Annotated in this window: 423 protein-coding genes, 12 tRNA genes, 3 rRNA genes, 3 pseudogenes and 2 riboswitches (2 of these 443 running past the window's edge); of the genes and pseudogenes, 259 read left to right on the top strand and 182 right to left on the bottom strand. The window is 39.5% G+C overall.

Translation table 11 applies throughout. The features are described 5' to 3' along the window. Together I8T81_RS17025 and hisIE are read right to left on the bottom strand one after the other, a co-directional pair. On the bottom strand, window positions 1-1,021 hold the 5' portion of the coding sequence (locus tag I8T81_RS17025) for a UvrD-helicase domain-containing protein (RefSeq protein WP_016803971.1). It extends 482 nt beyond the left edge of the window; only the first 1,021 of its 1,503 coding nucleotides appear in the window; the start codon lies at window positions 1,019-1,021; its stop codon lies off the left edge, out of view. A 9-nt stretch (window positions 1,022-1,030) separates the two neighbouring features. Beyond that, entirely contained in the window at window positions 1,031-1,798 is a 768-nt protein-coding gene (gene hisIE / locus I8T81_RS17020) for a bifunctional phosphoribosyl-AMP cyclohydrolase/phosphoribosyl-ATP diphosphatase HisIE (protein ID WP_198071708.1), read from the bottom strand. 212 nt (window positions 1,799-2,010) lie between these two features. Here hisIE and I8T81_RS17015 point away from each other — a divergent pair, with 212 nt between their 5' ends. Further along, window positions 2,011-2,277, top strand: coding sequence for a hypothetical protein (locus tag I8T81_RS17015; RefSeq protein ID WP_198071707.1), 267 nt, complete (start codon window positions 2,011-2,013; stop codon window positions 2,275-2,277). 1 nt (window position 2,278) lies between these two features. On the opposite strand, the gene I8T81_RS17010 is transcribed toward I8T81_RS17015, so the two are convergent. From I8T81_RS17010 to I8T81_RS16985, 6 genes are all read right to left on the bottom strand, one after another. Further along, a complete protein-coding gene (locus tag I8T81_RS17010; protein ID WP_198071706.1) occupies window positions 2,279-2,665 on the bottom strand; it encodes a VOC family protein in 387 nt (128 codons plus the stop codon). A 26-nt stretch (window positions 2,666-2,691) separates the two neighbouring features. Next, window positions 2,692-4,005: an FAD-dependent oxidoreductase gene (locus I8T81_RS17005; RefSeq protein ID WP_198071705.1), complete on the bottom strand. Its 1,314-nt coding sequence runs from the start codon at window positions 4,003-4,005 to the stop codon at window positions 2,692-2,694. A gap of 120 nt (window positions 4,006-4,125) precedes the next feature. Continuing rightward, window positions 4,126-5,745 (bottom strand): ABC1 kinase family protein, encoded by a 1,620-nt coding sequence (locus I8T81_RS17000; protein ID WP_004699046.1) that lies wholly within the window; start codon window positions 5,743-5,745, stop codon window positions 4,126-4,128. 12 nt (window positions 5,746-5,757) lie between these two features. Beyond that, on the bottom strand, window positions 5,758-6,426 hold the full coding sequence (locus tag I8T81_RS16995) for a ubiquinone biosynthesis accessory factor UbiJ (protein ID WP_191012511.1): 669 nt from the start codon (window positions 6,424-6,426) through the stop codon (window positions 5,758-5,760). Window positions 6,427-6,437: 11 nt separating this feature from the next. Continuing rightward, window positions 6,438-7,385: a bifunctional demethylmenaquinone methyltransferase/2-methoxy-6-polyprenyl-1,4-benzoquinol methylase UbiE gene (ubiE, locus tag I8T81_RS16990; protein WP_004699042.1), complete on the bottom strand. Its 948-nt coding sequence runs from the start codon at window positions 7,383-7,385 to the stop codon at window positions 6,438-6,440. A 147-nt stretch (window positions 7,386-7,532) separates the two neighbouring features. Continuing rightward, window positions 7,533-8,240, bottom strand: a complete 708-nt coding sequence (locus tag I8T81_RS16985) for an FFLEELY motif protein (protein WP_019456887.1) — start codon at window positions 8,238-8,240, stop codon at window positions 7,533-7,535. Window positions 8,241-8,449: 209 nt separating this feature from the next. On the opposite strand from I8T81_RS16985, the gene pap reads away from it, so the two are divergent. Beyond that, entirely contained in the window at window positions 8,450-9,868 is a 1,419-nt protein-coding gene (gene pap / locus I8T81_RS16980) for a polyphosphate:AMP phosphotransferase (protein WP_198071704.1), read from the top strand. Window positions 9,869-9,907: 39 nt separating this feature from the next. Here pap and tcuC (I8T81_RS16975) read toward each other — a convergent pair whose 3' ends face one another. Both tcuC (I8T81_RS16975) and I8T81_RS16970 read right to left on the bottom strand, forming a co-directional pair. Then, window positions 9,908-11,212, bottom strand: coding sequence for an MFS transporter (gene tcuC / locus I8T81_RS16975; protein WP_019456889.1), 1,305 nt, complete (start codon window positions 11,210-11,212; stop codon window positions 9,908-9,910). A 181-nt stretch (window positions 11,213-11,393) separates the two neighbouring features. Then, entirely contained in the window at window positions 11,394-11,906 is a 513-nt protein-coding gene (locus tag I8T81_RS16970) for a hypothetical protein (RefSeq protein ID WP_198071703.1), read from the bottom strand. A gap of 170 nt (window positions 11,907-12,076) precedes the next feature. Here I8T81_RS16970 and I8T81_RS16965 point away from each other — a divergent pair, with 170 nt between their 5' ends. From I8T81_RS16965 to recD, 3 genes are all read left to right on the top strand, one after another. Continuing rightward, window positions 12,077-15,712 (top strand): exodeoxyribonuclease V subunit gamma, encoded by a 3,636-nt coding sequence (locus tag I8T81_RS16965; RefSeq protein WP_198071702.1) that lies wholly within the window; start codon window positions 12,077-12,079, stop codon window positions 15,710-15,712. Between the two features lie 3 nt (window positions 15,713-15,715). Beyond that, complete coding sequence (locus tag I8T81_RS16960; RefSeq protein ID WP_198071701.1) at window positions 15,716-19,414, top strand: UvrD-helicase domain-containing protein; 3,699 nt, start codon at window positions 15,716-15,718, stop codon at window positions 19,412-19,414. A 108-nt stretch (window positions 19,415-19,522) separates the two neighbouring features. Further along, window positions 19,523-21,274, top strand: a complete 1,752-nt coding sequence (gene recD, locus I8T81_RS16955) for an exodeoxyribonuclease V subunit alpha (protein ID WP_198071700.1) — start codon at window positions 19,523-19,525, stop codon at window positions 21,272-21,274. Window positions 21,275-21,991: 717 nt separating this feature from the next. Here recD and I8T81_RS16950 read toward each other — a convergent pair. Then, the gene (locus I8T81_RS16950; protein WP_198071699.1) at window positions 21,992-23,290 is read right to left on the bottom strand and encodes a serine hydrolase domain-containing protein; all 1,299 of its coding nucleotides are present in this window, start codon (window positions 23,288-23,290) and stop codon (window positions 21,992-21,994) included. Between the two features lie 212 nt (window positions 23,291-23,502). Here I8T81_RS16950 and rpsO point away from each other — a divergent pair, with 212 nt between their 5' ends. From rpsO to I8T81_RS16935, 3 genes are all read left to right on the top strand, one after another. Further along, window positions 23,503-23,772 carry a 30S ribosomal protein S15 gene (gene rpsO, locus I8T81_RS16945; protein ID WP_001229357.1) on the top strand — a complete coding sequence of 90 codons (270 nt, stop codon included), beginning with the start codon at window positions 23,503-23,505 and terminating at the stop codon, window positions 23,770-23,772. Between the two features lie 257 nt (window positions 23,773-24,029). Next, entirely contained in the window at window positions 24,030-26,117 is a 2,088-nt protein-coding gene (gene pnp / locus I8T81_RS16940) for a polyribonucleotide nucleotidyltransferase (RefSeq protein WP_170318156.1), read from the top strand. Between the two features lie 87 nt (window positions 26,118-26,204). Beyond that, entirely contained in the window at window positions 26,205-27,416 is a 1,212-nt protein-coding gene (locus I8T81_RS16935) for a magnesium transporter CorA family protein (RefSeq protein WP_019456895.1), read from the top strand. A 229-nt stretch (window positions 27,417-27,645) separates the two neighbouring features. On the opposite strand, the gene I8T81_RS16930 is transcribed toward I8T81_RS16935, so the two are convergent. From I8T81_RS16930 to I8T81_RS16905, 6 genes are all read right to left on the bottom strand, one after another. Then, on the bottom strand, window positions 27,646-27,975 hold the full coding sequence (locus tag I8T81_RS16930) for a chaperone modulator CbpM (RefSeq protein WP_019456897.1): 330 nt from the start codon (window positions 27,973-27,975) through the stop codon (window positions 27,646-27,648). 11 nt (window positions 27,976-27,986) lie between these two features. Further along, window positions 27,987-28,949, bottom strand: coding sequence for a DnaJ C-terminal domain-containing protein (locus I8T81_RS16925; RefSeq protein WP_019456898.1), 963 nt, complete (start codon window positions 28,947-28,949; stop codon window positions 27,987-27,989). A 150-nt stretch (window positions 28,950-29,099) separates the two neighbouring features. Beyond that, window positions 29,100-29,711: a LysE family translocator gene (locus tag I8T81_RS16920; RefSeq protein ID WP_198071698.1), complete on the bottom strand. Its 612-nt coding sequence runs from the start codon at window positions 29,709-29,711 to the stop codon at window positions 29,100-29,102. Window positions 29,712-29,848: 137 nt separating this feature from the next. Continuing rightward, window positions 29,849-30,724 carry an Hsp33 family molecular chaperone HslO gene (hslO, locus tag I8T81_RS16915; RefSeq protein ID WP_004710781.1) on the bottom strand — a complete coding sequence of 292 codons (876 nt, stop codon included), beginning with the start codon at window positions 30,722-30,724 and terminating at the stop codon, window positions 29,849-29,851. A gap of 165 nt (window positions 30,725-30,889) precedes the next feature. Then, window positions 30,890-32,731 carry a monovalent cation:proton antiporter-2 (CPA2) family protein gene (locus I8T81_RS16910; protein ID WP_198071697.1) on the bottom strand — a complete coding sequence of 614 codons (1,842 nt, stop codon included), beginning with the start codon at window positions 32,729-32,731 and terminating at the stop codon, window positions 30,890-30,892. A gap of 75 nt (window positions 32,732-32,806) precedes the next feature. Next, window positions 32,807-35,035, bottom strand: coding sequence for a primosomal protein N' (locus I8T81_RS16905; RefSeq protein ID WP_198071696.1), 2,229 nt, complete (start codon window positions 35,033-35,035; stop codon window positions 32,807-32,809). A 148-nt stretch (window positions 35,036-35,183) separates the two neighbouring features. On the opposite strand from I8T81_RS16905, the gene gspF reads away from it, so the two are divergent. From gspF to I8T81_RS16890, 3 genes are all read left to right on the top strand, one after another. Further along, entirely contained in the window at window positions 35,184-36,389 is a 1,206-nt protein-coding gene (gene gspF / locus I8T81_RS16900; RefSeq protein WP_004699003.1) for a type II secretion system inner membrane protein GspF, read from the top strand. A 23-nt stretch (window positions 36,390-36,412) separates the two neighbouring features. Further along, a complete protein-coding gene (gspG, locus tag I8T81_RS16895) occupies window positions 36,413-36,928 on the top strand; it encodes a type II secretion system major pseudopilin GspG (RefSeq protein WP_017393987.1) in 516 nt (171 codons plus the stop codon). Between the two features lie 265 nt (window positions 36,929-37,193). Further along, entirely contained in the window at window positions 37,194-37,538 is a 345-nt protein-coding gene (locus I8T81_RS16890) for a hypothetical protein (RefSeq protein ID WP_019456903.1), read from the top strand. 59 nt (window positions 37,539-37,597) lie between these two features. On the opposite strand, the gene I8T81_RS16885 is transcribed toward I8T81_RS16890, so the two are convergent. Further along, complete coding sequence (locus tag I8T81_RS16885) at window positions 37,598-37,858, bottom strand: DUF2798 domain-containing protein (RefSeq protein ID WP_019456904.1); 261 nt, start codon at window positions 37,856-37,858, stop codon at window positions 37,598-37,600. Window positions 37,859-38,090: 232 nt separating this feature from the next. Here I8T81_RS16885 and I8T81_RS16880 point away from each other — a divergent pair, with 232 nt between their 5' ends. Then, a complete protein-coding gene (locus I8T81_RS16880; RefSeq protein WP_019456905.1) occupies window positions 38,091-38,429 on the top strand; it encodes a tRNA-binding protein in 339 nt (112 codons plus the stop codon). A gap of 1 nt (window position 38,430) precedes the next feature. Here I8T81_RS16880 and lnt read toward each other — a convergent pair whose 3' ends face one another. Both lnt and I8T81_RS16870 read right to left on the bottom strand, forming a co-directional pair. Then, window positions 38,431-39,990, bottom strand: a complete 1,560-nt coding sequence (gene lnt / locus I8T81_RS16875; protein WP_198071695.1) for an apolipoprotein N-acyltransferase — start codon at window positions 39,988-39,990, stop codon at window positions 38,431-38,433. Beyond that, window positions 39,987-40,826: an HlyC/CorC family transporter gene (locus tag I8T81_RS16870; protein WP_198071694.1), complete on the bottom strand. Its 840-nt coding sequence runs from the start codon at window positions 40,824-40,826 to the stop codon at window positions 39,987-39,989. Before I8T81_RS16870 ends, lnt begins: the two co-directional genes overlap by 4 nt. Before the next feature lie 184 nt (window positions 40,827-41,010). Here I8T81_RS16870 and tusA point away from each other — a divergent pair, with 184 nt between their 5' ends. Then, on the top strand, window positions 41,011-41,268 hold the full coding sequence (tusA, locus tag I8T81_RS16865) for a sulfurtransferase TusA (protein ID WP_002053527.1): 258 nt from the start codon (window positions 41,011-41,013) through the stop codon (window positions 41,266-41,268). Window positions 41,269-41,400: 132 nt separating this feature from the next. Next, a complete protein-coding gene (locus I8T81_RS16860) occupies window positions 41,401-41,781 on the top strand; it encodes a hypothetical protein (RefSeq protein WP_198071693.1) in 381 nt (126 codons plus the stop codon). Between the two features lie 43 nt (window positions 41,782-41,824). Here the strand turns inward: I8T81_RS16860 and I8T81_RS16855 are convergent, their stop codons facing one another. Next, on the bottom strand, window positions 41,825-43,537 hold the full coding sequence (locus I8T81_RS16855; protein WP_198071692.1) for an electron transfer flavoprotein-ubiquinone oxidoreductase: 1,713 nt from the start codon (window positions 43,535-43,537) through the stop codon (window positions 41,825-41,827). A 184-nt stretch (window positions 43,538-43,721) separates the two neighbouring features. Between I8T81_RS16855 and I8T81_RS16850 the strand changes: the two genes are divergently transcribed. The 5 genes from I8T81_RS16850 to I8T81_RS16830 all read left to right on the top strand — a co-directional run bounded on the left by I8T81_RS16850 (window position 43,722) and on the right by I8T81_RS16830 (window position 48,131). Then, complete coding sequence (locus I8T81_RS16850; protein WP_004883477.1) at window positions 43,722-44,333, top strand: DUF1285 domain-containing protein; 612 nt, start codon at window positions 43,722-43,724, stop codon at window positions 44,331-44,333. Window positions 44,334-44,381: 48 nt separating this feature from the next. Then, window positions 44,382-45,248 carry a glutamate racemase gene (murI, locus tag I8T81_RS16845; protein ID WP_198071691.1) on the top strand — a complete coding sequence of 289 codons (867 nt, stop codon included), beginning with the start codon at window positions 44,382-44,384 and terminating at the stop codon, window positions 45,246-45,248. A 120-nt stretch (window positions 45,249-45,368) separates the two neighbouring features. After that, window positions 45,369-46,373, top strand: coding sequence for a DUF4062 domain-containing protein (locus I8T81_RS16840; protein ID WP_019456909.1), 1,005 nt, complete (start codon window positions 45,369-45,371; stop codon window positions 46,371-46,373). A 73-nt stretch (window positions 46,374-46,446) separates the two neighbouring features. Beyond that, the gene (gene hemH, locus I8T81_RS16835) at window positions 46,447-47,463 is read left to right on the top strand and encodes a ferrochelatase (RefSeq protein ID WP_198071690.1); all 1,017 of its coding nucleotides are present in this window, start codon (window positions 46,447-46,449) and stop codon (window positions 47,461-47,463) included. 23 nt (window positions 47,464-47,486) lie between these two features. Then, the gene (locus I8T81_RS16830; RefSeq protein ID WP_198071689.1) at window positions 47,487-48,131 is read left to right on the top strand and encodes an MBL fold metallo-hydrolase; all 645 of its coding nucleotides are present in this window, start codon (window positions 47,487-47,489) and stop codon (window positions 48,129-48,131) included. Here I8T81_RS16830 and I8T81_RS16825 read toward each other — a convergent pair. Beyond that, window positions 48,128-48,322, bottom strand: coding sequence for a DNA gyrase inhibitor YacG (locus I8T81_RS16825; RefSeq protein ID WP_004698974.1), 195 nt, complete (start codon window positions 48,320-48,322; stop codon window positions 48,128-48,130). The genes I8T81_RS16830 and I8T81_RS16825 overlap by 4 nt on opposite strands. 87 nt (window positions 48,323-48,409) lie before the next feature. On the opposite strand from I8T81_RS16825, the gene I8T81_RS16820 reads away from it, so the two are divergent. The 5 genes from I8T81_RS16820 (at window position 48,410) to I8T81_RS16800 (ending at window position 51,642) form a co-directional block, all read left to right on the top strand. Continuing rightward, window positions 48,410-49,048 carry a class I SAM-dependent methyltransferase gene (locus I8T81_RS16820; protein ID WP_198071688.1) on the top strand — a complete coding sequence of 213 codons (639 nt, stop codon included), beginning with the start codon at window positions 48,410-48,412 and terminating at the stop codon, window positions 49,046-49,048. After that, window positions 49,038-50,243, top strand: coding sequence for a TIGR03862 family flavoprotein (locus I8T81_RS16815; protein ID WP_198071687.1), 1,206 nt, complete (start codon window positions 49,038-49,040; stop codon window positions 50,241-50,243). Before I8T81_RS16820 ends, I8T81_RS16815 begins: the two co-directional genes overlap by 11 nt. Window positions 50,244-50,320: 77 nt before the next feature. Beyond that, entirely contained in the window at window positions 50,321-50,731 is a 411-nt protein-coding gene (locus I8T81_RS16810) for a GFA family protein (protein ID WP_000075988.1), read from the top strand. A gap of 44 nt (window positions 50,732-50,775) precedes the next feature. Further along, a riboswitch (Fluoride riboswitch) is annotated at window positions 50,776-50,842 on the top strand. A 124-nt stretch (window positions 50,843-50,966) separates the two neighbouring features. Next, complete coding sequence (gene crcB / locus I8T81_RS16805) at window positions 50,967-51,347, top strand: fluoride efflux transporter CrcB (RefSeq protein ID WP_039251795.1); 381 nt, start codon at window positions 50,967-50,969, stop codon at window positions 51,345-51,347. 166 nt (window positions 51,348-51,513) lie between these two features. Then, a complete protein-coding gene (locus tag I8T81_RS16800; RefSeq protein ID WP_002053279.1) occupies window positions 51,514-51,642 on the top strand; it encodes a hypothetical protein in 129 nt (42 codons plus the stop codon). Window positions 51,643-51,774: 132 nt separating this feature from the next. Here I8T81_RS16800 and I8T81_RS16795 read toward each other — a convergent pair whose 3' ends face one another. The 3 genes from I8T81_RS16795 to I8T81_RS16785 all read right to left on the bottom strand — a co-directional run bounded on the left by I8T81_RS16795 (window position 51,775) and on the right by I8T81_RS16785 (window position 54,013). Then, the gene (locus tag I8T81_RS16795) at window positions 51,775-52,107 is read right to left on the bottom strand and encodes a HopJ type III effector protein (protein ID WP_198071686.1); all 333 of its coding nucleotides are present in this window, start codon (window positions 52,105-52,107) and stop codon (window positions 51,775-51,777) included. A 250-nt stretch (window positions 52,108-52,357) separates the two neighbouring features. Then, window positions 52,358-52,612 (bottom strand): type B 50S ribosomal protein L31, encoded by a 255-nt coding sequence (locus I8T81_RS16790; RefSeq protein WP_019456916.1) that lies wholly within the window; start codon window positions 52,610-52,612, stop codon window positions 52,358-52,360. 102 nt (window positions 52,613-52,714) lie between these two features. Next, the gene (locus I8T81_RS16785) at window positions 52,715-54,013 is read right to left on the bottom strand and encodes an ABC1 kinase family protein (protein WP_039251798.1); all 1,299 of its coding nucleotides are present in this window, start codon (window positions 54,011-54,013) and stop codon (window positions 52,715-52,717) included. Between the two features lie 257 nt (window positions 54,014-54,270). Here I8T81_RS16785 and I8T81_RS16780 point away from each other — a divergent pair, with 257 nt between their 5' ends. Together I8T81_RS16780 and I8T81_RS16775 are read left to right on the top strand one after the other, a co-directional pair. Beyond that, the gene (locus tag I8T81_RS16780) at window positions 54,271-55,518 is read left to right on the top strand and encodes an SfnB family sulfur acquisition oxidoreductase (protein WP_198071685.1); all 1,248 of its coding nucleotides are present in this window, start codon (window positions 54,271-54,273) and stop codon (window positions 55,516-55,518) included. A 32-nt stretch (window positions 55,519-55,550) separates the two neighbouring features. After that, window positions 55,551-56,801, top strand: coding sequence for an acyl-CoA dehydrogenase family protein (locus I8T81_RS16775; protein ID WP_198071684.1), 1,251 nt, complete (start codon window positions 55,551-55,553; stop codon window positions 56,799-56,801). Window positions 56,802-56,835: 34 nt separating this feature from the next. Here I8T81_RS16775 and abeM read toward each other — a convergent pair whose 3' ends face one another. Further along, a complete protein-coding gene (abeM, locus tag I8T81_RS16770; RefSeq protein WP_198071683.1) occupies window positions 56,836-58,182 on the bottom strand; it encodes a multidrug efflux MATE transporter AbeM in 1,347 nt (448 codons plus the stop codon). Window positions 58,183-58,214: 32 nt separating this feature from the next. Next, entirely contained in the window at window positions 58,215-58,676 is a 462-nt protein-coding gene (locus tag I8T81_RS16765; protein WP_004698953.1) for a DMT family transporter, read from the bottom strand. Between the two features lie 117 nt (window positions 58,677-58,793). On the opposite strand from I8T81_RS16765, the gene hemW reads away from it, so the two are divergent. Next, on the top strand, window positions 58,794-59,948 hold the full coding sequence (hemW, locus tag I8T81_RS16760; RefSeq protein WP_198071682.1) for a radical SAM family heme chaperone HemW: 1,155 nt from the start codon (window positions 58,794-58,796) through the stop codon (window positions 59,946-59,948). 51 nt (window positions 59,949-59,999) lie between these two features. Here the strand turns inward: hemW and I8T81_RS16755 are convergent, their stop codons facing one another. Continuing rightward, window positions 60,000-60,755, bottom strand: coding sequence for an SDR family oxidoreductase (locus tag I8T81_RS16755; RefSeq protein ID WP_198071681.1), 756 nt, complete (start codon window positions 60,753-60,755; stop codon window positions 60,000-60,002). Window positions 60,756-60,868: 113 nt separating this feature from the next. Here I8T81_RS16755 and I8T81_RS16750 point away from each other — a divergent pair, with 113 nt between their 5' ends. Continuing rightward, window positions 60,869-61,765 (top strand): LysR family transcriptional regulator, encoded by an 897-nt coding sequence (locus I8T81_RS16750; RefSeq protein WP_198071680.1) that lies wholly within the window; start codon window positions 60,869-60,871, stop codon window positions 61,763-61,765. A 65-nt stretch (window positions 61,766-61,830) separates the two neighbouring features. Here I8T81_RS16750 and I8T81_RS16745 read toward each other — a convergent pair. The 4 genes from I8T81_RS16745 to I8T81_RS16730 form a co-directional block, all read right to left on the bottom strand. Next, a tRNA-Lys gene (locus tag I8T81_RS16745) sits at window positions 61,831-61,906 on the bottom strand. Between the two features lie 22 nt (window positions 61,907-61,928). After that, window positions 61,929-62,004, bottom strand: a tRNA-Lys gene (locus I8T81_RS16740). A gap of 120 nt (window positions 62,005-62,124) precedes the next feature. Continuing rightward, window positions 62,125-63,966, bottom strand: coding sequence for a long-chain-acyl-CoA synthetase (locus I8T81_RS16735; protein ID WP_019458010.1), 1,842 nt, complete (start codon window positions 63,964-63,966; stop codon window positions 62,125-62,127). Between the two features lie 192 nt (window positions 63,967-64,158). Beyond that, on the bottom strand, window positions 64,159-67,476 hold the full coding sequence (locus tag I8T81_RS16730; RefSeq protein ID WP_191012532.1) for an Rne/Rng family ribonuclease: 3,318 nt from the start codon (window positions 67,474-67,476) through the stop codon (window positions 64,159-64,161). 722 nt (window positions 67,477-68,198) lie between these two features. Between I8T81_RS16730 and I8T81_RS16725 the strand changes: the two genes are divergently transcribed. The 4 genes from I8T81_RS16725 (at window position 68,199) to I8T81_RS16710 (ending at window position 71,223) form a co-directional block, all read left to right on the top strand. Then, complete coding sequence (locus tag I8T81_RS16725) at window positions 68,199-69,131, top strand: RluA family pseudouridine synthase (RefSeq protein WP_004698941.1); 933 nt, start codon at window positions 68,199-68,201, stop codon at window positions 69,129-69,131. Beyond that, complete coding sequence (locus tag I8T81_RS16720; RefSeq protein WP_191012533.1) at window positions 69,128-69,802, top strand: HAD-IA family hydrolase; 675 nt, start codon at window positions 69,128-69,130, stop codon at window positions 69,800-69,802. Before I8T81_RS16725 ends, I8T81_RS16720 begins: the two co-directional genes overlap by 4 nt. Window positions 69,803-69,872: 70 nt before the next feature. Next, window positions 69,873-70,568, top strand: coding sequence for a helix-turn-helix transcriptional regulator (locus I8T81_RS16715; RefSeq protein WP_039251827.1), 696 nt, complete (start codon window positions 69,873-69,875; stop codon window positions 70,566-70,568). A gap of 49 nt (window positions 70,569-70,617) precedes the next feature. Continuing rightward, the gene (locus tag I8T81_RS16710; RefSeq protein ID WP_039251829.1) at window positions 70,618-71,223 is read left to right on the top strand and encodes a glutathione S-transferase family protein; all 606 of its coding nucleotides are present in this window, start codon (window positions 70,618-70,620) and stop codon (window positions 71,221-71,223) included. 58 nt (window positions 71,224-71,281) lie between these two features. Here I8T81_RS16710 and I8T81_RS16705 read toward each other — a convergent pair whose 3' ends face one another. Continuing rightward, on the bottom strand, window positions 71,282-71,959 hold the full coding sequence (locus I8T81_RS16705) for a DUF1345 domain-containing protein (RefSeq protein WP_004698937.1): 678 nt from the start codon (window positions 71,957-71,959) through the stop codon (window positions 71,282-71,284). 242 nt (window positions 71,960-72,201) lie between these two features. After that, complete coding sequence (gene hcaR, locus I8T81_RS16700; protein WP_019458017.1) at window positions 72,202-73,101, bottom strand: DNA-binding transcriptional regulator HcaR; 900 nt, start codon at window positions 73,099-73,101, stop codon at window positions 72,202-72,204. Between the two features lie 692 nt (window positions 73,102-73,793). Between hcaR and I8T81_RS16695 the strand changes: the two genes are divergently transcribed. Continuing rightward, window positions 73,794-74,846 carry an MBL fold metallo-hydrolase gene (locus I8T81_RS16695; RefSeq protein ID WP_004698935.1) on the top strand — a complete coding sequence of 351 codons (1,053 nt, stop codon included), beginning with the start codon at window positions 73,794-73,796 and terminating at the stop codon, window positions 74,844-74,846. A gap of 65 nt (window positions 74,847-74,911) precedes the next feature. Here I8T81_RS16695 and katG read toward each other — a convergent pair whose 3' ends face one another. From katG to I8T81_RS16680, 3 genes are all read right to left on the bottom strand, one after another. Beyond that, window positions 74,912-77,068, bottom strand: coding sequence for a catalase/peroxidase HPI (katG, locus tag I8T81_RS16690; protein WP_198071679.1), 2,157 nt, complete (start codon window positions 77,066-77,068; stop codon window positions 74,912-74,914). Between the two features lie 512 nt (window positions 77,069-77,580). Continuing rightward, complete coding sequence (gene ptsP / locus I8T81_RS16685) at window positions 77,581-79,875, bottom strand: phosphoenolpyruvate--protein phosphotransferase (RefSeq protein ID WP_004698933.1); 2,295 nt, start codon at window positions 79,873-79,875, stop codon at window positions 77,581-77,583. A gap of 84 nt (window positions 79,876-79,959) precedes the next feature. Beyond that, window positions 79,960-80,445 (bottom strand): RNA pyrophosphohydrolase, encoded by a 486-nt coding sequence (locus tag I8T81_RS16680; RefSeq protein WP_019458019.1) that lies wholly within the window; start codon window positions 80,443-80,445, stop codon window positions 79,960-79,962. A gap of 183 nt (window positions 80,446-80,628) precedes the next feature. Here I8T81_RS16680 and I8T81_RS16675 point away from each other — a divergent pair, with 183 nt between their 5' ends. Further along, window positions 80,629-81,279, top strand: coding sequence for an HAD family hydrolase (locus tag I8T81_RS16675; protein WP_019458020.1), 651 nt, complete (start codon window positions 80,629-80,631; stop codon window positions 81,277-81,279). 152 nt (window positions 81,280-81,431) lie between these two features. Beyond that, a complete protein-coding gene (locus I8T81_RS16670) occupies window positions 81,432-82,871 on the top strand; it encodes a DUF2252 domain-containing protein (protein ID WP_198071678.1) in 1,440 nt (479 codons plus the stop codon). 4 nt (window positions 82,872-82,875) lie between these two features. Here the strand turns inward: I8T81_RS16670 and I8T81_RS16665 are convergent, their stop codons facing one another. Beyond that, window positions 82,876-83,472 (bottom strand): hypothetical protein, encoded by a 597-nt coding sequence (locus I8T81_RS16665; RefSeq protein WP_039250301.1) that lies wholly within the window; start codon window positions 83,470-83,472, stop codon window positions 82,876-82,878. A 95-nt stretch (window positions 83,473-83,567) separates the two neighbouring features. Between I8T81_RS16665 and I8T81_RS16660 the strand changes: the two genes are divergently transcribed. Beyond that, window positions 83,568-83,804 carry a hypothetical protein gene (locus tag I8T81_RS16660; RefSeq protein ID WP_039250304.1) on the top strand — a complete coding sequence of 79 codons (237 nt, stop codon included), beginning with the start codon at window positions 83,568-83,570 and terminating at the stop codon, window positions 83,802-83,804. 5 nt (window positions 83,805-83,809) lie between these two features. Here the strand turns inward: I8T81_RS16660 and I8T81_RS16655 are convergent, their stop codons facing one another. Together I8T81_RS16655 and I8T81_RS16650 are read right to left on the bottom strand one after the other, a co-directional pair. Continuing rightward, window positions 83,810-84,670 carry a LysR family transcriptional regulator gene (locus I8T81_RS16655; RefSeq protein WP_039250306.1) on the bottom strand — a complete coding sequence of 287 codons (861 nt, stop codon included), beginning with the start codon at window positions 84,668-84,670 and terminating at the stop codon, window positions 83,810-83,812. Between the two features lie 117 nt (window positions 84,671-84,787). Then, a complete protein-coding gene (locus I8T81_RS16650) occupies window positions 84,788-85,042 on the bottom strand; it encodes a DUF2061 domain-containing protein (protein WP_171220341.1) in 255 nt (84 codons plus the stop codon). Window positions 85,043-85,280: 238 nt separating this feature from the next. Here I8T81_RS16650 and leuC point away from each other — a divergent pair, with 238 nt between their 5' ends. The 4 genes from leuC to leuB all read left to right on the top strand — a co-directional run bounded on the left by leuC (window position 85,281) and on the right by leuB (window position 89,179). Next, window positions 85,281-86,699 (top strand): 3-isopropylmalate dehydratase large subunit, encoded by a 1,419-nt coding sequence (gene leuC, locus I8T81_RS16645; protein WP_039250490.1) that lies wholly within the window; start codon window positions 85,281-85,283, stop codon window positions 86,697-86,699. Between the two features lie 18 nt (window positions 86,700-86,717). After that, window positions 86,718-87,365 (top strand): 3-isopropylmalate dehydratase small subunit, encoded by a 648-nt coding sequence (leuD, locus tag I8T81_RS16640; RefSeq protein WP_004698920.1) that lies wholly within the window; start codon window positions 86,718-86,720, stop codon window positions 87,363-87,365. 112 nt (window positions 87,366-87,477) lie between these two features. Beyond that, window positions 87,478-88,068 carry a hypothetical protein gene (locus I8T81_RS16635; RefSeq protein WP_004698919.1) on the top strand — a complete coding sequence of 197 codons (591 nt, stop codon included), beginning with the start codon at window positions 87,478-87,480 and terminating at the stop codon, window positions 88,066-88,068. A gap of 31 nt (window positions 88,069-88,099) precedes the next feature. Further along, window positions 88,100-89,179: a 3-isopropylmalate dehydrogenase gene (gene leuB / locus I8T81_RS16630; protein ID WP_198071677.1), complete on the top strand. Its 1,080-nt coding sequence runs from the start codon at window positions 88,100-88,102 to the stop codon at window positions 89,177-89,179. Window positions 89,180-89,238: 59 nt separating this feature from the next. Here the strand turns inward: leuB and I8T81_RS16625 are convergent, their stop codons facing one another. Further along, window positions 89,239-89,646, bottom strand: a complete 408-nt coding sequence (locus tag I8T81_RS16625; RefSeq protein ID WP_077164955.1) for a hypothetical protein — start codon at window positions 89,644-89,646, stop codon at window positions 89,239-89,241. Between the two features lie 165 nt (window positions 89,647-89,811). Between I8T81_RS16625 and I8T81_RS16620 the strand changes: the two genes are divergently transcribed. Then, complete coding sequence (locus tag I8T81_RS16620) at window positions 89,812-90,186, top strand: lysozyme inhibitor LprI family protein (protein WP_077169087.1); 375 nt, start codon at window positions 89,812-89,814, stop codon at window positions 90,184-90,186. A 51-nt stretch (window positions 90,187-90,237) separates the two neighbouring features. Here the strand turns inward: I8T81_RS16620 and infA are convergent, their stop codons facing one another. Then, complete coding sequence (gene infA / locus I8T81_RS16615) at window positions 90,238-90,459, bottom strand: translation initiation factor IF-1 (protein ID WP_001284370.1); 222 nt, start codon at window positions 90,457-90,459, stop codon at window positions 90,238-90,240. A 264-nt stretch (window positions 90,460-90,723) separates the two neighbouring features. On the opposite strand from infA, the gene I8T81_RS16610 reads away from it, so the two are divergent. Beyond that, window positions 90,724-91,734, top strand: coding sequence for an AraC family transcriptional regulator (locus I8T81_RS16610; RefSeq protein ID WP_004883404.1), 1,011 nt, complete (start codon window positions 90,724-90,726; stop codon window positions 91,732-91,734). A gap of 19 nt (window positions 91,735-91,753) precedes the next feature. Here the strand turns inward: I8T81_RS16610 and truA are convergent, their stop codons facing one another. The 5 genes from truA to asd all read right to left on the bottom strand — a co-directional run bounded on the left by truA (window position 91,754) and on the right by asd (window position 97,576). Beyond that, complete coding sequence (truA, locus tag I8T81_RS16605) at window positions 91,754-92,551, bottom strand: tRNA pseudouridine(38-40) synthase TruA (RefSeq protein ID WP_198071676.1); 798 nt, start codon at window positions 92,549-92,551, stop codon at window positions 91,754-91,756. 14 nt (window positions 92,552-92,565) lie between these two features. After that, window positions 92,566-93,537: an asparaginase gene (locus I8T81_RS16600; RefSeq protein ID WP_198071675.1), complete on the bottom strand. Its 972-nt coding sequence runs from the start codon at window positions 93,535-93,537 to the stop codon at window positions 92,566-92,568. Window positions 93,538-93,595: 58 nt separating this feature from the next. Beyond that, the gene (locus tag I8T81_RS16595) at window positions 93,596-94,888 is read right to left on the bottom strand and encodes a hypothetical protein (protein ID WP_198071674.1); all 1,293 of its coding nucleotides are present in this window, start codon (window positions 94,886-94,888) and stop codon (window positions 93,596-93,598) included. A gap of 59 nt (window positions 94,889-94,947) precedes the next feature. After that, complete coding sequence (locus I8T81_RS16590; RefSeq protein WP_198071673.1) at window positions 94,948-96,309, bottom strand: type IV pilus assembly protein FimV; 1,362 nt, start codon at window positions 96,307-96,309, stop codon at window positions 94,948-94,950. 148 nt (window positions 96,310-96,457) lie between these two features. Then, entirely contained in the window at window positions 96,458-97,576 is a 1,119-nt protein-coding gene (gene asd / locus I8T81_RS16585; RefSeq protein ID WP_002053322.1) for an aspartate-semialdehyde dehydrogenase, read from the bottom strand. A 187-nt stretch (window positions 97,577-97,763) separates the two neighbouring features. On the opposite strand from asd, the gene I8T81_RS16580 reads away from it, so the two are divergent. Both I8T81_RS16580 and gltP read left to right on the top strand, forming a co-directional pair. Beyond that, window positions 97,764-98,885 (top strand): endonuclease/exonuclease/phosphatase family protein, encoded by a 1,122-nt coding sequence (locus I8T81_RS16580; protein ID WP_198071672.1) that lies wholly within the window; start codon window positions 97,764-97,766, stop codon window positions 98,883-98,885. A 691-nt stretch (window positions 98,886-99,576) separates the two neighbouring features. Then, complete coding sequence (gene gltP, locus I8T81_RS16575) at window positions 99,577-100,863, top strand: glutamate/aspartate:proton symporter GltP (RefSeq protein ID WP_004698899.1); 1,287 nt, start codon at window positions 99,577-99,579, stop codon at window positions 100,861-100,863. A 55-nt stretch (window positions 100,864-100,918) separates the two neighbouring features. On the opposite strand, the gene I8T81_RS16570 is transcribed toward gltP, so the two are convergent. The 3 genes from I8T81_RS16570 to I8T81_RS16560 all read right to left on the bottom strand — a co-directional run bounded on the left by I8T81_RS16570 (window position 100,919) and on the right by I8T81_RS16560 (window position 103,971). After that, window positions 100,919-102,019, bottom strand: coding sequence for a glycosyltransferase family 4 protein (locus I8T81_RS16570; protein ID WP_198071671.1), 1,101 nt, complete (start codon window positions 102,017-102,019; stop codon window positions 100,919-100,921). A gap of 265 nt (window positions 102,020-102,284) precedes the next feature. After that, window positions 102,285-103,220, bottom strand: coding sequence for an LpxL/LpxP family Kdo(2)-lipid IV(A) lauroyl/palmitoleoyl acyltransferase (lpxL, locus tag I8T81_RS16565; protein ID WP_100290831.1), 936 nt, complete (start codon window positions 103,218-103,220; stop codon window positions 102,285-102,287). 118 nt (window positions 103,221-103,338) lie between these two features. Next, window positions 103,339-103,971: a LysE family translocator gene (locus I8T81_RS16560; protein ID WP_077164947.1), complete on the bottom strand. Its 633-nt coding sequence runs from the start codon at window positions 103,969-103,971 to the stop codon at window positions 103,339-103,341. A gap of 140 nt (window positions 103,972-104,111) precedes the next feature. Here I8T81_RS16560 and I8T81_RS16555 point away from each other — a divergent pair, with 140 nt between their 5' ends. Continuing rightward, the gene (locus tag I8T81_RS16555; protein WP_198071670.1) at window positions 104,112-105,122 is read left to right on the top strand and encodes an acyltransferase family protein; all 1,011 of its coding nucleotides are present in this window, start codon (window positions 104,112-104,114) and stop codon (window positions 105,120-105,122) included. A 16-nt stretch (window positions 105,123-105,138) separates the two neighbouring features. Here I8T81_RS16555 and I8T81_RS16550 read toward each other — a convergent pair whose 3' ends face one another. Beyond that, window positions 105,139-107,049: an ATP-binding cassette domain-containing protein gene (locus tag I8T81_RS16550; protein ID WP_198071669.1), complete on the bottom strand. Its 1,911-nt coding sequence runs from the start codon at window positions 107,047-107,049 to the stop codon at window positions 105,139-105,141. 32 nt (window positions 107,050-107,081) lie between these two features. On the opposite strand from I8T81_RS16550, the gene I8T81_RS16545 reads away from it, so the two are divergent. Continuing rightward, window positions 107,082-107,327, top strand: coding sequence for a SlyX family protein (locus tag I8T81_RS16545; protein WP_004698888.1), 246 nt, complete (start codon window positions 107,082-107,084; stop codon window positions 107,325-107,327). Window positions 107,328-107,381: 54 nt separating this feature from the next. On the opposite strand, the gene I8T81_RS16540 is transcribed toward I8T81_RS16545, so the two are convergent. Beyond that, window positions 107,382-108,389, bottom strand: coding sequence for a zinc-binding alcohol dehydrogenase family protein (locus I8T81_RS16540; protein WP_198071668.1), 1,008 nt, complete (start codon window positions 108,387-108,389; stop codon window positions 107,382-107,384). Window positions 108,390-108,488: 99 nt separating this feature from the next. Here I8T81_RS16540 and I8T81_RS16535 point away from each other — a divergent pair, with 99 nt between their 5' ends. The 10 genes and pseudogenes from I8T81_RS16535 (at window position 108,489) to I8T81_RS16490 (ending at window position 117,286) form a co-directional block, all read left to right on the top strand. Beyond that, window positions 108,489-108,866: a winged helix-turn-helix transcriptional regulator gene (locus tag I8T81_RS16535; RefSeq protein WP_004698884.1), complete on the top strand. Its 378-nt coding sequence runs from the start codon at window positions 108,489-108,491 to the stop codon at window positions 108,864-108,866. A gap of 147 nt (window positions 108,867-109,013) precedes the next feature. After that, window positions 109,014-109,463 (top strand): hypothetical protein, encoded by a 450-nt coding sequence (locus tag I8T81_RS16530; protein WP_004698883.1) that lies wholly within the window; start codon window positions 109,014-109,016, stop codon window positions 109,461-109,463. A gap of 35 nt (window positions 109,464-109,498) precedes the next feature. Then, a complete protein-coding gene (topA, locus tag I8T81_RS16525) occupies window positions 109,499-112,135 on the top strand; it encodes a type I DNA topoisomerase (RefSeq protein WP_019458040.1) in 2,637 nt (878 codons plus the stop codon). Window positions 112,136-112,221: 86 nt separating this feature from the next. Further along, window positions 112,222-112,980: a hypothetical protein gene (locus I8T81_RS16520; protein WP_174735252.1), complete on the top strand. Its 759-nt coding sequence runs from the start codon at window positions 112,222-112,224 to the stop codon at window positions 112,978-112,980. Window positions 112,981-113,117: 137 nt separating this feature from the next. Then, window positions 113,118-113,690 carry an HdeD family acid-resistance protein gene (locus I8T81_RS16515; protein ID WP_191001735.1) on the top strand — a complete coding sequence of 191 codons (573 nt, stop codon included), beginning with the start codon at window positions 113,118-113,120 and terminating at the stop codon, window positions 113,688-113,690. 116 nt (window positions 113,691-113,806) lie between these two features. Then, a complete protein-coding gene (locus tag I8T81_RS16510) occupies window positions 113,807-115,786 on the top strand; it encodes an ATP-dependent helicase (RefSeq protein WP_198071667.1) in 1,980 nt (659 codons plus the stop codon). Between the two features lie 73 nt (window positions 115,787-115,859). Next, window positions 115,860-116,099, top strand: a complete 240-nt coding sequence (locus I8T81_RS16505; protein WP_019458044.1) for an RNA recognition motif domain-containing protein — start codon at window positions 115,860-115,862, stop codon at window positions 116,097-116,099. 7 nt (window positions 116,100-116,106) lie between these two features. Then, a pseudogene (locus I8T81_RS16500) lies at window positions 116,107-116,268 on the top strand (ASCH domain-containing protein); the annotation flags it as partial. A gap of 123 nt (window positions 116,269-116,391) precedes the next feature. Beyond that, entirely contained in the window at window positions 116,392-116,895 is a 504-nt protein-coding gene (locus I8T81_RS16495) for a DUF6586 family protein (protein WP_004698871.1), read from the top strand. 112 nt (window positions 116,896-117,007) lie between these two features. Further along, window positions 117,008-117,286, top strand: a complete 279-nt coding sequence (locus I8T81_RS16490; RefSeq protein ID WP_004698869.1) for a hypothetical protein — start codon at window positions 117,008-117,010, stop codon at window positions 117,284-117,286. Window positions 117,287-117,322: 36 nt separating this feature from the next. On the opposite strand, the gene I8T81_RS16485 is transcribed toward I8T81_RS16490, so the two are convergent. From I8T81_RS16485 to I8T81_RS16470, 4 genes are all read right to left on the bottom strand, one after another. Next, on the bottom strand, window positions 117,323-119,032 hold the full coding sequence (locus I8T81_RS16485) for a cation:proton antiporter (protein WP_004698868.1): 1,710 nt from the start codon (window positions 119,030-119,032) through the stop codon (window positions 117,323-117,325). A gap of 147 nt (window positions 119,033-119,179) precedes the next feature. Beyond that, window positions 119,180-119,335, bottom strand: coding sequence for a 50S ribosomal protein L33 (rpmG, locus tag I8T81_RS16480; protein WP_001205031.1), 156 nt, complete (start codon window positions 119,333-119,335; stop codon window positions 119,180-119,182). A 12-nt stretch (window positions 119,336-119,347) separates the two neighbouring features. Beyond that, window positions 119,348-119,584 (bottom strand): 50S ribosomal protein L28, encoded by a 237-nt coding sequence (gene rpmB, locus I8T81_RS16475; protein ID WP_000048256.1) that lies wholly within the window; start codon window positions 119,582-119,584, stop codon window positions 119,348-119,350. Between the two features lie 167 nt (window positions 119,585-119,751). Further along, window positions 119,752-121,200, bottom strand: a complete 1,449-nt coding sequence (locus tag I8T81_RS16470) for a coniferyl aldehyde dehydrogenase (protein WP_198071666.1) — start codon at window positions 121,198-121,200, stop codon at window positions 119,752-119,754. Between the two features lie 112 nt (window positions 121,201-121,312). Here I8T81_RS16470 and I8T81_RS16465 point away from each other — a divergent pair, with 112 nt between their 5' ends. From I8T81_RS16465 to I8T81_RS16445, 5 genes are all read left to right on the top strand, one after another. Continuing rightward, window positions 121,313-122,005: a TetR/AcrR family transcriptional regulator gene (locus tag I8T81_RS16465; RefSeq protein WP_019458048.1), complete on the top strand. Its 693-nt coding sequence runs from the start codon at window positions 121,313-121,315 to the stop codon at window positions 122,003-122,005. Between the two features lie 74 nt (window positions 122,006-122,079). After that, entirely contained in the window at window positions 122,080-122,943 is an 864-nt protein-coding gene (gene purU, locus I8T81_RS16460) for a formyltetrahydrofolate deformylase (protein WP_004698860.1), read from the top strand. Between the two features lie 391 nt (window positions 122,944-123,334). Continuing rightward, window positions 123,335-124,090 (top strand): energy transducer TonB, encoded by a 756-nt coding sequence (locus I8T81_RS16455; protein WP_039250355.1) that lies wholly within the window; start codon window positions 123,335-123,337, stop codon window positions 124,088-124,090. 44 nt (window positions 124,091-124,134) lie between these two features. Continuing rightward, the gene (locus tag I8T81_RS16450) at window positions 124,135-124,755 is read left to right on the top strand and encodes a MotA/TolQ/ExbB proton channel family protein (RefSeq protein ID WP_019458050.1); all 621 of its coding nucleotides are present in this window, start codon (window positions 124,135-124,137) and stop codon (window positions 124,753-124,755) included. Beyond that, the gene (locus I8T81_RS16445) at window positions 124,755-125,159 is read left to right on the top strand and encodes an ExbD/TolR family protein (protein WP_004698850.1); all 405 of its coding nucleotides are present in this window, start codon (window positions 124,755-124,757) and stop codon (window positions 125,157-125,159) included. Before I8T81_RS16450 ends, I8T81_RS16445 begins: the two co-directional genes overlap by 1 nt. Window positions 125,160-125,216: 57 nt before the next feature. Here I8T81_RS16445 and msrA read toward each other — a convergent pair whose 3' ends face one another. The 7 genes from msrA to lgt all read right to left on the bottom strand — a co-directional run bounded on the left by msrA (window position 125,217) and on the right by lgt (window position 130,102). Then, the gene (gene msrA, locus I8T81_RS16440; protein WP_198071665.1) at window positions 125,217-125,741 is read right to left on the bottom strand and encodes a peptide-methionine (S)-S-oxide reductase MsrA; all 525 of its coding nucleotides are present in this window, start codon (window positions 125,739-125,741) and stop codon (window positions 125,217-125,219) included. A 100-nt stretch (window positions 125,742-125,841) separates the two neighbouring features. Further along, entirely contained in the window at window positions 125,842-126,897 is a 1,056-nt protein-coding gene (locus tag I8T81_RS16435) for a DUF4105 domain-containing protein (protein WP_198071664.1), read from the bottom strand. A gap of 14 nt (window positions 126,898-126,911) precedes the next feature. Then, window positions 126,912-127,421 carry a dihydrofolate reductase gene (locus I8T81_RS16430; RefSeq protein ID WP_019458053.1) on the bottom strand — a complete coding sequence of 170 codons (510 nt, stop codon included), beginning with the start codon at window positions 127,419-127,421 and terminating at the stop codon, window positions 126,912-126,914. A gap of 44 nt (window positions 127,422-127,465) precedes the next feature. Further along, a complete protein-coding gene (thyA, locus tag I8T81_RS16425; RefSeq protein WP_002115009.1) occupies window positions 127,466-128,308 on the bottom strand; it encodes a thymidylate synthase in 843 nt (280 codons plus the stop codon). Between the two features lie 165 nt (window positions 128,309-128,473). Further along, window positions 128,474-128,839 (bottom strand): hypothetical protein, encoded by a 366-nt coding sequence (locus I8T81_RS16420; RefSeq protein ID WP_198071663.1) that lies wholly within the window; start codon window positions 128,837-128,839, stop codon window positions 128,474-128,476. 11 nt (window positions 128,840-128,850) lie between these two features. Further along, window positions 128,851-129,210 (bottom strand): hypothetical protein, encoded by a 360-nt coding sequence (locus I8T81_RS16415; protein WP_198071662.1) that lies wholly within the window; start codon window positions 129,208-129,210, stop codon window positions 128,851-128,853. 73 nt (window positions 129,211-129,283) lie between these two features. Continuing rightward, a complete protein-coding gene (gene lgt / locus I8T81_RS16410) occupies window positions 129,284-130,102 on the bottom strand; it encodes a prolipoprotein diacylglyceryl transferase (RefSeq protein WP_004698831.1) in 819 nt (272 codons plus the stop codon). Between the two features lie 93 nt (window positions 130,103-130,195). Between lgt and I8T81_RS16405 the strand changes: the two genes are divergently transcribed. Continuing rightward, window positions 130,196-130,981, top strand: coding sequence for an NRDE family protein (locus I8T81_RS16405; RefSeq protein ID WP_198072786.1), 786 nt, complete (start codon window positions 130,196-130,198; stop codon window positions 130,979-130,981). 60 nt (window positions 130,982-131,041) lie between these two features. Here the strand turns inward: I8T81_RS16405 and I8T81_RS16400 are convergent, their stop codons facing one another. The 4 genes from I8T81_RS16400 to I8T81_RS16385 all read right to left on the bottom strand — a co-directional run bounded on the left by I8T81_RS16400 (window position 131,042) and on the right by I8T81_RS16385 (window position 134,640). Continuing rightward, window positions 131,042-133,027, bottom strand: coding sequence for a PhoX family protein (locus tag I8T81_RS16400; protein WP_086495943.1), 1,986 nt, complete (start codon window positions 133,025-133,027; stop codon window positions 131,042-131,044). A gap of 178 nt (window positions 133,028-133,205) precedes the next feature. Then, window positions 133,206-133,976 (bottom strand): twin-arginine translocase subunit TatC, encoded by a 771-nt coding sequence (gene tatC / locus I8T81_RS16395; protein ID WP_198071661.1) that lies wholly within the window; start codon window positions 133,974-133,976, stop codon window positions 133,206-133,208. Then, window positions 133,973-134,410 carry a Sec-independent protein translocase protein TatB gene (gene tatB / locus I8T81_RS16390; protein ID WP_049066767.1) on the bottom strand — a complete coding sequence of 146 codons (438 nt, stop codon included), beginning with the start codon at window positions 134,408-134,410 and terminating at the stop codon, window positions 133,973-133,975. The genes tatC and tatB overlap by 4 nt, the downstream gene beginning before the upstream one ends. Window positions 134,411-134,421: 11 nt before the next feature. Next, complete coding sequence (locus tag I8T81_RS16385) at window positions 134,422-134,640, bottom strand: Sec-independent protein translocase subunit TatA (protein ID WP_004698818.1); 219 nt, start codon at window positions 134,638-134,640, stop codon at window positions 134,422-134,424. A gap of 253 nt (window positions 134,641-134,893) precedes the next feature. Between I8T81_RS16385 and I8T81_RS16380 the strand changes: the two genes are divergently transcribed. Continuing rightward, the gene (locus I8T81_RS16380; RefSeq protein WP_198071660.1) at window positions 134,894-135,769 is read left to right on the top strand and encodes an AEC family transporter; all 876 of its coding nucleotides are present in this window, start codon (window positions 134,894-134,896) and stop codon (window positions 135,767-135,769) included. A 196-nt stretch (window positions 135,770-135,965) separates the two neighbouring features. Here the strand turns inward: I8T81_RS16380 and rdgB are convergent, their stop codons facing one another. The 7 genes from rdgB to I8T81_RS16345 form a co-directional block, all read right to left on the bottom strand. Next, window positions 135,966-136,589 (bottom strand): RdgB/HAM1 family non-canonical purine NTP pyrophosphatase, encoded by a 624-nt coding sequence (gene rdgB / locus I8T81_RS16375; RefSeq protein ID WP_000106720.1) that lies wholly within the window; start codon window positions 136,587-136,589, stop codon window positions 135,966-135,968. A gap of 174 nt (window positions 136,590-136,763) precedes the next feature. Beyond that, window positions 136,764-137,351 carry a tetratricopeptide repeat protein gene (locus I8T81_RS16370; RefSeq protein WP_019458061.1) on the bottom strand — a complete coding sequence of 196 codons (588 nt, stop codon included), beginning with the start codon at window positions 137,349-137,351 and terminating at the stop codon, window positions 136,764-136,766. Then, window positions 137,348-137,941, bottom strand: coding sequence for a methionine biosynthesis protein MetW (gene metW, locus I8T81_RS16365; RefSeq protein WP_031947306.1), 594 nt, complete (start codon window positions 137,939-137,941; stop codon window positions 137,348-137,350). Before metW ends, I8T81_RS16370 begins: the two co-directional genes overlap by 4 nt. Then, window positions 137,941-139,101 carry a homoserine O-succinyltransferase MetX gene (gene metX / locus I8T81_RS16360; RefSeq protein ID WP_039250371.1) on the bottom strand — a complete coding sequence of 387 codons (1,161 nt, stop codon included), beginning with the start codon at window positions 139,099-139,101 and terminating at the stop codon, window positions 137,941-137,943. The genes metW and metX overlap by 1 nt, the downstream gene beginning before the upstream one ends. Before the next feature lie 83 nt (window positions 139,102-139,184). Next, a complete protein-coding gene (gene leuA / locus I8T81_RS16355) occupies window positions 139,185-140,882 on the bottom strand; it encodes a 2-isopropylmalate synthase (RefSeq protein ID WP_039250377.1) in 1,698 nt (565 codons plus the stop codon). 459 nt (window positions 140,883-141,341) lie between these two features. After that, window positions 141,342-142,025, bottom strand: a complete 684-nt coding sequence (locus tag I8T81_RS16350) for a Fe2+-dependent dioxygenase (RefSeq protein ID WP_198071659.1) — start codon at window positions 142,023-142,025, stop codon at window positions 141,342-141,344. 107 nt (window positions 142,026-142,132) lie between these two features. After that, window positions 142,133-144,406: a TonB-dependent receptor gene (locus I8T81_RS16345; RefSeq protein ID WP_198071658.1), complete on the bottom strand. Its 2,274-nt coding sequence runs from the start codon at window positions 144,404-144,406 to the stop codon at window positions 142,133-142,135. 415 nt (window positions 144,407-144,821) lie between these two features. On the opposite strand from I8T81_RS16345, the gene tig reads away from it, so the two are divergent. From tig to I8T81_RS16325, 4 genes are all read left to right on the top strand, one after another. Next, on the top strand, window positions 144,822-146,156 hold the full coding sequence (tig, locus tag I8T81_RS16340) for a trigger factor (RefSeq protein ID WP_004698800.1): 1,335 nt from the start codon (window positions 144,822-144,824) through the stop codon (window positions 146,154-146,156). 193 nt (window positions 146,157-146,349) lie between these two features. Beyond that, complete coding sequence (clpP, locus tag I8T81_RS16335) at window positions 146,350-146,955, top strand: ATP-dependent Clp endopeptidase proteolytic subunit ClpP (protein WP_000289452.1); 606 nt, start codon at window positions 146,350-146,352, stop codon at window positions 146,953-146,955. 101 nt (window positions 146,956-147,056) lie between these two features. After that, window positions 147,057-148,370: an ATP-dependent Clp protease ATP-binding subunit ClpX gene (gene clpX / locus I8T81_RS16330; RefSeq protein WP_002053318.1), complete on the top strand. Its 1,314-nt coding sequence runs from the start codon at window positions 147,057-147,059 to the stop codon at window positions 148,368-148,370. Window positions 148,371-148,517: 147 nt separating this feature from the next. Beyond that, window positions 148,518-149,234, top strand: a complete 717-nt coding sequence (locus I8T81_RS16325) for a DUF2846 domain-containing protein (protein ID WP_004698797.1) — start codon at window positions 148,518-148,520, stop codon at window positions 149,232-149,234. Window positions 149,235-149,258: 24 nt separating this feature from the next. Here the strand turns inward: I8T81_RS16325 and I8T81_RS16320 are convergent, their stop codons facing one another. The 4 genes from I8T81_RS16320 to I8T81_RS16305 all read right to left on the bottom strand — a co-directional run bounded on the left by I8T81_RS16320 (window position 149,259) and on the right by I8T81_RS16305 (window position 155,090). Continuing rightward, on the bottom strand, window positions 149,259-149,813 hold the full coding sequence (locus tag I8T81_RS16320) for a DUF2059 domain-containing protein (RefSeq protein WP_004710671.1): 555 nt from the start codon (window positions 149,811-149,813) through the stop codon (window positions 149,259-149,261). A gap of 141 nt (window positions 149,814-149,954) precedes the next feature. After that, the gene (locus tag I8T81_RS16315) at window positions 149,955-151,481 is read right to left on the bottom strand and encodes a fumarate hydratase (protein WP_004883333.1); all 1,527 of its coding nucleotides are present in this window, start codon (window positions 151,479-151,481) and stop codon (window positions 149,955-149,957) included. A gap of 226 nt (window positions 151,482-151,707) precedes the next feature. Further along, window positions 151,708-153,852: a phosphate acetyltransferase gene (gene pta, locus I8T81_RS16310; protein WP_134262238.1), complete on the bottom strand. Its 2,145-nt coding sequence runs from the start codon at window positions 153,850-153,852 to the stop codon at window positions 151,708-151,710. Window positions 153,853-153,887: 35 nt separating this feature from the next. Further along, window positions 153,888-155,090, bottom strand: a complete 1,203-nt coding sequence (locus I8T81_RS16305) for an acetate/propionate family kinase (RefSeq protein ID WP_198071657.1) — start codon at window positions 155,088-155,090, stop codon at window positions 153,888-153,890. Window positions 155,091-155,850: 760 nt separating this feature from the next. Here I8T81_RS16305 and edd point away from each other — a divergent pair. The 5 genes from edd to I8T81_RS16280 all read left to right on the top strand — a co-directional run bounded on the left by edd (window position 155,851) and on the right by I8T81_RS16280 (window position 162,202). Next, the gene (gene edd, locus I8T81_RS16300; RefSeq protein WP_198071656.1) at window positions 155,851-157,704 is read left to right on the top strand and encodes a phosphogluconate dehydratase; all 1,854 of its coding nucleotides are present in this window, start codon (window positions 155,851-155,853) and stop codon (window positions 157,702-157,704) included. A gap of 20 nt (window positions 157,705-157,724) precedes the next feature. Then, on the top strand, window positions 157,725-158,354 hold the full coding sequence (gene eda / locus I8T81_RS16295; protein WP_004698780.1) for a bifunctional 4-hydroxy-2-oxoglutarate aldolase/2-dehydro-3-deoxy-phosphogluconate aldolase: 630 nt from the start codon (window positions 157,725-157,727) through the stop codon (window positions 158,352-158,354). A 185-nt stretch (window positions 158,355-158,539) separates the two neighbouring features. Then, a complete protein-coding gene (locus I8T81_RS16290) occupies window positions 158,540-159,898 on the top strand; it encodes a GntT/GntP/DsdX family permease (protein WP_151749505.1) in 1,359 nt (452 codons plus the stop codon). Window positions 159,899-159,915: 17 nt separating this feature from the next. Then, window positions 159,916-160,428: a gluconokinase gene (locus tag I8T81_RS16285; protein WP_198071655.1), complete on the top strand. Its 513-nt coding sequence runs from the start codon at window positions 159,916-159,918 to the stop codon at window positions 160,426-160,428. A gap of 145 nt (window positions 160,429-160,573) precedes the next feature. After that, a complete protein-coding gene (locus tag I8T81_RS16280; RefSeq protein ID WP_100192012.1) occupies window positions 160,574-162,202 on the top strand; it encodes an NADP-dependent glyceraldehyde-3-phosphate dehydrogenase in 1,629 nt (542 codons plus the stop codon). Window positions 162,203-162,307: 105 nt separating this feature from the next. Here the strand turns inward: I8T81_RS16280 and I8T81_RS16275 are convergent, their stop codons facing one another. Then, window positions 162,308-163,573, bottom strand: coding sequence for a glutamate-5-semialdehyde dehydrogenase (locus I8T81_RS16275; RefSeq protein WP_039250396.1), 1,266 nt, complete (start codon window positions 163,571-163,573; stop codon window positions 162,308-162,310). A gap of 299 nt (window positions 163,574-163,872) precedes the next feature. Between I8T81_RS16275 and I8T81_RS16270 the strand changes: the two genes are divergently transcribed. Beyond that, window positions 163,873-165,186 (top strand): alpha/beta fold hydrolase, encoded by a 1,314-nt coding sequence (locus I8T81_RS16270; protein WP_198071654.1) that lies wholly within the window; start codon window positions 163,873-163,875, stop codon window positions 165,184-165,186. Between the two features lie 54 nt (window positions 165,187-165,240). On the opposite strand, the gene I8T81_RS16265 is transcribed toward I8T81_RS16270, so the two are convergent. Next, window positions 165,241-166,083, bottom strand: coding sequence for a class I SAM-dependent methyltransferase (locus I8T81_RS16265; protein ID WP_198071653.1), 843 nt, complete (start codon window positions 166,081-166,083; stop codon window positions 165,241-165,243). 367 nt (window positions 166,084-166,450) lie between these two features. Beyond that, window positions 166,451-167,470 carry a beta-N-acetylhexosaminidase gene (gene nagZ / locus I8T81_RS16260; protein WP_198071652.1) on the bottom strand — a complete coding sequence of 340 codons (1,020 nt, stop codon included), beginning with the start codon at window positions 167,468-167,470 and terminating at the stop codon, window positions 166,451-166,453. A 192-nt stretch (window positions 167,471-167,662) separates the two neighbouring features. Here nagZ and I8T81_RS16255 point away from each other — a divergent pair, with 192 nt between their 5' ends. From I8T81_RS16255 to I8T81_RS16190, 14 genes are all read left to right on the top strand, one after another. Beyond that, on the top strand, window positions 167,663-169,846 hold the full coding sequence (locus I8T81_RS16255) for a carboxy terminal-processing peptidase (protein WP_100290121.1): 2,184 nt from the start codon (window positions 167,663-167,665) through the stop codon (window positions 169,844-169,846). Between the two features lie 139 nt (window positions 169,847-169,985). Further along, window positions 169,986-171,284 (top strand): glycosyltransferase family 4 protein, encoded by a 1,299-nt coding sequence (locus I8T81_RS16250; protein ID WP_198072785.1) that lies wholly within the window; start codon window positions 169,986-169,988, stop codon window positions 171,282-171,284. Window positions 171,285-171,308: 24 nt separating this feature from the next. Further along, window positions 171,309-171,860: a phosphatase PAP2 family protein gene (locus I8T81_RS16245; RefSeq protein ID WP_019458079.1), complete on the top strand. Its 552-nt coding sequence runs from the start codon at window positions 171,309-171,311 to the stop codon at window positions 171,858-171,860. Between the two features lie 99 nt (window positions 171,861-171,959). Continuing rightward, on the top strand, window positions 171,960-172,160 hold the full coding sequence (gene iscX / locus I8T81_RS16240) for a Fe-S cluster assembly protein IscX (protein WP_004698764.1): 201 nt from the start codon (window positions 171,960-171,962) through the stop codon (window positions 172,158-172,160). Window positions 172,161-172,273: 113 nt separating this feature from the next. Further along, entirely contained in the window at window positions 172,274-172,705 is a 432-nt protein-coding gene (ndk, locus tag I8T81_RS16235; protein ID WP_000963851.1) for a nucleoside-diphosphate kinase, read from the top strand. A gap of 122 nt (window positions 172,706-172,827) precedes the next feature. Next, complete coding sequence (gene rlmN / locus I8T81_RS16230) at window positions 172,828-174,060, top strand: 23S rRNA (adenine(2503)-C(2))-methyltransferase RlmN (RefSeq protein WP_004698763.1); 1,233 nt, start codon at window positions 172,828-172,830, stop codon at window positions 174,058-174,060. A 15-nt stretch (window positions 174,061-174,075) separates the two neighbouring features. Next, entirely contained in the window at window positions 174,076-174,876 is an 801-nt protein-coding gene (pilW, locus tag I8T81_RS16225) for a type IV pilus biogenesis/stability protein PilW (protein ID WP_004698762.1), read from the top strand. Then, window positions 174,867-175,658 carry a helix-turn-helix domain-containing protein gene (locus I8T81_RS16220; RefSeq protein WP_198071651.1) on the top strand — a complete coding sequence of 264 codons (792 nt, stop codon included), beginning with the start codon at window positions 174,867-174,869 and terminating at the stop codon, window positions 175,656-175,658. Before pilW ends, I8T81_RS16220 begins: the two co-directional genes overlap by 10 nt. A 21-nt stretch (window positions 175,659-175,679) precedes the next feature. Next, on the top strand, window positions 175,680-176,795 hold the full coding sequence (ispG, locus tag I8T81_RS16215; RefSeq protein ID WP_004698760.1) for a flavodoxin-dependent (E)-4-hydroxy-3-methylbut-2-enyl-diphosphate synthase: 1,116 nt from the start codon (window positions 175,680-175,682) through the stop codon (window positions 176,793-176,795). After that, the gene (gene hisS, locus I8T81_RS16210) at window positions 176,792-178,084 is read left to right on the top strand and encodes a histidine--tRNA ligase (RefSeq protein WP_198071650.1); all 1,293 of its coding nucleotides are present in this window, start codon (window positions 176,792-176,794) and stop codon (window positions 178,082-178,084) included. Before ispG ends, hisS begins: the two co-directional genes overlap by 4 nt. Before the next feature lie 28 nt (window positions 178,085-178,112). After that, window positions 178,113-178,811, top strand: a complete 699-nt coding sequence (locus I8T81_RS16205; RefSeq protein ID WP_002053293.1) for a YfgM family protein — start codon at window positions 178,113-178,115, stop codon at window positions 178,809-178,811. Further along, complete coding sequence (gene bamB / locus I8T81_RS16200) at window positions 178,811-179,956, top strand: outer membrane protein assembly factor BamB (protein ID WP_019458082.1); 1,146 nt, start codon at window positions 178,811-178,813, stop codon at window positions 179,954-179,956. Before I8T81_RS16205 ends, bamB begins: the two co-directional genes overlap by 1 nt. Window positions 179,957-180,142: 186 nt before the next feature. Beyond that, complete coding sequence (gene der / locus I8T81_RS16195; protein ID WP_019458083.1) at window positions 180,143-181,552, top strand: ribosome biogenesis GTPase Der; 1,410 nt, start codon at window positions 180,143-180,145, stop codon at window positions 181,550-181,552. Between the two features lie 112 nt (window positions 181,553-181,664). Continuing rightward, the gene (locus I8T81_RS16190; RefSeq protein ID WP_198071649.1) at window positions 181,665-182,321 is read left to right on the top strand and encodes a 4'-phosphopantetheinyl transferase family protein; all 657 of its coding nucleotides are present in this window, start codon (window positions 181,665-181,667) and stop codon (window positions 182,319-182,321) included. Window positions 182,322-182,388: 67 nt separating this feature from the next. On the opposite strand, the gene secB is transcribed toward I8T81_RS16190, so the two are convergent. The 4 genes from secB to rsgA all read right to left on the bottom strand — a co-directional run bounded on the left by secB (window position 182,389) and on the right by rsgA (window position 184,716). Next, window positions 182,389-182,847, bottom strand: coding sequence for a protein-export chaperone SecB (gene secB / locus I8T81_RS16185; RefSeq protein WP_004698753.1), 459 nt, complete (start codon window positions 182,845-182,847; stop codon window positions 182,389-182,391). Between the two features lie 27 nt (window positions 182,848-182,874). Next, window positions 182,875-183,132 carry a glutaredoxin 3 gene (grxC, locus tag I8T81_RS16180; RefSeq protein WP_009390671.1) on the bottom strand — a complete coding sequence of 86 codons (258 nt, stop codon included), beginning with the start codon at window positions 183,130-183,132 and terminating at the stop codon, window positions 182,875-182,877. A gap of 11 nt (window positions 183,133-183,143) precedes the next feature. Further along, window positions 183,144-183,560, bottom strand: coding sequence for a rhodanese-like domain-containing protein (locus tag I8T81_RS16175; RefSeq protein WP_004698745.1), 417 nt, complete (start codon window positions 183,558-183,560; stop codon window positions 183,144-183,146). A 97-nt stretch (window positions 183,561-183,657) separates the two neighbouring features. Continuing rightward, window positions 183,658-184,716, bottom strand: a complete 1,059-nt coding sequence (rsgA, locus tag I8T81_RS16170) for a ribosome small subunit-dependent GTPase A (protein WP_198071648.1) — start codon at window positions 184,714-184,716, stop codon at window positions 183,658-183,660. Between the two features lie 124 nt (window positions 184,717-184,840). On the opposite strand from rsgA, the gene orn reads away from it, so the two are divergent. From orn to I8T81_RS16155, 3 genes are all read left to right on the top strand, one after another. Further along, the gene (gene orn, locus I8T81_RS16165) at window positions 184,841-185,407 is read left to right on the top strand and encodes an oligoribonuclease (protein WP_000099436.1); all 567 of its coding nucleotides are present in this window, start codon (window positions 184,841-184,843) and stop codon (window positions 185,405-185,407) included. Window positions 185,408-185,562: 155 nt separating this feature from the next. Continuing rightward, window positions 185,563-186,294 carry a Bax inhibitor-1/YccA family protein gene (locus I8T81_RS16160; RefSeq protein WP_002053496.1) on the top strand — a complete coding sequence of 244 codons (732 nt, stop codon included), beginning with the start codon at window positions 185,563-185,565 and terminating at the stop codon, window positions 186,292-186,294. 136 nt (window positions 186,295-186,430) lie between these two features. Further along, window positions 186,431-187,234 carry an enoyl-ACP reductase FabI gene (locus I8T81_RS16155; RefSeq protein WP_002027450.1) on the top strand — a complete coding sequence of 268 codons (804 nt, stop codon included), beginning with the start codon at window positions 186,431-186,433 and terminating at the stop codon, window positions 187,232-187,234. Window positions 187,235-187,303: 69 nt separating this feature from the next. On the opposite strand, the gene I8T81_RS16150 is transcribed toward I8T81_RS16155, so the two are convergent. The 7 genes from I8T81_RS16150 to I8T81_RS16120 all read right to left on the bottom strand — a co-directional run bounded on the left by I8T81_RS16150 (window position 187,304) and on the right by I8T81_RS16120 (window position 196,870). Then, window positions 187,304-188,701 (bottom strand): efflux transporter outer membrane subunit, encoded by a 1,398-nt coding sequence (locus I8T81_RS16150; RefSeq protein ID WP_198072784.1) that lies wholly within the window; start codon window positions 188,699-188,701, stop codon window positions 187,304-187,306. Window positions 188,702-188,723: 22 nt separating this feature from the next. Then, on the bottom strand, window positions 188,724-190,718 hold the full coding sequence (locus I8T81_RS16145) for a MacB family efflux pump subunit (protein WP_198071647.1): 1,995 nt from the start codon (window positions 190,716-190,718) through the stop codon (window positions 188,724-188,726). 2 nt (window positions 190,719-190,720) lie between these two features. Continuing rightward, window positions 190,721-192,058 (bottom strand): MacA family efflux pump subunit, encoded by a 1,338-nt coding sequence (locus I8T81_RS16140; protein WP_004698731.1) that lies wholly within the window; start codon window positions 192,056-192,058, stop codon window positions 190,721-190,723. A gap of 108 nt (window positions 192,059-192,166) precedes the next feature. Further along, the gene (holA, locus tag I8T81_RS16135; protein ID WP_004698728.1) at window positions 192,167-193,156 is read right to left on the bottom strand and encodes a DNA polymerase III subunit delta; all 990 of its coding nucleotides are present in this window, start codon (window positions 193,154-193,156) and stop codon (window positions 192,167-192,169) included. A gap of 20 nt (window positions 193,157-193,176) precedes the next feature. Then, entirely contained in the window at window positions 193,177-193,686 is a 510-nt protein-coding gene (locus tag I8T81_RS16130; protein ID WP_004698727.1) for an LPS-assembly lipoprotein LptE, read from the bottom strand. A 27-nt stretch (window positions 193,687-193,713) separates the two neighbouring features. Then, window positions 193,714-196,338 carry a leucine--tRNA ligase gene (leuS, locus tag I8T81_RS16125; RefSeq protein ID WP_198071646.1) on the bottom strand — a complete coding sequence of 875 codons (2,625 nt, stop codon included), beginning with the start codon at window positions 196,336-196,338 and terminating at the stop codon, window positions 193,714-193,716. Window positions 196,339-196,525: 187 nt separating this feature from the next. Further along, on the bottom strand, window positions 196,526-196,870 hold the full coding sequence (locus I8T81_RS16120; protein WP_198071645.1) for a DUF4124 domain-containing protein: 345 nt from the start codon (window positions 196,868-196,870) through the stop codon (window positions 196,526-196,528). A gap of 504 nt (window positions 196,871-197,374) precedes the next feature. On the opposite strand from I8T81_RS16120, the gene I8T81_RS16115 reads away from it, so the two are divergent. The 5 genes from I8T81_RS16115 (at window position 197,375) to I8T81_RS16095 (ending at window position 204,195) form a co-directional block, all read left to right on the top strand. Further along, complete coding sequence (locus I8T81_RS16115; RefSeq protein WP_004698721.1) at window positions 197,375-199,099, top strand: acetolactate synthase 3 large subunit; 1,725 nt, start codon at window positions 197,375-197,377, stop codon at window positions 199,097-199,099. Beyond that, entirely contained in the window at window positions 199,099-199,590 is a 492-nt protein-coding gene (gene ilvN / locus I8T81_RS16110) for an acetolactate synthase small subunit (RefSeq protein ID WP_004698718.1), read from the top strand. The genes I8T81_RS16115 and ilvN overlap by 1 nt, the downstream gene beginning before the upstream one ends. 32 nt (window positions 199,591-199,622) lie before the next feature. Then, window positions 199,623-200,639 (top strand): ketol-acid reductoisomerase, encoded by a 1,017-nt coding sequence (ilvC, locus tag I8T81_RS16105; RefSeq protein WP_004698717.1) that lies wholly within the window; start codon window positions 199,623-199,625, stop codon window positions 200,637-200,639. Window positions 200,640-200,969: 330 nt separating this feature from the next. Next, window positions 200,970-203,024 carry a bifunctional diguanylate cyclase/phosphodiesterase gene (locus I8T81_RS16100; protein ID WP_068932569.1) on the top strand — a complete coding sequence of 685 codons (2,055 nt, stop codon included), beginning with the start codon at window positions 200,970-200,972 and terminating at the stop codon, window positions 203,022-203,024. A 607-nt stretch (window positions 203,025-203,631) separates the two neighbouring features. Further along, window positions 203,632-204,195 (top strand): TetR/AcrR family transcriptional regulator, encoded by a 564-nt coding sequence (locus tag I8T81_RS16095; protein ID WP_198071644.1) that lies wholly within the window; start codon window positions 203,632-203,634, stop codon window positions 204,193-204,195. Window positions 204,196-204,369: 174 nt separating this feature from the next. On the opposite strand, the gene I8T81_RS16090 is transcribed toward I8T81_RS16095, so the two are convergent. Then, window positions 204,370-204,942: a TetR/AcrR family transcriptional regulator gene (locus I8T81_RS16090; RefSeq protein ID WP_025469055.1), complete on the bottom strand. Its 573-nt coding sequence runs from the start codon at window positions 204,940-204,942 to the stop codon at window positions 204,370-204,372. A gap of 330 nt (window positions 204,943-205,272) precedes the next feature. Between I8T81_RS16090 and I8T81_RS16085 the strand changes: the two genes are divergently transcribed. From I8T81_RS16085 to I8T81_RS16055, 7 genes are all read left to right on the top strand, one after another. Continuing rightward, window positions 205,273-206,136: a heme oxygenase-like domain-containing protein gene (locus I8T81_RS16085; RefSeq protein WP_004698707.1), complete on the top strand. Its 864-nt coding sequence runs from the start codon at window positions 205,273-205,275 to the stop codon at window positions 206,134-206,136. A 227-nt stretch (window positions 206,137-206,363) separates the two neighbouring features. Next, complete coding sequence (locus tag I8T81_RS16080) at window positions 206,364-207,956, top strand: peptide chain release factor 3 (protein ID WP_004698705.1); 1,593 nt, start codon at window positions 206,364-206,366, stop codon at window positions 207,954-207,956. Between the two features lie 69 nt (window positions 207,957-208,025). Continuing rightward, on the top strand, window positions 208,026-208,868 hold the full coding sequence (locus I8T81_RS16075; protein ID WP_191012583.1) for a hypothetical protein: 843 nt from the start codon (window positions 208,026-208,028) through the stop codon (window positions 208,866-208,868). Between the two features lie 87 nt (window positions 208,869-208,955). After that, window positions 208,956-209,897 carry an RsiV family protein gene (locus I8T81_RS16070; RefSeq protein WP_039254885.1) on the top strand — a complete coding sequence of 314 codons (942 nt, stop codon included), beginning with the start codon at window positions 208,956-208,958 and terminating at the stop codon, window positions 209,895-209,897. Then, window positions 209,897-210,709 carry a TatD family hydrolase gene (locus I8T81_RS16065; protein WP_198071643.1) on the top strand — a complete coding sequence of 271 codons (813 nt, stop codon included), beginning with the start codon at window positions 209,897-209,899 and terminating at the stop codon, window positions 210,707-210,709. The genes I8T81_RS16070 and I8T81_RS16065 overlap by 1 nt, the downstream gene beginning before the upstream one ends. A gap of 124 nt (window positions 210,710-210,833) precedes the next feature. Beyond that, on the top strand, window positions 210,834-213,590 hold the full coding sequence (gene acnA / locus I8T81_RS16060; protein ID WP_198071642.1) for an aconitate hydratase AcnA: 2,757 nt from the start codon (window positions 210,834-210,836) through the stop codon (window positions 213,588-213,590). Between the two features lie 328 nt (window positions 213,591-213,918). After that, window positions 213,919-214,680, top strand: a complete 762-nt coding sequence (locus I8T81_RS16055; RefSeq protein ID WP_198071641.1) for a tRNA threonylcarbamoyladenosine dehydratase — start codon at window positions 213,919-213,921, stop codon at window positions 214,678-214,680. A gap of 77 nt (window positions 214,681-214,757) precedes the next feature. On the opposite strand, the gene I8T81_RS19080 is transcribed toward I8T81_RS16055, so the two are convergent. Continuing rightward, window positions 214,758-214,829, bottom strand: coding sequence for a hypothetical protein (locus I8T81_RS19080; RefSeq protein ID WP_223848716.1), 72 nt, complete (start codon window positions 214,827-214,829; stop codon window positions 214,758-214,760). Window positions 214,830-214,962: 133 nt separating this feature from the next. Between I8T81_RS19080 and I8T81_RS16045 the strand changes: the two genes are divergently transcribed. Beyond that, on the top strand, window positions 214,963-215,877 hold the full coding sequence (locus I8T81_RS16045; protein WP_198071640.1) for a LysR family transcriptional regulator: 915 nt from the start codon (window positions 214,963-214,965) through the stop codon (window positions 215,875-215,877). On the opposite strand, the gene I8T81_RS16040 is transcribed toward I8T81_RS16045, so the two are convergent. The 5 genes from I8T81_RS16040 to I8T81_RS16020 form a co-directional block, all read right to left on the bottom strand. Then, on the bottom strand, window positions 215,869-216,378 hold the full coding sequence (locus I8T81_RS16040) for a hypothetical protein (RefSeq protein ID WP_004698691.1): 510 nt from the start codon (window positions 216,376-216,378) through the stop codon (window positions 215,869-215,871). The genes I8T81_RS16045 and I8T81_RS16040 overlap by 9 nt on opposite strands. 335 nt (window positions 216,379-216,713) lie before the next feature. Further along, window positions 216,714-217,718: a tRNA dihydrouridine(20/20a) synthase DusA gene (gene dusA / locus I8T81_RS16035; protein ID WP_134262262.1), complete on the bottom strand. Its 1,005-nt coding sequence runs from the start codon at window positions 217,716-217,718 to the stop codon at window positions 216,714-216,716. A 142-nt stretch (window positions 217,719-217,860) separates the two neighbouring features. Further along, window positions 217,861-219,051, bottom strand: coding sequence for an MFS transporter (locus I8T81_RS16030; protein ID WP_100191988.1), 1,191 nt, complete (start codon window positions 219,049-219,051; stop codon window positions 217,861-217,863). Window positions 219,052-219,069: 18 nt separating this feature from the next. Further along, on the bottom strand, window positions 219,070-219,477 hold the full coding sequence (locus I8T81_RS16025) for a RidA family protein (protein ID WP_107973555.1): 408 nt from the start codon (window positions 219,475-219,477) through the stop codon (window positions 219,070-219,072). Window positions 219,478-219,545: 68 nt separating this feature from the next. After that, window positions 219,546-220,472: a DMT family transporter gene (locus I8T81_RS16020; RefSeq protein ID WP_198071639.1), complete on the bottom strand. Its 927-nt coding sequence runs from the start codon at window positions 220,470-220,472 to the stop codon at window positions 219,546-219,548. Window positions 220,473-220,710: 238 nt separating this feature from the next. Here I8T81_RS16020 and I8T81_RS16015 point away from each other — a divergent pair, with 238 nt between their 5' ends. The 4 genes from I8T81_RS16015 to I8T81_RS16000 all read left to right on the top strand — a co-directional run bounded on the left by I8T81_RS16015 (window position 220,711) and on the right by I8T81_RS16000 (window position 225,313). Continuing rightward, window positions 220,711-221,838: a Re/Si-specific NAD(P)(+) transhydrogenase subunit alpha gene (locus tag I8T81_RS16015; protein ID WP_004698636.1), complete on the top strand. Its 1,128-nt coding sequence runs from the start codon at window positions 220,711-220,713 to the stop codon at window positions 221,836-221,838. Window positions 221,839-221,849: 11 nt separating this feature from the next. Then, the gene (locus I8T81_RS16010) at window positions 221,850-222,164 is read left to right on the top strand and encodes a proton-translocating transhydrogenase family protein (protein WP_000230434.1); all 315 of its coding nucleotides are present in this window, start codon (window positions 221,850-221,852) and stop codon (window positions 222,162-222,164) included. Between the two features lie 12 nt (window positions 222,165-222,176). Then, a complete protein-coding gene (locus I8T81_RS16005) occupies window positions 222,177-223,631 on the top strand; it encodes an NAD(P)(+) transhydrogenase (Re/Si-specific) subunit beta (protein ID WP_039254926.1) in 1,455 nt (484 codons plus the stop codon). A 143-nt stretch (window positions 223,632-223,774) separates the two neighbouring features. Next, the gene (locus I8T81_RS16000) at window positions 223,775-225,313 is read left to right on the top strand and encodes a PT dipeptide repeat lipoprotein (protein ID WP_198071638.1); all 1,539 of its coding nucleotides are present in this window, start codon (window positions 223,775-223,777) and stop codon (window positions 225,311-225,313) included. Between the two features lie 68 nt (window positions 225,314-225,381). On the opposite strand, the gene I8T81_RS15995 is transcribed toward I8T81_RS16000, so the two are convergent. Next, window positions 225,382-226,203 (bottom strand): SDR family NAD(P)-dependent oxidoreductase, encoded by an 822-nt coding sequence (locus I8T81_RS15995; protein ID WP_198071637.1) that lies wholly within the window; start codon window positions 226,201-226,203, stop codon window positions 225,382-225,384. Between the two features lie 265 nt (window positions 226,204-226,468). Between I8T81_RS15995 and I8T81_RS15990 the strand changes: the two genes are divergently transcribed. Next, window positions 226,469-226,849 carry a hypothetical protein gene (locus tag I8T81_RS15990; protein ID WP_198071636.1) on the top strand — a complete coding sequence of 127 codons (381 nt, stop codon included), beginning with the start codon at window positions 226,469-226,471 and terminating at the stop codon, window positions 226,847-226,849. Between the two features lie 82 nt (window positions 226,850-226,931). Here the strand turns inward: I8T81_RS15990 and rsfS are convergent, their stop codons facing one another. The 5 genes from rsfS to I8T81_RS15965 form a co-directional block, all read right to left on the bottom strand. Then, on the bottom strand, window positions 226,932-227,333 hold the full coding sequence (gene rsfS, locus I8T81_RS15985) for a ribosome silencing factor (RefSeq protein WP_001047580.1): 402 nt from the start codon (window positions 227,331-227,333) through the stop codon (window positions 226,932-226,934). 81 nt (window positions 227,334-227,414) lie between these two features. Next, the gene (locus I8T81_RS15980) at window positions 227,415-228,209 is read right to left on the bottom strand and encodes a hydroxypyruvate isomerase family protein (protein ID WP_198071635.1); all 795 of its coding nucleotides are present in this window, start codon (window positions 228,207-228,209) and stop codon (window positions 227,415-227,417) included. Window positions 228,210-228,225: 16 nt separating this feature from the next. Next, the gene (locus tag I8T81_RS15975) at window positions 228,226-229,092 is read right to left on the bottom strand and encodes an NAD(P)-dependent oxidoreductase (RefSeq protein WP_198071634.1); all 867 of its coding nucleotides are present in this window, start codon (window positions 229,090-229,092) and stop codon (window positions 228,226-228,228) included. Window positions 229,093-229,103: 11 nt separating this feature from the next. Next, complete coding sequence (locus tag I8T81_RS15970) at window positions 229,104-229,892, bottom strand: crotonase/enoyl-CoA hydratase family protein (protein WP_004698630.1); 789 nt, start codon at window positions 229,890-229,892, stop codon at window positions 229,104-229,106. A 96-nt stretch (window positions 229,893-229,988) separates the two neighbouring features. Beyond that, window positions 229,989-232,796 carry a GacS-like sensor histidine kinase gene (locus I8T81_RS15965; RefSeq protein WP_198071633.1) on the bottom strand — a complete coding sequence of 936 codons (2,808 nt, stop codon included), beginning with the start codon at window positions 232,794-232,796 and terminating at the stop codon, window positions 229,989-229,991. A gap of 172 nt (window positions 232,797-232,968) precedes the next feature. Between I8T81_RS15965 and cysM the strand changes: the two genes are divergently transcribed. From cysM to I8T81_RS15945, 4 genes are read left to right on the top strand one after another with little or no spacing between them, the layout of a single operon-like run. Next, on the top strand, window positions 232,969-233,901 hold the full coding sequence (cysM, locus tag I8T81_RS15960) for a cysteine synthase CysM (RefSeq protein WP_068932614.1): 933 nt from the start codon (window positions 232,969-232,971) through the stop codon (window positions 233,899-233,901). A gap of 12 nt (window positions 233,902-233,913) precedes the next feature. Beyond that, window positions 233,914-234,732: a 3'-5' exonuclease gene (locus I8T81_RS15955; protein WP_039251128.1), complete on the top strand. Its 819-nt coding sequence runs from the start codon at window positions 233,914-233,916 to the stop codon at window positions 234,730-234,732. Window positions 234,733-234,741: 9 nt separating this feature from the next. Further along, window positions 234,742-236,133, top strand: coding sequence for a 23S rRNA (uracil(1939)-C(5))-methyltransferase RlmD (gene rlmD, locus I8T81_RS15950; protein WP_198071632.1), 1,392 nt, complete (start codon window positions 234,742-234,744; stop codon window positions 236,131-236,133). A 30-nt stretch (window positions 236,134-236,163) separates the two neighbouring features. Beyond that, on the top strand, window positions 236,164-238,470 hold the full coding sequence (locus I8T81_RS15945) for a RelA/SpoT family protein (RefSeq protein ID WP_004698623.1): 2,307 nt from the start codon (window positions 236,164-236,166) through the stop codon (window positions 238,468-238,470). Window positions 238,471-238,515: 45 nt separating this feature from the next. On the opposite strand, the gene I8T81_RS15940 is transcribed toward I8T81_RS15945, so the two are convergent. Further along, window positions 238,516-239,289 (bottom strand): SDR family oxidoreductase, encoded by a 774-nt coding sequence (locus tag I8T81_RS15940; RefSeq protein ID WP_198071631.1) that lies wholly within the window; start codon window positions 239,287-239,289, stop codon window positions 238,516-238,518. Window positions 239,290-239,401: 112 nt separating this feature from the next. Here I8T81_RS15940 and mazG point away from each other — a divergent pair, with 112 nt between their 5' ends. The 9 genes and pseudogenes from mazG to yjgA all read left to right on the top strand — a co-directional run bounded on the left by mazG (window position 239,402) and on the right by yjgA (window position 246,039). After that, window positions 239,402-240,208: a nucleoside triphosphate pyrophosphohydrolase gene (gene mazG, locus I8T81_RS15935; RefSeq protein ID WP_198071630.1), complete on the top strand. Its 807-nt coding sequence runs from the start codon at window positions 239,402-239,404 to the stop codon at window positions 240,206-240,208. After that, a pseudogene (locus tag I8T81_RS15930) lies at window positions 240,177-240,587 on the top strand (ComEA family DNA-binding protein). The gene mazG and the pseudogene I8T81_RS15930 overlap by 32 nt, the downstream one beginning before the upstream one ends. A gap of 125 nt (window positions 240,588-240,712) precedes the next feature. Next, entirely contained in the window at window positions 240,713-242,176 is a 1,464-nt protein-coding gene (gene pcnB / locus I8T81_RS15925) for a polynucleotide adenylyltransferase PcnB (RefSeq protein ID WP_068934874.1), read from the top strand. Continuing rightward, a complete protein-coding gene (folK, locus tag I8T81_RS15920; protein ID WP_198071629.1) occupies window positions 242,173-242,655 on the top strand; it encodes a 2-amino-4-hydroxy-6-hydroxymethyldihydropteridine diphosphokinase in 483 nt (160 codons plus the stop codon). Before pcnB ends, folK begins: the two co-directional genes overlap by 4 nt. 43 nt (window positions 242,656-242,698) lie before the next feature. After that, window positions 242,699-243,508: a 3-methyl-2-oxobutanoate hydroxymethyltransferase gene (panB, locus tag I8T81_RS15915; RefSeq protein ID WP_004698602.1), complete on the top strand. Its 810-nt coding sequence runs from the start codon at window positions 242,699-242,701 to the stop codon at window positions 243,506-243,508. 3 nt (window positions 243,509-243,511) lie between these two features. Then, entirely contained in the window at window positions 243,512-244,360 is an 849-nt protein-coding gene (gene panC / locus I8T81_RS15910) for a pantoate--beta-alanine ligase (RefSeq protein WP_004698600.1), read from the top strand. 22 nt (window positions 244,361-244,382) lie between these two features. Next, window positions 244,383-245,234, top strand: coding sequence for an RNase adapter RapZ (gene rapZ, locus I8T81_RS15905; protein WP_019458134.1), 852 nt, complete (start codon window positions 244,383-244,385; stop codon window positions 245,232-245,234). Beyond that, a complete protein-coding gene (locus tag I8T81_RS15900; protein ID WP_019458135.1) occupies window positions 245,231-245,500 on the top strand; it encodes an HPr family phosphocarrier protein in 270 nt (89 codons plus the stop codon). Before rapZ ends, I8T81_RS15900 begins: the two co-directional genes overlap by 4 nt. 2 nt (window positions 245,501-245,502) lie before the next feature. Next, the gene (gene yjgA, locus I8T81_RS15895) at window positions 245,503-246,039 is read left to right on the top strand and encodes a ribosome biogenesis factor YjgA (RefSeq protein ID WP_004698595.1); all 537 of its coding nucleotides are present in this window, start codon (window positions 245,503-245,505) and stop codon (window positions 246,037-246,039) included. 55 nt (window positions 246,040-246,094) lie between these two features. Here the strand turns inward: yjgA and I8T81_RS15890 are convergent, their stop codons facing one another. After that, window positions 246,095-247,723 (bottom strand): acyl-CoA synthetase, encoded by a 1,629-nt coding sequence (locus tag I8T81_RS15890; protein ID WP_198071628.1) that lies wholly within the window; start codon window positions 247,721-247,723, stop codon window positions 246,095-246,097. A gap of 411 nt (window positions 247,724-248,134) precedes the next feature. Between I8T81_RS15890 and thrS the strand changes: the two genes are divergently transcribed. From thrS to I8T81_RS15870, 4 genes are all read left to right on the top strand, one after another. Continuing rightward, window positions 248,135-250,057 carry a threonine--tRNA ligase gene (gene thrS, locus I8T81_RS15885; RefSeq protein ID WP_198071627.1) on the top strand — a complete coding sequence of 641 codons (1,923 nt, stop codon included), beginning with the start codon at window positions 248,135-248,137 and terminating at the stop codon, window positions 250,055-250,057. A 5-nt stretch (window positions 250,058-250,062) separates the two neighbouring features. Continuing rightward, on the top strand, window positions 250,063-250,614 hold the full coding sequence (gene infC / locus I8T81_RS15880; RefSeq protein ID WP_077162708.1) for a translation initiation factor IF-3: 552 nt from the start codon (window positions 250,063-250,065) through the stop codon (window positions 250,612-250,614). A 205-nt stretch (window positions 250,615-250,819) separates the two neighbouring features. After that, window positions 250,820-251,440, top strand: a complete 621-nt coding sequence (locus tag I8T81_RS15875) for a glutathione S-transferase N-terminal domain-containing protein (protein ID WP_004698586.1) — start codon at window positions 250,820-250,822, stop codon at window positions 251,438-251,440. A gap of 51 nt (window positions 251,441-251,491) precedes the next feature. Further along, on the top strand, window positions 251,492-251,920 hold the full coding sequence (locus I8T81_RS15870; RefSeq protein WP_033846493.1) for a YqaA family protein: 429 nt from the start codon (window positions 251,492-251,494) through the stop codon (window positions 251,918-251,920). 40 nt (window positions 251,921-251,960) lie between these two features. On the opposite strand, the gene nreB is transcribed toward I8T81_RS15870, so the two are convergent. Next, a complete protein-coding gene (gene nreB, locus I8T81_RS15865; RefSeq protein ID WP_198071626.1) occupies window positions 251,961-253,211 on the bottom strand; it encodes a nickel resistance MFS transporter NreB in 1,251 nt (416 codons plus the stop codon). A gap of 138 nt (window positions 253,212-253,349) precedes the next feature. Between nreB and I8T81_RS18970 the strand changes: the two are divergent. The 5 genes and pseudogenes from I8T81_RS18970 to I8T81_RS15845 form a co-directional block, all read left to right on the top strand. Continuing rightward, window positions 253,350-253,448, top strand: a pseudogene (locus I8T81_RS18970) (hypothetical protein); the annotation flags it as partial. Between the two features lie 11 nt (window positions 253,449-253,459). Next, window positions 253,460-253,654 carry a 50S ribosomal protein L35 gene (gene rpmI / locus I8T81_RS15860; protein WP_002054552.1) on the top strand — a complete coding sequence of 65 codons (195 nt, stop codon included), beginning with the start codon at window positions 253,460-253,462 and terminating at the stop codon, window positions 253,652-253,654. Between the two features lie 11 nt (window positions 253,655-253,665). Beyond that, a complete protein-coding gene (rplT, locus tag I8T81_RS15855) occupies window positions 253,666-254,025 on the top strand; it encodes a 50S ribosomal protein L20 (RefSeq protein WP_000124858.1) in 360 nt (119 codons plus the stop codon). Between the two features lie 91 nt (window positions 254,026-254,116). Then, window positions 254,117-254,674 carry an NADAR family protein gene (locus tag I8T81_RS15850; RefSeq protein ID WP_198072783.1) on the top strand — a complete coding sequence of 186 codons (558 nt, stop codon included), beginning with the start codon at window positions 254,117-254,119 and terminating at the stop codon, window positions 254,672-254,674. 58 nt (window positions 254,675-254,732) lie between these two features. Next, window positions 254,733-255,236 (top strand): GNAT family N-acetyltransferase, encoded by a 504-nt coding sequence (locus tag I8T81_RS15845; RefSeq protein WP_198071625.1) that lies wholly within the window; start codon window positions 254,733-254,735, stop codon window positions 255,234-255,236. 6 nt (window positions 255,237-255,242) lie between these two features. Here the strand turns inward: I8T81_RS15845 and I8T81_RS15840 are convergent, their stop codons facing one another. Next, window positions 255,243-256,244, bottom strand: a complete 1,002-nt coding sequence (locus I8T81_RS15840; RefSeq protein WP_198071624.1) for a hypothetical protein — start codon at window positions 256,242-256,244, stop codon at window positions 255,243-255,245. 157 nt (window positions 256,245-256,401) lie between these two features. On the opposite strand from I8T81_RS15840, the gene pheS reads away from it, so the two are divergent. The 3 genes from pheS to I8T81_RS15825 are packed head-to-tail and all read left to right on the top strand — an operon-like array spanning window position 256,402 to window position 260,089. Next, complete coding sequence (gene pheS, locus I8T81_RS15835) at window positions 256,402-257,382, top strand: phenylalanine--tRNA ligase subunit alpha (RefSeq protein WP_002054514.1); 981 nt, start codon at window positions 256,402-256,404, stop codon at window positions 257,380-257,382. 32 nt (window positions 257,383-257,414) lie between these two features. Continuing rightward, on the top strand, window positions 257,415-259,796 hold the full coding sequence (pheT, locus tag I8T81_RS15830) for a phenylalanine--tRNA ligase subunit beta (RefSeq protein WP_198071623.1): 2,382 nt from the start codon (window positions 257,415-257,417) through the stop codon (window positions 259,794-259,796). Next, window positions 259,793-260,089 (top strand): integration host factor subunit alpha, encoded by a 297-nt coding sequence (locus I8T81_RS15825; RefSeq protein ID WP_000126166.1) that lies wholly within the window; start codon window positions 259,793-259,795, stop codon window positions 260,087-260,089. The genes pheT and I8T81_RS15825 overlap by 4 nt, the downstream gene beginning before the upstream one ends. A gap of 166 nt (window positions 260,090-260,255) precedes the next feature. On the opposite strand, the gene I8T81_RS15820 is transcribed toward I8T81_RS15825, so the two are convergent. Continuing rightward, a complete protein-coding gene (locus tag I8T81_RS15820) occupies window positions 260,256-260,519 on the bottom strand; it encodes a hypothetical protein (protein WP_004698569.1) in 264 nt (87 codons plus the stop codon). Between the two features lie 93 nt (window positions 260,520-260,612). Between I8T81_RS15820 and I8T81_RS15815 the strand changes: the two genes are divergently transcribed. After that, complete coding sequence (locus I8T81_RS15815; RefSeq protein WP_077162702.1) at window positions 260,613-260,747, top strand: hypothetical protein; 135 nt, start codon at window positions 260,613-260,615, stop codon at window positions 260,745-260,747. Window positions 260,748-260,933: 186 nt separating this feature from the next. On the opposite strand, the gene rho is transcribed toward I8T81_RS15815, so the two are convergent. Together rho and trxA are read right to left on the bottom strand one after the other, a co-directional pair. Beyond that, window positions 260,934-262,202, bottom strand: coding sequence for a transcription termination factor Rho (gene rho, locus I8T81_RS15810; protein WP_001054522.1), 1,269 nt, complete (start codon window positions 262,200-262,202; stop codon window positions 260,934-260,936). 320 nt (window positions 262,203-262,522) lie between these two features. Beyond that, window positions 262,523-262,849, bottom strand: a complete 327-nt coding sequence (trxA, locus tag I8T81_RS15805) for a thioredoxin (protein ID WP_002054512.1) — start codon at window positions 262,847-262,849, stop codon at window positions 262,523-262,525. Window positions 262,850-263,128: 279 nt separating this feature from the next. Here trxA and ppx point away from each other — a divergent pair, with 279 nt between their 5' ends. The 5 genes from ppx to I8T81_RS15780 are packed head-to-tail and all read left to right on the top strand — an operon-like array spanning window position 263,129 to window position 268,228. Next, window positions 263,129-264,649, top strand: a complete 1,521-nt coding sequence (gene ppx, locus I8T81_RS15800) for an exopolyphosphatase (RefSeq protein ID WP_004698565.1) — start codon at window positions 263,129-263,131, stop codon at window positions 264,647-264,649. An 18-nt stretch (window positions 264,650-264,667) separates the two neighbouring features. Further along, window positions 264,668-265,489: an acetyl-CoA carboxylase carboxyltransferase subunit alpha gene (locus I8T81_RS15795; RefSeq protein ID WP_004698563.1), complete on the top strand. Its 822-nt coding sequence runs from the start codon at window positions 264,668-264,670 to the stop codon at window positions 265,487-265,489. Window positions 265,490-265,545: 56 nt separating this feature from the next. Beyond that, on the top strand, window positions 265,546-266,826 hold the full coding sequence (gene tilS, locus I8T81_RS15790; protein WP_244937309.1) for a tRNA lysidine(34) synthetase TilS: 1,281 nt from the start codon (window positions 265,546-265,548) through the stop codon (window positions 266,824-266,826). After that, on the top strand, window positions 266,801-267,637 hold the full coding sequence (proC, locus tag I8T81_RS15785; RefSeq protein ID WP_077169012.1) for a pyrroline-5-carboxylate reductase: 837 nt from the start codon (window positions 266,801-266,803) through the stop codon (window positions 267,635-267,637). The genes tilS and proC overlap by 26 nt, the downstream gene beginning before the upstream one ends. A gap of 21 nt (window positions 267,638-267,658) precedes the next feature. Beyond that, window positions 267,659-268,228, top strand: a complete 570-nt coding sequence (locus tag I8T81_RS15780; protein WP_002054582.1) for a YggT family protein — start codon at window positions 267,659-267,661, stop codon at window positions 268,226-268,228. A 60-nt stretch (window positions 268,229-268,288) separates the two neighbouring features. Here I8T81_RS15780 and polA read toward each other — a convergent pair whose 3' ends face one another. Beyond that, the gene (gene polA / locus I8T81_RS15775) at window positions 268,289-271,060 is read right to left on the bottom strand and encodes a DNA polymerase I (RefSeq protein WP_198071621.1); all 2,772 of its coding nucleotides are present in this window, start codon (window positions 271,058-271,060) and stop codon (window positions 268,289-268,291) included. 154 nt (window positions 271,061-271,214) lie between these two features. Between polA and I8T81_RS15770 the strand changes: the two genes are divergently transcribed. Further along, window positions 271,215-274,028, top strand: a complete 2,814-nt coding sequence (locus tag I8T81_RS15770) for a DUF2339 domain-containing protein (RefSeq protein WP_198071620.1) — start codon at window positions 271,215-271,217, stop codon at window positions 274,026-274,028. Here the strand turns inward: I8T81_RS15770 and I8T81_RS15765 are convergent. Continuing rightward, the gene (locus I8T81_RS15765; protein WP_039251156.1) at window positions 274,018-274,935 is read right to left on the bottom strand and encodes a mechanosensitive ion channel family protein; all 918 of its coding nucleotides are present in this window, start codon (window positions 274,933-274,935) and stop codon (window positions 274,018-274,020) included. The two genes, I8T81_RS15770 and I8T81_RS15765, sit on opposite strands and share 11 nt — an antisense overlap. A 9-nt stretch (window positions 274,936-274,944) precedes the next feature. Next, on the bottom strand, window positions 274,945-275,766 hold the full coding sequence (locus I8T81_RS15760) for a hypothetical protein (protein WP_004698550.1): 822 nt from the start codon (window positions 275,764-275,766) through the stop codon (window positions 274,945-274,947). A 96-nt stretch (window positions 275,767-275,862) separates the two neighbouring features. Here I8T81_RS15760 and gspE point away from each other — a divergent pair, with 96 nt between their 5' ends. Continuing rightward, the gene (gspE, locus tag I8T81_RS15755; protein ID WP_198071619.1) at window positions 275,863-277,353 is read left to right on the top strand and encodes a type II secretion system ATPase GspE; all 1,491 of its coding nucleotides are present in this window, start codon (window positions 275,863-275,865) and stop codon (window positions 277,351-277,353) included. Between the two features lie 57 nt (window positions 277,354-277,410). On the opposite strand, the gene I8T81_RS15750 is transcribed toward gspE, so the two are convergent. The 7 genes from I8T81_RS15750 to I8T81_RS15720 form a co-directional block, all read right to left on the bottom strand. Continuing rightward, window positions 277,411-277,842 (bottom strand): organic hydroperoxide resistance protein, encoded by a 432-nt coding sequence (locus tag I8T81_RS15750; RefSeq protein ID WP_000051124.1) that lies wholly within the window; start codon window positions 277,840-277,842, stop codon window positions 277,411-277,413. 87 nt (window positions 277,843-277,929) lie between these two features. Beyond that, complete coding sequence (locus I8T81_RS15745) at window positions 277,930-278,367, bottom strand: MarR family winged helix-turn-helix transcriptional regulator (RefSeq protein WP_049065085.1); 438 nt, start codon at window positions 278,365-278,367, stop codon at window positions 277,930-277,932. A 158-nt stretch (window positions 278,368-278,525) separates the two neighbouring features. Next, window positions 278,526-278,903 carry a DUF4951 domain-containing protein gene (locus I8T81_RS15740; RefSeq protein ID WP_004698537.1) on the bottom strand — a complete coding sequence of 126 codons (378 nt, stop codon included), beginning with the start codon at window positions 278,901-278,903 and terminating at the stop codon, window positions 278,526-278,528. A gap of 14 nt (window positions 278,904-278,917) precedes the next feature. Continuing rightward, window positions 278,918-279,742: a carbon-nitrogen hydrolase family protein gene (locus I8T81_RS15735; protein ID WP_198071618.1), complete on the bottom strand. Its 825-nt coding sequence runs from the start codon at window positions 279,740-279,742 to the stop codon at window positions 278,918-278,920. Window positions 279,743-279,768: 26 nt separating this feature from the next. Beyond that, window positions 279,769-280,290, bottom strand: coding sequence for an anti-anti-sigma factor GigB (gene gigB, locus I8T81_RS15730; RefSeq protein WP_198071617.1), 522 nt, complete (start codon window positions 280,288-280,290; stop codon window positions 279,769-279,771). A gap of 102 nt (window positions 280,291-280,392) precedes the next feature. Beyond that, on the bottom strand, window positions 280,393-281,361 hold the full coding sequence (gene gigA / locus I8T81_RS15725; protein WP_086496180.1) for an RsbU family protein phosphatase GigA: 969 nt from the start codon (window positions 281,359-281,361) through the stop codon (window positions 280,393-280,395). A gap of 115 nt (window positions 281,362-281,476) precedes the next feature. Further along, window positions 281,477-282,376, bottom strand: coding sequence for an MlaA family lipoprotein (locus I8T81_RS15720; protein ID WP_217486314.1), 900 nt, complete (start codon window positions 282,374-282,376; stop codon window positions 281,477-281,479). A 572-nt stretch (window positions 282,377-282,948) separates the two neighbouring features. On the opposite strand from I8T81_RS15720, the gene I8T81_RS15715 reads away from it, so the two are divergent. From I8T81_RS15715 to hisC, 12 genes are all read left to right on the top strand, one after another. After that, a 16S ribosomal RNA gene (locus tag I8T81_RS15715) occupies window positions 282,949-284,486 on the top strand. Between the two features lie 59 nt (window positions 284,487-284,545). After that, window positions 284,546-284,622: transfer RNA gene (locus tag I8T81_RS15710), tRNA-Ile, on the top strand. A gap of 55 nt (window positions 284,623-284,677) precedes the next feature. After that, window positions 284,678-284,753 (top strand) — tRNA-Ala (locus I8T81_RS15705). A gap of 340 nt (window positions 284,754-285,093) precedes the next feature. After that, window positions 285,094-287,984, top strand: a 23S ribosomal RNA gene (locus I8T81_RS15700). A gap of 183 nt (window positions 287,985-288,167) precedes the next feature. Next, a 5S ribosomal RNA gene (gene rrf / locus I8T81_RS15695) occupies window positions 288,168-288,282 on the top strand. Together the 16S, 23S and 5S rRNA genes with 2 tRNA genes alongside form the textbook arrangement of a ribosomal RNA operon. Before the next feature lie 311 nt (window positions 288,283-288,593). Beyond that, entirely contained in the window at window positions 288,594-290,042 is a 1,449-nt protein-coding gene (locus I8T81_RS15690) for an RNA polymerase factor sigma-54 (RefSeq protein WP_151750084.1), read from the top strand. A gap of 168 nt (window positions 290,043-290,210) precedes the next feature. After that, window positions 290,211-290,549, top strand: coding sequence for a ribosome hibernation-promoting factor, HPF/YfiA family (gene hpf, locus I8T81_RS15685; RefSeq protein WP_019456521.1), 339 nt, complete (start codon window positions 290,211-290,213; stop codon window positions 290,547-290,549). Between the two features lie 138 nt (window positions 290,550-290,687). Further along, the gene (ibaG, locus tag I8T81_RS15680; protein WP_004703799.1) at window positions 290,688-290,939 is read left to right on the top strand and encodes a BolA family iron metabolism protein IbaG; all 252 of its coding nucleotides are present in this window, start codon (window positions 290,688-290,690) and stop codon (window positions 290,937-290,939) included. Between the two features lie 6 nt (window positions 290,940-290,945). Continuing rightward, a complete protein-coding gene (gene murA, locus I8T81_RS15675; protein ID WP_049064588.1) occupies window positions 290,946-292,202 on the top strand; it encodes a UDP-N-acetylglucosamine 1-carboxyvinyltransferase in 1,257 nt (418 codons plus the stop codon). Next, a complete protein-coding gene (gene hisG / locus I8T81_RS15670; RefSeq protein WP_004703796.1) occupies window positions 292,202-292,885 on the top strand; it encodes an ATP phosphoribosyltransferase in 684 nt (227 codons plus the stop codon). Before murA ends, hisG begins: the two co-directional genes overlap by 1 nt. Before the next feature lie 105 nt (window positions 292,886-292,990). Next, on the top strand, window positions 292,991-294,280 hold the full coding sequence (hisD, locus tag I8T81_RS15665) for a histidinol dehydrogenase (protein WP_077166090.1): 1,290 nt from the start codon (window positions 292,991-292,993) through the stop codon (window positions 294,278-294,280). A 69-nt stretch (window positions 294,281-294,349) separates the two neighbouring features. Continuing rightward, window positions 294,350-295,435 carry a histidinol-phosphate transaminase gene (gene hisC / locus I8T81_RS15660; RefSeq protein WP_198071616.1) on the top strand — a complete coding sequence of 362 codons (1,086 nt, stop codon included), beginning with the start codon at window positions 294,350-294,352 and terminating at the stop codon, window positions 295,433-295,435. A gap of 3 nt (window positions 295,436-295,438) precedes the next feature. Here the strand turns inward: hisC and I8T81_RS15655 are convergent, their stop codons facing one another. Beyond that, a complete protein-coding gene (locus I8T81_RS15655) occupies window positions 295,439-296,785 on the bottom strand; it encodes an anthranilate synthase component I family protein (RefSeq protein ID WP_198071615.1) in 1,347 nt (448 codons plus the stop codon). Between the two features lie 352 nt (window positions 296,786-297,137). Between I8T81_RS15655 and filA the strand changes: the two genes are divergently transcribed. The 6 genes from filA to filF all read left to right on the top strand — a co-directional run bounded on the left by filA (window position 297,138) and on the right by filF (window position 305,203). Next, the gene (gene filA / locus I8T81_RS15650; RefSeq protein WP_049064591.1) at window positions 297,138-297,986 is read left to right on the top strand and encodes a putative pilus system protein FilA; all 849 of its coding nucleotides are present in this window, start codon (window positions 297,138-297,140) and stop codon (window positions 297,984-297,986) included. Window positions 297,987-298,282: 296 nt separating this feature from the next. Beyond that, window positions 298,283-299,116 (top strand): putative pilus system C39 family peptidase FilB, encoded by an 834-nt coding sequence (gene filB / locus I8T81_RS15645; protein ID WP_191012644.1) that lies wholly within the window; start codon window positions 298,283-298,285, stop codon window positions 299,114-299,116. A gap of 44 nt (window positions 299,117-299,160) precedes the next feature. Further along, complete coding sequence (gene filC / locus I8T81_RS15640; protein WP_198071614.1) at window positions 299,161-300,321, top strand: putative pilus system protein FilC; 1,161 nt, start codon at window positions 299,161-299,163, stop codon at window positions 300,319-300,321. Between the two features lie 12 nt (window positions 300,322-300,333). Further along, window positions 300,334-301,998 carry a putative pilus system OmpP1/FadL family transporter FilD gene (filD, locus tag I8T81_RS15635; protein ID WP_077163889.1) on the top strand — a complete coding sequence of 555 codons (1,665 nt, stop codon included), beginning with the start codon at window positions 300,334-300,336 and terminating at the stop codon, window positions 301,996-301,998. After that, window positions 301,992-303,248 (top strand): putative pilus assembly protein FilE, encoded by a 1,257-nt coding sequence (filE, locus tag I8T81_RS15630; protein WP_198071613.1) that lies wholly within the window; start codon window positions 301,992-301,994, stop codon window positions 303,246-303,248. The genes filD and filE overlap by 7 nt, the downstream gene beginning before the upstream one ends. 29 nt (window positions 303,249-303,277) lie before the next feature. After that, a complete protein-coding gene (gene filF / locus I8T81_RS15625) occupies window positions 303,278-305,203 on the top strand; it encodes a putative pilus system protein FilF (RefSeq protein ID WP_198071612.1) in 1,926 nt (641 codons plus the stop codon). A 50-nt stretch (window positions 305,204-305,253) separates the two neighbouring features. Here the strand turns inward: filF and I8T81_RS15620 are convergent, their stop codons facing one another. Next, complete coding sequence (locus I8T81_RS15620; RefSeq protein WP_044102885.1) at window positions 305,254-305,802, bottom strand: NUDIX hydrolase; 549 nt, start codon at window positions 305,800-305,802, stop codon at window positions 305,254-305,256. Between the two features lie 114 nt (window positions 305,803-305,916). On the opposite strand from I8T81_RS15620, the gene I8T81_RS15615 reads away from it, so the two are divergent. The 6 genes from I8T81_RS15615 (at window position 305,917) to fghA (ending at window position 311,096) form a co-directional block, all read left to right on the top strand. Next, a complete protein-coding gene (locus tag I8T81_RS15615; protein ID WP_171297276.1) occupies window positions 305,917-306,543 on the top strand; it encodes a CoA pyrophosphatase in 627 nt (208 codons plus the stop codon). Window positions 306,544-306,565: 22 nt separating this feature from the next. Beyond that, on the top strand, window positions 306,566-307,093 hold the full coding sequence (locus I8T81_RS15610) for a gamma carbonic anhydrase family protein (RefSeq protein WP_086249623.1): 528 nt from the start codon (window positions 306,566-306,568) through the stop codon (window positions 307,091-307,093). Between the two features lie 132 nt (window positions 307,094-307,225). After that, window positions 307,226-307,891 carry a tRNA (adenosine(37)-N6)-threonylcarbamoyltransferase complex dimerization subunit type 1 TsaB gene (gene tsaB / locus I8T81_RS15605; protein WP_198071611.1) on the top strand — a complete coding sequence of 222 codons (666 nt, stop codon included), beginning with the start codon at window positions 307,226-307,228 and terminating at the stop codon, window positions 307,889-307,891. Window positions 307,892-307,902: 11 nt separating this feature from the next. Next, window positions 307,903-308,694, top strand: coding sequence for a class I SAM-dependent methyltransferase (locus I8T81_RS15600; RefSeq protein WP_198071610.1), 792 nt, complete (start codon window positions 307,903-307,905; stop codon window positions 308,692-308,694). A gap of 136 nt (window positions 308,695-308,830) precedes the next feature. Further along, the gene (locus I8T81_RS15595) at window positions 308,831-310,282 is read left to right on the top strand and encodes a C13 family peptidase (protein WP_004703777.1); all 1,452 of its coding nucleotides are present in this window, start codon (window positions 308,831-308,833) and stop codon (window positions 310,280-310,282) included. Then, window positions 310,251-311,096, top strand: a complete 846-nt coding sequence (gene fghA, locus I8T81_RS15590; RefSeq protein ID WP_198071609.1) for an S-formylglutathione hydrolase — start codon at window positions 310,251-310,253, stop codon at window positions 311,094-311,096. Before I8T81_RS15595 ends, fghA begins: the two co-directional genes overlap by 32 nt. Here fghA and I8T81_RS15585 read toward each other — a convergent pair whose 3' ends face one another. Further along, window positions 311,097-311,369, bottom strand: coding sequence for a DUF2218 domain-containing protein (locus I8T81_RS15585; protein WP_019456696.1), 273 nt, complete (start codon window positions 311,367-311,369; stop codon window positions 311,097-311,099). Between the two features lie 184 nt (window positions 311,370-311,553). Between I8T81_RS15585 and rpe the strand changes: the two genes are divergently transcribed. The 14 genes from rpe (at window position 311,554) to I8T81_RS15515 (ending at window position 321,856) form a co-directional block, all read left to right on the top strand. Continuing rightward, complete coding sequence (gene rpe / locus I8T81_RS15580; RefSeq protein ID WP_049066847.1) at window positions 311,554-312,240, top strand: ribulose-phosphate 3-epimerase; 687 nt, start codon at window positions 311,554-311,556, stop codon at window positions 312,238-312,240. 356 nt (window positions 312,241-312,596) lie between these two features. Beyond that, window positions 312,597-313,418 carry a Cof-type HAD-IIB family hydrolase gene (locus I8T81_RS15575; protein ID WP_198071608.1) on the top strand — a complete coding sequence of 274 codons (822 nt, stop codon included), beginning with the start codon at window positions 312,597-312,599 and terminating at the stop codon, window positions 313,416-313,418. Between the two features lie 101 nt (window positions 313,419-313,519). Continuing rightward, a complete protein-coding gene (locus I8T81_RS15570; RefSeq protein ID WP_025469204.1) occupies window positions 313,520-313,915 on the top strand; it encodes a hypothetical protein in 396 nt (131 codons plus the stop codon). Window positions 313,916-313,954: 39 nt separating this feature from the next. Further along, window positions 313,955-316,021, top strand: coding sequence for a multicopper oxidase domain-containing protein (locus tag I8T81_RS15565; RefSeq protein WP_198071607.1), 2,067 nt, complete (start codon window positions 313,955-313,957; stop codon window positions 316,019-316,021). After that, window positions 316,008-316,763 (top strand): copper resistance protein B, encoded by a 756-nt coding sequence (locus I8T81_RS15560; RefSeq protein WP_198071606.1) that lies wholly within the window; start codon window positions 316,008-316,010, stop codon window positions 316,761-316,763. Before I8T81_RS15565 ends, I8T81_RS15560 begins: the two co-directional genes overlap by 14 nt. A gap of 28 nt (window positions 316,764-316,791) precedes the next feature. Further along, window positions 316,792-317,787: a cation transporter gene (locus I8T81_RS15555; protein WP_191012649.1), complete on the top strand. Its 996-nt coding sequence runs from the start codon at window positions 316,792-316,794 to the stop codon at window positions 317,785-317,787. Between the two features lie 148 nt (window positions 317,788-317,935). Then, complete coding sequence (locus I8T81_RS15550) at window positions 317,936-318,256, top strand: DMT family transporter (RefSeq protein ID WP_002050323.1); 321 nt, start codon at window positions 317,936-317,938, stop codon at window positions 318,254-318,256. An 11-nt stretch (window positions 318,257-318,267) separates the two neighbouring features. Further along, window positions 318,268-318,747 carry a methylated-DNA--[protein]-cysteine S-methyltransferase gene (locus I8T81_RS15545; RefSeq protein ID WP_002050401.1) on the top strand — a complete coding sequence of 160 codons (480 nt, stop codon included), beginning with the start codon at window positions 318,268-318,270 and terminating at the stop codon, window positions 318,745-318,747. A gap of 136 nt (window positions 318,748-318,883) precedes the next feature. Next, window positions 318,884-320,104 (top strand): bifunctional glutamate N-acetyltransferase/amino-acid acetyltransferase ArgJ, encoded by a 1,221-nt coding sequence (gene argJ, locus I8T81_RS15540; RefSeq protein ID WP_006581506.1) that lies wholly within the window; start codon window positions 318,884-318,886, stop codon window positions 320,102-320,104. A 146-nt stretch (window positions 320,105-320,250) separates the two neighbouring features. Beyond that, on the top strand, window positions 320,251-321,315 hold the full coding sequence (gene nadA / locus I8T81_RS15535; RefSeq protein WP_004703754.1) for a quinolinate synthase NadA: 1,065 nt from the start codon (window positions 320,251-320,253) through the stop codon (window positions 321,313-321,315). A gap of 142 nt (window positions 321,316-321,457) precedes the next feature. Continuing rightward, window positions 321,458-321,534 (top strand) — tRNA-Pro (locus tag I8T81_RS15530). 56 nt (window positions 321,535-321,590) lie between these two features. Then, window positions 321,591-321,667, top strand: a tRNA-Arg gene (locus tag I8T81_RS15525). A 32-nt stretch (window positions 321,668-321,699) separates the two neighbouring features. Beyond that, window positions 321,700-321,775 (top strand) — tRNA-His (locus I8T81_RS15520). 4 nt (window positions 321,776-321,779) lie between these two features. Next, window positions 321,780-321,856, top strand: a tRNA-Pro gene (locus tag I8T81_RS15515). A 312-nt stretch (window positions 321,857-322,168) separates the two neighbouring features. On the opposite strand, the gene add is transcribed toward I8T81_RS15515, so the two are convergent. Beyond that, entirely contained in the window at window positions 322,169-323,164 is a 996-nt protein-coding gene (gene add / locus I8T81_RS15510) for an adenosine deaminase (RefSeq protein WP_198071605.1), read from the bottom strand. A 400-nt stretch (window positions 323,165-323,564) separates the two neighbouring features. On the opposite strand from add, the gene I8T81_RS15505 reads away from it, so the two are divergent. Further along, a complete protein-coding gene (locus I8T81_RS15505) occupies window positions 323,565-324,740 on the top strand; it encodes a zinc-binding dehydrogenase (protein WP_198071604.1) in 1,176 nt (391 codons plus the stop codon). An 87-nt stretch (window positions 324,741-324,827) separates the two neighbouring features. On the opposite strand, the gene I8T81_RS15500 is transcribed toward I8T81_RS15505, so the two are convergent. Next, window positions 324,828-325,775, bottom strand: a complete 948-nt coding sequence (locus tag I8T81_RS15500; RefSeq protein ID WP_198071603.1) for a LysR substrate-binding domain-containing protein — start codon at window positions 325,773-325,775, stop codon at window positions 324,828-324,830. Between the two features lie 246 nt (window positions 325,776-326,021). On the opposite strand from I8T81_RS15500, the gene I8T81_RS15495 reads away from it, so the two are divergent. From I8T81_RS15495 to I8T81_RS15485, 3 genes are all read left to right on the top strand, one after another. Beyond that, a complete protein-coding gene (locus I8T81_RS15495; RefSeq protein WP_198071602.1) occupies window positions 326,022-327,242 on the top strand; it encodes an acyl-CoA dehydrogenase in 1,221 nt (406 codons plus the stop codon). Window positions 327,243-327,465: 223 nt separating this feature from the next. After that, window positions 327,466-328,788, top strand: a complete 1,323-nt coding sequence (locus tag I8T81_RS15490) for an MFS transporter (protein ID WP_198071601.1) — start codon at window positions 327,466-327,468, stop codon at window positions 328,786-328,788. A gap of 51 nt (window positions 328,789-328,839) precedes the next feature. Beyond that, entirely contained in the window at window positions 328,840-330,069 is a 1,230-nt protein-coding gene (locus I8T81_RS15485) for a CaiB/BaiF CoA transferase family protein (protein WP_198071600.1), read from the top strand. Between the two features lie 86 nt (window positions 330,070-330,155). Here the strand turns inward: I8T81_RS15485 and I8T81_RS15480 are convergent, their stop codons facing one another. Together I8T81_RS15480 and I8T81_RS15475 are read right to left on the bottom strand one after the other, a co-directional pair. After that, complete coding sequence (locus I8T81_RS15480) at window positions 330,156-330,815, bottom strand: VOC family protein (RefSeq protein WP_198071599.1); 660 nt, start codon at window positions 330,813-330,815, stop codon at window positions 330,156-330,158. A gap of 14 nt (window positions 330,816-330,829) precedes the next feature. Further along, complete coding sequence (locus I8T81_RS15475; protein ID WP_004703632.1) at window positions 330,830-331,378, bottom strand: TetR/AcrR family transcriptional regulator; 549 nt, start codon at window positions 331,376-331,378, stop codon at window positions 330,830-330,832. A gap of 97 nt (window positions 331,379-331,475) precedes the next feature. Here I8T81_RS15475 and I8T81_RS15470 point away from each other — a divergent pair, with 97 nt between their 5' ends. Further along, a complete protein-coding gene (locus tag I8T81_RS15470; protein WP_198071598.1) occupies window positions 331,476-332,009 on the top strand; it encodes an HPP family protein in 534 nt (177 codons plus the stop codon). A gap of 76 nt (window positions 332,010-332,085) precedes the next feature. Here I8T81_RS15470 and tcuB read toward each other — a convergent pair whose 3' ends face one another. The 7 genes from tcuB to I8T81_RS15435 all read right to left on the bottom strand — a co-directional run bounded on the left by tcuB (window position 332,086) and on the right by I8T81_RS15435 (window position 339,910). Further along, window positions 332,086-333,219: a tricarballylate utilization 4Fe-4S protein TcuB gene (gene tcuB / locus I8T81_RS15465; RefSeq protein ID WP_198071597.1), complete on the bottom strand. Its 1,134-nt coding sequence runs from the start codon at window positions 333,217-333,219 to the stop codon at window positions 332,086-332,088. After that, window positions 333,209-334,615: an FAD-dependent tricarballylate dehydrogenase TcuA gene (gene tcuA / locus I8T81_RS15460; protein WP_198071596.1), complete on the bottom strand. Its 1,407-nt coding sequence runs from the start codon at window positions 334,613-334,615 to the stop codon at window positions 333,209-333,211. Before tcuA ends, tcuB begins: the two co-directional genes overlap by 11 nt. A gap of 103 nt (window positions 334,616-334,718) precedes the next feature. Further along, on the bottom strand, window positions 334,719-335,648 hold the full coding sequence (locus I8T81_RS15455; RefSeq protein ID WP_064191086.1) for a LysR family transcriptional regulator: 930 nt from the start codon (window positions 335,646-335,648) through the stop codon (window positions 334,719-334,721). Window positions 335,649-335,779: 131 nt separating this feature from the next. Beyond that, window positions 335,780-336,574: a substrate-binding domain-containing protein gene (locus tag I8T81_RS15450; RefSeq protein WP_019456717.1), complete on the bottom strand. Its 795-nt coding sequence runs from the start codon at window positions 336,572-336,574 to the stop codon at window positions 335,780-335,782. A gap of 92 nt (window positions 336,575-336,666) precedes the next feature. Further along, on the bottom strand, window positions 336,667-337,977 hold the full coding sequence (tcuC, locus tag I8T81_RS15445) for an MFS transporter (protein WP_004703623.1): 1,311 nt from the start codon (window positions 337,975-337,977) through the stop codon (window positions 336,667-336,669). Window positions 337,978-338,255: 278 nt separating this feature from the next. Further along, entirely contained in the window at window positions 338,256-339,185 is a 930-nt protein-coding gene (locus I8T81_RS15440) for a LysR family transcriptional regulator (RefSeq protein WP_191028634.1), read from the bottom strand. 116 nt (window positions 339,186-339,301) lie between these two features. Next, a complete protein-coding gene (locus I8T81_RS15435) occupies window positions 339,302-339,910 on the bottom strand; it encodes a LysE family translocator (protein ID WP_198071595.1) in 609 nt (202 codons plus the stop codon). Between the two features lie 249 nt (window positions 339,911-340,159). On the opposite strand from I8T81_RS15435, the gene I8T81_RS15430 reads away from it, so the two are divergent. The 9 genes from I8T81_RS15430 (at window position 340,160) to I8T81_RS15390 (ending at window position 347,832) form a co-directional block, all read left to right on the top strand. Then, window positions 340,160-341,032, top strand: a complete 873-nt coding sequence (locus I8T81_RS15430; RefSeq protein WP_198071594.1) for a LysR family transcriptional regulator — start codon at window positions 340,160-340,162, stop codon at window positions 341,030-341,032. Between the two features lie 370 nt (window positions 341,033-341,402). Then, the gene (locus I8T81_RS15425) at window positions 341,403-342,389 is read left to right on the top strand and encodes a DUF1852 domain-containing protein (RefSeq protein WP_000031350.1); all 987 of its coding nucleotides are present in this window, start codon (window positions 341,403-341,405) and stop codon (window positions 342,387-342,389) included. A 21-nt stretch (window positions 342,390-342,410) separates the two neighbouring features. Continuing rightward, complete coding sequence (locus I8T81_RS15420) at window positions 342,411-343,454, top strand: methionine synthase (RefSeq protein WP_004703605.1); 1,044 nt, start codon at window positions 342,411-342,413, stop codon at window positions 343,452-343,454. Between the two features lie 188 nt (window positions 343,455-343,642). After that, window positions 343,643-344,134 carry a flavin reductase gene (locus tag I8T81_RS15415; protein ID WP_000249487.1) on the top strand — a complete coding sequence of 164 codons (492 nt, stop codon included), beginning with the start codon at window positions 343,643-343,645 and terminating at the stop codon, window positions 344,132-344,134. A 677-nt stretch (window positions 344,135-344,811) separates the two neighbouring features. After that, complete coding sequence (locus I8T81_RS15410) at window positions 344,812-345,414, top strand: TetR/AcrR family transcriptional regulator (RefSeq protein WP_198071593.1); 603 nt, start codon at window positions 344,812-344,814, stop codon at window positions 345,412-345,414. A gap of 113 nt (window positions 345,415-345,527) precedes the next feature. After that, window positions 345,528-346,034 (top strand): hypothetical protein, encoded by a 507-nt coding sequence (locus tag I8T81_RS15405; protein ID WP_191106973.1) that lies wholly within the window; start codon window positions 345,528-345,530, stop codon window positions 346,032-346,034. A gap of 79 nt (window positions 346,035-346,113) precedes the next feature. Next, on the top strand, window positions 346,114-346,422 hold the full coding sequence (locus I8T81_RS15400; protein WP_198071592.1) for a hypothetical protein: 309 nt from the start codon (window positions 346,114-346,116) through the stop codon (window positions 346,420-346,422). A gap of 198 nt (window positions 346,423-346,620) precedes the next feature. Further along, a complete protein-coding gene (locus I8T81_RS15395; protein WP_198071591.1) occupies window positions 346,621-346,971 on the top strand; it encodes a hypothetical protein in 351 nt (116 codons plus the stop codon). A gap of 36 nt (window positions 346,972-347,007) precedes the next feature. Next, window positions 347,008-347,832 carry a hypothetical protein gene (locus tag I8T81_RS15390; protein ID WP_198071590.1) on the top strand — a complete coding sequence of 275 codons (825 nt, stop codon included), beginning with the start codon at window positions 347,008-347,010 and terminating at the stop codon, window positions 347,830-347,832. Between the two features lie 136 nt (window positions 347,833-347,968). Here the strand turns inward: I8T81_RS15390 and I8T81_RS15385 are convergent, their stop codons facing one another. Further along, window positions 347,969-348,298, bottom strand: a complete 330-nt coding sequence (locus I8T81_RS15385) for a darcynin family protein (protein ID WP_191106970.1) — start codon at window positions 348,296-348,298, stop codon at window positions 347,969-347,971. Window positions 348,299-348,419: 121 nt separating this feature from the next. On the opposite strand from I8T81_RS15385, the gene I8T81_RS15380 reads away from it, so the two are divergent. Continuing rightward, entirely contained in the window at window positions 348,420-349,019 is a 600-nt protein-coding gene (locus I8T81_RS15380) for a TetR/AcrR family transcriptional regulator (protein ID WP_198071589.1), read from the top strand. Between the two features lie 493 nt (window positions 349,020-349,512). Here the strand turns inward: I8T81_RS15380 and I8T81_RS15375 are convergent, their stop codons facing one another. After that, window positions 349,513-350,211 (bottom strand): hypothetical protein, encoded by a 699-nt coding sequence (locus I8T81_RS15375; RefSeq protein WP_227602141.1) that lies wholly within the window; start codon window positions 350,209-350,211, stop codon window positions 349,513-349,515. A gap of 570 nt (window positions 350,212-350,781) precedes the next feature. Here I8T81_RS15375 and I8T81_RS15370 point away from each other — a divergent pair. Next, window positions 350,782-351,357, top strand: a complete 576-nt coding sequence (locus tag I8T81_RS15370; protein ID WP_198071587.1) for a hypothetical protein — start codon at window positions 350,782-350,784, stop codon at window positions 351,355-351,357. A 183-nt stretch (window positions 351,358-351,540) separates the two neighbouring features. On the opposite strand, the gene dddY is transcribed toward I8T81_RS15370, so the two are convergent. Further along, window positions 351,541-352,749 carry a dimethylsulfonioproprionate lyase DddY gene (gene dddY, locus I8T81_RS15365; RefSeq protein WP_198071586.1) on the bottom strand — a complete coding sequence of 403 codons (1,209 nt, stop codon included), beginning with the start codon at window positions 352,747-352,749 and terminating at the stop codon, window positions 351,541-351,543. Window positions 352,750-353,177: 428 nt separating this feature from the next. On the opposite strand from dddY, the gene I8T81_RS15360 reads away from it, so the two are divergent. The 4 genes from I8T81_RS15360 to zapE all read left to right on the top strand — a co-directional run bounded on the left by I8T81_RS15360 (window position 353,178) and on the right by zapE (window position 357,228). After that, window positions 353,178-353,822, top strand: a complete 645-nt coding sequence (locus I8T81_RS15360) for a TetR/AcrR family transcriptional regulator (RefSeq protein WP_198071585.1) — start codon at window positions 353,178-353,180, stop codon at window positions 353,820-353,822. Window positions 353,823-353,903: 81 nt separating this feature from the next. Continuing rightward, window positions 353,904-354,881: an acrylyl-CoA reductase (NADPH) gene (acuI, locus tag I8T81_RS15355; protein ID WP_198071584.1), complete on the top strand. Its 978-nt coding sequence runs from the start codon at window positions 353,904-353,906 to the stop codon at window positions 354,879-354,881. A 369-nt stretch (window positions 354,882-355,250) separates the two neighbouring features. Further along, entirely contained in the window at window positions 355,251-356,153 is a 903-nt protein-coding gene (locus I8T81_RS15350) for an ArgP/LysG family DNA-binding transcriptional regulator (protein WP_019457091.1), read from the top strand. Further along, window positions 356,146-357,228 (top strand): cell division protein ZapE, encoded by a 1,083-nt coding sequence (gene zapE, locus I8T81_RS15345; protein WP_151683637.1) that lies wholly within the window; start codon window positions 356,146-356,148, stop codon window positions 357,226-357,228. Before I8T81_RS15350 ends, zapE begins: the two co-directional genes overlap by 8 nt. A gap of 39 nt (window positions 357,229-357,267) precedes the next feature. Here the strand turns inward: zapE and I8T81_RS15340 are convergent, their stop codons facing one another. Genes I8T81_RS15340 through I8T81_RS15325 form a run of 4 tightly spaced genes read right to left on the bottom strand, consistent with a single transcriptional unit; the run spans window position 357,268 to window position 361,666 of the window. Next, window positions 357,268-357,795, bottom strand: coding sequence for a cupin domain-containing protein (locus tag I8T81_RS15340; protein ID WP_198071583.1), 528 nt, complete (start codon window positions 357,793-357,795; stop codon window positions 357,268-357,270). Window positions 357,796-357,815: 20 nt separating this feature from the next. Beyond that, complete coding sequence (locus I8T81_RS15335) at window positions 357,816-359,528, bottom strand: FAD/NAD(P)-binding protein (protein WP_198071582.1); 1,713 nt, start codon at window positions 359,526-359,528, stop codon at window positions 357,816-357,818. Window positions 359,529-359,577: 49 nt separating this feature from the next. Continuing rightward, window positions 359,578-360,858 (bottom strand): pyridoxal phosphate-dependent aminotransferase, encoded by a 1,281-nt coding sequence (locus I8T81_RS15330; protein WP_198071581.1) that lies wholly within the window; start codon window positions 360,856-360,858, stop codon window positions 359,578-359,580. Window positions 360,859-360,883: 25 nt separating this feature from the next. Beyond that, the gene (locus I8T81_RS15325; RefSeq protein WP_068936170.1) at window positions 360,884-361,666 is read right to left on the bottom strand and encodes an iron-containing redox enzyme family protein; all 783 of its coding nucleotides are present in this window, start codon (window positions 361,664-361,666) and stop codon (window positions 360,884-360,886) included. Between the two features lie 179 nt (window positions 361,667-361,845). Between I8T81_RS15325 and I8T81_RS15320 the strand changes: the two genes are divergently transcribed. Continuing rightward, complete coding sequence (locus I8T81_RS15320; protein WP_004703552.1) at window positions 361,846-362,604, top strand: sulfite exporter TauE/SafE family protein; 759 nt, start codon at window positions 361,846-361,848, stop codon at window positions 362,602-362,604. 429 nt (window positions 362,605-363,033) lie between these two features. Here I8T81_RS15320 and I8T81_RS15315 read toward each other — a convergent pair whose 3' ends face one another. The 3 genes from I8T81_RS15315 to I8T81_RS15305 all read right to left on the bottom strand — a co-directional run bounded on the left by I8T81_RS15315 (window position 363,034) and on the right by I8T81_RS15305 (window position 367,481). After that, on the bottom strand, window positions 363,034-364,317 hold the full coding sequence (locus I8T81_RS15315; RefSeq protein ID WP_004703550.1) for a ribonucleotide-diphosphate reductase subunit beta: 1,284 nt from the start codon (window positions 364,315-364,317) through the stop codon (window positions 363,034-363,036). A gap of 138 nt (window positions 364,318-364,455) precedes the next feature. Next, a complete protein-coding gene (locus tag I8T81_RS15310; protein ID WP_002120013.1) occupies window positions 364,456-364,590 on the bottom strand; it encodes a hypothetical protein in 135 nt (44 codons plus the stop codon). A gap of 56 nt (window positions 364,591-364,646) precedes the next feature. Continuing rightward, window positions 364,647-367,481 carry a ribonucleoside-diphosphate reductase subunit alpha gene (locus I8T81_RS15305; RefSeq protein ID WP_019457086.1) on the bottom strand — a complete coding sequence of 945 codons (2,835 nt, stop codon included), beginning with the start codon at window positions 367,479-367,481 and terminating at the stop codon, window positions 364,647-364,649. Between the two features lie 329 nt (window positions 367,482-367,810). On the opposite strand from I8T81_RS15305, the gene I8T81_RS15300 reads away from it, so the two are divergent. Genes I8T81_RS15300 through bfmS form a run of 3 tightly spaced genes read left to right on the top strand, consistent with a single transcriptional unit; the run spans window position 367,811 to window position 370,412 of the window. Next, window positions 367,811-368,017 carry a hypothetical protein gene (locus I8T81_RS15300; protein WP_019457085.1) on the top strand — a complete coding sequence of 69 codons (207 nt, stop codon included), beginning with the start codon at window positions 367,811-367,813 and terminating at the stop codon, window positions 368,015-368,017. After that, window positions 368,014-368,730, top strand: a complete 717-nt coding sequence (gene bfmR, locus I8T81_RS15295) for a response regulator transcription factor BfmR (protein WP_000076440.1) — start codon at window positions 368,014-368,016, stop codon at window positions 368,728-368,730. The genes I8T81_RS15300 and bfmR overlap by 4 nt, the downstream gene beginning before the upstream one ends. A 32-nt stretch (window positions 368,731-368,762) precedes the next feature. Continuing rightward, window positions 368,763-370,412, top strand: coding sequence for a sensor histidine kinase BfmS (gene bfmS / locus I8T81_RS15290; protein ID WP_019457084.1), 1,650 nt, complete (start codon window positions 368,763-368,765; stop codon window positions 370,410-370,412). Between the two features lie 22 nt (window positions 370,413-370,434). On the opposite strand, the gene I8T81_RS15285 is transcribed toward bfmS, so the two are convergent. Next, window positions 370,435-370,788, bottom strand: a complete 354-nt coding sequence (locus I8T81_RS15285; RefSeq protein WP_004703515.1) for a hypothetical protein — start codon at window positions 370,786-370,788, stop codon at window positions 370,435-370,437. A gap of 93 nt (window positions 370,789-370,881) precedes the next feature. Continuing rightward, window positions 370,882-372,303 carry a GGDEF domain-containing protein gene (locus I8T81_RS15280; protein WP_198071580.1) on the bottom strand — a complete coding sequence of 474 codons (1,422 nt, stop codon included), beginning with the start codon at window positions 372,301-372,303 and terminating at the stop codon, window positions 370,882-370,884. Between the two features lie 425 nt (window positions 372,304-372,728). Between I8T81_RS15280 and ndhC the strand changes: the two genes are divergently transcribed. From ndhC to I8T81_RS15200, 16 genes are all read left to right on the top strand, one after another. Next, window positions 372,729-373,280, top strand: a complete 552-nt coding sequence (gene ndhC / locus I8T81_RS15275) for an NADH-quinone oxidoreductase subunit A (protein ID WP_004703510.1) — start codon at window positions 372,729-372,731, stop codon at window positions 373,278-373,280. Window positions 373,281-373,286: 6 nt separating this feature from the next. Continuing rightward, on the top strand, window positions 373,287-373,964 hold the full coding sequence (locus I8T81_RS15270) for a NuoB/complex I 20 kDa subunit family protein (protein ID WP_002050353.1): 678 nt from the start codon (window positions 373,287-373,289) through the stop codon (window positions 373,962-373,964). Between the two features lie 83 nt (window positions 373,965-374,047). Continuing rightward, window positions 374,048-375,835: an NADH-quinone oxidoreductase subunit C/D gene (nuoC, locus tag I8T81_RS15265; RefSeq protein ID WP_004703507.1), complete on the top strand. Its 1,788-nt coding sequence runs from the start codon at window positions 374,048-374,050 to the stop codon at window positions 375,833-375,835. 13 nt (window positions 375,836-375,848) lie between these two features. Next, window positions 375,849-376,358 carry an NADH-quinone oxidoreductase subunit NuoE gene (gene nuoE / locus I8T81_RS15260; protein WP_003653477.1) on the top strand — a complete coding sequence of 170 codons (510 nt, stop codon included), beginning with the start codon at window positions 375,849-375,851 and terminating at the stop codon, window positions 376,356-376,358. Further along, the gene (gene nuoF / locus I8T81_RS15255) at window positions 376,355-377,686 is read left to right on the top strand and encodes an NADH-quinone oxidoreductase subunit NuoF (RefSeq protein WP_004703505.1); all 1,332 of its coding nucleotides are present in this window, start codon (window positions 376,355-376,357) and stop codon (window positions 377,684-377,686) included. The genes nuoE and nuoF overlap by 4 nt, the downstream gene beginning before the upstream one ends. A gap of 11 nt (window positions 377,687-377,697) precedes the next feature. Continuing rightward, window positions 377,698-380,382, top strand: a complete 2,685-nt coding sequence (gene nuoG / locus I8T81_RS15250) for an NADH-quinone oxidoreductase subunit NuoG (protein WP_198071579.1) — start codon at window positions 377,698-377,700, stop codon at window positions 380,380-380,382. 3 nt (window positions 380,383-380,385) lie between these two features. Continuing rightward, window positions 380,386-381,402 (top strand): NADH-quinone oxidoreductase subunit NuoH, encoded by a 1,017-nt coding sequence (gene nuoH / locus I8T81_RS15245; protein WP_004703499.1) that lies wholly within the window; start codon window positions 380,386-380,388, stop codon window positions 381,400-381,402. Between the two features lie 18 nt (window positions 381,403-381,420). Then, window positions 381,421-381,963, top strand: coding sequence for an NADH-quinone oxidoreductase subunit NuoI (gene nuoI, locus I8T81_RS15240; protein WP_004703498.1), 543 nt, complete (start codon window positions 381,421-381,423; stop codon window positions 381,961-381,963). Beyond that, complete coding sequence (gene nuoJ, locus I8T81_RS15235) at window positions 381,963-382,481, top strand: NADH-quinone oxidoreductase subunit J (protein WP_014205902.1); 519 nt, start codon at window positions 381,963-381,965, stop codon at window positions 382,479-382,481. Before nuoI ends, nuoJ begins: the two co-directional genes overlap by 1 nt. Further along, window positions 382,481-382,789 (top strand): NADH-quinone oxidoreductase subunit NuoK, encoded by a 309-nt coding sequence (gene nuoK, locus I8T81_RS15230; RefSeq protein ID WP_000529822.1) that lies wholly within the window; start codon window positions 382,481-382,483, stop codon window positions 382,787-382,789. The genes nuoJ and nuoK overlap by 1 nt, the downstream gene beginning before the upstream one ends. Beyond that, window positions 382,786-384,675 carry an NADH-quinone oxidoreductase subunit L gene (nuoL, locus tag I8T81_RS15225; RefSeq protein ID WP_039251652.1) on the top strand — a complete coding sequence of 630 codons (1,890 nt, stop codon included), beginning with the start codon at window positions 382,786-382,788 and terminating at the stop codon, window positions 384,673-384,675. Before nuoK ends, nuoL begins: the two co-directional genes overlap by 4 nt. A 1-nt stretch (window position 384,676) precedes the next feature. Continuing rightward, window positions 384,677-386,275: an NADH-quinone oxidoreductase subunit M gene (gene nuoM, locus I8T81_RS15220; protein ID WP_039251650.1), complete on the top strand. Its 1,599-nt coding sequence runs from the start codon at window positions 384,677-384,679 to the stop codon at window positions 386,273-386,275. Window positions 386,276-386,277: 2 nt separating this feature from the next. Continuing rightward, window positions 386,278-387,774 (top strand): NADH-quinone oxidoreductase subunit NuoN, encoded by a 1,497-nt coding sequence (gene nuoN / locus I8T81_RS15215; RefSeq protein ID WP_004703492.1) that lies wholly within the window; start codon window positions 386,278-386,280, stop codon window positions 387,772-387,774. A gap of 100 nt (window positions 387,775-387,874) precedes the next feature. Further along, window positions 387,875-388,510 carry a uracil phosphoribosyltransferase gene (upp, locus tag I8T81_RS15210; RefSeq protein WP_198071578.1) on the top strand — a complete coding sequence of 212 codons (636 nt, stop codon included), beginning with the start codon at window positions 387,875-387,877 and terminating at the stop codon, window positions 388,508-388,510. Between the two features lie 115 nt (window positions 388,511-388,625). Continuing rightward, the gene (locus I8T81_RS15205) at window positions 388,626-388,919 is read left to right on the top strand and encodes a cold shock domain-containing protein (RefSeq protein ID WP_004703483.1); all 294 of its coding nucleotides are present in this window, start codon (window positions 388,626-388,628) and stop codon (window positions 388,917-388,919) included. Window positions 388,920-389,078: 159 nt separating this feature from the next. Beyond that, window positions 389,079-389,555: an excalibur calcium-binding domain-containing protein gene (locus I8T81_RS15200; protein ID WP_227602140.1), complete on the top strand. Its 477-nt coding sequence runs from the start codon at window positions 389,079-389,081 to the stop codon at window positions 389,553-389,555. Between the two features lie 11 nt (window positions 389,556-389,566). On the opposite strand, the gene gigC is transcribed toward I8T81_RS15200, so the two are convergent. Continuing rightward, entirely contained in the window at window positions 389,567-390,454 is an 888-nt protein-coding gene (gene gigC, locus I8T81_RS15195; RefSeq protein ID WP_004703480.1) for a LysR family transcriptional regulator GigC, read from the bottom strand. Window positions 390,455-390,540: 86 nt separating this feature from the next. Between gigC and I8T81_RS15190 the strand changes: the two genes are divergently transcribed. Then, a complete protein-coding gene (locus I8T81_RS15190) occupies window positions 390,541-391,302 on the top strand; it encodes a ferredoxin--NADP reductase (protein ID WP_198071577.1) in 762 nt (253 codons plus the stop codon). Window positions 391,303-391,348: 46 nt separating this feature from the next. Here the strand turns inward: I8T81_RS15190 and I8T81_RS15185 are convergent, their stop codons facing one another. Beyond that, on the bottom strand, window positions 391,349-391,768 hold the full coding sequence (locus tag I8T81_RS15185) for a hypothetical protein (protein ID WP_198072781.1): 420 nt from the start codon (window positions 391,766-391,768) through the stop codon (window positions 391,349-391,351). 292 nt (window positions 391,769-392,060) lie between these two features. Here I8T81_RS15185 and I8T81_RS15180 point away from each other — a divergent pair, with 292 nt between their 5' ends. The 3 genes from I8T81_RS15180 (at window position 392,061) to I8T81_RS15170 (ending at window position 394,480) form a co-directional block, all read left to right on the top strand. After that, window positions 392,061-392,288: a hypothetical protein gene (locus I8T81_RS15180; protein WP_191106946.1), complete on the top strand. Its 228-nt coding sequence runs from the start codon at window positions 392,061-392,063 to the stop codon at window positions 392,286-392,288. 227 nt (window positions 392,289-392,515) lie between these two features. Beyond that, entirely contained in the window at window positions 392,516-394,183 is a 1,668-nt protein-coding gene (locus tag I8T81_RS15175) for a mechanosensitive ion channel (protein ID WP_191028622.1), read from the top strand. A 126-nt stretch (window positions 394,184-394,309) separates the two neighbouring features. After that, window positions 394,310-394,480 (top strand): hypothetical protein, encoded by a 171-nt coding sequence (locus tag I8T81_RS15170; protein WP_019457074.1) that lies wholly within the window; start codon window positions 394,310-394,312, stop codon window positions 394,478-394,480. Window positions 394,481-394,492: 12 nt separating this feature from the next. Here the strand turns inward: I8T81_RS15170 and I8T81_RS15165 are convergent, their stop codons facing one another. From I8T81_RS15165 to I8T81_RS15145, 5 genes are all read right to left on the bottom strand, one after another. Continuing rightward, entirely contained in the window at window positions 394,493-395,692 is a 1,200-nt protein-coding gene (locus I8T81_RS15165; RefSeq protein WP_191028621.1) for a BaiN/RdsA family NAD(P)/FAD-dependent oxidoreductase, read from the bottom strand. A 115-nt stretch (window positions 395,693-395,807) separates the two neighbouring features. Continuing rightward, window positions 395,808-396,689 (bottom strand): 1-aminocyclopropane-1-carboxylate deaminase/D-cysteine desulfhydrase, encoded by an 882-nt coding sequence (locus I8T81_RS15160; RefSeq protein ID WP_198071576.1) that lies wholly within the window; start codon window positions 396,687-396,689, stop codon window positions 395,808-395,810. A 65-nt stretch (window positions 396,690-396,754) separates the two neighbouring features. Further along, a complete protein-coding gene (locus I8T81_RS15155; RefSeq protein WP_198071575.1) occupies window positions 396,755-397,870 on the bottom strand; it encodes an HlyD family secretion protein in 1,116 nt (371 codons plus the stop codon). A 40-nt stretch (window positions 397,871-397,910) separates the two neighbouring features. Beyond that, a complete protein-coding gene (locus I8T81_RS15150) occupies window positions 397,911-399,554 on the bottom strand; it encodes an MFS transporter (protein WP_004703464.1) in 1,644 nt (547 codons plus the stop codon). A gap of 1 nt (window position 399,555) precedes the next feature. Then, window positions 399,556-400,119: a TetR/AcrR family transcriptional regulator gene (locus I8T81_RS15145; RefSeq protein WP_077163852.1), complete on the bottom strand. Its 564-nt coding sequence runs from the start codon at window positions 400,117-400,119 to the stop codon at window positions 399,556-399,558. Between the two features lie 179 nt (window positions 400,120-400,298). Between I8T81_RS15145 and I8T81_RS15140 the strand changes: the two genes are divergently transcribed. The 3 genes from I8T81_RS15140 to I8T81_RS15130 all read left to right on the top strand — a co-directional run bounded on the left by I8T81_RS15140 (window position 400,299) and on the right by I8T81_RS15130 (window position 401,589). After that, window positions 400,299-400,922: a LysE family translocator gene (locus I8T81_RS15140; RefSeq protein ID WP_049066979.1), complete on the top strand. Its 624-nt coding sequence runs from the start codon at window positions 400,299-400,301 to the stop codon at window positions 400,920-400,922. Between the two features lie 162 nt (window positions 400,923-401,084). Continuing rightward, window positions 401,085-401,273: an NF038215 family lipoprotein gene (locus I8T81_RS15135; RefSeq protein WP_019457069.1), complete on the top strand. Its 189-nt coding sequence runs from the start codon at window positions 401,085-401,087 to the stop codon at window positions 401,271-401,273. Beyond that, the gene (locus tag I8T81_RS15130) at window positions 401,254-401,589 is read left to right on the top strand and encodes an EF-hand domain-containing protein (protein ID WP_191012680.1); all 336 of its coding nucleotides are present in this window, start codon (window positions 401,254-401,256) and stop codon (window positions 401,587-401,589) included. Before I8T81_RS15135 ends, I8T81_RS15130 begins: the two co-directional genes overlap by 20 nt. 81 nt (window positions 401,590-401,670) lie before the next feature. Here the strand turns inward: I8T81_RS15130 and metG are convergent, their stop codons facing one another. Further along, window positions 401,671-403,737, bottom strand: coding sequence for a methionine--tRNA ligase (metG, locus tag I8T81_RS15125; protein WP_191012681.1), 2,067 nt, complete (start codon window positions 403,735-403,737; stop codon window positions 401,671-401,673). A 356-nt stretch (window positions 403,738-404,093) separates the two neighbouring features. Here metG and I8T81_RS15120 point away from each other — a divergent pair, with 356 nt between their 5' ends. From I8T81_RS15120 to I8T81_RS15110, 3 genes are all read left to right on the top strand, one after another. Continuing rightward, complete coding sequence (locus I8T81_RS15120; RefSeq protein WP_191012682.1) at window positions 404,094-404,594, top strand: hypothetical protein; 501 nt, start codon at window positions 404,094-404,096, stop codon at window positions 404,592-404,594. Window positions 404,595-404,740: 146 nt separating this feature from the next. Beyond that, window positions 404,741-405,970, top strand: a complete 1,230-nt coding sequence (gene apbC, locus I8T81_RS15115; RefSeq protein ID WP_191012683.1) for an iron-sulfur cluster carrier protein ApbC — start codon at window positions 404,741-404,743, stop codon at window positions 405,968-405,970. Window positions 405,971-406,112: 142 nt separating this feature from the next. Next, complete coding sequence (locus I8T81_RS15110) at window positions 406,113-406,985, top strand: 5'-methylthioadenosine/S-adenosylhomocysteine nucleosidase (protein WP_198071574.1); 873 nt, start codon at window positions 406,113-406,115, stop codon at window positions 406,983-406,985. A 30-nt stretch (window positions 406,986-407,015) separates the two neighbouring features. Here the strand turns inward: I8T81_RS15110 and I8T81_RS15105 are convergent, their stop codons facing one another. Further along, window positions 407,016-407,582 (bottom strand): DUF2062 domain-containing protein, encoded by a 567-nt coding sequence (locus I8T81_RS15105; protein ID WP_004703446.1) that lies wholly within the window; start codon window positions 407,580-407,582, stop codon window positions 407,016-407,018. A 355-nt stretch (window positions 407,583-407,937) separates the two neighbouring features. Here I8T81_RS15105 and I8T81_RS15100 point away from each other — a divergent pair, with 355 nt between their 5' ends. The 7 genes from I8T81_RS15100 (at window position 407,938) to I8T81_RS15070 (ending at window position 417,475) form a co-directional block, all read left to right on the top strand. Beyond that, window positions 407,938-408,531 carry a LysE family translocator gene (locus I8T81_RS15100; RefSeq protein WP_191012685.1) on the top strand — a complete coding sequence of 198 codons (594 nt, stop codon included), beginning with the start codon at window positions 407,938-407,940 and terminating at the stop codon, window positions 408,529-408,531. A gap of 115 nt (window positions 408,532-408,646) precedes the next feature. Further along, complete coding sequence (gene dcd, locus I8T81_RS15095) at window positions 408,647-409,216, top strand: dCTP deaminase (protein WP_002120290.1); 570 nt, start codon at window positions 408,647-408,649, stop codon at window positions 409,214-409,216. A 301-nt stretch (window positions 409,217-409,517) separates the two neighbouring features. Further along, window positions 409,518-410,816: a type 2 periplasmic-binding domain-containing protein gene (locus tag I8T81_RS15090; protein WP_086496336.1), complete on the top strand. Its 1,299-nt coding sequence runs from the start codon at window positions 409,518-409,520 to the stop codon at window positions 410,814-410,816. Between the two features lie 228 nt (window positions 410,817-411,044). After that, window positions 411,045-413,177: a hypothetical protein gene (locus tag I8T81_RS15085; RefSeq protein ID WP_198071573.1), complete on the top strand. Its 2,133-nt coding sequence runs from the start codon at window positions 411,045-411,047 to the stop codon at window positions 413,175-413,177. Between the two features lie 15 nt (window positions 413,178-413,192). Beyond that, window positions 413,193-413,918, top strand: a complete 726-nt coding sequence (locus tag I8T81_RS15080) for a DUF6160 family protein (protein ID WP_198071572.1) — start codon at window positions 413,193-413,195, stop codon at window positions 413,916-413,918. A gap of 32 nt (window positions 413,919-413,950) precedes the next feature. Further along, window positions 413,951-416,362 carry a DUF6160 family protein gene (locus tag I8T81_RS15075; RefSeq protein ID WP_191012687.1) on the top strand — a complete coding sequence of 804 codons (2,412 nt, stop codon included), beginning with the start codon at window positions 413,951-413,953 and terminating at the stop codon, window positions 416,360-416,362. A gap of 159 nt (window positions 416,363-416,521) precedes the next feature. Then, entirely contained in the window at window positions 416,522-417,475 is a 954-nt protein-coding gene (locus I8T81_RS15070; protein WP_191012688.1) for a DUF6160 family protein, read from the top strand. Window positions 417,476-417,552: 77 nt separating this feature from the next. On the opposite strand, the gene I8T81_RS15065 is transcribed toward I8T81_RS15070, so the two are convergent. Further along, window positions 417,553-418,497: a tRNA-dihydrouridine synthase gene (locus I8T81_RS15065; protein WP_198071571.1), complete on the bottom strand. Its 945-nt coding sequence runs from the start codon at window positions 418,495-418,497 to the stop codon at window positions 417,553-417,555. An 84-nt stretch (window positions 418,498-418,581) separates the two neighbouring features. After that, window positions 418,582-419,391 (bottom strand): cytochrome C assembly family protein, encoded by an 810-nt coding sequence (locus I8T81_RS15060; RefSeq protein ID WP_004703432.1) that lies wholly within the window; start codon window positions 419,389-419,391, stop codon window positions 418,582-418,584. 141 nt (window positions 419,392-419,532) lie between these two features. Between I8T81_RS15060 and ffh the strand changes: the two genes are divergently transcribed. Then, window positions 419,533-420,945: a signal recognition particle protein gene (ffh, locus tag I8T81_RS15055; RefSeq protein WP_004703430.1), complete on the top strand. Its 1,413-nt coding sequence runs from the start codon at window positions 419,533-419,535 to the stop codon at window positions 420,943-420,945. Between the two features lie 49 nt (window positions 420,946-420,994). On the opposite strand, the gene I8T81_RS15050 is transcribed toward ffh, so the two are convergent. Together I8T81_RS15050 and I8T81_RS15045 are read right to left on the bottom strand one after the other, a co-directional pair. Continuing rightward, on the bottom strand, window positions 420,995-421,729 hold the full coding sequence (locus tag I8T81_RS15050) for a pantothenate kinase (protein ID WP_198071570.1): 735 nt from the start codon (window positions 421,727-421,729) through the stop codon (window positions 420,995-420,997). 15 nt (window positions 421,730-421,744) lie between these two features. Further along, on the bottom strand, window positions 421,745-422,497 hold the full coding sequence (locus I8T81_RS15045) for a biotin--[acetyl-CoA-carboxylase] ligase (protein WP_134262117.1): 753 nt from the start codon (window positions 422,495-422,497) through the stop codon (window positions 421,745-421,747). Between the two features lie 30 nt (window positions 422,498-422,527). Here I8T81_RS15045 and I8T81_RS15040 point away from each other — a divergent pair, with 30 nt between their 5' ends. The 7 genes from I8T81_RS15040 to I8T81_RS15010 all read left to right on the top strand — a co-directional run bounded on the left by I8T81_RS15040 (window position 422,528) and on the right by I8T81_RS15010 (window position 433,098). Continuing rightward, window positions 422,528-423,331, top strand: a complete 804-nt coding sequence (locus I8T81_RS15040) for a sulfite exporter TauE/SafE family protein (RefSeq protein WP_068936127.1) — start codon at window positions 422,528-422,530, stop codon at window positions 423,329-423,331. 251 nt (window positions 423,332-423,582) lie between these two features. Beyond that, the gene (locus I8T81_RS15035) at window positions 423,583-424,278 is read left to right on the top strand and encodes a GntR family transcriptional regulator (RefSeq protein ID WP_049066133.1); all 696 of its coding nucleotides are present in this window, start codon (window positions 423,583-423,585) and stop codon (window positions 424,276-424,278) included. Between the two features lie 10 nt (window positions 424,279-424,288). Beyond that, window positions 424,289-427,738 carry a chromosome segregation protein SMC gene (smc, locus tag I8T81_RS15030; RefSeq protein ID WP_198071569.1) on the top strand — a complete coding sequence of 1,150 codons (3,450 nt, stop codon included), beginning with the start codon at window positions 424,289-424,291 and terminating at the stop codon, window positions 427,736-427,738. Between the two features lies 1 nt (window position 427,739). Beyond that, complete coding sequence (locus I8T81_RS15025) at window positions 427,740-428,762, top strand: cell division protein ZipA C-terminal FtsZ-binding domain-containing protein (RefSeq protein WP_198071568.1); 1,023 nt, start codon at window positions 427,740-427,742, stop codon at window positions 428,760-428,762. 94 nt (window positions 428,763-428,856) lie between these two features. Next, entirely contained in the window at window positions 428,857-430,893 is a 2,037-nt protein-coding gene (gene ligA / locus I8T81_RS15020; RefSeq protein WP_198071567.1) for an NAD-dependent DNA ligase LigA, read from the top strand. A gap of 254 nt (window positions 430,894-431,147) precedes the next feature. Beyond that, the gene (gene ftn / locus I8T81_RS15015; RefSeq protein ID WP_001214863.1) at window positions 431,148-431,612 is read left to right on the top strand and encodes a heteropolymeric bacterioferritin subunit Ftn; all 465 of its coding nucleotides are present in this window, start codon (window positions 431,148-431,150) and stop codon (window positions 431,610-431,612) included. Window positions 431,613-431,904: 292 nt separating this feature from the next. Beyond that, complete coding sequence (locus tag I8T81_RS15010; protein ID WP_191001725.1) at window positions 431,905-433,098, top strand: MFS transporter; 1,194 nt, start codon at window positions 431,905-431,907, stop codon at window positions 433,096-433,098. A gap of 68 nt (window positions 433,099-433,166) precedes the next feature. Here the strand turns inward: I8T81_RS15010 and I8T81_RS15005 are convergent, their stop codons facing one another. Together I8T81_RS15005 and otsB are read right to left on the bottom strand one after the other, a co-directional pair. Next, window positions 433,167-434,597 (bottom strand): alpha,alpha-trehalose-phosphate synthase (UDP-forming), encoded by a 1,431-nt coding sequence (locus I8T81_RS15005; RefSeq protein WP_049066129.1) that lies wholly within the window; start codon window positions 434,595-434,597, stop codon window positions 433,167-433,169. Next, window positions 434,585-435,436: a trehalose-phosphatase gene (otsB, locus tag I8T81_RS15000; RefSeq protein WP_100192098.1), complete on the bottom strand. Its 852-nt coding sequence runs from the start codon at window positions 435,434-435,436 to the stop codon at window positions 434,585-434,587. The genes I8T81_RS15005 and otsB overlap by 13 nt, the downstream gene beginning before the upstream one ends. A gap of 354 nt (window positions 435,437-435,790) precedes the next feature. On the opposite strand from otsB, the gene I8T81_RS14995 reads away from it, so the two are divergent. The 5 genes from I8T81_RS14995 (at window position 435,791) to bioD (ending at window position 440,446) form a co-directional block, all read left to right on the top strand. Beyond that, window positions 435,791-436,522: an alpha/beta hydrolase family protein gene (locus I8T81_RS14995; RefSeq protein WP_077164603.1), complete on the top strand. Its 732-nt coding sequence runs from the start codon at window positions 435,791-435,793 to the stop codon at window positions 436,520-436,522. Between the two features lie 93 nt (window positions 436,523-436,615). Then, window positions 436,616-437,896: an adenosylmethionine--8-amino-7-oxononanoate transaminase gene (gene bioA, locus I8T81_RS14990; protein ID WP_198071566.1), complete on the top strand. Its 1,281-nt coding sequence runs from the start codon at window positions 436,616-436,618 to the stop codon at window positions 437,894-437,896. Window position 437,897: 1 nt separating this feature from the next. After that, window positions 437,898-439,055: an 8-amino-7-oxononanoate synthase gene (locus tag I8T81_RS14985; RefSeq protein ID WP_198071565.1), complete on the top strand. Its 1,158-nt coding sequence runs from the start codon at window positions 437,898-437,900 to the stop codon at window positions 439,053-439,055. Beyond that, window positions 439,052-439,801: a malonyl-ACP O-methyltransferase BioC gene (bioC, locus tag I8T81_RS14980; RefSeq protein ID WP_198071564.1), complete on the top strand. Its 750-nt coding sequence runs from the start codon at window positions 439,052-439,054 to the stop codon at window positions 439,799-439,801. The genes I8T81_RS14985 and bioC overlap by 4 nt, the downstream gene beginning before the upstream one ends. Next, window positions 439,802-440,446, top strand: coding sequence for a dethiobiotin synthase (bioD, locus tag I8T81_RS14975; protein WP_198071563.1), 645 nt, complete (start codon window positions 439,802-439,804; stop codon window positions 440,444-440,446). A gap of 63 nt (window positions 440,447-440,509) precedes the next feature. Here bioD and rluB read toward each other — a convergent pair whose 3' ends face one another. The 5 genes from rluB to I8T81_RS14950 form a co-directional block, all read right to left on the bottom strand. Then, window positions 440,510-441,433: a 23S rRNA pseudouridine(2605) synthase RluB gene (rluB, locus tag I8T81_RS14970; RefSeq protein WP_049066123.1), complete on the bottom strand. Its 924-nt coding sequence runs from the start codon at window positions 441,431-441,433 to the stop codon at window positions 440,510-440,512. Window positions 441,434-441,474: 41 nt separating this feature from the next. After that, window positions 441,475-442,068, bottom strand: a complete 594-nt coding sequence (scpB, locus tag I8T81_RS14965) for an SMC-Scp complex subunit ScpB (protein WP_004703403.1) — start codon at window positions 442,066-442,068, stop codon at window positions 441,475-441,477. Next, on the bottom strand, window positions 442,065-442,856 hold the full coding sequence (locus I8T81_RS14960) for a segregation and condensation protein A (protein WP_031944538.1): 792 nt from the start codon (window positions 442,854-442,856) through the stop codon (window positions 442,065-442,067). The genes scpB and I8T81_RS14960 overlap by 4 nt, the downstream gene beginning before the upstream one ends. 224 nt (window positions 442,857-443,080) lie before the next feature. Continuing rightward, a complete protein-coding gene (locus tag I8T81_RS14955; RefSeq protein WP_004703401.1) occupies window positions 443,081-443,698 on the bottom strand; it encodes an L-threonylcarbamoyladenylate synthase in 618 nt (205 codons plus the stop codon). A gap of 89 nt (window positions 443,699-443,787) precedes the next feature. After that, a complete protein-coding gene (locus I8T81_RS14950) occupies window positions 443,788-444,450 on the bottom strand; it encodes an elongation factor P hydroxylase (RefSeq protein WP_198071562.1) in 663 nt (220 codons plus the stop codon). Window positions 444,451-444,546: 96 nt separating this feature from the next. On the opposite strand from I8T81_RS14950, the gene I8T81_RS14945 reads away from it, so the two are divergent. The 6 genes from I8T81_RS14945 (at window position 444,547) to lysM (ending at window position 448,221) form a co-directional block, all read left to right on the top strand. Then, the gene (locus tag I8T81_RS14945; RefSeq protein ID WP_004703397.1) at window positions 444,547-445,107 is read left to right on the top strand and encodes a YceD family protein; all 561 of its coding nucleotides are present in this window, start codon (window positions 444,547-444,549) and stop codon (window positions 445,105-445,107) included. Between the two features lie 74 nt (window positions 445,108-445,181). Continuing rightward, entirely contained in the window at window positions 445,182-445,367 is a 186-nt protein-coding gene (gene rpmF / locus I8T81_RS14940; protein WP_000290730.1) for a 50S ribosomal protein L32, read from the top strand. Between the two features lie 152 nt (window positions 445,368-445,519). Further along, window positions 445,520-446,506, top strand: coding sequence for an ACP S-malonyltransferase (gene fabD, locus I8T81_RS14935; protein ID WP_004703394.1), 987 nt, complete (start codon window positions 445,520-445,522; stop codon window positions 446,504-446,506). Beyond that, on the top strand, window positions 446,503-447,237 hold the full coding sequence (gene fabG / locus I8T81_RS14930) for a 3-oxoacyl-ACP reductase FabG (RefSeq protein ID WP_000191300.1): 735 nt from the start codon (window positions 446,503-446,505) through the stop codon (window positions 447,235-447,237). Before fabD ends, fabG begins: the two co-directional genes overlap by 4 nt. Before the next feature lie 84 nt (window positions 447,238-447,321). Continuing rightward, window positions 447,322-447,558 (top strand): acyl carrier protein, encoded by a 237-nt coding sequence (gene acpP / locus I8T81_RS14925; RefSeq protein WP_001279871.1) that lies wholly within the window; start codon window positions 447,322-447,324, stop codon window positions 447,556-447,558. 189 nt (window positions 447,559-447,747) lie between these two features. Then, complete coding sequence (lysM, locus tag I8T81_RS14920) at window positions 447,748-448,221, top strand: peptidoglycan-binding protein LysM (protein WP_198071561.1); 474 nt, start codon at window positions 447,748-447,750, stop codon at window positions 448,219-448,221. Between the two features lie 45 nt (window positions 448,222-448,266). On the opposite strand, the gene I8T81_RS14915 is transcribed toward lysM, so the two are convergent. Further along, window positions 448,267-449,034: a hydroxymethylpyrimidine/phosphomethylpyrimidine kinase gene (locus I8T81_RS14915; RefSeq protein ID WP_019457035.1), complete on the bottom strand. Its 768-nt coding sequence runs from the start codon at window positions 449,032-449,034 to the stop codon at window positions 448,267-448,269. Between the two features lie 97 nt (window positions 449,035-449,131). Between I8T81_RS14915 and I8T81_RS14910 the strand changes: the two genes are divergently transcribed. Next, window positions 449,132-449,806 carry an HAD-IA family hydrolase gene (locus I8T81_RS14910; RefSeq protein WP_198071560.1) on the top strand — a complete coding sequence of 225 codons (675 nt, stop codon included), beginning with the start codon at window positions 449,132-449,134 and terminating at the stop codon, window positions 449,804-449,806. A gap of 58 nt (window positions 449,807-449,864) precedes the next feature. Here the strand turns inward: I8T81_RS14910 and ribB are convergent, their stop codons facing one another. After that, window positions 449,865-450,524 carry a 3,4-dihydroxy-2-butanone-4-phosphate synthase gene (gene ribB / locus I8T81_RS14905; RefSeq protein WP_004710300.1) on the bottom strand — a complete coding sequence of 220 codons (660 nt, stop codon included), beginning with the start codon at window positions 450,522-450,524 and terminating at the stop codon, window positions 449,865-449,867. 90 nt (window positions 450,525-450,614) lie between these two features. After that, window positions 450,615-450,765, bottom strand: a riboswitch (FMN riboswitch). A 176-nt stretch (window positions 450,766-450,941) separates the two neighbouring features. Between ribB and I8T81_RS14900 the strand changes: the two genes are divergently transcribed. Together I8T81_RS14900 and I8T81_RS14895 are read left to right on the top strand one after the other, a co-directional pair. Further along, window positions 450,942-452,723, top strand: coding sequence for a DUF2157 domain-containing protein (locus tag I8T81_RS14900; RefSeq protein ID WP_198071559.1), 1,782 nt, complete (start codon window positions 450,942-450,944; stop codon window positions 452,721-452,723). Then, the gene (locus I8T81_RS14895) at window positions 452,723-453,283 is read left to right on the top strand and encodes a GDYXXLXY domain-containing protein (protein ID WP_198071558.1); all 561 of its coding nucleotides are present in this window, start codon (window positions 452,723-452,725) and stop codon (window positions 453,281-453,283) included. The genes I8T81_RS14900 and I8T81_RS14895 overlap by 1 nt, the downstream gene beginning before the upstream one ends. 52 nt (window positions 453,284-453,335) lie before the next feature. Here the strand turns inward: I8T81_RS14895 and panD are convergent, their stop codons facing one another. From panD to I8T81_RS14840, 11 genes are all read right to left on the bottom strand, one after another. Continuing rightward, complete coding sequence (gene panD / locus I8T81_RS14890; RefSeq protein WP_004703382.1) at window positions 453,336-453,716, bottom strand: aspartate 1-decarboxylase; 381 nt, start codon at window positions 453,714-453,716, stop codon at window positions 453,336-453,338. Between the two features lie 130 nt (window positions 453,717-453,846). Beyond that, window positions 453,847-454,428: an aminoacyl-tRNA hydrolase gene (gene pth / locus I8T81_RS14885; RefSeq protein ID WP_002050315.1), complete on the bottom strand. Its 582-nt coding sequence runs from the start codon at window positions 454,426-454,428 to the stop codon at window positions 453,847-453,849. 20 nt (window positions 454,429-454,448) lie between these two features. Then, complete coding sequence (gene rplY / locus I8T81_RS14880) at window positions 454,449-454,745, bottom strand: 50S ribosomal protein L25 (protein ID WP_002050375.1); 297 nt, start codon at window positions 454,743-454,745, stop codon at window positions 454,449-454,451. Window positions 454,746-454,842: 97 nt separating this feature from the next. Continuing rightward, window positions 454,843-455,793: a ribose-phosphate pyrophosphokinase gene (locus I8T81_RS14875; RefSeq protein ID WP_004703381.1), complete on the bottom strand. Its 951-nt coding sequence runs from the start codon at window positions 455,791-455,793 to the stop codon at window positions 454,843-454,845. Window positions 455,794-455,829: 36 nt separating this feature from the next. Further along, a tRNA-Gln gene (locus I8T81_RS14870) sits at window positions 455,830-455,904 on the bottom strand. A gap of 92 nt (window positions 455,905-455,996) precedes the next feature. Then, window positions 455,997-456,071 (bottom strand) — tRNA-Gln (locus tag I8T81_RS14865). 18 nt (window positions 456,072-456,089) lie between these two features. Further along, window positions 456,090-456,164: transfer RNA gene (locus I8T81_RS14860), tRNA-Gln, on the bottom strand. A gap of 26 nt (window positions 456,165-456,190) precedes the next feature. Beyond that, window positions 456,191-456,265, bottom strand: a tRNA-Gln gene (locus tag I8T81_RS14855). Next, on the bottom strand, window positions 456,264-457,097 hold the full coding sequence (ispE, locus tag I8T81_RS14850) for a 4-(cytidine 5'-diphospho)-2-C-methyl-D-erythritol kinase (protein WP_086496499.1): 834 nt from the start codon (window positions 457,095-457,097) through the stop codon (window positions 456,264-456,266). Before ispE ends, I8T81_RS14855 begins: the two co-directional genes overlap by 2 nt. An 18-nt stretch (window positions 457,098-457,115) precedes the next feature. Then, complete coding sequence (gene lolB / locus I8T81_RS14845; protein ID WP_086496498.1) at window positions 457,116-457,694, bottom strand: lipoprotein insertase outer membrane protein LolB; 579 nt, start codon at window positions 457,692-457,694, stop codon at window positions 457,116-457,118. Between the two features lie 4 nt (window positions 457,695-457,698). Continuing rightward, window positions 457,699-459,408, bottom strand: a complete 1,710-nt coding sequence (locus I8T81_RS14840; protein ID WP_174744443.1) for a tetratricopeptide repeat protein — start codon at window positions 459,406-459,408, stop codon at window positions 457,699-457,701. Between the two features lie 88 nt (window positions 459,409-459,496). On the opposite strand from I8T81_RS14840, the gene hemA reads away from it, so the two are divergent. Then, window positions 459,497-460,780 (top strand): glutamyl-tRNA reductase, encoded by a 1,284-nt coding sequence (gene hemA, locus I8T81_RS14835; protein WP_019456638.1) that lies wholly within the window; start codon window positions 459,497-459,499, stop codon window positions 460,778-460,780. Here hemA and I8T81_RS14830 read toward each other — a convergent pair. Further along, window positions 460,777-461,373 carry the final stretch of a DNA primase gene (locus tag I8T81_RS14830; protein WP_198071557.1) on the bottom strand. The gene runs 1,269 nt beyond the window's last position, so only the last 597 of its 1,866 coding nucleotides appear in the window; the start codon falls outside the window, past its right edge; the stop codon is at window positions 460,777-460,779. The genes hemA and I8T81_RS14830 overlap by 4 nt on opposite strands.

Raw genomic sequence — 461,373 nt, 5'->3', positions numbered from 1 at the left:
CTTTATCACCGTGAACTAAACCAGCTAATAAAAGCTCCATTGCCCGAGCATTGGTACGACACAAAATCGCATCACGCATTTTGGTATGAGGCTTATTGACGACACTTGATTTTTGGTTCGGATTGCCAAGCAGAGGAACTGTTTCATTTAACCCCCCTAGCAAAGCGTTGGCGACATCGGCAATTGCCTCTCCAAAACGGAAAGAAGTGGTGAGACGAGACTCTGGCAAAGGTAGTTGTTGCATGGCATTTACTGCACCGCGCCACGCGTAGATTTGCTGATGTGCATCGCCTACATAAATAACTTGCGTACTTTTTTGACGAAGTAAAATCCCCAGCATTAAAGGATCGGCATCTTGGGCTTCATCAAATAAGACATAATCGGCTGGAATGTTAGGTTCAGACAAGGCCCAAAGCTTGAGATAAATATCGTGACCAATTCCGGCCTGATGGTTCGGGTCGATAGACTCTAACCAGCGCCGTTCAACAGCAGGGTAAAGGTGGGTTTGTAGCTCGGTAATGTCGTCTGGATGTAACCAGTTGGGTGCCTGAATATGTCGAGGAGCGGGGTATTGTGAGCTAGTCGAACAGAAATAACTCACCGCATTGGCGACAAGACTTGCGAGGCGACTTGGCATTAAGACGTATTTTTCATAACGCCCACCCATCATGCGTCGTAAGGTAATCGGTTCTAGTCGATATTCTTTTGCAATGAAGCTTGGACTTAAGCGCGGCAAGCGTAATTTATCAGTTACGCCGCGTGGCACACTGCGAAAAGCGAGTGAGTGAAAAGTACGGCAGTCTACATTGCGATGAAATTTGTTCTGAGCTTCGCCTGCAATGGCCTTGTTGAATGCTAGGTACATACCACGCCGTTCAGGCATGGCATCGCTAATCATTTGTAATGTGGTGGTTTTACCTGTACCCGCATAGGCAATCACTTTAAATGATTGCCCAAGACGTCCGTTATCTATGGCAATTGCTTGCTCATAGGTGGCTTTAGGTTTTTCGATATTCGACACTGAGTGATTTTAAACCTTGTTGCGGTTAGCTTTTTCAACTAAACCAGATAAACCCTGACGACGAGCTAATTCGTCAATAATAAGTTGTGGATTAAGATCGAAATAACCCAACATGACAATGCTATGGAACCACAAATCGGCAGTTTCATAAATCAAGTCATTTAAATTGCTTTCTGTATTTTGAGCAGCGTAGTCTTTTGCAGCAATAATAGTTTCTACGCTTTCTTCGCCAACTTTTTCTAAGATTTTATTAATGCCTTTTTTGTAGAGGCTTGCAACATATGAAGTGTCTGCTTCTGCTTGCTTACGCTCTTGCATCAATTGCCCTAAGTGAGCAAGCACATCAACTTGTTCAGTGGTGTGAGCGTGATCGTGGTTTTCAGTTTTAGCTTTGTCACCATAAATTGCAGTAGGGTCTTTTAATTGTGCATCGACAATTTCCCAACCCTGTGGGGTAAGTTTACGGTAGAAACAAGACTCACGACCCGTATGGCATGCAATACCACCGTGTTGTTCAATTTGTAGAATAATTACGTCGCCGTCACAGTCCAGACGAATTTCATAAACTGTTTGAAAATGGCCTGATTCTTCCCCCTTGTGCCAGAGTTTTTGGCGAGAGCGAGAGAAGTATACAGCCTGATTTTTTTCTGCTGTGAGCGCAAGTGATTCACGGTTCATCCACGCTACCATCAAAATACGTCCGGTTTGATGATGTTGAGCAATGGCAGGGATAAGACCATTGGAATCAAATTTAACTTCATCTAACCAGTTTGACATGAGCGGAAATCCATTGAGTGGAAATGAGCTAGTGTAGCGCTTGTGCTTGGGGTTGGCTATGCTTGTTGTATAAAAAATCGGTTATATGATTTATATGTAAGATAGATATGAGTAACTTATAACTTGTGAGTTGTTTAAATTAATTTTAATTTATGAAGTCATCGCTATTATAAAATTATCTCAGCATATTATATAACTTAGGAAAATAAATTTTGGAAAAAATAGAAAATTTTGCTTGTCGAGTATGTGGGCTGATACAAGATGAAGAGCCGTGGGGTGAAAATGGGGAAAATCCAAACTTTGCTATTTGTGGTTGTTGTGGCACTGAGTTTGGATATGAAGATTGTACTAAAGAATCTGTAAAAGCAAACCGCAAGAGATGGTTGGAGGCAGGTGCTAATTGGTGGGTATTAAAAGAGAAACCTAAAGATTGGGATATTGAAAAACAATTACAAAATATCCCTGCAAACTATAAATGACTTATAACTTTATGTTGTTTGAAATCTCAATCAAATTTTGATCTGGGTCGCGAATATAAACTGAAAGAATAGAGTGCATTGCACCAGTACGTTCAACAGGACCTTCTTCAATTTGAATATTTAACTGATTAAGGTGTGCAACCACTTCTGAAATAGGGGTATCTGAAATAAAACACAGGTCGGCAGATCCGGGAGTTGGCTGTAATGCCTTAGGTTCAAATTCTTTGCCCTGCTGGTGTAAATTTATTTTTTGATTTCCAAACTGTAGAGCCTTTCTATCACCTTTAAAAGTGATGACCTCAAACCCTAATACGGTTTGATAGAAATTACATGTATTCTCAATACTGGCAACTGTTAAAACAAGATGATCAAGATGGCTGATTTTCATATGCTACTCACTATCATTTGGATGGGTTAATAGTCAGACAGAGATTCATTTTTTAAATGAAACGCACTGCTTTCTTTAGGCAATTGAGCGACTCGATCATAATCAATTTGTTGAAACGGACTAGTCTTTAAACCTGAAATTGTGATGGCCATTTCCTTTCGAAAATAGGGAATTTGATACATCCACGGAAAAACAAGGTCTCTTAAACCTCCAGTCCACCAATGATCAGATTGATAAAGTGGTGTTAATAAGCGACTAAGAAATTGATAAAACTGGGTTGATGAGTGGCGAAGCTGGTGATAGTGCTGCCAGAGTAGGGACCAATCAATATTCTGGTTCTTCTTGGCATGTTGTAATGATTGAGAAAAAGCCCAAGCATCTAATAACGCCATATTTGCACCTTGCCCTAACTGTGGACTCATTGCATGAGCTGCATCTCCAATTACCCCGATTCTTCCTTGACCAAATTGAGTCATGACGACATCGCGATAGTTTGCAGATAACCATTTAGACTCAGTTTGACTATTATACAAAATTTCTTTTAGCCATTCTGCCACTTTGGGCCATCGTTCTGAGACTTGCTTTAACCAAGTTTGTTTAGCTTGTTCATCTTGTAAAAAGCTTTGTAATTGCGGGGTAGGTAAGCTCCAAAATATACTCGAAAGGCGCTGTTGAGGTTCTGTTGGAATGGCTCCTGTAGGAAGAATTCCCATCATAATTTTCGAGCGATCATAAAATTGATGCAGAATCTCAGAGTCGAGGACTTGGCACTCAGGCACGATATTCCACGCCGCTCCCCATGGATAAGCTTTGTCAACCTTTACCCATGCTTTGGGGCGTAACTGGCTACGAGCACCATTGGCTATGAGTAGGCCATCAAAGCAAGCATCAAACTTTTGGTTTTGATGAGTTCCGAATAGTCGAACTTCATCGTTACGTTCTTCAAAACTTTCAATAGAATGGTTCATACACCAAGTAATCTGGCTTGAATACTCGCTAAGCTTTTGAGTGAGCACATGACATAAAGTGGCACGGTGTATGCCTAAACCATAAAGATTTGCTGATGCTTCGTGATAATGACTGTTAACTAAAAGGCGCTTATCCGGAAGTTGTCCTTCTAGGCCCGTGACTCTCGCACCTAAGGTTAAGGCTTTGTCGAGTACACCTAAATGTTCAAATACAGCTAAGCCCGCGGGTTGTAGTAATAATCCAGCACCTACCGGAGATAACTCATCAACTTGTTCAAAAATAGTAACGTTATTGCCTTCTCGGGCAAGTAAAATGGCAGTGGCTAAACCTGCTGTACCTGCCCCGATAATAGCAAAATGAGGTGTTTTCATTGTTTGTTCTTTTCAAGCATTTATGAATGCTAATTTAGCAATGAACGAATAAGCGATCTATATTTTTTAAAAATTAAAGTTGGCCATAAAAAACCCTTGCACTTGCAAGGGTTTTAGAACTTATTTCAATATACGCCAAAGCGCTAATAAACTGCTTAGCACAATTAAAATAATAGAAACAAACCAAGGGCTAATAATCGCGATGGTGAGCAAAATCAGCATGGTACTGCCAAATATCCAACTGCGGCGTTGTTGATGTTCCATTTGCAAACGAAGTTGCTGCATTTCGCGTAACTGACGGTCTTGCCAAGCAGACTGATTTTTTAAACCATTTAAACTGTCAACAATTAAGCTTGGGAAATCTTGGGCACCTAAAAGCAGGTCAGGTAGTTGCTGTCCTAACTCTTTTATATTTTTGACTGGGTTCATGTTGGCTTTGACCCATTCAGTCAAAATAGGTTTTGCCAATTTCCAGATATCGAGCTGCGGGTAAAGATCGGTGCCTAGACCTTCGACATGCACTAAAGTCTTGAGCAACAACATGAGTTGAGGTGGAATCTCTAAATGGAAGCGACGGGCAATATCCATTACTTGAATCAAGATGCCCGCAAAATCAAGTTGATCCATTGGTTTAGATACCATTGGACCAACTGTGCGACGCATTTCACGCGATAGCGCATCTTGATCAGTTCCCGGTGGAATCCAGCCAGCTTGATGCACAATTTGAATGAGCTGCATAAAGTTGCTATTCATGACAGCAAGCAACATGCGGGCAATGGTCATTTGGTCATGCTTAGATAACTCACCCATAATTGCACAGTCGAGTGCAATAAAGCGTGGATTGCTTGGGTTAATTGTTTCTACAAAGACATTGCCGGGATGCATGTCAGCATGGAAAAAGTTATCGCGGAATACTTGCGTAAAGAAAATTGTTAATCCTTTCTCTGCAAGTTGTGCGCGATCCATGCCTAGACGGTCAAAGGTTGCCGTATCTGAAATAGGCACACCAGTAATACGTTCAGCCACCATGACATCTTTGGTATCCATGTAGACTTCAGGCACGTACATCATGGTTGAGCCAGTAAAGTAATGGCGCATACGACGAGTGTTGTCTGCTTCGATACTCAAGTCCAGCTCATTTAAAATAATCTGGCGGTAGTCTTGAATAATTTCAGATAGATGTAAGGCACGAGCAGCTTCAAGGCGACTTTCTAGTGTGTTGCCTAACCATGCCAAAATCTCAAAGTCTTGCAAAATTTGATTACGAATGTCGGGGCGAGTCACTTTAACAACGACTTCTCGACCATCGTGCAAAGCAGCAGTATGAACTTGTGCAATTGAAGCAGCCGCTAATGGCTGGTCATCAAATCGTGCAAACAAGGTATTTACGTCAGCTTTTAATGACTCTTGAATACGTTGTTTGGCAACATTGCTATCAAAAGGTTTGACTTGATCTTGTAGTAAGACCAATTGAGCGAGTATTTCAGGTGGAATTAAATCACGTCGAGTCGACAGTAATTGTCCAAGTTTGATTGCAAGTGGACCCATCTCTTCTAAAGCTTCTTTAAGCTTTAAAGGATTTTTACGTTCGCGACTCGACCATGCAGCAGGATGCATTTTAATAACACTTAATGCACGCTGAGCTTTAACAGGTAATTCATCCGCAGGGAATAACGTATCGAGTCTATAGTGCGCTGCAATACGCCAAAGTTCGAGTAAACGTGAAACGTGCGGAATCATATACAGTCTTACCTAGTCTTGAGTGGGTTGTAGTTGTGCATTGAGCTGCTGCAATTTAGCTTCTAGACGGTCAATATCTTGATTAAGCTTACGTGTAGCTTGATTTAAATTGTCCATTTCCCAACGTGGGGCAAATAAACCACTGTCTTCTTTTAAAGCATCTTCAGCAAAAAATAGATGGCTTTGAAGAGAACGTTTTAAATGCTTTGGTGCAAGTTGAATCTTGCCAATTTCATGAGCGAGTTGCGGACCAATCCATTTTGATAAATGCGCAGCTAAATCAGGTTCAGCTTGCTGCATAATTTTTTGAATATCTTGTAATAGGTGATAGTCACCTTCTAGTGGGATATTACCAATCTGGTCTGCATCACTCACCAATAGTTTGATGAGTTCAACCACATCTTTAACGTGCAAAGTTGCTGTTGCTTCAGAAATTTTGAATTGCGGATCAAAAGGGCGTTGTTCAAAAATAGAAGGTTTTTCGCTATGCCCAGTTGCAGTAGGTTCAAGACGTACTTTTTCTTGGTCAAAGAATACATCGACAGAAAGTTGCGGGCTATCGATCACAACACGCAACATTTTGCCCTGTAACTGATTGAGCTGAATGCGGGTTAATGCATCCAGATCGATCAGATGATGAATGATACGTTCGACTGCACCGAGTGCCAGAATCGACCACATATCGCTATACCTTACAGTTTGAAACCACGGTGAACGGCAACGATACCAGCAGTTAAGTTGTGATAGTCACAGTTCTGGAAACCAGCATTTTCCATCATACCTTTTAAAGTACGTTGGTCTGGATGCATACGAATTGATTCAGCTAAGTACTTATAGCTTTCTGAGTCATTGGCAACCAATTTACCCATAATCGGTAAAGCAGTGAATGAATAAAGATCATAAAGTTTTGAGAATGGCTCAAATACAGGTTTAGAGAATTCAAGAATCAGTAAACGGCCACCTGGTTTCAATACACGGAACATAGAGGCAAGTGCTGCATCTTTATCAGTTACGTTACGTAAACCAAAGCTAATAGTTACAAGGTCAAAGCTGTTGTCTGCAAATGGCTCTAATGTTTCTGCATTGGCAAGAACGAAATCGACATTGGTACAGCCTGCATCAATTAGACGGTCACGACCAACATTCAGCATAGACTCGTTAATGTCTGAAAGTACCACATGACCTTGCGGACCTACTTCACGACTAAATACTTTTGCTAAGTCACCTGTACCGCCAGCAATGTCTAATACGTGTTGACCACGGCGAACACCAGACATATTAATTGCAAAGCGCTTCCATAGACGGTGAATACCAAATGACATCAAGTCATTCATCAAGTCATATTTGCTTGCAACCGAGTGAAAAACTTCAGCAACTTTTTGAGCTTTATCTTCAGTTCTAACTGTTGAGTAACCAAAGTGTGTTGTTTCACCAACGTTGCCAGTGTTACCTGCGCCACGTGGTAAATTATATTTAGGTACAGAACCACTAACAGGTGTATCTGTTAGCGTTTGCTGTAAAGATTGTTGTTGCCCTTGAGGTGTACCTTGCGGTAAAGGTGAGCTTAGGAATGGGCTAACTTTGTCTGAACTTTGTGCCTGCTCAGTTGGAGATGTTGGCTTTTGGTTTTCGTTAGACATATTGTCTCTCCTAGACTCAAACTCAAGTGAAACGGAATAAGTTCTGCATGATGACAGATTTTGTCTATTTTTACAGGCATCATCATGCAAATATAATGAATAAAATCTCAACTTCGTGAGGTTGAGTTTTTCTATGTGCCGACCTTATCACACTCTAAACGGATTCGGATGCCCTGAATGTACATTTTCAACAATTTGGCGTTCTTTTTCCGTAAAAGTCTTGATAAAGCTCTCGGCAGATTTTAACGGTTTCATCGCACTAAAACCATCTTGAATAAAATCATACATCAATTCGAAATGATATTTTTGAGCAATTCCTTTACACATTTTAAATGCAGTGAACATCATAAATGAACGCATGTATTTATCTAAAGCGATCCCTAGATCGTCAAGAAGAGCAAGCTGTTGATAACGGGCTTCTGCTTGATCAAGCTTGATTAAGGTTAAGCGCATGATCTCGTCGGTGAGTACGGTATCTGCTGGGTAGTCTGCGAGAAGTTGCATGGCCACTTGCTCATCAAGTTGAGTCGCAAGCACAGCCAAACTTACCGATTTAGTTCCGGTTTTAATCGCATTTTCAGGCAATACTTTTTCGGCTTTATGGGCATATTTCAATAGACGTTCAATTTGTGCAGCAAGCGCATCGAACTCTGGGCCACCATATAAACGGTTTAAAAAATACTCTGACATGAGCTTATGCTCTGGCAAATTAAAAAAGTCATGATGGGTATCTTTCATCCGCTCTTTTAGCCATGTTTGTACATCTTGCAAACGTTGGGCAAGCACAGGATTATCATGATAATTAAATGTTTTATATTGTTGTAAAAGATCATCAAAAGCAGCGAGTTTAGACATGTAAGGCTCTAATATTGGGCTATTTACAAAAAATCATAAGAGGCATTGTAACCTTCTACTATGGCGAGTAGATGTAAAAAAAATGATTTATGCGTCAATTTTTAAGTAAAATCTTGCCGCAATGACATAATTTGTATAGCAATTCATCATTTAAGCGCATAAGTTAAAGATCATCGAAATTAAACAATAAAAGATTAGAGCTCCAGAGTATGAGTAAACAACAACCGAAATTCGAAATTCGAGATAAAGAACAGCTTTCAGTCGATTTGATTGAAGCACAATATGCTTTAAAAGATAGTCGAGGTAAGCCTAATGCTAAAAGTACATTGATATTAATGAGTGGTATTGAGCTTGCTGGAAAGGGGGAGGCAGTTAAGCAGCTTCGCGAATGGTTAGACCCGAGATATTTGCGGGTAAAAGCAGATGCGCCACGTATGCTTACCGATACAGAAGCATTTTGGCAGTTTTATTCAGAATTTATTCCAACTGAAGGCCAAATTGTGGTGATGTTTGGCAATTGGTATAGCGACTTGCTTGTCACGGCAACTCATGTTGCAGAGCCTTTGGATGAGGCACGTTTTGATGCGTATGCTGAAAATATGCGTTCATTTGAGCAAGACTTAAAAAATAATTATGTCGATGTTATTAAAGTCTGGTTTGATCTTTCTTGGAAATCATTGCAAAAACGGTTAGATAAAATAGACCCTTCTGAACAGCACTGGCATAAACTCCACGGCTTAGACTGGCGTAATAAAAAACAATATGACACTTTGCAAAATTTACGCCGCCGTTTTACCGATGATTGGTACATTATTGATGGGGAAGATGAAACACAGCGTGATCAGTTTTTTGCCCAATATCTTTTGCAAAATATGCGTGATTTACCTGAGCATGAAAGTGAAGTCAAAGGAAAATGGCAGCAAGCAAAGATTCCTGAAAGTTTGTTAAAACCTGCTCAGGAACAGCTCGATAAAGCCGAATATAAAAAAGAGCTCGATAAGCTGAGCAAAAGAATTGCAGATAGCATGCGCTTTGATAAACGAAATGTGGTGATTGCGTTTGAAGGAATGGATGCCGCAGGTAAAGGTGGTGCCATTAAACGAATTGTTAAAAATTTAGATCCGCGTGAATATGAAATTCACTGTATTGGAGCCCCTGAACGTTTTGAAGCGAGACATCCTTATTTATGGCGTTTCTGGAACCGTATTAATGAAGCTGAAAAAATTACGATTTTTGACCGGACATGGTATGGTCGCGTACTCGTTGAGCGAGTTGAAGAGTTTGCGTCACCTTTAGAGTGGCAAAGAGCATATGATGAGATTAACCGCTTTGAAAAAGATTTGTTTGATAGTCAAACCATTGTAGTGAAAATTTGGCTAGCGATTAGTAAAGATGAGCAAGAGCAGCGTTTTAAAGCCAGAGAAGAGACACCGCATAAACGCTTTAAAATTACCGCAGAAGACTGGCGTAATCGTGATAAATGGGATGATTATTTAAAAGCGGCGGCAGATATGTTTGAACGGACGAGCACTGAGTATGCGCCTTGGCATATTGTTGCGACTGATGACAAATATACAGCTCGGTTAGAGGTGTTAAGAGCGATTTTAAAACAGTTAAAGGCAGACTAAGGTCTGCCTTTAACTGTTTAAATATTACTGCTTATTTGATTATGCAAGTTGATCATTCATTGATGGAGATTCTATAGCAAGAGTTTTCCGATTGCGAAATACAATAAGCGTTGCAATTAAACTAATGATTGCGGCAAACATTAACCAGAAAGCAGGCATACTTTTGCTGCCAGATTCTTGTACAAGATATGTGGCAATCATAGGCGTTAACCCACCAAATATAGATGTGGCAAGACTATACGCTACAGAGAACCCAGCAATTCTTACAGAGCTTGGCATCATTTCAGTGAGGGAAACGACCAATGCGCCGTTATAGAAACTATAGAGCAGAGATAGCCAAAGTAGTGAAACTAACATGTGTGCCAAACTAATGTTTTGAGTCAGCCAGCTTAATAGTGGATAAGCACTTACAAAAATTAAAACTGTTGTGGTGATCAATAATGGTTTTCGACCAATTTTATCTGATAAATAACCACCTATAGGTAATAGAATAAAGTTACTTGCCCCGACCATTACCGTTGCAAATAAGCTTTCTGCAGTTGTTAAATGTAGAACTTCTTTTCCATAAGTTGGGGTGTAAACTGTAATGAAATAGAACATGGTTGTAGTTGTTGCAACCATACACATCCCAACGACTACAATTTTCCAATTCGCTGCAAGCGTTGACATAATTTGTTTAGTAGTTGGATGCTCTTTTCGAGAGGCAAAAGCTTCGGTTTCGGCTAAAGATTTACGTAACCAGAATATAAACGGAATAATTGCACAACCGACAAAAAATGGAATACGCCAAGCCCAGGCATCAACTTGTGCTTTTGTAAACGCTAAGCTGACTAAATAGCCTAATGTGGCAGCAAAAATTACAGCAACTTGTTGGCTAGCAGATTGCCAACTGGTAATAAACCCACGGTTATGTGGTTCAGCAATTTCAGATAAATAAACGGAGACACCACCTAATTCAACCCCAGCTGAGAAACCTTGGGCTAGACGACCAACAAATATTAAGACAGTGGCTGCAAAGCCGATGGTGGCATATCCGGGTGTTAATGCAATTAACAAGGAACCAAGTGCCATAATACTTAAGGTGACCATTAATCCTTTTCGGCGGCCAATTCGATCGACATATGGGCCTAAGACGAGTGCGCCAATTGGTCGCATCAAAAAGCTAACGGCAAATACCAAAAAAGTTTTCATTAGTGCGGCATAGCTGCTATCAGAATGAAAAAAAGTTTCACCTATCGCTTTTGCATATAGACCGAAGAGGAAAAAGTCATATTGTTCTAGGAAGTTGCCACTGGTTACATTAAAAATGGCACGTAAACGGGATGTTGATTGTCCATATTCCACAATGACTCTCCGTATTTCATTTGGCATTGTAGACTGAATAATAGACTTTTAAACTTTAGTAAAACTTAAAAAAATAAGTGAAGATTACAGTTTTTAACATATCTTTTGTTTTATTGTGTAAATTTTAAAAGCAAAAAATAAGGCACAGTCACGTGCCTTAAAAAATTACGATAGGATTGTATTAACTCTCAAGTACTGTTGAGTTGATTCCCTTTTGTTGAATGCGTTTAGCAAGGTTGTAGCTATCATTTAGATGAGTTTGGGCTATTTTTTTCATCATAAAATAACCTAAACTTGCTGCAACAATTTGTCCGCCTAATGGTATAAATTTTGTCACTTGTTTGGTTACGATTTTGCCAAAGAAACCATTAAAGGTTTTTTTAACGGTTGTACGCGCGACCATAAAACCTGAAAATTGAAAGCCACGTTTACGCAATTCATCCCAATGAATGGTTTTTGTTTTTGGATCATAGACGCTGACATGTTCAGGTGCTAAGCCAAAGCGAGCATTAATATCGGGAATAAGCTGTGTCAAAATTCCCAAATCTACGACCACGTCAAAAAAAGGAATCGGTACAATTGCTGCGCCAGCAGAGACGTAAGCTCTTTTCTGAATGAGATCGTTGCACTCATCGCGAATTTGTTCCAGATTTAGGCTAGGATCAATATAGTCAGGAATGTTATCAATTTTCATAATGTTTACCTGTAATGGGTTCCTTAATGGTGCCTTCCAAACACAAGGCAAGTGACACCTAAAGTTAGATTATGCTGTGTTTAAACCAACGTGACATAGTCAGATTCAGTTGTATAGTAATGAATGTTTATGATTTTGTGCATAAATTATGCGAGTAGGGTATGAAATAAATGGGCATCCATGTTATTCAAAGTCAACGTATTGATGTGTTGTTGCAGGGCGTACTGGCATCTACGTCCCAACCTTCTACGCATCCTTTACAGGTTTTGAAAGCCCAGCATTTTATTGTACCTAGCCCTGCAGTTGAGCAGTGGCTGATACAAAAACTTGCAGAACAACAAGGAATGACGGCCAATTACCAGTTCCATCAACGAGTTCGCGGTTTTCAGTGGTATGCCTATCAACAGGTTCTTACTGCGCATAAAGAACAGGTTCGTAAAGCGAATATTCCACGCCTGATTTTTAAATGGCGTGTACATCAGGCATTACAAGAATTTATTCAGCCTGATGAAATGAGTATAGATGACTCTCATCCATTACATTCTATTGTTCAGCGTATTTACGACAGCGCAGATCGACTTGAACAAGGGATTGAGAAACAGCTAAAAAAACAAAAAATGTTGTATTGGGTGGCTGAACAAGTTGCCGATTTATTTAGTAACTATATGGTCTATCGGGGACAGTGCCAACGTGGTTGTGAAAACACCTGTATTTGTCCAAATAACTGGTTAGCAGCGTGGGGACAAGGCCGAACGCTGGATATCGAAAAGTATATTGTGCAGAAAGATAAAGAAATTTCTGCATTTACTTTGCAGCAAACACAAGAGCTAGAGCGTTGGCAGCGCTGGTTATGGCAGCAGCATTTTCATGATGATTTTATGCAAATGCAGCAAATTGACGAGCTGTTTTGGCAGGAATTAGGCCATCCTGAGCGCCAGAAGAAAGCACTGTCTCGTTTACCAGACCAAATAGTCACTTTTACTTTGCTAGATTTACCACCCAGCCAGCTTCAGTTTTTGCGCCGTTTAGGGCAATACATTGATGTTTTGATTTTGCACTATAACCCTTCACAAGAATATTGGGCCGATAGTGTCGATCCGCTGTGGAAACAGCGTTATGACTTAGGTGTGAAAGAGCGTTTTATTGCGAAAAATCCTCAAGCGACCGATGCTGAAATTGCCGATTTCTTTGATAAATTTACGCTTAACTTTAATGCTGAGGCGCGTGAGTCGAGGCATCCACTTTTAACAAGACTGGGCAAACAAGCCCGCGATCACTTCTCATTACTTTCGAACCTGTCTACTGGTGAGGAAGGTAAATGGGTCGACGCCTTTGTAGATGATTTTCCTGAAAGTTTACTTGGTAAAGTTCAGTCAGATATTTTGCATTTGGTGGAACCACAGCCTAAGCAATATGAACTCGCATCGAATGATGACTCTATCCAGATTCATGTTTGCCACTCAACATTGCGACAACTTGAAGTCTTGAAAGAGCAGTTGATTGGCTGGTTGGCTAAACCGCATGAACAGCCGCGTCGTCCAAATGATATTCTGGTTTTAGTGCCTAATTTGGCAGAAGTTGAGCCTTTAATACGAAGTGTTTTTCCTGCTACTGCAACCGAGCAAGGCGTGCATTTGCCTGTCAAAATAGCAGGTATTGCCTCACTTGATGCACTCAATGCATGGCGTGCCGTGATTGGGCGTATTCACCTTATGCAAGGACGATTTAGCTTTGATGATTTCGCTGACTGGCTTGGTTTACATGCGACGCAGCAGCGCTATGCTCTTGAATATCCTCAAGTAGAGCGAGTTTTGGCATTACTGGCCGATGCAGGGTTTAAACGTGGTCTTGATGCAGAGCATCTGAAACGTAGCTTATGTGACGGCGATGATGATTATCGCTATAGTTTTAAATTTGCTTTAGAGCGGTTAGCACTCGGCATTGCAATTCCTGAACATGCTACGTTTAATCAGGTACTTAGTTACGCCAAGGTTCAACCAGGCGATTTTGAGCTGATTGGTACGCTCATTCAGATTTATCAAGATTTAAATGAGCGCCGTGACTGGCTCATTATGCATGAGCAAAGAAAAGTACATACAGTAGAATACTGGCTGCAAGTGTTGTCGCAAGATATAGTCGAGTTTGAACAAGCTGGTGTGGCTGCTTTAAAAGCTGCTCGGGAAATTCTAAAAAAACAAGAGCGTATGTTAACGCTTGCAAGTTACTATGCCGAGGCAGAAACAGGCACCTTACGTAAAATTACCTTGCCTTTGCCTTATATCCTCGATGAGATTCAGCGAACTTTAGAAAACCAGACGGCACAAGCTGAACCGACTGGGCAGATTACCTTTGCCCAGATTGGACAAATTCGTCCCTTACCTTATCGCTTAATTGTGATGTTGAACCTTGATGCAGGGCAGTTCCCAAACCGTGATACCCACGTGCCATTTGATTTGATGGATGCTTTACGTCAACAACTAGGTGACCGTTCCCGCCTTGAGGATGACCAAGGCGCTTTCTTGGATGCCTTACTTTTAGCTCAAGAAAATCTATGGCTGTTTTATAACGGATTTGACGTCAATGACGGTGAAGTGAGAGATCCTTCAAGTATTCTTCAAGAGTTCCGTGAACATCTTGCGCTTATTGTAAAACCGGAGCCAAATACACCTGAACGTGAAGTGATTGAAGGCATTGAAATTCCATCTCAATTAAAACAACTCTACCATTTACATTATTTACAGCCGTTTGACCCGAAGGGTTTTGTGGCCGAGAACAACTATATTCGCTACCAAGATCACTGGTTTAATGTAGCTATGCAAATTCAGCAAGCATCTGGTGTTCTTAAGCCTTGGGCGAATACATCTTATCCTTTAGAAATACCTGACATGCTGGTTTTAGATAGCCATCAGTGGATACAGGATGTGACTTTCCCTGCACGCCTTTATTTAAAAACTTTAGGTGTCGAAAATTTGGGAAGTGTGGGGGAGCTAGATCAGAACGAACCTTTGCTTTTAGATGGTTTAGGCCGTTATACCATTCGACATTTTTTACAGCAAAATGAACAACAGGCGCAGCCTGAGGCTCTACTTGATCAATTACCTGTAGGCAAAGTTCAATACAGCGCATGGCAACAGGGTATTTTTGAACAGGAATGTCTGCTTGAGCGTCTTCACCACTATACGCCAGCCGTGACACAAACCACGCAGCGAGTCTGGCGAATTGCCAAACAGCTTCATATGAATATTACGGTGCCAAAATCTGAAACTCAGGATTGGGTCAGCATGGAAGCATCGAGTGCTCGGGCCAAAAGACGTGCAAAAGTCTGGCTAGAGTATCTGCTTTGGTTGGCCTATTTAAATGAGGAAAGTGCAGGAGCTGAAAGACGCCGTATAGTGGTTTTTAGTGATCAAACCGTAATCTGTAAAGGTATTAGTTCGGAGCAAGCTCGGCACTATTTACAACCGTGGTTTAAGATCTGGCGTTATGCTCAACAGCAACCACTGGTGCTACCAGCAGCTTTAATGCTAAAGCCTCTGGAAAAAGCCAAGGCATATCAGTGGGAAACAACAAATCCGACAGAAAAAATAAAACTGGATGAGAAGAGCTATACCGAGCTGTTAAAATACTGGAATGAAACTGGGTCATTTACCGCTATTGATATGACTCAAAATGAAGCGTGTAAGTTGCATAAGGACTGGCGTTTTATTTTGCAAGAACAAGATGCACAAGCTTTGCTTCAACATGCTTGTGATGAGTTTGCCTATGACCTGTATCATCCAGTTTTTCAATTTCAATATTCGGAGTAAGGCATGAACTCAAGAGTACAGGTGTCTTATCAACCTATTACTGATATTGAATTTAGCGGATTGCATTTAATTGAAGCTTCGGCGGGCACAGGAAAAACCTACACACTGTCGAGTTTGATGGTACGTATTTTTCTTGAGAAATATTTGCCTAGACAAGTCATTGCAACCACATTTACCCGTGCTGCTGCGGCCGAGTTGAAAAGCCGAATTCGTGCGCGTTTAGTCGAAACCTACCGTTATTTAGATGCTAAGCGGAGCTTGACTGAGAAAGAGGTTCTTTTACAGGCCGAGCAAGAATCTGACTTATTACTCCAACATGTTCTCAAGCATTTTGCGACACGTATTGCCTATGCCTGTGAGCGTTTAAAGCTTGTCATCGATCAGCTAGATGAGTTGTTTGTCGGAACACTCGATAGCTTTAGCCAAAAGCTATTACGTGAGTTTGCTTTTGAGAGCGGCAAAATTGAACATGCTCAAATTACCGATGATGCTAAAACCTATAGCCGCCAACTGATTCATGATGTACTACGTGAATGGATACAGTCTCAGCCTCAAACTGTGATTGATGCGTTGTATCTGGCAGGTGAGTTAAAAAGTGTCGACAGTTTTGTCAAACTGGTCGAAGACTCACTGAACTTTAGTTCGGCTCACTTTAAACTTCCTGAAAAACCTACCATTGAATTTGAACAGCTTGCTCAGCTCAAACAGTTGGCAACAGAAATTGATATCAGCCTTTTAGAACCGTATTACTCGCTTGATGGCGAACACTATAAACATGTAAGCGGCACAATATTTCGTAATGGGGCGTTTAACAAATTATTTAGCGAGTGTTTACCGCAGCTTTTGCAAGTTCTCACCCAAAGCGACAGTATTTTAGTTTTTGATGGATCTTTAGCAGCACAACGGGAACTCGTTTTTAAGTTTTTAGGCCAACTTACCGATCAGAAAGTTTTTAAAAAATGTCCTGCCGAAATTTCAGATGGATTCTATCAACATCCTTGTATTCAGCAGATTCAGCAGTTATTTGGTGTGCTGAAAGACTACGCTGAACAGTTCGATCAGCTTCATATTTATTTAAAAGCCTATTTGTGTGTAGAGGTTAAAAAACGTTTACCACAAGTTTTACAAAACAAGGGCGAGACGACTTTTTCTCAGCAAATTCGCACTTTGTCAGAAGCTTTAAAGGGCGAGCAGGGGCAACGTTTCGCCGTATTTGTGCAGGCTCGATATCCCTTAATTTTAGTCGATGAATTTCAAGACACTAACCAAGACCAAGACGATATGCTCGCCAGCGTTTGGCGTCATCCAGAGCGTTACCAAAAAGGTTGCATGATTATGGTGGGTGACCGTAAGCAGGCAATTTACGGTTTCCGTGGTGGGGACATGCTTACCTTTTTAAATGCTTATAAAGATATTCAGGCAAAGCATGGTCGAGAATATAAATTAATTCATAACCATCGTTCAGTCGCTAACTTGGTTGAAGTGGTTGATGCCTTGTTTCAAAGGCAAATCGACTTCGGTGAGCAAGTTCAATATGACCCGATTCGGGCAGGGACTCGACCTCACCCAGCTTTAGTCGATCAAAATCAGCCTAACCCGCACCCTTTACGTTGGCTTCTGCTAAAAGACAAGGAAACGGAAGCACAGCAAGTAGCATGGAAGATTCGGGATTTACTTAACCAGTCACATACTGGGCAGTTATATCTTCAAAAAGATACTCAGACCCAAGCTTTAAATGAAGATGATATTGCGGTCTTGTCACGCAATCATGATGGCCTTGATAAAGTTCAGTTTGAATTAGAACGTTTAGGAATACGCGTTAACCGGCCGTCAAAACGAAGTGTTTTTGATTGCACAATTGCTCAAGATGTTGGGGCCTTACTCACCGCGATTCTTCATCCTTACGATGAGGCAAAAGTGAAACGAGCTTTGATTAGCCGATTGTTTGCTATGGATCTAAAACAACTGTTGCAACTTGAGCAAACAGCTGAAGGTTTAAGCCAGTTTATGACAGGCTTTGATGCTATTCGGGAATTGTGGTCGGCTCAGGGCTTTTTAGTAGCATGGCAGCAATGTTTAAACCAATTTTGCATTTGGAAAAATCTGGTTGCTGCTCAGAGTAAAGATAATGAGCGGGTCGTGGTGAACTTGCGTCATTTGACCGAAATTTTAAGTCAACATAGCGAGAAATATCAGGGTGCGCAAAATCTCTATCATTGGTATCTCAAGCAATTACAATCGCCGCTTGACCGAGAGTGGGAGCTAGAGCGTAGATTGTCGAGTGAAGCTGGCGTACAGCTCATGACTATTCACCAGTCGAAAGGCCTTGAGTTTAAAATTGTCTTTTTGCTTGGGGCTGATAAGCCATTTCGGGAAAATAACAAAACACTCAATTTCTCAACTCAAGATGTCACTACGCCTGAATCTGCTCAAACCGTAACACAACGAGTTGTTGCGATTGCCGATAAAACGTATTTAAACGAAACCGAACTGAAGCAGCATGAAGAACGGGCTTTGGCGGAACAAAACCGCCTTTGGTATGTGGCTTTAACCCGTGCTAGTCATCGTGTTTATGCGCTCATGCAAGATACAGATGGTAAGTCTGTTTCAGGTTTAGCTTTTTGGAAAAATAGAGCTGAACCTTTCCAGCACCGTTGTTGTTGCGATGAAATGATTTTGGAGCAGCCACCTGCTGCCATGCATTTAAATCAACACATTAATATTATTGATATACAGGCACAACACTTTCCTGACCAGCGCTTTTATTCGAGAGGCAAAACCAGTTTTAGTTATCTGGCACAGCATTTAAGACATAAAGTAGGTACAGATTTACTCGCGAGTCAAAATCATGAAGCTGTTTTAGCCGAAGATGAACTCGATCAAGTTATTTCTGTTGAAGTGACCGCAGCACAGCCAATTAGCTGGATTAAAAGCAACTTTCCTAGAGGAACACTTGCAGGTAATTTCTTACATGAAATTTTTGAGCATATTGATTTTCAATGTGCAGATGAGTGGGTAAGTGAAATACGTCGTCGTTTTAAAAATGACTATAGTAGTTTGTGGCAAGATTTATTAATCAAATACCAAGAAAGCTTTCCCGAAGAACAAGAAGCAGAATATTCGCTTTATCACGCTGTGGCTACATGGCTGCAAGAGATTCTAAACACGTCGTTATATCAAGGTTTTCGCCTAAATCAGTTACAACCAGAGCACTATTTATCAGAGTGTCCTTTTTATTTGGCGCTCTCAGATCGTGTGTTAGCCATGAAACGTATTCAGCAGCTGTTTGCTGAATATGGAATGGAAATGCCTGAGTTATTAGAGGCTCGTTCTGCACGTTATTTAAATGGTTCGATAGACTTGGTTTATTTTGATGGGCAGCGTTATCACATTGCTGACTATAAGAGTAACTACTTGGGTGAAAACCTTGCCGATTACAGTGTAGAAAGTATTGCTCAAAGTATGTCTTTAGCCAGTTATTGGTTGCAAGCGGGCTTGTATTTGGTTGCGCTACATCGTTATTTAAAAGTCAAAATGCAAAATTATGATATTGAGCAACACCTAGGTGGGGCGACTTATCTTTACTTGCGTGGTATGAATGGCGAAGCTGAGCAGGGTTATTATTATTGGCAGCCAAGTACAGAATTTATTCTACGACTTGATGCTATTTTAGGTTACTTTGCTGAGGATAAAATTGCATAAAAAATGCTGATAAATGATCTAATTTTAGAATTAACAAATACTTGGGGTGTGGATAATCCTGTCTATAACCATGTGGACAAGCGTGTGGAAAACTAGGTGGATAAGTGTGTGGACAATCTAAATAGCCCTGAACAAAGCGATTTAAGCTGGTTGACGACTTGGAGTACCTTTCTAAATCAAGCTCCGTTTACTGCACAGACAAAAGCTCCAGAGGCAGCTTGTTTTTTGCAGCAGCTTATTGAAGCGAGCTTGCAAGGTGACAGTTGTATTGCGATTAGCCCAGAAGAAACAGAAACACTTGGTCAACTGGCGATATCCGCAGAACAAGCGATGTCTCAAGTTGCCCCTTGTGTCCACGACGGGCAGGGGTTGGCATTATACCGATATTGGAACCTAGAGCAACGTCTAGCTGAGCAAATTCGTCGATTAAAGCAACAACCAATTCAACCAGTTTCGTGTGAAGAGCATTTAAACTTACTCACTGACCCACATCAGCAAGCTGCTTTGCAAATGGTGACTCAGCAGAGCTTAAGTATCATTACAGGTGGGCCGGGTACAGGTAAGACCTATACGCTCGCTCGTATTATTGCTGTGCTGAGTCAAGCAATTCCTCATATTCGTGTAGCAATGGCAGCTCCGACGGGTAAAGCTGCACAGCGTATGCAAGAAGCCTTACAAAACTCGTTTAATGACCCAAAACTGCTTGAGTCGGGGTTGGTTAGTGATGAGCTAAGAAACCAAAGTACCCAAACTATTCATCGCTTATTGGGTATGGGGCATAGTCAAACTCCACGTTTTAATCAAAAGCAGACTTTGCCTTATGACGTTATTGTGGTGGATGAGGCCTCTATGCTGGATTTAAATCTGGCAACTTTATTATTTGAAGCGGTGCCTGAGTCTTGTCGAATTATTTTGCTAGGCGATGCCAACCAGCTTGCTTCAGTAGATGTTGGAGCGGTACTTGCAGATTTACAGCAAATCGACGCTTTGTCTGAAAACCGTGTTCACCTTCAAACCAGTCGTCGTTTTGCAGAAGATGCTTTAATTGGTCAGGTGGCACGATTTATTCAAATGCAAACCAGTCAGATCAATCATGAGCAGGTTCTACAGCAATTTGAAATTGATATTGTTCAGGTTTCAGAGCTACGTTCAATTCCTTTAGAAGCTAATATGCCCGATGTGGTTCAGCTTGAATACTTACCTGAGGGGGCATCTATAGAGCTAGAAGCTTACTATCAAAAATTGATGGTGGGTTTTCAAGGCTATGTGCAAAGCCTAAAAGCTTATTTACAAGATGATCGCTCAATTGAGCATATTGAAAATATCGTTAAGTCATTCGATGACTACCGTATTTTAACTGCTGTACGTCATGGACCATTTGGCTTGCAGCAACTTAATCAATATGCTGAACGTTGGTTACAACAACAGCTAGGTATCGTGACCTTAGGAGGGTGGTATGTTGGCCGTCCAGTTATGATGACTTATAACGATTACCAACTTGGCATTTCAAATGGTGACATTGGTTTATGTTTTGAACACCGTACTCAGCCTCAACAGTTTGAAGTGTATTTTCCTAGTTTAAATAAATGGGTTGCTGCAAACAGACTACCTAAAAGTATTCAAAGTGCATTTGCCTTAACCATTCACAAATCGCAAGGCTCTGAATTTACACATACTGCTGTAGTTCTCGATCAGGCTGCCAAGAATTTGCTAAGCCAAGAACTTATTTACACTGCGATTACACGAGCGAAAAAGGTAGTGAGTCTTTTGGTTCACCCTGAGGCTTTATTACAATCTTTTACAGTTCGTACGACAAGAAGAAGCGGTTTAGTTGAAAAGGTTAATCGGGTAGTTCGTTAAGTCAAACTTAATATTTTGACCTTTGTAAGAAAAAGCTTACATAGATTCGAGATATTTGCTGCTAGAGAACACCCCCTGTTTTTGAGATTATAAACGCACAACGAGCTTGGCAAGGAATGTCGGGCAAAATCGCACAATAATAATAACTTAAGTCGAGAGACTGCGAACTTACAATGAAGTAGGTGAATAAAGAGGAAACTTACAGCCGCTAAGCCTTGTAGTTTTGGGAGAGACTACAGGGCTTTTTTATATTTTGAGTTTTTATCATGTCAAATAAATTAAATAAATCTTTATGTATTTCACACGATTTCTTGTCCTTATTATCAACAATTTAAACCAATCGTATTAATATATTTATTTGTAATATGATTCTTAAATAGTCATTTTTCCCGTGAATTGTTAAGTTAAATGTTATACAGAACCGTACGTTATTTAGCTGTTACAGACAAACGCTAAATATTAGACAGACCTGTACGTTTTTGCTTACATGATGATAAGAAAAATACTACTTTTCTTCATAATTGGATATGAGAGAATACATCCCATAAGGAAATAGAAATAAAAACAACGGAAGTGAGTAAAACTAGAAGAAGGATGTATAAAGCATCTCACATATAACAATAAGAACAGCGATAAACACGATAAATAAGAACTACAGCGCCAAAAACCCAAGCAGAAATGCTTGGGTTTTTTATTTTATAGCTAGATTATTGCTATTTAAACTAGATCTGTTTCATGTGAGTCACTACCGAACAATGAACGACGTTGATCTCTAGGAATTCGAGGACATTGGCTAGAAATTTGATAGAGCAGATTTGTCAAAGCAGGCAGATGAGTACCTACTACGGATTTTCCAGTAGTCAACAGAGAAACGCTAATATCACGCTCTGGATCGGCCCAACATAAAATATTGGAAAAACCAAGATGACCAAAAGCTTGACCAGTCATTGGACCAAATAAACCTACCGGATTGCTACCGAGCATTGGACCTAATGCATAACGCATCGGGATTAATAAGGTTCGGTCAATATTAACTCCTGTGGTCGGTAGAGTTGCTCTAAAAATTGTTTTCTCACTTAAAACTTGTTTGCCTTGATAACTTCCACCACTCAAGAGCATTTCGAAAAAACGTCCAGCCTGTTCGGCACTCGTATAAATGTTACCGGCAGGACAAATCGTATCCATAAAGCGGCTGTCATTAGTGACATCTACAGCGAGTTGTAAACCGCCGCCTAATACATGATTGAGATAATGGTCTGTCCCTAAGCGAGGATGTAAGCCTGTTGCACAATTGAGTGCGACTTTTGTACGATATTCTGGCTTCAAACCATAGTTAAAATAGGGCATACCCATTGGTTTTTCGATGGTCTCATGTACAAACTGACGAAGATCTTGTCCTGTGACCCGTTCAATAATTTCTCCCAAAATATAACCTGCAGTTACAGCATGATAGGCGAGGTGATTACCTGCAGGAGAAACGGGTCTTGCTGCATATAGCCGCTTTAAAATTTCATCTTTATCAAAAAGCAATTCAGGAGTGACTTCGCCGTCTATATAAGGGATGCCGCCACGATGTGCTAATAAATGAAAGATCGTCGCACGGCGCTTCCCATTTACACCATATTCTGGAATGTAATAACTGACAGGATCGAGTAAGTTGATTTCACCTTTTTCATCTAAAAGATGAATCAACATAGCAGTAATCATTTTGGATGCTGAAAATAAACAAACAGGAGTGTCAGGCGTTGCAATGAGAGCATTATTTTGCAGACCTGCTGGAGAGTTCCCCTGAGCATAGCCGATGCTTCGATTTAATAAAATTTTCCCCTGCCTGCGTAAACAAAAAGTAATGAGCGGATAGTTCCCAGTTTTATAGAGTGACTCAATACTTTTCCAGATCTTTTGAACCTGTCGTTCATTCATTCCACCTTGTTCAGCAGGTACTTCATCTTTGTGATGAATGACCGATCCAATATCGTCTGGTACTGGACAGGTGTTGGTCGAAAATATTTTCACACGTCCCTCGCGTTTCTTTCTTTTTATTGACGGTCAAGTGTGCAGGGTTCGGATGCGTATGTCAGTGTCTAAAATGACAGGTAACTGAAAACAATTTTGCAATCCATATATAGATACCTTAAAATAGGCAACTTGCTGTAGTGATGCACGGCAGTCAGTTGCGCTCAACTGATTCATATCATTTTATTTTTTAAGCATCTCGGAGAAATCGAATGGCTTTAACTAATGCAGACCGCGCAGAGATCATTGCTAAATTTGCTCGCGCTGAAAACGACACTGGTTCACCAGAAGTACAAGTAGCTTTATTGACTGCTCAAATCAATGATTTACAAGGTCACTTTAAAGCTCACAAACACGACCACCATAGCCGTCGCGGTTTGATCCGTATGGTTAACCAACGTCGTAAATTACTTGACTACTTAAATGGTAAAGACCACGAGCGTTACACTGCTTTGATCGGTGCTTTAGGTCTACGTCGTTAATTCGATTTTGCTTTGTTTTCGGTTTATCGCATGTTGCTATGCTTTGTTTCTGGAAAGAAAGTTTCGCCTAATCAATCGTTAGGCGATTTATAGAAGGGGCGCTTGTGCGCTCCTTCTTTGCGTTTAATATTATTTAAAATTTTTGGTCTAGTGTGATGGCTTCTAAGCTTTGTCATTTATCTACCAATAGTTGTAGTCTGAATGCCAAACCTTAGGGGTCTCACTAGAATAAAATTAGGAAAATACAATACATGTCAATGTTTAACATCGTTCGTAAAGAATTCCAGTTCGGTCAACATCAAGTCGTTTTAGAAACGGGTCGCGTTGCACGTCAAGCAAATACAGTTTTAATTACAATGGGCGGCGTAACTGTTTTAGTTGCGGTTGTTGCTCAATCTAAAGCAAAAGCGGGTCAAGACTTTTTCCCGTTAACAGTTAACTATCAAGAAAAACAATATGCAGCTGGTCGTATCCCTGGTGGTTACGGTAAGCGTGAAGGTCGTGCTTCTGAAGCTGAAACTTTAATTTCACGTCTTATTGACCGCCCAATTCGTCCATTGTTCCCAGAAGGTTACTTCAACGAAATTCAAGTAACAGCAACAGTTGTTTCTTCTGACAAAACTATGGAAGCTGATATTGCTGCAATGTTAGGTACTTCTGCTGCATTAGCAATTGCAGGTACACCATTCCGTGGCCCAATCGGTGCAGCTCGTGTTGGTTTAATTAACGGCGAATATGTTTTAAACCCGAATTTTGAACAAATGGCTCAGTCTGACCTTGACCTTGTGGTTGCTGGTACAGAAGCGGCTGTATTAATGGTTGAATCTGAAGCAAAAGAACTTTCAGAAGACCAAATGCTTGGTGCAGTGCTTTTCGGTCATGACGAAATGCAAATCGCGATTCAAGCAATTAAAGAATTTGCTGCTGCTGCCGGTGCAGTGGAATCAACTTGGGTTGCTCCAGCTAAAAATGAAACACTTCGTGAGCAATTAAAAGCAGCTTTCGAAGCTAAAATTTCTGAAGCGTATACGATTGCGGTTAAACAAGATCGTTATGCAGCATTAGATGCACTTTATGCAGAAGCTGTAGCTCAGTTCGTTCCTGAAAATGACGAAACAGGTCTTGCTGACGAAGTAAACGAATTATTTGAAGACCTTAAATACCGTACAGTACGTGACAACATCTTGTCTGGTAAGCCACGTATTGATGGTCGTGATACTAAAACTGTTCGTGCGATCGACGTTCAAGTTGGCGTATTAGACCGTGCACACGGTTCTGCATTATTTACACGTGGTGAAACTCAGGCGTTAGTAACAACAACATTGGGTAATACTCGTGATGCGTTAATGGTTGATACGCTTTCTGGCACTAAAACTGACAACTTCATGTTGCACTACAACTTCCCTGCATACTCTGTAGGTGAAACAGGTCGTGAGTCTGGTCCTAAACGTCGTGAAATTGGTCATGGTCGTTTAGCACGTCGTGGTGTTCAAGCTGTTCTTCCTGCTGCTGACCGCTTCCCATACGTTATTCGTATTGTATCTGACATTACTGAATCTAACGGTTCATCTTCAATGGCTTCTGTATGTGGTGCGTCATTATCTCTTATGGATGCAGGTGTTCCACTTAAAGCGCCAGTTGCGGGTATCGCAATGGGCTTAGTGAAAGAAGGCGATCGTTTTGCGGTACTTTCAGACATCTTAGGTGACGAAGACCACCTTGGTGACATGGACTTTAAAGTAGCAGGTTCTGCAAACGGTATTACTGCACTTCAAATGGACATCAAGATCGAAGGTATTACTGAAGAAATTATGGAGGTTGCGTTAAACCAAGCATTTGCTGGTCGTATGCACATCCTTAATGAAATGAACAAAGTAATTTCACGCGCTCGTCCTGAAATTTCAATGCATGCTCCAACATTTGAAGTAATTACTATTAATCCGGACAAAATCCGTGACGTAATTGGTAAAGGTGGTGCAACTATCCGTCAAATTACTGAAGAAACTAAAGCTGCTATTGATATTGAAGATAACGGTACAGTTCGCGTATTTGGTGAAACTAAAGCTGCTGCTAAAGCTGCAATTGCAAAAATCCAAGCGATTACTGCTGAAGTTGAGCCAGGTAAAATCTATGACGGTAAAGTTATCCGTATCGTAGAATTTGGTGCGTTCGTAAACATTATGCCTGGTACTGATGGTCTTCTTCACATTTCGCAAATCTCGAATGAGCGTATTGCGAACGTAACTGACGTTCTTAAAGAAGGTCAGGAAGTTAAAGTACAAGTTGCTGATGTTGACAACCGTGGTCGTATCAAATTGACTATGAAAGATATTGAGCAAGCATAATTGCTTAACTCACTAATAAAAAAGTCCGCTTGATGCGGGCTTTTTTTATGGCATGATGCAAGTAACACACAAATAGATCGACGTGGTATGCAGATTTATTATTTTTATCGTCATCAAAAGGATGGCTATGTTTTTTTGAGCCGAGAAAAGCACACTGAACATGTTCTAGAGTTTTTCTGGATTGATAGTGTGAGATCTGATGTTGTTAACCATAATGAAGAATGGCAACAAAAAATTCAGCAGCTTTCAGATGTCGCAATTAATGAATTTCATATGCGAGATATTGCCAATATTGAGCATCCTTGTGCCTTTGATACGCTTGAAGAATATGATCTGCTCATTTTCAAAAAGCTTGTGACACCTGATGATGAAATTAAAAATGGGGAAACTCACGAGAGTGTATTTGGCTTAGCTACCACGCCAATTAGTTTTATTTTTACGCCTAAAGTTCTGATTAGCGTACGTGAGCAGGGCAACAAGTCGATTGAAAATTATATTCAGCGTCTTGAAAATATTTTATGTAAAACCTTAGAAGAGCAAAACAAAACCCGTAAGTTGCCTAATTCACCTGTAGATTTGTGTTTACGTCTGCTCAATAGCATGGTGGATGGTTATCTTGATATTCGTTCACCTTTAACTAGAAGGGTCGAGCATTGGCAACAACAGCTATTACAGGGCAATCGCCGTTTTAAACAATGGCATCAACTGTTTCATGAAAACATGGCCTTTCAACAGGTCGAAAATTTATGCGAAGAGCAAATCGAAACCTTACAAGAGTTTCGAGATGAAATTGTAGAAAATTATCATCATGTGATTGGTGAGCGGACACATAGTTCTCAAGATCTTCTGTTAGTTCGTTTGAATGATTTAATGAGTCATGTCGAACGTATTCAAAAGCATACTTTACGTTTACGTAGCGCTATTCAGTCGGCAATTGATTTGCATTTCTCAGCGATTGCAAACCAGACCAATGAAAATATGCGTATTCTTGCCATTATTACGGCCGTATTTGCACCGCTTACACTCTTAACAGGTATTTATGGAATGAACTTTGAGTTTATTCCAGGGCTTAAGTCGCCAGTGGGGTTCTGGATTATGCTTGGTGTCATGTTGCTCAGTACGGTTTTCTTGCTTTACTACTTCTATCGACAGCATTTGGTAGGGCGTGGCGAGAAAAGTGTTATTGATTTATTGGCTCAGCAGCACCGCCAAGAGCGTATGAATTTGTTCTGGTTTTTGGAATATGAACCGATTAAGCAGACTTTGAAGGAAGTGGAGAAGATTACTCGGTTGAAGTAATAGGAATTTTCAAAATCAGTAAAGTTGATTTGTTAGTACTGCCTCAAATTTAGGGATTAATTTGATACTTATTGCATAGGCATATCCTTACTTTTGACTGGGCAAAAGTAACAAAACCCCTTTCTTGGACTGACGGTACATCCATGTTACCGCAGCCCAAAAGGCGGCATCCATGCCGCCCATCACGTTAGCTCATACCTGTGTGAAAGATTATTTAGAAGAAAAAATCTTAATGAAAATGCTTCAACTGTTTTCTAAGTTGTTGCACTTCATCAATCAAATCTAACATCACCGCAACTGCTGCCAAACTTGCGTCAAAGTCACGTTGTAAACGATACGCTTTACGAGCACGAACGACATCTTCACCCATGAACTGATGTTTCTCAGGGGTACTTTCAATCACTAAAATGTCGTACTCAATAAGCTCTAAAATCCAGTCTGGGCTTTGACCACAGGCTTGAGCAAATTGTTGTAAGTCAAATGTAGATTGTTCATCAACGACTTCAGCACTAAAGGTGTGGCCGTCACATACAATTTCTCGATAATGGATGGTTGTCATGATCTTGCTCCCTAATGAGATGAACGAGGTTCGAATGAAGCAAAGGCTTCTGCCAATTGCTGATACGCTTCTTTTTCTTTTTCAGAATGTGCAGGCGGGAATACAATATTTAAAATTAAATAAAGATGGCCTGGCGTTTTATTTGGTATCCCTTTGTCTTTTAAACGTAGCTGTTGTCCTTGTTTTGCATTTTTAGGTAAATTGACATGTAATGACCCAGCAGGTGTTTTTACTTCAATACCTTGACCTAATGCAGCTTCCCAAGGTGCTACATCTACAGTTAAATATACATCACTGCCTTCGACATGAACACGATCTGTGTCTTTATATTGAATCTCGATATAAAGATCGCCGTTGGCACCACCATTGATACCACTTTGTCCTTGTCCGCTTAGGCGAATTTGTTGGCCTTCCTTCATGCCTTTCGGTATTTTCACCTGTAGGGTTTTACGTTGTACCTCAGGCTCACCATAGACATTCACAGTCGGAATTTGTAAGGTAATCTGTTGTGTTGATCCATGGTAGGCAATATCAAGATCAACCTCTATGCTGGCATGCTGATCTTCACCTCGGTAACTGCGTTGTTGTCTTTGGTATTGTTGTTGCCCACCACCAAAACCAGCACCAAAACGGCCGAACAAATCCTCGAAACCGCTAAAATCAGCTTGTTCACCACCGCCGCCCGTAAAGCCCTGACGATAAAAACGCGCGCCATCAAATCCACCTTGAGCTGCACCTTGACCAAAGTCATTAAAGCCCTGTGGGTGATCTAACATTTGGTCATATTCAGCTTTTTTTTCTGCATTGCTTAACGTGTCATAGGCAACGTTAATCGCCTGCATTTTTTCTTCTGCATCTTTTTCTTTGCTGATATCGGGGTGATATTTACGAGCTAATTTCCGATATGCTTTTTTAATTTCATCAGCAGAGGCTTCTCGTGTAACCCCTAATTCTTCATAATAATTTTTGGCCATAATGTTTTATCACGATGGTGTTGTTTATTTCATTATGAAACAATTTTTAAGGCTTTCAATGAGCTAGATTGTATAAGAGTTGTTCTCTTACAGAAATGGAGAGGCAAGGTGGAAGAGACATAAGTCGATTAGGGTTATGCCTCTGATTGCTTAAATGAACGTCTGATATAAACCGTATAGGGCAATTAGTAAAAGCAATAGGCCGCATAAGCCAAGTATTTTAGGGTATAAGTGGCTGTTAGAAAGGCGACGGAAAAACACATACACTAAAGACAGGGTTAAAAAATCTAAAACAATCCATGTCAGGGTAAGAACAGTTAGACTGAAATTTAAGTTAGGTGAAATAGAGACAAATTGAGGAAAGAAAGCTGAAAAGAAAATAATATCTTTAGGATTTGAAATACCGACCAAAAAGCCTTTTTTAAAACCACCATTTTGGGCAGAAACGGTTTGTATTGCTTCTGGATGTGGAGCTTGAATCACTTCTTTAAGAATACTAAATCCTAAATAGCCAATATAGAGACAGCCTAAAAAACGAATAATATTTAAATAGCTTTCATTAATACCGAGTACTCCTTTGAGTACGAGTACTGAAATAAAAATTAAAACCAGTGATGCGAGATTTGTACCAAAAATGGTTTCCAGTGCTTTTTTATAGCCACCTTTAAGCCCAGCGCTTGCCACTAAAATCATGACTGGGCCAGGTGTAGCAATCATAATAATGACACTAAAAATAAAGAGAAAATAATCAAAATAATTCATGAAATATAAGCATCTTGTTTATTAGGCTATAAAGTAAGCTCATATTAACTGATTTAAAATAAGATGCTGAAAATTATCATCAAAAAACTATAGATAAATAAAAAGGCGGTTTGACCGCCTTTTTATAAAGTAAGGGATTAACTCAAATGTTCACCAAACAGACCTAATGCTTCTTCGGCAGTGAATTCATAACGAGTATTACAGAACTGGCAATCCATTTGAATTGGGTTCTGAGCTTCCAGTGTTTCATGAACAGCATCAACACCAATTTGAATGAGTGCTTTAGCACAGCGCTCTTTAGAGCAAGTACAGCCAAATTTTAAGTGTTCAACTTCTGGCAAGCGTACTTCTTCTTCATTATAGAGACGATACAAAATTTCATTCGCTGAAAGCTCAGTCAGTTCTTCAGGCTTGAGCGTTTCAGTCAGCATGGTTAAACGTGGCCATAAATCTTCATCAACCAGTTTTTGCTCTTCTTCATCATGACGAGGTAATAACTGAATGAGTAAACCACCAGAGCGTTTAGCTGTACTTGCCAACACAATACGAGTTGGAATTTGAGCAGATAAATCATAATACTGCATCAAACAGCCCGCTAAGTTTGTTTGGTCAAGAGGTACGATCCCTTGATAACGCTCACCATGCTCAGGCTCGATGTTAATAAATAAAATTGGATTAACTAAAGCGCCAAGGACTGTACTGCTGTCAGTTGCTTCAACAAAACGAGGATCTGTTTCGTAGTCTGCTAAAGCACGAACTTCACCTAAGTGATTACATTCAGCCATGGCCCATTTGAAAGAGCCGCTAGCCTGGATTTGCAAGCTGATACGGCCTTTGATTTTTAAAGTACTTGCAAGTAATGCAGTCGCGCTCAACATCTCGCCTAATAGAATCTTAACCGCAGGCATGTAGTCGCGTTGAGCTAAAATAGTTTGTAATGCTTCTTCCAGATGAACTACTTCACCGCGAACAGGAAAGTCCTCTATATAAAAGCGTTGGCGTAAATCAGACATAATATTCTCCAGGGCCCTAAGCAGATTATAACAACTTCGGTTTAATCAAGCTTAGGGAATGCAGCGTGGCTGCAAGCAGGACATCGGTAACTCTTGTACCGATTGTCGCAATCATTTAGGCAATGTGAATAAGTCCTTAATATAGCCATTTTACGAAATCTCAAGTTATTCTTCGTGATCTCGTGTAATGTCGATACGATTTGGTTGTAAATGACGCTTTAAATTCACGTCATGTCTTGATGTGGCTTGCTGTGCATCGCTTTCAAAGAGATGTTCAAGTTCAGCCAGCGCATTACGATGAGTTTCAAAAACCTTTTGTTCATCGGTATAAATGCTTTGCTGCTGAATGAGTAATTTCTCATCATAATCTCGAAAGATTTCGATATTGTTATAGGCTTGTTCATCGGAAATACCAAGTTCGCGTAAAGCGCGATAAGCCATACCTAATGATGATAAATAGGTTTCACGCCAAATATGTTCAACACCTAAGTCTCTTAATAGATGTACATGATGTCGGTCACGTGCACGTGCTAGTAACTTTATGTGGGGATAGTTCAATCTTAAATGCCGTGCAACGTTCATAGAGTCTTCGACATCGTCTATTGCGAGAATAAATACTTGGGCTTTTTCAATGCCTGCCGAGCGAAGTAAGTCAGGTTGGGTGACATCTCCATAGTAGAGTTTACCGCCATATCGACGCACAAAGTCCACTTGATGAAGGTTGTTGTCGATGGCAGTAAAGCCTAAGTGCTGCAAACGGGCAATACGCGCAATAATTTGTCCAAAGCGACCAAACCCAGCAATGATAATTGGATTATCTTGTTGCGGAATTTCATCATATTCAGGTGGGCGTTCTTTATTAAACAAAGGAATGATTTTAGTTGCCATAATCCAGTAAATGACTGGGGTAAGGACCATCGACAACGTCACAATCAGGGTAACAGGTTCTAATAAAGCATCAGTCAAAACTTTTTCACTTTTGGCAAGGCTTAAAATGACAAATGCAAATTCACCACCTTGCGCTAAACATGTTCCAAGCAGCAGGCTATTGTTCCAACTATATTTTTTATAGCGGGCAATAGCGGTCAACACGAGGGTTTTTATAACGAGTAAGCCAATCGCTCCGCCAATAATGAGCCAAGGCATTTCAATAAATAAAGACAGTTGTGTGGTCATGCCCACAGTCATAAAGAACAAACCAAGTAATAGTCCTTTAAACGGAGCAATACTTGCTTCAAGTTCATGACGGAATTCTGAGTCGGCTAAAAGTACCCCAGTGAGGAAAGCGCCTAGAGTTGTGCTAATCCCTAAAGTATCCATGAGTAGCACAACAGCAAGGATAATAAATAACCCCACCGCGGTAATCAGTTCAGTTGCACCACTTTTTGCAACGAAACGGAAAAATGGACGCATCACATAACGACTAAATAGGAACAGACCACTGAATGTTGCAATGATGGCCGCAAAATAAGCAATACCATGATGGGTAGATTCAGTTCCTGCCAACAGTGGAATCACTGCCAGTAAAGGAATCGCTGCAATATCTTGGAAAAGCAAAATTGAAAATGATTGCTGACCATAGGTGGTGTTGAGCTGTTGTTTTTCAGTCAGTAACTGTAATACAAAGGCTGTAGAAGACAGCGCAAGCGCAAAACCAATGACAAAGCTGGCAGCAAGTTGTTGCTGAAATAGTAGCAATACGGTGAGCATGAGAATTACGCCCGTAATCACCACTTGCAAACTTCCCATCACGAAAATGGAGTCACGCATTTCCCATAAACGTTGAGGACGTAACTCTAAGCCAATGAGGAACATAAGTAAGATGACCCCAAACTCAGCCAGTTCCATAATGGCTTCAGGGTCATGAGCAATATTTAAAACACTTGGGCCAAGAAGGATGCCCGTAAATAAATAACCTAAAACTGTTGCAATCCCTAAGCGTTTACCCAAAGGGACTAAAATCAGAGAAGCTCCAAGAAAAATTGTTGCTTGCAGTAGGAATGACATTCATTACCCCGAATGTATTGATCTTTTTAAGTGTAAAGCCAAAAGGGCTTCTTCACACCATGATATTCAAATCATCTAACTAAATTCTTGCGGGTCAACATCAATAGAGAGTCTAAGTTGATGCTGTCTTGGTGCATGAACCAACTGAGCCCACCATTGTCTTAAGTAAAAATGCAGACGAGCACGGTCGGCAGACAAAATCACCATATGGGCGCGGTAACGTCCCGCTTTACGTTCCATTGGTGCTGGAATCGGCCCCCAAATATCAACAATATCACCTGCAATTTGGCGAAGCTGTTCGGCAGCTTCATTTAAAAAATGTAAGGTATAGTCACGATCTTTCGACTCAGCACGAATTAAGATTGCATAACGATAAGGCGGCAGTAATGCAACTTTTCGTTCAGCTAATGTTTGTTTCGCGACCGCCCGATAATCTTTTTCGATGAGTGTGGTGAGTAAAGGATGATCTGGCCTTAAAGTCTGTAAATAAACATGACCTTTGTGTTCTCCACGACCTGCACGACCAGCCACTTGTACAATCAACTGTGCAGTACGTTCTGGCGCACGAATATCGACACTCAGTAAACCCGCATCAATATCTAAAATAGCAACCAAGGTCACATGTGGAAAATGGTGACCCTTTGCCAACATTTGAGTACCAAGCAAAATTGTTGGTTTGTTTTGATGAATACGATCATAGATTTTTTGCCAACTACCGACACGACTGGTGCTGTCACGATCGACCCGAATCACATCATAGTCTGGAAATAATTCTTGTAAGTGCTCTTCAACTTTGGCTGTTCCTGCACCTAACGTTTTTAAACTCTTCTGCTGACACTCAGGGCAGTGGTCTGGCAAGCGATGAACTGTGCCACAGTGGTGACAATGCAAATAAGAATAAGGCTGAGTGTGCAACGTAAAATGTGCATCGCAATGTGGACAATTTGCTTGCCATCCACAGCTTTCACAAACCAATACAGGCGCATAGCCACGACGATTTAAAAAAATTAAAACCTGTTCTTTTCTTGCTAGGGTATTTTTAATCTGCTCGATTAAAGGCTGACTAATACCATGCTGCTTTTTGACAATTTTAAGGTCAATCAAATGCATTTTAGGTAAAAGCGCGTGGCCTGCACGTTGGTTAAGTTGCAGTGAAGTTAACTTACCAGTTTCTACCAAGTGATAACTGTCGATGCTTGGAGTCGCCGAACCTAAAATAACAGGGCAGTTTTGTAAGTGGCCTCGGTACAGTGCGACATCACGCGCATGATAACGGAAGCCTTCTTGCTGCTTATAAGACAGGTCGTGTTCTTCATCTAAAATGATGAGGCCCAGACGTGGCAGCGGCGTATAAATGGCGGAACGAGTCCCTAAAATAATAGATGCTTTACCAGTTTGTGCCTGTTGCCATGCTTGTAAGCGTTTAGAGTCATTTAAGCCTGAATGCAATAAAGCAATATCGCAGTTAAAACGAGACTTAAAGCGCGAAATAGTTTGAGGGGTTAAGCCAATTTCAGGAACCAATACTAGGACTTGCTTACCTTGTTTTAACACCTCATGCATGATGTGCAAATAAACTTCAGTTTTACCACTTCCAGTTAAGCCATCTAGTAAAAATGCTTGGTATTGATGCTGTGCATTAATGACGTGCTGAGTTGCTTTCTTTTGGTCATCATTTAGCGTGAGTGGCATTTGAGCCAATTGTATGGGTGTTGGGCTAAAGTCATGCGGCTCAAGCGTACAATCTACCAGTCCTTTCTTTTGAAGTGCTTTAAGTGTCGCAGTTTCTACACCACTCAAATTAAGAATATTTTCTGTAGTTCCGGCAGGGTGTAATTTTAAAATTTGATAAGCGTCTTGTTGTTTGATTGAGCGTTTTAGCAGAGCTTCAACATTGTCACATGGAATGATTTTCCATAAATGAAATAACACATCCATGGGTTTACCCTGACGTAATAACGCAGGTAAAGCAGTCTGCATCACCTCACCAATCGGAAATTGGTAATATTGTGCTGACCATGTCAATAAATTTAAAACTTGTTCATCTAAAATAGGCTCATCATCTAAAAGTTCAGAAATGGCTTTAAGCTGAAAGTTACCTGTAAATGATTCTTGTGGGTCAACTTTTTCAGTAATGATACCAATCAGGTTTTGCCGTCCAAATGAAATTGCGACGCGTGAACCTACTTGAGCCCGTTCATATTGTGCTTTGGTGAGTGTATAGTCAAAAGTGTCGTACAGATGCACAGGTACGGCAACACGCACACGATAAACAACTGAATCAGGCTTTGGCGTTATGGTCATAGAGGCTCATTTCGTCAATTTTAAAAAACGGCATAGCGTCGTGAAGAGGACTTGGGTATTCTACACAGGCTATAGAATGAATATGAATGATTGCGTAGCATAGATGCAACAGCAGCGACTATTATTTTTGGAAAATTAGAACATTACCATGCCTGCATATCAATTTACTGCTATTGATGCTTCAGGGAAGCAGCAAAAGGGGGTGCTTGAAGGAGACTCAGCACGTCAGATTCGCCAACAATTACGCGATAAAGCATGGACTCCGATTAGCGTTGACCCTGTTGAACAAAAAGATAAGCATCAAAGCCACGGGTTATTCCAGAAAAAGTTTAGTGCTTATGATTTAGCACTGATGACCAGACAACTCTCCGTTTTGGTCGCTGCTGCAATTCCTCTAGAAGAAGCTTTACGCGCCGTGAGCAGACAAAGTGAAAAAGCACATGTGCAAAATCTTTTACTCTCGGTTCGTTCAAGAGTATTAGAAGGGCACTCACTTGCGCAAGGCATGCAACAGTCAGGTCGTTTTCCTGACCTTTATATTGCAACGGTTGCAGCAGGTGAGCGTTCAGGTCATTTAGATCTCATTTTAGATCAGTTGTCTGACTACACCGAAAACCGTTTTGCCATGCAAAAGAAAGTTCAAGGTGCCATGATTTACCCGATCATTTTAATGCTGATGTCTTTTGGTATTGTGATGGGATTAATGACCTATGTGGTTCCAGAGATTGTAAAAACCTTCGATCAAAGCAAAGATGCCTTACCATGGATTACAGTCGCTTTAATGAAAGCGAGTGATTTTATTCGCCATGCGTGGGTCTTTATCATCCTTTTTGCTGTGATAGGCGTTGTTGCCTTTGTGCGGTTTTTAAAAACAACGGCTGGTCATTATGCTTTTGATCGCTTAACACTCAAATTGCCATTATTCGGTAAACTGTCTCGTGGTATTAATGCTGCACGCTTTGCCAGTACTTTATCTATTTTGACTCGTTCGGGTGTGCCGTTGGTGGATGCTCTAAAAATTGGTGCTGCTGTGACCAATAACTGGGTCATCCGTGACTCTATTGCCCATGCTGCTGAGCGTGTTACCGAAGGTGGTAACTTGGGTACGCAATTGGAGCGCAGTGGTTATTTCCCACCAATGATGGTACAAATGATTCGAAGTGGTGAGGCATCAGGTGAGCTTGACCGTATGCTGGAACGTGCATCAACTATGCAAGACCGTGAGGTGACGACATTTATTTCAACCTTATTGGCATTACTTGAACCGCTTATGCTGGTATTAATGGCAAGCATTGTGTTGGTTATTGTAATTGCGGTTATGCTGCCAATCGTAAATATGAACAATATGATTTAATAACTTTGATATTAGAGATAATGATGAAGATGGTCATGAAACAAAAAGAGCACGTTAAGGATGCTCAAAAAACCTCAAGCGTAGCTTTCAGACTTTCGGCACGTTCGAGCGGTGCTCGAATGAAACGTGCCTCAGGCTTTACCCTTATTGAAGTCATGGTCGTGATTGTTATTTTAGGTGTGTTGGCGGCTTTAATTGTGCCGAACGTCATGGGTCGTAGTGAAAAAGCTAAAATCGATACCACTCAAATTACCTTGAAGGGGGTAGCGGGTGCTTTAGATCAGTACAAGCTCGATAACGGACATTTTCCAACTATGCAAGAAGGTGGACTAGATGCACTTATTAATCAACCTGCTACAGCAAAAAACTGGATGCCAGGTGGTTATGTGAAAGGTGGTTATCCTAAAGACAGTTGGAAAAATGATATTCAATACGTCATTCCTGGAAAAGACGGCCATCCTTTTGACCTATATTCATTTGGTGCAGATGGTAAAGAAGGTGGTGAAGGTAACGATGCAGATATTTATTACCAGCCTTAATTAAAATATAAGAGAGATTATCGATTCGGAGAGTAAGAGAAATTGATAATTCGAATTGATAATCTTTCTTAATCACAAAAATATAATAAGCTGTTGAAAATAAAATAATAAAGTTAATAATTAGATTTGAGATTTAAAATAAGAATTATTCCCATATTTAATAGTTACAAGAAAGTTAAAATATGAGAGGAAATAAGCTATATATTTAAATAAAAGCTTTGCATAATAAATAAAAATCACTTTATAAAACTATGGGAGAGATTAAATGAAAGCATTTCTCGTACTTGATGAACTAAATCAGTTTCATTGGGCGATGCTTAAGTCTGTCCTATTGATTTTAGCATTATTACCCATTGCTGAAGTTTCATTAAAACTATGGCTAAGTACAGAAGGTAGCAGTCAAATCATGATTGGCTTCTTTGCATTAAGTATTGTCAGTGCATGGTTAATGGTGAGTTTTTTCACTGCATTAAAAGCGAGTGTATGGCAAGCTAAACAAATATCTTCTAAATATGAACAATTACTTTTTAAAGCTTATCGCTATGTACCCATGGTTTTTTTATCAAGTTTAGTTGCTTATTTATCTTTGCAATTATCAATCGCTTTTTAATGATATTTAAAACCAAATTTTTAGATAAAACGTAGACTCAATATCTACGTTTTCATTTTTTAAACAGGTTCTACTAATAGTGCCGTGATTTTACGAACGACAGGTAATACCAAAAGTAGTGTTGGAAAAGCAATTAACCAAGAAATGATCCATGCTGACATCCAGACATTTATAGAAAACTCTTCTAATCCTAAACTTCGTAAAGTACTGACCATAGACACTACAAAAGTCATAATGATGGATAGAAAAAAAGGTAAAACAATAGCAGTATAGCGACTTGGAAGTTTCTTAAAACTATAGAAAGTTTTTTGGTTTTCCATTTTGACTCCGTAAACCAACAAACGCCCGTGCCATTCAAAATATAAAAATATTTTGAACAAATAGCTCCAAGCCTTGTTGGAGGTATGTTGGAACGTTGATTGACGTAAACGTTTACGGCTTTTGAATCAGCGGCCTTAATTTAACATGGAATTTTCAAATTAAACATAAATAATTTATTTTTTTATATTGTGTATTTTTGATTTGAAGATTTAAGAATATGAGAAATATAAAGTGGAACAGATCGAGTGGAATGATTTTTTAAAAGTAGAGCTTCGTGTGGGTAAAATTATTCAAGCTGAGGTTTTTGAAAAAGCGCGTAAACCTGCTTATATTTTGCATGTAGATTTTGGTGAAGAATTGGGTGTACGTAAATCGAGTGCTCAGATTACTAAACTTTATCAACCTCATGACTTGATTGGTAAATTAGTAGTTGCTGTCGTAAATTTCCCTAAAAAACAAATCGGGCCTATTCAATCAGAATGCTTGGTGACAGGGTTTCATAACGCAGATGGGGATGTAGCACTTTGTATCCCAGAGTTTGAAGTTCCTCTGGGTACAAAGCTATTATAATTTAGCGACGTGATTTATAAGACACATCAACTTGACGTGGACGATAGATCCAACCTAAAACCAACAGTAATACTGTAAATCCTAAAATTGGGTAATCACCTAGACGGTTATAGAGAGTTTGGCCTTGCATAGCTGGTAAATCACCTCTCAAGACAAACTCTTTATCAATCGGTGCTTGTTCAGTGATATGACCATTTTGATCAATAAATGCTGTTACACCTGTGTTGGTTGCACGAATAAACCAGCGACCATTTTCTTTCGCGCGCATTTGTACCATTTGTAAATGTTGCCATGGGCCAGCAGTACCCGTAAACCAAGCATCATTAGATACAGTCACCAAGAAGTCGCTATCTTCTGCATTACGTCGTGTCAGGTTCGGATATGCCACTTCATAACAAATTGCAGCAGCAAGCGCATGCCCTTTAATTAAGAGTGGTTTCTGGTTGCTCTCACCACGTGTAAAACCGCTCATGCTAATATCATTTTGCATGGCTGGTAACACCCAAGAGAGTAAACCTGAAAGCGGAATATATTCACCAAACGGCACAAGACGCTGCTTTTTATAAAGGCCGCTTGAATCGCTGCCAGACGCCATAATACTGTTGTAATACAGAGGACTGCCGACTTGATGTGATTTTGCAACATCCCAATAAGGAATACCGGTTACCCAAGCGGTATGGTTCTTTTTCGCTTGTGCATCCATGGCATCCAAAAACGGTTCAATGTCGGTTTGGAAGAGCGGAATTGAAGACTCAGGCCATACAATCAGGTCACGGCCCCATTCAGACTGAGTCAAACCAGCATAAATTTCTAATGTTCTAACTTGGTATTCGGTTAGCCATTTTAAATCTTGTGGAATGTTACCTTGAATAAGCGAAACGCTCAGTGGTTTAGTTGCTTTAGGTTGTACAAACTGAATATATGATGCTCCCCATGCGGCCAAAACCAATAGGGCAGCAGGGATAACCCAGAAAATACGCTTACGTAGAACTTCGACTAAAGCACACGCTAGAACAATTGCCACGAAGGAAATTGCATAAATACCAAATAGCGGTGCATAACCATCGAGTAGGCGTTCAGTAAAAGCGTAACCTACAAATAGCCACGGGAAACCCGTAAATACCCAAGTTTTAGCCCACTCAAAAATAATCCAGAGAGGTGCGAAAGTCAGCGGTGTTTCAGGGAAGAAGCGTCGATAAACCCAAGTTTGAAATGCTGTAAATAAGCCCATCACAAGAGCCATAACAGCAATCATACATACGCTTAAAAAGGCATTGGTATCGCCATATACATGGATAGATGTATAGAGCCAGAAAGCCCCTACAAACCATAAACCAAAACCATAACTCCAGCCAATCGCAAATGCTTGTTTGGCTGAGCGTTTATGCAATGTCGCATAGAGTAGGGCAGGAGACAAAATTGCCAGCCACCACCAATAATAAGGTGCCAGTGCAAAGCTGAACACGGCACCTGAAAATAAAGCAATGAGCAATGGAAAAATTAAAGGAAGCTGTTTTTGTTGTTGCGAAGAATCTAACAGCTTTTCAAAGTATGCTCTCATTGACGTACAGCTCGAATCAGATGAATAGTGCGGGCATCTGCTTCAACAATCGTAAATAACCATTTTCCAAGTTCAACTGTCTGACCTTGTAAATCACTGACTAGACCAATTTCTTGAAGCAATAAACCGCCGACAGTTTCTACTTCATCGTCAGAAAAATCAGCATCTAAAACAGTGTTGAAGTGTTCAATTGGTGTAAGTGCCTGCACCATCCATGCATTCGCTACAGTATGGTCGTTATCTGGAACAATGTACTGTGCATCTTCATCAGCAGTATCATGTTCGTCTTCAATTTCACCCACGATCTCTTCAAGAATATCTTCAAGCGTAACAAGCCCAGCCGTTGAACCATATTCATCAATGACAATCGCGATATGGGTTTGGGTATGTTTGAGCATACGAAGAACTTGATCTGAACGTGCGCTTTCAGGCACAAATAATGGCTGGCGCATAAGCGAGCTAATATCTAATTTGGTATTTGGTTCAGTCAAAAATGGCAATAAATCTTTTGCCAATAAAATACCGACAACATTATCGGGTTGGTCAGCTGAGAAAACTGGAAAACGTGAGTGAGCAGACTCAACCAATACGTGAAGAATATCAAGTAACTGATCATCTTCTTGCATACTGATCATTGCTGTTCGTGGCGTCATGACTTCACGAATTTTTGTAGCAGGAAGGTCAAGAACACCTTCAAGCATGGCAACAGTATCAGGTTCTAAAAAACGACGTGAATTTTGGACTAGTTTTAATAATTCATCTCGGGTTTCGGGCGCTGTACCTAACCACTTTCGTAAGCCTCGCATTCCCCACGACGGACTCGGTTCCTCTTGCATGATCTTTCCTAAAGACTCAATGTATCAAATGAATACAATGATCATACCGAAGAAAAGGCCCTTATGCATCTATAAAACAAAGTAAAAGACAAAACACATATTGTTATGTAAACACCAGTTACAGTTCATAAGTCCGTGATGGGTTTATGCTAAAATGTGAAAATTCTATTTGTTCGAGTTAGTTATGTCAGAACAACCTATTTCACCTACTGTACAACTCAATACACGTGGCTTACGTTGTCCAGAACCTGTCATGATGTTGCATCAAGCCATTCGTAAATCTAAGTCTGGAGATGTGGTTGAGGTCTTTGCAACAGACAATTCGACATCGTGGGATATTCCTAAATTTTGTATGCATTTAGGTCATGAGTTGCTTTTGCAAGAAGAACGCTTAGATGAAAATGGTCATAAAGAATTTCATTACTTGGTGAAAAAGGGCTAATAGAATAAATAAGGCTTCTGATGAATCGTGTTGGGAGCCATTAAATATTTAATTTATTTTAAAATGATAATTTTTTACAAATAAGAATCATTATATAATCTATAAAATTAAGTATATAAATGACATATAAAAATGAAAGATTATTTTCTAAAACGAAGCTTATTTATTTTCCTTTGGTTCGCATGTCTTGCTGGTTTGTTACGTATAGAAGTTTCTTGGTTAACTGAGACTATGGCTACCATAATTCTATTCACTTTTATAATTCTCGGTTCAATTATATTAGGTTATAGAAATACATCTTTTGCTCCAGAATCAAAAATTAGCAATAGCCTCATCTTACATACAGGATTCATGGGATTTATGCTAATGATTGATTTATTATTTGGAAAATCAGCTTGGTATATTGATGTAGCGCGGAATTTTAGTTTTCTTAGCTTATTTTTATTAGGCACATTTATTTTCTATAAAAAGAATTTTAATCTAAAAGTATCAAAAATACCGCCTTTTCAATAAGTGGATACTAATAAAAAAGCCCCGATTATTCGGGGCTTTTTTATTACATATTAGGGTAATTCGGACCACCGCCGCCTTCAGGCGTTACCCATGTAATGTTTTGAGATGGGTCTTTAATATCACAAGTCTTACAGTGAACACAGTTTGCTGCGTTAATCTGGAAGCGTTTAGAACCATCATCATTTTCCATGATTTCATAAACACCAGCAGGGCAGTAGCGCTGAGCAGGCTCATCCCATTTTGGTAAGTTCACATTCACTGGAATTGAAGGATCAGTAAGCTTCAAGTGAGCTGGCTGATTTTCTTCATGTACAGTGTTTGAGATAAACACCGAAGACAAACGATCAAATGTAAGCTTGCCATCTGGTTTTGGATAGTTTGGCTTAAAGCTCGTTGCATCAACAGTTTTCAATGCAGCGAAGTCTTGTTTCAAATCATGCAAAGTGAATGGAACTTTAAAGACGTTCTGGTCGATAAAGTTAAATGCACCACCAATCCATTGACCAAATTTATGCATTGCTGGGCCAAAGTTACGAGAGTTATAAAGCTCTTCTTTTAACCAGCTGTTGTTAAATTTGTCAGTGTATGAAGTTAATTCTTTAACGAATAAATCTTCACCTTCAGTAACACGAGCAATCGCAAGGTCACCGCCTTTTTCTACACCAGCAGCAATCGCTTCAAATACAGCTTCACCACATAACATGCCTGATTTCATGGCAGTGTGTGAGCCTTTGATTTTTGCAAAGTTTAAGAAGCCTGCATCATCACCAATTAAGCAACCACCTGGGAAAGTCAATTTAGGCAATGAGTTGAAACCGCCTTTCACTACAGCACGTGCGCCGTAAGAAATACGCTTACCACCTTCTAAATACTGTTTAATAAGTGGGTGAGTTTTCCAGCGCTGCATTTCCATAAATGGATACATGTGTGGATTTTCATAAGACAAGTCCACAATCATACCCAAAGTCACTTGGTTGTTTTCAGCATGATATAACCACCAACCACCAGACGAACCAGTTTCAGATAATGGCCAACCTGCACCGTGCATCACTAAGCCCGGCTTATGTTTTGCTGGGTCAATTTCCCAAAGTTCTTTAATCCCGATACCGTAGTGCTGAGGGTCAGCATCTTTATCAAGATTATATTTTGCAATTAGGCGTTTACCTAAGTGACCACGGCAACCTTCAGCAAAGAGGGTGTATTTAGCGTGAAGCTCATAACCCGGAGTAAAGTTATGCGTTGGTTCGCCATCTTTACCAATACCCATGTCGCCAGTTTGAATACCTTTTACTGTACCGTCTTCATGGTAAAGCACTTCAGATGCAGCAAAACCAGGGAAGATAGAAACTTCTAATTCTTCAGCTTTTTGACCTAACCAGCGAACAACGTTACCTAGCGAGATAACATAGTTACCGTCATTGTGCATGGTTTTAGGAACCATCCAGTGAGGTGCTTCTTTAGACGTAGTTTCTGAAAGCAAGAAGAATGTTTTGTCTTCAGTTACAGGTACGTTAAGAGGCGCGCCTTCTTCTTTACAGTTCGGGAAAAGTTCATTAATAGCACGTGGTTCAAGTACAGCACCAGATAAGATATGCGCACCTACTTCAGAGCCTTTTTCAACTACACAAACTGAAAGATCGGGTAAGTTATTCTCAATCGCTAATTGACGGATCTTAATCGCAGCAGATAGACCTGCAGGTCCTGCACCTACGATGACAACGTCAAACTCCATCGATTCGCGTTCGATGTGTTCCATGTAGGACTCCTCAATACTTAAAGGTGGCAACCGTAATGTCAGATCATCCGGTGCTGCCGTGAGTTTTAATCCATAGGCGCAAATATGCTATTGTGCCTTTTATCGTTTTGGCTAGTATAGTTTTAAACCATGATCTAGCCAATTGGCTGAGTCGTCATATTTTCTCGTCAGCAAGGCATAAACTATGGTAAATCAAAATAATTCCCCATCGGATATGGGAAAAATACCGTTATCTGATGATAAAAACTTAATGAACATTGCACAATACTTAAAAGATGTACAGCAAAGTCACAAAAGGTCAATCCCACCTTTAGAGCAATGGCATCCAAAGCATTGCGGTAAAATGGATTTAACGGTTAAAGCCAATGGAGAATGGTGGCACGAAGGTCAATTAATCAAGCGCCAAGCCCTATTGGATTTGTTTACCAAAGTCCTATGGAAAGAAGAGGGTAAATTCTACCTGAAAACCCCTGTAGAACAAATTGAAATCGAAGTTGAAGATGAACCTTTATTGGTCAATCAGGTCGATCAGGTCGAAATTTCAGGTGATCAGTTTTTACAACTGACGACGACCAATCAAGATGTGATTTTGGTTGATGCAGAACACCCGATTTTTATGCGGGAATATGCAGGCGAATTACGCCCTTATGTGCATGTCCGATTTGGTATTAATGCGCTTATTCAACGCCAAGCTTTCTATCACCTCGTGAACTACGGAACACTGGTCGAAAATGATAAAGGTGAAACCATTTTGCAGTTAAAAAGTGGTAATTTGCACTTGCAATTAGGCACTTGAGGTTTAAGCTTTATAGAGTGAAATTTTCCGACACTCTCTAGTACTGCCATGACAGCCATACAGCCTTTATTTACTGAATTAGAATCTATGCCTAAAGCATCAGCAGATGCCCCAATTGGTATTTTTGATTCGGGAATTGGGGGAATGTCGGTTGCAGCGGAAATTGCCAGATATTTGCCAAACGAACGTATTGTCTATTATGCCGATACAGCCTATGTTCCTTATGGCCCGCGTTCTGATGAAGAAATTAGAGAGCTTACCGCTCGCGCGGTCGATTGGTTATACCGCCAAGGCTGTAAAATTGCAGTCGTAGCATGCAATACTGCCTCTGCATTTAGTCTTGACCATTTACGTGAACATTATGGCGAGCACTTCCCAATTGTTGGTTTAGTACCGGCATTAAAACCTGCCGTATTACAAACCCGTTCTAAGGTAGTTGCAGTATTGGCAACGCCTGCTACTTTTCGTGGGCAACTTATTAAAGATGTTGTTGAAAAGTTTGCTGTTCCAGCGGGTGTTAAAGTCATGACTTTAACCAATCTGGAACTTGTTCCTTGTGTCGAAGCAGGCCAGCAAATGAGCCCTGTATGTTTGAATGCATTAAAAGAGGTTTTACAGCCTGCCGCTGAGCAAGGGGCTGACTATTTAGTGCTCGGTTGTACGCATTATCCGTTCTTAAATGAAGCAATTCAGCATCTTTTTGATAACCAATTCACACTGGTTGATTCGGGATTAGCAGTTGCCCGACAAACAGCCCGTATTTTAATAAAAAATGAGTTATTATGTGACCAAATACGTCAGAATGTTGCACGTATTGAATGTTATGTAAGTGGTAATAATGCCGATGCATTGCAACCTGTTTTACAGAATATGATTCCACAAGAATTGTCATGGACGCTGCACAATCTGAGTTGAGCTCTGTTGTAGGCATTCAGAAGAAAGCGTTTTTTATATTTATTTTTTCTTATTTGGGGCGGTTCATAGTCTTGGCTTATTTAGGCCATATTAAGATTATGGGGCGATAAGGGTATTGTTATGCTCGATACACGCTATCAGATTTTTATTTCAACGTCAGGTCGCGAGATGCAACCTGAACGTGTAGTTCTCTCTCAAACTTTAGTCAGTATGGGTTTCTTTGCTTGGGGTTTGGAGTATAGAAGTCCTTTAACTACAACACTTTCCCGTCGACAAATTGATGAATCGGATTACGTTGTCTTACTATTAGGCAGCCAGTACGGTGAACAATCTATTTCTGGCGCTAGCTATTTTGCCCAAGAGTATGAATATGCTTTAAGCCGAGCTAAACCTATTGTGGTATTCATGCATGAGCAACCTGAAAGCCGCGATATGCATTTGCAAGAGACTCATCCACAGCTTAAAGAAAAATTTCTAGCATTTAGAAAGAAACTATTACACGAAGCTCACCACGTATTTTACTTTAAAAGCCCGCGTGATTTAGAGCTAGCTGTCCGTTTAAATATACCTTTAATGGTTGAACAACATGTGGGGCAGGGCTGGGTTCCTGCACACCAAGCACATCAGTTGGAAGATGAGGTTAATCGATTAAAAAGTAAAATTTTACAATTAGAGAAACAATTAGCAGATGTACCTACACAACTTAATGAGGTAGCACCACAAGACATTTTTGCGTTTGAGTATCAGATTCAAGCGTTTCAAGATGGTAACTTTAAAGAGCTGAAACGCCAGAGGCAAATGACGTGGTCTGAGCTATTAAGTATTTTGGCTAAACACTTTGAGACAGCTATGCCAGAAGAAAACTTCGGCACTTGCCTTAATGAATATCTTAATCAAGCAGGGCTAGAAGATGCCCGCGAGGTGTTACCTCGTGCCCATGCAGTAGCTTGTGCACAAATCAATCATAAAGCGCTATTTCGAATTAAAAGGCAAATGCAGTCACAAGGTTGGATTATTCCAACAAAATCTGAGCAGTACCCAAGTTTGTGGAAATTGACTACAAAAGCGCAAAAGCTTTTACTGAGTTATAAATGGAATCATCGAGGTGCTCGATTAAAAGCTTAGAGCGATTCAATTTATATATAACAATGAAAACTGTTACATTAGTGTCATAAGTTGAACTGAAAGGCATTTGCGCATGTCGTTTGAACAAAAACCGAAAGTTACTGTCATTTTAGCGAATTTAGGTACACCGGATGAGGCAACTGTCCCAGCGGTGCGCCGTTTTTTAAAGCAGTTTTTATCTGATTCACGTGTGATTGAAATACCGAAATTGATCTGGTGGATTATTTTAAATTTGTTCGTTTTACCTTTTCGTCCAAAAAGAGTAGCGCATGCCTATGCTTCGGTATGGTCTACCGATTCACCAATGCGTGAAATTGTGTTTGGACAAACTCAACGTGTGCAGGCTTATTTAGAGCGTGAAAATAAACAGTTTGATTTAACTGTATTGCCAGCTATGACTTATGGTAATCCGGGTATTGATGCAGTTTTAGAAAAACTGGCGGCTCATCCACAAGAGCATGTCATTTTATTGCCTTTATTTCCTCAGTATTCTGCGACATCTACAGCGCCTCTATACGATGCATTTGCCAAATGGATTCCTAGTCAGCGCAATTTGCCGGGTCTGACCATTATTAAAGACTACTTCCAGCACCCAATGTTTATTCAGGCACTGGCAGAAAGTGTTTTAGCCTACCAAGAGCAGCATGGTAAGCCTGAAAAACTATTGATGTCATTTCATGGTATTCCACAGCCTTATGCAGACAAAGGCGACCCTTATGCAGACCGTTGTCGCATTACCGCAAAGTTAGTCGCTGAAGCTTTACATTTAAACGATGATGAATGGGCAATTAGTTTCCAGTCCCGTTTTGGAAAACAAGAATGGGTGAAACCTTATACTGACCAGCTTTTACAAGATTGGGCGAAGAAGGGTGTTAAGTCAGTTCAGGTTTTAAGTCCCGCTTTTTCTGCCGATTGTTTAGAAACGCTTGAAGAGTTAGCCATCCAAAACGCTGAGTTGTTTCAAGAGGCGGGTGGCGGAAGCTATGCTTACATTCCTGCTTTAAATAGTGATCAGGCTCATATTGATTTGCTTGCAGGTTTAGTTCAGGCTAATCTTGATGCCCTTACCCATACCTTAGCCCACCGTTAATTGCGTTTTAGCCAGAGGTTCTTATGCTGCAAGTCAAAATTGTTCCAGTTACTACTTTTGCTCAAAATTGTTCTTTAGTTTGGGACAGTGAAACAAAAGAAGCAGTTTTGATTGATGCTGGCGGTGATGCTGCTGTTTTGAAGAAAGAAGTAGAAGCCTTAGGTTTAAAAGTAAAGGCACTATGGCTCACTCATGGGCATTTAGATCACGCAGGGGCAGTGGGTGAACTCGCACAAGAATGGAGTGTTCCTGTTGTTGGTCCGCATAAAGAAGATCAGTTCTGGTTAGATATGATTCAGGAAGTTTCAGCACGTTATGGCTTTCCAATTCCACAGCCAGTAAAAGTTGATCAATGGCTTGAAGGCGGCGAAGTGCTAAAACTAGGTGAAGATGAGTTTGAGGTGCGTTTTGCACCAGGACATACACCAGGGCATGTCATGTTCTATAACAAGAATCATGGCTTACTCTGGACTGGCGATGTCCTGTTTAAAGGCTCAATAGGAAGAACAGACTTTCCACGTGGTAACCATGAGCAACTCATTGAATCGATTCAACGTGAATGCTTTAGCTTGCCAGATCAAACCCAATTTATTTCAGGTCATGGTCCAATGAGTACCATTGGCTATGAAAAAAAATTTAACCCATTTGTCGCAGGTAAAGCGGGTTAATCCTCATAATCATCTTCATGCTGACTACCCTTGTTTTGCTGAGGAGCATCTTGGGTAGGTAGTCTATATTCATCGTTTGCCCAAGCGCCTAAATCAATGAGTTTACAACGTTCAGAACAAAACGGACGAAATTCATTGCCTTCCCAAACACTTGGTTCACCACAACGTGGGCAGGGGAATGTACGTGGCATAAAGCGATATCCTCAAAGTGAAGAGAAATAGATTAGGCAAAAGTCAGGTGACTTGTTAGACTTGTGCCGATTTTTATTTAGTTTGATGTGATTATGCAGATTCGTCAATTTCAAGCACAACGTATGCAAGCGCCTCGCGATTTTACCCCAATTGAAAATACTCCAATTTGTGTAGAAATTGGGGCGGGCAAAGGTAAACATGCTTTGCTATTTAGTGGGCAAAATCCACAGCACACGTTATATGCGATTGAACGAACCCGAGAAAAATTCTTGGCAATGCAAAAGCAGCATGGTTTAGAACCACGAGAAAATCTGGTACCTGTACATGCGGATGCTTTGCCGTGGGTGGTACATGCTTTACACCCTGCACAAGTTGAACATTTTTTTATTCTCTATCCGAACCCTGAACCTCATAATCCGGCACAGCGCTGGTTAAACATGCCATTTTTTGAGTTTTTGTTATCACGTCTGAAAACAGGCGGAACCATTACTTTGGCAAGTAATATTCCTGAATATATTGAAGAAGCTGAACAACAGTTATTAAATGTGTGGAAGCTGCCTTACCAAAAAGAAAAAATTGAACAAACTTCTGCACGTACTCATTTTGAAATTAAATATTTAGAGCGTGGTGAGCTTTGCCAACAGCTCATAATCAGCAAGCCTGAAGGTTATCAAACTCGATTTGATGAATTTACGCCACTGCAAGGGCAAACACATGGCGAGTAAGCGCATTGCCATTATCGGTGCTGGTCCGGCTGGTTTAATGGCAGCTGAGGTACTGAGCCAGTATGATTATGAAATTGATGTGTTTGAGCAAAAACCTTCGGCTGCGCGTAAGTTTTTGATGGCTGGTAAAACAGGTTTGAATATCTCGCATGCTGAACCATTAGCCCAGTTCATTGAACGTTATGACCATGCAGAATGGCTTAAACCGTGGGTTGAGAAATGGGATGCAGTCTGGATTCAGAACTGGATGAAGAGTCTGGGAATTGAATCTTATGTGGGCACTTCAGGTCGCATTTTTCCTGTTGAAATGAAAGCTGCGCCTTTATTGCGTGCTTGGCTAAAACGCTTGGCAGAGCAACAAGTTAAATTCTTTTATCGACATCGTTGTATTAATTTGCAAGGTACAACAGTGACTTTAGAAAACCAAAATAATCAAAGCAGCAAGACTTTTACCCAACAATACGATGCAGTCGTATTGGCTTGTGGGGCTGTATCTTGGTCTCAATTGGGTAGTGATGGTGCATGGCAGCAATGGATGGATCAATCCAGTATTGAACCTTTTCAAGCGAGTAATGCAGGGGTATTGCACACTTGGTCAGCTTTTATGGAAAGCTGTTTTGGGGAACCTTTAAAGCGTATCAATGCGTGGGTTGAGCCTAGCCAAGTTACTCATGGCGATATTGTGATTACTCACTATGGTTTAGAAAGTGGTGTCATTTATAAACTTGGACGAGCTTTACGAGAACAACAAAAACAAGCGAAAAGCTTAAATCTATTTTTAGATTTATTGCCTGATGTAGAGCTTACACAGTTAGTTAAAAAATTACAGGTTAGTAAAAAACAATCGCTCACTAATATTTGGCGTAAAGCAGGCTTAGACACGGCCAAAATTAACTTAATCAGAGAAGTGGTTGATAAAGCGCTATGGAGCCAACCAGAGGCTATAGCACAGCAAATTAAAGCACTTCAAATTATGCTAGATGGCTTTAGATCTATTGAGGAAGCAATTAGCTGTGCTGGTGGTGTTAAGCAGAATGCATTAACTGAAAGCTTAGAGCTTAGACACACCTCAGGTGTTTTTTGCTGTGGTGAAATGCTGGACTGGGATGCTCCTACAGGCGGCTATTTGCTTACAGCATGTTTTGCTACAGGACGAGCGGCTGGTGATGGTGTGCATTCATTCTTAGAGAAATAACGGCAAATTCGGTACTATGTTTGATATGTGAAAAGTGTTATTTTTGAGCAATCAATAATAATAGGATTTACGAGAACATGTCTCAAGCATCACCAGTTTATCAAGGAAGTTGTTTATGTCAGGGTATTCGCTATGAAATTAAGGGTGATATCGGAGATATTATTCAGTGTCACTGCCAACGATGCCGAAAATCCAATGGAACAGCATTTGCCACCAATGCTCCTGTTAAAAGTACAGATTTTAAAATTACTCAAGGTGAAGATCTCGTCAAAAAATTTGCTGTGAATGGTGTGTATCGCTGGTTTTGTAGCGAATGTGGTTCACCGCTTATTAGCTCGCGTGATGCCCAGCCTGAACTATATCGTGTAAGAATTGGGTCACTCGATACACCATTAGACCAAAAGCCGACAATGCATATTTTTGCTGCTTCAAAAGCAGAGTGGGAAAGCATTTGTGACGATTTACCACAATACGATGAACGTCCATGATTTAAAAAGTATGTTTTAATCAACTTTTAGATGATTTAATATACTTAAAACGGGGAGATGGCATTCCTCCCTTGAAAAACCGCCGTATTGGCTAATGATGCCTACGTTACCCTCATATATTTATATCGCTGGGTACGTAGCTTATTGCGTACTCTGCTTATTTTTGGAGTACGCCATGTCATATTTTCCTTCATTATTTTTTGCTCTTTTAGCATCTCACTAAAGGGGTGGTTCTATGTATTATCCTTTACTTTCAATTGCTTTAGGCTCAGTTCTAGGGGCGTGGTTGCGTTGGTTTTTAGGTTTAAAACTCAACCCAATTTATCCGCAAATTCCATTGGGTACTGTCACTGTTAATTTAGTCGGTGGTTTTATTATTGGTTTTGCGATGGCTTATTTTGCTCATAGTGATTTAAGTCCGAATTATAAGCTTTTCGTAATCACAGGCTTTTGTGGTGCTTTAACTACATTTTCAACGTTCTCGATTGAGATTGTGACTTTATTGCAAAGTGGTAAGTTGGGAATGGCGATGTTGGCAATTTCTATTCATTTAATTGGGTCGTTAATTTTTACGTGTTTGGGTTTGGCGACTTATTATTGGATAGCAGGCAACTGATTATTCAAATGTTTAAGGAGCGATACATACTGCACTGCCTCCGTTTTAAGATATTCTCCAAGACCATTTGTATAGGCATACCTTACTTTTGAGAGATCAAAAGTAAGCAAAAATCTTTTGTTTCGCTGATGCTACATCCATGTAGCACAGCAAAACAGCGGCATCCATGCCGCTTGTCACGATAGTAAATGACGAATTAAAAACATCTGATTTATTTTGGGATTTGATACGCGTTAAAGTCATCAACAGTCTGACTGAAATCAGCTATATATTGTTTTTGCAAAATATTGGATAAGTGCAAACGGGAAACAGGTTCTGTTGATGACAAATGCCTTTGGTTACTTTGGGCAAAACCAAAGTAACAGAATTAGCTACTTTCATTTGAGAATAAACGGTAAGACTCCGTCGTGTATTCACAAATACTTAATTACTTTTCAGTTAAAGCCTGACCTTCAAACTTCACACCATTCCAACCATTTTGCATAAACTGACGAATATTTTGGTGATCAGTTCCCTCTGGGGTAGCCAATACAGATGCATAGTGCTCTGCAAATAAACTTAAAGTTTGTGCTTGGTCTAAACCTTGTAACTTGGCAAAAGAGAAAACTTTCGCACTGCCTTGATTTTCAGTCGCATCGTTATGCTGTGCACCATTTTGAAAAGCTGTTGGAGTATGTTGGTAACGTGCTTCAATATGAGCTAAAACGTCTGAAAATTTTGCTGTGCCTGCTTGTAATTGGGCAAGTAACTCTTGTGCCATAATCTTAAACTTCCTATCAAATGGGGCTTAAGCATAGCATCGAATACACGCTTTGAAAGCTTGGGAGCTATAAAAATGATGGGTTGTTGAAAATAATCAGAAGCGTTTTTAGACAAATTGTGGATAAGTTTTAGTTTATACACAACTGAAAGAAGTTTGAAAAAATGCACATAAAAAAAGAAGCCTAAGTGGAGGAGATAGTCTTAGGCTTCCAATGATTTTAGTGTATTGGTCAAATCTTAACGCAAGATTAACTCTTACGACTGAAGCGACCGAAGCGTTTGTTAAAGCTTGCAACGCGCCCTTCATTACTTGCTTGACGTACTTCACCTGTATAGAAAGGATGCGAAGCACTTGAAATATCAAGGGTCACATAAGGATAGACTTGTCCTTGATATTCCTTGGTTTGTTTAGACTGAAGAGTACTACCGATTAAGAAGTAGACGTCTGCATTGGTGTCATGAAATAAGACTTGTTGATAAGCAGGATGAATATCTTTACGCATGAGAGATTGTCCTAAATTATTTTTGATTAAAGAAATGTTATAACATAACAATTGAAAAGTCAATGTAACCCCGAAAAGGTTACATTAGATCAGTTCATTGAATTAGTTAGACGGCGGAACAAGTTCTTCAAATAAATCATTCAGGTTGTCATGTACTTTTAAATGAATGAGGTTCCAGTAGTGTCCTGAAATGGTTCTATTGACCATTAAGGTATCTGGTGATGGCTTAAACACATCCCAATATTTTAAAGACTTCTTCACAAGTAACATGCCATCATGATGTGATGAGTTCTCTGCAAAGTCATAGCTTGTAGTAAGTGGACGCAATAACACTTCAATCCAGAGTTTATAAAGATCGCTCGGGAATTTACCTTTCTCGGTCAAAGAGTGCAGGGCAAGTAACTCAGTTTCAATAAGATCAATATCTTCATGACGAGCTGCATTCACCAATCGTTTGAAACTATAGACAATTTCATTGGAAAGCGTTTTAACACTGCCATAGTCATAAATAATGACACTGCCATCTTGGCGGAAGGCAAAGTTACCTGGGTGAGGGTCACAGTGAAAACGTTTTAAAAAGAACATTTCCTGACCCAAAGCACGGATTAAACGACGGCCAATTGTATTGCGAATTTCGATAGGCCAAGAACTCGCAGTTTCAATACTGTCACCTTGTTCAAGACTTAAAGTCAAAATTCGTCTTGAAGAGTAATCTTTATAAACAGTCGGGATAATAATTTTATCATCTAACTTGCTATGAAAAGTTTTAAAGACCTCAAGATTTTGAGCCTCAATTTCATAGTTAAGCTCTGCTGACAGACTATCTTGAATCTCTGCAAAAAGTTGATCTTGCAGTTTTTTATCAATTTTAAGTACACCCATTAAACGAAGGGCTAAACGCACTTGTTTTAAGTCACTTTCACAGGCTTCATCAACACCGGGATATTGAACCTTAACCACAACTTGTTGGCCATTTGGCAAAACTGCTTTGTGGACTTGTCCAATTGATGCAGCCGCAAAAGGCTGTTCATCAAAAGATTTAAAGGCGGCATTGAGTGGCTTCCCAAGCTCACGTTCAACTTGTTGCTGAATCGCTGCAAAAGGCATGGCTGGAGCTTGGCGTTGTAGTTTTGATATCGCTTTAGCAACTTCTGGCGGGAAGATATCTTTATATTGCGATGCAATTTGCCCAACTTTCATGACAGCACCTTTCATTTCGCCTAAGGTGTCTGCAATCTGTAGACCGATATCTTGAAACAATTTAGTTTTTGCAGCTAGTTTCTGTTCTTCATCCGCAGTCAGGTTTCGAATCGAATTAGAAACGGTTTTTGTTGCAATGCTCGCGGTCATTCCTGCAAGTTTCATAAATCGTTTGCCAGGTGAACTTGCACTCTTTGCCATATCTTCGATACCTCGTTGACTACAACATAATATTGTCTAGTTTTGATCATAGGTGACAAAACTTAAAAAGCCTATATGAAATTGTTTAGCGCGTGTAAGAATATTTTCGAAAAACAATATGTTATTTTTAAAGTAAAAAATGTGAAAAGCTTTTTAAAATTCATTTCATAAACAAAGCTTTAATATCTATAAAGTCGCTGTTTTTTTAGTGCTAAGGTGAATGGCATGTTAAATAAGAAATAGAGACAATAAAAGTTATGACCAGTCTAAATTCGTCCTATGGGCGCTCTCAAGCGGTTCCTTTATCTGTGTTTGAGCAGCCAAAAGATGCACATATTATTCGTTCTGATGAAGAAGCAATTGAGGTTGCCAAGCAACTTGCTCAAGAGTTTGCACAAGAGGCATCCGAGCGAGACAGAGAACGCCGTCTACCCTTAAATGAAATTCAACAGTTCTCACAAAGTGGCCTGTGGGCCATTACTGTGCCGAAGCAGTTTGGTGGTGCGCAAGTCAAATATCGAACTTTAGCGGAAGTGATCAAAACAATTGCGAGTGTTGATCCATCTCTTGCTCAGTTGCCACAAAACCATTTGGCTTTTATTGAGCATTTAAGACTAGATGCGAAACCTGAACAGCAACAATTCTTTTTTAACTTGGTGTTAAGAGGAATTCGTTTTGGCAACGCATTTTCCGAAAAACATAGTAAGACAGTCGCGGAGCTCACAACTAAACTTGAAAAGACCGAACAGGGTTATGAAATTAACGGCAAAAAATTCTTTGCAACGGGTGCTTTGTTCGCACATTGGATTCCAATTGTTGCTGTAAATGAACAGGGGCAACCTTATGCCGCGCTTGTTCCACGGGAAACATCTGGGGTCAATATTATTAATGACTGGTCTGGTTTTGGACAACGTACTACGGCTAGTGGCACGGTAGAATTAAATCAGGTTCCAGTACGTGAAGAATATCTTGTTCCGATTTACCAAGCATTTGAACGTCCAACACCAGCAGGCGCTATTTCTCAGTTTATTCAGGCTGCGGTTGATGCTGGTATTGCGCGTGGTGCAATTGAAGAAACGATTCAATACGTCAAAAATCACAGCCGTGCATGGGTTGATTCAGGTCTGGAAAAAGCCAGTGATGATCCTTACACGATTGCAAACATTGGTGATTTAAAAATTAAATTGCGTGCAGCAGAAGCGGTACTGGACTTGGCTGGAGATGCAATTGATCAGGCCATTGCTGACACCACCGAAGAGCATGTAAACCAAGCCACACTATTGGTTGCCGAGGCAAAAGTACTCACTACAGAAATTGCTATTTTGGCAGCCAATAAACTTTTTGAGTTGTCGGGTACGCGTTCTACTTTATCTGAACTCAACCTTGACCGACACTGGCGCAATGCCCGTACCCATACCTTACATGACCCTGTGCGTTGGAAATATCACATTGTCGGTAATTATTACCTCAATGGCATCCATCCACCGCGTCATGCATGGAGCTAAAGTGAAGAAAAAATAAGATTAGGAGAATAACGATGACAACAGCTCAAATTGAATTAGAAGAACTGTCTGTAGGCGCCGATTATGAGAAGGTAGCAAATAGGTTTCGTCCGGTTTTTGAGAAAATTGCCCAAGGGGCAATTCAACGGGAAAAAGAACGAATCTTACCTTTTGAACCGATTCAGTGGCTAAAAGAAGCTAAGTTGGGTGCTGTACGAGTACCCCGTAAATATGGTGGGGATGGGGTTTCATTACCTCAACTTTTCCAGCTTTTAGCAGAGCTAGCAGAAGCTGACTCCAATATTGTGCAAGCTTTACGTGGTCATTTTGCATTTGTTGAAGACCGTTTGGTTGCTCATAAAGAGCATTCACAGGAGGTTTGGTTTCAGCGCTTTGTACAAGGCGATTTAGTCGGAAATGCATGGACAGAAGTTGGAAATGTACAGATTGGTGATGTCGTTACACGAGTCACTAAAGACGCTTCGGGTAACTTGGTGGTAAATGGTGAAAAGTACTATTCAACTGGCAGTATTTTTGCAGACTGGATTGATTTATTTGCCTACGATGAAGTGAACGACCGTCATGTGATTGCTGCTATTTACCGTCATGAAACAGGTGTAAGCGTGCTGGATGATTGGGATGGTTTTGGTCAAAAGACAACAGGCAGTGGTACTTTAAAAGTACATCAGGTCCATTTGCCAGCTTCAAACCTCATTCCATTTGATCAACGTTTTAAGTATCAAACCGCTTTTTATCAGGTGGTGCATCTTGCAACATTAACAGGTATTGCGCGTGCCGCAGTCGAGACGTTTAGTCAGGAAATTCGTGAACGTAAACGTATTTTTAGTCATGGAAATGGTGACTTGGTTCGTCACGACCCACAAGTTTTACAAGTAGTGGGTAAGGCATCGGCTCAAGCTTATGCAAGTGAAGCAATCACCTTGAAAACGGCCGAAGCATTACAAAAGGCTTATGAAAGTCATTTTGCCGAGTCTGAAGTGAAAGAGCATCAGTTTAATGTAGATACCGAGCTTGAGTCGGCACAAGGGCAGGTGGTAATTTCCAACCTAGTGCTCGATCTAACAAGTCAGTTATTTAATGCTTTAGGGGCATCGGCAAGTAGCCAAGCGAAACAACTTGACCGTTTCTGGCGTAATGCGCGGACTGTATCTTCACATAATCCGCTTATTTATAAAGAAAAAGTGATTGGAGATTGGGAAGTAAACCGTACGGATTTACCATTTGTTTGGCAAATTGGAGCAAGCCCGCGGGCAAAGTCTGCATAAAATAAGAAAAGCCGATGTTTCATCGGCTTTTTTATTAGGTTTGACTTAATCGTTTGGTGTTTAAATAAAGCCGCGAGAGCAGTAAAACACAGGCAATGCTTAATCCAATAATTAAACCTAGCCATACGCCAGCTACGCCCCAATGGGTATAACGTGCCAAGTAAAGTCCGATTGGAAAAGCAATTACCCAATACGCCATAAGCGTAATCCACATCGGTGCTTGAGTGTCTTGCATACCTCTTAAACAGCCAGCAGCACTGACCTGTAGAGCATCCATTAACTGATAACCCATTGCAAACCAGAGTAAATACATCGCAACAGGCACAACATTTATATCTTGAGTATAAACCGAGACAATTTGTTCACGGCCTAGAGCAATAAATGACATGGTCAATAGAGCAAAAAATACTGCTGTGCTCAAACCAATTTTTTGCACTTGGTACATGGAAGCCCAGTTCTTTTCGCCATAATACGTTCCCACGCGAATGGTTAAGGCAATCGCAAGTGAAAGCGGAATCATAAACAGCACAGAAGTAACAGAAATTGCCACTTGATGCGCGGCAATAAATACTTCACCTAGTGGACTAAGGACCAATGCGCCTGTACTAAAAATACTCACTTCAAAAAATACAGCTAAACCAATTGGCAGACCAAGCTGTAAGATTCTTTTAACCCAAGTCAGGCTAATTTTATCGAATCTGCTAAAAATAGACGTGTTTCGATAAGCCGAAGCTTTATAAATATAGCCTGCTAATGTAATCAGCATGAGCCATTGTAAAATGGATGTTGCAAAGCCACAGCCTGCGCTACCTAAAGCAGGTATTGGTCCTAAGCCATGCATGAAAATCATGTTTAGAGGGATTAAAACCACTAAGGCCAATAAGCTAATCGCGGTTACAGGGCGAGGGTGACCTAAAGCCTCTGAATAGCCTCGTAGCGCTGCGTACATGGTTACGGCTGGCATACCTAACCCAATGGCATGTAAGAATAAGCTTGCTTTAGGTCGTAAGCTTTCTGGGACACCAAACACGTGTAAGAAAAAAGGCATAAGCTGCAAAATGAGCATAGCCATTACACCTAAAATAATGGCAACCCATAATGACTGACGGACAATGACAGGAATTTGTTCTGTATTTCTAGCGCCTTTTGCCTCTGCAACTAGCGGTGTAGTGGCAATCATGATCCCGCTAAAAAGGAGCATAACAGGAATCCATAGACCTACACCTACTGCAATAGCAGCTAAGTCTGCTGCAGATAAATGCCCTGCCATAATGGTGTCAATTAATCCGAACCCTGCTTGAGCAAACTGCGTAATTAAAATAGGTAGCATTAAATGGAAGAGTTGTTTTAATTCAGTCCGAAACGACGTGACATTCGACACAAAAGATACTCTTTATAAATATAAAAATGAAACTAGCGCTGTAGGGTGAGTAACACACCAACAAAGATCACCACTCCACCTAGGAACCGTTGCCATGTAACAGGAGTTTTGTCTGTACCTAACCATCCAAAATGGTCAAGCAACATAGAAATAACCAATTGCCCAAAAACGACTAGCCCTGTAAAGGTTAAAAAACCAAGCTTAGGTGCAGTATAAATGCTCATGCTAATTGCATAAACCCCAAGGAATCCTCCTGTCCAAAGAAGCCACGGAATATTAGATATTTCACTTAAAGTGGGTTTCTCTGCACTTTGAAAGAACACCATAATGGCTAGAACAATAGTACCTATGAAAAATGATAATAATGCTGCTTGCAAAGGTGAGTGTAATTGCTCACGAAGCTGAGCATTAATTGCGGTTTGAAAAGCCATGGCAACACCGATTCCCATAGCTAAGGGTAAGATCAGGAAAAGTTGACTAGAGAATTTCATCATTTTTATCAATATTTAAGTATGTTTAAAAATAGTCTAAAGCAATTAAGGTATGTTTTCATAAGCCCATTGATGCAGTCATGTTAAAATAGAAATATTGTGTAAATTGGACCTTGTTCCTTGGCTGTATTAAATCCTGCTTCTGTTCCGTTATCTTTATATATCCACATGCCTTGGTGCGTGCGTAAATGTCCTTATTGCGACTTTAACTCGCATGCCGTGCCTGATGGTGCGCTTTCGGCAGAACTCGAGCAAACCTATTTAAAAGCCTTAGTGGCCGACTTTGAAACTCAAGTCGAGATGGCACAGGGACGTTCAATTCACAGTGTATTTATTGGGGGTGGAACGCCTTCACTCATTTCTGCCAAAGGCTATGCATGGCTATTTGAACAGCTTAAATCGCTGATTAACTTTGAAGATGACTGTGAAATTACCTTAGAGGCAAATCCGGGAACATTAGAACATGACCCGTTTGCAGGCTATTTAGAGGCGGGTATTAATCGGTTGTCGATTGGTGTACAGACTTTTAATACCGATCACTTGCAAAAGCTTGGACGTATTCATTCAGCAAACAATGCTATGGATGCAATTGAGCAGGCACGACAAGCAGGCTTTAAGCGAGTTAATGTCGATTTGATGCATGGTCTGCCTGAGCAAACATTAGAGCAAGCACTTTATGATTTAAAGATGGCTGTAGAGCATGGCGCGACACATATCAGTTGGTATCAACTTACCATTGAGCCAAATACCGTATTTTTCCGAACTCAACCTGTTTTACCTCAAGATGAGGTATTAGAAGATATTCAAGAGCAAGGTGAGGCCTATTTAAAAGCAAATGGCTTTGTAAACTATGAAGTGTCGGCTTGGCGTAAAGAACAACCTTCAGCCCATAATTTAAATTACTGGGAGTTTGGTGATTATCTTGCGATTGGTGCAGGTGCGCATGGCAAAGTAACACAGCCAGATGGCGTGTACCGTTTCCAAAAGACCCGTTTACCGAAAGATTACTTAGCTAAGGTTCCAGCTGAACATTTGCAAATGAAAAAGATTGAGGCAGATGAGCTACCTTTTGAGTTTATGATGAATGCCTTACGCTTAAATGATGGGGTAAACGCTGACTTATACGAGCAGCGTACAGGTTTCAGTTTAGATGATTTAAATGATGTGCTTACTTCATTACGGGGAAGGAAACTTCTGGTTGTGGATAGTGCTCGTTTGGCTTGTACAGAGCAGGGACATATTTTCTTAAATTCGGTATTAGAAGAGTTTTTATAATCCAATAGTCTTAAAGAAAAAGCCGCATGATGAGATGCGGCTTTTTTAATTTTAGCGGGTAGTATAACCGCCATTTGCGAAAATCGTTTGGCCTGTAATCCACCAGCCGTCGGTGACTAAGAAGCGAACTAGAGGTTCGATATCTTCAATTTTAGTAAGTCCACCTAGAGCTGATGCTGATTTATGGTAAGCCACTGCTTCGGCAGACTCCTGCCCATAGAAAAACGGTGTATCCATAGGGCCAGGGGCAACAGCAGTCACAGAAATTTGGCGTTCACCAAACTCTTTGGATGCAGCACGGGTGTAATGCTCAACAGGCGCCTTTAAACCTTCATAGGTTGAATAGAGCCCAGTGTAAGCTGCAAGAAGAGAAGTCACGATTGAACAGATTTTTCCGCCGTCATTTAAATGACGACCTGCCGATTGAATAAAGAAATAGGCAATTTTTGAGTTGATATCGCTCATGCTATCAAACTCTTGTTCTGTGGTATCTAAAAACGATTTCTTTAAAACTTTTCCAACCGTATTAATGGCGATATCAATTCCACCAAAATGCTGTTTGGTATCTACAAAAAGTTTTTCGATGTTATCGATATGAGTTAGGTCTGCCTGAATTAAAACGGCATCTACACCGAATGCTCTTACATCTGCGAGCGTCTGTTCAGCATCTGCTTGAGTTTCAGCGCTATTGTAGTGAATTGCGATTTTTGCGCCTTGTTCTGCAAATTTACGGCTAATGAGTCCACCTAAGTTTTTTGCGCCGCCAGTAATCAGTACAACTTTATCTTTAAGCATATGAGTTGCCATGATGGTTATTCCTATGATGACTTGTTTTAATGTGTTTTTAGTCTAGATTGGCGATAATTTTTGATCAATTATGCTAGTTTGGTTTAACTATTCAGAAAATACGAACAATTAAAGTGGATCGGTTGCAGCAATTTTTTATTTTTACAGAAGTCGCTAAACGGCAAAGCTTTAGTGAGGTTGCGCATCGACTCGATCTACCTCGCTCAACGGTAACCAGCGCCATTCAACAACTTGGAACTCACTATGGCGTACGCTTATTTCACCGCACCACCCGTAAAGTAAGCTTGACGCAAGATGGACAGCGAATATTGCCAGAGTGTCAAAACTTGTTGTTTGACTATGAACAATTAGAACAACTCATTCAGACGCAAAAACAGCATTATCGCGGCACATTAAAAATTTCAATGCCCAGTCGTATCGTGCATCAAGTGATTATTCCTGAGTTGTCAGATTTTTATCATCGTTATCCAGATATTCATTTGCAGCTCAATAGTTCTGATGACATGACCGACTTAATTGAAAAGGGGATTGACTGTGTTGTTCGGGTAGGTGAGTTAGATAGCAGCAGTTTAATTGCAAGATTGATTGGTCATTTGGTCATGGTGAACTGTGCAAGCCCCCATTACTTAGAAAAGCACGGTACGCCTGAACAATTAGAAGATCTATCACAGCACAAACTGATTAACTACGCGGGAGCTGTAGGCGAAAAGCAGGGCGTATTTGTATATTCGGGTGGAACCGTCATGATGGATAGTGCTTTAAGTGTAAATAATACCGAAGCTTATAGTGCTGCGGCTTGTGCAGGTTTGGGGATTATTCAACTTCCATACTATGATGTTCAAGATAAGATTGAGCAGGGAATGTTGGTTGAGGTGCTTAGTGCTTATAGTGCACCATCACTTCCACTCAATATTTTATATCCGAACCGAAGTTATATTCCAAAGCGATTAGAAGTCTTTATGAGTTGGGTTGGAGAGGTTTTAAATCGCAAATGCATCGTCATCTTTTAGTCATAAAAAGAAAATAAGATAACAATAAAAAAAGCCTCTCAAATTGTGAGAGGCTTTTTAGAATTTGGTGGGTCGTCCGCGACTCGAACGCGGGACCAACGGATTAAAAGTCCGCTGCTCTACCAACTGAGCTAACGACCCAAATAGGTTCAAAACAGATAAGTGGTGGGTCGTCCGCGACTCGAACGCGGGACCAACGGATTAAAAGTCCGCTGCTCTACCAACTGAGCTAACGACCCGTATCGTTTTGATGTCGCGTATTTTAGCAAGTTATTCAACTAACACAAGAGGAAATTTAAAAACATTTGCATGATTGCCTATAAAAAGCACGATTTCCTCTTGTTTAGCTAAAAAATGAACTAAAAACGGTATTTATATGCCTGAATGTTGTCAAAAATTTCAGTTGTGATGTCACAATAACTGTTTGCACCAGGCAATAAAGCGAGTAAACGTTCAGAAGTTTTGCTCGGATTAAACGCATCTTCTTTCAGTTTATTCTTCTGATATTTAAAAGTACCTGTTGTTTCGACCTTTTTTTGTACACGTAAAAACACCGGTACGGCATAAGCAGGCAAACACTTCTTAAAGACAGACACCATTTCGGTTAAATCTGCGTCATTTAACTCTTCACCATCTGCCAGCGTGATGGCTGCCATACCAGCACGACCATTGGTATTTGGAATTTCTACACCATAAACGACAGCTTCAGCAATTTTTTCGTATTCGCATACCATGTTTTCCACTTCAGTGGTGGATACGTTTTCACCTTTCCAGCGGAAAGTGTCGCCTAGACGGTCCACAAACTGAGCATGACGGAAACCAATATCTCGAACTAAATCACCTGTGTTGAAATAAGAGTCGCCTTTTTTGAAAACATCTTTCCAAATTACAGATTTGTTCTTTTCAGGGTCTGTATAACCGTCAAATGGAGAGCGGCTAGTAATTTTTCCAACTAGCAGGCCAACCTCACCTGCTTTAACTTTTTGACACCAGCCGTTTTTGTCGCGGATAGGCTCATTTTTCTCTTTATCGAACTGAACAATGGCATATGGTGTAGGAGAGAAGCCAACTGTGTTGTCGAAGTTGAAAATATTGCTAAATCCAACGTTACCTTCGCTCGATGCATAAAGTTCAAGAACTTCTTTAACGCCGAAACGTTGTTTGAACTTGTCCCATATGTTTGGACGCATGCCGTTACCGATCATTTTGGTGACGCGGTGGTTACGGTCAAGTTCGGTAACTGGAGCATCCATTAGGTAACGGCAAAGTTCGCCAACATAACCAATTGCAGACGCATTAAATTTTTGAACGTCTTTCCAGAATGCGCTAGTCGAATATTTACGTCGAATAGCAAGAGTAGAGCTGCCTGCGATTACACCACACCAGCAAACCACAACACCTGTTGCATGATAAAGCGGTAAGGTAACGTACATAACGTCATCTGGGCCTAAGTTTAAGATATGGCCATAAGTGCCATACGCTAATGTCCAGCGACTATGCTTGAAAATAACTGCCTTTGGTAAACCTGTTGTACCAGAGGTGTAGATATAGAATAGGCCATCATTACCCGTCACAGAACGAGTAGTCGATGGGTTAAATTTTGGAAATTGATCAATTTGTTCAGCTAGATTCGCATAACCTTGAGGTGCTTTACCTGCATTTTGACGTGTTGCCTGATCTGCAAACCAATGAAAACGGTCTTTAGGAACATTTAAATCTTGGCGAATTTCATCAATAGCTGCTCGAACTTCTTCACCCGCAATAACAGCAATTGGCTTTACGAGATTGATGCTATGAGCGAGAACTTTACCGACTTGAGAGGTATTCACAAGTGCAATGGTCACCCCAATTTTAGCCAAACCAACAATTGTTGCGATTAGCTCGGAGCGGTTTTCAATCATTACAGCAATGACGTCCCCTTTACGCGCTCCAATAGAAAGATAGTAATGAGAAATCTGATTTGCCCATTCATTTAAAGCTTCATAAGAATAACTTTGATCTTCAAATAATAATGCCGTGCCTTTCGGATTCCGTTTAACAGCTTTTTCAAAAGCAATACCCAAACCTGTTGGAGTATGTGATGTTCTTAAATAAGCCTGTTTAAGACCATTTAGGATATGGGGTACTTTGGGAATGAAGCTAGGAAGTCTTGTGGCAACATCACCAAGAGTAATGATATCGGTCTGTGTTGTCTGGCTCATATCAATCCTATTTATTTTTCGATCAATCCAAAAAAGGTTGTGTGGGCAAAAAGTCCAATAGTTTTCATGGTTCACCATGCTTTTAAAACTTTTCTTCTAGTGCAATCAACCTAATTGGTTAAAAATAACAAAAAAAACCTAGTCATCGAAATGACTAGGTTTGTTTAAATTAGCTGCAATTGAGCAAATGGCTTACTCAGCTACAGGATTAGCTTTTTTGGGTGGACGGCCACGAGGGCGACGAGGACGACTTGGTTTGTCCTTATCAGCTTTAGAATCTTCTGATTCACTCTCTGTCGGAGCTTCAGTTGACTCAGCAGCTTGTTCTTGAGCTGCTTTAGCTTTTGCCGCTGCTTTTGGCTGTTTCGCGATTGGAGCTTCTACTACAGCTTCAACTGGCGCTTCTTCTACGCTAGTTGCCACCTCAGTTACCTGATCAAGCTCAAGCGGTTGTTGCTTTGATTCAACAGGCGCTTGTGTTTCAGCAACAGGAGCAACAACAGTTTCTACTACTACAGGAGCAGGGGTAGCTACTTCCTCTTGAGTAGAGTGTTGTTGTTTCACTTGCTCAAATGCTTGCTCAGCAGCCAATTTTGCTAAACGGCGACGTTCACGTGGATCATTTGCAACACGTGGAGTCGGCGCTTGCGATGGAGTAAGCGGAAGCACTGGTGCTGGTTCTGCTTCTTCAGCTGGTTTATGGCTTGGAAGTTCTGCATCACGAGTTACCGGTTTTTTCTCTTCTGTTTCTGAAGTTACTTCAACCACCAAAGTACTTGCGTACTGTTCCGTAAACTTCTGCAAAGCACGATTAAACGTTGGTACTAAACCAAATTGTTCAATTAACACAGTGCAGTCTTCGCCATATACGTGACGAATTAAGCTACCAATTGTGTATTGTGCCAAAGTTGGAATTTGCGATGGCGTAACAGTTGGAGTAGCTGCTTTAGCTTGTTTAGCTTCACGTTGCTGACGACGACGCATACGAGGATCGTTGCTAGCACGTTGGATTTGAGGCTGAGTAGCTTCTTTAGTTGGTTGTGCTTCTTTTGTTTCTGCAACAACAGCTTTCTCTTCTACAACTGGTGCAGGAGTTGGCTCTTGAGCAACTTCAACAGGAGCCGCTTCAACATGTTCAACCTTTTGTTCAGGCGTTAGCGCAACAATTTCGCTTTGACCTTGGTCAACGTTGATGATTAAAGCTGTGTTCATGACATCATGTTTAGGTGCGTCAATTACATCCACTTTAACTTGTTTTTCATCAACAACTACTGGTGCCGCTGGCGTATTTTGATTTTCATTTAATACGCTTGGATCGCGATGGCGATTTGGACGGTTTGGACGTTGTTGATTATTACGATCACGGCGTGGAACAACATTCTCAGTTTGTTGTTGTACATCATTATTTTGATGTTGCTGATCTTGGTGTTGTTGACGCTTTTGCTGACGTTTTAATTCACGTTGCTCTTGGCGTGACAACTGAACCACTTCTTCATGAACTTGATGTTGTTGTTCATGAGCTTGGTGATGCTGTTCACGTTGCTCTTTATGTTTGCGCTTTTTGTTGTTCTGACGTTGTTGTTGAGATCTATCATCTTTTTCAACATGTTCACGAACTTCTTGTTTCACAGGTGACTGTGAAATATAAGCATTATTTGACTGAACTGGCGCAACTTCGGCAACAGGAGGTATAGCCACTTGACCAAACTGACCACGGCTAACAGCACCAGTATTTACCATTTGCTCAATCGCAGCTGCGGCATTCTGTGCTGAACGAGATTGATCAACAGTTTGCGCTTGTTTTTGAACAAATAAGTTTTCTAACCATGCACAAGGACTTGCCGCTTTTTGAGCTACAGCTTGCTGTGCTACAGGTTGACTTGCTTGGTTTGCTTTTTTCTGAGCTGGAGCATTATTTGAAGTTTGAGCTGTTGCATGTGCATGCCCGTGATCTGCTTCTTCTAAATGCCATTCAGAAGACTCATAACCCAGCTCTTTCTCGCTTGAGCGAGTTGCTTCAGTACGTTCATAACTAGATGGAGCAAAACCGTCTGGGTTATAAGCAATTTCGTAATGCGGAGTTTCTAAGTGCGGGTGAGGTAATACAGTCACACGTACACCAGAAGTTTGCTCTAAATACACCAGACTATGGCGTTTTTCGTTAAGCAAGAAGGCTGCAATTTCAACTGGAACTTCAACCTGAACTTCACCATGACGTTCACGAAGAGCAATCTCTTCAACTTTACGCATGATTGAAAGAGAAAGCGAACGTAGGTCACGAACCATGCCTGTACCATGACAGCGAGGACATACATAACCTGTTGCTTCTTCAAGCGATGGACGTAAGCGTTGACGGCTCATTTCCATTAAGCCAAAACGAGACAACTGACCGAACTGGATACGGGCACGATCGCTTTGGGTTGCTTCACGAAGTTTTGCTTCAACCATACGTTGGTTGCGCTCTTTAGTCATATCGATGAAGTCGATGACAACTAAACCGCCAATGTCACGAAGACGAAGTTGACGAGCAATTTCTTCTGCTGCTTCAAGGTTGGTATTAAGCGCAGTTTCTTCAACATCATGCCCGCGAGTTGATTTCGCAGAGTTAATATCGATTGAAACTAAAGCTTCAGTCTGGTCAATCACGATTGAACCGCCAGATGGAAGTTTTACTTCACGCTCGTAAGCAGTTTGAATTTGGCTTTCAATACCAAAATGAGCAAACAATGGCTCATTTAAAGTATAAGTTTTTAATTTGTCTAATTGACGAGGCATGACTGCTTTAACAAAGTTATAAGCTTCGTTATAAGCTTGTTCGCTATCAATTAAGATTTCAGCAACGTCATCACGTAAGTAATCACGAATTGCGCGTGTTACAACACCAGCTTCTTGGTGAACAAGCATTGGAGAAGGGCCAGAACTTGCTGTACTTTGAATTTGTGCCCAAAGGTCAAGTAAGTGCTGTAAATCAAGCTGTAATTCTTCTTGAGTACGGCCAATACCAGCAGTACGTACAATCACGCTCATGCCGCGAGGTACATTTAAAGAGGCTAAAATTTCTTTTAACTCTTCGCGTACTGAACCCGAAATTTGACGGCTGATACCGCCACCTTTAGGGTTATTTGGCATAAGAACTAAATAGCGACCTGCTAGAGAAATAAAAGTAGAAAGCGCTGCACCTTTATTGCCACGTTCTTCTTTTTCAACCTGAACTAAAAGCTCTGTGCCTTCAGTAATAAGTTCACGAATGTTTGAAGTCTGACGAGGATCTGCCTGGAAATAGCTATTCGCAATTTCACGCATAGACAAGAAGCCTTGACGGCCTGCGCCGTATTCAACAAAAACAGCTTCTAAAGAAGGTTCTACGCGGGTGACATGGCCTTTATAGATATTGGATTTTTTCTGTTCTCGGGTACGATTCTCTAAATCAAAATCGTAAAGACGATTACCAGTGATAAGTGCAACGCGAACTTCTTCGGCGTGAGTTGCATTAATCAACATACGTTTCATGGGTGTGACACCTAATAGTGACTCACACAAACAAACCAAACAAACTTAAAGGTTCTGAACGAACATCGAACATGACGGATCATTTCCCAGATCTCAAAATACTTGTGGTCTGAGTCATCTGTTACCGACTACATTTAGCCTTAGCTTCGATTCTCGTCTGTGATGTAGGCAATACTGCTTCAACCTTTAAATCGGAATTCCTTTTTGCTTCACTGGCGGGTGAGCGGTGCATTGGTTAATGACTTTCACTGTCATTGGCCGCGAAGTGACTTCTTTATTGGAAGTTTGATACGGAATGCTCATCGTATCGGTGCTTTCGGCAGTTCCAATGCATCAACGCTTTAGCCTGAAGGCAACATTAAGGATCGATTTGTCTGATGTGTATCAGTTTACGTTCCATAACCAACTAGAGTTGGTAACATATTTTTTTGAACAAACTGAATTAAACGCAACAGTTTGTCATTTTGCCGATATAATAAGCCTTCGGCGTCGGCATAATTCTTTAGGACCAATCCGAGCTGGTGATGAAAGCATCATTTTGATTGAGGTTTCAATCAGGGAAAATTCCCATTAGATGTTCACTTACGGTGGTATCCGTGCGCTGACTATATCAAACCTTGCAGCATCTGCCTATGGGCTAAGCTTAGATTTCTTGTGAAAAAACTAAGCTAATCGGTCATTTATTAATCAAATTTCGTAAAATTTCAGGTTTAAATATTAGTATGAATTCTACACAGCAATGGCAAAGTGTCACTTGGTTTGAGGTGGATGAGCATCAAGCAGGACAACGAATCGATAATTTCCTGTTTTCACGTTTAAAGGGTGTACCAAAGAGTCGAATTTATCGTTTGATTCGTGAAGGTCAGGTTCGCGTGAATAAAAAACGTATTAAAGCCGAGACCAAACTCGCAATTGGAGATCAAATTCGTGTTGCGCCTATTCGCTATGAACAAAAAGATGAAACAGCTGTTCCTGTAAGTGATGGTGTGGCACAAAGTTTGTTAAGCCGTGTGGTTTACGAAGATGAAGGTCTATTAGTTGTAAATAAACCATCTGGTATTGCTGTACATGGCGGTAGTGGTGTGGCTTATGGTTTGATTGAGGCACTACGTGCGGCGACAGGCAAAAAATATTTAGAACTTATTCACCGTATTGACCGTGATACTTCTGGTCTAGTCATGATCAGTAAAAAACGTAGCACTTTAAAGTTGCTACAAGATATGTTACGTGAACACAAAATTCGTAAGACCTATGCAGCTATTGTAAAAGGTCAGGTAAGTCTTGATAAGCAACTCATTGATGCTCCTTTATTCCGCTATGAGTTAGCCAATGGCGAGCGTCGTGTACGTGTATCTAAAGAAGGTAAACCAAGTAAAACTGAATGGGTGGTTGCAGAGCGCTTTAAAAATGCCACGTTGGTTCATGCTTCACCTTTATCAGGTCGCACACATCAAATTCGTGTACATGGTTTAAGTATTGGTCATCCTTTGATTGGTGATGATAAATACGGGCATAACACAGCTTATGCAGGCCCTGAAGCACGCCGTTTGTGTTTACATGCCATGCGTTTAGATATTCCGGGTTATCCGACTATCGAAGCGCCTTTACCAGAAGACATGACCCAGTTATTAGATGCTTTGAGAGTAGCAAAATGAGTCTGAAAACCGAATTAGTGATTTTTGACTGGGATGGTACTTTATATAATTCTGTTGGTCAGATTGTTGCAAGTTTACAGCATGCGGCAGAGCAGCATGAGTTAACTCTGACTGATGAAGCTGCAAAAAGTATTATCGGTTTAGGTTTACCGGAAGTGATGCAAACTTTGTTTCCGGAAGCGCCCGAGCTACATGAATCGATTTTAAAAGCATATGGCGATCACTATATTGCAAACTCGACAAGTGATGCATGGTTTGATGGTATTTCTGAGCTACTCCATGATTTAAAAGCCCAAGGTTTAAAACTTGCTGTAGCAACAGGTAAAAACCGCCGTGGCTTAGACCGTGTGATTGCAAAAACACAGAGTACTCATCTGTTTGATGTGACTCGCGCAGCCAATGAAACTCGATCAAAACCAGATCCACTCATGTTGCAAGAAATCTTAACAGTCACTGGAGTGAGTGTTGAGCGTGCAGTAATGATCGGTGATAGTAGCTACGACCTTGAGATGGCTCAGCGGTTAAACATGCCACGAATTGGTGTGGGCTATGGTGTGCATTCGATCGAAGTTCTACAACAGTTCCAGCCTTTAACGATTGCTAAAGATGTACCTGAGCTACATAACTTTTTAAGAGAGTACGCAAAGTTATCTAATGCAGATGTAGCGTAATTTAGAATGATATAAGAAGGGGGAATTTATTCCCTCTTATTGTATGTCCAATAACAATAAGACGAGAAAAATGAGCCGTTCTATTCGTTTGTTAAATCTTTTACAACAACTTCGTGAATTCCGTTATCCAGTTACTGCCCAAGTCTTGGCTGAACGTATGGGAATTAGTGTTCGTAGTATTTACCGTGATATTGATAGTCTACGTGCACAAGGTGTGAGAATCGATGCATCGGCAGGTTTGGGGTTTCAGCTTAAAGAAGACATTGTATTACCACCAATGACACTCAATGAAGATGAAGTTGAAGCTATTTTTTTGGCACTGTATTGGTTAAAGAGTGTGCCTGACCAGTCTTTACAATCATCATCTACATCCATCTTAGCTAAATTAAATTCTGTTTTGCCTGAGCATCGCCAATATTTATTACAACAAACGACCCTAAGAGCGTTTAACACATGGCTGCCTGTAGATGAAAATCGAGTCGAACAAGTGCGGTTAGCTATTCGGCAGCAAGTCAAAATTTCGATGCATTATCATGATGAACAACAGCGAAGTAGTGTTCGAACGTTGTGGCCTTTTGCTTTGGGATATTTTAATGACAAAATTGTGTTGGCCGCATGGTGTGAACTACGACAGGACTTTCGACATTTTAGAATGGATCGTATTCAACACTTAAGTTTAACCCAAGAATTATATCCATCATTTAAACAACAACTGTTCCAGCAATGGTGGGCGCAAGAATCGCAAAAGACTACTGACAAAAACTGACAAAAGACACTTGTAGACTAGCATCACGATAAACAAGGAGCCATAAAAAATGAGCCTTAAACTTTATACTAACAAAGAATCGCGTGGTGTGGTTGTCGACTGGCTTTTAGTCGAGCTTGGTGTTGAATGTGAGCGTATTGAAGTCGAATACAAGACTGAGATGAAATCACCAGAATATTTAAAACTTAATCCTTTTGGAAAAGTACCTGTATTGGTAGATGGCGATGTGGTTATTTATGAGTTGGGGGCAATTTGTGCATATCTAGCCGACAAGTTTAGTGACAAAGGTTTAGCACCAGCCTTGAATGATCCAAAGCGTGGTTTGTACTACCGTTGGTTGTTTATGATGGCAGGTCCTTGGGAAGCTGCTGGCGTTGATAAAGCTCTAGGAATAGAAGTAACACCTGAGCAAAAAATGTTTGTTGGTTATGGTGATTACAACGATGCCTACCAAGCTTTAGTTGAAGGATTAAATGAAGCCAATCCATATTTATGTGGTGAACAATTTACCGCAGCAGATGTAAGTGTGGGCGCGATGCTGTTATGGCAATTGAAAATGAACGCGATTGAATCACACCCTACCATTACACGTTATGTTGAAACGATTAAGCAACGTGAAGGCTTAAAACGAAGCAGCATGGGCGAGTTACTGTAAATTTATACTACTTCGAGCCACCCTAAAGGGTGGCTTTCTTTTTTTTAAACCAAGCGTTTTAGTTACTGATAAAACCAGCAGCTACGTTAATACAAATTGCTAAAATTGTTGTGTTAAAGCCAAATGCCAATACGAAATGAAATAAGTTGAGCAAACGCATATGCCTAGTCGTGACCGATACATCTGCTGTTTGTGCTGAAGTGCCAATAATATAACTAAAATATAAGAAGTCGGGATAGGTTGGATTTTTGGTGCCTGGGAACTCTAATCCGCCACTTTCTTCATTTCTCGATAAAGCCATATAAAAGTCATGTGCATAATGCAAGGCGAAAACAGTGTGCATAAAAAGCCATGCTGAAACAATGGTAAGTAAAGCTAAAGCAACGTGTCCTAATTTTGCATAATGGTCAGAAGGAAGCTGGGACAACTGTACTAAAATAGCAACTAAACACATAGAAATTGCCAGTAAAACAATCAGCATAATCACCCATTTGCTTTCATCTTGTTTTTTAGCTTGTTGCTGCATTTGAGAGTGATCTGCATTTTTCATTAGTTTGAAAACATGCAATAAATATAAGCCAATCGAACCATTCCAGCTGACTAATAAAATAGTGGACCATTTCCATGAGGTGAACCAAGTCAATAGAGTTCCGGCAATAACCCCCACAAATAAAGCAATAAAGAAGTGAGGTCGATTTCGCACGCTACGACCCAAATGCTTTAATAGTGCTACCATTTACTCGACACTCCATATGCTCTAGTAAATATTTTTTACTGTTTGGTTAATTTAACATTAAGTTTTATATATGCTTTATGCTTATTAATAATATTTTATAAATTAAAGATAATATATTTATCGAAAATTAAATTACTTCATTAAAGTATAAAATAAATATTAAATGCATTTATTTTATACTTTAATTTAGATTTTCTAACTAATTTATTATTTAAGAGTAAAAGTAGATTTAACTTTGGTGTTTAATCTTGATTCTTATCAAGATGAAATACTTTATTGAGCTGATCAATAAATCTTTTAACACCAACAGATTGTGTATTTTTACGATAACTCACAAATAAATCTAAAGAAGGTAATTCAACATCGAGAGGACGAACCACCGTGTTAGCAACGCCTAGCGGAGCAATATAGGCTGGTAAAATCGTGCATCCTAGTCCTGAGCCAGCAGAATTAATGTTAAGTAAAATACTATCTGCCTTTTGTACAATATTGAGGTCAATATTATAAGTTTTAGTAAACTCTAAAATAGTATTGTGCAGGGTGCTAGATTGTTCAGCAGCAGGAATAATGAAATCAATACCATTTAAAGCTTTTACGGGGATACGTTCGTATTTGGCGAGGGGATGATTTCTTGGTAATAGAAAAATTAGAGGTTCTGTTAAAACAAATTGGCTTTGAATTTCATCAGTTTCAGTATTGTCACGAGTAAAGGTGATATCGAGTTCACCTCTTTTTAAGGCTTTGAGTTGCTCCGTATTGTTTAAGCTTGATAGTTCAATCGTAAGGTCTGGGTGTTGTAAGCGTAGATTTGGCAGTACATAGGGGAAAATTTTCATTTCTGCAATGGGGACGAAACCAATGCGTAATAGCTGTTGTTTAGCCTTCGAGACTTGGCGTGCCAAAGCGACTGCCTTATCAGCTTGGGCCAGTGTTAAACGAGCATGTTCTAAAAATACTTCACCTTCTTCTGTTAATTCGACTTTACGTTTTGTGCGATTTAAAAGTCGTACTCCGACATCTTCTTCTAAATCTTTAATTTGTTGGCTAAGGGAGGGTTGTGCGGTGTAGAGTTTGAGAGCGGCCTTACTAAAATTTAATTCTTCAGCAACAGTGATGAAATATCGAAGATGGCGTAATTCCATAAGACTAATCCAAAAAATGTCTTACTATGATTTAAGTAAAGTATAAAGCATAAAAGTATATAGCGTGAAGATGCTTTAGATATTTATAAAATAAATGAAAATTTATAAATCATTATTAATTTAATATGAAAAATTTTTTAATTATTAATTTATAAAATATATTAATCCAGCTTCACAATCAAATTTATTTTAAATTCTAGTCATAAATTTTAATTACTCTTGAAAAATAATATGTAATTTTCTCATATTATGAAAAAGACTATTATTTGTAGAAGCTTTGATAGAAGGAAATCTTTGTATAGTTGTGTATCAATAGTATTTTGTTAATAAATGTATCGCTTGTATGTTGCTGTATTTTCCGATTTTATGCATATCAAAAAAGTCAGCAATTTTATAAAAATTGATTAACTGAGATAAAAACAATTCCTCCTTTCGTTATAGGCGGCTTATTATATAGGATTGTTATGTTATACAGTAGCTTTTAATAAGCACTATAATTAATGAATCACAAAATCAACATATCTAGACATTCTTTTGTGGCAGTTTAGATTGATGTGTGTGTGTGGCGATGAAAATAAAAGGGATATTTATATGATAAATAAATGTAAGTTTCATAGCTTAATTTATTTAAATCGCTAAGATAGAAGACAGTATGATCCATCCTCTCGATGCTACAACCATAGAATAAGCCCATGAAAGACAAGCCGACATTAACGTATCAATTGCCGACTCAGTCCTGTTGGACGCATACTTGGATAAAGCCGCCTTTTTGCCATCCTGAATTGGGCCACGAAAAAGATACTCGTTTTTATAATCAGCAGCCTAGGTCACCAGCACGGGGATCGAAAGAGCTATTACGCTGGTTAGTTACCCGTGAATCTTATACATGGAATGTAGATATTCAACACGAATACGAAGCGCGTATTAATACACCAATTGCGTTGCCACAAAATCGCCCTCATGCGGACTTAGATGATTGGCAAGTTTGGTTTGTCGGTCACGCGACTGTACTTATTCAAATTGGACCATATAACTTTATTACTGACCCAGTATGGTGTGATTATGCGAGTCCACTGCATGGTCGTGGTCCACGCCGTGTATGTCCAGCAGGTTTTGCCTTGGAACAGTTGCCAACTATTCATGGAGTTTTACTGAGCCATAATCATTATGATCATATGGACTTGGCAACGCTTGAATGGCTACATAAAAAATTCGCAATGCCGATTTATACAGGGCTAGGTAACGGGTTTTACTTGCCTAAAGAGTTCCATGTCATTGAAATGGACTGGTGGCAGGAAATTCCTTATCACGAGTTAAGAATTGTTTATACACCTGCTCAGCATGGTTCGGGGCGTGGTTTACGTGACCAAAATAAAGCACTTTGGGGCGGGTTTTCGGTTTTAGCAAAAACAGGACATTGTTTTTTTGCTGGTGACACTGGCTATGCAGGGCACTTCAAACAGATACATGCACGTTATGGGGCACCGCGTGTTGCTTTACTTCCAATTGGAGCTTATGAACCTCGTAAACTAATGAGCTATGTTCATATGAATCCTCAAGACGCAGTCCATGCACATTTAGATTTACAAGCCCATCGTTCCGTTGCGATTCACTATCGAACCTTTCAGTTAACAGATGAAAATCGTGAAGATCCAGAGCATGCTTTAGCTCACGCTATTAAAGCTTCCTCAAAACTTGCTAATCCTTTTTATTGTATTCGAGAAGGGCATAAATTGACTGTCTAAAACATTAATGTTGTATATAAAAAAGCCAGTTCAATGTGAACTGGCTTTTTTGATTTTGACTTAAATTAAGCTAAGTCAAAACGGTCAAGATTCATGACTTTTGTCCATGCTGCAACAAAGTCTTGAACAAATTTTTCTTTACCATCAGCTTGAGCATAAACTTCTGACAAGGCACGTAAAATTGAGTTTGAACCAAAAACTAAGTCATTACGTGTCGCAGTAAATTTGACTGTACCTGTCTTACGGTCTTTGCCTTCAAATACTTCACTTGTTGAATCAACAGGTGCCCATACATTCGACATGTCGAGTAAGTTTGTAAAGAAATCTGTGCTGAGTACACCCACTTGCTGAGTGAATACACCATGTTGTGAACCATCCCAATTGGTGCCCAGTACACGTAAACCACCAATTAATGCAGTTAACTCTGGTGCAGTCAAAGTCAGTTGCTGAGCTTTATCAATCAATAAGATTTCAGCTGGTGTGTTGATACCTTCTTTCTTCCAGTTTCTAAAGCCATCAGCAGCGCCGAGTAGCAATTGGAAAGTTTCGATATCAGTTTGACTTTGTAATGCATCAACACGTCCAGGAGCAAATGGAACGCTAATGTTAAAGCCTGCCGCTTGAGCAGCTTGCTCTACACCCACGTTACCTGCAAGCACAATTAAGTCAGCCAATGACAATTGGGTCGATGCTTTGAGCTCTTCAATTTTAGTTAAAGTCTCAACAGCTTTTTTATTGACTTCCCAACCACGTTGAGGCGCTAAAGCAATGCGTGCACCGTTTGCACCACCGCGTTTGTCTCCACCACGGAATGTTGATGCTGATGCCCAACCAAGAGAAACTAACTCACCAGCAGATAATCCTAACGCAGCAATTTTTGCTTTTGCATCAGCAATGCTTGCAGCAGATGGTATAGCGCTAGCAGCAGGTAATGGGTCTTGCCAAATTAAATCTTCAGCAGGTACTTCAGGGCCTAAATAACGTGCTTTTGGCCCCATATCACGGTGAGTTAACTTGAACCATGCACGAGCAAATGCATTTGCGAATGCTTGAGGGTCGTCATGGAAGCGACGAGAGATCTTTTCAAACTCAGGGTCAAAACGTAAAGTCAAATCTGTAGTTAGCATAGTTGGCTTACGTTTAACTGACGGATCGAATGGATCAGGAATAATCGCTTCAGCATCTGCTGCTACCCATTGAATTGCACCAGCAGGTGAGCGTTCTTGTACCCATTCATATTTGAATAGGTTTTCAAAGAAGTAATTGCTCCATTGTGTTGGAGTCTGTGACCAAATCACTTCTAAACCTGAAGTGATCGCATCTTTACCAACACCTGTACCAAAGCTATTTGACCAGCCAAAGCCCATTTGTTCAATTGGAGCACCTTCAGGATCAGCCTGAACATGGTCAGCAGGGGCTGCACCATGCGTTTTACCTAAGGTGTGCCCGCCTGCAATCAAAGCAACAATTTCTTCATCATCCATTGCCATGTTGCCGAAAGTCGCACGAATAAATGGAGCAGCCGACCTTGGGTCACCACTAGCTTCTGGACCTTCAGGGTTCACATAAATTAGACCCATTTCGGTTGCAGCAAGATTACTACCTGCCAAAGCTTCAGAGTTACGGTGAGCTAACCATTCTTTTTCATCGCCCCAGTTTACATCGTTATCTGGTTCCCAAACATCTTCACGACCTGCACCAAAACCAAAGGTGCGGAAGCCAGAAGATTCAAGTGCAATGTTCCCGGCAAGAATAAATAAATCTGCCCAAGATATTTTTTGACCATATTTCTGTTTAACTGGCCATAATAAACGACGTGCTTTATCTAAGCTCGCATTGTCAGGCCAACTATTTAATGGTGCAAAACGTTGTTGACCACGACCTGCACCACCACGGCCATCACCCATGCGATAGGTACCCGCAGCATGCCATGCTAAACGAATAAATAAGCCTGTGTAATTTCCCCAATCGGCTGGCCACCAGTCTTGGGAGTCGGTTAATACATTTTTGATATCAGCTTTAAGGGCGTAGTATTCAATTTTTTTAAATTCTTCGCGGTAATTAAAATCTTTACCAAGTGGATTAGAGCGTTCTGAATGTTGGTTAAGCAAGTCAACACGTAACTGATTTGGCCACCAGTGTAAATTAGTCGTGCCACCACCGAGGGTTACTTGTGGTTTTGAGTTATGACCTGAAAAGGGACATTTTGATTCGTTTGACATGATTATATTCTCTCTGGGTAATATTTATTTGAGCTTTAAATGGAACCGAATGCTCATTTTCCTGGACTTCTGGGTTAAAAAACGATGTGTATCAAATAAAGAAATGAGAGAACAAGTGGTGAAGTAAACCGTTTAAATTTTTTCACTGTTATGTCAGCTCATCATTTTTATTCAATACTACATAAGTTTCCTTTGTTTATTATTCCTTCAATTTACTGCATGAAGACTAAAAAACAAGAGGGAAAATGGTTCGACTTTTGCAAATAATGATGCATAGCATGAGCTCCTTAATCATTGAAACATCGCAATATCTGTAAACTTCGTTCTTTAAATATACTAAAATTTGAATATTTATTTTTCAAATGGATTAAATTATCTATATTGATAGGTAAAACCGATTTTAAGAGTTAAGCAAAATTGTTGAGTACGGTAAATGAGAATTTGAAATAACGAGAAAATCTAAAAAATAGTTCAATTAAAAAGGAGAGTTAAAACTCTCCTTTTTTCAGTATTTATACAGTGACAAGACGGTTAGATTTAACCATATCGGCTAAACCATGCGTTTTAAAGTAGTACTCAAGCCAGCTTTTTACAATAAGTGGGTTATTCATTTTCATCACATCATCAAGTAACTTTTGGGCATCTGTCATGGGTACATGACAAATTGCTTTACGGACACGCAAGATGTTACTTGAACTCATAGAAAGGGTATTAAAGCCCATTGCCATCAGTAAGATTGCTGATAAAGGATCACCCGCCATCTCACCGCAAATACTTACCGGTTTTTGGTATTTGTGACATTCCTTCACTAGTCGGGTCAAGGCACGCAAAATGGATGGATGGAAGTGTGAATATACGCTGGCCACATGCGGGTTATTACGGTCTACCGCAAGTAAGTATTGAGTTAAATCATTTGAACCAACCGAGAAGAAATCAACAAGCTCTGCAAACTCATCAATTTGTAGCAGTACGCTTGGTACCTCTACCATAATCCCGATTTTTGGTTTAGTAATTTTAACTTGCTCTTCTTCTTGCACAGCGATCCAATCACGTTCAAGTAAATAAAGCACTTCTTCGACTTCACTTACTGTGGTCACCATTGGCAATAGAATATGCAAGTTATTTAAACCAATACTGGCTTTGAGCATTGCACGAATTTGCGCCGAGAAAATCTCTGGATGATCGAGCGTAAAACGAATACCACGCCATCCTAACGCCGAGTTTTCTTCTTCAATACTGAAGTATGGCAAGTCTTTATCGGCACCAATATCGAGAGTTCGCATGACCACTGGTTTATTGGCAAAGTGGCTCAACTGTTGACGATAGATAGCACGCTGTTCTTCTTCACCAGGGAAACGTTCTCGTAACATGAATGGAATTTCACTTCGGTATAGACCTACACCTTGCGCGCCACGTTGTACGCCGCGAACGACATCAATCATGAGACCTGTATTTACATAAAGTTGAACAGATACACCATCTGGAGTAATCGCTTCTTTGGTCTCGTATTGCTTGAGATCTTTTGCGATTTGCTCATCTTCTTTTTGAATTTCTTTATAACGTTGACGCAAACGACGTGGCGGGTTTACAAAAACTCGGCCCTGATAAGCATCCACAATCATTTCTGCATCATCAAGCGTGTTAACAGGTAGTTCAGTGACCCCAACCACTGTTGGAATACCTAATGCGCGTGCCACAATTACCATATGCGAGTTAGCAGCACCTTCTGAGGTTACAATAGCAGCGATATTATCGACCGGTAACTCGACGAGTGCAGCAGTACTAATTTCTTCACCAATTAAAATACTGTCTGGGCTGAGTTCACGGTGGCTAGAATCTTCTTCTTGTAAACACGCTAAAATACGTCGGCCTAAATCTTTAAGGTCGGAAACGCGTTCGCGAAGATAGTCATCTTCCATTTGTGCAAATAGGGCGGTGTGTTTTTCAATGACACGACGTACAGCACCTTGCGCCCAATGACCATCACGAATCAGATCTTTAATTTCTGCGGGTAATGCATTTTCATCTAGCATTCTTAAGAAAACGCTAAATAAAGCGCGTTCTTCTGCCATGAGTGAATCATGCATTTTTTCATCTAAAGAACGAATCTCTGAACGAACTGATGAAATCGCTTGATCTAAAAGGCGAAGTTCATGGCTAATATCTTCTGCTTCACGGTCAGGGACAGCGCCCAAATCGGCAGGTGGATACAAAATAATAGCGCGACCTAAGGCAACACCACCTGCACCTGACGCACCTTGGAAGGTTTTATAGGCAGGCCCATTACTTGGCTTACGAAATACATCGATGTTGCCAACCGCGTGAGCATGCGCAATTACCCCAGAAAGCTGAGCACAGAGCGTAACTAAAAAGGATTCGGCTGCTTCGCTAAAGTCTTGAGGAAGTCTATTTTGGACAACTAAAACACCCATAACCTTACGACGGTACATGACAGGTACGCCGAGGAATGAGTTATAAATTTCTTCGCCCGTTTCAGGTAAATACAAGAAGCGCTCATGTTTTGGGGCATTGTCAAGGTTAACAATTTCTTCACGTTGCCCAACCAGACCGACCAAGCCTTCACCTATCTGCAATGAGACATGACCAACAGATTCTGGATTTAAGCCTTTTGAGGCCATCAAGACATATCGTTGGTTGCGTTCATCGAGTAAATAAATAGAGCAAACATCCACTTTCATGGCCTCAGCAACCTGATTGACCATAATGTCTAACGATTCATGCAAACTCACGGACGCATTAATCTCTTGGACAATGCGTCTTAGAGTGTCGAGTTGCATGTTTGACATGGATGTATACTCCAGTATTTTTTAGACTATGAATGTATTTATAACAGCACTTTTAATAAAAATCATTTGCTAGATAAATGATTTTTAGGGTAATTGTTGCAACGGCAACTGTGTACACAACTCCACCATGGCTTTGCGGTAAACATCACGCTTGAAGTTGACCACTTGACCAAGAGGATACCAATAGCTAACCCACTGCCATTCGTCAAATTCGGGCGGGTCAGAGAGGTTTAACTGAATGTTTTTTGCAGGTGCAGTTAACTTCAGTAAAAACCATTTTTGTTTCTGTCCGATACATACTGGGTCAGAGTCTGACCGAATGTACCGATGTGGCAAACGATAACGCAGCCATCCTTTGGTTTGCGCAATAATCTGGACATGTTCGGGCAATAAGCCGATTTCTTCTCTCAGTTCTCGAAAAAGTGCCTGTTCAGGGGTTTCTCCAAACTGGATGCCTCCTTGTGGAAATTGCCAAGCATTGTGACCAATGCGCTTTGCCCATAAAACCTGTCCATCATCGTTTGCCAAAATGATCCCGACATTGGGTCGGAAACCTTCTGAGTCGATCATTTGGCTACCTAAATATTTATCTATATCGTTGACTTTAATCGCGGGGACAAACACTTTTTTATGTCCAGCTCGAAAAGATCAAAGTAAAATGTTTAAATTGCTACGATCTTAACGAATTTCTATCGACTAGCGGAGATAGATTTACATTTTTTTTCTTAAATTTCAGTTTAAACGAGAATTTTCATGAAACTGGCGTTGTTTGATTTAGACCATACCTTGTTAAATACCGATTCAGACCACTCGTGGGGTGAATTTTTAGTCAATGAAGGTTTGGTTGATCCGGTTCATCATCGTCAGATGAATGATAAATTTTATGAAGATTACAAAGCAGGGCAACTTGACCCATATGCTTATAATGAATTCGTTTTTGGTTTCTTAACAAAACATGACAATAGCTACTTAACAGAGCTTCACCAATTGTTCATGCAAAAAGTGATTCGTCCACAAATGCGCCCTAAAGGCTTCGATGCGATTAAGAAACATCAAGACTTAGGTCATACCATTGTGGGTATTACGGCAACGAGTGATTTTATTACTGCGCCAATTTTCCGTGAATTTGGTATTACCGAAATTTTAGCGACCAATGCTGAAGTTGTTGACGGTAAATATACTGGTAAAGTTGCGGGCTTGGCATGTTATCAAAAAGGTAAACTAGCACGTCTTGACGATTGGTTGGCTGGACGCAGTGTGTCTGAGTCTTGGGCTTATTCAGATTCAATCAATGACCGTTTTTTACTTGAATATGCAACACATGCGATTGCGGTAAATCCGGATGATCGTCTAGAAAAGTTAGCTCAAGAGCATAACTGGGAAATTCAGGACTGGTCGATTTAAGATGATCGAGTCGGAAGAGCTATGGGCTAGATAAGCTCTTCCAACTTTTAATTCATTAGGTTTAAATCATTTTTTTATATTTCTTGAAAATCCTAATCCAAAAATAAATATTGATAAGTTCAATAAAAATAAATTTTAAAAATGAGGTAATAATGTCAAAAACACCACAGATTAAATTACCAAGCCAACTTTGGAATGATCAAAGTATTGACTTAACACGCCATCGCTATCAGGGAAAATTACTGAGTAAAAGTGAAGGCTTTAAATTAGGTAAGGCTCAACGTAAAAAAGTACCGCGTGAACAGTTGTCAAAGCTTTCTGAACGACCACAAGGTACAACTGCCTTAACGATCTATGATTGGAGTAATCAAGGACGGTTAGAAAAACTTAAACCGATTCGTGCAAAAAGGATGAGTGTTTCACCATTTACATTTTATCGTGGCATGCCTTCTTTGATGCTATTTGACCAAGCATGGGAGCAGGTAAATACAGATTTATTTCAACAGATTTGTGGTGATTGTCATTTAAGTAATTTTGGTGGTTTTGCAAGTCCAGAACGTAACTTGTTATTTGGACTCAATGACTTTGATGAAACTTTAGTTGCCCCATTTGAATGGGATGTAAAGCGTTTAGCAACGAGTTTTGTGATTGCAGCACGTGATATTAAGCTTGCAGATAAAGTAGGTTTAAGAGCAATTAAAATAATGCTGAATAGTTACCGTCAGCACTTATTAGAAAATGCGAAACTTTCACCACTACAAGTTTGGTATGAAAAAATTGATGCCATTACCTTATTAGAAAATACTGAATGCCGAAAACTTAGAAAGAAAAGCGAAAAGGATATTGATTCGGCACAGAAAAAAACGGTGTATTCTGTTTTGCCAAAGCTTACACAACAAGACCAAGAGACAGGATTGCGTCATTTTGTAGATGATCTGCCGTTATTGTGGCACCCCAGTGCAGATGAACCATTTAGTAAAGATGTTGATGTATTCTTTCAACAATACCGTGATTCTTTGAAATATGATCGCCAGGTACTTTTTGATCGTTATCAATGTACAGATGTGGCCTTTAAAGTGGTTGGTATTGGAAGTGTTGGTACCAGATCTGCGATTGCATTATTTCAAGATGCAGATCGGGAACCGTTAATTTTACAAATGAAAGAAGCGAATCCATCAATTCTTAGTCCGTTATTTGTAGAAAAAGTAAGTCACGAAGGTGAACGTGTGGTACATGGTCAGCAACTCATGCAGGCCGCAAGTGATATATTTCTTGGATTTTCTTCAATATCGAATCAACATTTTCATGTACGTCAGTTACGCGATATGAAAATCTCATTTAATCTTAATGATATGGATGAGGAGTATTTCTATAAGTATGCTGAAGATTGTGGCTTAGCTTTAGCTCATGCCCATGCAAAATCTGGAAATGCAGATGTACTTATGGGATATCTTGGAGAGGGCGATACGATTATAGACGTATTGCAAACCTATGCAGAGGAATATGCAGAGCGTAATTTAAACGACTATCAGCAATTTATGAATGAAATTGCTGATAGTCGGATTCAGCTCGCTGGAGATAATGTACTTTAATAAATTACTTAACTTTGCCAGTGGTATACCAAATATTTGGATTAGGATTTTGTTGATGCCAAAGCTTGAATTGAGCCCGCCATTGCTGAAAGGGCTCCGATAACGTAGGGCGTGGATCATCACTTAAACTATAAGCCATGCCTTCTACCAGCCATTTAGGTTTAGTCAGCATTGCAATATTTCCCCATTCTTCGGCTTGTCGGTGATGAATAAGTTCATGGGTGATGTAGAAATCTTTCCAGCCTCGCGGTGCAACTAATAATCCCAAATTACCAACTGCTTTCGCGGCTGCTTTTCCCATACCAAAGGTATTTGCGCACTCTAGAGTTGAGCAAAAAACCATAGTGGGCTGTTGATGAAAAGCACCTACTTTATCTTGGGTTTCTTGTAATGCACGATTATAAAGTGTCTTTGCAAGAGGCTCTGTCTTTGGATCATCTACACATATATGATCTTCACAATGTAATAGTGAAAGATGATGTGCGAAAACAACACGTATCGGTTTAAACCAGATCAATGTTGCAAGCATTAAGACCGCTAAAGTTACGAATCCGTATAAACCAATTTTAATTATCTTTGAATATTGATTATTCACGATCATGAATCTTAAGTGAAAAGTGTAATGATAGTAGAGTAAAGGGTATATATTTACAGTATCATTTCCGATCAATATATGACTTTATTAATTAAAATAGCATGGCTAAAAACAGACGTACTAAAAATGAAAGCAGCAATAATTTCTTTGAAGAATTTATAGATCAGCTTATTACCGCTATTTTTGGTGAATTATTTATTTATATCATTGCCTTACTGTTTATGAGTGCAATTGGTGGAATTATTTTTGCTGCTATATTTTTCAGTTGGGGAGTTCTGTTTTTACTACTGCCTTTCGCAGTTTTGATTTATATCCTTTTTAAAAAATATAGTCATTAATACAGTTATTCCTGCATCATTTTAATCAACTCTTGCATAGCTCTAGATTGTGTACGTGCAGGGTGCCATACCATACCTAGCTGTCGATTCATCTCGACATCTAAGTCAAGCTGTTGCATATCTTGATTCAGCAATGTTTTTGGTAGTACTGACCAACCTAAACCAATCGACACCAACATACGAATAGACTCAAGCGGGTTATTACTCATGGTGATTTTTGGTTTAAGTCCTTGTTTTTCAAACTCGGCCAAAGTGATTTGAGCTGTATAAGTTTGTGCGGCAGGCAGCAAACTTGGGTATTCGATTAAGTCTTGTAAGGTGAGATTTTTTTGCTGGGCCAACGGATGAAATGGGGCAGCTACAAAAACTAAAGGATCATTCCAGATGGTAATGTAGTTAAGACGCTCATCGCCTGAAGGTGGAAGTGTTAAAAATGCAAGTTCTAGATCACCAGCAAGAACCTGTTCGTGTGCTTGTTCAGAATCAACAAAATGCACGTCTAGAGTGACTTGTGGAAACTGTTGAACAAAGTGTTTAAGTGGGGCAGGTAAATGATGTAAACCGATGTGATGACTCGTTCCGATTTTTAAACGGCCTTGTATTTGCGTTTGTTCATGACTCAGTGTGTGGTGAATATCTTTAAGTTCATTTAACCAGTTTTTGACTTTTGGTAATAATGAATGTGCCGCATGAGTGGCTTGAACCCCACGTCCTGCCGACTCAAATAGCTTTACGCCGAAGTATTCTTCGAGGCTATGAATACGTTTGGTGACAGCAGGCTGGGTAATAAAGAGTTGATCTGCAGCCACAGAGATAGACCCTGTTTCCATAACTTTTACAAAAGCTTCAAAGGCTGCAAGATTCATAATACAACTCTACTTGGAATAGAAAAATCGAGAGAGGCTAAAGTCGCCAAGCCAAAATCGTATCATGCTTGCAGCTAAACGTTCTATAAACTTGTGATTTCGCGTATTAATCTTAACCTAAGCAGTTGTCTCTTTTTCGTCTAAAGCTGATATACGGCGGTCTTTGGCTGCCCATACTTTTTCATGAAAGAAAAATGCAAATGCTTGTACGGTTGGTTCTAACATACTTAAGGTTAAAGCCATCCAAATGTTACCTGTTACAAAGTACGCGACTAGCATTGCTACCGTAATATGCATAATGTAGTAACTTAAGGTTTTCTTTAATGTACGTTGGTTTTTTACAACGAATTTTTGAATATTAGCCATCATCATTCTCTCTACCTATATTTGATATTTTTAGTATAGAGATGAGAGTATAAGATTAAAAATGGATTATGCAAATGATAATCATTAACAAAACCGATTTAAATATTTTTGAGCAATATTAATAAACACAGGAATGATTCCTAAAAGTTTTCTAATTTATAAAAATGATAAATTAGATTTATGTGAAACTCTGGCTATAATCGAAGAAAGATTAGAATTACCCAGTCCAATGGAGCAAGACGACATGGCAGGCAAAACTTTATATGACAAATTGTGGGATGACCACGTAGTTACAGAGCGTGATGATGGTTCGTGCTTACTTTATATCGACCGTCATTTATTGCATGAAGTAACAAGTCCACAAGCATTTGAAGGTTTGCAACTTGCGGGTCGTCAACCGTGGCGTTTAAGCGCAAACGTAGCTACACCAGACCACAACGTTCCAACGTCTAAAAAAGAGCGTGATCAGGGCATTGCAGGTATTGAAGATGATACGTCTCGTATTCAGGTTCAAACCTTAGATGATAACTGTAAGGCTTTTAATATCGTTGAATTTGGTATTAATGATATTCGCCAAGGTATTGTGCATGTTGTTGGACCTGAACAGGGCTTAACTTTGCCGGGTATGACGGTGGTATGCGGTGACTCGCATACAGCAACTCACGGTGCCTTTGGTTGTTTGGCACATGGTATTGGGACATCTGAAGTTGAACACGTTTTAGCGACACAATGTTTGATTCAGAAAAAATCAAAAAATATGTTGGTTCGTGTTGATGGCATTTTAGGTAAGGGTGTAACACCCAAAGATGTCGTTTTGGCGATTATCGGTAAAATCGGTACTGCAGGCGGCACGGGTTACGCAATTGAGTTCGGTGGTCAAGTTTTCCGTGATATGTCGATTGAAGGACGTATGACGGTATGTAACATGGCGATTGAAGCTGGTGCACGTGTTGGTATGGTTGCAGTTGATGATAAGACTATTGAATACGTAAAAGGCCGTAGCTACGCACCAAAAGGTGAGCAGTGGGAACAAGCGGTTGCTTACTGGAACACTTTGCATTCAGACGATGATGCTGTTTTTGATGCAGTTGTTGAATTAAATGGTGCAGAGATTGAACCACAAGTGTCTTGGGGTACTTCACCTGAGATGGTGATTCCAGTGTCGAAAGCTGTACCAACCTTAGAACAAGCCAAAGATGACGTACAACGTAGTGACTGGACGCGTGCGTATCAATATATGGGTTTAAGTGCAGGTCAAGCATTGGGTGATATTCAACTTGATCGTGTGTTTATTGGTTCTTGCACTAACTCACGTATTGAAGATATTCGTGCTGCTGCTGAAGTGGTTAAAGGCCGTAAAGTGGCTTCTAGCATTAAGCAAGCGATGATTGTTCCGGGTTCTGGTTTAGTTAAACAACAGGCAGAAAAAGAAGGTTTGGATAAAATTTTCTTGGAAGCTGGTTTCGAGTGGCGTGAACCGGGTTGTTCAATGTGTTTAGCAATGAACGCAGACAAGTTACAACCGGGTGAACACTGTGCGTCGACATCAAATCGTAACTTTGAAGGTCGTCAAGGTAATGGTGGTCGTACTCATTTGGTGAGTCCGGCAATGGCAGCGGCTGCTGCAATCGCGGGTCATTTTGTTGACGTTCGTTCATTTTAATTCGGTCTGGAGCAAACCATGAAAGCTTATACAGTTGAACAAGGTATCGTTGCACCATTAGATCGTGCCAATGTTGATACAGATTTAATTATTCCAAAACAGTTTTTAAAATCGATTAAACGTACTGGTTTTGGCGACAACTTATTCGATGAACTTCGCTATTTAGATGAAGGCTACCCAGGTCAAGATAACTCAGTACGCCCAAAGAACCCTGACTTTGTTTTGAATCAGCCACGTTATCAAGGAGCAACTGTTTTAATTGCTCGTACTAACTTTGGTTGTGGTTCAAGTCGTGAACATGCACCTTGGGCATTAAACGAATATGGTTTCCGTACTGTTATTGCTCCAAGTTTTGCGGATATTTTCTTTAATAACTGTTTTAAAAACGGCATGTTGCCAGTCATTTTGCCTGAGAACATTGTTGATCAGTTATTTAAAGAATGTGCTGCGAATGAAGGTTATCAATTAACTATTGATTTAGCTGCGCAAGAAGTTCGTACACCAAATGGCGAAGCATTTAAATTCGAGGTAGATCCATTTCGTAAGCATTGCTTGTTAAATGGCTTGGATGATATTGGCTTAACTCTTCAAAATGCGGATGCAATTCGCGCTTATGAAGAAAAAACTAAACAGGTTCGTCCTTGGGTATTCCAAGAGATAAATTAACCTTTTGGTACATTTTAAACATAGTCATGGCGTCGTGTTCAAACTCTTGCTAACATGCTAAAGCATAAAAACACCTTAAAATTATGCACTAGATGAGGATTGGGCTTGAACAATGAAGAGGAACGTTACTCATAGCTTTTTGTTGGGCCTGTGCGCAATAACACTTAGTGCTTGTCAGAGCACTTACAATGTGGTCGATACTGTTCGTATTAAGCAGGCCAAACACGAAAATTTGGGGCAGAATGCAGCAATATATTGTTCGGGTGCAAAAAGTTGCGAATTCGAACGACTAAATGATATTACTGTCGTTGATGCACAGACACGCAGAATTAGTAATCAGGCAATTCATCAAGGAATTGTGAGATTAAATGGTTCGCTGTTGAGTCAAAGCAATAGTTTGTATCTGTCTGTACCTGCTAAGCAATATGAAGTGGTCATTCGTTTTTATCCGATTTCTCCAGATCGGGCAGAAACGATCCATGTTATTCACCAATTTAAAGCTAATCATCGCTATATGTTTAAAATGTACCGAGACAAATCTAACCGTTCGGGCAGTTTGCTCAATGTTTCTGTACCAGATCCATTATGTGTTGACTTAGAGCAGGATGGGCGTGTCATTCGCCGTTTTTGTCGACCATTTGATGTAACCACAGGACTCGGTGAATTTCTCGAACAGAAAAAACTAACACCACGACAGTCATAACGCTGTCTTGTCTTTGAAAATGGAAAACTTCATGTCTAAACAGATTTTAATTTTGGCTGGCGATGGTATTGGTCCTGAAATTGTTGGGGCAGCAGAAAAAGTATTAAATAAAGTAAATGAAAAATTTAATTTGTCGTTGACTTGGGAACATGGCCTATTGGGTGGTGCAGCGATTGATGCTCATGGTGAACCGTACCCAGCTGTAACAAGCGAGCAAGCAAAGAAAGCTGATGCCATTTTATTAGGTGCCGTTGGCGGACCAAAATGGGACACCATTGAACGCTCTATTCGCCCTGAACGTGGTCTTTTAAAAATTCGTAGTGAACTTAACTTGTTTGCTAACTTGCGCCCAGCGATTTTATACCCACAATTAGCCGATGCTTCTAGCTTAAAGCCTGAGATTGTTGCTGGTTTAGATATTTTAATTGTTCGTGAACTTACTGGTGGTATCTACTTTGGTCAGCCACGTGGTATTCGTGAACTAGAAAATGGTGAAAAACAAGGCTATAACACTGACGTTTATTCTGAAAGTGAAATTAAACGCATTGCCAAAGTGGCTTTTGAACTTGCAGGATTACGTGGTGGTAAAGTTTGTTCTGTAGATAAAGCAAACGTTTTAGAAGTGACGGAGCTTTGGAAGCAAACGGTTACTGACTTACAGCAAGCAAACTATCCAAATATTCAGCTTTCACATATGTATGTGGACAATGCTGCAATGCAACTTGTACGTGCGCCTAAACAGTTTGACGTCATCGTTACAGGCAACTTGTTTGGCGATATCTTGTCTGATGAAGCAGCAATGCTTACAGGCTCAATTGGTATGTTGCCATCAGCATCTTTAGATGAAAGTGGTAAAGGTATGTATGAACCTTGTCATGGTTCAGCACCTGATATCGCGGGTCAAAATGTAGCAAACCCATTAGCAACCATTCTTTCAGTTGCAATGATGCTTCGTTATACATTCCGTGAAGAAGCTGCTGCTAAAGCAATTGAGGATGCAGTAGGGCAAGTACTTGATCAAGGTTTCCGTACAGCCGATATTATGTCTGAAGGCATGACGAAAGTAGGTACAGCCGACATGGGCGAAGCAGTTGTTGCTGCTCTTGCTTAATTGCTATTTTGCTAAAAAAAACGCGGCTTTAAGCCGCGTTTTTTTATTGTTGAAAGGTTTTAACATGCTTTGCCCTGATATTGGATTGATTCAGCGATATCATTTTTAAGCTGAAAAATAACTTTGCAACTAAAATTAATATCGTAAGAATTGCTCCCTAAAGCCCCCGATTGAATAGGGACGGGATTACCACCCATTTCAAGATTACTCACCATAGGAATTGGAATACTTAATGGTCGTAAAATTGTGTAGATGAGTTGATTTGATGTTTTTTCGGGAACATGAGCAATTTGAAAACCAAGGCTACGTAAGTTTAATTCTTGCTGAATAGTGGTAGATGACTTACCCAGAAAGCTTTTTAAATATTCCTGTAAGTTCACAGATTGGCGTGGGGCAGTTGCACAACCGTTCAAATAAATAAGCATCATTGAGAATAGGCTTATTCGACATAGGGTGTGTATATTCATTTTTCTCTATCAAATTATATTTATTATTAGATAACGGTAGGTTGGATTGCTGAGCTTGTAAAGAAAAAAAGGAAGTTTATGATAAATGGAGGATGAGTTTATCTAGCAATCCATACTCATATCCAAAAGCCTTTATAATTATTTCGTAAAAAACTTAAGGAAAACATGATGAAAAAAATACTTTTAGCACTTTTATGCAGCTTCGGAATAACAGCGGTATATGCCGATAATTGTGACACTACTCGTAATACCTATGATGATATTTACTGTACAAATAAAATCTATGCGAGTGCTGATGCTGATCTAAATAAAAACTATCAGGCATTAAGAGCAAAATTGAATACAGCGCAACGAAGTACGCTTAAGAAGTCTCAGCTTGCTTGGATACGTCAACGTGATGCTGAATGTACAGATTCAAATAGAAATAGTGTAGACGTGCAGTGTCGTTTACAGACAACGCAGGAAAGAAACCATTGGCTACAAGAAAGATTACGTGAATGCCAAACAGTTGGTTGTAAAACCAGTCGATTAAGTGAATAAATAACGCAATAAAAAAGCCACTTCATGATGTGGCTTTTTTGCATTCACTAATTAGCGAGCACGGTACGTAATACGACCTTTAGTTAAGTCATATGGAGTCATTTCGACTTTCACACTGTCGCCAGTAAGAATGCGGATATAGTGTTTACGCATTTTACCAGAAATGTGTGCAATAACTTCGTGACCGTTTTCAAGACGTACACGGAACATCGTATTAGGAAGCGTTTCGGTGACAACGCCTTCGAACTCAATGAGTTCCTCTTTATTGGCCATAGCCTACCTGATGATCAAATTGGAAAGGCGCAAATTATAGTCAATTTATTTAAAAAAAACAAGATAGACATCTTCTTGTTAAAGCATCTGGTTAAACTATGACTAGTAAAAAAAGATGCAATTTTTTTCACAAAACAACTCTAATTCTGTTGTCAGTTTGGTCAATCAACGCTAATCTAAAATCATAGTTATTAGGGACTGTTCATGAAAAAAGAGTCAACAGCTCCTAAGTATCAATGAAGTATCTACATGGAAGGGCACTGCGTGGGTCAGCTAACAGATGCATCAGTTGTATTACGTTTTGGCTATCAAGCAATTCGTCGTGCAGGATTGCCAACGGAAGAAATATTAACTAAAGCGGGAGTCGCTTTAAATCAGGTCGATACTAATGCACGTACTCCGTTAAGTGCGCAGTATGCCTTTTGGACTGCAGCTCAGGAAGTCAGTAAAGATCCAGACATCGGTTTGCATTTAGGTGAGCATTTGCCTTTATACCGTGGTCAGGTCATTGAACACTTATTTATTAGTAGTGAAACCTTTGGTGAAGGGCTTAAACGAGCTTTGGCTTACCAACGTCTCATTAGTGATGCATTTGATGCAAAGCTGGTCGTCGAAGATGGACGTTGTTATTTGACCAATGGCGAACAAATTGGTGCTGATAATCTGGTTAATCGTCATTTTTCAGAATGTGCGATTTCAGGTGTGCTTCGATTCTTCAAATTTATTACCGAAGGGCAATTTCATCCGATCTTCATCGATTTTAATTTTAGTGAAGGTGCTTCTGAAGATGAATATTTCCGCGTTTATGGCTGCCCAGTAAGTTTAGGTCAGAAAGAAACAAGGCTATATTTTGATCCTGCCATTTTAGATTTCCAGCTTTGGCAGGCAGAACCTGAACTATTGCAATTGCATGAGCAGCTCGCAATTGAAAAGTTACAAGAACTGGCTCGTTATGATTTAGTGGGTGAAGTTCGCCGTGCGATTGGTTCGACACTGGAAAGTGGAGAAACCACGCTAGAAACTGTAGCAGCACAATTAAATATTACACCGCGCCGTTTGCGGACACAGTTAAGCGAAGCGAATACCAGTTTCCAGCAAATACTTTCTGACTATCGCTGTCGTTTGGCTAAAAAACTTTTGGCAAATACCAGTGAGAGCGTAGAGCGTATTGTGTATTTAACGGGTTTCTCTGAACCAAGTACATTCTATCGTGCGTTTAAACGCTGGACCAATGAAACACCCGTTGAATACCGTAAGCGTAAACAGCATCGTTAAATACTAAAATTGGTTAAGCCTACTCAGGTAGGTTTAACCAATGTGGGCCAAGTGGTGGCTGTGGCAAGTCAAATTGCTCAGGATAATAACATTGAATAAAGTAGAGGCCGTCAGGCGGAGCAGTGACTCCTGCCGCTTTACGATCTTGTGCCGCAAACATCGCATCGATATGGTCTATTTCATACATACCTTGACCAATTTCGAGTAAGCATCCGACAATATTGCGTACCATATGGTGTAAAAAACCATCTGCTTGAATATCTAAGACCAAGTAGCGACCATGTTCAAATAGACGGCAATGCGTTACATGTCGTACAGGTTTATTGGACTGGCATGCTGCTGCGCGAAAGGTTTCAAAGTTATGCGTACCTTCAAATTTACTGGCAGCTTTAATCATCTTTTGCATATCTAGCTGTTGATAAATGTGCGTGACCTGTTTATGTAAGAGGGCTGGTCGACACTGAGCGTTATAAATAACATAGCGGTAACGTCGAGCAGTCGCCTTAAAGCGTGCATGAAAGTTTTCATCCATCACTTTAATCCATTGAATGGAAATATCCTTAGGTAACTGGCTATTTGCTCCTCTTAACCATCCCGTCTCTGGACGAATGGCATTCGTATCGAAATGAGCCACCATATTGGTTGCATGTACTCCCGCATCTGTTCGGCCTGCACCGTGAAGTGCAATAGGTTCATCTGCGATTTTGCTGAGTACACGCTCAATCGTTTCCTGAACGCTGGCAACGCCTGGCTGTTGTGTTTGCCAACCTCGATATTGAACTCCGCTAAACTCAATACCGACCGCATAACGTTGCATAGCTTTACCTCTATTTAATGCAAATTTTCATTCCAATGGCTGAACCATTGTTCTGGGGTTGGGTATTTTAAATAGATTTGAAGTGCTTTTGCATAAAGATCTGCATGACTATGTGCATCATTAATGACAATTTTTGCAGTTTTGGCCCAAGCACTAATTGCATAACGTTGATCAATGCCACCAAAGGTTACTTGTGTCGCCAAGATTGGAACACAACCATGAGCATACAGTTCATCTAAGGTTGCCAATAGTTCAGGGTTTACTGCAATATTGCCTGTACCAAAGCCTTGTAACACCAAAAAGTGTGGTGGGGCAGGAAGTAAGTGGCGCAACTGTTGTACCAAGTGCTGTGTTGCAATAGGTTGCATCATCCAGTTTAAAATCTGGAATGAAGTAGCTTTTTCAATTTGAGCATCTTGAACGATCAATTCATTTTGTTGAGGTGTAAACTCAACTTCACTACTTAAACCTGAAAATGCATCGAGTTCAGTTGTATGAGTTTTTAATGCAGTTTGTGCATGGAATATTTGATGATGAAATGCAAGATAAGCACCTACAGGTAGTGCAATCACTTGTTCTAATGCAAGATATAAGTTCTCAATAGCATCAGTAAATTCACGTGTATTATCACCTTGAATATTGAGTAACGGGTATTGGCTACCAGTAATCACAATATGACAGCTTTGGCCTAAAAAGCGGGCTAGGGTTGCAGCCGCATAACTGAGTGTATCTGTACCGTGAATAACAACGAAATGTTGATAGCCTTCAAGTTGTAGTTGTTGTATGCGTTGAATGAGGCGTAACCAATCAGGTGCCGTACATGCACTGCTATCGACAATATTGGGTGCAGCGAAGCAGTCAACCGTTAAGTGTGGTGGAATCACTTTTTCAAGTTGAGGCAAGAATTGGTCGTAAGGCATAGGCGCTAAAGGTTCACCAATGCAACCAAAAGTACCACCCATATAAAATAAGGCTATTTTTTTCATATTTTTGCAGGCATAAAAAAGCAGTCATCTCTGACTGCTTATGGTAAATCGAACAGTTCTAAGAAGCTATGCGATTAAGTAGGTTTTTCGCATGTTGTTGTTGTTCTGTGTTGAATTTTTGCTCATCAGCTTGTAGTAAATTGCGCGCTGCTTGGTTCGCTCCAAATTTGATGTATTGCTCAGCCAACTTTAAGTCGAGTTCATTTTCATTTACTTGTTTTAATTCTGGAAAAGCTTCTAGAAGTGGATCTTCTATTTGAGCTTGCGTAACTACTTCATTGACTACATCTATAGAATTTTGATTTTCAAGCTCTGGTGCTGTAACTAAGGCAGGCTCATCTAACGAAAACTCAAGCGGTGTGATAGAAGTCGCTTCTAATGGCACTTGTTCTACGAGTTTAATTTCATCTAATGATGGAGCTTGTTCAACAGATTTCGTCTCTGAACTTGAAGGATTTAAGTCAAGATTAAAATCTAATGCATTGATGCTAATCTCTTGATCTGCTTTTACCTCTACTGCTTGAGTCTTATTCTCAGTTTCATGCAGAGGTGCCAAGTCAAAAGAAAACTCTAAATCAGCTAACTCATTTGTTTCTTGAGATGAAGATACTTCTGGTTCTTGCGGAGAAGTTGATACTTCTGTTTCATGTACAGGTTGGCTGGTATTTTCTGTAGCCGCAGTTTTTTCAAATGAAAAGTTAAACTCTAAAGGTTCAACTTCAACAGCAGGTTCTTGTTTTACAGGAGCGTAGTCTTTCTGCAAGTCATCAAAAGAAGTCTCAGAAGAGCTTGTTGTTAATTGGTCAAACTGAGCAGTTGTGTCCGATATAGCTTGTGGTTCTTCATGTGCTTTAGCTTGAGGAAACTCAATAGCATCAGGTTGTCTTGATGACTCATATTCTTTTTGTCTTGCTTCTGCTTTAATCGCTATTTCATTTAATGCCAAGCTGCGAATGTGGCTAATAAGTTGTTGAATCGCAAATTCATCTTTTTGAGCAATATGAACTTCAAGAAGTAATAAATACAATTCATGCTGGGTGTTGTCTTTTTTTAGTGCCTGATTGACTTGAGCTTCAGCTGCTGAAAACTGTTTTTCTTGAATGAGCTGTAGAATATTTTGACGAACAGCCTCAGGTACAGGACTACTTTGTGGAAGAGCAGGAGCGACTTCTTCAACTACATTGGCTTTACTTTTTTCGCGCGAGCTTTTACTCGATTTACCACTCGCTTTTTTGCCCGATTTTTTACTTATACTTTTTGGGGAGGTGGTCTCTTGTTTTTGGCCATTCTCACGCTTTTTTAAAACAACGGCGACCACGAGTAATATGATAAACGGAATCACATATAACATTACTTTCCCCTTAAAAAATAAAATTTTGCAATATAAAGCGAGCTAACTCTGGTTTTAACTTAATGTTTTTGCTTGTGAGTTTGTTGCTGTGCTTTTAACTGCTGTTGTAACTCTGCCAAACGCGCATTCAGAAGTTGAATACGTTGGTCTTTTAAACTTAAAGTTTGATTTAGTTTGGTTACATTCCTTTGTAATGTAACGGTTTTTTTGCGAGTTGTCATAACTTTTACTGCTAACTCAGTATTGTTTTGACCTTGTTGTGTGCTCTTTTTTGCACTTCCATGAGTAGAATTTGGGCTGTTCTCTGCCACAATGCTCATTTCTGCTTGTTGTAAGCGATATTTAGCTCTACCAGAAGATGCTTTTGCTAAGTTAGTTTCACTCGATTTAGATTTTGTATGTGAAGCCTTAGCTGTATTTGCTGTTGTTAAGTTTAGTGAAATTCCCTGACGCAAACGGTTTACATCACCTTGAATAAAAGCATGTCGGTTTTGAGCTTGGATATCTCGCATGACTTTAGCCACAGGTTGTTTGGTCTGTGCTGCAATACGATTGGCAATAGTCCATAAAGATTCATTACGCTGCACGACATATTTACCTGTAGGGGCTGGACCTTTATAGGTACTGATTTTCTGCTTTTTCGGTGTATTTTTACTTAATGCATTTTTTTGTTGATCAAGCTTAGGTTGAGCCGCTTTTTTGACTGTAGTTGTTTGATTGTCACTGCTCGGTTTAAGAGAAGCGGCAGGCTGTTTTTCTAAAGCAGATGGTTCATTACTCATTGCTGCGATAGTTTGCTGTGGCGCTTGAGTCGCAGGTTTTTCGGTAAAAGGAGTTGCTGGAGCCGAGTTATTCAAAGCAGGAGCAGTTCCAGTGCTAATGTTTAGATTACGCTCATTAGCTGGAGTTTCGGCTACAGGTGTTGCTGTTTCAGCAGGTGTATACTGAGTACTTTCAGGTAGGTTTAACGCAATGTCTTTTTCATTTACGATAAATTGTGGTGAAAGTGGAGTTTCGTTAGCAGTCACCTTTTTGATAGGCGATGGCTTTAAAACGGTTTTAATATGTTGAAGGCGAGTTGCATTACCCTCACTGACTTTTACGACAATATTCAGTTCGGGATCAATAATAGGACGAGATGAGGTAATTACAATAACGCCAGAACCTTGGCCATTTTGACGTGTATAAAAATTTAGATTACCAGGAGGTTGGTGAGTGACTCCCAAACCATTGAGATCTTCTTGAGTGGCTAAACTGACTTGCAAGGGAGTGTTAGGATCCGCTTGCTGAAAATTCATTTCTGCATAAAGTAATTCCCCAGGTGCAGATTGAATTTGAATAGGATCTAATGTAATCGCATAAACACAAGGCGAAGACATAATGGTGAAAATGGCAATTTTTAATTTGTTATATGCAGTCATCTCAATCCATGACCTGATCAGTCGTAAAGTCGTTCAAAATTATACAATAATGAAATGTAAATAAATTGTTAATTTTTCACAAACCAGTTACGAAAAAGCCGATCAAATGTGATCGGCTTTTTATTTTGACTGAATAATTCAGGTCAAATTATGAGCTTTTGTATTCAACTAAAATACGTAACATACGACGTAAAGGTTCAGCAGCACCCCAAAGTAGCTGATCGCCTACTGTGAATGCACCGAGATATTCTTTACCCATATTGAGTTTACGTAAACGGCCTACAGGTACAGTTAAGGTACCAGTCACAGCTACAGGTGTAAGATCGGTCATCGATGCTTCACGTGTATTTGGTACAACTTTAGCCCACTGGTTTGAGTTACGAATCATATCTTCGATCTCATCAAGCGGAACATCTTTTTTCAGTTTGATCGTTAATGCTTGAGAGTGGCAACGCATTGCACCGATACGAACACAGTGACCATCAATAGGAACGATTTGAGAGTTACCTAAAATCTTGTTGGTTTCAACTTGACCTTTCCACTCTTCTTTAGATTGACCGCTTTCAAGCTGTTTATCAATGTAAGGAATTAATGAGCCCGCAAGTGGCACACCAAAGTTTGCAGAAGGGAAGCCTTCACCACGTTGTAACTCAGCAACTTGACGGTCAATATCAAGAATTGCAGATTTAGGATCATCTAACAAAGTCTTGGTATTGTTGTATAAGTAACCCATACCTGTTAACAACTCACGCATGTTTTGTGCGCCAGCACCTGATGCTGCTTGATAAGTCATAGCAGTCATCCACTCAACCAAATTGTTTTGGAAAAGTGCGCCTACACCCATCAACATAAGTGATACGGTACAGTTACCACCAACGAAAGTTTTAGTACCTTTCGCTAAACCGTCTTTAATCACGTTAAGGTTAACCGGATCAAGAACGATGATTGCATCATCAGACATACGTAAAGTAGATGCTGCATCAATCCAGTAGCCATCCCAACCAGTTGCTTTTAACTGTGGGAAAACTTCAGATGTGTAGTCGCCACCTTGGCAGGTAATAATGACATCCATTTGCTTCAGACTGGTAATGTCTGTAGCTTCCATAAGTGCTGGAGCAGTCTTACCACCAAATGAAGGAGCTTCACCACCTGCATTACTGGTAGAGAAATAGAATGGCTCAATATGAGCAAAATCATTCTCTTCAACCATACGTTGCATAAGGACGGAACCGACCATCCCGCGCCAACCGACCAGACCTACTTTCATGTCATTTTGCCTCGGTGCGTTAAAATTGTTAGGGGGAGTTGAGTGTATCAAAAGTGCTCACAACTGCAAGCGTTACAGAATCAAAACAGCAATTTTATTGAGTAGAATATCTTGTTTATGTTACATACAAAATTGATAAAGATGACAAAAACATTAAAAAACAAATCATCTTAAAAGAGAAATTTCAATGATTTATATCGAAGTTGTGTCTGTAGTGGTGATTTGGTTGACTTTCTGGTCACTGATCCCTCGTGATGAGTGGTGGTTTCGAGGCGCTGATTTTCCACGGTTACAAATTTTGTTTGTTGGACTAATTGCTTTAATGGGCATGTTGTTTTGGCCAACTGAATGGAATCTATGGCGTGAGATTTTACTTGCGGTACTTATCGCAGCAATTGCTTATCAACTTAAAATGGTTTTACCTTATACATTGTTTTGGAAAAAGCAGGTTAAAAAAGTTAAACCAAAGCAATTAGATCCTCAAAAGCAAATTTCACTGATTGTTTCTAATGTACTCACACCTAATGATAAATATCATTTATTACTTGAGCATGTGCGGACATTAAAACCTGATTTATTATTGACGTTAGAAACTGACAAGACTTGGGAAAATGCTCTAAAAGAAATTGAAGAAGATTATTCATACCGTGTGCCAGTCCCTCTAGATAACTTATATGGCATGCATTTATATAGTCGACTCCCTCTTAAAAATACAGAGGTCAAGTTCATTCTAAGTAATGAAATTCCTTCTATTCATACCACTGTAATCTTGCCCTCTGGAATGCATGTTCAGCTCTACTGTTTGCATCCTAAACCACCAAGTCCAACTGAAGCAAAAGATTCAACACTACGAGATGCGGAGCTTTTAATTGTTGGAGATCAGATTAAAGATCTAGATGAAAGTTGTATCGTGATGGGAGATCTAAACGATGTCGCATGGTCCCGCACAACTCGTTTATTTCAACGTATTAGTGGGTTGCTCGATCCGCGTGTTGGACGACATTTTATAAATACTTTTCATGCAGACTATCCTTTATTGCGCTGGTCACTTGATCATATCTTTCATAGCACAGATTTTGGTTTGATAAAGATGCAACGTTTATCTCATATTGGATCGGACCATTTTCCTGTTTATGTGGTTTTACAAACAGGACGAATATTTGAGCAGATTCAAGAAGAAGTTGAAGAAACTGAAGAAGATGCAAAAGAAGCTAAAGCTGCAATACAAGAGGGTATTGCTAAGGCTGAAAAAGAAGAAAAAGTCGTGACTGATGAAATTACAGAACCTTATAAAGGGAAAAGTATATAAAAGCGAGTTGTAAGCAATATCGTACAAAGATTTGAGTCTAGGTCCAATAGGCAGGGAGAGCTAAAACCCGTATTCTACATTCATCGGCACACGGAAGCGGGAATGGATTATCCCAAGTAAGGATGCACTAAGCTGATATGGAATGACATCACGGATAAGATGTTAGAACGGAAGCGATAAAAAGAATTATATACCCTGAAAGCACAACCTCATTTACCCGAGTTTTGCAGGACGCAGAACTCGGGTTGATATTTTATATAAGTACCATTTAATTAATTATAAATTAAAGAAATATTTTAAGGTTCTCTTAATTTAAAAATCTATTTAATTATAGGTAGTAGTCCATAAATTTTTTTATATATCCGAGCCCTTTTTCAATGAAAATAGATACAAAAATTTTTTTAAATAAGTTTTTGTTTTTATAGATTATTGAAGAATAAATATAGGCTTTGATCTATTTAGGTACAAATTGGACTTGTTTAATTGGCAAATCTCAATAGAATGTGCCGATCGTTGACATGTTGGATCGTCAACAGGCATTGTTGTTTACTTCGCCGGATCGGCGGGTTGTGATTTGCTTGTGCATTTAAATTTCTGTTTGGAAATTAGTGTACATATTGAGGTTTCACTATAAAAATAGTGTTCTTCTCCCTCTCATATTTGATACTTTGCGGTGCATAAGGATTGTCTTATGAAGAATTTTAAATTTAGCCTTGCGTGGCAAATTTTAATTGCTTTAATCCTAGGGATAGTTGTCGGGGCTGTTTTACATAATCAGCCTGAAATCAAAGATAGCATTGTAAATAACGTTCTTACTCCATTAGGTAAGATCTTTATTAGCCTGATTAAAATGATTGTTATTCCAATCGTTTTCTCTACATTGATTTTAGGTATTGCTGGTGTAGGCAGTACAAAAAGTCTAGGGCGTCTTGGTTTTAAAACCATTCTCTATTTCGAAATTATTACTACTATTGCTATTTTGGTTGGCTTAGTTGCAGCGAATATCTTCCATCCAGGTTCAGGCATTGATATGTCTCAGCTGGTTCAAACAGATATTTCTCAATATAAGCATACAACTGAAGAAGTTCAGTCACAGTCTCATGGCATCATGCAGACAATATTATCGCTTATCCCAACGAACATTATTAGTTCGATGGCGCATGGCGAAATGTTACCAGTGATTTTCTTTGCTGTACTTTTTGGTATTGGTCTATCTTCATTACCAGCTACAACTAAAGACCCATTATTAAATGTATTTCATGCTGTATCGGAAACAATGTTCCGTGTAACGCATATCATCATGAAATATGCACCAGTGGGTGTGTTTGGTTTGATCGCTGTAACTGTTGCAAACTTCGGTTTCGCTTCACTTATTCCATTAGGTAAGTTGGTTGTATTGGTTTACGGTGCAATCTTGTTCTTTGCTTTAGTGGTACTTGGTTTAACTGCAAAAATGTTCAGTATCAATATCTTTACTTTGCTTAAGATCTTGAAAGATGAATTAATTTTGGCGTATTCGACTGCAAGTTCGGAAACAGTTTTACCGCGTATTATGCAAAAAATGGAAGCTTATGGCGCGCCAAAAGCGATTTCTAGTTTTGTAATCCCAACAGGTTATTCATTTAACCTTGACGGTTCTACGCTTTACCAAAGTATTGCAGCAATCTTTATTGCACAGCTTTACGGTATCGAAATGTCAATCAGCCAACAAGTTATTTTGGTTGTAACATTAATGATTACTTCTAAAGGTATTGCAGGTGTTCCTGGTGTATCATTCGTAGTGTTATTAGCGACATTAGGTAGTGTTGGTATTCCTGTAGAAGGCCTAGCATTTATTGCTGGTGTTGACCGTATTATGGATATGGCTCGTACTGCGTTGAACGTTGTAGGTAACGCGCTTGCGGTACTTGTAATCAGTAAATGGGAAAAACAATACGACTATGAAAAAGCTGCTGCTTATGAAGCAACATTTAAATAAGACTGCTTTCTTTTAGTTGTAAAAAACCCGCGATCATCGCGGGTTTTTTATTACGTTATTTCAGTACACTTTGATATAGCTCAAGGGTCTGATCGCACATATCTTTTAAACTGAACATTGTTACAGGAGCAACTGTTTGAGGTTGTTCAATATGATGTTTTACTTTTTCTACTAAGGCTTTTTCATTTTCAGCTTCAACAAGACCTTGTGGATATACATTCGATAAAATCTCCGCAACACCTCCACGGTTCCAGCCAATCACCGGCGTACCGACTGACAGCGCTTCTAATGCTGTTCTACCGAATGTTTCTGCTTGATTGGATAGAGAGAGCACGATGTTGCTAAAAGCGAGCCATTCGCGTATATCTGAGCGATGTCCTACAAAGGTGATCTTATCTGCGAGTCCTTTGTTTTGAATGGTGCTTTGCAGCTCACTTAAATAAGCCTGTTTTTTAGCATCGGCACCACCCACAACCACAGCATGTAATTGAGGATATTGCGACTGAAGTTGTTGCATTAACTCAATTAAGCTTTCATGTCCCTTTAAGCGGGTAATACGACCAGGCAAGCATAGTAAAAATTTATTTTCGAGTTCAGGAAAGTCATTAAAAACCTGATTAAACCACTGTGCTGAAGGTTGATAGTTATGCGGAAAAGCAGCAGGATCAATTCCTCGATAAATCCGGACAATATCTTGTGGTGGACAGTTTTTATAATGGTCAGTGATATATTTAACTACGCTGTCAGAAACGGCAATCACTTTCTCGGCCTGAGTCATAATTGCACTATAACGATTAACTGAATAGAAACCATGTACTGTGCTAATGAGGTGAGGGCGCTTATGTGCTGGTATTCCTTTTAAGGCAAAATGGGTAAGCCAAGCTGGCACACGTGAGCGTACATGAACAATATCGGGCTGATGCTCTTCAATAAGTCGACGTAAAGGGCGGATCTGCCATAAGCTCGATAAAGATTTTTTATGAATCGGTAGTGTTAAGTGTTTAGAACCTTCAGCTTCGAGCTGTGAGACCAAGCGACCACCGTTTGAAACAACCAATGATTGGTGGCCTTGTGCAACGAGCGCGCGTGCAATTTCTATTGTGCCGCGTTCTACGCCACCGCTATTGAGTTCTGGGAGAAGTTGCATCACTTTCATTGTTTTTTGCCTTATACATTTATAAAAGATGGACCATTTACAGATACATCATTTCAAGCTAAATCATTATCCAGAATTTACTATCGTGTTAGCGACATGGATGTCGCTGTTTCGCTGTGTTACATGGAAGTAACATCAGCGGAACAAAGGATTTTTGCTTACTTTTTATCCCTAACAAGTAAGGTCTGCGTATTCGAAAGTATTTGAGTTTCACTTTAAATTGAGGCTGTGTTTACTACCACTTTAAAACCATTACAGTTTTATCTTAATAGATCTCTTCATATCCCTCAGGACGTGTCTTAAATCGACGATGAAACCACATATATTGAGTTGGTGCGATGCGAAGCTGATTCTCAATAATCTTATTTACACGGGTTGCATCATCGACTTCATCTTCGCTTGGCATATTGTCGACCGCAGGTTCAATCAAGATATGATATTTAGGATTCTGTACATCGCCATGACGATAAAAATATAAAGGGACTGCAACTGCTTTTGAAATTTTTAATAAACGACGGTGGGCCGTGACTGTAGCAGCTGGCACTCCAAAAAACGGTGCCATAACGCCTTGCTTGAGTCCGAAATCTTGGTCGGGACTATACCAAATGGCATCACCATCTTTAAGGTGGCGAATTAAGCCCCGCATATCATCATGATCGATTTGAGCTTTGTAAATCGTTGCTCGACAGCGATAAATCAGCATGTCGAGAAGAGGATTATTTTGAGGACGATACACAACATCTGGCTCAAAATATTGAGCACATACATAACCACCAGCATCAAGCAAAGTACTGTGAGTTCCCAGTAATAAAACGCCTTTGCCTTGTACTTGAGCATTGGTAATGTGCTCTAAGCCTTCAATCGTGACACGGTTTTTAAACCAGTAAGGTTTATACCAAGCGTTTAAGGTCTCAAAAATACCAAGCATCATATCTACAAAAACTTGTTTTGCTTGTTGCTGTACTTTTTCAGATGACCACTCGGGAAAGCAAACTTCTAAATTACGAATAGTGGTTTTGCGACGAGATTTTAAATATTTCCAAGCGATATTTGCTAACCCGTGAGCCAAACGCCATTGAATCGCCCACGGTAAAATAGCCAAAAGCATGAGGAAAGTAATCGCAATCCATACACCCCAATATTTAGGTAATAAAAAGGACCACTGAAACTCACCGGGCGTATAGGGCTGCTTTTGGCTCATAACGATATAAAAAATCTAAAAGTTAAAACTGCCAAAAGTGTATCACGAACTGAATTTATCGTCGTAATACACAGGGGGAAATTGAAAGGTTCTAGCAAAGAAAGACAAATAAAGTAAGTTATCGGCGGTGTTCTAAAAGAATACGAACAGCGAGTCCGGCTAACACAGTCCCCATAATCCAGCGTTGAATGCTGGCCCAAAATGGTTTTTGCTGTAGAAAGAGCGCAATGCTACCTGCAGAAAACACAATCAGTGCATTGACTGAAACACTTACAAAAATTTGTATGGTCCCGAGTTGAATGGACTGCGCTAAAATACTGCCTTGTTGTGGGTGAATAAACTGTGGCAATAAAGACAAATACATAATTGCAATTTTTGGATTCAGTAAATTTGTCAAAAAGCCCATTAAAAATAATTTTAATGGTGAATCGATAGATAAGTCTTTTACACTGAAAATAGGCGCTGCATTTGGACGTAAGGCTTTCCATGCAAGCCATAGTAAATATAAGGCACCTACAATACGAATCGTGTCATAGGCATAGGGAACTGCGACCACAAGTGCCGTAATCCCGAAAGAAGCGCAGAGCATATAAAATACAAAACCAACCGCAACGCCACCTAGGGAAATAAAACCTGCGAGTTTGCCCTGACTAATGGAACGAGAGATAAGATAAATCATGTTTGGACCCGGGGTGAGTACCATCGCCAAGCAAATGAGTCCGAATGCCAAAATTTGAGAGAGATCTAGCACGGAAATATCCTTAAATATTATTATACTGGTAGGTATATCATAATTATTTTGTATACAGCGAAACTTTATTGATTGTCTTTTTGAATCAAAAAATAAGAATAATTCAGTATGATATGAATATCCTGAATTCATAGAAATTTATGAGAAATCTCCATATCGATGCCACAAAAGGTGTCTTAATTTTTCTGGTTGTATTGGGTCATTACCTTGAAAGGTTAATTGGCTGGAACGAACCTCTAAATCAAGCGATTTTAGGGAGCATTTACTTTGTTCATATGCCAGCTTTTATTTTTATATCAGGCATGTTTTTTAAAGAAAAGAAAATCCTAGAAAAATTAATTTACTTTTTATCATTGTATTTACCGTTTCAACTTTTATTTCAATTGCTTGATGCCTTCTATAACGGAAGTTTATGGAATTGGTCGTTTCATTTGGTATGGTTTGCTAAGCCTTATTGGGTGCTATGGTATTTGTTTGGCATGGTGGCTTGGACGGTTCTCGCTTTCTTCCTAAAAAAGACGGCATATCCAGTTTTATTTTCTCTTATTTTAGCTTTACTGGTTGGATGCTCACCCATCAATAATTACAGCTACTCGATTGGTCGTATTTTTGTTTTTCTGCCTTTTTTTATGGCTGGGGCGGTTTATGGCAAAACCATTTTTCAGTATCTTCCGCAGTTGCCTTATGCAAAGTTATTAGCTGTTATCGCATTATTCATCATTACTGCTGTAGCGGCTATAAGTCATTATAGTTATTACTGGTTATTTGGCAGTTTGTCATATTTTCAATTACATGTAGATCTATGGCAGGGAATGCTGATTCGCAGTGTAATTATGTTGCTATCGGCTATGGGTGTTTTGAGTATATTTTTACTCACTCAAAATTTTAAACGACCTTGGATCGGTTTAGGCCAAAAAACGCTGCCAGGTTATATATTGCATGGTTTTGTAATTATTGTTTTGACTCATCAATTAAGTTTTAAATATTCGGTAGAGATCAATATTTTCATTAGTCTTGTTTTGGCTATCCTCACTTGTATGATTTTGCAGTTACAGATATTTGAACGTTTAATTCGCTTCATCTCTTTATTTGTTTATAAACCTTTTATGGCATTACTAGAAATTCTAAATCCAAAAAAGGGCTTTAATTAAAGCCCTTTTTTATTAATTAACTGCCTTTACTCATTTGCTCAAGTTCATCCCAACGCTCTAATTTTTCAAGCAGTAATTCTTCAATTTCTGCGAGGCGTTGGCTTGCTTGGGTCGCAGTATCTGCATCAGATACAAACCATGAACCATCTGCAAGTTTTTCAGAAAGCTCGGCTTGTTCAACTTCCAGTTTCTCGATTTCAGCAGGAAGTTGCTCAAGTTCACGTTGGTCCTTATAGCTCAATTTCACTTTTTTAACGTTACTTTGAGCAGCGGCTTTTTCAGCTTCAGCTTTTGCCTGAGCTTTTTTAACGTCAGACTTTTGGTCTACGACTTTGTCATCTGGACGTTGTAGTAAGTAGTCTTGGTAGCCACCGATGTATTCTGCAATATTACCTTTGCCATCAAATACCCACGTAGATGTTACGACGTTGTCCATAAATGCGCGGTCATGCGAAATAAGTAATAGCGTGCCTTTGTAATCAGACAGCATCTCTTCAAGTAGCTCAAGAGTCACCATATCCAAGTCATTGGTTGGTTCGTCCATCACAATCAGATTCGATGGTTTAAGCAATAATTTAGCAAGCAAAATACGGTTACGCTCACCGCCAGAAAGGGCTTTTACTGGTGTGCGTGCACGTTCAGGTGAGAACAAGAAATCTTGTAAATAGCTGTAGATATGACGACGGTTGCCATTCACATCAACAAAGTCAGAACCCTCTGAAACGTTTGCCATGACTGTTTTTTCAAGGTCTAGGGCATTACGTAATTGGTCAAAATAGGCAACTTCTAACTGCGTACCTGTCTTAACAGAGCCACCGTGCTCGATTTCACCTAAAATGGCTTTAATTAACGTTGTTTTACCAACGCCGTTATCGCCTACTAGGCCAATACGGTCACCACGCATCACAAGGGTAGAGAAGTCTTTGATGAGTGGTTTATCATCATAAGATACGCTTAAGTGCTCAATATCAAATACTAATTTACCTGAGCGATTTGCTTCTTGAGTCGCCATGCTCACTTTGCCTTGTTGTGAACGGCGTGCTTTTGATTCTTCACGTAAAGCTTTTAATGCACGAACACGACCTTCGTTACGTGTACGACGTGCTTTAATGCCTTGACGAATCCAAGCCTCTTCTTCAGCTAATTTTTTATCAAATAAAGCATTTTGCTTCTCTTCTGCTTCCATTTGCTGAGCTTTAAGCTCCAAATAGCGTGAATAGTTACCTTCGTAGCCACGTAGGATGCCGCGGTCAAGTTCAACAATTCGAGTCGCAATGCTATCTACAAAAGAACGATCATGCGAAATAAATAGAAGTGTTAAATTATTTTGATCGAGTAGGAATTTTTCTAACCATTCAATACTTTCAACATCTAAATGGTTGGTTGGTTCGTCTAGAAGTAATACGTCTGGCTGAGTTAAAAGAGCACGAGCGAGTAAAACACGACGTTTACGTCCACCAGATAAGTCTGCCAAATCTGCGTTTGGGTCGAGACCCATTTTACTTAGTAGAGCATTCACCTTGTTTTCAAGCGCCCAGCCGTCTAGTTGGTCTAGCTTGTGCTGAAGGTTACCCATACGGTCGCAAGCTTCCATATCTCCCAGCATACAAGCATCGGTTGCTTCATGGTAAGCTCTAAGTACTTCGGCAGCTTCTCCTGCGCCATCTGCCACAATGTCAGCAACTTTGCCAGAATCCATTGGAACGTCTTGGGCTAACATAGAAACCGTTAGACCATTTTGAATAGAAACTTCACCAGAATCTGGTAATAAGCTTCCCTCGATGAGTTTAAGTAAAGTAGACTTACCTTCACCATTACGCCCAATTAAACAGACTCGTTCGCCACGTTCTAGATTAAAGTTCGCGCCATCGAGCAGGGCAGGTCCGCCAAAAGCAAGTTGGACATCCCTTAGGGTAATATAGGCCATAATGTTTTCCAGAATCTCAAATGAGGATTTAAATGACTAAACCACCATATCATGATGATCAAGCGTCATTTTCCGCACCCATTGAAGATTTGCAAGTGCGAATTACATTTTTGGATGATTTAGTTGAACAATTAAATCAACAACTCGCTATTCAAACTCAGGAAATAGCTGATTTGAAAAAACAAATGCAATTACTTTACCTACGAGTGGAATCTTCAGATTTATCAGAAGGTATTGCGCCTTTTGACCCATTAACAAATAAACCTCCTCACTATTAATAAAAAGGCAAGTTCAATACTTGCCTTTTTAACTAGAGGATATTTTAATTTTAGTTAAAAACCGTGTAAAACAATTTTCCCTTTTGTCTTGCCACTCTCAATTTGTTGATGAATCTGTTTTAAATTTTCAGCATTAATAGGGCTTAAAACTTCAGTCACAGTTGTTTTGATTTTCCCTTCCTCAACTAGCTTGCTGACTTCATTTAATAGTTCACTTTGTTTTTGCATATCTGCAGTTTGAAACATTGAACGTGTGAACATAAATTCCCAATGCACAGACACAGACTTCGATTTAAACGGTTTAATATCTAACTGCTCAGGGTCATCAATGAGTCCAAAGTGCCCTTGTGGTGCAATCAACTCTACAATATCTGATAAATGTTGATCTGTTTGAGTGGTTGAGAATACATATAAAGGTTCATTTAAGCCTAATTGTTTGATTTGTGGTGCTAAAGGCTCACGATGATCTAATACATAGTCGGCACCAAGTTGTTTTACCCATTCTTTCGTTTCAGGGCGTGAAGCTGTCGCAATAATCGTAAGGTTAGTTAACTGTTTAAGAAGTTGAATGGTAATAGAACCTACACCACCAGCCCCACCAATCACTAATATTGTTGTGTTTTCTTGTGCATTCTTTTGAACTTGTAAACGATCAAATAGCATTTCCCAAGCTGTGATTGCAGTTAAAGGAAGAGCAGCCGCTTCAGTTACTTCTAAATTTTTCGGTTTATGACCAACAATACGTTCATCAACCAATTGCAACTCACTATTACTGCCTTGGCGATTTAAAGCACCTGCATACCAGACTACATCACCTACTTTAAATTGAGTGACTTTATCTCCAGTTGCTTCAACCACACCTACAGCGTCCCAGCCAAGCACTTTCCAACCAGATTCGGCACTTACATTTTTACGTATTTTGGTATCAACTGGATTGACTGAAATTGCCTGTACGCGAACAAGCAGATCATGGCCTTCTGCAACGGGAGTGTCGAGTTCAATATCTACGAGTACCTCTGGCGATATAATAGGCCCTGCTTTTTGATATGCGACAGCTTTCATAATAATAATTCCTCTTGTTGAGAGTTTGATCATAACGTAAGATTAAAAATAGTGACTACAGACAAATAACGCTCATAGTGTCAAAAAGGATACTGTAAAATGGCAAAAGCTCGACATTCAAGTTTTGACTGTTCACCGGGTTGTTCAGTTGAAGCTGCAATCAGTTTGATTGATGGTAAATGGAAATGTGTCATTCTTTGGCATTTACTAAATGAAGGAACCTTGCGATTCAATGAAATTCGTAAACGAGTTCCAAGCATTACGCAAAGAATGCTCACCAATCAGCTTCGTGAGTTAGAACAAGATGGCATTATTCATCGCGAGGTTTATCCTCAAGTTCCTCCTAAAGTGGAATATAGCCTGACAGATTTAGGACAAGGTCTTGAGCAGATTTTACTTGCTTTAAAAACATGGGGAGATGCCCATCTAGATCGGTTCGGTAAGTTATCCACTCTTGAAACTGAAAAGTCTGCCTAAATATTGTGTCTAGATTGCTAAGAATATCTACGAGAAAATGTTGTAGTTTTTAACCTCACAGGTTAATGGGACATTATTTTTATGATGTAACTTGCGTTTTCTGGTCAGCTTATGCAACTCTAATAAAAGAGATTAATAGGTTTTGCTATGGACAATATGGGAATTTGGGTTACCGTTATCATTGTTCTTTTCGTGCTAGGCTCAATTTTTGGTTTAAGAGTGAGTCCGCGTGAAAAGGCACTCGGTATTATGCGAGACAAAGCCCGTAAAATGGGACTACATCCACGCATAATTGCCGCACCTGAATGGACACATGTCCCGATGGCAACTGAAAAGCGTGCCAGCATGGTTGCTTATTATAGTGTATTAATCCCCGATGCTCGTTTAACGCTCATGCGTGCTCGTGTTATAGACGGAAAATTAAAAGTAGTGCAGGGCGATGAGAAATTTAATGATTCTCCCATTGCATTAAAAGGGATTTATGCTATTGATATGCAGGCAAACTGTGTAGGCCTTTATTGGGATGAGGAATCGGACCTAAAAGCCACGCAATTAGATGAGATGAAGGCTTATCTGTTGGCCTTGGCTGAAGCCTGATTTTTAAATTTATTGGTATAGGAATAACATTTTATATGGCGAATACCTCGCGCTCTGCATCTCAAAGCACAGCATCTACTGCCTCTGCTGCACATAAACGTGCCTTAGTGATTGTGGAGTCGCCTGCCAAAGCGAAAACCATCAACAAATATTTAGGTTCGCAGTACATTGTTAAGTCTTCTGTGGGTCACGTACGTGACTTGCCAACAGGCGGCAGCAAATCAACAGAGAAAAAGCCGGCTGCCCGGACAAAACTCACTGAAGCTGAAAAAGAACAAAAAGCCCAATCTGCGCTGATTAATCGTATGGGTGTCGATCCGGAACATGACTGGAAGGCACACTATGAGGTTCTACCTGGCAAAGAAAATGTTGTTGCTGAACTCAAGAAACTTGCAAAAGATGCAGATGCAATCTACCTCGCAACGGACTTGGATAGAGAAGGGGAAGCAATCGCTTGGCACTTACGCGAAGTGATTGGTGGTGACGATAGTCGTTATCACCGTGTGGTATTTAACGAAATTACTAAAAATGCCATTCAAGAAGCATTTAAACAACCAACGCGCCTAGATTTAAACCGTGTAAATGCACAGCAAGCACGTCGTTTCTTAGACCGCGTAGTGGGTTTCATGGTTTCGCCATTACTTTGGGAAAAGATTGCCCGTGGTTTATCGGCAGGTCGCGTACAGTCAGTTGCTGTAAAGCTTGTTGTGGAACGTGAACGTGAAATTCGTGCTTTTATTCCAGAAGAATACTGGCAAGTTTTTGCAGACACCCAAGCCAAAAAAGATGACATCCGTCTTGAAGCAGTTAGACAAGCAGGTAAAACGCTTAAACTGAAAAATAAAGCTGAAACTGATGCTTTATTAGAAGTTTTAAAAGGCGCTGAATATAAAGTTGCACAGCGTGAAGATAAGCCGACTAAGGTCAATCCAAGTGCACCATACATCACTTCGACTTTACAACAAGCTGCAAGTACACGCTTAGGTTTCTCTGTGAAGAAAACCATGATGCTTGCGCAGCGTTTGTATGAAGCTGGTTTTATTACCTATATGCGTACGGACTCAACGTTTTTGAGTGATGACGCTGTAAATATGGTACGTGCTCATATTGAAAGCCAGTTTGGTGAAAAATACTTACCAGCAAAGCCAAACCGCTATGGTAACAAAGCGGGTGCTCAAGAAGCCCACGAAGCAATTCGCCCTTCAAATGTTTCACTTACAGGTGATCAACTTGCGGGTGTAGAGCGTGATGCTCAGCGCTTATATGACTTGATTTGGCGTCAGTTTGTTGCTTGTCAAATGACACCAGCAGAATATTTGTCTTCAACTTTAACAGTTGAGGCAGGCAATGTTGAGTTAAAAGCAAAAGGTCGTACGCTTGTATTTGATGGTTTTACGCGAGTTCGTGGTGCCAACAAGTCTGATGACGATATTATTTTGCCAGCTATTAAAGTCGGCGAAATCTTAAAATTAGAGAAGTTAGACCCAAGTCAGCACTTTACTAAGCCGCCTGCACGTTTTACTGAGGCATCTTTAGTAAAAGAACTTGAAAAACGTAGTATTGGTCGTCCATCGACTTATGCAGCGATTATTTCTACCATTCAAGAACGTGGTTATGTCAAATTAGAAAATCGTCGTCTTTTTGCAGAGAAGATGGGCGAGATCGTGACAGATCGTCTTGATGAAAGTTTTAATAACCTGATGAACTATGCGTTTACAGCAGACCTTGAAGGACAGCTCGATAAAGTTGCTACAGGTGAGCGTAACTGGAAAGAGTTACTCGATACTTTCTATGGTGATTTTAAAAAGCGTTTGACCAATGCTCAAGGCGAGCAAGGCATGCGCCGTAACCAGCCAGTTGAAGTACCAGCAGTACATTGTCCTGAATGTTCACGACCAATGCAGATTCGTACAGGTACAACTGGCGTATTTTTAGGCTGTTCTGGTTACAACTTGCCGCCTAAAGAACGCTGTAAAGGCACTTTGAACTTAACACCAGTTGAATCTTTAGCTGCGTTATCTGATGATGATGGGGCTGAAACGGCTGACTTGATGTCAAAGCATCGCTGTCCAAAATGCGGTACAGCAATGGATAGCTATGTGATTGATGGTGGTCGCAAGCTTCATGTCTGTGGTAACAATCCAGATTGTGATGGTTATGAGCTTGAAGAAGGCGAGTTCAAGATTAAGGGTTATGATGGCCCAACTATTCCATGTGATAAATGTGACGGCGAAATGCAGCTTAAAACTGGTCGCTTTGGTCCATATTTCGCTTGTACCAGTTGTGACAATACTCGTAAAGTCTTGAAGAGTGGTCAACCTGCACCTCCGCGTGTAGAACCGATCAAGATGGAACATTTGCGCTCAACGAAGCATGATGACTATTTCGTGTTACGTGATGGTGCTGCTGGTCTATTCTTGGCTGCAAGTAAGTTCCCGAAAATTCGTGAAACACGTGCACCAAAAGTTGCTGAGCTTCGTAGTGTTGCTGACCAACTTGATCCAAAATACCAGTTTATTTTACAAGCTCCAGATGTAGATCCTGAAGGTAATCCGACTATTGTGAAGTTTAGTCGTAAGAACCAATCACAATATGTGGGATCTGAAACACCAGAAGGTAAACAAACCAAATGGAGCCTAATTTACCAAGACGGTAAATGGATTGAAGGCTAAATAAGACAGTTAAAAAATGCTAGCTCAGCTAGCATTTTTTATATCAACAACAATAAAAGAAAATTTAATTTTTATGGGGAAAAAGAATGTGGAAAAACATTCGGATTTTATGCCTATTGATTATTTTATTAATCGTTGCAGTTCAGGCATGGCGAGATCAGAATCAAGACTGGAATCAGCCTATTGTTGTGGTATTGCACCCAGTAAATGCAGATGGTTTACAAACCACGCAAGCTTATATTCATCAGTTACAAAACGCTGATTTCCAAACGCTCAAAAGCTATTTAAGTGAATGGTCACAGCATTATCGTGGACATTCCAGCAACTTTGAGATTCGTTTAGGGCAACAACTACAGCATCGGCCACCTGTGGTTCCGCAAAATGCCAATATTTTGAATGTAATCTGGTGGAGCTTGAAGTTTCGTTTTTATGCATGGCGACAACAACAGCCTGAAGATAGCGGAGCGTCACTTAAACTTTATTTAAATTATTATGATCCAACTTATCAAAAGGTTTTAGTGCATTCGACTGCTTTAGAAAAAGGTCGTATTGGTAGCGTCAATTTGTTTGCTGCACGTGAGCAGGCATCAGAAAATCAGGTTGTTCTTGTTCATGAGTTATTGCATGGCTTTGGTGCAAAAGATAAATATGATTTAAAAACAGGTCAGCCGATCTATCCATTGGGTTATGCACAACCCGAAAAAGTACCTCTTTACCCACAAAAGCAAGCAGAAATCATGGGGGGTAAAACTCCATTGTCTGAGCAGACCAATAAAATGCCAAGAGATTTACAAGAAACTGTAATAGGTTTACCGACAGCTCAAGAAATTGGTTGGTTGAAATAAGATTGTGGATAAATACTGTTTTATCCACATCAATTGTTAATAAACGATGCAGATCTTATACAGATAATAAATGTGAAGTAAATCACTATAATGACAATATATAAACTTCCTAATACCTGATAATAAGAGTAGCCATGATGAAAACTGTAGGTAATGATTTAGTTCGTAATCAGCTACATGCTGATCGTAAATGGTATCTAATATTAGGCTTTGTGCTCATTATTTTCGGTTTAGTCTTATTTAGTTCACTACCATTTGCAACATTTTCGGTTGTTTTCCTATTTGGTATTTTGATGATGATAGGCGGTGTTCTGCATTTGATTGCTGCCTTAAGTGTATTTAAGGGTGGTAGCCGATGGCTTTGGGCACTTTTTGGGGTGCTGTATTTAATGGCTGGCTATTACGCATTTTCTACCCCTGTGACTACAGCCGTAGTTTTAACTAGCCTATTATCGATTGCACTGATTATTGCTGGGGTCATTCGCACCATAAACGCATTTTTATTAAGACCAATTGCAGGGTGGGGCTGGACCTTATTTTCAGGGTTATTAACCCTCGCTACAGGTATTTTAATTTTAGTTTCTAAGGAGTCACCGTTTTGGGTATTGGGAATGTTTTTGGCAGTGGATATTTTATTTCAGGGCATTAACTTTTTAGGACTTGCTTCTGCAATTAAGCATTTGCCTGCTAGCTCAAAAACAGTTTCTTAAATTAAATAACGAATAAAAGGGCACTTAAGGTGTCCTTTTTTGTTTTTAGTGAGCTAAGGTCCATCTCGTGGCATGGGTCTGTTAAACTAGGCCTTGGTGTTTTAGCGATGTGTGTTATGAGTCTTGCAAAGTTAATTAATGAATTAAATGCTCAGCAAAAAAAGGCAGCAACGACTACAGCTCAAAACTGTCTGGTTTTGGCTGGAGCAGGCTGTGGCAAGACTAAAACTATTGTTGCTCGCGCAGCTTATTTAATTGATCAGGGATTACCTGCAAATCAAATCCAGATTTTAACGTTCACGCGCCGTGCCGCGAGTGAAATTGTTGCAAGGGTTGAACAGCATGTTGGGGCACAAGCCAAGGGTCTTCGTGCATCAACCTTTCATACCTTTTGCATGTACTTGTTGCGTCGTAATTCACAAGCTTTTGGTTTGACCCAATTTAGCATTATTGATCGTGATGATCAGTTACTTATGTTTCGCTTATTGAGAGGTAAAGACAAAGATAACGTTTTACCTAAAGCAGCAGAGCTGTGTGATTTGTATTCTTATGCCCGTAATACGCAATCTAAGCTTTCAGAGGCATTACTCAAGCAATTACCTGAAGCATATGAGTACAAGGCACAAATTGCGGAGCTAATGAAAACCTATGAGCAACGTAAAAGAGAGCGCAATTTTTTAGACTATGACGATATTTTGTCGATAGTCGCTGTTCATTTGCAAAACTCGGAAGCACTCACAGATTGGGTTGCAGGTTTTTGTCAGGCTTTGCTGGTCGATGAAATGCAAGATACCAACCCTTTACAGTGGGCTCTTTTACAGCCGCTGATTGGTAAGGTGAAATTGTTTTGTGTGGGTGACGATGCTCAGTCCATTTATGGTTTCCGCGGTGCCGACTTTGAAAACATTCATTCTTTTAAAGAACGGATTCCTGATGCCGTTATTCATACCTTAGATTTAAATTACCGTTCAACTCAAGAAATACTAGACTTATCAAATTGGTTATTAGCTCATAGCCCAATCGATTATGAAAAACAATTACAGGCACATCGTGGCAAAGGGCAAAAGCCACAGCTCCACTTGTTTGGTAATGAATTTGAAGAAGCCAATTGGATTGCACAAGACTTAATAGAGCGACATCAGCAGGGCGCAAATTGGTATGAACACATGGTGTTGGTTCGTTCTGGCTACAGTGCTCGCTATTTGGAAGGTGCATTTATTGCTGCTGAGATACCTTATCGTTTTATTGGTGGCGTAAAGTTACTTGAATCTGCACATGTAAAGGATGTACTCAGTCTATTGCGTATTGTAAGTAACCCGCAGGATGACTTGGCTTGGATGCGCTTTTTAACCTTATGGGATGGTATTGGTGATGTTGGTGCCAGTAAGTTAGCACAAGAGTTAATCGGCATTAGTGAGGTTGAAGAACGTTGTCAGCGTTTGGAGCGTCATGGAAAAGTCCCTTTACAGGCTATTTTGATTTTGAAACAGCTTGATGTGTTACAGCAGCATGTTGAAGCAAGTATTGGTCTCGCACTTGATGCCCTAAGTGAACAGTTAGGGCAAAACTATAAAACGAAAGACTGGTCACGTCGCGCTAAAGATTTTGATTTGGTTAAACAACTTGCGCGTAAGCATGCATCGCTGGGTGAATTTCTTGAAGAATATGTGCTTGAGCCGATTTCAGTTTCTGAAATTGAAAAAGCGGGCGATGATGATTTAGTGACCTTAATTACAATTCATTCGGCTAAAGGTGCAGAGCAAAAGGTATGTTATGTACCGCATGTCTCACCAAATCAGTTTCCATATGCGCGCGCGCAGGGGGATTTTGATGATGTCGAAGAAGAACGCCGTGTGTTATACGTTGCATTAACACGTGCGGAAAATGAATTGATTCTGACGAAGCAAAACCTCAATACATGGTCACAAGACACGTATGATGAACAAGGTCGTAAAATCGAAAGTTATTTCTTAAATGATCTACCCGCACATTTAGTTCAGGCAAAAATTCATCGTCAAGTTCCACAGCCATTTGCCAAAAAACAATGGAACACTTCACGAACAGTAAACTTAGGTTTTGGTATCGATCTCGACTAAACTACTGTATAAGACACTTTGAATACTCAAATGTATATTGGCCCTTATTTTGAAGGCCAGTGAAGGTTGGAAAATGAAAATATTAGTTCGTAATTTAGATCGCTTAGTGACTGAAGCCGAAGTTTTAGAGCTGTTTAAGGCTTATGGTAAAGTTGATTCTTGTGTTGTTGTAACCGATAAAGAAACAGGTAAATCAAAAGGTTTTGGCTTTGTCGAAATGCCGAATCCACGTGAAGCGATCAAAGCCATTAAAGGCTTAAATACACTTAAAGTAAAAGGTTACGGAATTCGCGTTAAAGCCGCTGAAGAGTAATGTTTTTATGCAACAATTTTTAGCTCTTTCTGTGGTTGCTCCAAATGGAACCCGTATAGCCCAAGGTGTAAAGACTCTAGAAGTTCGTTCATGGGTGCCTACAGAGTTGCCTCTTAAAGATCTATTAATTGTTGAGAACCCGAATTTTTTAATCAATGATGGTGATGAGTAATAACGAAAAATTTATCAAGTCGCTTTGGATTTTCCATAAATAACGTTGATTTTATCAATGGAGTCGTTAAGCTAAGAATAGCCATATTGATGGCAATCTTTAGAACAGGAAAGTTTAGTTATGTCACGTGTTGCTCGTTATCATGCCGATCGTACCAATCAAAAACTCTATTTTGCGCGCTTAGCGTGTCAACAAGCAGAGCAAACTGATCATGTACAGCAGGTACAAGCTTATCGTGAAACAGCTGTCTTTCACTTGCATGGTGCAATGCTGGCTTTTCTGCAAGAACTGGTACGTTACTACCGTTTAAATGACTCACAGCCGACATTAAAATCGATTGAAGAACTCATGGCTGCAAAAGGTCAGGTTTCTCCTGAGGTTTCTGTTTTGCAGCAATTAGCCAAAGATGGCTTTGTTGCAGAGTTAAAGCGCGCTTACCGTATGTGTCAGTACGCACCAGAACCAACTGAACCAACGCCAGAAGAAGAAACATCTTCTAATTTGATCATTAAAGTGACTCAGGGACCTCAGTCATGGTTGCCCGATGTGAAAATCTTGCGTGAATGGCATAGAGAATTAAGTCATTTAATTGATGGTTTTCGTAACGAAATGGTCGAGTTCTAAAATTAAACTGTTTAAGCGCTTGAAATTTAATCCTAGTGCGCCTATATAAATAAGACGAGAGATGCAAAGTGCAAGGGTGCTTTGCCACCATGTTGAAACATGGAGGAAGTATATGTCTATACAGCAATTGAAAGAGTTATTTGGCAATCAAGAAGCAGTGTTGGAGTTAGTCCAACTCGAAGGTGGTGAGCTTGCCTTGCGTAATGCTGGTTCTGAAAAAGAGCCCTTGGTTAAAATTCAATTTAGTGATGAACTAAAAGAGATTTTAGGCGAGCAAACGCCTGTAGTTGCACAGCATATGATTCAGGCTGCTTTATTTGGACTGCTCGAAAAGCAGGTCAATGAATGGCAGGCTGAGGTTGTAGATGAGCAGCCTAAATTTCTAAGTTAAAAAAAGCGTACTCTAGAGTACGCTTTTTTTTATACGTTAATGATGTGTTGACTGATGCGCCAGTTCGATTTGATTTAAAATATGGTGGCTCATATTCTTTGCCATTTCTTCTTTTGCATAGAATACTTCACCAATATTTTCATCTCGAATGACTGCTGCTTCTTCTTTACTTTCTGCACAAATTAAAACCTGAATTTGAGGGTTTAATTGTTTAGCAATATCCACAATTCGGTGAATATCTAAAATATCCATAGGGGAAATCACCAATAGTCGTGCATGCATGATATGAGCCTGAATTAAAACACCAGGTTCAGTTGCGACACCACTCACGGCAGCAATATTTGCTTGACGTAGCTTTTCTACAATTTCACGATTTTCTTCTGCAATCACGACTTTAATATTCTGATTAATCAAATTTTCAGTAATACGTCGTCCAACACCACCATACCCTACAATCACCACTTGATCGCGTAGATAAGCTTGGTCAACTTCATCTGGCAACATCGCAAGTGGATCACCACTGCGCTCGAGAAGACGTGCTAAATGAGAGCGTTCACGAATCCAGCGTTGTACAGGTTCAACTGCCGAGAAAACAAAAGAGTTAAGCGTAATTGAGAACAAAGCGCCTGCTAAAATCAGGTTTTGAGCTTCTAGCGTTAATAGACCTAAAGAAACGCCAAGTGTTGCCAAAATAAATGAGAACTCACCAATTTGTGCAAGGCTGGCCCCGACGGTCAAAGCAGTATTGATTGGATAGCGGAAGAATAAAACTAAAGCCATTGCAGCAAGCGTTTTACCCACCATAATAATCGCGATAACTGCTAAAATATGCAGTGGACGCTCGATAAGGATATGTGGGTCAAACAACATTCCTACAGAAACGAAGAATAAAATCGAGAAAATTTCACGTAGAGGAAGGGTTTCTTCTTCTGCACGGTGGCTAAAGTCTGATTCTTTTACGACCATACCTGCAAAGAAGGCTCCTAAGGCCATTGAAACCCCAAAGATGGCATAAGAGCCATAAGCGATCGAAACAGCAGCTGCTACGACAGTCAGCGTAAATAGCTCTCTTGAACCTAAGCGCGCAACAAACTGCATAATGATAGGAACAACACGCTTACCCACAATAAGCATAAACGCAATAAAGCCAATCACTTTTAATAGAGTGATTCCCAGTGTTAGCCAGATGTTTCCTTCTGCGCCTGCTGGTGCTTTTCCACCAAGTAAAACCGCTGTAGCTGGAAGAAGTACTAAAACAAGTACCATTACCAAATCTTCAACTAACAGCCAACCTACCGCAATTTTGCCGTTTACAGAGTCTAAAAGACCACGGTCTCCTAAAGCTTTTAATAATACAACGGTACTCGCACACGATAAGCTTAAGCCAAAAACCAGTGCAGAGCCAAAGCTCCAGCCCCATAGCATTGAAACGCCAACACCAAGTAAGGTAGCAACGGCTATCTGTAAAATTGCACCTGGTAAGGCAATACGTCGAACTTGTAAAAGATCATTTAATGAAAAATGCATCCCAACGCCAAACATCAGAAACATTACACCAAGCTCAGCAAGTTGGTTTGCTAGATGAATGTCTGCTTCTATACCGGGAGTGTTGGGACTAATAATAATTCCGGCAATTAAATAGCCGATAAGAGGGGGAAGTCGTAGTCGGGCGGCAATATAGCCAAAAAAGAGGGCAACGCCGAAACCAACAGCAAGTAAAATAATTAAATCTACGTCATGCGGCACTAAAAACTCCTTTTACGTGAGTTAGGCTAAAGACAAGCATAAAAAATGCCAAGGCGGAATATGTAGAAAGTTTAACAAAAAGGTGGGTATAAAAAAAATGCAAAAAAAAACGACTTCTTAAAGAAGTCGTTTTTTTCGACGCTAAAATTATTTGATTTTAGCTTCTTTGAAAATCACGTGTTGACGGATTTTTGGATCAAATTTTTTGATTTCCATTTTTTCCGGCATAGTACGTTTGTTTTTAGTCGTGGTATAGAAATAACCTGTACCAGCTGAAGAAACGAGACGAATCTTATCACGCATTGCTCAGACTCCTTAGATCTTTTGACCTTGAGCACGAAGGTCTGCAACAACCTTTTCGATACCCAATTTGTCAATAATACGCATACCTTTAGTGGTTAAACGAAGACGTACAAAACGTTTTTCGCTTTCTAACCAGAAACGGTGGTGGTGCAGGTTCGGCTCGAACCGGCGCTTGGTTTTGTTGTTGGCGTGTGAGACGTTGTTACCAACGACTGGACGCTTGCCGGTAACTTGGCAAACCTTAGACATGGTGTAACTCCATTGATTTAGCCAACAGCAAATCTGTGGCCAGTCATACTAAATGTAAACGGATGAATTCATTCAAGGGGCGTTTTATACCAAAAATACGATTAAAAGACAAGCGAAATTGGTAAAAACGAGGCATGAACTAGTGTAACAGATCATGCCTTGATCAGTTAACGCAACAAGGTTTTCGAAATGAAGCGATGAATTGGTTTATTGAACGGTGGAAGAATGTATTTCAGGCTATAAAGTTTTGGATTCGACATTACCGAACGTTCATGTGAAAGCCCGAAAAAGCCTTCTGGACCATGATATTTGCCCATACCTGATGCCCCAATTCCGCCAAATGGCAAGTCATCTTGAGCAACATGGGTAATGACCATGTTAATTCCGAAATGTCCTGAATGAGTATGTTGAGAGATATAATCGGCGCGTGCCTGATCATAGTCAAAATAATACATTGCTAAAGGACGCGGACGACTATTAATAAACTCAATGACTTCTTCTATTTGGTCATATTCTAAAATTGGTAGAACAGGACCAAAAATTTCATTTTGCATAATATCCATTGCAGTCGTTACACCAGTGACTAGAGTCGGTGGAATTTTGCGGACGTCATCTAAAATTTCATTTTGCGGATTAATTTCAACAATACGAGCACCCTGATCACGAGCATTTTCGAGATATCCTTGAATACGGTTGTACTGTTTATCATTAATAATAGAAGTATAGTCTTGATTGTTGCGGAAATGAGGGTACATTCCTGCGACAATCAATTTAAAGTTTTCAATGAACTCAGCAGTTTTGCCTCGTGGTAAGAAAATATGGTCTGGTGCAACACAAGTCTGACCAGCGTTCCACAATTTACCTACAGCGATACGTTGTGCGACATCTTTCATCTCTACGGAAGCATGGACAAGAGCAGGGGATTTACCGCCTAACTCAAGAATAACCGGCACAAGGTTTTGAGCTGCGGCTGCCATGACGGTTTTACCAACCGAAGTCGAGCCTGTGAAAATCATTTTATCGAAAGCTAAATGGCTAAACGCATCGGAAATTACACCGCCACCATTTACAACAGCGACCAACTCTTGTGGGAATGCTTCCGCTAATGCACTTTCAAGAACTTGTCCAAAGTTTGGAGAAGCACTCGAAATTTTGATCATGGCATGGTTACCAGCCGCGAGAGCACAAATAAGTGGTCCAACTGATAAGAGTAATGGGTAGTTCCAAGGTGTAATAATGCCAATAATACCTATTGGTTGATATTGTACCCAACCTTTTGCTGGCTGATGTAATACACTGATATGGCGTTTTGATGGTTTCATCCAACCGGTTAAGTGCTTACTGTAATACTTGATTTGTTCAAGACAAGTAAGCAATTCACCAATTTTGGTTTCCATAATGGCACGATTACCATAATCAAGGTTAATTGCTTCGGCAATCTGATCTTGATATTTTACCAAAACTCTTTTAAGACGAGCTAAACGATCAATACGTTCTTTAGCAGTGGGTACCGGATGACGTAAGTAGGCAATCTTTTGCTGCTCAAGCAAATCATGTAAATGCTTAACATCATAAGGAACCTGAGTCTCTGGATTTGTTTTTGTTTGACTGTTCATCGGTACTTACCAAATATACTGATATACTTAGTTTTTAGAGTAAATACTCTAAAGAGTCAAGTTGGTTTCTGTATTCACGTCTTAACCATATGAATTAACGAAGGTTATTGAAATGTCTCTACCTAAAGCTCTGAAGACAAAAGACCGGATTTTACAAATCAGTTTGCAGCTTTTTAATGAGCGTGGCGAACGGTCTGTCACAACCAATCATATTGCTGCAGAGTTGGGGATTAGTCCTGGAAACTTGTATTACCATTTTCGAAATAAGCATGAAATCATTAAGGAATTAATGTATCAGTATCAGGTAGAGACTTTAGAAATGCTCTCTTTACCTGAAGACAGACCTTTAACCACTACTGATAAAATTAACTACTTTCAAGTGTTAAGTGGTCAACTCTGGAATTATCGTTTTATTCATCGTGATGTTTATCACTTAGTTGAAAGTAATGAAGACTTTAAAAAGATCTATCCGAGATTTGCAGGCCAAGTGATGCAACAAGGGCAAAAAATTTATCAAGCCTTTGTCGACGCAGGTCTTATGAAAATGACGGCTTCTGAAATTGAAGCACTCATTATTAACCTTTGGATTGTTTTAACGAACTGGACTAATTTTTTATATATGTCTGGACATATTAGTGACAACAATCATCTTGAAGAGAAATGGGTTTGGCAGGCATTGCGTCAGATGGTTTTCTTAGAGGGCCCTTATTTAATGGGTGAAAGCCGTGCCACTTATGAACAACTGCTCGAATCACTTGGGCCTTCTGATCTTTTCGCAAGCTTGTCATCCTTAAAAGATGAATAGTTGTGCTTGTTTATTTAGAGCGCTAGAATACTCGGCTTATCAAAAATTTGTCTCAATTAAGTGATATTAACAAAATGAATATGACCACTGCCAATACAGCCCGTTTACTGATTACTTGTGAAGACAAGCCTGGGATCGTACAGGCTGTATCGAGCTTTTTGTACCATCAAGGTGCAAACATTACCGCGCTTGATCAGTATGCGACGGAAGCTCAAGGTGGGCGTTATTTCATGCGTGTTGAATTTGAACTTGATCATTTACAGTCGCGTAAAGATGCATTAATTCAAACATTTGCTGTCAACGTTGCTGAGCGTTATGGCATGCAATGGCGTCTTGCATTCGTAAACGAAATTAAAAAAGTTGGTATTTTAGTTTCTAAAGTCGACCATGCTTTACTTGAGTTATTATGGCGTCATGCACGTGGGTCGTTACCTTGTGAAATTACGCATGTAATTTCTAACCATGAAGACTTGCGTGAATCTGTTGAAAACTTCGGTATTCCATTTACTGTAATTAAAGTAACTAAAGACAATAAAGCTGAAGCTTATGCTCAAATTGATGAAATGATGCAAGGTAACGACTTATTAGTTCTTGCACGTTACATGCAGATTTTAAGCGAAGATTTTGTTGCAAAATGGGAAATGAAAATCATCAATATCCACCATTCATTCTTACCTGCTTTTGTTGGTGCAAACCCATATAAGCAAGCCTATGAAAAAGGTGTGAAGTTGATTGGTGCGACAGCTCACTATGTGACTGCTGACCTAGACCAAGGTCCGATTATTGAGCAAGACGTTGAACGTGTAAGCCACGATTATAATGTTGAGCAGTTGCGTGAGCTTGGTGAGGATGTAGAGCGTAATGTATTAGCTCGTGCTGTTAAATGGCACTTAGAAGACCGTATCATTGTAGATGGTAATAAGACGGTTGTTTTCTAATTACCTCATATTTTTAAAAGCATGCTCTTAGGCATGCTTTTTTTATGGCTAAAATAAATTTAAAATGTTATAACGTAACATAAATTTGATGTTCGATTGCTTAGCCTTAATATTTAATTGTTTAATCAACGCTTATGTTGAGCACAGTTTGATAAATAAGAAATGAACTCAAAGTTTTTAGCGTGCTGTTTATACAACAGAAAAGTAAGGTGATATCACTTTATGAGGTTAGATAGCACAATACTGGGTAGTGTTTTTCGCGAAAAAAAGTAGTTGCAAATGAAAACACTTCTCATTTATTATTGTGGCACTTTATTGTTCTATCCGATGTTTGAAATCGTTTCTCTTAATTAAAGGTCGAGATCATCATCCATTAGGTAATTAGATTCTTATGAGTCAATCTTCCGCAGCCTTAAACTCTCCTAATCCGATGAAAAAGAAAGTCATCACGGCCCTAATTGCGGTTGCAATTGGTCATATCGGGGTCTTATGGGCAGTTAGCCACATTAAGCCTGCTGAACTAAAGCCAATTGATAAGAAACCTTTACAAGTCCGCTTTGTAAAAATTCAAGAGCAACCGAAACCACTACCTCCTAAACCAAAGGAGCCGCCTAAAAAGCCGGAACCTAAGAAAGAGGTAAAAGAAGTTAAAGTTGTTGAGAAACCTGTGACTCCACCTAAACCAGTGGAAAAAATCCAGCAGGTGAAAAAGGCTGAAACTCCTAAACAAACAGTAAAGACAGAACCAAAAGTTGAACCCAAAATAGCTGCTCCAGCGACAACTGTTACTGAAAAAGTCGTTGAGAAGCCAAAACCAGTGGTACAAGAAGCGCCTAAAGCTCAACCTGCACCAGATCCGTCACCAAAACGCGTTTCAATTGGTGGTTCAGGTGTACAGTGGAGCCGCTCCCCACGTTTGACTGTTTCACCAAAAGATTTACAAGGTGAAGCACGCTCAGTTGTTGTACAAATTGAAGCTGACGAAAAAGGCAAAATCATCAACGTGCGTGTGACCCGAAGCAGCGGTATTTCAAGTCTAGATGACAAAGTAGTTCGCGCTGTTCGCGGTGCGAAATTTAAACCTTATATGGAAAATGGTGTTGCTTATCCAATTAAAGCAGAGCAACCCTTTGATTTAACCCCTTAAACGAATTTGAGTCCCAACGGCTAACCTTAATCAGGAGTTCGAATATGAACTTTTCAATCTATTGGCAACATGCAGATGCAGTGAGTAAAACCCTGTATTTCATTTTATTGGCAATGTCGATTGCTACTTGGACAGTTTTCATCTTACGTTTGATGGGGACTCGCCAACTAAAACAACAAGCTTATGCCCAACTTTCTAAGGCTATTACTTCGCTAAAAGCAAAGTTACAACCTTTAAGTTTTGAACAGCGTAAAGCAGTTGCAGAGCAAGCATTATTGCGCCAAATTTCTGCTGAAAAAGTCAATGCTGAAAAAGGTATTTCTGTTTTAGGAACAATTGCTTCAATTGCACCATTCGTTGGTTTGTTTGGTACGGTATGGGGTATTTTCCACGCGTTGGTTGCTGTAGGTAAGAGCGGACAAGCAGGATTGGCTCAAGTAGCTACACCAGTAGGTGAAGCGCTTATTATGACTGGTCTTGGTCTTGCAGTTGCGATTCCTGCAGTATTGGCTTATAACATTTGTGTACGTGCTAATCGTGGTCTTGCTCATGATTTACAAGATCAAGCACATAGTTTGTTAATCGATACCATGTTGCAGCAAGACTCAACTGTAAAATCTGATGTTAAAACTGCAGAACAAAGTTATGTTGGAGGTCAAGCTTAATGGCTTTTCAATTGGGTGAAGACCACGATAGTGGCATAAATGAGATGAACCTCATTCCGCTAATCGACATTATGTTGGTGTTAATGATCATCTTTTTGGTCACAGCAACAGTTGCCAACCCATCGATTCCATTAACACTGCCTAAAACAACTGCTGAAATTATTGATCCACCACCAAAAGCGATTACGATTAGTATTAATGCAAATGGTGAAGTGGCTTGGGATACTCAAGTAATTAGCCTTGATGAGCTTCAAAAACGTTTCCAAGAAGCAGGTCAAGGCGAGGTTAAACCTACGGTTCAACTTCGTGCTGATAAAGAGTCGAAGTACGATACTGTGGCTCAGGTAATGTCTCGCGCCAGTGAAGCCGGACTGAGCGATATTGCCTTTGTAAGTGAAAACTAAAATTTAGTTGACTCAATAAAAAAGCAACCAATTTGGTTGCTTTTTTATTATTCTGATTTATTGATCTTTCATCAGATGCTGGAATTTACTATATAGCTTTAATAGCTTAGGTGGAATCGCAAAGTTGCAATAACCTTGTGAAGGGTTCTTTGCATAGTAATTCTGATGATATTCTTCAGCCGGATAGAATGTTGGCACAGGAGACAATTCAGTCACAATATCAAGATCGTCTTCTTTTAGCGTTTGAATCGTATGTTCTGCTGCCTGCTTTTGCTCTTCGTTATAATAGTAAATAACAGAGCGGTACTGAGTACCAATATCATTACCTTGACGGTTTAAAGTCGTTGGATCATGTGTTGCAAAGAATACATCGAGTAACTGTGAATATGTTACTTGCTTTTCATCAAAATCAACCAAGATAACCTCAGCATGCTGAGTATCGCCTTGACATACTTGCTCGTAGGTAGGGTTGATCGTATGTCCACCTGCGTAACCACTAGTTACTTTTTCTACACCACGGATCTGTAAAAATACGGCTTCGACACACCAAAAGCAGCCGCCGCCAAATAATGCCTGTTGCATTGTGTTTCCCTCTATTTCCTGCCTATTACAATAGGGTCTATCTATTTAGATTACAAAGTAAAGCATGTATAAAAAAGTAAAGAAAAGTGCATTACTTATTTCATTTTGCTTTAGGTAAACCTTGTCGAACGATTTGAGAGAAGTGTTCACTACTCTGATCTGAAAGTTGTTCAAAATATTCAGTGCGTGGATTGATGTGTGCGATTTGATACCACTGCTTTAAACTAATATTTTGATTAAGGGCTTTAAGATCATATAAATAATTAGGTAAATAACCCGAGGCTATTAAACGATAATCTTTAGGAAGTTGATATGGATTAATCGCTTGAACCATATCGAAAATCAAGGTTGTACAATTACTTGTGAGCGTATTATACCATTTTGGTTGAGCACGTAGCTCATCTGACTTTTTAAGATATTCTAAAAATAGCGCTTTCTGTTCAGAACGGGGCATATTAATTGGGAAATTATAAACTTGCTCTTTACGAATGTTACTGCGTGTGTAGACAATATCTTTTTCATCGGACGCAATTAAGCTCAGTTCGTATTTTCTAAAAAAACCACCTACTGCCGAGAACTCTTCGTTCTTTTCTTTTCGAATTTCGATTGAAAAAACTAAGGGTTGTTGATTTTTAAACTCAAAACTGACCAAAGTATGAGCAATTTGTGGCCCCATCCAGTAAGAGGTAATAATATTTATGCCATTTAACTGGTTCAGGTCAAAAGTACGGGTTTCCCAGCGGACATCATAAGTGCCATCAGGGTGCCAGTTGAAGTTACGGACATTGTGCAAGGTAATTACATCGCCGTGTTTTTCGTAACTTAGCATATTGGCAACTTCAGGATTCCAGTCACGATCTTGACGTGCTGTAATCGAGAAATACCAAGCCAAAGAACAAGCAAAAGCTAACAGATAGATCAAAATGTCTGTACGACGGCTAATGATATGGCCATTGAAATATAAGCCAGCCATACTTAAAGCAAAGGCAATCCATATGCCAATAATAATGCGGCTGCCTAACCAGCCAAAAGGTTGTTGCACCCAAAGTGCTAAACACACCCAAATGCTGGAAAGCACAATAAACAACGTGAATAGACCATGTAAAGCACCGAAGAGGAGGGCGATAATAAATTCACGTGTTCCGATATTGTGCATAGGCGGCCATAAAATTATTTTTTATAAGTTGCAAATTCGAATGAAGTTCCTGTTTTTTCATCTACTTGCTGCTCACTCGCAACTTTATGAAATTCACTCGGTATAGTTGGATAATGTGCATCACCTTGGACATCTAAGTCAACATGAGTGAGTTCAAGACGGTCTGCAATTGACAAAGTTTGCTTAAATATTTCACCACCACCAATGATGAAAAGAGCTTGCTTTTCAGTATTTTTGGCATCTTCTAAAGCTGCGTTTAAAGCATCTTCAATTGAATACGCAATTTTTACACCATCAAAGTGCCAGTTAATGTCACGGGTAATTACCCAGTTCACACGGTTCGGTAGAGCACGGCCCATAGACTCAAGGGTTTTACGGCCCATGATGACCACACCACCTTGAGTGATTTCTTTAAAGTGTTTTAAATCGGCAGAGATATGCCATGGCAACGCGTTGCCTTTACCAATACAGTGATTTTTGTCCATTGCCACAACGTGGACAACTTCTACATTTTGCCATGCCATAATCTTATTCTCTAAACCGTAATCAAATGAAATTTAAGCCTTTGTTATACTGCAACCGGTGCTTTAATTGCTGGATGTGACTCGTAACCTACAATCTCAATATCTTCAAATTTGAAATCGAAAAGGTCTTTAACTTCCGGATTAAGTTTTAATTGGCAAAGTGGTAATGGTTCGCGGGTTAATTGTAGTCGTGCTTGTTCAAAATGGTTGGCATACAGATGTGTATCGCCACCAGTCCAAACAAAATCACCTACACCTAAGCCGCACACTTGAGCAATCATATGAGTGAGTAGAGCATAACTAGCAATATTAAATGGCACGCCCAAGAATACGTCAGCACTTCGTTGATAAAGCTGGCATGACAATTTGTTGTCTTGTACGAAAAATTGGAAGAGTGTGTGGCAAGGTGGCAATGCAACTTGTCCAGCTTCATTTGGGTTCCAACCAGAAACGATTAAACGGCGTGAATTTGGGTTAGTTTTGATTTCGTTAATTAACCATTTAATTTGGTCAAAACCATCTTGGTTATAAGTACCATCAGCATTTTTAGTTGCGCCGAAATTACGCCATTGATGACCATAAACTGGGCCTAGTTCATGTTCTGGACGGCCAAAACGTGCTGTTTGTTCTGCTGTTGCCCATTCGTCCCAAATTGAAACTTTATTGTCTTTTAAATATTGGACGTTGGTGTCGCCTTTTAAAAACCAAAGTAACTCAATCACAATAGAACGGAAGTGAACTTTTTTTGTGGTGAGTAAAGGAAAACCTTTAGAGAGATCAAAACGCATTTGATGACCAAATACAGAACGGGTTCCTGTGCCTGTACGGTCGCCTTTGTCACCGCCATTATCAAGGATATGTTGTAGTAGGTCTAAATATGCACGCATAACACTCTCGAGTTCGGATTAATTCCATAAAATAAAGGGGGGAGATAGCTCAACGATAAATAATTACGTAATAGAGCTGCTTCATCATGAACCATTGAAGATGATACCTGTTGTAGCTCAAGATGAAAATCTAAAAATAGTTCTATGGCATTTCAAGAGGCGTAATTATTCAAAACGCTTGGCACGATTTTGATAAATTGAAACAAGAAAAAATCCAACCAGTACAAAGCCTAAAGCTTGTATCGTTGCGATCCAATTGTGTTGAGGGGGCAATAACCACATCACAATAACAACAATGAGGAGAGGGTAAATTCTAAGCAGAAACTGGAATTTAGATTTATATGAGCTGTGCTCTGGAATTTTTGTTTGTAAATATTGCCCGAAATGAAGCCCGAACCCTAACACGAGGCTAAGAACAGTGTAAGTCGATGATAAAGGCTGAACTTGATTGGCTGCATAAATTGCAGCACAAACGACAATAATGAAGATGAGTTTAATGTGACGCGGTGCGTTGTACCAATAAGCCAACATAAAAAGGGAGCCTATTTGTTAAACAACGATTGTGGTGAAAAAATAAAAGCAGCAAGCGCCATAAATGCAATGCCTTGAACGCCCCAAATAAGTAAGTTAGGCATGGCTTTCACAAAAATAAGTGCAAACAAGAGAGCAATAGGGACCCATGTAAATAGACGGTAAAGTAAACCGGTTGGGTTACTTTGAGCAAAATGCAATTTAAAGTAACGGCAGATTAAAAAAATAACCCCAGTTCCCGTAAACATTAAAATAGTATCTAACGGTAATGGTTGATATTGATATAACCCAATACAGATTAAGAGGGTAATAATTAAGATCATTAATTTTTTAAAAGACGGGACTTGCTCGTTAAACCAGAATTCCAGCATGGTGTATCTTCTTTCTTGGGAGATAAAAACTGTAGCATAAAAAAGAGGAGTCGAAACTCCTCTGATTTAGATGTTAACTGTTCTTTTGTGGGCCCCAGTCATAAATTTTCTTTTGATAGGCATACCACATCATCCAAAGGCCAATGAGTAGCATTGGAACGGTAAGGATCTGACCTTTAGTCATCCAGCCAAATAAAATGAAACCTTGGTCGGCATCTGGTTGACGGAAGAATTCCATTACAAAACGTGCAACGCCGTAACCCATCAAGAATAGTGATGAAACGGCCATACGTGGGCGAGGTTTTGAACTAAACCACCATAAGATAATGAATAGAATTAGACCTTCACAAAGCGCTTGATAAATTTGAGAAGGGTGGCGAACCAAGTGTAATGGATCGGTTGGGAAAATCATTCCAAATGGATAGTTCGGATCTGTAACCGCACGACCATATAACTCTCCACCAATAAAGTTACCGAAGCGTCCGAACATTAAGCCTGTCGGTACACAAGGGGCAATAAAGTCGAGTGTTTGGAACCATGTTTTTTGATATTTTTTACACCAGAATAGCATTGCAATCATGACGCCTAAGAAGCCGCCGTGGAAGCTCATACCACCAGTCCAGACTTGGAATAGCCAAATTGGGTTTTCAAGGAATTTATCAAACTCATAGAAAAGCACATAGCCGATACGTCCGCCGAGTACAACACCTAGAGCGCCGTAAAACACCAGATCGGAAACCATGTCCGATGTCCAGCCATCACGCTGTTTGGCACGGTAGGAAGCAAGTCCCCAAGCACATAAAAATGCCAATAAATACATGAGTCCATACCAATGGACTTGAAGAGGTCCTAGATGTATTGCGACCGGATCGATATTAGGATAGGTCAGCATTGCTGCTCCTTGATCTTACGTTTTGACAGATTGTAGCGGAATGATGTGAAAAATGTTGTACATTCAATGTGTAAACATAGGGAACAAGAATCAATGTGTATTGTGGCTTTAGCATGGCATGTTCTGGATGATATGCCCTTGTGTCTTATTTCAAACCGTGATGAGTTTTATCATCGACCAACTGTATTGTTGCATCAATGGGAACATACACCCATCATTGCAGGGCAAGACTTACAGTCAGGTGGTACTTGGATGGGGGTTACGCCGCAGGGCCGATGGGCTGTGTTAACTAATTTCCGTGATGGACGTGATAAACAGCAATACGAAACTTCTCGTGGTCATTTAGTTCAGGCTTTTTTAGAGTCTGAGTTATTACCGATTCGTTTTGCTCAGCAATTAGAACAACAGCAACAGAACTTTGCTGGTTTTAACCTGTTTATGGGAACGGCTGATCAAGCGGTTTATATGAGTAACCGCGGAGAAGCACCTCAAGTATTAGCTAATGGTGTGTATGTGGTTTCGAATGGTTTGATGTCCGATCACTGGGAGAAAACCAGACATTTAAGAACTCGTTTTACGCAAGAGTACCTACCTATGCATCAGCACAAAACAGAAGAGCTAAGCTTGCAACATGCAGCGTGGGATATTTTAGAAGATGAGCGTAAAGTCACCACAGCACTGTTGCCAAATACGGGTATTCAACCAGAAATGGAAGAGTTGCTATCATCGACTTTTATTCAAAGTCCAGTATATGGAACCCGGTGTTCGAATTTTTTAAGAATGACCAATAATGAATGGATTTGGTTGGAAAAGACCCAGCAAGGCGAACATAGCGGCCAAATTGTACAGCAGCAGGTACCTCTTTTTAGAAATAAATGAACTTTAAATACAATAAAAGAAACCTGCATAAAGCAGGTTTCTTTTGAGTTGTGGTAAGAATTATTTCTTCACAACAGATGGTGCTAGAGGATCAGCCGTAATATAACCTACCGCAGCAGCAAAACGGTCTTTGTAGTTTGCACGAACAAGAGGGTCAAGCGTTGCTTGTACTTTATCGTGTAATGGAGATTCCCAGTCACCAGGGTGCTGGAAGTTACTCATAATGTACGTCCAACCATTCACTGCATCTACCGCGTGAAGACCTGTCGATTCAGCACCAGCAGGTGTTGATAGAATACGGCTTAATTGTTTGGTATCTACGTTATATGCCCATAAGAAGTTATTTACGTGCATACCACTGTCTTCACCAATGAAGAGTGTACGTAAGTTTTCAGAGAACTTAATGTTATCTGGGTTGGCAACTTTATCTGCGTTTGCAGTGTTACCCAAAGCGTCAGCAGTAGTGAGGTCTTCACCCACTAAAGCTGCTGGTGGTTCCATATGAGTTGATACCCATTCACTGTTAATGAGCTGGCCTTTGTTATCGACTTGGCTGCCTTTTAAAGTGTGTGCATAAATAGCACCAGATTTTGGACCTTGCACTTGAATATCAGTGGTTTTATCAATCATAGAAGACTGTACATAAGACATTGCAGAGTATGCAATTTTGTCTTTAATATTGACAGTTGTACCTTCCATCTTGGTGAAACCCATACTTGCACCAACTAAAGCTGCGTAACGATGCGTTTCTAGGAAAGCTGCTTCACGTTCTTTACCTGGTACAAGTTTGATCCAGTTATCTTTGCCGCTAAAACGGATTTTGGTATAGCTTGCATCTTTTGGATCAGATGTTTTTACATCCATCAGGTCGGTAATCTTATATTGATCAGCCCAGCTCTTTACTTCCGCACTTGTCGCGTGACCAAGGTTAATCCAAGAAATATCACCGGCACCAGCGCCTACACCTGAGGTTTGCTTCCATTTAGCCACATAGAGTGTACCCGCAGATAAGTCTTTTTCTTTATCGGCAACAAACATGAATAAGCCGCCATTGGTTGCATCATCACCCATCAATGCAGTGCGGTTATCTGGCATAACTTGAATAAGCTCATGTGAAATACGGCCTAAACAGTAATGTTTTTTGATTGAACCCGTACCATCTGTATTTACAGTTACTTCTGGTAAATGACCGTAGTGGTAAGGGTTGCCTTTAGTGCTATCACCAAATAAGTTTTTGCTAAATACTGGTAAGTAGCTTCCAGCAACGTTGTTTGCGTCTGGTTCGTATTCTTCACTAGAAAGGTGAGTTCCCCATGGAGATAAGCTTGCACCACAAGTGATCCATAGACCGTTTACTTTAGAAGTATCGACATTGTGGTATTTAATAAGCGTTAAATGACCAGTTTTAGGGTCTTGGTCTAAAGTTAAAATCGCAATTGGAGATGGTAGTAAACCATACATAGACTTTAAGCTTTGATCGCGAGTCGTATATTCAAATTGAACAACGTGAAATACCGGGTTACCTGTAACACCTAAAGCTTGTTTGTCTGCATCGGTAAAATCACGACCTGTTGCTTGTTTAAAGCTAATTAAAGAGCTTCCATCTGGACAATCAGAGAAGAACTGACGTTCTTGACCAGGTTTTGATTTATCGATAATCGGCTGGTTATTAATATCAACATAACCACCCGCTAGAATTTTTCCACCTTTACCATCTGCAACAAGATCGCCAGTTGTGAAGAAAGGCTTATACGCTAATGTATAGTCAGTTTTTGAGCCATCTTCCCAACTGATTGAAAGGGTTGAACCGACAGTTGTGGTTGCCATTGCTGCTGGGTTAGCTAAAGAAGGTGCAGCCATTGAGGTAAAGGTTGCATTTTTAAAATTTACTGTTGGCGGTGGAGTAACAACATTTGAATCATTATTGCTGTCATTACAGCCTGCTAACGTTGCTGCCGTAGCCATCGCACCTAATGGAAGAAAAGGAATCCCCGTAAACCATTTTAAAATATCGCGACGTGTTGGGTGGTTAGAAGCAGTTGTCATAATAAATCCGTAACTTTTGTGTGTATATTTGTTGAGTTGATTCTATGGATTGGAAATGACACTTTTCTTACATTTTTAAGTCACTTTGAAGACAGTTTACAGTTTGATGATTTAAACAAATGTTCAAAAATAAAAAGCCCAAATTTTAATATCTGGGCTTTTAAAGAAAAGTTGTAAATCATTCAGCGGTCTGGCTTTTTCTCTTTTCAAGAATTCTTCCAAAGAGTAAGCCTATTTCGAAAAGTAACCACATTGGAATCGCTAACATCACCATTGAAATCGCATCTGGTGGGGTAATAAACATGGCAACAAAAAAGCATCCCACAATAATAAAACGTCTCTTTTCAGCAAGACTTTGAGTATTTACTACGCCAATTAAAATCAGTAATAAGGTTGCGATAGGAATTTCAAAAGTGACACCAAACACTAAAAATAGCTTTAAACAGAAACTTAAATAACTATTAATGTCGGTCATTGGTGCTACTGTTTCAGGTGAAACGCTAATAAAGAAATGTAGTATTGCAGGCAGGGTAATGTAATAAGCAAAAGCTACCCCTGCATAAAATAGGACAATACTGCCAACCAGTAATGGAAGTGCTAAATGGCGTTCTTTTTGATAGAGTGCTGGGCGAACAAAAGACCATATTTCATAAAGAATAAATGGCATGGCTAACACAAGTGCGACAAATAAATTTAATTTAAAAGGTGCCATAAAGGTTGCTGTCACATCTGTTGCAATCATTGACGATGATGCAGGAAGTTGTAACCTTAAAGGCTCAGATAGTAATTGGTAAGTATTATTTCGAAAGGGTAGTAAACAAAAAAATAAGAATAATGTTACCCCTACAATCCTGAATAAATGGCGTCTTAAAACGACCAAATGATTCATGAGTGGCATTTGGTCTAGGTTTTCTTGACTATTTACAGTGGTTGAAGGCAGTTGGTTCATACGGCAATCTTCAATTCAACAGGAGATGTTTCGGCTATATCAGTTTGAGGAACGAAAGGCGTAATTTTTGCAACATACGGTACCTTGTATTGGTCTGATATAGGAATACATTTCCGAATAGGCTTTTGTATTGTTTTCGGTTTTTCAGTAACTTCTAAATGCTCAGAAGTCTGCTGTTTTTGTATTTCTTCAAGCTGTTGTTGTACTTTCCGTTCCAATGCTTCGATGCGATTAAGTTCTTCTTGCATTTCTTTGCGGAACTCAGAAAGACGCAACTCCTGATCAATCTCATTTTGCAAATTGGTAATATATCGTTTTAGTCGAACATACCAGCGACCAGCAAAACGTGCAGCCTCTGGAAGCTTATCTGGACCTAAAACTAAAATTGCAATAATTGCAAAACAGAGTAGCTCTGTCATTCCTACATCAAGCATGGGGGAAACCTTTAGCTTTTCACTGAAGTACTTTCAGATGTTTTAACTTGTGCATCGATCGTACGAGGAGTATTTAAAGATGTAGCATCATCCTCTTCACGAACTGATTTTTTGAAGTCTTTTACTGCACCGCCTACATCTTTACCGATATTTTTTAATTTAGATGTACCGAACAATAAAATAACGACAATTGCGAAAATAACCACATGCCAAATAGATAAACCGGCCATAATTTTATACCTCTTTTTAGTTCACTTTATCTCAACAGGTTGCTATGACAAGAATGTGACACTTATATTTCATTTTTAAGACAATATCTAAAGTAAATTAGACAAGATAAGATTTTTAAAAGTATTTCTTACAAAGTTATTTGCTGTTCAGTTCGTTTAATTTTAAGGAAAATTTAGGTGAAATCGGTCATACATTTCAAAATTAAAAGGTGTAGCATAACAAACTGTTTTTGATGTGTAGGTGGGGGAAAGCGTGGCATTACTATTGCCAATATTGGCATTTATCACTGGACTATTACTTGCCCAAACTTCTATCTCCGATACTATAAAACCTATTCTTTCAGCTTGGCTTGCGCGCCTCCTTATTCCGATTGTGATTATTTACAACATCGTATTTTATCAATCTGGAAGCTTGAGTTTAATGCTTTTTAGTTTTGGCTCAGCGTTTATTATTTTCTTTGCCTATTTGGCTTTATTTAAAGACCGTTTATTGGCGCTTTGTGTAAGTTATACCAATATTGGATGGCTAGGTTTCCCTTTTGCGATGGCTTTATTTGGCCCTAAAGCAACTGCACCCATAGTCGCCTTATATATTGGAATGTCACTTTTTGGCAATGCTTGGGGTGTGACTGCCGTAACAACGGAACCACAGAGTAAGCTCAACATATTAAAAAAGGTTTTAACCTCTCCACCTTGTATTTCAATATTCTGCGCTGTTGTACTCAGACTTTTAGGTGCTCAACATATTGAACACTCTGCTATACACTGGATTTATGATATTGCTAAATTTGCGATGACTTTTGCAGGTATGTGTGTGCTCGGAATGTGGCTACGTCGTACTAGAGTTTATGCAAAAGATTTAATTTACAGTACCAAAGCTCAAATTTTTAAAATTACTTGTGGAGCCATTTTGTGTGGGGTAGCGTATAGATTTTTACCTATTCCCAATGTAAATCAGTATATTGGTGTGATGTTTTTAATGTTCTGCCTGCCGCCAGCAGCCAATATTGTAGCGCTAGAAACACATTATCAAGGGACGGGGAGATCTGCGGCTTATATCGCTTCGGGGACGATTGTGAGTTGTGTGTGTATTGCGATTTATGCAGTGTTTTTACACTTGTTCGTCTAATTAATTATTTAATTCTAAGTTCCTCTACTCTCGCTGGTGCGAAGGCGGCATGGATGCCGCCATGTCACTGCGGTAGCAAGGATGTACCGTCAGTGACATAAATGGTTTTGTTACTTTTGCCAAAACAAAAGTAAAGTATTGCCTATACAAAGCCGAATACTCTCTAACGTGATATTCAAAGGCTATATGGAAAAAATTACACTAAACTTTCTCTAAATAACTGCATCGCTTGTCCACGATGACTAATCTTATTCTTATCTTCTTTAGACAACTCAGCGCTAGAAACTTGTAGTTCAGGTAACCAGAACAATGGGTCATAACCAAAACCATTTTCACCACGCGGCGCTTCTAAAATTTCGCCGTGCCAGATGCCTTGGAAAATTTGTGGTAATGGATCTTCCGCATGTGTGACTAAAGCAAGTACGCACACAAACATACCTTCAATCACTTCACCATTTTTACGAAATGGTAAAAGATCATTTAATAATTTGGCATTGTTCGCTGCATCGTCACCATGTTCTCCAGCATAGCGTGCTGAATAAATACCAGGTGCACCACCTAAAACTGGAACACAAATACCAGAGTCGTCAGCCATAGCAGGTTTGCCTGAAATTTTAGAGGCATGACGTGCTTTAATAATCGCATTTTCAATAAAGCTTAAGCCGTCTTCAATGGCATCAGGAATATTAAGGCGACCTTGAGGAATAATTTCTACAGGTAACTTAAGTTGTTCAAAAAGTTTTTCAAACTCTGCGACCTTACCTTTGTTATTGCTGGCAAGAACTAAACTGCCCTGATCAAACCAATGTGGGGTAGACATAATAAAACCAAACTTTATAGCTAATATCGAACATGAGTTATGTTACGTGTTTTTTAAGAGGGGATATAGAGGAAAATAAATAGAATATAAAAAGGGATATAAAAACTAAAACCACCTTGTACAGCATACAAGGTGGTTTTAGTCGAGTAAGGTTTTTTTACGGATGAACCGTTATTATTGTGCTTGGATCCATTTGTCAGCGCGGTCACGTGCTGTACGAATTTGTTCTTGTGTTAAGTTCGCTGCAAGCGCAGTTTTCTTGCCTTCAGATAAACTAATTACTTTATTGTCTAGCATGCCATCACGAGTTGAAAGCTCATACCACTGGTAAGCACCAACGTAGTTTTTCTTTTGCTCTTCCATCATCGCAAGATTATAGCTTGCACGGTTATCACCGTTGCTTGCTGCTTTTTCGAAGTATTTACGAGCCATAGATTCATCTTTCTTAACGCCAATACCATCGGCGTACATACGACCTACATTTAACTGTGCTGGTGATAAACCTTGGTCAGCAGCAGCTTTAAACCATGCGAAAGCTTGCTTCTCATCTTTTTCTACATCTTTACCATATTGGTAGTGTGTACCTAGGTAAAACTGTGCGCCTGCTTGACCAGATTTTGCAGCTTTCTGAAGGTCACTTACGCCCATTGTTGAAAAGCGTGCAGCCTGACTCGCAACCGATTGTGGCTGGGCGATATAATCTGCATGAGCCTGCATACTTAGCAGTCCTGCAAATAGTGTGCTAAATAATGTCTTTTTCATAGTGCACTCACTCGATAAATAGCGACTTCACCAAACAAATTCGGAATATGTTTGCTTAACAGGCTTCCCTGCTGGTTTCCATTGACGGCGAGTCGATTAATAATTTGTATCTGATTTTCAGCACAGAGTGCTTCAAAATCTTTAAATGTACATAAATGAATGTTCGGGGTGTTATACCACATATATGGTAAAGCATCCGACACAGGCATCATTCCTTTTAATGCAAGAAAAGAGCGAGTCTTCCAATGCGCGAAGTTCGGAAAAGTAATAATTGCCTGTTTACCCACACGCACCATGTCTCTTAATAAAACATCGGGCGCATCTACGGCTTGCAAAGCTTGTGCCATTACCACATAGTCAAAAGACTGATCAGCAAAGCGGCTTAAACCGAGATTCAAATCTTGTTGAATAATATTTAACCCGCGACTGACGGCAATTGCAATCTTTTCTTGATCAATTTCTAAACCATAAGCACGAATTTGATGTTTTTGGCTCATATGAGCGAGTAATTCACCATCACCACACCCTAAATCGAGCACGCTTGAGCCGGGTTTAATCCACTTTTCTGCCAGTTGTTGATCAATACGCATTAGCTTGCCTCCAGTGATGTCGATTTTAAATGTTCTTCACCGCCTAGGAAAGCGCGCATGGTTTTGACATACAGGGGAATCGGAAATAAAAACGAGTCATGACCTTGTTCAGCATCAATATCGAGGTAACTGACCGGCTTATGATTGGTAATAAGCGCGTCTACTATTTCTTGAGAGCGGCTTGGTGCAAAACGCCAGTCAGTTGTGAATGAAACGATGAGGAACTGACATTTGGTTTTACCCATTGCTTCTGTAAGTGAATGACCGTATTCGCGTGAAGGATCGAAATAATCCAAAGCTTTGGTCATAATGAGGTAAGTATTGGCATCAAAGTTACGGCTGAACTGTTCACCTTGATAACGCAGATAGCTTTCAACCTGAAACTCGACATCAAAACCGTACATAAATTTGCCTGATTTTAAATCACGACCAAATTTTTGTTTCATCGCCTCTTCAGAAAGATAGGTGATATGGCCGACCATACGAGCCAAAATCAGGCCACGTTTCGGATAGCTATCATTTTCTAAGTAACGACCATGATGGAAGTCTGGATCAGACAAGATCGACTGACGTGCCACTTCGTTAAATGCAATATTTTGTGCTGAAAGTTTTGGTGCGCTGGCAATAATCACACATTTTTGCAGGCGGTCAGGGTAGTCTACAGACCATTGTAGTGCTTGCATGCCCCCTAATGATCCACCAACAACCGAATACCAGACATCTACACCCAAACGGTCGGAAAGCATGGCTTGAGTCTTAACCCAGTCGCGTACCGTTACTAATGGAAAATCTGGTCCATAAGGGCGATTGTCATTTTCAGGGTTTGGCGAAGTTGGACCTGTCGACCCACTACAGCCACCAATATTATTGAGCGAAACTACAAAGAACTTATTCGTATCAATTGCTTTACCCGGGCCAATACAGCTATCCCACCATCCAGCTTTTTTATCATCTTCGTGGTGATAACCCGCTGCATGATGATGTCCGGAAAGGGCATGACAGATTAAAATGGCATTTGATTTATCTGCATTTAAAGTGCCGTAAGTTTCAACCATTAATTCAAAACGTGGCAAAACACGGCCACATTCAAGATGTAATGGTTCTTCAAATTGGAACTTTTGCGGAGTGACTAACCCCACTGAATCAGCTGGAAAAGACACGGGAACATTTCGCCTTTTAAATCTTTCAGGAATAAAAAGAAAGGATACCAAGCTAGGTATCCTTTCAAAAGAGTTTTTTTAAATTAAACAGCGGCGGCAACAACCTGATCTGTACTTAGAACACCTTGATCAATCAAACGGTTGGTACATGCAATAATAGCTTCAATTGATGAGGTAACTGTGTTGTCGTGAACGCCAGCACCAAATGAGCCTCTACCTGTACCTTTCACTTGAAGTTCAATTAAGGTTAATGCTTTGGCATTTGCACCTGAACTAATACTACGTTCTTCATAGTTTAATACGTCAATTGGTAATTGAAGTGCGTTTAAGAATGCAGAAATAGGACCATTACCTTCGCCACGAAGTTGTTGTGTTTCACCCTCGACATCAACATCAAGTTCGATAATTTGAGTACCGTTAATGTCTGATAATTTGTAGTGTTTGACTGTGTAATGTTGGTTTTTCACATCAACATATGTGTCTTTAAATAATGTCCAGATTTCTTTGGCATTAATTTCTGTACCATTCTCATCAGCGTATTGTTGAACAACTTGGCTGAATTCGATTTGTAAACGACGAGGCAACACAACGTTGTAGTTTGATTCCAATAAGTAAGCGATACCGCCTTTGCCAGACTGACTATTTACACGGATAACTGCGTCATAGTCGCGGCCCAAATCTTTCGGGTCGATTGGCAAGTAAGGCATATCCCAGATTTCTTCGTTTTTCTGGTACTCGAAGCCTTTTTTGATCGCATCCTGATGTGAACCAGAGAATGCAGTAAATACCAAGTCACCTGCATATGGATGACGAGGGTGTACAGGTAAGCCAGTACATTCTTCAACCGTTGCAATGACTTCATTAATGTTAGAGAAATCTAACTCTGGCGCTACACCTTGGGTATACATGTTCAATGCAATGGCTGCAACGTCAACGTTACCAGTACGTTCGCCGTTACCAAACACACAACCTTCAACACGGTCAGCACCCGCCATAATGGCAAGTTCTGATGCTGCAATACCACAGCCGCGGTCGTTGTGACAGTGAACAGAAATGATCACGCCATCACGACGTGCCAAATTGCGATGCATCCATTCAATTTGGTCTGCATAAACATTTGGTGTAGAAACTTCGACAGTCGCAGGTAAGTTTAAAATTACTTTATGGTCTGGACGAGCATCCCAGATTTCTGTCACAGCATCACAAACATCTTTAGCAACTTCTAATTCAGTTGCAGAGAAACATTCTGGGCTGTATTGGAAAATCCAGTCAGTTTGAGGATATTGCGCTGCATACTCTTTCACTTTTTGAGCTGCATTAATTGCTAACTGTTTTGCACCATTTACATCTACATTCAATACTTTCTGACGGAAAGTTGGAGAGTTCGAGTTATAAATATGTACGATTGCGCGTTTAGCACCTACTAAAGATTCAAAAGTGCGTTCAATTAAATGATCACGTGCTTGAACCAAAACTTCAATATATACGTCATCAGGAATATGATTTTCTTCGATCAACATACGAGTAAAATCGAAGTCAATTTGAGACGCAGAAGGGAAGCCAATTTCAATATGCTTAAAACCGATTTTTACAAGCATTTTGAACATTTTGAATTTTTGTTCCATGTTCATTGGTTCAAAAATTGCTTGGTTACCGTCACGTAAGTCCGTGCTCATCCAAATCGGTGCTTTTGTAATTTCATTATTTGGCCATTGGCGGTCTGGTAAATCGACTCGCTGGTACATACGGCGGTATTTTTTGCTTGGGTCAGCCAACATCATGAGAAAACTCCTTATCTCGTAGCACGGTTGCTCTAGGTATCGTGTGAAAGGCAACGTTCTACAGTTATATATGGTATCTAATACAGAAAAATTAAAGCGAATTTGAAAAGGTCTGCTCTAAAATGCAGACAAAAATTTATACGCGCGCGAGGCGCAGCATCAGGAGTTCGAGATGATGTCTTGCTTGAGTAGGCTGGGCAAACAAGTGATTCGTTTTCATCTATAGACCATGTAATAGTAAGTTTGGTGGTTTGCTAATATGCTCTTTGTTTAGATATACCACATCTGAACAATGATTACACGTTGTGCAAAAGTCTTATACTCATTTTAATTTCAGTGTTCAGAAAATAATTTTCTAATTTTGCATTGTTCTATATTTTATCGAAAATAATTTTCATTATTTTGCCTTATTGAGATAAAAATAATTGATTGGACTAAATAAGGCAAAAATAAATAGAGTTAAAGTTCTGACCACATACGGATAAGGTTGTGATAGATGTTGGTGAGTTTCATGACTTCAGTATAACTATCACCATGTGATTTCCGTAGTTCACGTATGCTTTCATCTAAATTAAAGAGAAGATGTCGTTTACTATCGTCGCGTACTAAGCTTTGTACCCAGAAAAAAGAAGCAAATCGAGTACCTGATGTAATACTACTGACTTCATGCAAGCTAGTAGAAGGGTAGAGAACTACGTCACCAGCAGGTAATTTAACTTCGTGATAACCATAAGTATCTTCAATCACTAGGTCACCCCCCTCATATTCATCTGGTTCGCTTAAAAATAAGGTACAAGATAAATCGGTACGAATTTGTTCCGCTGTACCACGGATAAGACGAATTGAATTATCTACATGGAAACCAAAGCTTTCATGTTCATCATAACGATTAAAAAGCGGTGGAATAATTTTGTGGGGAAGGGCTGCTGCTTGAAACACAGGATTTTGCCAAATTGCTTTGATGACAATATCACTTAAATGATGAGTAAGTGGGTCTTGCTCCGAGAGTTGCTGATTTCTTTTAACAGAGGCAGACAAAGTGCCGGCAGTTACTTTACCACCTACCCAATTTGCCTCTTTCATGAGCTTGCGAAACTCTGCAATTTGCTCTTTGCTTAAAACATTGGGGATATGATGAATCACAGCAAACACCTTTTAAGTAGATACTTTATTTATAAAGATAGCCTCGTTACGAGGCTATCTTTATATCTGCTTTAATTAATACCATAAATAAATTATGGAATTAAGCTTTAGTATTTAAAGTTAATGGCTAAAACGGCGTTACGACCATTGCCTTCAAATGCATAGTGAGCTGGGTGAGCACTTGTAAAATAGCGTTTATCAGAAATGTTATTGATATTAAGCTGTAAGTTTACGTTCTTGTTGACATCGTATTTAGCCATAGCATTGTAAATGGTATATGTTGGCAAATATTTGTCTTCAAGCATTGTTGTGCCAGTATTTGTATTGGTAAATACTTTATCACGGTATTCGGCACCAGCACCTAGAGTTAACTTAGGTAGTACTCGATAAGTAGACCACAATGTCGCACTATTTTTAGCGACGAATGGGAGAGGTTTACCTTCTTGTGCAACCGCGTTATAAGCCGCTTTTGTCAGTTCACTATCTAAATAGCTATAACCCGCAGAAACTTCCCATTTGTCAGTTACTTTACCGTTGAACCCGACTTCGAAGCCATCAACTTTACTTTCACCAGCATTGGTTGTGGTATTGGCATCAATAGCGATACGAGTATTTTGTTTCTCGGTACGGAAAATAGCAGCCGTTAAGTTTGCACGATTATTGAAGAGATCCCATTTAGTACCAACTTCGAAAGTACGTGCTTTTTCTGGAGATAAATCATTTGCTTGTTGAGAAGAAGTGGATAAGGCATCTGCACCATCACCTTGGTCTACCCCAACTGGGTTTGCAGAAGTTGCGAAACTTGCATAGATACTACCATTTTCAGTTGGTTTGTAGACTAAGCCAGCTTGATAAGAGAAATAGTCACTATCATTTTCGAATTTCTGACCAGCTGCAATACTGATGTCATTTGAGTAATTACCGTTAGTTCCTCCCACAGTTTTATAAATATTTTTATTATATTTACGCTCAGTTTCGAATTTATCCCAACGTACGCCCAAATTTAAAAGCCATTGCGGATTAAACTCGATACTATCCAATGCATAAAGAGAAACAGTACGGCTGCGAGTTGTATACTGATTTTTAATAGTACCTAAAGTATCAGTAAATGCTCCATTCATTGGATTGTCTACTGAAGTACACCAGCCATTTGAAAGCGCACTGCTTACAGGACAACTGGTGTTATGTACTGTTGATGTGGTGCCAGAGGCATCAGTAAACGTATAAACACCTTGATTTGATTGTTGGTAGCTCCACTCGGCACCTGTATTAAAAGAGTGTTTAAGCGCACCTGTATTGAATTTACCTTTTAATGCAAGCTGATCGCTATAACCATCTGTGTCTACAATACGACTTAAAGCACGACGCGAAATAGTACCATTTTTCGTTACATTGCCTTTTGAATCATCGGCATTGGTATAGATGTAATCTGATTTAGATTTTGTATAAGACATCGTATTTGATAATGTTAAATCATCAGCAAGATCTTGTTCTAATTTAAACGTGCCGATATGGTTTTCACGTTTATCAAAATCACGAGCTTTCCAACCGTAGTATGTGCCTTGTTTTACATCAATTGGTTTCCCGCCAACAGGAAGGAAGGGAATACCTGCATCTGGTTCATCATTACTACGTAAATAGTAGTAGCTTAGTGTTCCACGAGTTGCTGTATCTAGGCCAAATGCAAGACTTGAAGCAATACCAGCGCGAGCATATTCCGCACCGTTATTTGAACCAGCTTTTTCGTTTTCATGGCCCATAACAACAACACGACCAGCAACGCCATTACCAAAGTCTTTGTTTGCATCAAGTTGGATATGGCGATAGTTGTCGGTGCCACCTTGAACACTACCTTGGTAAACATCACCTTCATGGGCAACTTTAGGGATTAGGTTAATACTACCCCCAACACTACCACCGCCGCCAAGCGCAGAAGAAGAACCTTTAATGACTTCAACTTGCTCAATAGCGAACATGTCACGATTTTGAGAAGTTGAATTACGAACACCATCGACATAGACAGAGGATTGAGCGCTATAGCCACGAATATATGGCATATCGGTAAATGGGGTACCGCCTTCACCTGCGCCTAAAGTAATACCTGGTTCATAGCGTAAAGCTTCGAGTAGGGTGTTAGAGTTTGAATCTTTAATTAATTTTTGAGAAAGAATAGAAACGGATTTTGGAGTATCTAAAAGGGGAGCAACTAATTTTGAATTTGCCGACTCATCTACTTTTAAAGATTCTTCGTGAGTTGCTTGAGTATGAATGGTTGGTAATTGGGAAATAGTTTCTTGCGCCATTGCAGTTGTTGCAATCATAGAAAGGGATGATGCGATTGCAGATGAAACAATTTTTTTACGTGTTCTAATCAATGACATGACTTTCAGGACTTAAATACAAAACGTTATGCGAATAATAATAATTCTTATTTATATGTACAGTTTGTGTTAATTGGTTTTGTCGATAGGATTGTGAAGAAAATATGAAAGATTTAATCGGGTTTTGTCGCTAAAAATTACTAATTAATTAATTATTATTAATTTTTATGAAAAACGATAATTATTGGTAAATTAATTGTAATTTTAGATTTATGAAGAATAACTAAAAAATTACTTTGGCTTAAGATTGAGTTAAAAAAAATTAAAAAATCATAAAATTATTGTGAAATTTACTGAAAAAACGGCCTTCAATTTACTGATCTGATCGGTTAATTTTGTATATCTTGAAAGTTGTCATATAATACAGCACTTTTTTAAAAACTGTTCCTACTAACTAATTTTTATCGAGGAAGCCATGCAAGTAACGACTGAAGCGGTTTCGGGCGTTGCCCGTCGTTTAAATGTTTCTGTACCGACGAGCCGTGTTAACGAGCAATTTGAAGCTCGTTTGAAGCGCACTGCCAAAACTGTGAAGATCAACGGCTTCCGTCCAGGCAAAGTACCTGCAAACGTTGTTCGTCGCGAATACGGTGCAAGTATTTATCAAGAAGTTGTGAATGACATCATTCGTGACAGCGTATTTGAAGCGATTCAACAAGAAAAAATCAATGCGGTAGGTATGCCGAACATTGAGAAAGTTGAACATAAAGAAGATGCTTTAGTTTTTGAAGCAACTGTAGAAGTTTATCCTGAAGTTGAAGTAAAAGCATTTGACGGTTTAGAAGTTGAACGTAAAACAGCTGAAATTAAAGACGCTGACGTTGACACTATGATCGAAAACTTGCAAAAACAACGTCAAACTTGGGCTGTGACCAAGGGTATGGCGAAAAAAGACATGCAAGTGACTTTTGACTTCGAAGGTTCTATCGACGGTGAAAAGTTCGAAGGCGGTTCTGCTGAAGACTTTAAACTTGTGTTAGGTTCAGGTCGTATGATTCCTGGCTTCGAAGACGGCATCGTTGGCATGAAAGCTGGTGAAGAGAAAGTAATTGATGTAACTTTCCCTGAAGATTACCAAGCTGAGAACTTAGCTGGTAAAGCAGCTCAATTCAAAATCACTGTGAAGCAAGTTGAAAAACCTAAACTTCCAGAGATTGATGCTGAATTCTTGAAAATCTTCGGTGTTACTGAAGAAGAAGGCGTTGAAAAATTAAAAGCTGACGTTCGTAAAAACATGGAACGTGAAGTTCGCAATGGTTTACGTAACCAAGTTAAACAAGCTGCATTTGATGCTCTTGTTGCTGCTAACGAAGTTGAAGTCCCAACTGCAATGGTTGCTCAAGAAATTGACCGTCAACGTCAACAAATGGTTCAACAGTTCACTCAACAATTTGGCGGTGCTGGCGCTCAATCTTTCGACAAGAGCATGCTTCCTGACGAATTGTTCAAAGAGCAAGCAGAGCGTTCAGTTAAGCTTGGTATCTTAGTAAGCAAAGTATTAGCTGATGCTAAACTTGAAGTTGACCAATCACGTGTTGATGCTTACATCGACGACATGGCTTCTTCTTATGAAGATCCAACTGAAGTGATCGAATACTTCAAAAATGATGCTCAACAACGTCAACAAATTGAAGCTGTTGTGTTAGAAGATCAAGTTGTTGATCACATCTTAGCTGCAGCTAAAGTGTCTGACAAAGCAGTATCTTACGAAGATTTATTGAAAGAACAACAAGCTCGCCGTATGGGCTAATCTTTTGAGAAATCTGGAAAAGGCGCTTTAGGCGCCTTTTTCATTTTTGGGTATGTGGTTAATTTGAGTACGCCATGCAGTACTTAGGTATAAATAATATAATATTTCAGTGCGAACCTTTTGCAATTTGAGAAATTATCCCGCATATTGTTGCCATAGGTTAAGTCACAAAAAATTTAGGAATAAATAACGTATGTATGTTCCAACAATTGAAAATGCTTTAGTTCCTGTTGTGGTTGAACAATCTTCTCGCGGCGAACGCTCTTTTGATATTTATTCACGACTTTTACGTGAGCGCGTCATTTTTCTAACTGGTGAAGTTGAAGACAATATGGCAAATTTGATTGTTGCTCAAATGTTGTTCTTAGAAGCTGAAAACCCAGATAAAGATATCCATCTTTATATTAACTCGCCAGGTGGTTCGGTAACTGCTGGTATGGCGATTTATGACACGATGCAATTTATCAAACCTGATGTAGTAACATACTGTATGGGGCAGGCTGCATCTATGGGCGCATTCTTATTAAATGCTGGTGCTAAAGGTAAACGCTATTGCCTTGAAAATGCACGTGTAATGATTCACCAACCATTGGGTGGGTTCCGTGGTCAGGCATCAGACATTGAAATTCACGCTCGTGAAATTCTATTTATTAAAGAACGCTTGAATCGTTTGATGGCAGAACACAGTGGTCAAGACTATGACACGATTGCCCGTGATACTGATCGTGATAACTTTATGACTGCACAAGCAGCAAAAGAATATGGCTTAGTCGATCAGGTATTAAGTAAGCGTCCATAAGGGGAGTTTTTAAGTGGCTTGAGTTATTGGAAAACGCCTCCATATAGTCATTTAGCTCTATCGCTTGCCCTCATATTTAAGATTCTATTTGTGGAGAGAATATGTCCGAACATCCTCAAGGACAAAAACATTGTTCATTTTGCGGTAAAACGCAGTCTGAAGTCGGGAAACTGATTGCGGGCGAGGACGCATATATTTGTAATGAGTGTGTAGATGTCTGCTTAGACCTTGTACAAACCAGCCAACAGGTTGAAGCAGGTGACTGGGCGAGCAAGGCATTGCCAAAACCGCATGAAATACGTGCTGCGCTTGATCAATATGTGATTGGTCAGGATCTTGCCAAAAAGACATTATCTGTTGCCGTTTATAACCATTATAAACGTTTAAAAGTCGGGCAATCTGGTCATGTGTCTAAAGATGTGGAAATTGCTAAAAGTAACATTCTACTGATTGGTCCTACCGGTTCAGGAAAAACATTACTTGCTCAAACATTGGCTCGTTTGCTAGATGTTCCATTTGCGATGGCAGATGCGACCACTTTAACCGAAGCGGGTTATGTCGGCGAAGACGTTGAAAATATTGTACAAAAGCTTTTGCAAAAAGCGGATTACGATGTAGAGAAAGCTCAAAAGGGTATTATCTATATCGATGAAATCGACAAGATTACACGTAAATCTGAAAATCCGTCGATTACTCGTGACGTTTCTGGTGAAGGTGTACAACAAGCATTGCTTAAGATGATTGAAGGTACTGTAGCTTCAATTCCACCACAAGGTGGACGTAAACATCCGCAGCAAGAGTTCATTCAAATTGATACCTCAAATATCTTATTTATTTGTGGTGGTGCATTTGCTGGACTGGAAAAAATTGTACAACAGCGCCAAGAAAAAGGCGGAATTGGCTTTACAGCTGACGTGAAGAAAAAAGATGAAAGCAAGAAAATTGCTGAATTGTTCCGTCAAGTTGAGCCAACTGACTTAGTGAAATTTGGTTTAATTCCAGAGTTTATTGGCCGTTTACCAGTTATTGCGACGCTTGAAGAGCTTGATGAAGAAGCATTAATGCAAATTTTGACAGAACCAAAAAATGCATTAACTCGCCAGTATCAATACTTGTTCAACATGGAAAATGTTGACCTTGTATTTGAAGACTCTGCTTTACGTGCAGTTGCTAAGCGAGCGCTTGAGCGTAATACCGGAGCTCGTGGTCTACGTTCGATTTTGGAAAATGTTTTACTTGAAACAATGTATGACTTACCAAGCCGTACAGATGTAGGAACAGTTTTCATTAATGAAGCAGTGATTAATGGTGAAGCTGAACCTGTTTACAAGCCAGAACGTCAGCCTAAAGAAACAGCAACTCATGAAAGTGTTGCTAAGGCAGATTTAAAAGTAATTGATTCGAAGTCTGCTTAGATTTCATTCATCTAAAAAGCATGAATCGCGCGAGTGATTCATGCTTTTTTTGTTTTCAATTCATGTAGGTGGTGTTAATCTAAAAAAACAAAATACGCATAGTTTTGCGATATAGAAAAATCAAAAGAAAACGCTTTGAGGGATGTCATGCGTTATTTAATTATTGCATTAAGTTGTACCGCATTACTTGCGGGTTGCCAGAGTTCATCACACTTGGCAAAGAATCCAGCTGAGCTGACTGCGACTTTACCTAAAGTTGATGTAGATAAAGCACCTGGTGTATTTGATCAATACCATGTGGGTGGTTTTAGCATGGGGGGATGGGTCAACCAAAAACTAGGTCAGACATTTGTACCGATTAAACCGCAAAATGAACATGCAGCAGTAGTCTATCTCTATCGGCCAGATACCAAATGGAACCGTCAGGAAATTGCAGCAATTAATTTATTTGTAAATGGCAAACGAATTCCAAGCTTATTGCATAACCATTATTACTGGATTGAACTGCCAGCAGGAAGTTATCGTATTTCTGCAAGTCGGCCTTTATTAGGTATTCATTTCCAAGAGCCAAAATATATTGATATTACGGTCGATGCAGGAACATCTTATTATTTAAAATACGATGAAGAAAACAAAATGGACCGCGGTGAACACACTGGCCCATTTATGTTAATGCAAGACAATATCGGACGTAGAGAGATTGCTTTTACGGAGCTTAAATCTTCTAGCTACAATTTTGTTGCTGAAGATGCTTCAGGAAAAATTCGACATAAACCACAAGAGCTAAAACCAGCCAAATATGATGAAAAATCAGATGTCCATCTGATTAAACCATTTAAATTGTGGAATCCTTTAACGTGGTAATGGCCTACAAAGGATAAAGAAAAGTTAAGACTTTTCTTTATCTTTCATGAGTGGCGCAATAATTTTAAGCATCTCTTCTTGCATATGATCGCGTGCTTTAGGGTCATTAAAGGTTTGTTGTCCCAACTCCATCATGTATTCTGAAATTTGCCCCATAATCTGTACGTTTTTACGCGTAATTGATTGACCTTCTGGGGTTTTTAAAAATTTTAAATTTGCCTGAACTTCTTCTTCAGTATATGTCTTTAAATAAATATCTTGTAAGGCTTGCGTAGTTTTTGGGCTACTAATGAGCTGGTTACTCGAATCTTTTAAAAGTAAGCCTAACTTTTTTGCGGCCTCTTTTTCTTTCGGACCTAAAGTTTTGATGCCCGTAATATTAGTAATGATCTGTTCAGCTTGTTGATCATAATAAGGTGTTAATTCATTAATTGATTCTTTCAATAAATAATCAATTTGGCTCATTTGCATGAGTTCTTTGACTGAACTTAATTTGGCAGGAGAGGCAAACAAGCTTGTCGTAATACAGCTTAGGCAGAGGCTGATTGAGAGATTTTTAAGAATAGGGCGGATAGTCATGAAATGACCTATATGCAGTTTATGGCGGGTGGGTGTATTTATTAATAACATAGATTGGCGAACTAATTGTTACAATTCTTTTCAACTTCCAAAAAAAATTATAAGGCATAAAAAAAGCACCGAATTCGGTGCTTTTCTTGATTAGCCTGCTGCGGCATCGATTACTGGAATTTTTCCAATTTTCGCTTGCCAGATTTTTGGAGCCACTGCGTGAATTGAAGTACCGTTTACATCAACTGCTACAGATACAGGCATATCTTCAACTACGAATTTGTAGATTGCTTCCATACCTAAGTCAGCGAAGGCAACAACTTCAGCTTCACGAACAGCTTTAGATACGAGGTAAGCCGCACCACCAACTGCCATAAGGTAAGTTGCTTTGTTGTCTTTGATTGCTTCAATTGCTGTTGGACCACGGTCAGCTTTACCAATCATACCGAATAGACCAGTATGCTCGAGTACTTTACGTGTGAATTTGTCCATACGTGTTGCAGTTGTAGGACCAGCAGGGCCAACGACTTCATCACCCACAGGATCAACTGGGCCAACGTAGTAAATGAATTTACCTTTAAGATCAACTGGTAATTCTTCACCATTGTCGATCATTTCAACCATACGTTTGTGTGCCGCATCACGACCTGTGTACATTGTACCGCTAAGAAGTAATGTGTCACCTGGTTTCCAAGAATCCATTTCTTCTTGAGTAATGGTATCAAGGTTTACACGTTTAGACTGTGAAGAGTCCCAAGTTACTGAAGGGTAGTCTTCAAGTTTTGGTGCTTGAATATGAGCTACACCTGTACCATCAAGCTGGAAGTGAGCATGACGAGTCGCAGCACAGTTAGGAATCATACCTACTGGTTTACCAGCAGCGTGACATGGGTAATCTTTGATTTTAATATCAAGAACAGTGGTTAAACCGCCAAGACCTTGAGCACCAATACCGAGAGCGTTTACTTTCTCAAAGATTTCGATACGAAGTTCTTCAATTTTGTTCTCTGGTCCACGGCGAAGTAATTCGTCCATGTTGATTTCTTCCATGAGTGCTTCTTTAGCAAGCATCATGGCTTTTTCAGCAGTACCACCAATACCGATACCGAGCATACCAGGAGGACACCAACCTGCACCCATAGTTGGAACAGTTTTAAGAACCCAGTCAACAATCGAGTCAGATGGGTTAAGCATCGCAAGTTTAGATTTGTTTTCTGAACCGCCACCTTTAGCAGCAACAGTAATATCTACTTTATTACCCGGTACGAGTTTGTAGTGAATAACAGCAGGGGTGTTGTCTTTTGTATTTTTACGACCAAATGCAGGGTCAGCAAGTACAGATGCACGAAGAACGTTGCTGTTTTCAAGGTAACCTTGGCGAACACCTTCATTTACTGCATCGTCTAAGCTCATTGTTAAATCGAATTTAACATCTAAGCCCACTTCAAGGAAAACGTTAACAATACCAGTGTCTTGGCAAATTGGACGATGACCCTCCGCACACATGCGGGAGTTAATTAAAATCTGTGCAATTGCATCCTTTGCAGCTTTGTTTTCTTCGCGATCATAAGCACGGCTCATCGCTTGGATAAAGTCTTGCGGGTGATAGTACGAAATAAACTGTAGGGCGTCCTTGATTGATGTAATCAAGTCATCTTGTTTGATAATCGTTGTCATACCAGAAAATCTCTTGAGCGGGCTGTTAGCTAGCGGGCTAAATTATATGACAAAAACACAAACTTGTGGGGGATTGGTTGATCTTTTGACCAAAAGTCGAATAAGGGTAATGCTAAGTGATTTAAAACTAAGAACAACCAACTGCGAAGGCAGTTATTTGAGAATAAAAAAAGCCATTTGAGCGGACATCAAATGGCGAGAGGTAGAAAAGATTAAATGATATTAATTATTTGGCAGCAGCTTGTTGTTCAGCCTGAATTGCTGTTAAGGCAATAGTAAAGACAATGTCATCTACTAAAGCACCACGAGACAAGTCATTGACTGGCTTGTTTAGGCCTTGCAGCATTGGTCCAACGCTGACTACATTTGCTGCACGTTGTACTGCTTTATAGGTCGTATTACCTGTATTTAAGTCTGGGAAAATAAATACATTGGCACGACCAGCTACGCGTGAGTCTGGTGCCTTTTGGCGTCCTACACTTTCAACAGAAGCTGCATCGTATTGGAGTGGGCCATCAATCAGTAAATCAGGGCGGCGTTGCTGTGCAATTTGAGTTGCTTGCTGTACTTTCTCAACATCAGCACCAGTGCCAGACGTACCAGTTGAATAGCTAATCATGGCAATACGTGGGTCAATTCCAAACGCTTTTGCAGAGTCAGCAGACTGAATCGCAATTTCAGCAAGCTGGTCGGCTGTAGGGTCTGGGTTAATTGCACAGTCACCGTAAACATAAACTTCATCTGGTAAAAGCATAAAGAATATGGACGAAACTAAAGAGTAAGAAGGTGCGGTTTTAATCAGCTGGAAAGCAGGGCGCACGGTGTTCGCGGTTGTGTGAACTGCACCAGAAACCAAACCATCTACATGATCTAGAGCCAGCATCATGGTGCCAAGAACAACAGTGTCTTGTAATTGATCTTTGGCTTGTAACTCATTGAGTTTGCCTTTGCGGAGTTCAACCATAGATGCAACATATTGATTGCGAATGCTGTCCGGATCAATAATTTCTAAGTCTGCTGGTAATTCAATACCGCGTGCTTTTGCAACGTCTTGTACTGCATCTGGTTTTGCTAACAAAATACAATGCGCAATACCACGAGCCTGACATATAGCAGCAGCTTCAATAGTGCGTGGCTCGTCGCCTTCTGGAAGGACAATCCGTTTTTTGGCTGCAATCGATTTTTGTACCAGTTCGTGACGGAATGCAGAAGGAGAAAGACGTGGTGTTGCTCCATTATTACTGTGTTGTTTAAGCCATTCGACATCGATATGACTTGAAACAAAACGAGTCACTTGCTCGGCACGTTCAGTATCATCGGTTGGAATTTCATTACCAAAATCAGATAAGCGTTGTGCCGTTTCCAGTGTGTTTAAACGGGTATGTAAAATTGGTAAGCCTTGTTTGATAGCGCTTTGGCAAAACTCTAAAAGCTCAGGGGCAGGTGCTTCACGTTCGGTCAGTACCAAGCCTGCCAATGGAATACCATTACTGGTTGCCAAGCTACCTGCAAGTAACACATCGGTGCGTTCAGATGCGCTAATAATCAGCTCGCCAGCAATGAATTTATTCAATTCATATTCAATGCTTGAGGCAATTAAACTTGAGTGCAAAATACGACGTGTTTTCGCTTCGCCTTGATGTACCCATTGGCCATCAATCACGTTCGCGATGTCTAAGGTTCTAGGTACACTTAAGGTATTGCTAAATGGAACTAAGCCAATAATTGGTAAATCGTTTGATCCAAAGTAGCGATTGTATTTTTGCAGTTCTGTTGTAAATTTTGCGATGTCTTCAGTTGGACGTAGCGATGGGTCAAATGCGACAGGAATCTGAGCGGTTTCCTCAGATAACCCGCGTGTACGCATAAAGAGTACACCTGCTGTTCGGTTAGAAGTTGCACCACCAAATTGACGTAAGTGAGCTTCAACTTTCTCGGCTGTTTTACGTGGGTTTTGAATGTCAGCCGTGCTCACTAAAACCACTTCTGCATCAAGAGCTTGGGCAAGGCTGGCATTAAGCTCACTGGCAAAATGGTCTTGCCCATTTGGCAATAAGCCTTCAACAATAATCACATTATTGTCGGCTGCAATACTGCGATGAAGACTTACTGCTTCTTCAAGTAGCTCATCAACTTCACCTGATGCAATGCGTTGGGTTAACGTTTCATGAGAAATGGATTGAACAGTTTTACCTTGAAATAAATGACCAAATAAAGATGTAGTTCGGTCTAAAGTTTCTTGATCTACCTGAGAAAACGGTTTTAAAAAGCCTGCTTTAATCCCATTACAATCAAGTGCATAAATCATACCTAAGCAGGCAGAGGTTAAACCGACCCCTTCACCTGTAGGAATTAATAAAATTGTATTCATATAAACCTATAAATAATGTTCTTTGACTTCTGTAATTAAGCAAGGCTAACTTCAGAAGATGTATTTTGTGCAACGTCTACAACCTGACGCGTTTCTTTAGCAATACGGCCTTCTTCATCGGTTGGAATCACCCAAATTTGTGGTCCTGTACCGCTATCAATACGGCCTTCTGTGCCACGTTTTAAATTGTTGTTCTGGTCTTTATCGAGCTGTAAACCAAAGTGAGGTAAATAAGCTAAAGTTTTTTCACGAATATAAGCTGAGTTCTCACCAATACCACCTGTGAAGATCAGGCCATCAATACTTGGTAAACCACAGCTTAATGCAGCAAGTGATTTTGCAAGACGGTAGCTAAATACTTCAATTGCAAGACGCGCATCTTCGTTGCCATTTTCAGAGGCTTCAATCACAGTACGCATATCGTTAGAAAGTTGTGATAAGCCAAGTAAGCCACTTTCGTTATTTAAAACTTTATCGATTTTCGCCAAGTCCCAGCCAAGATTTTTTGCAAGAAAACTGTGTAAGCTTGGGTCGACATCCCCACTACGGGTTCCCATTACAACGCCTTCAAGCGGGGTAAGGCCCATAGAAGTATCAACACTTTGTCCATTCCACACTGCACAAGTCGAACTACCATTGCCCAAGTGTGCTGTTAACCAGCCACCTTTTTGGAAATTACCAGCCAGTTCACTACCGCGGTCAGACACATAAGCATGACTTGTGCCGTGGAAGCCATAGCGGCGAACGTTATGGTCTGTATATAAAAATTTAGGGATTGCATAACGGTATGCATGTGCAGGCATGGTTTGGTGGAATGCGGTGTCGAATACGGCAACTTGAGGTAATTCAGGAAATAGGCGCATCGTTGCTTCAATCCCGATTAAGTGGGCTGGGTTATGAAGTGGTGCAAGAGGGGTAGCTGCACGAATACGTTCTATAATTTCAGGAGTAAGTAATTCAGCTTTAGTGAGGCTTCCACCATGTACGACACGGTGACCGATTGCTTGAGGTTTATAGTTTGCAAGACGTGCAAGTAAAGTTTCTAAAGCTTTGGCGTGGTCAGCATAAGGAATTGAGAGCTCTAGTGGTTCTCCACCGACTGTAATTCCTTTAATACGAGCATCAGCCGCCCCTAAGTTTTCTGCTAAACCATAAATACGATCTTCACGACGGTCTGAAACCAGCGCGTATTTAATAGATGAAGAACCGCAATTAATAACTAATACTGATGTAGCCACGTTGAAATACCCAAGTCCTGATTTAAAAATAGTTTTCCTAACTTCCTGATCAAAAGGCATTAATTGCAACATGCATTAAGAGCAGGTTGTGATGTTTTAACATGTGTTGTTTTTCTGTCCAAGATAGACTTTAGCCCATTAGACTTAAGCACTATCGACCATCAAATTTTTTATAACTAATATTCGTTGAGTATAAAGCTTAACCACTGTATTTATTGTTTTTTTGTAGAAGAATTAAACAGTTTTTTGTATATATTTATGAAAAGTAAATTTTGAATCAATGTAATTTTCAACTATTTGGTATAAATTTTTTAAGAAAAAATAAGTGTTGTTATTTTAATCAAACTAGAGGGGAGTATTACAAATAATATACGTAATTGAAATTAAGTTTTAATAGTTTATACATAGGATAAAAAGAATAAATTATAAACATTTTTAATATCAAACTAAGTATAAAAAAGTCAGTGCTCACCCATTTATAATAGATATTTTATTGCTTTGATATTATGAGAAATTTCTCATAGTTATTAATGTTTAATTTACCCGTAAATATAGTCAAAAATAAAATCATTTCCTCGTTTAAAACTTAAACATTATTTGTCTTTAATACTAAGACCTAGAGTATTGCTCGGAGTTATAAGGGCTTGCATGTCGCTTTTTGCCTTAATAATATTATTCATCCCTCTGCCAAATGATCGTTAAATATATCGTTTGGTCTATTTTGTTTTCCGGCTTATCCGGTTGTACAGGAGCGTCCAGCATGGACTTGCCGAACCCAATATTGGCAAAAGTTACCGAGCGTGTAATCGCGCGTAGCCAAAAAACTCGTTTTGCATATTTACAACGCATTGAACATGCCCAAGGTAAATTTCCTGCTCGTGGAGCACTCTCATGTGCCAATCTCGCGCATGGTTTTGCCAGCATGGAAGATAATGAAAAATTAATTATTAAAGTGGGGCGTGAACCTAATATTGGCATTGTGTCTTCATATAATGAAATGCTCTCAGCACATGCCCCTTATAAAACCTTCCCAGACATTATAAAAATAGCTGCCCGTGAAAATGGTGGTGTTGCTCAGTTTGCTGGTGGTGTACCTGCAATGTGTGATGGCATTACTCAAGGTAATGCAGGTATGGAATTGTCATTGTTCTCTCGTGAAACAATTGCGATGAGTACAGCGATCGCACTTTCTCATAACATGTTCGATGCCGCATTGTGTCTCGGCGTATGCGATAAGATTGTGCCGGGCTTACTGATTGGTGCGTTACAGTTTGGTTATCTACCAACTATTTTTGTGCCTGCGGGTCCAATGAGTAGCGGTTTATCAAATGATGATAAAGCCAAAATCCGTCAACAATTCGCGACTGGTCAAGTGGGCCGAGATGCCTTACTTGAAGCTGAATCGGCTGCCTATCATGGTCAAGGCACATGTACCTTCTACGGTACTGCAAACAGTAACCAAATGCTGATGGAAGTCATGGGTTTACATTTGCCAAGCGCTGCATTTGTTCACCCTCATACGCCATTACGTGATGCGCTCACTGCTGAAGCTGCTAAGCGTGTACTTGACTTAACTGCTGAGCGAGGCAACTACACACCAATTGGTCATGTGATTGATGAAAAAGCTATTATCAATGGCATTGTGGCTTTACTCGCGACGGGTGGTTCAACCAATCACACATTGCATCTGATTGCGATTGCACGTGCGGCTGGCATCTTAATTGACTGGGATGACTTTGATGAGTTGTCTGCTGTTGTTCCATTGCTCGCAAAAATCTATCCAAATGGTAAGGCCGATGTAAACCATTTCCAAGCTGCGGGTGGGGTGGCATTCCTTATTCGTAACTTACTTGAGGCTGGTTTACTCCATAACGATGTAACGACAGTCGCTGGTAAGGGTTTACAGCACTACACCAAAGAACCGAAATTGATTGACGGTAAGCTCACTTGGGTTGACGGTGTAGTTCAAAGCCTTGATGACAAAGTACTCCGTAGCATTGATGCGCCGTTTCAGCCAGATGGTGGCTTACGTTTAATGCAAGGTCGTCTTGGTCGTGGTGTGATCAAGATCTCTGCTGTTGCGCCAGAGCACCGTAAAGTTAGAGCTCCGGCAATTGTGTTTGACTCTCAAGAAGCAGTACAAGCAGCGTTTGATCGTGGCGAATTACACCGAGACTTTATTGCGGTTGTTCGTTTCCAAGGTGCTCGTGCGAATGGTATGCCTGAGTTACATCGTTTGACGCCTGTGTTGGGTGTTTTACAAGATCAAGGTTTCCATGTTGCTTTAGTTACTGATGGACGTATGTCTGGTGCTTCAGGCAAAGTTCCTGCGGTGATTCACTTATCTCCAGAAGCCTTACTAAATGGGCCGATTGCTAAAGTCCAAACCGGAGATATGTTGGTTATTGATGCTGAGGCTGGTTTACTCGATATTGAATTAGATGAACAAACTTGGCAATCACGCCCTGTTGCACAGCCAGAACATCAGGCAGAAAACGAAGTTGGTTTCGGCCGTGAATTATTTGGTGTATTCCGTGCAGCAGCAGCACCTGCTGAACATGGTGCATCTGTGTTTGGTTCACTTGTTGGTGAAGAGCCGCAAGCGCATATTTGAGACAAAGGAATTACAAAGTAATGAGCAAGATTGAAGATGTGGTCAAATTAGGCCCAGTAATTCCCGTGTTGGCTTTTGACTCTGCCGAACAAGGTGAGCATGTATCACGTGCGTTGCATGCTGGTGGTGTAAAAGTCCTTGAAATTACGTTGCGTACCGCTGCGGGTCTTGCTGCTATTGAGCGTGCAAGCCAGTTGGCAGATGACATTGTGGTGGGTGTGGGCACAATTACTAAGCCTGAGCACTGTGCTCAAGCTAAAAAAGCAGGCGCTAAGTTTGGTGTATCTCCTGGTTTAACCAAAGACTTACATTTGGCTGCACAAGATGCTGGCTTACCTCTATTACCAGGGGTCATGACACCAAGTGATCTGATTCAGGCGATTGAGTTGGGTTATGACATTGTGAAGTTTTTCCCAGCTCAGCAAGCAGGTGGGGTCGAGATGCTCAAAGCATTTTATGGTCCATTTCCAAACTTGCGTTTTTGCCCGACCGGTGGAATTACAGCAGAGTCAGCACCAGATTTCTTGAAGCAACCTAACGTAGTTTGTGTAGGTGGTTCATGGTTAACTCCTAAAGCTGCTGTTGCTGCACAAGACTGGGCTGAAATTACGCGTTTAGCTCAAATTGCGAGTCAGTTGAGAGCATTGTAAATGTAGTCAATATTTATAAAAAATGAAGTGCATTCTATGTGCTTTAAAGGCTGTATTGATGTGACCAGTTTGTGCTGGTCACACCTAAATATAAAAAATTAATGTCTTAACAGTAGGAATTACTGTGGTTGAAGACCTTTGTTTAGGCAGTGTGCCTAAATAATAATTCCAAGGAGAAGTGTCCCATGGAGACGGTTCAGGGTGGCATGTTGCTGATTTACACTGTAATCGCGATTATTGCATTGGTTGTTATGATCGCGAAGTTCAGAATTTATCCCTTTTTAGTTCTTATCATTGTTTCACTGGGTTTAGCTTTAGCTGTTGGCATGCCAATGGGCGATATTGTTAAGTCATATGAAGTTGGTACTGGTAAAACCTTGGGCCACCTTGCGATTGTAATTGCACTCGGAACGATGCTTGGCAAAATGATGGCCGAGTCGGGTGGTGCTGAACGAATAGCAATTACTTTAATTAAATGGTTTGGTGAGAAAAATATTCACTGGGCCATGATGTTTATTGCTCTTATTGTTGGTCTTCCCGTATTTTTCGAAGTCGGTTTTGTTCTACTCATTCCAATTGCATTTAACATTGCTAAACGGACAGGTAAATCTTTACTGGTTGTTGGCTTACCGATGGTTGCCGGTTTGTCGGTTGTGCATGGTTTAATTCCGCCACATCCAGCAGCTTTGCTGGCAGTGCAGGCCTATCATGCGGATATTGGTAAAACGATTGCTTACAGTTTAATCGTGGGTGTTCCAACAGCTATTGTAGCTGGGCCTTTGTATGCACTCTGGATTAATAAATACGTCAAATTGCCTGAAAATAACCCGTTAGCAAAGCAGTTCGTTGAAGCAGATACGAATAGGACACGTGAGCTACCAAGCTTTGGGATTACCTTATTTACGATTATGCTGCCTGTTGTACTCATGTTAATCGGAAGTTGGGCTGATCTGTTCTTTGCACCAAAGACTTTCGCAAATGATCTATTACGTTTCATAGGTACTTCTGATATCGCGTTGCTTATTGCCGTATTGGTCAGCTTTATTACCTTTGGTACGATGCAGGGCTTTAACCGTGAACAAATTGAAAAATTCTGTGGTGGGTGTTTAGCTTCTATTGCCGGGATTATGTTGATTGTAGGTGCTGGTGGCGGTTTTGGTGGCATTTTGCGTGACACTGGTATTTCTGATGAGATTGTATCTACAGCCTTAAAGGCAAATTTGTCGCCATTATTATTGGGTTGGTTTGTCGCAGCATTGATTCGTTTGGCTACAGGTTCTGCAACGGTTGCGATGGCTACCGCTTGTAGCATTGTTGCTCCAATTGCAGCTACGGCTGGCGTTGCTGTTAGGCCGGAACTCTTAGTCCTTGCGACGGGTTCAGGTTCATTGGTGTTCTCACATGTGAATGACGCAGGATTTTGGCTAATCAAAGAATATTTTGGTATGACAGTAGGGCAGACACTCAAAACTTGGTCGGTATTAGAAACGATCATTTCGGTGTTGGGTTTATCTTTCACGCTACTGCTTAGCACTATTTTATAATTAAAGGTGAGTAATCCATGATTGTGATTGCAATGGGTGTCTGTGGAACAGGTAAAACCCTAATCGGTGAGTTGTTATCAGAGCGTTTGGCTTGTGAGTTCCTCGATGGCGATACGCTTCATTCGGCTGCAAATAAAAGCAAAATGAGCCAAGGTATTCCTTTAACTGACGAAGACCGTTTGCCGTGGTTACAAGCCATTCGTCAGGCAATTGAAGAAAAACAACAAGCAGGTGAAACGGCTGTATTTACTTGTTCTTCACTAAAACGAGTCTATCGCGATATTTTACGTGGTCATGACCAGAATATTAAGTTTGTATACTTAAAAGGGTCTTATGAGTTGTTGCAGCAACGACTTGCTGAGCGATCGGGTCATTTCTTTGATCCATCATTGTTACAAACTCAGCTAGATACATTAGAAGAACCTGATGTGAATGAAGCAATTGCTATTGATATTGAGCTCACACCTGAACAAATCGTTGTGCAAGTCATGCAGAAACTAGGGGTAACTGACAGCGTGTGTCGCGGTTAACCTCGGTTAGAAACCCACATTTTAATGGCTCTATAGCCTAAGGCTCAAGCAAGGTAAATACCGGTAACAGTACTGGTATTTACACAAACTAGACCTGTTCATAACGGGTTAGGTTTACATTTATAAATAATTGGAGATAAGAATAATGAGCCATTCAAATAATTTACAACATAAATTTCCCCCAGTAGATAGTATTCCTGACAGCGTACGTCTGCCATCTCAGATTCATCAGCGTATCTCGTTAGTGGATGGTGAGTTGAAGTTATGGGCTGGTTCAACCAAGAAGACATTCTCTCCAATCTGGATTCAGCAGCCTGACGGTAGCTTGCAACAAGTTGAGCTTGGTAGTTATCCAGTCATGGGTGAGAAAGAAAGTGACGAAGCTTTAGAAGCGGCAGTACGCGCCTACAATAATGGTCGTGGTGAATGGCCAATGATGAAAGTGGGTGAGCGCATCGCTTGTATGCAAAATTTCATTCAGCGTATGGTGGAACAGAGAGACCTCATTGTTAAACTAATCATGTGGGAAATTGGTAAGAGCTTGGCAGACTCCGAGAAAGAGTTCGATCGTACTGTTACCTATATGCGTCAAACGATTGATGCCCTGAAAGATCTGGATAATGCCAACTCCCGCTTTGTGATTGCTGAAGGTACGATTGGTCAAATCCGTCGAACTCCACTAGGTGTCGTGTTGTGTATGGGACCATACAACTACCCGCTGAACGAAACCTTTGCTACCTTGATTCCGGCCATGCTGATGGGCAATACCATCATTTTTAAACCGCCTCAATTTGGTACTTTGCTGTTTGAACCATTGTTGGAAGCATTCCGTGATTCATTTCCAAAAGGTGTGATCAATACGATTTATGCACCAGGCTCTCTAGTGGTGCCACATCTGTTGGCATCTGGAAAAATTAATGTATTGGCATTGATTGGTTCTAGTAAAGTGGCTGACCACTTGAAAAAACAACATCCAAAATCTCACCGTCTGCGTGCGATTCTAGGATTAGATGCAAAGAACGCAGCCATTATTCTGCCAGATGCTGATTTGGATTTGACCGTGAAAGAGTGCCTGTTGGGAGCATTGTCGTTTAATGGTCAGCGTTGTACTGCGCTTAAAATGTTGATGGTACATCGGTCAATAGCTGACGAATTTGTTAAGCGCTTAACGGCTGAACTGGCTAAACTAAAAGTGGGTATGCCATGGGAAAAAGGTGTATTTATTACTCCATTGCCAGGTATGCACCGTACGACCTATATGACTGAAGTCATTGATGATGCCGTAGCTAAAGGAGCTAAAGTCGTTAATCCAGAAGGTGGTGAGTTCTGCAAAACCATGTTCTATCCAGCCGTAGTTTATCCGGTGACAGAGGGTATGAGACTGTATCGCGAAGAACAGTTTGGTCCAGTGGTGCCCGTCTCTGTTTATGATGATATTGAAACTGTGCTGGAATATGTTACGACTTCGGATCATGGTCAGCAAGTGAGTATTTTTGGTAGCGATCCTGAGCAAATTGGTCATTTAGTCGATACACTTGTACATCAAGTTTGTCGTGTAAATATCAACTGTCAGTGTCAACGTGGTCCAGATGTATTTCCATTCGGTGGCCGTAAAGATTCTGCGGAAGGTACGCTGTCTGTGCATGATGCGCTGCGTGCATTCTCTATCCGCGCTATGATTGCTGCTAAACAGACCGATGATAGCAAAGGCATGCTGGCCTCTATGGTTTCTGAGCACTATTCTAAATTTGTGAATACCGACTTTATTTTCTAATGAACATATGATTAAAAAAACCAGCCTTTGGGCTGGTTTTTTATTGGAGCTAACAAAATAAAACGCCTGATATTGATCAGGCGTTTTATTTAAATAAGAGAGGACTTATTGACGAATTTGACCGTCACCTAACACAATCCATTTTTGAGAAGTTAAGCCTTCTAAACCAACTGGACCACGTGCATGAATTTTATCTGTTGAGATACCAATTTCAGCACCTAAACCATATTCAAAGCCATCAGCAAAACGAGTTGAAGCATTAATCACGACTGAACTTGAATCTACACGAGCCAAGAACTGACGAGCCAAAGTATAGTTTTCAGTCACAATTGCATCGGTATGATGTGAACCATATTTGTTGATATGGTCAATTGCTTCATCAATACCACTAACCACTTTAACAGCAAGAATTGGTCCTAAATATTCGGTATACCAATCTTCTTCTGTCGCAGGTTTTACAGAGGCACCCAAAATACGACGTGTTTCTGGACAGCCGCGCAACTCAACTTGTTTTTCAGCATACAGTTCAGCAATACGTGGTAAGAAAACGTCTGCAATTTTTTCATCAACAAGCAGTGTTTCCATCGCATTACAAACGCCGTAACGATGTGTTTTGGCATTCAATGTAATTGGTAATGCTTTTTGCAAGTCTGCTTGAGCTTCTACAAATACATGGCAGTTACCATCAAGATGCTTAATGACAGGAATACGAGCTTCATTGGTTACACGTTCAATTAGGCTTTTGCCACCACGTGGAACAATAACGTCTACATATTCAGCCATGGTAATGAGGTGACCAACCGCTGCACGATCAGAAGTTTCAATCACTTGTACCGAATGCTCAGGTAACCCAGCAACTTTTAAACCATGTTTAATCGCTTCAGCGATGGCTTTGTTTGACTCAAGTGCTTCTGAACCACCACGTAAAATAATGGCATTGCCCGATTTAATCGCTAAAGATGCAGCTTCAAGTGTTACGTTTGGACGTGATTCGTAAATCATACCCACTACGCCTAGAGGCACACGCATTTTTCCAATTTGAATACCTGTGGGGCGATATGCAAGATCCGTAATTTCCCCAATTGGATCGACAAGCGCGATCACATCTTTTAAACCTTGCAACATCCCTTTAAAGCGTGCGGGCGTAAGCTCAAGACGATCAAGTAAGGCGCTATCAAGCTTGTTATTACGGCCTTTTTCCATGTCGAGTTGATTCGCCGCTAAAATTGCTGCCTGATTATTTTCTAAAGCAGTATAAATAGCAGAGAGTGCATGATTTTTAAGCGAAGTTGAAGCACTTGTTAATACGCGTGAAGCTTCACGTGCTTGTTGCCCAACTTTTTGCATGTATTGTTCAATTGAATCTTGCATAGCAGTTTTTAATCATTTACCAATGACTAAGATAGTAGCAGTCAAATGCGGAACAATGAATGGCTTTTTTTCAAAAATGTGATCGCTATAAAGAAACATTTAAATATTTTGAAAACTATTAGCGGCTTAAACAAGATGAGCGGTCATTTCAGCGATTGCGTATATTTCAGACAATTGTTTAGAATGGACTTGTGCAATACAAACTAATACAAATTTTAAAGATTTGTGCATAAAAGATTACATGTTCAAGAAGGAACTCTTGCAGCATAAAAAAATTACAGCAAGGAGGAAGCAAGGATATGAATTCCATTATTCAAATGGATTCGGAGATAAACCAAGCTTATGCCGGTTTTGGGTTTTTCGATATCTACAATAGAGATAGTTTTAAACAGCCAGCTCGTACTACATGGATTGACGGTTGGAAAATTGAGTATATGGCGATTGCAGATCCAAAAACCATTCACAAAACACCCATCGTGATTGTTGGCGGCGCTTTTCAAAATTTTAACTCTTATAAATATTGTGTTGAGCAACTCTTTGAAAGTGGTCCTGTCATTCTAATTGACTTGCCATCAATGGGCGCAAATCAACAAATTACCAATCGGGATACTGGAATTTCTGCTGGAACATTAGAACTACCTGATTTATCAGAAATGTTAGGTCGCTGGTTAGATATTGTTGGAATTCAAAAAGTTTCTGTAATGGGTATGTCGTTGGGTTCAGTCGTTGCTTCTTGTTTTGCTTATCACCGTCCAGACTTAATGGATCGCATGATTTTGATGGGGGTCATGCAAAAAACGCGTAAAAGCTGGCGAATGATTTTGGAAGAATCACTCAAACTCATGCAAGAAAACCGCATGGAAGAGTTTGGGCAAGCGGTCATTTTATATTTGGTCAATCATGCCAAGTTAGATAAAACACGTATGTCTCCGACAGCTAAAAAACTTTTTTTTAGGCAAATGGCTGAGTTCACGGGTACCGAGCGCGAACGTTATGACATTAACTGTAATCGTCTTCTGCGGTTAACAAATGTACCAATTCCAGAGTGTAAAACACTGGTTGCAGCGGGGCAGTATGACAGTTTTACTCTGCCTCATGAAAATGCGAACTTTGCTTTGCAATGTCCTGATATGGAGTTTGCACTCATTGCGAATGCCGATCATGTACCACAGCTCCAGCGTCGTAAAGAAACCATGAGTTTGTTTACTTCATTCTTAAAAGGTGAATCTATCCAAAATCTGGATGGCATTATTCCAATGACGCGCGAACAAATGCAAAGCATGGAGCGTCGAGGTGAAGAGCGGATTTCAGTCCTCCAACCTAAAACCAAATTGAGCCACCGTGAATGTAAAACGGAAGTGCCAGTAACGATTGCAGATGTCACTTTCTTTGGAATGTACTTAAAGTTAGATGATGTGATACAGCTCGACTTTGTAAATGAACACCCACGGGATCTGGCTCTGCATCTAGAAGATGAAGAAGGCCCTTTCTCGATTGAATGTTTAATCTTTGAAGCTACTGAACAAGGAATACGTGCTTTATTTAAACATGGCAGTTTTGAGCTTGCTGATCGTTTAAGTCGTTTTATTGCTCGCCAAAAGCTAGCCGCATAAATTTTAATTTTTCATAAAATGGAAGTCTCAAAAATTATGAGACTTCCATTTTTTTTATTTTAATTGAGCATGAATAGTCCAGACTAAATCACCTAAATGCTCTTTATTGCTCTCTTTAGAAATTTCCCCAAAGAATATTTGTGGTTGTTCAATGTTAACTTGACTAAAGCCTGCATTTTTAAAAAAGTCTTTAACCTCACGTGGCGTTTTAAAATGAAAACTAAAAGAGCTTCGAGACATGAGTTTCAATAATTTACTGCTGTTCCAGATAATGCTGGCGAGTTTATTTTTAACGGGTTCAGGGTAGAGGTCAGTTAAATAATGAAGCTTTTTAAAAGAAGCACCATAGTGAACAATGGATTGGATCAGTTGTTTTAATAAGTCTTTATCAAAATAGTTAATTAAACCTTCACTAATCACAACTAGTGGACGGTTAGGATTAAACACTTCAAACGCTTGTGCAAAGGCTTCGGTAAATAAATCGACTGATAAAACCTCAGGGGCATTTTTTTCAATTTGTTGTAGGGCATTTTGTTTAGTTTGTGCCATATCGGGTAAATCAAGCTCCCGATAGGTAATAGAAGGGTAATGCTGTCTAAACCACCAACCACGTGGTGATAAACCACAGGCAATTTCAAGCACCTGTAAATCAGGATTTTCTTGAATCAACTTCTCTAAATTATGATCGAGCATGGTATGGCGTTGTTTGAGCGTAGTGCGCATGCTGCCACCGACATATTTTTCTGCCCATGATTCTAATGGGTGAACTAAATATGCCAACGATTTGCCTTTGCTGGTAGCAAGTGCTTCGTGTGAGATCCCCATTTGATACCAGATATAACCCGTATAGTGGGCTGTAAAAGAGATGTGGCGGTGTTTTGAAAGGTGTTGTGTCATTCGTCCTGAACTCGGTTTATTGTTTTTGTGTGATCTTCATTATTAATAACAATGAAGAGGTTCTAATGCATTGATGGTGAATGAACCTGCATGACGGAGTCCTGTCAATTAGGTTGGCATTCTGGGATGAGCTTTCAGTTGGAGTTACTTTTCTTTCGGGAAAAGTAACCAAAACCTGAGGTACGAATAGCAAAGATTAATTATCTTTGCCGTACCGTAAAACGAAAGCTATGCTTGAGTAAATGCTACGCACTTCGTTTGTCTTGCGCAATGCGAAAGCGCTAACGCTTTTGCATTGCTCAGGTTGCAGATGACACTTTCACGTATCCATATTATGGATTAGTGCTTAGTTAATTCCTCATTAAATTTAGAATGAATTTTTAAACTCTTCAATGGCTGTTTTGACAGCTTGCCAGTGTTCGCCAAGCGACAAGGTTTCACCAATCTGAATTTGTGGAATTTGACCGCGCATGCGTTCAAGGCGTTCTTGGTTTGGTAGCTCTAAGTGAGCAATACCTTCAAGAGCTGTAAATGCGGCACTACGGTCATTACATACCAGCCCCATATCACAGCCAGCTGCGAGAGCTGCTTGAATACGCGCATCTGCACCACCAGCGACGCAAGCAGCTTGCATGCTTAAGTCATCAGAGAAAAGTACGCCATCAAATTTCAAACGGTTGCGTAGAACTTCTTGAATCCAGAAAGGTGAGAAACCTGCCGGATTTGGGTCAACTTGATCATAAATCACATGTGCAGGCATGAGTGCGTCTAGCTCAGGCATAAGCTTAATGAAGCTTTGCATGTCATGGTTATAAATTTCATCATAGCTACGGCTGTCGATAGCAGCTGCGACATGTGAGTCGGCTTTGACCGAACCGTGACCTGGAAAGTGTTTGCCGGTATTTGCCATTCCAGCTTTTTTCATACCGCGCATAAATGCGCCAGCAAGCGGAGCGATATCTTCAATATTTTTAGAGAATCCACGGTCACCAATCACATCGCTAATAGCATTAAGGTCTAAAACTGGTGCAAAACTAAAATCGATCCCCACAGCTAAGACTTCAGTTGCCATTAACCAGCCACATTGTTCAGCCAGTTCAAGAGCCTTTTGTGGTTGAGTGATATAGAGTTCGCCAAAGCGACCCATTGCTGGCAGTAGAGTAAAGCCAGATTTTAAACGTTGAACTCGACCACCTTCTTGGTCGACAGCAATCAAAATATCTGGGCGAACTTGGCGCATATGGTCGGTTAAAGCACGGACTTGTTGTGGTGATTCAATATTTCGTGCAAATAAAATCATGCCACCGACTTGCGGAGCTTGTAATAGTTCAATATCTTCTTTAGTAAGTTCTGTGCCGGCAATGTCCAGCATCAACGCGCCAATCATATTGGTTCCATTTGAATTTTGATTGAAAAACAATAAGCGAATTTTGCAATGATTTGCTACATTTTGTCAGTACAGAATATGATAAAACTACACGGTATAAACAATTTAGTTGGTTAAGATGTTGAATCTGCTTAGTTCATATCGAAAACAGAGCGTGTAAGATACGAACACCCAAGGAAGTATTAAGAATTTATGAAACTTCAAACTATAGCTTGTGCAGTAGCAATCGCGACTGGCGGTTTATTCTTCTCTCATACGATGAACGAAGCAAGAGCAGCAACTAATACTGCTGCTGTTTCTCAATCGATCCAGCCAACGCAAGAGCAGGCCTTGGTGGCTCGTCAACTGGCAACTTTAGTTGATCGCCAACATTATTTAAATATGCGACTAGATGCGAATACATCTAATCGTATTCTCGATATGTACTTAGACAGTCTTGATCCAGATCACTCATTATTTTTAGACGCTGAAGTTCAAAATTATAAAAAACTTTATGGTTCAAATTTTGGTGCTTCATTAAAAGCGGGGAACTTAACTGGACCGTTTGCAATTCACCAGCAATATCGTGAACGCTTAAAACAATTTTACGAGTTCATGCTGGCTGAGTTAAAACAACCACAAAATTTAAAACAGCCAAATAGCTATATTGAAGTAGATCGCGAAAAAGCGCCGTATTTTAAAACAACGGCTGAGCAGCAAAATCACTGGCGTAAAATGCTGGTATCACAGTTAATCAATTTGACGATTAGCCGTGAAGAGGAACAAGCAAAACAAAAGGCGCTTAAAGAAAACCCGTCACTTGCTGATGGTCAAGACTTAACAGGCCCAGAAGATTTAACACCAGCGCAGACTTTGACTAAGCGTTATACACGTCAACTTGAAAGAATTAGCCGTGTGAAAAGCGATGATGTTTTAGATAAAACATTAAACGCAATGCTAGCGACCTATGATCCACACAGTAACTATTATCCACCAATTGATGCGATAGAACTGAACCGCCAAACGACCTTACAACTTGAAGGTATTGGGGTATCGATTCGTCCAGAGCGTGGCAATGAAGATTACACCAAGATTGAAACCATTGTAGAAGGTGGTCCTGCAAGTAAGTCTGGTCAAGTGAAATCAGGAGACCGAATCGTTGGAGTCGCTCAAGAGGGCGGTAAAATGATCGATGTGGTGGGTTGGTCAAGTTCGGAAATTGTTGGGCTTATTCGTGGTAAACGTGGCACTAAAGTAACGCTTAAGCTTCTTGGTGCGGGTGCGTCAATGAGTCAGGCGCGTAATGTGACTTTAGTCCGTGATGTTATTCAAGAAGAAGATGCTGGTGTTCGCTCACGTACAGTTGAAGTAACACGCGACGGTAAAAAGCACCTATTAGGTGTGATTGAAATCCCATCGTTCTATTTTGACTATCGTTCACGTCGCGCTGGTCAGCAATATCGTTCAGTTTCTGAAGACACTGCAAATGCGTTTGAGGCATTAAAAGCTAAGAAAGTAGAAGGTATTATTATTGACTTGCGTAATGACCCGGGTGGTTCATTAGAAGAAGTTGCACGTATGCTTGGACAGGTAATTAAATCAGGTCCGGTTGTGCAAATTCGTGATGGCAACGGCAATGTAAGTGTATTTGAAGACAACGATGGCGGTCAGCAAATCTATACAGGTCCACTTGCTGTATTGGTGAACTTAGCATCAGCGTCTGCAAGTGAGATTTACTCTGCGGCAATTCAAGACTATGAGCGTGGCATTATCATTGGTAGTACAACCACAGGTAAAGGTACAGCTCAAGTTCAACTTGATACTTTGGCATACGGTCAAGCGACCTTAACTCAGCGTAAATTCTACCGTGTTACTGGTGGTAGTACGCAAAACAAAGGTGTAGTGCCAGATATTAAGCTTGTCGATATCTATAACGAAGAGTTTGGTGAGCGTAAATCGAAGAATGCGTTGAAGTGGGATACCATTCCTACTGCGCCATTTAAACGTGAAGGTTCTGTTCAACCGTATGTTGCGAAGTTGTCTCAACTTTCAGAACAGCGTGTAGCAGTTGACCCACAGTTTAAATATTTAAATAAACGTACGGCTATCGCGAAGGTTACGAGTGACCAAAAGCAAGTTGTACTTGATATTGATAAGCGCCGTGCTGAGCTTCTTGGTTTAGAAAAGCAAACTTTAGATGCTGAAAATGAGCGTCGTGCAGCAACAGGTCAAAAGCCTTTTGCAAACTGGGAAAGCTATCAAGCTTCATTAGATGCGTTAGCTGAATCTCGTGCCAAAATGAAAGCTAACCAACGTCCTGCGTTGCCAGAAGAAGAAACATTTGTGAATGAAGCGGCAAATGTACTTATGGACTATGCAAAATTGCAAAACCGTTAAGTTCTTTTGTCTGTTTTACGAAAAAGCGCGCTGTTCTCAGCGTGCTTTTTTAATTTTTGATGTCAGTAAACTGTCATGCATTTATCATCAAAGTGTCAAGAAAGCTGCTTAATCTTTAAGCATGAAAATAAATACATTGATGGATGGCGCTATGCAAGGCTCATTCGCGACAGCACTATTAAAACAACAGCAACTTCCTGAAAGCTTCCAATTCCATTTCAAACAAAAACAGCAGTGGTCTAATACTCAGGGATTGCATCAACTCCATGATTTAGTCCGTCCACGTTTAAAAATTGCGATTGTGACAGAGACATGGCCACCAGAGATTAATGGTGTAGCGCTCTCGCTATTACAGTTATGTCAAGGTTTGCAAAAACAAGGTCATAAAATTTTACTGGTTCGACCAGAACAAAAAGCCAAGTGTCATGATTTTCTACCAGAGCAAGAATGTCTGGTTATGTCACAAGCCATACCAAAATATCCAACTTTGCAATTTGGCTGGCCTCAATATTTAAAAGTTTCAAAAGCTTTTGAAAAGTTTGTCCCTGATGTTGTACACATTGTGACGGAAGGGCCTTTGGGCTTAGCTGCCATGCAAGCTGCCAAGGCAAAAGATATTCCAGTTTCTAGTGGCTTCCATTCACCATTTCAAGATTTTAGTCGATTCTTTGATTTGGCTTTCTTGGTTAAGCCAATCCAAAAATACCTTTGCTGGTTTCATAACAATACTCAAGTGACCTGTGTGCCGAGTAAAGATACAGAGGAAGCCTTACGTGGTTTTGGTATTAGCTGCCCACTTATTGTGGTTGGACGAGGGGTTGATACCACGCGCTTTTCACCAAAGCATCGCTCAGAAAGCCTACGCCAGCAATGGGGTGTCGATGCCGATACTCGTGTCATGCTGTATGTGGGACGTTTGTCGCCGGAAAAAGAAGTACAATTGATTGTTGAAAGTTATGCAGCCATGCAAAACATGTCGCAACATAAAACTAAACTGGTGGTAGTAGGAGATGGCCCAGATCTTGCTCGATTAAAAGCACTGTCAAAAGCGAGAAATGTTGTTTTTACCGGTAGTTTGCGTGGACAAGAGTTGGCGACTGCCTATGCAAGCGCAGATGTATTTGTATTTGCCAGTCAAGTTGAAACGTTTGGTAACGTAGTTTTAGAGGCAATGGCAAGCGGTTTGCCAGTGATCGCGTATGATTATGCTTGTGCACATCAATATTTAGTCCATAACGTAAGTGGCTGGTTAAGTCCACTTGGACAGAAAGACCATTTTATACAACAAATTTATCAACTCCCTTCAGTACAACAACTTAGAGAAATGGGCATACAAGCCTGTCGTAAAGTACAGCAAAGCGGTTGGCAACTTCCGGTACAGCAATTAGAACAGGCATTTTATCAGGTAGTGAAGGAATCCTCGGTGGACTTCACCTAAGTATCCTAAAATAGGAGAACGACCATGAAATTAAAGAATGCAAAAATAAAAATACTCGATCTCGATTTGAGAGGCTGTTTATATCTCAATCATTTTTCTCACTCACAACGTGTGGCTTTATTCTTCAAAATTATTAGCCGTGCGGGCGATGGGCCATTTTGGTACCTCATGCTAGCAATTGTATGGGGAATGCATGGCATTACCTACAGTTTGCAAATTATCTATTTGTTAATTGGCGGCTCAATAGGAACGGCAATTTATAAATTTCTAAAACATAAAACGACGCGTCCACGTCCTTATCAAGTACATCAGGTGATTGTGCTTGGTGAAAGACCACTTGATCACTTTAGTTTTCCATCAGGTCATACGTTGCATGCAGTGATGGTGACAATTGTGTTGGGGTATATCCAACCTGTGTTGCTAGCCGCTATGTTACCGTTCATGGTACTTGTTGCTTTGTCTCGTATGGTGCTTGGACTTCATTATCCAAGTGATGTGATTGTGGGAGCTCTTATTGGCGCATCAGTGGCAAGCATCATTATATTTGTAGCGCCATTATTAAACATTGCTTTATAACGAACAGTAATTTTTATCAGCTTAAGCTATCGATTAGGTTTGCGGATTTGCTAAAGTACGCAGTTCGTGATTTAGCAGATTAAACAGATAGGAGCCGCTATGGGCTTACGTTGGACAGATACGATTGATATTGCCATTGAATTGTCAGAAGCACATCCAGAAGTTGATCCGCAATGGATCCGTTTTACCGATTTACATGCATGGGTATGTGCATTACCAGACTTCAGTGATGACCCAAATAAATCAACCGAAGGATTGTTAGAAGGTATCCAAATGGCTTGGATAGACGAAGTTCGCTAAAAACAGTAGAAAAAATCGCAACTTTTACACATTCAAAGCTGATTATTACCTATGACATCGGTATAATGCTGCAAATTTTTTAAAGTTTAAATCTTAAAATAAAGGAGCCACTCATGGCTATTGAACGTACTTTGTCTATCGTAAAGCCTGATGCTGTGTCTAAAAACCACATCGGTGAAATTTTTGCTCGTTTCGAAAAAGCGGGTTTAAAAATTGTTGCGACTAAAATGAAACACCTTTCTCAAGCTGATGCTGAAGGTTTCTATGCAGAGCACAAAGAACGCGGTTTCTTTGGTGACTTAGTTGCATTCATGACTTCTGGTCCAGTTGTAGTATCTGTTCTTGAAGGCGAAAACGCAGTTCTTGCTCACCGTGAAATTTTAGGCGCTACAAACCCTAAAGAAGCGGCTCCTGGTACTATCCGTGCTGATTTCGCTGTAAGCATCGACGAAAACGCTGCTCACGGTTCTGACTCAGTTGCTTCTGCAGAGCGTGAAATTGCTTACTTCTTTGCTGACAACGAGATCTGCCCACGCACTCGTTAATCGAAAGCATTCAAACCAGATAAGTGGTATACTACTTATCTGGTTTTTTTATTCTCTCAAGAGCATATTGTCTGATTCTTGAACAATATCTTCTGTTTTTGACATGGTTTAGGTAAATACACATGAGTTCTGCAGTGGTCGTTTCATCTGAAAATCTTGATGGACAGCAGCAATCTTCGTCCACGCCAGCATCGCCTGCTGCCGAAAAAGTGAATTTACTCGGCATGTCACGCGCGCAATTAGAAAAATTCTTTGAAGATATTGGTGAGAAAAAGTTTCGTGCCGGACAGGTCATGAAATGGATTCATCAGTACTTTGTTACTGATTTTGCTGAAATGACGAATATTTCAGGAAAGTTACGTGCAAAACTTGAACAAATTTGTGAGATTAAAGCTCCTGAGGTTGTGCATCGTCACTATTCAAAAGATGGCACACGTAAATGGGTGTTTCGCGTAGGTGAGGGGGCAGGTTCTTTAGTTGAAACTGTATTAATTCCTGCCGAAGATAAAACAGGCTTACGCAAAACTTTGTGTATTTCATCACAAGTAGGCTGTGCATTGGACTGCTCATTTTGTTCAACAGGTAAGCAAGGTTTCCAACGTGATTTAACGCCAGATGAAATTATTGGGCAACTCTGGATGGCAAACTATTCTTATATGGAAGAAGTGCCTGTTGCTGATCGTGAGCGTTCAGTGACCAATGTCGTGATGATGGGTATGGGTGAGCCTTTGCTCAACTATGATGCCGTATTAAGCTCAATGCAGATTATGCTTGATGACTTTGCTTATGGTATGTCAAAACGTCGTGTGACCTTATCAACTTCAGGCGTTGTACCGAAAATTGACCAACTTGCGCAAGATATTGATGTTGCATTAGCAATTTCTTTACATGCACCAAACGATGAGTTGCGTAATGAACTTGTGCCTATTAATAAAAAATATCCATTGGCTCAGTTGATTGCAGCATGTCAGCGCTATATTGCCAAAGATGGTAATGAAAGTACGCGTAAACATGTGACCATTGAATATGTGATGTTAGAGGGCGTGAATGATCAGCCTGAACATGCACAGCAAATGATTAAATTATTAAAAAATTTACCAAGTAAAATTAACTTGATTCCATTTAACCCATTCCCGCACGCGCCATATGGTCGCTCAAGTCGAAATCGTATTATCTCGTTCCAAAAAACTTTGTCTGATGCCGGATTTGTGTGTACGATTCGTCAAACACGTGGTGATGATATTGACGCTGCATGTGGACAGTTAGTGGGTCAAGTAGCTGATAGAACCCGCCGTGCTGAACAGTGGCAGAAAAAAGTGACACAGCGTCAAGAGATTTTACGTACACAAGGATAAAGTTGAGGGAAGACTTTGAGTACTCCGAAGTTAAAGATCATGTTATGTATGGGGGTTGCAGTTGCATTTCTGGCAAGTGGTTGTCAGACGTCGCCAACACTAAAAAAGGACCCGGAAAAAGCAGTTAAGGTGCGTACGCAGCTTGCTGCAGAATACATTCGTTCTGGTGACTTGGACTCAGCAAAACGTTCCCTCGACCAAGCTCTAAGTATCGAGAGTCGTGACGCAACGGCAAATATGATGATGGGTATTTTATTGCAACAAGAAGGCAGTAAACCCAATTTAGAAAAAGCAGAACATTATTTTAAACGTGCAATTTCTTCTGAGCCAGATAATGCTCAGGCGCGTAATAATTATGGTACGTATTTGTATCAAATGGAACGTTATAATGATGCTGTCGAGCAGTTCCGTATCGCTGGTGCAACATTAGGTTATGACCAACGTTACCAAGCCTTAGAAAATCTGGGGCGGATTTATTTAAAATTAGGTGATATTGCGAGTGCTGAAAAAACATTCAAACAAGCGCTCCTTGCTAACCGTGACTCTTACATTTCAATGTTAGAGTTAGCAGAAATTTTTTATTTGCAGCAGCAGATTCCGGCTGCTACACAAATGTATGAGCAATATGTTCGTACAGTGGGGCAGAAAAATCAGGGTGCTCGTGCACTTTGGATTGGTTTAAGAGTGGCTCGAGCCAATGCGGATAAAATGGGAATGCAAGTTTTAGTAAATCAATTACGTGCTTTATTCCCGGAAAGTCCAGAATATCAACGTTATTTGCAATTACAGTATAGTACTGAGGCCGTATGGAAATAAATCCTAATTCACAGCAGCCAACTGGCTCAAGCTTACCGACTTCTGCTTTAGGAAATATTCAACGTCCTGGTGAGTATTTACGTCAAATTCGTGTTTCTCAGAAAAAAGAATTAGAGCAAGTATCTTCAGACTTAAATATGCCGTTGAAAACGCTAAGTGCGTTAGAGCAAGACGATTATAAATCTTTGCCAGAAGCAACTTTTATCAAAGGTTATTATCGTTCTTATGCAAAATATTTAAATGCTGATGCAACTGCAATTATTCAGCGTTTTGATGAGATTTATGCAAATGATACAGGTCTTTTGCCAAATCATGCTTTAAACAACTCACCAATTAAAATCATGGGTAAATTACCGGGTTCTAATAGTGATCGTAATAAAAAATGGTTAAAGCGTGCATTGCTTGCGATTTTGATTATTGCTGTAGTGTCATTGATCGTGATGGGCATTCAAAAATGGACTTCAAACAAAGGTGAGACTGAGGTGCCAAAAGCAAATCAGTCTAATGTTGAAGTTTTACCTATGAAAGGAAATGGCTCTGCAACAGCGGGCGATCAATTGGTGCTAAACTTTAACCGTCCAACTTCTGTTCATATTGTAGATGCAACAGGTAAGGTTTTAGCGACAGGTCGTCAGGCATCGACTTTAACCTTAAATGGGGAGTCTCCATTCCAGATTCGTCTTGATGATGCAACAGCTGTGTCATTAAGTCTAAACCAAGAACAGATTTCATTGTCTCCATATACGGTAAACGGTAAAGCTGAATTCCGTTTATCCCGCTAATACCATGAGTTGAGCGATACAATGATAGAGAACCCAATTAAACGTCGACCAACACGTAAAATTCGTGTTGGTTCGGTCTATGTCGGTGGCGATGCACCTATTAGTGTGCAAAGTATGACAAATACCGAAACTTGCGATGTCGATGCAACTGTGGCTCAGATTGAGCGTTGTGTTGACGCAGGTGCAGATATTATGCGTGTTTCAGTTCCTTCTATGGAAGCAGCTGAGGCTTTTGGTGCAATCCGTAAACGTGTTTCAGTTCCACTAGTGGCTGATATTCACTTTGACCATAGAATTGCTTTGGCAGTTGCAGACTATGGTGCTGACTGTTTGCGTATTAACCCAGGTAATATCGGTTCAGACCAGAAAGTTCGTGAAGTTGTTGCTGCTGCACGTCATCATGGCATTTCTATGCGTATTGGTGTGAATGCGGGTTCTCTAGAAAAAGATTTACAGAAAAAATATGGCGAACCTACAGGGCAGGCACTGCTTGAGTCAGCTTTACGTCATATTGATATTTTAGACCGTCTAGATTTCCATGAGTTTAAAGTCAGTGTAAAAGCATCAAATGTGTTTTTGACCATGGATGCCTATCGTTTGCTTTCTCAACAAATTGATAATCCATTGCACTTGGGTGTAACCGAGGCTGGTATTTACCGTACAGGTACTGTGAAATCAGCGATTGCTCTTGGCGGGTTATTGATGGAAGGCATTGGCGATACCATGCGTATTTCGCTTGCTGCTGAACCTGAAGACGAAATTAAGATTGGTTTTGATATCTTAAAATCGCTTGGTCTACGTTCTAATGGGATTAACTTTATTGCTTGTCCAAGTTGTTCTCGTCAAGAATTTAACGTGATTCAGGTGATGCAAGCCTTAGAAGAGCGTTTAGAAGATATCCGTACGCCAATGGATGTGTCAGTGATTGGTTGTAAGGTAAATGGCCCGGGTGAAGCAAAAGAAGCAGACATCGGGGTTGTTGGGGCTGCGCCTCGCTCACTGGTTTATCGTAATGGTGAGAAAAGCCATTTAATCGATACCGATCAATTGGTTGATGAAATCGAAACAATGGTTCGTCAACGTGTTCAAGAGCTTGAAGAAGCTAAATCTAAAGAAATTATTCGTAGTTCATCATGAGTTCAATAGTCGCAATCAAAGGTTTTAATGACGTCTTACCAACGCAAACATCAGCGTGGAGACGTCTCGAGCAACATTTAGCATCGTTAATGGATGCTTATGGTTACCAACAAATTCGTTTGCCGATCGTTGAACAAACGGGACTGTTTAAACGTGCTATTGGTGATGCAACCGATATCGTTGAAAAAGAAATGTACACATTCTTCGATAAAGGAAACCCACCTGAATCATTAACTTTGCGTCCAGAAGGGACAGCGGGTTGTGTACGTGCGTTGGTTGAACATAACTTATTGCGTGGTGCTACGCCGCGTGTGTGGTATATGGGACCTATGTTCCGTTATGAAAAACCACAAAAAGGCCGTTACCGTCAGTTCCACCAGTTCGGTGTTGAAACTTTTGGTGTGGCAACTCCTGATATTGATGCTGAATTGATTCTGTTGACAGCTCGTTTGTGGAAACGCATGGGCGTTAATCACATGGTTCAGCTTGAGTTGAATACGTTAGGTGAAACAGATGAGCGTACAGAATATCGTAATGCTTTGGTTGCGTTCTTAAATGAGCATAAAGATGCTTTGGATGAAGATTCACAGCGTCGTTTAACGACTAACCCATTACGTATTTTAGATTCTAAAATTGAATCGACTCAGAAAATTCTGGAAAATGCGCCGAAATTACATGATTTCTTAAAAGAAGATAGCTTAAGCCACTTTCAACAATTACAAGATTATTTGACTGCTGCTGGTGTTAAATTTGTAATTAACCAAAAATTGGTACGTGGTTTAGATTACTACAATAAAACTGTTTTTGAATGGACAACAACATCGTTAGGTTCGCAAGGCACAGTATGTGCAGGTGGACGCTATGATGGTTTAGTTGGTCAGCTGAAAGGTAAGGCAGATCAATCTGTACCAGCAGTTGGTTTTGCAATGGGGATGGAGCGTTTATTGCTTCTACTTGAGCAAGTTGAACAAGCTGAAACTGTACGTGATTGTGAAGCGTTCTTGGTTGCAGAGCCTGCTTACCAAGCTAAAGCATTGGTTTTAGCAGAGCAATTACGCGATCAGCTAGAAGCAGCGAATAGCAATGTTCGCATTAAAACGGGTTCACAAGGCAGCATGAAGAGTCAGATGAAAAAAGCTGATCAGGCTGGGGCTGTTTACGCCATGATTTTAGGTGAGCGTGAATGGGAAGCACAGCAGCTTGCGATCAAAGAGTTAGCAACAGCTGAGCAGACACAAGTTGCACTAGCTGAACTCGTACCATTCTTAATTGAAAAATTTACAAAATAAACTGAAACATCTGGAAAAGGACAATCACATGAGCTTAAGTGATGAAGAACAATTCGACAGCTTAAAGTCGTTCGCCAAAAAATATGGTTCTGCCATGATTAGCGGGATTCTCATTGCATTGATTGCCTTTTTTGGGTGGGAATATTGGCAAAAAAGAAATCTTGCAACGAGTCAGACTGAAACTGCAAAAGTACAGCAGTTAATGGATGAGGCAAATGCAACAGCCGATAATCCAAATGCTTTAGCTTCAATAACAGCTTCGGCAGATAAACTTGTAAAAGACGATATTGATTCAGTTCAGGCAATACAAACTCAATTTGTATTGGCAAAGCTTGCATATGAAAAACAAGATTATGCGGCTGCTGAAAAAGCTTTGAAAAAAGTTGAAAACTCAAAAGTAAAAGATGAAGGACTGATTCAGGTTGTAAAATTGCGTTTAGCAGATGCACAATTGGCGCAAAACAAATATGATGAAGCTCTAAAAACTTTGTCTGGTAATGTCGATCCGGCATTTAAAGCAACAGTAGAAGAGTTACGTGGTGATATCTTTGTTGCGAAGAAAGATATTGATTCTGCTAAAAAAGCGTATCAAGCTGCATGGGATTCGTTACTGGAACGTAAACAAGAGCGACAAATTTTACAAATTAAACTCGAAAGTGTTGGCGTTTTAGTTGAAGATCCACAGATTGAGCGCCCAATTTTGGAAACACAGGTGGAAGAGTCTTAATGAATCAGAAATTCAAACTGCCTTTGGCAATTGCAATCGCATCAGCTGTATTGGTGGGATGTTCTAGCAACAAAGTAAAAGAAGCAAAACCAAATCCACTACCGAAATTGACTGAGTCGACAAAGGCTCTAGTACCGGTGTTTTCACGCAGTGTTTCTTCTACTAATAAGGCAGATCCATTACGTTTACAACTTGACGCTAATGAAGGCGTTGTCTTTACACTTGATCCTAAAGGCGAAGTTGCAGCATATCGCGGCAAACAACGTCTTTGGGAGAAAAAAGTAAGTAAATTGGGCTTAAGCTCTGGTGTTGAAGCGGCTGAAGGTATTGTTGTTGTGGGTAACAGCAAAGGTCAGCTATTTGCTTTAGATCAAGCAACAGGTGAACAAAAATGGACTGCACAATTATCTGGTGCATTATTAAGTCCTTCTTTAGTTCAGTCTGGACGTGTGATTACAATTGCAAATGACGGTACTGTTTTTGCACATGATGCATCATCAGGACAACAAGTCTGGGCATACAAATTGCCAAACGTTCAGTTTAGTCTGCGCGGTCAGCCATCGCCAGTGAGCCTTGATTCACGCACTGTTTTAATTGCTTCAGCAAATGCTTATGTTTATGCAATTGATATCATTAGCGGTATTCCACGTTTCCAACGTCGTGTTGCGGTAAGTGAAGGTCGTTCAGATATTCAACGCCTGATCGATATTGATGGTGATCCAGTTGTTGCAGGCCAGCTTATGGTGACAACAAGCTTCCAAGGGCAAGTCACAGTGACTGATTTGGCTTCTCAACGTGTAGTCTGGAGTGAAGATTCAAGCAGTACCAAACGTCCAGAAGTTTATGACAATAAAGTATTTGTTTCGTCAACTGATGGCAAGCTGACTGCTTATGATTTAACGACAGGCGAGCAGCTTTGGCAAAATGACAGCTTATTGAATCGTCATTTAAGTAATCCTGTTGTGTTAGGCCAAAATTTAATAGTCGGTGATTTGGATGGTGTTTTACACTTGATCGACCCGGCAACAGGTAAATTGGTAGGACGTTCTAAAACAAGTGGTGAGGTCAATACATTACGTGTTATTGAGAATCAACTCTACGTTTCGACCCAAAAAGGCGATTTAAGTATTTGGCAGAATCGTTAATTTTGTTCGCTTGTGCTAAAATAGCCGCTTAACAAATTACGCTGTTAAAAATATCGGGGTGTTTGAATTAAATCAGTTCAAAGCCCCGTCTTTTATTATGGTCATATCTGACCTTAAAATATATCTCCTGTATTGTTTCTAATGCTCATGCCATGAGATATGGCTGGTCTTGATTAAGGTTATTGTATGAAACCCGTTATTGCGCTCATTGGTCGTCCGAATGTCGGAAAATCAACGTTATTTAACCAGATTACCAAGAGTCGTGATGCACTTGTAGCCGACTTCGCGGGTCTGACTCGTGACCGTAAATATGGTGATGCGACTTATCAAAATAAGTCTTTCATTGTTGTTGATACTGGCGGTATCGGTGAAAGTGAAGGCGGTATCGATAACTACATGGCCGAGCAGTCAAAAACAGCCATCAACGAAGCAGATATTATTATTTTTGTAGTTGATGCGCGTGCTGGTTTGTTAGCTTCTGATGAGCAAATTGCTCGTGAACTTCGTACTTTAGGTAAGAAAATTTATCTTGTTGCGAACAAGGTAGATGGTGTTCATGCTGAAGCTGCTTTAGTTGAGTTCTATAAACTTGGTATGGGTGAACCATTACAAGTTGCAGCGAGCCATGGTCGTGGCGTTCAGCAAATGCTTGAAGATGTACTTGCAGAAGTTCCGGAAGATGAAAACCCAGATGAACATGACAAAGATACTGGCTTACGTTTAGCGATTATTGGTCGTCCAAACGTGGGTAAATCAACGTTGGTAAACCGCTTACTTGGTGAAGACCGTGTAGTTGCATTTGACCAACCGGGTACAACTCGTGATTCTATTTATATTCCGTTTGAGCGTGAAGGCCGTAAATACACCTTAATTGATACAGCGGGTGTACGTCGTAAAGGTAAAGTTGATGAAATGATTGAGAAGTTCTCAATTGTTAAAACTTTACAGGCAATGAAAGATGCACACGTAGTCGTAGTTGTGGTCGATGCACGTGAAGGTATTGTTGAGCAAGACTTACATTTAATTGGCTATGCGCTTGAAGCTGGTCGTGCCATGGTGATCGCCATTAACAAATGGGACAACATGAGTGAGTATGACCGTAAGCAATGTAAGCTTGATGTTGAGCGTCGTTTTGACTTTATTCCTTGGGCAAAAATTCATTTAATTTCTGCACTGCATGGAACAGGGGTAGGTGATTTATATCCTTCTATTCATCGTGCCTATGAGTCTGCGAACTTAAAAGTATCACCAGCGAAATTAACTCAAATTTTGAGTGATGCAACAGAAGCTCACCAACCACCAATGATTAGCGGAAAACGTATTAAAATGCGTTATGCACACATGGGTGGACAAAACCCACCAACAATTGTGATTCATGGTAACAAGGTTGATAAAACACCTGCGGACTACCGCCGTTACTTAGAGAACGTGTTCCGTAAAGTATATAAACTTGAAGGTACGCCAGTTCGTATTGACTTTAAAACTTCTGAAAACCCGTTTGAAGGTCGTAAGAGTCAGGTTGATGAGCGTACAGCTGCGCGTCGTCGTCGTTATATTCAGAAATTCAAGAAAGCGGAAAAGAAATTTAACCGTTAATTTGTATGAATGTAAAAAAGCCCAAAGTATTCTTTGGGCTTTTTATTATATGGTTTAATAAGTTATTGTTACTTTTATATTAGTTTTACTCCCAGATAGAATGGATTTAAAAATGATTGAGAGAAATATTGAAGTCTATACAGGGAAGCTAGATACATTTTTAAAACAACAACAAAAAGACTTTCCCGACTTTCGTACATTTAATGATTATAAAAAGCAGCAAATAAAGCACATTAAAAATAAGTTATTAGCTCAAAAGTTAAGTGTAAACCCAACAGATTTGCAATTTGCAAAACATGAATATGGCAAACCTTATTTATTGGACCATACTTTGCATTTTAACCATTCGCATAGTCAGCAATATTATGCTTTGGCGTTAAGTGAACATGTTAAAGATATTGGTATAGATGTTGAAGAACTTGACCGTAAAGTCCGTTTAGATAGTCTGGCACAACATGCCTTTCACGCTGATGAATATGCAACATGGCGAAATCTAGAACAAGATAGAGAGTATTGGTTTAAGGTCTGGACGACTAAAGAAGCTGTTCTAAAAGCTTCAGGTCTTGGTATACGTTTGGATTTAAATACTTTAAACAGTCAAGCCCACCCCACCAATCATGGTGGATTATGTTCGCATGAACTTATTGGAACGTTTGCTTATCAAAACTTTATCTTAGGTAACATGATTTTAACGGTCGCATGGCGTTCCGAGCAGTCTTGCCGTGGGTTTCAGTTTCCTTCTATTCAGCTTCATTCGCTTGATGGCTAATAAACGAAACAGTAGATATAAAAAAACCGCGAATTACGCGGTTTTTTTGTTTAGAGCAAGCTATAAATTAAGCTTGACCTTCAACAGCAGCAGCTTGAGCACGTTCCATGTTTGCTTCGAATTCTGCATCAAAATTGATAGGAGTAAGAAGTAATTGAGGGAAGCTACCCTTGGTGACTAAGTCATTTACAGCTTCACGTAAGAACGGGAACAAAATGTTCGGGCAGTATGCACCCAAAATGTAAGGTAAGCGATCTTCTTCGATGTTATCGATTAAGAAAATACCAGATTGAGTTACATCTACGATGAACGCTGTTTCATTGTCATTATTGGCTTCAACCACAACTTTTAAAGATACTTCAAAGTGAGTTGGGTCAATCTTTTCTGCAGCAGAAGAAAGATTGATGTTAAGTTCAGGTTGCCATTGTTTAGTAAAAACTTGTGCCCCTGGAACCTCAAAAGAAATATCTTTTGTATAAATACGCTCTAAAGCTAATTGTGGTTGAACTTGTTGTTCTTCGCTCATTGTTTTTTCCTTAATATGGATGCGAGGTTAAGCCAATAATTCGTCGAGTTTACCTTCACGCTCTAAAGCATAAAGTTGGTCAAAACCACCGATAAACTGATCATTAATAAAAATTTGTGGAACAGTACGGTGGTTGGTACGTTGCATTAATTCAACACGTACTTCTGGTGCTTCAACAGAAAGATTTACTTCTTTGTAAGCAATACCTTTACGCTCAAGTAATTGTTTCGCGCGAACGCAATATGGGCATACAGAAGTTGAGTAAACAATGACATTTGCTGCCATGACAATTCTCCTTAAGCTTTTGGTTTGCTTTTAACGAGAGGTAAGCCTTGAGCTTTCCAGTTACTGATACCACCATCAAGGCGATAGCTGTCATGGTGAGCGACTTTTTGTAAAGCGCTACCAGCAACTTGCCCTAGGTTGCAAATAAATACCAATGGACGGTCACTTGCTTTTAATTCATCAGCATGACTTGCAATTTGGCTATAAGGAATATTGCGGCTACCACTAATGTGACCTTCGCGGAAGTCTTTGCTATCGCGTAAGTCAATTAAAATAGCATTCTTCGCTTTCACTAAAATACCAAGCGACTGTGGAGAAATTTTACGACCGTTACGTTGACCTTCAAAAATGAAGAACAATACGATCAAGACTCCGAGTGTACCAAACAAAATGGGGTGATTCCCCATAAACTCTAACCAGCGTTCCACAAGTCACCTAAAAAAATTAAAAACAAAATTGACCTAGAGTATAGCGTATATAGATGGTGATCAAAATCACCACTTCAAGGGCAAAAGGGGTAGAAAATTAGTTTTTTTGCTGCGCTTCTTGAATCTCATCGATTAAACGTAAGAAGCTGTCTAAGCGTCGTGGCAAAATTTCACCTGCTTCAACAGCCTGTTTTAAGCCACAGTTCTTTTCATGAGTATGCGTGCAATTACGGAACTGACATGAGCCTAAATGCGCTTCAATTTCAGGAAAACCCATACGAATTTTTTCTAAATCGAGATGCCAAAGCCCAAACTCACGAATTCCTGGCGAATCAATTAATGCACCATTTTTACCAAAGTTGATTAAGCGCGTAGAAGTCGTGGTGTGTTGGCCAAGTGCAGAGTTTTCAGAAATGATATTGGTTTTCTGCTCGGCATCTGGAATAAGCACATTAATAAGCGAGCTTTTACCAACACCTGATTGACCAACAAAAGCAACGGTTTCACCATCAAGTCGTTGAGATAATGTTGAAATATCACCTTTAGAATGACAAATCATGCTTTCATAACCTAAATCTTCATACTCTTTGAGCATGTCGAGAATCGGATCGTTTTCAGTGAGTAGATCTGATTTATTCAGCACTAAAAGAGCAGGAATATTTGCATCTGCACATGCCACTAAGTAGCGGTCAATCAAAGTAGGTGCTGGTTCTGGAAGCGGAGCAAAAACAATAACGATTAAACTGATATTGGCTGCTACAGGTTTTACTTTGTGATAACGATCTGGACGAGTAAGCAGTGAAGTACGTGGGTGAATTGCAGTAATAATCCCTAAGCCTGTGTTAGGGTCTGCTTGCCACTTCACTCGGTCACCCGTGACCAGTAATTCAAGATTTGTACGCGTGTGACAGCGCCAAATACTTTTTAACTCAATCGGTTTCCAGAATGGTTCTGGTTCGCCTTCGGCAACTTGAGGTTTTTCTGGGTGATGCTCGGGTACAGAAAGTGCCTGTACTTCAAGTTGACGACCATAGTGCTGTACAACCAGCCCATCTAGATCTTGTGAAGTATCGACTTCTTCTTGGCGAGTTTTATGCTGTTTTTCAATACGGCGTTGCTGTTGCTCAGTTAAACGACGCTTACGAATTAGAGCCATTCATATCCCAAAAAACCATTGTTTGAAGATCGCAAAAATAGCACGAAGCTGGTATGGAATTACAGCGCAGAAGCAAGAAATTTGCTACTATTAATGTTTTTACGGCATTTTAGAACGTACATACATGAGCAGTACTTTAAATACACGATTAATTTGGATTGATCTGGAAATGACCGGTTTAGATACCGACAACGACCAGATTATTGAAATCGCAACAATTATTACAGATGATCATTTAAATGTACTTGCCGAAGGTCCGGTTTTGGCTATTCATCAACCTGATCGTATTTTAAATGCAATGGATGAGTGGAATACGCGCCAGCATGGTCAGTCAGGTTTAATTGAGCGAGTTCGCCGTAGTAAATTAACAGCTCGTGACGCTGAGTTACAGACTTTAGAATTCCTAAAAAAATGGGTTAATCCAAAAGTTTCACCAATGTGTGGTAACTCGATTTGTCAGGATCGCCGTTTCTTACATCGTCTTATGCCTGAGCTTGAGCAGTACTTCCACTATCGTAATCTTGATGTATCTACGGTAAAAGAGCTCTCAAAACGCTGGCGCCCTGAAATTATGAGTGGTCTGAAAAAGAATGCATCGCATTTGGCGATGGATGACATTCGTGACTCAATTTCTGAACTTAAGTATTACCGCGAATACTTTTTCATTATGAATACTGATGGTAAAGATTAATGACGTTGTTCAAGTGAAAATGAAAAGGGGGCAGTAGCCTCTTTTTTATTGTTTAAAGGACATTGTTACAATAATGCCAAGGGCTAATTTGGCTTTCATATTCATTTTGCTTAAAATGATGTTTTAAGTTTATTTATTATAAAAAGAGAGCATTTATGCAAAGTAATAACCCGATACTGACCCGTGTTGAAACGGTCAGTGACTACAGTCAACCGATGACCGTGCAAGGTGCGATTCAAAAATCTGTGATGTTGACCATCATTGCTGCCGCAGTGGGTGTCGCTTTATTTTTCTATGCAGCCTTTACTGCAAATGTTGGTATTGCTTACGCAGCTTCAATTGTGGGTGCAATTGGTGGCTTGGTTTTAGCTTTAATCACAACGTTTAAACCAACGACTGCGCCAACTTTGGCAATTCCTTATGCTCTATTTGAAGGAGCATTTATTGGTGGTATTTCGTTTACTTTCCAGTTGAAATATCCGGGAGTTCCTCTTCAAGCGTTATTGGCAACCTTCGTCACTACTTTGGTGATGTTTGGTCTATATAAATTCCAAATTATACGCGCAACTGAAAAGTTTAAATCAGTTGTGATCTCTGCATCTTTGGCAATTTTTATTGTATTTATCGTGCAGATGGTTATGCGTTTAGCATTCGGTTCAAGCATTCCTTATATTTTTGAAAGTAACTGGTTAGGAATTGGTTTTGCTGCATTTGTTGCAGTCATTGCTTCACTTAACCTGATTTTAGATTTTGACTTGATCGAAACCAATGCAGCATACCGTGCTCCAAAATTCATGGAATGGTTGTGTGGTATTGCGTTGCTTGCAACTTTAGTCTGGATGTATATCTCGTTCTTACGTCTACTTGGCTTATTGTCTGACGACTAAAATTTAGATTATAAAAAGTCGCTCCTGCATAGGGGCGATTTTTTTTCGTGCGATTTTTGAAAAAAGATGCATTATGCAATTTCGAAAAACGTTGAATATTGGCATTATGCTGAAAATTGTTTTGAGTGAGATCGGCATGACACAAGGACTTTTAGCAGGTAAACGCTTTTTGATTGCAGGCGTTGCTAGTAAATTATCAATTGCTTATGGTATTGCACAAGCATTACACCGTGAAGGTGCTGAGCTTGCATTTACTTATCCAAACGAAAAATTAAAAAAACGTGTAGATGAGTTTGCTGAGCAATTCGGTTCTAAGCTTGTGTTTCCATGTGATGTTGCCGTTGATGCTGAAATTGATAATGCATTTGCGGAACTTGCAAAACATTGGGACGGTGTAGACGGTGTTGTGCACTCAATCGGCTTTGCACCTGCACACACGCTTGACGGTGACTTCACTGACGTGACTGACCGTGACGGTTTTAAAATTGCTCATGACATTAGCGCATACAGCTTTGTTGCAATGGCACGTGCTGCAAAACCTTTATTACAAGCTCGCCAAGGTTGTTTATTAACTTTGACTTACCAAGGTTCTGAGCGCGTTATGCCTAACTACAACGTAATGGGTATGGCGAAAGCTTCTTTAGAAGCTGGCGTTCGTTACTTGGCATCAAGCTTAGGTGTTGATGGTATCCGTGTAAACGCGATTTCTGCAGGCCCAATTCGTACTTTAGCTGCTTCTGGTATTAAATCTTTCCGTAAAATGTTAGATGCTAACGAAAAAGTTGCACCATTAAAACGTAACGTAACCATTGAAGAAGTGGGTAACGCAGCGTTATTCCTATGCTCACCTTGGGCTTCAGGTATTACTGGTGAAATTCTATATGTAGATGCTGGTTTCAATACTGTAGGTATGAGCCAATCTATGATGGATGATGAATAAGTCTTAAGATTTATTCAGACATAAAAAAAGCCGTAGTTGAAGGACTACGGCTTGTTTACTGGGCGCAAGTTATTGCGGCAGTTCTTTTACAGGTGAACCACCTAATGCCTGCATAAGGGTGACATAAGCGTTGTATTGGCTTTGTTTGGTTTCAACAAGGCTCAATCTTGCAGTACGTGTAGTTTGCTGGGCATCAAGAAGTGTTTTTAATGCAACAGCACCATAACGGTAGCGCACTTCGGTTAAACGTTCGGTTTTTTCTGCAAGTTCAACATTACGTTGTTGCAGCTCTACTTGTTTGTCGAGCTCAGTGCGGCTTGATAACGCGTTTTCTACATCAGCAAAAGCCTGATAAAGCGTTTGGCGATATTGAATAATCGCTTTTTCATAATCAAGGTTGCTAATTGCGATATCTTTTTTCATATCGTTATATTGCAAAAACGGTAAACTCAAACTCGCCCCAAGCGTGAGGGCAGGGTTACGTAATAACTCCGTTAAAGATGTACTGCTTGAACCTAAACTACTGGTTAAGCTAATTGACGGATAGTAGCTTGCTTTAGTCGCATCTTTGGTTGCTAGTGCTTTTCTCAAGCGAAGCTCAGCTGCTTGCAAGTCTGGGCGACGTGACAAAATATCTGCTGGTAAACCCGCACCAATAGCAGGTAGTGCTGTACGTGGTAAACGCTGTGGCTCTTGAATATTGAGTTGCTGTACTGGCTCATGCAATAACACTGCAATGGCTGTACGTGTTTCAACAAGCTGTTGTTCAATTTGGCTTAAACTTGCTTTTTGGCTTTGAACAGATTGCTCGGCTTGCGTAAGGTCTAAGCCTGAAACTGCACCTGCTTTATACTGAGTTTGAACTAACTGATAAAGCTTTTGTGAAGTGGCTAAGCTTTGTTGTGCAGTTGCATAACGTTCATTTAAATAGCCCAGTTGCCAGTAGAGTTTCGCTGTAGTGGCAATCAGACTTTGCCCTGTAGACTGTAAGTCTTGTTCGGTCGCTAAAGCTTCCCATTTACTTGCTTCGGTTTGACGAGCAAGCTTGCCAAACAAATCAAGTTCATAACTTACGCCTGCACTTAGCGAAAGTCCTGCTGAGCTGTCATCACCTGAATTTAAATCGAAACTATGACCTGTAGAAACTTTTGAATTGGTACGCAAGCCTTGTTGATTTGCAGTTAAATCAGCTTTCAAGCGAGCTTGCTTTAAGGTGATTCCTGCAACAGCCAAATCGCTATTGCGCTCTAATACGTTGCTTACAAGCTGGTTGAGCTGTGCATCGTTAAAAAGCGTCCACCAACGGTCAGAGTATTGCGCAACTGATACAGTTTTCGTTTTAGTTGGGTTGTCGTACTGAAAGTTACCCGGAACCTGTACAGACGGTGCTTGGTAAGGTGTTTTAACCATCGCTGCACATCCCACAAGAGAACTGGTGAGGAGAAGTGCTGCGCTAAGTTTAGTCATTGAAAAAGACATGCAATTTTCCTTATTCTCGTGATAGTGCTGCAACAGGGTCGAGTTTTGCGGCATTTTTGGCAGGCAAGAAACCGAATACGACACCAATTAATGTTGAGCAAACAAATGCAGCCACAATAGAAGTCGTCGAATATGCCACTGCAAAATTACCTGCGGCTACTTTGTTAATGAGCTGCCCTAGACCCAGCGAAAGCAATACGCCGAGTACACCACCAATTAAACACACTAAAATTGCTTCGATTAGGAACTGCTGCAAAATATCACTTTGTCGAGCGCCGACAGCCATACGTACCCCAATTTCTTGTGTACGTTCAGTCACCGAAACCAACATAATATTCATTACACCGATACCACCAACTACAAGGGAAATGACAGCAATTGCTGAAACTAGAAGCGTCATAGTACTGGTTGTTTTCTCAATGGTTTGACGGATACTGTCACTGTTCATGGTGAAAATATCTTGAGCGCCATGTCTTTGTGTTAGTAAGTTAACAATCGCATTTTCGGCTGCACTAGTTGAGTATTGATCATTAATACGAACCACAATATTACGGACATTGGCTTGTCCCAACATGCGGCTCATGACTGTGGTATAGGGCATATATACATTGAGTGTGTCATCTGAACCCATACCGCTAGTTTGAGGTTCTACAATACCGATAATACGAGCCGGTACACTACCGAGTAATACCACTTGCCCAATTGGGTTAGTACCATCACTAAAGAACTGCTTTTGTGTATTGGTATCAATTACAACATCTTGTGAACGGTCACGTACACTACGCTGATCAAAGGTTTGTCCATCTTTAAAAACCAAACCCTTTACGTCAAAATAATCGTTGCTCACACCGTTAATAGTCGCGTTTGCTTCATTTTGCTGATAACGCATTGTTTTTGATGTACTGACCATTGGACTGACCGCACTTACATAAGGCTGGGTCATTAATGCATCAGCATCGGCAGGAACCAAAGTTTTAAAACTGGCTGTTTTGGAGTTGTCACCAAAACCTTTACCCTGAAACACTGTAATGGTATTGGTACCGAGACCGCTAATATTTTCTAAAATCTGCTTTTGCGAGCCATTACCCAGTGCGACAACCGTTACCACGGAAGCAATCCCGATAATAATACCTAACATGGTGAGGAAGGTACGCATACGGTGGGCATTCATGGACAGTAAAGCCATTTGGAAAGCTTCAGATAAGCGGTCTAAAGTTGAGCGCCAAGCCGAAATACTTTTACCTTTTTTCTGCTTGTTTTGTAGAGCAGGGGCTGCATCTGGGTCAGATTTAACTTCTTCTGTAGATTGGTCTGGAGCATTAGGACGGTCACTAATAATTTCCCCGTCACTAATTTCAATAATACGCGTTGCATTTTTTGCAACTTGCATATCGTGTGTAACCAAAATAATGGTATGACCAGCGGCATTAAGTTCACGCAAAATTCGCATGACCTCAACACCGCTATGTGAATCGAGCGCACCCGTTGGCTCATCGGCCAAGATTACATCACCACCATTCATGAGGGCCCGTGCAATTGAAACACGTTGCTGTTGACCACCTGAAAGCTGGCTTGGTCGGTTTTGTGTTTTAGTCCCTAAGCCTAATTCAGTGAGTAGGGCTGTTGCACGCTGTTTACGATCAGACGGTGTAACACCTGCATAAACAGCTGGGACTTCAACGTTACCTTCGGCAGATAAGTCACCGAGTAAATGATAGCGCTGGAAAATAAACCCAAAATATTCACGACGTAACTGTGCTAACTGGTCGGGTTCTAGCTTACCTGTTTCTTGGCCATTAACCTTATAGCTACCACTCGTTGGACGGTCCAGACAGCCTAAAATATTCATGAGTGTTGATTTACCAGAACCGGACTGACCGACAATGGCAACAAGTTCACCTTCATAAATAGTAAGGTCAATGTCTTTTAAAATTTGTATCGTGCTTTCGCCAGCAGGGAATTCCCGGACCAGATTGCTGACTTCAAGCAAAGCTTGTTTTGTCATGCTTACATTCCCATTGGGCCACGGCGGCGATTATTACCACTATTTGCAGAAGCAGCAGAAGTATCTGAACTGTCTGCAATCACAACTTGGTCACCTTGTTTTAATCCGGCAAGTACTTGAGCATTTACACGGTTGTTAATACCTACCAATATTTGAGTCGGTTTAGTTGTTCCATCTGCTTGTAAAATACGCACTACACTAAGCGTTGCTTTACCTTGTTCAACCAGTTGTTTTTGTTCAGCAGTTAAATTCAAGCGTTCTAAACGAGCACCATTACCTGTCTGTTTTCTTTCCGCACTTGGAGTTGAAGCAGCTTTGTCTGTAGCCTGACCAGATTTTTTCTGACCAGAAAATTGTTTATTACTTAAAGCAGAAGATGGAACCAGTAAAGCATTCTTTGCTGAATCCAGTACGATATAAACTTGAGCAGTCATATCAATACGTAATTTGCCATCTGTATTTGGAACGTCAAATAAAGCGTTGTAATAAACAGCTGAACTTGTAGTTGAACTTGTCGTACTTGTTGTTTCACTAGAAATTGAATCTGGAGCTGGTTCAATCTGACGCAATGTCGCATAGCGTTTAGTTTCATCGCCTAGAGTAGTGAAGTAGACTTGTTGGCCTTTTTCTACTCGCATAATATCGGCTTCACTCACCTGTGCTTTAATCGTCATATTTTGTAGTTTCGCAATTTTAACGATCGTTGGAGCACTTTGGTTTGCGTTTACGGTTTGACCTTCTTCAGTCACAATCGCAACAACCGTACCATCAGTTGGCGCAACAATACGTGTATAGCCAATATTTGTTTGTGCTGTTGAACGAGTAACTTTCGCAGACTCAATTTGTGCATCTAATGCTTTAACTTGTGCCTGAGCTGTTTTATAAGCAGCTTCAGCTGACTCTAAGTCGGCACGAGGAGTCGCATCTTGAGCATACATTTGTTGTTGACGACGATACTCAAGTTGTTTTTCATTTAAAGATGCCACTTGTTGAAGACGCTGTGCTTCTAAGTTTTTAATGTTGGCATCAGATGTTTTTAAACTGTTTTCTTGGGTAGTTGAGTCAATTTGTGCAATCAGTTGGCCCTGTTTTACATGATCGCCAAGTTGCACATACATTTTTTTAACCTGACCAGACACCTGAGCACCGACACTAATCAGTTTGGTTGCATCAAGTGTACCTGTGGCAAGTACATTATTTTCAATGTCTCCGCGAGTTACCTCTGCTGTAATATATTGAGGCTGCTGCTGTTTAGGCTTTAAAAATTTCCAAGCTAGCGCAGCAATAACTGCTATACAGACGACAATAATAACGAGTTTAATTGGCTTTATTTTTGGCATGGCAAGAGGTCGAAAAGTCTAAAATTTCACTTAGTATAAAAGTCAAATGAGGATAAAACGTGAATTTTTATGATATTTCAACAAAAGCAGCCGCCCAATTTCTAAGCGCTATTGTATAAATAATGTTTTCCCACACAACTCGGCAATGGCCTGTTGCATTAAATGTTCGGCATTTTCATTCGACATGCCTTTGATCGCAGCATCGATTTGCAAGAGTAGAGTAGACCAGCCTAAAAACTGTTGTGGATTGAGTCTTCTCAAAGCTTGTTGATATAAGCTAACTTTTGTTTTCCAGATTCCTAGTTGCAATGCATTATGCGGTTGTTCAAACAACTGCATGAGTAAACGCATTTCTTTACTTAATGTCCATAAGATCAGGCTTTCAGGTTCACCAGAACCAATTAAATACTGGAAAATCTTAATCGACTGGGCAAGATTACCTTCTAATAAAGCATCACTTAAATCGTAAGTGGTGTAACGAGATTGATCTTGTAGACATGCATATAACTGTTCAATTTGAATCAGCTTTTGGTCTGGGAAAGTATCTCGTACGCGCATTAAGCTATTTTTAGCAGCGAGTAAGTTGTGCTCATGATGCTGCATGAGCCACTGCCAAGCGTCATTGTCGAGTTGAATTTCGAGCTTGTCTGCTTCGGCAGTTAAAATTCTTTGACGGTCTTGCGGGTAGTTGGCAGTTAGTGCAACCACAACGCCGTTTGCTTCAACAACTTGGAAAAAAGCAGACTTTAAACTGCTACTGTCTTGTTTAGGTAAAACAATTAACAGCAGGTTAGTTTCATTGTGCTGAATATAGCTTTTAAGCTGTTTTAGACCATTTGCATCGGGCTTGATATTGCCATGAACTTCAATCGCAAGTTGCTGCGAAAATAAAGACAAGCTGTTCAGTGCATTAAAAACATTTTTCCAGTCACTCACACTACTAATGTCATAGCGCTGTCTTTCAATGTCTTGCTGCTGCCAGCTTTTGCGGAAAGTATCTAATAAGTTTTGTTCAAGTAATGGTTCCTGTCCATGCAGAATCCACGCACCCCGGGCTTCCGGAATGCGTTTAAGAGCTTGTAAATAGTCAAGTTTCATTACTTAAGAACAATTAAATCTTATGGTTGAGCTTTTGGTAAGCGGTTTGCTGAAATTTGACGAGTAATTTGCTGTGCAATGTCATCAATCACAATACGTTGTAAGTAGCCTTCTTGCTGGTTCTCAGTGTTAACCGTTGCCAAATCATACTGATAACTACGAGATGCAGTTAAAGTACGTGGCTCGGTAATTTTATTACCTTGACGGTCTTCAATTTGGAAAGTCACAGTTAAGCGTAATAACACTTCTGTAAGCTTACCATTTAGAAGTTGACGACGCGGCGTGTACTCTAAAACATGAAGAACATACGCATCATTGTCATTGCTGAACTGAACGCCATTTGCAGCTAAATACACTTTTAATTGTGTTTCTAGGTCATCGGTTTTTGCCGGTAACTCAAGGCTTAACTTTTTATAAACAAGTGGAGTCGCAGTCGGGTTAGTTCCTTTTAAATGGAAACCACACCCAACTAAGCCTGCACTAAGGCCTAAGGTTAAAACAACAGCGGCTAAACGTTTGGCTAAGTGCATGCTTGATCCTCTCATTAATACCTGTAATTAAACCACGAGGTTAACCAATTTGTTTGGAACCACAATTTCTTTTTTGGTTGGTCCTGTTAAGAACTGTTGAACTTCTGGTAATGCTTTAGCCTGAGCTAATAAGTCATCTTTAGAAATATCGACAGAAACTTCAAGTTTACCGCGAAGTTTACCATTTACTTGTACAACAATCGTTTGGGTATTACGTGTTAATGCAGAAGCATCAACCTCAGGGAAGATTGCTGCTGTTAAGTCCGTACCAAACTGAGTCAATAAAGTTTGACTTAAATGCGGTGCAAATGGAGCAAGTAACGTTAACAATGTTGTGATTGCTTCACGTTCTACAGCAACATCATTGTCATCTTTTGCTTCAAACTTGTTGCTTGCGTTTAACAATTCCATCAAAGCAGCAATTGCAGTATTGAATGCATGACGACGTTCAATATCATCACTTACTTTTTGAATCGTTTCGTGAGTCTTACGACGCAAATCTTGAGCATCTTTAGACAAGTTTGCTGTATCGATTACAGTTGCAGCGTTTCCTTTTTCAAGGAAGCTTGCTACAAGACGCCATACACGTTTCAAGAAACGGTTAGCACCTTCAACACCTGCATCAGACCATTCTAAAGATTGATCTGGTGGAGCAGCAAACATCATAAATACACGTGCGGTATCTGCGCCGTATTGATCAATAATTGCTTGTGGGTCAATACCGTTATTTTTCGACTTAGACATTTTTTCTTGTCCGCCGATAATCACTTCTTGACCGTCACCTGAATATTTTGCAGAAAGAATACGACCTTTCTCATCACGTTCTAATTCGATGTCAGCAGGGTTGAACCAAGTTTTCTTGCCATTTTCTGCTTCACGATAGAATGTATCTGCAAGCACCATGCCTTGAGTTAACAAGTTAGTAAATGGTTCATTACCTTGTACAACGCCTTCATCACGCATTAATTTGTGGAAGAAACGTGCATAAAGTAAGTGAAGAATCGCGTGTTCAACACCACCAATATATTGGTTTACAGGAAGCCAGTTTTGAGCAGCTTCAGGTTTCACCATACCGCCAGTGAAGTCTGGAGACGCATAGCGTGCGTAGTACCAAGATGACTCTACGAATGTATCCAAAGTATCTGTTTCACGACGTGCATCGCCACCACAGCAAGGACATTTCGTTTCATAGAACTCAGGCATTTTATTAAGCGGGTTACCTGAACCATCTGGAACAACGTCAGTTGGTAATACAACCGGAAGTTGGTCTTCTGGAACTGTGACTTGACCACAAGTATCACAGTTAATCATTGGAATTGGACAACCCCAGTAACGTTGACGAGAAACACCCCAGTCACGTAAACGGAATTGAACTTTAGAGTTTGCTAAACCTTGTGGTTCTAATTTCGCAAGGAATGCGTCAAACGCAGCTTGGAATTCTAAACCATCAAACTCGCCAGAGTTAACAAGTTTACCTTCTTTAGAACCGTACCATTCTTGCCACTCAGTTGCAGAGTAGTCTGCATCGTCAGCGCCTTTGGCATCAATCACTTGCTTAATTGGCAAGTTGAACTTATTAGCAAATTCAAAGTCACGTTCGTCATGTGCTGGTACAGCCATCACTGCGCCAGAACCATAAGACATTAATACGTAGTTTGCGATCCAGACAGGAAGCTGTTCACCAGTTACAGGGTGTTTTACAAACAAGCCTGTTGCCATGCCTTTTTTCTCGGCTGTTGCCAAGTCAGCTTCTGCAACTGAACCCATGCGGCATTCTTCAATAAATGCAGCCAATTCAGGGTTGTTTTCAGCAGCTTTAAGCGCAAGAGGGTGTTCTGCTGCAACAGCAACATATGTCACGCCCATCAGCGTGTCAGCACGTGTTGTATAAACAGTTAAGCCGTCAGCATAAATTTCGGTATTGGCAGATGGGAAAGTAATTTCCATACCAGTAGAGCGACCAATCCAGTTACGTTGCATGGTCAACACTTGTTGAGGCCAGCCGTCTTGTAAGGTGTCTAGGTCGTCTAATAATTCTTGTGCATAGTCCGTAATACGGAAGTAGTACATTGGAATATCGCGTTTTTCAACCAATGCACCAGAACGCCATCCGCGACCATTTTCAACTTGTTCGTTAGCTAAAACTGTTTGGTCAACCGGGTCCCAGTTTACTGTTGAAAGTTTACGGTAGATTAAGCCTTTTTTATAAAGTTGAACGAACAACCATTGTTCCCAGTGGTAGTACTCTGGTGTACAAGTTGCAAATTCACGGTCCCAATCTACAGATAGACCTAATTTTTTTAATTGGTCACGCATGTAAGCGATGTTTTCAAATGTCCATTTTGCCGGAGCAACTTTATGGGCAATTGCAGCGTTTTCCGCAGGTAAACCAAATGCGTCCCAACCCATTGGTTGTAGCACGGTTTCGCCTTTTAGACGGTAAAAACGGCTAATTACGTCGCCAATTGTATAGTTACGCACATGACCCATGTGCAGTTTGCCACTTGGGTAAGGGAACATTGACAGGATGTAACGATGTTTACCTTCGACAGTGTCGGCAACTTTAAAGACTTTACGATTTTCCCAATCTTGTTGGACTGATGGTTCAATCGTGTTTGCTTGATATTCTGGGTCAATGTGAGAAATAGTCATAGACGTAAGCTATACAACGAAAATTGAAATGAAAGATTGCTGCACAGCATAGCGCAAAATACAGGAAAATGTCAGTTTTTAGATCACGATTTTATCTTTTAATATGAGCTATAAAAATTTCCCAACTCATTCTTCTTTATTTTAAATCATGGAAGAGTGGTGAAAGCATTCACCACTCTTCTTTTACTTAGCGTGGTGCTGTAGCAGATGGAGCCGGTGCCGCAGATGGAGCTGCTGCTACGGCTGTATTTTTTTCCTGTACTGCGTTAGCTGCTGGTACTGCTTTATCTGTTTTATCTTGAGTTTGTTGTTCTGGGGCAGGTGTCGAATTCTTTACAGGTGGCTGGGTGCCATAAGTCGAAACTGTGTTCAAATGTTTCGCGCCTTTAGGCGGCGGTGTCGTGGTGTAGTGGGTCGAGCCACTTTTATCTATCCATTTGTAATATTGCTCTGCCTGACTCTGACTTGAGCAAACTAAAATTGCTGTTGCGACTGCTGTATATAAGCTTGTTTTTAAATAAGATAAGTTCATATTAGATGTTCCCCAAAAAATACTGACTATATTTAAATAAAGTTCATAAATAAGCAATTTAGAATGAGTGGTTTTATATCAAAAAGAGTGTTTTTTTATATAAATAATGGGGCAGGGTGATCAAATTTACGATTCGATACTAGATTAAAAAAACGTCAGCTAGTTTTTTTTATGGAAAAACCTTTCCTTTAATCTTGACTTTAGTGAATTAAACAACAAAAATGCTTTCTTTAGTTTTATATGCGATTATTTGATCACCCTTCGAATAACCGTCATGTTTTGTAATAGACATTCTCTCTAGCCGAGAGATTGATTTTACTAAAGTATGTATATCCAGACATGCTTTATTAATGTTAAAAAAGCTTATACGGCTGAAAAACAGAAATTTTTCTATTGCAACGAAAACTAGACAATATGTGTGCTATAACAGTGCAGACAATTCAATGAATGAAACACTATTTGTGCCTTCCATAAATAGTGATAAAGAATTTAGGGTGAATCACGTTGGAACTTTTATCTGGTGGTGAAATGCTCGTTCGTGCTCTTGCGGACGAAGGCGTTGAACATGTTTTTGGTTATCCAGGCGGCGCTGTATTACATATTTATGATGCGCTATTTCAACAAGACAAAATTAATCATTACCTCGTACGTCATGAACAAGCTGCTGGTCATATGGCAGATGCTTACTCACGTGCCACAGGTAAGACTGGCGTAGTACTGGTCACTTCAGGACCTGGCGCAACCAATACAGTAACTCCAATTGCAACAGCTTATATGGACTCAATCCCAATGGTGATTTTGTCTGGCCAAGTTGCATCACATCTTATTGGTGAAGACGCTTTCCAAGAAACTGATATGGTGGGTATTTCACGTCCTATCGTGAAACACAGTTTCCAAGTTCGTCACGCAAGTGAAATTCCTGCAATTATCAAAAAAGCATTTTATATCGCATCAAGTGGTCGCCCTGGTCCAGTTGTAGTCGATATTCCTAAAGATGCGACTAATCCAGCAGAAAAATTTGCATACGAATATCCTGAAAAAGTGAAGATGCGTTCTTATCAACCACCTTCACGTGGTCACTCTGGTCAAATTCGTAAAGCGATTGATGAACTTTTAAGTGCAAAGCGCCCTATCATTTATACGGGTGGTGGTGTTGTTCAAGGTAATGCATCAGCATTATTAACTGAACTCGCTCATTTATTAGGTTATCCAGTAACTAACACGCTTATGGGCCTTGGTGGCTTCCCGGGCGACGATCCACAGTTCGTGGGTATGTTAGGTATGCATGGTACTTATGAAGCAAATATGACAATGCATAATGCTGATGTCATTCTTGCGGTAGGTGCTCGTTTTGATGACCGAGTAACTAATAATCCTGCAAAATTCTGTTTAAATGCCAAAGTTATTCATATTGATATTGACCCGGCAAGCATTTCAAAAACAATTATGGCGCACATTCCAATTGTAGGGGCAGTTGAGCCTGTACTTCAGGAAATGTTGACCCAGTTGAAACAATTGAATGTGTCTAAGCCAAACCCTGAAGCGATTGCTGCATGGTGGGATCAAATTAATGAATGGCGTAAAGTTCATGGCTTGAAGTTTGAAACACCGACTGATGGCACAATGAAGCCTCAGCAAGTTGTTGAAGCTTTATATAAAGTAACGAATGGTGATGCCATCATTACTTCAGACGTTGGTCAGCATCAAATGTTTGGTGCGTTGTACTACAAGTACAAACGTCCACGTCAATGGATCAACTCTGGTGGTCTTGGCACCATGGGTGTTGGTTTACCTTATGCTATGGCTGCGAAGCTTGCTTTCCCAGATCAACAAGTTGTTTGTATTACGGGTGAAGCTTCAATTCAAATGTGTATTCAAGAGCTTTCAACTTGTAAGCAATACGGCATGAATGTGAAGATCTTATGCTTGAATAACCGTGCTTTAGGTATGGTTAAACAGTGGCAGGATATGAACTACGAAGGCCGTCATTCAAGCTCATATGTTGAATCATTGCCTGATTTTGGCAAGTTGATGGAAGCTTATGGCCATGTTGGTATTCAAATTGATCATGCTGATGAATTAGAGTCAAAGCTTGCTGAAGCAATGGCGATTAATGATAAATGTGTATTCATCAACGTTATGGTTGATCGTACAGAACATGTATATCCAATGTTGATCGCAGGTCAGTCCATGAAGGATATGTGGTTAGGTAAAGGGGAGCGTACATAATGAGACATATTATTTCTGTACTCGTTGAAAACGAAGCTGGTGCGCTTTCTCGTTTGGTGGGTTTATTCAGTCAACGTAACTACAATATTGAGACGTTGAATGTTGCCCCAACCGAAGATCCTACGTTATCACGTTTAACGTTAACCACTTATGGTGATGACCATAAAATTGAACAGATTACGAAGCAACTCAACAAACTTGTTGAAGTTGTAAAAGTAGTAGATTTATCAGAAGGTTCACACATTGAGCGTGAACTGATGTTGATTAAAGTAAAAGCGTTAGGTGCTTCACGTGCTGAAATTAAGCGTACAGCTGATATTTTCCGTGCGCAAATTGTAGACGTGACATCAACAACCTATACCATTCAAATAGCAGGGACAACTGAAAAATTAGATGGTTTTATTGATGCGCTTTCAGAAAACACCATTCTAGAAGTCGTTCGTTCAGGGGTATCTGGTATCGCCCGTGGCGAAAAAGTTTTAGCCATTTAATTTTTTAAAAAGTATTTTAGCGGAGAACACAAATGCAAATTTTTTACGATAAAGACTGTGACTTATCAATCATCCAAGGCAAGAAAGTAGCGATTATTGGTTACGGTTCTCAAGGTCATGCACATGCACTTAACCTTAAAGACTCAGGCGTAGACGTAACTGTAGGTTTACGTGCTGGTTCAGCTTCTTGGAAGAAAGCTGAAAATGCGGGTCTTAAAGTTGCTGAAGTTCCAGCAGCAGTTAAGCAAGCTGACCTCGTAATGATTTTGACTCCAGATGAATTCCAATCACAACTTTACCGTGACGTGATTGAGCCAAACATCAAAGAAGGCGCGACTTTAGCATTTGCTCATGGTTTCTCTGTTCTATATAACCAAGTTGTTCCACGTAAAGACTTAGACGTAATCATGGTTGCGCCTAAAGCTCCTGGTCACACAGTACGTTCAGAATTCCAACGTGGTTCAGGTGTTCCTGACTTAATCGCAATTCACCAAGACGCTTCTGGTAATGCGCGTAACGTCGCACTTTCTTATGCTTCTGGCGTAGGTGGTGGTCGTACAGGTATTATCGAAACTTCATTCCGTGAAGAAACTGAAACTGACTTATTCGGTGAGCAAGCAGTTCTTTGTGGTGGTGCAGTTGAACTTGTTAAAATGGGCTTCGAAACTTTAGTTGAAGCTGGTTATGCTCCTGAAATGGCTTACTTCGAGTGCTTACACGAACTTAAGTTAATTGTTGACTTGATGTTCGAAGGCGGTATCGCTGACATGAACTACTCAGTGTCTAACAACGCTGAATATGGTGAATACGTAACTGGCGTTGAAGTAATTAACGAACAATCTCGTGAAGCAATGCGTAATGCATTAAAACGTATTCAATCTGGTGAATACGCGAAGATGTTCATTCAAGAAGGTGCATTGAACTACCCATCTATGACAGCTCGTCGTCGTCAAAATGCTGCACATGGTATTGAAGTAACTGGTAATAAGTTACGTGCGATGATGCCTTGGATTCAAGCAAACAAAATCGTAGACAAAGAGAAAAACTAAGACTCTTTTCTAGTGTTTCTAAAAAACCCTGCTTAATGCAGGGTTTTTTATTTTAATTCAGCTAAAAACCAAGCTTAAAAAATCATCATTAAGGTCAGCTGACCTAGACTCAAGAAATCCTATATTTTTCATATAATTGGATGCTTAATTTTTGTTTAGTTTATTGATTTCTAAAGTAAAAAATACTTGACCAAATGTTAGATAATGTTATTGTTTATAACTGACTAAAAAAGTCAAATTTACTAATATTTCTTTAACGTGTTTAATTGTATTTTGTGCAATGAATTGAACAAAATAAAAAAAAGTATTGAATAATCATGGAAGTCCAGTATGGGTCATGTTGATTACGATAGCACATTGATCGTCGGCTCTTTTATTGCGGCTGGCGTTATTTGCTATATTGTGATTTCCATGGAGCAGTTAATATTTAAGCAAGCTTATAGAAAAGTTGAGCCTCTTATTTTAATACTGAATGGTTTATTGCTCGGAGCAGCCATTAGTATTGTCCATATTGTTGGTATGAATGCTTACCACATATTTGAAACTTCAGCGTCGAATGTTCCATTAATTACACTTTCTTACGGTATTAGTGCCTTACTTTCGTGTATCTCAATTTGGCTGACTTCTCGTTATACCTTACCTTTAGTGAGACTGATTTTAAGTTCAGTCATTATGGGAATTGGTATTTCCGCTTCGTACTATGTGAGTATGTTGGGTTGGAATATCGATCTTTATAAGAAAGATTACACCTCATTCTTAATTCTATTTTCTGTATTAATTGCCATGAGTGGCTCAGGCTTGGCTTTCTTACTAGCTTATAAGTTAAAAGAAAGTGACCGTAATCGCGTAAGTTTAAAACTAGCTTTCGCAGTCATGATGACTTTAAGCATTATGGGGATGCACTACACGGCACTTATTGCGACAAATATTACCGATAAATTTGTAAGCCAATATCAGGCTGAACATGATTTGCTGCTGTTTACCATTATTTTAGTCACCTGTTTGGTGCTGGTCGCGAGTTTTATCGTTGCTGTACTGGAACAACGACTCAATCAGCGCAATTTAGAACTCCGAAAAGCCAATAAAGAACTCGCAAATCTCTCCATTCAAGATAATCTAACTAAGCTACCAAACAGACTATATTTGGTTGACTACGCCGAAGTTCTCCTTTCAGACCATCGTTATAAAGACCAAAAAATTGCTTTTCTTTATATAGATTTAGATCGTTTTAAATCGGTAAATGATGCATTTGGACATCATATTGGAGATCAACTCCTTATTCAGATGGCGAACCGTTTACATTGGCAGCTTAGTGAAAAATGCAAGTTGCTAAGAATTGGTGGTGATGAGTTTTTATTAATAGCTGAAAATACCGATACTGATGGAGCTGTATATTTAGCTGAAAAAGTATTGCAGCTCATTCAAGAAAGTTATCAAATTTCCGGTAAAGAAATTAACATTTCAGCGAGTCTTGGTATCGCACTGTTTCCTGAACATGGGCAAAATGTTCAAGACTTACTTATGAATGCCGATGCAGCAATGCTGATGTCTAAAGAGCAAGGCCGCAACACTTATACCGTCTTTAGTTATTCTACTCATCAACAAGAAACAAGAAGTCAGTCAAAACTAATCAACGATTTATATAAAGCAGTCGACGAAAAGCAATTTGTTCTTTATTACCAGCCGAAGTTTAATACCAATCTTGAAATTTGTGGGGTAGAGGCGCTTATTCGCTGGAACCACCCAACGTTGGGTATGCTTACGCCACATATGTTTATTGGCGGTGCAGAAAAGACAGGTTTAATTATTCCAATGGGATATTGGGCGCTTGAACAAGCTTGCCAGCAAATTCAGGAATGGGAACGCAATAATACTCATTTTTATCCAGTTGCAGTCAATTTATCTGCCTTACAGTTTGAAAATAAAAAGCTCTTTAGTACCCTCGAAAGTCTGTTAAAAAAATACCAAATTAAGCCTCATCACCTTACTGTTGAAATTACCGAATCAACAGCAATGCGACATATCGACTTAAGCATTCGTGCTTGTGAGCGACTACGTGATATGGGTATTCGAGTGGCAATTGATGACTTTGGAACAGGGCATTCAAGCTTCTTATATTTAAAAGATTTACCAGTCGATGAGCTTAAAATTGACCGTGGTTTTATTGTCGATTTAAAACCGGGTTCAAAAGAAGAAGTCATTTTAGAAAGTATTATTCACTTGGCGAAAAAGTTAGGTTTAACCGTAACAGCCGAAGGAGTGGAAACTCAGCAGCAAGTCGAAATTTTAACGCGTTTAGGCTGTCAGCAGTTCCAAGGTTATTTGTTGGGTATGCCTGTAAATGTAGGGCAACTGATCCAGTCACAAGGCGCTCATTTTGTTTAATCTAGACATTAGCTTAAAATTAAAAATACTTGTATATATAATATCTAAAATAATAATTTAGTTAATCTAATGAAAAACAATAAGAAATTTAAAATCTTGGCATAAATTCCACATTGACACTTCTAAACTCTCAGATTATCCTTTGCCTGCTGGCCTACATTGCCAGCCGGTCGTCGCAGACCGATTAGTAAAGGCATCAGATTATTCCCTCTGAGGAGTAGTCTTGTGTGTACAATCGTCCCTCGCTCGTTGCGGTAGGACGAGTGAGGGACACCTTCGGGTGTGCTGATTCTTTACTATCAGTCTGCGAACCCTTGCTCGTTCTGCCACCATAATTCTAAATTCATGCTTTGGCAGGACTCCAAATATAAGGAGTTGGCTATGCATACTTTTTTTATACCACCAGATTAGTCTTTAACAAGGTTTGATTACTTTTGGGTTTTCAGACTTTAGTTCGTCACGACTAAAAAATTATATGAACAATAAAACTTGAGATGCGTTAGGGCCATCTTTGGGGCCTTTGCATGCTTTTTTTGCCTAAAGCAAAAGTTGCAGCCGTTTTCTCTCATTTAGACACAACAACAAATTAATTTATAACGGTACATATATGCCATATTCAGATCTCTCATTTCGCGCGTTGAGTGCGCTGCATAAGTCTCGCTATCTTTTTAGTCAACATGGTTTTCACAATGTTGGTGTCGATCGTCTTGCGAGAGAGGCAGAGGTCCCGAAAGCCTCATTTTATAACTATTTCCACTCTAAACAGCGGCTGGTTGAAATGTGCCTAAACTTTCAAAAAGATGCCTTAAAAGAGCAAGTACACTCAATCATTTACATACAAAAAGATTTAGCCTTACCTGAAAAGCTCAAGAAGATTTTCTTTTTACATACCAATTTAAATGGCAACTATTACTTATTATTTAGAGCTATTTTTGAAATTGAAAAAATCTACCCGACAGCTTATCAAGTGGTGGTGCAGTATAGATATTGGCTCATTAATGAAATCTGTAATTTGCTTTTAACCCTAAAGAAAGAAGCCACCCAACAAGATGCTTATATGTTTTTGTTTGTAATGGATGGGGCGATTATGCAATTACTCGATACAAACAGGGGAGATACACGAGACATGTTACTGGTGTATATTTTAAAGAGTATTTTTATGAGTGATTAATTAATTTAAATAAATAAGCTTACCTAACACTATATTTTTATTAAGGAATATTTAAAGGATTAAAATTATATAAAGTTAAGGCCGTTATGTGGCGAGTACATATCGGCCTAATTTATATTGATTAAGAGAAGAAGCAAGTCTGCTTATATAAATAAACTAAATTATTAAGTTTATTTAAGCAGCTGCACATCTCAGAGTTGTTTCGAGTTCAATTAGTTTGTTTATATAAGACCATGTTTCTTCAGGGTTAATTTCTGGTTTATTAATGGTGGCATCAATAATAAGTCCATCTATAATATTAAGAAAAAGGCTGCTTAGAACTTTTGGATCTTCAATTTCTAAATCTGAAAATATTTCAAAAACTACATTGTAAATCCAGTTTCGGTATTTATTAACTTGAACTTTAACAGATGGATACATTTGTAGTACTTCAATGGTCGCTTTTTTAAATAAGCATCCATTAAAATCTTCAGTATTAATCCAGTCGATATACCAATTAAAAACACTTTTAAGTTTATTTAATGGGTTGTTTACACTGTTAACTTTGTCTAATAAAGACGCCTGAACTTCTAAAATCCGTCGTTGAAGGCATTCTTCAATTAAAATCTCTTTAGAAGAGAAGTACTTATAGAACGTCATTTTTGCAACATTGGATTCAGCAATAATTTTGTCAATACCAATAGAGGTATAACTTTTTTGATTAAAAAGGGTCATTGCTGTTGTTATAATCGTTTCTCTTTTTGACATTGGTTGCCCCGTCATAGATATTTTTTGATTAACTTTGCTATTGTAAAGTATGAAAGCTTAAATAAAACTTATTTTATGATATTTAAAAAATCATATTTATTCAATAGTTTGGTTTATTTTAAAAATTATGAATTTTTATATTTTATTGGCAATAGTTTACTTTTTTAAATAATATTAATTAATCCATTGATTTGTTGAGATAATGAACATAATATCGGATCGTTAAGTATGGGTATACGGAATTTATCCTTTTAGCAAATGAGTGCAAAATGGAAATAGAGGGATGACCCACAGCTTAACTATAAGAAAAACTTTTTATTGAGAATGATTATGTCAAAAAAATTTGAAGACTTTGATAATCCAAGACAAAAAGCATTACAAGGTATGAAAAACAGTATTTCTGCCCAACAGTGGGAAGAAAACTTACAATTTCTCAAACAGTTAAGGAATAGAATTGCACATTTACCAGTAAGTCATCATCCAGCCATTGAAATATTAAATAACGGTTATCTTGATAAACAAACCCTGACACGTATTCATTTAGAATATCGTCATGCCATCGTACAAATTTTTACTGATGCTTTATTACAGGCACAGTTTCTCACGAAGCAGTTGGAACCAAAGCTTCACTCTGGCGCTAAAATGTTTCCTAGGGTGTTATTAAGCTTAAATATATTGGATGAATTCGGTTTTAGACCGGGTTTAGGTAAAGATAATTATTATTTAGGGAACCCTGAATATGCACATTATCCTTTATATGAAGATTTATTAAATGATTATGGTTTGACTGAGGCAGACCGCCGTAATTATAAACCTTCTAAAATTTCAGATCAGGTAAGAACATTCTTAGAAGATTCTTATGATAGCTATATGAAAGTTGTGGCTTTATTGGCCGTAGCAGAAGAAGAAGTCATTCTTTTTAGCCCACCATTAAGACAAGCAACCAAGTTTGTAAATATTGATGTTGAGGGTGGGGGATATTATCACGTACATGGTGTTTCAACAGATGAAACGGCTGAAGCTGCTGATGATGACCATCAAGACGACTTGTGGTTTGCATTAGCACAAGCGATTACTCCAAGTGACTATGAAAGTTTAACCAAACTATGTCTTGATTATTGTGCATTGTGGACTGAATTTTGGGATGCCCAAATTGCCGATGTTCAATTTATTGAAGAAAAGAAATTGGCATAAGTTTCTAAGTTTATTCATAAAAAGCCTGTTTATATTGAACAGGCTTTTTTAATGGTGAATGCTATGAGTTCTTTAGGACTTCACGAAAAATATTCCCGACATGAAAACACGGGTAGACAACTCAACAATCTCTAAACAGTACCTATAAATCTGCTACAATTACGCCAATTTTTATTTTGATCGACTTTAGATCTTTGGCACTGCAATCTCCGCAGTAGGTGTATTTCATGAGTTTTAAAGATGAGTTAGCGGCACAGGTCGCTCAACGACGCACATTTGCTATTATTTCCCACCCCGATGCCGGTAAAACCACCATGACAGAAAAACTGTTGTTATGGGGTAAAGCGATTCAGGTTGCAGGGATGGTAAAAAGCCGTAAATCTGACCGTGCAGCTACATCTGACTGGATGGAAATGGAAAAAGAACGTGGTATTTCGATCACCACGTCTGTTATGCAGTTCCCATATAAAGGTCACACGATTAACTTACTCGATACACCGGGGCACGAAGACTTCTCGGAAGATACTTATCGTACGCTTACCGCGGTTGACTCTGCACTCATGGTAATTGACGGTGCAAAAGGTGTCGAAGAGCGTACCATCAAATTGATGGAAGTGTGTCGTATGCGTGACACACCAATTATTTCTTTCGTCAACAAAATGGACCGCGAAATTCGTGAGCCACTTGAGTTGTTAGACGAAATCGAAAACGTTTTAAACATTCGTTGTGTACCAATTACATGGCCACTTGGTATGGGTCGTGACTTTGCTGGTGTATACAATATTCTTGAAAATAAATTGTATGTGTACAAAGCAGGTTTTGGTTCAACGATTACAGATATTGAAGTGCGTGATGGTTATGACCATGCCGATATTCGTGAAAAAGTAGGTGAGTTAGCTTGGGCTTCATTTGAAGAGTCGCTTGAGCTTGTACAAATGGCAAATGAACCATTAGACCGCGAGCTTTTCTTACAAGGTAAACAAACACCTGTTCTATTTGGTACAGCATTAGGTAACTTTGGTGTTGACCACGTTCTAGATGCATTTATGCACTGGGCACCTGAACCTAAAGCTCACCCAACGCAAGAGCGTGTGGTTGAAGCGAAAGAAGAAGGTTTCTCTGGTTTTGTATTTAAAATCCAAGCCAACATGGACCCTAAACACCGTGACCGTATTGCGTTCATGCGTATTTGTTCAGGTAAATACGAGAAAGGCCTGAAAATGAACCACGTGCGTATTGGTAAAGAAGTCCGCATTAGTGATGCGTTGACTTTCTTGGCTGGTGAGCGTGAGCATTTAGAAGAAGCATGGCCGGGGGATATTATTGGTTTACATAACCACGGTACAATCCAGATTGGTGATACTTTCACTAGTGGCGAAAACTTGCACTTCACTGGTATTCCACACTTCGCGCCAGAAATGTTCCGCCGTGTACGTTTGAAAGACCCATTAAAGTCAAAACAGTTGCAAAAAGGTTTGAAAGAGTTGTCTGAAGAAGGTGCAACTCAGGTGTTTATGCCGCAAATTAGCAATGATTTGATTGTGGGTGCAGTTGGTGTGCTTCAGTTCGACGTTGTTGCTTACCGCTTGAAAGAAGAATATAAAGTTGACTGTGTTTACGAGCCAGTAAGTGTAAATACTGTGCGTTGGATTCATTGTGATGATGACAAGATTCTTAATGAGTTCAAGAAAAAAGCACACGACCAGCTTTCAATTGATGGTGGCGGTCACTTAACGTATCTTGCTCCAAGCCGAGTGAACTTGCAGATTATGCAAGAGCGTTGGCCTGACATTCAGTTCCGTAACACTCGTGAACACTAATCATGTAAACATAACAAACAGCTTCGAATAGAAGCTGTTTTGTTTTGAAAAATAAGAAAGGATGATGAAATGAATTTGAGTAAAAAAGCAATTATTGCGCTTGTAGTTGCAGCCATAGCATTAATTTCTGCTATTTCTGCATTTGTCTGGAAGGGTACTCAGTCCTCATCATCCTCTCAAAAAAATGTAGCTTCTGCTAAAGATCACTCTGCTGAGAAAGCAGAGGTACTACCTTATTTAAATTTGACCGAAACTAAAGCGAATTATGCAGTGCCTTTTTGTGAAAAGAAAAACTGTATTGATGTCGATATTCAAACGATAAAAACTCAAGATACTTGGTTAAATAGCTGGATTGAAAAAAATCAGGCGAAAGTCATTCAGACTCAAATTGATTTGAAAAAAGATTTGAGCTTGCAACAAGCAGTAGATGCTTACGTCAAAAAGTCTGATGAATGGCAAGATAAATATTCTAAAAACCGTGCCTATGAGTTACACATTCATACGCGCATTGCTTCGCAGCGTAATCAGTATGTTTTATTGCAATTAGCTTTGGATAGTAAACAGGAAGAAGTCACGATAAAAGATCGTTATTATTTTTTTGTGGCTGACCGTAAATTGCATAAAAGTTTAACTTTGCTTGATGTACTTCAAAAAGACCAACAAACCACTGTGCATCAAATTGTGCAAACTGCTTATCAAGACTGGCTCAAAAAGCAAAGCGCTGACGTCAAAAAAGACGCCCCAAAAACCTTATATTGGGGACAAGCAGACTGGTTCTTTGATGGTGAAGGTGTAGGTTTGCATTATCAGGCAAATCAGATTACCAAAGATGCTCCTCAGCTCGATATTTATTTAACGACAGAGCAAACTAAAAAAATATTACAACCTGAGGTTTATGAACAAATGTTCTAAGTTGGTAGCAGAATTTGCAACCTACTTATAGATGCGCTAACTTCATATCAGTTATGCATAATCTTCTCAGAATAAAGGCAAAATATGATGTTAACTTCTAAGGCCTCGTTCCGTTTAACGCTACTTGCTTCTGCGTTATTTTTAGTGGCATGTCAGCCTAAAAGTGATCCTAAAGAATCGGAAGATCAGCAAAAACCCGCAGTGGTTGAGCAAAAGCCAGTAGAGCTGACTTTAAAAGGGGAAACAGTTCCTAGTAAGGTGGTTTTGCCAGACTGTAGTGGTAAAACTTGCCCAGACTTTAGAGTAGAGCGCCTGCAAAGTAACTATCCTTTCATTGATAAGATTATTGACCAACAAGTTTTAAAAGCACTTGGTCAGATTCTTGAAATTGCGAAGCCAGATCAAAAAGCAGGAAAAACTGATAAAAATACAGAGGCCTCTGCAGTTGCTGCTGCTAACCAACAAGATAGTTTTGATGTTGAAGTTCAGCGCTATGCAAATTCATTTGTTGGCTTAGACAACGAATTAAAAGCGCTAAGTAATAATCATCAAATTAACCTTTTAGTGAAACCTAAAATTATACAGTCACAAGGTAAAGTGGTAACCGTTGTCGTTAATAGCAGTAGCTATTTAGGTGGTGCACATGGTTCGGCAGCACAGCAATATTATAATTTTGATTTAAAAGAACAAAAGCACATCAAACTTGAAGACTTATTACGCCCGCAGAAAAAAGCGGCTTTAGAAAAGTTAGCACATGAAGTATTTAAAGCTTGGGTGACCGACTCAAAGCTTGCCAATAGTGTGAGTGAATATGAACAAGCATGGCCATTTAAACTTACAGAGAACTTCTTGTTAGGTGATCAGGGCTTGATTCTTCAATATGGTGAGTACGAAATTGGGCCTTACGTAGTTGGGTTGCCTCGTTTAGTCATTCCATATGACCAATTGCAAGATGTGTTGAAAGAAGAATATTTGCCACAGCCTAAAGCCAAACCAGCTTCGGCTCCCGTTGCAAAAAGTGCTAGCTAATGCATTTGTTTGATACCCATACCCATTTTGATGTTGCCGATTTTGATGAAGATCGGCAACAGTTAGCCCTTGAGGCTAAGAAAGTGGGTGTAGATGCTTTGGTATTAATTGGCTTTTTACAGTCACGTTTTGATGAGTTGATACATACCCATCATCAGCTCAAGCAGTGGGACAACGTGCCTACTTCTTATTTAGCGCCGGGATTGCATCCGTTTTATATTGAACAGCACAGGCCAGAGCATCTTTCTCATCTTGAACAAATTTTACAGCAAGAAGACTGCGTGGCAGTGGGGGAAATTGGCTTAGATACTTTCTTGAAAGAACATAAGCAGCCCGATATATATGCTAAGCAAAAGCAGTATTTTGCTGACCAGTTAGAACTGGCAACGCAATACCAAAAACCAGTGCTGCTTCATATTCGAAAGGCGCATGGCGATGTGCTTGCATTATTAAAAGCCCATAAGTTTAAACTCGGTGGAATTGCACATGCCTTTAGTGGTGGTGTAGAAGAGGCAAAAGGGCTAATTAAACTCGGTTTTAAAATTGGTGTAACAGGGCAAGTGACTAACCCAAATGCGAAAAAGCTTCATACCGTTGTGCAAACTATAGGTGCCGAGCATTTGGTAATAGAAACGGACTGCCCAGATATGACACCACTTTGCTGTCAAACCTCTGCTGAGCAGCGTACTCGCAATACTCCTGTAAACTTACCGTTTGTACTCAAAAGTTTGGCCGAAAATTTAAATATGGCTGAGTCAGATTTAGCCGAAAAACTGTGGAAAAACTCTCTATCTGCTTTGAAATTATCGTAATAAAAATCAAAGATTAGAAATATTAACTAAAACAAAACACAGCGATTAGAAAAGAAGCTTAAAGTAAGAAAACAACATGTAAAAACGTGAAAAATAACATTGCCAGACATGGGAGGATAACCCAATGGCTAAGTATAGCAATATCAATAGTTTTAATGCTCTACAGACGCTAACAGTAGGTTCCAGCAATTATCAGATTTTTAGCTTAAGCCAAGCCGAGAAAAAGCTAGGTGACATTGCCAAACTGCCGAAATCATTAAAAGTACTGTTGGAAAACTTATTACGGTTTGAAGATCAGCATAGCGTTAAAACAGAACACATTCATGCTTTAGCAGAGTGGTTAAAAACCCGTAGTTCAGATCAAGAAATTCAGTACCGACCTGCACGGGTTTTAATGCAGGATTTTACGGGTGTTCCGGCTGTGGTTGACTTGGCTGCCATGCGTGCAGCTATGGCACAAGCGGGTGGAGACCCTGAAAAAATTAATCCGTTATCACCTGTAGACTTAGTCATTGACCACTCTGTGATGGTTGACCATTTTGCCGATGATCAGGCTTTTGAAGAAAACGTTCAAATTGAAATGCAACGTAATGGTGAGCGATATCAATTTTTGCGTTGGGGACAATCTGCGTTTAATAACTTTAGTGTCGTGCCTCCGGGTACAGGTATTTGTCATCAGGTCAATTTAGAATATTTAGCTCAAGCAGTATGGCTCGGTGAAGATAACGGCCAAACTTTTGCTTTCCCTGACACCTTGGTCGGTACAGACTCGCATACCACGATGATTAATGGTTTAGGTGTATTGGGTTGGGGCGTTGGTGGTATTGAAGCAGAAGCTGCCATGCTAGGCCAACCTATTTCTATGCTTATTCCTGAGGTGATTGGATTTAAACTCACAGGTAAATTACAAGAAGGGATTACAGCGACCGACTTGGTGCTCACTATTACTCAAATGCTTCGCCAAAAAGGTGTGGTGGGTAAATTTGTAGAATTTTATGGAGACGGTTTAGCCGACTTACCACTTGCTGACCGCGCAACTATTGCCAATATGGCACCTGAATATGGTGCGACTTGTGGTTTCTTCCCAATCGATGAAGTGACTTTGGGGTATTTGAAGCTTACTGGTCGTCAAAGTGACCGTATTGAATTGGTTGAAGCGTACAGCAAAGCTCAAGGCTTATGGCGTAATGCTGGCGATGAACCAGTTTTCACCGATACGTTAAGTTTAGATATGAGTACGGTTCAGGCAAGTCTAGCTGGTCCAAAACGCCCACAAGACCGTGTATTGTTGTCAGAAGTGCCTAAAACATTTAATGCCTTAATGGAGTTAAATCTAAAGCCTGTAAAAGAAGCTAAAGAGCGTTTGGAAAATGAAGGCGGTGGTGGTACGGCTGTAGAAGCGACCAAAGCCAATATTCAGCATGAAAGCCCGTCTTGTGTAATTGATGGAGAAAAGTATCCTTTAAATCATGGCGATGTCGTCATTTCAGCAATTACTTCATGTACCAATACTTCTAATCCTAGTGTCATGCTGGCAGCAGGTTTACTTGCTAAAAAAGCCATTGAAAAAGGCTTGCAGCGTAAACCATGGGTAAAAAGTTCACTTGCACCTGGCTCTAAAGTTGTGACGGACTATTTGTTGGCTGCTGGGCTTACGCCATATTTAGATGAGTTGGGCTATAACTTGGTGGGTTATGGTTGTACAACATGTATTGGTAACTCAGGTCCTCTACCAGAACCTATTGAAGATGCAATTCAGTGCCATGATTTAAACGTAGCGTCTGTACTTTCGGGTAACCGTAACTTTGAAGGGCGTGTACACCCATTAGTTAAAACAAACTGGCTTGCTTCGCCACCTTTGGTAGTCGCTTACGGTTTAGTTGGTAATATTCGTACCGACTTAACGACGCAACCCATCGGGGAAGGTAAAGATGGACAACCTGTTTACTTAAAAGATATCTGGCCAAGCCAAGCAGAAATTGATGAAGTGCTGCAAAAAGTAAATACCGACATGTTCCACAAAGAATATGCTGCAGTATTTGATGGCGATGAAAGCTGGCAATCGATTCAGATTCCAAAAAGTAAAACTTACGAATGGGCTGATGACTCGACTTATATTCGTCACCCGCCATTCTTTGAAGGGATTGGTGAACCGCCAAAACCGATTAAAAATATTGAACAGGCACGTATTTTGGCAGTGCTAGGTGACTCGGTAACGACTGACCATATTTCGCCAGCAGGTAATATCAAAAAAGACAGTCCGGCAGGCCGATATTTACAAGAGCAAGGTGTTGAGCCAAAAGACTTCAACTCTTATGGTTCACGACGTGGTAATCATGAAGTCATGATGCGAGGTACCTTTGCCAACATTCGTATTAAAAACGAAATGCTCGGCGGTGAAGAAGGCGGTAATACTATTCATGTACCAAGTGGTGAGAAGCTTGCCATTTATGATGCAGCAATGCGTTATCAACAAGAGCATACACCGCTTGTGATTATTGCTGGTAAAGAATACGGAACAGGTTCTTCTCGTGACTGGGCTGCCAAAGGAACGAACTTGTTAGGTGTAAAAGCCGTGATTGCCGAAAGTTTTGAGCGTATTCACCGTTCAAACTTGGTGGGTATGGGGGTGTTGCCACTCCAGTTTGTTGATGGACAAACCAGACAGTCCCTCAATTTAACTGGTCATGAGGTTATTTCAATTCGTGGTTTATCGGATGGTATTCAGCCCCATGAAATTCTAGAAGTTGATGTAAAAGGGCCAAATGGAGTAGCCAGCCACTTTAATGTGTTATGCCGAATTGATACGTTAAATGAGGTTGAGTACTTTAAAGCAGGAGGTATTTTGCATTATGTACTGCGGAATTTGATTGCTGGTTAATGTTGTCTTGAGATTAATACCAATCAATATTTTTATTGGTTGGTATTGGAAGAATTATCACGACGGGGTCCTCCCGTAAAAATTCTAATAGCAGTAGCTCATAACCCTACTTTTGTTTCGGCAAAAGTAGGCAAAACCATTGCCATTCACAGAACCTGTTCAATATTAATTAGCATCTTACGTTTTGCAAAAACAGTATCTTGTCGATGCTCGACAGGCTGTGAATGGCTTTGGCACCAATCAGATAGCTGGCTAGTGCCAAGTAGCAATTTGGTTTTGAAAAGCAGTAAAATACTCCCCGTGTTTTATATCCCCTCAAAGAGCAGCAATGACCGATCTCCAACAAGATGAATATGACCGCCGTTTTGCAGGTGTAGCCAAAATTTATGGTGATTCATCGTTCCAGCACTATGAAAAAAGTCATGTGATGGTGATTGGTATTGGTGGGGTCGGCAGTTGGGCGGTAGAAGCTTTAGCACGTACAGGTATTGGCGAGATCACGCTGGTAGATATGGACGTGGTTGCAGCATCAAATGTAAACCGTCAGCTACCTGCAATGACATCAACTCTGGGTTGTGAAAAAGTTGAAATTATGGCGGAGCGTTGTCGTCAAATTAACCCACGTATTAAAGTTAATATTATTGATGACTTCTTAACACCTGAAAATGTCACAGAGCTTTTAAACCCTGTACCAGACATTGTTTTGGACTGCATCGATGACGTTAAAGCAAAACTGGCTTTAATGCTTCATTGCCGTTTTAACAAAATACCTTTGATTGTGTCGGGCGGAGCGGGTGGTAAGCTTGATCCACTTAAAATTCGTGTGGCTGATTTATCAAAAACAGAACAAGACCCAATGTTAGCGAAGCTACGTAGTCAACTTCGTGCTCGCGGCATCTGTAAAAAGCCAAAAGAGAAATTTGGTATTACCTGTGTTTATTCAACTGATAATCCATTTTCTAGTGCAGACGTCTGCCCATCAGCTGGCCTCCGCTGTGGTGGTTATGGTTCCGCAGTAGTGGTGACTTCAAGTTTTGCCATGATTGCTGTGGCTGAAGTTTTTAAAAAGCTCGATTTAAAGAAAGCCTAATTTAAATATTGAAAAGGCATGCGCTTATATGAGTGCATGCCTTTTATTTTTGAGAAAAACTATTTAATCATATAACTCTATAGTGTCGTGTTTGGGCTGTGCTGGAAGCTGCTGATCGTAAAATTTAAAACACCATAAAAGTAGAACAACGACAGTAAAGATGGTGAAACCTTTAAAATACTTCATGAATAATTCAATCAAGTGAGTGGTCTTGATAAAATTCTAGCGAAGGCAATCTATCTAATCTAATATAGAAAATAGACCTAATAATCTAATTTTGAGATGGTAATGTTCACATTAAAACAATTCCAATATTTTATAAAAATTGTAGAAGAAGGGAGTTTTACTGCTGCATCAGAAAAGCTCTTTATTGCTCAGTCTGCTTTAAGTCGACAAATGAAGCTATTAGAAGAAGAAATTGATTTTCAGTTATTTGATCGCACTGATAAGAAAGTAAAGCTTACAACGGCAGGAGAGGTTTTCTATAAAAAAATAAAAAATAATATGCACTATTTAAATGAAATCATTGGAGTTTCTAAGAACATTGCTGAAGGAAAAAATCGCCAGATTAAAATTGCTCACTCGAGCAGTATTATTATGGATGAGAGAAAGATTCATATATTAAAAGAAATTAGCTTAGCCAAACATATAAATTTTGAGATAAATACTTTGTCGTCTGAGCATCAAATTCTAGCTTTAATGAATGGTGAAATTGATATTGGTTTTATTCGGCCGCCCGTCCGGCACACCTTAGAAGACATGAATGTTCTTAAATTATATGAAGAGCCTTTAATGGTAGCTGTCCATATTGATCATTCTAAGTTTACTAAAGAAGAAAAGGTTTATTTAAAAGACTTAAAAAATGAGCATTTTGTAGCTACACCTTATGCGGAAAGAGGGGGCTTAAGTTATTTGGTGGCAAATCTGTGTCTAGCTGCAGGATTTACTCCACAAAAAGCCCCAATTCAGTCTCGTAAGATTTCGCAGCTACAATTGGTTTCTGCAAATTTGGGAATTAGTATTGTTCCCCAAGAGTTTGAGAAAATATTGCCCCATCAGGTCAAGCTATTACCTTTGGCAGATTATTTGTCACTTTCAGAAGTTCAGTTGGTCTATAGAAAAGATCATGATGAAATGATTCAACGCTGTGCCGAGCAAATTCATCAAATGTTTTATCTTAAAAATGAATTAGCCTAATCTGTAGTAAGTATAAGTAACGCTATCATCTTTATAGACGTCATAACTGCTTTGTTTAAAGTCAGAAACCCATTCACTACCTGTGTAACCAGCAATATGCCCATAAACGTGATTACGGGTTCTATGAATGATGTAAATGTCGCCTTCTTGTGGCTCATCAAAAGCTGGATCAATTTCTTTATAGCCGATCTTTTTCAGGGTATCACCCCAATCAGATGCTGCAATTGGATGGTTTTCAACATCGGCACCAGCAGATTCAAGTGCAAGACGAATGCTACGTGCACAACGAGCTTTACTGCGTCTAGAGGTAACACTTTCTAATTTTGCTACGAATTTTTCTACATCTATGGCTGGTGGGGTGTTGCTTTCAGTGCGGTGATTATTGGGTTTCATGGTGAAGGGATAAGGAAGGCTTGGTGTGCTGTGTGATACAACAATCGCTGCCTGATTTGAATCCTGATACATATAGTTATCAGCTACTTGTCCGTCATAAATAATCATCGTGAAATCTCTACCCGTACTACCTATATCCGTATTTAGAAAATCACCACCTACCTGTGGCGTTCAGAGATACTAATTGCCCAAACTTAAATGTTTTGTTTATGTTATGTAATAACGTATCTTTTTTCCAGTTTTTATTTCTAACTGAGAAAAAAAGCCTACTTAAAAGGGTGGCTGAAATCAGTGAAATTTAATTACTTGATATTATTAATTTTAAATAATAAATCAGAGCTTAAATTTGAATATTTTGAGCCGACATTTGCGAATATACTCAAAATCTAAGTCTCTGATTTAAAATGCCACATTTTCTTACAATTTAAAGGCGCTGAGCGCGCTTAAACCTGATGCTCTTTTACATATTCTTCAGTACGAATGATGGCAGCTTGCATGTTTCGAATTGCATTCTCGACATCAGCTAAAGTTTTCGCATTTCCACCGCTCAATGCCTGACGCCATTTACGTGCACCTGGTAAGTTTTGAAATAAACCTAAAATATGACGGGTAATGATAGAGAGTGGTGCACCCTCAGCCATACGTTGCTCAATATAAGGCAGCATTTGTTCCATAATATCGAAACGGTCTGGTGCTTCTAAGTTCCAGAGTTGGCCGAGCTCAGCAAGTAGGTAAGGGTTGTGATATGCTTCACGGCCAATCATCACGCCGTCAACATGCTGTAAATGAACTTGAGTTTCAGCAAAAGTTTTAATACCACCATTAATTTCAATAGTTAGATGTGGACGTTCTTGCTTTAAACGGTAAACATCTTCATAGCGTAGTGGTGGTACTTCGCGGTTTTCTTTCGGAGACAAACCTTTCAATATTGCAATACGGGCATGCACAACAAAATGAGTACAGCCCGTTGCCGCAACAGTATCTACAAAGTGCAGCATTTCTTCATAAGACTGCATGTCATCAATACCGATACGGTGCTTTACCGTTACTGGAATATTCACCGCTTTTTGCATGCTATGAATACATTCAGCGACCAAGTCTGGTTCTGCCATTAAACATGCACCGATTTTATTATTCTGTACACGGTCACTTGGGCAACCTACATTCAGGTTGACTTCGTCATAGCCCCAGTCTTCAGCCATTTTTGTACAAGTGGCAAGTTCTTGTGGGTTTGAACCACCGAGTTGCAGTACGATTGGGTGTTCTTGAGCGTTATAGTCCAAGTGGCGTTTTGCATCGCCAAATAAAATCGCGCCTGTCGTTACCATTTCGGTATACAGCACAACGTTTGGGTTAAACAACCTTGCAAAGAATCGGTAATCCTTTGTAGTCCAGTCCATCATTGGGGCAACTGAAATACGAGGTTGTAACGATTGAAGTGATTGCATAATCAATAGACCCAAAAGTCGCTAAATTAAAGAAAGGGCAGCATTATACGGGGTTTAGCCCTGAATCGACAGGGGCTTTTAGCCGTATAATTTATAACCGCCCTTGAGTTGGGGATAGAAAGATGATTTTTAACAAGTTAGGTTATGGCTGAGCTAGCTGCTTTTTTTGTAAGAAAGCATCAATCACACTAAATAAAATGCAAAACACAACGAGTCCCACACCAGCAAGGCATGTCATGCTCCACCCACCATGATTCCATGCAAAAATTCCTAATGCTGAACCAGCTGCACCACCAATAAAGTAAGTGGTCATATAAATAGCATTAATACGAGATTTAGCATCTGGACGTAAACGGAAAATAATACTTTGGTTACTGGTGTGGACAAGTGCGAGTGCTAATTGAATTAAAGCAAATCCAATAACATAAGCGAAGAGTAGAGTTTGTCCGAAGTAGAAGCAGATCCAGCTGACTAAAAATAGCCCGCAGCCCATCCATGTAAGTAATTTTGTATAGCCTTGATCGGCATATTTACCAATATAGCGGGTTGATAATGCACCAAAAATACCAACTAGAGGAACGAGTCCGATAAATAGATCTGGCAAATGGTGTGCCGAGGTGAGTAGTAGTGCGATAGTGGAATACAAAATACTGACTGCTGCAAATGCGAAGGCACCAGTAAGCGCTCTTAATAATAATCGCTTCTCTTGCTTTAAAAGCTGAGCCATAGAAACAAAGATTTGCCCATAGTTCATTTTCATACGCAATACATAAGGCAGGCGACTTTTTAAAGTAAATGCCAATAGCAGCATTAATATACCGCTTACTACATAAACGACTTTCCAATGAAAAAGATTGGAAAATAAACCAGCCAGACTGGTCGAGAGTAAAATTCCGACCAATAACCCGCTCATTAAAAAGCCAATAATCTCACCCGTTTTTTCAGGTTTGACTGTCATAGTTGCAAGTGGAATAAGAACTTGGGCAGCAACAGAAAACAAGCCTGCCAAAATTGTACCGATCCAGAGCATAGGTAAGTTAACAGCAAACGCAGAAGTAAATAAACCAACTGCGCAAAGCACCATTAAAAATGGAATAGCCTTAGCTTTATTGACGATGTCACCCATCGGAACAATAAAGAGCAAACCGAGGGCATAAGACACCTGAGCAAATGTTACTGTTAAAGCGGCTTGCGCTTGAGTTACTGCAAACTCTTGCTGAATAGAGTGAATTAGTGGTTGACAGTAATAATTCACACCTGCACATAAGCCACATGCTGCTGCCATCAACCAAAGCAAAGGTTTATTTTGACTGATATCTTCAGGGGTAGACATGATGTTCTCTCAGTTTTATTAGGTATATGCCGTTGCTTCAACTTCAATAAGCATGCGTTCTAATGCAAGGCGTGGTACAGGAATGAGCGTGCAGGCTGGAAAAGGATGATTTTTCCATAGATTTTGCATGATTTTAATTAAAATTTGGTGTTTTTCATCCGAGTGGTCAACAATTAAAACTCTTAAAACCGCAATATCAGAAATTTTTGCATCTGCCGCAGTTAAAGCATGTTGAATGTTATTAAAAACTTGAGTGGCTTGTTCTTGAAAATTTGAGCTGAGCTCACCTTTTGAATCTTCACCACCTTGACCCGCAACATGAATAATGTTGTTAAAATTTTGGACTACGGCAACATGACTGTAAGCATTCGGTGTTGGATTATATAAAGTAGAGGGATTTATGATTTTAAAAGTTTCTTTATTCATTGGAACTCAACCGTTCAGTAAAATTTAGATGAGTATCCAACCTCAACTTAAGTTGAGGTCAAGAAGATTTAATGTTTTAGTCTTTTCTTTCTAAGGGTAATCATCATCACACCTACAATATTGAGTAGGCAGCCCACCCATTGCCACATATTGAGATGTTCATTTAAGAAAAGAACGGCAAGTAAAATTGTTAAAACTGGTCCTATTGAAGCAATCATTGCAGATTGTGATGCGCCCAGACGTTCAATGCTTTGTATGAGCATAACGGTGGGTAACACGGTGACTAAAAAGCCTAAGCCGACCCCATACCAAATGACGCTTGAGGGAAGTTGTAATATAAGCTGAATAGGGTGAGTCGTACTCAAAGCGTAATGCGTTAATGCACCAATACAGGCGATAGTGAGCGCTAAGCCTGTGAAATTCCAAGAACCAAATTTTTTAATTAATGGTGGAGTTAGCAGTAAATAACCAGCAAAGGCTACAGCACTTGCAAATACAAAACTTGTTCCTAACCAAAACTTGCCCTGAATTGGTGCATTGTTATGCTCTTGAAGCATCACCAATACGGTTCCACCATAACTAAGAAAAATGGCGAATAAACTTTTTACATCTAATTTTTGTTTATAGAGCAGGCTTGATGCGATCACGGTAAGTGTTGGATATAAAAATAAGATAATCCGCTCTAAAGAGGCGCTAATAAACATGAGACCCATGAAATCGAGCCAACTAGCGAAGTAGTAGCCTAATAGACCAGCAAAAATTAAAATTAGCCAATCCTTCTTTTTTCTGTCCTGATTATGATGCCTATTGAACCAGCAAATGAGTAGAAAGAACGGTAAAGCGCTTAACATGCGTAAAGCCATCAGGACTGTACCGTCTACTAATGGAGAAAGGGCATAAGTCTGTTTAATAAAGATTGCTTTTGTGCTGAATAGAAAAGCAGAACAAAGCGCAAAAAAAGACCCAATTTGAAACGAAGATAAAGAAATTTTCATATACAGGACTGTATAAGAGAGACTATTGTCTGCAAAAAAATAAAAATCTTCCTATATTACACTCCAAGTCAAATATCGTGAATCATCAGTTCAAAATATGGGTATTTATTAAATAAATAGTGGGTGGTATTTTCAAAAAGTTCAATTAGAATCCAAATTCTGTACAAAGAATACACATGGGGGAAACATTGCAGTTTGCAATGTTTTTGACAATGAGAAATTAGCTTGAGGAACGCTCATGCAGATCGGAATCCCAACCGAAACTGTCGTCGGTGAAAATCGTGTAGCTGCTACGCCAGAGACAGTAAAGAAGTTGATTAGCGCTGGTCATAGCGTTGTGATTGAACGTGGTGCTGGTGTAAAGGCTGCGTATATTGACAGTGCTTATGAACAGGTCGGTGCAACCATTACGGATGATGCCTATACGGGTAGTCAAATTATTTTGAAAGTTCGTGCGCCACAAGGCGGGGAAATTCAAAAACTTGCAGCAAATACAGCTGTTGTAGCAATGTTTGATCCTTATCGTAATACCGAGCTAGATCAATTTGCCAATCAGCAAGTATCTGCTTTTGCTCTGGAATTGCTTCCTCGTACGCTTTCTCGTGCACAAAACATGGATGTGTTGTCTTCTCAGGCAAACTTGGCTGGTTATAAGTCAGTTTTACTTGCTGCTGCCGAATATCAACGCATGTTCCCAATGCTTATGACTGCTGCTGGTACTGTGAAACCTGCACGTGTTGTGATTATGGGAGTTGGGGTTGCAGGTCTTCAGGCGATTGCTACTGCAAAACGTTTGGGTGCAGTTGTTGAAGCAACAGACTTACGTCCTACAGCCAAAGATCAAGTTGAGTCTTTAGGCGGTAAATGGTTAGACGTACCAATGTCTGAAGAAGAGCAACAACGTGCGGCAGATGCAGCAAAAAATGGTTATGGCTGGATGCCGGGTGAGCAATACATTAAAGACCAAGCTGCGATTGTAGATAAAGCTGTTTCTAATGCCGATATCGTGATTACAACCGCATTGTTGCCAGGTCGTGATGCGCCGCGTCTGATTAAAGCTGAAACTGTTGCCAAGATGAAACCAGGTTCTGTCATTTTAGATATGGCAGTTGAAACTGGCGGTAATGTTGAAGGTTCTAAAGTTGGCGAGACTGTTTTTACAGAAAATGGTGTGAAAATTTTGGGTGTTCCAAATATTCCAGCAACTGTGGCAACAGAAGCTTCTGCTTTATATGCACGTAACGTTTTTAATTTCGTAGAAACTTTATTCGACAAAGAGAAAAACTTTGCGATTAATCAAGAAGACGAAATCCAAAAAGCCCTATTGGTCACTCATGGCGGTCAAGTGCTGCTTAAGCGTGGTTAAGGAGATTTCTCATGGTTGAAACTATTACAATTTTCGTCCTTGCCATCTTCGTAGGTTATTACGTTGTTTGGGGTGTTACACCAGCTTTGCATACGCCACTTATGGCAGTAACTAATGCATTGTCATCAATTATTGTTGTTGGTGCGATGTTGCAAACTGTAGGTCTACCTGTTTTAGGTGTAGATGCGAATGTTGCATTTCAAAGTGTGAATGTGGTGAGTGTACTCGGTGCAATTGCAGTATTTTTAGCAAGCATTAATATTTTCGGTGGCTTCGCAGTAACTGCGCGCATGCTGGAAATGTTCAAGCCTAAGCAAAAGAAATAAGAGGGCTTTGACATGGAATTTATTCAAGCAAATGCAAACTGGTTGTACCTTGTGGGCGCAATCCTCTTTATCTTGACGCTTCGTGGCTTGTCTGGCCCTAAAACAGCAATTCAAGGTAACCGTTACGGTATGATCGCAATGGCGATTGCTGTTATAACGACCTTCTTTGTTGCCAACAACCCAGTCATCTGGATGATCGTTGGGGCAATGGTGTTAGGCGCAATCGTGGGTATTGCACGTGCACGTACAGTGCCAATGACACAAATGCCTGAAACTGTTGCGCTTATGCACTCATTGGTGGGTTTAGCTGCTGTCCTTATTGCAATAGCTGCAATTTTACATAACAACCAATTAACTGCACTGTTTGCTCAAAATGAGGCGGCTTTGACTGCAGCTGGCGTACAACATGCACACATGAGCAAGGTTCATCTATTTGAATTGTTTGTGGGGTGTTTCGTTGGTGCGATTACCTTTACTGCATCTGTATTCGCATATGGTAAATTGGCTGCGAAAAAATGGGCTAAAACAATTTCTGGTGCATGGGTTAAACCTGTTCAAGCACTTATCTTTGTTGCGATGTTGGCTTGTGGTTTCTACTTCTTCACAACTGGCAACATGACTGCTTTCTGGGCAATGACAGCACTTGCACTTGCATTTGGCTGGGTATGGATTGCACCGGTAGGTGGTGGTGACATGCCTGTGGTGGTGTCGCTTCTTAACTCATTCTCTGGTTGGGCAGCAGCAGGTATTGGTTTTACCCTTGAAAACAACATGTTGATCGTTGCGGGTTCTCTCGTAGGTTCATCTGGTGCGATTCTGTCGTACATCATGTGTAAAGCAATGAATCGTTCAATCATCAACGTATTGTTTGGTGGTGCGATGGGCGGTGCGGCAGTTTCTACAGCTGCTAAGGGTGAGCAAGTTCAGCGTAACTACCGTTCAGGTTCTGCTGATGATGCTGGCTTCTTGATGTCAAATGCAGACAGCGTTGTGATTGTACCGGGTTATGGTATGGCGCAAGGTCGTGCACAAAATGCTGTAAAAGAATTGTGTGAAATTCTAAAAGAGCAAGGTGTTCGCGTTCGTTTTGCGATACATCCAGTTGCTGGTCGTATGCCTGGACACATGAACGTATTGCTTGCAGAAGCAGACGTGGCGTACGAAGACATCTTGGAAATGGATGAGATTAACTCAGACTTCCCTGCAACAGACGTAGTACTTGTCATTGGTGCAAACGACGTTGTAAACCCAGCAGCGAAAGATGATCCTAGCTCACCGATTTATGGTATGCCGATTCTTGAAGCGCATAAAGCACGTACAATCATGGTGATTAAGCGCTCTATGGCAACAGGTTATGCAGGTCTAGACAACGATTTGTTCTATAACGAAAAAACAATGATGATCTTTGGTGATGCTAAGAAAGTTGTTGAAGATATGACTAAATCAATTAATGGTACAGGTCACTAAGTTATTTTGAAATAAAAAACCACCTTCGGGTGGTTTTTTATTTCAATATAATATATTGAAAAGTTTTTATTAATAAAAGAATTTATTTAGTAAACGTAATAAATGTGTTATTTTTTAAGGCGAAATAAAAGTGGAAAATTATTATGAAAATATTGACTAATAATATTTTAATTACTTGTTTATTATTTAGTATTTCAGGGTGTGGTAATGGAACAAAAGATTCTGTATCAAATCCTACAAATCCTACAAATCCTACAAATCCTACAAATCCTACATTATCTTTACCAGATCGCCTTTTGGGGACTTGGCAGAAAGGAGTTTGTGATAATGGAAATTTGGATACTTATGTAAGCTATAAAAATGGAAATAGTGATGAAATACGTTTAACTATAGAAAAGCGTATTTATCAAAATGCTGATTGTACAGGTAATGTTATTGATGAATATGATATAGCTTCATCTTTTCAATATATTACTAATATAGGGCATACGCAGAAATTTGAGAATACACCCTATAGTTATAATGTTGTATGGTTAAAAAACCCAAGAATAATTGGTTTTTGGGGCAATGAAGATGAGGGGGGGAGTACGAGAATTATTGCTTTTAAGAATGATGATACATATTGTGTACTTGGGACAGATATTTTGTCTGAGACACAAAAAAAATATCTAGACGATCCTTCTCAAATAAAAAAATATCTTGATGAGGTTGATGTTGCAAAAGATATAAATTGTAGAGTTCGTGCTGCAGCTCCTGCTTATAGTTTAAGAAAACCTAGTGATTATGTTGATGAAGCTCAATATAGAGTAGTTCCTGCAACTACATATGATGATTTAATAGTAAAAGCTAATCAATTTGGAACAGAGGGTTACATTTTGTATAAAGATTTTATTTTAAATAGGATGGTTGCAGGTGGGGATAAGTCACATATCTTTATTAAGTTTAAAAAATCAGAAGATAAATATTCATATGATTTAGTAGATATTAGTAATAATATTGACACTGGTAATTATTTGCTTATTGCTGATGAGAGAGAAAGAAAAGCTAAGCAAGGGTATTTGTTAAAATCCATTTATAATATTGATAAAAATCATATTAAGTTGTTGTTTGTTAAAAATTTAAAAAATAGTAATATTTATAGTTATGATCAAAAATATAATTTAGATGATAATAATTTAGATGAGGAAAATATTTTAAATCAGTTGAATGCTTTTGGATCTCAGTCTTGTCGATATCAATATACTCATGTATCTCTGTTAAATAATGGAGTGGTAAATGGGTTGTTTGATATTCCAGTATGTTTGAGAACAATTGGAGATAGAAGTGAATATAGTTATCGATGGGTTAATAACTTAAACAAAGAAGGAAATTTTGATACATCACCAGCTTTATTTGAAAAACTCCTAAAAGATCAAGCGAAAGATGGGTATCAACTTATTGATGATAATAATACTTTGCATCTTAAGAATAAGACTGGATACTTATTTGAAAAAGATAGTTTAAATAATAATATGAACATCTCATATAAAGTATATTCGGCTCCAATTCTTAGAAACACTGATTCTCCGAACGTTTTATATAATAGATTGCAAGATCAAGGTAATCTTGGTTGGTTTTTGCTTGCAAATAGAGTTTATATAAATAAGTTGAATTATAGTGATTTGATTAAGCCGAATAATTGAATTTCGAGATAAGAGCAATCTCAAAAATAAAAAAACCACCTTCGGGTGGTTTTTTTGCTTTTTAGGATTTAAAGAAACTTTTCGACCAGATCCATTGATTGTTGGTAGAGATCACGTGCCAGTTGCTGATTTTTTGCATGTGACGATTTCCAGTCAGGCATATGTGCACTGACATATTCGCCATTGCGGCTTTGCCATGAGTCTCCAATTGCCATTTCCTTAATAAGTTTTGCAGGAACTGATGTTGGCACTAAGCCTATTTTCATGGCTGCATAAACTGGTTTTGGTAAATCACGATAAATATCAGAAGCAACACCGCCAGGGTGTAATGCATTATTTGTAATTGTACTACCAGCAAATTGTTTAGCTAGTGAATTGCTGAAGAGTAAGTTTGCAAGCTTAGATTGTCCATAATAGAACAGGGGGTTGTAAAAACCTTCTGCACGAAATTTATTAGGTTTAATTGAACCAGCCCAATGAGCAATAGATGCAAGATGAACAATACGTGCTTGAGGAGATTGTTGTAAAACTGGGAGTAACTTTTGAGTAAGTAAGAAGTGACCTAAATAATTAACGCCAAATTGTTGCTCAAAACCATCTGCTGTGAGCTGTTTTGTTCTTGCAAATAACCCAGCATTATTAATAAGTACATCAAGATTGCCATATTTATCTGCAATTTCATCTGCAGCTTTTTTAGTTAACTCAAGACTGTTCAAATCAAGAGAAACGATATCGATTTGCCCTTGGTCAAGTGAGCGCAGTTTGTTTTGTGCTTCTTGAGCTTTTTGAGGATTTCGACACGCCAAAATGACATGTTGCCCTTGTTTTACAAGTTGTTCTGCTGTGGCAAAACCAATCCCTGTGTTGGCGCCTGTAATGAGTATCTTCACTTTTTAGTGCTCCAGTTATGCTATTTATTGATGAGACTTTAAGAATAGTTATAGTGCTGTAATTTTGACAATTTGTCATGTCAAATTTAAAAATTGGTGATGACTGACATCTTTGAGACTTTCACTTAATCTCTATAATCAAAAAATGGAGGTATTTATTTTTATTTAATGTGATGTAGAGGTTATATTGGCTATTTTTTACTTTAACTGGATGCTAAGAATGATAATATTTGATTGATATATAGTAATTATTTAAGGAATTTAAGTGGTTAAAAAAATAATATTCTTTTTAATTTCATTTATCAGTTTTTTCTTTTCATCGGTAACTTTGGCAGAGCCTCTTGAGGAAGTAAGTGAAAAATATGCAAATTGTTTGATGGGACAAGTTGGGTCTCAAATAAAAATGAACAAAGATGAAAATGATATTGTTGAAGATGCTTTCTATAAATGTAGACAAGAGGAAAAGGAATGGATGGGGGTAACTGATATAAAAAAATTGGCGGGTGATGATTATAAAAATATAAGTGAGGAGCAACTCAAGCTAATTTCTGAGCTACAAAGTGATATTGTAAAGAAAATGAAGATAAATATGACTGAGGAAATGCTTAAAGTTATTCGAGAAGAAAGAAAAGTTAGTACACAATAAACTGTAGGTGGTAATGAAAAATAGCACCTTTAACAACTAAAAAAGCGGCTCAAAAGAGCCGCTTTTTTTAAAAGCAAAAATTTTATGCGACTGACTCTGGGGCAGTACGCCATAAGCTTTCTAAATCATAGAATTTGCGGGCTGTCGGTAGCATCACGTGTACTACAACAAAGCCAAGATCAATTAAGATCCATTCGGCATCTCGTTCGCCTTCAACGCCAATCGGGCGGAAACCAGCTTTTCGAGCTTCTTCTGCAACATTATCAGCAAGTGCTTTGACGTGACGAGTAGAAGTACCACTCGCAATAACAATAGCATCAGCAACGTTGCTAATAGAGCTAACATCTAACTGTAGAATATCTTTTGCTTTTACATCAACTAAAGCGTCATGGACGACTTTGAGACAAGCTTGTACGTCTTTATTTGAGGTGTTCATTGCGAAATCGTGAGAATTAGACACGCTGGGCGATGGTTCTAAATTCATATAGGGTATATTTTCCTGACAATTACTCACTATCTAATATAGTGGTTTTCACTCAGAATTTCAAACGAAACTAGTAACAGTTTATATATTTACATCATCGGAAAAATATTTGTTTTTCCATGTAAATGACTGATTTGAGCCGTTTTTAGGTTTGTATTCTGCCGCAATGTAGCCCATATAAGCACTTTGTTTGATCCAAGAAAATATTTGTTCGTAAGGAATCTGGGCTGTATCGGGTTCATGGCGTCCCGGACAATCTGCGAACTGAATGTGACCAATTTGGTGAATATTTTCTTGTAACCCTTCAAGTACATCTTCACCCATCATCGCCATGTGGTAACAGTCATATTGCATTTTTAAAGCAGGGTGATTGACTGCTTCTAGCATTTCTTGAGCTTGAGCAATGTTCTGTACTAAAAAACGTGGCATATCTGTGCCATTAATCATCTCAAATATAGGTTCAATATCATGTTCTGTGAGTAAGTCACAGGCCAGCTTTAAGTTGCTTGCAAGAGTTTTAAGGCAAGGAAGTAAATCTGAATCTTGAGGTTGCTTACCTGCCAAAATATTGACACGTGGTACTTTTAAAGCGGTGGCATAACGAATAGCTAATTCTAATGCTTCACGAAATGCTTTTTCTTGGCCTGGTACACCTGCCAAACCATTTCCACCTTGCATAAGGTCGCCAGCAGGAACATTAATTAAGCATAAACTGAGGTTATAGCGTTCAAGTTGGTCTTGAATATCGGAAATGGTAAGTTCATATGGGAATTGGATTTCTACATGTTCAAAGCCCTCTGCATGGGCTAATGCAAAGCGTTCAATTAAAGAAACTTCGGTAAAAATCATGGATAAGTTAACGGCAAGACGACCCATATACAAACTCCGTTTATTATTGCTCTACTACTTGAATCATAGTAGCTAAATCTTTCTCAGCAAAGCCATTTTTTTGGTGAGTTTGTAGCTGTAATAGAGCTTTTTGTGCAACAGGGATGTCTAAATTAAAATTCTTAGCTAATGTTACCGCGTTATTAAGATCTTTAGATAATGTTTGAACTTTCCACTGAATAGGCTCGAATGTATGTGTTGCCATACGTGGCGCAAGTATTTGAAAAGGTTTTGAGTCGGCAAATCCACCAGCTAGAGCGGGGGCGAGTAATGTCGTGTCTACACCTGCGCGGTCTGCTAGTGCTACAGCTTCCGCTATAAGAGCGCTATTTGCTGCCACAATGAGTTGATTGCAAATTTTAGTGGCTTGGCCGGTACCAGTATCCCCCATTCGTGTTACACGTTGGGAAAGTACATTATAAACAGGGCTTAAAGCTTCAATAGTTTGAGCATCTCCACCTGCAAAAATGACAAGTGTACCTTGTTCAGCACCAGCTGTACCGCCCGAAACAGGAGAGTCAATCCATGTCACGTGTTGTGAAGCAGTAGCTTGAGCGAGTGCTTTTGTTGCAGCAACAGACAGACTTGAGAAGTCCACAATAGTTTGACCAGCTTTTAAGTGAGGTTGAATTTGTTCAAATACAGCTTGCACAGCTTTATCGTCAGCTAAACAAGTTAAAACTACAGGGTATTGTCCGATGTTTGAAAGATCGAGAGCGTGTGCGCCGATATCGATAAGTTCTTCACAAGCAGATGCTGTTCTGTTCCAGACAGCAACTTGAAAACCTGCTTGAATAAGACGGCTAGCCATACGGCTTCCCATAAGCCCTATGCCTAAAAAGGCAATCGGTGTATTACGATCAAAATTCATCTTCAAAGCTCTTATCTATATTGGCGTGGTAAAAATTTAACTTCCGGATGTTTATCTTTTTTACGAGCGAGTTTGCTATTTTTACCAAGTAATAGTTTAAGTTGCCAGATTTTTTCTAGACGCAATGATTTTTCTGGTTGATGTTCCATTGCATCTAATACTCGTTTTGCAGCAGTCAATGCATCTGGTGAGCGTTGTAGCATTTCTGAGGCAATCGCATTCGCTTTTTGTAATGGATTTTCGTTTAAATGCGTTACAAGGCCAATATCTTTTGCATAATTTCCGTCAAACACACGCGCAGTTAAGGTTAGTTCTTTTGCAAGGTCTACACCAATCAAACCTTTAAGTGAGCGGGTAAGCCCCATGTCGGGTACTAATCCCCAGCGGCTTTCCATAATCGACATTTTGGTTTCTGGATGGGCAATACGGATATCGGCAGCCAACGCAAGTTGCATTCCCGCGCCAAAGCAATAACCTTCAATCGCTGCAATCACAGGGACAGGCAAGTTTTGCCAAATCAAAAAAGCTTTTTGGAAAAGGCTTTGTCCTGGTTTTACAAGCTCCCAAATCGCAAATGCAGAATTTTTAGGATTGTTGAGGTCAGATAAATCAATTCCGGCACTAAATACTTGTGCTTCGCCAGTCAAAATTACACAGCGGATCTCTCGGTCTTTTTGTATGGCTTTAGCCGTTGAAACAAGTTCTTTGAGGAGAGCGAAACTCATGGCATTACGTTTATCCGGACGGTTTAGATAAACTGTCGCAATGCCATTATTCTTTTCAATACGTAAAAGTGCCATGAAATTCCCGCTTATTTTTTTATCGATAAGCGGAGCATAACATGGCTGTAAATTGGAAACATGACAGGTCAGTCATGCCTTTTTTACAGGTTCTTTTTAGTCTGGTATAACTAAAATTTGGTGAGCTGCACTCTCTACTTCTTTAATCACAAGTCCTAATTCATTGAAGCGCTGTGTAACTTCTTCAATAAATCCATCGTCAGCTCTACGGCGCTCTTTGCGTAACTTAGAAACAAACTGTTCAAAGTCACCAGTAACTTGTTGAAGTTTTGGTGTGCCAACATAGCGAGTTGCACCATAGAGGCGGTGTAATACATGCTCAAGTTGAGGGAAGTCTTCAAGTTCAATGAGCTGCTGCATTTCATCTAGCTCGGTTGGGAAACTGTCCACCAACATTTTAAGTAAGTCTTGGGCAAGGTCTTCTTTGTTTGCTGCCAATTGCAGACTTTGCTGCCAGTTTAATATATCTGGGTCTAGTGCCTCAGCAACAACATGATGATCTTTATCTAAGGCTTGTGCAGCGAAATTGTTTTTGGTCCATTGCGTTAAAATCTGAATGATCTGCTCCATTTGAATTGGCTTGGTGACATAGTCATTCATACCAACTTTCAGAAGCTTTTGTTTTTCATCAGCAAGCGCGTGAGCTGTTAATGCAATAATTGGAAGCTGCATTTCTCCATCTAGCGTTGATTCTAAAGAGCGGATCGCGCGAGTAGTATCAATGCCTGACATAACCGGCATTTGAATGTCCATAAACACCAAATCAAACGGTTTGAGCTTTTGATCAATGCGTTCTTGAATGATATTCAGCGCTTCTTGTCCACTTAAGGCTTTAGTGGTTTTAACATTTAACTCACCTAACAATGCTTCTAAAACAATTAAGTTCGGTAAATGGTCATCGACCGCTAAAATATGTAATCCCTGACCATTAAAGTCTTGTTGTTCTTCTTCAAAAATAGGTTGGTCACTTAATAATTGAATGAGTCCACTACGGCTTAACGGTTGATAAAGAGGGCGAGCACGATATTCGGTGAGCATGTTTGGCTCAAGTGTCATTTGGTAGCCATAAACTGCTAGGTTACCTTGATAACGGCTACGAATTTCTTTAAGTAGAGCTTCTGTGTCACCGCTATGATCAACAACAAGCCATGTATTGTCTTTCTGGTCGAGGTGTTTTAAGCGGCTAAATAAGTCCAAAATCGATTGAGTTTCGATATGTGGAACTTGATAATTTTCAAGATAGTAACGTAAAACACTTGCCGTTGCTGGATGTGCTAAATAAGACACGACTTGTAAATGTTCAAAGTGAGGATGTTCTATCTCATGTTCTTCATCTACAGCAAACTGTGCAGTAAACCAAAATGTTGAACCTTTTTCTGTTGGCGCACGCTCTTGGTTATCTTCAAAACCAATTTGACCATGCATGAGGTGAACCAGTTGTTTGGAGATCGCGAGACCTAAGCCTGTACCACCAAATTGACGTGTAACAGAGGCATCGCCTTGCGAAAACGACTCAAATAATTTTTTACGGTCTGTGCCGCTTAAACCAATACCACTATCTTGAACGCTAAAATGAAGTAAGCATTGACCAATGTCGTCATGTTCCATACGGACACGAACAATAATTTCGCCATCTGGGGTGAACTTGATTGCATTTGAAATTAGGTTGGTCAAAATTTGTTTAAAGCGTAAAGCATCCCCAATGACTTCTTGAGGAATGTTGTCTGCATAATAAAATGCCATGGCAATATGCTTTTGGGCAGCCAAAGGTGACAACATGTCCATGACATCGAAAATAGCTTCTTCTAAATCAAACGGTGCTGTTTCAAGTTCTAGTTTACCTGCATCAATTTTTGAGAAATCTAATACATCATTAATTAATGCTAATAAGTGGGCAGAAGATTTTCGAATAGTTTGTAGATAGAGATTTTGTTCGTTACTCAGGTTTTGTTGGCGAAGTAATAAATGAATAAAGCCATCAATACTGTTAAGCGGTGTACGAAGCTCATGACTAATATTGGCAAGGAAAACGGATTTTGCCTGATTTGATGAAATGGCTTGGTCACGTGCCTGACGGTAAGTAATGTTTTGAACTTCTAAAGTGTCTAATGTTCTGCGTAAGTCTTCTTCGGTTTGTTCTGTATGTTCTTTAAGCTCTAAAAAACTAAAATGTAGGCGTTTTACTACGTTTGCAATATCACGTTGGAGTAATCGTAATTCGCCTGTACTGTTAATGATCATGTGCTGATCTAAAGTGTCTGCATTAAGTCGTTGTAATTGCATTCGAATTTCGTACATCGGTGCAACCCAGCGGCGAGAGAAGAAATTTAGGCAGAGCAAAAGCAACAGTAGCGTCATTAGGCTGGTAATAACTAAAGCGATCAGAATACGATAGCGTGCTAGCTCTAATGGCTGATTGTCCATTTCAATCACGAGCCAAACAGGAGTTTTTCCTGTGGTATTAGTGACTCGAATACCATAGATATTGTTATGGTTGTAAGAAATAGGGCCGAAGAAACTACTGCTTTGGGTAAAGTTGGGCCAGTAACGATTATCTCGATAACCCACACTTAAGTATGTTTGACCATTACTATCAATTAAAGCAGCACGCTTTAAATCTTTTTCACTGAACATGCTTTGCATAATATTTTGTGCATGATCATATTCATCAGGTTTTAGCTCTACCAATGTGTAGAGGTTTTTGGCGATTTCATTATAACGAGCCAAAATAGCCGAAGCGTGATGCAGTTGCTGTTGTTTTGCAGAGTGAGAGGTTTCAGTTAAAACCAGAAAAGCACCAACACCGGTTAAAATCATCATGGGCACAAAAATAAGAGCAATCAATTGCCCATATGCATGATTCAGACGTAAGCGTTTCGATAAGGTTTTATTGAAATTAGACATGGCTACATCGGATTGATCTCTCTGTAGGGCATATTATCACGCTTTATTTTAAAACAGACGGCATTTTATAACTGACTGGGCTTTAATCACTTTCATTAAAAAGCATAGTGAAATGGGTGCAGTACCGATCATTTTTTCATACAATAGTGCCACCCCGATTTAGGTGTTGATCATGAGTAATACACAACCTGATTTTTTAGCCGACGAATTTTTGTTAGATCACTATGTAGGTAAAACACCTCTAGTCCGTTTGCAGCGCTTGGCTTGTCATACGCAAGCAACGGTTTTAGCAAAATTGGAAGGTAATAATCCAGCAGGTTCTGTAAAAGATCGTCCCGCCTACAACATGATTATGCAGGCAGAAAAGCGTGGTCAAATTAAACCGGGCGATACGTTAATTGAGGCAACTAGCGGTAATACAGGTATTGCGCTGGCTATGGTTGCGGCAATGCGTGGCTATAAAATGAAACTTATTATGCCAAATAACATGAGCCAAGAACGCAAAGATGCGATGTTGGCTTATGGTGCAGAACTAATTGAAGTGACTCCCCAACAAGGTATGGAAGGCGCACGTGATTTAGCTTTGCAAATGGAAAAAGACGGCAAAGGTCATGTTCTAAATCAGTTTGGTAATCCTGATAATGTCGAGGCTCATTACCTTACGACAGGCCCTGAAATCTGGAAACAAACTGGTGGTAAAATTACTCACTTTGTAAGCTCAATGGGTACAACAGGTACCATTATGGGTGTTTCTAAGTATTTAAAAGAACAAAATCCAGACATTCAGATTGTGGGTTTGCAACCATCAGACGGATCAAGCATTGCGGGTATTCGTCGTTGGCCAAAAGAATATTTACCCACGATTTTTGATAGCAGTCGTGTAGACCGAATTATTGATATTCCTCAAATTGAAGCTGAAAAAACCATGCGTAAATTGGCACGTATGGAAGGTATTAGTGCTGGTACATCTTCAGGTGGTGCGGTTTGGGCATCAATTAAGATTGCAGAAGAAAATCCGGATGCTGTTATTGTTTGCATTATCTGTGACCGTGGCGACCGCTACTTATCTACAGGTTTGTTTTCAGTACAGGACGATAACTCATAATTGAGAGAAAGAATGCGTTTCCCAACTTTAGTTTTTGACATTGAAACTTTAACTGATTTAAAAGCGGGAGCGCATTTATATCATCTTGATTTGCCAGAGGCAGATGTCGAACAGGCACTCACCAAAATCCGCCGTCAAGAATCAGGCATGGATTTTCAGCGTTTACCATTGCACGAAATTGTTTGTATTTCTGGACTATGGATTGATGAATCGGGCTTTCGATTATTTTCATTTAGTCGAGAGCACTATTCAGAAGCTGAAATTTTACAGAAGTTTTTATCTATTTTTGATAAGCGCCACCCGACTTTAGTAAGTTGGAATGGTTCACAATTTGATTTGCCAGTTATTTTATTCCGTGCCATGTATCATGGTCTTTCTGCGCCGGGCTTGTTTGATCAAGGTGAGCTTGATAGTCAAAAACGTTTTAATAATTACCAAAACCGTTATCACCATCGTCATATTGATTTAATGGATGTTATGGCAATGTTTAATGGTCGTAATTTCCAAAAGCTTGACGATATCGCCTGTATTTTAGGTTTGCCAGGTAAGCGTGGTGAATCGGGTTATCATGTTCCTGAATATGTTCGTAATCAACAGTGGTTAAAATTAACCAGTTATTGTGAAGGTGATGTACTCAATACATGGTTCATTTATTTGCGTTGGTTAGTACTAAAAGGCCAATTAAATGCAGATGAACATAATCACTGGATTAGTTCGAGTATTGAATATTTACAAACTATGCCTCAGCAGGCCGATTTTCTTGAAGTGTGGCAACGTACTTCGAAATACACCGAATTTACGTCCCACTATTTTAATCCTTTAGATTTTTAGGTTCATTCTTTGAAACAGCAAGCCAAATCTCGCAAAGCTCAACTACCAGAATATATTTTTCAGGTTGAAACTCTTTCTCATGAGGGGCGAGGAATTGCGCACTATGGTTCTCATCCAGATCATCCGGCAGATAAGCATGGTAAAAAAGTGTTTATTCGTTATGCGTTGCCTGGAGAAATGGTAAAGGCTCAAATCACGCATGAAGCTAAACGTCTTGAAGAAGCTGAAATGATTGAGCTTTTAGCTGAACCTTCACCAAATCGTGTAGAGGCAGTTTGTCCTCATTATGGTATTTGTGGTGGTTGTAGCATGCAGCACATTCATCCAGATGAGCAAATTCGCTTAAAGCAAAATGTTCTTCAATCACATTTACAGCATTTTGCAGGTATTCAACCTGAACAGTGGTTGGAACCAATTCGTTCTTTGCAAAGTGATTATCGCCGTCGTGCTCGTATTGGTGTGCGATATTTGCCAAAACCAGACCGTTTGATTCTAGGGTTTCGTGAGCATCATAGTAATCGCTTAACTTCTATCCATACTTGTAGTGTTTTGGATAAAAAGTTATCAGATAGTCTGCCAGAGTTGCGTAATTTACTCCAAAGTCTAAAGGGCAAAGCACATATTGGTCATGTAGAATTAGCAAAAGGTGATGATGAAACGTCTTTATTGGTTCGTCATGTAGAAAAATTAAATAATTCTGATGTCAACCAATTAAGACAATTTGCGTTACACAAAGGCTGGCAATTGTATTTACAACCCAAAGGCCCTGAAAGTCTTCGTCGTATTGATGAAGAGCAAGGTGCTATGCGCTTACATTATGCTTTAAATGCATTTGAGGTAAATTTTGCTTTTTCGCCATTGGATTTTACGCAGGTCAATGCGACAGTAAATGAACAAATGGTACAATTGGCATGTGAATTGCTTCAATTACAAGACGGTGAAAGGGTACTCGATCTGTTTTGTGGATTAGGTAATTTTTCGCTTCCACTTGCACGATGTGTTGGTGCAAATGGTCAGGTTGTTGGTGTGGAAGCTAGTGAAGAAATGGTGCAGCGGGCAGCAGACAATGCAAAATGCAATAATTTGGTGCAAGCAACCTTCTTTTCACAAGATTTAACAAAAGATTTTTCGCATCATTCTTGGGCAAATCAAGGATTTGATGCATTATTGATTGATCCTCCTCGTGCCGGTGCATATGAAATTATGCAGTATGTACCAAACTTTGGAGCAAAAAGAATCGTTTATGTATCATGTAATCCAGCAACACTAGCAAGGGATGCCGGTGTTTTGGTTCAACATGGGTACCAGTTAAAAAAAGCAGCGGTTATGGACATGTTTACGCATACAGAACATGTTGAATCAATTGCTTTATTTGAAAAAATTCAAGAGATAAACGATTAAAAACATGAGTTACATATCTAGGAGAATGGTATGGTCACAGTACGTGAACAGTTACCTGAACAACTAACTGAGTTGTCAGAGGAAACGACTGTAGAGCATGCCGCCGAAACACAAGTCGGTTTAGCCTCATGGTTGGATCGGGTTCGTGAAATATTAGATGGGGCAGAGCTTAAACAACTCGAAGAGGTTGCGCATTTAACCCTGCAAAAAGAGTTAGATTCAACGGTTAATCATCGTTCCAATACATTTGCTACTGGTGTTGGAATGGCTGATATTCTGGCGCATTTACATGTAGATGAAGATACTTTATCTGCTGCGATGCTTTATCGTAGTGTTCGTGAGGACATTACTGATATAGAAGAAGTGAGGCGCAAATTTGGTGAGCAAGTCTATAACCTTGTCAAAGGCACTTTGGCAATGGGTAAGCTTTCAGAGCTCATTGAAAAAAATAAACGATTAGAAGACCATTTTAATAATAACCAGCGGGAACATTTAAGCGGCATTTATAAAATGCTGATTTCTGTGACCGAAGATGTACGTGTTGTTTTAATTAAGTTAGCCGAGCGTACTTATTCTTTACGAGAGCTTGCAAACTCATCACGTGAGCGTCAAGAGCGTGTCGCACGTGAAATTCTAACTATTTATTCTCCATTAGCGCACCGTTTAGGTATTGCACAGCTTAAGTGGGAACTCGAAGATTTAGCTTTCCGCTATTTGGCACCAGACCGTTATAAAGAGATTGCTTCTTTACTCAATGAAAAACGTTTAGAACGTGAACATTATATTCAGTTCGTGATTGATCGCTTAAAGAATGAGTTGGCGTCTTACGGTATTGAAGCTGAAATTACAGGTCGAGCAAAGCACATTTATTCGATTTATCGAAAAATGAAAAGTAAAAACCTGAGTTTCGATCAGCTTTATGATATTCGTGCCTTACGTGTGCTGGTGAATAGCGTACCTGAGTGTTATCACTCATTAGGTATTGTTCATCAAATTTGGCGTCATATTCCACACCAGTTTGATGACTATATTACCAACCCGAAAGCAAATGGTTATCGCTCATTACATACTGCTGTAATTGCTGAAAATAAATCTTTAGAAGTACAAATCCGTACTCATGAGATGCATGATGAAGCAGAATTAGGTGTATGTTCGCACTTTAACTATAAAGAAGGTTCAAAGAATACCGACCATTCTTTTAACCATCGTTTACATTCGCTTCGTGCTGTTTTGGAACATTACCAAGAACGTAATGAAACCACAGTACATCAAAACGAAGACGAGACAGAAGGCTTTGATCAACTTCAAGACTTTGAAGGTTTTGAAAAGATTTATGTCTTTAGTCGTGATGGTGATATTAAAGAATTACCACGTGGTTCAACTGTTTTAGACTTTGCTTATCATGTACATACAGAAGTAGGGAATAAATGTTATGCAGCGCGTGTTAACCAGCGCTACGTGCCATTAACCTATACGCTAAAAACAGGTGAGCAGGTTGAGATTTTAACCAAGAAAGACCGTGAACCAAACCGTGACTGGTTGGTGAACTCTCTAGGTTATATCAAGACATCTCGTGCACGTGACAAGCTACGTCACTGGTTCAGGCAGCAAGATCGTAGCAAGAACCTTGAAGTTGGTCGTGAGTTACTGAACAAAGAATTGTCTCGATTGGCGATTCACCCGAAGAGTATCGATCTCAACGACTACTCATCACATTTTAATGTGAAAACAGGCGATGATATTTTGGTTAATCTTGTTAGCGGCGATATAAGCCTACATGCCTTGATTAACCAGATTAATCGTCAAATGCATCTTGATCAGGATGAGCCTGAACTGGTACTTAAGCCAACATTAAACCCACGTGCCAGCCATACTTTGTCTGCACATGGTATTTTAATTGATGGTTTAGACAACGTAGAGCTACATATTGCACAGTGTTGCCAACCAGTCCATGGTGAATCAATTGCTGGCTATATCACATTGAACCGTGGTGTAAGTATTCACAAAGTCTTGTGTTCTGATTATCAACGTATGATCAAGCAAGAGCCAGAGCGTGCTGTTGAAGCGGATTGGGAAATGCAGCCAACTCGTGGTCAAAGTGTTCAAATTGTAGTTGAAGCTTATGATCGTCGTGGTTTGCTCAAAGACTTAACTCAAGTGATTTTCTCTGACCAAATTAATATCCGTCAGGTAAATACAATTTCTGAGGCTGATGGTATTGCCAATATGAAGTTGCTCATTGAGGTGAAAGGTTTGGCTCAGCTTTCACGTTTGTTGGCTCGTTTAGAGCAGCAACCGGGGATTATCAGCGCACGACGCATGATTCAAGGTGTTTAAATAAACGAAGTAAAAAGGCCGTCAATTGACGGCCTTTTTTATCAGCTACTTTCTTGATAAGTAAATATTAGTTAACCGATTTAAAAACTGTGGGCTTATGGTTGAGAGTTGATAAAGCAATTTGGTTTTTATACCAACTGGCGTGTGCGTAGGTGTCCAGAAATGAGCTTTTTTCTCGACAAGTGAAAGCACCTGTTGAGCGATATCATTAGGCGTTAAATCGACCCCCATGTTCTGAATACTGCCAGCATCCATATTATTGACCATCGCAGTTTGTACAAATAACGGCATCACATCTAAAACACGAATACCATATTTTTTCCATTCCACATCTAAACCTTCGGTAATTCCTCTAACTGCAAATTTACTGGCCGAATAAGAAATAAGGTCAGCTTGTCCGTAAATTGCAGAAGCTGATGAGAGGTTGATGACTCGTGCAAAAGAAGCTTGCTTTAAATAGGGCAGTGCAGCATGGCAACCGTTAATTACACCGTTTACATTAATATTGATTGTTCTTTGGTGTGAATTGATATCGATGTGTTCAAAGGCCCCAGAATATAAAATTCCTGCGTTATTCACCAAAATATTAAGCTCGCCAGCCCAGTCGGTAAATTCTTTTAATATAAGTTGCCACTGGCTGTAATTACTAACATCTAAATAGCCAGCGCATGCATTGGGACCTAACTCTGTTGCTAAGCTTTGAGCAAGTGATTCGTTAATATCATAAATACCTACTTTATACCCTTGTTTGTAAAATACTCGTGCAATTTCTGCTCCAATACCTTGAGCTGCGCCACTAATCAGAATGCTATGTTTCATCTTTTTTTCTCTTTATCGTTACAATATGACGAATGATTTGCCGCTTTAATTTTGATCCTAGCAAATTAGAATTGTAAATTTACTGACCGACTTTTTAAACTTGAGGGTTACCATGGATAAATTGCTTAAAATTATGCAAGAGCTACGTGAAAAATGTCCGTGGGATCAAAAACAAACCCCAATGTCACTAACTAAATATGCGATTGAAGAAGCATATGAAGTCGAAGCTGCCATTCGTCAGGGCGATATTGATGAGATTCGAAATGAGTTGGGTGATTTGCTACTACAAGTTGTATTTCAATCACAAATGTTTAGTGAGCAAGGGGCGTTCAATTTTCAAGATGTAGTTAAGGCAATTAGTGAAAAATTAATAAGACGTCATCCACATGTGTTTCAAGCTGATCAATTTAATAACTTAACACCCGAACAAGTCAGTGAGCTATGGAAACAAATTAAACAACAAGAAAAGCAAGGCAAGCCGCAATCAAGATTAGATGAAATTAAACATGGTCCTGCACTGTCTCAAGCACAGGAAATTCAAAAAAATGTTGCAAAAGTCGGTTTCGATTTCGAAACAGTAGAAGATGCTTATGCAAAACTAGAAGAAGAACTCGGTGAGTTCAAAGAGGCGCTCAAAAGTCAAAATATTGATGAAATTCAAGACGAATTTGGAGATTGTCTGTTTTCATTAGTCAATGTAGGACGTAAACTTAACATTTCAAGTGAAACTTCACTTTTATCAACCATACATAAATTTAGAAGTCGTTTTGCTTTTATTGAAGAGCAAGCCATAAAACAGCAAAGAACATTAGAAGACATGACTTTGTCCGAGATGGATGAATTGTGGAACCAAGCAAAACGACAATTACAAACAGGGGAAAAACGACATGCGATACAGCATGAGAATTTGGAAAAATAATTGTTTTATTTTAATGATGTTGTGCTTAGGTATGATTTCACCTTCGGTTTTTGCTCAATCTTTTGATCAAAACTTTCAGGAATGGAAGGCTAAACAGCAGATGTATGACCAAAAGTTAAACGTCTCTAAGCCTTCTCATTCATATGGTTCTAAAAATTCTCATACTAAGAGTTCTAATGACTCTACAGGGCAAATTCACTTGAATCAGGCCACTGTAAATGAGTTTCAGTAGTTAAAAGGCGTAGGTGAGAAAAAGGCGCAAGCGATTGTAGAATATAGACAGAAGAACGGAAGTTTTAAAAATATTGACGAAATTAAAAATGTCAAAGGAATCGGGCCTGCTATTTTTGAAAAAAATAAATCGCGTTTAGCCTTATAAAAGTTCTGTTCGTCAATTATCATTTCCTGCGCAATCTAAAGAGAATCAAATTGCCCTTTGTGTGTGTTAGAGCTATGATTAGCGACAACTTGTTATTTACGTCCTGACGTAGGAGACAGCGTCTTTTGCAAACCTTGCGAGCGTCAAAATGTGGTTTGTCCACAGCCCAACTTCCTTCTTCGATTTTAGATGTGATCGATAGTCTGAACAAAGCAGGCTATGAGGCTTATATTGTTGGGGGTGGTGTCCGTGATTTAATGCTAGGACTCAATCCTAAAGATTTCGATGCAGTCACCAATGCAACACCTTCTCAAATTAAAGAAGTTTTTGGTCGTCGATGCCGAATTATTGGCCGTCGATTTGAATTGGCACATGTCTATTCAGGGCGTGAGCTAATTGAAGTTGCGACTTTCCGTGCCCCTCCTAAAAAAGCAGTCACCAACGCTTCTGGCATGATTTTGCGTGACAATAACTGGGGAACAATAGAGCAGGACTTTGCTCGACGCGATTTTTCTATCAATACGCTTTACTACCAACCACGTAAGGGTATTGTGCTCGATTTTTGTAAAGCAATTGATGATGTCAAAAATAAGACTTTACGTTTATTGGGTGATCCTGCACAACGTTTTGAAGAAGATCCGGTGCGTATGCTACGGACATTACGTTTTGCAGCGAAGCTAAATTTCAAGATTGATTCAAATATTCTCGATATTTTTGATGTTGAGATGACACAATTGCTGCGTGATGTTTCTCCGCACCGTTTATACGATGAGTCTCAGAAGCTTTTCACAATGGGTCATTTGGCACGTGTATTACCAATGCTAATTGAATTTGGCGTGTGGAAGCAGCTTTTTGCTGATATTCGTCCAGATCTGACGCCATTTATTCAACGCGCTGCAAAAAATACAGATCAACGTATTCAAATTGGTAAAACCATTAACCCAGCATTTTTCTATGCGGTTTTATTGTGGCAGCCATTTTTAGAACGCTGTGATTTTTATTTAACAAAAGGTGTGGTTCCAGCAGAAGCTCGTGCGCAGGCCGGTTTAGATGTTTTAAAACGTCAAGCCACACGTACAGTCATTCCTCGTTTTGCTGAAACTTTTATTCGTGAAGTTTGGGAAATGCAAACCCGATTGCTTAATCCAAAGCCACAGCAAATTGAAGCATTGGCAAGCCATGCGCGTTTCCGTGCAGGTTTTGACTTCTTATTACTCCGTGAAAAGTCAGGTGATGACACAACGCAAGGAATGGGGAGTTGGTGGGATGCTTACCAAGAAATGTCAAATGACGAAAAAGAAGCTGCGATTAGCCAATATAATCGTCAAAAAGCGAAAAGTCGTCGTAAGGTTGCTGCTGAACCGATTGAAAGCAATAGAGTTGATGTAGAAATTGAGCCTTTGGTAGACGTTCCAGAACCTCGAAGCCGTCGTGGTAAGAAAGAACGCTCACGACAAGAGCAGTCTGTTGATCGCTTTATGGAAAAATCTTCTGCATCACAAGCTAACATGACGAGTGATCACCCCATTTTAAAGCGCAAGCGGGTACAACGTGATTTGAGCCAAGTTATTTTTGGGCCTACACAATGACAGTAACCACATATATTGGCTTAGGAAGTAACCTCGGTGACTCACGCCAGATTTTGTCTGAAGCAATAGCTAAGCTTAAATCTATTGGTGAAGTGAAGGTCTCCAAACTGTATCAAAGCCCACCCATGGGTCCTCAAGATCAACCGAACTATCTAAATGCAGTTGTTCAGCTAAAAACCGAGATACTTCCGCTTGACTTACTTGACCAGCTCCAGCGCTTTGAACAGGAAGCTGGGCGTGTGAGACTACGCCATTGGGGTGAACGAACTTTAGATCTTGATCTACTGATTTATGGCAATGAAAAAATACAAAATGAGCGCTTAACTGTGCCGCACGTAGGAATACTGCAAAGAGATTTTGTTGTGATTCCTTTATTAGATTTAGATGCTGATTTACATATTAATGATCAGCCACTTAAAAATTTAGAACTCTTACAGCAGCCGACGCTGACTGTACTTGCTGATGAGTCTTGGGCTTAAGCCTGACTTATACGTTCTGCAAACTCCTGTAGAGGATACCATCATGATTAGTCTTAGTGACTTAAGAAAATTTAAAGCCGAAGGACGTAAGTTCTCTTGTCTAACTTGTTACGATGCAAGTATGGCAAAAGCAATGGAACTTGCTGAAATTGATACTATCTTAATTGGTGATTCTCTTGGAATGGCAATTCAAGGTCGTGATTCAACGTTACCTGTAACTGTTGAAGACATGGCTTATCATACGGCGGCGGTGCGCCGTGGTAACCAGCATGCATTGATTATGACTGATTTACCATTTATGAGTTATGCCACTTTAAACGATGCTTTGCAGAATGCGAAAACAGTTATGCAAGCTGGTGCCCAGATGATCAAAATCGAAGGCGGTGCATGGCTAAGTGAAACGGTACAAGTGTTAACGCGTAATGGTGTACCTGTATGCGTTCATTTAGGTTTAACACCTCAATCTGTGCATGTGTTTGGTGGTTATAAGTTACAAGCTAGAACACGTGAAGCTGCGGATCAACTGATTGCTGACTGTACGGCTGTGGTTGAAGCTGGAGCGGCGGTACTATTGCTTGAATGCGTTCCTGCGCAACTAGGCCAAGAAATTGCTGAGCTGTTCCCAAATACTCCAGTGATTGGTATTGGGGCAGGTAATGCGACTGACGGTCAGGTATTGGTTGTACAAGACATGTTAGGTTTGACGTTTGGCAAGGTTGCACGTTTTGTGCGTAACTTCATGAAAGAACAGTCTGGTGAAACAGCTATTTTAGATGCTTTTAAATCTTTTCATGCTGCTGTACAAGATCAGTCGTTCCCTGCCAAAGAACATACTTTCAATGTTGAGCTGTAATTCATGAAAACAGAAACCACTATACAAGGCTTAGCTGCTTCTTTAAATCCTGCTAGAGCTGCACGTAAAATCATTGGTTTTGTCCCAACTATGGGAAATCTACATGAAGGCCATCTCACACTTGTTCGTGAAGCAAAGAAGTTATGTGATGTTGTGGTTGTAAGTATCTTTGTGAATCCGACCCAATTTGGTCCGGGTGAAGATTTTGACAACTATCCACGTACTTTGGAGCAAGATAGCCGTCTACTTGCAGATGTTGGCTGTGACATCGTTTTCGCACCTTCAGTCGAGCAAATGTATGGTACACAGCCTCGTTTAACTAACATTAGTGTTAGTCAAATTACGGATGACTTGTGTGGTAGTTCACGTCCAGGACATTTTGACGGTGTAGCGCTGGTTGTCACAAAACTCTTTAATATTGTGCAGCCAAACTATGCTTTCTTTGGTCAAAAAGATTATCAACAGTTAGCTGTAATTCGCCAGTTTGTTCAAGACTTAAACATTCCGTTAGAAGTTATTGGTGTGCCTATTGTTCGTGCGGCAGATGGTCTGGCATTGAGTTCGCGTAATGGTTATTTGACGCCTGAACAGCGTCAAACGGCACCAGTCATCTATCAAGGTCTAAAGCAAGCTGAAGAACAATTACATCAAGGTAAGGATTTGCAACAAGTCTTGGCAGATTTAAAAACGTTGTTGACAGACAATGGTTTTGTTGTGGATTATGTGGAAGCTCGTCAGTCAAATCTGTTACCTGTTACTCAATTTGATCGTAATATTGTGTTGTTTGTTGCGGCTAAGTTGGGTGGGACACGTTTAATTGATAATTTACAAGTTGCCTTTACATCTCAATAATACATAAAAGGACAGCCATGCCATGAAGCGTATACTTATCGTGACAGGACAGTCTGGTTCAGGAAAATCTTCAGCTCTTCAAGTGTTGGAAGATTTGGGCTATTACTGTATTGATAATTTACCTTTGGCATTGCTGCCTGAAATTGTGGCAAAGCTAGATCATGAAAATAATCTTGAACAACTCGCTTTAGGTGTAGATGTCCGAAGTACACGGGCAGATATGCAGGAGTTCGATCATGTTTTTGAGCAACTACAAAAGCATGGTACGGTTGATGTGATTTACCTGACGACACAAGATCAAGATTTAATTGCTCGATTTAGTGCTTCACGTCGCCCGCATCCGCTGGCGAACCGTTTCAAAAGCCTTTTACAGTGTATTCATGAAGAAAAGCAGTTGCTGATTCCAATTCAGTTCCGTGCCACTGTTCATATTGATACCACAGATAAAAGTGTTCATGATTTAAAACATATCTTGCTGTCAAAATTAGGGCAGTCGGATAACCTGATTGTTATATTGCAGTCATTTGGTTATAAACATGGCATTCCTTTAGATGCTGACTATGTTTTTGACGTACGGCATTTACCAAATCCACATTGGGATTTAGAATTACGCCGTTTTTCTGGTTTAGATGAGCCAGTAAGACAATTTTTAGAAGCAAGTCCGCAAGCAAATGAAATGTTTGAGGACATACACCACTTCTTAAAAAAATGGTTGCCTGCATTTGCTGAAGGGCATCGTCACTATATGACGATTTCAATAGGTTGCACAGGCGGCCAGCATCGTTCAGTTTATATGGTAGATAGACTAAAACAAGCACTTGAGGCAGAATGGACTGTTCAGGTCTTACACAGAGAAATGAAGCACTGGTCATGATAGACACAACTGTTGATGTAATTAATAAACTCGGTTTACATGCACGTGCATCAGGAAAACTGATAGAGGTCACTACGAAGTTTCGTTCGTCAATTCAGATTGGTAAGGGCGATCATTTGGTAGATGCAAAGAATATTATGTCGTTACTGATGTTAGGTGCAGGTAAAGGGACCACTTTACGTTTGGTCATTGATGGCGCTGACGAAGAACAGGCATTAAACGAAGTACAGGCGTTATTCGCCGCAAAATTTTATGAGGCAGATTAATCGTGGCACGTCGTCCCCAGCGTTATACTGAAGAAGATTTTGATTCTTTAGAAGGACGTGCAAGTAAAACCGAACAGAAAAAAGCAGTTCAACGTATGGCTGCTTTAGGTGAGCAGTTAGCACAACTTTCTATCAAACAAATTCAAAAACTTCCGGTTGATGAGCGTTTAATTGATGCTCTTTTAGAAGTCCAGAATATTAGTTCGTTTGAAGCGCGCCGTCGCCAGTTTCAGCGTGTTGGTAAACTCTTGCGTAATGAAGATGAGACAGTCATTTTGTCTTATTTGACACCTCAACAAGGTGCGAAAAAGCAAGCTCAACTTATGCGTTGGGTAGATCGTATGATTGAACAGGGTGATCCTGCAATCAATGAGTTTAGCAAAATTTATAATGCATCAGAGCGTCATACTTTGCGTCAGCATGTGTTAAGAATTAACCGTGATAAAACTCAGCAAGTTGCAGAAGCAGATCTTGAAGCATCTAAAAAGAAGTTTATTAACTACGTGCAACAAATTGCTTTATTGTCAGATCAAGGCTAATACCTTTCAAATAAAAAAGCGACGTTCAATACGTCGCTTTTTTATTTGAAAATATTTAAACGCGCTCCTTTGCCCATTCACGCAAGATAAATTTTTGTAATTTGCCTGTTGATGTCTTTGGAATTTCGGTAATGACCACATCCTTAGGAACTTTAAAGCGAGCAAGCTCTTTTTGGCAGTGTGCAATAATTTCTTCCGGAGTTGCTGTAGCACCCGTTTTTAATTCAATAAATGCACATGGTACTTCTTGCCAACGTTCATCGGGTTTTGCCACAACAGCAGCTGTTAAAACTGCAGGATGCTTATATAAAACCTCTTCTACCTCTAAAGATGAAATATTCTCTCCACCGGAAATAATAATATCTTTGGAACGATCTGTAATTTTTGCATAACCATCTGGATGACAAACTGCTAAATCTCCAGTGTGGAACCAACCACCTGCAAATGCCTCTTCAGTTGCTTTTGGATTTTTTAAATATCCCTTCATCACAATATTGCCACGGAACATAATTTCTCCCATGGTTTCACCGTCATTTGGTACAGGTTGCATCGTTTCAGGGTCTAGCACTCGCATACTGTCCTGAAGCGGGTAAGGCACACCCTGACGTGAATGTAGTTGTGCTTGTTCTGTAATAGAAAGATCGCTCCATCCTGCTTGAGAGGCACAAAGCGCGGATGGTCCATAAGTTTCTGTTAAACCATAAACGTGGTTTACATTAATTCCAATATTTCGCATACCTTCAATCACGGCGACAGGAGGTGCTGCTCCCGCAACCATAACTTCTACATGATGTTCTAAGTTCGGCTGTTTTTCTTTAGGTAGGTTAATAATCATGGACAGCACAATTGGAGCACCGCAGAAATAATCAACTTTATATTTTGCAATGAGCTGCATAGCCAGTTCAGGGTCAACTTTGCGTAAGCAAATATTGGTTCCACCACTGGCTGCAATACTCCATGCAAAGCACCAGCCGTTACAATGGAACAGAGGAAGCGTCCATAAATAAACGGCTCGAGGTTTCATGCCACAGGCTAGAATATTGCTCGCTGCATTTAAGTAAGCCCCACGGTGGTGATAAACCACTCCCTTAGGGTTGCCTGTTGTCCCAGAGGTGTAATTTAAGCTAATCGCATCCCACTCATCTTGCGGCAAATGCCATTCAAAATTAGCATCACCTTGAGCAATCCATTCTTCATATTCAAACGAACCAAGAAATTGATTTTCACCCTCATATTCTTCATCAGCCACATCAATCACAATAATACGTTGGTTAGGAATCAGTGAGAGAGCTTCTCTGGCTAAATTAACAAACTCTGGGTCAACTAAAAGTACTTTAGTTTCAGCATGCTCTAGCATAAAGGCGATGGTTTTAGCATCTAAACGAGTATTTAATGTATTAAGAACAGCACCAGCCATAGGTACAGCAAAATGCGCTTCGATCATTGCGGGTATATTGGGCAATAATACAGAAACAGTATCATTTTTAGTAATACCTAATTGTTGAAGCTGAGAGGCAAATTGCCGACAACGCTGATAAGTTTCTTTCCACGAAATATAGCGATTGCCATGAATAATCGAAGCCTGATCCGGATATATATAAGCTGCCCGTTCTAAATACCGCAAAGGGGATAACGCAACAAAGTTTGCTTGTGTACGTGGTAATTCATCGTATGCACTAACCATGTGAAACAACTCCATGTTCTATTTTTTAATTCATTCTTTGAAAATATGACTTAATATTAATCAAAGCATTAATGCTTTAGTCTTAAACAGAAATACCCCTCAGTCAGAAAATGAGCACAAATGCTATTTCCATCATCTTAAATCAGTTCTGATGAATAATTATCCTATTTATGTATTTCCTAAAATTTATGAGAAACACTTACGAAAGTCACTTATTGCTGTTTACCGTATAACCAACATCTATTTATGATTTTATGAGCACAAAGGTTTTCACTTGGCGTGAACAAGTGTAAAATCTTTCTGGTTTTTAATTTTGATTTACACCGTTTTTATATTTTGAGGTTCGCCTCGATCATAATCTCGCGGTGAAATGCTCCTTCGTATAGGGCATCACTCCTTAAGGATTTTTTTATGCCAATTATCACATTGCCAAATGGCGATCAAAAAAGTTTTGATCACCCTGTATCTGTTATGGAAATCGCTCAAAGTATTGGGCCTGGTTTAGCAAAAAACACCGTTGCTGGACGAGTAAATGATCGCCTAGTTGATGCATGTGACTTAATTACCGAAGACTCGACCTTACAAATTATCACTCCAAAAGATGAAGAAGGTCTTGAGATCATTCGCCATTCTTGTGCACACCTTGTAGGGCATGCTGTAAAGCAGCTTTTCCCTGAAGCTAAAATGGTGATTGGTCCAGTCATCGAAGAAGGTTTTTATTACGATATCTGGATGCCACGTCCTTTCACATTAGATGACATGGCAGCGATCGAAGAGCGTATGAAAAAGCTCATCGACCAAGATTACGATGTTGTTAAAAAAATGACACCACGTGATGAAGTCATTGCTGAATTTACTGCACGCGGTGAAGAATATAAATTACGCTTGATTGCAGACATGCCTGAAGAAACACAAATGGGCTTGTACTACCATCAAGATTATTTAGATATGTGTCGTGGTCCACACGTACCAAATACTAAATTTTTAAAATCATTCAAGCTTACAAAAATCTCTGGCGCCTACTGGCGTGGTGATGCAAAGAATGAACAGCTTCAACGTATTTATGGTACTGCTTGGGCTGATAAAAAACAGTTAGCAGCTTATATCAAGCGTATTGAAGAAGCTGAAAAGCGTGACCATCGTAAAATTGGTAAAGCGTTAGACTTGTTCCATATGCAAGAAGAAGCACCGGGTATGGTGTTCTGGCATGCAAATGGTTGGACTATTTATCAAGTACTAGAGCAGTACATGCGTAAAGTTCAGCAAGACAATGGTTACCAAGAAATTAAAACTCCACAAATCGTAGACTTTACGCTTTGGGAGAAATCTGGCCATGCAGCAAACTATGCAGAAAACATGTTTACGACTCATTCAGAAAGTCGTAACTATGCTGTAAAACCAATGAACTGTCCTTGTCACGTTCAAGTGTTCAACCAAGGATTAAAATCTTACCGTGATTTACCAATTCGTTTAGCTGAGTTTGGTTCTTGTCACCGTAATGAACCATCTGGTTCTTTACACGGTATTATGCGTGTTCGTGGCTTTACCCAAGATGATGCACATATCTTCTGTACTAAAGAACAGATCGGAAAAGAGGTTGCAGACTTTATTAAACTCACTTTAGATGTTTATAAAGACTTTGGCTTTGAAGAAGTTCAAATGAAGTTGTCTACTCGTCCGGAAAAGCGTGTAGGTGATGATGCACTTTGGGATTTAGCTGAAAAATCTTTAGCAGATGCTTTAGATGAAGCTGGTCTTAAATGGGAGTTGCAGCCGGGTGAAGGCGCATTCTATGGTCCAAAGATTGAGTTCTCTTTAAAAGACTGTCTTGGTCGTGTATGGCAATGTGGTACCATTCAGTGTGACTTCAACTTGCCAGTTCGTTTAGACGCTTCTTATGTAACTGAAGAAAACGAACGTGATCAGCCTGTAATGTTGCACCGTGCAATTCTTGGTAGTTTTGAGCGTTTTATTGGTATACTAATTGAACACTACGCTGGTTTTATGCCGCCTTGGTTATCACCTGTACAAGCATGTGTCATGAACATTACCGATGCTCAAGCTGAAGCAAGTGAGCAAGTTGTGGCAAAACTCAAGGAAAATGGCCTTCGCGCTATTTCTGACTTGAGAAATGAAAAAATCGGATTTAAGATTCGTGAGCGTACTCTAGAGCGCATTCCTTACCTGTTAGTTCTTGGTGATCGAGAAGTTGAAGAAGGTACAGTGAATGTACGTACTCGCTCAGGAAAAAATTTAGGTACTATGTCAGTGGATGCTTTCATTGACTTAGTGAAATCTGCCGTCGCCGAACGTGGCCGGTATATTGTGGAGTAAGAAAGATTAAACAGCCTGACCGTAACCAACAACAAGGTGCAAAGAGTAACCGTCCAGCAATTAACGATGAGATCCGTGCAAAAGAAGTACGCCTCGTCGCTGCTGATGGTGAGCAAAAAGGAATTGTTTCATTAAATGAAGCACTGCGTGCTGCTGAGGATGCAGATCTTGACCTTGTTGAGATTGTCGCAAACGCTGAGCCGCCTGTTTGTAAAATCATGGATTACAACAAGCACTTGTTTGACCTGAAACAGAAGCAAAAAGATGCCAAGAAAAAACAGCATCAAGTGCAAGTGAAGGAAATCAAACTACGCCCAGCAACTGATGTAGGTGATTATCAAGTTAAGCTTCGTGCTATTTTGAAGTTCCTTGAAGAAGGCAACAAAGTCAAAATCACCTTACGTTTCCGTGGTCGTGAAATGGCTCACCAACAACTTGGTTTAGCTCAATTACAAAAAATTGAAGCAGATGTAGCTGAGTTTGGGGTTGTAGAGCAAGCTCCGAAAATGGAAGGTCGACAAATGGGTATGTTACTTGGACCTAAAAAGAAAAAGTAATACTCAAAAAAAGCACTGCAAAAGCAGTGCTTTTTTTTGCTTGTCATTTTGTGGTTTAGTTCCTTTAAAGTGCGATTTAATAACTTTTTGAACCAAAGTTATTCTCAAATTTTATGTGTTTTTTGGTGTTGGAAATATTATTGTATTACCCAAAACATGATATAACGCAAGACGCAGTCATGATAACGATGAATAGGAAAATAGAATGATTGATCTATATTATTGGGGCACACCCAATGGACATAAAATCACAATTGCCTTAGAAGAAATGGGACTGGATTACACTCTTTATCCAATTAATATTTTAGAAAATGATCAATTTCAACCCGACTTCCTAAGAATCTCTCCAAATAATAAAATTCCTGCAATTGTTGATCAGGATGGTCCACGTGGTGAGCCAATTTCAGTATTTGAATCAGGCGCAATCTTACAATATTTAGGTCGAAAAACTGGCTTGTTCTATCCAACTGACGAGCAAGAGCGAGTTGAAGTAGAACAATGGCTCATGTGGCAAATGGGTGGTTTAGGCCCGATGTTAGGACAAAATCATCATTTTAACCGTTTTGCACCAGAGAAAATTCCTTACGCCATAGAACGTTATTTGAATGAAACTAAACGCCTATATAGTGTATTAAACAAACAGCTTATAGGGCAAAAGTTTGTTGCAGGCGAATACTCAATTGCGGATATGGCAATTTTACCTTGGATTTTGCGCTATGAATGGCAGGGTATTCAATTAGAGGACTACCCATATGTACAAGAATACATTGTTCGCTTGACAGCACGTCCTGCGGTACAAAAAGCATTATCAATTAAAGTCATCTAATTTTAGTTGATAGGTAATAAATAAAGTGAAAGGTAGTTTGGTTTAATTAGAATGCTAAGTTACTTTTTACTTTTTTTGAGTGCTTTTGGGGCTGCTACATTATTACCGCTACAATCAGAAGCTGTACTCGCTGCTTTATTATTAAAAAATCAACAGTCCGCTTTTCTTCTAATTTCGATTGCTACTTTCGGAAATGTACTTGGTTCATGTGTGAACTGGTGGTTAGGTTTAAAAATAGAACAGTTTAAACATAAAAAATGGTTCCCAGTTTCTGAAAAACGTTTAGAACAAGCTCAACGTTTTTATCATAAGTATGGCTTTTATTCGCTGCTTTTAAGTTGGACACCTGTGATTGGTGACCCTATTACTTTGGTTGCTGGCTTATTCAAAGAAAATTTTTGGCGCTTTTTATTTATGGTTCTTATTGCTAAGGCTGGGCGTTATATTTTCATTTATTGGGTAATTACAGACTTTATTTAAAGTAAAAGCATCCGAAGATGCTTTTATTAAAAGGATTGAATTAGTCTTCTGAGCTTTTGGTAATGTCGACTTTAAATAGGTCGTTTGTTTTTAACCAACAGAACGTGACCACTGCAAGTGTCATACAACCACCAAAAATAGTCGCGGCAATCGTTCCCAAATATTTAGCTGCTAGGCCTGATTCAAATGCACCCAATTCATTACTAGATGAAACGAACATTCCATTTACCGCCGCAACACGACCACGCATATTTTCTGGCGGGAAAATTTGCAAAATGGTCTGTCTAACAACAACTGAAATACTGTCACAAGCACCTGTCATCGCCAGTGCAAATAGGGATAACCACATATTGTTTGAGAAAGCGAAAAGAATCGTAAATATACCAAACCCAGCAACTGCGAGTAGCATGTTACGCCATGCGTGTTGAGTTGGAGGAAAACGAGTCAAAGCAATCATGGTAATGAGGGCACCAATAGATGGGGCTGCACGTAAATAACCTAAGCCTTCTGGTCCCACTTTTAAAATATCTTCTGCAAAGATAGGCAATAGGGCAATCACACCTCCAAATAAAACAGAGGCAAGGTCTAGAGAAATAGCCCAGAGAACTATTTTGGTTTTCCATATAAAGCGGAAACCATCACCTAAGCTTTCTAATACATTGGACGTTTCAATTTTAGGAAAGCTTCGTTTTTGTAATAAATTAATGAGAATAAAACAGATGCTGAGTAGGGCTGCAACACTAAAAAGACTGGTTTCTCTACCTAAGTAAGCAAGCATAAACCCACCTAGCATAGGCCCAATAATCACGCCACTTTGCCAACCAATCGTTGTCCATGTTGCGCCATTGGCATAAAGCTCGCGTGGAATTAAGAATGGTTTCAATGATGTGGCAGAGGGATTGTAAAACCCACGTATGGTACCTAAGCCAAAAATCACTGCATAAATACCCCAAGAAAGGAAATTTACACTGATATGACCTAAACCATGCAAATGAAACAGCAACCACAAAACTAAAGGTAGAGGCACTGAGAAAAATAAACAGATTTTCATAATGACCTGTTTATTAAATTTATCAGCAAAATAGCCACCCCAAAGCGATAGGGCAATAAATGGAATGGCTTCTGCTAATCCAATTAAGCCTAAAGTTAGAGGGTCTTTGGTAATTTGATAAAGTGAATAAGCAACAATAATTTCTTGAATCAAAATTGCTAACGTTAAGCAAAATTGATTAATGGTAACAATAGAGAAATCTCTATAGCGCAGTGCAGCGAATGCATCATGTTTCTGCATTTGAAATATCGTATGTTGATAATTTGAACATATTATAGAGTGAAATAAGCCACGATGCTGAATTTATTAGCAATGACTACCTTCTAAAAAATGATATGAATTTTTTAGTTTGTTAAGTTGGTAATCCAAAAAAATGCTAAGAGTAGTTTTAATTTTAGTCAGCATGCTATAAAATACGCGCTTCCTTACCTGCAGGTCGATTTTGCAATGGTGCGATCGCGCCGAACAGGTGCCTAAAAGAGGTTACTATGGCTAAGTTAAAAACTCGCCGTGGTGCAGCTAAACGCTTCAAAGCGACTGCAAACGGTTTTAAGCGTAAACAAGCGTTCAAGCGCCACATCTTGACCAAAAAATCTGCTAAACGTATCCGTCAATTACGCGGCTGTGTAATGGTTCATGTTTCTGACATGAATTCAGTTCGTCGTATGTGCCCATACATCTAAGGAGATTATAAATGGCTCGTGTAAAACGTGGTGTAGTGGCTCATCGTCGTCACAAAAAAATTCTTGCTCGCGCTAAAGGTTACTATGGTGCTCGTTCACGCGTTTACCGCGTAGCGTTCCAAGCGGTAATCAAAGCTGGTCAATACGCTTACCGTGACCGCCGTCAAAAGAAACGTCAATTCCGTGCTCTATGGATTGCGCGTATCAATGCTGGTGCTCGTCAAAACGGTTTGTCTTACAGCCGTATGATCGATGGCTTGAAAAAAGCTCAAGTGATCATCGACCGTCGCGTATTAGCTGACATCGCTATGCATGATGCAGTAGCATTTGCTGCTTTAGCTGAAAAAGCTAAAGGCGCATTAGCTGCATAAGCTTAGAGATTCAAAGAAAGACCGCTTTTTAGCGGTCTTTTTTATTTTTAGCAGTTCTATTTTAAAAAGAGAAAATAATCAGAGATAAATGATGAAAGACGAAAAATTTCTAAATGATTTAATTCAAAAAGTGCAGCAAGGTCATCAGTATAAATACTTATATTTCTGGGGACATACTCCTAAACAAGCTGATCTTGTTGATAAAAGCTGTTTTAGCCAGTGGTTCCCAGCGCAATTTAAGGTAGAAGGTGTTGAGTACTTTACTGCTGAGCACTATATGATGGCGCAAAAAGCAAAATTATTTAATGATGAAGAAATTTTTGCACGAATTTTGCAGGTTAAACATCCGAATGAAGCGAAGCAACTCGGCCGTAAAGTGCGTAATTATGACGAACAGATATGGCAAGAAAATCGTTTTGACATCGTGGTGCAGGCGAATTTTGCTAAATTTTCACAGCATCCTGAATTGAAAAAATTCTTATTGGCAACGAAAGACCGTATTTTGGTTGAAGCATCTCCTGTCGATAAAATTTGGGGTATTGGTATGGCCCAAGACCATTCACATATCCAAGATCCATCCCTATGGCAAGGTCTAAATTTGTTGGGATTTGCTTTAATGCATGTTCGAGAGCAGTTTTTAACTGAGTAGGTACGTGTGAGACTAATCAATACTTCATTCTAAAAAGTAGTGACGTGAGGGGAGTGAATTGAAACCATTAAATGACACAGATATTCGTATAGCATCATTTAAGGATGCATTATCTATTGCAGAAGTACATGTGCAAGGTTGGAAGGAAACCTATGCCGGTATGGTTAAACAAGAAATATTAGATGAGCTTAACGTACTAGATAAAGAACAGTTGTGGAAAGAGATAAGCAGAAGTCCTGATCATAAGTTATTTATCTATACAGAAAATGGAGTAGTAAAAGGCTTTCTCGATGGTTATTTAAATCCAGAAAATAATGTTGCTGAAATTCTTGCTTTTTATCTTTTAATAGAAGTTCAAAAGCAAGGCATAGGCCGTGAGTTATTTCAAAAGTTCTATCAATGCGCTTTAAATCAAGGTTGTGCTTTTATTCGTTTAGAGGTTTTTAATAAAAATCCGAGTCGCTTCTTCTATGAAAAAATGGGAGCAAAGTTAATTGATGAGGCCGAACTACCAGAGTTCGGCCTCGGAATAACAGAATTACTTTATCAATGGGAACTTTAATCTTGATTAAAGACCAAAATAATAAGCTAAGGCACAAATAATGATGGTTAGAACAATAAGCTTGATTACACCTGTTCCACCAGCTTTATGATGAGGTGCTTTTAAATGAGTTGCGGACTCATTCGTTGCATCAAAAGGAGAGGGTTTCTCAACAGGCTTTAATTGAGCTGTTTGATAGTGATTTGCTGCTTTCACAATCAGCTTTGCAAATAGGTCGTCAGTTTTGTGGGTAAAATTTCTTAAGTTAATAATTTGTTCTTGGTCTAAGTCTTCCCCTAAAGGATCATTTGCGGTGCGTTTCTTCTGCTCTAAATAATCTGATAAAGCCTGAGTGCGGTAGAGGAGTTGATGTGCACAATCAGCTGGGTAGTTTTCAGGAATAAGAGCAAGAGTCGGTTGATGATCTACCGAAATTTGATGTGTTGACCCATCAAAATATTTTTTCTCAAATTTAGGTTCTTCAAAACCTGCTGCATACTTACTTCGAAATAACTCAGTTTCCATAAAGTCAGCAATTTCATCCCATTGAGGTGCTTTTAAGTCAGCATCAACTTTCTTAGATAATTTTTCGTTCAGTTCAAAACGCCAAAAAGTTTCTAAGCGTAAATCACTACGCTGATTTAAAGGTGGTTCAAACTCGTTATCGCTGCTATACCATTCGGCAAGCTCATGGCCAAAAATCCATGCGATTTTTTTATTGTTTTGATGGCTCACAATAAAATGGTTATAAGGTAAAAGTTCTACATTATTATTTGGATTCTGCTCTTCATTTAAGATGGTTGATAAGTGAAGAGAGATTTGGGTTGTTCCCTGTTTTTTGAGTGCTTCTAGCCAAACTTGGAAATGTTGAGCAAGTAAATGCTGTGAAATTAAGTCACGAAACTGAAAACTATGTTGGTCAAAAATATGATGTTGTCGCCATTGGTTGAAGCTTGAATTCTGGCGAAGGTATTCATTACCGTAGGTCACAAGTGTAAGTTGTTGTTTCCAAATCTGATTGAGCGCCATAATAATTGATCTCATTGACGATAGTATTATTTTATACGTTTTATCTTTTTGTTGCCTAATACATTTTTCATGATGGATAAACTTCATCAATACGGTGAAAAACTGTTAGAATGCAGTGTTTTATTATATTTTTAAATTTGTTGCTTTGAGAGTTAATATGTCACTGGAAGCCCTGACCACAGAAGCGCTTGCTGCCATTGCAGCAGCTCAAGACCTTGTTGCACTTGATCAGGTGCGTGTGCAATTTACAGGGAAAAAAAGCCAGCTTGCAGAACAATCGAAAGCATTAGGGAAAATGGACCCTGAAGAACGTAAAGTACAAGGTGCTGCGATTCATGCTGTTCGAGAAACAATTAATAGCGCTTTAACTGAGCGTCAAACGGCATTACAACAAGCTGCGCTAGCGCAAAAACTAGCAAATGAGACCATTGATATTACTTTACCAGGTCGTGGACAGCGCATTGGTACAGTTCATCCTGTTACTCAAGTACAAGAACGTATTTGCCAGTTCTTTACTAAAGCTGGTTTTACAGTTGCAACAGGACCGGAAGTTGAAGATGACTATCATAACTTTGAAGCATTAAATATTCCTGGGCATCACCCTGCACGTGCCATGCACGATACTTTCTATTTCGATGCAAACCATTTGTTGCGTACGCATACTTCTGGTGTGCAAATTCGTACTATGGAAACAAGCCAGCCGCCAATTCGTATTGTATGTCCGGGCCGTGTATATCGCTGTGACTCAGACCAAACGCATTCGCCAATGTTCCATCAAATCGAAGGCTTGTACGTTGCTGAGAACACCAGCTTTGCTGAATTGAAAGGTTTATTAATTAACCTACTGAATGAATTTTTTGAGAAAGATTTAAAAGTACGTTTCCGCCCATCATATTTCCCATTTACAGAGCCTAGTGCAGAAGTGGATATCATGGATGAGCGTGGACGTTGGTTAGAAGTATTAGGCTGTGGCATGGTACATCCAAATGTATTGCGTGCTGCGGGTATTGATCCTGATAAATACAAAGGCTTTGCTTTTGGTTTAGGGGTAGAGCGTTTTGCAATGTTGCGTTATGGCATCAATGACTTACGTATGTTCTATCAAAATGATGTGCGTTTCTTACGCCAATTTGCCTAACATTTTTTCAGGATTAAATAAGGTTTATAAAGATGAAGATTAGCGAAAATTGGTTACGCACATGGGTTAACCCAGCCATTGATAGTGATACATTATCTGATCAGTTGACTATGCTTGGTCTTGAGGTAGATGAACTAGCGCCTGTTGCTAAGCCATTTACTGGGGTTGTGGTTGGTGAAGTTCTAACAGTTGAACAACATCCAGATGCAGACCGTCTACGAGTCACAACAGTGAATATTGGTTCAGGTGAACCGCTGCAAATTGTATGTGGTGCTCCTAACGTTCGTGTTGGAATGAAAGCACCTGTAGCAACTATTGGTGCAGTATTACCAGGTGATTTTAAAATCAAAAAAGGTAAGCTTCGTGGCGTTGAGTCACAAGGTATGCTGTGCGGTGCTTCTGAAATTGACCTTGAAGATAAAATCGATGGTTTACTTGAGCTACCTGCCGATGCTCCAGTAGGGGTAAACATTCGTGAATATTTGAAACTTGATGATAACGTCATTGATATCAGTATTACACCAAACCGTGGTGACTGTTTTAGTATCCGTGGCATCGCACGTGAGATTGCGGTAATTAACCAACTGCAAATGAATGAACCTGAAATCAAGTCAGTTGATGCGACAATCACTGATGAGAAAAAAGTAGTGATCAGCACGGATGGTGCTCCACGCTACTTAGGACGTGTAGTTAAAAACGTAAATATAAAAGCTGCGACCCCAGAGTGGATGGAACAAGCTTTAGCACGTTCAGGAATTCGTACTCACAGCATTCTGGTTGATGTAACGAACTATGTTCTCATGGAATTGGGTCAGCCAATGCATGCTTTTGATTTAGCTAAAATTGAAGGAACTGTGCACGTTCGCCAAGCTAAGCCACAAGAAACGTTACAACTTTTGAATGATCAAGAAGTTGAATTACAAGAAGATATAATGGTGATTGCGGATGACCAGAAAGCTTTAGCAATCGCTGGTATTATGGGCGGTCTAGCATCAAGTGTAACTGATGATACAGCTGATATCTTCTTGGAGAGCGCATTCTTCGCTCCACTTGCGATTGCTGGGCGTGCTCGCCGTTTTGGTTTACATACAGATTCTTCGCAACGTTATGAACGCGGTGTAGATTTTGAATTGCCATTACTTGCGATGAATCGTGCTTCTCAGCTCATTAAAGAATTAGCGGGTGGTGAGTTTGGTCCTATCACTGTAGCTGAAAAAACGGATTTACTTCCAAAACGTGAAGCTATTGAACTTAAGCAAGCTCAAGTAGACCAATTATTGGGATATCAAGTTGCTGCTGATTTTATTACAGATGCTTTAACTCGACTAAGGTGTAGCGTAACTGTTAAAGCTGAAGGTGAGTGGAGCGTTGTTCCTCCATCACATCGTTACGATATAGCAATTTATCAAGATTTGATTGAGGAAGTTGCACGTATTGATGGGTATGACAATATCCAAATTAGTCTACCAAGCATGGATGTTCAGCTTGCTAAGTACCAAGATCGTTTTGAAATTGCACAGTTACGCCAAACAGTAGTTACTTTGGGCTACCAAGAAGCAATTAGTTTTAGCTTTGCTGATGCAAAACTTGAAAAGCAATTGAACCCACAAGTAAATCCATTAATGCTTGCAAATCCAATCTCAAGTGATTTGGCAGCAATGCGTAGCACTTTGCTTTCTAGCTTAATTCCTTGTGTACAATATAATTTAAATCGTCAGCAAAGCCGTGTGCGTTTCTTTGAGCTTGGTTTGCGTTTTGATTATCAAGATGCTACGTCTATTCAAGACTTAAAGCAAATCCCGACATTAGCTTTAATTGCTGTAGGTTCTCGTGAACCAGAATCATGGCATGCTAAGCCACAGCCAATGGATTTCTTCGACTTCAAAGGTGAAGTAGAAGAAGTTTTAGCTGCTGGGCGTGTCAAAGTTGAATATGTACGCTCAGAGCGTGCTTGGTTACATCCGGGACAATCAGCTGAAATTTTAGTTGATGGTAAATCAATTGGTTACCTAGGTCGTTTGCACCCATCTTTAGAAAATGAGCTCGATTTGAGCACAACTTGGGTTGCTGAGCTTGATCAGGCAGCAGTTTTGCAATCTTATGTATCTAATTTTACAGAATTATCACGTTTTCCTTCGGTTAGACGTGATATTGCGCTTTTAATCTCTGATAATATAAATGTTAGAGATATTCAGCAGTTAATCGAAAAAACTGGTGGGGAGCTTTTAGACTCTACTTGGTTATTCGATGTGTATACGGGGCAGGGTGTCGAAGAAGGTAAACGCTCATTAGCGTTTGCACTACTATGGCAACATCCTTCACGTACGCTTGAAGATGCTGAAATTAAATCTGGTATGGACAATATAATCCAAGTGTTGGAAAACACTTATCAAGCGACATTGAGGGCCTCATGACAGCACTAACTAAAGCAGACATGGCTGATCATTTAAGTGAGTTAACCAGCTTAAATCGCCGTGAAGCAAAACAAATGGTCGAGTTGTTCTTTGACGAAATTAGCCAAGCGCTGATTGCGGGTGAGCAGGTTAAGCTTTCTGGTTTTGGTAATTTCGAACTTAGAGATAAACGCGAGCGTCCAGGACGCAATCCTAAAACAGGCGAAGAAATTCCAATTTCTGCTCGCCGAGTAGTGACCTTTAGAGCAGGTCAGAAATTTAGACAACGTGTTGGAAATGAGCAGATCGATTGATCTGCTTTTTTTATTTATAATTTTTAATGGTTTGGAATAAAGTATATTTTATAGGTGATAAATATTATTTAAATAATATATAACGTAGCTATTGTTTAAATTATAAAATTTAAGCATAAAAAAAGAGGACATAAAGTCCTCTTTTTTATCTAATCTAGAGTATAGATTAGTGTGCAGCAGAAGCAGCAGCGTCAGTAGCAGCAGCAGCAGCGTCAGAAGCAGAAGCAGCAGCGTCAGAAGCAGCAGCAGTTTCAGAAGCAGCAGCGTCAACAGCAACAGCAGCTTCAGAAGCAGCAGCAGTAGCTTCAGAAGCAGCAGCTACAGCTTCAGATGCAGCAGCAGCAGCTGGAGCTTCTTCTTTCTTAGAACAACCAACGAAAGCTAAAGTAGCGGCAACAGCAGCAGCAACAGCGAATTTTTTGAATAACATGGCATCACTCTCACAAAAAAAATTTGAGATTAAAAAAACCTAAGTTAGGCTGTTTTGCTTTTATTATTCCTAAACGTAGCTAGGTAACAACGCATGGAGCAGTCTAACTGGTCTGCCGCTATGCTATCACTGCGAATGTTGAAATACTACTGTCACCTGTCAAAAAAGCGTAGAAAAAACGAAAAAACAGGCTGTTTTTTAACAGAAAAAAACAATCAATTAGATTAAACATATTGGAAAAGGTATAAGTAAGCTACTAAAAAACCTAATTTTTTTACACTAAAAACATTTGTTTTCAAAAACTTAAATATATTCTTACATAGAAAACAACAAAATGTATTTTTGTGTAAAGCTTGTCAACCAAATAAAAAAGCTACTCAATAGAGTAGCTTTTCTCAATGATAGTAAAATTGATTAAGTTGAAGCTTTACGTTTCATTTGATCAAAGAAATCATCATTTGTTTTGGTTTCTTTCATACGATCAAGTAAGAATTCCATAGCAGCCAACTCATCCATAGGGTGAAGAAGTTTGCGGAGAATCCAGACTTTACGTAATTTATCTTCATCCATTAAACGTTCTTCGCGACGTGTGCCAGACTTTTTGATATTCATGGCAGGGAAGACACGCTTTTCAGCAATACGGCGATCAAGTGTAATTTCTTGGTTACCAGTACCTTTGAATTCTTCGTAAATTACATCGTCCATTTTACTGCCAGTTTCAATAAGCGCAGTAGAAATGATCGTTAAAGAACCACCTTCTTCGATGTTACGGGCAGCACCAAAGAAACGTTTAGGACGTTCTAATGCGTGAGCATCTACACCACCTGTTAGTACCTTGCCAGATGAAGGAATTACAGTGTTGTATGCACGAGCTAAACGTGTAATAGAGTCAAGCAAAATCACAACATCTTTTTTATGTTCAACAAGACGTTTTGCTTTTTCAATCACCATTTCTGCAACTTGTACGTGACGAGCAGGTGCTTCATCAAATGTTGAGGCAACAACTTCACCGCGTACAGTACGCTCCATTTCAGTTACTTCTTCTGGACGCTCATCAATAAGTAGAACAATAAGGAATACTTCCGGATTGTTTCTAACAATAGATTGCGCAATGTTTTGAAGTAACATTGTTTTACCCGCTTTTGGCGGTGCAACAATAATTGAACGTTGACCTTTACCAATTGGGGCAACTAAGTCGACAACACGAGCAGTTAAGTCTTCTGTCGTACCATTACCTAGTTCCATAACCAATTGTTCGGTTGGGAAAAGAGGAGTTAAGTTTTCAAATAAAATTTTATTTCGAGAATTTTCTGGCGTGTCATAGTTAATTTGATTAACTTTGAGCAATGCAAAATAACGCTCACCTTCTTTTGGAGGGCGAATAGTACCTGTGATGGTATCACCTGTACGCAAGTTAAAGCGTCGGATTTGTGAAGGACTCACATAAATATCATCCGGACCTGCTAAATACGAACCTGCGGCAGAGCGCAAAAAACCAAAACCATCAGAGAGAATTTCAAGAACGCCGTCACCAAAAATTTCTTCGCCATTCATTGCATGGCGTTTCAAGATGGCAAAGATAATATCTTGCTTTCGGTTACGAGCCATACCTTCAAGGCCCATAAATTCAGCAATTTTAATTAGTTCGCCGATTGGTTTTTTCTTGAGTTCAGTTAAATTCATAAGGGTCAGAATTAGGAAAGAGTAGAGTGTGGTTTAAAAGAAGAAAAATCGCTCGCATACAAAAAAGAGTATCGCAATTGTATTTACACAATAACAATTCAGAAGTCTGATTAACTGTTTCGAAGAGAAATGTGAAAAAACAATTTCTGTTGCCGAGTGGCGATCTTTATGTTTGTGTCTTGTAAGAAGCCGGACAGAAGACGATTCCCTTCAGTGCCTCTTGAGCATGCAATATAAGTGAGATCAGCTAATTTGTCAATTTATAGCCGAAAAAAATACGCTATATAGGTATAGCGTATTTTTATCTATAACGTTTCGTTTTAAACGTTTTCGTCAATAAAGCTAACGAGTTTAGAACGAGGTACAGCACCGATTTGTTGAGCTACTACTTCACCATTTTTGAAAAGTAATAGAGCAGGAATATTACGGATATTGTATTTTACTGCAGTATCTTCACAAGAAGTCACGTCAACTTTAACGATTTTTACTTTACCAGCATATTCACTTGATAAATCTTCAAGAACAGGTGCAATGGCTTTACAAGGCGCACACCAACCTGCCCAGAAGTCAACAAGTACAGGTGTTTCAGCATCAAGAACATCTGCTTGGAAGTTATCATCAGTTGTATTTACAATAGTCGCAGACATGGTACGGCTCCAATTTTTAGAAAAAAGTGCTATCACTGTGTGAGGATATAATCTCTATCAGTATTACATAGCTACTTAGTTCAATGTAAGGGTTTGATGCTATTATTCAAGGCTTAACTAAATTTGTCTAATGGATGCTCACGATATTCATCATCGGCTTGTACAATCGTTTAACAAATAGAAAAATATCGATGGCTAATAAATGTTGATGAAAATGGCTTTTCAATTGCATTCTTGTGAATTACTCTAGGCGTGAATTGTTATGGGTTTAGTTCAATAATGTCTGACTTTCTGATTGATGAAGAATTACTTGCTGCCATAGATATGGGGTCGAACAGTTTTCACCTTGCGATTGCACGGGTAGATCACGGTGAAGTTAAAAAAGTGGCTTCAATGTCAGAGAAAGTACAGCTTGCAGCTGGTCTGGATGAAAATAAAAACCTAACAGAAGCAGCGCAACAACGTGGATTAGCATGTTTAGCTCGTTTCGTTGGACGTTTAAGTTCGGTTCAACCCAATCGTTTAAGAATTGTGGCAACGAACGCTTTGCGTCAGGCTAAAAATGGTCATGAGTTTATTCAAAAAGCGGCCGAAATTTTACCTAAACCTATTGAAATTATTGCGGGTCGTGAAGAAGCTCGTTTGATTTATCTTGGTGTATCTCACACGATGGCTAATGGTGGACGTCGTTTAGTTGTAGATATTGGTGGGGGATCTACCGAGTTTATTATTGGCGAAGAGTTTGAGCCAATTTATACCGAATCATTACAAATGGGATGTGTGGCGTATACAAAAGCTTATTTCGCTGATGGCGAAATCACACAAAAAGCCTTTGATAAAGCTGTAGTTGCTGCCCGTAAAGAACTTTCGGCAATCGCAACGACTTATAAGATGGAAGGTTGGGATACTGTTGTTGGCTCAAGTGGAACGATTAAAGCTTGCCGTCAAATTATGGTGAATATGGGGTTAAGTGACGAGCAAGAAAATGTCACTCGAGAAGGCCTATATAAACTCAAAGATAAACTACTTAAGTTCAAAAATATTTCTGAAATTGATTTTGAAGGTTTACGAGAAGATCGACGAGCAGTTTTGCCAGCCGGATTGGCAATTTTGTACGCAGTTTTCGAAGTTTTAGAAATTGAACGTTTGGCATATTCTGATGGTGCATTACGTGAAGGGGTCATGTATGACCTGTTAGGTCGTTTTAAGCATGAAGATATTCGTGATCGTAGTGTACAGGCCTTAATGGGGCGCTATAATGCCGATCCTAAACAAGCAGAACGTGTCGTAAATACAGCCCAACATTTATTTGATGGTGTTGCAAAATCACTTAATTTAACTAGTGAAGACAGTGACTTACTACGTAGAGCAGCCTATTTGCATGAAATTGGTTTAGCAATTAGTCACGGTGGATATCATCGTCATGGTGCTTATTTATTACAGCATTCTGATATTCCTGGTTTCTCACAAATTGATCAAAATCATCTTTCACATTTAGTTGCTCACCATCGACGTAAATTACGTAATGATGTAAAAAATGAAGTTTTGAAGGCTGGCGGTAATAAATTACTTTACTTAAGTTTATTACTTCGCCTTGCAGTTTTACTCAATCATAGTCGCAGTGATCAGATGCTTCCTGCCATTGAATTAACCATCATAAATGATCAACAATGGCAGCTTAGTGTTTCTGGTGATGCCAAACAATGGCCATTGTTAGTTGCCGACTTGCATGATGAGCAAGAGCAGTTTAAGCATTGGGACATTGAATTGAATATTCAGTCGGAAAAATTTATCGATTAAAGGGATAATATTCGACCTATGAAAAAAGCTACTCAGTCCAAAGCGTGGACAACGGTTCAAATTGCACGTCATCCTGATCGTCCGCAATTTCTAGATTATGTCGGTGAAATCTTTACAGAGTTTGATGCCTTGCATGGTGATCGTTTGTTTGGTGACGATGGTGCGATGGTAGGTGGTCTTGCTCGTTTTGACGGTCAACCTGTGATGGTCATTGGACAACACCGTGGTCGTAGTACCCGTGAAAAATTAAAGCACAACTTTGGTATGGCGAACCCAGAAGGTTACCGTAAATCTCAGCGTTTATTAGATATGGCTGAGCGTTTTAATCTTCCAGTCTTTACATTTATTGATACTATGGGCGCTTACCCAGGTGTTGGTGCTGAAGAGCGTGGACAAGCTGAAGCAATTGCAACGAGTCTTGCTCAACTTTCAAGTTTGAAAGTTCCTGTAGTTGCAACAGTACTCGGTGAAGGCGGTTCTGGTGGTGCTTTAGGTATTGGTGTTGCTGACCGAGTAATTATGCTATCTCATAGTATTTATTCTGTTATTTCACCAGAAGGCTGTGCATCTATTTTGTGGAAGACTGCTGAAAAAGCTGCTCAAGCAAGTGAAGCTTTAGGTTTGACAGCAGATAAGCTGCAATCTTTAGGTATTGTTGAATATGTAGTAGATGAAGGCGAAGGGGCTCATTTAGACCCTGAGCGTGTTATGCAAAATCTAAAAGTAGTTTTGAAGCAAGCTTTAGATGAATTGCTACCAATGGATGCAAATGAACGATGCGAAGCACGTTATCAACGTTTAATGAAGTTTGGCAGCGAAAATTTAGGCATAGCGTCTTAAAGCAGTCTCAAGAGTTTTCAGAGAATAGCTCTTTTCTTATTGGATGTAGTGGCGGCATGGATTCAATGCTGCTGCTACATTTGATGTCTCAAATTTTCCCTCAAAATATCCGAGTAATTCACATTGATCATCAACTGCAAGAACAAAGTGCAGAATGGTCGAAACTAGTTGCCAATCAAGCAATAAGTTTAAATATCCCTTATATTATTCAAAAAGTCCAAGTTACTGATGGTAATTTGGAAGCTCAAGCACGTCAGGCACGTTATCAAGCTTATCTACAGCATTTACAACCTAATGAAATTTTAGTGCTTGCACACCATCAACAAGATCAAGCCGAAACAGTTATATTAAGATTGTTGTCGGGAGCTGGTGTTGATGGACTTGCTGCTATGCAGTCTATTGATTATCGTGTAGATATGGCGATTTGGCGTCCTTTTTTAGATTTAACTCGTGAACAAATTGCTGCTTGGACCGCTCAACTTGAAATTGAGTATGTAAATGATCCTACAAATTATGATATTCATTATGATCGGGCATGGTCACGTGAAGAGCTTTGGCCATTCTTAAAAAACCGATTTCCAAAAATGCAGCAGGCTTTAAGCCGAACCAGTTACCTGATGCAAGACGCTTCTGAAATTTTAGAAGAAGTTTTAAAAGTTGATTTAGAGCATTGTGGCACGGCTGAGTGTTTAGATTTAACTAAATTACTAGAGTTGACATCTGCACGTCAGCGTCAATTACTTTCTGTTTGGATGAAAGGTGATGGACAATATCGGCCTGCATTTGAAATGGTTGAGCGGTTAAAGAGTGAAGTAATTAATTCAAAGTCTGATGCGCAAGCCGCTTTGCACTGGAATCAGTTTTACTATGTCCGTTATCAAAATTACCTTTATAGATTAAGTAAGCAAGAGTTTCTTGCTGAAAAATTAAATCCAGTTGAAGTAGAGTCGAAGCATCATTTCCAAATGGGGGAAATAGTGCATTACGCTTCAGGGCATTTTCAGATTACACAAAAAAATATTGGTTTGGCACCATCTTTATTAAATAAAAAATTGTCAATAATTCGACGCCAAGGTGGAGAAAAAGTCCATTTATACGGTCGTGTTGGGCAATGGCCCTTAAAAAAAGCAATTCAAGAAGCACATATTTTGCCTTGGCTTCGTCATACAATTCAAATATTAGTCATAGATAATGTTATGCTTGGGGTTTTTACACCGAAAGGATTTTGGTTGGCTCAGTCTCCGTATTGTGAGCAAGGAGGATGGCAACCAGATTTAATTTCTCATTCTTGTGATCTGGTAAATGGCGAATATGGTTATGACAAGTGCAGTAAATAGTAATATCTGTTTTATTGGTGGTGGTAATATGGCCCAAGCGTTGATTGGTGGCCTGATTTCAAGAGGTTTACCGCCAACACGTATTACCGTTTCAGATCCAGTTGAACAAATCCGCCATTTATTACAAGAAAAAGAAGTTCATGTAACACAAGATAATGTGGCTGCAATTAAAAATGCGGATGTCGTTGTATTGGCAGTAAAACCACAAGTTTTGGCAACTGTTTTGCGTCCTCTAAAAGGACTTTTATCAGATAAATTGGTTATATCAATTATTGCTGGTGCTGAAATTCAAACGATATCAAACTTAATTGATAGCAACCGAATTGTTCGCGTTATGCCAAATACGCCAGCCCTCGTTCAAACTGGTGCGCATGGTATCTATGCAAATGATGTGGTGGGCTCTGCGGATCGTGAATTAACGAGTCAAATTTTAGCAGCCACAGGCTTAACAATTTGGGTAAACTCCGAAGCTCAAATTGATGCGGTAACAGCGGTTTCTGGTTCAGGTCCTGCATATTTTTTCTATCTCATGGAAAGTATGATCCGTGCTGGTAAAAATTTAGGACTTGATGAAAAAGTTGCCACTGCTTTAACTCTTCAAACGGCATTAGGTGCAGCTCAAATGGCAATTACGAGTTCAAATACTCCATCTGAACTTCGTAAGAATGTGACATCACCAAATGGTACGACACAAGCTGCACTTGAAGTTTTTGACCGTGCACAAATCTCCCAAAATATTCAATCTGCATTGGCTGCTGCACAGAAGCGTAGTCAAGAGTTGGCTCAAGAACTGAGTGACAGTGCAAAATAGCTTAAATAGGATAAGACAACTATGGGTGCAAATTCTGCGCTAATTTTTGGAATTTTAATTAATGTCGCGATTTTATTGGTCTTTTTCCGTTTTTTAATGCAATTGGCGGCAGTAAGTCCTTATAATCCTGTGGTTTTATCGACAGTAAAAGCGACGAAAATTGTTGATATTTTTGGCCGAATTTTTCCAACGGTCGCAAAAGGTCGATTCAATTTAGCCGCGTTAGTTCTTTTAATTATTTTATATTTACTGAAAATTTTCGGTGTAATGTATCTTTCTGGCTCAATGCCAAATAGTCCGATTCATTTAGTGATTTTGACATTTGTGACCATGATTCAAGATTTGATTCGTTTCTGCCGTTATTTGATTTTTGCGACAATAATTTTGAGTTGGGTGGTTATGTTCACTCAATCGCGTTCACCTTATATTGAGGTGATTCAAGATTTAGCTGAACCATTACTGGCACCATTCCGTCGTTTGTTGCCTAATATGGGAATGATTGATTTGTCTCCAATTTTGGCATTCTTGGCACTGTATATTGCCGAGATCTTAATGAATGAAGTCGCTAAAGTTCTTTTAACTGGACTTTAAGTTGAGATGATAAAAAAGGGCTGTATTTCACAGCCCTTTTTTTATTGGTTTATTGATGACTTAGTGTGCGTCATCCCAGTTTTGTCCTTGCCCAACTTCAACCACTAACGGTACGGAAATTTCTACAACAGATTCCATGACTTTTGCGATTTGTTTTGAAAGTTCCTCAGCAATATTTTGATTAGCTTCAAATACTAATTCATCGTGTACTTGAAGTAGTAATTTGGCTTGATCTTTTGGCAAGATTTTATCAACTTCAATCATTGCAAGTTTAATAATATCAGCCGCACTACCTTGCAAAGGGGCATTGATCGCGGCACGTTCGGCAGCCTTACGCACCATTACATTTCGTGCATCAATATCAGGTGTATAAAGACGACGACCTAAAATAGTTTCAACAAAGCCTTGCTCTGATGCTACTTGGCGGGTACGTTGCATATATTCATAGATGCCAGGATAGCGTTGGAAATATTGCTTAATATAATTTTGCGATTCTTGACGTGTGAAGCCTAATTGACGAATTAAGCCAAACTCAGACATACCATACAGTAGACCAAAGTTAACTGCTTTCGCTTGGCGGCGTTGGTCATTGGTCACATCTTCAATTGCAATACCCAATACTTCTGCTGCCGTACGACGGTGAACGTCTTGACCATGTTGGAACGCGTGTACCAATGCTTCATCTTGAGAAAAATGAGCCATTAAACGAAGTTCAATTTGCGAGTAATCGGCTGCTAGTAAAACTCGCCCTTCTGGTGCAATGAATGCTTTACGAATTTGACGGCTAATTTGTCTACGAATTGGAATATTCTGTAAGTTAGGATCAGAAGAGGAGAGACGGCCTGTCGCTGTGAGTGCTTGATGATAACTCGTATGTACGCGATGCGTGTCGTTATGAGATTGCTCTACTAGACGGTCCGTATAGGTACTTTTTAGCTTTGCCAAACCACGATGTTCTAGAATAATTTCCGCTAAAGGATGTTCAATTTTTTCTAAAACACTTTCACTAGTGCTGTATTGCCCAGTTGCAGTTTTTTTACCGCCTTTAATTCCTAATTTATCAAATAGGATTTCGCCGACTTGTTTAGGTGAAGCAATATTAAAAGTTTCATCCGCAATTTCCATAGCCTGATTTTCAAGCCCTTCCATCGTTTTTGCAAATTCAACACTTAACTTGTCTAAGAATGCATGATCTAGTCGAATACCATCTTCTTCCATGCCTGACAAAATTCGGGCAACTGGCATTTCGATGTTGTATAAAATATTTTCTAATTCAGGGTGTGCTTTAAGTTTATTTGAAAGGACTTCATATAAACGATAGGTCACATGTGCATCTTCGGCTGCATAATGAGCAGCAACTTCAATCTCAATTTGATTAAAAGTCTTCTGTTTAGCACCTTTACCAGCAATTTGTTCAAAAGTCGTGGTTAAGTGACTTAAGTAGACACGAGCTACATCATCCATGCCATGACGAGTTGCTGCTGCATTTAGTACATAAGATGCCAGCATGCTATCGAAATACCAGCCTTTAAGCTCTATACCGTGGTTTGCAAAAATATGGGCGTCGTATTTAAGGTGATGACCAATTTTTTTAACTGCTTCATTTTCTAGCACAGGCTTAATTTGAGCCAGAATTTGTTCACGATTCAGTTGTTGTGGTGCATTTTCATAGTTATGTGCTAAAGGCACATAGTAGGCATCTTGTGCATCAAAGGCGATTGAAAAACCGACCATTTCTGCAATACGGTAATCAAGACTTGTGGTCTCTGTATCAATAGCAAAATGATCGGCATTTTGCATGCGTTGCCAGAGTTGATCCCAAGCTTCTTGAGTTAAAACAGTATGATAATTTGCAGTTCCAAGCTGGTCATCTTGACTAGTTAAGCTGGCGTGATCTTCGGTTTCTATCGTTTCAGCAGGTTTAACTTCATTTTGAACCACTGTCTGTGAAGCTTGCTGTTTGTAGCTTGAACTATTGGGGTTGTTTGGATGATCAAGCGATTGTAATTGGTTTCTAAACTCAAGCTCAGTGTATAGATTACGCAAAGCCTCTACGTTTGGATCAGTAAGCTTTAACTCATGCCAGTCGAGTTCTAAAGGAAGATCGCAAACAATACTTGCCAATTGATGATCAAGCTTAATGTTATCTAAATTGTCTTTAATATTTTGGCTCAGTTTGCCTTTAAGCTGTTCTACATTAGCAATGATATTATCTAAAGTGCCATATTCGGTCAGTAACTTAGCTGCTGTTTTTGCTCCCACGCCAGGCACGCCCATAATACCGTCAGATGCATCGCCCATTAGAGTCAAGTAGTCGATAATCTGATTTGGCCAAACACCAAACTTCTCAAATACGCCGTCGGTGTCCATTACACGGTCTTTAAAGCTATCTTCTAATTTTACATGGTCATTGACGAGCTGAGCCATGTCTTTATCTCCAGTTGAGATAAGGACATGATGGCCCTCGAGTACGGCACGTTTAGCAAGTGTACCGATAATGTCATCAGCTTCAGCACCCGGAAGGCTATATAAAGGAATCCCTTGAGCTTTAATCAATGCATGCAAATATGGAATCTGTTGAGATAACTCTTCAGGCATGGTTGGGCGATCACCTTTATAAATAGGTGAAAGCTTATGACGGAAAGTTGGCTCAGGCGTATCAAAAATGACAGCCATATGTGTTGGCTGCATACGGCGCATTAATTTTTGAATGGCAGAAATTGCCCCACGTATTGCATTGGTATGTAACCCTGTAGAGGTCGTCAATGGTGGTAATGCATGATATGCACGAAATAAAAAATAGGACCCATCAACCAAGACAAATGGTGGCATTGAACAATTCCTTAATTTGAATTAGGGGTATTTTACGTGAAAATGGCTATGAATGCAGGATTATGATTTTTGCAGTATTTTGTATGAATAAATATACGCTTGTATTGGCTTGAAGTAATATGACATGTAATGAAGCTGTTATATTGCTAAGCCCATGTATAAAAAAGACAAACAGGGAATGATCGTCGTTTTGATCGCTTTGACTTTGTTTTTAGCCATTTCAATTGGTTTTAAATTTCAAAGCGCCGTTGTTGCTTTATCTATTGCGCTCACTGTTATATTGGTTCAATTTTTATCAAATCTGCATCAGCGTTTAATTCATTTAGAACAACAGTTTTCTCAGCAGAAAACGCCATTTTATTCTATACACATACAAAGAACAGTAATTTATGCAGCCGCCTTGGTTGCATTAGTTGCTTATATTAATCATTGGATGTGGATTGCTGGTGGGGCATTACTGGTTTTATTATTATGTTTGATTCAAATCATTAGTGCATTTCATACTCGTCTATTGTTCCTTGAGTCAGCAAAACAAACTGTTCGTGTAAACGATACTCTACAAACAGAAGCTATAACTCCAGCGATAGAGCAAGTTGATCTAAAAAATATCGTTGAGCCAGTCAAGCCAGTTCTACCTGAAACAATAGCTTCAAATCAAGAACAACAAATAGCTCATGTAGAAAGCGCATGGTGGCAACCAGCAGTCGATTGGATGGTTCATGGTAATCCAATCTTAAGAGTTGCTGTTGCTGTGCTGATGGTTGGAGTAGTGTTGTTATTACGTTTTGCAAGTGAGCACTGGCAGTTAAGCTTAGGTGTAAAACTTGGTTTTATTGCTCTTGCTGGAGGTGTGTTAACAGCATTTGGGTATACCTTGCAAAAGAAAAATCAACTTTTTGCTGTGGCATTGCAGGGTGTAGGACTTGCAGTTGTATTTTTGACGCTTGTGTTCTCACATCATTTTGGTGTTATTGCCAATATCACTACAGCGAGTATTTTATTTGCTATTTTATTAGCAATTACGGTATTCCTGAGCTTAAAACAACAAGCAATTTATTTAGCAATATTAGCACTCGGTATGGCTTATGCGGCTCCTTTAGTTATTCCGCAATATCGCCCAGATGTAATTTTTCTATTTAGTTATTACTTCGTCATTAATCTTGCAGTGGCTGCTGTTAATTTTATTCAGCCTTGGAAAATCCTAAATCAGATTGCTTTCTTTGCCACGATGTTTATTGGTGGTAGTGCAATCGCATTTTATGCAGAACCCGCAAAGTTTGACACATTAGACTGGATCTTATGGTGTCATATTGCTTTGTTTATTTGGTTAAGTGTTCGTTATAGCCAAAATATATCGCGGGTTTCAGAACATGATAAACAAGTGGGTATTCGTTTACCTCCACTGTTAGATGTTGGTCTTATTTTTAGTGTGCCTGTACTGGGTTTTACGCTTCATGCTTATTTAGTTCATGAGTCTACCCAAGCTTTGACGATTGGCGCTGCTGTATTAGCGGGTACTTATGCGGTATTAACTTATTGGATTAAAAAATCCCATCCACAACTTTCAGTTCTTGCCAAAAGCTTTTTCATTCTTTCCGTTGCTTTTTTTGCTTTAATTTTTCCACTCGCGAAAGGGGCACATTGGACTGCTATTGGTTGGGTTGCACAAGGTACGGCTTTAATCGTTTGGGGAGTAACTGAGCGCTACCGTTTAAGCCGATATATTGGTGTAGTTTTAGTTTTACTTAGCTCACTTGCACTGTTTTATCAGGTTTGGGCAAATGAAGAGTTCCCAACGCTAAGCACTAGCATTTATGCAATTGCTCAATTCATTTCAGCTTTTTATTTACTGCAATACAACAGTAAAGAACAACGTTATTTCAGTGCAAGCATGTTTAGTGGCATTTTCTTATGTCTAGGTATGTATGCGGGTGCTGTAGCAGGTGTAGAAATAATGGCATGGCATCATCATGCCTTAAGCCCATATTTGATGTTTGCCATAGCCCTAATCGCAATATTTAGTGCAGTTATTCATTATAAGCTTCGCGTCCAATGGGAAAGTTTACAGTTACTTTTAATTAGTCTGTTACTGTTACTAATTTTGGGTGAAGCCTTTACAAGTCAAGTTTTTACGTTGTTTAAATGGGTAGATTCATTACAGCAAATTACTTTCCTTGTTAGTACTATTCTTCTTAGTGGTTTATTTATTATCGCTCAACCGCAGTCGGGGGAGTCTAGCTACTTAAAAGTCTGGGCTGGTTTAAGCTGGTTAGTATTAGCGATAGTGGGTATGGCTATTTTTCCGCAAATGCCAATTGTGGCTTTGGCTTTTGTTCCAGGGGGGTATTCACTTTGGGCATATAAAGCTCATAAAACGACGTTGTTGCATCAAATTCCGGTGTGGTGTTTGAGCTTATTGTGGTTGCTTGCGATGAGTGTTGATATTCATTCTGCCGAGTACCTATATTTTGTTCCTTTATTTAACTTAACTGACTTACTTTCAATTGCGGGATTTGCAGGTCTACTCTTTATTATTTATCAACATGATTTTGATCAAGATAAGTCACTGGAGTGGACTTTTAAAATTACAACAATTTTAGTGGGACTGTTGGTGTTCAGTAGTGTAGTCGTTCGGGGCTTGCACCACTACTGGGCGACACCACTATGGAGCGTGGCAATTTGGACAAATGGGATAGTCCAATTAAGCCTGACACTACTTTGGGTTATTCTGGCATTTGTATTGACCACATACTCTAGTCGGAAAATGATTCGTCAACTCTGGTTTGTAGGTGCTGCACTTTTAGGGATTGTTGTATTAAAGCTGATTTTGCTTGATCTATCGCAAAGTGCAACATTAACTCGAGTTATTTCATTTATTGGAGCAGGTGGGGTAATGCTGATTATTGCTTATCTTGCACCATTACCACCATCATCCTCTGTGCAGAAGAATCAAGAGCCTAAGCTTTAGGCTCTCGTTTTAACTCTTTCTGGTTGCTGTATTGATCGATATCATCTTCAGCAAAAACAGTAGATGGACGATCAATTAATCCCATTTTAGGAACAGGAATTTCAATTTGATTATCTAAAAAGCCATTTCGGATACGTTCTTGCATCTCATCTCGAACTTTTAAAGAATTTTCTTGACGGCACCACATCGCAAATAAAAGCTCAATCGATGACTCTCTAAATGCAGTTACAGTTACCGCAGGTTTTGGGTCATCTAATACGAGTGGATAATTCGCTGCCACATTTAGTAACACTTCGCGAACTTTAATAATGTCTTCGTGAAAGTTAATGGCGAGTGTAATTGGAATACGCCGTATCGGATATTTAGATAAGTTGTGTACAGGCGCACGAATAAGTTGTTCATTCGGCAAACGAATATAAACATTGTCGAGTGTGAGTAGCTTAACCGAGAGTAAGTCAATTGAAATGACTTCCCCTTCAATGGTATTGCCACGAATGAGGGTAATTTGAATGGTATCACCGACTTCAAATGAACCTTCCCCAATCAAAAATAGACCACTAATTAAGTTACTGGCTGATGTTTGTGAAGCAAAACCAAGTGCTACTGTTAAAATCCCTGCCGCTCCAAGGAATACACTAAGTTTAAATCCTGCCTCTTTCAAACTCGTCATAATGAAGAGTAAGAAAATAAAATAAAAAATACCACGACGCCACACTAAACGTTGATGAGCATTAAAGCGTGAGCCAATAGTTCTAATAAATGTATTTGAAATAATGCGTGCAAGAACAAAACCAATAAAGCAAAGCACAACACCGACTAAAATTTCACTAATACGTTCGGTATTAATATTGGTAAATATACTTTTGAGACTATAAGCGATTTCTTTAGGAATACTTGTATCAGCCATATAACCCCCTTAAAAGAATGAATCAAACATATTAAATAGTGCACCACCAGGTGACCGTGGGGGATGAACATAAGTCACTTCACCAGCAAGAGGTGGCGTACGATTTTCAATACGAATGCGGGCAGGGCGGTCAGACCCTTCATAATAAACTTTAATCTGTGAGGTCCATAAGCGTCCCGTACTTTCACTATAAAATAGCGGTAGGGCAGTTACAGGTACATTCATGCGGTCAAAGCGTAATTGATGATTACTGGTATTGTGAAAATCAATTGGTGTAACCGCTCGGAAGGCGCGTGGTGTTAAAAGATTTAAGTCGGTACGTCCATCAACAGAGGTTGCATAGCAAATTTCACCTTGCTGCGCATTAGGCCCAAACCATGTATCTTTAGGCTGAATTACAGGAATTTCAAATAAAGGTTCATGCTGACTTTCAACTAAACCAGCAATCCAGAGAGGCGTACTAATATAAAGTGTTCCTCGCTGACCTGCTGGAATATAAATCGGATCAATAGGTTTAATAACCACAGAACGATCTGCCAGACGTGGCATAAGTAAAAATTCTGAATTGGTCTTTCGAAACATATACCGTTCGACTTGAACATTATGTGGAAAAGCAAAATGTGGGTCGGCAACTGGATGCCAATCTTGCTCATTATCATCTTGAAGAGAAGGACGATAATATTCGATACGCCATTCTTTTATCCCACGCGTTAAACGAAAGAGCATTGAACCAAATTGCCATGCTTTGGATTGGTTAATTTCAAAGTGCTGTTCACCCCACCATTTTAAAGAATTTTGGGGGCGAGGCTGATATTCATTATTTTCAAACAAGACGTAAAATTCCTCTACCGAGTTGTTAAACAGACTTCACGCTGTAATCTGCTTAGAGTACACTCAAAATCATCTTACTCATCATTATAAATTGTGATGCAAATATTGAAACAAATACAAGTTCCATATAGTTTTGCCAAGCGTCATGGTGTTTTATTTCGTTATGACGGTGATCAAGTTTTTATTGTTAGACGTCAAAATACAGAAAAAATTGCATTGCAGGAAGCAAGACGAATTTTGGGGAAGCCTGCACATTATCAGTTATGTACTGAACAAGAGTTTAATAGCCTATTAAGTACGAGTTACGCAGGCGACACTGGGGAGTCGCAACAAGTTGCGGCTGGTTTAGAAGATCATCCAGATTTATTGAGTCTTGCCGATCAAGTTCCTGAAACAGAAGACTTAATGGATCAAGAAGATGACGCGCCTATTGTCCGTCTGATCAATGCATTACTTTCAGAGGCAATTCGGGTAGGGGCTTCAGATATTCATATTGAAGCTTTCGAAAAAAAACTATCTGTTCGTTTGCGGGTAGATGGTCAATTGCGTGAGATTGTACAGCCACGCCGTGAATTAGCTCCGTTACTTGTTTCACGTATTAAAGTTATGGCGAAACTCGATATTGCCGAAAAGCGTGTACCGCAAGATGGACGTATTTCTTTACGTCTTGCTGGCCGTGAAGTTGATGTCCGTGTTTCAACTTTGCCATCGTCACATGGTGAAAGGGTCGTTATGCGTTTACTCGATAAACAAGCGGGTCGACTCAATATGACTCACTTGGGTTTAATGGCAAATGACTATGAACGTCTAACGCAATTGGTACATCGTCCACACGGCATTATTTTAGTCACAGGGCCTACGGGTTCGGGTAAAACAACAACTTTATATGCAGCTCTATCTGATCTAAATGACAATACGCGAAATATCTTAACTGCCGAAGATCCTATCGAATATCAACTCGAAGGTATTGGTCAAACCCAAGTGAATACCAAAGTGGATATGACATTTGCTCGTGCTTTAAAAGCAATGTTACGTCAAGATCCTGATGTGGTGATGGTGGGCGAGATTCGTGATTTAGAAACAGCAGAAATTGCAGTACAGGCATCACTAACAGGTCATTTGGTTTTATCAACACTACATACCAATACTGCTATTGGTGCGGTTACTCGGCTTAAAGATATGGGGATTGAACCCTTCTTATTATCAAGCTCTTTAATTGGGGTGGTTGCTCAACGTTTGGTTCGTACTTTATGTCCACATTGTATGACATGGCGTGAAGCCGATACTTTTGAAAAGCAGGTTTTTCAACATATCTCGCATGAGCCAACTTTAAAGTTACCTGAAGCCAAAGGGTGTGATCATTGCTCACATTTAGGGTTTAATGGTCGTACGGCTATTTATGAAATTGTACCTGTTGATGAACCTATGCGCCGTCTTATTCATGGCAATGCTGCTGAGTTTGAATTAGAAAACCATGCTCGTCAGTATTCAGGTTCAATTCGTGATGATGGCTTGCGTAAAGTGCTTTCAGGTAAAACTACACTTGAAGAAGTGCTTCGAGTAACCAATGAGGCAAGTGAAGCATAATTTGGAAGATATAAAAAAATGCCCGATTTGATTCGGGCATTTTTGAAATATCAAAACTTATTCAGTCACAATATTAAAAGTCACATCAATATTATTGCGAGTCGCATTTGAATATGGACAAACAATATGAGCTGCCGCCACTAATTTTTCAGCTTCTTCACGGTCCATACCGATTAAGTAAACATTTAACGTTACTTCAATACTAAAACCTGTAGGAATTGGACCAATACCGACTTCGCCTTCAACATAGGCATCTTTGCTAATATTAAATTTATCGCGGTTTGCAACAAACTTTAAAGCACCCAAAAAGCATGCTGAATAACCAGCTGCAAATAATTGTTCTGGGTTGGTTACGGCACCACCAGCACCACCCATTTCTTTAGGTACACCGAGTTGTACGTCTAATACGCCGTCTGATGACGTTGCACGACCATCACGGCCACCAGTTGCTTTAGCTTTTGCACGATACACAACTTTTTCTAAAGACATCTTATTATTCCTAAATTAAATTGAATGCAAATATATCGTACACGACTTAATTATTTTAACAAGCCAAATGTGTAAAAAAATTGATGATTATTTGGCTATATTTGTACGAAGTTGTGTTAGTTGATCTTTCAAACCAAGTAGGGTGGTCATGTCACAAGAACTTGCTTCCAAAATATGAGCTGGAATATTCACGGCTTGTTGCTTAAGTTCTTTACCTTTTTCACTTAGTGTAATAATTACTTGACGTTCATCTTCTTTTGAACGAGTGCGATTTACGAGTTGAATTGCTTCTAACTTTTTTAAAATGGGGGTTAAGGTCGATGATTCTAAAAATAGTTTGTTGCCAATCTCTGAAACGGTAATCTCATCTTTTTCCCATAGAACCAACATTACCAAATATTGAGGATAAGTAATGCCTAATGGAGTCAAAAGTTTTCTATAAAGCTGATTAAGAGCTAAATTTGTTGAATAAATGAGGAAACATAACTGATTCTCAAGCTTTAAATTTTGACAGTCTTGGTCCATATATTTCTCAGAAAACTAATAGATGCTTTTGTAGTATATCGCTTTATGTTTAATTTCTTAAATGCTCATAATTTTGAGTTATTGATAAAAATAAGATAACGCAAAAAAAGAGTAATCGAAAAATTACCCTATGACTTGAAAATATGAATTTGGAACAGTTACCAGAGATCGGCAATTTTTTTCATTAAACGAGCACGGTATTTAGCAGTTGGATTATTTTCATTACGTTGTTGCTCTTGTTCGTAGAAATCTTGCCAGGCTGTAATCATTTCTAAAGTTGTTCCTTGTTTTTTAATCATAGAAACATCAGCTGGTTGAATATTCTCTAAACGTTGTCTCGCACCTTCTGCACCGGTTCCCCAACCAATAATTCGTTGTCCAAAAGCAGGGAGAGGGATATTTTTAGGAGTAGGTGGAAGGACATCTTGTTTAAGCTGTAAGTTTGGGGAAACAAAATGATTTGTTGCACCAAATTCAGCTGCATAACAGTGAATATTTGCCCCTAAGCAAAAAATGCTAATTAAATATTTCCACATGAATAATTAAGCTTTTAATAGTGAATTAATTTACGATGCGTCATTAAAGGCATTGATGTACGAACAAGCTCTTGAGCAGCTAAATCAAAAGGTACAGTAATTAAACCACTACCTTCATGTTCAATCATACTTAAAACTTGTCCACGGCTATCAGTTGCTCCTGCATGTCCCCAAGTTTGACGTTTTTCTCCATGCCAACCTTGCTGTGCTGCTCCTAAAACATAACATTGACTATCCATCGCACGTGCTTGTAATAAAAGCTGCCAGTGCATTTGCCCTGTTGTATAGGTAAATGCTGCTGGTGCAGTCAATAGATGAGCACCTTGTTGTCTCAAGGTCAAAGCTAACTCAGGAAAACGCAAGTCATAACATACCATTAGCCCGATATTGCCAAAAGGGGTAGATGTGGCTACAACGTCTGTTCCAGGTTCAAAGAAGCGGGATTCTTGATATCCACCGACAGCATCGCCAACTTGAACATCAAATAAATGTATTTTGTCGTAACGTGCTTCTGTCCTTTCTGGACTAATACATAAGCTTACTGTGCGCACACGACCATCTTGTATGATAGAACCATCTGGACGAAATGGGCACGGTAAAGTGCCAGCAACAATCCAAATTTGATATTGATGCGCAAGTTTCTCAAGTCTTTGCTGAATTGATTCAAATTGCTCAGCTGTTTCACGCTGTTTACCAGCAGCGAAACATACAAAGTTTTCTGGAAAAACAATTAAGCTGGCATTTTGAGCTTTGCTTTGCTGAATCAATGACTCGATTATTTGAAAGTTGCTTTCAATGTCATCTTGAGAATTCATTTGAACAACTGAAACAAGAGTCATATACAAATCCAGATTAGCAATAAAATTTAGGCATTTTGCTTATCAGATACTTGTTCAAGCGTGTCTTGTTCTTTCTGCAATTGCTTAACAAGTGGCTCAAACATATTCTGATTGTTTGCATTAAGTTTCATCAATGTCTTGTGTGCATCCAGCACGGTTCTTAGCATTGCATTATGAGTAATGTGTTCATCCGTTAGCGTCAAAGTACAAACGGTAGGATCGCCACAATAATTCAAAATGACAAAAACCTGCCCTAGCCCCATGCTGTTGGCTAAGGTTGTGATATCTGGATTGGTAGATAGCATCACAGCTTGAATATGATGAGTCTGTTTCAGTTTTAAGCCTAGCTTAGCTAAGATGCCTAATACAGTACTATCAATAAATGTTGTTTGGGTTAAATCAACGATTGCACCAACAACATTCTCTTGCTGTTCAATTCTGTTTAAAAGTTTGTCTAGACTTATACAAGAATGGGCTCGCACTTCACCAATAAGTTTGAAAATATGCGTTCCATTTAAGCTTGCATATTCAACATGACCTGTTGACATATAAATGCCATTTTCAGAGAAGGATAGAAAAATTATCACATAGTGCCATCTCAGACTCAAGAGTCCTTAAGTCGTATATTTTTTAATTGCTTGATTTTTAAATTAATTCATTCGACAAAGACTGAAAATCGCGATGTCATCAGCAACATGATCAGGGGCTTGGAATGATTGATTTTGCAAATGTTGGACCAATTGTTGAAACTGATCATTCAATCCGCCATCAAATGGTTCTAGTGCTCCATCTGAGCAAACAATAAAACGTGCATGACGATTTAATGTGCAAACATGTTCTTCAACTTCCAATTCATCTGTTAAACCCAAAGGAAAACTACTAGTCGTTAAAATTTTTGGAGGTTGATTTGGTTCAAAAATAATTGGAGGAGGGTAGTGGCCTGCACTAGACCAGCGAAGACTATGCGTTTCCAGATTTAAAATACCGACCACAATCGTAATATGCTTTTCAATATTCTCTTGAACGAGCATTCCATTTAATTTTTTAATCAACTGTCGGGGAGTTTTTGAACGCCCATGAAATGCAGCCATCCATGAAGTTAATAAACTGCTTGTAACACCATGTCCCGATACATCAGCAAGATAAAATAAAACTTCTTTATCATTTAATTTCCAATAGTCATACCAGTCACCTGATAGATATGCGGAAGGTTGGAAAAAAGTTTCAACTTCATAATTTAATAAATCAATAGGATTCGGTAGTAAACGTTTTTGTAATTCTGCTGCCGAAGGTAAGTCGCGACTATCTTGATTGCGTTTATATTGAGCATCAATTCTTGTTAATGCTTTATTCAGATCTTGAGGTAACTGGTTCCATACCCATCCAGCAAGAGCACCTGCCTCCCATGCCTGAGCTAATGCACTACCTTCATGTTCAAAAGCAATCACAATGGTAGGTAAACGCCATTTATAAGTCAGGAAATCTTGTACATCAGCAATTGCAATAATTGTTGGATCGTATAAATCGAGATCATCTATGTGAATGACTTGTAAGTCTGGAAGTGAATCCAGAGCTTGCTCTAAGAAAGGGATAGAGCGTGTCGGTTTAATGAAATACATAGAAGATATGATTGTCCTTTTTCAAGATCATTTTATCCATCATAGAGGATGTATAATCAAAATCAAGGTATTGCCTTTCTATATGGTAGATACAATACCTTGCTTTCCTCTTTAATTATTTCTTGCTTTTAGGTTGGCTATCATCTGGAACATCTTCAGATTCGTCATCATCGATGAAAGATACGTCTGCTGAATTACCTTTTTTCTCGGCAATCTGGAATGCCTTTCGTTGAAGATACAAGTCGCGAATCATCGCATATTGATCGCCTTGTATCGTTTGATCCAAATCTAAATACTGGGCACGTGTATCAACAGCTTGTAAGACGTTGGTTGACCAATACAAACCATCTTGGTTATCCATAATATACTTTTGTGGACGAGCTTGAGAGTCTACAGCTAAGCCTAAACCATCACGTAAAGTACTTGGGCCAAAGAAAGGTAGCATTAGGAAGGGTCCTGAAGGAACACCATAGTAACCAAGAGTTACGCCAAAACTTTCGTCTTCAGGTGGAAGCCCTAAGCGACTAGCAGGGTCAGCTAAACCTAAAGTTGTTAAGGTATTCACAGTAAATCGACCTAGTGTTTTTACTGCGCGACCAGGGCGACCTTGAATGAGTTGGTTAACAGCATTCCATGGCTCACCCAGGTTTTTGCGGAATTGGCGATAAGAGCCGCGAACATCTTCTGGTGTTTTTTCATTATATTGAACTGCAACGGGACGTAAAAAATTGCGATCTAGCATGTCATTAAAAGAATAAATCGGGCGGTTTAATGACTGTAATGGATCTTTTACTGTGTCAGGTTGAGCAGCGTTTGCATTGATTTTTAAATCTTTAGCTTTTAGACCTTTCAAGTCTTTAATAATTTGTGAGCGGGGGCGGCTCTGCTGAGCCTCTGTCGAAGCGACATCTTCCGAACTCGCGGTAGATCCTTCAGTAAGATTTTCTTGAGCGTGTGCTGATGTATAAATACCAACAGTTAATAAGCTCGATAATAGTAAATTAGAATAATTCATATAATTCCTTAACCGCTAGCCAGGCTATCTATAATATGCAGTTGGATAGAGATATATTTTAATACAGAAGCGATAACCTATTATCAATGTAAAATTGGTCAAATAATATAGAAATATGGCGAAAAAGCCTAAAAATTGATCTGTTGAATAATAAAATATGAGAAAGGTATTGCAACTGGATCTTAATGCTCTATAATGCACATCCATCGGCGGTGATGCAGATAGAAACTTGTTGAAAAACAGTTACTTGTGATTAAGTTGGTTGCGTTAAGTGATGAATTTGATGATAAGGTGGTTTGGAAAATAAGTTTTAAAAAATATCGAAATTACCTGTTGACTTTTAAGAGATTAAGAGTAATATAGCCGACCTAGCTTGCTGGTGACGAACCAGGAAGAAGATCATTAAGAGAATTGAAGAACAACTTGTGTGGATTTTTACTGATTGATTAATCGAAATAATTTTCATTGATTGATTGGTTTAAATTACTCGAAGTTTATTTGAGCGAAATTTAAGTCAGTAATTGATGAGCCAGAATTGGCACCTTGTCTTTAAATAAGGTGCAAAATGATTTTAACTGAAGAGTTTGATCATGGCTCAGATTGAACGCTGGCGGCAGGCTTAACACATGCAAGTCGAGCGGAGAGAGGTAGCTTGCTACTGATCTTAGCGGCGGACGGGTGAGTAATGCTTAGGAATCTGCCTATTAGTGGGGGACAACATCTCGAAAGGGATGCTAATACCGCATACGTCCTACGGGAGAAAGCAGGGGATCTTCGGACCTTGCGCTAATAGATGAGCCTAAGTCGGATTAGCTAGTTGGTGGGGTAAAGGCCTACCAAGGCGACGATCTGTAGCGGGTCTGAGAGGATGATCCGCCACACTGGGACTGAGACACGGCCCAGACTCCTACGGGAGGCAGCAGTGGGGAATATTGGACAATGGGGGGAACCCTGATCCAGCCATGCCGCGTGTGTGAAGAAGGCCTTATGGTTGTAAAGCACTTTAAGCGAGGAGGAGGCTACTTTAGTTAATACCTAGAGATAGTGGACGTTACTCGCAGAATAAGCACCGGCTAACTCTGTGCCAGCAGCCGCGGTAATACAGAGGGTGCAAGCGTTAATCGGATTTACTGGGCGTAAAGCGCGCGTAGGCGGCTAATTAAGTCAAATGTGAAATCCCCGAGCTTAACTTGGGAATTGCATTCGATACTGGTTAGCTAGAGTGTGGGAGAGGATGGTAGAATTCCAGGTGTAGCGGTGAAATGCGTAGAGATCTGGAGGAATACCGATGGCGAAGGCAGCCATCTGGCCTAACACTGACGCTGAGGTGCGAAAGCATGGGGAGCAAACAGGATTAGATACCCTGGTAGTCCATGCCGTAAACGATGTCTACTAGCCGTTGGGGCCTTTGAGGCTTTAGTGGCGCAGCTAACGCGATAAGTAGACCGCCTGGGGAGTACGGTCGCAAGACTAAAACTCAAATGAATTGACGGGGGCCCGCACAAGCGGTGGAGCATGTGGTTTAATTCGATGCAACGCGAAGAACCTTACCTGGCCTTGACATAGTAAGAACTTTCCAGAGATGGATTGGTGCCTTCGGGAACTTACATACAGGTGCTGCATGGCTGTCGTCAGCTCGTGTCGTGAGATGTTGGGTTAAGTCCCGCAACGAGCGCAACCCTTTTCCTTATTTGCCAGCGAGTAATGTCGGGAACTTTAAGGATACTGCCAGTGACAAACTGGAGGAAGGCGGGGACGACGTCAAGTCATCATGGCCCTTACGGCCAGGGCTACACACGTGCTACAATGGTCGGTACAAAGGGTTGCTACACAGCGATGTGATGCTAATCTCAAAAAGCCGATCGTAGTCCGGATTGGAGTCTGCAACTCGACTCCATGAAGTCGGAATCGCTAGTAATCGCGGATCAGAATGCCGCGGTGAATACGTTCCCGGGCCTTGTACACACCGCCCGTCACACCATGGGAGTTTGTTGCACCAGAAGTAGCTAGCCTAACTGCAAAGAGGGCGGTTACCACGGTGTGGCCGATGACTGGGGTGAAGTCGTAACAAGGTAGCCGTAGGGGAACCTGCGGCTGGATCACCTCCTTAACGAAAGATTGACGATTGGTAAGAATCCACAACAAGTTGTTCTTCATAGATGTATCTGAGGGTCTGTAGCTCAGTTGGTTAGAGCACACGCTTGATAAGCGTGGGGTCACAAGTTCAAGTCTTGTCAGACCCACCATGACTTTGACTGGTTGAAGTTATAGATAAAAGATACATAACTGATGATGTAAGCTGGGGACTTAGCTTAGTTGGTAGAGCGCCTGCTTTGCACGCAGGAGGTCAGGAGTTCGACTCTCCTAGTCTCCACCAGAACTTAAGAGAAGTTCGGATTACAGAAATTAGTAAATAGAGATTTCGGTCTTAGTTTATTAACTTCTGTGATTTAAGTATCACGGTATTAAGCATGACCTGACGAAGGCGTGTTTATTCATTAACAGATTGGCAAAATTGAGTCTGAAATAAATTGTTCACTCAAGAGTTTAGATTAAGCAATTAATCTGAATGAATTGAGAACTAGCAAATTAACTGAATCAAGCGTTTTGGTATATGAATTTAGATTGAAGCTGTACAGTGTTTAAGTGCACAGTACTCTAAACTGAAATGTTGAAGTTACTAACTTGTAGGTAACATCGACTGTTTGGGGTTGTATAGTCAAGTAATTAAGTGCATGTGGTGGATGCCTTGGCAGTCAGAGGCGATGAAAGACGTGATAGCCTGCGAAAAGCTCCGGGGAGGCGGCAAATATCCTGTGATCCGGAGATTTCTGAATGGGGGAACCCACCTACTTTAAGGTAGGTATTGCAACATGAATACATAGTGTTGCAAAGCGAACGAGGGGAAGTGAAACATCTCAGTACCCTTAGGAAAAGAAATCAATTGAGATTCCCTCAGTAGCGGCGAGCGAACGGGGATCAGCCCATTAAGTTATGTGTGTTTTAGTGGAACGCTCTGGGAAGTGCGAACGTAGAGGGTGATATTCCCGTACACGAAAGGGCACACATAATGATGACGAGTAGGGCGAGGCACGTGAAACCTTGTCTGAATATGGGGGGACCATCCTCCAAGGCTAAATACTCCTGACTGACCGATAGTGAACCAGTACCGTGAGGGAAAGGCGAAAAGAACCCCTGTGAGGGGAGTGAAATAGATCCTGAAACCGCATGCATACAAGCAGTGGGAGCCGACTTGTTCGGTGACTGCGTACCTTTTGTATAATGGGTCAGCGACTTATATTCAGTAGCGAGGTTAACCGTATAGGGGAGCCGTAGAGAAATCGAGTCTTAATAGGGCGTTTAGTTGCTGGGTATAGACCCGAAACCAGGCGATCTATCCATGAGCAGGTTGAAGGTTGGGTAACACTAACTGGAGGACCGAACCCACTGTCGTTGAAAAGCCAGGGGATGACTTGTGGATAGGGGTGAAAGGCTAATCAAGCCTGGTGATAGCTGGTTCTCCCCGAAAGCTATTTAGGTAGCGCCTCGGACGAATACCATAGGGGGTAGAGCACTGTTTCGGCTAGGGGGTCATCCCGACTTACCAAACCGATGCAAACTCCGAATACCTATGAGTACTATCCGGGAGACAGACTGCGGGTGCTAACGTCCGTAGTCAAGAGGAAAACAATCCAGACCGCCAGCTAAGGCCCCAAAATCATAGTTAAGTGGGAAACGATGTGGGAAGGCATAGACAGCTAGGAGGTTGGCTTAGAAGCAGCCACCCTTTAAAGAAAGCGTAATAGCTCACTAGTCGAGTCGGCCTGCGCGGAAGATGTAACGGGGCTAAAACTATGTGCCGAAGCTGCGGATTTGACATTAGTCAAGTGGTAGGGGAGCGTTCTGTAAGCCGATGAAGGTGTATTGAGAAGTATGCTGGAGGTATCAGAAGTGCGAATGCTGACGTGAGTAACGACAAAACGGGTGAAAAACCCGTTCGCCGAAAGACCAAGGGTTCCAGTCCAACGTTAATCGGGGCTGGGTGAGTCGACCCCTAAGGCGAGGCCGAAAGGCGTAGTCGATGGGAAATTGGTTAATATTCCAATACTTCTGTGTAATGCGATGAGAGGACGGAGAAGGTTAAGTCAGCCTGGCGTTGGTTGTCCAGGTGGAAGGATGTAGGTATGTATCTTAGGCAAATCCGGGGTACTCTATACTGAGATCCGATAGCAAGCTGTACTTGTACAGTGAAGTGGCTGATACCATGCTTCCAGGAAAAGTCTCTAAGCTTCAGTTACACAGGAATCGTACCCGAAACCGACACAGGTGGTCAGGTCGAGTAGACCAAGGCGCTTGAGAGAACTCTGCTGAAGGAACTAGGCAAAATGGTACCGTAACTTCGGGAGAAGGTACGCTGTTGTTGGTGATGGAACTTGCTTCCTGAGCTGATGACAGCCGCAGAAACCAGGCCGCTGCAACTGTTTATTAAAAACATAGCACTCTGCAAACACGAAAGTGGACGTATAGGGTGTGATGCCTGCCCGGTGCTGGAAGGTTAATTGATGGGGTTAGCGTAAGCGAAGCTCTTGATCGAAGCCCCAGTAAACGGCGGCCGTAACTATAACGGTCCTAAGGTAGCGAAATTCCTTGTCGGGTAAGTTCCGACCTGCACGAATGGCATAATGATGGCGGCGCTGTCTCCAGCAGAGGCTCAGTGAAATCGAAATCGCTGTGAAGATGCAGTGTACCCGCGGCTAGACGGAAAGACCCCGTGAACCTTTACTGCAGCTTGACACTGAACTTTGACCTTACTTGTGTAGGATAGGTGGGAGGCTTTGAAGTTGGAACGCTAGTTCCAATGGAGCCGTCCTTGAAATACCACCCTGGTAATGTTGAGGTTCTAACTCTGTCCCGTTATCCGGGACGAGGACCGTGTCTGGTGGGTAGTTTGACTGGGGCGGTCTCCTCCTAAAGAGTAACGGAGGAGTACGAAGGTGCGCTCAGCGTGGTCGGAAATCACGCGTAGAGTATAAAGGCAAAAGCGCGCTTAACTGCGAGACCCACAAGTCGAGCAGGTACGAAAGTAGGTCTTAGTGATCCGGTGGTTCTGTATGGAAGGGCCATCGCTCAACGGATAAAAGGTACTCTGGGGATAACAGGCTGATACCGCCCAAGAGTTCATATCGACGGCGGTGTTTGGCACCTCGATGTCGGCTCATCTCATCCTGGGGCTGAAGCAGGTCCCAAGGGTATGGCTGTTCGCCATTTAAAGAGGTACGCGAGCTGGGTTTAGAACGTCGTGAGACAGTTCGGTCCCTATCTACCGTGGGCGCTGGAAATTTGAGAGGATCTGCTCCTAGTACGAGAGGACCAGAGTGGACGAACCTCTGGTGTACCGGTTGTGACGCCAGTCGCATCGCCGGGTAGCTATGTTCGGAAGGGATAACCGCTGAAAGCATCTAAGCGGGAAGCCTACCTCAAGATAAGATTTCCCTAGGAATTTATTCCTCTAAAGAGCCGTTCGAGACTAGGACGTTGATAGGTTGGATGTGGAAGCATAGTGATATGTGAAGCTGACCAATACTAATTGCTCGTGAGGCTTGACTATACAACACCCAAGCAGTTGTATATAAAGCATCAATCGATTCATAAATCGACAAACAAACTTGATTTAGTTATTCCTCTAGATAAAATGAACAACTAAAGTCAGATTCAATCAGCCCAATCTGTAAAGATTTGGAAAACGCTTCGGCAATCAATAAGACCAAAGCAAGTATCCATAAACAGTTGTGCTGGCGACCATAGCAAGAGTGAACCACCTGATCCCTTCCCGAACTCAGAAGTGAAACCTCTTAGCGCTGATGGTAGTGTGGGGTTACCCATGTGAGAGTAAGTCATCGCCAGCTCATTATTCTAAACACCCCGGTCTCGAAAGAAACCGGGGTGTTGCTTTATGGATAATAAAAAAATAAAGATAAAAAATACCTCTAAGAGAACATTTGTACAGGTGCTCTGTTTCAGAGATATGCAGATATCAAAATGCAAAGTTAATTTAATTAAACAACTCATCTTTTTCGGTTGTTAAAATAGATTTTTAGTAGAATAAATTAATAATTTTCTCATGAAATTCTCAGTCAATATATAGGATAAAACTTGACTATATGCTATAAATAATAAATAGGCATGATTTTTGCTTGTTTATTGGAAAGAGAAATATATGAAATTATCTGTTGGATTGAAAGTTGCGAATTCATTATCGTTAACGCCTCAATTGCAGCAGGCAATCCGATTACTGCAGCTCTCAAGTTTAGAATTAGAGCAAGAAATTCAAATTCAATTAGATAGTAATCCATTACTTGAAAAAGTGGAAGATGAATCACTAGCCGAAAGTTTATCCACTTTAGAAAACAAAGAAAGTAATGATCTTACAACGGAGTTAAATGCAGATCATTTACCTGATGACTTACCTGTGGATACTGAGTGGGATGATATCTATACACATCAGTCGACGGCTTTAGGTACTCCTGAGTTTGAAGAGCGTGAAGATAATCGCCAAGTTCAGATGACACTAAAAGAACATATGTTAGAGCAAGTGAACTTGCTGCATTTCTCAAAAATAGATCAGTTGATTGCTTATTGTATTATCGATGCTTTAGATGATAAGGGCTTTTTAGATGCTGAATTAGAAGAAATTATTCTCGCTGTACAACATCTATTAAATGACATGGATATTGAGGAAGAAATTGAAGAAGACGAAGTCTTAGTTGTTTTAAAACATATTCAACGTCTTGATCCAGTTGGAATAGGATCTCGCAATCTTGCTGAATGTTTAAAAATCCAATTGGATTTTCTACCAAAAGAAACTGAATATTTAAAAGAAGCAAAAAGTTTACTCCAGTATTATGAGTTATTAATTGCAAATGATTTAAATAAATTATTAAAACAAACAGGTCTATCGAAAGATGAATTAAAGCTTTCGGTTGACTTATTAAAAACATTAAAACCTTATCCTGGTATGGATTTTCAAAAGCAAGAGTCGGAATACCAAATCCCTGATGTTGTGGTTGCTAAAAAAGATCTACATTGGCAAGTCCAATTAAATCCGGATATCATGCCAAAATTAAGAATCAACTCTTTCTATTCGAGTATGATTCGTAGAGCTGATCAAAGCGATGATAATTTATATCTTCGTAATCAAATGCTTGAAGCTAAAAATTTCATTAAAAGTATCGATGAACGGCATAAAACTTTATTAAAAGTTGCTACTTGTATTGTTGAACACCAAAAAGCATTTTTAGAGATAGGTGCTGAGGCAATGAAACCCTTAGTGCTAAGGGATGTGGCTGAAGAAGTGGAGCTTCATGAGTCTACTGTTTCACGAGTCACTACAAATAAGTACATGCTGACTCCACGTGGGCTTTTTGAGTTGAAATACTTTTTTTCTAGTCATGTGGGAACAACTACGGGAGGTGAGGCTTCTTCTACTGCAATTAGAGCTATGATTAAAAAATTGGTTTCTAATGAAAATCCACGTAAGCCATTGTCTGATAATACTATTGCGGCTTTATTAAAGGATGAAGGTATAGAAGTGGCTAGAAGAACTGTAGCAAAATATCGTGAATCGTTACATATTCCATCGTCATCCGAAAGAAAAGTCTTGATCTAATTTTTGAAGTATGACTATTCTAGATGTTCATTATGACGAAATAATGAAATTTCAATTTCACCAAGAGGAGCTGCTAAAATGATTTAATTGTCCAAAGTCATCTTTTTTAGATCACATTAAATCGTTTTAGTTCTTCTTTATTAACCCAAAAAGGTGAGGGATAGAATTATGCAAATAACGATTCGTGGACATCATTTAGCAATTACACCAGCTATAGAAGAAAATATTAAAGCAAAATTTAATCAGTTAACGAAACATCTTGATCAGGTGAATAGTATGCAGATTAAATTAACTAAAGATCATCAGATTGATAAGCGCTCACATAAGGGCAGCTCGAATCATGTGGCAGAAGCAATAGTTCGCTTACCTGGGATTGAACTATTTGCTCAAGCAGCAGCAGATGACATGTATACATCAATTAAAAAGTTGACTGAAAAATTAAAAAAACAATTGTTAAAATATCGGAAAATGCAATGTACTTATTCACAAGTTGCTGTTTCTATTTGATAAGTTTTTAATAATTGAGAGAGGCTTGAAATATAGCCTCTTTTTTATTGATAAAATATAAACACGTACTGAATTCTTGGAAAAAGTTATAGTAAAATACTTCGTTTTACACCGTAGGTTGTGCCAGAGGTCTTTGCAATGAATAGTGAACAGCTCACTCAAATTTTAAAAGAAGCTTTTCCTGATGCGGAAGTAGCGGTGAGCGGACAGGCTGGAAAATTTGACCTCCGTATTGTGGATGATCAATTTGAAGGTAAGCGTACTGTTGCTCGTCAACAAGCAGTTTATGCACCATTAAATACTTATATTGCAAGTGGCGAAGTTCATGCCGTAACAATTCGTGCGATGACCAAAGACGAATGGCGCAAAGCAAGCCTTTTCGGAGCTTAAATATTAATGGATAAATTTTTAATTACGGGCGGTGTTAAGCTCGAAGGGGAAGTACGCATTTCTGGTGCTAAAAATGCGGCTTTACCATTACTTGCAGCAATGATTCTTGCTGATTCACCTATTACTTTAACCAATGTTCCAAATCTTAAAGATGTAAATACCTTGGTAAAATTAATTGGTGGATTAGGCGTTACAATTAGTTATGAAAATGACACAGTTAAAGCAGATACCTCTACTTTAGATAACCAGTTTGCTCCTTATGAACTGGTAAAAACCATGCGCGCATCTATTTTGGTGTTAGGACCATTATTGGCACGTTATGGAAATGCTAAAGTTTCGTTACCAGGTGGATGTGCGATTGGATCTCGACCAGTAGATCAACATTTAAAAGCACTAGAAGCATTAGGTGCACATATTGAAGTTGAAAATGGGTATGTCCATGCCACTGTAGATGGTCGTCTCAAAGGCGGCGAAGTGATTTTTGATATGGTCACTGTAGGGGGCACCGAAAATATTCTAATGGCGGCTGCTTTAGCGGATGGTGTAACTACAATTCGTAATGCAGCACGCGAACCTGAAATTACTGATCTTGCTCAAATGCTTATTAAAATGGGCGCAAAAATTGAAGGTATAGATACAGATACACTTATTGTTACTGGTGTTGAAAGTTTGCATGGCTGTGAATATGCAGTTGTTGCAGACCGTATTGAAACAGGTTCGTATTTAGCTGCTGCGGCAATTACAGGTGGTCGCATTAAAACTACTCATACAGATCCATCATTACTTGAATCTGTTTTAGATAAGTTTGAAGAAATGGGTGCGGAAGTCACTCGTGGTGATGACTGGATTGAATTGGATATGATGGGCAAGCGCCCTAAAGCGGTAAGTTTTAGAACATTACCTCATCCAGAGTTTCCAACCGACATGCAAGCGCAAATTATGGCCGTAAATGCAATTGGTCGCGGTTTTGCAACGATCTCCGAAACCATTTTTGAAAATCGGTTCATGCACGTTCCTGAATTGTCACGTATGGGTGCTAATATTCAGGTCGAAGGTCATGATGCTGTGGTGACTGGAGTTGAAAAATTGCAAGCTGCTCCTGTAATGGCAACAGACTTACGTGCTTCATTCTCTTTGGTTTTAGCGGCTTTAGTTGCTGAAGGTGATACGTTAATTGATCGTATCTACCATATTGACCGTGGTTATGAGCATGTCGAAGAGAAACTTCAAGGTTTAGGTGCCCAAATTAAGCGAGTAAGTTAATGAATGACGTAAGAAACGATGATCCTAATTTTGATGTAATGGGTAATTTTGATCATGGTTTGACCTTAGCACTCAGTAAAGGGCGTATTTTAAAAGAAACTTTACCTTTACTTGCAACAGCAGGTATTAACTTGCTTGAAGACCCAGAAAAATCTCGTAAGTTGATTTTTCCGACAACACACAAGCAAGTTCGTATTTTGATTTTACGTGCGTCTGATGTGCCAACCTATGTTGAGAATGGTGCAGCTGATTTAGGTGTAGCAGGTAAAGACGTACTCATGGAACATGGTGCTCAGCATGTTTATGAGTTATTGGACTTACAGATTGCAAAATGTAAGTTAATGACTGCTGGCAAAGTTGGAATGGAGCGTCCAAAAGGCCGTTTAAAAATTGCAACTAAGTACGTTAATTTAACACGCCAATATTATGCGAGCTTAGGTGAGCAGGTAGATGTTATTAAGCTGTATGGTTCTATGGAATTAGCACCACTTGTAGGTTTGGGCGATTATATTGTTGACGTCGTTGATACTGGAAATACTTTACGAGCAAATGGGCTTGAACCATTAGAAGAAATTTGTAAAGTATCCTCGCGTCTTATTGTTAATAAGGCAAGCTTTAAGCGTAAGCAAAGTTTGTTAAATCCTATCATTTCCCAACTCGAACAAGCTGTTCAATCACGTTAAAAGTAATTTCCTATCATGCTTTTGCGATAGTTGTAGATATGATGCCCACAAGGCCTTAGAAAAAGAGTAAACTTGGTTTTTCTTTTTCGCCTTGTGGGTAAATTGATGCGACGTTTATCGACTCAAGATCAGAACTTCAAACAGATTTTTGCAGAGCTTTTAGCTTTTGAAACTGTTAATGATCCTAATTTAGTTCAAACAGTAGATCAAATTATTGCTGATGTTCGTCAGCATGGTGATGATCATGTTTTAAAACTTACTCAACAGTTCGATCGACATCCAGCGCATCAATTTTCCGATCTAGAATTGTCTCAACAACAACTTAAAGCTGCGTTTGATGACTTAAATCAAGAGATTCGTGAAGCCTTGCAACTTGCGGCTAATCGTATTCGTACATTTCATGAAGCCCAGAAACAAGATAGCTGGACTTATATAGATGATTTGGGGAATACACTAGGACAAAAGGTGACACCACTTGACCGAGTGGGTATTTATGTACCTGGTGGACTAGCCTCTTATCCTTCATCTGTGCTTATGAATGCAGTACCAGCTCATGTGGCTGGTGTACCTGAAATTATTATGGTAGTACCTGCACCAAATGGTGAATTAAATCCACTTGTTCTGGCTGCTGCTTATCTAGCTGGTGTGAGTCGAGTATTTACTATTGGTGGGGCGCAAGCTGTTGCAGCTCTAGCTTATGGTACTCAAACTGTTCCGCCTGTAGATAAAATCACTGGTCCAGGAAACCGATTTGTAGCAGCTGCTAAACGTGCTGTATTTGGTCAGGTCGGTATCGACATGATTGCAGGACCTTCTGAAATTTTAGTATATGCAGAAGGGGCGAATAACGCTGAGTGGTTAGCGATGGATGTATTATCTCAAGCTGAACATGATACGGTTGCCCAAGCTATTTTTATAACTCCAGATGAAGCTTTGCTAGAAGCCGTAGAGGCAGCAATTGAAAAGCACTTAAATGACTTGCCTAAAGCTGATATTGCACGTACGTCTATTGAAAATCGTGGGGCTTTAGTTTTGGTAAAAGACCGTGCAGAAGCTGTTGATTTGATTAATCAAGTTGCACCAGAGCATTTAGAATTGTGTCTGGATGATGCCGAAGCAATGAGCGAAGACATTCGTCATGCAGGTGCAATTTTTATGGGACGTTATACACCTGAAGCAATTGGTGATTACTGTGCTGGTCCAAACCACGTATTGCCAACATCCGGTACAGCGCGCTTTTCATCACCACTGGGTGTATATGACTTTCAAAAGCGCTCTAGCTTGATCATGTGCTCAAAAGAGGGCGTAAAAACATTGGCTAAAACCGCTGATATACTTGCTGTTCAAGAAAATCTTGATGCTCATGCGCGCTCGGCTCGTTATCGTTATCAATAAGCTTTAAGCCTTTCAGTATTTTAAATGATTATTCAGGGCTGATTTTCAGCCCTTTTTTGAGATAAGACTATGACTGTATCTACAGCACAAATGCGTTTTTGGAGTCCTGAGGTTCGTGAATTAGAGCCTTATGTGCCAGGTGAGCAACCGAAAATCCAAAATTTATTAAAGTTAAATACTAATGAAAATCCGTATCCGCCATCACCAAAAGTAGTAGAAGCGGTTCAAGCTGTGCTACATGATCAAGCTGATGCACTGCGCTTATATCCAGATCCAGATGCAACTGCCTTAAAACAAGCTATTGCTACGCAACAGAATATGGATGTATCTCAAGTTTTTGTAGGTAATGGTTCCGATGAAGTGCTTGCTCATATTTTTAAAGCATTTTTCCTTCAAGATGAACCTATTTTATATCCGGATATTACTTATAGTTTTTATCCAGTTTATAGCCAATTTTTTGGAACAAAAACAAAAGAAATTCCACTTAATGAGAATTTCGAGATTGATGTCAAAGATTATGCACAACCTAATGGTGGCGTGATTATTACCAATCCTAATGCACCGACTAGTATTGCACTCAGCTTGGTAGAGATTGAACATGTACTACAAGCCAATCCAGATCGCGTAGTTGTGATTGATGAAGCTTATGTCGATTTCGGTGCTGAGTCTGCTGTAAGTTTGGTAAACCGTTATGAAAATCTTGTGGTATGTCAAACAACTTCAAAATCGCGTTCTTTGGCAGGTTTACGTGTCGGATTTGCGATTGCTCAGTCACACTTGATTGCAGCACTTGAAGCGGTAAAAAATAGTTTTAATTCATATCCAATCGATCGCTTTGCTATTGCTGCGGCTGTTGCTTCTTTTGAAGATCAGGCTTACTTTGAAGAACAGTGTCAAAAAGTTATTACGAGTCGAGAAAAGCTAGTTAGTGATTTAACTGAACTTGGCTTTAATGTTTTACCATCAAAAGCGAATTTTATTTTTGCTTCACACCCACAACATGAGGCTGGGCAACTAGCGCAGGAATTACGTGCGCAGGGTATTATTGTTCGCCACTTTAATAAGCCTCGCATTAATCAGTTTTTACGTATCACGGTTGGAACTGATGAGCAAAATGCACGTTTAGTTCAAACTTTGAAGCAAGATATTCTTTAAAAATTATTCTGCTGTGCTGTTCATTAAGTTCAGCATAGCAGAGATTTTATCTAAGCTTTCTTGATATTCGGCCTCAGCTTCTGAGGCAATCGTAATACCACCACCTGCCCAAATAGAGAGCTGATTTTGATATTGTTGAAAACTACGAATAAGAATATTCCAACGACCAGTACCATCAAAATTAAAATATCCTAAAGTCCCGCAATATGCTCCTCTTGGCGCACCTTCTAACTCTTCAATAATTTGCATTGCGCGAATTTTAGGGGCACCAGTAATTGAGCCGCCTGGTAAAGCGCTAAGCAACATTTGCATAGGATTAATATCATTTTTAAGTATAGCTGTGACTTCACTTACCATATGGTGAACTTGATTGAAGCTTTCAATTTCGAATAACTTTGTTGTTTTTACCGAACCTGTATTGGCATAAATACTCAAATCATTACGTAATAAATCAACAATCATGACATTTTCTGCCTGATCCTTTTGCGAGTTTTTTAATGTTTGTTTTGAAATTAAATCTTGTTCTTTATTTTCATATCGAGGCATCGTGCCTTTGATTGGTCTGGTTTTAATTTGTTTGTCTGTACTAAATTCAATAAATAATTCAGGAGAGCAGCTTAATAACTCAAAGTTATTTAATTTTAAATAACCTGAATAAGGTGCATTTGTTAAACTCCATAATTCTTCTGCTTTATTTAATAAAGCTCCTGTAAAAGTTGTATTAAATTCTTGCGTAAGGTTAATTTGATAGCAGTCTCCTGCTTTAATATAATCTTGTATTTTATGAAAAGCGGTCAAATATTCATTTTTAGACCAACGGGGATAAATATTTTTATCTAGTTTAAAAATATTTTTTCTTAAATGGTTAGAAGAGCCATATAGTAATTCTGTAATGTAATTAAAAATTTCTGAACTGTTTTTTTCACCACTAAAAAAATACCATTCATTATTTATTTTTTTTAGAAAAGAGTGGTAGGAACCTATAAACAAAGAGGGTTGTTGGTGTGATTGATTTTTAATAAATTGATGTGCAGAAAAATCGTAACTAATAAATCCAATATATCCACCATTAAAACTAATATTTTTATTTTTTGATTCTTCAGTATAGAGTTGAGTGAAGTCTAAAATACTTTCAATATTAGAGGAGTTTATATACTTATTAAGGGTATCTTGCTCGAATATAAAATTTTGATGAGCTTGAGTAATTAGATACTTTTTTGGCAGAAAGCCAATAATAGGGTTGTTATCATCATAAAGATATACAAGTCCAGTTAAATCTTCTAATTTTTTTAAAATATCGGCAGCTGATAGAGTACTTTCTAAAGAGATTTTTTTCTTTAACTGAGACATTTTAAACATGACAAGTTTGGAAGAGGTCGCCTAGTTTACTACAACTTATAGTTCATCAGTCATCTAGGCGGTAAGAGTTTAACTTTTCGTCGATAAAATCATCTATTTTTCGTTACAACTTAAGCATAATTGGTCTGCATATTTAAGAAAGTGTGACCCTTGTACCGTTTATCGGGTAATTGGCAAAAAATGCATTACAGTAGTTGAACAAAAATTAACGTACCTGTAATTTAGTAATTGCTAAGCAAAACTACTCAAGGATTGGAAGTTTCGGTTGCCATAAAAGAAAAATGCAACTTGGGACAGTAAGAGTGGTTAAGTCAAAAAATAAATGCTCTTGGGAGAGTGCTCAATGAAAATGTTCACTAAACTTGCTTTAGTTTCTTCTTTAGCTATCAGTGCAAATGCAATGGCAATGCAGTCAATGGACGATGCAGCGCTTAGTGCAGCTACAGGTCAAGATGGTATTAATATCGGTATTGCTTTAGGTTCTGGTGGTATTTCTATTGATAAACTGTATTTACACGATAATGATGGTTTAGCATCATCAACCGGGATCACTGGTGCTTCAGGGACAGCAGGTTCAATCGCAATTAGTGGTGTAACGGTAACTCAAAAAGGTACAGGTAATCTTTTAGATTTAAAAATTGATACAAATGGTGCTTCAGGTTCAAATGGTGCTTTCTTAAACGTTGCAGCAACAGTAGGTGCTGTTGATGTACATGTAGGTTCAATTGGCGTGGGTACTTCTGGTACATTAAATACGACTACTGCTGTACGTGGTATTACTGAAACAGCTCCGACTGAGATTATTTCAGGCTTAGATTTATCTTTAGGTCAAATTTCTGCGAATGTTCAGTTAGGTTCTACTCCGCAAGGCGCGATGATCAAAGTGAACTCTAGCTTGCAAGGTGGTTTAACACTATCTAACTTCGGTATTAATGATGCTGCTGGTGGTGGTAAAATTGTCCTAGACAAAGTAATGGTTCGTGGTTCAGGTAATACAACTGGTGACTTGGATGTGAATGCAAACATTTCTGTTGTGCCTACAGGTTTACGTATCCAAAATAATAGTACACAAGGTATGAACGTTTATGCACAAGGCGTACACTTGGGTGCAGCGGGTAATGCTTCAATTGGTGATTTAGAAATTCAAGGTTTAAATGTAGGAACGTCTACAATTACTATTTCTGGTCACTAATTTAAAGAGTGATAAAAAAGCGCGTTTATACGCGCTTTTTTATTTGCCATAATAAAACTTAACTTCATTTTTTTATATTTAAATCATATTAATTTATATAATAAAAAAGAATGTAAAAAACAAATGAGAATTAATTATCAGTTTATAAATGTAAAACTATGCATTCATCAAAAAGATTAAAAAAAAGCTGTTTTTTACAGAAAAAAAAGGTATCTTCAACACACAGGGATGTAGAGCTATTGCTCTAAGAATAAAATGAATAAGGCCGGTTAGGCCACCATTTAGACCAAGTGCTTATGTTAGAGATAGTTTTAGGCTCAGCATTGATGTATTACTTTGCGACAGAAGCCTTCGAAATAGAAAAAAAGCCGCCGGGAACTGTTTATTACACAGAGACTGCCGATTCACGTAATTTATCGTTTCATCGAAATCATATCGAACCAGTTCAGATCAAACCAGCTGTGGAAGATCAGTTTCGTGGCATTGTTCGACAAGCTTATGATTATAGTTGTGGGTCTGCTGCACTTACAACTCTATTAAATGGTTATGTAGGAACCAATTTAACTGAACAGCAAACAATGAGTGGTTTGCTACAGTATGGTGAATATCAACGTATTATTGAGCGTCGAAGTTTCTCATTACTTGATATGAAACGCTTTGTCACAGCGATTGGTTTAGACAGCGGGGGGTATCGTGGTGAGTTTTCCGATTTAGTTAAACTTGGACAACCCGCAATTGTGCCTATTTCATATGCAGGCTTTAAACATTTTGTCGTATATAAAGCTTATAAAGATGGACGAGTGTATGTAGCTGATCCTGCTTTAGGGAATATCAGCTTTGACGAAAACCGTTTTAAACAAATTTGGGATAATAATACTTTATTTGTTATTTCTGTTCCTGAATCACAGCGTAGAGACTTATTGGCATTAAAAGAGTCAGATATGCGTCATGTCGAAGATGCAACAGTCAATAAATATGCTTTTGTTGATGTGCAATATCCAGCGTTTAATTACGAACGTACGGCAAATAAAGCTTCAACCATGAGACTTGTGCTAGACAGTGATAGTCATTCTGCAACATATGGAAAGCCGATAGAAACCTATATGCGTCTTTATTACAAACGTAAATAGTCAAATTTAAAGTTAGTAAAATAAATAAATTGGGTGGGAAAAACATGAATAATCGATGGATGAAGATGAGTGTGTTGGCCTTAAGTATGAGCGCCATTACAGGGACAATCTATGCCGAAGATCAAGTACAACAACCGCAAGTAGAGGGACCACAAAGCTCTGTGGCTACTGATGCGGCAAGTTCTAGTTCTGCAACAACAGATGCTAGCACACAAACGTCGAGTGTAGCTGATGCTAATAGTGTAGCTCCTGCAGCTAATACTGATGCACATCAAGCAGCAAGTGCTTTACAGAAAAAAGAAGGTGATGCTAGCCAAGAGACAAACTTGCAAGAAGTATTTACCTCAAATGAACGTCAATATTCTTTAATTAAGAAAGGCGTAATTTCCTCTTATTATGACCTCGATTACACTTACTACCGCGATACTCGTATTGACTTAGCTTTATCTGATAGCTCTTCCCAATTAAACCGTTTACGTGTTGAAGAAGATGCTAACCATACATTGACAAACAGTTTTACTTTTCAATATGGGGTATTGGATAATTTAACTTTGTCAGCAACTCTTCCTTTTGTTGCAAAGTCTGAAATTATTAAAGATAAAACAACAGCTGGTTTAGGGGATATTTCTCTTGGTGCACGTTGGGAACCCTTTCCGTTAAAGCAGGGTCGTTTACCACTTGTTCTTTTCGGTAGTGTATCTACAAAAACAGGTGATAGTCCTTATGAAATTGGTATAGATGAACTTTCAACAGGTAAAGGTTATTACTCAGTTGGTGTAGGTGCAAGTACCCGTAAATATATCGATCCAGTTGTTCTCTTTGCTTCGGCATCGGCTAACTATGGCTTTAAAGAAAGCGGTCTTAACCAAGCACGCGGTTCACGTATTTTAGAATCTTTTGATCCAGGGATTAGCGGTGGTTTCTCGTTCGGTTTTGCATATTCCTTTAACTATGACGTGTCTTTAACGATGTCTTATCAGCAAAGTTTTAACATGAATGCCGAATTCCAATTTAATAATGGAGAATCCTATAAATCACCAGACCAAAGTAGCGGAATGTTATCTTTTGCTTTAGGTGTCCGTGTTTCACCAGATACGATTGTTAACGGTACTGTTGGTATTGGTTTAACTGAAGATGCACCAGATATTTCACTTGGTCTGTCGTTTCCGTTAGATATTTTAGGTTTTAATAAAAAACAAAAATAAGGAGATATGCAGGTGAAATATCCTAAATTATGTCCTCTAACGGCGGCAATTGTGATCTCCGGTTTTTCTAGCTTTGCCAATGCTCAATTAGGACAAAACTTAGCTGTTGATATTCGTTCACTGGCGATGGGGAATGCTGTAACTGCAGATCCTCCTGGTATTAGTGCGGTTCATTTTAACCCTGCAGCCTTAGCAAAAATTGATGGGCTACAAACCGATGTACAGGGGATTTTGGCTAACTTTGATATCCAGCGTGAATTTTCAGCTCCTCCTGGCTATAACATTTTTGGTTATTCAGATGACCCTCTTGTTTGTAATGATGGTCCGGAAGTTTCCGCCAATATTTGTACAGATTTCAAAGGGACTGTGCATGGTGATGTGGAATACGCAAGCCTATATGTGCCGATTCTCAAAAAAATGGTTGATCTCGGGCCAGGGTATCCTTTAGTTGCACCTACAGCCGGAATTGCCTATAAACCACCTGGTTCAAAAGTTACTTATGCAACAGCAGTATATGCACCATTGGTCGCTGGGTTTGGGGCAGAGAATGGTAACCCTGGCAACTATATGGGCCAGCAAGTTGCAGTAGAGCGAATCACTTATTTATCACCATCTTTTGGTTATCAAGTAAATGACCATTTATCACTTGGTGCTTCTGTGGGGATGTCTTACAACGCAATCGCACTGAAAACTGATCTACGTTTTCCCAATGAGATGATTGGTGTATTGCGTATGGTTGATGAAGTGGTATGTGCGCCTTTTAAAAATAATAGTGACATGATTACGGACTTACTATTATTTGGTATGTGTAATGCCCAAGAAGGCATGAATCCATTTAATAAAATGGGCGCATTACAAGTTTCTTTAGAACAATCATTAAGTCCAAGCTATAACTTAGGTTTACTCTGGGAACCAACTGATGACTTTGGCTTTGGTATGGTTTATCAAAGTTCTGCCAAAATGCGCTTAAAAGGCAAGTACATGATTGATAATGCCAGAGCACCGCAAGAACTTATCAAGGGGCTTAACTCATCTGCTACAGGACAAATTTTAGCTGCAATTCTTGGTTTACCTAGCAATATCCCGAATATTGAGTCTGGTTTAGTTGCCATGGATCTTGAATATCCGGCACATTTCCAAGCGGGGATTAAGTATAAAATATTACCTGATTTGCAAGTAAACTTTGACGTTGGATGGACGGATTATTCGGCTTGGGATAAATTTAAATTCGAATTTGATCGCCAAATTTCGTTATTAAAAGTAGCTAAGCTTTTATCTAATGACGTTACCGATAATTCATTGGCACTACCATTGAAATTTACTTCGCCGTGGAGCTGGGGAATTGGTCTTGAATATTCAGCAACCGATCGTTTGAAATTGCGAGCTGGTTATGAGCCTCGAGCTAGTTCGATACCTGATGATAAACGTAATACCATGGTTCCAATCAATAATGCGCAATTATTTGGTCTTGGCTTAGGTTATCGTTTCGATGCAGATACAGATCTAGATCTTTCAGTAGGTTTTTTACGTAGTCGTGACAATATTCCTGCCTGTTCGAGTACATTATCCAACAAGTGTGGTGTCGATAATATTTTATTAAATCCTTATTCGGGCCTAGATGTAAAAACGAATACTAAAGTTACAGTACTTGGTTTGAGCTATAGAACAAAATGGTAAAACAATATAAATCGATGTTTCGACCTAAATTTGCTATCTCGATTTTATGTATTGCGGTAGCCAGTATTTCTGTATCGTATGCAGATGGTTTCTATACAATCATTGGTCCTGATGGCCGTCCAATGATTGTACCCAGTAAAAAAGTCGAACAGAAGCAATCAAATATTAGAGTAGAAGCACCGAAACAAGTTGTACAGCCGCGAGTAGATGCTAAACCTGTTCAAGAAGCACCTAAAGAAAATATTCAAAATTCAAAAGTGCTTCAAAAGTTTGAACCACACGTTAATAAAAAATTAAATACTGCACCGACTGCACCGACTGCACCGACTGCACCGACTGCACCGACTGCACCGACTGCACCGACTGCACCGACTGCACCGACTGCACCGACTGCACCGACTGCACCGACTGCATCAGAGCGTCCTGTAACGGTTAGTGAAGCTCAGAAGAATGAAGTTAAAAAGCAAAGTAGTACTGTTAAAGAACAAAGTACTCCAGTTAAAACTCCTCCATCTGTAGCAAGTACTTCACAAGCTATTTCTACTCAAAACTCATCAAATGATCCATCTAAGTTTACGATTGTTGATGGCGTAGAGTATGTAAATAATGAGTATTTAGAAGATCAAGAATTTAATCTTGAAGGAAAAAAACGCTTTTATGTGATGCCCGATGGTTTAGGGCGAACAGAGTTTATTGAACGGAAAAAGGGGGTAAGTAAATCCACTTTAGAACAACTCTTCAATAAACAATCTCAAGATGATCAAGCAGCAATTATTTTAGCGCCAACTTATATACGACTATCTCAAAAAGACCTAGAAACGACTTTTGAACAAGATAAGTGTTTTGTTCAAGGCTACAAAAAGTCAATCAAAGTACTTGGTCGTAAAAAAGACGTAAATTTATGGCCTCGAAAGCCATTAAAAGAAAAGTTTGAATATGAGTTGGTAAAATTAGATCCATCTGTACAACATTTACAGCTGATGTCTTTTGCAGCGAGTAATTCGACACCTCTCTATTATTGGCCTTTAGCTATATTTTTAGATGAAAAAGGTTGCATTTTAGAGGGGGCAAGTGGTTTTAAGAGTAAGTCTTATCCTTCTACAATATTACAACATGCATCAATTCAGGGCACTTTAAAAGTACCACCTCATGCACGTTATATGATGTTAACTCCTTTATCTTCCTCTGTAGATGTAGAGGAACATGAATTATCTAATCAGGGACAGATTCAAATTTCGGTATTACGCTAAAAATTAAGTAAGAATAGGTAGAGTATCTAATGAATAAAAAAATATTATGGCCTTTTGCATTAACCACATTAGCAATCATGTTGAATGGGTGTGGTGGCGGTAGTTCAACAATTAATGAAGATCCTACAAGTGGGTCTGGTAGTTCAAATGCAAATGGAAGTTGTGATGCATCAAATAGTGACTGCTTACAGTTTTCACTCGATTATCCGGTTGCTGGCCTTAATTTTACTTGTAGTAGTGTTGCAAATCAGAGTTTTGTCACTAAAGCATCAGGCAATAGTGTTGTGGGTACATGTAAACTTGGTGATACAGCAAACTTCTTTTTACAAGGTACTCAAACAAAAACTAAAATTGACTTGGGTTCTGTCAGCTTAGATAACATTTCAAAAATTAAGGTAGTTGTTCCACCACGTTTGAAAATTATGGATATGGCAACAGCTTTAACGGGTGTTGCACCAGTTTCATTAAGTCAAGATGATCCAACCATCGGTGTAGCCATGGCTTTGGTTAAACTTTTTCAAAGCGTTGGTTTAGAACGTGGTGATAATGTAATTGGGGATATACAGCCAACTCAAGTTACAGAAGATAAGAAAAACACATTAAATGTTGTACTTCAAAATATTACTGCTACTGAATGGAAAAGTGGAGCATACGCCAGTATTTTGAAACCTTGGTTAGATGTTAGTCAGATTGATAATAATCAAGCTTTTGCTCTAGTAACGCAATTGGCTCATTTAAGTTTAGTTGGTTTATATCAGTCGGATTACTTGACCTTAGCTCAACCAAACTTAATTTCAGAAAATTTTTATGGATGTAATTTAGCTAATTTAGCCGATTGTCCAAAAAATGCTGCTAATACGCAGCATGTTATAGGTAATTTATTCTTACTTTCAGATCGTCAAGGCTATACATTTGGTTATGGCTTACAGTGGAAAGGTACGAGCACGACTACAAATAATTCAACAGTTACGGCTGTAATGGAAGTATTAACTAAATCTAAGCCAGCTCAACTTACAGCAAATGCTCAAACCACATGGCTTGATCCATTACAAGCTGAGATTAAGTCAACACAACCATTCCATTTAAAAGCTTCAGCTAATAGCAGTGAAGATTTACTGATTTATCAAGGTAAATTATTAAATGATTCATTTATTGCCGGTCGTGAAAGTTTGTATTTAGGCGCGACAAATAGTAAAACACCAAATCCTCAACAGTATGCGCTTTGGCGTCAAAGTATTGGGAATCAAAACTATAATGGTTCTCTAGATATCTATAAAGTGACTCCAGCAAGTTATCTTGCAAAAGATATCTTTAGAACTTCTAAAAATGTGAGCGCTGGGCAAACTTATATTTTCCCGTTATATGGTACTTTAAATATTAAATTTGATACCGCTGGAATTTCACCAATCGATTTAGGTATTGTGATTGATGAAAATGGTGATATTCGTACTGATATTAAACCTAATGCAACAGCAACGGATATGTCTGGTCAGTGCGGTGTGGTTTCAGATAATACTTTAATTGATAACAATGGCGTTCAACAGTACCGCATAGGAACAACAGGTGGTACTGAGTCTGCTTCAAATGATAAATCAATTACAGTAAAAATGATTTTTGCTGAACCTAAGCTAGGCAATCTAAATGGTATTTTGGCTGGGTTAAACTCGAACGTTGTTCAAGGTACTACTGCAACTGGTAGTCAAACCTTAATTGTAAGTGGGGCAAAAATTAACGTTGCTAACTTATTACAAGGGCAGGTAAATGGCATTAACCTTACAACTTATGATAACAAGACAGTCTCATGGTTAAACCCATATGCCTTCTATCAACGAGTCTATAATAATATTAAGGATGTGAGCCCTGCTCCTACAGAAGATGATAAAGCTTTAGCTCAGAGAATGAGTGGGACGATAACAATTCGGACGGCTGATTGTTATCAAATTAAGACAAAATAAGAGCCCGAAAAAAAGACCGCAAAAGTGGTCTTTTTTTATTATCTAATTTATTAACCTGTATGGTCTAAACGAGTTCCTAACGTTTCTAAATGGGTTGGAAAAACTTGTTTTTTACGATCTTCAAAATAATGTTTGAGTGTGTGTTCGACACTCGGGAAAGCTAGCTCTCCCCATGGAATTTCATGTTCTTCAAACAGGCGACTTTCTATACTTTCTTCACCTGCACCAAAAATTCCATCTTTTAACTGGGCTTTGAAAAGTACGTAAATTTGACCGATACGAGGAATGTTGTACATACAATAGAGTTGTTCTATTTCAATCTCAGCTTCTGCTTCCTCGCGGGTTTCACGTGCTGCGCCTTGCTCCATGGTTTCAAACAATTCCATATAACCAGCAGGAAGCGTCCATAAACCATAACGAGGTTCAATAGCTCGACGACAGAGGAGTACTTTGTCTTCCCATAACGCTAAGGCACCGCAGATTACTTTGGGGTTTTCATAGTGAATATTGCCACAATGAGTACAAACACGGCGTACTTTATGATCACCTAAAGGAATTTTTTGTTCGGTTTTATGCCCACACGCTACACAGAAACTCATAATTATCATCGAGTATAGAGATGACTCAGCATAACTGAATTTTTAGACTTACGCATCAACTCTATTCCCTAAGTTTTATTTTGAGATATGATGAAAAGAGAGACAGAATAATAGGTGAAAGGTATGGAAGAGCACTTGCTAACACAAAAGTTACAGCAAAGATTGCGCTTTTCCACCCGCATACAAGAAGCACAAGCAGCAGTACTGATTGCGATTACAAATGAAAATGATCCCAAGGTACTACTCACACGCCGTTCAATACATATGAACAACCATGCGGGGGAGGTTTCTTTTCCGGGTGGAAAACGTGATCCCAGTGATACCAGTAATATTGTTGTAGCGCTAAGAGAAGCTCAAGAAGAGACAGCTTTAAACCCTTTTGATGTACAGCTGTTAGGTGATTTGCCAATGCAGCGCGCAAGAAGTGGTTTGTCTGTAAAGCCAATTGTTGGGCTTATTCCACCACACGTTCACTTAATACCTCAGCCTACGGAAATTGATCGAATTTTCTTTGTGCCCTTACAACAACTTATAGAGACGCGTCCGACGCCCTATGAAGTTCGATATGCTCATCAGTCTTTGTATTTTCCAAGCTTGCAGATTGATAATGAAATTATCTGGGGTTTAACTGCGCGTATGTTGGTGGCTCTATTTAAATATGGATTAGGTTATCAAAAGGAATGGCCATTTTTACTCAACTCGCCAACGTTTGGAATGCCAAAATTTTCTCATAAAAAATAAAGATCAGGATTGATAAATTATGATGTATAGCTATCAAGGACAGCACCCAAAAGCATTACATGAACCATGGGATGGCTGGATTGCTCCAACGGCAACGCTCATTGGACAAGTAGAATTAGGCCGTCAGGTCAGTATTTGGTTTGGTGCGGTAGTACGTGCTGATAACTGTGTTGTTCGGATTGGTAATTTTTCTAATATTCAAGAAAACTCGGTATTACATACCGATGCAGGCCTTGAGTTGAACATTGGTGAATATGTCACGGTCGGACATAAAGTCATGCTGCATGGTTGTACGATTGGTGATAATAGCCTGATTGGCATGAACGCTGTCATTTTAAATCGAGCTGTAATTGGTAAAAACTGTATTATTGGTGCTAATGCTTTAATTCCTGAAGGGAAGGTGATTCCAGATAATTCAGTGGTGATGGGTTCGCCTGGTAAAATTGTCAAAACTCTAGATGAAGAAGGCGCTGCAAAAATACGCTTGAGTGCCCTACATTATGCTGAACACTTTAAAAGCTATACAGATTTAAAAGAATTTCACTTTTAAATTTTCAGTAAGATATTTTCAATGCCGAGCACTCGCTTGGCGTTTTTATTTAGACAGGAACAACTCGCCTATCAGGGCCGAGTGGGGTATCATTACTTCCGTTTTTAATCTGATTGAATACTAAGGTTGTGCATGAAACTGCTGGCGTTGGAAACTGCAAATGAGCAATGTTCCATTTCATTAATTGATGAAACCCAAGAACTATTTTTCCAACTCGATACGCGAGCGAAAGCACAAACCCAGACCATTTTGCCAATGATTGAGCAGGGCTTACAGCAAACTGGACTAGAAATTGCTGGTTTAGATGCAATTGCCTTTAGCCGTGGGCCAGGTTCTTTTAGCGGTGTTCGAATTAATGCTGCCGTTACTCAGGCTTTAGCTTGGTCACAAGATCTACCTGTGGTTCCAGTTTCTACCTTGCAAGCTCTCGCGCAAGCGGCTTACCGACTTGAAGGTTTAGAGCAGGTGACTGCGGTACTCGATGCCCGTATGAATGAAGTTTACATTGCAAGTTTTGTTCTAAACGAACAAGGTATCATGCAGTGCATTGATGAAGAAAAATTAATGAACTACGAGCAAGCCGCTGCTTATGCAAAGCATTGCTTAATTGGTTCAGGTGCTAAGCTTCTTCAAGCCGATGCAGAGCATCAAACTATCACAGCTACTGCACAAGACATTGCTTCGATTGCACGTGTCTATGCTACTCAAAAACAGTGGGTTGATGCAGAACATGCTTTACCGGTTTACTTGCGTGATGATGCGTGGAAAAAAATAGCAGATCAGGGTAAAGCAAAGTAAAGGCAGTACTCATGCATATATATTTTGAAGTGGATTTTCAGGAGCAAGCACAGCACTACCAAGCTGTGCTTTGTTCTAGGGGTGTGACTACTGACTTACAACCCATTGAAAAACTCAATGCTCGTTTCTTACGTTTAAACCCTGACTTAGCACTTTGTGTACATGAAAATGGGCTTTGGTTGTCTGCAAATGGTATGAAAATGCAGCCTGACTGGAAAGCGGAAATTCCGCGTTTAAAACGTGCCAGTCTTAAATCTGAGATGATTGCTCGAGCTTGTCAGCTGGGTGAAAAACCAATACTTGTAGACGCAACAGCGGGGTTAGGCCACGACAGCTTACTCATGGCGTATTTAGGTGCTCAAATTCAGCTTGTTGAACGTCATCCGATTTTATTTACTTTACTTGAAGATTCAAAAGCTCAAGCACAGTGTGATCCATTTTTAAATCAATTTATGGAACGTATTGAACTGGTGTTTTCTGACTCTGCAAGCTATTTACAGCAATTAGACCAAGAAGAAAAAACAGTTGATGTGGTTTATTTAGACCCGATGTTTCCACAGCGTGACCAGAACCAACAAGCGATTAAAAAACAAGCCCAAGTCAAAAAGCAGATGCAGCTTTTGCATTTACTTTTACCAGAAGATGGTGAAATGGATTTAGGTGATAATTTGCTTGAGTTAGCCAAGAAAGTTGCCAAGCGTGTGATTGTGAAACGACCACGACATGCGATTTTTTTAGCAAATCAAGAGCCAGCCCATCAGTGGCAGGGAGATGCTTGTCGTTTTGATGCTTACTTTCAGTAAGCTTATGTAAGGTTAAGTTTTATTGCTTGAATAATGCACAAATATATGTGATATAGTTCAAAAGCATGATTGCTAAAATTCTTAGCAGGCATACACTTATGGTGCCTGACAAAAACGAAATTTTTGAAACCTTTTTATGATTGATCTCAAACCTTCCATTAACTTTTGGCATGATTTTAAAAGTAACCAGCTTGCCGGAATGTGGTTATTTTTGGGGTCAAGACGTTCCTTACAGATCGTACATCCCTCTATTCTTCAGCTTATTGTTTGGGGAATATTAGGTGGATGTACCAACTCGCTTTATAGCTGGCTTGTTGCTGGTCAAACGGGTGATTTCAACTCGCAAGGTTTAATTGGGTACGCACTTTGGCCTTTTATCGCGCTTATTGTTGGTATTTTTCTATCACAGCGTATTAATCAGCCGCGTTTGATGTTGGTTCCAGCTTTGCTCTGGCTGGTTTTAGATACCAATATTTTATTAATTCAATGTTTAATTCAATATTTGGGTTCTAACGGTTATCTAAACTTTATTCCCGATGCCATTTATAACGGTATTCTACCAAGCCTATTTGTGGCACTTTTTGTGTGGCAAAGTTTAGCTGTCATTTGGGTTTTCTCACGTGAGTTGAAATGGCCTTGGTGGGAGCGGGCATTGGTTATGGTTGCAACTATTGCTACCATGGTCGTCTGGCAGCTTTCTGTAAAAGATCAGCCTATTTGGAAAGTAGAAGACTCTCCACCTACGTTTGCCGAAGATGCTTTTTATGCACAAAGTAAGTTACTTCATGATGCTTTAGAGCAAGTCCAATATGGTGAGATAGCCAAAAGTCATTGGTATTTCTTGGGTGTTGCGGGCGATAGTTACCAAGACGTTTTTAAATCGGAAGTGGTTCGTATTAAAGAACAATTCGATACGCGTTTTGGTACAGTTGGGCGTTCAATGATGCTGGTCAATAACCCAGATACCCGAACCGAAATCCCGATTGCATCTAAAACCAGTATAGAGTTGGCTCTACGCCGTATGGGCCAACAAATGAACCGCGATAGTGATGTACTATTTTTATATATGACATCGCATGGTGAGCAAAACCATTTTGAAATTGAAAATGCTCCTCTAGATTTGGGACAGGTCGATCCGAAATGGTTACGTGAAACGCTCGATAAAGCTGGTATTCGTTGGCGCGTGATTGTCATTTCTGCTTGTTATTCAGGAAGTTTCATTCCCGCTTTGCAGTCACCAGATACTTTAATTATTACGGCATCTGCGGCAGACAAAACTTCTTTTGGTTGTAATAACGAAGCTGATTACACCTATTTTGGACGAGCTTTCTTTGACTTGGCGATGCGAGAGCAGTCTTCTATGAAAGATTCGTTTAATGCTGCCAAGCAAACCGTGACCAAATGGGAAGTGGCTCAAGGAGTAGACCCTTCAGAACCGCAATGGGTGATTGGTAAGAATATGGAACTTATGCTACCTCAGTTGGAAAAATATCTTTTCCCACAGCAAAGTACAGGTAGTGTAAATATTGCTCAAACACAAACAGAGGCTAAAAACGATGCAACTCCTGCAAAAAAACCGTTGCTTTGAGGGTGAGCAGCGCATTTACCAGTTTGATTCTCAATTATTAAAAGGCTCTACTAAGTTTGGTGTTTATTTACCACCAGCAGCTTTGGAAGGGAAAGCCTGTTCAACTTTGTTTTATCTCGCTGGGTTAACGTGTACTGAGGAAACCTTTGCCATTAAAGCACATGCGCAGCATATGGCAGCCCATCTTGGTCTGATATTGATTACGCCTGATACTTCACCTCGTGGCGAACAAGTCGCAGTAGGTGACAATTGGGATATAGGACAAGGTGCGGGCTTTTATATTAATGCCACACAAGCACCTTGGTCTGAACATTATCAGATGGAAAGTTATTTAATTGATGAGTTATATCCACTCATTTTAAAAAGTTTTCCAATAAATGCTCAACAAGTTGGTATCTTTGGGCATTCTATGGGGGGCCACGGCGCACTAACTTTGGCTTTTAAATATCCTGAAAAGTTTAAGTCAGTTTCTGCTTTTGCACCGATCTGTGCACCAAGCGAATGTGCATGGGGCGAAAAAGCATTTAGCCATTATTTAGGCGCAGATCGTGAGAGCTGGTTGGACCATGATGCCACAGCTTTAGTCTCAAAAAATGGTGCAGTTTTTAGCGAAATTTTGGTTGATCAGGGATTAGATGATCAATTTTATGAACAACTTCACCCTGAAAAATTTAAGCAAGCATGTTTAAAAGTAGGACAGCCTTTAACTTTAAGACAACATGCGGGCTATGATCATGGTTATTACTTTATCCAGACCTTTATGGATGAGCACTTACAGTTCCATGCGATCCAATTAGAAAAGGTCGCTGGCTAATTAGTGTTGCCATTCCACCTCAAATTCTTGTTGAGCCATACGGTTTAGATGATCAAGGACAACTTTTTCTAAGTGGTCATGGTCATCTAACTGACTATCAATAGCAACATTTAACAGCTCTGTTTGAGGTGCAAGTGTAATGGTTGCTGTAGGCATTAAGATTTTAAAGTCTTGCTCAGTTTCTTGTACTTCAAACTTATGTTTCCAATGGTTAACGAGACGTTTTGCAATGCGTTTTCCATCATTTGTTAATAGATGAGTCGTACTTTTCATTATCAATCCTCACATTGGTTAAATGTACCTTAACAAATTCGTATGGCACTTGGCATTCTATAATAGCAACGTTACGTTGCAAGCTTGAAATGTTGTGATTTAGGCAAGGAAGAGCGGGTCAAGGAGGTTCTTTTTTGTTATAATTTTCAGCCTCTCCTTAAATTTCTAGCCAGGTCATCCACCTATGTCCAAGCCTTATTTGATTGCTCCTTCTATTTTATCTGCCGATTTTGCTCGTTTAGGCGAAGATGTAGACAAAGTGTTAGCTGCAGGTGCAGATGTAGTGCATTTTGACGTGATGGATAATCACTACGTTCCAAACTTAACTTTTGGTGCTGGTGTATGTAAGGCTCTAAAAAACTATGGTGTTAAAGCTCCAATTGATGTGCATTTAATGGTGTCTCCAGTTGACCGTATTATTGGTGATTTCCTAGAAGCTGGTGCAGATATCATTACGTTTCATCCAGAAGCATCTGACCACATTGATCGTTCATTACAACTGATTAAGTCTGGTGGTGCTAAAGCAGGTTTAGTCTTTAACCCAGCAACGCCGTTACACCATTTAGATTATGTGCTTGATAAAGTAGATCAAATTTTAATAATGAGTGTAAACCCTGGCTTTGGTGGACAAAAGTTCATTCCAATGACTTTAGAAAAATTACGTGCAGCGCGCAAAATTATCGATGCAAGTGGCCGAGATATCCGTTTAGAAGTAGATGGTGGTGTGGGCCCAGCAAATATTCGTGAAATTGCAGAAGCGGGTGCAGATATGTTTGTTGCTGGTTCAGCAATTTTTGGTCAACCAGATTATAAAGTCGTGATTGATCAAATGCGTGCAGAGCTTGCTAAAGTAGGTAGTGTAGACGCTTAAAGACAAGTGTTAGCTTATAGAGTTGGCTTGTGGATAACTTTGTTTATAACTGTATGGATAACTGTGTTGATAACCGTATGGATAAGATGTTGGTAAAATAAACAAAATTAGATCAACCGTTTATTCTCTAGACAAAAGCTATGAAAAAAGAACGTTTTGGCGTTCTTTTTTTACGCATATTGAATATTTTATTACCTGATTTTTTATTGAGCTTTACTAAAAAATAACCTGTGCAAAAAACGAGATAGAGCTGTGTAAAGCTTTTAAAACATAATAGATAGAAAACTGTAAAAGTGTCATGAAAAGTAAAGCTAAATTTGCTTTAATAAGTTTTTAGTAAGAGATCTTGATAATTAATGTCGGTAAAAATTTTAGCGGTAGATATGGATGGGACTTTTCTTAATTCTAAGAAGCAGTACAACAAAGCACGTTTTTTAAAACAGTATGAACAACTAAAACAAAATAATATTCATTTTGTAGTGGCCAGCGGTAACCAACTTGCAAAGCTTGTGACCTATTTTCCAGAAATTAATCATGAAATTGCTTTCATTGCAGAAAATGGGGCACATGTTGTAGATGCAGGGCAAGAAATTGCTTTTGCCCATTTAAGCAAAGAACAGTTTGGTAAGATTCTAAAAGCGATTGACTCTGTGTATATCTCGACTATGGTGATCTGTGGAAAACAGAGCGCTTATGTACATAGGAGTATGAATGCAGAGGACTACGCTAAAGTCGCTCGATATTTTGAGAAGCTGACAGTTATCGATGACTTTTATACGTTAGATGATCTGGTGTGTAAAATTACTTTTACTGCTCAGGAAAACGAAAGTTTTGCAATTTTTGAACATTTTCAGAAGCAAAGTTTTGTGGCAGATAAAATATTGGTTCCTGTTTCAAGTGGTTTTGGTTTTATCGATTTGATACTTCCGGACCAACATAAAGCACATGGTTTGAAGCTATTATTGCAAAAATGGCAGATTGAAGCTAATCAAGTGGTTGCGATTGGCGATAACAATAATGATATTCAGATGATTAAAGCAGTTGGTTATGGGTTTGCGGTTGAAAATGCTATTGAAGCTTTAAAAGCAGTAGCACCTTATACAACGGTAAGTAATGAACGAGAAGGTGTATTAGAAGTGATTGATTTAATTCTTCAGCATCAAGCTCCGTTTGCTTAATGACCATAAAAACAATCAATTAAAATGTAAAATTGTATCTGTTTTAAAAGTTGGTTATGCTTATATCCCATAGGTAAATGGATTGCTCAAGGCAATAAATGATGACGCTGCAACACTTACGCAAGTATGCTTGGTTTGTGTTCCTAATGACTTTGGTCATTGGGTGGAGTGGCGTGTCTGTTGCTCAGATGCCTATGCAGCATGATCTTCATACAATGCCATGCCATAGTCAACAAATGACACATCACACGATGCATGTTCAAGCTGATGATCAGGCGATATGTCATCAATCTATGGTTAAAGTTTCTCATCAACATGGTGAACACTGCCAAGACTGTAACCCAGTCCATTGCCAAATGGTGAATCTGGCTTTACAGCAAGCTGTACCAGATATTGAAACATCATTTATTCCTATTTCATCTCAATTTAGTAGTATTTATCAGGCTCAACATTTAGCCGGATACTGGCAAGAAATCTTACGTCCTCCAAAAGCTTAATCCTTTCTTACTTATTTTTTAGTTCAAAGGATTACAGCAATGTCTCATAAAACAATTAGCAGCCTCGTCGCTGTATTTGGTCTATTGGTTTCACCATGGACCCTCGCGGCAATTAAGGAATATCACCTTAATATTAATGAACAACAGGTCAATGTTACGGGTCAGCCGCTCAAGCGAATTACCGTAAATGGCAAGTTTACAGCACCACTCCTTGAGTTTGAGGAAGGAGATGAGGCTGTTATTCATGTTCATAACCAATTAAAGAATCAAGATACCTCTTTACACTGGCATGGCTTATTACTACCTGGGTTAATGGATGGTGTACCGGGTTTCAATGGTTTTAAAGGAATCGCGCCAAACAGAGATTTTGTTTACCGTTTTAAGGTGAAACAAAATGGCACATATTGGTATCACGCCCATAGTAAAGGCCAGGAGCAAGATGGTTTATATGGCCCGCTCGTGATTTATCCAAAAGGAAAAATACCCGTAGCTGCTCATGAAAAAACTGACCGTGATTATGTGGTGATGCTTTCAGATTTTCATAACTCTTCTAGCGATAGCATTATGAAGAATTTGAAGAAATCTGCTGAGTATTATCAAAACCGCCGTGAAACCGTATCTGATGTTTGGAAGCAAGTTAAAGCACAAGGCTTAAAAGCGACTTGGCAAGATCGTTCGATGTGGAATCAGATGCGGATGTTAAAAACCGATATGTCTGATGTGACGGGTTATATCTTCTTAGTTAACGGCAAGACACCAGTGCAAAACTGGACAGCTAATTTTAAAGCTGGCGATAAGGTTCGATTACGATTTATTAATGCATCGGCAATGTCATTTTTTGATGTCAGAATTCCAAATTTAAAAATGACAGTCGTGAGTGCAGATGGGCAGCCAGTTAAACCTGTTGCAATTGATGAGTTTCGTATTGGCACAGCCGAAACCTACGATGTCATTGTGGAACCTAAACAGCCAACTTATCAGATTGAAGCAGAGTCTATTGATCGTAGCGGTTTTGCTATCGGCACTTTGCATAATGAAAATACACAAGCTGTAGGACCAATTCAAATACCACAGCCGCGTCCGCGTGCTTTGTTAACCATGGACGATATGGGCATGAATCATGGTAGTGGAAGTGATGAACATGCTGGCCATCAAATGAACATGCAACATGACATGTCGGCTATGCCTGAGATAAAAAAAGAAATGAGTCAGGCTAATCATGATCACATAATGATGAAAATGAACCATGACATGAAAAATATGTCATCTGAAGAACATGATCACTCTATGATGCACATGAAGCATGATATGTCGGCCATGCCTGAAATGAAAAAAGAAGAGGGGCAGACTAATCATGATCACACAATGATGAAAATGAACCATGACATGAAAAATATGTCATCTGAAGAACATGATCACTCTATGATGCAAATGAAGCATGACATGTCAGCGATGCCTCAAATGAAACATGATATGCAGGCAATGTCGTCTAGCGAACATGACCACGCGATGATGAATATGAAGCATGAGATGCCTGAGCAATCTGAGAATAAGACTAAAAATAATGAGCCTGTTTATAGCTGGGCAAATGCTTCAACACCAGCAGGTATGAAAGCGCTGCAATATAGTGATTTGCAATCTTTAACACCTCAGCCAGACACACGTGCGCCAGAACGAGAGCTTGTTATTCGTTTAGGCGGCAACATGGAGCGTTATATCTGGACCATTAATGGCAAGAAATTTAACGAAGCTGAGCCGTTACAAGTTAAATATGGCGAGCGTATTCGCTTGAAGTTTGTAAATGACAGCATGATGGCTCATCCAATGCATTTACATGGCATGTTTATGCAACTGGAAAATGGTCAACAAGTTGAAAACTTACCAAATAAACATACCGTTATTGTTCCACCAGGAAAGACAGTTACTGCGTTATTGACAGCCGATGCTTTAGGAGAATGGGCGATTCATTGCCATCTGCTTTATCACATGAGTGCAGGGATGATGAATAAGTTGATTGTGGCTCAAGTGAATGATGGAGCAGTAGATGCATCTCAAGCACCTGTTCAATCTGAAAATGAAAAAGGAGCTAGTCATGCGCATCACTAAGTTATTTTCTCAAATGATCTGTTGCGGTGCTTTCTCTAGTGTACCGGTTCTTGTTTTGGCACAAGAACCCTTAACGCATGATCATTTACGTGAACATGGTGGACAGGTTTATCAAGCAACAAAAATTGATACTGGCTGGACTCAAAATGAAGAAGGGGAAGGACGTTTTTCGTCTGAATTAGAAAGCTGGGTAGGGACTGATGAAAACAAATTATTCATCAAAGCCCACGTTGAAAAAGCCGAGTCAGAAGATGCTAATTATGGTGGTTCAGTACTTTATAGCCGCAATGTTGCCGATTATTGGGATGTACAGGCTGGGGTAAACTACGAACGTTTACAAAGAGAAGCTGGAAATCAAGATCGCTGGGCAGGTGTAGTGGGTTTACATGGCATGGCGCCTTACTTTTTTGAAACCGATGCCTATCTTTATGCAGGTGAAGACCAGCTATGGAAGTTAAGCTTAGAGACTGAAAGAGACTTACTCTTTACTCAAAAGTTAATTGGTAAACCTTACTTAAAAGCAGATGTTGTATTACAGGATGAGTCTCGCTATGCCATTAAAACTGGTCTGTCGAGTTTACAAGCCGGTTTTCAAACCCGTTATGAAATCAATAAAAAGGTCATGCCATTTGTTGATGTCGGTTACAGTTATGAAAAAGGTTTTAAACAAACTGCTTGGCAAACAGGAACCGACTCTGAACATGGTTGGTATTATGGAGCTGGGTTAACACTTAAGTTTTAATTGCCGAACAAAAATTAAGCTTAATGACATGCCATTGGTTTATACTGATGGCATTGTTTTTTGTGTCAGTTATGGTGCAAAGATGGCTTTAGAAAAACAAGAGAATCAAATAAATGTAAATAAAAGCTGCTCAAGCTGTGGGTGCTCAAGCGTAGCAACTCAGGACTATTCTATGCCGAGTGAACCTATGGTGAATAAAATCCAATGGGTGAGTTATTACCATATTCCTCACATGGATTGCGCAGCAGAAGAGCAAATGGTGCGAATGGCTTTAGCACCTTATGCTGAACATATTCAAGAACTTGAATTTGATTTACCTACTCGTCATTTAGCGGTATATCACAGTAAAGAAGCTGAAAAAATTACCCAAAGCCTGCAACGCCTAGGTTTAGGGGCAGAGTTACAGCAAACCCAGCCTCACTATGAACCCGTTGAAAAGCCTAAAAAGGTACGTGCTAGCTCTTCAAACCATGCAGCACAAAAACAGGTTTTACAATGGTTATTACTCATTAATGCTGTGATGTTTTTCATCGAATTTATGGCGGGCATTATTGCGTCATCAACAGGATTAATTGCTGACTCACTCGATATGTTTGCCGATGCGGCAATTTATGGAATTGCTTTATTTGTGGTAGGTAAAAACCTCAATGCTCAATTAAAGGCCGCACATATTTCCGGATGGTTTCAGTTTGGCTTAGGCATGATTGTGTTAGTTGATGTACTACGTCGTTTTATATACGGCAGTGAACCTGTTTCAATTCTCATGATTTTAATTGGTGGTTTAGCGCTTGCAGCCAATGTTAGTTGTCTTTATTTAATGAGAGATCATAAGGAGAGTGGGGCACATATGAAGGCGAGTTATATATTCTCTGCCAATGATGTCATCGTAAACCTAGGTGTCATTATTGCGGGAATATTAGTTGCAATCACTGGCTCTCGTTATCCTGATTTAATTATTGGATTGATTATTGTTTTGTTTGTTTTAAATGGTGCTCGGAAAATTCTACAACTCAAAAATGAATAATATTTTCTGATAAAGGCAAGCTTGAGTTCGGGTTTGCCTTCATTTTTTATTTTAAAGTAAACTGAGTCTTCACATAAGGAGGAACGACCTCCCCCATAATGGGTAATCATGTCAGGACGACCTGACACTATAAAAATTAGTGAATGTTATGGCTTGGGCTATTTTAATTTTAGCAGGTGTATTTGAAATCATTTGGGCATATTCTATGAAAATGTCTGAAGGTTTTACACGTTTAACCCCTAGTGTTATTACCGTAGTTTTTATGATTTTGAGTGTGGTTCTGCTTTCAATATCAATGAAAACTTTACCCCTTGGTACTGCTTATACGGTTTGGACAGGCATAGGTGCAATTGGATCATTTTTAGTGGGTATATTTTTTCTCAATGAACCTATTGGTGCAATGAGAATGATTGCCGCTGTACTGATTGTATCGGGACTGGTTCTAATGAAAATTTCGTCTCCATCTTAAAAGGATAAAGTATGTTGCTGTCTTATAAGTATATCAATTCGCCTGTTGGGCAATTAAAACTAGTTGCGAATGAAAATGCTTTGGTGGCAGTACTTTGGGACAATGAAAATCCAAAACGTGTTCGACTGGCAGAGCTGGTCGAACAAGCTGAGCATCCGGTTTTATTAAAAACTGAGCAACAGTTAAAAGAATACTTTGAAGGCAAACGCCGTGAATTTACATTGCCATTAGATTTTGAAGGTACAGCATTCCAAAAACAGGTGTGGACCGCATTACTCAGCATTCCTTATGGCGAAACAAGAAGTTATAAAGAAATTGCTGTTCAAATTGGAAATGAAAAAGCAGTGCGAGCAGTAGGGGCTGCCAATGGTAAAAACCCAATTTCGATTATTGCACCTTGTCACCGAGTCATTGGCGCGGGTGGCGCTTTAGTGGGTTTTGCTGGTGGTCTTGATAAGAAAGATATTTTATTAAAATTAGAGCAAAAATAAGCTATTTTTAGCGCTCGATTTTTTCAGGCTTTTCTAATAAGCTGTCAATACTGATATTTCATATAAAGCGGGTTTTATGACCTCGCTATTTTCTGAAATATTGATCTTTTCATAACAAACTCTGGATGTTCTAAAAATGGCTGTCGGCGACGTAACAATGCCACAAATGCATGTGGTAAAAGGTGTAAAAATTGGCTCAACAGAAGCATATGTACGTTACCAAAACCGACGAGATTTAGTCATTTTTGAGTTTGCAGAAGGTTCAAATGTTGCGGGTGTATTTACTCAAAACGCCTTCTGTGCAGCACCTGTTCATGTCTCTAAAGCTCATCTTGCCGAAGGCAATCCTCGTTATTTAGTAATTAATACAGGTAATGCCAATGCAGGTACTGGACCTACAGGCTTAAAAAATGCTCAAGCTACTTGCGCGAAGTTAGCTGAGCTTGCTGGTGTGAACAGTTTTGAAGTACTTCCGTTTTCTACAGGGGTGATCGGTGAACAGCTTCCAATGGAACGTTTACTTGCTGGTCTTCAACCTGCATTAAATAGCGTACAAGATGCTGCTTGGAATGATGCAGCAACTGGCATTATGACGACAGATACAGTTCCTAAAGGTGCATCTGAACAATTTGAACTTGATGGCATTACTTATACCATGACTGGTATTAGTAAAGGTGCTGGAATGATTCGTCCAAACATGGCAACCATGTTGAGCTTTGTTGCTACAGATGCGCCTATTAGCCGCGATTTAGTCCAAAAGCTATTAAAGACAACGGTTGAGCATTCATTTAACCGTATTACCATTGATGGTGATACTTCAACAAATGACTCTTGTATTTTTGTGGCGACTGGTCAGGCTGGTGGCACTGAAATTACATCGGAAAGCGATGTGCGCTACGCAAAAGTATTAGAAGTGCTTGCTCGTGTCATGAACCGTTTAGCACAGTTAATTATACGTGATGGCGAAGGTGCGACCAAGTTCATTACTGTTGCTGTAGAGGGTGGTGGTAATACTCAAGAGTGTTGTGACATTGCGTACAGTATTGCGCATTCTCCACTTGTTAAAACCGCACTTTTCGCATCTGACCCGAACTGGGGACGTATTTTAGCGGCAATTGGCTATGCTGGAGTGAAAGACTTAGATGTGTCTAAAATTCAGGTATGGTTAGACGACGTACAAATCTGTAAAGATGGTGGTGCAGCAGAGGACTATACCGAAGAAGCTGGTGCGCGCGTTATGGCACAAACCGAAATTACCATTCGTGTTGACTTAGGTCGCGGACAAGCCAAAGACACAGTCTATACATGCGATTTATCTTACGACTATGTCAAGATTAATGCAGATTACCGTTCGTAAATATTCAGTTATAATCAAGCCTCGACAAAGAGGCTTTTTTATTAGCCCCAACTTTTGATATTAAATGATTCAATCTATTAAATCATTTAAGCAGTAACGTTATATGCGAGCAGGTATGCCAGCATAAAGGATAGAGAAGACGTTTTATGAGTGATGCGACTTTAATTGCCAACGATGCAAAAAACATTGTACAAGCGCATTTAGACCGTTTAGGTGAGCCAAAAGACAATCGCTTAAGTGAAGAAGCAAAACAACAAAAGTTTGCACAGATCGAAGCAGAGCTCAAAAAACGTGATGCTGTCCTTGTTGCTCATTACTATTGCGACCCTGAAGTACAAGAGCTTGCTGAAAAAACAGGTGGATGTGTTTCTGATTCTTTAGAAATGGCCCGTTTTGGACGCGATCATGCTGCCTCAACATTAGTCGTTGCTGGTGTTAAATTTATGGGGGAGACAGCTAAAATTCTGTCTCCTGAAAAAACAATTTTAATGCCGACACTTGAAGCAACTTGTTCACTCGACTTGGGCTGTCCAGTTGATGAGTTCACAGCATTTTGTGATCAACACCCTGACCATACTGTAGTTGTTTATGCAAACACATCGGCTGCTGTTAAAGCACGTGCAGATTGGGTCGTAACTTCAAGCTGTGCTGTCGAAATTGTTGAGCATCTAGACAGCTTAGGTGAAAAAATTATTTGGGCACCAGATCAGCATTTAGGTCGCTATATCCAAAAGAAAACCGGTGCAGATATGTTGCTTTGGGATGGTGCATGTATTGTGCATGAAGAATTCCGTGCACGTGGTATTGCCAGCATGAAAGCACTGTATCCAGACGCTGCTGTATTGGTACATCCAGAGTCGCCAGAATCAGTTGTAGAAATTGCAGATGCGGTAGGTAGTACTTCTCAACTCATTAAAGCTGCGCAGACTTTGCCAAACGAAAGACTCATTGTGGCAACAGACCGCGGTATTTTCTACAAAATGCAGCAAGCAGTACCCAATAAGATTTTAGTTGAGGCGCCAACAGCGGGTGAGGGGGCAACTTGTCGTTCATGTGCTCACTGTCCGTGGATGGCAATGAATGAACTCGATGGGATTTTAGAAGTTTTACAAAAAGGTGATCAGGAAATACACGTTGATCCAGCGCTGGCTGAACGTGCCAAAATGCCTTTAGATCGAATGTTAGCCTTTAGTGCATCGTTAAAACGTTAAAAAACCTCAAAATGCTTGTTAAATATACATTTGATAAGGATTTTTAACTTTTTTTTAGAATAGGTGTTGACGTCTGAGGGCGTCGCGCCTAGAATGCACACCGTACCGCACGATGTGCGATACAGCAAAAGCTGAGATAGATCGGAGCATAGCACAGCCTGGTAGTGCACCTGGTTTGGGACCAGGGGGTCGTAGGTTCGAATCCTACTGCTCCGACCACTTAAAATAATATTTTAAGATCGGCGAAGTATCGCATGATAAGCATCATCGGTTAAGCGCCTGTAGCTCAGTTGGATAGAGCATCCGCCTTCTAAGCGGATGGTCACAGGTTCGAATCCTGTCAGGCGCGCCACTCGGTAGCTTGGTACATAGAACTATTTGATGGTGGATGTAGCTCAGTTGGTAGAGCCCTGGATTGTGATTCCAGTTGTCGCGGGTTCGAATCCCGTCATTCACCCCAATTTCGGAGCATAGCACAGCCTGGTAGTGCACCTGGTTTGGGACCAGGGGGTCGTAGGTTCGAATCCTACTGCTCCGACCATATTTTAAAAGCGTTCAAGCTTTAAAAAAATATCCCAAATATTAAAAAGAATTTCTTCTTGTCTTAACGATAGAAGGAATTTTTTTGTTTTCTAGTTCGAAATTTTAATTCAATCGTACTCCAATATTTGAACGTGTTTATATAAGCTCTGTTCTCTGTTCTCTGTTCTCTGTTCTCTGTTCTCTGTTCTCTGTTCTCTGTTCTCTGTTCTCTGTTCTCTGTTCTCTGTTCTCTGTTCTCTGTTCTCTGTTCTCTGTTCTCTGTTCTCTGTTCTCTGTTCTCTGTTCTCTGTTCTCTGTTCTCTGTTCTCTGTTATTGATATTTCTGTCTTAACTCATCTTTTTCTTGATTTGATAGAAATGCGATTTTTAGGCCATTTTCTTGAGCTGTATAAATTTGTTCAGGCGTTAATCCTGCTAATGGGGCAGCAGTTAAATATTCATGTTGTATCTCAATACCTTCTACTGCTGGGTCATCCGTATTAATGGTGGCAAGTACACCATGTTCTAAAAAAGTCTTTAATGGGTGTTCTGCTAAAGACGGTACTGTGTTGGTTTGAATGTTTGAGGTGAGACAAGACTCAATACCAATCTCATGTTTTGTCAAATAATCTAAAAGTTTTAAATCTTGAACTGCTTTAACGCCATGTCCAATTCGTTCAGCACCTAATTCTTCAATAGCTTGCCAAATACTTTCTGGGCCGGCAGCTTCGCCTGCATGTACCGTAATATGCCAACCTGCATCACGCGCTTTTTTAAAGTGATCAATAAATAAATTGCCCGGAAAACCAAGCTCATCTCCAGCAAGATCCAACGCTTTAATATCATTTTTATGGGCAAGTAGGGCATTTAATTCTTTTTCGCAGGCTTCTTGGCCAAAAGTACGGCTCATAATGCCAATTAAATTCGCTTTTACCCCATAAGCTTGACTGCCTTCTTTGACTCCAGCAATAACTGCTTCAACAACGCCTTCAAGTGGAAGTTGATGTGTCATTCCCATATAACCTGGTGAAAAACGCAGCTCTACATAATCTAGGCCTTGTTGGGCAGCATCCTGCATGTTTTCAAATGCAATACGCTTACAGGCATCTAAACTCGCTAATACTTTTACGCCCCAATCTAGCTTAGATAAAAAACTTAATAAGTCAGGTTGGTTATCCATAACTTGTACGTGTGGTCGTAAAGATTCAATCTCGTAAGCAGGTAAATCTAAATTGTATTGTTGGCCCAATTCTAAAATGGTTTGAATGCGGATGTTGCCATCAAGGTGGCGGTGTATATCTGTAAGCGGAAGCGTTTTTGTAATCATAGACTTCTTCTTATCTGTTCGTATTAATTCATCATGCCTGTTTAAGACTGCTGATAAAAGTTTGGATTTGCTATGTTTTTGTGAAAAGCGTTGAGTTGAGTTTTTTGAACTTACTATATTTGTATAAGTTTTAATTTTGATGACATTGTTCTGGCCTAAGAAGACAACGCAGTCTGTGTAAGATACAAGCACCAAGATTTTTATTGTTTTAATTTCGCTGCGCCTGTTTTTGTTGACTCTTCAACAATAGATTGGCTGAAGAATGGTCATTGGTATTTTGCTTTTTAGTTGTAAAGATGAATAAAGGCTTGCTAAAGACCAAACTGATAAAGCGATTAATTTATCTGTAGAAATCTATTTCTGGCAAGTAAATGAAAAAGAAGAAATAGGAAGCGCTCAAATGAAGTCGGTACTTTGTCATCAAGCAAAATTACAAGTGGTAGATCAGCCGAAATTAACGCCTGCAAAAGGACAGGTGTTATTGGAAGTGGTGCGATGTGGGATCTGTGGCTCTGATTTACATATGCAGCACCACTGTGACCACATGCATGATTTGGCTGCACGTGTTGGGTTTAATGGTTTAGCGAAGTCCACAGATCCGTTTGTATTAGGACATGAATTTTGTGGCAAGGTTTTAGACTACGGTCCAAAAACACGTCATAAATTCAAAGCCGATACACTCGTTTGTGCAATGCCGCTTTTAAATGTAGATCAGCATGGGTATTTGTCTACAGGACTTTCTCCAAATGCTTCGGGCGGTTATGCCGAGCAAGTATTGGCTCAATCGAGCTTGATGTTTGAAGTACCTAATGGCTTAGATGTAGATAGTGCTGCCATGACTGAACCTATGGCGGTTGCATTGCATGCTGTTCGTCGTAGCCGTGTGAAAACTAGTGAACCTGCTATTGTAATTGGCTGTGGTCCCGTCGGGCTAGGTGTCATATTAATGCTTAAAGCAGCTGGGGTTAAAACTGTGGTTGCCAGCGACTTTTCACCAAACCGCCGTAAGCTTGCCGAGCAATGCGGTGCCGATATTGTGGTAGACCCTAAAGAGACATCGCCATTTGCCAACTGGAAAGAGTTTGGTTTGCTTGGCAATGTTTCTGATGCCATTAACATGGGTATGGGACTGTTTGATAAGTTGCAAGCAACTCGCTTACCATGGTGGCATGGATGGCGCATGATTGATAAGTTAGGGGCTCTGCCAAAGCGTCCTGTTATTTTTGAATGTGTGGGCGTACCGGGTGTTTTACAGCAAATTATTGAAGGTGCACCTTTATTTTCCCGAATTGTTGGGGTGGGCGTCTGCATGCAAAGTGACAAAATCGAACCCGCACTTGCGATTAATAAAGAGTTAGAAATTCAGTTTGTGTTGGGCTATACACCGCTTGAGTTTAGAGATGCGCTACACATGATTGCAGAAGGTAAAGTGAATTGCTCACCGCTCATTACCGGTGTTGTTGGTTTAGAAGGTGTTACCAATGCATTTGAAGCGTTACGTGACCCTGAACAGCACGCCAAAATCTTGATTGACCCTAAACGTAGAGGTTCAGATATTCAATTGATGAGTCATTAATTCAAAGTCATTTACGCTTAACTAAAAGGTTGTGATCTTATCAATCACAATCTTTTTTATGCGTATAGATCGCACAAAGTGGCTCAGCTAATTTGTATTAATCTTTAGTTGTTCTAGTTCTTGGTAAATCCATTCAACAAATTTCTGAATGGTTGGTGAGATATCTTGGCTTGAGTGAATGAGATAGTATTTTCGGCTGCCTTTTAATTTTTTATTGGAAACAATCACCAGTTCTTTTTTTTGTAGTTCAGACTCAATCAGCATTTGTGGAATTAAAGCCATTCCCATGTCATGACTGGCAGCAACCGCAAGCATTGAAAATAACTCATGGCGTTGTCCATCAAAAGGTTTCGGATGCTGCATGTGATGAGTTAGAAACCATTCTTGCCAAATGCTAGGCCGAGTGGTTTGTTGCAGTAGGGGAATTTTCAGCAGATCTTCTGGGCTTAAATCATAGGTATTTTCATTGATCATCACAGCATCTGGAAAATACTTCTCGATCAGTCTTGGTGAGCAAACAGGTACAATTTCTTCATCCATTAAATAATGTGCTTGTATACCGGGCCAGTGGTCAATTTGCTGCTGCGTACCTGCAAAAATCGCAGCGTCAAAAATATTGTCATTAAATAAAAAAGGCTTGGTACTGGTTTCTAAGTGAACTGTAATTTCAGGGTGTTTTTGATTTAAAAGATGGAGCTTGGGTAATAACCAGCGCGTCGCAAAGGTAGGAACTACACCTAATTTTAGTGTGCCACCTAAACCCTTATGGGAAATCACATCGGCCGTACATTTCTCTAAGCCTAATAAGTAGGGTTTAATGCTTTTAAAATACTGCTGACCTGCAATGGTGAGTTCAACACCATGCCGAGTACGTATAAAGAGTTCAACACCCAAGAAATCTTCTAACTGCTGAATTTGGCGAGAAACTGCACTTTGGGTAATACATAACTCTTGCGCAGCATAGGTATAGCTTAAATGTTTTGCTGCACTTTCAAAGCAAATTAGACCCTGAATGGAAGGGATGCTTCTTCGCATAAATAAAATCCTTTTATTTGTCGTCATATTTCAAAACAGCATATGACTTAAATGCAGATATCCGAGTTTAGTATAAAAGTAAGCCATTTTTAATGAAATACAACGGATTAAATATCTAAATTTAATGCGTCTTGTTTTAAATATGCGTAAGTCGCATATCTGCATGAACATTTATCGTTTGATTACTGCATTTTTCACGCATAACATCGAGTTAAATAAAGAAGATCCAATCAAGCAGAGGATGCGATGAATCACATGGTGACAACAAAAAAAGCAAAAGTTCAATTTAACTGGCAAGACCCATTTTTAATTGAGCAACAGCTTACCGAAGATGAGCGCATGATTCGTGATGCGGCTCATGCCTATTGCCAAGAACGTTTGCAACCACGTGTACTTGAACAATTCCGTCATGAAACAACAGATCCATCTATTTTCCGTGAAATGGGAGAGCTTGGCTTACTGGGTCCAACCATTCCTGAGCAATACGGCGGTGCGGGTTTGAACTATGTGAGTTATGGTTTGGTTGCGCGTGAAATTGAATATGTCGACTCGGGCTACCGCTCTATGGCGAGCGTGCAAAGCTCATTGGTGATGGTTCCGATTCATGAGTTTGGAACCGAAGAGCAAAAGCAGAAGTACTTACCTAAACTAGCTACGGGTGAATACATTGGCTGTTTTGGTTTGACTGAGCCTGATCATGGCTCAGACCCGGGCAGTATGATTACTCGTGCTAAGAAAGTTGAAGGTGGTTACCGTTTAACTGGCGCAAAAATGTGGATTACCAACAGCCCAATTGCAGATGTATTTGTCGTCTGGGCAAAAGAAGTTTCTGCGGAAGGCAATGTTGGTGATATTCGCGGCTTTATTTTAGAAAAGGGCTGGGAAGGTCTATCTGCACCTGCCATTCATGGTAAGGTTGGTTTACGTGCATCGATTACAGGTGAAATCGTGATGGATAACGTATTTGTACCTGAAGAGAATGCGTTCCCTGAAATTCGAGGTTTAAAAGGCCCATTTACCTGTCTAAATAGCGCCCGTTATGGTATTGCATGGGGCGCAATGGGTGCTGCCGAGTTCTGCTGGCATACTGCACATCAATACACCATGGACCGCAAACAATTTGGTCGTCCGTTGGCTGCAAATCAGTTGATTCAAAAGAAACTGGCAGATATGCAAACTGAAATTGCATTGGGTTTGCAAGTAGCGTTACGTTTTGGCCGCATGAAAGATGAAGGCATTGCATCAGTTGAAGGCACATCCCTAATTAAGCGTAACAACTGTGGGAAAGCACTTGATATTGCTCGTATGGCACGTGACATGATGGGTGGAAACGGTATTAGTGACGAGTTTGGCGTAGCACGTCATTTGGTTAACCTTGAAGTCGTAAATACCTATGAAGGCACACATGACGTCCATGCCTTGATTTTAGGTCGTGCGCAAACAGGCATCGCGGCATTTAGCAACTAATTCATTTTTTAAAAAATAGAGGTGTTCTTTCGAGAGCACCTTTAGGGATTTTTACGCAAAAATTTATGGATAATGACAAGATTCATCGTAAGGATACTCATGTAAAGATACGCCTCTGTGTACTTAAAACCAAATGTAAGATGATGAAAATATAGAAGATTAAGTTATACAGAAAACATAAGTAGGCTGCCGATGACTCATTTGGGAAAATGAGGAACTAAAGATGAACAATGACGTTCAAGTAATATCGAAAGAATTAAGAAATACATTTCCAAGTAACCTTGGAACATATGAAAAGATTGGCCCTCATACATGGAAATGGGCGTTGTTATTTGCCTATTTTGCGATGGTAGTCGATGGCATTGATATTATGCTGCTGTCTTATAGCTTGACCAGTTTAAAGGCAGAGTTTGGTTTAAGTACCTTTCAAGCAGGTGCATTAGGCAGTGCTTCTTTGGCAGGTATGGGTATTGGCGGTATTTTGGGTGGCTGGGCATGTGACAAGTTTGGTCGTGTAAGAACCATTGCCAACTCTGTGACTTTCTTTTCTGTAGCGACCTGTTTACTTGGCTTTACGCAGAGCTTCGAGCAATTTATGGCTTTACGTTTTATTGGTGCTTTGGGAATTGGAGCACTTTATATGGCTTGTAATACCTTAATGGCTGAATATGTGCCAACCACTTACCGCACAACGGTCTTGGGCACATTACAGACGGGTCAGACCGTAGGTTATATTGCTGCAACTTTATTAGCTGGCGCAATTATTCCAGATCATGGCTGGCGCGTTTTATTCTTCCTGACCGTAGTACCTGCTTTCGTTAATATTTTCCTACAACGATTTGTACCAGAACCAAAATCTTGGCAGCTCACTAAAATTGAAAGCTTGCAAGGCAACAGACAACCTAAAGAAAGAGTGGTGGCTGAAAAGCCAAAAAGTAGCAGTATCTACAAACAAATCTTTAATAACTTTAAGCACCGTAAAATGTTTTTGTTGTGGATGACCACAGCATTCTTCTTACAGTTTGGTTATTACGGCATTAACAACTGGATGCCAAGTTATTTAGAAACAGAAGTGCATATGAACTTTAAAAACTTAACCAGTTATATGGTGGGTTCATATACCGCAATGATTCTAGGCAAAATTTTAGCAGGTTATCTTGCAGACAAATTTAACCGCCGTGCTGTTTTTGTGTTTGGCACAATAGCCAGCGCCGTGTTTTTGCCAATCATTATTTTCTTTAACACCCCTGACAATATTTTGTATTTATTGATCACTTTTGGCTTCTTATATGGCATTCCATATGGTGTAAACGCGACCTATATGGCTGAAAGTTTTTCAACCGACGTGCGCGGTACAGCCATTGGCGGTGCTTATAACATTGGTCGTGTCGGGGCCGCGATTGCACCGGCCACGATTGGTTTCTTGGCATCGGGTGGAACTTTTGCGATGGCCTTTATTGTGATGGGCGCTGCGTATTTTGTTGCGGGTGTATTGCCGGGCTTATTTATTAAAGATCGTCAGTACGATCCGCAAAAACAATCATAAACAATGACAGGGAGGTGCATTAGCACCTTCTAAAAAGATAAGGGTATCGTTATGGGTGCATTACAAGGAATTCGAGTTTTAGATTTAAGTCGTGTACTTGCAGGGCCGTGGTGCGGACAAATCTTGGCAGACCTTGGCGCGGAAGTCATTAAAATTGAACGCCCTCGAGTCGGTGATGACACCCGCATGTGGGGGCCACCATGGATGCCCGATCAAGATGGAAACATGACTCGTGAATCTGGCTATTTTCAGTGTACCAACCGCAATAAATATTCGGTTGCGGTAGACATAACCACACCCGAAGGTCAGGCCTTAATTTATGAAATTGCCAAGACTGCCGACGTGGTCATTGAAAATTATAAAACAGGGTCTTTGGCTAAATATGGTTTGGACTACGCATCATTAAGTGAGCTCAACCCAAATATTGTTTATTGCTCGATTACTGGTTTTGGGCAAGATGGCCCACGTGCAGAAGAACCCGGCTATGATTTTATTATTCAGGGTATGTCTGGTTTGATGAGCATTACTGGCGAGCCTGATGATGTGGCAGGTGGTGGTGCACAAAAGGTTGGCGTGGCTGTTGTAGACATCCAAACTGGATTGTATTCAACCATAGCCATTCAGGCCGCATTGATTGCACGCTCACACACGGGACGCGGTCAGTATATTGATATGTCACTACTTGATGTACAGGTCGTGGCACTGGCAAATCAGGGAATGAACTATTTAGCCTCGGGTAAAGCGCCACAGCGAATGGGTAATCAACACCCAAGTATTGTGCCGTATCAAACTTTTAAGGCTAAAGATAAAGAATTTATTATTGCGTGTGGTAACGACAAACAGTTTAAAGATTTGTGTATTGCAATTGGTTATCCAGAGTTACTCGAAAATGAAAAGTTTGTGCGTAATCAAGACCGTGTAAAGTATCGAGATGAACTGATTCCTTTATTGTCGGAACACTTTTTGCAAAAGACTGCCAAAAAATGGGTCGACATGATTCATGCGCTTAAAGTTCCCGTAGGTGTTATCAACTCTATTGAAGATGCCTTGGCTGAACCACAAATCGTGCATCGTAATTTGGTGGTGAATATTCCTCATCGTTTGAATGAAAACTTCCAAATGATTGGTTCACCCATCAAGTTGTCTGATACTCCAGTTGAATATCATCATGCACCGCCAGAGCTAGGTGAACATACGGCTCAAATCTTATCGAGATTTAAAACAGCAGAAGAGCTAGCTGCATTAAAAGAGAAAGGCATTATTGATGGAAAAATTGCTTAAGCTATTGTCGTTTTTAATGTGATTCAATTTAAATAAAAACTGTGATTTGCAATAAATCACAGTTTTTTATTAGAAACTAAGCGTTTTTAATATTTAAAAATAAGCGGTAGCTCTGGTCTGAAATCATGAATCATTCCTTGAGGTTCATGATCAAAACTAATTTCCATTAAATGCTCCGATCCATTAGTCACTTCAAAATCATCAAGCGAATTGAACAGCAATGAAGTAGGGTGCTTTTCAAGGTGTGGTATAGAAACCTTAATCGCAGTGATTTCTGATAAATCTTTGCTATGCACAAGTGGTTGTTGTTTTTCTTTTGCAGCAAGGTCTGGTCGTGAAGCAAATGAAAGGAAGAACCACATCGGTTCAGATACCACAGAATCTTTGGCAACATTTACTTCTAAGCTGGCTGGTAAATAGCTTGGCTTGTAAACCCAATTAGGAAATTTTGCACCGTTATCATCTTTATTTTTAGGGCGAAAACAAATACCAAAAGGGGACGCGATATTATTTTGAGTACTTAGTCGCTCAAAAAGCAGAGTCGGTTTTGCGAGATCACTTGAGGCTTCTTCGGGGTTATTTAAAAAGATTAATTCGATAAAGCTATTTTTAAAGAAAAAGCGTCTGTTTTCGGTACCTTGACCCGGGTGCTTGTTGGATGAACCTTCTGTTAGACCGAATTTTTTTAAAGTTTCAGCTTCTGGAGCGCCTGATTGTACACAAATAAAAATATGGTCCACTTCCATTTTAAGTTCTCATACTAATGTTGATGAATATTAAATAATTGATTAATAGAATTTTTCATGTTTATCGCAAGTGTTTCATCGAAACCATCGACTAAAAAGCGGCTAATTAAGCCTTCAATCACCGTATAGATCAGCTCAGATAAAGCTTCACCATTGGGTATATTGCAGTTTTCCGCAATCAACACTTTAATCCATTGTTTATGGGCTTTAGAAATAGAAATAATGTCTTGATCATCTTGGTTAGATTCAGCGACTGCTCTTACAAATAAACAGCCTTTAAAAAAATCTTGTCTAAACCAATTGGTGTGCCAATCCAGAATTTTATTAATGGCTTCTAACCCTGTTGCATTTCCAACATAGCCCAAAAGGCTTTGCTTAAACCGTTCATCACGTGCAACAAGCACAGACTTAACCAGTTGATTTTTATTCTTATAGTACGTGTACATCGTGGTTTTTGAGCAGCCAGATTCATCGCGAATCAGGTCGACACCCACCCCGACAAAACTATTTTCGTTAAATAACTTCTCGGCTGTATCTAATATTTTTAAGGCAGATTTTGACATGTGTCTTTTCCAAAAAATAAAATAGTACAGATCTGTACTATTTGAAATTTTATCTATATGCTTTTTAAAAAGCAAATTTTTGTTTGAGGAAAAAATCATGTTCTCGATCTTTTATGGCAAAGAAAAACTGGCTCCATCGCCCACTAAAGTTGATGTTTTAAGAAGCCTTATTGGGGGGACGGTCAGTATTTTTATACTTTTGTGGTTGAGTAAGCTCACACACAATATCTTTATCATGGCGCCGTTTGGTGCGACCTGTGTATTGCTCTATACCGTGTCGCAGTCACCTTTGGCACAGCCGAGAAATATTATATTTGGGCATCTTATTTCGGCTTTTGTAGGTTTGTTTTTTCTAAAATTTGCCGGTGTTTCCATTTTTACAATTGCTTTATCAGTGGGCTGTGCAATTGCGCTCATGCAAGTGTTTAAGTGTGTTCATCCACCTGCTGGGGCCAATCCTTTGGTTATCTTACTTACCGCAAGCAGCATACATTACCAGTGGAGTTTTCTAATTTTCCCTGTTTTGGTCGGTGCAGTGTCTTTAGTTTTAGTGGCGATGCTGATTAATAATATTAAAGCGAGTACCAAGTGGCCGATGTATGGTTTGGGAATTTTAAATAGTAAAAAGTAGGCAAGCTATGAAGTATTTTGATCTTAAAATAATGAAGTATTCACTACGCCAAGATAGTGAATACTTTTGAATAAAATTATGACTTTTTAGAAATGCGTTCTTCGATGGCAAATTTGAGTAAAGACGCGCTGCGGTAAAAACCGTGTGCGAACTTTCCAAAAGGCATGGTAATAAAGAACGTCATGACCGTAGCTAAATGGAAAATCAGTAAAAGTGCCATGTATGGAGAATTACGAAATGCCATGAGGGCTAAGCCTGAAGCACTGACTAAAATTAAAAGGAAAATAAAGCCTCGATCTACAGGTTTTTGCTCGCGGTCACCATGTAATGGATGGCGTTTAAGGTTTAAATAGAGCAAGCCAGATGGCCCAACCACTAAGCCAAACCCACCCAACGTACCCAAAATAACAGGCAAGCTAAAGATAGGGTAAGGCGCATGTAGGTTAAGGAAATAGTGATATAAAGTCGCTACGCCTGTGGCTGCAAAGCAAAGCATAAAGCCATAAAACGTCAGGTGATGAAACACGCGGCGGATTTGGGTGTAACGGTCATCTTGTTCATTACAGCCTTTACCATGCCCACCATCTAAATATTTAAGCGTTAAAACATTTTGAGAGGCTTGAATAAGGTCGGGTTTCTCAACTTTGCCGTGAATAACTTTAGAGGTTTGTCGCCAGAATTTGCTAATTCCAATGCCGAGCAAAACAATCGCAACTGTAAAGGTCGCTCCAAACAGTATCGCTAAAAAGTTATGCGGGAAAATCGCATAGAAATTACCTTGATAGCCTGCAAACAGGTCGGTGCCCTTGTACCACACCACAGCTAACATACATAAAAAGAAAATAGCTGATAACGCCGAGACAAAAGGAATTCCCACAGACTTATAAAGTCGGCCTAAAGGCTGAGGGGTCGCAAACTCTTGGTAAGTTTCCAAACGTACTTGTGCCATCGCTTTTGGAATGTTTACACCAAACTCATGCGGCGGGGCATATTGGCAAGCGTGTAAACAAGCACCACAGTTATGGCACAGGTTTGCGAGGTAATGAATATCAGCTTGATTAAACTCAAGGCGTTTGGTCATGGCCGCAAATACAGCACAAAATGACTCACAGTAACGACAAGCATTACAAATCTGTAGGACTCTTTGAACTTCCTGCTCATGGTCAGAGAGCTGAACAACTGGAATCAGGGCTTTAGTACTAGCATTCATGTTCAACTCCTTGTGAAAGTGCATAGTGGGCTGCATTTTTTCCGGCAATGCGTCCAAAGGTCGTGCCAATCGACATACCAACGCCTGCGGTATAACCCTGACCGAGTACGTTACCTGCCATCATTTCACCTGCGACAAACAGGTTGTGGCTGGCTTTATTGTTAAAACGTACCGCAGCATCGTCTTCAACTTTTAAGCCTAAATAGGTAAAGGTAATGCCGGGTTTAAGTGCATAGGCATAGAAAGGTGGGCGATCGAGAGGAACTGCCCAGTGGGTCTTGTTGGGAACAATATTTTCGGTTGTGCAGTCGTCTAAAACCGTGTGGTTAAAGGTGCCTTGCACACAAGCTTGGTTAAATTCTTCTACGGTGTGGCATAAGGTTTTTGCATCAAGTCCGATTTTTTCGGCCAGTTCTTGAATGCTATTTGCTTTTACACCCGCAAACACAGGTGGCATAAAGCGCCCGATGGCTTTTGAGTCGATAATCGAATAGGCGATTTGCTGAGGTTGTTTGGCAACAAGACGGCCCCAAATTGCATAACGTTTTGGCCAGAAGTCTTCACCTTCATCGTAAAAACGTTCGGCTTTGTTATTGACCACAATACCTAATGAAACGCAGTCAATACGGGTACAGATGCCGCCATCATATAGCGGTGCGCGTGCATCTACAGCGACGCAATGTGATTGCGAAGGGTCACCAATAATATCGGCGCCTTGATCTATCATAAATTTGAGTAAGTTGCCTTGATTAAAGCGGGTTCCGCGAATAATGAAATTATCGGCAGGCCATTCGCCGTTTTCATTTTGTCCCCATGCTTCTCTTAACCATTCTAAATTTGACTCAAAACCACCTGCGGCCAATACACAGCTTTTTGCTTTAAATACACGACCATCTTCCGCAATTGCGGCTTCAAAATGTCCTTGGTTTAACTTTAGATCTTTAATTTTTGTGTTGTATAAAATTTCAATGCCAAGTTCTTGGGCACTACGGTAATACGCATTAATGAGGGCTTTACCACCACCCATAAAAAAGGCATTGGTACGTGCAACATGCAAAGCACCCGATAGCGGTGGCTGAAAATTCACACCATGTTTACGCATCCAGTCGCGACAGGTCGCCGTGCTACGAATAACCAGACGAGCTAAGTGCTCATTGGTTTTTCCGGCAGTGACTTTAAGTAGGTCTTGCCAATATTCTTCTTCGGGATAGGCATCGACTAATACATCTTGAGGGGCATCATGCATGCAGCGAAGGTTACGGGTGTGTTGTGAGTTACCACCACGCCATTCTTTAGGTGCTGCTTCTATGACAAGCACAGAAGCGCCGCTTTCTTTTGCCGTGAGCGCGGCGCACAGTGCGGCATTCCCACCACCAATTACAATCACATCATGCATGGATTTCTCCCTTTCTCAGCTAAGGCTAATGTAGCTTTAAAAGGGAAGAGGAAGTGAGAGGCTAAACTTGAATGGGTGTTTAGTAAAAATAAACACTAAAGGCTCAAGTGTTTATGAGTTCCGCACCGGGCCAGCGCTTTTCGTTAATTAAGTTAGTCACACAAGCACGAATCACTACTTTGGTGGCTAAAGTAGCAGGTGAGAGCTCTTCTTCAGACAAACTAATTAAATAGTTAATGCGTTCAATGGCAGGTTCTACAACGCGTAGCAAACATAAGTCTTGCCGTGAGTTTAACGATGCACCTGCGGGTTGAATGGTTGCCATTTCGAGTTGGCTAATGCTTTCCATTAACAAATGCAGCCCATCAATTTCATAAGCCACTTTAAGTTGATGAATTTTCTGTTCGAGCAACAAGCGCAGCCCATGTCGTTGGCTTGGTAAAATCAGCGGAAGTTCTTTAAGCTGTGAATGAGTAATGGTTTGAGTGTCTATACAGCTTTCAAGGTGGTACTGACTCAGCACTTCTTTAGGCGAGATTAAAAACATTTGCTCTTTGACTAAAGGCTGTATGGCCCACTGTGGGTCGACATCGTCACTAAAGATGATGGCAACATCGAGCTGTCTTGCATTAACTAAAGCTTTTAAGTCACCCGATAAGCCTTCAATGAGACGGACTTTAATGTCGGGGTAGCGGTTTCTCATTAGTTTTAAAAAATGAGTGCCTATAACCGACGCGACACTTGGCGAAAAACCGACGGTAACATGACCACTTAAACGTGAAGAATGTGCAGAGTCTACAGCATGGTCTAAGTGCCTAAGCGCCAGTTGTACCTGTTGAAAAAAAGCTAAACCCGCAGGGGTAGGAACTGTACCCAAAGCAGTACGTTGTAAAAGGCGAATAGAAAGCTCGCTTTCTAATTTTGAGATTTGCTGACTTAATGCAGAAGTTCCAATATCGAGATTTTTTGCAGCTTTACCTAAGCTTCCTGACTCGATCACTGCAATAAAATATTTTAATTGTTTGAGTTCCACGGCAAATACTACATTGTCCTTTGTTCATTATTCTACACTGGTTTGTTGCTATACATTTTGTTCTATTGTGCTGCGTAAACCGCTCAAAGAGTAAAGGCAACATTCTCTCAAAATGCTGCCTTTTAGAGCTTTTATTGTTTAACCTGCTCAAGACCCTGTTCTTCAATAATTTGTGTCGCTTGAGGCGATTTCACAAATTGAATAAGTTCTTTTGCGACTTTTGCATGTTCAGAGTTTTTAGCAATACCAGCAGCAAACACGGTGACTTTTTGATAAGGGGCAGGAATTGGGCCGACTAAATCAACTTGACCATATTGGCCAGTAAAAGGTTTGATTTCACTAATTTGCTGGAAACCAATATCAAACTGACCTTCAGCAATACGTTTTGCCACGCGGTCACCAACTACTTTTTCTGCTTTACCAGCAATCACTTTGTACTCGACAGGTGGAAAGCTTGGAAAAACATCTTTTTCAAGATGTGTACCGCTCGCACTTGCCGAATAGCCGATGTGCTTAGCATTTAATAAAACTTTTTCAAACTTTGCCGCAGAGCTAATGTCTGGCTTTGGCGCACCTTTAGGTACAGCCATACCAATGCTTGAATTGACTAAAGCGCTTTGTGAATTTGGGTCGACATAACCTTTTTCTGCAAGCTTACTGAGTTCAGGAGCAGCCAAGACCACCATGTCAAAATGTTCACCACGATCGAGACGGTTTGGAATTGCAGTTGGCGATGCACCCATAGATGAACCAGACGAAAGGTGAACCGTGTGACCAGTTTGCTTTTCAAATATTGGAATGAGTTTTTCCATAGATGAATAGAAACCGCCTGAGCTAATCACTTCGAGGGTATCTGCGTTAGCAAGCGTTGAGCCTAAGCCTGCACTAGCTAGGCAAATGGTCATGAAGATAGGGGACTTTTTCATAGTATCTCACTTTAATGACAGGAGAGCACAGTACGGAGACTTAAGATCTGCCGTACTGTTCATTAAAATTTCAGGTTAAGTAGTTAGTTGTTTTAAGCGCTAACCTTTGCAGGTTCAGCAATCGCGTCAGATTTGTTCTGCTTAGAACCGCGACATAGGTATAAACTTGAGATGAGACTACATACTGCAGCAAGCATCAGCCAGAAAGCTGGTGTGCTTGCATTGCCTGTGTTTTCCACAAGGTAAGTACATGCCATTGGCGTCATACCACCAAAAATAGCGGCTGCAAGACTGAATGCTAAAGAGAAGCCAACGGTACGAACACGTTTTGGCATTACTTCGGCAAGTGTTGCGACCATAGTCCCGTTGTACATACCAAAGAAGAACGAGAAGTAAGCAAGCGTGATCAGTAAGTTTGAAAAACTAATATCGCTCACCAACCAGCTTAAAACTGGATAACTGGTAAAGATCGCAAGTGTCGTAATACCCACTAACACTGGACGGCGACCAATTTTGTCTGAAAGTAAGCCACCCATTGGTAACCAGAAGAAATTCGATAAACCTACAAACACGGTTGCTAAAAGGCTATCTGTGACCGACATTTCTAAAGTACGTTTTGCATACACTGTGGTGTAAACCGTAATGAAATAGAACGTGGTTGTGGTCATGGCACTCATCATCATACCTGCAAGTACAATGCGCCAGTTACTCGCCAGTGTGCTGAAAATTTCTTTGGTTGAAGGGTGAGTTTTTTGCGCTTTAAATGCTTCAGTTTCCTCTAAAGTACGACGGAATAAGAAGATTAAAGGAATAATCAAACAACCAATTAAGAATGGAATACGCCAGCCCCATTCACTCACTTGTGCATGAGTTAAAACGGTGTTGAGCCAATAACCAAATAACGCAGCAAACACCACCGCAATTTGTTGACTACCAGACTGCCAGCTTGTGATAAAACCACGGTTTTTATCGGTTGCAATTTCTGCAAGGTAAATAGACACACCGCCAGATTCAACACCTGCCGAGAAGCCCTGTAACAGACGGCCAATGACCACCAAAATAGGGGCCATAATACCGATGGTGTCATAACCCGGTACAAAGGTAATTAAGATCGTACCAATAGCCATGAGGCTTAAAGTCACAATTAAACCCTTACGGCGACCGATTCTGTCGACATAAGCACCCAAGAAAATAGCGCCGAGAGGACGCATAAGAAAGCCCGCAGCAAATACGGTAAATGTCATCATTAAAGAGACATATTCATTTTCAGAGTGGAAAAATTTTGCTGCGATATAAGTGGCATAGAAACCAAAAAGAAAAAAATCGTACTGTTCTAAAAAATTGCCACTTGTTACATTTAGTATTTTTTTAAAAGTAGCCCTACGGTTATTAACGACATCCATTGGAGACCTCCTTGGCCTGACAAAATGGAAACATTCACGATCTTCAAAGTTTGGACGTAAATTGATTCAATCAATAAACCTAAATAGGAAATGGGTTAGAGATGAGATTTAAAGGTGTCCTTGGTAGAAAATGTGATGCCTTGTTTCCAGTTAAAACTACACATCTATATTTCGATAAACAGAAAACCACTTATCATTCGTATAAAAATGTAATCTTAAAAAGCAGGGAGGAGTGAGAGGCGAAAATTAATTAGGTATTTAGAAAAATTAATGACCCTTTAAACAATAATTTCAGAACATGGCCAAATTTGGTTTTGAATTAACTCTTTCACACAGGCCTTAATGGCTGACTTGGCAGCAAGTGCAGCAGGTGATAATTCTTCTTCGGCAAGGCTTACTAAGTAGTTAATTCGTTCAACTTCAGGGTCGACAACCTTAAGCAATTGCAGCTTGTGTTTATACTCTTGCAGGCAGGCACTTCCGGGGCGAACACTGGCGAGGTCGAGGTGAATCAGGCTGTCCATAAGCAAATGCAAGCCATCAATTTCATAGACGACATTAAGCTGTCCAATCTTGTGCTCAAGCAGTTTCCGTAAGCTATGACGCTGACGTGGTAGCACTAAAGGAATATCGCCAATTTGCTGCGATTGAACAATGCCGCTTTTAATACATTCGCTAAGGCCGTATTTTTCGAGTACTTCTTTGCGCGCCATTAAATACATTTGTTCGCGTACTAATGGCTGTATCGACCACTGCTTATCAATTTCATTGGTAAAAATAATGGCGATATCAAGCTGACGCGAGTTAATGTACTGAATGAGATTACCTGACAGGGTTTCCACAATCTCTAAGCGAATGTCTGGATAGCGTTCAGACATCAGTTTCATTAAAGGGATACCAATCAAAGCGGTAATAGTGGGCGGAAAACCAAGGCTGACATGTCCTGATAGCCGTGCTGAATGTGCAGCGTCTATGGCGAAGTTCACTTGACGCAAAATCAGTTGCGAGTGTTTTAAAAAGGCAAGACCTGCTGGGGTTGGGGTCACACCAAAAGCATTACGCTGTAATAAACGAATGCTTAACTCTTGTTCGAGCTTACTAATTTGCTGACTAATCGCCGAAGCACCGACATCGAGCTTTTGGGCAGCTTTACCAATACTGCCTGATTCAACGACCGTCAAAAAATACTTTATTTGCTTGATTTCCATAATAAATGTATTCGCTCATCATCCTTGATTTATAGAGATATGAAGGATTGGGAAATCTATCATGTATTTTTATATTAACAGCAATGTGTAAAAAAGTTTCTGAAAATTAAGCGGCTCTACTGAAACTTAGTAAAAAGCAAAATCACACCTAATACACATAAAATAGAGCCAATCACCTTATTAATTTGCACTTGCTTGGCTAACATTTTTTGTCTCAACAGCATGGATGAAAACAGTACAGCCACCAGTGAAAACCATACAAAATGGGCAAATGACATAAAAAAGCCATAAGCTATAAGAATGCTTTCAGGTGTGGTTAAACTGACAATTTGCGTATAGGTGCTAATTACAAATAGCGTGGTTTTAGGATTAAGAGCATTGGTAAAAAAGCCGTATTTTATGGCTTGCAAAGTGCCTATAGAAGTTAATGCAGCAGTGTCTAAAACAGGTTTTTGCGTAAAGGTTTTATAGCCAATATAGATCAGATAAAGCGCACCAATGTACTTCACAATATTCAAAATTTGCGGCGTATAAGCCATCACAAAGGCAACGGTTACAAGTGTATAGGTCACATGTACCAACACGCCAAGCGATATTCCAAGTGAAGTGAACACACCTATTTTTCTGCCGTATAAGTAACTATTTTTCGTCACAATCGCGAAGTCAGCGCCGGGGCTAATCACCGCCAAAATCGTAATTAAAATAACCGCAATAAACTCTGCCATTATCTTGTACCTTCACTAAAAACAAGGGAGCTAATCTGTAGTTTTTGGAATGTATTTAAGAGGGCGGAAGAACTACCTATAGTTGCTATTCTTTTCGTGAGATAAGTTGGGGCTTTAGGCTTACAAAGATAGATATTCAATATGTTTTTCATCATCTAAAATAGGGTTTAATCAAGATGATTTTTATTTTGAACAGAAACCTAAAAATAAAAATCGATAAAAACGACTACACATCTATGAGTTTTTGGAATGATTGAAAGAATATCGCTGAATTCATTAAAATTTTTCTACTTTGTGGCGAAGTATGGCAGCGTCACTTTAGCTGCAAAGAAATTATTTGTGACGCAAAGTGCGGTTAGTAAACAGATTTATAATTTAGAAGAAGCTTTAAATACGGCTTTATTCAAGCGAAAAAATAAAACACTTGTGATGACTGAGCAGGGCGAAATTTTATTGAGTTGTTGCCATCAAGTTTTTGGTCAACTTGATGAATGTTTAATACAACTCAGCCAGCCTAAAAATCACAACAAACAACTGGTTTTATCGTGTGAACCGACTCTTTCCATGAAATGGCTCATTCCGCGTTTATCAAAATTTAAAAAGCTCGGGCATGATTTTGAGGTTGTGCTACTCACAGCAGGCGGCGTGGTCGATTTTGAAAAAGATAATATTGATATCGCGATTCGTAGAAATGACTTCGCTTGGGGAGAGCATATTTATAGCGAAAAGATTGCCGATGAATATATCGCTCTAGTTCAAGCAACCAAACCATCGGAAACAAACGACGTACTCATCTCGACTTCTAGACCGAATTTTTTCAAAAGCATGAGTCGTATTGCTGAGTTAAAGCAGTGTTTAAAAGGCTACATCAAAGTTGAACTCGAGCATTTTTATCTATGTTTAGAAGGCTGTTTGGCGGGACTCGGCGCGACGGTCATCTCAATTTATATGATTGAAAAAGAGCTTGAGTGGAACGCAATACAGAAAATTTCACCAATCGTTCAAGATAATTCAGCCTATTTTTTACTTTCTAATAGTGCTTTTGAGGAAGATCCACGCAAAACCATATTTTTAGAATGGCTAAAAGCAGAGATGAGCGAGATTCAACATAAATTACTTTAGGTTGAGCAGTTTTATTTAAAGATAAATGGTTTAAATATTTGAAAATAATTATAAATTATAGAAAATGTAGGCATTAAAACGAGAGCGACGTATGTCTCGTTTGTGCTGTCTAAAACTCCCGAAGATGAAAATTATTTAACTTCCTACTTATTTATTAAACCCTAAACATGAATTTCACTCAGTTTTGAATGAGACTAAATCATTTTTATTCATGTTCTGATTGCGGTATAAATCTATCCATGCTCTGAAGCGCTCCAGTAATTCACTTTTGATAAGACCATAAGGCACAAAGCTGACAAGTCTGGAAAGTTTAAAAAGAGCAAAAAGTTTTTATTTAGGTTTTATCTCAGAAATTAGGGTACTGATCACAATGAGTAAAGAATTTACATTTACGATTAAGAGTATTTGTTTCGATGAGAACTATCGTCCAGCAGACAATACACGTATTACAACCAACTTTGCTAACTTGGCAAGAGGGATGAGCCGCGAAGAGAATTTGCGCAATACATTGCAGATGATCGACAATCGTTTCAATGCCTTAGCTCATTGGGACAACCCTAAAGGCGACCGCTATGGCGTTGAACTTGAAATCATTTCAGTTGAAATGAACATTGATGCCGAAAACCGTACTAGTGGGCTTCCTCTCATCGAAATATTGAAAACCAATATTGTTGATAAAAAGACCAATGAACGTATCGAAGGTATTGTAGGTAACAACTTCTCGTCTTATGTACGTGACTATGATTTTAGTGTGCTGTTGTTAGATCACAACAAAAACAAGTCGACTTTTAGCACGCCAGAAAAGTTTGGTGAATTGCACGGCAACTTGTTTAAGAGCTTTATTAACTCTGAAACTTATAAAGCCAACTTTAAAAAGGCACCTGTGATTTGCCTAAGCGTTTCGACGACTAAAGAGTACCACCGTACTGAAAATGAACATCCTGTTTTAGGTGTGGAATACAAGCAAGAAGACTATTCATTAACCGATGAATATTTCCAAAAAATGGGCTTAAAAGTGCGCTACTTCATGCCGCCAAATAGCGTTGCGCCGTTAGCGTTCTATTTTACTGGTGATTTGTTGAGTGATTACACCAACCTTGAGTTGATTAGTACCATTAGTACGATGGAAACCTTCCAAAAGATTTACCGTCCTGAAATTTACAACGCAAATTCAGTGGCTGGAAAATCTTATCAACCAAGCTTGAAACACGAAGATTATTCACTTACTCGAATTGTGTATGACCGTGAAGAACGTAGCCGTTTGGCTATAGAGCAGGGGAAGTTTGTTGAAGAGCAATTTATCAAACCATACCAAGCGATTCTTGAGCAGTGGTCTGCGAATTACGCTCCTAATTAATCAACATACGGGTCATTTAACATGAAAAAATTATTACCGACTTCAACTGCTGGCAGCTTACCTAAACCATCTTGGCTTGCAGAACCTGAGAAGCTTTGGTCGCCTTGGAAACTCGAAAACGAAGGTCTGCTTGAAGGTAAAAAAGATGCGCTACGTTTAGCGTTGCACGAACAGCGCCTTGCTGGCATTGATATTGTCAGCGATGGTGAACAAACCCGCCAACACTTTGTGACTACGTTTATTGAACATTTAAATGGCGTAGATTTTGAGAAGCGAGAAACTGTTCGAATTCGTGACCGTTACGATGCAAGCGTACCGTCTGTAGTAGGTGCGGTGTCTCGTCAAAAGCCTGTATTTGTTGAAGATGCGAAGTTTCTGCGTCAGCAAACAGATCAACCAATTAAGTGGGCATTACCTGGCCCAATGACCATGATTGATACGCTTTACGATGGTCACTACAAGAGCCGTGAAAAACTTGCTTGGGAATTTGCTAAAATCTTGAACCAAGAAGCGCGTGAGTTAGAAGCTGCTGGTGTAGACATCATTCAGTTTGACGAACCTGCATTTAACGTTTTCTTTGATGAAGTAAATGACTGGGGCGTTGCGACTTTAGAGCGTGCCATTGAAGGTCTTAAGTGTGAAACTGCGGTGCACATTTGCTATGGTTACGGCATTAAAGCCAACACTGACTGGAAAAAGACACTCGGTTCGGAATGGCGCCAGTACGAAGAAGCTTTCCCGAAACTGCAAAAATCTAACATCGATATTATCTCGTTAGAATGTCACAACTCACATGTACCTATTGATTTACTCGAACTCATTCGCGGTAAAAAAGTGATGGTTGGCGCGATTGATGTTGCATCTAACCAAATTGAAACACCAGAAGAAGTGGCAAACACACTTCGTAAAGCGCTTCAGTTTGTAGATGCGGACAAGCTTTACCCTTGCACAAACTGCGGTATGGCACCTCTTTCACGTGAAGTGGCACGTGGCAAGTTAAATGCGTTAACGGCAGGTGCAGAAATTGTTCGCCGAGAACTTACTGGTTTTGATCTTACTGCTTAATATTTACCAATAAGTGGTATAAAGGGTTACTTTTTTGATGGCAGTTGATAATCAAACAAGTAACCCTCATTTTACTTACTACATGTCGTTCTACTCAGAACGCATGTTGATAAAGTACCTTCCTGATGGAGTTGGGCGGTATAGCAAAACACTCAGGACAAGGTACGGTTCAATTTAGGAATAATGTCATGGTTCAAGCAACAGACTTTAGAAATGCAATGTCTTTACTCACAAGTGCGGTTAGTGTTGTGACTACGGCAGGCATGTCTGGCCGTTTTGGATTTACTGCCTCTGCTGTTTGTAGTGTGACTGACACACCGCCGACATTATTGGTTTGTATGAACCAATCTGCGAGTTCACATGCACATTTCCTAGATAACAAAATCTTAACTGTGAATGTTTTAGGCGCACACCACGAACATATTTCAAAAGCATTTTCATCTAAACTTACACCAGAAGAACGCTTTAAACATGGCGCATGGATTGAGTTAGAAACGGGTTCACCTGTGTTAGATGATGCGTTGGTCAGTTTCGATTGTGAGATCGAACAAATTCAACAAGTCGGTACACATACGATTTTTATATGTCCGATTGTGGCGATTAAACAAAGCCAGCATGATCAAAGTTTGGTTTACTTTAACCGCGCTTATCACCAAGTGGGGCAGACTGAGATTGTCTAAACAGCCTTTCCGCTGTGTACTGTCACATTAAAAAGTTAGAAGATTGAAATGAAGAAGCATGGATCGCTTCACTTAATTTATAAATACAATTAAATATAATATCTAAAATAATAATTAAGTTAATCTAATGAAAAACAACAATAAATTTAATCACTTGTCATAAAAGCGACATTGACACATCTAAACTCTCAGATTATGCTTTGTGTGCTGGCCATATTGCCAGCCGGTTTTAGCAGACCGCTTGTAATACCGCATCAGAATTATTCCTTCTGAGGAATAGTCTTGTGTGTAAGCTTCTCGTCTCCTCCCGTAGCGGTAGGACGGGAGTGGGACACCTTCGGGTGTGCTTGTGTATTACCAAGTCTGCTAACCCGCTTCCGTTCTGCCACCATAATTTTAATGTCTGGCAGAATTCCTAATAGAAGGAGTTGGCTATGCACATCCATTATTTTTTGGCACCCCGTGCCAAAAGTTATAACAACACAGCTTAAAAAATTACAGCAGCTTGAACGCCCTAAGGTTTTCAGGCTTTAAGTCATTTTTACTTAAAACTTAGCAACAACAAAACTTGAGATGTGCCAAGCACCGTCTTGCGGCTTTGCTGTGCCTTTTTTTCTCCCAAAAAGGGCACAAGCTTTTTTCATATCGAAACAACAAGAATTTAAAACGGTAAAACTATGCGAAATTTAGAAACCTCTTCTAAAAAATTACTGGCTGTTCAAACCACCATACAACTCATTACAACGCATGGGTTCCACAATGCAGGCATCGACCTGATTGCTAAAGAAACCAAAATCGCCAAAGGTACGCTTTATAACTATTTCCACTCGAAAGAACGCTTAATTGAAATGTGCATCGCCTTTCAAAAAAGTCTGCTGAAAGAAGCAGTGCTTTCCATCATTTACTCAAACCGTTACTACACTTCAAAAGATAAACTTAAAGCAATTATTGTCTTACATACCAATTTGAGCAGCCTGTATAACCTTTTGCTTAAAGCTATTTTTGAAATAAAACTGCTTTATCCGAAGGCTTACAACATGGCTGTTGAATACCGAAAGTGGCTGCGCCATGAAATTTTTGACCTGATTTTTAGCGGAGAAACCCGCGAGCCAAAAATCGATGCCAACATGGTGGTAAACCTGATCGATGGTTTGCTGCTACAGGTTTTAAGCTCAAATAGTTTGGATGAGCGGGATGTAGTGGTGGAGAGGTTTTGGGGGAGGGAAACTGAGGCTAAAAGTTTGAAGTTAAATTTTTATGATGGGGTGCTGATTAGCTAAAGTGAAGAGAGTAGCGCTTAATTAATCAGTTTAGTCTTGGGTAAAATGGCAGTATGCTATTGAAAGAGAAAATTAATTAGCCCGAAATATTGGGAAAAGTCTGGAATCGAAAAATGATAAGGAAAAACACCAAGATTGGTGATGTCTTTGCTGTTAAATTAGACAATGATAAGAAAAAATATTTTCAATTAATCGCTTTTGATTTAACTCAACTAAATAGTGATGTGATCAGAAGCTTTAAAAAAGTATACCCATTGGAAGCTGATATTGATTTATTGGAAATCGTAAACGGTGAAGTAGAGTTTTATGCTCACTGTGTGACTAAGTTTGGATTAAAAATGAATTTATGGGAAAAAGTTGGAAATATTAGTGAGGTTGGTGATATTTCTAATATTCTTTTTCGGGATACGAATGACTATGGAGCAAAAGTGGGGGCAGAGAAGATTAAAGTATCTATCAATTGGTATGTATGGCATATAAATGATGAAGACTTTACTCGTGTAGGGAGGTTAGAGGGAGAAAATCGTAAGGCAGAAATTGGTGTAGTTGTGAATCCTTACGATATTGTTGAGCGTATAAAAACAGGAAAATACGAGTTTGTATATCCTGATTTTGAGTAATTATTAAATAAAATAACTAGAGTTCTGGGAACTAAACCTCTAAGCAAATTCATTTATTGAACATGTAGAGTTAAAGATTATGTTGGATAATTTAATTTTAGTAAGTGTTTTAGGGGGAGTAGTAGGAATAGGAGTTGGTTTTTTCTACAAAAAGGTATTTGTCCTAACTTTAGATAAAATGAGTGAAATATTTTATAAAATATTTTTTGTTCATAATTTTTTTAAATTGATTTCATTGCTTTTTGCATGTGTTTTTACTTTTTTATTTTTTCTAATAGGGTTGATCTTTTCACCAATTGTTTCTGATAGTGCATGGAATTATTTTTATATATCTTTCTTTATAGGAATTATGATTGGAATAAAAATTGAAAACTTTTCAAATAAATAATTTAGATTTTATATAAAAACTTATATGAGAGTTATGAAATATTAAGTTTTATTAAAGAATACATAGAATCTTTAAAAAATAAAAATATGTATTATTCTATTTCGCGACATAGTTTGACGCTCTTATGTGTTTGTTGATTGATATTAATAATAAAATTTCTTAATAATATCTATATTACATCCATAAGAGAGAAACTATATGAATATTGATAATTTGAATTTAAAAAAAGAATTTTTAAAACTTTTTTTAAATGCGGTTCTTGCGAATTTTACATTAATTGTTGTCTTTGTATTAGTTGGTAAACATTTATTTAAATCCTACAGTAAACTTCCTGATTTTATACCATTGTTCATGAGTTATAGCTTCACTGTAGTTATTTCACTAATTGTAATTTTCTTTTTCTATTATATGATTTATGAACTTTATTTGAAAAGAATGATGAGTATTCTAAGTATTGGAAAATTCTCTACTAAATTTTATATTTTTTCATCTCTAAGTTTTTCTGGTTTTATTATTTTTACTTTTATCACTATTTTAGTATCAGTTTAGTTTATCTTATACATTATTTATTTTGGTGGAAATAATATGGCAGAACCTATAACTTATGTAACAAGTTTTCTAGTAAAAATAATAACTTTCATATTAGGGCCTTTCTTTAGAAAACCTATTGATATAGTTAGTAAATTTTTGTATTTAAATGCATATGAAATTTCAACATTTTACAGTTTGTATTTTGATGTGAAAAGAATGTTTCCTCATAGTTTAGGGGAAGTTATAGATTATAATATAAATTGGAGTGAAATATATCTTAAGAAAAAACAGGCTAATTGTACTCTTCGTATAAGAGCAAGGGATAATCTATCTTATAGTAAAATAACTTTTTGTGTTACTGCTTCTTTAGAGAGTTTAAAATATCAGTCTGTTGTAGAGGTTTATGATGTATCTACTACACCTTGTATTATAGCTTTACCAAGTATTCCACTTAGAAGTATAGAAATTAAAGGTAATAGAATATATGAGCCTTATAGTAGTGTCTCGGTTGAAATAAAAGAAATATTTGATAGTAATAATAATATTATAGATATTAGAGGGAAGTGGAAAGATATTCTACATCCAATAGATAATCTAGATAAGATTATTAAGGAAAAAGAAAGTGATGTATATAGATGGGGGCAATGGTGGAATTTAGATTTCTTAGAATCTGAAAAAGAAGAAATCTCAAGGTTTTTCCAAGCTTATAGTGTGAATGCAAAATTTTGGGGGTCAAAAACAAAGTATTTTTGGCAACCTGTCGCTTGGTTCATGAGTGTACCATTTATTCTAAATATTTATTTTTGGATTAGGAATATAATCTGGGCTAATCAATTAAATAAAGCTTTAGAGAAGCATTTAAATGATTATGAGAGTTAAAGGTATAATCTTAAAATTATTTTCTTAATATACTGTTAGTTGGCTAACTAGTTATTTTCCTCTTATAATTGTTAAGGAGTTAGATTAATGACTAGATTATTTACTAGTCATTAATTTAATGGATCGGCCACAATTTCTATAAAGAACCTTCATACTCCACATACCCATCTTCAATTGCTGGAATAATCTCTACAAACTCAAAGTAGGGTACTGTACAAAACTCAGAGTCTCGAATCGCATCAATCACAAAATAATAATCTTGCAAAGATGTCGTCTCAAACACAGCAATATCACTCGCTTTAGTGCTAAACGCTTCAACGTCATACCAGCGAACTTTTACTGTTGGGTACTTCTCAAAAATAGGTTCAAGCTTTTGTGCACTAAACTCAGCCCGCTTTTCACGAGCTAAAGCCAACCAAGCAGGCAAAGCTCTTAAATGAATAAAAAAAGTATAGGTTCTAGACATAACCACTCCATGACTGGGCTGAGTTGTAGTTCAACTGAAAAGACAGCATTTGCTTGTCATATCAATATGACTCAGTCAGTATATGAGTGATTACTCACATTAAATACTCGCATTTCGACCCATGTCAGAAACACTTCCAGACCCACGCAAACGCCCACGTCAAACACGCTCAGTGGCTACCTTTGAAGCCATTTTAGAGGCGGCTGCTCGCATTTTAGAGTCTTTAGGCTTTGCTGGGTTTAACACAAATGCCGTGGCTGAACTTGCCGGTGTAAGCATTGGTAGCCTATATCAATACTTTCCATCTAAAGATGCTTTAATCGTCGAGTTAATTCGGCGTGAGCGTTCCAAGCTTTCAAATCATATTGTTGAGGCCATACAGCAACATGAAGCCGCAGACTTAAAAGAAAAACTAAAACTCATCATACAGGCTGCTGTGCAACATCAATTGAACCGACCACAGTTGGCGCGAACTCTAGAGTTTGCTTCTGAAATTATTGGCAAAGACCTTGAAGAAAGTGAACTTCAACACGAGCTTGAAACCATAATTTCTGATCTGTTTATTCGCTCTGGCATTTCACATGCACAAACAGCTGCGCAAGATGTAATTGCTTTAAGTAAAGGAATGATTAACGCGGCAGGTATAGCAGGGGAAAGTGATTTAAATCATTTACAGCAGCGAGTTGAAAAAGCTGTATTTGGTTATTTGGATTTGAGCTAGCGAACATAAGCCAATGTTACAGCGGTACAACCCATGTCATTGTGAAGAAAGAGCATATAGATTTGATAAATTCTTTGGAAGATGCTTTTAGATACTCGAATTACTTAAGTGTATGTAGGATAGGGTATGAGTCATTGTAAGAATAATTTTAGATTAGAGTAGATATTATCTGCTTTAGAATTAATAGAGATTACATGAAATTGTGGAGAGTTGATCAATAATTAATCCCGAAAGGTGGCAAATCATTAAAAAAGCCCAAGTACTATAAGTTGGGCTTTTGTTAAAGAATAAGACTATGATTTATATCAGATAAAAATTACATTTCGCATAAGGCGTATTATATTAATTTTAGATTTTCTTCTTAATTCGAAAGAAAGGTTAAACCCTTTTATTTTTTAACACATATAGTTTTATTTGTATTTTAAAAATATAGATTATCGTTTCAATCGTAGGGGTAGTTTAATTTGCTTAAATTACTCTGTGTAAATTTTATTTACATATACAATGCTCCTTGAACTAGATGCTCTTCCTTTAAATCATCTGTACATGATGTCAATTTATTTGATTCAATCATGTATTTCTTTAAAAACTCAATTTGCTGAGTATCGAGTAAATACTTACAAATATAGCTATCATAAGAATACGAAAGCCAATCATTGACAAATATTAAATAATAATTTTCCTGATCAATATTGAATAACAATTCAGTATGCTGATACTGATCTTTCACTATGAACAAACAAAAATTATCCCACTTCAAGAATTCAGTTCGATAAGGATGGCATTCAAAATATTTAGAAATTTTTTGCCCCTGTATGACTTGAATTTCTGGTAAATACTCAAGCACTCTTCTGATTGAAATTATAGTTGCACTAAAACTTCGTTCTGCCCCAAAACTATGACCCTCGTTAATCCACTCACCTTGAGATAATTCAGCCTCAATAACATAAGATTTTAAAACTTCAGTTGGTCGATCATATAAAGTATTCAGTTCTGAATGTGGAGGGAGCCAAAGCAAATAATATCTCCCATTTTTAGTATGTTGAGCTTCAGAGTCTTGTAAAGAAATTTGGTATCTTTCACCAACTCTAGGCAAAAGCTCATCTAACTTTATGATGGACTCCCAACTTAAATCCCAGTTTGTTCGAGACCAATTGGCAGAAGCAAGTAGTTCAATTTTATTTATATTCATTTTGACCATTTATCAGCAATTGCTTATCCCAGAATTAACTTTAACTTAAATCCCTTACAAACCACTAGCTAGCCAACAAAGGTTCTGTGGCATTAAGGATAAACTGACGAAAACATATTATATCAATCATCTTATCCAAATAATTATTATTTAACATAATGGGCGTTATCTGAAATAATATTTAAAAAGATTTTTAAAATCAGATTGTTAATAATTTTTATCTACTACAAAAAAGCAAATTCCGATTTTGACATAAATCGGCTTTTTTCGAGCAGATTTGATAGTTCTCGCCAATCATTTTGACTAAAAATCACTCTTTATAACTTGAGTGAGATATAACTCGGTTTAACTTAAAATTTCTTTTTGAATTCAAAATTAAAATAAAAGCTAATTTTTATCACAACACATATTCTTGTATTTTTTTGCTATTTACCTTAGCAAAACTATTAAAAAATTATGTAAAACAAGAAAGAATATGGATTGTAAATTTTCTTGTATGTGTCGGTACTTTTAGTACAGGTATTTTATTAACCTCTGTTTTTTTACTATTGTTTTATAGTGGGGATAGTTGTGATTTATAAACTTAAAATGTGGATCTCTGCTGAAGTGGTTGATCCATTTTTTTCATTATATTCGTATATTTATAAAAATTTTGTTCTTGTCCTTTCCTTAAGTTTCTGTGTGATTGTACTGCTTTGTACTCTTAACCCAAGTATAGTTTTTACTCCTAGAAAAGAGAGTTTTGTTGTTTATGAGCCTGAATTTCATTTTAAAGATAGACGTATAAGGTCGTTAGTTGTAGAAAGAGATAATAAATATTTTGTTATTAATTGTGCATATTTTAAAAATGAAAATGGTTCATTTTGTGATTTATATAAACCTAGAAGATTGCTTAAATTAGAAGGAAGTTTTTTTCCTTACCCTTCAATATTTCTTGATGGTAATAAAATTGTAGCTAGTAGTGTTCGTTTTGAAGATGAAAAGGGGAGAGTAATTAATTTTTCAACAAGTGAAGAAGAAGTTGCTTCTTGGTGGATTTGGGTTATGTTTCCCACCTTATTGATGAGATATTTAATTTTAATCTGGCTAATGGTAGTTGCTTTAATATTACTTTTAAAACTAATTAAGTATAAGAAAGAAACCTAATTTTTATTTAAAAGTGGCTTTGCTTTCCTGTCGAGTTGAAAGGTAGATGTAAAAGAGGGCTGCTATTTAATTTTTAGATTTACTGCAAACTCATTTGTTAAGCTTGCAGTAAGTTTATCTTATAAATATTTCTGCAAAAAGCCTTCTTCAACGACTTATTTTGCTAAGAACTTGGAAGGATTCTTAAGGTTTCCAGTCGTGTAATTTACAAATTACCTTTTCTTCAGGTTTCATTTTCTTTATATCTTTTGGATCACCTGAGATAGGTTGGCATAACCGAGTGGATTGCTCATTATCTTGTCCAGTTGTACGAGCCCAAACTGTGACTAAACCAGAATTTTGAATTGTTTGATTACAGCCCTCAAGTGCATGGAATGCATGAATTGAATTACGTTCAAAGTAGGTGAGCCACTTCTGGTCTGGATCTTGATTGGAAAACCACTTTTTCCATTTACCTTTTGACCCATCGATCTGAACGTTCCAGCCTTTTTCACTGCGTTTTTGTTTGAATTGGTCGCTGTCCCAGTGCATCACCATAAACTTATTTTGATCAATACACTGAGGTTTGGTCAGTGTCATATAAATCTCTTGAGGGTGGTGATAATGGTATGGATAAGATGTATTGAATAATTGTACAGTCATGCCAATTTCTGCCCCCACTTTTTCACCATCAATTTCCTTAATTCGCAAGTTACCCCAAGGCCCCATGACTTCCGCATAAAGATAACCACCACGGAAACGGTCGCTTCCCGCATTTGAGTTTTCTGCGTATAGCGGGATCCAACCTACGGAAGACCAAAGCGTTGGTAGCCCCTTGATGCTGACATCCTTCTTCCAGTGTGACTTAGTGTCGGTACGTGAAGTAATTGCTAAGAAATTTTCGTTCAACTCTAAGCCTGCTGCACCAATTGTGCCCCCCATTTTTTTGTAGTAATCGGTTAGTAATGGACGGTTAATCCATTTTGAGGTTGCTGACAAATTTTGCACTTGTAGGCTAGGGGTGTAGAGTGTGAAATCTTTATAATTCTTTTGTGGGTCGAAACATGCCTTTGCTTTGTCTGGCTCGGCTAATATAGCTCTAAGGTGTTTCGCAACCAGTTCAACATCACGGTATTTCATAATACAACGTGTTTGCGCTTTTCCTGTTTCGGAAGAATAAGTTTGGGTCGTTGCTTGCGCTGAGTCTTTGCACTGACCAGTAGGCGTTTCAAGTGCTCTTAGATATTGGTCTAAATAGACTAGGGACTCGGTCCAGAACTGGTCAACAAGCTTCTGTTCATCGGCAGTCAAGTGTGCAGGTTTTACATCGTCTTGGCATTTGAACTCAGCCGCTTGTGCTTGAAAGCATGCAAGCGTAGTTCCAATAACTACCCCTAAAATTCGTTTATTCATGATTCTATCTCTGTTGTTATCGCTAAGTGGAAGAGCTTGATATTTCTACTTAAAGTCTCTAATTTTTTTGCACTTTAAAATGATGTAACGAATAAAAAGCTGTGTAAGTCCTTACATTCGTAACTAACTTTATAGAGTTAGAAAATACTTAAAAATTATCCTAAATATTGAAGTTAAAAATGAAAATCTAAACTTCTATTAAAGAGCACAAAGCTTAAGTTTAAAATGATTTTCACATTTTATCTTTTTGATTTAAAACAACTAATTAATTTTAAATAAGTCTACATTATACTTTTTTTACAAAGTTGAAGATCATAAAGTATCTAAAAATTTCGAAAGTCATTGTCAGAAAAAATTATATAAGTTGTTGAAATCAATTTTAATCTAACAAGATTGCTATTTCTAGATGGATGGTCTATTTTATAAATATGAATTATTCGAATTTACCCAAAAGACCACGTGGTCGGCCCACTAAACATGGCATCAACTATGCAGATACGAAAGACGTATTAATACGTCGTGGTATTGAATTGCTTACAGAACGTGGAATGAATGCCATGAGCTTAGATGATCTCATGAAGCCTATTCAAATCCCTAAAGGCTCGTTCTATCATTATTTTGAAAACAAAGAGGCGTTTATTTTAGAAGTCCTAGATGCTTATGAAACTTATTTTGTGAAACGATTAAATAAGTTTTTAAGTCAACCTGATCTTACACCTCAAGAAAAACTACAAAACTTTGTAAAAGACGCTGGAGAAAAACTACAGAAATATGATTTTAAGAGGGGTTGTATTCTGGGGAACTTAGGGCAAGAAGTTTCTTATTTGGCTCCTGAAATTATTGCTCGAATAGAAAGTATTTTTCAGGTCTGGCAGAAAATGATTTCTGATTGTTTGCGTGAATTTTATTCTCAATACAGTTTAGTAGATTGTAATGAAGTGGCTTACCAATTTTGGATTGGGTGGGAAGGCGCAGTTCTCAGAGCGCGTTTAATCAAATCTACGAGTCCTCTAGAAGCATTTTATCGCTTGTTTACATTAGGTGTAGAACAGCTCAATAGCGTAAAAAATTAATTAAAAAATAAATGCAGGTGTCTGCATTTATTTTTTAATTAATTCTAGATAGTTAGTCTAATTAAGTGGAGAGGAAGTTCTATGTATAAAGGTATTGTAATCACTAAAGATGATGCTGGTTATCTGGCAAAGGTTGTTGAGATTAGTCCAAAGCCTTTGCAGGAAGGAGAGGTAACAGTTGAAGTAAAATATTCAACATTAAATTATAAAGATGCTTTAGCCATTACTGGGCGTTCTCCCGTAGTGCGTAGTTTTCCACTAACACCAGGTATAGATTTTTCAGGTGTTGTAATTGAATCAAAACATCCAGCATGGAAAAAAGGAGATGAAGTTCTATTAAATGGCTGGGGTGTTGGTGAAAAATATTCAGGCGGTTTAGCTGAACAAGTGACTGTTTCAGGTGATTGGCTCATACAGAAACCTTCTGCTTTTTCTTTTAAAGATACGATGACTATTGGTACAGCAGGTTATACCGCTATGCTGTGTGTCATGGCTTTGCAAAAGCATGGCATTAAACCAAATGATGGAAAAATTTTAGTAACAGGTGCAAATGGTGGAGTGGGTAGTATTGCCATTATTATTTTGAGTCACCTTGGCTATGAGATTACAGCATCAACTGGTAGACCCCAAGAATCAGAATATTTAATGAGTTTAGGGGCAAGCGAAATTATTGATCGCGCTGAATTATCTTCACAAGGAAAGCCGCTGAATAAGGAAATTTGGGCAGGTGTGATTGATACTGTGGGCAGTCATACTTTAGCGAATGCATGTGCTAGTACAAAATATCGTGGTGCGGTGGCTGCTTGTGGTCTGGCGGGTGGAATGGATTTCCCTGCAACAGTTGCTCCATTTATCCTGAGAGGAATTACGTTGTATGGAATTGATAGTGTTATGGCACCAATCGAGCTAAGAAAAGAAGCTTGGGAGCGTTTAGCTACAGAATTAGATAAAACCAAATTGGAAGCAGTAACGACTGAGATTCAGTTAAGTGATGCCTTAAATTTTTCAAATGAAATTTTAGATGGAAAAATAAGAGGTAGAGTTGTTGTAAAGCTCTAAGCCTTTAAAAGAGCTTTAATGACTCCTTGGGTACCTTGTGGTGAAATGATTTAAGTTTATAAAAACAAAAGCCATCCACTGAGATGGCTTTTTTTTAGAATAATTTCAATTGTCGTTTTTCTTTGATAATACTTAAACTTACCAGCTTAATGCACCACCAGTTTGGGAGTTAGATACTGCATTTTAATTAATATTGAATTTAATTAGGATTTTATTAGTTTTACTAATTAATTGCATGTGTGTTACTCATTTAATTAAAATAAATAATGATTATTTAGCAGAAGTAATACAATTGTAGTATTTCGTATTGTCATACCCATTACTATGATTAAGAAATATAACTTTAATTAATATAGATAACATTTAAAAATGCTAGACAAAACTAAATGCGACGCCTTTTCGGCCGTCGTTGAAACAGGAAGTTTCGAAAAAGCTGGTAAAAAATTATGTGTATCTCAGTCAGCGATTTCTCAAAGAGTTCGATTATTAGAGGAACGATTAGGGAATGTATTATTAGTTAGAGAAAGACCATGTAAACCAACACCATTTGGAGCTGAGTTATTTGCTTATCTTCAACGAGTGTCTTTATTAGAGAATGTTTTTTTAAAATCGGTCATCGATAATAATAAATTTAAGCCGTTACCCATTGCTGCGAGTATCGGTACATTTGAGTCATTGCTTTTCCCTATATTAGCCAAGTACTGTCTGTCTGAGGCTATTACAATAGATGTAAAAATTGATACGCTTTGTAATACCATCGAACTCTTAAAAAGAGGAGAGGTTCAGGCCTGCATTACTTCCGAGTCTGAGATAATTAGAGGGTGTACAAGTGTATATTTAGGTAATATGGTTTATTGCCTAGTTGCCTCAGAGAATTTTATTAATAAATGGTTTAAAAATGGAATTAATAGAGAGAGTCTGCGTTTAGCTCCTTTAGTTTTATTTAATGAAAATGAAAGAATATATTTCGATTTTTTAGAATCTAACTTCGGACTCAAAAAATCAATGATTCCTTTTCATATTATTCCTTCAACTGACTCTTATATTTCTGGACTTGCTTGTGATATGGGCTATGGAATAATGCCTATATGCAAGATAAATCAGGATTTATCGAATCAGGGCATAAAGGAAATTTCAAAAGAATATAGGATTAAGATTCCATTATACTGGCATCAGCTTTCTTATCTTTCTCCAGCAGTTTCAATAATGAATGATATTATTATTAAGCACTCAACAACAATCTTGGCTACCGTAGGGAATGAAGATGCTTAAGCATGAGGGTCAAAGTCCACTCGAGATATACAACTCTATGATTGATAATGGCGTTGTTCTTGCAGATCCGTCTCAGCGACAAGCTATTGAAACATTAAATGAGATTTGGAATAAAATTGAAAACCAGTCTAGTCATTTCTTTAGTCCCCAGATTAAAGGTCTGTATATGTGGGGAAGTGTAGGAACAGGCAAGACATGGATTATGGATTTATTCTATAACTCTCTTAATTTTAAAAAGAAAATGAGAGTGCATTTTCATCATTTCCTAAAAGATGTTCACAAGCAGCTTATTGCCTATCGGGGAAATAAAGATCCTTTAAAGCTGATTGCTAATGACATAGCAAGCAACTATAAGCTCATTTGCTTTGATGAGTTTTTTGTATCAAATGTTGCCGATGCAATGATACTTTCAAATCTATTTAATCTGCTATTTTCAAAGAAAGTGATATTGGTTGCTACCTCGAATATTGACCCTGAAGATCTTTATAAAGATGGTTTAAATCGCGATAGATTTTTAGAGACCATAGATCATATCAATAAGAATTGCACAGTCTTGAAAATCGGTAATCAACTCGATTATAGAACCATTAAAGAAAGCAACGCCAAAGACCATTTCTATAGATTTCCATTAAATGAAGAATCAGAACAATGGCTTCATTCGGTTTACCAGCAACTTACAAATAACCAGAAAGAACTCAAGACGAGCATCATGATCAACCATAGATCAGTCGAGGTTAAATCTTGCTATAAGAATGTGATTTGGTTCGACTTTGAAAACCTTTGCCGAGAAGCCAGAAGCCCAGCTGATTATATAGAGATAGCAACGCAATATGACTATGTGCTCATCAGTGGAATTGGTGATTTAACAGATAGAATCTATGATACCGTGAGACGTTTTATTTATTTGATTGATGAACTTTATGATCAAAAAATCAAACTATACTTTGCTGCTTCACAACCATTAAATCAATTATATAAAGGCGAGAGGCTTAAATTTGAATTTCAAAGAACGTATTCACGATTACAGGAAATGCAAAGCATAAGTTATAACAAGGAACTTCAGGAGCCTGCTTGAATATATGACTATGCTTTGCATGACTAACACGCAGTTGGATTAAGCAAAAAAGTACGATTTCTTTGGAAATTTTGACTTATATCCATTCTGCAAAAATACTTCTAATGCTTGAATAATGTCTGCTTGTTCCTCGTTACTAATTTCCTTTTTTCTATTGTTTTTAAAGTCTTCAATAATATATTGAATGTCAGCGTTATAGTCCTTAATAAAAATATCTGAACTCAGTCGAGTTTTAGGTTCAATATTGGCAAGTAGTGGTTCTATTTCTTCAATATTTTTAAAAAATTCAATACTAAACTCTCCAATTTGAAGAATGATATAACGGCTTTCAACCTCAATATCTTTATTTGCAAATCTGTGTCTAACATTAGGGGGAATTTGAAAAAAGTTTCCCTGATTAACAATATATTTCTGCTGCAAATCTGGTAACTCAACCTGAATAGCACCTTTTGAGCAGTACACAAGATCGGGGATATGAGTATGCTTATGAAACGGAAACAGGCTATCTTTTAAATTGCACAGCACTATCCTAATATCGCGGTCATAACAAAACTGATGCATTTCCATTGATCATTTTCCTCGTCCGATTAACTAATTTTATAGAGTTGTTCTGGCGTAAATATAGGTTCACTCAGATGCTTTTGAAACAATTCAACCCAATCAGTCGAGACAGAATCAGCCGCATCAACAATCGCTTTGGAAAAGTTACGTTCATTCTGCCAGTATCGGGTAAGCACACCAAAAGAGTAAAAATACTCCGAGGGCTTTATAGTCCCTCTACGGTTTTCCATCAGTTTGTAGGTCTCTAAGCCATCCAGCATCAAACCTCCAGTGTTATATTCATCCTCCATATTCGGGACAATATTCTTTTGCTCTAACAATGATTTAACCAATGCTGAGGGATGTTTGTAGATATCAAAGTCTTGACTGATCGTATTCACCACAAGATCAAAATCAAATGAATGCCCTAGATCATCAATGAGCTGTACATGGCTATCCATTATTTTTAGAGGTTTGTTGTTATAGCCGAGTTTGAGTGATTGAAGTAGGTCAGCTTCAAATAGGCATTTCAGCTTTTGTGCATTTTCCAGTGGGATTGGTACGGCAAGGCGAATGAATAAGTGATCAAATTCTTGGTCATAGCGTTTTTTATCATGACTGCTTAAATAGCGGTAAAACTTCATTCTTCGTACTTTAAGAATGATCATATTAATTAAGTCATTAAGCTCTTGGTGCTCTAGATCATATTTCAACTTTTCATAAGCATTGGCAAATTTCAAGTTGCACAAGTCATTGAATGACACTTCACCATTAGTTGCATTTTTAAGCTCAAGGTCAAGCAGATGCAGAATATCATCTAGTGATAAAACCTGATTTAAGTGCTGCTGCAACTCAGGAAAAGATTCATGAGTGAAATACTTAAAGTCATAGTTAGGCTTATTGCCTCGTACCGCTGGAAAGTATCCCGAACGACTAACAACATAGGCTTTGAAGTTTTCATCTGTCACGGCCTTCTGATAGCTTGAGAAGGTTCCGTTTTCATTTACAAACGATCCTTCGCTAAATAGAGTGATGACGGTATCAACACCACTAGGGCCCATACCGCGAACAAGAACATTTGGCTTATGATCTTGTCTAATAATGTCATTAAGTCTCATTAAGACTTTTTGAAAAGGGTAGGGTTTTACGAATAAACTCTGTTCAGAGTCTAAACGAATTGCAGTCCAGTGTCCGATAGTCAGCAACAGCTTAGAAAACCCTTTTAATTCAATTGTTCGATTTAGGTTTTGATTCTTAATAACTAAATTATAACCGCCTTTAGCCTCGTAGCCATCGATAGCTTCATAGCCATTGTAAACTTCAACTTTTATACGATTTAATTTGGCTAATTCTAGGTATTTTTTGAATCTATCATTCAGATAGATACCGAACAAAGCTCTAGGATAAAAAGCGTTAGGATCGGGGAAGACCTGTGGTTCACCAGCCAAAGATTTCTTATAAACTAGGTGGGGATAATGAGTCATCAGATGGTTTTTATTTTCTACCATCCAATCCACAAAGTCGTTATCCCAAAGCGACATTGAATGGGCAGGGTTATTACACAAATGACCAGCCAATAATTCGTCTTTGTCGTATGGATTCCCATGTCCAAGAGATTCACGCATTTCAACAAGAGTAATAGAGCATGACTTATGATCAATCTCGTGATTTAGTAATTTTTTTACAAAGCTGATGAAGGTACACGTACCTGAGAATCCCATTCCAATGATACAGAACTTTTTCAAAGTAATATCGTCCATAAAAATGTAAATTCAGGAAGTTAAAAATTAACTTCCTGAATAATATGAGTTAGTTCAATTTCTGAAGGGCTTCTTTAATACGTGCTGCGGCTGCCTTTAGAGTCACTGGATCACGTCCACAATTCATGCGAATGTAATGTCGAAGGCTATCGATGTTTTCACCAAAATGCATGCCTCCAATAGAAGCAACTTTTGCTGTTTCCAAAAGATATTGATCGGCTGAATCAAATCCTAGCTTTTGGATTTTGTCGCCATACTTTGACAAGTCCAAGAATAAGAAAAATCCACCTTCAGGCTCAGTCACTTCTAAACCAGTGCAGCTTTTTAAGTCTTCAATGAATGTCTGCATGTTCTGTCTTGCCACTATCGCACGTTTCTTTGCAACGTCATCCATGTATTCTTGCATTGCTTCATGTGTCGCAATTTGAGCATAAGTCGAAGCAAATGAGTTTAAGTTTACCTGTACCTTTTCCATAACTTTAATCAGTTTGTCCGAAGCACAAATATATCCAGATCGGTCGCCGTGCATTCCATAGGTTTTACCGGGACCAGTGATATAAATGGTGTAGTCCCACATAGAGTGTGTTTGGTCTTTAAACTGCTGGGTAATATTTGAAATGTTTGCAGGCTTAGTATTCAAAATATGTGATTCATACGGACAATCAAAAAGCACATAGATTGGGCTTAGACCTTTTGACAAACGTTCGGCATTGGCAGTCAAAATTACTTTTGAAATCGACTCTAATTCATCACGAGTATAAATTTTGCCAGAAGGGTTTAGGCAGTCACCAAGAATGATAATTTTGGTCTTATCTGTAATGGTTTTTTCTAACTCAACTACATCAATCGCTTGGTTATAAAAGTCTTTGACATAGATTGGTTTAGCTTTACCTAAGTGCAATTCAATCATGTCTGCGTAATGAGGCCAGTTTGGTACTGGGTAAATCACTTCATCGTCTGGATTTATAAGTGTATGAAATACCACGGTGATAGCACCTTTAATACCGCCAGGAGTGACCATGATTTCAGTATCTGGATTGAAGCTGATATCACGTAAACGCTTCACACGCTCAGCAATAGACTTTCGTAAGAAAGGGAAGCCTTTGACTGGGGCAAACTCATGGATAATTGCAGCATTATTTGAAATATAATTCTTAACTGCATCATCAATACCGCTATTGGTTTTTTCATCCAAAGTACCAATACTTAAATCAATGACCTGATCATCTACGCTAGACTTTTTATTTAACTCTAAAATTTTCGCCTTAGTTCCGTGTGTAATTGATTCACGTAAATTCAAGGCTGCTTGTGAAATACCTAAGTTTTGCATTGTGAAATCTCAAAATCCATTTTAATTAAAGTGATACAGCTTGATCAAACATTGCATTCCACATCTTAAGCTGGGCTTTCAATGTTTCATTTGCACCAAACTTAATCTCATCAAGGTCTTCTTGGTTATTACAGTTGTTATGGACACACTGTTTAGCATCTTGAGCATGACGATCTTCGACGCCATTTTCGATATGGGCGTTAAAATAGACCTCAACTTTCTTAATGAATTCACTTGGATCAAGGTTTTTGTTATTGAATCGGAACGCTTCACGGAATACGGTAAGCATCTTATCAGCATGGTTTTCTAGGGCCATGACTGCCCCCAACATGCGAGGATAACTACCCGTAATCAAACCTTGGATAGTATCTCGATACTGCAATGTCTCTGCGATGATTCGATCACTATTCTTAGCCTGTTGAACCTTCATCTCTGGAAGATTGTATTCTGCGGCGCCAAATACATTCAGCGCATTCTCCATAAAGATTTCATGGCACTTGGCTTTTTCACCCATACCAGTTTCTTCACTTAAGATGTGAGTGAATAGGACTAGAGTGTCCATATCGTTTTCAAAAGCAGATCGCGAACATACATGAGCAATCCCTTTTACGGTTAGCTCGGTACGATAGAAGAAGTTGTCACGAAATAAGATATATGATTCTGGCGTCCATGAAGTAGAAGTCAAATGCTTGAAATAATTGTTTTGGAAAATTTCATGATCATCCATTTTAGTAATGAATTCATCTAACTCAGCACTAATCGTTCCTTTACAATCAACATTTCCATTGATGATTACTTTAGAGTTCATTCTTGAATTATCCTTTTATAATGAAATTTTTTTTTACAGCGAAATTTTTATAACAAAGAAATAATCAAAAAAAATGAGTATTAAATATTTTAATGTTTGATAAAATTATCTAATATTTATGTGATAATTTATATTTTAGTGTAGTTTGGCTTGGTTAAAAATCAAAAATGGAATTTTAAATGTATCTTTTAGAAGATTTTTCAGTACTGCAACTTTCAATAATGTTAATAACAATAGTATGCTCTTATATTATTTTTGGAATGGTGGGTTTTGGAACTGCATTAATTGCGAGTCCTGTATTACTTAACTTTTTGCCTCTCTCACAAATTATTCCACTATTAGCTTTACTAGATATGTTCGCTGCCATTTCAAATGTCATTAAAGATGGTAAGAAGGCAGACTTTTCTGAATTAAAATTTCTAATACCACTTATGTTTGTCGGTAGTTTTCTTGGCTTTATACTGCTGATGAGAGTTAATGCAAGTTACGCACTGCTAGCATTTGGGATATTTACTCTTTTATATGCGATTTACTCATTAAGTGGCTTTAAGCCACAGAAAAAACTAGAGAAAAAATTTGTTTTTCCTTTTGGCTTATCTGGTGGTTTCTTAGGGGCTATGTTTGGTAGCGGTGGGTTTTTATATGCGATTTACCTCAATGGGCGAATCGAAACTCCAGAAAAAATCCGTGTCACTCAAACAACATTAATTGGATGCAGTACGGTTTTTCGAGTCATTCTATTTACTACAGCAGGTGTGTATTTTTCTGATAACTTATTGTCACTTGCACTTCTGTTTATCCCATCGATGTTGATAGGTGCATTCATTGGCAAGCGAATTACACTCAAATTGTCTAAGCAGCAATTCTTGAAAATTATTAATTTTATTGTACTGCTATCTGGAATATCGATTATTGTTAAATACGCTTTAACAGTATAGATCTATTATTTTTCATTCCTAAACCAATTGATTTAGATATTAATAATTTTACTCTTGAATTTATTTTATTTTTTAATAATGAAGGATGAAATACATATACTGCTTTATAGAAAATATTAATCAATATATTGATACCTGTAGTGGAATAAAAACAATTAATTAATATCCATTTATAAATTTTAATAGAGTGATAGTGGATTCTGAAAAAAGTAACGATAGAATCAGTAAAGTTTTCATTAAACTCATTTAAAATTAATTTGAGTGAAAACGTGGTAAGGAATACATATAGAAGCTGGCAATTTAATAAGATTGCTGAAAATCTGCATATATATGATCAAGACTTAGCATCTTGAAAAAAGTTTAATAAATACAAGCCAAGAAAAAACCGCTAATAGATAGCGGTTTTTTCTTAATTAACTAAGTCGAAACTTACCAGCTTAACGCACCACCAGTTTGGTAGTCAGTTACGCGAGTTTCAAAGAAGTTCTTCTCTTTACGTAAGTCCATCATCTCTGACATCCACGCAAATGGATTCGTTACACCAGCAAATTGCTCTGGTAAACCTAACTGAGATAAACGACGGTTACAGATGAATTTCAAGTATTCTTCCATCATGCTTGCGTTCATACCCAATACACCACGTGGCATTGTGTCACGTGCATATTCGATTTCAAGCATAGTACCTTCAAGAATCATTTGAATCACTTCTTGTTGGAACTCGGCAGTCCAAAGGTGAGGGTTCTCAATCTTGATTTGGTTAATCATGTCGATACCAAAGTTCAAGTGCATAGACTCATCACGCAAGATGTATTGGAACTGTTCAGCAACACCGTTCATCTTGTTACGACGGCCCATACTCAAAATTTGAGTAAAGCCACAGTAGAAGAAGATACCTTCAAGTACACAGTAGAATGCGATCAAGTTACGAAGTAAACGTTGGTCGTTTTCAGGAGTACCAGTGTGGAAAGTAGGGTCACTTAAAGATTGAGTGTACTTAAGACCCCAAGATGCTTTACGTGCAACAGATGGAATCTCGCGGTACATGTTGAAGACTTCGCCTTCGTCCATACCTAAAGATTCGATACAGTATTGGTAAGCGTGAGTGTGAATTGCTTCTTCAAACGCTTGACGCAAGATGTACTGACGGCATTCAGGGTTAGTAATGTGACGGTAAATCGCCAATACTAGGTTGTTTGCAACCAAAGAGTCCGCAGTCGAGAAGAAACCTAAAGAACGCATAACAATAGTACGCTCATCTTCGGTTAAGCCATTTTCAGACTTCCAAAGCGCGATGTCATGGTTCATGTTAACTTCTTGTGGCATCCAGTGGTTTGCACACCCGTCAAGATACTTCTGCCAAGCCCATTCGTATTTAAATGGAACAAGCTGGTTCAAGTCAGCGCGACAGTTAATCATGGCTTTGTCGTCAACCTGAACGCGTTGCGCGCCCATTTCTAGCTCTTCAAGGCCAGGAGCAACGTCTAAATGTTCTAAGGCTGCAGAGGCTCTAGCCATTGTATCGGAGGCAACTGTTGGTCGCACGGAATGGGTTCCAGCGGATTGTGGAGCTGCCACGCTCGGCGATGATGGCTGCGCAGTAGATACATTCTGCGAATCTGGCGTTTTTTCCGGTTGGATGGCCGCAGACTTGTGTTCAGGTGCAGCCGGTTTTTGCGAATCATCTTCAAAATCGTCCCAACTAAGGATAGACATTTTTGTTCTCTCTTCGTTGTATATATCTATATTTGACATCTCTTAAACGAAGATGTCCCTACTATACGCTTTTAATGTGTAAACAAAATTAAGTTTTATTAAGGTATGACCAAATTTTGGGCCTTTGGTCTCTACTCACTACAACTTATTTTGCTTACGCTGTTGCTTACGTATCGTAATGAATGCGTAAACCATCGGCATATAAAAGAAAATAAAGGCAAAGATTAATACTCCAACACCAAGCATATAATTATGGCTGAGATGAGAAAGCATAATCTTTACCTCTTTTAAAATTGCTCTTTAGTGAAAAAGAGCAATTTTATTGAATGTTATTGGCAAGCTTCGCAATCAGGGTTGTCGATTGAGCAAGCCATTGGTACAGGAGCTGCTTGGGTAAAGCCTTCTTCTTCAACCGCTGCTTCTGGTTTCTTCGCTTCTACAACAGGGGCAGCAACTGGAGCTGCTTCAACAGTCGCAGGTTTAACCGCGTTTAAAGCACCTGTGTTAATTGTAGATTTTTCAGCAGAAGTCGCACCTAAAGCTCGGAGGTAATAAGTCGTCTTAAGACCACGTAACCATGCCATCTTGTATGTGATGTCAAGTTTCTTACCGTTTGCACCAGAGATGTAAAGGTTAAGTGACTGAGCTTGATCAATCCATTTTTGACGACGTGATGCAGCATCAACGATCCAACGTGTATCTACTTCAAACGCAGTAGCAAAGATTGCTTTTAATTCTTCAGGAATACGAGCAATTTTTTGTACTGAACCTTCAAAGTGTTTAAGGTCGTTAACCATTACTGTGTCCCAAAGACCACGGTCTTTCAAGGCACGAACAAGGTAAGGGTTAATAACAGTGAACTCACCAGACAGGTTAGATTTCACATATAAGTTTTGGAATGTTGGCTCAATAGACTGAGAAACACCACAAATGTTAGAGATGGTTGCCGTTGGAGCAATTGCCATCACGTTTGAGTTACGCATACCGTCTTTTTGAACTTTGGCACGTAAAGTGTCCCAGTCTAAACGTTGAGTACGGTCAACTTCGAACATGCGCTCTGGACGAGATTTCGCAACAATTTCTAAAGAGTCGATTGGAAGGATACCTTGATCCCACAATGAACCTTTGAATGTTGAGTAAGAACCACGTTCAACAGCCAAGTTGCTTGAAGTTTCAATCGCGTAGTAGCTAATCACTTCCATTGATTCATCTGCAAAATCAACAGCAGCGTCTGAACCGTAAGCAATACCCATCTCGTATAGCGCATCTTGGAAGCCCATGATACCCATACCTACAGGACGGTGTTTCAAGTTAGAGTTTTTCGCTTGAGGTACAGCATAGTAGTTAATGTCGATAACGTTATCGAGCATACGTACTGCTGTTTTGATTGTGCGAGCTAACTTCTCACGGTCTAACACACCACCTTGAACGTGTTGTACAAGGTTAATCGAACCCAAGTTACATACTGCAATTTCGTCTTGATTTGTATTCAAGGTAATTTCAGTACATAGGTTAGATGAGTGAACTACACCAACGTGTTGTTGAGGTGAACGTAAGTTACATACATCTTTGAACGTGATCCAAGGGTGACCAGTTTCAAACAACATAGAAAGCATTTTGCGCCATAAGTCTTTAGCACGTACTTTCTTGTGTAGCATGTTAGTTTCTTTCGCTACAGACTCATAGTAAGCATAACGCTCAGCAAATTCAGCACCAGTTAAGTCGTGCAAGTCTGGAGTTTCAGAAGGGGTAAAGAGTGTCCATTCACCATCTTCAAATACACGTTGCATAAACAAATCTGGAACCCAGTTCGCAGTGTTCATGTCGTGTGTACGGCGACGGTCATCACCAGTGTTTTTACGAAGCTCTAAGAACTCTTCGATGTCTAAGTGCCAAGTTTCTAGGTATGCACATACAGCACCTTTACGCTTACCACCTTGGTTTACGGCAACAGCAGTATCGTTCGCAACTTTCAAGAATGGAACAACACCCTGAGACTTACCATTTGTACCTTTAATATAAGAGTTCAAGGCACGTACAGGTGTCCAGTCATTACCTAAACCGCCAGCCCATTTAGAAAGCATCGCGTTATCACGCATTGCACCATAAATGTCATAAAGGTCATCGCCAATCGTTGTTAAGTAACAACTTGAAAGCTGTGGACGTAATGTACCTGAGTTAAACAGGGTAGGCGTAGAAGCCATATAGTCGAAGCTAGACAATAAGTTATAGAACTCGATTGCACGCTCTTCTTTATCTTGCTCATTGAGTGCAAGACCCATTGACACACGCATGAAGAATAATTGTGGTAATTCGAAGCGAACGCCGTTTGAGTGAATGAAGTAACGGTCAAATAGAGTTTGTAAACCTAAGTAGGTAAACTGATTAGAGCGTTCTGGTTGAATTGCTGCTGCTAATTTTTCTAAGTCGAAGTCAAGCAAGTCAGGTGAAAGCAAATCAAGCTCTACACCTTTTTTCAAGAATGCTTCGAGTGCATTGTTTTCAGCAGTATCAGTTGGTAGACCTAAGAAAGCTAAACCTGTACCCACTAATTCATTACAGAGCAAACGTGCAGTTACGTAAGTGTAGTTTGGTTCTTGTTCAATACGGGTACGTGTTGCCATCATCATGGTCGTAGCAATATCGCTTTCTTTTACGCCGTTATATAAGTTTTTAACGGTTTCATCCACGATCGCTTGAACGTCAATACCTTCCAAACCTTCAGCTGCTTTAGAAACTGTAGCTTGTAATGCACTTAAATCAAGTGGCTGAAGCTGACCGTTTGCGTCAGTAACTTGTAAAGTAGGGTGGTGGTTTGAGTTTGTTTGCTGACGAGCGTTAGCGCGTTGTTCACGGTAAATCACATAAGCGCGGGCAACTTTTTGTTCCCCAGTACGCATTAAAGCAAGTTCTACTTGATCTTGAATTTCTTCAATGTGGATCGTACCGCCCGATGGTAAACGGCGAGTAAATGTATTTAAAACCATTTCCGTCAACTGGGTAATACGGTCGTGAATACGGCTTGAATCCGAACTCTGTTGACCTTCCACAGCAAGAAAAGCTTTACCAATCGCAACGGAAATTTTATCTGCATCAAATGCAGCAACATCTCCAGTGCGTTTAATCACCTGAATTTGACCGGGAGTCGAAGTAATTACGCTCATGCCAGCATAGCTCCATTGTCACTTTTGTTATGTTCATAGACCGTTTGAACCGAGCAAAAAACATGCCACGATATTTGAGGGATAAACACAAGACTTAGTAGTTAAAGTTTATTTTCAACACAAGATACGGGATTTTTTAAGCTAGATCAATCTTGACTTTTTAGTAATTTTTTATCTGTATGATTTGTCGGAAGATAGCATAGCAAAGCTATTAAAAAACGCTTATAGATAACTTTGTGGATAACTCAAAAAACAAGCACTTGAATGAATTTAAACTCCGCCAAGAAATAATTTGTTTAATATTCATACATAGGAAATATGAATAGATTATGACTTTTAATAACAATAAACAGATATTAAAAATACTTGGAAATTCAAAGATTAATAAAATGCAACAAAACATGGTTGTCATGTATCAGTTTGGTGAACGCCTACTTGTTTACAATGTAAACGTGTGTATATTGCAAATGATAAACGAATGTATCTGCAAGATTTTTAAGATGCATGTAATGAGATTTATAGGGGCAATGATATGAGCCAAGAAGAAAAGTTACCAAAGATTCTGATCGTTGAAGATGACGAGCGTTTAGCACGATTAACTCAAGAATACTTAATCCGCAACGGCTTGGAAGTTGGTGTGGAAACTGATGGTAACCGTGCAATTCGTCGTATTATTAGTGAACAACCAGATCTTGTGGTCTTGGATGTCATGTTGCCGGGTGCCGATGGTTTAACCGTTTGTCGTGAAGTTCGTCCACATTACCATCAACCTATTTTAATGTTGACTGCACGTACTGAAGACATGGACCAAGTACTTGGTCTGGAAATGGGTGCTGACGATTATGTCGCTAAACCAGTTCAGCCACGTGTATTGTTAGCGCGCATTCGTGCACTATTACGTCGCACAGATAAAACTGTTGAAGATGAAGTTGCACAACGTATTGAGTTTGACGACCTTGTCATCGACAATGGCGGCCGCTCTGTAACGTTAAACGGTGAACTTGTTGACTTTACAAGTGCTGAATATGACCTGTTATGGTTGCTTGCATCAAACGCTGGTCGTATCTTATCGCGCGAAGATATCTTCGAACGTTTACGTGGTATCGAATACGATGGTCAAGACCGTTCAATCGATGTGCGTATTTCGCGTATTCGTCCAAAAATTGGCGATGATCCTGAAAATCCAAAACGTATTAAAACTGTACGTAGTAAAGGTTACTTGTTTGTTAAAGAAACCAATGGATTGTAAAATCTGATTAAACTTCCTATAAGGTTGGTCGAGTGTTTAAACACAGTATATTCCTGCGAATATATGCGGGGCTGGTAATTCTTGTTGTTTTGGTGGCTGTTTTTGGGTATTTACTGGTACAAATTATCAACTACCAACGCGCGCAAGAATACCGAGAATCTTTAACTGATGGTATTTCTTATGTCATTAGTGAAGGGGTCGCTCGACAACCTGGGAAGCAGCAAAAGATAGATTGGATTTCTGACGCATCTGATTTGCTCGAACTTCCAATTTACTATACCGATGCAAGTAAGGTTGAATTGTCTCGAACCGAGAAAAAGCGGATCGAGGCACAAAAATCTGTAGTTCGTTACGATGCAAGCAATAGCATTGCTTATGTAATTATTGGCTTGCGTGACGACCCGCAGCATTATTTATCTATAAAAGTCGACAAAATTAGTGAACGCCAAATGAAGGCTCTTCCTATTTTTGTACTTGACTATCTCATGTTTTATCCGGGTCAGGAACAAGAGTATCTTGCCAAGATTCAAAAACATTTCTCATATCCAATCAATATTCAAAACATTCAAGATATAAATCTGGATTCTGAACAGATTGGACGTTTACGCCAAGATCAAAGCGTGATGTTGTACAAAGATAGTGCAACAGTACGCGGTACAACTATTTCGATTGTCTCTCCAATTCCGAACCATCCTACGCAAGTTTTGGTGTTAGGTCCTGTTCCAATGTTTAACTGGATGCCTTTACAGCTTTCTGCGGGTATTACCTTATTTAGCTTGTTCTTATTAAGTTTAGGTGTTTATGGTTTGATTTTGCCGTTAGAGCGCAAAATTCGACAAGTGCGTTATGCATTAAACCGTATGAAATCGGGTGATTTGTCATTGCGTGTTCCTATTGAAGGAAGTGATGAAATGGCAAACTTGGCTTCAAGCTATAACAATATGTCTGATCATATTCAGCGTTTAATTGAAGCTCAACGTGAGTTAATGCGTGCCGTGTCTCATGAACTGAGAACGCCAGTAGCACGTATACGCTTTGGTACGGAAATGTTGGCCGAAGAAGATGACTACAATCATCGTATGCATCAGGTCGACATGATTGATAAAGATATTGAAGCACTCAATACCTTGATTGATGAAATCATGACTTATGCAAAATTAGAGCAGGGCACACCTTCGTTAGATTTTGCAGAAATTGTGCTGTTTGAAGTGTTGGATCAGGTTGCTGTTGAAACTGAAGCCTTAAAAACGCAGAAAGAGATTGAGCTCGTTCCACCACCTTTATATGTCAAGGTGGATGCAGAGCGTCGTTACCTTCACCGTGTTGTACAAAACTTGGTTGGCAATGCAGTTCGTTATTGTGATAATAAAGTGCGTATTACTGGTGGTATTCACAGTGATGGCATGGCTTTTGTTTGTGTTGAAGATGATGGGCCGGGTATCCCTGAACAAGATCGTAAGCGTGTATTTGAAGCCTTTGCTCGTTTAGATGACAGTCGTACGCGTGCCTCTGGTGGTTATGGTCTGGGACTTTCAATTGTAAGTCGTATTGCTTACTGGTTTGGTGGTGAAATTAAAGTTGATGAAAGCCCAAGTTTGGGTGGGGCACGTTTTATTATGACTTGGCCAGCACATCGATTTAAACAACCCCCATTAAAAGCCAATAAAAAAGCACCTGCATAAGGTGCTTTTTTTATTGGCTGATTTATAGTTGAGTCGCGTCAGGCTCTAAAATCGGTTTGCCGCTTCTTAGACTGTTGAGAGCATCTGTATTAAAGTCAATTAACAGCGAATTATTTTTAGCATCAATTTGATATTTTTGAATAAGAGGTTGGTCTCCATTCAAAGTTTCAACTTTATATGAATCCGCAATATGTAAAATGCCTTCTAGGTTTGTCGTGGTTGATGCGAAATCTTGTCTAAAAATTTCATAGACATCTCTCAAGTCAAAAATGGCATTATCTGCATCTGGATGTTTTTGAATATAGCTTTCTATATGTCGCACGAGTAATTGCGCGAACAAGTAATAGTCTGGTTTATGCGTATATTCTAGATTCATACATTTTTCTCCTTATTATCTGTTATTAGCATACATGGCAAAAACAGAAGTTATTGTATAAAATTCATTACACTAGATGATGACTTTAAAATATTACAAAGAAATAAAAACCCGATTACGTCCTTGGCGTTTAGCTTGATAGAGTGCGTCATCGGCTTCTTTAAATAGGCTTTCAATAGACCGATGGTGATTTGGTGAATATAGACTTATACCAATACTGACCTGTACAAAAATAGGTAATTTCCCATAAACATAAATTGGTTGCTGACTAATCTTGGTACGTATTCTTTCAGCGAGTTCAAAAGCGGCTTCTTTATTAGTATCAGGAATAAAAATTGCGAACTCTTCGCCACCAAAACGTCCTAGTAAATCATGAGGGTGCAAAATATTTTGTATAGTGGTTACACAGGTTTGTAAGGCTCTATCTCCAATTAAGTGGCCATAACTATCATTTACCTTCTTAAAATGATCGACATCTAGCATAAAAAAAGCAGATGTTTTATTTTCCTTTTGAACTTTTTCTTGAAGTATACGAACTGATTGTAAAAATTGGCGTCGAGTTAAACTAGATGTGAGCTCATCATGGGCAATAGCATGTTGAAGTTTTTGAATTAACTCAGAATGAAGTGCACTAATACTAGAAACAGTCAGTGGCGCAAGCGTCATCATAATTAATCCAATACGAATTGAAATGGTATTGCTCAGGTAATCTTCTGGATAAAGTAATAAATAATGACCAGAGACATGGTAAATAATATAAGCACTGGTAAATGAGGTAATTAGGGCGACTACAATAGGTTTGTAGCGTATAGCACACCAAACTAAAGCTGCGATTGGATAGAGTAAAGAACCTGGCCCAGAGTCGTAATAACTTACTGTAATTGAAATTAATACAGCTAAAAAAGGCAATAAGTCGATAATGCTTATATGCTCCCGATGACCATTAAAATAACGTTTTATTTGGGAGTAAGCAGGGATATTGAGCAGTATAGGAAGTAAGAGTAGGGCATTTTGTAGTTCTGATGTCATCCAGTAACCAAACTCAGCCCAAAAGCTGCCAAGCATAAACTTGGTATTAAACATGGGCACAAAAGTCGCGGCAAATAAAGCGCCAACTAAACTGCCTATGCCACATAACCCGAATAAAAAAAGGTAAGAATAACCACGATGAGCAGATCTAATGTGTTGACTTAAACATAGATACAGCACTAAAGAGGTAACAACATAAATATAGTTAGATGTTGTTAGGATAATAGTCAGTAAAAATGGTGTGCCTTGAATAAGGTCGGCAATAACATATCCAGTATATGCGCCAAGAAAAGTACCGAGTTTACGTGTTTGAGGATAGCGAACCAGTAATCCTAATAAAACTGAATTGGCCGGCCAGAAAAAAGCCAGAAAACTAAGGGGCCGAGATGCAATTCCAATAAAGCAGCATATCGAAATAATGATCGTAAATAGAATGAAAAATTTCAGGAAGGAAGAAAATGAAAGTTCACGAAGTGAGTATGGCATCAGCTGCCCTTAATGATAAATACCCTTATCCAAGAGTAATAAATATTATGCATGATTAAACATTCATCATAATTCAGAGCAGAAGATGAATACAATAAAAAACCGCTTAATATTATAAAAAAGTAAGTTGTTTAATTTGACCAAATGAACGATTGTTCAAATAATATTAAAAATCAAAAAATGAAAAAAATCATCACAAGCATAAAAACTATCAAATAAACCGATTATGAACGGTGAAACCCCCTCTACAAGACATAGATGAATACTTTTGATTAGAAAATCATCCAAAAGACTAAGACGCTTCAACTAGCATGCGAAATTAGAAATCAGGTACAATTGGCGGGATTAATTTTGTGTTTGGTGTATTCAAAGGCCAATACATACATTCTTTGTTAAATAATAGGCCTGCCAGGAGTTATCCCCGCATGAGTGCCATTACTCCATACGACTGGGCGATTATCGCCTTCGTGATCGGCGTTACATTTCTTTGCGTCTTTATGCTCACAGTTCCCTTACTCCTCGGGGGAAAATCGTGGGGACGTGCTAAGCAAGAGCAGTTTGAATCAGGTGTCGTGAGTGCTGGTGGCGCTCGCATTCGCCTGTCTGCAAAGTTCTATTTAGTTGCAATTTTCTTTGTTGTATTCGACTTAGAGGCACTTTACCTCTATGCATGGTCTACTTCTGTGCGTGAAGTAGGGTGGTTGGGATATACCACTGTTGTGATCTTTGTCGTTGATCTATTGATTGCGCTTGTTTATGCCTTCTCTGTAGGTGCCTTAAGTTGGTCACCAGCAGATCGTCGTAAATCAGCAGGTGAAAAGATCAAAGTTGGTTCACCAACAATGAATATTGCTGAAATTACACGCTTTAACTCTATTGAAGAGCTCGTAACTGACCCTACAGGCCAGATTCCAGCCCAATCATCAGGTCGTGTTAAGTCAAAAACTACACCTGCATTGTCATCTGAAAAGGAGTAAGTCGGGATGAAATATACTCTGACCCGCGCGAATCCGGATGCTGATCAATACCCATTGCAAGAACGTCAAATTGTGACTGATCCGCTTGAAGAGGAAGTGAATAAGAATGTATTCATGACTCGTTTAGAGGATGTCTTGCATACAGCAGTAAACTGGGGACGTAAAAACTCTTTGTGGCCATTTAACTTTGGTACCTCATGTTGTTACGTTGAATATGCAACGACTTTAACAGGCGTGCATGACTTGTCCCGTTTCGGTGCAGAGGTTATTCGTGCTTCACCTCGTCAGGCTGACTTGATGATTGTTGCAGGTACCTGTTTTGTCAAAATGGCTCCGGTTATTCAACGTTTGTACGAACAAATGTTAGAACCTAAGTGGGTTATTTCAATGGGTGCTTGTGCAAACTCTGGAGGTATGTACGACATCTATTCAGTAGTACAAGGTGTAGACAAAATTATTCCTGTTGACGTGTACGTCCCAGGTTGTCCACCTCGTCCTGAAGCATTAATTCAAGCATTAATGCTTTTGCAAGACCAGATTCAATTAGAGCGACGCCCGCTTTCTGCCGTGATTGGTGATGATCTTCAGCCAGTGTATAAGCCAAAGATGATGCCAGAACGTGATCGTAAGAATGCGCAGCGTATTGCCGTTAAAAACTTACGCTCTATGGATGAGATTAAATAATTTTTGACGGTGTTTTGACATGTCTAACCGATATGTTCATCGAGAAAATTGACAGAATTTGTATTAAATAGGAAGCCAAGCCAATGGCTGAAACTGACATTGCTATGCCAGAGTCAACACCAGTTGATTCACGCCCAGCATTTGCAATCGTAGAAGAGCTCAAAACCAAATTTGGTGAGAACTTCTATGTGCAGGCGACTTTTGAAGAGTTTCCAACAGTCTGGGTTGAGCGCGCACGCGTGCAAGAAGTCCTCATGTTCCTGCGTAAAGTGGAACGTCCTTATGTAATGCTGTTTGACTTATCAGCGATGGATGAGCGTTTACGTCAACATCGTGATGGTTTACCAGCATCTGACTTCACTGTGTTCTATCATTTATTATCGCTTGAGCGTAATAGTGACATTCGTATCAAGGTTGCCTTGAACGAAAATGATCTTAACCTCCCGACAGCGACAAATATCTGGCCAAATGCCAACTGGTATGAACGTGAAGCTTACGATATGTTCGGTATCAATTTCGAAGGGCATCCAATGCTCCGTCGTATTTTGTTGCCAACTTATTGGGAAGGTCACCCGCTTCGTAAAGAATATTCAGCACGTGCGACAGAATATACGCCGTACATGCAAGACAAAGCGAAGCAAGATTTCGAACAGGAACACTTACGCTTTGTACCTGAAGATTGGGGTCTTAAGCGTGGTAACGCTGACGAAGACTTCATGTTCTTGAACTTGGGTCCTAACCATCCATCTGCGCACGGTGCGTTCCGTGTTGTATTGCAGTTAGATGGCGAAGAAGTGAAGGACTGTGTACCTGATATCGGTTATCACCACCGTGGTGTGGAAAAGATGGCTGAACGTCAAACATGGCATTCTTTCATTCCTTATACTGACCGTGTTGACTACTTAGGTGGTTGTGCTCAAAACATGCCGTATGTCATGGCTGTAGAGCAAATGGCAGGTATTAAAGTTCCTGAACGTGCGCAAGTGATTCGTGTCATGTTGAACGAATTGTTCCGTATTAATAACCACTTATTATTCTGTGGTACGGCAATTCAGGATGCCGGTGGTATGACACCAGTATTCTATATGTTCGCAGACCGTCAAAAAGTTTACGACATTGTTGAGGCAATCACGGGTTACCGTATGCACCCAGCATGGTTCCGTATTGGTGGTACAGCACACGACCTTCCAAACAACTGGCAAAAACTTGTTAAAGAGTTGCTAGAGTGGATGCCTAAACGTTTGAACGAATACTACACAGCTGCACTTAAAAACTCTGTGTTTATTGGTCGTACACGTAATGTTGCTCAATACGATGCAAAATCTGCGCTTGCGTGGGGTGTAACTGGTACTGGTTTACGTGCAACAGGTATTGATTTCGACGTACGTAAATATCGTCCATACAGTGGCTATGAAAACTTTGATTTTGATGTGCCAGTTGAGTATGAAGGCGATGCATACGCTCGTGTACTTGTTCACTTCCGTGAAATTACTGAGTCACTCAAAATTATCAAACAGTGTTTGGATAACATGCCTTCTGGTCCATATAAAGCGGATCACCCATTGGCTGTGCCACCACCAAAAGATAAGACATTACAAGACATTGAAACCTTGATTACGCACTTCTTAAGCGTGTCATGGGGTCCTGTTATGCCTGCTGGTGAATCATCATTCATGACAGAAGTTGTGAAAGGTGCAAGTACTTATTACTTGACTTCAGATAAAGCGACCATGAGTTATCGTACTCGTATTCGTACACCGACGTTTACTCACTTACAGCAAATGCCTTCAGTGATTAACGGAAGTTTAGTATCTGACTTAATCATTTATCTGGCGACCATTGACGTGGTTATGGCTGACGTGGATCGCTAAGAGGTAACACATAATGATGATTTTGACTGATAAAAAACCACGTGTGAATGTTGAAGGAATTTTGACTGCGGAAGAAATTCACGACATCGAACATCACATTGGTCACTATCCGTACCCACGTGCAGCCTCTTTGGATGCTTTGAAGTGCGTACAGCGCCGTAATGGTTGGGTAGATGACGCTCAAATGAATGCCATCGCACAGTTGTTGTCGATGAGTGTTGCTGATTTGGAAGGTGTTGCAACATTTTACAACCGTATCTATCGCCATCCGGTAGGTCGTCACGTAATTTTGCTTTGTGACTCAATTGCTTGCTTCTTAATGGGTGCTGAAACACTTGCTGAAGCATTCCAGCGTGAATTAGGTATTCAGTATGGTCAGACGACACCAGATGGTCGTTTTACACTGCTACCAATTTGCTGTCTAGGCAACTGTGACAAAGGCCCAACGTTAATGATTGATGAAGATACTCACGGTTTAGTGGAAGTGACATCAATCAAACAGTTATTGGAGAAGTATGTATGAATACCGAACCAAAACCAATTTATGGCGACGGTAATCCGGAAACTCATCCACTGACTTGGCGTTTAAGCAAACAAGAAGCAGTACGTAGCGCTGACGATTACGAAGCACTTGAAGGTTATGCAGGCTTTAAAAAAGCATTAGGTATGAAACCTGCTGAAGTGTTAGATGTCATTAAAGCTGCAACTGTAAAGGGTCGTGGTGGTGCAGGCTTCCCAGCAGGGATCAAATGGTCTCTTATGGCACCAAATGATGGTGGCCCACGTTACTTAATCTGTAACGCCGATGAGATGGAACCAGGTACCTTTAAAGACCGTTTGTTGATGGAAAAACTTCCTCACCAATTGATCGAAGGTATGTTGATTGCAGGTTATACCTTAGAAGCAACTCAAGGTTATATCTTCATTCGTGGCGAATACATCGAGGCTGCACAATACCTAAATGAAGCGCTTGAGCAAATTCGCGCTAAAGGTTACTTAGGTGACAACATTTTAGGTTCTGGCTGGAACTTCGAGTTACACGTGCATACAGGCGCAGGTCGTTATATCTGCGGTGAGGAAACTGCATTGATTAACTCACTTGAAGGCCGCCGTGCTAACCCACGTACTAAACCACCATTCCCGCAAGTTGCTGGTGCATGGGGTCGTCCTACGATTGTGAACAACGTTGAAACTTATAACAACTTGCCAGCAATCATGCTTCGTGGTCCAGAGTGGTATATCGGTTTATCAGCTGGTAAATCAAAAGATCCAGGCACTAAGATTTATGGTGCGTCAGGTAAAGTTAAATTCCCTGGTCTTTGGGAACTTCCATTTGGTACGACTGCTCGTGAAGTAATTGAAGATCATGCTGGTGGTATGCGTGAAGGCTTAAAGCTTAAAGCATGGCTACCAGGTGGTGCGTCTACTGACTTTTTACCTGCAGATACCATTGATTTACCAATGGATGCAGACACTATTATGAAAGCAGGTTCTCGTTTGGGAACATGTTTGTTGATGGTGGTAGATGAAACTCAATGTATGGTATCGCTCACTCGTAACTTAGAAGAGTTCTTTGCGCGCGAATCATGCGGTTTCTGTACACCATGCCGTGATGGTTTGCCATGGGCTGTTAAAGCGCTTAAAGCACTTGAGACAGGTGAAGGTAAGAAAGAAGATATCGATCATTTACAAGAGTTAACTCGTAAATTGTGGATTGGTAAAACTTTCTGTGCCCACGCACCAGGTGCGATGGAGCCGCTTATGGGCGCACTCAAACATTTCCGTGGTGAGTTTGAAGCGAAAGTGACGAATCGTCCTGTCGTGCAAACCAGCAACGTAGAACAAGCTTAAGGAATTCGACTATGGCTACAATTCATGTCGATGGAAAATCGTATGAAGTCAACGGCTCGGAAAACTTGCTACAAGCATGTTTGAGTCTGGGCATCGACATCCCATATTTTTGTTGGCATCCATCCTTAGGTTCGGTTGGTTCTTGCCGTCAATGTGCCGTAACTCAGTATGCAAATCCTGAAGATACGCGCGGACGTCTTGTGATGTCATGCATGACGCCAGCATCTGACAATACCTATATCTCGATTGAAGACAAAGAAGCTACGGATTTCCGTGCGTCTATTGTTGAATTCTTAATGACGAATCACCCACACGATTGTCCAGTATGTGAAGAGGGTGGTCACTGTCATTTACAAGATATGACTGTAATGACAGGTCATGACCGTCGTCGTTATCGTTTTACAAAACGTACGCACTATAACCAAGAACTCGGCTCGTTCATCGCGCATGAAATGAACCGTTGTATTGCTTGTTATCGTTGTGTTCGTTACTACAAAGACTATGCTGGCGGTACGGACTTTGGTGTATATGCGAATGCGTCACGTGTTTACTTTGGTCGTCCAGAGTCAGGTACTTTAGAGTCTGAATTCTCTGGTAACTTGACTGAAGTATGTCCAACAGGTGTATTTACCGATAAGACTCATTCAGAGCGCTATAACCGTAAATGGGATATGCAATATGCACCAAGCGTGTGTCATGGCTGTTCTTCAGGTTGTAATATTTCCCCGGGTGAGCGTTATGGCGAAATCCGTCGTGTAGAAAACCGCTTCAATGGTTCGGTTAACCAATACTTCCTTTGTGACAAAGGTCGTTTTGGCACAGGTTATGTCAACCGTGCAGATCGTCCGCGTCAACCTCAATTCCGCAATGGTGAAACAGTAGCAACTGTTTCAGTTGACCAAGCTTTAGATCAGGCAATTGCGAAACTTGAAGGTAAGAAAGTTTTAGGTATTGGTTCACCACGTGCAAGTTTAGAATCAAACTACGCATTACGTGAACTTGTAGGTCAGGCAAACTATTCAACAGGTGTTGCACAAAAAGAGCAAAATCTTGTTGAGCTTGCAGCTTCAATCATGCAAACAGAGGGTATTTACAACCCGAACATGCGTGAAATTGAAGGCTATGATGCAGTATTAATTTTGGGTGAAGATTTAACTCAAACAGCACCTCGTATGGCATTGTCAGTTCGTCAAGCTGCGAAAAACAAAGCTCGCGAAATGGCTGCAAAAACACGTACACCAGATTGGTTAGCTGAGCCTGTACAACGTATTGGTCAGGAAGCGAAGTCTCCGATCTATATCTTGGCTGCAACTCAAACTCGTCTTGCTGATGTTGCGACTGGTGAAGTGGTTGCATCTCCAAACGACATCGCGCGTTTAGGCTTTGCAGTTGCTGCAGCAGTTAAAGGTGAAGTTGTAAGTGGTTTAGATGACGATGCAAAAGCATTTGCACAAACTATTGCCGACACTTTAAAAGCAGCAAACAAACCGTTAATTATTGCGGGTACGAGCTTGCAAGATGCTTCAATTATGGAAGCTGCGGCAGAGTTAACGCAAAACCTTGGTTCAAAAGCTGGTTTAAGCCTTGTTGTTCCTGAAGTGAATTCTATGGGCTTGGCATTGTTTGGCGGTTTAAGCCTTGAACAAGCATTTGCTCAAGACTACGACACACTTGTGATTGTTGAAAATGACTTGTTCCGTCGCTTACCGGCTGCTCAAGTTAAAGCAGCACTTGATAAAGCTGAAACAGTAATCGTGCTTGATCACAGCGAAACAGAAACTGTGAAACAGGCGGATATTGTACTTTCAGCATCAAGCTTTGCTGAAGGTGATGGTACTGTTGTAAGCCAAGAAGGCCGTGCACAGCGCTTCTACCAAGTTTACGATCCAAGCTACTACAAGCCTGAATACGCGATTAAAGAATCTTGGCGTTGGTTGCATGCCATTGAAACTGGTCTTAAAGGTAAGCCAGTTGATTGGACATTGCTTGATGACGTGATCGAAACTATCGTTAAAAATGTTCCTGTGCTTGAAGCAATTCAAGACGTTGCACCAGATGCAGGCTACCGTGTACATGGTTTGAAAATTGCGCGAGAACCACGTCGTTATTCTGGTCGTACAGCAATTCGTGCACCTTTATCGGTTCATGAACCTAAACAGCCAACAGATCCAGACTCAGCATTAACATTCTCTATGGAAGGTTATGTTGGTCCACAAAATGCATCTTCACTTGTACCATTTGCGTGGGCTCCGGGTTGGAACTCTCCACAATCTTGGAACAAATACCAAGATGAAGTGGGCGGTCACTTAAAAGGTGGTGATTCGGGCATTCGTTTATTCGATCGTTTAGCAAAACGTCCAGCACGTAGTTATGTTGCTCCAAGTGCTGTAGTTGCAAACCCTGAAAGCTTCCGTCTTGTACCAATGCACCACATCTTTGGTTCTGGTGAATTCACGATTAAAACACCTGCAATGGAAACTCGTATTCCAGAAGCTATGTTTGCAGTTGGTGAGCAAGATGCAACGCGTTTGAATTTGCAAGAAGGCCAACGTATTACAGTTAAAGCAGGCGAAACTACAGTGAGCTTGCCTGTACAAGTAATTGAATACTTACCTACAGGTTATATCGGTTACCCAGTTGGTTTAGCACCAACAGTATCGTTAGCTGAGCCTGTTTCAGTGGCTTTAGGAGTGTAATTCATGAATCAAGAAATTATACGTCAAACGCCACTTTGGGCTGAGAACTGGCCAATTGCTTATGCAGTTGTTCAAGCAGTTGTGATTTTGCTTGTTGTTGTTCTTGTTGCTGCGTTGATGTCTTTTATTGAGCGTCGTTTACTTGCTTGGTGGCAAGACCGTTATGGTCCAAACCGTGTTGGTCCTGGTGGTATGTTCCAGATCGTTGCCGACATGCTCAAGATCATGTTCAAAGAAGACTGGACACCAAAATTTGCTGATAAATTAACTTTCCGCTTAGCTCCGGCAGTTGCGATGGCAACTGCGGTGCTTTCGTTCATGGTTATCCCAGTGAGTCCTTCACTGGGTGTTGCCGACATGAGCATCGGTTTGTTGTTCTTTATGGCAATGGCTGGTATTGCAGTCTATGCAGTCTTATTTGGTGGCTGGGCTTCAAATAACAAATACTCATTGCTTGGTGGCTTACGTTCAGCTGCTCAAACCATTTCTTATGAAGTGTTCTTGGGTATCTCGTTAATGGGTGTGGTTGCAATTGCAGGTTCATTCAACCTTCGTGAAATTGTTGAAGCACAACGCGATGTTTGGTTCGTTATTCCACAATTCTTAGGTTTCTTGATTTTTGTGGTTGCTGGTGTTGCGGTAACTCACCGTCATCCATTTGACCAACCAGAAGCAGAACAAGAATTGGCTGAAGGTTACCATGTTGAATATGGCGGTATGAAATGGGGTATGTTCTTCGTTGCTGAATATGTCAACGTTGTACTTATCTCTGCATTGATCGTGACTTTATTCTTTGGTGGCTGGTTAGCGCCATTCAATTTAGAAATTCCATTTGTTCCACCAGTATTCTGGTTTGTGATTAAAACAGCATTCTTTGTAATGATGTTTGTATTGGCACGTGGTTCTTTAATGCGTCCACGTTATGACCAAGTCATGAACTTTGGTTGGAAAATTTGTTTGCCATTGGCGTTGGTCAACTTGTTAGTGACTGGTGCTGTGATTCTGATGAATCAGGCCTAGGACAGCAGGGAGTACAAAATGTATAAATTTCTAGCTGGATTCGGATCAATTGTACGTTCGTTGTTTATGGTATTTAGCCATGCAACGCGTAAACGTGACACGATTTTATATCCAGAAGTACCGGCTGAACAAATTGTGCCGCCACGCTTTCGTGGTCGTATCGTATTAACGCGTGACCCAGATGGGGAAGAACGTTGTGTGGCATGTAACCTTTGTGCGGTTGCATGTCCAGTTGGCTGTATTTCACTACAAAAAGCAGAAAAAGAAGATGGGCGTTGGTATCCGGAGTTTTTCCGTATCAACTTCTCTCGTTGTATTTTCTGCGGTATGTGTGAAGAAGCATGTCCAACGACAGCGATTCAAATGACTCCAGATTTCGAGTTGGGCGAATACGTACGTCAAGACCTTGTATATGAGAAAGAAAACTTACTCATTTCAGGTCCAGGTAAATACCCAGACTACAACTTCTACCGTGTAACTGGTATGGCTGTTAGCGGTAAAGAGAAAGGTCAAGCACAAAAAGAAAGTGCACCAATCGATGTACGGAGTCTATTACCATGATGTGGCCGTTTTATTTGATGGCGCTCGTGGCCATCGTTTCTACGGTTCGTGTAGTTACTAACACGAACCCTGTACATGCATTGCTTAGTCTGATTGTTTCATTACTTGCAGTTGCTGGTATTTTCATGATCGTAGGTGCGCCGTTTGCTGGCGCCCTCGAAATCATTGTTTATGCTGGTGCAATTATGGTCTTGTTCGTATTTGTGGTGATGATGCTTAACTTAGGGCAACACACTGTTGAACAAGAGCGTAAATGGCTTTCTTCAGATGCTTGGGCATATCCAGCACTCATGAGCTTTTTACTTGGCTTACTTTTAGTTTGGATGCTTGGTGGTGAATATACAACCATCTCTGCACCACTTGGAGCACAAGTAATTGGACCAAAAGTTGTTGGTCAAGCGCTCTTTACTCACTACTTATTATTGGTTGAAGTTGCCGCGATGTTATTGCTAGCAGCCCTTGTTGCAGCATACCACTTAGGTAAACGTGAACCAGGTGCAGAAGAGGAAAAAGAATAATGGGCCAGATCCCTTTAGAACATGGTTTGATTGTTGCAACCATTCTTTTTGCACTCGGTTTTTACGGTGTAATGGTGCGACGCAACCTACTATTTATGTTAATGAGCCTTGAAATCATGATGAATGCTGCTGCGTTAGCATTCGTTCTTGCGGGTAGTGTATGGGCACAACCAGATGGACAAGTGATGTTCATTCTGATTTTAACCCTTGCTGCGGCAGAGGCGTGTATCGGTCTTGCGATTGTCCTTCAGTTCTATCATCGCTTCCATCATTTGGATGTGGATGCTGCTAGTGAGATGCGCGGATGAGTTATTTATATCTAACAGTATTATTTCCGCTAATCGGTTTTATTTTATTGGCGGCAGGGCGTGATAAGCTTTCTGAAAATGTTGCAGCAATTATTGGTGTGGGTTCTGTAGGTTTATCTGCATTATTTGCATTGATTGCTGGTATGGCATTTACCAATAGCGGTCAGCAGGTTTTTGTTCAAAACCTTTGGACATGGTTCAATGTTGGTGGTTTCGCTCCTGGCATTAGCTTACATTTAGATGGCTTATCTTTACTTATGATGGGCATGATCACTGGTGTTGGTTTCCTAATCCACATCTTTGCATCATGGTACATGCGTGGTGAAGAAGGTTATGCGCGCTTCTTCTCTTATTTCAACCTATTCGTTGCAAGCATGCTTGTGCTTGTATTGGGTGACAACTTAGCGTTGTTATTCTTAGGTTGGGAAGGGGTAGGTCTTTGCTCTTACTTGCTCATCGGTTTCTATTATGCAAACCCTGCAAATGGTTGGGCAGCGATCAAAGCATTTACAGTTACCCGCGTAGGTGACGTATTCTTACTTATCGCTTTATTCTTGCTTTACCAACAATTTGGTACACTGAATACTCAGTACATCGTTGAACATGCAGCAGAAGTAATGACGAAGAGTTCGTCACTTACCATCTGGACTGCGTTAATGTTGTTCTTGGGTGCTGCTGGTAAATCTGCTCAAATTCCATTGCAAACATGGTTGGCAGATGCGATGGCAGGTCCAACACCTGTTTCTGCATTAATCCACGCAGCAACAATGGTAACGGCTGGTGTGTACTTATGCTGCCGTTTATTCAGCGTATTTGAGCTTGCACCTGAAGTGATGCAATTCATTTCGGTAACAGGTGCTGTAACTTTATTAGTTGCAGGCTTTGCTGCTCTTGTGCAAACAGACATCAAACGTATTTTGGCTTACTCAACAATGAGTCAGCTTGGTTATATGTTTATGGCTGTAGGTGCAGAAGCTTACCAAGCTGGCTTGTTCCACATGTTGGCTCACGCATTCTTCAAAGCATTATTATTCTTGTCTTCTGGTGCAGTTATTCTTGCTTACCATCACGAACAAAATATTTTCAAAATGGGCGGTTTGTTCTACAAAAACAAATTCCTATTTGCATGTTTCGCGATTGGTGGCGGTGCATTAGCAGCGATTCCATTCTTAACAATCGGCTTCTTCTCAAAAGATGCGATTCTTGGTGAAGTTTGGGTACAAGGTCAATCAGTTGCTCTATACCATACCTTATATTGGGCTGGTGTAGCAGGTGCGTTCCTGACTTCAATCTATACCTTCCGTTTAATCTGGGTTGTATTCTTCGGTAAAGAAAATACACATTACCATGAGATTAAAGGTGCAACTTACTGGGCGCCATTAGGTATCTTGGCAGTATTGTCTACTTTTGTGGGCGCTGCACTAAAAGGTCCTGTAGCTGGTATTTTAAATACAGCGAAAATTCCTGAATTCCACGTTGCTGAACAGTTTGTAGAAGGCATGCATGGAGCAGAGCATTTAGCTGTAGGTATTGCGCTTGCTGGTTTAGCGGTTGGTATTGGTTTGTTTGCATTTGCTTACGGTGCAGTGAAATCGTTTGCTCAAACAAGTCTTGGTGCTGGCTTAGCTCATATTTGTCGTACTGCATTTGGTTTCGATGCGTTGTATGACATCGTTTTTGTTAAACCTTATTTATTCTTCGCCAAACTATTTGGTCGTGATCCAATTGATAGCTTGTGGCTTGTGCTTCCTGCGCTTGTTAAAGGCGGAAACAGTTTTACAAGCTCACGTCAAACAGGTTCATTGCGTGAATACGCATCAAGCATGTCACTCGGTGTAGTGGTGTTATTGATGATCTTGATCGTTATTCAGGTAGTGGGGAAATAAAATGGAAAACAATTTAATTTTACCCGCGCTGATCCTTGTTCCGTTCATTGCAGGTTTTGCTTGTTGGTTAGTCGATAAACTCGACAAAACTTTGCCACGCTGGATTGCCTTAATTGGTATGCTCATTACTTTGGGCTTAGGTCTTGCACTTTGGCAAAGTGGTACTTATACATACGAGTTGGGCTCAAAAGTCCCAACTTGGTCAGCTGAGTTCTATTTACCGTGGATTAAATCTCTCGGTATTGGCATTCACTTAGCAGTGGATGGCTTGTCTTTACTCATGGTGTTGTTAACAGCTTTACTTGGTGTACTTGCTGTTGGTTGCTCATGGGGCGAGATTCAAAAGAACGTTGGTTTCTTCCACTTAAACTTATTATGGAGTTTAGGTGGCGTTATTGGCGTGTTCTTGGCAATCGATTTGTTCCTATTCTTCTTCTTCTGGGAGATGATGCTTGTACCAATCTACTTCTTGATTGCGTTATGGGGTCATAAAGGTTCAAACGGCCGTTCACGTGTTTACGCTGCAACTAAGTTCTTCTTATATACGCAAATCGCTGGTTTAGTGATGTTAATCGGTATCCTTGGCCTTGTGGTCTATGGCTACATGATGACTGGTATGATCGGTTTTGATTACAACTATTTATTAGCTGTAGCGAATCGTTTACCTGCTGGCTTCGCGTATGGTTTCATGATCTGCTTCTTTATTGGTTTTGCAGTGAAGTTACCAGTTTTCCCATTGCACGGCTGGTTACCAGATGCGCATGCTCAAGCTCCTACAGCGGGTTCTGTAGACTTGGCTGGTATCTTGATTAAGACAGCAGCGTACGGTTTGCTCCGTTTTGTAATTCCATTCTTCCCAGCAGCTTCTGCACAGTTTGCAGATATTGCGATTATTTTCGGTTTGATTGGTATTTTCTACGGCGCTTGGTGTGCTTACCAGCAAACTGACATGAAACGTTTACTTGCGTATACGTCGATTTCACACATGGGCTTCATTTTACTTGCAATCTATGCAGGTAATATTTTGACCTTCCAAGGTTTAATGATCATGATGTTGGCACATGGTTTGTCATCTGCTGCATTGTTCATTATGTCTGGTCAAATCTACGAGCGCTTGCATACACGTGATTTGCGTTTGATGGGTGGTCTTCGTGGTCAACTCCAATACTTACCATTCTTCTTAATGTTCTTCGTAGCTGCTCTTGTTGGTGTGCCAGGTTTAGGTAACTTTATTGGTGAATTCCTGATTTTGATGGGTTCATTTAATAAATATCCTGCCTTCACGATTCTTGCTTCTATCAGCCTTGTATTTGCAGGTTTATATGGCTTGATCTTGATTCACCGTGCTTTATTTGGTGAGCCAAACCCTGAACAAAAGCAACACTACACTAGTCCATTAAAAGACTTATCTGCTCGTGAAGTTGTTATTTTGATGATTTGTGCGATTGGTCTCGTTTGGCTTGGTATCTTCCCACAAACATTCTTGGATGTATCTCATTCAAGTATGCAGTGGTTGGTCAATAGTTATGTGCCAGTACAAGAAGTCGTTGAAACTGTTCAGCAAACAGCTACTCAACTTGACCATGTGGAGATCCAATAATCATGAACTTCACAGTATCATTCTCTACGATTATGCCATTAGCGCCTGTGATGATTGTTGCGTTGACAACAGTCGTCGTCATGTTGCTCATTGCAATTAAGCGTAACCATAATTTAATCGCAACAACTTCTGTTGTCGGTTTAAACCTTGCTGCACTTTATATCTTGCTAGAACTATTTGGCGGTAAATTTGTACCGGCAAATGTGATGGGCATGTTTATGGTTGATCCATTTACATTGTTCTATCAGTTCATGATTTTAGTTGCATCATTGGCGTGTTGTACTTTGTCTCATGCTTATATTGAGACTTATAAAGACAACCGTGAAGAACTCTATCTTTTGTTACTTGCTTCTGTAGCAGGTGCAATGTTGATGGTTGCAAGTTCTCACTATGCATCTTTCTTTATTAGCCTTGAGTTAATGTCGATTCCTGTATACGGCTTACTTGCTTATACATATCAACGTAGCCAATCGCTTGAAGCGGGTATTAAGTATCTTGTACTTTCTGCAACAGCTTCTGCGATGTTGTTGATGGGTATGGCGTATATCTACGCTTACACTGGTTCGCTTTCATTCTATGATTCTGTTCAAGCTTTATTTGGCGCAATCAAACAGCCAATGGTGTTATTAGGTTTAGCACTTATTATCTTTGCTGTTGCATTCAAATTATCGCTTGCACCGTTCCACAAATGGACACCAGATGTATATGCAGGTGCTCCAGCTCCAATGGCAACTTTCTTAGCGACTGCTGCTAAGGTTGCAACTATTGGTTTGTTCGTACGTTATTTGCTTGCTTCTGGCGCAATCATGGTGAACTCGCTAGTGACTGTTTTGACAATCATTGCTGTATTGTCAATTTTAGTCGGTAACTTGCTCGCTGTTCGTCAAGTGAACTTAAAACGTATTTTGGGTTATTCATCTATTGCTCACTTTGGTTATTTGTTAATTGCTTTAATTAGCATGACATATGCGAGCTTAGGTAGCGTAACTGTGTATGTGGTGACTTATGTATTAACAACTATTGGTGCCTTTGGTGCAGTAGCGTTAATGTCTAGCCCATATAACAACGTAGATGAAGCTCAAAGCCTTGCAGACTACCGTGGTTTGTTCTGGCGCCGTCCAGTACTTACAGCAACATTAACAGTCATGATGTTATCTTTGGCTGGTATTCCATTAACAGCAGGCTTCATTGGTAAGTTCTTGGTTGTTATGGCTGCTGTAACGACTCAACACTGGTTCTTAGCTGCAATGATTATTGTGGGTAGTGGTATTGGTTTGTATTACTACTTACGTGTGATGGTTGTGATGTATATGACTCCACCTGAAACTCCTCGTATTGATGCTGATGCACATTGGGGACAAAAAGTGGGTGGTTTGATGGTATTAGCTGCTGCTGCATTAGTGATTATTTTGGGTGTATATCCAGATCCAATGATTAATTTGGCATTAAAAGCAGAAATTTTATCTCCATTACATTTCATGCTTTCGCAACAACAATAATTCTTGTGTACAAAAAAGCCTCCAAATATGGAGGCTTTTTTTTATTGGTAGTTAAAAAAAGATTATAATAAATACGTTTTTATATTTTTAGGTAACATCTGTGGTCATTCAAGAAATTCGTCACCCACTTATTCGTCATAAATTAGGTTTATTACGTCGTGCTGACATCAGTACTAAGAATTTCCGTGAGCTTGCTCAAGAAGTGACTATGTTATTGACATATGAAGCAACGAAAGATTTACCAGTTGTGGATTGCGAAATTGATGGATGGGCTGGAACTGTTACTACTCAGCGTATTGCTGGTAAAAAAATAACGATTGTACCGATTTTACGTGCTGGTATTGGTATGCTTGATGGCGTGCTTAATCTGATTCCAAGTGCAAAAGTAAGTGTGTTAGGTCTTGAGCGTAACGAAGAGACTTTGGAAGTACGTACTTACTATAAAAAGCTAGTTCCAGATGTGGCTAACCGTATTGCAATGATTATCGATCCTATGCTGGCAACAGGTAACTCTTTGGTTGCTGCAATTGATGTGTTAAAGGCAAGTGGATGTAAAGATATTCGTGTTATGGTATTGGTTGCAGCTCCTGAAGGAATTGCAAAAGTTGAGGCAGCACATCCTGACATTCAGCTTTATACTGCATCTATTGATGACGGCTTAAATGAACAAGGTTATATCGTTCCTGGTTTAGGCGATGCTGGCGACAAGATTTTTGGTAGTGTTCAAAAAGATTAATTTTTGAAATAGTCATAAAAAAAGAGACTTCATCAAACCGTATTTTTTAACAGCGGAATTGAAAGTCTCTTTTTATTTACAGCAACGATTGGATGGGAAAAGTAGGGGAAAGATCATGAAACAAGAGTTTTATATTGGAAGAGTAAAACAATATAACGCCGATAAGGGGTTTGGTTTTATTTCGACCACTGAAGGAGATATTTTCTTTCATATTTCTGACTTTCCTGCATCAGAAGGTGAGCCGAAAAGAAATGAAAAAGTGAGATTTCTTGCGGCTGACAATCAAGGGAAATTTAAAGCGATCAAAATTGAGCGTGTTGACACGAATCCTGCGAAAACCAAAAAAAATAAAATTGCGGATCACAATAAAGCGATCACGAGTGAGTTATTGTCAAATTTTCGACGTTAATAATGAGCTAAATGTAATATATTAAAAACACTTAAATAATGAATGTACTAGACAAGTGTTTTGATGCGTTCAGAAAGATTAAGTGATTTAGAATTAAGGGAGATATTAATTTCCCTTAATTTTCTTAAAAATGAATAATAAGATAAAGAATGGGGAAATATGGTTCAACGGGGAAAAATTAAACGCAGCAAATTCAAGCTGAGTTCACGTGAGTACATCAGTATATTTATCGTTGGCATCTTGGTTGTTGTTGCGTGTGTGACTTTTATTGTATTGCACTATCGTCAACAGGCTCAGCAGCGTGCATCACATGAAAAAGTACAATTATTAATAGAGCAACAGAAGCAGATTATTAAGGAACAGCATGCAGCTTTGGGCAAATTGCCAGATATACAACTTTCTGAGAAAACGAAAAAGGCTTTAGCATTAACTCCTCAAACAGTTACTTCTCAAACAGCCCCAGCTCCGAAACGAGTAAATGATGAAACATCGGCTTTTCATTGTGATGGGCGTGAGCATTGTTCGCAAATGCATTCTTTAGAAGAGGCACGTTGGTTTGTAAGAAATTGCCCGAACACTAAAATGGATGGAGATCATGACGGTGAGCCATGTGAAAATGATTCACGATGGCATTAGAAGATCAGGCTTTAAGCCTGATCTTCATCGCAGAATTTTAAAAATGCTTTAAGACCTGGGCCTTGATATTTTTGGCGATGTACCAGCATATAAAGTGGACGGGTCAGTTGCCAAAATGGTGTATCTAAAATAACGAGTTGACCTTTCTCACTTAAAGGTTCAATCGCTAATCTAGAAATACAAGACATTCCTAAGCCACCTGCCACTATTTTCAAGATTGCTTCATTATGACCAAGCGTTAAGCGAATGTTGGCATCTGGTAGATCTTGCAAAATTGCATTATCAAAGACTTCACGCGTACCAGATCCCTCTTCACGTAAAATCCATTCTACGTCATGAAAATCTTGAGGTGTAAGCGGGCGATTTAAACGAGTTAAAGGATGATCTGGTGAACAGCATACTGCTAACTCATCATCACGCCAATGAATACACTGGAGTTGGGGTAAGTGACAAGAACCTTCAATTAAAGCTAAATCTAATTGGAACTGATTTACTGCTTCAATCATTTGGCGTGTATTACCCACTTGAAGTTGTAAATGTGCTTGCGGATGACGTTGTAAAAAGTTAGCCATTAAATCAGGCATTAAATAGTCGCTAATGGTTAAAGTCGCACCGATACGCAAATCGATACTTTGTAATTCACCCTTGGCAGCTTGTTCAAATGCTTCACAACGTCCTAATATTTCTAATGCTTGAGGAAGTAAAAAACGTCCAAGATCATTAAGCTGTAAGCGCTTACCTAAACGATCAAATAAAGGAGCACCTAAGCCGTCTTCTAAATCGGCTAAAGCCATACTAGCTGCACTTTGCGTCAGTCTGACCGCATCACTGGCTTTAGTAACGGTTCCTTCTTGGGCGACTGCTACAAAAACAGCCAACTGGCGTAATGTCATCCGCATGTTTAAAAAGCCTTAACGTTTAAAAGTATTCATTATTTCGGCTGTCATGCTAACATGAGCGCACTATTTCATGCCACGTTGAAATCATGTCAATTGAAAAATTTAGCGTAGAAAAAGTTTTATCAGTTCATCGTTGGACCCCAACACTTTTCAGCTTTACCATGACTCGCCCTTCGCATTTTAAATTTACCGCAGGTCAGTTTGCGCGTATAGGTTTAAAGGTGGGGGAGGAACTGGTTGTCCGTGCTTATTCGGTGGTGTCTTCTCCATTTGATGAAACGCTAGAGTTCTTCTCAATTGTTGTACCAGATGGTGCCTTCACTTCGAATTTACAGCATTTGCAAGTCGGTGATGAGCTTTATTTGGAAAAAATTCCATATGGCTATCTGACTTTGGCGCGTTATCAGCAACCTTTACCGCATGATTTATGGTTATTAGCAACAGGTACAGGTTTGGCTCCATTTTTGTCGATGCTACAAGACTTTGAAACTTGGTCTAATTATCAAAAGATTAATTTGGTTTATAGCGTCCGTACGGAAGATGAATTGGCATATGTCGATCGTATTCAAGAGATTGCTGAAACGTTTGGGGAAGGGCATAACGGCTTTAAATTTATTCCTATTATTACCCGAGACTCAACAGCGCCGTTGCATGAGCGCTTACCGGTTTTAATCGAAAATGGTGAGTTAGAAAAAGCAGCAGGTCTGGAACTTAATTCAGCAAATAGTCACGTTATGTTATGTGGAAACCCACAAATGGTAGATGATACCAAAGAGGCTTTAAAACGCCGTGGTTTGACAATGAATCGTCGTGGTGAAGGAAATATTGCGGTAGAAAATTATTGGTAAAAACCGAAAATAAAATATTTTAAGAAAACTTTTATGGATATGTTTATTAATGGACAAACATATCCATAAATTCACGAATTTCTGAAATCGCGCTGTCGACATCTGTTGAAAGCCAAGTTGGTTCAAACAGACCTGCATAATATTCAAGACGATCTTGAGGAACAACCAAGCGAACAGGGCAGTCTTCTTCAAGTAAACGCCACGGTAAAATCGGGACTTCATTGTCCAGAAATACATTGATATTACGAATATCAACAATCATCGCATTAACACATTCAGGGAATGGCATGACCGAGAACTCTTCGGTACGGCGACGGAAATACTCAAGATCACCCCATTTAAACTGGAAGCTTGGTTTATTAAATTCAATAATACCAATGAGATGCTCATCTCTTGTTTGATGCAAATAACATTGATGTGTGACGTCAGTGTCGAGATCAAGAGTTACGCTTTGCTGACGATACATCATAAAATTGAGTAGCTTTAAAACAAGGGGGCTTATTATAGCCTATTTTATAAAAAGTAAGCGCTAAAACATATTGTATTACAAATCGAGTTTTAAAGAAGGTGATGAATAAAATGAGATTATATTTTTAATAGTCAAAATTAATGTGGCTAAATTTTATACTAAATTTATTATTTTAAAAGTAGAGTTTTGCAAACCTAGTCACCTACGCATAATGCTTTTTCACACAATGCAACAAATCAAATTGTTATGATGATTATAAAGTTAATGATAATAGAAGAGGGGAAAGAAGATGCATGATTTTTCAAAACCACCTCATGTGACGAGTCCTGAAGAAACTGCGAAAAAAAGAAGATTGCCAGTTTATATTTTAATTATTGTTGGGCTTTTTCTTATTGCACTCATCGTCTACATGGTTGCTGATCATAGCAAAACGCCTAAAGAAGAAGGAGCTTTTCAACATGAGACCATACCACATGTCATGATTGGTAGTTCTGATTTGAAAACTTACAAAGGATAGTAAGCCCAACAGTATATCTTGATAGAAAGCCTTTAGGATGTGCCCTGAAGGCTTTTTTTGCAATCTTTTGCATCAATTTGTTGTATTTATGCAGAAGGTTGTTGATTGAAAAATATTCAAAACATAAGGTGACATAGACCGCATTTATCGTCATTTTTTACAACGAACTGGTGTTTTTCATTTATTGATAACACTGAAAAGAACATAACAATTGAGGACATAACAATATGAATGAATTTTTTAATGGGCCTCGCGGCGCTCAGTTTGATGCGATGTATTACTGGGATCAGTTTCATCCTATTTTGGCTGCAATTGTCATCTTACTGGTTGGCTGGATAATCGCTTTAGTGGTAGCAGCAGGGGTAAAAAAACTTCTGCAAAAATTAAATACCAATGCCAAATTATCTTCAGCTACAGGGCGTACTCCCAATATAGAAGGTCTCGTCTCCAAAGTCATATTTTGGTTTATTTTGATTCTTGCTGTTGTTGCTGCTTTAAATGTACTCAACATTAGTGGAGTAAGTGGTCCATTTAGCAATATGGTGAATCAGGTACTTGTTTACATTCCAAATATTATTGCTGCTGTGGTGGTTGGCTTTATTGGCTGGATAGTTGCTCGACTGGTGCGAGCAGGGATCACCAATGTGCTATCTAGAACGCAACTTGATGATAAGTTAAGTAGTGAAGTGGGTGTAGGAGGAATCAGTCAAAATATCGGTGAAATTCTTTACTGGCTTGTACTATTACTTTTCCTTCCTATTGTTCTCTCAATCTTGGGATTAACAGGTTTACTTATTCCTGTTCAAAACATGGTGAATGAGGCAATTGCCTTCTTACCAAATATCTTTATTGCTGGCGTTATCGTTTTTGTTGGTTATATCTTGGCAAAAATTGTACGCGGTATTGTTGAAGGTTTAATCAATAGCTTAGGTGTTCAGGCTCAAGCTGAAAAAATTGGTCTTTTCAAAAATTCAAATGTAGGCAAATTCTTAGGTTCATTTGTTTTTGCCATTATTATCATTACGACATTGATTGTGGCATTTGAAGCTTTGGGTATTCAGACCATTTCTCAACCTGCGACAGCAATGCTGAATGAAATCTTGCAAGCGATTCCAAACATTATTGCTGCTGGTTTAATTCTACTTGTTGCTTATATTGTTTCTCGTTTTGTTGGACGCTTGGTTGCCGAACTGATTGCAGGAACAGGTGTTGATGAAATTCCAGCAAAATTAGATGTACAACGTTTTTTAGGTCAAACTAAAGTCTCTGGTGCTGTTGGCTGGTTAATTGTGTTCTTTACCATGTTGTTTGCAGTTTCTGAAGCTGCTGACCGTCTTGGTTTTGAACAGATTAGTGGTCTAATCGCAATGTTTATCCATTTCGGTGCAAACATTCTATTGGGCGCTGTAATTTTGGTGATTGGTTTCTGGCTTGCAAATGTTGTGGCGAACGTAGTTCAACGTGGTGAATATAATAGTTCGCGTTGGTTAGGTAGTTTGGTTCGTGTCTTAATTATTGGCCTAGTTCTTGCGCTTGGTTTAAAAGCGATGGGTATTGCTGATTCGATTGTAAACCTTGCATTTGGTTTAACTCTAGGCGCAGTTGCAGTTGCTTTCGCACTTGCATTTGGTTTGGGTGGTCGTCAACCAGCAGAAAGATTGCTATCTGATTTGCTTGATAAAGCGAAAAAAGAAGCAAATCATCCAAATCCTTTATATCAACCACCTACTACAACAACAGCGAGTACGTCTTCAACTCCAACTTCATCAACTACGACAACTCCACCGTCAGTGGTTCCATCTGATGCAAAACCAGCAGATTCTGCACAGGTAAACCCAGCACAACCACCTGTAAATAAACCATTTGGCTCTACTGGTGAAAATGATGAAATTTAGTGAGTGAACTAATTTTCAGATAAACCGTACAAAAAATCTTTGATTTTTGTGATAAGTTCGACCACTCTATATGAGTGGTCGTTCTGTCTTTGACAGCTATAAAAACAAATAAGTGAGGAAAATACGATGAAAAAACCTGGTCGTTTTTTAGCACCTGTTGTAATTGCTGGGATTACCGTTGGTTTTTTAGCAAGTGCTTATAAATTTGTATTTAGCAAATCTGACTCATCAAAACAGGCAACAACGCATACACGTGATGCTGAAAAATCATCAAGTGAAGCGAAAGCAGCAAATTAGCTTATTCCGCATTTAAACATATTGTGCTGCTGCATAAGCAGAAGACCAAGCCCATTGGAAGTTATAACCTCCTAAATGGCCGGTTACATCAAGTACTTCTCCAATAAAGAACAGTCCTTTCTGCTTTTTGCTTTCGAGTGTTTTAGATGAAACTTCGGTTGTATCAATTCCACCTAAGGTCACTTCGGCAGTACGGTATCCTTCAGTGCCTGATGGTTTAACCGAAAAACCATGTAACTGCTCGGTAATATGCTCTAGCTGTGCATCACTAATATTACCAATCGCCGTTTCGCTATGCTCTGGCCATATGAGTTGTTGTAGCTCTTGTACAATACTTTTCGCGGTAAATTCATTCAGAAGGGTACGCAATAAAACTTTCGGCTGTGCTTTCTTTTTGTCTTTTAAATAACTTGTTAAGTCTTGGCTTGGGAAAAAGTCAATTTTAAAACTTTCTCCAGTATTCCAATAGTTAGAAAGCTGTAAGGAACTTGGTCCACTTAAGCCACGATGGGTAAATAATAACGCTTCAGTAAAGCTATTTTTTGAGTTGCTTAACGTCACATCTAAAGCATTACCACTTAAGCGTGTGGTGACTTCTTTAATATGATCTGAAAAAGTAAATGGAACTAAACCAGCACGGGTTGGGAAAACTTTATGTCCAAATTTTTGTGCCAGTTCATAGCCGAAACCAGAGCCACCCAAAGTCGGAATGGATAAACCACCCGTAGCAATAACTAATGACTCACAGCTAAAACGCCCTTGGTTGGTGTGTACAGAAAAACCGCCTTGTTGTAATGGGTCGATCTGTCCAACTTCACAATAGGTTTGAATTTCAACATTGTTGGTTTTATTACACTCACTTACCAACATCTCTAAAATTTCTTTAGCGCCGTTTAGCGTAAATAATTGACCGTGTTTACGTTCTTCATAGGCAATTTTGTAGTCACATACCAAACCGATAAAGTCCCAGTTGCTATAGCGTGACAGGGCAGAAATGACAAAGTGTGGATTATGAGAAATATAGTTGTCAGGCTCTACATACAGGTTGGTAAAGTTACATTTACCTCCACCTGACATTAAAATCTTTTTACCAATTTTGTTGGCTTTTTCTAAAATTAAAACCGAGCGCCCTCGTTTAGCAGCATGTGCAGCCAACATGAGTCCAGAAGCGCCTGCACCTAAGACAATGACATCGACATGACTGTTAGACATAAGAGATTCTCGATTAATCGTGAAAATTAAAAAGGGGCATATACTACCATGTCAGCACTTACTCGTGCTAAAGACATTTATTGCCGTAGAGAAAACCTTAACTAAAATGAGTAAATTATTGGTGCGATTTATTTCTTATATCTGCCTGTAAACCACCAGAATGAATAGCCAGAATACGAGTTCCTTCAGGAAAGTAATGATTCTTTATAAGGTCAAACACACCGAACATCATTTTTCCCGTATAGATCGGTTCAAGAGGCACGGCATATTTCGCTTCAAAACTCTCAATAAATGCAAATAGTTCAGGTGACGTTTTGGCATAACCTCCGCAGCAATAAGCATCTGTCAGAGACCAATTCTGTTTTTTAGTCCACTGTTGAATTTCTTGTTGTAAAAAGTCACCTTTTAAAGCCGAAAACCCCATAACTTTTTGATGTGCTGAACTCCTTTCAATAAGACCTGAAATCGTTCCGGCGGTTCCCACTGCACAGCAAATCACATCGTATTGCTCTAAATCATACTCACTAAGAATTTCCTGACAACCTTGAACTGCTAGCTGATTGGTGCCGCCTTCTGGAATAATAAAAGTTTCAGGAAACTGATGACCTAGCTTTTGAAGATAATTTGCGTCATCTCGCAAGTGATACTCATTGCGTGAGACAAAATGTAGCTGCATTCCCAGACTTTGGGCTTTTGCCAAAGTGGGGTTAAGAGGCTTACTCGCTAACTCTTCACCACGAATAATTCCAATACTATGTAAGCCAAAAAGATGAGCTGCATAAGCAGTTGCAGCAATATGGTTGGAATAAGCGCCACCAAAAGTCAAAATATTTGATAGTCCTTGTTGTTTTGCGGCAAGCAGATTGTATTTTAGTTTGAAAAATTTATTGCCTGAAATTTGAGGATGAATTAGATCTATCCTTTTAATGTCGAGATGAACAGATGAGGGGAGTTCAATGTGCTGGTAGGAAATCGGTTGGACAATGTGATCAAACATTAGAAATTGAGAAAAATAATGAATGATCACATTGTAGCTTTTTAAAGAGAACTTTAAAAAGCTGATTAAGAACTTGTATCGACAGAAGTAATCACTGACATACCAGGGCGTAAGTGTTCCATTCCTTCCTGATTCGGGTCTATGGTGATGCGTACAGCTATGCGTTGCACAACTTTAGTAAAGTTGCCTGTCGCATTGTCTGGCTTTAACACACTGAACTCTGAACCTGCAGCAGGTGAGATTTGCTCAACATGGCCTGTAAATTTTTTGTGGTTCATGGCATCGACAGTAAACCATGCTTTTTGACCAATTCGCATATTGGCAATTTGGGTTTCTTTAAAGTTAGCAATCACCCAAGTTTGCTGTGGAATTAAGTAGAGTAACTGTGAGCCTGCCGCGACATATTGTCCAACACGAGGGTTTACTTCACCCAGTTGACCATCCATTGGAGCAACAATAACGCTATAGTCTTTAGTGGTTTGTGCTTGGTCTAACTGTGCTTTAGCACTTGAAACTTGTGCTTCTAAGCCAGCTTCTGCGACCTGTGCGGTTTTCAAAGCCTCTTTAGCAACTAAAACATTCGCTTCTGCCTGTTTCAGTGCTGCAAGGTTATTTTCAGCATCGGCCGCGGCTTTATCTTGCTCAGATTTAGAGGCTGCACCACTATTTCCTAGCTGTTGGTAACGTCTAAGCTGAGCTAAAGAGAGTTCGTATTGAGCTTTTGCTTGATCGACTTTAGCCTGCGCCGCCACAATATCAGCTTGCTTCTGAGCAATGGATTGGGTTTGGTTGGCTAAAGTATTTTTAGCTTGTTCAACCCCAGAAGCTGCCTGAGTTACTTTTTGGTCATAAGTGGTTGCATCAATGTGCATTAACACTTGACCCATTTTAACGTGATCAAAGTCTTTGACTAATACATCTTTAACGTAGCCATTAATTTGTGAAGATAAAATCGTAGTTTTACCTTTGACATAACTATTGTCAGTTTGCTGAACACTCGTTGCAAACGGACCAATTCTCCATGCCCATAAAATTACTAAAATACCGATAATAAGGACTCCCAACATCCAGAACAGAGTTGAGCTTTTTGTCGGAATCAATTTACTTGCAGGTGCAGGTGTTGGCTCGTTGACAGGTGCCTGAGCTGGTGTTGGTTCCGGTTTGTTTTGATCATCTGACATATATCAATCTCAATTTCTATTTCATCAATAACAAAAGCCTTTAAGGGCGGCTAATTCCTCTACGTTGTAGATATTTACTACGCGCAATGTTAAATCCACCCCATAAGAGCAGTGCGATAGCAAAAATACCGTTTAACGCAATAACATCATTGTAGGCACGCACTTGTGCTTCACGGGTGACTACTTGATTGAGTGTGCGCATGGCCTGAGTCGTTTGTAATGCTGGGTCATTTGTTGTGATGGCTGCACTACGCTGATAGGTGGAGAGCCTTTGAGAAACTAACGGGTCGGATTGTTCTAAATCTTTAATAATCTCGACTTGATAGTTCTGCGTGCGGTGTTGTTGATAGGTCGAGAAGAAAGAAGACCCGACAAGGCCACCAAAGGTTTGAGTTGCTGAGAACAGCACAATAAAAGTCACTACATACGAAGGACCTTTAGCTAAAGTTTGGGCGAAACCAATGAGCAGTAACGGCCCAATAAATAAACCACCTGCGAAACCTACTAGGAACTGACTTGCAAAGAAGTTCACTGGTCGAACATCACTGGTTAAGTGATAATCTAGTCCACAGGCAACCAGAATCAAGAACTCTGCAAAAAGTAAGTGGAAGATAATTCGTTCACGTGAAAAAGTCAGTGCACTAAACAGTGTTCCGCTTAAAATCCCGATGAATATCACAACATAAAGTGGTACAAACTGATCAGGCCCCATTCCCATGGCTTTTAAGAAGTTAACAGCAGCATAGCTTTGCTCTGACATTAGAAGCCGAATCGCAAAAGCACCAAAAATAAAACGTAGTGTCGAAGCAGTACCTAACCAACGTGTCATAATTAATGGATTGGCACGATAGTGTTCATAGAGCAAACCAAGAACAACCAAACTAAAGCCAGCAATTAAAACGTAAGCAAGCCATTCACTGTTAAACCACCATAAAATTGGGCCTTGTGTAAGCACAATACATAAGCATGCAAAACCAGGAGCCAGTAAAGCAAAGGTAAAGAAATCCTGCTTCTCAAATACATAAATACGTAAGCTTCGTGGTAGTTTCAATGAAACAACCATGGCTAAACAACAAAGTGCTAAACCTAGCTCAAAGGTGTAAAGAACAGACCAGCTGTCTGTACTGACAAGAAATGGAGAAATAATCCAAGCGACGGGAACCCCTAATTGTTGAAAACCGAAAGCGATATAGATGCCTTTTGCCATATCTGCTTTTTTAAAAGCTTGCATGGTGTAATACATACCTAAAGAGCTGAGAGGTGCTCCCGCTAAACCCGCTACAACTCTTGCAAATAGGGCCATTTCGTAGGTATGCACAAAAATATGTAAAACTAGCACGGCAATAAAAATAACCAGTCCTATTTCCGAAAATACTCTTAAGCCATACTGTTGCCGGGCTTTAAACAAAATCAGGTTTGAGCTGACATTTGCCATGACATAAGCAGCAGGGAGCCAAGCAGCTTCAGAAGGTGTCAGTCCATATTCACCTTGAATTAAAGGTAAATTTGCCGTAATAAAACCATTACTTAAACTTGCCGAAAGGGCGATAAATAAACCAATAAAAAAGTAAATAAACCGCTTAGGTACAGAGTGTGCAATCGCTGCTGGTGAACCAGGCAAAGTCGGTTGCTCGTCTGGTGTCCAGTCAGGTGGTGTTTCTAAATAACGAGGCGTTTTACTCATTCTATCCCTCGAATTTTTGTACTTGAATACCATTAAATAGTAATTCAATTGCTCGTTTTGCTAAGCGAGTTTGTTCTTCTGGCTCATGTCCTTGAAATGAAGAACCTAACATTGCAGTGACCATTGCATAGTCATTGGCAGTGAGATCAGCTCGACACAGTTTTTGTTCTATGGCATTTTCAATCAGTGGATTAAGTGCATTATTTCGCCGTTCATAAATTTTTAACATAATTGGATCTTGTCGATCAATCACTCTCCAAAAATCTTGCAAAATTGCAAGTTTAGGAAGTTGTGCAATATGTCCTTCAATTAAACGAAATAAACCATCTTCGAATTGTTGAAAATGAGCAGCTTTTTGCTCTAGCTGTGTAATTGCACGCTCTAAAAGAGCGCTAATTAAAGCCTTACGATCACAAAAGTTGCGGTAAAAAGTTGCTCTACCTACACCTGCATGGTCAATCACAACCTGTAAGGGGACATTAATACCATGAATACGAAAACATTCTTCGGCAGCATTGAGTAATTCATCCCGATTATGGGCAGCAATTTTTTGGCGGGTACTCATGTTCTTGGTTTGGGAGTTTTAAAGACAGATATATTTAACGGACATTTTTGTCCGTTGTGAAGATATAAATTGTAAAAACATGAAAATTCAATTTTCATCATTTATATGTTTTCCATTTTTATATGTGACATAAAAAGCTGTTAGAATACCGCGCAATTGCGTAATGCTAGGTCAATACAATGTTTGAGTCCCTTATTCCTCTTTTTTCAATTGCGATGGCATTGATGCTTGGAGCAATAAGTCCTGGGCCAAGCTTTATTTACGTAGCACAAAATTCAATTTCTAAATCACGTAAACATGGTTTGTTTACAGCTTTAGGTACAGGTACAGGCGCAGCTCTTTTTGGTTTTCTAGCTGTTATGGGGTTGCAGGCAGTTTTATTAGCAGTGCCTTCTGCTTATTTAATCTTAAAAATTGGTGGTGGGCTGTATTTGCTTTGGCTGGCTTTTAAAATTATTAAACACGCTAAAGAACCAATTGCCATGGAAAATGATGGCAAATCAAAAATGACCTATAAACAGGCATATCGTTATGGCCTGATTACCCAGTTAAGCAACCCGAAAATTGCAGTCGTTCTAGCGAGTGTATTTACTGCTTTATTGCCAAAAGAAATTCCAAATTACTACTACGTTGCATTGCCAGTGATTTGTTTTATGATTGATGCAGGGTGGTATTCATGTGTTGCAATGCTGCTCTCTTCAGAGAAGCCTAGAACAATGTACTTAAAAGCAAAAACTGGCGTTGACCGAGTGGCTGGAAGCATTGTGAGTTTATTAGGTTTAAAATTAATTTTCTTCAAATGATAAGCCTTTAATTAAAATATCTAAAAAATACAAAGCCAGCTATTTAAAGTCTGGCTTTATTTTTGAGTAAAATATATACAAATTGAAATATCTTTTTTTATACTTAAATATTTAAAAAGTGGTAACTTAATAAATAAAACAAAAAGAAATGAGGATCACGTTATGAAAAAACTAATGGTGAGCATTTCTGTAGTTTTTCTCATCTTAACTACAGGGTGTGAGATGAAAACAATGAGTAAGCCACAACCAGCAAATGAGCGGACCATGAGCATTGTTGGTACACCTGTTCATGAAAAAGATTACAAGATTTCCGATTTACAAGCCAATAATCATGAGCAATCCAACTATTAAGTTACTCATAGCTTGCATCACTTACTGCATGTTAAATGTGGTAAGTGCATGTGAGCCTGCATCCTTGGATTGGAAGCTTTTTCAGGAAAAATATGATTTAAATCATGATGGAATGTACAGCTTAAAAGAATTTGAACGTGTCCAGGATTTCTACCCGTATAACTGGTCTACGGATAAGCGTTTTCAGGGAGACAATAAACAAGCAGAGCTATTTCATTATTTAGATGAAAATAAGAATGGCTATTTAACAAATGAAGAGTTGGGTAATATACACGTTTTATTTAGTAACCCTTGCGAAGGGCGGCCTTGGTTATAATTTAAGCCTTCTTATAGATGTTTTTTGAAAATTTATAGTTAAAAAAGCTCCCTAAATTGAGAGCTTTTTTATTAAGACAAATTAAGAAACTTTATCGCCAGGTTTTGCACCGCTATCTGGTGAAATAATGAAAATACCTTCACCATTTCCAGCAGCAAGTACCATACCGTTTGAAATACCAAAACGCATTTTACGTGGCGCAAGATTTGCAACCATAACAACCAATTTACCTTTTAGGTCTTCTGGCGCATATTGATTGCGAATACCACTAAATACGTTACGTGGTTCAGCTTCACCAACATCTAACGTCAGTTGAAGTAACTTATCTGAACCTTCAACTGTACCTGCTTCAAGTACTTGAGCAACACGTAAGTCAACTTTTAAGAAATCTTCAATACCGATAATTTCAGCTTCACCCACTGCTGGTGTAAGAGTTGCTTTTTTCTCAGCTGCTTTGTCTTTTTTCGCTGCCGCTTTTGTTGCTTCTGGAGCAGGAGCACCTAAAGACTCTTTAGAAGCATCAACCATAGCTGCAACAGCTTTTGGATCAACACGCTGCATGAGAGGTTGGAACTGTGCAATCTCATGACTTACAAGAATTTGTTTACGTGACTCGAAATCGAAGCTTTCAAGTTTTAAGAAATCTTGAACTTGCTTTGCCAAAGTTGGAAGAACTGGAGCCAAGTACACCGCGAGTTGACGGAATAAGTTGATACCCACAGAACATACATCAAGAACTTGTTGCTCTTGACCTTCTTGTTTCGCAAGTGCCCAAGGTTTTTTCTCATCAATATATTGGTTTGCACGGTCAGCAAGCGCCATAATTTCACGGATCGCCGTAGAGAATTCCCGTGCTTCATATGCTTTAGCAATTGAATCGCCTGCATCAATAAAGCTTTGTACTAACTCAGATTCTGTACATTCAGCAGATAAAGTATTGTTAAAGCTACTATTGACGAATTTTGCACAGCGGCTAGCAATATTAACGACTTTACCGACTAAATCTGAGTTTACTTTTTGAACAAAGTCATCAAGGTTCAAGTCAGAATCTTCAACTTTATCTGAAAGTTTAGAGGCAAAGTAGTAACGTAAATATTCTGGGTTTAAATGCTGTAAATATGTCTCGGCCTTAATGAAAGTTCCACGTGACTTAGACATTTTTTGTCCATTTACAGTCAAGAAACCATTTACAAACAAGCCAGTTGGAGTGCGATAGTTCGCACCTTCAAGCATTGCAGGCCAGAATAAAGCATGGAAATAAACAATGTCTTTACCAATAAAATGATAAACATCGTTTTGGCTGTCTTTTTTCCAGAAATCTTCAAAGTTTAAATCTGGGCGTTTAGTTTTGATGTAGTTTTCAAAACTAGACATATAACCAATAGGGGCATCTACCCACACGTAGAAATATTTATTTGGTGCATCTGGAATTTCAAAGCCAAAATATGGTGCATCACGAGAAATATCCCAGTCTGCTAAACCAGCTTCAAACCATTCATCTAATTTGTTCGCAATTGAAAGTGGTAAGCGACCTTCATCACGCGTCCATTTTTGTAAATATTCAGAGAAGTTTGGAAGTTTGAAGAAATAATGGTCTGATGATTTTTCAACTGGTGTTGCACCACTTAAAGTTGAACGCGGGTTAAGTAACTCTGTTGCATTATAAGTTGTACCACATACTTCACATGAGTCGCCGTATTGATCTTCTGATTTACATTTCGGGCAGGTACCTTTAATGAAACGGTCAGATAAGAACATCCCTTTTTCTGGGTCAAATAATTGAGTTACAGGGCGAACTGCAATATTTCCAGCTTCACGGTTTTTAATGTAGATATCTGTTGAGCGTGCTTTGTTTGCATCGCTATGTGTTGAATCGTAATGATCGAAATGAACGCCAAAACCGTCAAAATCACGAATGTGTTCTTTTTGAACATTCGCAATTTGCTCTTCTGGGCTAATACCATTCGCTTCGGCACGTAGCATAATCGCTGTACCATGAGCATCGTCCGCACACACATAAGTCACATCATGACCCATTGCCCGCATGGCACGAACCCAGATATCTGCCTGGATGTAACCGAGTAAATGACCCATATGAATTGGACCATTCGCATAAGGGAGGGCATTAGTGACTAAAATTTTACGCACGGATCTCATTCTCTCATTCGTATTTATAAGGTGGAAGATTTTAACTGATGAGTGAAGAAAAACAAAGCATGAGAAGGATTGCTTCATAAGGGGGACGAGTGCAAGACAAGAGCTAAGCTTGAGTAGTTGGATAAGCAAAGATTAATAATCTTTGGCTAGAAGCAAGGGGAAGCAAAACATATTTTAAGTTAAAAGTTATTTCTCTTTAGAAAAGATAAACAAATCAAAAAATATTTGAATCTTCCTGTATTGTCTTTGTTTCAAATTGCAGTTACGGTCAGAAAATAAGTCATAACGATGTATAACTATTAACTTACTTCAGGTAATTTTTTTAATTAACGATGAGGATAACAACGATGACTACTGAAAATAAATTAGATGAATTAAAGGCAAAAGCGGCAGATGCAAAAGTAAAGGGTGAGAAAGCTTTGGACGACCTAAAGGAAAATGTTAAAGAGAAACAGGCCGCTGCAAAAGATGCTGTTGAAGATAAAGTAGATGAATTAAAGTCAAAGGCAGCAGATGCAAAAGCACAAGGTGAAAAAGCCTTGGATAATTTGAAGGACAATGTAAAAGAAAAACAGGCTTCTGCAAAAGATGCTGTTGAAGATAAAGCCACTGATTTGAAAGGCAAACTTGATGATGCTCAGCATAGTCTGCAAGATAAGTTTGATCACTTACGTACTGAAGCGGCCCATAAGCTTGATGATGCTAAAGCCAAAGCCGCAGAATTGAAGGAAGAAGCTGCATCAAAACTTGATGAATTGAAAACGCAGGCAACTGCAAAGTTTGATGAATTGAAGAAAACAGCAACCGATAAACTGAATAAGTTAAAAAATCACGATTCTGCTGAATAAGGTGATTTAAACTAAAATCCGTGCTGCTCACTCAAATGTTGAGGATTTAAAATTAGCAATTATTCATTTCGAGTTGAGCGAGTACGGACCAATACTGTTACACTAGCTCCAATAAGCTGTAATGATCTGTTTTTGGAGTAAACAATATGTCTTGGCTTTCTTCATTAAAGTCTGTTTTTTCACCGGCACAAGAAGTGAAAGAAGATGAAATCCAAACCGTACTCCAAAATTATTTGCTACCCCATTCCAAAGATGCCTTAAAAGAGCGCATTAGTCAGCTTCAGGTGCAAGGTCGAGTTCTACAACTCACCATTAATACATTTCCTGATGAGAAAGAGCATCTGCAGCAAATTCATGATGAATTAGCCGATGCCTTAGAAAAGTGTGGTATTGAAGAACTTAATTTGCACGTAGTTCAGCAAAAGCGCCCAGAACAAGAAAGCGCAGGTCAAGGTTCTTCATCTAAAGCACCGAAAGAAAATTCGAACTTACCACCAGTAGTTGATGCTTCAACTAAATCTGAACCTGATCCAAACAATCCACCGATTCAAAAAGCTGCTCCTCAACAAAGAGATGTTCCAGCTCATCCTCGAATTAAGAACGTTATTTTGGTTTCATCTGGTAAAGGTGGGGTTGGTAAATCGACCACTACGGTCAATTTAGCGCTTGCCTTACAAAAAATTGGACTCAAGGTTGGGGTATTAGATGCCGATATCTATGGCCCAAGTATTCCAACCATGTTAGGTAATGCTGGCAAAACACCTCTTATTGAAAGTGAAAATTTTGTACCTTTAGATGCATATGGTATGGCTGTACTTTCTATTGGACATCTCACTGGTGATAACAATACACCTGTCGCATGGCGTGGACCGAAGGCAACAGGTGCTCTAATGCAATTGTTTAATCAAACACTTTGGCCAGATTTAGATGTATTGATGATTGATATGCCGCCGGGTACAGGTGATATCCAACTCACACTTGCACAGCGTATTCCTGTGACTGGCTCAATTATTGTGACGACTCCGCAAAATGTTGCTTTATTGGATGCCACCAAAGGAATTGAGTTGTTTAATAAAGTTGGTATACCAGTATTAGGCGTCGTCGAGAACATGTCGACTCATATTTGCTCGAATTGTGGCCATGAAGAACAAATTTTTGGTATTGGTGGTGGTGATAAGCTTTCCGAACAATACCATATTCCATTATTAGGTCGTTTACCTTTAAATGCTCAAATACGTGAGCATGCTGATGAAGGTAAACCGAGTGTCGTAGCAATGGATGATGCAGCTGATAGTTATATTGAGATTGCTAAAGCAGTCTGGCAACAGATTGAGAAAATCCCTCAACGCACACGTGATGATAAGCGAATCTTTTGATTCATTTGACCCGACTTTAAGTCGGGTTTTTTATTGGTTAGTTAAAAGTAAAATTTAAATTACTGAATCTAAATAACAAAGCTAATCTTGAAATTGGCATGTAGATTGCTAGTTTACGCTTTTAAAAAGAAATAGGTGAAAAATGCAATTTAAATATACTTTGGGTGTGATCAGTTTATGTAGTGCGGTATTTTTAATGGGATGTAATGATGATAACTCAACTGTTTCACAAACATCGACAGTTGGAGAACAGAAACAGAAACTGCAGCCGATTATTATTCAAGGTGCTCTACCTGTAGAATCGCAACAGATGGCAGCTAAATTACAGAATGTGACTGTTGAAAATGTTGGTGGATGGACCTTTTGGAAAGGAACACACAATGGTTATCCAATGATTATATCCAAAACACGTATGGGTATGAGTAACTCTGCTGCTGCAACAGCTTTAGCCATTGAGCGTTATAAGCCGATTGCAATTATTAATCAGGGGACATCAGGTGGACATGACCCAGATCTACATGTTTACGATATTGTTTTAGGAAAGTACGCAACTAATATTGGTGCATTTAGAACCCCTAAACAAGCATTAGGAGCTGGATCAAATTCACTCACTTGGATTGAAGCATTTGATGTTTTACCAACCGATGAGTCTGATCCCGAACCAATTGCAATTCGCAAATTTGAAGGCGATAAAGAGTTATTAATGGCGGCCCATAAAGTTCGTTATGACAAAGGTCAAGTAGTTGAAGGAACGATTGGATCAGCAGATGTTTGGAATAATGAATTGGATCGTATTCAATTTTTCCATCAACGTTATGGTACCTCTGTTGAGGAAATGGAAGCAGCATCAGTTGCACAAATTGCAAGCCAGTTTAATGTTCCTTTCTTAGGAATTCGAATTTTATCTAATAATATTACCAATAATGGCGCATATGAACCAGGTACTGGAGAGGCTTGCCAAGACTATGTGCTTAATGTGGCAGAAGAATATATGAAATCTAAACTAGCAAAATAACAATTTAACTATATGCAAGAAGATGAGTTCTTAAAGGGCATCTTCTTGTTTCTTATAACCAGCTCGACTTTTCCAATTTCGAATGACCATCCAACGCCAAAAAACTTCAGTCACTATATAAAGTATGATTGCAAATACAAATGCTTCAACTACAAGCCCTGACATTAAAATTTTGGCGAGACTGAAATCTATATGCCCATGACCAAAGTGAGTAATCCACCTAGAAATTTGATGCAGTACACCTAAAAGCATCTTTTTATTGATCATATGTACATGATAAATGTGCGAACCAAACCAGAATCCAGTATATAAAATGGGAACTAAGGTGAGAGGATTACTGAGCCAAGCAAGCATTAGACTAATAGGCAAATTCACTTCAAATAGCAATACTGCCATCACAATAAAGACGCTATGAAATGGAATAGGCAGTAAACCGAAAAATGTTCCTACAAAAACGGCTCTTGTAATTGATTTACGGTTGACATACCAAAGCACAGGATTAAGGGTTTTTTTCCCAAAAATCCTTAAAAATTTCATATTTGAAACTTTCTCTGGAGAAGGAAGCCAAGACTGAAAAAATTGCTTTGCCATAATCATAGGATAGTAGAGTCTAGTGACTCATATAAACACAAAAAAACAATATATTAATTGAAACTTATTGAAAGCTTAAAAATTAAACTTACTGCAGTAATAATTCATTATAGATCTTTTCTAGGTAAAAATAGATTTTAAATAAAAATACTTATATTACTTAATACAATTTGGTACGCAAAGTTCAACAACTGACTGCTAAGTTTTTTAGATTAAAATTTTTAAAAATTACCTATCTTATTGTTTAATATTAATTTTAAAATATTGAATGTTAACTTTTTAAAAAATTGTCTTACAATTAGATTTTGCCTTGGCAAAAAATATCTATTAATCTGAAATGACTACATTGTGAGGTCATTCAATGATTTCATGGCTATTTATTGGCTTAGTTGCCACAATTTTACTTACCCCAGGCCCAACCAATACTTTACTGGCATCGTCAGGAGTACAAGTAGGTCTTAAGAAGTCTGCGAAATTAATTCCGGCAGAAGTTCTTGGATATGTAATTTCTATTTCAGCTTGGGGAATGTTAATTGGGAAGGTATCCGCAACGCTTCCTTTCTTACCTCCTATGCTTAAATTGCTAAGTGCTTGTTACATCATTTTCTTAGCTATTAAATTATGGCATACAGCCAATCAGCAATTTGAGTTAGATCAGCCAACTATTCGCCCGCGTGAATTGTTCTGTGCAACTTTACTCAACCCTAAAGCATTACTTTTTGCTTCAGCGATTTTCCCTGTTACCGCATGGACTGATTTTCATATTTATCTCATTCATATGCTGGCTTATTTAGCGTTAATTACACCGATTGCATTGTTCTGGATTTTCTTGGGTTCAATTTTGGCAGGCAATAAGGTACGGTGGTTAAATCAAACGAATTTACAAAAAACAGCCTCGCTGATCTTAGTGAGTTTCTCAATTCCGATTAGCTATTCTGCTTTATTAAACCTTTAAAAGTCTTACTGAGCTATTCTTATCGAGAAGAGTAGCTCAAGCATTGTTTTCATAATTGCTTTTTTACGTTAAAGTACGTCGCAATCAATGAAATTACCTTTTGGATAGAAAATACATGGCTATTAAGTCTGATCGTTGGATTCGCGAAATGAGCGAAAAACACGGCATGATTGAACCTTATGCAGAGAATCAAGTCCGTTTTGATAAGAATGGCGAAAAATTGATTTCTTACGGGGTCTCTAGCTATGGTTATGACGTACGCTGTGCCCGCGAATTTAAAGTTTTCACTAACGTACATTCTGCAATTGTTGATCCGAAAAATTTTGATGATAAAAGTTTTATCGACATTGAATCTGATGTTTGTATTATTCCGCCAAACTCATTTGCTTTAGCACGTACAATTGAATATTTCCGTATTCCGCGTAATGTTTTGACTGTATGTCTTGGTAAATCGACTTATGCACGCTGCGGTATTATTGTCAATGTGACACCTTTAGAACCAGAATGGGAAGGTCACGTGACTTTAGAATTTTCAAATACTACGAATTTACCTGCACGTATTTATGCTGGTGAAGGTGTAGCGCAAATGTTGTTCTTTGAAAGTGATGAAGTTTGTGAAACGTCTTATAAAGACCGTGGTGGTAAGTACCAAGGTCAAACTGGCGTGACACTTCCTAAAACCTAAGTTGTTTTTAATTTAGATTAAATTCTAAAAAAATGGGTCACTTTCAGTGGCCTATTTTTGTTGAAAAGTAGAGAAAGTGGCGTTCATCGGAATATTAATAAATGAACGTTTTCTTTTGTAAAAAATGATATAAAATGATCAATAATTGATTTGTTTCTTTGAGTTGTATCACACAAATTAAAAGAAACTAGATCGTAAATATCGGCGTTTTCTTTATGTATTTAATTTAAGGTTAAAGCAAGAGAAGCCAAATAAAAAGAAATCAAATTAGATTATGCCCCCAAGGATACGGAGGTCGGTCATGCGACAGTTTAAGTCCCTTCATGTAGCTATTCTAGCACTTGGAAGTTTATGCTTTTCTTCTGCTTATGCTGGTTCTACCTTAGTTCCAATGTCAGATGCTGAGTTGTCAGCTACTCGTGGCCAAGCCTTGATGAGTATGTCTTATATTGCGCCTACCGATGCTGCAAGTAATTCAAGTACTAACGGAAACATGGGATTCTATCGACTTGCTCTAGATGGCCAATTAGAACTGAATGCCAATATTAAAAAATTACAATTAGGTTGTGGCGGTGTCAATGGAGCAGGGGCATGTGATATTGATATCGATTATTTGAGCTTAAGTGGTGGTACTGTCGATAGTACTAGTGCGGAGCGAGCTGCGTCATCTGCTGTTATTACCAACCCATTTTTAGAGTTCGCGGTTAAAAACCCAAATTCAGCTTCTACACGTGAAGTACAAGGTTTTCGTTTAAGTGCCAAATCACTTTCAGGTTTACTTACTTTTGGTTTACAAAATGGTGATGCTGCAAGTGGTATTAACTCATTGAGTGGGTATTTAGTGACTAAACCAACAGGAGGAACCGTAACTACAAATCCTTACTACGGCATTACTCAAAATGAGACTGGAACCGCAATTACAGGACAAGCACAATTTATTGGTAATGTAGCAACTCTTCCATTTACATCTACTGCCTATAATCTGAACTTAGGGGCGGGTAGTGGAACCCTATCTATGGGACAACAAATCATTACGGGTAAACGTATAAATACAGCCAATTTAAATGCGACTGCAAGGGTTGGAGGAATTGCAGTTACTGGAACTTTAGATGCAACTGCTTATTTACTCGGTATTCCCGTTCCGATTTCGGGTAATGTCACTGGAACAGTAAATAATTTAGATGTAAACGTGGCAATTAAACAAAGTCTAGGATATTTCCATGCTGCACAGTTAAATGGATCTGCTGGTTATTTATCTGTGCAAGGTGTGAATATATTGTGGCCAGAGGCTGCATCGACTGCCCAAACAGGATGGTGGCTAGAGCTTACAAACCCAATTGATATTGGTCAAATTACACCTTCTGGAAACGTCGATATTGCATTAGCTACTATTAATGATGCTTTAGGGCAAGTTAGCTCATACCTTAATAGTAATCCTGTGGCATGTGGACCACTCGCATTAAGTTGCTTGGCTGGTAATCTTCCTATTGGAAATGTTGATTTAGCAGGAAAAACCCCAGCTTCAATGAGCTTAACCAATGTAGTGTTACAAAAACAGAGTTTTTCTTCTAACTGTTATGGTTCTTTAAAATTCTGTTAATTACACTAAATTAAACTGATAGTTTTCATTCATCGGAAAAATGTATTTTTGCTCATTTCATTTTGCATTTGAATAAATATTCAGCATAATGGAATTGTGGAAAGGTTGGCAATTTTTTAGAGTTTGCCCCCCTGTGAGATGGAAAAGGAAATCATTTTATCTCACATCAAGGACTGTTAAAGAAAAAGAAATATGGTGCGCGGCATCGTATAAAACAGGAAGGTCACGATGACTACACTTAATTATACGGTCAGTTTTCAAAAAACCGTTTTAGCAAGTTTAATTGGACTTTGTTTAAGTCAATCAAGTTTTGCTCTTGAAGAGCTTTCTGATGCTGGTTTGAGTGAAACTACGGGTGAGGGTATTGCAATATTACCCCAAAATGCATTTATGGTATTCCGTGGAGCTGGTCCCAATGAATCTGTAAATCAAATTATTACCGACCGTAGTAAAGATACCGGCTACATTAACTATGTGCCTGTGGGTCCTTTGAGTGTAGCAGCCGCTGATACCAGTGGTAATGGTACTGTTGGTCCCGAAGATAAAGCTGTCGGAAAAGCGGATATCTTTCTTTATGGCTTAGCGCTTTCTAAGTCAGATGGTGATGCAAACTCGCGTATTGCCAATACTGCAACAGCAGCAGCGATTTCAAGTTGGGGAACAGGTGCGAACCCGTGGGTATTTAAAGTAAAAACTGCAAATAATATTCCTAACTTTAGCACGACAGATAGTGGTGGTTATCCTGTTACCTATTTATCTTTAGAGGCTCCTCTATATCAACCTACGATTGATGGTGCAGCGGGAGCAGATGCATATAATTTAAAATTAGGATTGTGGACAGATGTATTTGTAAGAAACCCTAATATCGTGGCAACTACAAATGGTTCTTTAGCACAATTTCAATATGGCGATAGTAGTGGATTAATTGGTACGAGTATTGATACAAGTCGTGCTAACCGGTTGCGTTTGCAAGGTATTCTAAATGGCTTTAGTTTAAATGGTAGCCAGATTAGTATGTTCCAAACACTAGGTGGAGCAACTACTACTGGAGGAATGAGTCCTTTTTATAACAATACATTAGGTATGTCTGGCTTAGTGCGCTTAAATACGGGCGATAGTAAAAATACAAGCATTGTGACTGAAAATATTACGAGTCAAACCCAAACTTATGCAACGAGTGCGAATAATGGTTGGCAAACAGTACATGCTGGTGCAAATTCGACTTTAAGTACAAGCAGTAGTGGGGACTGTGGTAATAGCAGTACAGGTAGTTTCAGCACATCACGTGGCTGTCGCTATTATGTAGAAAATCGCACAAGAACAGATACAAAAACATCAAGTAAAACTCGAAGTGCTTTTAACGATACAAGTAAAGTCTTACGATTGAGTACCCGTGAAACCTCAGATTCACCAAATGCATCAAATAATTTATATACACCAGCATTAGATGCTACAGGTGCTGTAGCACCAAAGTTTGCAGACACTGAGGGTTTATATTTATACAATCCAAATATTAATTTAGTGCTAGGTAATTTATATCAACCTCTTATTTTGGGTTCTGATGGTAAAAACTTTAGTATAGAAATCGCGCGAATTGCGAATAAGCCGGAAATATATAAACAGATCTACACCGATTACACTGGTGCTGATGCCACATATAAAGGCTCTACTTGTAACGTTTATTCTTGTGCAAACCCTACGCACAGTAGTATTGCAATTGGGACAGTTTATAGTCCTGATAATGGTAAAACATTATTAGCAGATACAAGTGAAGGAGCAATAGGGGTTTCATTTGGTCGCTTAATTTCAACAGGTACACAAGTTTCTGGAACTTCTGCTGGTAGTCTAGTGTCATTGACTAACTCTGTATCTGGAACGACTTCTGCAACTATGATCGAAGTTCGATATAAGCAAAGACAACAAAATACTCAAATATGGAATCAAACCTATAGTTGTGGTTTGTTTAATACAAATTGTGGTTATAAAACATTAGGATATTTATATCAATGGGAATATAGCCAAGGAACAGGTTCTTGGGTCATTACAAACCCAACAGCAAAACCAGCTGATGCTGCAACTTGTTCTGGTGCATTAGGATGTACGAGTACATCAGGTTCAACTCCAATGTACGGAACGGTTTCAAACCGCGATTGGAGTAATGCATCTATTCCTTGGCTGACATCACGAAATGCTGTAGTCAACGATTTAATTGGAAGTAGTAATGGTACGACTGGCTATGTAATTCCAACTGCGAATCAGGCGCCTGCATTAAATAACATTACTCCTCTGAACAATTTAGGTTCTGCTGTGGTAGATGGTTTACTCATTCAGCATTTAAAACTCACCACAAAAGGTCTATAAGAGGAGGATAATGCGATGAAAAAAATAACTGCTTTACTCCTTACTCTGTGTGCAACTGCGACTCATGCAGAGTTAAAAACCTTGGATAATGATGCTTTACAGGCGATTAATGGCCAAGCTGGTGCTGATTTGTCTTTAATGCTCAATTTAAACCAAACCAGTAACGGTATATTTGATAATGGTAGCGGTGGTATTTGTGAAAACCTTGAGTTCTGCCACATTGGATTAGCAATTAATAAGCGTTTTGTGCAAGCAGATGCGACTAAACCAAGTGGTTGGGCCGAGAATAGTGATAGTGGTAATAAACTTTGGTTAGTGTTTAAAGGCGTACAAGGAACTTTAAATATTCAAAAAATGGGTTTGGATGGTGCTGATTTAAAGTATCTTGATAAAACCAATACCGAAATTATAAAACCTGCGATTCAACTTAGTTTTAGTGCAGCACAGCCGATTTTAATCCGTAACTTTGGTTTTAACGCGTTATCTATTGAGCAAGATAACTTTACAAGCTCAACCACGACCCAAGGCTCAAGTACCAATATGTATGATTATGCATATTTCAAAAAGCCAACGTATGCGGCAACTGCAAATAGTGCAAATCAGCAAGTTGCAACGGCTACACCTTCAGCCTATGACTATGGACGTGAAACAGGCTTTATGGGCTTAATGATGAACGGAAATTTGGCAATTCAAGGAAAAGTCATGGTGTTTAGCTGTGATGGTAGCCATCCCCGTTGTTAACGCTTAATGTAGATTTCAAAGGAACTGAAGTGATGAACAAAAATAAAGAAAGTCACAGCTCAAAGTTTATTTTAAATACATTAGCAACCAGCATGTTGTTAGTGAGTGGGCAAGTGTTTGCTTTAGAAGCTTTAACAGATGCTGATTTGAGTGCGGTAAACGGTCAAGATGGAATCTCGATTCAAACGACTTTTAATGAAATTAATATTGATAATGCTTATTGGGATGACCATGCGGGCACACCAACAAGTGCTGATCAGGTTTTAAGAGCGCAAGCAAGTGGCGTAAAAATACAAAAAAGTAATGCGTCCACTCAAACCTTAGGAACAAACTACCGTTTAGATGTGGGAAGTAATACAGCTACAGGTAAAGCTGGAATTGATTTTTCTATGCAAAGTAGCCCATCCCTCATTACAGTAAATAGCGTTAAAGTTTGTAATAGCTCTGCTACATGCTCACCTACGCTAGGGCAGTTGGCTATACAAACAACTTCTCCTTTAAATTTAGCACTGACTACTCAAGATGGTCTATTTAGTCCAAATAGCCAGTCAAATATGACATTAGGAATAAACAACGCAAATATTTATTTAGGCCAGTTAGATGCACGCAGTCAGCTCAATCAACTGATATTAAAGAATTTTAACTTTAATTTTGTTGGTAAAGGTGTCATGTTCATCGATCCCGTTAGGGGCATTGTTTTACAAACTAATACTGGATCAAATGTAGCTGCTGTTGGGCAAACACCAAGTACGACTTATGGTTATGTAGACTTTAATCGGGTAGCAGACTCAGCTTCGGGCTTAACAGCTGGTACTTATGTAGATAGCAATGGTAAAGCGACTAATTCGGGTCTTAACATTGAAGTAATGCTTAGCTCTAATGTTGATAAAACTAATCCTTATGGACTAGATGCGACCAATACACCGCAAAATTCAAAAGGTTTAATTCGGCTAGGTGCCAGTGGACGTATGGTAAATAGTTATTTACAAGTCCGTGGTATGGATGGTTCATCAGACACTACAACTTTAGGTACTGCAAATACTGCTTCGGGTACGAGTTCAAGTAATAGTATTTTGGGTAATACTGGAATTGCCTTCCGTATGAAAGGTGAATTCACTAAAGATAATGATTCAATGCTGGGTTCAGATGGTAAAGCCACGACTTTAGAAATTGGTGGGGCAGGTTTAAATGCTTACGGTTTCGAGTTCGGCAATTTAACAGGTCTTAACTCAGCTACGCGCGGTTATTTTGATAGCGGAAATATTTATTTAAATCTTGCTGATACAAAAACATTATTAATGCCAAATAATGCGACCTTAAACAGTATTCGTTTAGGGGCGGGTACTTTAACAACCGCCGCCGATTATCAACATAATATTCACCGCGATACGGTGACTAATCCATTTAGTTTGATTCTTGCAATGCGTGGAGCAGAGTTTCAAGCATTTTCAAGACGAGGACGTTTTACCACAAGTGCAAATGTTGCTGCTGCCAATCAATTTGCAGATAACGGTTTAACTAACCAATGGGGCTTGGCTTTACCTTTTTATAATTTAAATGCTAATGCTGCAGTTTACGGTTTAGATGCGCCTGCAAATAGCGCTTTTTACTATACAAAAGATGCTAACGGTAAACCCATTCAAAATGTTGTAGGTACTTCCGGAACAACTTCGCGTTTAGGATTTGGTGTTGGTGTTGGAACAACAGGTCGAGATACAGGCGGTACAAAAACAACTTCAATTTTATTAATTGATGGTTCTCCAAATGCTAATAATGCAGGCAACCCTACCGACTATTACATGGGCTTACGTAATATCGATATGTTCTTAAAAGGTAATGGCAGTATTGGTTTAGAAAATGGCAGTCTCAATATTAGTTTAAGAGAGATGCTCATTGCTTTATCAACTGAAATTGCAGCGGGTTATTTACCAGGAGCTAAATATAAAACTTGTCCGGCAACAGGGTCTTGTACCTCACCCATTGATAACTTTGCCAGAAATAATGACGTTTTATTTGGCTTAAAACTACGCTTAGGTGGTGATTTAAATTTATCGATTGTGCCGAATAGTTCAATCGCTGATGGTAGTGCTTTAACTGTACTCGGTGATTTCACAATGCCAGCCACAGCAACTGGAAATACAGTTCAAATTAGTGACCCAATTGATGGTTCGGCAATTGGTTTTGATAATATTACCGGTAAGCTAGCGTTTAATACCGCTTTAGTGGTGGGCAAAGATACAGCAACTGGTTTAGGTAAAGTGGGGGTAAATACCGCAGTGTACTTTAACCCTGATAAGAGTATTGACGGTGCTTTACGTGTTAAAGATATTAATTTCTATCCACCTTCAACAGGTGCAGGCGCACGTTTAGGTGAGCTTGCTATTACGGGTGGGCGTTTAAATAGTAACTTTAGCATCGTACCGAGAAATGGTGCTTTTAACTAATAAAGCAAAGTGGCGATATCGCCACTTTTTATAAAAATTTATTTTGAATGTGATTGGATTTGCATTCGTCGGGTTATATCGATAATTGTTTTGTACCCATCTATTATTCTGATAATCTGAACAAATAATAAGCGTTTGTCTCTTAAGGATTAGAGCGACATGAAAAATAAAAATATAGTGTGCTGGTTATTACTTACCAGTAGTTCAAGTGTTTTTGCGATGCAGCCTTTGGATGACCAAAGTCTTTCAGCGGCGACAGGTCAAAATGGTTTAACGCTAGGCATTCAGGCCGATAAAGTTAAATTTAATCAGGTTGCCTTGATTGATACCAATGGCATCGCCTCTACGTCTTACAATAGTAAAGCTGGTCTTGTCATTGCAGGGAACTCTACGAATCCTGTTCCAAGCATAGAGTTTATTAAAGCAGCTGTATCGACCAATCCTTCTTTCAATATTGCTATTGATACCGATGCAGGTGCGGGTAAGCCTTTTGTAAATTTAGCTGTCACGATGGGTAGTGATGTAAATGGGATTCGACTTACACCGTTTTCAGTTTATTTGGCACCTAACACTTCAGTATCAAGCCCTGCTGATTATGCGGTTAGTAGTTATGTGCCAAAATCCATTTTTAGTTCGGGAACCACGGTAAATACAGGAGTAAAGGAGCTTGTTCGCTCTACAGGTAATCTTGATATTAACTTTGTACAAGCCAATAAACCTCGTTTAAACATTCAGTTGGGGCATGCTGCTCAGTCTGTTATGGTTAAATTTGGTGGAGCACTTCAATCGATTTGTTCTGCCGCTGCGGGTTGTCCAATTACGTTAGTGTCCGATACTACAGGTGCTTCATTTGGATTTAAATTTGCAGGAACAAATGCAGCTACAGGTTTTCTTCTTGATGGGTTTTATGCTGGGGTCGATCCAACAGGATTAACTTTTGGTAATACAGGTGCATCTAGTAAATTTGATGCATCGCTTAACAATGTCACTTTAGGAAATTTAGCAACACAAAGTACAACAACTTTTAATAATTTACCTAACGGGTCTATGGGGAGTTTTGGAGTTACAGGCGCTTCAGTGACGGACTTTAAAATGAAAGTAAGCGGTTTCTAAAAAATAATTACTTAACCTGAAATACCAAAATAGGGTGGCTATATCAACAGCCACCCTATTTTATAAATTTTAAGTATTTAACGATGAGATGAACTGGTTTGTTCTAATTGATGAACAATTTCATCTAAAGCTTTAATTCGTTTAACTTGCTCCCACAGTTCTTTGGCTTGAGGGTAGGCTTTGGTCATCATACCTAACCATTGTTTATAACGACCAACCATCCCAATTTCTGTTTTTGCCTGACCATTTAAAAAACGGATTTGTAAGTCAACCAGTTGCTCCCAACTAAATAAAGCCTCATCCATATTTTTACGAATGCATTGTGTTAAATCAGGAGTCGTTACAGCACCGCGACCAATCATTAAATCTTCACAACCAGATTGCTGTTGGCAGGCCTTTGCATCTGCATTGTTCCAGATTTCGCCGTTAGCAATGACATTAATTTTTAAAGCTTCTTTGATTGGTAAAATTTTTTCCCAATAAGCTGGTGGTGTATAACCATCTGCTTTCGTCCGCGCATGTACTGTTAACCAGCTTGCGCCGGCATCTTCAACCGCGTGCGCATTTTCCATGGTGTGATTTTCATCGAGATAACCTAAACGCATTTTTGCTGAAACAGGAATATGCTCTGGTACTGCATCACGGACAGCTTTAATCAGCATATGTACCACGTCTGGTTCATCAAGAAGTACAGAACCACCGCGATGTCGATTTACGGTTTTGGCAGGACAACCAAAATTAAGGTCGATCGCTGGAGCACCTAATTCAACAACTTTTGCTGCATTTGCTGCCAGCATATCTGGATTGTTTCCTAAGAATTGCACATGAACAGGTGTACCTGCTGCTGTTTTACCGTCGTTTTTTAACTCAGGGCAAAAACTATAATAGATATGGTCTGGTAAAATACTATCTGTAACTCGAATAAACTCGGTTACACACCAGTCGAAATCACCAACAGATGTGAGGGTATCCCGCATGATCGGGTCAGTTAAACCTTCCATTGGAGCGAGTATGAGTTTCACAGTCTGTGCCACCTGATTAAAACAAAAACAGCGTTATACGGGATATGTATAACGCTGTCTAGTAGTGCTGAAATTTTAGTTGTTTTATCGGCCTAATATCATTTCAAGTACAAATTTACTGCCAATAAAACCAATTGCTAAAAGTGCAAAGCCAATTAGCGTAAAGCGAATTGCTTTTTGTCCTCGCCATCCAAGTTTGTAGTGCCCAATCAGTAATGAGCCATAAATAATCCATGAAATAATACTAAATACGGTTTTATGAGCGAGGTGCTGAGCAAAGAAACTGTCAACAGTTAAAAAGCCAAATGCGAGAGCGATTGTGAGTAAAATAAAACCAGTAATAATTAAGTCAAATAACAAAGATTCCATGGCCTGAATAGGCGGGAGTAAATTGACCCAAAAGCGTTTTTTTTGTTTCTTTTTGAGTTCACGATTTTGGAACCATATTAAGATCGCGTGTATAGTTGCCATCAGTAAAACTGCATAGGCGGAAAGTGAAAGAATAATATGAGTATCTAGGCCTAACGAATGCTGTTCAATAAATTGATCAGGTTTACTAAAGCCAAAACCTAAAATAAGTCCAATCGCTGCTACAGGAATACCGAGTAAGTTTAAAGGTACAATTGGACGGAAAGTACTAAAAATTAAACTTAACAACAACATAAGCCATGAGGTAAAGGATACTAAATTAAAAACATCATAGTTAATTCCTAATGGTGTCAGCATGGCATTACATAAAACTGTACCGTGTAATAGCAGTGCCAAGGTTGTAACAAAAGCAAATAACCATGGGTTTGGTTCACGTTTTGACATTAAACGTATGAACAGATACCAGAAAGAAGTGGTATATGCGATGAGTGCCAAAATTGTGTAAACCAAGGGGAGGCTAATCATGTCAAACCTTTTTCAGGATTAATTCATCTAGATAAGATATAAATTCGCTGCGAACTAAAGTATCCTATAGCATTCTATGCATAAATTTTCTATTTCGAGAAAGATTTTTTTTGCAACTAGCCATTTTAAGCGGATTTTGCAATGTTTGATACCTTAACAGAACGACTCACACAGAGTTTAAGAAATGTTACTGGCTCAGGGCAGCTGACCGAAGACAATATTAAAGATACCTTACGTGAAGTACGTATGGCTCTTCTTGAAGCCGATGTCGCGTTACCTGTAACTCGTGAATTTATCGCGAAAGTTAAGGAAGAGGCATTGGGCCAAGAAGTGATGACTCAGTTATCTCCAGGCCAGGCATTTGTAAAAATTGTTTATGACGAACTCACCAAGATGATGGGTGAGGCGAATGAAACACTAGATTTAAGTGCTAAGCCTCCAGTTGTTGTATTACTTGCCGGTTTACAAGGTGCAGGTAAAACGACAACTGCTGCCAAATTGGCACGATTCTTAAAAGAACGTCAAAAGAAAAAAGTAATGACGGTTTCTGCCGACGTTTACCGTCCAGCAGCAATCAAACAGTTAGAAACTGTCTCGGCAGAAGTTGGTGCAGGCTTTATTCCATCAGATCCTTCTGAAAAGCCAATTGACATTGTTAACCGTGCAATTGAACAGGCAAAAATCCAGTTTGCTGATGTGTTGATTGTCGATACAGCGGGTCGTTTACATGTCGATGAAGACATGATGGACGAAATTAAAGAATTACATGCAGCAGTTAAGCCGACTGAAACTCTGTTCGTGGTTGATGCCATGACAGGTCAGGATGCTGCAAATACTGCTAAAGCATTTAACGATGCTTTGGCACTTACGGGTGTGATTCTTACCAAAACTGATGGTGATGCGCGTGGTGGTGCGGCACTTTCTGTACGTGCTATTACTGGTAAGCCAATCAAGTTCTTGGGTATGGGGGAAAAGCTTGATGCCTTAGAGCCATTCCATCCGGACCGTGTTGCTCAACGTATTTTAGGTATGGGTGACGTACTTTCTTTAGTCGAAGAAGTTGAACGTAAAATCGACAAAGAAAAAGCCGAAAAGATGGCGAAAAAATTGCAAAAAGGCGGAAGCTTCAACTTTGAAGATATGCTAATGCAATTTGAGCAAATGAAAAAAATGGGCGGCATGATGGGCTTCTTAGACAAGTTGCCTGGCATGAGCGGTGCAGGAATTCAGCAAGCAATTGAGCAAGCGAACCCTGAAAAACAAGTCAAAAAGATGGAAGCTATTATCCAATCAATGACTGTTAAAGAGCGCCGTAACCCTGACCTGATGAACCCAAGTCGTAAAAAGCGTATTGCGGCAGGTTGTGGTATGGATGTTGCGGAAGTGAATAAACTCATTAAGCAACAAGCGCAAATGGCTAAAATGATGAAGAAATTTGCGAATCCATCTGGTATGAGCAAAATGATGCGTTCTTTAGGCAATATGCAAAAGCAATTTGGCGGCGGCGGTGGTGGAATGGGCCCACTGTTTGGTAACAACGACCAAAAGAAATAAATTCATAAAATAAAAGGCGCCTAGAGCGCCTTTTATTTTGTTCTGTGTTTTAGTCTTTAGGGTAATGAGCAATATATTGTTGCAACCCTTTAAGTAAAAGATCTGTTTCAACAGTAGGTTGGTACTTCTGTAGAAATTTAGCAAAAAGAGAGGCATCGCCACCAGTCAGCAGCAGCTTTTTAGGAGATTGCTGCATAATATTTTCGATGGTACTAATGAGGCCTAATAATATACCGTGGTGTACTGCATCTACGGTGTTATTGCCTGGGTTTAAATTATCAAAAGCTGAGTCTGGAATTTTAATGCCTTTGGTATTTTGAATGAGTGCATCGCGCTGCAAATATAAATTAGGGAGGATATAACCCCCTAAATGTTGTTTGCCTTGCGTTAAATCAATGGTAAGCGCTGTTCCGCAACCAATAATACAATAATTTTCTTGTTCCTCAGCAACAGCAAGTACTTGTAACCAGCGGTCAATCCCGAGCTGACTCGGTACTTCATAGCCACATTGTAGGCCTGCATATTCCGAATGGACTTTGGCAAAAACAACAGGGATTTCAAGCCATTTTAAAATCTGCTGAATACGTTGGTTGTTTTCACTGTCAAGTACCGAAGAAATGCCAATGCGATGCAGACCTTGATGCTTAAAGTGTTGGATTAATCCAAGTAATAAATCGGCAGGAGACTGCAAATGTAGCTCAGCTGCATGTTCAGTAATTTGCTGATTTTCAGTAATCCAGTATTTTAAACGTGTATTTCCGATATCAAGCCATAAACTTTTCATGGGGAAAATACCTGATTACTGAGTTGATTGTGGTCTTAAACGACCTTGATAAAACTGCTGTGGTTCTGGAGTTTCAAGAATGACTGCACCTTCATTAGAAATTCCGACGAAACGGCCATGTATCAGTCCTTGACTATGTTCAAACTGAACTAACTGATTTAGCCAAGCTGCATGATGGTTAAAACGTCCTGCCAAGTTGTAGCAACCATGATCAAACCAGCGAGCTGCATTTTGAATTGCAATATAAAGCTCTGAAATTAGCTCAAGCCGACTCATTTGCTCTAGACCTAAATCTTCTAAAGAGGTGATTGGCTGGTCACTATCAGTCACTGGTGGTGTTTTTAAATTAATCCCTACGCCAACAATAGCCTGATGTTGGGAAAGTGGTTCGACCAAAATTCCACCCCATTTCCCATGCGCACTATACAAATCATTTGGCCATTTCACTTGTAAGCTTAAAGCTTGTAACTGCGGGATTTGCAAAATATTTAGAGCAACTTCAAGTGCTAAGCGACCATCTAAGGGTGTTCGAGTTTGCACCAATGTGCTTAAATAAATGTTTCCTTCAGGTGAAATCCACTGCCGTTGATGTTGACCTCGCCCTTGAGTTTGTTGAGCACTGCAAACCAAGCCTGTTGTAATGCCTTTTTGGGCAATTTCACGAATATCATCATTGGTCGAAGTTGTGGTTGCTTTTAATAAAACCACTTCTGGAAGCTGGTTTTTTGCGCTTAAAAGTTGTTGTAGTTGGCGAGTCTCTAAATCCATGTTGAATATGAGCAGAGTGGTAAAACATTTATGGAGTTAATCATATATTTACTCATTGGCGCAATTGCTGGTTTTACTGCCGGATTGTTTGGGGTTGGTGGTGGACTAATTATTGTACCAATCCTCTATGTCGTTTTTACCCAGTTGCACTATGACCCAGCGGTAATCATGCATATTGCAGTCGGAACATCGCTTGCAACCATTATTGTGACGTCATTTAGTTCAGTTTCTGCCCATCATAAAAAAGGTGCAGTACTCTGGCCTGTTTTTCGTAATTTGGCACCTGGGCTAGTGATTGGTTCATTCTTGGGGGCGGGTATTGCCGATCTCATGTCTGGTCAGCATTTACAGCTTCTTATTGGTGTTTTTGCTGTTGTAATGGCCTATCGTATGTTTAAAGGCGCAAATGTGGTTGTTGACCCATCACGCCAACTTCCTTCAACACCTATGCAATTTATGGCAGGTGGTGGCATTGGTATTGCCTCTGCAATTTTTGGTATTGGTGGCGGTAGCTTAACTGTTCCGTATTTAAACCGTCATGGCGTAGTCATGCAAAAAGCAGTCGCGACTTCTGCCGCTTGTGGTTTACCTATTGCTGTAGCGGGTGCAATTGGCTTTATGTGGTTTGGTGCTAAAGAGCACATTTCTGTACCTAACACGATTGGTTATGTGCACATCTATGCATTTATTGGTATTAGTGTCATGAGTTTTGTGACGGCCAAACTTGGTGCCAAGGTTGCGCATGCTCTATCACCACAAATGCTAAAAAAATGCTTTGCTTGTTTACTCGTGGTGGTTGGAAGTTACTTTATTTATAAAGGCATTATGAATTAAAAATCGCTTTTATTTAGAAAAATATAGAAAAGGAAGCTTAGACTCACAAAGTTTAAGCTTTTTTATTTGAAGCTTTTAAAAGCCTAAAGATAGGTTTTTTATCCGATTTAAGTATGGATTTTGGGTGGGTTGGCTTAAAATGCAATAAAATTGTCAGACAATGACATAGTTTTTAATAGATGGGATCAGTTAAAAACAAGAATGCGAAAGAAAAGCATGGATTAATGCATATAAAAAGTAGCGGGTGATTTATGAATCTCGAAGAGACAGAAAGTCTTTCTGAGCAAATTGTCAAATATATTAGCGAACAGATTATTAGCGGCGAATTGGTCGAAGGTGAACGCATACAAGAGCTTCGTATTGCGAAAGAGCTCGATGTAAGCAGGGGGTCAGTTCGTGAAGCATTATTATTACTCGAACGTACGCATTTAATTGAAATTTTTCCGCGTCGGGGTGCAATCGTCTCGGAAATGTCTGCACAACAAGTGAAAGCACTGTTTGATACAAATGTAATGCTACTAGGACACATTGTGCAACGCATCAGTGAAACATGGCGTGCACACGAAGCTGATCAATTACAGCTGTTACAAGAACAATTACTTGAGCATGTAAAAGCAGGCGATATCGAAAAATTCTACGATGCCATTTTCCAATATCTGGCTGAACAGCAAGATATGGTGGGTAATCCTTACCTAATGAAATTCTATAAAGAATTACTACCTTCACTACGTCGCAGTTATTTTTTGACCTTAAATACCTCTAAAAGGGAACTGCAAGAAGCGTTTGCATTATTTAAACTCGTGACTGATGCAATTTTGATCCGAAAATCACAACAAGCCGCTTTATTTATGGAAGATTTTTGTCGACACTTACGTAACCTTGTGTTGGAATCGCTGACACGAATGAAACAGATTGAATTGGCTTGGGCAAGACGCTCACGCCGCTAGTTAGGGCATTATGCGTTTAAGCAGTTTAAAACTTTCCGGCTTTAAATCTTTTGCAGATAGTACAACTTTAAATTTTAAGGCGAACCGCACAGCAGTGGTTGGTCCAAATGGTTGTGGCAAATCCAATGTTATTGATGCAATCCGCTGGGTGATGGGTGAGTCAAACGCTCGTCAACTTCGTGGTGGTAGCATGCAAGATGTTATTTTTACCGGAACATCCAAGCGTAAGCCAGTGGGTGTAGCCAGTGTGGAACTGCGTTTTGACAATACCTACGGCAAATTAGGTGGAGCCTATAACGCTTATAATGAGCTTGCTGTTCGTCGTCAGGTCACCCGTGAAGGTAAGTCGGAATATTTTTTAAATGGTACACGTTGTCGTCGTCGTGATATTACCGACATTTTCTTGGGAACGGGTTTAGGACCACGTTCTTATGCTGTGATTGAACAGGGCATGATTAACCGTTTGGTTGATGCCAAACCTGAAGAAATGCGTATTTTCATTGAAGAAGCAGCGGGTGTCTCTCGTTATCAGGCGCGTCGCCGTGAAACTCTGCAGCATCTTGAACATACTGAGCAAAACCTTTCACGTTTAGAAGATATTGCGCTTGAGTTAAAATCACAGCTTAAAACGCTAAAACGCCAGTCAGAAGCTGCGGTTCAATATAAAACCTTAGAAAGTCAGATTCGTACCCTAAAAATTGAAATTTTGTCTTTTCAGGCAGATAAAAGTGTACGCCTACAAGAAGAATATACAGTCCAAATGAACGAACTGGGCGAAACTTTTAAGTTAGTTCGCTCTGAGTTAAGTACAATTGAACATGATTTAGAATCGACCAGTGCTTTATTTCAGCGACTTATTCAGCAATCTTCCCCACTACAACAAGAGTGGCAGCAAGCTGAAAAGAAACTGTCTGAACTTAAAATGACTCTAGAACAAAAACAGAGTTTATTTCAGCAAAATAGTACGACACTGGTTCAATTAGAACAGCAAAAAGCTCAGACGAAAGAGCGTTTACAACTTTCCGAGCTACAGCTTGAAACACTGAATAATCAGTTAGAAGAACAAACTGAAGCTTTAACAACGATTGAACATACCGCAGCCGAAGCAGAACAAAACTTTGCTGGTTTACAAGCACAGCAAAAACAAGCACAGCAACAGTTTGAACAAGTAAAAGCTCAAGTTGAAAAACAACAGCAGCAAAAAATGCAAATGTCTGCTCACATTGAGCAACTAGGCAAAAATGTTCAGCGTATTGAACAGCAAAAAGAAACGCTGCAACATCAGGCAAACCAGATTCAATCGCAAGTACACGAAGATGAACAAGGCGAGCTTGAGCAACTACAGCAGCAGCTTGGTCGTGAAATCTCAACGTTAGAGGCTGAAATTGAGCAGTATGTGCAACAGATTGAACAGTCTCAACAAGCGCATCAGGCAACTAAAAATCAGCAACAAACACTGAAAACAGAAATACAGGTTTTATTATCTGAGCAGAAAAACTTAAGCCAGCTTGTTGCTAAACAAAGTCCAAAGCGAAACCAAGATACGCTACGTTTAATGCAGGCTCTAGAGTTAACGGAGCAGGGCAAGCCACATGCACAAATTATTGAAAAGTTTTTAGCAAAATGGTTGCAGGCGCAAATTGTTGAAACCGAACAAGTCTTTCAGGAAGGAATTGCTCGCCAGTTAAAACCGTCAGAACAAACAACCAAATTTAAAGGAAATTTGGCCTGTTTAAATGACTGGATTGCGTCACCGCAGCTTTCAATATTTTCCAATGTAGCGATTGCGCAAAATTTATCTGATGCTTTAAATGAGCAAAAGCAACTGCAACACGGCCAGTCTGTTTTGACTTTAGATGGCTATCATGTCGGGCAAGATTGGGTCATTGCTCTTATGTATGATGACGAAAGTCAAAGTGCACAAGGTATGCTCAGTCATCGTATTCGTCTAGATGAAATTGAACAAGTTCTTCAAAAGCAGCAACCCGAACTACAAGCATTAGATCAAGTTACTGTTCAGGAAAAAGAAAAACTCGTACAGCTACAAGCAGACTTACAGCAGAAACAACAAGTTATTAAACAAAAACAAAAAGACTTGCAGCAGCTAGATGTGCAAATTGCTAAACAGCAAACTGCAGCACAAGCATTTTTACTGCAAAAACAGCAATTGAAAGATCAGTTAGCTCAGTTAGACATGCAGCTTGAAGAAGATGCAATGCAAAAAGATGATCTTGAAATTGATTTGCATGCGCTTGCGATAAAGCTAGAAACCATTTTACCTGACTATAAAACTTTGCAATTTCAGGTAGAAGAATTAACAGAGCAGCTTGAAGAACAGCAACAAGTCTTACAACAGCAACAACAAGAGCGCGAAATTTTACGTCGTAACAGCACGCAGACGACTCAACAAATCGAGTTGCTTGAAAAAGATATTTCGTTCTTGCAGAGTCAATATCAACAAATTGCAGCTCAAATCGAACAGGCGAAAAAGTTTGTTGACCCTATTCAATTAGAGTTACCAAACCTTGAGTCGGAATTTCAACAACAGTTTGCTCAGACTGAAAAGTTGCAAAAAAACTGGAATGAATGGCAGCTTGAACTCAATAGTGTGCAAGAGAAGCAACAAACACTCACAGACCAACGCCATCAGTACCAACAGCAAGATGAAAAACTCAGAGAGCAGCTTGAAGCCAAACGTTTAGCATGGCAAGCAGCTAAATCAGACCGCGAGCATTATCAAGAACAGTTAAAAGAGTTAAATGCCGAACTTCAAACGGGCTTGAAAATAGATTTAACCGAGCACCAGCAAAAACTGGAAAAGGTACAAAAGCAGTTTGAAAAAATCGGTGCAGTTAATTTGGCAGCTTCACAAGAGTTTGAAGAAGTTTCTCAGCGTTTTGATGAGTTGAGTCACCAAATTCAAGACTTGGAAAATACGGTAACTCAGTTAAAAGATGCGATGAAAAGCATTGACCAAGAAACCCGTAAACTCTTTATGACGACTTTTGATCAGATTAATCATGAGTTGCAAAACCTGTTTCCGAAGGTTTTTAATGGTGGTGAGGCAAGTCTGAGTCTGGAAGATGACTGGCAATCTGGGGTTAAGCTCATGGCAAGACCACCAGGAAAGAAAAATAGTTCTCTGGCCTTACTTTCTGGTGGAGAAAAAGCTTTAACGGCGTTAGCATTAGTATTTGCTATTTTCAGGTTAAACCCGGCACCATTTTGTGTACTGGATGAAGTGGATGCACCACTTGATGATGCGAATGTACAGCGATATTGTAATTTGGTAAAAGAGCTTTCTGAACATGTACAATTCATTTACATTACACATAATAAGCTGGCGATGACCATGGCAACTGACTTGTTGGGTGTTACTATGCCTGAACCGGGCACATCAAAATTAGTCACTGTCAATTTAGAACAGGCAAAAGAATACGGGTTAGTTTCGGAGTCATAGAATGGAAATCAATACGATTATTGGCATCGTTGTTGCCATTATTATCATGCTAGTTGGCTTAAGAATGATTTTAAAAAAGCCGAACCACGCTGAACCCTCGCTAGACAGTGATTTGCATATTAATCCTGAAAGTAATCAACCGGTTATCCCTCGTCATGTACGAGATCAACTTGAACAGCCTGAAGCGGTCGCAGCATCAGCAAATGTGGCTGAACGAGTGGAACCAACTTTAAGCGAGCGAGTACAACCAGAAGAAAAGGAAACAAAAGAAGTAGAACAAGTTCAAATAGACCAGACACCGGCACCCGTTGTGAATACGCCAGTAGAAGAAGTCAAAGCTGAAGAAACTACTGTAAGTCCAACTGCAAGTGAAAATAGTTCAGTTGAGTTAACTGATACTGTTTCTGCTGAACCAGAAGCTACAAGCTCATCTGAACAAAAAGTTGCAGAAGATCAGCCAAAAACTGAACCAGAATTAAGTTTAAATCCAAATATTGAAACTGCTGAAATTGCTGAATTTGAAGGTGAAAGTAATATTTTGGATGTTCATTTACATGAGCAACAACGTTATGACGATGAAAGTGCATTAGCAGTAGCAGAGCAAATTATTGCATTAAATGTTTATCCGAATCCGCGCCGTGCGTTATCGGGTGATAAAGCGTTGAAAGTACTTTTAAAATATGGCCTACGTTACGGTGAAATGTCTTGTTTCCATCGTTATGAAAATACCGATGAACCAAGTGCACTCATGTTCTCTGTACTTCGGATGACAGATAACGGTCCTGCTGGTTTCGATTTGGAAACTTTATCTGCTGAACAAGTTCAAGGCTTGGCATTTTTCCTTGCACTTCCAAACAGTAAAGCAGTTACTGGTTTTGACATGATGACCAGTATTGCAGGCCTAATTGCTCGTGAAATTGATGGTAAGGTTTATGATGAAAATAACCTCGAGTTTACGCCGCAGTTAAAAGAACACTGGCGTCATCATGTGATTGATTATCGTCCTGCACAGGCAACAGCCTAGTTTAAATTTTTTGTATAGGTTGCGATAATTGCAACATATCTAGTCGCAGCTCAGGGTGGAGAAATTTCCACCCTTTTTTATGGTGAATAATATAATGGCAATAACTTCCGTGATCGAACAGATGCGTCAGCTTATTCAACTGATTGCAAAGCATAACCATGCCTACTATGTCATGGATCAGCCGACAATCTCGGACAGTGAATACGATCATTTATTTCATCAGCTAAAAGCTTTAGAAGAGCAAAATCCTGAACTTATCCAAGCTGATTCACCAACAACGAAAGTAGGTGGACAAGCACTTTCAAAATTTGAGAGTGTGACGCATGTGGTGCCAATGCTTTCACTGGGCAACGTATTTAACCAAGAGGATTTATTTGCATTTGCACGCCGTGTAGAAGAGCGACTACCCAACCAAAAAGTACAATACGAAGTTGAGTTAAAACTTGATGGTCTTGCGATTTCTCTATGGTATGAAAATGGAGTCCTAGTTCGTGGTGTAACCCGTGGCGATGGTGAAACGGGCGAAGACATTACGCAAAATGTAAAAACCATTCGTAACTTGCCTAAAGTTCTGCACTCTGTAAAGTACGACATTCCGCGCTTGCTCGAAGTTCGTGGCGAAGTACTTATGCCAAAGTCTGGTTTTGAAAAACTCAATGCCGACCAAGAGGCAAAAGGTGAAAAAACTTTTGCTAACCCTCGAAATGCAGCAGCAGGAAGTTTAAGACAGCTAGATCCAAATATTGCTGCTAGTCGACCTTTAGCATTTTACGCATATGGTATTGCGCAGTGTGAGCCAAATCATAACTTAACGACCATGCATGATAGTTTGCAATGGCTAACAGAGCTTGGATTCCAAATTGCTGAGCGTCAATACTTGTGTAACTCAATTCAAGAAGTACAGCAGCGCTATGAACAAATTCAGCAAGAGCGTCCAAACCTCCAAGTTGAAATTGATGGCATGGTAGTTAAAGTCGATGACCTTAAACAGCAACAGCAACTTGGTTTCTTAAGCCGTGAACCACGCTGGGCAACCGCCTATAAATTCCCTGCACAAGCGGCACTGACTACTGTTGAGCAGATTGACTGGCAAGTAGGCCGTACTGGGACTTTAACACCTGTAGCACGCTTAAACCCTGTTTTTGTGGGTGGTGTGACTGTTTCTAATGTGACTTTGCATAATATTGGTGAAATTCATCGTCTAGATGTACGCGTTGGAGATACGGTAAGTGTTTACCGTACTGGTGACGTTATTCCTAAAGTAGAAAAAGTTTGGCCAGAGTTCCGTCCTGCTGAAGCAGAGATTGTTCATTTACCTGAAAACTGTCCAGTATGTGCATCTCCAGTGGTTATGCCTGAAGGTGAGGCTCTGGCACGCTGTTCTGGTGGTTTATATTGTGCTGCACAGCGTATTGAGGCTATTCGTCACTTTGTATCGCGTAAAGCTCTGGATATTGAAGGTTTGGGTGATCGTTGGGTTGAGTCTTTATTACACCTCGATTTACTCAAAGATGTTGCTGATATTTACCATTTGCATGAACACAGAGAAACGCTGTTGGGCATTGAAAAAATGGGTGAAAAGTCGGTACAGAACCTCATTGATGCCATTGAAGCCAGTAAGAAAACAACGCTTGCGCGTTTTATTTATGCCTTAGGTATTCGTGGGGTCGGTGAAACAACAGCTAGAATGTTAGCCAATACCTTCCAAACGCTAGAGGCTCTTAAAGCTGCTGATGTTGAAGCTTTGAAGAAAACTCCTGATGTAGGCGATATTACTGCTGAATGGATCGCTGATTTCTTCTTGGCACCGCATAACATTGAAGTACTTGATCGTTTAATTGCTGCGGGTATTCATTGGGATGCGCCAACAGCGCCAACACGTCAACCATTGAATGGTGAAAGCTGGGTCCTTACAGGTACATTAGAGCAAATGACACGTGATCAGGCGACTCAAATGCTACAAGCATTAGGTGCGCGTGTAAGTGGTAGTGTATCGAGTAAAACTAAATGCGTGGTTGCTGGTGAAAAGGCTGGTTCAAAACTAGAAAAAGCAGCGAAATTAGGTATTCCTGTCATGAATGAAACAGATTTCTTATCACTCATGGCGGGTTATGGGCAGACTTTGAGCTAAAAGACTTAGCGAAATAAGAACCATTGATTTTAGTTACAAATTTATAAATTGATGGTTTATCCCATATTTGAACGCTTGTTTGAGCTTATAATTCGGACAAGCGTTTCTTTTTGCAGAGGAAATTTAAATAACTTAAACTGCAAATGCGTATGTTTCTCATTTTAATTTGATAAAAATCATAAACTTAACTATTTTTTATTTTGCAATCATTTTTAAGATTGCCCATAATAGACTCATACGATAGGAGATTTATTATGCGTGGCAATCCAGAAGTCATAGACTATTTAAATATGCTCATTGGCGGAGAGTTGGCTGCCCGTGATCAATATCTGATCCATTCTCGTATGTATGAGGATTGGGGTCTAAACAAGATTTATGAGCGTATCGATCATGAGATGCAAGAAGAAGCTTCTCATGCTGATGCAATTATTCGTCGTGTATTGTTTTTAGGTGCCAAACCAAACATGCACCGTGAAGATATCAATGTCGGTACAGACGTTGTATCTTGCTTAAAAGCTGATTTAGCACTTGAATATCACGTGCGTGAAAAATTAGCGACAGGTATTAAACTGTGTGAAGAAAAAGGCGACTACATTAGTCGTGACATGTTACGTCAACAATTATCAGATACCGAAGAAGACCATACTTACTGGCTTGAAAAACAGTTGCGTTTAATTGAACTGATTGGCCTACAAAATTATATTCAGTCTCAAATTTAATGATTTGAAGAACCCAGCTTAAGCTGGGTTTTTTATTCACTCGTTTTAATAAAACAAAGTCACTGCTAGACGTTAATATTGTCAAATTGAATATATTCAAAGCCTTACTATATAAGGCTTTGGTAGTTACAAAAAAGTCAGAAAAATTGTGTCAGACCCCATGTTTTTTTTATGGAATTGGATATAATTTCGCCAATAAAAACCCTTGCCTGAAACTTAATATGGCAAGGGTTTTTCTATGGGGAATCGGTTGGTATGGATCGCCAATGGTTTTATGGTGAGCTTCGCGTATATGTTATTTTCCAAGTCTGCTGTTTTAGATACAGCTTCTCTCTTAAGCACACAACGATTAGCAACTCGTCTCAGCTTTTTTAGCTTGGGCTTTGCGATATCTGCTTGGGCACCACTCATTCCTTATGCACAGCAACGTTTAAACCTGAATCATGCAAATTTTGGTTTATTGCTGCTTTGCATGGGAATCGGTTCAATGATTGCTATGCCTGCGACAGGGGCTTTAGTTAAGCGTTGGGGATGCCGTCCATTAATTGCAGTGGCGACCATACTCTTAATGGTGTTATTACCAAGTTTAACGATCTGGCATAGCCTTGTATCGATGGCTGTGGCGTTATTTATCTTTGGTACAGCGGCAGGCAGCCTTGGCGTTGCTATCAATTTGCAGGCAGTTGTGGTGGAAAAACACAGCTTACGTGCACTCATGTCTAGTTTCCACGGTATGTGCAGCCTTGGTGGTTTAATAGGTGCCATGCTTGTCACCACGCTACTAGCAATTGGCCTTTCACCACTCATGAGTACGCTGTCTGTAGTCATGATTTTACTGGTCGTTAGCTTTGTTGCTATTCCATCTGCTTTAACAACATTTGAGCAAGATGAACAAGGTGCAGCTGAAATAACTGACGCACCTAAAAAAACTTCGCGCCCGAATGGTACTATTCTCTTAATTGGGATGATGTGTTTTATTGCCTTCTTGTCAGAAGGTGCAGCAATGGACTGGGGTGGTATTTATTTGACTAGTAAATATCAGCTGAATCCTGCCTTTGCGGGGCTGGCTTACACATTCTTTGCACTTAGTATGACAAGTGGTCGTTTTGCAGGACATCTCTTGTTAAAACAATGGGGTGAAAAAACCATTGTGACCTATAGTGCAATTGTTGCTGCTCTTGCTATGGTCACTATTGTGATGGCACCTGTTTGGCAAGTTGTAGTATTGGGTTATGCACTTTTAGGTTTAGGATGCTCTAACATTGTGCCAGTTATGTTTTCTCGTGTCGGCCGCCAGAATGATATGCCTAAAGCAGCAGCGCTTTCTATGGTTTCAACTATTGCATACACAGGGTCATTAAGTGGTCCAGCTTTAATCGGTTTAATTGGTCAGTGGACCAGTCTAACCACAGTCCTATCTGGGGTAGCTGTTTTATTAATCATGATTGCTGTACTCAATCGCTTTACACTTGTGAAGGCAAAATAACTTAAGCTAACTCACCAGCCGAAAAGAACATCGAGAAAAACTTCTCGATGTTCTATAAGTGTGAATTATTATAAGACATGATAAGTGGGTAGATACTTATCTTGTAATGAGAATTTAGATTTCGTGAAAGTCGGAGCATTTTCTAAATCTTTCAAGAAATTATTACGCCAATCACTCAAGTCGGTGGTTGCTAAACCCTCTATTAACTGTTCATAACGATTAATACGTTCTGCTTTAGACATCTCTAGAGCGGTTTTTAGAGTATCCATCATTGCCGCTCGATCTATTGGGTCAACAATTAAGGCCTGAGTCATTTGTTCAGCTGCACCAGCATATTTAGATAAAATTAGTACACCTGGGTTCTCTGGATCTTGAGCCGCAATATATTCTTTTGCGACCAAATTCATACCATCACGTAGTGAGCTAATCCAACAAATATCAGAATTGCGATAAATATGCATTAGGCTGTCATGTTTAACGGTGTCATAGCAGCAATCAATTGGACGCCAGTCTTCCTGTGCAAACTCTTGATTAATCAGTTCTAGCTTAGTTTTAAAACGTTGGTATAAGCGTTGATAAGCAGGAATATCTGTACGTGAAGGTGTTGCAACTTGTAGATGACGTACTAGCCTATGATATTCAGGATTGGTTTCCAAGAAGGTTGCAAATGCATTGAAACGCTCAAGTAGACCCTTTGAATAATCAATACGGTCAACACCGATAATAGTTTTTTGTCGCGGAATATCTTCAAAGTTAAATACATTTGCTGTTTGAAATGCCTGTTGGGCTTGGCGCTGAATAAGTTCAGGTTGCACACCAATAGGGTAGGACTTAATCAACACCTGACGCTTTTTATAACTGATTCGATCACTTAATATTTTTTGAGCTTCAAGTAAGCCCATACAGGTTTGCATACATGTGTTTTGGTCAGCTTGGGTTTGTAGACCAACTACATCATATTGGCAAAGGTCTTGTACTAGTTGTAACGCAACTGGAATTTTGCGCCAAATGTTTAAGCTTGCAAAAGGAATATGTAAAAAGAAACCGAATTTATTCTGCATTCCTAATTCGCGGCAATGACGAGCTACACTAAAAAAGTGATAGTCATGTACCCAAATAACATCATCCGGCTGAGCAATTTGTTTTAATTTTTCGGCAAATAAACGATTGACCCGTTGGTAAGTATTATATTCTTCAGCATCATATTCGATCAGATCGTCTCTATGATGCATAGCAGGCCATAAGACCTTGTTAGCAAAACCGCAGTAATACTGTGCATATTGCTGATGTGTAAGAGGGCAGGTAATGTAGTCAATCCCATGAGAATATGCCTGATCGAACTCAGGCGCTTCAGTATCGGTAATTTGTTGACCATTCCAGCCCAACCAAATACCGTTACTGTCATTTAATGCGTCTTGTACAGCTACTGCAAGGCCACCTGCTGAAGCCTTACCTGATGGCATACTTATTCGATTCGATAACACGATTAATTTAGACATATTTGTTCTCCATTCTGATCTTGACTATTTTTGACATATAACTTTTTTATTTTTTCGAGAAAGAAAAAAAGAAAATTAGAAACGCTGTTAATATCTTTTAATCTATATTGAGCTTCTGTTTCACCAGAACCTACTTTAATTGAAGTGCCAAACTGTTGATTAATAAATATGAAACCCGATTCATCTGTTAAGTCATCTCCTATAAATATCGGATGAATTAACGGTAAATTAAGATGATTTAATATAGTTTGAATTGCTTTGCCTTTATCTGCCTGTTTAGGTACTAATTCAACTACAAATTTTCCTCTATTTAATTTTAGTTGAGGATGAAAATATTTAACCTGTTGCATAATGTAAATTGCATTATTTTCTAATTCTGGTTTTTTTCGATAATGTAAGGCAATAGAATATCCTTTATCCTCAATTAATAAATCGGGATATTTTTCACAAGATTTTATAATATCTTCTTTTAATTTATTAAAATTAATATCACTTAAGTCTGGGCGAATATAAGTGCTAGAGTCAAAACAAATATCTAAACCATGTAGTCCAGCTATAGGAACTTCAATAGACTGAAGCAGCTTACTAGCCGTTTCAACATCGCGACCTGTTACAGCAACCACTGGTATATTTAATTCAATAATTTTTTTTATAACTTCTAATGTAGTATTAGGAATAAAACTATGTTCAGGATGAATTTGAAATGGAGCTAATGTTCCATCAATATCTAGAAATAAACAATAATTTTTATCTGAAGGTAAGGTATTTATAATATCATTGGGTGTAACAAAATATGTATCTTTTTCTCTCCCACCAGATATTATACTTTGACTATTCATATTAACCTACCCAATATTTTGATCATTAATTAATCTTCTATCATTAAAATGAATTAATGAGTCATTTTTTTTAATAAAAAAACATAAGTATTAACATTAATTACATTGCACAATGGATTTATGGGTGAAGTGTGGATTATGTTGTTTTTTGATTTGCTTCAATGTTTAGATAATTAAAGTTTTGTATGTTTCATATGAATAATTTAGGCTTTACTTATCAATATATTTCAGAATATTAACTACCTCTAAATGACTGATTTTACTTTGTGAAATTTAATTTTTATGTTGATTTTAAAAGATATTTAAAATTGATATTAATATATAATCTTGCAAAAGTTGGCTGTGGACAGGTATATGAAGTTACAAAATAAAATTTTATTGATTACAGGTTGGGGAGTAGGCATAGAACCTTTGCAATCACTTAAATTGCACTTGGAAAAAGCTGGTTTTGAAACACAACTGATTAATATTTTTAATGTTTTAGATCGTAACTTTCAAGCACAGCTTGATTTAGTGGCTGAAGTTGATGTGGTAATAGGCTGGTCTCTAGGTGGGCAGTTAGCAACTCAACTGGTTGATATTTTTTACAAGCAAACAGGGCAAACAAAAACTTTAATTACGCTTGCGTCGAATCCTTGTTTCGTTGCTCATGATAATTGGCAAACCGCAATGCCTGCTGATGTATTTAGTCAATTTAAAGGGTCTCTTTTACAGAACCCGCAAGCCACTTTAAAGCGTTTTTATTATTTGATTACACTTGGCTCATCTCAAGCGAAACAAGATTGGATGAGTGTACAAAACATCGCAAATCCACCCGCACAGGAAATACTGGTAGACGGTTTAAAAATGCTAGAACAGTTAAACTTGGTAGATAACTTGAAAAACTATTCAGGTCTACAGCTTCATCTGTTTGCTGAGCAAGATAATGTCATTCCTTGCAAAATTATCGAGAATTTTAAGGATTTCGCTACAGAAAACATGACTTATAAGTTACTAAAAGACGCTACACACGCTTTTCCTTACTTACAGGTAGAAAGAACAATTGAAGAAATCTGCCAATTTTTAACAATTCATCAGCAAAGTTAATAAGCTTTGATTGATATCGCAATTTTCTTTCATTATTAACAGGTTTAACATGTGTTCAATGAGAGATTTGAACGCTGTAAAAGGGTATAGAGGATGACCGATAATTTTGATTTGGAACATATTTGGCATCCATATACTTCAATGACCCAACCGTTACCAACATTCAAAGTTAAGCGTGCTTATGGTGCGAAGATTGAACTCGATGATGGTAAAACTTTAATTGATGGTATGTCGTCTTGGTGGTGTGCAATTCACGGCTATAACAATCCTGAACTCAATCAGGCAGTGACAGATCAATTACAGAACATGTCACATATCATGTTTGGTGGGCTAACCCATGATCCTGCGATTGAACTTGGTAAAATTCTTTTAAAAATTACACCGCCAAGTCTCGATAAAATTTTCTATGCAGATTCAGGGTCGGTTGCCGTTGAAGTTGCTCTGAAAATGGCTGTGCAGTTCTGGGCAGCACAAGGCCAACCGCAAAAAACAAATTTTATTACTACGCGTTCTGGTTACCACGGTGATACATGGAATGCGATGTCTGTATGTGATCCTGTTACAGGCATGCACCAAATTTTTGGTAGCAGCTTACCGAACCGTCTTTTCGTGGCTGCACCACAAACCAAATTCCATGAAGAATGGAATCCTCAAGATATTGCCGAGCTAGAACAAGCCATTCAGCAAAATCATGAAAAGCTTGCCGCACTCATTATTGAACCAATTGTTCAAGGTGCAGGGGGCATGCGTTTTTATCATCCTGAATATTTACGTCAGGCTAAGGCGCTTTGTGAGAAATATCATCTGTTATTAATTTTTGATGAAATCGCTACTGGCTTTGGCCGTACGGGTAAGCTTTTTGCGTGGGAACATGCTCAAGTCGAACCAGATATTATGTGCCTAGGTAAAGGGTTAACAGGCGGCTATATGACGTTATCTGCGACCTTAACAACAAAGCATGTTGCAGAAACCATTAGTCGTGGTGAGGCTGGAGTATTTATGCACGGCCCAACCTTTATGGCCAATCCACTTGCTTGTGCTGTTGCCTTGAGAAGTACGCAATTATTAATTGAGCAAGATTGGGAAGCTAATATTAAGCGAATTGAGCAACAGCTTAGCCAACATTTAGTGCCTTTAAATCAGCTTGATTATGTTGCTGATGTACGAGTGCTGGGTGCAATTGGCGTAGTAGAGCTCACTTTTAATGTTGATATGAAAACTTTACAGCAACAATTTGTAGACCGTGGAATTTGGATTCGCCCTTTTGGCAAACTGGTATATGTGATGCCACCTTATGTCATTACTCAACAAGAGCTAAGCGATTTGCTTGAACAATTGGTTGAAGTTGTTAAAACATTGCAGGGAGCGCATTAAGATGTCATTGCTTGATCATTTTGCTACAGAGTTAGATGAGTTAAAACAACAAGGTAACTTTAGACAATTTACCCAAAATGTACAGCATGACCGTTTTATTACTATTCAAAATAAAACAATGCTTAACTTAGCTTCAAATGACTATCTTGGACTGGCGGCTGATATTAATCTTCGTCAAGAGTTTTTAGATAGCTTACCTTTGGAGCGCAGCTATTTTAGTTCTTCATCGGCTCGTTTACTGACAGGTAACTTTGAAGAATATGAACAGTTGGAAAATAGCCTAAGTCAGGCATTTGGTGGTCGGTCGGCACTGCTATTTAATAGTGGCTATCACATGAATATTGGTATTTTACCCGCTGTTGCTGATAGCAAAACTTTAATATTGGCGGATAAGTTAGTTCATGCGAGCATGATTGATGGTATACGGTTATCTGGTGCGCAGTATGTACGTTATCGACATAACGATTTACAGCATTTAGAACAACTTCTGCAAAAATATCATGATGATGACAAGATTGAACGAATCATTGTGGTCACAGAAAGTATTTTTAGTATGGATGGTGATGAAACGGATTTAGCTGCATTAGTCCAGCTTAAAAAACGTTTTGCTAAAACCATGCTATATGTCGATGAAGCACACTCAATTGGTGCTCGTGGTCAGCAAGGCTTAGGATGTGCTGAACAATATAATGTCATTCAAGAAATTGATTTTCTAGTTGGTACCTTCGGTAAAGCATTAGCAGCAGTTGGTGGTTACATTATTTGCGATCCAATTCTTAAAGACTATCTTATTAATAAAATGCGCCCGCTTATTTTTACTACCTCTCAACCTCCTATTATTGTAGCTTGGGTAAACTTTATATTCCAAAAAGTATTAGTTGCTCAACCTCAGCGTGAACACCTAAAAAATATTAGCCAATATCTTCAACAAGCTGTTGTACAAAAGGGTTATGTAAGCCCGTCGACTAGTCATATTGTTCCAATTATTGTGGGAGAGAGTCAGGCTGCGATCGATAAGGCAAAACACGTTCAAGAAAGCGGCTTTTATGCCATGCCTGTACGCCCACCAACAGTACCTAAAAATAGTGCACGTTTGCGTATTTCTTTAACGTCAATGGTGCAGCAACATGAGCTTGAAGAATTGGTGAGTTTTCTGTGAGTTTGAATAAAAACTTGGTTGCCCAGCGTTTTGCCAAAGCTGGCCAAAGCTATTCAGAGCATGCAATAGTTCAAAAACAAATTTGCCAAAATTTAGCGGGCTTACTAAAGCAGTTTTGCCCAAGTACGATGTCACGTGTTTTTGAAATCGGTTGTGGTTCTGGCAATTTGACTCGTCTTATTACTGCATCTTTTCAGATTGAAAAATTAATTTTGAATGATCTGTACTCAGAGGTGCAGACGCACTTCAATCATCAAGAAAATTTGAAATGGTTGATTGGGGATATTGAAACTTTAGATTTGCCGCAACAGCTCGATATGATTGTTTCAGGTTCGGCTTTGCAATGGATGCAAGATTTACCACGTTTGCTTAAGCGTTGTAATGATGCTTTAAATGACAGTGGTTGGTTATGCTTTTCAACATTTGGCCCTAAGAACCTATTTGAAATTAAAGAGCTAACTGGACAAGGTTTAAGTTATTGGAATCTTGAAAGTTGGAACAATGCCTTAACTCAGGCTGGTTTTGAAGTTTTGCATTTATCTGAGTCAGAAACTCAGCTCTATTTTGATTCGCCTAAAGCTGTATTACAACATTTGAAAGCAACAGGTGTAACGGCAACCGCTCAGCATCGTTGGACCAAGCAAACTTTACAGCAGTTTTATCAAGATTATGATCGGTTTAAGCAGGCCGAGGGATCTGCCTTAACATACCATCCGATTTATTGTGTTGCCCGGAGAGTGAAGTAAATGAGTGGCCAGATCTATTTTGTCAGTGGGATTGATACTGAAATTGGTAAAACTTACGCGACAGGTTTTTTAGCAAAATTATGGACTGAGCAAGGTAAAAAAGTAATTACCCAGAAACTCATTCAAACAGGTAATGCTGCTATTTCTGAAGACATCGAGAAGCATCGTGAAATTATGGGACAAGGTTGGTTTCAGGAAGATCACGATAAGCTGACTATGCCTGAAATCTTTAGCTATCCAGCTTCACCTCATTTAGCAACACGCTTGGATAATAGAGAAATTGATTTTCAAAAAATTGAAAATGCGACTCAAACATTGGCTGAGCGTTTTGAAATTGTATTGTTAGAAGGTGCAGGGGGCTTAATGGTGCCCTTAACCACCAGTCTACTCACCATTGACTATGTGGCTCAGCATCAATTCCCCGTTATTTTAGTAACTTCTGGTCGTCTAGGAAGTATTAACCATACTTTACTTAGTCTTGAGGCGCTTAAGTCTCGTGGGCTGAAATTAAAGGCTCTAGTTTATAATCTAAAAGATGAATCAAAAGATCCATTAATTTCTAAAGATACTTCAAATTACTTGAAAGATTATTTAGCTATTTACTTTCCAGAAGCAGAGTGGATTGAATTGGCAAAAATGAGTTAATTTGACAACAAACTATAAAAAAACCGCTCTAATTTGAGCGGTTTTTTGATTTAAAAGTTGATCTTAGAACTTTTTAAATCCACGGTTAAGACCAGTCGATTTACGCTGAGTACCAGTGTTTGCTGGTGCTTCTTTTTCATCATCACGACGTTGTTGACGTAAGTAGCCACCACGACGCGCTGCCATTGGCTTTTCAGTCATACGGTCAGTACGACGTTTCGCCATACCAAATAAACCTGTACCTTGACGCGGTTTTAACTCAACAGATTTTGCTAAGTTGTCGATATCAGTTTTGTCGAGTTCCATCCAACGGCCAGTACGTAATTCACGTGGTAAAATCACAGTACCGTAGCGAGTACGTAATAAACGACTTACTTTAAGGCCTTGTGATTCAAAAATACGGCGTACTTCACGGTTACGACCTTCTTTCACCACAACTTGATACCAGCGGTTAATACCTTCACCACCAATTTCAGAGAAAGATTCGAACTTGGCTGGGCCATCTTCAAGCTCTACACCATTCACCATGTTTTGACGTAGTTTTGGTGTTACTTCACCCATTACACGTACAGCGTATTCACGTTCAATTTCATTAGATGGGTGCATTAAGCGGTTAGCAAGTTCACCATCATTTGTAAATAATAATAAACCTGTACTGTTAATATCCAGACGACCTACCATTACCCAACGATCATTTGCAATTTGTGGTAAATGATCAAATACAGTTGGACGTTTTTCAGGATCATTACGTGAACAGATTTCACCCTCAGGTTTATAATAAATCAGTACACGACGACGAATTTCGTCTTCGATTTGAAACTGAACTTTACGACCATCAATGCGTAATTCATCGCCTGGTTCAATGCGTTCACCCACTTGGGCAACGCTGCCGTTTACACTCACGCGTCCTGCGGCAATAACCTCTTCCATATATCGACGGGAACCTAATCCGATTCGCGCTAATACTTTTTGCAATTTTTCACTCATGACAGCACAACCTTAGACATAATGATCAACAGTCCACCTCTTTATGATTTCGGTGCATTTGCATCGAGAGCCATAAATGCTTCCTTGGCGTTCTGTAGGGGAGGCAATTGGCCTAAAGAGGCTAGACCAAAAGCATTCAGAAATTGAGGCGTTGTAATTAGCAACGCAGGTCTTCCGGGTAAATCTCTAAAACCGGCTTCTTTAATCCAGTTCCAGTCAAATAGCGTTCTGAGAATCTGACTATTATTAGATACACCACGAATTTGTTCAATATCAGCACGCGTGACTGGTTGATGATACGCAATGACAGCCAACGTTTCTAGTAAAGATGGCGACAGTTTTGTTGGTCGCTCTGGCCAAATCTGCGCAATAATATTGCGATATTTGGATCTTACCTGAAAACGAAAGCCTTGCGCAGTTTCTATCAACTCAATAGAGCGGCCATGTTGTAAGAGGGCAAGCTGTTGTAAAAGCTGACGAAGCTGTTGTTTATTATATTGATTATTAAAAGCTTCTTTTAAACGAGCAATTGAAACAGGTGCTTCACTGGCAAAAATAATCGCTTCAAGTTGCAATAAAACTTCGTGATGAATGTCAGCTAATGACAAATCGGTATTATTTTGTTCAAAACTCATGCCGCAGACCCTTGAATAGCCAATGGAGCTTCAACACCTGTCGCAATAATTTTAATCTTTTGTTGTCGGGTTAACTCTAACACGGCCATAAAAGTTACAACCATACCCATACGGCCTTGTTGCGGATTCAGTAATTCTTTAAAACTTAACACGTCGCCTGACTCTAATTTCTCTTCAATATAAGCAATACGTTCTTCTAACAGTACGGGCTCTTGTGCAATTGTATGTGTTACAGGTTCTGGGCGGTTAAATACGCAAAACAAGGCATCATGTAGCGCCGAAACATCATAACCTTCATAAACAGGTGCGATATGCCCTAAACTTACATTTGCACTAAATGTATCACGGTCAAGAACCGGCATTTGCCCTAAACGCTCAGCAGCTTGCTTAATACGTAAATAAGTCTCAAGTCGATCAATAAGATCCTGTTTAGGATCTTTTTCAATACTAATAACAGTTGGCTTAGGTAAAAGTAAGCGAGATTTCAAATCGGCCAATAAAGCAGCCATGACCATGTAGTCGGCAGTCAGCTCAATATTTAGGGATTTCATGCTATCCATATAAGCTAAATATTGAGTTGCAATAGGGGCGATATCGAGCTGAACCAAATCGAAACCATTTTTCTGAATCAGATAAATTAAAAAGTCGAGCGGTCCTTCAAACTGTTCAAGTAAAATCTCGAAGGCAGCTGGAGGAATATAAAGATCTTCAGGAATCGTGTCGTGCCACTCATCTAAAACACGGATGTGTGGAACGTCTTCCATGGATTGATGAAGTGATTGGTTCATTACGATTATAAGCCACGCGAATTTTCAAAAGCATGAGACTTGTTTTCAAGTCAATAAGAGCTGTAGCAGAAGAACAGCAGATAGTGCAAAACATTCTAAAGGAATTGTGACTTTTAATAAATTGCTTAACGACTAAAGTGTAAAAAAAATCCAAACTAAATAAAGAGTATTTTTTTTCTTGATAATACTTTTTTTTTAACTGTTGGTAAAAAGGGGGTAAGTGCTTATTCGAAAGCACTTACGTCTCCTGCACCATGACGGATAACTTCTGGATGTTCACCCGATAAATCAACAATACTGGTGGTTGTCAAAGTTCCAAACCCACCATCAATAAATACATCAATCCGTTTAGCTAACTGATTTTCAATATCGTAAGGATCATCAAGAGGGTCTTCGTGTCCTGGTAAAATTAGTGTACTTGTCAGTAAAGGTTCACCAAGTTCTTTTAATAAAGCCTGACAAATTGGGTTACTTGGAATACGTAAACCAATCGTTTTCTTTTTAGGATGCATTAACCTGCGTGGAACTTCACTTGTTGCAGGTAAAATGAAAGTCGTAACAGCAGGTGTATTTGCCTTTAATAATCTATAAGTCGCATTATCAACTTTTGCATAAGTCGCGATATCTGATAAATCACAACACATAATTGCGTATTGATGCTTAGGGCCTAAATCACGAATCTGGGCAATACGTTCCATCGCATTTTTATTACCAATCTGGCATCCGATTGCATAGGCGGCATCGGTAGGGTATACCACAACATCTCCTGCACGAATACGCTCAACCGCTTGGTCAATGAGGCGTTGTTGTGGATTTTCAGGATGTACATGTAAATGCAGCATATTTTAGAGACTCCATCACGCCAGTATTAAAAATAGTATTAGACTTTTCAAACTTGGGAAGCAAGTAACTTACGTAGTTTTTTTGTCATTTAATCAAGGAGTTCACGTTTAAATTCACTTGATTGTAACGCTGCACCTGCTCGCGTACATTGGCAAATACATTCAATGAATCGCGCTGCATCAACAGGTAATTTAGCTTCTCCAGAAAAATAGCGTTGTACTTGTGTATAAACATTATCTTTAAACTTTTTGCCATCTCCGCCATCACCTGTCAGGTTGTCGAGCGAGACTCTAAATTTTCTGCCAAAAGAATGGGAAAATAACCATTCAATCGCTTGCGGCTTAATTTCCACCTGTTCAAATAAATCTTGCTGTTCTTTAGTTCGACCATCTGGGGTGTACCAATACCCTAAATCAGGCAACAGACGACGTTTTGCGCCTGCAATTGTCCAATGGCTAATTTCATGCAGGGCACTATTGAAAAAACCATGGGCAAATTGAATTTTGGCTGGCTCATGTTCGTTTGCTGGGAAATATTCTGGTTCAAATTCTCCACGAACTAATGTCACATTATGGTGGGAAAACCAGTGATTAAAGTGTAAAATAAGCCAATCAACTTGCTCAGACTCTAATTTTGAGCTTGGCCATGGTGAGAGTTGCACCACGTCAGGTAAAAGAGTGTTTTGGTGAGTTGAATGGGTGCAAACGAGTAATGAAGTGTTAACTTCAGGTTGCGGCTGCAACAGGTGCATTGCTTAATTTACCCCGAGTTCTGTCTAAAGAAGTACAAAATTGTATCTTAATCTTTGACAGAGTACCGATGAATTTGTAGAATTGCCGCCTTAATTATGTCAGCAAATACCTTTCCGGCACAGATTGAGCCGTTTAAATGGGCTGAGCAAGGCTTTACATGGTCAGGTCAACTGCCATTGTCTCGTCTTACTCGTATTGCTCGTGAAGCTGTTGGATCAATTGATAACCAATTGATCAACATAGACTGTAAGCTATCAATGGATGCCTATCATCGCATTGTGTGGTTAGATGGTCATATGGAAACAAAAGTTCCAATGGAGTGCCAACGTTGTTTGGAACCTGTTGAAATGCCAATTGTTTCTGACTTTCATATTGCACTTGTAGATGATGAGTCACTGATAGAGCGCTTGGATGAGGATGCTGATTTCATCGTTTTAGGTGAAAGTGAGTCTTCGACAAAAGGTGATTTTGATACACCTGCTTCGATTAACTTGCTCGCATTACTAGAAGATGAACTGTTATTGTTGATGCCTTTATCTCCCAAGCATGATGCTTGTGAACATAAACATCAACCTACCATTCAGAACGTTGTCGAAGAGAAACGGGATAACCCGTTTGATGTTTTGGCAGGTTTGAAGGGTAAACTTAACTCATAATTTGTGTTATGATTATGAGATAAGACAACTGAATTTGTTCTGATCCATTTTTTCGATCTTTGTAAGGAGCCATCATGGCCGTTCAGCAAAACCGTAAAAGTCGCTCTCGCCGTGACATGCGCCGTTCACATGACGCTTTAACCGAGAATGCATTAACAGTAGACCAAGCAACTGGTGAAACTCATCGTCGTCACCACGTGACTAAAGACGGTTTCTACCGTGGTCGCCAATTATTCGCTAAAGCAGCTGATGCTGAATAATTGCATGATATGCATTAAGCGTGATGCTTAAGTATAGAAAAAATGGGAGCGAAAGCTCCCTTTTTTTGTTGTTTTTCGCAATTATAAATATACAAATTAAATGTTAAATTTCCGCTCCAGAGAAATGAGTGAAAACCCAAAAAGGATTTCTTATGTCTGCTAAACGTCTTGAACAAGTAGCTTTAGCCACAAAAACTGCATTTGTGTTTCCGGGTCAAGGTTCACAAAAAGTTGGTATGCTCGCTGAACTCGCAGAACAGTTTAGTGGAGTTGGGCAAACTTTTGCTGAAGCTTCAGACGCGCTAGGATTTGATCTTTGGCACATTGCGCAAAGTGGTGAAGGTTTAGACCAAACACAAAACACCCAACCTGTATTATTAACTGCTAGCATCGCTTTATGGCGTCTTTGGTTAGATTTGGGTGGTTTAGCACCTAAATACCTTGCTGGTCACTCTTTAGGTGAATACAGCGCTTTAGTTGCAGCGGGTTCAATGAGTTTGGCAGATGCAGTTAAATTAGTTAATTTGCGTGGAAAACTCATGCAAAGTGCTGTCCCTCAAGGGGAAGGTGCGATGGCTGCAATTCTTGGTTTGGCCGATGATAAAGTAGTTGAACTATGCCAGAGTGTAACTGCATCAGGTCAAGGTTCAGTTGAAGCTGCAAATTATAATTCACAAGGTCAGGTTGTAATTGCGGGCAGTACTGCATCTGTACAGCAAGTGATGGCATTAGCAAAAGAACAATCTGCTAAAGCAATTGCTTTACCAGTTTCTGTACCTTCGCATTGTTCATTGATGAAGCCTGCTGCAGAAAAATTTGCAGAAGCTTTGGAACAAACTGCCATTGAGCTACCTACCATTCCTGTAATACAAAATGTCAACGCGGGAATTGCTACCGATGTTGCTCAATTACGTCAGGCATTAACAGCACAATTGTACGAGTCTGTGCAATGGACACGTACCATGCAGTCTCTTCAAGACCAAGGTATTCAGTACATTGTTGAATGTGGTCCTGGTACAGTATTGAGTAATCTCGCAAAGCGTTTACCAAATATCGAAAAAGCTTTTTCTATTGATAGTAAGAGCAAAATGGAAGATGCCCTAAATGCTGTTTTAGTGGCAGAAGGAAAAATTGCATGACACAAGAACGCAAAGTTGCATTAGTAACGGGCGCGAGTCGGGGCATTGGCGCTGCAATTGCCCAGCAACTTATTCAAGACGGTTATTTTGTCGTAGGTACTGCGACTTCTGAATCTGGTGCACAAAAGCTAACAGATAGCTTTGGTGAACAAGGTGCAGGTTTGGCGCTAGACGTGCGTAATCTCGATGAGATTGAAGCAGTAGTGTCTCATATTGAACAGAATTATGGTCCTGTACTTGTTCTCGTTAACAATGCAGGTATTACGAAAGACAATTTGTTGCTTCGTATGTCTGAAGATGATTGGGATGACATTCTCAATATCCACCTTAAAGCCGTTTATCGTTTATCTAAACGCGTACTTAAGGGCATGACGAAAGCACGTTTTGGTCGAATTATTAATATCAGTTCTGTTGTTGCTCATTTTGCAAACCCAGGCCAAGCAAACTACTCTGCTGCTAAAGCAGGTATTGAAGCATTCAGCCGTAGCCTTGCAAAAGAGATGGGTAGCCGCCAAATCACTGTAAACAGTGTGGCACCAGGTTTTATTGCAACAGAAATGACAGATGCACTTAGTGAAGACATTCGCAAAAAAATGAGTGATCAAGTGGCTTTAAATCGTTTAGGTGAGCCACAAGATATCGCAAATGCGGTGAGTTTCCTTGCAAGTGATAAAGCAGGTTACATTACCGGTACGGTATTACATGTAAATGGTGGTTTATACATGGCCTAACGCCGATGTATAAACTTTTAAAAATTTTTATATTCAATTAAACTAGTGGCAAATCAAACGCCACAAGCAATGAGGAGAATTCCTGTGAGCGATATCGAACAACGCGTTAAACAAGCAGTTGCAGAACAACTTGGTCTTAAAGCTGAAGAGATTAAAAACGAAGCATCTTTCATGGATGACTTGGGTGCTGACTCTTTAGATTTAGTTGAACTTGTTATGTCTTTCGAAAATGACTTCGACATCACTATCCCTGATGAAGATTCAAACGAAATCACTACAGTTCAATCTGCAATTGACTATGTAACTAAAAAACTTGGTTAATTCGCATATTGCTGATTAAAAAGAAGGCCACCGTAAGGTGGCTTTTTTTATTTAATCAAAATCATTGATAGGGATACATATTTTTACAAGATCAACCTTAATTGATAGCAGAGGTGTCTCTTTTTTCAAGTATAACAATAAAGGTCAGTTTAATGACTTTACTATAAACAATAATATGAGGACTAAAAGATGGGTCTTTTTGATTTTGTAAAAGGTATTGGTAAAAAAAATACCGCACCAGCAGAACCACAACCAGCTCCAGCAACACCAGCAGAACCTTCTGCACAAGAAGTGGCAAATAAATTATTAGGATTAATTAAAAGTTTAGGCTTAGGGGTGGAAGGCCTATCCGTAACATATAATGGTTCAACTGATACTGCGACGCTTCATGGTCAAGTACAAAGCCAAGCAGACAAAGAAAAAATTATTCTTATTGTTGGTAACGTAGACCACGTTGCGCAAGTAGATGATCAAATGACGGTTGCTACTCCTGAGCCAGAAAGTAAATTTTATACGATAAAATCTGGTGATAACCTTTCAAAAATTGCGAAAGAATTTTATGGTGATGCCAACCAATATCAAAAAATCTTTGAAGCAAACCAACCAATGCTAAAAGATCCAGATGAGATTTTCCCTGGACAAGTTTTACGTATTCCTCAGTAATTGGAATAAATAAAAAGGCGCTTAAAGCGCCTTTTTATTTTGTTGTTAAAATCGTTTTGGAATCTTTTGTCCATTGGGTACAGGCGTTTCAGCATTTTTCAAAACACCAAATAGCCATGTTTCTGCATGTTGTACTGCAATTTTTAAAGAATCACCCAAAGCTAAACGACCTGCAATAAAGCTTGCTAATGAACAACCTGAGCCGTGATATTCACCTTCAAGGCGAGGGCAACTACTACTCGCTGCAAGTTCACCATCAATATATAAACTATTTTTAATGAAGTCAGGGGTATCCTCATGACCGCCTTTTACTAATACAGCTTTAGCACCCATTTGAAACAGCTTTTCTGTTGCTTGTTCTACGTCGTCAATACCTGTTAGTGCACGTAATTCGACTGTATTTGGCGTAATAAGAGTCGCTAGGGGAATCAGTTCAACAAATGCTTTAACTAAAGTTGCTTGGTCTCCTAACGAACCACCACTGTTTGCAACTAAAACAGGGTCAAGTACATATTGATAGTCAGGATGAACACGTAAAAATTCAGCAAGTGCAGCAATATTATCTGTGGTACCAAGCATACCTGACTTAACACATTTAATGGGTAAGTCATCTACCACGGCATTTGCTTGAGCTAGTAATAGTTCTTTTGAGGTTGCTTCAAAGCCAAATACTTGTTGTGAGTTTTGAATGGTGAGGGCAGTACATGCAATTGCTGCATGGGCACCACTTTGTCCAATTGCTTCGATATCGGCTTGTAAACCTGCACCACCTGAAGGGTCTAAACCCGAGAAACAAAGTACGGTTGGACGCACGGTTATTTCCTTTTCAATTTAAATTTACGTTAGTATAAGAGAGTTTGATTAAACTCTCGACCAATTGAACTAAATACTTTACTGGGTTAATGATTGAATGGCTATAAAACATATTTTGATTGATTTAGATGGAACCTTAACAGACCCTAAAGTTGGTATCCATACTTCAATTCGCTATGCAATGGACAAGCTTGGCTATCCATTAGCTGCCGATTTAAATATTGATTGGACCATTGGCCCGCCTTTAAAACCATCACTTGCAAAATTATTGGCTACTCAAGATGATGATTTAGCTGAACAAGCTTTATTGGCTTATCGTGAGCGTTTCTCGGTCATTGGTCTGTTTGAAAATGAAGTATATCCATCTGTAGTACAAACACTGAGCGCTTTAAAAGACGAAGGATATCGTTTATTTGTTGCTACTGCTAAACCAACGATTTATGCGAAACGAATTTTAGATCATTTTGAATTAAGCCAATATTTTATAGATATTTATGGCAGTGAATTGACGGGTGAGCGGACCAATAAAGCTGAACTCATTCATTATATTCTTGAGCACGAACAATTAAGTCCAGAAGAGTGTTTAATGGTAGGTGACCGTCAATATGATGTTTTAGGTGCTCGTCACAATGGTATTGAGGCGGTGGCTGTGACTTATGGTTATGGAACAGCAGAAGAACTTGCTCAAGCACAGCCAAAAGCAATGATTAATCAGTTCTCTGAACTTTTGGACTATATTGAAGAACTGGCAGCACAAAAGAAAGTTTCTTAAATATAAATAAGTTTTAATTTATAGGTTTGGCTTTGATCTAAAGCCAAACCTTTTTTATTTAAATACCGTGTTGTTGACGGTATTGAACAAGTTCTTCAATCGTAATCACGGTTAAGTGATGAGTTTGAGCATATGCTAAAACTTGAATGCCTGATGCCATAGTGCCATCTGGATTAGTCAATTCACATAACACACCAGCAGGTTTGAGACCAGCTAATCTGGCTAAATCAATTGTTCCCTCAGTATGACCACGTCGAGTAAGCACGCCACCATTACGTGCACGTAATGGGAAAACGTGACCAGGACGATTTAAGTCACTTGCAACAGCACCATCTTTAATAGCAGTTTTAATGGTTGTTACACGGTCTTTAGCAGAAACACCAGTGGTAACGCCTTGAGCGGCTTCAATAGTCACTGTAAATGCAGTATGAAACTGACTTGAGTTTTGAGAAACCATTGGTGGAAGATCTAAATGATCTGCTAACTCTTCTGTCAGACATAAACATACAATACCTGAGCCGTCACGAATCATACGTGCCATGGTCTCAACAGTTAGAGTTTCTGCTGCAACAATTAAATCTGCTTCATTTTCACGGTCAAAGTCATCCATAACCAAGACAGGTTTGCCTTGACGGATATCTTCTAATGCTTGTTGAATGCGCTGTTCAGCAGGAGAGAGGGCTGAGAAAAAAAGTTCTGGTTGAATTAAGCTAGACATAATGAAACGCTCTCGTAAAAATACGGTTGAACATTTCAGGACTGATGTAAAAACAGGCTGGCGCTGAAATAAAACGGATTTATCCCAGTTCGTCGTCTTCTTTCATCCGGACTATACCGTCGGCTTTGGAGTTTCACCAAATCTGCTCAAATTACACAATTTAAGCTCGTGGGCTTGTTAATTTATATATGAAAATTAACTTTACCACCGGTGGGGAATTACACCCCGCCCTGAAGCGATGGGTTTTATTATAGCGCGCTTGGCAAAATTGGCTAGATGCTTTTGTAGAATGCTAAGTCTCATTATGAATAAGTATTTTTAGAAATCGAAATAGGTTTTTTAACAAGAGCTTACTTGTTGGTTTTAAAAGTGAATGCTATGTTTTTTATAGAAAATTATAAATAAAACAGGTTTTTCATGCAGATTAGAGACTATTATCCCTTTAGGAATACTTTATTTATTCAGCATCTCCATATTTTTAGTTATCTATTTATGGCGGTAAGTATTCTGTATTTGATTGCTGCTAACTGGTTGATGCTTCCTGATAGCATTCAACTCAGCATTCCACCTGTTATATTACTTGTCACCGCTTGGGTGAGTGTAACAGATATCTTAAGCGAGGGAGTTCGGCAGACCTTACATGGTATTTGTGGTTTGATGATCGGTTTGAGTTTGGCTGTAATAGGACAAGTTTATCAAACAGGTGCAGACAGTTATTTATTGTTCTTGATTTGGACTTTGCTTTTATTACCTTGGTTATATCGACCTAATATTGGTATTTTTACTTTAGTTTGCATTAGCAGCCAACTTACACTTTTTTTATTTTTTCGACAGACTTTTTGGGCAGAAAAATTTCCTTATTTATATCTATTCACTCTAAATTTATTAAGCCTTATCGAGTTTTGGATCTGTATAAAGAAGTATCGTGCATTACGTTTTGTTTTTATCGCTTGGTTTACTGTCATTTCAATCATTGGAATGATTCAATACATATCGAATGCAAACATTCCTTATCTGATCTCGGCTTTCCTTTCAGGAATAATCGCTTTTTATTATTTCTTTAAAAAAAATGATCAATTATGTGCCAGTTTAATGGCTGCTGTTCTTGGTGTGACTGCAACAATATGGCTTGTAGATGGGATTAATCATTTATTTAAAGATTCTAATGAGTTCATTTTTCTACTGATTGCGGGCATTATTTTTATTTGGTTTGCACTTATTAGTTATTTCTTAATAAGAATTTTTCGCCAAAGCCGTTTTTATGTCATTCCTTTAGCAATTGGTGCTTGGCTTGCTGGTTTAGCACTTGCAGCATTTACACTCGTATTTTGGGAGACTATTTCTTTAATTATTGGCATCATCTTTGTTGCTATAGCTATAACTTTACTAACAAAATCTCAAAATTATTTCATTCGGCAATTTGCATATTGTTTATTTATTAGTGGCCAAACTGCTTTTTTATTCCATCTTGAATCTGAAACAAATCAAATTTTATGGGTGTTAATTGCCCAGATTTTTATTCTATGTATTAGTTATTTTCTTAAGCCTCATTGGTTCTTTATTTTAATTCAAATGCTCGCAACTTATGGAATAGCATTTTTCTATTTATTGCAACTAGACCATTCAATATGGTCAGTAAACTCTGTTCAAACTTATTTTAATTTAACTTTACTTAACTATTTGATCTTTAGCTTAGTACTGCTGATAGGGAATAAAGCAATTGTATCGTATGAGCGGAGTATCTTTTTATGCGTACTTGCTGTGATTTTGGTGAACTCATTCTTTGATAATTTTATAGGATTAGCATTGCTTGATCCGGCTGATCAGTCATTATGGTTTCTCTATGTCTTACCAAGTCTATGGTTATTGTGCTTTAGTTTTTTTTATCTCTATAGACAACTTCACAGTATAACTTTTTTTGCTTTTTTAATTTTTGGCATAGTACTTATTGCACTCGGCTATTTTGATGTATTCATTCTATTTGTAATTTTGACATGGGCTTTAAAAAATAAAGATCGCATTGTTTACGGTATTACGCTTCTTGTGTTCGCTACTGTACTTTGGCAACTTTATTACAGTTTGCAATTAAGTTTTCTAGCTAAAAGTGCATCAATCTTGGTGTCAGGAATTATATTGTTGGTTTTATATAGGTTGCTCCTACAAGAAGCTAAGAGCAATTTTGTTGAGGGAGAAAATTAATGAAAAAGTATTTCTCTCTTATTCTTGCAATAGTCACTGTATTAGTTTTTACAGGTTTGGTTGCGAAAAATGAATGGCATCTACATCAGAGTAAAAGTATTTTTATTAAGCTTAAGCCAGTTGACCCTCGCTCTATTTTACAAGGCGACTACATGGCGCTGGCGTATGAATTAAATTTACAATCTCTTAAATCACCATCAGGAAGCAAAGGTGATGCTTTAGATCAAGTGATTTTTAATCATGCCAATATTCCAGCAAAAGTTATTTTAGATTCACAAAATCGAGTAATTCGTACAATTTTAGACACTAATAACTCATCTGCTGGGCAAAGCTTAATTTTAAAAAATCCTGAAAATCGTTTGCAGGCTTTGTACCCAGCTTCTAGAAGCTTCTTATTTGCCGAAGGTCTAGCTCATTGCTATGAAAAAGCAAAATACGCTGAATTTAAGGTAAATATAAAGGGTGAGGCGATTCTGTTTGATTTACGAGGAGAAAAGCTACAATCTTTAAATTGTAAGCAGCAGCAAAGTTGGTGGAAGGGTGCGGTTAAGAGTTTATAGGCACTGTAAAAAAGCCCGTATTACGGGCTTTCTTGTTTTTTTTAATCTTTAATTAGGCAACTTGTACAGGAATGCAGTTCGCTGTGTGGTTGACTGTATTATTTGGATTTGCATAGACCAAACGTGGTTTGTGAGCATTTGCTTCAGCTTCTGTGAAGTCACCAAACGTAGCAATAATAACTAAATCACCAACATCTGCTTGGTGAGCAGCACCACCGTTTACTGAAATAATGCCAGAGTTGTCTTCACCACGGATCGCGTAAGTTGTGAAGCGCTTGCCATTAGTTACGTTCCAAACGTGGATTTCTTCGTATTCACGAATACCAGCTAAATCCATCAATACGCCATCAATTGCACAAGAACCTTCATAGTGAAGTTCAGCATGGGTTACAACTGCACGGTGAATTTTGCATTTTAATAAACGAGATAGCATGGCTAGCGTCTCCTGAGTAGACCTAAGAAGATCTTATAGTGAAATCTTTTGCCTTTGCCGTTCTAGCAAGGTGGCTGATGCGCATTTTGCTCCTAAAAAAGCAAGATAGCAAGCTTGATTGTTCAACAATTTAAGCTGGTTTATACGCATTAATTTGGTTCATAGCTTGTGATACCTGTCCTTGAACAAGTAACTTCACTTTAGAGAGAGCATGATCAATTGCTCCGTCCATTAAGCTTTGTTCACTGCTTGGCGCTTTTCCAAGTACATGCCCAGAAACTCTTTCTTTTGAACCTGGATGTCCAATACCAATTCGTAAACGATGAAAGTTTGGACCAATATGTGGGACAATATCACGTAAACCGTTATGACCACCGTGCCCACCGCCTGTTTTAAGACGAATTACACCAGGATTCATATCAAGTTCATCATGAGCAATCAGAATTGCTTCAGGAGCAATTTGATAGAATTTTGAGAAAGGAACAACACTTTGACCGGAACGGTTCATATACGTCGTTGGTAGAAGTAAGCGAACATCATGCCCTTCTATATTACCACGACCACTGATTCCGTGAAATTTTGGATCATTTTTTAATGTAATGCCATATTTATCTGCAAGCTGTTCAACGAACCAAAAACCTGCATTATGGCGGGTTTGGGCATATTCTGAACCAGGATTGCCCAAACCAACAATTAGCGAAATATTTGACACTAATTTACGCCTTTAAACACTTATGCGCGTTTGAAGTCAGCGTGCATAGGAGTGTTTTTAGATGGGTGACGTTGTAACGCTTGGATTTTAACGTTTTCAACTTTGTCGCCCACTTTGATTTCTACAACTTCTTCAAAGAAAGCATTGCTTTCTAAAGCTTTTACAAGCTCACGAAGTTCTAAAGTTACACTTACAGGCTCAGCGTTACCGCCGTAGATGATAGCTGGAACTAAAGATTCGCGACGAAGGCGGCGGCTCGCACCTTTCCCTTGTTTGTCTTCAGCACGCGCTTGAGCGTTGAATACGAAGTTTGCCATGAGATAAATCCTCATTAAAGATTAAATAAACTAAACTTGCGACCAGTTTAGTGATAGAAAACCCCAGCCAAAGCCAGGGTTAAGAAAAGCTGCAATATTATAAACTATCGAACATCGCGCTGATAGATTCTTCGTTATTAATACGACGAATCGTTTCCGCAACCATGCTAGCAACAGAAACTTGGCGAATTTTACCTAAGTTCAATGCTTCTTCAGAAAGAGGAATTGTGTCAGTTACAACTAACTCATCAATGACTGAGTTACGTAAGTTCTCAATTGCTTTACCTGAAAGTACAGGGTGAGTTGCATAAGCAACAACACGACGTGCACCAAATTGTTTAAGCGCATCAGCTGCTTTACACAATGTACCAGCAGTATCAACCATGTCATCTACAATAACGCAATCACGATTTTTTACGTCACCAATCAAGTGCATAACTTGCGACTCATTGGCTTTTTGACGACGTTTGTCGATGATTGCTAAATCGATATCACCCATCTGTTTGGCAACAGCACGAGCACGTACTACACCACCAACGTCAGGAGAAACCACCATAAGGTTATCATGCTGTTGTTGACGTAAGTCAGCAAGCAAAGCAGGAGTACCATAGATGTTGTCGACTGGAATATCGAAGAAACCTTGGATTTGGTCAGCATGTAAATCAATCATTACGACACGATCAATACCAACAGTGGTAAGCATGTCTGCAACAACTTTAGCTGTAATCGGCACACGTGCAGAACGTGGGCGACGGTCTTGGCGAGCATAACCAAAATAAGGGATAACAGCGGTAATACGACCAGCACTTGCACGACGCAAAGCATCTGCCATAACCAAGATTTCCATAAGGTTATCATTGGTAGGGGCACAAGTAGGCTGAACGATAAATACGTCTTTACCACGAACATTTTCAGTAATTTCTACTGAAATTTCTCCATCAGAAAAGTGACCGACTGATGCAGCACCTAGAGGGATATGTAAGTGACTTACGACTTTTTGAGCGAACTGTGGATGAGCATTTCCACTAAAAACGACAAGATTGGGCATGAAGCACCCTTGGCGGTTGGTATGTAATGAAGTAGATGGCAGGGGCGGCTGGATTCGAACCAACGGATGCCGAGATCAAAACCCGGTGCCTTACCACTTGGCGACGCCCCTAATGCGGCAGAACTTTAATATTTTTGCAATGCAATGTCAAGGATAATCAACAAAAAGCAAGGCAATTAAGTCTGTCTTTAAAATAAGAAGAATGGCAGGGGCGGCTGGATTCGAACCAACGGATGCCGAGATCAAAACCCGGTGCCTTACCACTTGGCGACGCCCCTAAATTTGATGATATATAATGGCAGGGGCGGCTGGATTCGAACCAACGGATGCCGAGATCAAAACCCGGTGCCTTACCACTTGGCGACGCCCCTAATATAATCATCATTACAGGTGAAATTGGCAGGGGCGGCTGGATTCGAACCAACGGATGCCGAGATCAAAACCCGGTGCCTTACCACTTGGCGACGCCCCTAACTTGTAACCTTAAAATGATTAAGAGGAGATTCTTTTAAACTATTTACCACATAAGCTTTACATGGTGAATGCTTAAGAATGTCATCAATATTCATTTCATTCGTTACTTCAGTAAAAACACAAGCACCTGTACCTGTAAGCTTTGCTTGACCAAACTGATCAAGATATTGCATTGCTTCTTCAACTTCAGGGTATAACTTTCTAGCCAAAGGCTCAAAGTTATTTCCAAAATTAGAAGGTTCTAACTGATAGGCGCAAAATTTAGTGGTCTTAGAGTCTCTTGTCAATGTTTTTTGTGAAAAAAGCAATTGAGTGCTGATAAAACAATCAGGTTTTAAAATAATGAACTGTTTTTGATCTAAGTCTATGAATGATAAATGTTCACCTATGCCTTCAGCCCATGCATTTTTACCATAAATAAAAATAGGAACATCGGCACCGAGCTTTACGCCATAGCCAGCAAGTTCATCCTGACTTAGTCCACATTGCCATAATTGATTTAAAACAATGAGGGTCGTAGCTGCATTAGAGGAACCTCCGCCTAGACCTGCACCCATTGGAATATTTTTCTCAATTTTGATGTGCAGACCAGAGAGTTTTTTTGCATGCGGTTTAAGTATTTGAGCAGCTTTATAAATCAGATTTTGTTCAAGTTGAACCTCTCCTAAACCCTCAATCTGGATTTCATCTTTATCAATAAGAGAAAAATTCATCCAGTCATATAAATCAATGAGTTGAAAAATGGTTTGTAATTCATGGTAACCATTTTCACGACGTCCTGTGATATGTAAAAACAGGTTGAGCTTAGCTGGAGAGGGAACTCGAATCATAGATTTAAATAATTAGATTTAGCGGTTTTGGATGACCATTGTAATACGGTTTTCTTTATCTTCAGCAAGTGCCTGCTTCAAAACCAGTTTATTTGGCAAAGTTTGTTCACCATCATAACTAAAATTAACCGTCCATCCATCTTCGATAAGTTGGCTCACACGATTTGCATTATCTTTGCTGATTTGGGCATTTAAAGTTGCTGGCTTTGCCAAAATCCAACTGGTTAGATGAGTAATGGGTGCTTGCCAACCAGTAGCACGTTCTAAAAGTTCTTCAGGTGATGCGGCTGTAATAAGCCCTGTCTTAGCACTGTTTAAAGTAACTTCACCTGGTTTACCCTGAATTTGTGTCTTTCCAACACCTAAAATACCACTTAATTCGATATCAAAATTATCTTGTTGCTGAACCCATGTGAAGAATGCACTACCACTTTGCTGTGGGGTGCGCACACCAATTTTACCTTGTAAGTTGAAATGTTTTTCATCTTGCACTTGGTGGGAAATTGCGGGTTTGGGCTGAGTAAAATGCTGACAACCGGTTAAAAATAACACACTTGATCCACAGATCGCTGTGCACAGTTGGGCAAATTTGCTCATATATTTAACTCTTTTTTGCTGATGTAGGTAAAATTAACGCATCAAGCTGGTGTAATTGTGGATCATTCGCGTGCTTTTGTTTCAGTTGTTGTAACACAGCACTAAATTCAGTTAATGATCCTTGCATATACAGTGCCTTAGCGTAACGAATCCCAATATTTATGTTATGACTAAGCTCGTAAGCTTTGCCTAAAGCTTCCGCTGCGCCCTCATAATCATTTTGTAAAAATGCGATATAGCCCAGTGTATCCAAAATCGAGGCTTGTTCTGGTGCATATTCCAATGCTTGTTCAGCATATTGTCGTGCTTCTTTTAATCTACGGTTTTGTAAAGCCAGCGTATATGCATAGGCATTCAGATAGGTCGGACTATTTGGTTCTAACTGTAATAATTGCTTAAGTGTTTTATCAAGTTTATCGCGGTCGGTATAAGGGTCTAATAATAAAACTTCTGCATAGATGAGTTCCGGATCATCCGGTAAGTTTTTGATTGCTTCATCTAATAAATTTAATGCAGCTTTTTTATTGCCCATTTTCTTTAAAATTTCGGCTTGTGCCTGATAGAGAAAGCTTGCATGCTGTGGATAATTAACTCGTTCTTGAGTTAAAAACCGTAATGCATCATGTAAATTTTCTTGTTTATCATAGATCGCAATTAGATTTCGTCTTGAAACAATGTAGAGGCTACCATCAACTAAACGGTAATAAGCTTTAGCTGTCTCATAGTGCTGTTTTCGTTCAGCATTAATGGCTAAATAGTAATATGCTTCGTTTTGATATTTTGCAGAGTTGCGTAAATCAACTAAATATTGTTCAGCTTTATCATATTGCTTGAGGTCAATACTGGTTAGACCTGCAATAAATAATGCTTCTTCAGCCCGAGGATTACTCTCAATAATTTTTTCTAATTTTTCAAGAGCAAGTTGAGGTTGATTAATCTGAATGAGATAACGGACCTCAGCTAAGCGAATATCTAGATTTTTCTTATATTTACGGCTTGATTTTGCATACCATTTTAAAGCACCTTCTTGATCATTTAGAGCAATCAATAGGTTCGCTTTCATCAAGATAAAGCTGGTTACTTTAGGGCGACGGCGTAGTGCACGGTTAATGGTATTTAGAGCAGGTTCTAATTGACCATTTTGTGCTTCTAGATTAGCAATAAGCGCTAAAATAGAAGGATTTTCCTTTTCTGCACTTGAACGTAAAGCCGTTAATAAAACATCTCGGTCTTGTGCATTTTCGGGTGCAATACTCGCCAGAATTTGTTCAAGATCGGCAGTTGGATCAATTTTTAAAATCTTATCTAAAGTTTCGGCAGCAAGCTGGTATTCATGTGTTTTTAATGCAATATGCGATAAATAAAATAAAGCAGGAACATCTTTGGGTTCTTGAACCACCCAATGTGTTGCAACATTTAATGCGGCTTGTAGATCGTTATATTCAAGAGCGACATCTAGTGCACGCTGTTTAATTGTTGTTGAGTTGCTTCTAATCGCAAGCACAGTGTAGTTGTGTAGTGCTGTAGGAATATCGTCGTAAGCTAAAGCAAACTCTGCGACCATACTCTGTTGTAGAGCCTGATCAAATGAATGCACTGCATAGGTCTCTTGCAACGGACGTGCATAGACATATGAGGACATGCTACCTAACAATAAGAATGTGGTAGAATACTGTCTTATCGAAGCACCGTTAAAATTAATACGGCTATTCATTTGACGCAATTTTTATTGATCCAAAGTAATGCTTTTTATGACACCGATGTTGCACAATAGCATAAATTTAGCGAAATGATGATCTGATATGTCTTTCTTTGCATTGGGTGTCAACCATCAAACAGCTTCTGTAGAACTCCGCGAGCAAATTGCTTTCAATGCAGAGCGATTAAGTACTTTGCTTGCCGAGCAACGTTATCACGAGTCTTTAAAAGACTTAGTGGTTGTCTCGACCTGTAACCGTACAGAAGTCTACGCCATGGCGGAAGATGCCGAAAGCCTTCTGAAATGGTTAGCCGACGCCAATAATATTGATGTAAAGCATTTAATTCATCATGTTTATCGTTACGAAAATGCTCAAGCCATCACACATTTAATGCGTGTCGCAAGTGGTTTAGATTCACTCATGTTGGGTGAGCCACAAATTTTAGGGCAGGTAAAAAGTGCTTTAGCATTGTCTAAAGAAGCGCAGACGGTCTCTCCTGAATTAAATAGCGTGTTTGAATATGCTTTCTACGCGGCTAAACGTGTTCGGTCAGAAACGGCTGTAGGTAGTCATGCAGTTTCAATGGGTTATGCGGTTGCACAATTAGCTTTACAAGTCTTTAGTAAACCTGAAAAGCTCACAGTGATGGTGGTTGCGGCAGGCGAAATGAATAGTCTGGTGGCTAAGCACTTAGCAGAAATGGGTGTTGCCAAGATTATTATTTGTAATCGCAGTCGTGAACGTGCTGACCAGTTAGCACAAGAAATTGCACATCAAGTTGAAGTTGAGATTATTGATTTTTCAGCTTTATCAGAAAATCTATATCGTGCTGATGTTGTTTCAAGTTGTACAGGCAGTTTGCATCAAGTGATTGCTTATGCGGATGTCAAAAGTGCATTGAAAAAACGTCGTTATCAGCAAATGTTGATGGTGGATTTAGCAGTACCGCGTGATATTGACCCTAAAGTTGAGTCACTTGATGGAGTCTATTTATACGGGGTCGATGACTTACAAAGCGTAATTGATGAAAACTTGGCTCAACGTCGTCAGGCGGCTGTTGAAGCTGAAGTCATGGTGAATCAATTAGCAACTCAATTGATTACGCACCAAAAAGTCAAAGAAGCGGGAGGTACAATCCATGCTTATCGCCAACATAGTGAGGAAATTAGTCAGCAAGAGCTTACTCATGCCTTGAATACTTTGCACAATGGTGTCAATCCAGAGCAAGTTCTCAAAGAATTTGCTCACCGCTTGACACAAAAGTTAATGCATCCAACCTCTATGTTGTTACGTGAAGCTGCTAAAGCAGAAAGTCCTGATTACTTTGAGTGGTTACAACAGCATTTACAGGATGTATTTGACCATGAGCGAAAGCCTAAAAACTAAGAGAGCAGTCTTAAGCTAATTTGTTTGGTGAGCTCATTGAGTTGTTGTCTTAAGTTTCTTGACTCAACTAATGAAATTTTAGATTTCAGTTTTTGACGTAAATATCTTTCTTGTAAACCCAATGCATATTCTTTAGCAAGTTTATCTGCTACTTCAGGTGCCTGAGTTAATGCCTGAATATTGGTTCTTTGCATAATATCTGCAACTTCATGACAATAAGTGCTACATGCACCCAAAACATAATACGTCGCTAGCTCTTGGTCATCAGGCAATTCATCAAATATACGGTTTAAAATGGCTAATATTTTAGCTAATAATTCATCCTGCGGAATATAGGCACGTAATCCTTCAAAATGAATATAAAGGAAAGGGTGGTGCATCAAAATTGCAACAGCAAAGTCTTCATCTTTTGTTTGGATATTAAATGACAACGATGCATCATGACTAACTTGTGGGGTAAAGCGCTTGCCTAAACCTAATTTTTCACGGAAAGATTGAGTTAATAGATAGCGGAAGGAACCTTGTTTGGGTAATAACTCGGTGAGTTCTCTTAACTCACCCATGACAAGACTCTTCCCTTCAGGCGTACTGAT

The sequence above is a fragment of the Acinetobacter seifertii genome (genome assembly GCF_016064815.1).
Classification (GTDB): domain Bacteria; phylum Pseudomonadota; class Gammaproteobacteria; order Pseudomonadales; family Moraxellaceae; genus Acinetobacter; species Acinetobacter seifertii.
This window is presented reverse-complemented; position numbering and strand designations above follow the sequence as displayed.

What these genes read in the sequence shown, in the direction of transcription:
- rplY (WP_002050375.1), bottom strand. Translation starts at nt 454,745, where the DNA reads ATGGCAAACTTCGTATTCAACGCTCAAGCGCGTGCTGAAGACAAACAA.
- I8T81_RS16385 (WP_004698818.1), bottom strand. Translation starts at nt 134,640, where the DNA reads ATGGCCGGTTTATCTATTTGGCATGTGGTTATTTTCGCAATTGTCGTT.
- I8T81_RS16800 (WP_002053279.1), top strand. Translation starts at nt 51,514, where the DNA reads ATGCCGCTTGTCACGATAGTAAATGACGAATTAAAAACATCTGATTTA.
- I8T81_RS15050 (WP_198071570.1), bottom strand. Translation starts at nt 421,729, where the DNA reads ATGAAAAGTTTATGGCTTGATATCGGAAATACACGTTTAAAATACTGG.
- nuoJ (WP_014205902.1), top strand. Translation starts at nt 381,963, where the DNA reads ATGTGGCCGTTTTATTTGATGGCGCTCGTGGCCATCGTTTCTACGGTT.
- I8T81_RS14985 (WP_198071565.1), top strand. Translation starts at nt 437,898, where the DNA reads ATGTCATTGCTTGATCATTTTGCTACAGAGTTAGATGAGTTAAAACAA.
- tig (WP_004698800.1), top strand. Translation starts at nt 144,822, where the DNA reads ATGCAAGTAACGACTGAAGCGGTTTCGGGCGTTGCCCGTCGTTTAAAT.
- I8T81_RS15820 (WP_004698569.1), bottom strand. Translation starts at nt 260,519, where the DNA reads ATGTTATTCAAAAAATTCGCTGTTGCTGCTGCTGTTGCCGCTACTTTA.
- I8T81_RS15975 (WP_198071634.1), bottom strand. Translation starts at nt 229,092, where the DNA reads ATGAATTTTGATCGTAATACACCGATTGCCTTTTTAGGCATAGGGCTT.
- trxA (WP_002054512.1), bottom strand. Translation starts at nt 262,849, where the DNA reads ATGTCTGCGACTATTGTAAATACAACTGATGATAACTTCCAAGCAGAT.
- rho (WP_001054522.1), bottom strand. Translation starts at nt 262,202, where the DNA reads ATGAATTTAACTGAACTCAAGAAAAAACCAATCGGCGAACTAATTAAA.
- I8T81_RS16580 (WP_198071672.1), top strand. Translation starts at nt 97,764, where the DNA reads ATGATTTATATCGAAGTTGTGTCTGTAGTGGTGATTTGGTTGACTTTC.
- gltP (WP_004698899.1), top strand. Translation starts at nt 99,577, where the DNA reads ATGAAGAATTTTAAATTTAGCCTTGCGTGGCAAATTTTAATTGCTTTA.
- I8T81_RS16145 (WP_198071647.1), bottom strand. Translation starts at nt 190,718, where the DNA reads ATGACAAAACAAGCTTTGCTTGAAGTCAGCAATCTGGTCCGGGAATTC.
- rapZ (WP_019458134.1), top strand. Translation starts at nt 244,383, where the DNA reads ATGAAGCGTATACTTATCGTGACAGGACAGTCTGGTTCAGGAAAATCT.
- I8T81_RS16275 (WP_039250396.1), bottom strand. Translation starts at nt 163,573, where the DNA reads ATGCAAGATTCAATTGAACAATACATGCAAAAAGTTGGGCAACAAGCA.
- I8T81_RS15170 (WP_019457074.1), top strand. Translation starts at nt 394,310, where the DNA reads ATGAAAAAACCTGGTCGTTTTTTAGCACCTGTTGTAATTGCTGGGATT.
- I8T81_RS15075 (WP_191012687.1), top strand. Translation starts at nt 413,951, where the DNA reads ATGAACAAAAATAAAGAAAGTCACAGCTCAAAGTTTATTTTAAATACA.
- lgt (WP_004698831.1), bottom strand. Translation starts at nt 130,102, where the DNA reads ATGCTGACCTATCCTAATATCGATCCGGTCGCAATACATCTAGGACCT.
- bfmR (WP_000076440.1), top strand. Translation starts at nt 368,014, where the DNA reads ATGAGCCAAGAAGAAAAGTTACCAAAGATTCTGATCGTTGAAGATGAC.
- I8T81_RS14950 (WP_198071562.1), bottom strand. Translation starts at nt 444,450, where the DNA reads ATGCACCTGTTGCAGCCGCAACCTGAAGTTAACACTTCATTACTCGTT.
- I8T81_RS16090 (WP_025469055.1), bottom strand. Translation starts at nt 204,942, where the DNA reads ATGTCAAAAAGAGAAACGATTATAACAACAGCAATGACCCTTTTTAAT.
- I8T81_RS15270 (WP_002050353.1), top strand. Translation starts at nt 373,287, where the DNA reads ATGAAATATACTCTGACCCGCGCGAATCCGGATGCTGATCAATACCCA.
- I8T81_RS16495 (WP_004698871.1), top strand. Translation starts at nt 116,392, where the DNA reads ATGTCACGTGTTGCTCGTTATCATGCCGATCGTACCAATCAAAAACTC.
- I8T81_RS15485 (WP_198071600.1), top strand. Translation starts at nt 328,840, where the DNA reads ATGGGTGCATTACAAGGAATTCGAGTTTTAGATTTAAGTCGTGTACTT.
- I8T81_RS16795 (WP_198071686.1), bottom strand. Translation starts at nt 52,107, where the DNA reads ATGGCACAAGAGTTACTTGCCCAATTACAAGCAGGCACAGCAAAATTT.
- I8T81_RS15490 (WP_198071601.1), top strand. Translation starts at nt 327,466, where the DNA reads ATGAACAATGACGTTCAAGTAATATCGAAAGAATTAAGAAATACATTT.
- gspF (WP_004699003.1), top strand. Translation starts at nt 35,184, where the DNA reads ATGCCTGCATATCAATTTACTGCTATTGATGCTTCAGGGAAGCAGCAA.
- katG (WP_198071679.1), bottom strand. Translation starts at nt 77,068, where the DNA reads ATGTCAAACGAATCAAAATGTCCCTTTTCAGGTCATAACTCAAAACCA.
- I8T81_RS15945 (WP_004698623.1), top strand. Translation starts at nt 236,164, where the DNA reads ATGGTCACAGTACGTGAACAGTTACCTGAACAACTAACTGAGTTGTCA.
- lolB (WP_086496498.1), bottom strand. Translation starts at nt 457,694, where the DNA reads ATGAGCAAATTTGCCCAACTGTGCACAGCGATCTGTGGATCAAGTGTG.
- ribB (WP_004710300.1), bottom strand. Translation starts at nt 450,524, where the DNA reads ATGTCTAGCTTAATTCAACCAGAACTTTTTTTCTCAGCCCTCTCTCCT.
- I8T81_RS16755 (WP_198071681.1), bottom strand. Translation starts at nt 60,755, where the DNA reads ATGGCAACTCATATGCTTAAAGATAAAGTTGTACTGATTACTGGCGGC.
- I8T81_RS16345 (WP_198071658.1), bottom strand. Translation starts at nt 144,406, where the DNA reads ATGTCATTGATTAGAACACGTAAAAAAATTGTTTCATCTGCAATCGCA.
- orn (WP_000099436.1), top strand. Translation starts at nt 184,841, where the DNA reads ATGAGCAGTACTTTAAATACACGATTAATTTGGATTGATCTGGAAATG.
- gigC (WP_004703480.1), bottom strand. Translation starts at nt 390,454, where the DNA reads ATGCGGATGACATTACGCCAGTTGGCTGTTTTTGTAGCAGTCGCCCAA.
- I8T81_RS16780 (WP_198071685.1), top strand. Translation starts at nt 54,271, where the DNA reads ATGACCAGTCTAAATTCGTCCTATGGGCGCTCTCAAGCGGTTCCTTTA.
- clpP (WP_000289452.1), top strand. Translation starts at nt 146,350, where the DNA reads ATGTATGTTCCAACAATTGAAAATGCTTTAGTTCCTGTTGTGGTTGAA.
- edd (WP_198071656.1), top strand. Translation starts at nt 155,851, where the DNA reads ATGGACTTGCCGAACCCAATATTGGCAAAAGTTACCGAGCGTGTAATC.
- I8T81_RS15100 (WP_191012685.1), top strand. Translation starts at nt 407,938, where the DNA reads ATGATTTCATGGCTATTTATTGGCTTAGTTGCCACAATTTTACTTACC.
- I8T81_RS16785 (WP_039251798.1), bottom strand. Translation starts at nt 54,013, where the DNA reads ATGGCAAAGAGTGCAAGTTCACCTGGCAAACGATTTATGAAACTTGCA.
- fabG (WP_000191300.1), top strand. Translation starts at nt 446,503, where the DNA reads ATGACACAAGAACGCAAAGTTGCATTAGTAACGGGCGCGAGTCGGGGC.
- I8T81_RS16620 (WP_077169087.1), top strand. Translation starts at nt 89,812, where the DNA reads ATGATGAAAAAAATACTTTTAGCACTTTTATGCAGCTTCGGAATAACA.
- I8T81_RS16970 (WP_198071703.1), bottom strand. Translation starts at nt 11,906, where the DNA reads ATGAAAATTGATAACATTCCTGACTATATTGATCCTAGCCTAAATCTG.
- bamB (WP_019458082.1), top strand. Translation starts at nt 178,811, where the DNA reads ATGAATCAGAAATTCAAACTGCCTTTGGCAATTGCAATCGCATCAGCT.
- I8T81_RS16825 (WP_004698974.1), bottom strand. Translation starts at nt 48,322, where the DNA reads ATGCCACGTACATTCCCCTGCCCACGTTGTGGTGAACCAAGTGTTTGG.
- I8T81_RS16935 (WP_019456895.1), top strand. Translation starts at nt 26,205, where the DNA reads ATGCAGATTTATTATTTTTATCGTCATCAAAAGGATGGCTATGTTTTT.
- I8T81_RS16570 (WP_198071671.1), bottom strand. Translation starts at nt 102,019, where the DNA reads ATGAAAGTGATGCAACTTCTCCCAGAACTCAATAGCGGTGGCGTAGAA.
- I8T81_RS15955 (WP_039251128.1), top strand. Translation starts at nt 233,914, where the DNA reads ATGCGTTTCCCAACTTTAGTTTTTGACATTGAAACTTTAACTGATTTA.
- rpmI (WP_002054552.1), top strand. Translation starts at nt 253,460, where the DNA reads ATGGCTAAGTTAAAAACTCGCCGTGGTGCAGCTAAACGCTTCAAAGCG.
- I8T81_RS15180 (WP_191106946.1), top strand. Translation starts at nt 392,061, where the DNA reads ATGCATGATTTTTCAAAACCACCTCATGTGACGAGTCCTGAAGAAACT.
- I8T81_RS15795 (WP_004698563.1), top strand. Translation starts at nt 264,668, where the DNA reads ATGAAAAAAGCTACTCAGTCCAAAGCGTGGACAACGGTTCAAATTGCA.
- bioD (WP_198071563.1), top strand. Translation starts at nt 439,802, where the DNA reads ATGAGTGGCCAGATCTATTTTGTCAGTGGGATTGATACTGAAATTGGT.
- scpB (WP_004703403.1), bottom strand. Translation starts at nt 442,068, where the DNA reads ATGAGTTTTGAACAAAATAATACCGATTTGTCATTAGCTGACATTCAT.
- msrA (WP_198071665.1), bottom strand. Translation starts at nt 125,741, where the DNA reads ATGCAACAGGCATTATTTGGCGGCGGCTGCTTTTGGTGTGTCGAAGCC.
- hisD (WP_077166090.1), top strand. Translation starts at nt 292,991, where the DNA reads ATGCGACGTTTATCGACTCAAGATCAGAACTTCAAACAGATTTTTGCA.
- I8T81_RS15375 (WP_227602141.1), bottom strand. Translation starts at nt 350,211, where the DNA reads ATGAATATAAATAAAATTGAACTACTTGCTTCTGCCAATTGGTCTCGA.
- I8T81_RS16265 (WP_198071653.1), bottom strand. Translation starts at nt 166,083, where the DNA reads ATGACACAACACCTTTCAAAACACCGCCACATCTCTTTTACAGCCCAC.
- I8T81_RS15610 (WP_086249623.1), top strand. Translation starts at nt 306,566, where the DNA reads ATGTATAGCTATCAAGGACAGCACCCAAAAGCATTACATGAACCATGG.
- I8T81_RS16870 (WP_198071694.1), bottom strand. Translation starts at nt 40,826, where the DNA reads ATGCAAGAGGAACCGAGTCCGTCGTGGGGAATGCGAGGCTTACGAAAG.
- infA (WP_001284370.1), bottom strand. Translation starts at nt 90,459, where the DNA reads ATGGCCAATAAAGAGGAACTCATTGAGTTCGAAGGCGTTGTCACCGAA.
- I8T81_RS16600 (WP_198071675.1), bottom strand. Translation starts at nt 93,537, where the DNA reads ATGAAAAAAATAGCCTTATTTTATATGGGTGGTACTTTTGGTTGCATT.
- hcaR (WP_019458017.1), bottom strand. Translation starts at nt 73,101, where the DNA reads ATGGAATTACGCCATCTTCGATATTTCATCACTGTTGCTGAAGAATTA.
- I8T81_RS15045 (WP_134262117.1), bottom strand. Translation starts at nt 422,497, where the DNA reads ATGGATTTAGAGACTCGCCAACTACAACAACTTTTAAGCGCAAAAAAC.
- dddY (WP_198071586.1), bottom strand. Translation starts at nt 352,749, where the DNA reads ATGAATAAACGAATTTTAGGGGTAGTTATTGGAACTACGCTTGCATGC.
- I8T81_RS15085 (WP_198071573.1), top strand. Translation starts at nt 411,045, where the DNA reads ATGACTACACTTAATTATACGGTCAGTTTTCAAAAAACCGTTTTAGCA.
- I8T81_RS15965 (WP_198071633.1), bottom strand. Translation starts at nt 232,796, where the DNA reads ATGTCTAATTTCAATAAAACCTTATCGAAACGCTTACGTCTGAATCAT.
- I8T81_RS15505 (WP_198071604.1), top strand. Translation starts at nt 323,565, where the DNA reads ATGAAGTCGGTACTTTGTCATCAAGCAAAATTACAAGTGGTAGATCAG.
- gigA (WP_086496180.1), bottom strand. Translation starts at nt 281,361, where the DNA reads ATGTATTTCATTAAACCGACACGCTCTATCCCTTTCTTAGAGCAAGCT.
- I8T81_RS15500 (WP_198071603.1), bottom strand. Translation starts at nt 325,775, where the DNA reads ATGCGAAGAAGCATCCCTTCCATTCAGGGTCTAATTTGCTTTGAAAGT.
- nuoC (WP_004703507.1), top strand. Translation starts at nt 374,048, where the DNA reads ATGGCTGAAACTGACATTGCTATGCCAGAGTCAACACCAGTTGATTCA.
- tilS (WP_244937309.1), top strand. Translation starts at nt 265,546, where the DNA reads ATGGATTCAATGCTGCTGCTACATTTGATGTCTCAAATTTTCCCTCAA.
- murI (WP_198071691.1), top strand. Translation starts at nt 44,382, where the DNA reads ATGACAGCCATACAGCCTTTATTTACTGAATTAGAATCTATGCCTAAA.
- gspG (WP_017393987.1), top strand. Translation starts at nt 36,413, where the DNA reads ATGAAGATGGTCATGAAACAAAAAGAGCACGTTAAGGATGCTCAAAAA.
- hisIE (WP_198071708.1), bottom strand. Translation starts at nt 1,798, where the DNA reads ATGTCAAACTGGTTAGATGAAGTTAAATTTGATTCCAATGGTCTTATC.
- I8T81_RS15480 (WP_198071599.1), bottom strand. Translation starts at nt 330,815, where the DNA reads ATGGAAGTGGACCATATTTTTATTTGTGTACAATCAGGCGCTCCAGAA.
- leuD (WP_004698920.1), top strand. Translation starts at nt 86,718, where the DNA reads ATGAAAGCTTATACAGTTGAACAAGGTATCGTTGCACCATTAGATCGT.
- I8T81_RS15285 (WP_004703515.1), bottom strand. Translation starts at nt 370,788, where the DNA reads ATGAATCTAGAATATACGCATAAACCAGACTATTACTTGTTCGCGCAA.
- I8T81_RS16860 (WP_198071693.1), top strand. Translation starts at nt 41,401, where the DNA reads ATGAAAGATTATTTTCTAAAACGAAGCTTATTTATTTTCCTTTGGTTC.
- I8T81_RS16840 (WP_019456909.1), top strand. Translation starts at nt 45,369, where the DNA reads ATGCTCGATACACGCTATCAGATTTTTATTTCAACGTCAGGTCGCGAG.
- asd (WP_002053322.1), bottom strand. Translation starts at nt 97,576, where the DNA reads ATGAAAGTAGGTCTGGTCGGTTGGCGCGGGATGGTCGGTTCCGTCCTT.
- acuI (WP_198071584.1), top strand. Translation starts at nt 353,904, where the DNA reads ATGTATAAAGGTATTGTAATCACTAAAGATGATGCTGGTTATCTGGCA.
- I8T81_RS16545 (WP_004698888.1), top strand. Translation starts at nt 107,082, where the DNA reads ATGACTAAACCACCATATCATGATGATCAAGCGTCATTTTCCGCACCC.
- I8T81_RS16550 (WP_198071669.1), bottom strand. Translation starts at nt 107,049, where the DNA reads ATGGCCTATATTACCCTAAGGGATGTCCAACTTGCTTTTGGCGGACCT.
- pta (WP_134262238.1), bottom strand. Translation starts at nt 153,852, where the DNA reads ATGAATACAATTTTATTAATTCCTACAGGTGAAGGGGTCGGTTTAACC.
- I8T81_RS15850 (WP_198072783.1), top strand. Translation starts at nt 254,117, where the DNA reads ATGAAAGACGAAAAATTTCTAAATGATTTAATTCAAAAAGTGCAGCAA.
- I8T81_RS16280 (WP_100192012.1), top strand. Translation starts at nt 160,574, where the DNA reads ATGAGCCATTCAAATAATTTACAACATAAATTTCCCCCAGTAGATAGT.
- I8T81_RS15005 (WP_049066129.1), bottom strand. Translation starts at nt 434,597, where the DNA reads ATGTCTAAATTAATCGTGTTATCGAATCGAATAAGTATGCCATCAGGT.
- I8T81_RS16775 (WP_198071684.1), top strand. Translation starts at nt 55,551, where the DNA reads ATGACAACAGCTCAAATTGAATTAGAAGAACTGTCTGTAGGCGCCGAT.
- I8T81_RS16590 (WP_198071673.1), bottom strand. Translation starts at nt 96,309, where the DNA reads ATGACTGCATATAACAAATTAAAAATTGCCATTTTCACCATTATGTCT.
- fghA (WP_198071609.1), top strand. Translation starts at nt 310,251, where the DNA reads ATGCAACTCCTGCAAAAAAACCGTTGCTTTGAGGGTGAGCAGCGCATT.
- I8T81_RS16920 (WP_198071698.1), bottom strand. Translation starts at nt 29,711, where the DNA reads ATGAATTATTTTGATTATTTTCTCTTTATTTTTAGTGTCATTATTATG.
- zapE (WP_151683637.1), top strand. Translation starts at nt 356,146, where the DNA reads ATGCTTAAGCATGAGGGTCAAAGTCCACTCGAGATATACAACTCTATG.
- filB (WP_191012644.1), top strand. Translation starts at nt 298,283, where the DNA reads ATGTTAGAGATAGTTTTAGGCTCAGCATTGATGTATTACTTTGCGACA.
- hpf (WP_019456521.1), top strand. Translation starts at nt 290,211, where the DNA reads ATGCAAATAACGATTCGTGGACATCATTTAGCAATTACACCAGCTATA.
- I8T81_RS16815 (WP_198071687.1), top strand. Translation starts at nt 49,038, where the DNA reads ATGGCGAGTAAGCGCATTGCCATTATCGGTGCTGGTCCGGCTGGTTTA.
- I8T81_RS16155 (WP_002027450.1), top strand. Translation starts at nt 186,431, where the DNA reads ATGACACAAGGACTTTTAGCAGGTAAACGCTTTTTGATTGCAGGCGTT.
- I8T81_RS16160 (WP_002053496.1), top strand. Translation starts at nt 185,563, where the DNA reads ATGCAAAGTAATAACCCGATACTGACCCGTGTTGAAACGGTCAGTGAC.
- hisS (WP_198071650.1), top strand. Translation starts at nt 176,792, where the DNA reads ATGAGTTCAATAGTCGCAATCAAAGGTTTTAATGACGTCTTACCAACG.
- rsgA (WP_198071648.1), bottom strand. Translation starts at nt 184,716, where the DNA reads ATGGCTCTAATTCGTAAGCGTCGTTTAACTGAGCAACAGCAACGCCGT.
- dcd (WP_002120290.1), top strand. Translation starts at nt 408,647, where the DNA reads ATGGCTATTAAGTCTGATCGTTGGATTCGCGAAATGAGCGAAAAACAC.
- I8T81_RS16095 (WP_198071644.1), top strand. Translation starts at nt 203,632, where the DNA reads ATGCCATATTCAGATCTCTCATTTCGCGCGTTGAGTGCGCTGCATAAG.
- I8T81_RS15010 (WP_191001725.1), top strand. Translation starts at nt 431,905, where the DNA reads ATGTTATTTTCCAAGTCTGCTGTTTTAGATACAGCTTCTCTCTTAAGC.
- I8T81_RS15145 (WP_077163852.1), bottom strand. Translation starts at nt 400,119, where the DNA reads ATGAGTACCCGCCAAAAAATTGCTGCCCATAATCGGGATGAATTACTC.
- I8T81_RS16830 (WP_198071689.1), top strand. Translation starts at nt 47,487, where the DNA reads ATGCTGCAAGTCAAAATTGTTCCAGTTACTACTTTTGCTCAAAATTGT.
- I8T81_RS15040 (WP_068936127.1), top strand. Translation starts at nt 422,528, where the DNA reads ATGGAGTTAATCATATATTTACTCATTGGCGCAATTGCTGGTTTTACT.
- I8T81_RS14875 (WP_004703381.1), bottom strand. Translation starts at nt 455,793, where the DNA reads ATGCCCAATCTTGTCGTTTTTAGTGGAAATGCTCATCCACAGTTCGCT.
- I8T81_RS16405 (WP_198072786.1), top strand. Translation starts at nt 130,196, where the DNA reads ATGTGTATTGTGGCTTTAGCATGGCATGTTCTGGATGATATGCCCTTG.
- I8T81_RS16025 (WP_107973555.1), bottom strand. Translation starts at nt 219,477, where the DNA reads ATGAATAAAGAAACTTTTAAAATCATAAATCCCTCTACTTTATATAAT.
- pnp (WP_170318156.1), top strand. Translation starts at nt 24,030, where the DNA reads ATGTTTAACATCGTTCGTAAAGAATTCCAGTTCGGTCAACATCAAGTC.
- I8T81_RS15840 (WP_198071624.1), bottom strand. Translation starts at nt 256,244, where the DNA reads ATGGCGCTCAATCAGATTTGGAAACAACAACTTACACTTGTGACCTAC.
- I8T81_RS14995 (WP_077164603.1), top strand. Translation starts at nt 435,791, where the DNA reads ATGAAGTTACAAAATAAAATTTTATTGATTACAGGTTGGGGAGTAGGC.
- I8T81_RS16455 (WP_039250355.1), top strand. Translation starts at nt 123,335, where the DNA reads ATGAGTCAATCTTCCGCAGCCTTAAACTCTCCTAATCCGATGAAAAAG.
- I8T81_RS16885 (WP_019456904.1), bottom strand. Translation starts at nt 37,858, where the DNA reads ATGGAAAACCAAAAAACTTTCTATAGTTTTAAGAAACTTCCAAGTCGC.
- I8T81_RS16540 (WP_198071668.1), bottom strand. Translation starts at nt 108,389, where the DNA reads ATGAAAGCTGTCGCATATCAAAAAGCAGGGCCTATTATATCGCCAGAG.
- I8T81_RS15175 (WP_191028622.1), top strand. Translation starts at nt 392,516, where the DNA reads ATGAATGAATTTTTTAATGGGCCTCGCGGCGCTCAGTTTGATGCGATG.
- nagZ (WP_198071652.1), bottom strand. Translation starts at nt 167,470, where the DNA reads ATGATTGGCGCGTTGATGCTGGACATTGCCGGCACAGAACTTACTAAA.
- filE (WP_198071613.1), top strand. Translation starts at nt 301,992, where the DNA reads ATGGTAAAACAATATAAATCGATGTTTCGACCTAAATTTGCTATCTCG.
- panC (WP_004698600.1), top strand. Translation starts at nt 243,512, where the DNA reads ATGAAAACAGAAACCACTATACAAGGCTTAGCTGCTTCTTTAAATCCT.
- I8T81_RS15070 (WP_191012688.1), top strand. Translation starts at nt 416,522, where the DNA reads ATGAAAAATAAAAATATAGTGTGCTGGTTATTACTTACCAGTAGTTCA.
- I8T81_RS15900 (WP_019458135.1), top strand. Translation starts at nt 245,231, where the DNA reads ATGATAGACACAACTGTTGATGTAATTAATAAACTCGGTTTACATGCA.
- I8T81_RS16710 (WP_039251829.1), top strand. Translation starts at nt 70,618, where the DNA reads ATGAGCCTTAAACTTTATACTAACAAAGAATCGCGTGGTGTGGTTGTC.
- I8T81_RS15300 (WP_019457085.1), top strand. Translation starts at nt 367,811, where the DNA reads ATGACTTTTAATAACAATAAACAGATATTAAAAATACTTGGAAATTCA.
- mazG (WP_198071630.1), top strand. Translation starts at nt 239,402, where the DNA reads ATGGATAAATTGCTTAAAATTATGCAAGAGCTACGTGAAAAATGTCCG.
- I8T81_RS16490 (WP_004698869.1), top strand. Translation starts at nt 117,008, where the DNA reads ATGTCTATACAGCAATTGAAAGAGTTATTTGGCAATCAAGAAGCAGTG.
- I8T81_RS16080 (WP_004698705.1), top strand. Translation starts at nt 206,364, where the DNA reads ATGAGTTTTAAAGATGAGTTAGCGGCACAGGTCGCTCAACGACGCACA.
- I8T81_RS16890 (WP_019456903.1), top strand. Translation starts at nt 37,194, where the DNA reads ATGAAAGCATTTCTCGTACTTGATGAACTAAATCAGTTTCATTGGGCG.
- ftn (WP_001214863.1), top strand. Translation starts at nt 431,148, where the DNA reads ATGCGTGGCAATCCAGAAGTCATAGACTATTTAAATATGCTCATTGGC.
- I8T81_RS16675 (WP_019458020.1), top strand. Translation starts at nt 80,629, where the DNA reads ATGAAACTGGCGTTGTTTGATTTAGACCATACCTTGTTAAATACCGAT.
- hisC (WP_198071616.1), top strand. Translation starts at nt 294,350, where the DNA reads ATGACTGTATCTACAGCACAAATGCGTTTTTGGAGTCCTGAGGTTCGT.
- I8T81_RS15475 (WP_004703632.1), bottom strand. Translation starts at nt 331,378, where the DNA reads ATGTCAAAATCTGCCTTAAAAATATTAGATACAGCCGAGAAGTTATTT.
- ppx (WP_004698565.1), top strand. Translation starts at nt 263,129, where the DNA reads ATGTCTGACTTTCTGATTGATGAAGAATTACTTGCTGCCATAGATATG.
- I8T81_RS15130 (WP_191012680.1), top strand. Translation starts at nt 401,254, where the DNA reads ATGAGCAATCCAACTATTAAGTTACTCATAGCTTGCATCACTTACTGC.
- I8T81_RS16510 (WP_198071667.1), top strand. Translation starts at nt 113,807, where the DNA reads ATGAGTCTTGCAAAGTTAATTAATGAATTAAATGCTCAGCAAAAAAAG.
- I8T81_RS16595 (WP_198071674.1), bottom strand. Translation starts at nt 94,888, where the DNA reads ATGTTATATGTGATTCCGTTTATCATATTACTCGTGGTCGCCGTTGTT.
- otsB (WP_100192098.1), bottom strand. Translation starts at nt 435,436, where the DNA reads ATGAATAGTCAAAGTATAATATCTGGTGGGAGAGAAAAAGATACATAT.
- I8T81_RS16680 (WP_019458019.1), bottom strand. Translation starts at nt 80,445, where the DNA reads ATGATCGACTCAGAAGGTTTCCGACCCAATGTCGGGATCATTTTGGCA.
- rpmB (WP_000048256.1), bottom strand. Translation starts at nt 119,584, where the DNA reads ATGTCTAAGGTTTGCCAAGTTACCGGCAAGCGTCCAGTCGTTGGTAAC.
- I8T81_RS15350 (WP_019457091.1), top strand. Translation starts at nt 355,251, where the DNA reads ATGCTAGACAAAACTAAATGCGACGCCTTTTCGGCCGTCGTTGAAACA.
- I8T81_RS16070 (WP_039254885.1), top strand. Translation starts at nt 208,956, where the DNA reads ATGTTAACTTCTAAGGCCTCGTTCCGTTTAACGCTACTTGCTTCTGCG.
- I8T81_RS16100 (WP_068932569.1), top strand. Translation starts at nt 200,970, where the DNA reads ATGGGTCATGTTGATTACGATAGCACATTGATCGTCGGCTCTTTTATT.
- I8T81_RS16045 (WP_198071640.1), top strand. Translation starts at nt 214,963, where the DNA reads ATGGTAATGTTCACATTAAAACAATTCCAATATTTTATAAAAATTGTA.
- I8T81_RS15080 (WP_198071572.1), top strand. Translation starts at nt 413,193, where the DNA reads ATGAAAAAAATAACTGCTTTACTCCTTACTCTGTGTGCAACTGCGACT.
- I8T81_RS16245 (WP_019458079.1), top strand. Translation starts at nt 171,309, where the DNA reads ATGAAATTAAAGAATGCAAAAATAAAAATACTCGATCTCGATTTGAGA.
- I8T81_RS14955 (WP_004703401.1), bottom strand. Translation starts at nt 443,698, where the DNA reads ATGCTGCATTTACATGTACATCCTGAAAATCCACAACAACGCCTCATT.
- I8T81_RS15750 (WP_000051124.1), bottom strand. Translation starts at nt 277,842, where the DNA reads ATGTCTTTAGAAAAAGTTGTGTATCGTGCAAAAGCTAAAGCAACTGGT.
- I8T81_RS17005 (WP_198071705.1), bottom strand. Translation starts at nt 4,005, where the DNA reads ATGAAAACACCTCATTTTGCTATTATCGGGGCAGGTACAGCAGGTTTA.
- ptsP (WP_004698933.1), bottom strand. Translation starts at nt 79,875, where the DNA reads ATGTCAAACATGCAACTCGACACTCTAAGACGCATTGTCCAAGAGATT.
- I8T81_RS15980 (WP_198071635.1), bottom strand. Translation starts at nt 228,209, where the DNA reads ATGGGTCGTCTTGCCGTTAACTTATCCATGATTTTTACCGAAGTTTCT.
- I8T81_RS15720 (WP_217486314.1), bottom strand. Translation starts at nt 282,376, where the DNA reads ATGAATTATTCTAATTTACTATTATCGAGCTTATTAACTGTTGGTATT.
- nuoG (WP_198071579.1), top strand. Translation starts at nt 377,698, where the DNA reads ATGGCTACAATTCATGTCGATGGAAAATCGTATGAAGTCAACGGCTCG.
- tatB (WP_049066767.1), bottom strand. Translation starts at nt 134,410, where the DNA reads ATGCTTGATGTAGGAATGACAGAGCTACTCTGTTTTGCAATTATTGCA.
- ndk (WP_000963851.1), top strand. Translation starts at nt 172,274, where the DNA reads ATGGCTATTGAACGTACTTTGTCTATCGTAAAGCCTGATGCTGTGTCT.
- hemA (WP_019456638.1), top strand. Translation starts at nt 459,497, where the DNA reads ATGTCTTTCTTTGCATTGGGTGTCAACCATCAAACAGCTTCTGTAGAA.
- gigB (WP_198071617.1), bottom strand. Translation starts at nt 280,290, where the DNA reads ATGTCAACAGGTCATGTTGAATATGCAAGCTTAAATGGAACGCATATT.
- I8T81_RS16650 (WP_171220341.1), bottom strand. Translation starts at nt 85,042, where the DNA reads ATGATGATGGCTAATATTCAAAAATTCGTTGTAAAAAACCAACGTACA.
- I8T81_RS16635 (WP_004698919.1), top strand. Translation starts at nt 87,478, where the DNA reads ATGAAGAGGAACGTTACTCATAGCTTTTTGTTGGGCCTGTGCGCAATA.
- I8T81_RS16075 (WP_191012583.1), top strand. Translation starts at nt 208,026, where the DNA reads ATGAATTTGAGTAAAAAAGCAATTATTGCGCTTGTAGTTGCAGCCATA.
- I8T81_RS15190 (WP_198071577.1), top strand. Translation starts at nt 390,541, where the DNA reads ATGTCAATTGAAAAATTTAGCGTAGAAAAAGTTTTATCAGTTCATCGT.
- I8T81_RS15585 (WP_019456696.1), bottom strand. Translation starts at nt 311,369, where the DNA reads ATGAAAAGTACGACTCATCTATTAACAAATGATGGAAAACGCATTGCA.
- I8T81_RS16555 (WP_198071670.1), top strand. Translation starts at nt 104,112, where the DNA reads ATGAGAAATCTCCATATCGATGCCACAAAAGGTGTCTTAATTTTTCTG.
- I8T81_RS15415 (WP_000249487.1), top strand. Translation starts at nt 343,643, where the DNA reads ATGGTTCAAGCAACAGACTTTAGAAATGCAATGTCTTTACTCACAAGT.
- I8T81_RS16535 (WP_004698884.1), top strand. Translation starts at nt 108,489, where the DNA reads ATGGCAAAAGCTCGACATTCAAGTTTTGACTGTTCACCGGGTTGTTCA.
- pheS (WP_002054514.1), top strand. Translation starts at nt 256,402, where the DNA reads ATGTCACTGGAAGCCCTGACCACAGAAGCGCTTGCTGCCATTGCAGCA.
- I8T81_RS17010 (WP_198071706.1), bottom strand. Translation starts at nt 2,665, where the DNA reads ATGAAAATCAGCCATCTTGATCATCTTGTTTTAACAGTTGCCAGTATT.
- I8T81_RS16130 (WP_004698727.1), bottom strand. Translation starts at nt 193,686, where the DNA reads ATGCACTTAGCCAAACGTTTAGCCGCTGTTGTTTTAACCTTAGGCCTT.
- acnA (WP_198071642.1), top strand. Translation starts at nt 210,834, where the DNA reads ATGGCTAAGTATAGCAATATCAATAGTTTTAATGCTCTACAGACGCTA.
- I8T81_RS16370 (WP_019458061.1), bottom strand. Translation starts at nt 137,351, where the DNA reads ATGAAAAAGACATTATTTAGCACACTATTTGCAGGACTGCTAAGTATG.
- rpmF (WP_000290730.1), top strand. Translation starts at nt 445,182, where the DNA reads ATGGCCGTTCAGCAAAACCGTAAAAGTCGCTCTCGCCGTGACATGCGC.
- I8T81_RS16925 (WP_019456898.1), bottom strand. Translation starts at nt 28,949, where the DNA reads ATGGCCAAAAATTATTATGAAGAATTAGGGGTTACACGAGAAGCCTCT.
- I8T81_RS15320 (WP_004703552.1), top strand. Translation starts at nt 361,846, where the DNA reads ATGTATCTTTTAGAAGATTTTTCAGTACTGCAACTTTCAATAATGTTA.
- I8T81_RS16005 (WP_039254926.1), top strand. Translation starts at nt 222,177, where the DNA reads ATGGAATTTATTCAAGCAAATGCAAACTGGTTGTACCTTGTGGGCGCA.
- leuB (WP_198071677.1), top strand. Translation starts at nt 88,100, where the DNA reads ATGTCTAAACAGATTTTAATTTTGGCTGGCGATGGTATTGGTCCTGAA.
- I8T81_RS16220 (WP_198071651.1), top strand. Translation starts at nt 174,867, where the DNA reads ATGGAAATAAATCCTAATTCACAGCAGCCAACTGGCTCAAGCTTACCG.
- I8T81_RS15560 (WP_198071606.1), top strand. Translation starts at nt 316,008, where the DNA reads ATGCGCATCACTAAGTTATTTTCTCAAATGATCTGTTGCGGTGCTTTC.
- I8T81_RS15420 (WP_004703605.1), top strand. Translation starts at nt 342,411, where the DNA reads ATGAAAAAATTATTACCGACTTCAACTGCTGGCAGCTTACCTAAACCA.
- I8T81_RS15575 (WP_198071608.1), top strand. Translation starts at nt 312,597, where the DNA reads ATGTCGGTAAAAATTTTAGCGGTAGATATGGATGGGACTTTTCTTAAT.
- I8T81_RS15330 (WP_198071581.1), bottom strand. Translation starts at nt 360,858, where the DNA reads ATGCAAAACTTAGGTATTTCACAAGCAGCCTTGAATTTACGTGAATCA.
- I8T81_RS15305 (WP_019457086.1), bottom strand. Translation starts at nt 367,481, where the DNA reads ATGAGCGTAATTACTTCGACTCCCGGTCAAATTCAGGTGATTAAACGC.
- nuoF (WP_004703505.1), top strand. Translation starts at nt 376,355, where the DNA reads ATGAATACCGAACCAAAACCAATTTATGGCGACGGTAATCCGGAAACT.
- I8T81_RS16315 (WP_004883333.1), bottom strand. Translation starts at nt 151,481, where the DNA reads ATGACAACGATTATCAAACAAGATGACTTGATTACATCAATCAAGGAC.
- I8T81_RS15870 (WP_033846493.1), top strand. Translation starts at nt 251,492, where the DNA reads ATGCTAAGTTACTTTTTACTTTTTTTGAGTGCTTTTGGGGCTGCTACA.
- I8T81_RS16730 (WP_191012532.1), bottom strand. Translation starts at nt 67,476, where the DNA reads ATGAAACGTATGTTGATTAATGCAACTCACGCCGAAGAAGTTCGCGTT.
- hemH (WP_198071690.1), top strand. Translation starts at nt 46,447, where the DNA reads ATGTCGTTTGAACAAAAACCGAAAGTTACTGTCATTTTAGCGAATTTA.
- I8T81_RS16790 (WP_019456916.1), bottom strand. Translation starts at nt 52,612, where the DNA reads ATGCGTAAAGATATTCATCCTGCTTATCAACAAGTCTTATTTCATGAC.
- I8T81_RS16765 (WP_004698953.1), bottom strand. Translation starts at nt 58,676, where the DNA reads ATGATGAAATTCTCTAGTCAACTTTTCCTGATCTTACCCTTAGCTATG.
- I8T81_RS16140 (WP_004698731.1), bottom strand. Translation starts at nt 192,058, where the DNA reads ATGCCAAAAATAAAGCCAATTAAACTCGTTATTATTGTCGTCTGTATA.
- panD (WP_004703382.1), bottom strand. Translation starts at nt 453,716, where the DNA reads ATGCTATCTCGTTTATTAAAATGCAAAATTCACCGTGCAGTTGTAACC.
- iscX (WP_004698764.1), top strand. Translation starts at nt 171,960, where the DNA reads ATGGGCTTACGTTGGACAGATACGATTGATATTGCCATTGAATTGTCA.
- pheT (WP_198071623.1), top strand. Translation starts at nt 257,415, where the DNA reads ATGAAGATTAGCGAAAATTGGTTACGCACATGGGTTAACCCAGCCATT.
- I8T81_RS15570 (WP_025469204.1), top strand. Translation starts at nt 313,520, where the DNA reads ATGACGCTGCAACACTTACGCAAGTATGCTTGGTTTGTGTTCCTAATG.
- ffh (WP_004703430.1), top strand. Translation starts at nt 419,533, where the DNA reads ATGTTTGATACCTTAACAGAACGACTCACACAGAGTTTAAGAAATGTT.
- I8T81_RS16725 (WP_004698941.1), top strand. Translation starts at nt 68,199, where the DNA reads ATGAATTCTACACAGCAATGGCAAAGTGTCACTTGGTTTGAGGTGGAT.
- rpsO (WP_001229357.1), top strand. Translation starts at nt 23,503, where the DNA reads ATGGCTTTAACTAATGCAGACCGCGCAGAGATCATTGCTAAATTTGCT.
- purU (WP_004698860.1), top strand. Translation starts at nt 122,080, where the DNA reads ATGAATATGACCACTGCCAATACAGCCCGTTTACTGATTACTTGTGAA.
- tsaB (WP_198071611.1), top strand. Translation starts at nt 307,226, where the DNA reads ATGAAACTGCTGGCGTTGGAAACTGCAAATGAGCAATGTTCCATTTCA.
- I8T81_RS16655 (WP_039250306.1), bottom strand. Translation starts at nt 84,670, where the DNA reads ATGAATCTTGCAGCCTTTGAAGCTTTTGTAAAAGTTATGGAAACAGGG.
- holA (WP_004698728.1), bottom strand. Translation starts at nt 193,156, where the DNA reads ATGAAACTTGACTATTTACAAGCTCTTAAACGCATTCCGGAAGCCCGG.
- I8T81_RS16965 (WP_198071702.1), top strand. Translation starts at nt 12,077, where the DNA reads ATGGGCATCCATGTTATTCAAAGTCAACGTATTGATGTGTTGTTGCAG.
- I8T81_RS16995 (WP_191012511.1), bottom strand. Translation starts at nt 6,426, where the DNA reads ATGTGGTCGATTCTGGCACTCGGTGCAGTCGAACGTATCATTCATCAT.
- I8T81_RS16670 (WP_198071678.1), top strand. Translation starts at nt 81,432, where the DNA reads ATGTCAAAAACACCACAGATTAAATTACCAAGCCAACTTTGGAATGAT.
- I8T81_RS16450 (WP_019458050.1), top strand. Translation starts at nt 124,135, where the DNA reads ATGAACTTTTCAATCTATTGGCAACATGCAGATGCAGTGAGTAAAACC.
- I8T81_RS16250 (WP_198072785.1), top strand. Translation starts at nt 169,986, where the DNA reads ATGGATGGCGCTATGCAAGGCTCATTCGCGACAGCACTATTAAAACAA.
- I8T81_RS14960 (WP_031944538.1), bottom strand. Translation starts at nt 442,856, where the DNA reads ATGAACCAATCACTTCATCAATCCATGGAAGACGTTCCACACATCCGT.
- I8T81_RS15495 (WP_198071602.1), top strand. Translation starts at nt 326,022, where the DNA reads ATGAATCACATGGTGACAACAAAAAAAGCAAAAGTTCAATTTAACTGG.
- crcB (WP_039251795.1), top strand. Translation starts at nt 50,967, where the DNA reads ATGTATTATCCTTTACTTTCAATTGCTTTAGGCTCAGTTCTAGGGGCG.
- lnt (WP_198071695.1), bottom strand. Translation starts at nt 39,990, where the DNA reads ATGAGAGCATACTTTGAAAAGCTGTTAGATTCTTCGCAACAACAAAAA.
- leuA (WP_039250377.1), bottom strand. Translation starts at nt 140,882, where the DNA reads ATGATGTTGGCTGACCCAAGCAAAAAATACCGCCGTATGTACCAGCGA.
- pap (WP_198071704.1), top strand. Translation starts at nt 8,450, where the DNA reads ATGAGTAAACAACAACCGAAATTCGAAATTCGAGATAAAGAACAGCTT.
- I8T81_RS15595 (WP_004703777.1), top strand. Translation starts at nt 308,831, where the DNA reads ATGATTGATCTCAAACCTTCCATTAACTTTTGGCATGATTTTAAAAGT.
- gspE (WP_198071619.1), top strand. Translation starts at nt 275,863, where the DNA reads ATGCAAATATTGAAACAAATACAAGTTCCATATAGTTTTGCCAAGCGT.
- I8T81_RS16465 (WP_019458048.1), top strand. Translation starts at nt 121,313, where the DNA reads ATGTCTCTACCTAAAGCTCTGAAGACAAAAGACCGGATTTTACAAATC.
- filF (WP_198071612.1), top strand. Translation starts at nt 303,278, where the DNA reads ATGAATAAAAAAATATTATGGCCTTTTGCATTAACCACATTAGCAATC.
- I8T81_RS15105 (WP_004703446.1), bottom strand. Translation starts at nt 407,582, where the DNA reads ATGATTATGGCAAAGCAATTTTTTCAGTCTTGGCTTCCTTCTCCAGAG.
- smc (WP_198071569.1), top strand. Translation starts at nt 424,289, where the DNA reads ATGCGTTTAAGCAGTTTAAAACTTTCCGGCTTTAAATCTTTTGCAGAT.
- I8T81_RS16515 (WP_191001735.1), top strand. Translation starts at nt 113,118, where the DNA reads ATGAAAACTGTAGGTAATGATTTAGTTCGTAATCAGCTACATGCTGAT.
- I8T81_RS15690 (WP_151750084.1), top strand. Translation starts at nt 288,594, where the DNA reads ATGAAATTATCTGTTGGATTGAAAGTTGCGAATTCATTATCGTTAACG.
- cysM (WP_068932614.1), top strand. Translation starts at nt 232,969, where the DNA reads ATGAGTAATACACAACCTGATTTTTTAGCCGACGAATTTTTGTTAGAT.
- I8T81_RS14900 (WP_198071559.1), top strand. Translation starts at nt 450,942, where the DNA reads ATGCAGATTAGAGACTATTATCCCTTTAGGAATACTTTATTTATTCAG.
- I8T81_RS16960 (WP_198071701.1), top strand. Translation starts at nt 15,716, where the DNA reads ATGAACTCAAGAGTACAGGTGTCTTATCAACCTATTACTGATATTGAA.
- I8T81_RS16190 (WP_198071649.1), top strand. Translation starts at nt 181,665, where the DNA reads ATGATTGAGAGAAATATTGAAGTCTATACAGGGAAGCTAGATACATTT.
- I8T81_RS16000 (WP_198071638.1), top strand. Translation starts at nt 223,775, where the DNA reads ATGAAAATATTGACTAATAATATTTTAATTACTTGTTTATTATTTAGT.
- I8T81_RS16445 (WP_004698850.1), top strand. Translation starts at nt 124,755, where the DNA reads ATGGCTTTTCAATTGGGTGAAGACCACGATAGTGGCATAAATGAGATG.
- I8T81_RS16625 (WP_077164955.1), bottom strand. Translation starts at nt 89,646, where the DNA reads ATGAATATACACACCCTATGTCGAATAAGCCTATTCTCAATGATGCTT.
- I8T81_RS16015 (WP_004698636.1), top strand. Translation starts at nt 220,711, where the DNA reads ATGCAGATCGGAATCCCAACCGAAACTGTCGTCGGTGAAAATCGTGTA.
- tcuB (WP_198071597.1), bottom strand. Translation starts at nt 333,219, where the DNA reads ATGAATGCTAGTACTAAAGCCCTGATTCCAGTTGTTCAGCTCTCTGAC.
- I8T81_RS15410 (WP_198071593.1), top strand. Translation starts at nt 344,812, where the DNA reads ATGCGAAATTTAGAAACCTCTTCTAAAAAATTACTGGCTGTTCAAACC.
- I8T81_RS16400 (WP_086495943.1), bottom strand. Translation starts at nt 133,027, where the DNA reads ATGACAACTGCTTCTAACCACCCAACACGTCGCGATATTTTAAAATGG.
- I8T81_RS16290 (WP_151749505.1), top strand. Translation starts at nt 158,540, where the DNA reads ATGGAGACGGTTCAGGGTGGCATGTTGCTGATTTACACTGTAATCGCG.
- I8T81_RS15770 (WP_198071620.1), top strand. Translation starts at nt 271,215, where the DNA reads ATGTATAAAAAAGACAAACAGGGAATGATCGTCGTTTTGATCGCTTTG.
- I8T81_RS15155 (WP_198071575.1), bottom strand. Translation starts at nt 397,870, where the DNA reads ATGTCAGATGATCAAAACAAACCGGAACCAACACCAGCTCAGGCACCT.
- I8T81_RS16430 (WP_019458053.1), bottom strand. Translation starts at nt 127,421, where the DNA reads ATGGCATGGCAAAATGTAGAAGTTGTCCACGTTGTGGCAATGGACAAA.
- I8T81_RS16040 (WP_004698691.1), bottom strand. Translation starts at nt 216,378, where the DNA reads ATGATTATTTATGACGGACAAGTAGCTGATAACTATATGTATCAGGAT.
- I8T81_RS14840 (WP_174744443.1), bottom strand. Translation starts at nt 459,408, where the DNA reads ATGAATAGCCGTATTAATTTTAACGGTGCTTCGATAAGACAGTATTCT.
- I8T81_RS15200 (WP_227602140.1), top strand. Translation starts at nt 389,079, where the DNA reads ATGGTTCAACGGGGAAAAATTAAACGCAGCAAATTCAAGCTGAGTTCA.
- nuoH (WP_004703499.1), top strand. Translation starts at nt 380,386, where the DNA reads ATGAATCAAGAAATTATACGTCAAACGCCACTTTGGGCTGAGAACTGG.
- I8T81_RS15430 (WP_198071594.1), top strand. Translation starts at nt 340,160, where the DNA reads ATGATTGAAAGAATATCGCTGAATTCATTAAAATTTTTCTACTTTGTG.
- clpX (WP_002053318.1), top strand. Translation starts at nt 147,057, where the DNA reads ATGTCCGAACATCCTCAAGGACAAAAACATTGTTCATTTTGCGGTAAA.
- I8T81_RS16415 (WP_198071662.1), bottom strand. Translation starts at nt 129,210, where the DNA reads ATGCTGGAATTCTGGTTTAACGAGCAAGTCCCGTCTTTTAAAAAATTA.
- filC (WP_198071614.1), top strand. Translation starts at nt 299,161, where the DNA reads ATGAATAATCGATGGATGAAGATGAGTGTGTTGGCCTTAAGTATGAGC.
- I8T81_RS16520 (WP_174735252.1), top strand. Translation starts at nt 112,222, where the DNA reads ATGTGGAAAAACATTCGGATTTTATGCCTATTGATTATTTTATTAATC.
- I8T81_RS16205 (WP_002053293.1), top strand. Translation starts at nt 178,113, where the DNA reads ATGAGCTTAAGTGATGAAGAACAATTCGACAGCTTAAAGTCGTTCGCC.
- ilvN (WP_004698718.1), top strand. Translation starts at nt 199,099, where the DNA reads ATGAGACATATTATTTCTGTACTCGTTGAAAACGAAGCTGGTGCGCTT.
- ibaG (WP_004703799.1), top strand. Translation starts at nt 290,688, where the DNA reads ATGAATAGTGAACAGCTCACTCAAATTTTAAAAGAAGCTTTTCCTGAT.
- I8T81_RS15340 (WP_198071583.1), bottom strand. Translation starts at nt 357,795, where the DNA reads ATGGAAATGCATCAGTTTTGTTATGACCGCGATATTAGGATAGTGCTG.
- I8T81_RS16020 (WP_198071639.1), bottom strand. Translation starts at nt 220,472, where the DNA reads ATGAAAATTTCTTTATCTTCGTTTCAAATTGGGTCTTTTTTTGCGCTT.
- fabD (WP_004703394.1), top strand. Translation starts at nt 445,520, where the DNA reads ATGTCTGCTAAACGTCTTGAACAAGTAGCTTTAGCCACAAAAACTGCA.
- I8T81_RS16320 (WP_004710671.1), bottom strand. Translation starts at nt 149,813, where the DNA reads ATGACTATCCGCCCTATTCTTAAAAATCTCTCAATCAGCCTCTGCCTA.
- eda (WP_004698780.1), top strand. Translation starts at nt 157,725, where the DNA reads ATGAGCAAGATTGAAGATGTGGTCAAATTAGGCCCAGTAATTCCCGTG.
- nuoE (WP_003653477.1), top strand. Translation starts at nt 375,849, where the DNA reads ATGATGATTTTGACTGATAAAAAACCACGTGTGAATGTTGAAGGAATT.
- dusA (WP_134262262.1), bottom strand. Translation starts at nt 217,718, where the DNA reads ATGCAATCACTTCAATCGTTACAACCTCGTATTTCAGTTGCCCCAATG.
- I8T81_RS16715 (WP_039251827.1), top strand. Translation starts at nt 69,873, where the DNA reads ATGAGCCGTTCTATTCGTTTGTTAAATCTTTTACAACAACTTCGTGAA.
- ilvC (WP_004698717.1), top strand. Translation starts at nt 199,623, where the DNA reads ATGCAAATTTTTTACGATAAAGACTGTGACTTATCAATCATCCAAGGC.
- murA (WP_049064588.1), top strand. Translation starts at nt 290,946, where the DNA reads ATGGATAAATTTTTAATTACGGGCGGTGTTAAGCTCGAAGGGGAAGTA.
- thrS (WP_198071627.1), top strand. Translation starts at nt 248,135, where the DNA reads ATGCCAATTATCACATTGCCAAATGGCGATCAAAAAAGTTTTGATCAC.
- I8T81_RS16055 (WP_198071641.1), top strand. Translation starts at nt 213,919, where the DNA reads ATGACCGATCTCCAACAAGATGAATATGACCGCCGTTTTGCAGGTGTA.
- nreB (WP_198071626.1), bottom strand. Translation starts at nt 253,211, where the DNA reads ATGCAGAAACATGATGCATTCGCTGCACTGCGCTATAGAGATTTCTCT.
- nadA (WP_004703754.1), top strand. Translation starts at nt 320,251, where the DNA reads ATGAGTGATGCGACTTTAATTGCCAACGATGCAAAAAACATTGTACAA.
- I8T81_RS15745 (WP_049065085.1), bottom strand. Translation starts at nt 278,367, where the DNA reads ATGGACCAAGACTGTCAAAATTTAAAGCTTGAGAATCAGTTATGTTTC.
- I8T81_RS16255 (WP_100290121.1), top strand. Translation starts at nt 167,663, where the DNA reads ATGAAACTTCAAACTATAGCTTGTGCAGTAGCAATCGCGACTGGCGGT.
- truA (WP_198071676.1), bottom strand. Translation starts at nt 92,551, where the DNA reads ATGCAACGTTATGCGGTCGGTATTGAGTTTAGCGGAGTTCAATATCGA.
- tatC (WP_198071661.1), bottom strand. Translation starts at nt 133,976, where the DNA reads ATGAACCAACTGCCTTCAACCACTGTAAATAGTCAAGAAAACCTAGAC.
- I8T81_RS15470 (WP_198071598.1), top strand. Translation starts at nt 331,476, where the DNA reads ATGTTCTCGATCTTTTATGGCAAAGAAAAACTGGCTCCATCGCCCACT.
- rlmN (WP_004698763.1), top strand. Translation starts at nt 172,828, where the DNA reads ATGAGTTCTGCAGTGGTCGTTTCATCTGAAAATCTTGATGGACAGCAG.
- apbC (WP_191012683.1), top strand. Translation starts at nt 404,741, where the DNA reads ATGTCTTGGCTTTCTTCATTAAAGTCTGTTTTTTCACCGGCACAAGAA.
- I8T81_RS16660 (WP_039250304.1), top strand. Translation starts at nt 83,568, where the DNA reads ATGGCTAAAAACAGACGTACTAAAAATGAAAGCAGCAATAATTTCTTT.
- hisG (WP_004703796.1), top strand. Translation starts at nt 292,202, where the DNA reads ATGAATGACGTAAGAAACGATGATCCTAATTTTGATGTAATGGGTAAT.
- I8T81_RS15600 (WP_198071610.1), top strand. Translation starts at nt 307,903, where the DNA reads ATGCATATATATTTTGAAGTGGATTTTCAGGAGCAAGCACAGCACTAC.
- ispG (WP_004698760.1), top strand. Translation starts at nt 175,680, where the DNA reads ATGATAGAGAACCCAATTAAACGTCGACCAACACGTAAAATTCGTGTT.
- nuoL (WP_039251652.1), top strand. Translation starts at nt 382,786, where the DNA reads ATGAGTTATTTATATCTAACAGTATTATTTCCGCTAATCGGTTTTATT.
- bioA (WP_198071566.1), top strand. Translation starts at nt 436,616, where the DNA reads ATGACCGATAATTTTGATTTGGAACATATTTGGCATCCATATACTTCA.
- I8T81_RS16985 (WP_019456887.1), bottom strand. Translation starts at nt 8,240, where the DNA reads ATGTCTAAACTCGCTGCTTTTGATGATCTTTTACAACAATATAAAACA.
- I8T81_RS15205 (WP_004703483.1), top strand. Translation starts at nt 388,626, where the DNA reads ATGAAACAAGAGTTTTATATTGGAAGAGTAAAACAATATAACGCCGAT.
- leuS (WP_198071646.1), bottom strand. Translation starts at nt 196,338, where the DNA reads ATGACTATTTCTCACATTGACCCAGAATATCAAGCAAACACGATTGAA.
- I8T81_RS15825 (WP_000126166.1), top strand. Translation starts at nt 259,793, where the DNA reads ATGACAGCACTAACTAAAGCAGACATGGCTGATCATTTAAGTGAGTTA.
- I8T81_RS15120 (WP_191012682.1), top strand. Translation starts at nt 404,094, where the DNA reads ATGACTACTGAAAATAAATTAGATGAATTAAAGGCAAAAGCGGCAGAT.
- I8T81_RS16435 (WP_198071664.1), bottom strand. Translation starts at nt 126,897, where the DNA reads ATGCACAATATCGGAACACGTGAATTTATTATCGCCCTCCTCTTCGGT.
- rpe (WP_049066847.1), top strand. Translation starts at nt 311,554, where the DNA reads ATGTCCAAGCCTTATTTGATTGCTCCTTCTATTTTATCTGCCGATTTT.
- I8T81_RS16085 (WP_004698707.1), top strand. Translation starts at nt 205,273, where the DNA reads ATGTCAAAAAAATTTGAAGACTTTGATAATCCAAGACAAAAAGCATTA.
- secB (WP_004698753.1), bottom strand. Translation starts at nt 182,847, where the DNA reads ATGAGCGAAGAACAACAAGTTCAACCACAATTAGCTTTAGAGCGTATT.
- I8T81_RS15035 (WP_049066133.1), top strand. Translation starts at nt 423,583, where the DNA reads ATGAATCTCGAAGAGACAGAAAGTCTTTCTGAGCAAATTGTCAAATAT.
- I8T81_RS15315 (WP_004703550.1), bottom strand. Translation starts at nt 364,317, where the DNA reads ATGTCTATCCTTAGTTGGGACGATTTTGAAGATGATTCGCAAAAACCG.
- I8T81_RS16010 (WP_000230434.1), top strand. Translation starts at nt 221,850, where the DNA reads ATGGTTGAAACTATTACAATTTTCGTCCTTGCCATCTTCGTAGGTTAT.
- I8T81_RS15025 (WP_198071568.1), top strand. Translation starts at nt 427,740, where the DNA reads ATGGAAATCAATACGATTATTGGCATCGTTGTTGCCATTATTATCATG.
- topA (WP_019458040.1), top strand. Translation starts at nt 109,499, where the DNA reads ATGGCGAATACCTCGCGCTCTGCATCTCAAAGCACAGCATCTACTGCC.
- I8T81_RS15405 (WP_191106973.1), top strand. Translation starts at nt 345,528, where the DNA reads ATGATAAGGAAAAACACCAAGATTGGTGATGTCTTTGCTGTTAAATTA.
- I8T81_RS15440 (WP_191028634.1), bottom strand. Translation starts at nt 339,185, where the DNA reads ATGGAAATCAAGCAAATAAAGTATTTTTTGACGGTCGTTGAATCAGGC.
- argJ (WP_006581506.1), top strand. Translation starts at nt 318,884, where the DNA reads ATGGCTGTCGGCGACGTAACAATGCCACAAATGCATGTGGTAAAAGGT.
- polA (WP_198071621.1), bottom strand. Translation starts at nt 271,060, where the DNA reads ATGCCACCATTTGTCTTGGTTGATGGGTCCTATTTTTTATTTCGTGCA.
- I8T81_RS16810 (WP_000075988.1), top strand. Translation starts at nt 50,321, where the DNA reads ATGTCTCAAGCATCACCAGTTTATCAAGGAAGTTGTTTATGTCAGGGT.
- I8T81_RS16530 (WP_004698883.1), top strand. Translation starts at nt 109,014, where the DNA reads ATGGACAATATGGGAATTTGGGTTACCGTTATCATTGTTCTTTTCGTG.
- I8T81_RS16850 (WP_004883477.1), top strand. Translation starts at nt 43,722, where the DNA reads ATGGTAAATCAAAATAATTCCCCATCGGATATGGGAAAAATACCGTTA.
- I8T81_RS15425 (WP_000031350.1), top strand. Translation starts at nt 341,403, where the DNA reads ATGAGTAAAGAATTTACATTTACGATTAAGAGTATTTGTTTCGATGAG.
- I8T81_RS15435 (WP_198071595.1), bottom strand. Translation starts at nt 339,910, where the DNA reads ATGGCAGAGTTTATTGCGGTTATTTTAATTACGATTTTGGCGGTGATT.
- I8T81_RS15875 (WP_004698586.1), top strand. Translation starts at nt 250,820, where the DNA reads ATGATTGATCTATATTATTGGGGCACACCCAATGGACATAAAATCACA.
- lysM (WP_198071561.1), top strand. Translation starts at nt 447,748, where the DNA reads ATGGGTCTTTTTGATTTTGTAAAAGGTATTGGTAAAAAAAATACCGCA.
- I8T81_RS14895 (WP_198071558.1), top strand. Translation starts at nt 452,723, where the DNA reads ATGAAAAAGTATTTCTCTCTTATTCTTGCAATAGTCACTGTATTAGTT.
- rsfS (WP_001047580.1), bottom strand. Translation starts at nt 227,333, where the DNA reads ATGAATTTAGAACCATCGCCCAGCGTGTCTAATTCTCACGATTTCGCA.
- I8T81_RS15090 (WP_086496336.1), top strand. Translation starts at nt 409,518, where the DNA reads ATGCGACAGTTTAAGTCCCTTCATGTAGCTATTCTAGCACTTGGAAGT.
- nuoN (WP_004703492.1), top strand. Translation starts at nt 386,278, where the DNA reads ATGAACTTCACAGTATCATTCTCTACGATTATGCCATTAGCGCCTGTG.
- folK (WP_198071629.1), top strand. Translation starts at nt 242,173, where the DNA reads ATGACAGTAACCACATATATTGGCTTAGGAAGTAACCTCGGTGACTCA.
- I8T81_RS16285 (WP_198071655.1), top strand. Translation starts at nt 159,916, where the DNA reads ATGATTGTGATTGCAATGGGTGTCTGTGGAACAGGTAAAACCCTAATC.
- I8T81_RS17000 (WP_004699046.1), bottom strand. Translation starts at nt 5,745, where the DNA reads ATGATTCCGCACGTTTCACGTTTACTCGAACTTTGGCGTATTGCAGCG.
- I8T81_RS15140 (WP_049066979.1), top strand. Translation starts at nt 400,299, where the DNA reads ATGTTTGAGTCCCTTATTCCTCTTTTTTCAATTGCGATGGCATTGATG.
- I8T81_RS16695 (WP_004698935.1), top strand. Translation starts at nt 73,794, where the DNA reads ATGAAAGACAAGCCGACATTAACGTATCAATTGCCGACTCAGTCCTGT.
- thyA (WP_002115009.1), bottom strand. Translation starts at nt 128,308, where the DNA reads ATGCGTGCATATTTAGACCTACTACAACATATCCTTGATAATGGCGGT.
- I8T81_RS15060 (WP_004703432.1), bottom strand. Translation starts at nt 419,391, where the DNA reads ATGATTAGCCTCCCCTTGGTTTACACAATTTTGGCACTCATCGCATAT.
- I8T81_RS15940 (WP_198071631.1), bottom strand. Translation starts at nt 239,289, where the DNA reads ATGAAACATAGCATTCTGATTAGTGGCGCAGCTCAAGGTATTGGAGCA.
- hslO (WP_004710781.1), bottom strand. Translation starts at nt 30,724, where the DNA reads ATGTCTGATTTACGCCAACGCTTTTATATAGAGGACTTTCCTGTTCGC.
- I8T81_RS16910 (WP_198071697.1), bottom strand. Translation starts at nt 32,731, where the DNA reads ATGTCATTCCTACTGCAAGCAACAATTTTTCTTGGAGCTTCTCTGATT.
- rplT (WP_000124858.1), top strand. Translation starts at nt 253,666, where the DNA reads ATGGCTCGTGTAAAACGTGGTGTAGTGGCTCATCGTCGTCACAAAAAA.
- I8T81_RS15395 (WP_198071591.1), top strand. Translation starts at nt 346,621, where the DNA reads ATGAATATTGATAATTTGAATTTAAAAAAAGAATTTTTAAAACTTTTT.
- I8T81_RS15310 (WP_002120013.1), bottom strand. Translation starts at nt 364,590, where the DNA reads ATGCTTTCTCATCTCAGCCATAATTATATGCTTGGTGTTGGAGTATTA.
- I8T81_RS15110 (WP_198071574.1), top strand. Translation starts at nt 406,113, where the DNA reads ATGCAATTTAAATATACTTTGGGTGTGATCAGTTTATGTAGTGCGGTA.
- I8T81_RS14945 (WP_004703397.1), top strand. Translation starts at nt 444,547, where the DNA reads ATGTCAGCAAATACCTTTCCGGCACAGATTGAGCCGTTTAAATGGGCT.
- I8T81_RS15765 (WP_039251156.1), bottom strand. Translation starts at nt 274,935, where the DNA reads ATGGCTGATACAAGTATTCCTAAAGAAATCGCTTATAGTCTCAAAAGT.
- I8T81_RS15815 (WP_077162702.1), top strand. Translation starts at nt 260,613, where the DNA reads ATGGAGCAGTCTAACTGGTCTGCCGCTATGCTATCACTGCGAATGTTG.
- nuoK (WP_000529822.1), top strand. Translation starts at nt 382,481, where the DNA reads ATGGGCCAGATCCCTTTAGAACATGGTTTGATTGTTGCAACCATTCTT.
- filA (WP_049064591.1), top strand. Translation starts at nt 297,138, where the DNA reads ATGAAAATGTTCACTAAACTTGCTTTAGTTTCTTCTTTAGCTATCAGT.
- I8T81_RS15400 (WP_198071592.1), top strand. Translation starts at nt 346,114, where the DNA reads ATGTTGGATAATTTAATTTTAGTAAGTGTTTTAGGGGGAGTAGTAGGA.
- I8T81_RS15735 (WP_198071618.1), bottom strand. Translation starts at nt 279,742, where the DNA reads ATGACTCTTGTTTCAGTTGTTCAAATGAATTCTCAAGATGACATTGAA.
- I8T81_RS15335 (WP_198071582.1), bottom strand. Translation starts at nt 359,528, where the DNA reads ATGGACGATATTACTTTGAAAAAGTTCTGTATCATTGGAATGGGATTC.
- I8T81_RS16030 (WP_100191988.1), bottom strand. Translation starts at nt 219,051, where the DNA reads ATGTCTACCCCTGAAGATATCAGTCAAAATAAACCTTTGCTTTGGTTG.
- metW (WP_031947306.1), bottom strand. Translation starts at nt 137,941, where the DNA reads ATGCGTATTGATCAACAACTGGCAGAAAAGTGGATTAAACCCGGCTCA.
- ubiE (WP_004699042.1), bottom strand. Translation starts at nt 7,385, where the DNA reads ATGTCTAACGAAAACCAAAAGCCAACATCTCCAACTGAGCAGGCACAA.
- I8T81_RS15325 (WP_068936170.1), bottom strand. Translation starts at nt 361,666, where the DNA reads ATGAACTCTAAAGTAATCATCAATGGAAATGTTGATTGTAAAGGAACG.
- I8T81_RS15740 (WP_004698537.1), bottom strand. Translation starts at nt 278,903, where the DNA reads ATGTGGAAATATTTAATTAGCATTTTTTGCTTAGGGGCAAATATTCAC.
- I8T81_RS16120 (WP_198071645.1), bottom strand. Translation starts at nt 196,870, where the DNA reads ATGAACTTATCTTATTTAAAAACAAGCTTATATACAGCAGTCGCAACA.
- I8T81_RS15385 (WP_191106970.1), bottom strand. Translation starts at nt 348,298, where the DNA reads ATGTCTAGAACCTATACTTTTTTTATTCATTTAAGAGCTTTGCCTGCT.
- I8T81_RS15165 (WP_191028621.1), bottom strand. Translation starts at nt 395,692, where the DNA reads ATGTCTAACAGTCATGTCGATGTCATTGTCTTAGGTGCAGGCGCTTCT.
- I8T81_RS15280 (WP_198071580.1), bottom strand. Translation starts at nt 372,303, where the DNA reads ATGCCATACTCACTTCGTGAACTTTCATTTTCTTCCTTCCTGAAATTT.
- I8T81_RS15890 (WP_198071628.1), bottom strand. Translation starts at nt 247,723, where the DNA reads ATGGTTAGTGCATACGATGAATTACCACGTACACAAGCAAACTTTGTT.
- nuoM (WP_039251650.1), top strand. Translation starts at nt 384,677, where the DNA reads ATGGAAAACAATTTAATTTTACCCGCGCTGATCCTTGTTCCGTTCATT.
- I8T81_RS15390 (WP_198071590.1), top strand. Translation starts at nt 347,008, where the DNA reads ATGGCAGAACCTATAACTTATGTAACAAGTTTTCTAGTAAAAATAATA.
- I8T81_RS15565 (WP_198071607.1), top strand. Translation starts at nt 313,955, where the DNA reads ATGTCTCATAAAACAATTAGCAGCCTCGTCGCTGTATTTGGTCTATTG.
- I8T81_RS15550 (WP_002050323.1), top strand. Translation starts at nt 317,936, where the DNA reads ATGGCTTGGGCTATTTTAATTTTAGCAGGTGTATTTGAAATCATTTGG.
- I8T81_RS16150 (WP_198072784.1), bottom strand. Translation starts at nt 188,701, where the DNA reads ATGACTAAACTTAGCGCAGCACTTCTCCTCACCAGTTCTCTTGTGGGA.
- tcuA (WP_198071596.1), bottom strand. Translation starts at nt 334,615, where the DNA reads ATGCATGATGTGATTGTAATTGGTGGTGGGAATGCCGCACTGTGCGCC.
- panB (WP_004698602.1), top strand. Translation starts at nt 242,699, where the DNA reads ATGATTAGTCTTAGTGACTTAAGAAAATTTAAAGCCGAAGGACGTAAG.
- proC (WP_077169012.1), top strand. Translation starts at nt 266,801, where the DNA reads ATGGTTATGACAAGTGCAGTAAATAGTAATATCTGTTTTATTGGTGGT.
- I8T81_RS15450 (WP_019456717.1), bottom strand. Translation starts at nt 336,574, where the DNA reads ATGAAAAAGTCCCCTATCTTCATGACCATTTGCCTAGCTAGTGCAGGC.
- ndhC (WP_004703510.1), top strand. Translation starts at nt 372,729, where the DNA reads ATGAGTGCCATTACTCCATACGACTGGGCGATTATCGCCTTCGTGATC.
- rluB (WP_049066123.1), bottom strand. Translation starts at nt 441,433, where the DNA reads ATGAGTGAAAAATTGCAAAAAGTATTAGCGCGAATCGGATTAGGTTCC.
- add (WP_198071605.1), bottom strand. Translation starts at nt 323,164, where the DNA reads ATGATTACAAAAACGCTTCCGCTTACAGATATACACCGCCACCTTGAT.
- I8T81_RS16505 (WP_019458044.1), top strand. Translation starts at nt 115,860, where the DNA reads ATGAAAATATTAGTTCGTAATTTAGATCGCTTAGTGACTGAAGCCGAA.
- I8T81_RS16470 (WP_198071666.1), bottom strand. Translation starts at nt 121,200, where the DNA reads ATGAACAGTCAAACAAAAACAAATCCAGAGACTCAGGTTCCTTATGAT.
- der (WP_019458083.1), top strand. Translation starts at nt 180,143, where the DNA reads ATGAAACCCGTTATTGCGCTCATTGGTCGTCCGAATGTCGGAAAATCA.
- I8T81_RS16705 (WP_004698937.1), bottom strand. Translation starts at nt 71,959, where the DNA reads ATGGTAGCACTATTAAAGCATTTGGGTCGTAGCGTGCGAAATCGACCT.
- I8T81_RS16735 (WP_019458010.1), bottom strand. Translation starts at nt 63,966, where the DNA reads ATGAGCCAGACAACACAGACCGATATCATTACTCTTGGTGATGTTGCC.
- I8T81_RS16325 (WP_004698797.1), top strand. Translation starts at nt 148,518, where the DNA reads ATGCGTTATTTAATTATTGCATTAAGTTGTACCGCATTACTTGCGGGT.
- I8T81_RS15655 (WP_198071615.1), bottom strand. Translation starts at nt 296,785, where the DNA reads ATGTCTCAGTTAAAGAAAAAAATCTCTTTAGAAAGTACTCTATCAGCT.
- I8T81_RS14910 (WP_198071560.1), top strand. Translation starts at nt 449,132, where the DNA reads ATGGCTATAAAACATATTTTGATTGATTTAGATGGAACCTTAACAGAC.
- I8T81_RS16855 (WP_198071692.1), bottom strand. Translation starts at nt 43,537, where the DNA reads ATGGAACACATCGAACGCGAATCGATGGAGTTTGACGTTGTCATCGTA.
- I8T81_RS15780 (WP_002054582.1), top strand. Translation starts at nt 267,659, where the DNA reads ATGGGTGCAAATTCTGCGCTAATTTTTGGAATTTTAATTAATGTCGCG.
- I8T81_RS15160 (WP_198071576.1), bottom strand. Translation starts at nt 396,689, where the DNA reads ATGTTTGATCACATTGTCCAACCGATTTCCTACCAGCACATTGAACTC.
- ispE (WP_086496499.1), bottom strand. Translation starts at nt 457,097, where the DNA reads ATGATTCGAGTTCCCTCTCCAGCTAAGCTCAACCTGTTTTTACATATC.
- I8T81_RS15620 (WP_044102885.1), bottom strand. Translation starts at nt 305,802, where the DNA reads ATGAGTTTCTGTGTAGCGTGTGGGCATAAAACCGAACAAAAAATTCCT.
- I8T81_RS15970 (WP_004698630.1), bottom strand. Translation starts at nt 229,892, where the DNA reads ATGGCACTTTTACGTATTGAAAAGAATAATGGCATTGCGACAGTTTAT.
- lpxL (WP_100290831.1), bottom strand. Translation starts at nt 103,220, where the DNA reads ATGAGCCAAAAGCAGCCCTATACGCCCGGTGAGTTTCAGTGGTCCTTT.
- I8T81_RS16065 (WP_198071643.1), top strand. Translation starts at nt 209,897, where the DNA reads ATGCATTTGTTTGATACCCATACCCATTTTGATGTTGCCGATTTTGAT.
- nuoI (WP_004703498.1), top strand. Translation starts at nt 381,421, where the DNA reads ATGTATAAATTTCTAGCTGGATTCGGATCAATTGTACGTTCGTTGTTT.
- I8T81_RS15135 (WP_019457069.1), top strand. Translation starts at nt 401,085, where the DNA reads ATGAAAAAACTAATGGTGAGCATTTCTGTAGTTTTTCTCATCTTAACT.
- grxC (WP_009390671.1), bottom strand. Translation starts at nt 183,132, where the DNA reads ATGGCAGCAAATGTCATTGTTTACTCAACTTCTGTATGCCCATATTGC.
- I8T81_RS16270 (WP_198071654.1), top strand. Translation starts at nt 163,873, where the DNA reads ATGAATTCCATTATTCAAATGGATTCGGAGATAAACCAAGCTTATGCC.
- I8T81_RS15360 (WP_198071585.1), top strand. Translation starts at nt 353,178, where the DNA reads ATGAATTATTCGAATTTACCCAAAAGACCACGTGGTCGGCCCACTAAA.
- tcuC (WP_004703623.1), bottom strand. Translation starts at nt 337,977, where the DNA reads ATGGATGTCGTTAATAACCGTAGGGCTACTTTTAAAAAAATACTAAAT.
- rdgB (WP_000106720.1), bottom strand. Translation starts at nt 136,589, where the DNA reads ATGTCTACCCCACATTGGTTTGATCAGGGCAGTTTAGTTCTTGCCAGC.
- I8T81_RS16930 (WP_019456897.1), bottom strand. Translation starts at nt 27,975, where the DNA reads ATGACAACCATCCATTATCGAGAAATTGTATGTGACGGCCACACCTTT.
- I8T81_RS16665 (WP_039250301.1), bottom strand. Translation starts at nt 83,472, where the DNA reads ATGATCGTGAATAATCAATATTCAAAGATAATTAAAATTGGTTTATAC.
- rpmG (WP_001205031.1), bottom strand. Translation starts at nt 119,335, where the DNA reads ATGCGTGATAAGATTCGTCTCGTTTCTTCAGCTGGTACAGGTTATTTC.
- I8T81_RS15545 (WP_002050401.1), top strand. Translation starts at nt 318,268, where the DNA reads ATGTTGCTGTCTTATAAGTATATCAATTCGCCTGTTGGGCAATTAAAA.
- I8T81_RS16905 (WP_198071696.1), bottom strand. Translation starts at nt 35,035, where the DNA reads ATGACCATAACGCCAAAGCCTGATTCAGTTGTTTATCGTGTGCGTGTT.
- tusA (WP_002053527.1), top strand. Translation starts at nt 41,011, where the DNA reads ATGTCAGAACAACCTATTTCACCTACTGTACAACTCAATACACGTGGC.
- I8T81_RS15185 (WP_198072781.1), bottom strand. Translation starts at nt 391,768, where the DNA reads ATGTATCGTCAGCAAAGCGTAACTCTTGATCTCGACACTGACGTCACA.
- I8T81_RS15380 (WP_198071589.1), top strand. Translation starts at nt 348,420, where the DNA reads ATGTCAGAAACACTTCCAGACCCACGCAAACGCCCACGTCAAACACGC.
- I8T81_RS16720 (WP_191012533.1), top strand. Translation starts at nt 69,128, where the DNA reads ATGAGTCTGAAAACCGAATTAGTGATTTTTGACTGGGATGGTACTTTA.
- I8T81_RS16420 (WP_198071663.1), bottom strand. Translation starts at nt 128,839, where the DNA reads ATGTTGGCTTATTGGTACAACGCACCGCGTCACATTAAACTCATCTTC.
- I8T81_RS15555 (WP_191012649.1), top strand. Translation starts at nt 316,792, where the DNA reads ATGCCATTGGTTTATACTGATGGCATTGTTTTTTGTGTCAGTTATGGT.
- ligA (WP_198071567.1), top strand. Translation starts at nt 428,857, where the DNA reads ATGGCAATAACTTCCGTGATCGAACAGATGCGTCAGCTTATTCAACTG.
- leuC (WP_039250490.1), top strand. Translation starts at nt 85,281, where the DNA reads ATGGCAGGCAAAACTTTATATGACAAATTGTGGGATGACCACGTAGTT.
- I8T81_RS15150 (WP_004703464.1), bottom strand. Translation starts at nt 399,554, where the DNA reads ATGAGTAAAACGCCTCGTTATTTAGAAACACCACCTGACTGGACACCA.